Here is a 461,373-nt window from a genome sequence, read left to right on the forward strand (position 1 = left end):
TATAACTCCACCATTCTCGCCACTTTATCGAAGTCCTTAATACCGTTATCAACCATCCACCTAACTATGGATGCCCTGGTCTTAATATCCTCAATAACATCACTTGGCCTAACACCCCTCTCCTCCGCAATATCCCTGACTAAAACACTTCTATCTAGGTATGATTCATGCCTATCCAGTACTGGATTCCACTTGAACACTGTTATGAACTTAACATCCCCATTATCCAGTACGGGTTCACCTATCTCAATAACCCTCCTCACGACTCTTTCACGACCATCCTTAATCATCCTTATCCTCCTAATCATTACGAAGATATTCATTGAGGGTATGTAGGCTGCGGGTATATTCATTGGCGGACTCATCAACCTATTCTTGGCTGCATCAAAGTTCTCAGCGTGCATTGTTGATATGCCACCGTGGCCTGTTGAGACTGCTTGGAAAAGCACATAGGCCTCCTCACCCCTAACCTCACCCACTATTAGGTAGTCAGGCCTCATCCTTAAGGTTGCCTTAACCAAGTCAAACATGGTTATTTCAGAGGTCTTCTGGGGACCGAAGGAGAGCCTTGGAACTAGCCTAATCCAATTCTGGTGAGGTAACTTAACTTCGGGTACCTCCTCAACAGTTATTATCTTCATGTTAGGCCTAATGAAGGTTGCCATTGCGTTCAGGAACGTTGTCTTACCGGCACCGGTTACTCCTATCACCATGAATGACTTATGGTAATCCATCATCGTCCAGAAGTAGCCAGCTATATCGGGGCTAATCATACCATTAGTGACCAATTCAGTGAAGGTGAATGGGTTTGACCTAAACTTCCTTATGGTGAAAGTTGAGCCACTGGGTGAGACCTCACGCCTATAGGTTACCGCAATCCTTGAGCCGTCGGGAAGCTGGGCATCAACTATTGGTGTTGCGACTGATACATGCCTATCAGCCATATGTATCAACTTAACGACTAAGTCATCAATAGCCTCATCACTAAGGGGGACTATGTTTGTTGGTATGCTTTCGTAATCCTTATGGTAAACGTATATCGGCTTCCCAACCCCATCAGCTGAAATATCCTCAATATTCTCATCCCTCATGAGGGGGTCAATTGGGCCAAAGCCCAGTAGATCACGTTCAAGGTAGTAGGCTAGGGTTGATTGAGCATTGGGGGATAGTCTAAGATACCTCCTGTACTTACGTATCAATTCCCTAACCTTATTAGCTAAAAACTGCCTAACTGAATTAACGTCACCTATCTGTTCAGGTGGGGGTAATTCACTCATTATTATCCTTAGTAAATTACCGTAAACCCTCTTCTCACTTGTGGTTAAGGCGACCTCATCAACGTAGTACATTATTGAACCAGTCTCAGTGTTCTCCATTATGTTAACGTAGGCGTAAGGCTCATTAACAGGGTACCTTTCAATCAACCTATACTGACCCTTAACATCAATCATTCTCTCAAATCCTAAGCTAATGCTAGACATACTGCACCTAATACTCCATATAGGAGTATTAATATTTTACTACTATTACCCTAGAATCCACAGCTGGGTAAACCCCAGTGCTTAAGAGCATTTAGCGTTTATTCAATGCCTTTAAAGGGTGATTCAAGTCTGTTTCTAAGGCAGGCTAATCACTTAGCGTTGGTTCGGAGTTATTAGGGAATAATTTTATTAACTAAGCTTAAGCCAAGCCCATGAATTTGAAATGCCCGGGGAAGGCGTTAGAGTTAGGTTACTTGCGGTATTATCGTCCGTAGTATCACTGCTAGCTAACCTAGTCTTCTCACTGCTTGTTACTAGGAAACTTGCAACATTCTCCCTGGGTGTGCTTAATGTTGTTAATGGTGCTATTATAATGGGTCTCATAATTCAGACCATAGTATCATTCATGGCCACCAGGGTCACTGCTAGGGATGGTAAACCAAGCGTATACATGATGACGCTATACTTATTGTCAGGTATACTGGGTTCAATAATAGCCTTACTCTATGTTACTGGAGTCTCCTGGAGGTTTAGGCAAATATACGTTGAGGTAGCTTACTTAACAATGGCGTCAACCTTCGCCAGTTATCTGCAGGGTTACGTAACCAGTGTGCTAACTGTTGTTGATAGGGTTAGGCTTCAGGGGGTGAGTTTAGTTACTTCAATAATTAAACTACTCTTAATAATCTACATAATGTACAGTGGATGGAGCCTATTCTCCGTCCTAGTATCATCAATAGTAATAACCCTATCGGCAGCAGTCTACGGTTTAACGACAGTGTTAACGAGACTTAGTAGGATCGGGTCACTGGGTAGGTACTTTAGGGAAACTGTTGCTGCATCATGGGTACCTTTGATTGGTTACGGTGCAGGGAATTTGAGGAGCATGGACTCAATGATAATAGGGTACGTGGGCGGCATCTTGGATAATGCAATGTGGCAGGTACTTAATGTTCAAGGTAAGGCACTTGGATTAGCAGGAAGCATAATTAACGTCACATACGGTGAATTACTGAGTGGTAAGGATCTTGAGAGGAGGTTCTACATTGACCTACTCATACTACTCAACATAACCATTATGGTTGCCCTCTTCCTAGTATTCTATGAACCATACATTGTCTACTTCCTTAGGCCCCAGGACTACTCATTCATACAATACCTCAGGATACCAGTTATACTGCTTACGGTTTCAAGCATAACCTCAATAATTAATCAATACTACTCCTGGATAATGCAGGGGATAGATAGGGTGGACTTCAATGGTGAAGTAACGTTTAAAACATATGTAGGTAGCTTAGTCTTCCATGCGCACTTCGCTGAATTCATACTAACGGTAGTCTACATAGCCTCAATATACCCATTAATACTCCTGGCGGAGGTGGTTAAGTTACCATCACCAGTGATAAGTGGTGTATTGTTGGCGTCAATATTAGCAACACTAATTAGCCTAATGTATAGGTTTATTCACCTTGAGTCTAGGCGTAGGCTTAAGGTACCGGTTAAGTCAATAATCCTAGACATAATTGCACCAGCGTTATTAGCGGCATTAGTAACCTACTTGGAGTCAACATTAATGCTTACTAAATACCCACCCATTAAGGGGGCTATTGGTGAATTAATTAGGATCGCAATTGGCGCTATTTTAACGACTGCAACATACCTAGCAGTATCACTGACTGTGTCTGGGAGGATTAGAAGCCTTTTCACAGTGTTGCTTAAGTATATTGTTAAATCCAGCTTAAACACTGTGAATCACCTAAGCCCTGGTGGATAAGGCTTACATTTGGGTTTCGTGTTTTTGGAGGAAAGCTTTTTAAGGAGCTTAAAAAGCTTTTAAAGGATTAGGATGCCGAAGGAACCTGTATACAGGATTGAGAACATAGTGGCCACAGTGAACCTGGGTGTTGACCTAGATCTAGAGAGGCTTGCGGAAGTCCTACCTGCGGCAGAGTATAACCCGGATCAATTCCCCGGCTTAATACTTAGGTTCCAGAGGCCTAAGATATCGGCCTTAATATTCAGGACGGGTAAAATGGTTTGCACAGGGGCTAAGAGTGAGGATGAGTTGAAGAGGGCTGTTAAGTACCTTGTTAAGACCCTCAACCAGCGTGGTGCACAGATTCAGAATGATTCAGATATTCAGGTTCAGAACATTGTTGCCTCAGGTAATTTACACGCTGAGGTTAATATTGAGAAGGCTGCGTTACTACTTGAGAACTCAATGTATGAGCCTGAGCAGTTCCCAGGATTAATATATAGGATGAGTGACCCTAAGGTAGTCATATTAGTGTTCAGTTCAGGTAAGATAGTTTGCACGGGAGCTAAGAAGGAGGCTGATGTAGCTGTGGCTGTACGTAAGCTTTACGATAAGTTAAAGGAGATTAACGCCCTCTATGTTATTGAGGAGGAATCAGCATATGAGGAAACGTAAATGATGTGCATTAAAGGAAACACCTACGTAGCATTAAATTGGAGGGATGCCTTCAGTAGGGTACCTGGCCATAACGTATTATATACGGTTAATGATACTGAGACTGATGAAGCCTACCCAGTGGTTAAGGGGAAGAGCATACTCCTCACTATTACCGGGTACTTGGATTCAAGCAAGTGGTTTCGCATTAATAAGTTGGTAAAGGGATCTGAGTGGGTGTTGATTAGACTGAGTAATCAATCACCAGTGATCCTTAAGGCCCTTAGCGTTTCCCTGAGCCATAGTAATGTGTCGTATATTGTGCAGCCCAACACCTACGTGGTGGTTCACGAGTACATTGATGGTGAATTCTACGTGGAGCCCATTAGGGATGAGGCGTCACCAATACTTCACATGCTCCTTAGGAATTCCAGGGTAATTAACCTATACATTCCTACTCACGGTAGTGTTGATGAACACTTAATCTACAGTATACCTATGGATAATGTCAGGAACGTGGTCTTCGACGATGTTGATACTGCCATTAGATTCATCGAGATTAATAGAGTACTATGCAGTGGCGGTAAGGTGAATTGCGAGTGCTCAAGTCCAATTGACTGCGCCTTAAACTGCAGGAGTATTGATGTTTCAGTGGATGCGTCAATAAGTTAAGTTACCTTAATGTGGTTTAATTAGGCTTAAGTATCGTTAAGTAAGCTTTATTAGCGTGCCCTCCGGGACTGAGCTAGTGTTAGCTGCATCTAATAAATTAGCGAAAAAACTGAGGGGTGCCGGGGGGTTAATTAGGAGTATTCTGGGTCCAGGTTGGTTAGTGATGCTTGCTGATGTTGATGCACCAAGCCTATTAACCGCAATGCAAAGTGGCTACTACTTAAGCTACCTAATGATACCATGGTTAATACTACTAACCATACCGCTCTACTTCATTCAGGAATTAACCATTAGGTTAGCCTTAGGTAGTGGTAGGGGTATTGGGGAGATTATTAAGGATAAGTACGGTAAGGGGGTTGCCTTATCCTCGCTTCTACTCATGATGCTTATTGATGGTGCAGCATACTTAGGTGAATACGCCTCAGTGGCTGCTGTTGGCTTAGCCCTAGGCATACCCGTCGTAGCATCAATACTACTCATATTAACCCTACACACAATCATAATACTCTTCAATGGATCATATAGGAGAATTGAGAATATACTCCTACTACTATCAACACTGATTCTAGTTTATCTAGCCGCATTCATAGTCATAGGCCTTAACCCCACAACCCTATACGAATCCACTGGGCTTATGCTTAACCCGATCTCATACACTGACACTAGTTACGTCAGCCTATTAGCAGCCAACATAGGGGCGGCAGTAATGCCTTGGATGCTGTACTACCAGTCATCCGCCATAGTGGATAAGGGTCTTAAACCCAGTCACTACACTCATGAGAGATTTGAGACCGCTGTGGGTGCTGTGGTCAGTGAATCACTGATGGTTGCAGGTGTCTTAATTGGTTATGGGCTTAGGGTTAAGGGTGGTTCCGTTGATGGTTTCCTAAGCGCCTTGAAGTCAATAAGGGTGGTAATGGGTAATTACTGGTTCTACACAGCGTCAATTGGGTTGATTGCGGCAGCAACCTTAGCAGTATTCGTGATAAGCATGGGCTTCGCCTACGGGTTAGGTGAGTACCTGGGTAGACCCAGTGGTTTTAGGCATAGGCTTAGGGACGCCAAGGTCTTCTACTTATTCTACCTCATTGAGGTTATTCCAGCTGCACTACTGGTTCTATTGTCAAGTAACTTAGCTAGCACGATAATTGACATAATGATTTTTAATTCAATAGCACTCTCAGTACCATTAATACTACTAATAAGGTTAACCTCAGACCGTGGGCTAGTGGGCTCTTACGCAATAGGTAGGTTTAGGGCACTGGCATTATACGTAATCACAGTAATAATACTAGTGCTTGGTATTTACGCGGCTGTGTTAACCTTTTAACAGCATTGGGGGTTAATGGACTTAGCCCTACTCACCAATTGCCTAATAGCCTCCTTAACCCTACCCCTAACCTCCTCCTCACTACTGCCTGAGGCTGATACCTCAACCTCCACCACGGGTTTATCAATCTCAATACCCTTAGGGTGACTCTTCACGTAGACTAAACCTGCGTTAAGCCTCATGACTTCATTAACCACTGGTGCCAGGGCACTCTCCATAATACCCCTCACCACCACTGACTCCTCGTAATAATACCTACCTGGAACCCTTAATTGCGGGAGAGCCTCATCAAGGATAGCCTCCATTTCAGCGGGTACACCTGGTAAGGTAAGGATCCTCTTCCCAGCGTACTCAATGTAGACACCTGGGGCTGTACCCACTGGGTTAGGCAGTGGCTTAGCTCCCTTAGGCATGTAAGCCATCTTAATCCTCTCCTTAGTTAACTCAACCCCAAGCCTATCATACTTACTCTTAACCATACTGAAGGCCTCCTGGTTTAACTCAAGCTCCAGGTTAAGGGCCTTAGCTAAGGCCTCAACTGTCTTATCATCGAAGGTTGGTCCAAGGCCCCCTGTTGACACTATTAAATCAGCCCTACTTAAACCATCCCTGAAGGCCCACACTATTTCATCAATTTCATCCGGTACAACAACCATTCTAATAACATCATAACCCGCGTAGGTGAGTACTCTACCAATGTGGGCTGCATTAGTGTTTATTGTCCTACCCTTAAGTATCTCATTACCTATGGTTATTACGTAAGCCCTCATAGATTCTGAAGGCTAAGAGGCTGGTATTAAAGATTCCTCATGCAATAATTAAGTAACCTTAATTGAGGTAGTCCACGAACGCGAAACCCTTATTAACTACAGGTGGAGTAAGCCTTGATTCTCATGGAATAGTGATTAAGGCTGAGGGATTAGGTAAGACATATGATGGTGTTAAGTGGGCCTTAAGGAACATTGACTTAAGCGTTAATCGAGGGAAGGTAGTCACCTTACTAGGCCCTAATGGTGCCGGTAAGACGACTCTAGTTAGGATACTTACCACTGAGCTTGAACCCACTACAGGTAAGTTAACCATACTTGGGGAGGATGCCTTAAGGAACCCTGAGAGGGTTAGGCCTAGGATAGCCTCAATACCCCAGGAGGCTAAGCCAATATACTTCGTGACACCGTATGAATTAGTCTTCTCCTACCTAGTCTTCAGGGGTTTCTCAATAAATGATGCTAAGGTTGAGGCCAGGAGGGCCCTTGAGGAACTTGACCTATGGAATGTTAGGAACAAGATAATGAATAACCTATCCGGCGGCTATAAGCGAAGGGCCTTAGTAGCCATGGCTCTCGCCAGTAATGCTGAGTTGGTTTTCATGGATGAACCAACCACCGGCCTTGACGTGTTCAGTAGGAGGAGTGTTTGGGATGCATTGGCTAGGCTTAAGGGTAATTCAACAGTAATATTGACTACGCATTACATCGAGGAGGCTGAGTTCCTGAGTGATGAAGTCTTCATAATGAACAATGGGGTAGTGGTGAGTAGGGGTACTGTTAGTGAATTATTAAATAAAGTTAACGGTGAGTACGTTGTTGAGGTTTACGGTATCAGTAAGCCAATATTCGAGGGTTACAGTTACGTTAAGTTAAATAACAGGTACTTGGTATACGTCGACACGAGTGAGGATTCATCATTAATAGCCAGTGAGTGCGCTAGAATGGGTGGGAAGGCATTAATGAGGAGGAAGACCCTTGAGGACGTTGTAATTAGGTTAATTGGAGGGTGGTATGAAGATGAATCTTCAGGAGATTTGGATTCAGATTAGGTCAGTATTAGTCTTCGCCTGGTTCTACGGATGGTTAGCTGTTGTTAGGGAGCCGTTCTGGTTAGTCTCCTCCCTACTGAGTCCATTATCCATTGTAATAATAATGACGATATTCGGTGGGGTACATTACATGAGCTTTGGACTACTGGGTGGATTAGCCATGGCTGTTAGCTCAAGTGGCGGATTCACAATAATAGGTGACGCCACTTACCTGAGGCTTGAGTTAAAGTACCAGTCAATGCTAATAAACACTAGGCTTAACCCAATATCCTACACCCTTGGTTTAGCCCTATCTGAATTAACCTACGCCCTACCAGGCCTAGCGGTATTCATTATACTGATGCAATTAATCATGCATATACCCGCATCCCTATACCTCCTAGTAATCCCAATACTGGCCCTTGAGTGGGTTGCGGCAAGCATGCTTGGCTTCACCTTATCCACGTTAATGAATGATGTTAGGTACGGTTGGTCCCTATCAGGCATATTAGGCTTCCTACTGGGTACACTACCCCCAGTCTTCTACCCAGCCTACCTACTACCCACACCATACATCGCCCTAGTATCCCCAGTCAGCATAGTATCCACGGTGCTTCAGTACATTATACTAAGGGTTAATTACCCACAGATGCTAATTAGGTTAAGCGTAATCCTACTGTTAGCCGAGACCGTGGTTTTCACAATACTTGCATTACGTAAATCCAGGTGGAGGAGCGTTTACTGAAGGTTTAACGCAGTATCTTAGTGTAGAGGGCTATTAGGACTAGGTTTATTGAGATGTTTATGAAGAAGAGCATGTAGAACATCATTATGAACGTTAAACTAAAGGCAACCATACTTAGGTACACTAGGTAAATGTTAATGAATAAATCCACAATTAACGTTAATAGCATAATCCTCTGAGCAAGCATGGGTTCAATATTAACTATAACGTAGATTAACTTAACAAGTGCAAATATTACGGCCATTATGAACATTAGTATCGGTATTATCACATATGGGAGGGCTAACGCATTAATACCATACAGGTACATTACCGCAACCACCATAGCTGTCTCAATCACCCTAACCACAGCCAATAATACATTGGGCTTAAGCATTAATGAACACTAAGGCGACCCTTTTTAAACATGAAGTTATAGCCACGTTAATGAAGGAGCCTAACCCATGGTGAATAAACTAATTCACTTTAAATACGCATTAATAGCATTATGGGCTTCATGGGGTCTTACAGTAAGGCCTTAAAATCACCTGCTTAGTCTATTATCACCCTCAGCGTAGTACTAGATGGCTCAGTAACCTACACTTCAAGTCCAAGGAACGATTAACCTCCTTAAGCACCTAATCCTGACCTCTTCCCTACTCCTTAGGATGAAGGGATTCCGCCGGAGTCTTGGATATTACCCTTTTATGGAGCATCCTTACTTAAGAATCAATTTTTATGCCGGGGTCACCAATCTGAAAACCACTACAGCATAGATTCCAAGTAGGCTGAAGGGGGTGTAAATGGTATTTGAAGAAGCATGAATAATATGCACCATACTAAGGATTATTGCTATTATTAACATGTTTATGGCTTAATATTAAAGCCTATTTGCTCCATATCCATATTTAAATAAACTCTCCGCTTCCCTGATTAATTACTAATCATGAAGCTTCCCCAATGGAACACTTTAATACTCATTTAGATTCAATATGCTGATGCGGGTTTTAATTTACTGGTCCATAGGCGGTATTGGCGGTATCCAGAGGATTTACACAATGTTAGCTAAAGCCTTAACAGAGTGTGGGCATTCTGTGACCATATTGACTAATAGGTCATTGAATCCCCTTGAGGTGACTGAGATGCATGGAGTGCATTTAAGCGGCGTCAACATTATTACTCCCCCACACCTCACTTGCATTAACCCATTGTGTGATGTGGTTAATTCAATTATTGGATCCAGTAAGCTTTATGGTTTAGTTAATGATTATGATGCAGTTTACATTGATGACTTGGCTCTAGGTTCATTAACCATAAATGAATTAATTAAGCATAGTGGACTCATATTCTACATGCATGGGTTAATTGATAGGGTTAAGATTTACGTACCCTTATCTAAACCCCATAGGATGTTCATTAATGCAATAACGGCGCTTAGAAGTAGCTATAGGCTAATTAGGGAGGCTAAGCTACTATTAGCTAATAGTGCATTCACATCATACGTGGCCTATAAGACAATTGGCATTAGGCCAAGGGTACTTCACCCACCAGTGGATACTGGGCTTGTGGCGAAGTTCAGGAGTAGCATTAGGGAGAATGCCGTAGTCTCCCTGGGTAGGCTCGGCGCCGCTAAGGGTCATGAATTCGCCATTAGGCTTATTCAAGGACTTAAGGAGAGGGGGATTGATGCTAAGCTATACATCATGGGTTCAGCCTCCGATGCAGCCAGTAGACTATATGCGCTTAGGTTAATTAACCTAGCTAAGAGGCTTAATGTACATGATAGGGTTACCTTAATACTTAATTCACCTTTAAGCAAGGTTTACTCAATACTCGGTAAATCCAAGGTCTTCGTGCAAGCCAAGTGGGGTGAACCCTTCGGCATAGTTGTGGTTGAGGCCATGGCGGCTGGCTCAGTACCCATAGTACCCAAGTCAGGTGGACCATGGCATGACATAGTGTTTTACGGTAAGTATGGGTATGGTTACAGTAACCTAAGTGAAGCTATTGATGCTGCTGAGGGCGTATTAACCAGTGATAGTGAATACGGTAAGCTCTCCGAGATAGTAATGAGGAGGGCTGAGGAATTCTCATATAATGTCTTTAAAAATAAGGTATGCAGATTCCTGGATGAATTAGGTAATTAAAGTAGGATAATTTCATTACCCTCTAAGTCTCTAGGTTAGTCCCTGCATCAACCTGAGCCTAGGTAATGTAGATTAATGTGGAAAAACTTAAATAAAAGTGAAGACATAATTTTATTACAATGCTTAGTCCATTTATCCATCATACCAAGGAAAACACCACCAATAGAGGTGTACCACTTCGTTTCAACACAGTAGAACCGAAACATGTAACATGGGGACTAGGCCTAATAAATGCTAATAAACCATTAATCACCACCTCCAAGAGGCCTATTCAAACTCCTCCATGTAATCAACCACCTACGCAACAGACAGAGAATGAGGGAGCTTCACAGTTAATGTCATACTATCAACAATTACATCTCCTCCCATGTTTAATCGGCATCTCTAATCCACCTCCATCTGGTTACGCACGTAAAGGCAGGACGAGGAAGAATAGAGAGATAATGGAGATTGTGCTGCTTTAATCCTAATGTTATCTTTTATCTCTTCTTTACTAGTGAAAATTTTGTAGTTTCCTTGTGTAGGCTTATTGTTTGTACCGCGATAGTAAGTAGTTAGCCTTATTAAGCATCTTCATTAGTCTCAGTGAATGTCCTCAGTAGTCTTATCCATAATTACTAGGAATGGGGCGTTGAAGGGTGATGTATTCAGGTTAATGTTATTATCGACGCTTCAAATACCTTATAAGGCAATTATACTTATTGATGATAGTGATAATGATAAGACGCTTAATGTTGTTAAATCATTTGCTAATGAGAATAATAAGGAGCTTCTTGCATCAAGATCAAACACACATGGTGGTAGGGCCACTAGGGCAATTGGTAGGCAAACAGCCTTTGACTTATTCCTAAGAAACTTCATTGAAGGCATGCTTATTCAACTTGATGATGATGTAATACTCATGAATGGGTGGTGGAGTGCTGTTACTGATTCATTATCAGATGAAAGGATTGGATTATACTATGGTTTAACATATGATGTAAATGACTTAAACTCACTAAGCACCAGTAACGTTAACATACAGGCAGTGTTGATTAATGCATTGGAGAGGGGTAGGACTAATGACTTCGCCATTAGAAGAGACGCCTTAAGCGCAATTGAAGGCAGGTTCGGTGCAATACCCCCTGAATTGCATCTCTACGAGGATGCATGGATTTGGAGGGCTATTCAGTGCGCTGGTTACGGTATAGTAATAGGCTTAATTGGGGCCTTCCAGCATGATCCAGTGAAGCTGAGTGGACTTGGTGACATCAACGTCGACATAAAGTACCTTAAATTAGCTTCAAGATACGGCATAGTCCAATCAGTAAATCCCTTAAATGATTCACTTAGATTACTAGCACCACTACTAAGGTTACCTAGCATGGTGGCTAAATATGGTTTAACCAGGGGCGTTAAGGAGACGTGGTTCAGAATACTCTACAGGTATGCGAAAATAAAGGGAACCTTAACATTCAACTGTAGTAAACTTAATTCAAGGGGATTAAAAATCCCTTAAACTCTAGGGATTCCTGCCTCTTAATCTTAAGCATAGGTTCACTTAGATAGAGTTAATTCGATAATACATGTAAATAGGTTCCATTGAGCTAGAGCATTGTCATCATGGAGGCTACCTGGTTGCTGTAATTCTAGTTGCATTTGATACAATGGGATATGTGGATTAGGGTTATTAACTTAGCTTATGAATGGATATGTTCCTTGTAGCAGTCACTTATAGTGCTTCTTCATATCCTCGTTAAACGGTAGGTTCAGTATTTCATCAATAACCTCCCTCGCCTGTTCAGTGCTCTTGGTCCTTGGGTCGAACATCAATGCTTCAATAAGTAACTCCTTGCTACCAGCTAAGTAGGCTTCAAGTGCCCTCTCAGTGACGGCTATTCTAGGGTACCATACGTATGAGTACATTTTATTTGGTACATTCTCAATGGCCTCAGGCCTAATTACCTCACCCTTAACGTACACCGGCGCCTCAACTATGGCGTCGCTTGGTAGTCTAGGTAATACGCCATTATTGGGTATGTTTAGTATCATTCTCCTCTCAACGTTATTAACAACACTATCTATGAAATCAATAATCTGCTCACCACTCTTAACCGGTGGATAAGCCTCAGTGGCCTTAATGCTTGGGTTGAATGCAGCATTCTCCAACTTAGCCTCAGCCTCCTGATTCCTAAGCATCCTAATCCCCCACCCTACCTCAGAATCAACACCACCAATGGGTCCATACCAATATATCTTGGTTTTAAGATCCCTATGGTACTTCCACGTCCCACTCCTAGCCGTGTCACCAAGTGGGTATAGGCCGTAGAGTCTATACATGTCCACAGCAGCCCTACTCAAGGTCTCTTCCCATGGGCCAGGCACGTAACTAGCCCAGAATTCCTCAGCCTTCTTCTCAATCCACTCATCAATCAAGTGGTAGGCGTCTTCACCATTATACTTAAACCTAGTTAGAAACACCACGTGATTTAAGCCAACCGCCTGCCACTCAATCCTCCTCATATCAAGTTTCAACGCCTTCTCAACCAATAATCTAACACCGCCGGGCGCTCCATGGCAGTAACCAATAATTTTAAGCTTAGGATACTGCCTATGTACTAAAGTTGTTGTTTCGAGAACTGGGTTGGAGACTTGAATTAACCAAGCATCCCTATTAATCTCATCCATTATGCCTGCTATTTTCAACGCCACATTATACTGCTTAAACCCGGTTAATGATGGGTAGCAGCACACCATATTCCACTCAGTTGCATCAATACCCCTATAGTACCCATGCCTCTCAGCAGCCTCAACCTGAATGCCCCAGTGATCGTAACCTATTGCGAAGGCTAGGTTAATTACGAAGGAGGCGCCTTCAATACAAGCCTTAGTATCAGTGGTTCTTTCTAGATTAATGGGTACCTTAAGTTCATCGAAATACTTCCTGGCCAGCATGTAGCTTCTAGCTAATCTATGTTCATCAATATCCATTAGGGTTAGTGTGATTCCATGAATACTCTTTGTTAATGCAATATCCCTAAGTATACTTGCTATAAACGTATGACTGCCTCCACCTATTATACAAATCTTTATGTTCTTAATTTGTTCGCTCATAGTTACTGCGTTACAGGTGCCCTTAAATAAGCATGTAGTAGAACACTTACGATACTGAACATGTTTAAGGATAATAATATTGATATGCATTAAAATGAGTAAACCTGGGGTTAGATGTAATATAACTATAAGTGAAGGTTATTCATTGAGTTATGGTTTATTGGCTCATCTGAGTTGAGTATTACTTAGTGTTTTTATAATGGGGATGAGGGTTAATGCGCCTAGACATAATACTGGTAGCCTTAATTACTCAATGTGCCTCTCCAGCCAGCTTAATGCTAATTCAATCCACTTAGCCACAGGGGGATTAACATGCTGGGGATTTGAGGCAGTGGTTTTATCAGCCAGTGAGAGTCCGTGAACTCCCTTTTCAAAGACGTGGAATTCAAAGGGCACCTTATTTCTGGCTAATGCGTTAACGTAACTTATTATGCTCTCCACGGGAACTACATCATCATCCGCAGTAGTCCATATGAATGTTGGGGGAGTATTCTCATCAACATGGTATGTTGCGCTTAATTCCCTTAAATCATCCTCAGTGAATTTACCTGAGCCTAAGGCTAGAGACATCATTTTAAATAACACCCCCGCGGCTGGGGTGTTTCTATTATTCTTAGTTACCTCATTCATTACCGCGAAGTCCACAACAGGGTAGGCCAGTATTACCGCTGATGGTTTAAGGGTATCCTTAGGGGCATTAACCAGCTTACTTAACCAATCCCTATGCCAATTAACACTGTATAAAGCCGCCACGGTTCCTCCAGCTGAGAATCCTATTATTGCAATCCTACCGGGGTCTATATTCCACTTATCCGCATTACGCCTAATGCTCACCACGGCGTTGGCTAATTCAATAACCACGTCAGGGTACACTTTGCTAACACCCATGCTTTCAGTGGAGTACCTTAATACGAAGGCGTGGTAACCCCTTGAAAGGAATATTGAGGCCACGGGTTCAGCTTCCCTATCAGATGTGCGTACGAATCCTCCCCCAGGGCAAATAATGATTGCCGGTCTCCTTCCCCAAGATATTTCAGGGGATGTATCAAGGATGTATGATGTTAATGTAACTGGTCTATCATCCCTAAGCCTAATAACCTCAATTCTCATAGTGCGCTTAACCACGGTTCACTTATAAGTATTGTATTTATTCAGGTTAAGGCATTTGTAAGTTAAGTCACCTTATAGGGTTAATTAATAACATGATTTAAGTTAATTCAATCACATTCAGTGAATAATCTATTGGGTTACATCTATGGTTACTGACTTCTCCCCCTCGGGCACTGCCACTGAAACCACCTGCTTCCCTGCCTCATGTAGCTTCACCGTGAAGTTCACTATCCTCTCCTCACCTGGATCCAAGTACACTCTATGCTCCTCAATCACCCTACCATTAACCTTAAGCGTAATGGGTACTAGGTCACCTACTTTACCTTCATTTCTTAACGTGGCCTTAACCCTAATTGATTCACCAGCCTTAACATTGACCTTATCAGCATTAACACTCGTCACGCTCACAATACCCTTAACCAGTTGAGTTAACTTGAATTCACCCATTAGCCTAATGTCCATTGATGATGAACCAACAAGGACCTGGTATGCTCCAGGCTCCACAATACGCCTGAACCCTGCATCATACATTGCTAAGTCATCTAAGGTTAACTTGAATTCAACTACAGTCTTCTCACCGGGCTTAAGCGTTATTCTCCTAAAGCCCTTAAGCATCATTAATGGTCTAGCTATACTTGAGTACCTATCCCTAACGTATAGTTGAACAACTTCATCACCCTCATACTTACCTATATTCTCAACGTTAAGTGATACTGAAACCACTCCATCATCCTCATTAACGCTCACCTTGAGGTCACTGTACTTGAATTGAGTGTAGCTTAGCCCGTGTCCGAACGGGAATAGTGGTGTTGGAGGCATGTTAACGTAATCATAAACCCTACCACTGGGCTTAGTGAAGTAGTATAATGGTTCCTGGCCCTCGTGAATAGGCCAGGTTAAAGGTAATTTACCACCCGGGTTATATTCACCTAAAAGCACTTGGGCAATAGCCTCCCCGCCCATTTCACCAGGGTACCAGGCCTCAACCAGGGCTGGGACATTATTAATCCATTCACCGACGACTGGGCTTCCAGTGGTTAAAACCACTGCAACGTTCTTATTAACCTTAAGCACCTCCTCAATAAGCCTCTCCTGGCACTTGGGTAACCTTAATGATGCCCTATCCCTCTGTTCACCCTCAATAATGCCTGCAAACACAACCACTGCATCAGCCTTCGAAGCGGCGTCAACAGCCTCCTTAATCATTGAGTCCTCGATTAAATCCCAGCCAAGCTTAATGTAGGCGTAACCGTAGTTCAACCTACCGTACTCAAGCCTAATCTCATACTGCCTCCCACCCTCAAGCCTAATTGAACCACTCTTAGGTGAATTACTGGCCACACCCCATGAATCCACAATTGTCTTACCATCAACAGTAAGCCTAAATCCACCGCCAGCGGCGTAAACCTTAAACTCATACGTGCCTGATACGGGTGGGGTAATGTAACCAATCCACCTAATGGAGTATCTTCCTGGGTCAAGGCCCTGGTATGGTGGGTCGTAGCCTATGTCAAGTCTGAAGAATCCCTCCCACGGTGCATCAATCCTAACGCCAATAGGCTCACCCTCAAGGTTAGGGTTATTGAAGTACTCACCCCTCAAGCCGTGTCTATTAGGCTCACCCATTGGTGTAAGGTACCTTGTTGGTATTGGGTGGTCAGCATCCATATCCCCTATGCATCCCTTAGCGTGAATCACATTAATGCCCCTGGCCTTAAAGGCTTCAAGGGGTGTTATTACACTCTTAGGTATTGCACTATAGCCACCTAACTTAACCTCATCCGCGAAGGGGCCTATTAGGGCTATTGCCTTAACCCTAGACTTATCAATAGGCAGTACACCATCATTCTTAAGCAGTACAATAGCCTTCTCAGCGGCCTCAAGGGCTAACCGCCTATGCTCCTCTGAGCCAATAACCTTAGCTTCCTCGGGGTCAACGTAAGGTGAGTCGAATAGGCCTATTAGGAATTTAGCCCTCAAAACCCTCCTAACAGCCTCATTAAGCGCCTCCTCGCTAATCAACCCCCTCCTAATAGCCCTAACCAGTGGTTCACCGTATATTGAGAATCCTGGGAATTCAACATCTAGGCCAGCCTCAAGGGCTAGTTTAGCAACCTCCTCCGGGTTATCGGTTATGTAGTGCCTATTAACTATACCGGTGACTGAACCGTAGTCAGACACCACGAAGCCCTCGAACCCCAATTCCCATCTAAGTACCTCCGTTAGCCAGTACTTGTTCATTGAGCATGGTACCCCGTCTATGGAGTTGTAGGCAGCCATTAATGATAATGCCCCAGCCTTAATGGCCGCTCTGAAAACCGGTAACTCAGTCTCCCTAATGAACCTCTCACTCATGTGTATTTCAGCGCTGTCCCTACCACCATCACCAACGAAGTTCATTATGTAGTGCTTAGGGGTAGCCACAATACCCTCCTCCCTAAGCGCCTTAACGTAGGCGTAGGCTAACTGTGAGGCTAAGTAGGGGTCTTCACCATAAGTCTCCTCAGTCCTACCAGCCCTAGCATCGAAGGTTAGGTTAACCACGGGTGATAGGCATTGCCTAATACCCCTGGCCCTAGTCTCCCTTGCAATAGCCTTAGCAACCCTATACATTAAGTCCACGTCCCAGGCCGCAGCCAGCGCTATGGCTTGGGGGAAGACTGTTGAGTGCTTAGCCATGCATCCGTGGAGGCACTCATCGTGAATAATAGCCGGTACACCAAGCCTAGTGTCCTCAAGGAACCTCCTCTGAATATCATTAGCCTTAACAGCACCCTCAGTCGGTTCAGTACCCCTAAGGACCACTGATAAGTTACCTACATCCAACCTATCAGTTAGATCCGACCTTAATTGAGCCACCTTCTCCTCAAGACTCATCCTCCTCAAGAGATCCTCAACCCTCTCATCAATAGGCCTACTGGGGTCCTCGAAGGGGGCCATTAAACCATCCTTATCATGATCAATCCACCCACCATGGTAAATATCGCTTCTTTTAACACCACTGGGTATGAAGTCACTTGACTTAGACATAGTTAAGTCATTAAGTTAGATAACCCTAGTTTTTAAGTAATACGTGTTATGAATAAGTAAGGGTTAATAGTAATTCCTCAGCCTCAATAATGGAAGAGTTTAAAACACTGTTAAGTGCGTTAATTGCCATGAAGCTACGGATGCTGCTGGCGCGCATAATGATTAGGTACTACTGCGCGTACGCATCATTACTGCGTATTCAAGTAAGGGAGGGTAGGCGTAGGAAGAGGAGGTGAACGCTTTAATGAATGTTCCTGAGTCAGTAATATTCATTGTTATTTTAACAATCACCTCAGCGTTAATCACTAATGCTCAATCAGCCGCCTGCTGGTACTATTGGCCTAACGTTAACGTTAACCTTGGTCAAGGATTACTGGTTAAGGTAATGAACGGGTCCTATAACCTATACGTATTCACACCAACCCAGTACGCTAAGTGGAGTAGCGGCAGCGGTGGGTACGCCGTATACGCAGGTAGCGTTACTGTGGGTGCCTACCTTGTACGCATCCCCCCTGGTTCATACTACGTGGTGCTCTACCCCACTCAATGCGGCAGCATCGTTAACGCCGGTATTAATGTTATTGGTTTAGCCCCAACGGGTTTATCATCAATAATACCCATCAACACCACTGCGGTTTTAGGCTACTTCAATATAAGTATTATTAGGGCTTGGAATGCAAGCTACACCGCAGTCAACGTACTAAGGGTACCTAAGAGTAGTGCCAGTCTTCAATTAAATGCAGTAGTGCGAGTTGAGTTAATTAATGGTAGTTTCCAGGAGTATTGGCTTCAAGATGCTTTAATCTTCATTACGAGTAATGGAGTCTTCAGTGTTGCTGATAATGTCTGGAACGCCACTGCCCCTGGGGCTAATGTATCAAGCAGCTTAATCACTGGACTAGGTAGGGTTTACAATGCCGTGGGCGTTAGCCAGGAGTATTACGGGTACGTGGGTAATTTAACTAGGTACCAGTTACCTTTATCAGGTTACCTTGAGGTTAACGTAACCTTAATTAACGATTCAGTGGTGGTTATGTTCGGTTACGCAATAGTGAGGAATGGAAGCACCTACGCACCACCGGTAATTAAGTGGTTTGATAACGTGACCCTGGGGATTAAGGCTAAGGATGCGTTAATAGTAACTACCCCATATGAGGAGACGGGTGGTGGATACGCGTATGATGTTGAGTTAGTCTTTGGGGGAGGCTTTAATGGTGAGCAAACCACCTTTGAGAGCCTTAATGCTCAATTAGCCGTAATGCACTGGAGTGGATCTGGTTGGGTACCTTATAGTCAAGTCTATAACTTCGGCATGAACACTGGGGAATCAGCAACAGACCTAGTGACCTCAATATCAAGTAACGGTAATGTGCAAGTCACCGTGGGTATACCATACTACGGTGAGTTAACCAATGACTTCAAACCAACCATACCCACAAGCTTCATTGAGGTCATTTACCCAAACAGCACTGTGAAAGGCTTCTACACGTTCAAAGAAACCACAGTAACCTTGCCCAGGGTGATAATTAGTAATGGTGTCACCTACATCTTCAAAGGCATTGATGAGTCATGTAATGGGGCAACGCGATTAATTAGAAATAACTCAGCAACAGTGACCCCAAGCATTAACGCGTTCTCAACATGCGTTATAAGGGGGAATTATAGTACGTACTTCTTATTGAGACTTAAGTCACAATACCCCATTAATATTACCCTGGTTAATGGCACATTCACAGTAACTAATATGGAGAGCTGGTTACCTGCAAACTCATCACTGGTGATTAGGGTTAAGGCAATCTACCCACTCAGTAACTTAACGAGGGTTAAGACTATTAATGAGACTTTAATTAACATGACTGTTAGGGAGCCGTTAAACTTAACCATTGAGTGGATTAGGCAGTATTTTGTCAGGGTTATGAGTATTGTCCCAATTAATGTTAATGGTTCATTAACATTAAGTTACTTTAACTGGATTAACAACGGCTCTGTCTTGGAGTTATCAATACCAAGCTTCATGTACTTCAATAATGGGAGTAGGTTAATGGCCTTGAATAAATCCAGGGTAATTATAGTGGTTACGCATCCATTAAACATCACTACGTCATGGGTTAGGCAGTACTTAGTTAACATTAGTAGCATTGCCCCAATTCTAATTAACGGTAATTACTCAATTAATTATGTTCAGTGGATTAATTCAGGCAGTATCATTAACGTGACTGTGCCTAAGTACTATTACCTTAACGGTAGTGTAAGGTTAATGGCGCTTAATTCATCAATTTTAATAACAGTTAATAACCCCATTAAGGCCACTGTAAAGTGGGTTAGGCAGTACTTGATTGAAGTTAATAGTATTGTCCCCGTAATGGTGAATGAGTCTCAATTAACCTCATTAATTAATTGGCTTAATGAATCAAGCACATTAATTATTAATGCGCAGCCTCAATACTACTTCAATAATGGAACCAGGTTAATCCTACTTAATTCAAGCGAAATTAAAGTAATCATCAATAAGCCACTTAACCTAACCATTGAGTGGGTTAGACAATATTTGGTTAATGTAACCAGTTCAGCACCATTAATGGTAAATGACACCTTAGTGAAGTCAATACAGGATTGGTTTAACTCAAGTTCATTACTCAATATTACGCTTACAATTCAATACTTCAATAATGGAACCAGGTTACTTCCCTTAAACTCCTCATTAATCCTCATTAAGGTTAATAAGCCTCTTAACCTGACTGTTAACTGGGTTAGGCAGTACTTAGTTAATTTAACAAGCCCAATAGCCTTAAACATTAACGGCACTGTGTCTAGGAATTACTCCAGATGGATTAACGCTAGTGATTTAATAATCCTAAATGGGCCGCTTAGGATTCTTGAAGTTAATTTAACCATAATTAAATTAGCCTCCGTATCAATTAATGGTCAGCTTCACTACTCATTGCCAATTAACCTGACGGTTAATGAACCCTTAATGATTAAGGTTAATTGGGTTAGGGATTACATAGTCTACTATTCATTGGTATTATTAGTGATTGTTATTGTATTAATCCTGGTTGCTTCACGCCGTGGTGGTTAATTTTAAATTTGTTCACAATTAGTCTTTATATTAATCTATTTTCAATTTTTCGTTATTAAGTGATTGAATGACGCATAACACTGCTTCGCGTAGAAAGGCTTAAAAGAGGTTCATACATGTGGTGTATGTATATGTCTGATGTTGCCTTTGAATCCCTTACGCCGGCTGAATGGTTTAGGCGTAATAAGGAGATTGCTGGGTTCTCAAGCCCAAGCAGAGCAATGTACCAGACTGTTAGGGAGCTTATTGAGAATGCCCTAGACGCCACTGAGAACCACGGCATACTACCCTCTATTAAGGCTTCAATAAGGTATGTTGATAAGGATAAGGACCTTTACTCCATATACGTTGAGGATAACGGTATAGGTATCCCGGAGGAGGAGATACCTAACGTCTTCGGTCAAATATTCTACAGCTCCAAGTATAAGATTAAGCAGCATAGGGGTATTTTTGGCCTTGGAGCTAAGATGGTTGTCCTCTATGCCCAATCCACCTCAGGAATGCCTGTGAGGGTTACTAGTTCAATGAAGGGTTCCCAATACATATACACTTATGAAATTAGTATTGATACGGTTAAGAATAAGCCAGTAATACACAGTCACGTTAGGGTTGAGAATAAGTATGGTTGGCACGGCACGGCGGTTAAGGTTGTACTGGAGGGTAATTGGCAGTACGCTAAGAGTAGGATTGAGGAGTACTTCACTAGGACAGCCATGATAACCCCATACGCTGAAATAATACTCATTGAGCCTAATAACGAGGTCCTCAGGTTCAATAGAATAACCACAATAATGCCTAAACCCCCTGTGGAGGGTTTACCACACCCAAGTAGTATTGACCTTGAGTCCCTTAAACAGTTAATCAGTAGGAACAGTGACATACCGTTGATTGACTTCCTTAAGGAGAACTTCGACGGCATTGGTGATGAGACTGTTAGGGAATTCATGAAGACTGTGGGCATTAGGGCTAGTAAGCATGTTAAGAGGCTTAGTGAGTCTGAGTTAAGGTTACTTGCCGAGAAGATGAGGCAGTTCAATGGCTGGAGGAGGCCTAGGGCTGATTGGCTCTCCCCCATTGGTGAGAAGATACTGGCAAATGGTATACTCCACGTCCTTAAACCTGAGGCCGTCTTCGTGACCACTAGGAAGCCATCCTCATACTCAGGTCACCCATTCATTGTTGAGGCAGCCATAGCCTGGGGTGGGTCAATAATGCCTGTGGATAAGCCCATACTATACAGGTACGCTAATAAAGTGCCTCTACTTCAGGATGAGGGTAGTGACGTGATTAGGCATGTTATTGATGAAGTTGATTGGAGTCAATATAAGGTTAAGTTCCCAGCGCCATTGGCGGTGGTGGTTCACGTATGCTCAACTAAGATACCCTACGCCTCAGCTGGTAAGGAGGCCATTGCTGATGTTCCTGAAATTGAAAAGGAGGTTAGGTTAGCTGTTAGGGAAGTGGCCAGGAAGCTTAAGGTTTACTTAGCTAGGAAGGAGAAGGAGCAGGAATTATTAACCAAGTACGCCATACTTAGGCTATACACTGATGAAGTATCCTCAGCCCTATCCTTCGTGTCTGGGGTTGATGAAAACGTGATTAAGGGTAAGCTCGAGGAATTAATTAAGAGGAAGCTTGGCCTAGACATAAGGGCTGGGCCACCGGCAATCACCAGTGAGGTGGGCAATGTTGCGGTTGCTTAAGCGCTTACTCGTGTTACATTAGTAAAGCGTAAAACACCCAGGCTTAAGTACTGGTTGATGAGGCTACTTGAGTATAAGGGTAAGGAGATACTGGCTAAGTATGGTGTAAGCGTGCCTAAAGGTGTTGTAATCAGTAGCGTGAGCGACATTGATAAGAGTAACCTAAAGTACCCAGTATTCGTTAAGTCCCAGGTACCCTTCGCAGGTAGGGCTAAGATGGGGCTTGTTAAGAGGGCTAATAATAAGGATGAGGCTAAGCAAATAGCTTCAGAGTACTTGGGTAAGGTTATTCAGGACTTTGAGGTTAAGAAGGTTCTACTTGAGGAGGGGGTTGATGTTGTTAAGGAGTACTACGTCTCAGTAACCATAGATAGATCCAGTAGGACATTCATAATCCTGGCCTCACCTGAGGGTGGGGTTGATATAGAGGAGATAGCTAGGACAAGTCCTGAGAAAATATACAGGGGTAGGATCCATCCCTTTGAGGGTCTTAGGGACTACACTGTTAACGCTATTAATAAGTTCATGGGCTTCACAGGGGAGTTAGCCTCAAAATTCGCCTCACTCCTTAGAATAATGTACAACGTGTTTGAAACTTATGATGCTGAATTAGTGGAGATTAATCCACTTGCCTTAACAAGGGACGGTAACTTCGTTGCCCTTGATGTTAAAATAATGATCGATGACAATGCACTATATAGGCATGGTGATATTTCAGTGGAGGAGGAGGGTGACTTAACCAGGGAGGAGCTTGAGGCTAGGAAGTACGGCTTCCACTACGTTGAGTTACCGGGCTACGTGGGTGTTGTTGGTAATGGGGCTGGTTTAACAATGGCCACAATGGATCTTGTTAAGGAGTTTAAGGGTGAACCAGCTGACTTCCTTGACGTTGGGGGTGGTGCAAGTAGGGATATTGTTAAGGCAGCCTTAAGCCTACTACTTAAGGATGAGAGGATTAAGGGAATCGTATTAAATATCTTCGGTGGAATAACCAGGGGAGATGAGGTTGCCTACGGTGTCGTGGAGGCCTTTAAGGAGATTGGCGCCTCTAAGCCATTGGCAATAAGGCTGAAGGGAACCAATGAGGAGGAGGGTAGGAGGATTCTAGCCCCATTGGGGGTTAAAATTTATGAAACAGCCGAGGAGGCTATAGGTGAATTAATGAGTAAACTACAGGGTGGTTCAAGATGACGATACTGGTTGACCAGAACACGAGGGTACTTGTACAGGGAATAACGGGTAGTGAGGGATCTAGGCACACACTGTACATGCTTCAATACGGCACTAAGGTGGTTGCTGGGGTAACACCAGGTAGGGGTGGTCAACAAGTTCACGGCGTCCCAGTCTACGACTCAGTGGAGGAGGCCTTAAGGAAACACCCTGAGATAAACACATCAATAATATTCGTACCAGCCAGGTTCGCCTCAGATGCAGTCTATGAGGCAGTGGATAATGGGATAAGGCTGGTTGTAATAATAACTGAACACATTCCAATCCATGATGCAATAAGATTCGTTAACTACGCTAAGTATAAGGGGACGGTGATAATTGGGCCAAACTGCCCAGGCGTGGTTAGTCCAACAATCAGTAAGGTGGGTATACTACCTAATAATGTATACGTTAAGAAGGGGCCAGTGGGTATAATATCCCGCAGCGGTACCTTAACCTACGAAATATCCTACCACTTAACCCAAGCCGGTTTCGGCCAAAGCACGGTGGTTGGTATTGGCGGTGACCCAATAATAGGCACGGATATGGTTGAGGCAGCCTTAATGTATGAGAATGACCCGGAGACCAAGTACTTAGTGGTGATTGGTGAAATAGGAGGTGACCAGGAGGAGAGGTTGGCTAGCCTTGTTAGGGAGGGTAAGGTAACTAAGCCAATTGTAGCCTTCATAGCCGGTAGAACAGCACCACCGGGTAAGAGACTTGGACATGCCGGTGCAATAATATCAATGGGAGTCGGCACCTATGAGGGTAAGGTTAAGGCACTTGAGTCCGCCGGTATTAAGGTCGCTAAGACACCGCTTGAGGTTGTTAAGCTTATTCGCGACATCTCAAAGTAATTGAGTGCCTTAACTTAAAAATCAAGTCCTTATTCAATAAACATGTTACTTCTAAATCAATAACAGTGACTCACCAGTTGAAGGACTAGGTACAGTTATAAAGCCTATTAGTGCGTACTAATTAAATGGTGGATGAATCCTGTGTGGTTGCTAAGATCAGGGACTACGCGGTGGCGAGTAATGAGGTAGTTAATGGTAGGGTTTTCGAGGTTGTTAAGAGGATTGCGGTTAACCTACTTAATGAGTGGAATCCAGAGAAGGGGGATTTCATGATACTTAAGGATGATAGGGTTATTCAAATAAAGTTACCATTACCCTCACCTGAACTTTACGATAGGTTAAAGAACTATAACATTAGGAGGAGCGGTGACTCAGCTGAAGCAACTGTACCGGTTTACGAGATAATATACTCCAGTGACTGGGTTGGGGAGGGTTTTAAGGCGGAGGAGGCTGTCTTAGTCTTCCCATTCATATCAAATGAAATAAATGCGCAAATAATAAATGATGTAATAAACACTTTAAAGACGGGTGAGGAGGAGATGGGGGAGGAATTTGAGGAGTAGGTTAAGTCAATGTATTAATACCTCCACTTAACATTAATTCTATGAACTCTGCAACACCCTTACCGCTTGGGTTTCTTGTCACTAACTTAGCGTGTTCCTTAGCCCTCCCTGTGGCATTACCCACCGCCACGCCTAAGCCAACAACCTTAAAGGCCTCGGCATCAATATCACTATCACCTATGAAGGCTACTGTTGAGCAATCCACATTAATTAACTCGCAAAGCCTCCTAATTGCAGTGGCTTTACTGCATTCAATAGGCCTAATGTGAACTGCGTAGCCACTGGTTTCCACGGCATATGATTCATTAACCCTCATTTTAATTAACTCCTCCCTAATCCTATTTACAACATTATAATCATCACCATTAACGTCAAGGGTCATGTCAAGGTACCTGCAGGGGTATTGGTAAGTGGGCTTCAATCCAAGCCTCTTAATTAATTCCTCAGCAATGCTCCTAGCACTTAACGCACTTAGCATTATCGTTGATGAATTAACCTTGATTATGCAACCGTTCTCAGCGATAATTGGTGCATCATTAAGCCCAATGTACTTTGCTAAAGCCTCAGCAACAATCAATGCATTACCGGTTACTAAACCAATCCTAACCCTACCCCTAGCCCTCTGTATAGCTCTAATTGCCTCAGGTTCAAGCGCCAGTTCACCCCTATTCACTGTTAATGTTCCATCAACGTCGAGTAGGAGTAGATTAATACCCATACCCATGAGGCCTCATTGAAGGGTTAATAAGCCTTTACTTAAACCACAGGATTAAGTTGCTTGAGGTTATTGAGTATTTTTCAATAATCCAGCAAATTACCTAGTTTTAGAAGCACATGTAGGTGGGATGGATGCGAGTAGGGAATTAAATGAATCCAAGTACCGTGGAATGGGTATTATGAATATTAGTTAAGCATGATTAATACTGAAACCTAACCCAGGGTCCTAAGTATTTAAAGGGGTTTTCAATAGGCCTTAACGTGGATAAGCAAGTTAATGTGGTTAATTACAGGGAATTGAAGAAGATACCTTACATACTTCTCCTCCTCCAGAATGGGGTAAATGACCACGACTTCACTAGGATTAGTGTAAGCGACTTATCAAAGCAAATGGGCACTACACCTCAGAACATATCCAAGGTGCTTAGGAGACTGGAGAGGGAGGGGTACATTGTGAGGAGTAGTGTTAAAGGTGAGGTGAGTGTAATGCTTAGTGAGAAGGGCAGTGCCTTATTAAGGAACCTAATGGACCTTATGGAGAACCTACTTGGGAAGAACATAACCATAGTACTAAGAGGCATTGTGGTAACAGGCTTTGGGGAGGGTAGCTACTACATTAGCCTGGAGGGTTATAGGAGACAGTTCATTAGTAAACTTGGGTTTGATCCATACCCAGGTACATTAAACGTGAAGCTACTTGACCAGTACATGAAGTATAGGCTATACTTGGAGAGGGTGCCTGGCGTGAGGATTGAGGGCTTCAGTAATGGTTCAAGAACCTACGGGGGTGTTAAGGCGTTTAAATGCACCATAAGTGACATACCCTGCGGTGTACTACTAATAGAGAGGACTTCCCACGGTCCTGAGGTTATTGAGATTGTGGCCCCAGTTAAATTAAGGGATAGGCTTGGGCTTAAGGATGGTGACGATGTAACAATAAATATTCTACTTTAAGCAAGTATTCAAGAGCGGGTTAATTGCTGTGGCTGCGGTTATGGGTTTCGTTGATTCATAATTGCAGTATTACCAGTCTCTCAAACCTACTCCGGCAACTCCCCGGGTACTGCGCCAGTGTTGCTGCCTACGTACCCTATCTTCAATTATAAATACCTACGGCTAATTTCAAGCATTATAATAATAATCTCAGCCCTAATCTACCGCCGCCCATTCTTACTAAACCCAATTAATACGCTTGGAGAACTATTACATAATTAATCAATCCATTTGTGAATATAAAGGATATATACCACCAATTAAGCCATTCAACACCGATCTATGAGTGAGAGGAGAATTTGGCCCGGTGCCTATGTTATGGGTGCAGCGGTCCTCTGGTCTACAATAGGCGTGGCCAGCGTCTATAGTGGTAACCCAGTGCTTCTGACTCTGTTTAGATCCGTGTTTGCCTCAATACCCTCGGTCATACTTTACAGGTCCGTTAATAGGGGTGCATTATTCACTGGGATTGCCCTAGGCGTATTATTCACCGTGTACCCACTGGCCACGGTGCTTGTGGGGCTTGGTGCAGCGGCATTTCTACTCTACACAGCGCCCTTATGGACTACATTAATAGCCTTATCCTTTAGGGAGAAGCCAAGCGCTAAGGGTGTTGTTGGTGTGGTATTAATAATAACAGCTATATTAATAATAATCACTGAGACGGAAAGGGGCCTACTAAACCCCATTGGTGTAGTAATGGGCTTACTCTCGGGTATTTCCTACGGAACATACATAGCCCTGGCCAGGTACTACGTGAGGAGCATCAATGAGTTGGAGGTTTCCCTGGGCTCAATACCATACACGCTAATAATCACAGCACCAGCAGCCTTACTCTACACCCTACTCCTTCATGGGCTCGTCCACGTGATAACCAGTGGTTTATGGGGTCTCTACATGGGTGTAATGGCAACCATAGTTCCCTACAGGCTCTTTTCCATGGGCATATCAAGGCTAAAGGCATCAACAGCCTCAATAATAGCCACCCTGGAGCCAGTCCTGGCCTCAGTATGGGGCCTCCTATTCTTTAGGCAGGTACCCACTGTTGCAGAGGCGGTGTCCTATGCATTGATAATTGCCGCATCAGTAATAGTATCATTTGAGTAAACATAACTAATACAAGCACTATATGGGAACAGGAGGATAGAAGCCATCGTACTAGCCGCAGGTAAGGGCAGGAGATTTGAAGGGGGCAAATTACTCACTAGGGTTAACGCATAATACTCAGGGGTATTCAAGGCATTAGAGGACTTGATTTGACATTACCCCTAATGCTATTATTTCACACCCAGCTCTTCAGCATTGATTTTAAGGCATCTTTAATATATTCTTCTTCACTAACCTCCTCTTAACATCTAGCGTAGTGTCAAACGGTAATGCTTTAAAATGCATAGTTAAGGAGATAGTTGGTGAGCAGAATGGCAGCTCAACAGGAGGCTACAATACTGGTTGGAAAGAAGCCTACAACAAACTACGTAATAGCCACGGTGATGCAGTTCAACCAGGGCAGTAAGAGGGTGATCCTCAAGGCCAGGGGATCAGCAATAGCGAGGGCAGTGGCAGCGGCCACAATGGTCCGCGACAGGTTCCTGGCGGGCCAAGTGGATATAAGGGAGGTTAAGCTACTGAGTGACAAGATAACTGGCCAGGGCGGAAAGGAAAGGGTTGTGGCGGCCGTTGAAATAGTTATTGAGAGGAAGTGAGGCCGCCTGTAAAAAGCATTACTCATCACCAGCGGCTTTTTTGCAGTTTCACCATAAATGTGAAATAAGCATTATCTTTAAAGTGGAGTAAGGGGCATGTGGCATTATACGTAATTGGCGTGGGGCCCTGGGACCCTGACTTAATCACTGTTAAGGCGATTAAGGCGTTAGCTAAGGTTCAAGTAGTCTACTACAGCTCCCTCATTAACCCTGAGGTGATTAGGCGTTACGCACCTAGGGCTAAGTCAATATACATGGGGCATGTGAGGGGTGATGAACACGAGGGGTATGTTAAGGAGGCCATTGAGTACGCTAAGGGTGGGCTGGAGGTCGCCTTCCTTAAGAATGGGGACCCAACATTGTTCAGTAGGGGGGTTAGGATATGTAGGGAAGCTAAGGCTCAGGGGGTTGAGTGCATTATAATACCTGGTGTAGCAAGCTTCACTGCGGCTGCTGCTGAATATGAATTGGAGTTGGGTGACCTAGTAACCCTGGTATCGTATCCCAATGTATCCAGGGGTGTGGTTAGGAGGACTACGGTATTATTCATGGCCTCGGCTGCTCTTGATAAAATTAACGAGTACCTGAAGGGTAATGATGAGGTAGTGGTGGTTAGTAGAGTAACGTACCCTGATGGCATCTTAATTAAGGTTAACCGCAGTGAGCCACTTAAGTTAAAGCCCCTCACCCCATCTTTAATATTCATTATGAGTGATGGTAATGGAGTTAACAATACCTAGGCTAATAGTATCCTCGTATAAGGGTAAGTCAGGGAAGACGCTGGTTACCTTAGCTATAGCGTATGCGTTAAGTAAGGCAGGCTTCACCCCATCACTCTTTAAGACTGGGCCCGATTACATAGATGCAAGCCTACACGGCTTAATCACCGGTTCACCCAGCAGGAACCTTGATTATGTACTAATGGGTTACGGTATTGTTGAGAGGCTACATAGGTACTCCAGGGGAAGCGACATAGCCTTAATAGAGGGGGTGGCTGGACTCTACGATAGTCCAAGCGGTATTGATGAATATGGTAGTACAGCTCAATTATCTAAGATTCTAAAGGCCCCGGTGTTACTCGTCATTAACGGTGAGAGGATTAATAGGACTGCAGGAGCCTTGGTTAGAGGGTTAAGGCAATTCGACCCCGATGTTAAGCTTATTGGCGCTGTTTTAACCAATGTGGCTTCAAGGCAGGTGGATAAGTTGAGTAGAATAATTGAGGAGGAGGGTCTTCCAGTGGTTGGCTTCATACCAAGGGATGAGGAGGTGGAGGAGGTGTTTAAGTATAGGCACCTTGGACTCATGCATGCTAGGGAGGTGGATGAGGAATGGTTAATGAATGTGATTGAGAAGGCGTCGGCACACATTAATGTTGAAGCCGTTCTAAAACTAGCCAAGGAGCAGTCTGAACCGGTGAAATTAAGCCTAAGCATTAATGACACAATACCCATCATTAAGGGGGTGCCTAGAATAGGAATTATGACTGGTAGAGCCTTCACCTTCTACTACCCTGAAACAATAGAGGAGGCTTACACGCTAGGTGACGTTAAGTTCATTGACCCTGAGAGGGATGGTGAATTAGGTGACATTGACATACTCCTAATCGGTGGTGGCTTCCCTGAAATCTACGCAAGTGGGCTTGAGGGTAATAGGGCTCTTAAATCATCAGTGAGGAAATTCATAGAGAGGGGTGGTTACCTATACGCTGAGTGCGGTGGATTAATGTACTTAACTAATTCAATAATATTCAATAATAATGAGTACGAGATGGTTGGTGCCATTGATGCCTCAACCATAATGCTCAGTAAACCAATTGGCCACGGTTACGCATCAGCAATGGTAATTAAAGACACCCCAATAGCACCCAGGGGCACTGTGTTGAAGGGTCATGAATTCCACTACTCTAAACTCATACTTAAGGGTAATTATGAGTTAGCACTGGAGTATGAGAGGGGTTTTGGGGTTAATGGTAAGGATGGGTTCCTAATAAACAATGCCTATGCCCATTACCTGCACATTCACCCATACACGTACAGTGTGTTGAATAGTATTGTTAAGTCATGGAGCCTTAACCCTACTTCTCAACCTTAACACCCCTCCTGGGCTTATGCCTCTCCTCAATACCCCTAAACCTCTCCTCCAGCCATGGATCCCCATTATCGTGGTAACCCAACGCTTCCCAGTAACCTAATTGAACCTCATCAATAAGCCTCACCTCCTTAATGTACTTAGCTGACTTCCAACCATACCTACTGGGTATCACTAACCTGAGGGGGAATCCATGATCCCTACTTAATATTGACCCATTCATAGCGTAGGCCACTATTGACGTATCCTCCATTAATGCGCTAATGGGTATGTTGGTTGTGTAACCATCAGCCCCAATCACTAAGGCATACCTTGCATTAGTAAGGGGCTTAGGTGCAATATCCTTCACCTTAACACCCCTCCAAGACACATTACTAATACTCCACCCAGTGACGCAGTGGAAGTCAGCGGTAAGATCCACGCACGGTAACTTAGTTAGAATATCCAGGTAACTAACCTTAACCTCCCTCTCCACTAGGCCTGTGAATGATAATTCATAGTCCTCAAGCCTTACATCAGGTGGATCATAGACATTATATATAATGAATCCCTTAATCCTCCTCTGCTCAGGGGGCCACTCCCTACTATACGTAACCCTACTGCACTCCCTACTTAACGCCAACTTAAATACCTCATCCCAATTAACCATTAAGCCACTGGAGTTAAAAAACCCCCTTAAATACTAAACTGAGTTACCACTGATTAATTAATTCATTAATATCATAATTTAAATTAGGCAGTGGAGTAGGGGCTTATGCTGAGTGGGAAGAGGGTAATCATAGCTGGGGCTGGGCCTGGCCTAGGTTCAGCAACAGCCTACCTGGCCTTAATTAACGGCGCATCAGTGGTTATGGTGGCTAGAAATGAGGAGAGGCTAAGGAGTTTGAAGGCTATGTTATCGAAGTACGGTAGGGTGGAGGCTGTTAAAGGGGACTTAAGCACCATGAGTGGTGCTGAGGATGCCGTTAAGAGGGCCTATGGAATCCTCGGCGGCATTGATGGTGTTGTAACTGTGCTTGGTGGCTATACTGAGGCATCCATTAGTGAGCTCACTGAGGATTCATTATTCAACATGCTTAGGGTTAATTTAGCAGCTCACTTATTCACGGTTAAGGCCGCTGTTCAATTAATGAACCGTGGCTCAATAGTCATGGTTACCGCAATATGGGGTCCATACTTGAATTGGCCTAATCGTGTTGCCTACGTAGCCTCTAAGGCGGCGTTATCCAGGGTTGTTGAGACCCTTGCCTCAGAATTACTCAGTAGGGGTATTAGGGTTAATGCAGTGGCTCCAGGGGGTATTAGGCGTGATTTTAGGCCTGAGAGGGATTGGAGGAGTACTAGGAGTATTGGTGATTCAAGTGCACCGCCTGAGGATATTGCTAATATAATTATTTGGCTGCTCTCGGATCAGTCGGAGTGGGTTAATGGCGCGGTTATACCAGCTGATGGTGGGTTTAGGTTGAGGCAGCGTTAATTAATGTCAGGTAGGACACTAATCCTCCTTCTAAGCCAATTATACATACTCCACCAATCCAACTTATACAACACCACGCCTAATGCGGTGAAGACTATGGCGAAGATTAACTGGAATTCAAGCCTACTTAGGCCGAGGGTTGATGTTACATTATATATCGTGTTCAGTAGGGTTAATTCAATGGGTATTTCAATGGAGCTTTTAATCAGTTTCCCTAAAAACACGTAGGCATTAAGCCTACTTAAACTAGCCCCAGCTGCCCCAGTACCCACGTAGATGTAGTCATCAAGGGGTATTCCAGGTATTACTGCTAACACAATTATGATTAACCAGAGGAAGCCTAATCTAAGTAACCCCCTTAGGAAGATCATGTTCCTGCTTCTAGCCATAGGCCTCCTTAAGGCTACGCCAATTAGGTACATTGTGTTCTTAGCTAAGGCTGCTCCAAGGGCAGTAACAACTATGAAGAGTATTACCACTGGGGCATTGGGCTTAAGGTTCATTAACACTATGGATGCGTACACAGTGTAGGCTGCACCAAAGAATGGGGTAGCATTACTCACTAGACTAATCATGAACACTAATGCCGTATAGTAAAGCAGCGTACTCACAATGAGGTATTAGGCCTAATGCATATAAAGCATTCCCTCTGGATTAATTAAATCAATGACTTAACCACTGCATTCATCGTTCCTTAAACGCTCAATTATATCCATGAAGTCGACGCCTGGTATTATCTTCCCAAGTATAATTGGAGAACCCCCAGTTGCCTCAGTATTGCCAACCCTAAGGTGAAGCGTCTCATTAGCAATTATGGCGAAGCCTAACCCCTCCCTGGCTAAGTCATCTATACCATGATCCTTAAATGAAGCGACCCTAGGCGTTAATTCACCCAGTAATTCCCTTAAATCACCCATTAAGACAGGATTCCTAATACCTCCACCACCAATGATCACTTCCCTAATGGGCCCATTTATGAAACGCCTTACCTGATCATAAATACTCTCAGCGGTGAACCTTGTAATAGTCCTGATTAAGTCATCCCTAGAATACCTACCTAAATACGGCAGTACCCTACTCCTCACATAATTTAACCCGAAGTGCTCCCTACCAGTGTTCTTAGGGGGTGGTTGTTTAAAGTACTCATCCTGCATTAGCTCATTGATTAACCCCTTAATTACGCGACCATTGGATGCGTGTAAACCATCCTTGTCGTAGGGTTCATTGTAGAAGTAGTCGGTTAACAAGTTAATTAGAATATTACCAGGTCCTGTATCGAACGCCATCACCCTGCCTTCCCCAATGTAAGTCACGTTCGATATCCCACCAATGTTTATGGTTAATGTCCCCTCACTGAAGATTAAGGCATCACTTAACGCTATTAATGGTGCACCTAATCCACCTGCGGCAACATCATTAGTCCTAAAATCGTAAACCACTGTCTTAAGGGTGCTCGCATAAATCACTGATGCCTCACCAATCTGCAGTGTACCATAATCCCTCCTACCTAATGCAGGCCCATGATATACAGTGTACCCGGAGTAGGCGATGATATCATACTCACTCTTATTAAAGCTACCCACTACGCTACCTGCGAGAAATCTCCCCAAGTCCCAGTGAACCCTACTGAATTCTTCAGCAGTAATACGCTCCAGTGATGAGACTCTTAATAATTCCCTCCTAAGCCCCTCAGGGTAACTGAAGGATGTGTATTTAATTATCTTAAATTTCGTAGCCTTACCGCATCCCTTTAGGTCAATAAGTGATGCATCAGCTCCATCTGATGATGTTCCAGTGACAATGGATAAAAACCTCACTAATCATCATTTCATGCAGTATTATTTAAGTATTACTAGTGATGATTAACATCAATTTAATTAAACCATTAAAATACCATACTTCAGCCTCACATGACCACTACCGGTCTTTGGTTAACGAAATAGGGGTAATGCTTAAAAGAAATTACTTAATAATGAAGCTATGTCACTGTTAGATATTTTTAGTGGAGCACTAGGTTATTTGTTCTGGCTCCTACTATTAGTTGTATTGATACAGCCATGGTTATCAATGAGGTCCATGCAGCATGCTAGGTTAAGGCTTATGGAGATTATTGAGCGTAAGTATGGTTATAGGGTGATAACCATGATTCATAGGCAGGAGAAGGTTGGTTTTCTAGGCATCCCAGTTTACCGTTATATAGATATTGAGGACTCTGAGGCTGTAATAAGGGCCATTAGAACTACACCACCCAGCATGCCGATAATGCTCATACTCCACACCCCAGGGGGCCTTGTTTTAGCGGCATCGCAAATAGCAAGGGCCCTTAAGTCGCATCCAGCTAAGAAGATTGTAGTGGTTCCCCATTACGCCATGAGTGGTGGTACTTTAATTGCCTTAGCTGCTGATGAAATAGTAATGGATCAAAACGCAGTGCTTGGGCCACTGGATCCTCAATTAGGGGGACCTGGTGGTGTGTATTACCCGGCTCCATCAATACTAAGGGCTGTTGAGGTTAAGGGTAGGGATAAGGTTGATGATGAAACCCTAATACTAGCTGATGTTGCTGAGAAATCCCTAAGGCAGGTTAAGGAGTTGGTTATGGAGTTGCTGAGGGGGAAGGTTAATGATGAGAGGGTTGAGGAGATTGCGGATAAGCTTGTGGGCGGTTACTACACTCATGATTACCCCATAACTGTTGAGCAGCTTAAGGAAATGGGGTTCAAGGTATCCACTAACGTACCACCGGAGGTTTATGAACTAATGGACCTGTATCCACAGGCGAGAACAAATAGGCCAGGTATAGAGTACTTACCATACCCAACAGTACCTAGGTTCGCGCCGAGTGAAAGAAGAGAGTGACCGAGGACTCATAGTGAATTACTATTCATTAAAGGCTATGATTACATTACCCTTCTCGATAACCCTTACTGAGCATTACCTAAGTTGTTGATTGACTTAAACCCTTAGCGAACTCAACTAATGATTCAACATCAGGTAGATCCCTCCTCACTTGATCAGGCCTTAACCTGGCTTCATGAAAACCCTCAACATGCAGGAACCATGCCCGACCCCACCACCACCTCAACTCCCTTTTACCAACTTTATCTGATGCATTATCCACTGCATCAAATAATAACTGAGTCGTCCACCTACTAATCTCACTAGCCCTCTTAGCTTCCTCAAGATTCAAGGCCACTGCAATTGCCTTAATAGCCTCCTCCGCAGCCTTATACAGCCTCTCACTGGCTTGAATAGGATCCTTATCAATGAGGTCCTTGCCCTCATTAAGGAATTTAACGGCTAACTCTAGGTGAGCCTTACTTACTGTAGCTGGGTCTAGTGATAATGCCTTAGCAAGTAATTCAACTACATCTATACCATGCCTCTCCGCCTCAATTAATAGTGATTGAGGGATTGAATCAAGCATTTAACCCTAATTAAAGGTGCATTACATGCATTTAAACTTAGTGGCTTCTCCTCAACCTTATGAGTGTTGCGGGTTTAGATATTACTATTGTTTTAGTTGATATTACGCCGAAGATTAATGAAGAATAGGTAAATAAAATTGGAGCTTAATGCTTAAGTCATTGGCGTTGGTGATTAGAGTAATGGTTGAATTAAGGTTGGTCTATTAAGTTAAATGTACTTAAATATACTCACATAGCACAATAGCCCCTTGTGGCGAAGAACTAAACCTAGAGGTGGTAGGCTTCGATAAATAGCCTAGAGCCACTCACCGGCTCAGTGCTCAGGTGGTACATGAATCATTAATGTAAGCAATAGCGTCACTTGGACTGTAGGCATCACATTCCCACAAGGTGGCTGGGTATTCATTGACTGAAGTGATAGTGGCGTAAGTATAGCAAACCCAAGCAACTACACATGTACCTTCTACTGGGTCCTGTATCCAGAACAGTATCCTCAAAACATAGAGCCATGACCCTATTCACATAGTATAGTTCTATTATTAATGTACACTGGCGTTGTTTTATTCACGTAAATGACTTGGGTTATAGTACTTGTTAAATGCAGTGTATTAGTCACAATACTTAATTATGGTGCATGAGTGCCTTCCCCTAATCAGCTATTGCTCACTTAGAGTAATAGTGAAACAATATTAAAAATAGTGAAGAGTGGTTTAGGTTATTAGTGGGGATTATGTTGACGCGACTGTATGCGAGAGGGGGAATAACTGTTGCTTTAATCCTAGCTGTTATTGCTATTATTACGGTGATTATGGTCATGTTGATTCATAAGGGTTCTCAACCAGCATACTCACCGGTAACGCAACCAATTACATTGCCTAGTGGTGTTTCTGTGCTTGTCATTGGTCCACCCTCCTTTGTGGAGGATGTGGGGAGGATTATTCCAGTCGCTGAATCCTTCTCCGTGGACTCTATCCAGGAAAGCCCCGCGGGCTCCGTGGTCATTGTGGATTGGGATTACCTAGTTAACCAAGTAGGTGTGAAAGGGGCTGTGAGCGACCTATCCATCTTATTCAAGCAAAATGACTTTATGATTGTTTATTCTAACGATTCGTTTTTGGCCGCTTATGAGTTGGGTAGGGCCTGGGCTATGGCTAATGGTGTTAATTTCACAGCTATACCAGCCGGTGTAGTGGGGTCATTCGTGGCGGCATTCGGTGATTCAAAACACCTAACATACACATCATTCAACAAACCCACAGAGTTACTAGGAGCCATAGCCAAGTACCTGGAGCTAAAGCAATCATGGCAAGGAACCGGGCAAGGCTACTCATTCTCACCAACAAGGGTACTACTACAGTCCAATCAACAACCAACTCCCGATCCCTGCTACCAATATGGAACACAGGAAGGCAGCAGTAACGGCATACTATTCGATTATCTTCCGCAGTACAACGGTGTAACTGGTGAAGCCTATTCGGACGGTAATGGGACCTTCTACTACGACACATGCATATTCATATATATATATGGAATTTACTATGCGGCTGATGGTACCCCAAGCATGGACGTTGTTCCAGCCGTCTGGATTGCGTATGTACCATCAAGTACCATGGTGAATAATGGCGGTTACATAAACTACTACGTGGGGACCATTGACCATGAAAAAGGGTATGAGGCGTACGAAGAAGGCATCACTAATTCACACATAGACTTCGCCGGTGGCTACAGCCCAGGAAGCGCATCGGGAGAATCCCCGTTAACCGTTAACATAAATTACGAAAACACTGGAGGAGCTACTGTTAACAATACATGGACCTTCACCTTCTCAGGATACCCCAACGCCGGTCAAACATACAGCGTGGCCTACATGGATGATTCTGCCTGGATGTTAACTCAAGGTACTAATAATGAAAACACCGCATTGTTAGGTAATGAAATTGGCGTTAATTTAGTGACGAGTGCTCAATACTACGTATGCTTTGATATTCTTAATTACGAATACATGTATGTTAATTTCACGTGGCTCCTCATCTATAATCCAGGACAAAAACCCACATACAACGCCACAACCCACCCAACAACAAGTGATCCATTCATAACGGGTATAACATCATACTCACAATACATACCCATACCCTGCATAGGCTAATGAAAATAACACACAACTGAGCTTACTTAAGGTTCCTTAAAGCCTTGAGCCGGTTGACAATGCTTAAGTTGCTTATAGCCTTACGTTGCAAATCCGCATGGAGGTGGTCTATAAAACGAAGCCATCTTAAGTATTTGGTAGCCGGGCCCGGATTCGAACCGGGGTCAGTGGGTCCAGAGCCCACCATCCTTGGCCGCTAGACGACCCGGCTCACTGAAGACAATGAGCAAGCCTTTATAAACACTACCCAATGAAAACAATGCCTACTACTCAAGGTGATCTTACCTACTGCTGCGTTTAGGGTAATTGGTCATTATTTTCTCAATAATCTGCATCATAGAGTTTTCAACCTCAGGGGGTGCTTGAGCCTCCTCTGGGTATTCTTGGCCATTATACTCACCTGGTAGTTTCCTAGTTGCATCAAGCCCCAGCTTACTCCCCAGGCCTGGCACTGGGGTTGATGGGTCAAGTTCCTCGGTTGGGTATTCTGGCATTATTACCACGTCCCTCTGCGGGTTTAGGTTGGCTGCTATTGCGTATGTGACTTCACCCATGTTTTTAACGTCCACGTCATGGTCAACAACAATCACCACCTTATTGAAGACCGGTAACAGGCCCCAGAGGGTTGCCATAACCCTCCTAGCCTGTCCAGGGTACCTCTTCCTTATTGACACTATAGTCCAGTACCCAATGCCCTCAGGGGGCATGTAGATGTCAGCCACCTCCGGCATTAGTTGCTTTAACAGTGGTTTCATTGCCTCGACGCCGAACTTAATTATGTTACCATCCTCAAGCACAGGCTTACCTGTGACTGTGACTGGTATTAAGGGGTCCTCCCTGGAGTACATGGCTGTTACCTTAACCACAGGATACTCCTTAACTATTGAGTAGTAGCCCACGTGATCCCCAAAGGGCCCCTCCTTAACGTACTCCCCGGTTAACTTACCCTCAATAACCAATTCAGCGTTAGCCGGGTACTCAATACTGATGGTTGAGCCCCTCGTTAACTCAACCCCCTCACCCCTAATAACCCCAGTAACCAGTAGTTTATCAAGGGGATGTGGTACTGGTGTACCGGCCATAAGCATGGTTACTGGGTCAGGACCCAGTACAACAGCCACCTCCACCTCACCCATATCGGCGTATTGGGCGCTCCTCCTCCACGGCATCCAATGCATAATGAACCTATCCCTATCAATTACCTGAAGCCTATAGTAGCCGAAGTTGGTTACGTCATTGTGCTTAATGAATGATACTGCGAAGGTTAGGAATCTACCAGGCTCCTTAGGCCACTGCTTAATAGCCGGTAGTTTAAATAAGTCAATGCTCCTCCACTCCTTCTCCTTAACTGGAGCCTTATTAACCAGCCTTGGGAAGTACCTTGAAACACTCCTTAACTCACCGAGGGCCTTAATGGCATCTATTAAGCCTGTTGGCGGCTTAAGGTTAATTAATTCAGTAATCCTCTCGGCAGCCTTCTCTGGCTCAACATTGTTAAGAGCCGTTAAAACCCTACTCCACTTACCGAATAGGTTACCTACGGCTGGTAGGGTATCTTCCTTAGTTTTCTCAATGATAACAGCTGGCCCATTCCTATACATTAATCCCCTTAGTAATGCCGGTAACTCCAACTCCACGCTGATTGGTTCATTAACCCTAATCAACTCCCCCTCCTCCTCCAGTTTGCTTAAATATCCTCTAAGGTCATTGAAGGCCATTAATACTACACTGCATTAATGCGTTTAAGTAGGTTACTGGAGTCAACGTTTAAAATAAGCCACTTAGGCTGCTTCCCAATGGGGTTGAGTGGATTAAAGCCTTGGTTACTATCATTTAGTCCAACAACGTTAACCAGTGCCTTCTCCTCAGTTACCTTAGGCACAGCTCTCTCCTGGTACCTTAACGGTGTCTTTAAGCCTGTAATATATGTAGTAACCTTAATTGCAGTGATGCTTGCTCAAGCTGGGGTTAACCTTATTCATGATTACGTGGATTACAGAACCGGGGTGGATATCCTCTATAGGGCCAGTGGCTTTATGCATAGGCCTAATCCAATAATTGACCTTGGCCTTAACCCACGTAGCGTTAGGGCCGTGGGCTACTTCTTCATTGCCGTAACCATAGCCTCAGGGATTTACCTAGCCCTAGTGGTTGGTTTCCCAGTCCTAATACTGGGCTTAGCCGGTGTGTTAATTGGGGTGGGTTACAGTGAGGCCCCCTTGAAGCTTCACTATAGGGGCCTTGGTGAGGTCTTCGCTGCATTGGCAATGGGCCCATTAGTCACCTGGGGCTCCTACATTGTTCAAACAGGCATCTACCTGAACCCAGCCCCATTAATCGTGGGTATACCTAATGGATTATTCACACTACTCATACTACTGGGTTCAGGGGCCCTTGAATTGGATGCATCCAGGAAGGTGGGTAAGTTAACCCTAGTCCTAATACTGGGCTTAAGGAGAGTTAAGTACCTGGTCTACGGTGTAGTGGCGTTAATTTACCTAACCCTAATCGCATCGGCACTACTGGGTTACTTACCCTACATATCCCTACTCACACTACTCCTAATCCCAAGAACCCTTAGGCTTGCCGGCCCATTACTAAGTGGTGATGAGGGTGAGGTTAGGAGGAGGTGGAGGGAGTTGAGGCTGCTTTGGGCCGGTCCATTCAGTGTTAGGTTAATTATACTGGCAATACTCATAGCCTCAATGATTATAGTTAAACTAATGCCGTGGATACCTTAAAAAAGTAGGCCCCAATACCCATTGGTGATGAGTGAGCTCCGTGCATGAGCTTGTGATGAATTTGAATCACCTGACTAAGACTCATTACTTATTAAGTTAAGCTTCCTTTAATCAACCATGGAGTGCGTTAACACTGTTAGGAGGATAATGGAGGGGTTGGTTAAGGATGCGTACCCAGGGGCGTCACTTGTGGTTAATGCTAATGGTGAAACCCTAATCAACTTAACCGTGGGTTACGCTCAATTAAAGCCCGTGGAGAGGTTAATGAGGGGTGGTATGCTCTTTGACTTAGCCTCCTTAACCAAGGCATTATCAACATCCCTAATAGTAATGAAGCTTGCGGAGGAGGGTGCATTAAGCCTAAGCCAGAGGGTCTCTGAATTAATCCCAGACTTCTCCAGGACTAATGCCGGTGCCAGTGATGTTAAGGATAAGGTTAGGGTATGGATGCTCCTATCCCACACATCAGGCTTACCAGCATGGCTACCCCTCTATAAGTCGGCGTCAAGTAGGGATGAGTTGATTAATCAAGCAGTAACCTCATTCCTAGTTTATGAACCGGGTTCAAGGGTTGTTTACAGTGACTTAAATTACATAGTTTTAACGGCATTAGTTGAGAGAATCACTGGTCAACGCATTGACTCCCTTTTCCAGGAAATGGTGGCTAAGCCCCTTAACCTAAGTAAGGCACTTTATAATCCATTAACAAGGTTCAGTAGGGATGATGTCGTGGCCACTGAGTACATTAATGGTGATGCATTAGTGGGTGTGGTTCATGATGAGAACGCAAGGGCCATGGATGGTGTTTCAGGGCACGCTGGCTTATTCGCAACAGCCGAGGATGCGGCTAAGATAGCTGACTCCCTGCTTGAATCCTATAGGAATGGGGCATTCTTAACTAGGCCAAGTATTAAGACTATGTGGACCCCTTGGGCTTGCGGTGAATCATGCTACGGCCTTGGTTGGCAAATATACAAAAGGGGGGTAACAACCAGTGGTGGGGATTTTTTAACTGATGGTAAGGCATTCGGGCACACCGGCTTCACTGGAACCTCCCTATGGATTGATGTTGAATTAGGCTTAACAATAGTCCTCTTCACCAATAGGGTTCACCCAAGTAGGGATAATAGGAGGATTGATTACGCTAGGCCAATTATACATAATGCTGCAGTATCATGTGCAGATAAGCTTACTTATCATTGAAGCAGGATTTGGCTTAAACTTAATGCGTCTGCAAAATTAATTTAACGTGATTTAAGCATTAGGTGATTAATTACTCCTCCTCAAACTCCTCTCCTTGGGAGGCCTCCTCAGGCTGGGTCTCCTGACCAGTGGCTGCTCCCTGCCCCGCCTCTTGGGCTAGTTCGGCAACCGCGAAGGATGGACCAACCCTCGTTATCTTAACTCTAACCTTCTCACCGGGCTTGGTGTTCGGTATGAAGATTATGAAGCCTCTTATCTTCGCGACACCATCACCCCTCTTGGATATTTCGGTTACCTCCACCTCCACAACGTCACCGACTTTCACTGGTTTTGGACCACGGCCTCTTCGTCTAGGCCTTCCCCTATTCATTCCGGGACCTGTTGACGTCCGTATCGCCGTTAATCCACCAATAGCCCCCTTAATAAATGTTTCGTACATAAGGTACCCCTGGCATTACCTGGGTGATTAAAATGCTTAATTTTAGGTATATGCCAAGCCTAATGAATATTAACCGTGTATCATTTTAATTATCTTCCTGTACTTTAAGTACAGGGAGTAGTCTATGTAGACCTTATCCTCAAGCATCTCACCAATAGTCCTAGCTAACTTAACCTTACCTGGTAATTGATCAGTGGTTTCAATGTAGAATGCGTTGGAGCCTGCACCGCTACCGAAGGTGACTACTATTATTTTGGCACCAGGCTTAGCCTCCTCAAGAACCTTAGCTAAACCCAGTAATGCTGAGGCATTGTAAGTATTGCCTATTAAATCAACCACTATACCTGGCTTAACCTTCTCAAGCGGGAAGCCGAGCATTTGAGCAACCCTAACCGGGAACCTGGCGTTGGGTTGGTGGAAGACTGCGTAATCGAAGTCATTGGGCTTCATACCTAACTCATCCATTAAACCCTTAGCAGCACCTATAATGTGCTTGAAGTAAGCCGGCTCCCCTGTGAAGCCTTCACCGTGAACTGGGTAGGGTGAACTATCCCTCCTCCAGAAGTCAGGGGTGTCTGATGCATATGGGTAAGTGTACTTGATTTCAGCGGCCAGGTTACTTGAACCAATCACGTATGCGACTGCGCCAGTACCCACGGTGTACTCCAAGTGCTCCCCCGGTTCACCCTGGGATGAATCAGTCCCCACTGCTATACCGTACTTTATTGAATTAGCCTTAACTAAACCCATTAGGTTAATTATTGCATCTGAACCAGCCTTACAGGCGAACTCCATGTCCACTGAGTAAACCTGCCTATTTAGGCCTAGGGCATCAATGAGTATTGATGATATCGGCTTAACGGCGTAGGGTTTTGACTCAGTTCCAGCGAAGACTGCACCAACCTCACTCGGCTTCACCCCAGCCCTAATTAAAGCGTCCCTAGAGGCTTCAACAGCCATGGTTACTGGGTCCTCGTCAATGTACCCAACCGCCTTCTCCTCAACCAAGTACATGTCCCTAATCCTGAGGGCATCATCACCCCAAGCCTCAGCTATTTCACGGGTCTTAATCCTATACCTAGGTATGTACGCACCCCAACCAACTATGCCTACCGCCATCACCAACACCCCTTCAATGGCCTTAACTTAAAACCGTAGTAAATTATACCGTAGTCACTATCCTCCTTAACCCTCCTAAACACCACCTCAACCTCAGCATTATCACTAAGCTTCTCCGGGTTTGGGCAGTCGACTAATTGCCCAAGCACCCTAACCCCATTTAAGTCAACTATACCGAATATTAACGGCCTCTGCTTTTCGAAATCAGACGTGACGCTCCTAAGTACAGTGAATTCAATTAACCTACCCCTCCTAGGTAACTCAACATCCTCAAATTCCCTTGAACCGCATTCGCAGACGGCCCTGGGTGGGAAGTAAACCTTACCGCATTTCCTGCATTTAAGGGCAGTGAGCCTATAGTACTGGGGTATCCTCCTCCAGTACTTCGGTACTGATAGGGATTGATCAACCATGCTACTTCACCACCTTAAGCATGAAGACTACACTCTCCTGATCCACACCAACCATATCCTCAACCACCGCTGCCTCGGCGTTTAGGCCGTTAAATGGTTTATCACCCCTAAGCTGCATTGTGACGCTGGCTAATTGGTAAACACCTGAGGCACCCATTGAATTACCCACAGCCTTTAATCCACCGTCTAAGTTAACCATAACCTTACCCCCTGGGTCAAAGTAACCCTCATTAAGGAGCCTTAAGGCACTCCCCCTCTTGCATAATCCCAGGGATTCCAACGCCAATACACCGAGTATACTATAAGTATCGTGGACACTCACTATACCGTTGAAGTCACTGAGCGGGTTAATTGCCTTAACAGCCTCAGTCACAGACATTAATACCGTGTAGTCGTTCCTTGAGGCGAAGTATGAGTTTGATGCACCGAACCCGTAACCCAACACCCCCACTGCCTGATCCCTGGCATTAGGTTTACTGCAGAGTACTAGGGCCGCTGCGCCGTCAACGAAGGGTGATACATCGTAGAGCCTTAATGGGTCTGCAACAAGCTCGGAATCCAGAACATCCTTTAGCTTAGCCGCCCTCTTAAAGTAGGCGAAGGGATTCTTCGCACCCCTCTCATGCATTTTAATAGCCCATGTGGCTAAGTCCTCATACTTATACTCATAATTCCTCAGGTACTGCTTAGCCATTAATGCAGCCAAGACCACTGGGGTTGCTCCGAAGTATGATTCGTAATCGGAGTCAAGTAGGTATGAGGCGTACTTATTCTGCTTAAGTGAAGTAACCTCATGAGGCTTATCAACACCAACCAGTAGTACGCATCCATTACTCATTGATGCCACGTGGTTTAAAGCAACCATGAATGCGAAGCCCCCTGAGCCATCACCATTCTCAACCCTTATGGATGGGGCATTCTTAATGCCTGAGTAATCCCTAAGGACGTTACCTATAGCCATCTGCTCACCGGTAAGTTCAGATAGGGCTGAGGCAATGTATATTGCCTTAATGTCAGGGTTACCTGCAGATTCAAGAGCCTTTAAGGCAGCCTCAGCGAATAATTCCCTATAACCCTTATCATAATACCTGCCTGGGGGAATAATGTGTACTCCATTTATATAGCCTAATGCCGAAATACTCATCGACTTTCCCTTACACATAAAGCTTAATAAATATTACACCCTATTTAGGGTCCCTGGGGCATGCACTATCATTATGGCATTAGGTTACTTGATGCATTGCATTAACTTAACCCATCAGAAATCACTCTTCCAGTAAACCTTAAAAATTAAATGCTTAAACATAATGCCTACGTATGGTTAGTGTTAATGACTTTATGATTGGGAGAAGCCTAGTTTTAGGTGATGTTGAACCAGCTTTAACAGTACCATCAATATATGTTACTGATGATGCAGGTAACGTTAGGGTTAAGAGGGCTGTAAGTGAGACTGGGGGTGATTTAGTTTTATCCAGTTACGTTAAACTACCTATTAGGGATAAGGCCGTTGAATCAAGTGTACTTAACTTAACCGGTGACATTAATAATATTGCAAGGCTCATTAATGAGTTAATTAGGGTTAGTAAACTAAGCGTTGTTATCGTTGGTTGGCAACCTGATAAGGGGTGGTCAACAACACCATTATTCACCAGTGAATTAGGTGTCATTAGGAATAAGGTTAAGGCATTAGCCTCACTCTACCCCCATGATGTCTTTGAATTAAGCGACAGGTACATTTACGTACTCTACATGAATCACCCCTCAGGCTAATGCATTAACGCAGCCATTGTGTTTAACCTTATTAGCCATCGTGTGAGCATGCAGTATTGGTTCAGGCATCCTATCCCTTAGGCACAGTCTTGAAACCAATGTTAAGGCATTGTCAAGCGTAATCATGTTACCCACGCTAACGTAAACCTCATGCCTCCCGCATTTAACCACACCGCCTATGACTTCCCCATTACTTGGATCAATTATGAGGGATTCCTTAACCTCACCGTAGAGTAATGATTTAGCAACCCCAATAGTCGGTAAACCCATTACCACACCGAAGTGCGCAGCTATACCAAGCCTATAAGGGTGGGCTACACCGTGGCCATCAATTAACACAACATGGGGCCTTTCCTTAAGCCTCATGAAGGCTTTAATCATTGGTGAGAGTTCCCTAAAGGATAGTAGGGTTGGTACGTATGGGAAAGTGACCTCACCCTCATAACACCCATACTCAATAATGTGGTTAAGCCTCATGGAGTAGGTTGCCGCCACTGCGTAGGCGTAATTACCCCTGTAGGCTACATCAATACCGGTAATGAGGTCTACAGACTGCGTTAATGGCATGGTAACAACCATTGACGCCAGCCTCCTCTGAACCATGCGTGCAGCCTCAAGGTTAAAGCCCTTAGGTACCCTTGACTTAACGTAATTCTCACTAATAATCCTCCTAACCATTAAGCCAACTCACCGATTAAACCCACGTTAAGTAGGCTTTATGGTTTTCCTAATTAAGCGTATAAGTATTAACGCGGCTTAATGATTCCTGAGGGATGAGGTTAATTCCCCGGCCATCTCCAGAATCCTCCTAACTATGCTACTGGTGCTGCATAACTGGCAGTTAATAATATTAGGCATCCTAACCACCTCAGCGTTAATACCCCTACTCCTTAAGGCTCTCCTAATCTCCTCCTCGGTGAAGGGTTGATTAGGCCCGAGGAGTATTATATCAGGCTTCTCCTCCTCAACAACCCTAAACATGTCATCCTCATAACCAACCCTAGCCTTAGTAACGTACTCTATGGCCTCAAGCACCTCAACCCTCTGCTTAGCGGGTATTATAGGCTCCCTACCCTTAATCCTCTTAACACTCTCATCAGTGGAGACAACAGCCACAACCCTGCCTAAACCCCAGGCGTACTTAAGGTACCCCACGTGGCCTGGGTGTATTATATCGAATGTGCCAGCCACGAAAACCTTCCTTGACGCTAACTTAGCTAATTCACTCGGCTTCCTCCAATTAACCTCACTCAACTTAAGGATCCTTAAGGCATCCAGCAAGCCCTCTGCGTAGGATATCGTAGCCAGAGCCGTCTCATAGTCACCCACCTTGAAGTAGTGTAAAGTATCCTTAAGATAAGCCTCAGCCAACTCAATTAATTCACCAACCTCCCCACCACCATTAGCATTAGTGCGTAATGCCTCAATAGCCTGCTCAACGTTTCTAACATAAGTCAATACCCTATCAGCTAAGGTACTCATTAAATGCCTAATGTTGCGTCGGGTTAAAAACACTTGCGACTAAGCAATAGGTATCACCGCTTAATCATTAATCCCGTGAAGTAGCCTACATGTGGGAGCCTCATAATGCTTAAATATTGGTCCCCACGCTAATGGTTAATGCTTATACTGCAGGTCCTCGGCCTACTCATAGTAATTGCCGCGGCGTCATCATCAATACTATCCCTTTACTTTGAGGTTAAGTATTGGAGGAGCCTAAGGGATCCTGTTAATGATGGTGAGTATCCATCGGTTACAGTAATTATGCCAATTAGGGGTGTTGACCAGAATCTTGAGGGTAATGTTAGAAGTGTCCTTGAGCAGAAGTATCCTGCAGCCAAAGAGTACTTATTCATATTTGATGATGTTAATGATCCAGCCTACGGGTTAGTAAGCAGGATAATTGAAGGGTACAGTAACGCTAGGATAATTATTAATAACGCTGGTTCCAGTAAGGGTTCAGCCTTAGTTAAGGGTATTAATGAGGCTAAGGGTGATGTTGTGGTTATTGTTGATAGTGACGCCTACGTTCACGATGAGTGGTTAATAAACCTGGTCAACCTACTTAAGGCTGGTTCAGGGGCTGCTACAACCTATAGGTTCTATGCACCATTAAGTAGGTTAAGCCTTGGTTTATTACTTAAGGCTAGCTTCAACATGATTGGGATAACTGCAATGCAGAATGATACAGCTAGATTCGCCTGGGGAGGTTCAACGGCTGTCTGGAGGAAACTAATACTGAAGTGGGAACTGGTGAAGTATCTACCCCACTATCTCAGTGATGATTACGTTATAACGCATATGGTTCATAGAGATGGGTTAAAGGTGGGCTTCACCCCTAGGTCAATGGTGATTACACTGGAGGATTCTGGGGTGAAGGATGCGTTTAAGTGGGCTGTTAGGCAACTCTGGTATGTTAAGGTATATGGCTTTAACGGCTTCATACTCTATACAGCATCATACACGCTTTACGCATTTACACTACCAATAGCGTTGGCATTATCACTATTCATTAATTGGGTTATAATACTTGGGTTGGCACCATACCTAATCGGGGTGATTAAGGATTATTACAGGATTAGTAGGATTAGGTCCCAGGGAGTCTTCTACGCCAGTAATATTGGGGGCAGGTATGCCTACGCCTTAGCCGCTGCATCAATACTTAATGTCTACTTCTCCTGGCTTGCAATAATAGTAACCGCATTCACTAAGTCAATTAACTGGAGGGGTAGAGTTTTCACAATTCAAGATGTTAAGAGGGGTATTGAGTCAATGCCATTGCCTTAATCAATGCTTCAGTTCACTAATTAGTAATTACGGTGATTGATTTTTAAACATTTAATTGAATTGCAACCCATGGTTAGGAAAACCGTGGAAGCCATAATTAAGGGTACTTGGACTAGGGATGGTGCCGGTGTTAAATTATATAGGGTATTCGGTAGCCCTGAATTAGTGGATTTAATGGATCCATTCCTGTTACTTGATCATTTCGGTTCAAGGTATCCGCATGAGTACTTAATGGGTTTCCCATGGCACCCTCACAGGGGTATTGAAACCGTAACATACTTACTTAAGGGTGAGGTTCATCATAGGGATAGTACAGGGGTTAAGGGAGTATTGGGTGAGGGTGATGTTCAGTGGATGACTGCGGGTAGTGGGATATTTCATGAGGAGATGCCTAAGCCAGGTAGGAGGATGGTTAATGGGTCAGTTATAGAGGACCCTGAGGTCAGTGGTTTTCAGCTTTGGGTTAACTTACCTAGGGTAAGTAAAATGAGTAGGCCAAAGTACAGGAATTTAAGCAGAAACAGTGTGCCTAGGGTGATTCTTGATAATGGTGTGAAGGTTACGTTAATCTCAGGTAGAGTTAAGGCTCCTGGATACGGGATCGTTGAGGGACCCATAAATGACTTAGCCACACCGGTTAATTACATTGATGTGTTAATTCCTGAGGAGTCTACGTTCAGTTATGAGGTTAAGGATGGTTACACTGCGCTTATTTACGTCATTAATGGTTCATTAATCCCAGGTAATGAAGGTAACCCAGTTGCGTCAGGTCAACTGGTGGTTTACTCAAGGGATGGTGGGGAAATTAACGTTAGGACCATGGATAAGCCAGCCAGATTCCTGCTCCTTGCAGGTAGACCAATTAATGAGCCTGTGGCTTGGTATGGACCAATAGTCATGAATACTTGGGATGAGTTGGAGGAGGCCTTCACAGAGTTAAGGGCAGGCACCTTCATTAAGCATGAACCTGAGGTTAATGATATTGATTAAGCGGAATTATTCACTAAACGCTCCTCAGCCCTACTCCTATACATGAGGTATATCGTTAACTGACCCCTTTCCCGTCTTAAAGGGTGGGGGTTTCGTTGGGGTCTTGGGTGTTACCCCCCTTTGTGGGGGCTACTTGGTTATGATCAATAAAGAAGGAGAGGGGGTTTTTCACTTCGTTTATGACTATTCCTACTCCTAGTTTCATGATGTTTAATGCTCCATTTAAGTCTGCGTGTAGTTTATGACCATGTGGACATGAAATTACTCCCCTAGGTTTCCTCACAACTTCAACATCGTGAAAGGCGCATACTCTAGATGTGTTATACTCCACAACCTTCATGACCTTAATACCGTACTCTTGGGCTTTCAACAGAATAGCCTCAAATAGTTTTGAGTAAGACCACATATTCACTGTGAACTTGTTACCTTTATCTTGTGCAATGAGGTAAGGATACCCAACAATGAGGGTTGACACACCCATCTCGTACAACGTCTTCATTAGATGAGATGCGAAGCTCCTATACAGATGGAGAAGGCGACGGTACAACTTTCCATATAATCTTCCTTCCTCTCTTCTTGCTTCCTCATAAGCCTCTAGCTCACCAGCATTCTTAGCCTTGCCTACTATTGATTGTACCTCAGCTATCCTCCTCTGAAAATAGAAGTAATCCTCCTTAGCTCTACTCTTATAGAGAATCCAAGTACCATCATTCACAACAACACTAGCTAGAATGTTTATGCCTAGGTCAGCAGACGCCACCTTATTTCCTTTCGGTTGATAAAGCTGAATCCCTTTCCTTTCCCCTTTAACTATGAACTTACTCTCTTTTCCAGTCCGTGTTGTTGTAACACCAACCTCAACTGGAATATATGCATACCACCTGTTCCGAGTATCATCGTAATGAATCTCTAGCCTACCTTGTTTACCAAACCACCTCACTCTCCCGGCGAAGGGAATCTCTAGTTTAAAGTCCCTCAACACTAGCTTGTGGTTCTCAACATCCACGTAGTACCTATCCTGTCTCACAACAAGGATTAACACTCTTCCCCCTCCTCTTTTCCAATAGCCTGGTGGGGAGGCTTTCTCACCCTTCTTCAGGAGAGAGAAGAATGATGACCACGCTTCATTATTCTTTTGAATAACTGCTTGTGCATTCACCTTTAGTATTCCCTTGTACTTCTCGTAGTATTTCTTATACGTTCCTTTGAAATCCATCTTCTGCTTGTTGAAGAATCGCCGTCTTCTTTCGTAATTCACTTCGTTGAAAAGTGATGTTGAGGCGTTAGCTAATCGTCCTAGTTCCCCCTCCTGTACATCATTTGGTAGAAGGCGAACAACCACTGTTCTAGTGGTACCCACGTCTGGCATAGTGAGGGTATTTCGGCCCCCACTCCACATTTTAGTAGAGTAACCAGACGCGGATACCACTAGGAGATTTATGAAAAAGAAAACTTAAAAACTCTACCCCGCCTTGAAAAGGCGAAGTTTGCCACCTCTTTTATCACCAACTATTAATGATCCAGGTAAGGTGCTTATGCTCCTTGCAGTGTTGGTTATGGCGTTAGCGGCGACTCTTTCCTCATCCTTAAATATCTGCACCATAAACGCTTGCCGAGTCGGTACATCCATTTGAGAGACACTCTGCCTCAATAGGAGGAATATGAAGCTTCCCAGGAATGTTCCAGCCAACGGCACTAATATTAGGAAGACATTTGATACTATATGCGTATACACCATTGTTCTTAAATTACCAATCCTCTCAGCTATTAATGGTGCAATAATTAACGATAATGCTGTAACCACGTTAACAATCATGAATACAACACCTAATTCCCTCAAGGATACGCCATAACGAATATAGAACCAGTATGATAATAATGACTGCGTCACCAACCCACCGCCGAATGCATCTATTGAGAATAATATTGATAGATTCCTAATATCAGCGACCGCAGACCTACTTAACCCCCTCAACCCTAAATCCCTCCTAGTGGTCTCAATACCACTTAATGTGTTATAAACAATAATCATTATTAAACCAGCAAGGGCATAAATTAGGTACATTGACCTAATTACATGTATGTTATTCCCAAGGTAGGCTGGTAATGATGACGCAAGGGCGCCAATTGATGAAGCGGAGTAACCAATGAGATTGTAAACACCTAGGATCCTACCTAGCCTATCACCAGTAAACCTAGGTAACACGCCTGTTTCAATTGATTGAAAGGGACCAGCCTCAGTTCCTGTGGTGCTTATGTTACCTATAAGTAGTGCTAATGCCATTACTGGGTATAATGAGGATGAGAACAATAATATGCCTGAAATAAACATGAATAAACTAAGGATGATTAATAATCTTCTCCTACCAATTACGTCACCAAACCAGGTTAATAATATGTTTGAGAGAACATTGCCGAGAACCATAAGGAATAAAGAGGCACCCACATAAATGGGTGGGAAACCCAACATGGCTAAGTAAATGGGTGTCAGTACACTAACAATACCGAAGACGAAGGTTCTCAGTCCCTTAATGAGTAAGATTAAGTAAACGTTCCTATGCATTGGCGAATCATTAGGTGGGATAGTATTAAAGTTTAATTGAGGTTTTGATTTAAGGAGACGTATGCATGAAGATTAGGCTTAGTTTATTCTAGTGGGCCCGCCGGGACTTGAACCCGGGATCTCCCGCTTTCTTGGCGTTATGCCCGTAAGGCGGACATCCTAACCAGGCTAGACTACGGGCCCCTTCCTATTGGCCATTGATCCGAGGTTTATTAAGCTTAACCTACATTTATCCTTGATAAAACTCACTTAATGCATGGTGACTGGTTAAAATTAATTATGCTGAAATTCATGTATTGAATGAGTAACCTTGGTATCATATTTAAATAGGGGGTGAGTATGAGGGTTCTTAATGATGTTTCATAGAGAGTTAGCCATGATATATGAGGCCAGTGGTAAAACAATAGTTGAGTTCATCATAAGGCTTAATGAGGATAGGCCAGGCATATTAGCTGCGGTTTCCGATGTCTTCGCTGAGAATGGGGTGAACATAATTAATGCATCGTTTAATAGGCTCCAGAAGATGATTCATGTCATCGCTGACTTCACTAATTCAGTATCCTCAATAAGTGATGTTGAGAACATGCTTAGGAAATTCTCCTTCGTTTACGATGTTATGGAGAAGGTACTTAACAATGACGCTTACGTTTTAGCAACTTTATCCATACCAACATTTAATAATAACTACGTATTAGCCATAGATCATGATGTTTTCGAGAACCAGGTGAGTGAACCATTGTTAAACATACTGAGGAGCATGGGGAAGAAGGATGGGGAATTAATGCTAGGCATGTACGGCTCCTTTAAAGCCAGTGAATTAAGCATCCTCCAATTAAGAGGCTTGGGTAGGGTTCAGGTGCAATCAGCTGGTAACGCAACCATTATTAGGGTTTGCCGCGAGAACCTTAGTGAGGAGTTCTCTAAACTAATCCTAAGTTACCTTGAGGGTTTTACGGAATTATTCAATATTAAGACCCAGAATCAAGGCATTAGTGAATCATGCCTACAGGTTAAGGTAACATCATCTTGACGCCACCTGGGCGAATTCTAGGTACGCAACTTAATTGAGTACGCGTTTAACGTTACCGTTAAGCTACTTAAAGCCATGGCCAGGCCGGCTAGTTCAGGCCTTAGGGTTAAGCCAGGTATTACGCCAGCTGCCACCGGTATTAGTATTATATTGTAGGCGAAGGCGTAAAATATGTTGAATTTAATGTTACTCACCACGGTTCTTGATAATCTTATGAGCCTTGGAATAGCCTTAAGGTTCCCTGAAACCAACACAACGTCCCCAGCCTCCTTGGCAACATCACTACCAGTACCCATTGCTATACCCACGTCGGCCTCATTAAGGGCAACAGCGTCGTTAATCCCATCACCAACCATGGCCACTGAACCATACTTAGTCTTAACCTCCCTAATAACCCTAGCCTTATCATCAGGCATTAGGTCTGCGTAAACATCATCAATACCCAGTTTCTCAGCTACAGCATGTGCCGGTCCCTCGGCATCACCGGTGAGCATTATTGTTCTTAACCCCAGTCTCTTAACCTCGTTAACAGTCTCATAGGCGTTAACCCTTAATGGATCACCCACGGCTAATACACCCTTAACAACACCATCAATCACCACGAATAATGGTGTATAACCCTCACTCTCAATGCCTTCACTTAACTTCCTGAATTCGGGGCTTAGGTAAGCCTCCATGCCTTTAACCAGCTTCATGTTACCAACCCCAACACTCCTACCGTTAACCACCGCAATAACCCCCATACCCTCCAATTGATTAAACTCACTGACGGTAATTGGCTTAACCCCCATTGACTCGGCGTAATTCACTATTGCCTTAGCTAATGGGTGGTTTGAAGGGTACTCTGCTGATGCCGCTAGGATTAATGACTCCTTATCAATAATAGTTTTAATGACTCTAGGCGCCCCCTCGGTTAATGTACCAGTCTTATCAAACGCCATGACCTTAACACCATTAAGTCTCTCAAAAGCTTCACCCCTCTTAATCAATATACCGTCTTGGGCAGCCTTATTAACACCAACAACTATGGACATGGGTGTGGCTAAACCAAGGGCACAGGGACAAGCCACCACCAGTACAGAGGCCATGTGGAGTACAGCCAGGTAAAGTGGAGCCCCTAGGCTAAGCCATGTAATTAGCGTTAAGGCAGCCACAGCTATTACCACCCAGGTGAAGTACGCTGATATCTTATCAACAATGGATTGTATCGGTAACCTAGCGGCCTGCGCCTCCCTGGCTAGTTTAATTACCTGAGCCATTAAACTGAATTCACCAACCCTAGTAGCCCTAATTACCAGGTAACCATCAAGTAGCCTAGTTCCAGCTAGGGCCACGTCCCCAATCCTCTTTAACCTAGGCTCACTCTCCCCGGTCATTGATGATTCATCAACATGCCCATTACCCTCATTCACAATACCATCCACAGGTATTAATTCACCAGGCCTAATAATTATGGTGTCGCCTGGTTTAATATCCTTGACATTAGTTTCAATCTCTCTTCCATCAACCAGCACCCTAGCCTTACCTGGTATTAATTGGGCTAGGGATCTCACCGTTGATGCTGCCCTAAGCCTAACCCTGGCCTCAAGCCAACGACCCAGTAGGATTAGGGTTATTACCGCTGGGCCTGAGTCAAGGAATGCCTCACCACCGACTAGGTGAAGTGCGTAAAGTAGGCTGTAGGTGTAGGCTGTTAAGGTTCCTAAGGCCACTAGGGTATCCATGTTGGCTGTACCGTTTCTAAAGGCCCTAACCGCACCCCTTATGAATCTCCAACCTGGGTAAAACTCAACAATTGTGGCTAAGGCTAAACCCACCCATAGTGCTGATTGACTAGGTATTACCCCCTTAGGCTCCAGTACCCATACAATGATCATTATTACCGCTGTTAAGGGGGCTGAAACAAGGAGCCTATTCCTCAAGTCCCTTAAATCAGCTTCACTAGCCCTCTTATCCACATCGAAGCCACTGGCCCCTGTCTTAACGTAAGTTACCTTAAGGCCTAAGTCCTCAATAGCCTTAACTATGTTTGATTCATTAAGCTCCAGGGGATTGTAAGTAACCTTAACCTCCCCATACGCTAAGTTAACCCTAGCCTCAAAGACACCGGGTATGTTTAAGGCATTTAATATAAGCGCCTCATCCCCTGGACTAAGACCCCTAATACCCACTGTAGCCTCCTCCCTATATATGTCGTAGCCGGCCTTCTCAACAGCCTTAAGTAAGTCGATGTACTTAACCCTACCTGGATCCAGCACAACCACGGCTTCATCATTGGCTAGGCTTACGTCAGCAGCCAAAACACCAGGCACTGATAATAGAGCCTTCTGGACGGTTAGGCTACATGTGGCGCAATGCATGCCCACTATCTTAAAGGCAGTCCTCCTCACCCCCTCCCTGAAGCTTAACTTAACATTAATTCTCGATGCCTCATTCACCTAAACCACTACATGTTGGGCATACCCTTAGGCCCCTCCCTTAAGTACCTTTCAGGGTCCTTATCAAACGCCTCCTTGCATTGCCTTGAACAGAAGTAATACACCTTACCCCTGTACAGTGACTTGAACTGGGTCTCCTCAACCTCCATACCGCACACTGGGTCAATATGCTTAACCATACTTGGTGAACTGGGGTTACTGAAATAAGGTTTATTAGAGAGGTTTTTTCAGAAAACTGATGATTAATGGTTCAGGTTTTTCAAGATTCAATGAACTTGAGTTGAGGGCTCTTGAATTACTCAGTGAGGATTCAAGGTTAAGTGTTTCAGAATTAGCCAGTAGACTGGGTGTCAGTAAGGCTACTGCATCAAGGTTAATTAAATCACTTAGAGGTAAGGGTGTTAGGTTCACGGTTAATATTACTCAAGGCTACCCAAGGGCATACGTGGTGGCTAGGAGAAGAGGGGAGGGGGAGTGTTATAGGCTTGTTGACGGTAAGTACATGATTGTCTTAACCGCAGGAGACTTTAATAGTCTTACTAAACTCATTAGTGAGGTTAAGGGTAAGGAGGCTGTTTACATAGTCCTTGGGCAATGCTCGGATACTAGTGAATTAAGTACTATGCCTAGGTTAGTCTGTGATTACTGCGGTGGCCCAATAAATGGGTCTCCGATTACTTACAGGAGGGGGAGGAGGGTGTATTACCTATGTTGTAAAACATGTTTAAGGGAGCTTAAGAAGAGGCTAAGCATGAGGAGGCATGATGCTGAGTGAAATATTAATCCTTACTCAACACCTAGAATCCTCTTAAGCCCTGGATAAGCCTCAAACAACTGCTCCTGCATCGCTATCGTGTAGTACTGTATTATTATCTCCACCATTAGTATTAGGCCTATGCCAGTACCATATACACCTAATACATCACCAAGGGCTGCAATGAAACCAGCCAGTAAGCCGCTGGTGAAGGTTAGTGAATTAACGTACCTCTTCAAGTGCACTGCAAGCGACCTCGCTGATGCCCTGAAGCCTGGTATTGATAAGCCGCTTGAAACCATGGTCCTGGCCTGATCCTCGGCGCTTAAACCAGCTAAATTAACCCATAGGTAGGCGAAGACCACTGAGAGCACGACGTACATGAGTATGTGAACCACCACGTACTGTGGGGTAATGTTATACGGCACCACGGTGAAGTAGTATATTAAGGATGATGGACATGGTTCATTAATAGTACCGAATTTAGCGGTTGTAATAACCCTTATGCAGGCTATTGAATTTAATAATGCGTTAGCGTTATGGGGATTATATGTTGTCCAAATGAAGTAGAGTCCATTATATATTAACGCCACTGTGTATGCTGTGAATATTATGGGTAGGACTGAGACGTACATTACCTTGAATGGGTACGACATCTTGTATCCACCGTACTGCACGAAGGATAACGGTATCCTAACCTCCATTAACTCAACGTATGCTATGAAGCCACCTAGGACTATTGTTGCGATTAAGCCTATTAGGCCGGGTAGGTTGAATCTATAAACTATGGATAATAATGGTGCAAGCGTGTGGGATACTGCGGCGCTGTATACTGCAGCCACTAGGGCAGGTATAATACCTAGTAACTCCCCTGCACCCACGGTTACAGGCATGAATGTGGATTGGAAAATGGACCTAATTATGCTTATGAGTATGAATAATGATATGCCGCTTCCAATACCCCATCCCTTGGATATTAAGTCATCAAGCAGTATAACTATTACGGCTCCGAACAACATTTGAAGCCACACAATGAAGGCTAATCCAGCGTTGGCTACGGTTAACTGGTGGGTTGACATTATGAATGCTCCCTCAAACATGGCTATTATCACGGCTACAAGCTTCGTTAATGCAGTGAACCTTGCTTGATCCTTAGGGTCATTTAAGTCAACATCCATTAACTCAGAGAAGGCTACAAGCTCCATTATTATTCCAGCTATTATTATTGGGCCTATACCCAGTTGAGCCAATGTACCGTTGGTTGAGGCGAATATTATAGCCACCAGCGGGTTGAAGAGCGGGCTACTTGATGAAGCCACAATACCGTATAGCGGCGTTACTGATAGGAGTAGGTAAACTGTAGCCGCTAGGAAGGTCCATATTAGCCTACTACCCAGGGTAACCGGCCTATTGGGCCTGGGGACAGTGGGCATTAGCGTTAAGAGCGGTTCCACCATCTCTATGAATCGCTTAGACGCCACAGTTCACCTAAAATTACTGGGATTAATAAGGTTTATTAGCAGTCATTGCGTCAATAACTGATTAGCACACGTAATGTAACCCTAGTGCGCTCTAAATCATGCACCCTGTTGAGTGTTAACTGGTCTTATATGGTTTATGTACCTTTCAAGTAACCCAGCCTGCTTAAGCAGTTCACACACCCTGCACACGCTTCCTGAGGTTGGGAAGCCGCAGTGGATGCATTTATTGAGTTTAACCTGTCCCTTAAACCTCTCATTAACCATTTTTGAGACTTCATCACCGAAGGAAACCATTGAGTACTTAACATTAGGATTATCCCTCTCCCACCTGGCTAGGGTGAATTTTAATTCGTAGCGTGGATTATTGTAGACGAAGGGGCATTCAATGGTCATTAAGGGTATTCCATGGTAGTAGGCGTATAGAGCCACCTCCTCCTCCCTAATGAATCTCAGGGGTTTAATCCTAGGTATGAACTCCTCCTCGGCGACATCATTACTTGGCGTTGCCCCAAACCAGGCGAAGCGTTTAACATCATTACCGGTGACGTTAAGGAGCACTGTCTGTGCTTCATCATCAAGATTATGCCCCGTGGCTATCTTGGTTAAGTTAAGCATCCTACCCACTATATTCATTGCCCTCCTCCTCATGACACCGCATATAGTACACATGTGCGTGTTAACCCCCTTACCCCATAATCCCTGTGCAATATCAAACGCCGTTACCCCGAATAATTCACTGAACCTGAATACCTTATACTCAATGTTAAATTCCTCAGTTAACTTAGCCACGTAGTCCATTGAGTTGGCTCTCCTAACGCAACTGTAGGGTTGCCCCTCATCAATACTGAAGGCTATTAAGACAGTATCCTTAGGTATCCTACCTAGTCTCCGTAACTTACCTAGAAGATACATGAGTACTAGGCTATCCTTACCGCCACTTACCGCTATACCAACCCTATCACCACTTGTGATTAACCTAAACCTCCTCACAGTCCTAGCCACAGTATCCTCAATGGTGTTGAATAGGCAGTTTAAGCATAGTTTCTCACCACTGGATGCCTTAAGGTACTTAGCCTCCCTAACACCACACCTATCGCATAAAGTAACCATGCTACTTCATGGCTTTAACACTGATTAAAATAGCTTACTAAGCTGTTATTTAATGAGTACTCATTGAAGCAGGAGGAGCCTAATTGTGAAAATAACCACTGCACATAATAGGGGGATCATTTTAAGCATTAATGAGGCTAAGGCTAAGGTCAGCAGTATGATGAACAAGTACCTACCCCTCAATTTAGTTAAAGGAATACCCAAGACTATTAACATAAGCAGGTACACTGCGGTGAGGATTACCTGCGTAATTGATGTGATTATGCTTAAGAGTAGGTATAATGCGAATTGAAGCAACGCCACCACTGGTGTTAACTTACTTAATCCAATGCGGCCACCGTACCTACCCCTTAATTGAAGCAGTATTAATGATGTCGTAATGAAGGGTACTAGTGATAGTAAGGCTATGGCTTGAGGCGAGTAACCAATCAGCATTAGTATTGGTGAGGAAAGGAGCAGTGGGGTTGCGGTTAATGAGGATTCACGCCTAACAGTTAAACCAATCGCCATGGCCAATACCACGAATGGCGCAGCGATAAATAATGGTAATTGATTGTTGAGGCTTACAGTCATGAAAACCGCTATGAGGAGCCATGTTAAGGCTAAGGCATGCATTGATGAAGCGTAAACCCTCACTGCCCCATTATACGTGAATAAACCACCCTTAATTAAGTAATGTTGAATCAATGGAATAAGCATTAAGGATACTGAGAGCGTGTACTCAGCCTTAATTAAACCCAGGTGAGAGAACACGTACGTAATGTAGACTAACGCGGAGACCGCAACATCGTCACCAGCTTTAATCAATACTGCTTCACGCATGGTACCTTCGTCTCAGCATGTTGATTTATAAGCATGAATACTTCAGGAAGTATTCTTAGATTAGTTTTAATGAGTGCCGTGGTATCAATAAGGTGAAGCATAATAACCCGGTTACTGAACCAATGCTATGCCAACTATTCACGTGTATCAACAGGATAGTTACCTTAAGGAGGTGGATGCGAAGGTTATTGCTGTTGATGGTAGTAACGTTATCCTTGATAAAACTATAATACACCCAAGTAGTGGTGGTGTTGTTCATGATACTGGCTTAATCATTACTAAGGGTGAGCAGTACAGGATTATTGATGCTGTACATAAGAGGGATACTGATGATGTTATACACGTACTGGATAGGAGTCCTCAACTTAAGTATGGTGATGATGTTAAGGTTGTATTAGATTGGGATAGGCGTTACAGGTTAATGAGACTCCACACTGCATCACACATAATGGCTGGGATAGCTTACTCAAAGTACAATGCCCTAGTAACTGGGGGTGATATTCAACCAGACTACGCTAGGGATGATTATAGTCTCACAGCCGGTGGTGAGGAGCTTAGGAGGATATTCAATGAAATAGTGACTGAGGCTAATGAGATTGTTAAGAAGGGTATTGAGGTTAAGGTTTACTGGATGCCGCGTGAGGAGGCGCTTAAGGTACCAGGTATAGTTAAGTTAGCTGAGAGGGAGCCGCCGCCTGGTGATAAGTGGAGGATTGTTGAAATACCTGGTGTTGATGTTCAGGCTGATGGTGGTCCACATGTCGCTAATACTAGGGAGATTGGGGAAATCATTATTCAGAAGATTGAGAATAGGGGTAGGAATAAGAAGAGGATTTACTTCACTGTTAAGCCGTAGGAGTAGCAGTACCCATGGTTACTCAATTGGTATGCCCTTAGTCTTAATCTCAGTTAACTCCCTGGTTTCAAAGCCCTGTCTCACTGATATTATGAAGAAGATTATTGAGGCGGCTAAGGCCAATACGTAATCCCACGGGTACTTTAAGTAACCCATACCTAGTGAACCAAGGTAGGATAAAGCACCCATAACAACCATGTAGCCTACAAACCATGATGCTGATGAAACCTCTAAGGCCGCATAAGATCCCTTAGCCTTATAACGGAGGTAAAGCAGTGAAGCCACCATCACCACAGTGAATATGCTCCAGTAAACAATGAAGCTTAGTTGATTTTCAATAAGGCCTAGGTACATTGCTGAGGCAAGCGCAACCCAGTAGATTAAGGAGAATAATACGCTTTCCCTAGTGCTTAAACTTAACCTATCCCTATACCCCAGTATCATTAATGGTAATCCAAAGGCCGTGACAATGAACACATACCCTAGGCTAGGCCACCCTGTTAAGTATATTAACATTGATGAAGCCGTGAAGCTAAGTAGGCCTATTAACCATGGTGAGCGTACACGGTAACTCCTCCTTAACTCTGGGGCTGTCCTCCTAAGTATCACCAGTGATGAGCCACCGGCCAGGTAGTTAACCACTGTGGCTGTTGATGATATGCTCACTATTTGGTACCAGGTTGGGAATGGGAGCAGGAATAGGAGCGCCAGTACCAGTGTGAATATCATTGAGAACCAGGGTGTTTGGAATCTTTTATGAAGTGAACCAAATAATTCAGGGAAGTAACCCTGTCTTGAGAAACCGTAGAAGCTTCTAGCAGTAGTACCAATGTAGACGCCCATTGTGCCTGCTGGGGATACCCAAGCATCTATGAGCAAGATCACGGCGAATGTTATTAATAAGGCAATACCACTTGTGGTTAATTCGGTGTAGAATGGTGAACCAGCCCAATTAGATTGAGTAAGGTTCTGCCAGTCGCCTGGCTTAATTAATATGGTATACCTCCCTGAATTATCCTGTAGAAGTATTTTACCCCAGTCAATACCCCCAATGAAGGCAACCTCTAATGCTACGTATAAACCAGCAGTAACCAGTATTGATATTATTAACGCTAAGGGTACATCAACGTGAGGATTCCTTGCCTCACCCGCATACTCTAAGGCCTGCCTAAAGCCCTCGTAAGCCCATACTATGCCGCTTGGAATCATTGCGCTAAATACTGCTGACCAACCCAGGGGTATGAAGCCGCCGTATGCAGTGAAGTTGCTTGGATGGAAGTAAAGGGTTAAGAGTAGTATTACTGTTAGTGATGGTACTATGAATTTCCATATCGTTATAACTGTATTAACCCTACTGAACACGTTCACGCCAATTATTTGAATTAGCGTGAACACTGCTATTAACGCCGCTGCGGCAGCAATGCCTAGTGGTGTTAAGTAACCTGAGGCCGAGCTAAACACTGGTAGGTACTTATTAGTGTACATTATTATTGCCTCAGCCTCCATGGCTACTGTGGTTGCTGCACCTATTAAGTAGGCCCAACCAAGCAGGTAATTTGATACTGAACCGTGGGCGTAATGATCTATGCGAACCAGTGAACCAGAGAAGGGTAGCATTGAGCCTAATTCAGCGTAGGCTAATCCAATGAATATGAATAATACTGCTGCTATTATCCAGGATATTAATGACGCTGGACCCGCGTATGCTGCTCCAGCTAATGCTGCGAATAACCACCCGCTTCCAACCATCCCGCTTATTGATATGAATAGTAGGTCACTAAACGTTAGTGTTTTCCGTAACTTAACCCCTGCCTCCTCATTATCGAAGACTCATCAGTCGGGTCATTAGGTGACTCTTTATAAACCTTTACTCACTACTCATGGTAATAATTAAGGCATCATTACCATGAGTTAATTAACAAGGTGAGGCCTACGCTGCGATTAATTACTTACTCTATATAGTTGATTATACAAATCACACACCTATGACTAGAAGGGTTAAAAAGATAAATACTAGTGGGCGCTGTATGCAAGGTGAATTAGTGGATAAGTTCAAGAGAATATTTGCAAGAAGGGGACGATCAATAATCTTGGCGTATGATCATGGTATAGAGCATGGTCCATCAGACTTCCTAGAGAACCCTGACTCAGCTGACCCAGCTTACATAGTTAAACTGGCTAAGGAGGCTGGATTCGATGGACTTGTACTACAGAGGGGTTTAGCGGAGAAGTACTATGATGGAAGCGTACCCTTAATAGTTAAGCTAAATGGTAAGACAAACCTATACACTGGTGAACCATTATCAGTGGCTAACTGCACCGTGGAGGAGGCCGTTAGTCTAGGGGCAAGCGCCGTCGGCTACACCATATACGCTGGCAGTGGGTATGAGTGGAAGATGTTTGAGGAGGTTGCCAGGATAAAGAAGGATGCTTTAAGGTTCGACATACCCCTGGTAATATGGTCCTACCCAAGGGGAGGTAAGGTGAAGGATGAGACCGCGCCTGAAATAGTTGCCTACGCCGCTAGGATTGCCCTCGAGGTTGGGGCTGATGCAATGAAGATTAAGTACACGGGTGATCCTAAGACATTCTCCTGGGCTGTGAAGGTGGCTGGCAAGGTTCCGGTACTAATGTCAGGTGGGCCGAAGACTAAGACAGAGGTGGAGTTCCTGAAGCAGGTTGAGGGTGTTATTGAAGCTGGTGCATTAGGTATTGCTGTTGGTAGAAATGTCTGGCAGAGGAGGGATGCATTGAAATTCGCTCAATTACTTGGTAAGCTAGTCTACGAGGGTAGGAAGGTTGAGGAATTGGCAGGTGAGGTGCAGTGAGGATTGGAGTATTGACTGGAGGTGGGGATGCCCCTGGGTTAAATATTGCTGTTTACTCTTTCATTAAGTTGGCTGAGAGGAATCATGAGGTTTATGTAATATACCATGGTTGGAGGGGGTTGCTTGAGAGGGAGGTTAGGAGAATAACGTCACTGGACCTAGTGGACTTCGCCTTCTCAGGTGGAACATACATTAAGACCTCTAGGACTAATCCATTTAAGGATGAGGAGAGGGCTAGGTTACTTGAGAGGAATGTTAAGGAACTCGGCCTAGATGTTGTAGTGGCTATTGGCGGTGATGATACATTGGGTGCCGCAGGTGAGGCGCAGAGGAGGGGTATATTGAATGCAGTGGGTATTCCTAAGACTATTGATAATGATGTTTTTGGTACTGATTTTACTATTGGTTTTGATTCTGCTGTTAATGCTGCTGTTAATGTTACTGAGTCCTTTAAAACCACCTTAATCTCCCATGAGAGGATTGGTGTAGTGGAGGTTATGGGTAGGGAGGCTGGATGGGTAGCATTACACACTGGACTAGCAACAATGGCAGACGCAACACTAATACCGGAGAAGCAGGTTAGTTGGGATTCAGTGGTAAGGAGGGTTAAGGAGGCCTACGAGAAGAAGCACTGGGCCCTCGTTGTGGTTTCAGAGGGTATTAAGGAGTACGAGGGGCCAAGGGATGAATTCGGCCATGCTAGGCTTGGCGGTGTAGGTAATGAGTTAGCTGATTACATTGAAAAGGCCACTGGAATAGAGACTAGGGCAGTTATACCAGGGCATATAATAAGGGGTGTGTCTCCATCAGCCTTCGATAGGACTCTAGCCATAAGATACGCCACAGCCGCCTATGAGGCTATTGAGAACGATAGATTCGGCATAATGGTGGCCTACAGTAACGGTGAGTTAACGCACGTGCCCATTGTTGAGGTTGTGGGTAAGAATAAGCTAGTTAGTGGTTATTGGTTAAGGCTCTATGAAACCTACTGGGGGGACTTAAATTAAGTTATCTTCAAAATAAGGCTCCTCTTTTAAATCAATGCTGAGTCAACTCTCTCTTACCTACTGGTAACGGAGTCCTGTATGGTTTAGTGCCCCTCCAGTACTCCTCCTCAACCTCTGGTGGTAAGTCATACTCCACTGGGTCCCTGACCCCATTAATCTTAAAGGCTAACCTACGCATAAAGCATGGTCCACACCGGCCGCAGTGCTTAGGCCCCTTATCGTAGCAGCTCCAGGTTAAGTGAAGTGGCGCCCCAATCTCTAGTCCCAGCTTCACAATCTCATGCTTAACCAAGTGCCCCACCGGCATTAGTAATTCAACGTGCTTATTCGGCCCCACTGCATACGGCATTACCTGGTTAAGGAGCCTAATGAACTCCATCTCGTTATCAGGGTAAGCACCAGCCTCCTCTAGATTCACCCCAGTGGCTACGTAGTCGTAACCCATGGCTTCAGCAATGGCCACTGCTAAGGCTATGAAGACCAGGTTCCGTGCTGGAACCCACTCATGCGCGAACTCAGCTCCAGTAATCCCCTCCCTCCTCCTATTAATCTCACCATCACCAAGCAGTGGTGAATGCTTAACTATCTTGAAGAAGTCCATGTTAACCTCCAGTAACGGCACGTTGAGGAATTCAGCAATCCTCCTCACTGCATTCTCCTCAGGTCCCTCGGCAACATGACCATAATTAAAATGCAGTAGTGTGACGTCATAACCCTGCTTAATTAACTGTGTTGCAGATGTTGTTGAATCCAAGCCACCGCTAGCCACCACTAGTACTCTCCTTGGCTTACTTGAATCAACTCTCCATAGACTTAACCTACGCCACCCACCCTCCCTGGAAACCTCAATGACACTGTAGGGTTCAATTCTCTTAACTACATTAGTCTCCCACGGTGGTTTATCAGGGTCCTCGAGGTAAGTGTCCAGGCTTGAGAAGAAGAGTGCATTTAATTCCCTATCCCACATGACGTACAGTGGCTTAAAGTTAACGGCCAACCATAGTCTACCCGGCCTCCTCCTATCAATAATGGCTAATGCAAAGGATCCAATAATCTCATCCCTTAGTATTTTCTGAAGACCCTCCAGTGAACCATCCCAAGCCTTCTCCAGGAGGGGTGGTAGTATCGATGAGTCTATTTTACTCATTTTCCTTATCCCATACTTACCCTCAAGTTCAATGTCATTGGCTATGGTACCGTTATGTGAAACAACCACGTACTCACTAATCATTGGTTGAATATCATTAATCCCCTTCTCCTTAACATACTCAGTGGTTGGTTCAGCCCTATTATTAGCTATAGCCACTACTGTGTCGGTATCCAGTAGCCTTGAGTACTTGGGGAGTGTTTCACTAGCCTTACCCAGTGACTTAAATGACTTAATCCCCCCATCCCTACTCATTGTTACAATCCCCCAACTATCCCTACCCCTCTCCTCAGCCCTCATTACAATACTCCTTAACTTATCCTCAATACCCCTAATCCTCGCCTCATCCGGTTCCCCAAATATTAACACACCGCTAACTGAGCATTCAACCATTAATGCCAGGACTTAGTGACAGGTTTAAATGCTTATAGTGAAGGCACCGGGCGCTACGTTCCTGTGGCTGAGTCACCCTTATTAATTGAGGATAATGCTGAACCATACATTAGCCTATGAACCTCACTGAGTAGTGTTATGAGGGTTTCCAAAACCATCTTCTTATTCACTGCAATTAACGGGACAATCTTAATCTCCGGTTTAACACCAAGTATTGTCCTAATATCGTTAATACTTACCTTAGCTACATCCTGCTTATTCGCTGCAATAATGTGGGGTGTATTGGGGAATGCGTTTATGAAGTAATTATACATGAATACTGCGGCCTTAACGGACTCCAGGGATGATGAATCAACCATAAATATGTATGCATGCATACCCCTAGCCACTATCCTCCAAAGGAAACTAAACCTCTCCTGCCCTGGCACACCAAATAAGTGTACAACAATATCGTTAACCCTTATCTTACCGTAATCAAAGGCCACCGTGGTGGTTTTACCAGCTGTGGGTACGTCAGTTTCAATGGGTACCACTTCACTTAGGGTTTTAACGAAGGTTGTCTTACCTGCCCCATAGGGTCCAGCAATAACTAGCTTAAACACCTTAACCAAACTCAACCACCTCTAACCTCCAGTTCACTTAACTTACTCTTGAAGTAGTCAATCAACATTAATACATCATCCTCAGTGATTTCATCACCCTCCACTGTGAACACTGGTTCAATATCCCTAGCCCTATTCATTAATTCCCTACTAACCTTAATCAACCTATCAACGTACTTATTAAGCAGGTGAAGAGCACCCTCCATTACATGAGGCTCAGTTACGAATATTACCGTTAATTCATCATTCTTAATGGCGTAAACATAGGCTTTACTTGACTTAACCTTAACCTGACTAATGCTATTAACCTTATTAACGAATACTACTAGCGAAGTGACGAGTGATTTCAAGTCACTTGGTAATTCACTTGCAAGCACAACATCATTATTACTGAAAACCAGTACACCAAGTATATTGATACCCAGTTCCTCCGTAATAACTTTAACCATTGAGTTTGGGTCAATTGTGTTAATTCCCATTACGCTGAGGACCATATGGTTAAAGTAGTATATATGTTTTCCGCAGTATACGTTATATTAAGTGCATGGTTTTTTTATTTTTTAGGTAAATGACTTATGACTTAGTAATTAAAGGTGGCTTCAAGGCTCCTTAAGGGTTATTGAGTGCATTTAAAATATCTCTAATAGTTAATTCACCTAGTATACTCACTTGACCACGATTAAGCATTAGCCAACCTTTATCAGTCTTATAGAACTTAACATCAGCCTCACCGGTAATAATTAACTTACCCGTTGATTTAATGAAATTATTGATTAATGCTAGTACTGATTCTAAGTCACCATCCCTAACCTCAACCTCGGCATCATACTCAAGCACACCGGTGAAGCCATCATTACTCCTCCTAGCCACCAGTAGCTTAAACGTCCTACCATCAGTAATACTGTAGATTACCTTCACCGAGCTAACGGGTTAAGTGGGGTTTTAATCTTTATGCACATATTCATTAATCAATACTTCATTAAATTCTTATATTATTAAAGTAATTATCATTCATAGTAATATGACTAAAACATGCATTATGAACCGGTATACTTAAAAGGAGAGCAGGAACTAAAAATATTGGTGAAGTTATGGGAGGCAGGTTAATAATTCTAGGTGCCTGTATGCTCATATTAACGTTAATCGCACTGGCGTTTGCACCATTGGCGGTTAAGCCAATATTGATTTCACACCCAATGATTAAGCAAGGTTTAACAAGTCTCTCATCAAGTGTAAGTAGCTTAAACTGGGCTGGCTACGCAGTACCTGCAGAGAAAGGTACTGTAACCAGTGTGGCTGGCTCCTTCATAGTACCATCAGTTACTTGCACCACCGGGCAGACGACATATGTGGCTCTTTGGACTGGATTAGATGGGTATAATGATACCACTGTTGAGCAGGCCGGTATAGCTGTTGAGTGTGAAAACGGTAAACCCATTTACTGGGCATGGTATGAGTTTTATCCATCACCATCAGTGACAATTAAAGGATTCACTGTTAATCCCGGTGACGATATTTACGTCAACGTAACATATCTAGGTCATGGTAAATTCCAAGTAACCATAAAGGATGTAACGAAGAGTGAAGCATACTCAACAACAGGTAGAGTAAGTAAGGCGGAATTATCATCAGCCGAGTGCATACTAGAGAGGCCTGTGGTTAATGGTCAATTATCTTCACTAGCCAACTTTGGGACAGCCTACTACGGCCAGGATTACACCAGTATCCTAGACACATGTTACGCAACTGTAAGTGGGGTAACTGGGCCGTTTGGTTTATTCCCATCAGTGGTGAGTATAATCATGGTTAATAACTCTGGTGAAACATTGGCTTATCCATCATCATTAACCTCAGATGGCTCAAGCTTCACAGTAACATATGGTTAAGCCTTAAGTGCAGGCTTAATGATTTAAATAACTCATTATATTTCCTTTAAATCCTAATCATGAAACCCACCGTGAAGAGTAAGGAGGTCATATTAGCCATGACCATTACATTAGCCATAATAGTCGCCGTACTCTCCCTACCTAATGTACTTGAACCAATTAATGAGTCTACTGAATACGGGTGCCCTGGAACCTTACGTGGACTTAATAATTGGTGTAACCATGGTGGGTGTTGCCGCCTACCTAGTTTTCAGTAATCACGAGGAGCATGAGGATGTTAGGGCTGCCGACTTCAAGTTAATTTGTATTCATGGCTTAGCCGCAGCCCTCGGCGGCGACTTCACAATAGTGCTCATATTTAACTATAGCCCTAGTGCCAGTAATGCCCAGTAACTTATCCTTCCTAGTGGGCTTCATGTTTGGCTTCGGGACCTGGGTCTTGCAGACCTTAATAGTATTGTTAGTGTATAAGGGTGTTGTGCATGGTGTAAGGGACTGGAGTGTAATGGTTAGGGCAGGTGGGTTAGCGTTAGGGATACTTGGGGTCTTCATGATTTCACTGGGTGTTTTCTCAATGCTCTACGGTTAAGCTTAATTAATGAGGCTACTGAGGCTTCAGTAATCATGATGAATTAGTTATTTCCCCATTATCCACTTGAAGCATGCACCAATGCTTTAGGGCAAGGAATTATTTCCTACTCTTACTCCTACTCCTCCTTGATTTCCTGGACTTACGCCTACGTCTCCTATGCTTCTTAGGCTCAGTGGTGGGTACTTTATACTTAGCCACCTCATCCCAGTTCACTGAATTAAGCTTACTAATAATTTCATCAGCCAACTTATCAGCCTCCCCACCCAATTCACTCCTATTCATTGTAACTACGATACTTACCATGCCATTAACCACCTCCCCCTCAATCCCCAGTACGCCTCTCAAGTATTGAATAAGCTTATCAGTAGATACGCCTTGAGGGGGATTAATAACAACCCTAACCACCTCCCCATCAACTTCCTTGCTTATTGAGCTCATTTAAGCTATCGCCGGGAATAGGTTTATAACGCTAAGCCCATTAATTAAACGTGGTTAAGGGGAAGAGGAGGAGTAAGGAGGAGGGAAAGTCCACTGCAATAACATCCTTCTTCCAGCCTGAGGAACCTGCAGTGAAGGGGGAGACTAAGGTAAGTGAAGGCGCTACAGTCAGTGAGAGGGGGGTTCAATTATCTGGTGTGGATAATGAGGTTTACGAATTCATTAAATCCAGGGGTACGGTGTCTAGGAAGGAGCTTGAGGATTGGGGTAAGGTTAAGGGGTTAACGTCGGCTCAACTCTTCGGTGCAGTATATAGGTTAAGTAAACTTGGTAAGATAACTAGGAGAATCATTAATGATCAATTATCATACATTGCGCATTAACCACGCTTAGCTGAAAGCACTCTCTCGTACACTGGGCATCCATGGCCTTGATTTAGGCAGAATTGGTGAAGATACTTTTGCTTAAGTTGAGCCCAATCCTCAGGAGGCAGTAGCACGCATCTCTCCCCATCACTAGTCCTTTGAAGGAAAATACACCTACCCTGCTGCATAAATTCACACTTAAATTAAGGGTTTATCAAAGTATTGACGGTTACTCCTGCGATAAAACCAGTGATAAACCCCACCCCTTCTAAGAAGGTTGAATGCGGCATAGAAATTTACAAACACCTTACCGCTCACTTTGAATAAACAATAATACATTAAGCTTCACTGGGGAATGGGAAATGGTATTAAGGGGAGGATTACTTATGAGGTAACTCAGGTTTAAATGGATCACCCAGGAACTTAACTGAATTTAAATCGTTTGATAAAATAGCCTTAACTAGCCTGCAGTCACTGGGGCATGGTGTTTTGGAATTAGGCGGCTTAACCAACTCTCCAGTGAGGAGGTCAAATACTGCGCCATGGAATGGACAGGTTAAATAATGGTCATTTAACACGTAGCCATTAGCCAATATGGGCCTCCTCTTATGTGGGCAACCAGCCAGGTATGCGAAGCTTTCCCCATTCCATTCAAACACCATTATTGGGTAACCATTAACCTCAATAACCCTCAGCGACATGAAGAAGCCTCAGTAATCCACCTTTTATAAAAACTAGCCTCCCTGTTCAAAGACCTAGGGCTAACCCATCACCCCTTATATCTGAGTAAAGTAGTTTAAAGCCATTATCAAGCATAGCCAGTACACTGGCAACACCAGTACTACCGGGGTACTTAATTAACCTGAACTTCTCATTAACCCCAGAGGTTTCGTAATCATCCTCAATTATGAGTTCATCACTGTTCCATAGGAATCTCGGAGCATTAACAGCATCCACTGGATTCATCCCGTAATCAATAATGTTAGTTATCATTAAGGCATGCTGCTGCGGCCTAAAGTGAGCACCAGAGGTACCTAGGGTGTATTTTAATTCACCGTTTTTAAGAATCATCACCGAGGATAATGTATGCAACGGCCTCTTCCTAGGCTCAAGCGCATTAGGGCCACTTAACGCGAAGTCCGAGGCCCTATTATTCAATGTTACACCGTATTCGGGATCTGTGACAAGGGAACCAAAGTGGTGGTATAGGCTTTGTATGCAGCTTACAACATTACCATGATTATCAGCAGTGATGAAGTATGTTGTGTCACCAACACCACTAGGTGACTTGCCTTGGCCTAGGCTCCTTAGGAAGCCTACGTCAAGCAGTGTATTAATGGGGATATTAGTGAACCTTGGGTCACCTATGAATTCATCCCGCGCCTTATACGCTATCCTATAGGCGTTAAGGAATTGCCTAATTCTCTCACTTGAAAATGGATCCTTAGGCATATCCTCATCCTCAAGTAGCTTAAGTATCATGAGTGTGGTTAAGCCTTGAGTATTGGGTGGAGCCTCATTAATAATGAATCCCCTGTACTCTATGCTTACTGGATTAACCCACTCAGGTCTATAATCCCTTAAATCACTTAAATCCAATACACCACCCAGTTCATTAACCCTCTTAACCAGGGATTCACCTAATTCACCATTATACATTGAATCAGCCCCATGTTCAGCTATCAACTCAAGGGCCTTGGTAAGCTTACTAATCTTAACCACGCTCCATGGTTCAGCATTAATCGGGTAGGTTGATTTAAAGGCGTCGTCGATTAATTCATTACTGATAACGCTTCTAATAGCCCTCACTAGGCTTAACCCTGCTGGGAAACCATCCTTAACAGCCTCAATCACAGTGTTAACTATGCTACGCCACTCCAACGTACCCATTTCCCTCCACATGGTGTATAACCCAGCCAGCATCCCCGGAACCACTGGAGATAAGGGTCCTCTCAATGGGACTTTACTTAAACCCCTTGATTCAAGTAACCCCCTAGTTAACTTGGCTGGAGCCCATCCAGTGGCGTTAAGGACCTTAACCTCATCACCATTGTATATTAAGGCAACTAGGTCTGAACCTAAGCCACCCAGGTGTGGTTGAGTTACAGCTAATGCCAGTGATACAGCCACGGCTGCATCAACGGCGTTACCACCAAGTTTAAGCACATTAACACCAACACCACTGGATACTGGGTGTTCTGAGGCGACGCCACCAAGTTTACTAACCCATGGTGTTTTACTGAAGGAAGACATTATTTTTAATACCAGTTAAGGGGGTTTAAATAATACTACGCGTAGGCCAGTATTAGGTGATCTATTGATAATGCACCAGGACCTATTACGGCTAATGCTATTGATGAGGCAAGGAGTAAGGTGTCCAACTCCCAGCCAAACATGTAGCCTTTAGTTGCCTTAAACATTGGTTCAGTCCAACCCCTTGGTAATGGTGCATTATATAGCTTGGTTATATAAAGTATTGTTGTTATTACCATCTCCAGAGCTAACAGTATTGCAGCTATCCTAGTGAGTAGCCCTAATACTAGGACTAAGCCACCTATGAATTCGAGGAGTGCAGTTAGGTCAAATAGGGCACCAGGTATGTTAAGTAGCTTAGTCAATCCATCCCTCATAGACCTCCTCGACTCACCTGTTAACTTGGGTAGGCCATGCACCATGAAGTTAACACCCACGAAGACTCTTAGCACTAAGGCTGCTACACTGACTGTTAAGTATCCGCTGTACGTACCTAGTATTAGACCTAGGATACTCATACTTTACTCAGTAAATTTACTTTGTAAAGTTTAAAAACTTTGCCCCACTTCCTAAAATTAATTAACTAGTACCGGTGATTAAATGGGATGCAGCAGGAATGCCCAGTGACAAAGGCGTGGAGAGTTCTTGGTAAACCATGGAGACTTGTGATAGTGGATAGGCTTAGTAATGGACCGAGAACCTTCAATCAATTACTCTTCAGTATGCCTGGAATAAGCACCAGAACATTATCAAAGGCACTTAAGGAACTTAAATCAGCAGGAATAGTAACAATGTATTGCTCAGGTAAAAACCACTACTACTCATTAACGGAAATGGGTAAGGAACTAATACCCATAGTCAATGCCATAAAGGCCTGGAGTATTAAATGGCTTAGTGGAAAAACACTAAATATTAATATAAGGTAAATCCCCGTATTATGCCAAGACTAAGTATAGTAAGTTAAATTAATACCTCCTCTGTAAAAATACTAAATAAAGTTATACATAATGAAGTATTATTTAAGAATATTAATGATAAAATTAATTAATTTTTATTTTTAATTAATTTATAATTATCTTCTCCTCAACGCTATTATTGCTGCAACAATGGCAATAACCACTACTATTATTACTATTCCTGCTATTAGTGCTGTTGATATTACTGGTTTAGTCACGGTTACGGTTGATATGGCTGTGGTTGTTGCTGTGCTAGTCACAGTGCTAACTGCAGTTGTTGTGACTGTGCTTGTAACAGTGCTAACAGCCGTAGTGGTTGAGGTAACAGTTGAAGTAGTGGTTGTAGTAACTGGTGTGTACGTTGTGTGGAAGTATGATGCTACACAAGCCTGCAACTGAGGATCAGGATTAGGCAAACCAATGAAGACAGCGTACTGATGCAGATACGGATTAGTCCAAAGACTACCATTAATAATAGCCTCAGCCAAAGGAGGAATAACACCCTGCGGTGCGTAGGCGCCTAGTGATAATACTGTATTGAATTCGGGAGGTAATCCAGCAACTGCATATTGGTGAAATAGTGAATATGCTGCCTTAGTATACTTAGGATTCTTGAAGTTCATGCATTCATAAGCCCACATTGGGTTAGTTATCTTTACTGGGAATGCTGCAGTTATTGTGGCTGTTGATATTTCCACTCCAGGTACCCAGTACTCAAACCATGAGAAGTAGGCCTTAAGAAGCTCCTCATAGGTACTGCTGCCTGGCTCAGCCGCTATTATGGCATTCTGCCAATTACTCAAGTTAATGTAGCCATAGGTTGAGTTAATGCACCAGATAATTGTATTATTCGGTATAGGCAGGTTAGTGGTTAATGGTTTACAATACCAGCCGGTAATCTCATTATTCTGAACAATCGGGTAGGCGAAAGGCGTAGTGTGGCCAGGAATACACCAGCCAGATGGCAAAAGCGCTGGATGTGTCATTGTGAATGCAACATCGTATGATATCCATAGTGTTGAGTAACCACCCTTATTAGAACCGGCGAACATCCAGTCAACCACAGCAGGTAGTTGGCATTGAGATACTTCAGTGGAGTATGTTGATGATTCCAGTGTAATTAATTTAACGGGTATTCCAAATTCTTCAAGTTGGTTAAAAGCGACTTGAGCCTGCGTGATCCAGTTAACCATTGGTGCTGATGCGTATATTGTTAGTGTTAGTGGTGTTCCGTTGGGTAGGTACCATTGACCATTCTTGTACTTTAAGCCGGCTGATTCCAGTAGTTGAGCTGCCTTAGTCCAATTGGGTTCAGTGAAGTTAACGGCTATGCTTCTAAGATCCTTCGGGAATGTTAACCAAAGCCCTGAGGCAGCTGTTGGTGCTGGTGCTGGAACATTAATGTAAACTGGGTACGTTAACCACGGTGGTCCCCAGGCGGCAGCGGCCTCACTCCTATTAATGATGTATAGGAATGCTTGCCTAACCTGAGGAATATTAAACGGGTAATATGTTGGTATACCTATGCCGAATATTGATAAGTCGGGCATTACATAGTATTTGAAGCCAGGTGTACTATTTATTATCTGTAAATCCTTAAGAAGACTGAAGGCTATCCACTCAATGTAAACTGGCTTCTGGGCTGCTATTGCGGCTAAGATAGTTGATGCACCTGGGTTGTTCCATGCAATGAATGTTGGGTAGTACTGCCATGTGTGGAATGGTAGTATCTTATCCCACTCAGCCAGCAACGGCTTACCATCAAAGTACATTGGGTCAAGGTTCTGAGTTATGTAGGTTGGTCCAATTGATGCCACGTAGTATGGCCCATTACTCCACATGGGTGGGTTGAACTCGGTTATGTTAACTTGACCAAAGGTGTAGGCTTGACTGGCATTCATTGTTTGAAGCTTCTCAACAATAGGCTTCCACACGGGCCATGGAGTTGCTATGGTCTGCATGAGTATCCAATAGTACTCTGTGGGTGACCATATGTTGAAAACTATCTCCAACGTATAATTGTTAAGCACCCTAATCTCCTCACTCGCATTCTGGGGTGTTAAGTATGGGTAGTACCAGCTGAATGCCTTAACACCAATGTAGAGTTCAGCGTAAACATCCCAAGCAGTGAAGGGCATTACCGCTGAACCATTAAACCAATAGATGTTATGTCTAAGGTAGATGATTACAGTCTTATTTTGAGGAAACGCAGTCCAATTACTGGCTAGAATAGGCCACCACTGACCAGTAGGGTCATCATAGGCGGCAAGAGGCATTGCTACAAAGGCTGGCCAATCTATGTAATTAATGGGGGCGAATGGATTCCAGTAGTGGGCTGCAGGGGACCACGTCCACCCGAAATAGGCGGTGGTGAACGTGTACGTTACTTGGGATTCTTGAGCATATACAACATGAGAGGCATATAACCCAACCACAGCGGCAACTAAGGCAACTATTATTGAGGTGACTGCTGTTGCACTCCTTGAGGTATACAGATCCATATTTTAGTTACACTAAGCATCTTTAAAAATTTTTTCTCAATATTTTTATTTTACAAATATTGAATATTAATATCATTAGTAGTGAGAATAGTTATGCAACAATAACATTCATTGAGAGTGAGGTATTTAAAGATGGTTACGTTAACCGTTAATTATGGTTAGGTATACGTGCGGGGATGTCTTGGTGAGTGGTATACCGCTTGGTGGTATTGGTTCTGGTGGTGTTGAGGTTAGTAATGATGGTAGGCTTATTAATGCTAGGTTTGCTAATAATTGGGCTTACCCGATTAGGGATTTGAGGGGTTTTCACATTTTCATTAAGCCTCATGATGCCTCAGGGTTCTTCATGCATTGTAGAGTTAATGTGCTTGGCCTTGAGGGTAGGGGTGCCTTAATTGGCTTTGAGGGGCGTTGGCCCTTTGCTTGGCTTAGGGCATTTAGAAATGGTGTGAATGTTGAGGTTGAGGCTTTTTCACCAATAATACCAGGGAACCTGAAGGACTCAACACTACCGGTAATAGGGTTTACTATTAGGGTTAAGGGCTCTGATGCCTTAGCCGCTGTATCAGTGCCTAATGTGGTTGGCACTAATCCAATTGGTAGAATTAATAGGAGCATTAATGGTGGCGTATTATTCACTAACAATAAGGCTCCCGATAATGATCCAGCTAAGGGTAATATAGCCCTAATTACTGAGGAGCCTAGGTTCACTATTACTCAATATAATATTAATAGTAAACCCGAGCACGCCCTTAAGGCTAGGACTTGGAAGGGTGCCTTTGAGAACCCGGAACCCTGGTTAACCATAGATAAGGGTGGTGTACCCACTGGTGAGGAGCCCCATGAGGTTACTGGGCTTTGGGATGACCCAGCAGGCTTAATTGCCTTAAACGTACCTAATGGTGGGGAGGTTAGGTTTACCTTATCCTGGTTCTTCAATGGTAGGTGGCATTTATATAATTACGGACACTACTACGAGAACTTCTTCAAGGATTCAAGCGAGGTTGCTAGGTATGTGCTTGATGAGTTTGATAGGCTTAGGACCAGTACCCTTGATTGGCAGAATAGCTTAATTGACCCAGCATTACCTGATTGGCTTAGGGATGCTGTAGTGAACTCAACCTACATATTAACCACCAGTACCTGGCTTACGAGGGATGGTAGGTTCAGTATCCTTGAGGGTGTTGAGGTTTGCCCATGCCATGGTACATTAGCTGGAGCATGCTATGAGACTGGTTCACTACCGGTTGTCTTAATGTTCCCTGAATTGGAGAAGTCACTTCTAAGGCAGTTCACCGAGGCCATGAGGAGTGATGGCTATATTCCACATAGCTTAGGCATCTATAGCCTGGACCATATTGAGGATGGAACCACTGCGCCACCGAGGTGGAAGGACTTGAATTCAACATACATACTCCTAGTGCATAGATACTTCAAGAGGAGTAATGATGTTGAGTTCATTAAGGAGATTTACCCCAAGCTAATTAAAGCCTTTGAATGGGTCCTGGTTCAGGATAAGGATGGTGATGGTGTACCTGAACTCAGTGGTGATGGTGACACCGGCTTTGATGCAATGTCGGTTAAAGGCTTTGACAGCTACACTACCAGCCTTTGGATTGCGGCTTTAATGGTCATGGGTGAGTTAGCTAAGCTTATGGGTGACCAAGCTACGTTGAGTAAAGTGGAGTCAACATTACTTAAGGCTAGGGACTCCTATAATAGGCGTTGGCTTGGGGATAGGTTTAAGGCCTGGGATGAACCAGACATGGGTAAGGCATCCTTCCTGGCTCAGATTTGGGGTGAGTGGTGGAGCCTAATGCTTGGCTTAGGTCACATTACTGATGAGGATAAGGTTAAGGCCGCCATGGGCACTATAATCAGGGTTAATGGTTCAGCATCACCATACACTACACCTAATCTCGCTGATGAGGATAAGGGCATTATAGGTTACAGCCCGCAAACATACTCATCCTGGCCTAGGCTGGTTTTCACAATGATGAGTGTTGCAAGGGAGCTTGGGGTGGATGGGTGGCTTGATGTGGTTAAGAAGGAGTGGGATAACTTGGTTAGGCAGGGTTTAACATGGAATCAACCATCGAGAATAGATGGCAGGACAGGTAAACCTGAACCTGAGAGAGGGTTCCTTGACCATTACATTGGTAGCCCGGCGCCGTGGAGCCTAACGTATAAGTACGCCTTAAGTAAGTTGAAGATTCATTAATTGAATGAATACTCAAGCATGCGGAAGCTTAATTAGCTGCTTAGGCTTAGGTAAGTGAATGATTAATGGAGTAATCACATTAACCAGGAGTAGGAGGTTCAGGAGCGTGGACTTCAACATTAATGGGATCCTAGTATCAGGAATGATGATTGGTAAAGCTTACAGTGGATTAATCGCGGTTAAGGGTTCCTTAGGAGTGTTGAGTAGTGATGAGGCTAGGGAACTGGTTCAGCATTGGGATAAGGTAACTAACTTAATAATTAGGGTCACAGGCTCTAACTTCTACACATTCTCAGGGCCATTTCAGGCTAATGTCAATACCATTAAGTTTAACGTGTACTTCGATGTCTTCAAGAATGTTGAAGTAACCATAACACCCAATTACCTACAGTTAACGCTCCCAGACTCACGGAGGAGGTTTAGGAGTAGGGGGGAGTTATTGAGTAGGTTGGTTAAAAGTACATTAAATATACTAAGTAAGTACACTGAGGCCCATTAGGCCTGCTGCCTCTGCTGAGTCTTAGCCTGCTGAGCCCTCCACCTAACACAACCACGCCCAGTGCACTTTGATCCGTAGAAGCCAACCTTCTGTCCAGGTGGTGCATTCTTCTTAACAGGTGTGCCACCCTGCTGGTGACTACCGCCACCATGTGGGTGCGCATACGCGCTCATTGCCTTACCACGCACCTTCGGGTATTTCCAAGCCTTAGTCCTAGCCCTATGGTACTTGTTACCAGCCTTAACGAAGGGCTTCTCAATTCTCCCACCACCGGCGACTATGCCTATTGTAGCCCTAGCCCTTGAATCAACCTCAATCATCCTTCCACTGGGTAATTGAACCAGTGTTGTTGAATCCCTGTGAATCATCACTACACCGTAGGTTCCACTGGATCTTGCATACTTCCCACCGTCACCAACCCTCTTCTCAATGTTGCAAACCATTGTACCTTCAGGTATTTTACCAATAGGCATTACGTTACCCGGCTCCACCTTGGCGTCGGGCCCAAACTCAATAATCTTACCCACGTAAACACCCTCAACGGCGGGTAAGTACATTTCTTCACCATTCTCTAGGACAACGTGCATTGCTGGGGCGTTTAGGCCAGTGACGTGGACTAGCTCCTTAATAATCCCCCTAATAGTAGTCTTCAACTGCTCCTCACTGAATTGAACATACCTAAGTGGTGCAATTCTCCTCCAGCTGGGTGACCTGAATTGTGAACCACCTCTACCGGCCCTCTGCACCAGTATCTTCTTACCCATTAATTATCAGGAAGTATTAAATGTGGGCTTTTTAAAAATTAACGCATCATTTAAAGCGTGAGGTTGTCTTAAGGTGGTGGGCTTAGGTAGCTTAAGAGGCCCTTTGATGATGAGACTATTAACGCAGGTATTGGTATTACAACGCCAAGCAGCATAACTGCGGTCATTAACGCCACTGTGTAGAGTACCATTCCTGAGGGGGCTTTGAGGCTTAAGTCCCTTGATAACCTCACGTAGTAGGGTATTGATATTACTGAGTTAATCACTAGGAATACCGCTAACCAGAGCCCAATTGGACCTAGGTAAGCTAGTGATATTATTATGAATAATTTACTCCAGAATCCAAGAAGCGGTGGTGTACCTATGAATGAGAGGCCAAGTAGGTAACTGTAGATGCTGCCCTTATAATCACCCTTAATTATCGTGAAGAAGCCTATCTTACCTGCCGCATTAACCACAAGCTGCAGTATTAACCCGGCTAAGGCGTATGTAAGGATTTGACTTGATTTAGGTGCTATTGCTGGGGCATTGATTAAGGCCGTGGCTGCAGCAAGTATGTAACCCATGTTAGCTACACTGGAGTAGGCTAGGACCCTTGAAGCCTCCCTTGAGGTTAATGCACCTATGTTACCAATCAACATGCTTAAGGCTGACATAATCGCCGTTAACCAGAAGGTGTAGCTTACGTAGAATCCCCCTAGGCTTGTTAGGATTGGGTACGTTAACTTAACTAGGACTATAATGGGCATTATCTTAATTGTGGATGCTAATACCGACACTGGTATTGGGTCACCTGCCGTGAATACGTCAGGTACCCAAATGTGCATTGGCGCCGCACCCACCTCAAGCATTACTCCAAGTAGGGCTAGGGCATAGCCCAGCATGAATAATGGTGGTGATGAGCCGATGAAGTAAGCTGACAATAGTATTACTGAACCAGTGAAGAAGAGTACTGTGGCTATTATGAATGCCACTATTGCCTTAATTGCAGCATCCATGTTTTCCGGCTTAGTACTAATCTGTATTATGAAGTATGAAGCCACGCTTATTATCATGAATAAGCCCAGTAGGAATCCGAAGTATGATGCAATATCCACTGCACTGGAGCTAATTGGTACGTAGAGGGCGTATGAACTCACTAACCCTACTATAGTCATTAGGGCGTAATCAAGCCCCCTGTATTGACTGCTACTTAACACCTTAAGGGACAGTATATTACCAATCACAATTATGTCTACTAGTATTGGGTAAACCATGTAGTTAACGTTAACCCATAGGTCAGGTAGTAGGAGTATTATTGCAGGTATCCAAGCGTACTCCTCCCTCTTAAAGGCCAGTAATGCGGCTGTAACTAATATTGTCCCTATTACTGATGAGACTATGATATCAATGTACTCAACCATACACCATCACCAGCACCAATACTATTAATAGTATTACCACAGTCGCCAGGTAAATGTACCTAACGTACTGGTTCAGTAAACCAACCTGAATCCTCCTAATAACCCTTGAGAAACCTGTGAACAATGATGGTATAAGCGTGTTGAAGAGTACATCAATTCCATGGCTTATTAAGTAGGCGAACTCTATGAGGGCTCTCCCAAAGCCCGCTAGGATAACATCCATGAATGCCTGTATGTAATACCTACGTTCAAAAATGGTTGTTAAATTACTTAATGATGGTGCCCTTGGTTTAATAAGCGCGGTAATGAAGATTACCCAGAGGAATACACCAATACCCACTACATACGCATCATAGCCAGGTTCAACCAGTATTGATGGTACATGTAGAGTAAATGGTATTGCCACTGTGGCTAGGGCCACTGTGGCCGTTAAGGTGTATGATATAGCCATTATTAATCCACCGTGCCCAGACTCCCTATGCTCCACCCTACCCCCCTTAATGAAGTTGAGGGAAGTGAATCTGGCTAGGAAGGCTACGTAGGCTATGCTTGCAAGTATCAGTAGTGCATATGAACCCCAGCCCACTGTTTGACTCACAGTGGAGACTAAGTCATCCATTGAGGCGTGAACCCAGTAACCGGCAAACGGTGGAATGCCTCCCAGGGTTATTGCAGCGGCTATTGTTGAGTAGAAGGCTAGTTTCATCCTCTTAGCCAACTCAACATCACCCACATTAAACCTGGTCCCAGTCTCATGAATCAAGTGACCACTGACTAGGAATAATGTAGCCTTAGATAAGGCGTGTATTATTAAGTATAGGAAGGCAACCAGTACAGCTGTAGGAAGCACGTACTCACCGATGGTTACTGCATTGTTTAAGTAAGGTGCAACAGCGGTTATACCCATCATTAACCCCAGTGACGCCATGGTTGAACCAGCTAGGATAACTTTCCTCTCATCAACGGCTAAGGCGAATAATGAACCAAGTAAGGCTGTTAGTAAACCAATATAGATAACCACCAGGTAGGTTACCAATACTCCACTTGATGTTAACACCCCTGCACCGTATAGGGATAGGGTAAGTCTCATGAATACGTAAACACCTGCAGCAACCATTGTGGCTGAGTGAAGTAATGCGGAAACACTGGTTGGACCAGTCATGGCTGTGAGGAGCCAGTCATTGAATGGGAATTGAGCGCTCTTAGTGAATGGGCCAAGCAGGAAGGCGATGAGAACTATGGCTGTTCCAGCGGTACCCAGTACGCTTATTAAGTGACTCCAGTTTATCATATTGAAGTCTAGGCTGCCTCCAAATATCCCTATTGCCGCTAAGGCACCCAGCATGGGCATGTCACCGAACCTTATTGTAACAATAGCCCTATAGGCGGCGTAGGATGGTGTAGTCCACGCTGGCTTACCAAGCACCATGTCACCCAGCTTCCCAACGAAGGATATTTCATCATCATCTCTGAACCAATTACCTATCAACGCCCATGAACTTAGACCTAATCCCTCCCACCCTATGAACAACAGGAGTAGGTTATTGGAGTAAACGAGCAGTAGCATTGATGCTGCGAAGGTGTTGTAGAAGAACCAGAACCAGCCAAGCCTATAGTCATTAGCCATGTACTCCAGGCTGTATACACCTATTATGAAGGCAAGCCAAGCTGTTAATAACCCCATATACCTGCTCAGGAAGTCAACTATGAATGACACGTACATTGTGAAGATACCTGGCACCGAGATCCATGGGTATGAGTAAATAATGGTCTTCATCGGGTACGCAATGGCTATGTATGTTGAAACTAATGCAGCCACACCAAGCCCAGTCACAGCAAGATACTCCAGTGGGCGTGCCTTACGGTTATCCTGCTCAATAACCCAGTACACTGACATTGGTGAAGCAAACAGTATGGGCACTAGTGTCATTAAGGCTATTAAGGTGGGGAGAATGGACTCATACATGCATTATCACCCCTATTGCACTTAGTACTGAGTGAACTAATGCTGTTGATATGGGTGGGAATAGTAGTATGACGCTTGTTAAACCAAGTACGTAAAGCGGCACCACCAGCTTATTACTTGGCTTAGTTTTAGTGTAAGGCCACCTTGGTTGTCCATAGAAGACTTCCTTAAGTGCCCAGAAGCCGTATGTTCCAGTTAGCAGGAATAGGAATGCTAAACCCACGAAGGCCCATAGAGTGCTTAGACTGAAGCCTAGTGTTGTTAATAGGCCTAGGAATAGGAAGAATTCACCCAGTAACCCAACAGTGAATATGCCTGCTAAGCTCATCCAACCAAGCAATGCCGCACCGCCTATTGATGGTATGTAGTTCTGGAGTCCACCCATCTTAGACATATCAAGTATATCATATTGAACAATAATTGCCCCAGCAGTCATGAAGAGGACTGCCTTACCTAATTGATGCGCAATGAAGTGTAGTGTTAAGCCCACTATACCATATGTACCTAGTGTTAAACCAGCCAGTAGGTAAGCCATGTTAGCCACAGTTGAGTAAGCCAGTAACCACTTGTAGCTATGTCTCTGCCTAAATACAGCGAAGCTAACTAATATGCCACCTATTATGGCGTAGGCAAGTAATGGTGTCCTAATTGATGTTATGAAGTACGGTGATATTAAGTATATTCTAGCCAGTATGTATGATGCTAAGCCAACAACTGATATTATTAATGCTGCAACCGGTGTTGGATGCATGCCGTGCGCCCAAGGTAACCAAACGTGTGGGCCATAGCTTGGTAGCTTTATCAACATGCCGATTAGTATTAAGACCCAGGCCACAGGTGGCACGTACTTTATTGCGGCTAGGTTCATTGTCCCATTAGTTAATGCAACTATAATTGCACCCACTAGGAATAGTACACTGGCGACGTGGGTATAGACGAAGTAAAGTAAGCCTATCCACTGTCTAGTTCTCCCGTAGCCGTCATAACCGTAGAAGTATATTAGGAGGAATGATGATATTAAGGATACTTCAAGGCCTATGTACATGAGGAGTAGATTATATGCGTACACTATCCACTCCATTGATATGCCGCATAGTATGAATAATGGGTAATATATGTTGAACTCCTCCTTAATACCCAATGCACGGAACCTATGCTCCATGTACGGTTCAGAGACTATGGATATCATGGCTGTGACTAAGGCTATTGTGAAGCCGAATGAATTACTTAAACCATCGTTAATAAGGTACATGCCGCCTATTGGGCTTGGTAAGCTACCAAGTGGAACCAGGTAATCAAGGTTAGCGAATATGCCGTATAGTGAGTAGGCTATTAACGGCATAAATGATATTACGGCAGTATAGAGTGATGCACGTTTATTTAAAAACGCGGTTAATATAACTGCTGCAATTGGGAGTGATAGTGAGAATATGAGGATTGGATCCATGTAAACCATCATGACCTATCACCCCCAGCTAAAATACTCCTCGTCTCAATACTCCTCCTCATTCTATCCACAGTTATGATTGCAGTTATTAATGCTATGAATTCAGCAGCCGAGGCTATTACACTAATTGCAACAACTATGAAGGCTAAGTAGGGTTGGTAAACATACAGCGCCACTGCGGTTAGGAAGACTGAGTTGAACATTAACTCAAGGCCTATTAACAGTCTAATTAAGTCCCTTGAATTAATGACCACGGTTAAGCCTATTGATAGTACTAGTATGGCTGTGGCTATTAGGGATAAGGCTTCACCAATCATGACTGGGTCACCTTTAGATACCTTATCGTTATGGCCATCACCATGGATAGGAACGACACCAGTAGTATAAGTAGCATAATCATACTACTGCTCAATACGTCGTGGGCCAATTGAGCAGAGCTTAGGCTAATGGGCTGCAGTGGGGTTGTGTAGATGGATTTAAGGGCTATTAACGATAACACCACTATGACTAAGGCAACACCAAGCCACTTACCCTCAACCCCAGTGTAGGCGACGGGCCTCCTGTAGGTTGCGGCAAGCACTATGGTTATTGTTATTGTTGCGCCAACGTAAATCATTACTATTAACACGAAGGGGAGTACACCATTCATTAGTAGTAATGCGGTCGCTGATAAGCCTGAGGCGAGGGCTAGGTATAGGGCTGAGTATAAGTTATCCTTAGTCAATAATACAGCTAGAGATGATGCCACAGCCAGAACCTCCACAACCACTAGGGCTAGTCCAACATCAGTCACATCCATCACCTCTAATTACTTTACCTGAATTAATTACCTCTAGGCTTCTTTCTGCATTAAAGGCTTGGCATTGATCATTACTGAGCATAATATGGTCATCACAATATTTGTTTTTAAGCATTTCCCAATAACAATACTGAAATACGTTTTACTCAAGGAAGTAAGTTTACTACCATGGTTAATTCTACTACATTTAGTAAAGTATAATTATGGTAGAAATAGTGAGTACACCATAATACTATATATGTATCGTATTAAAATGAGAGTAGGAAACATGAATCATGACTCTGCCCTATTGCATGATTCATGAAGAGACATAGGCGAATTACAATTATGGGTAATTATTAAAGGAGATGTGGTTAATGGGGTCGCGGTGAATTACGAAGGCCACATGGTTTACCCATTAGGCATAATATTTAATAATGCCCTTAATTAAGTGTGTATGTGAGTTCCACAGTATACCTAATGCTGGACGCCTTAGGCATCATTGCGCTTAGGGATGATGGTTCAGTAGTGGATAAGCTAGTGTATGATTATGATGCTCAAAGAATCGCTAGTATGCTTAACAGCATTGAGGTTGGTAAACCCACCGATGAGTTAATAAGCTTCATTAATAAGTTAGCTAAGGCCGGGGTCTCCACAATTTACGTGGAGCATAAGGAATTAGCCAGAAACCTAGCCAACGTAATTAAGGGTGTTGAGATTAAGGCTGAGTTACCCACTAAGGTGGGGAGGCTATTTAGGGAGGAGTTTTGGGGCAGGTACCTTAAGGAGGTTTACGGTATTGAACCCATTGAATACATTAAGAGGGTTCATGAAGTCTCCGTGATCCAAACAAGGCTGAAGCTGAAGCAGGCAGCGGAGAGGAGGGACTTATTCATAGCCCAGGCAATAAATTCAGTGGATGACTTAGATAAGGTATCCAACCTCGTGGCCTCTAGGCTTAGGGAATGGTATGGAATACACTTCCCTGAATTAGAGAACTTAACGAGGAACAATAATGAGTACGCCGTGCTCGTTTATAAGCTTGGGGATAGATCCAACTACACTAAGAGTAATATAATGGAGGCTTTACCCGAACTAGGCGAGGAGAGGGCCAGTAGGATTGCTGAGGCGGCTGCTAAGAGTGTTGGGGCATCAATAGTTGAGTGGGATCTCCAGCAGATTAAGGCGCTGGCTAAGCTTTACCTTGATATGCAGACCATTAGGGAGAACTTAACTGAATACATTGATGACGCAATGAAGGATGTTGCACCAAACATTAGGGAACTTGCAGGTTCACTACTTGGCGCTAGGTTAATTGCCTTAGCTGGAAGCTTAATGAAACTAGCCCTAATGCCAGCGTCAACAATTCAAGTCCTAGGCGCCGAGAAGGCCCTCTTCAGGGCACTTAGGGGTAGGGGGAGGCCGCCTAAGCATGGTGTAATATTCCAGTACCCAGACATATTCAGGGCACCAAGGTGGCAGAGGGGTAAGATTGCTAGGGCTCTTGCGGCTAAATTAGCCATAGCGGCTAAGGCTGATGCATTCACAGGCAACTTCATTGCACCTAGGCTTAAGGAGGAGTTCATGAGGAGGGTTCAGGAGGTTAAGACTATTTACGCCAAGCCACCGCCCAGGAAACCGGCGGCTAAGCCGCATGGTAAGCCTGAGAGGAAGCCCAGTAGAAGGTGAATGCCTCCTCCACTAGTCAATGGCGTGTTTCTAATGAAGCCCTCATGTATGTGTAAGGTAATACCTATATACTCCCCTGGGTTGACCCGATGTGTATTATGCATTATTAATAACTGGATTAGCCTATGTGGCTGTAACACTGATTGTATGTATTAAACCCATTAACAGTGTTGATTCAGTTATTGCCTCATTAATTGCAGGTATTAATAGGCCTAGGCCACTGGACTATGCCGCAGTAGTATTGACTAAATACGGTAGATTCTACACATGGGGTCTCGTGGACCTGGGGCTACTGGTACTGAGGCTGTGGATCCCCTTCGCTGAGTTAACTTTATCAATAATGTTAGCCTATATTATTGGTGGGGTAACTAGGCTACTTGTGAAGCGTCGAAGACCCTATGAGGCTGGTTACGGTAAACCAATACTTGCGGCCAGTGGGTTCTCATACCCCAGTGGCCATGCCGCAGTGGTCTTCAGTGGGGCATTAGTAGCATTAATGACGCTTAATAAGACTGTATCACTAATACTCCTAGCTGAGGCAATACTGGTGACGGCTTCTAGGGTTTATTTGAATGCGCATTACTTAACCGACGTAATAGGTGGTGTACTGCTTGGTTTAACTTCAGGGTTCCTTGCCATTGCATTAACACCAATCCTAATAGTATCTTAATTAATTCATAAAGAATAAAGCTGCCCCCGCGGCTCGTCCCCAGGCCTCATAGGGGGGATCATACCCCTCTTAGCCTGGTCCAGTTACTGCGTCAGCTAGTGTTTTATAAACCTTAATTTAATTAAAAACTAATGCACAGGGAGGGGTTAAGATGCCCTAAATGCGGCTCAACTAGGATTGGAGTAATTGCGGGTGGTCAATTCCAGTTGAAGTGCCTGGGATGCGGGTACATATGGACACCTAGCCTAGTGCCAAGCGGATACATTGAGGTTAATGGAAAGTTAATACATTGGACTGAGGTTGAGGCGGCTAAGGAGAAGCTGCTAAGTGAGCTCAGGGAGGTTCTTGAGAATGCTGGTGACTGTGAACGCATTAAGCCTATACTAGCCAAATACAGTGGCACGCTTGATGCAGAGAGGATAAGTAGGGTTGTTAAGAACGCCTTAACTCAAGTTGAACCTAACCTAAGGCTTAAGGGCCAGTCATTCGTAGAGAGGTATAGTAAGGCGGTTATGGCATGTGTTAATGAGTACTTTAATTCAAGTAAGGTCACTGAACCAAGGCATTTAGATTAGGGAGTAGGTTGAGAATGATTTATTTACTTAATAATGAATTAAATATTCAACTTTAAATACTGAATTAATGCTCAATCATTTAGCAGCGTCAGCCTTATTGTGCCTCAGTATTAAATAATTTATAATTATAACTATTGATACCGTGACTACAGCGGATTGATCATTGCCCCATTAATGTTAATGTATTGGCCACTGCACTGGTTACAGTGTTCATTGAGGTATTGATTAATGTTGAAACAACCAGTTGACATTACAGTAATACCTGTTACTATGCTTATTAACGTTACCGTAACCGGTGTTTAACTTCATTAATTAAATAACAATAATGTTCATTAATGCATTAATAGAATCGCTCATCTTGTCTACTGTTAAGTAAAATCATTATAATTATTGAATCCGTAAGACTCAATGGCATTAATGTTAACCTGCTAATGATTCAGTGGCTTAACGCTAGGGAAATCTTAAATGCACTGGTCTTGAGTAATAATGCCTCATGCGTAGTTAGTGTTAAGTCAAGGGGCTAATGATGGGAAAACTTTATATGACCAATTCACTAAGACAATATAGGCCGGGGTGGCCGAGCTTGGTCCAAGGCGCGGGACTGGAGATCCCGTCCCCGCAAGGGGGCCCGGGTTCAAATCCCGGCCCCGGCATCATGTTTAGGTCTTTGCTGTAGCTATTAATTATGGTTAACACGGCTTCAATACAGTGATTATACGTGAATAAGGTTAATCTCATGCATGTAAACATGCCTCCCAAGTACCTGCTCTGGTTCAGTCTAGGATTCACTAGGCTAGTATTACCCTAATAGTCAGTAAATAAGTGGGATTGTAAAGTGTTGTGCAGTAAGGTTTATAAGTAGGTAGCCGGCTTGGTGATTGTATAGTTCCTTACCAATAAACGTAATGGTGATCTCTATGAACCAGCGATACCTAGCCCTAGCAGCCCTAGCGTCGGCTCTGTGGGGAGTATCATACACCTTAACCTATCTGGCCCTGCGGACAATGGATGCTGCATCATTAATTGTAATTAGTTACGTATTCTCAATACTCATAATTCTCTTAATCACTAGACTTAAGATTAATGCTGAATCAATTATCAAGGGTGTAATTCTATCGCCAGTGAACTTTGCTTTAACGTACATATACGTTAAGGTATCTGGGGATTGGGGAGGCTTTGCTGCCTTAATAAGTGGTGCATATGTATTACCTCTGATGCTGCTAAACTATGTTAAAAATGGTGACCTTCAATTAAGGTACTTGATCTCAAGCCTACTTATGTTAACAACCCTATATTTCATCGGCGGATTTAGTGGTGTAACAATTTATGCTGTTGCAGTCATGTTACTTAACCTGGCCTATATGTTAATGCTAAGCCTATTCCATAATTATGAGGAATATAGCTTAATCCTAGGCCAGTCCATAGGTACTTTACTACTCTCAATCATAATGGTTAAGGGGATTACACTAACGGTGAGTAGTGTCTACTATGGATTAACACTAGCCCTGGTTAACAATACCATACCCTATGTACTCTATGCACTAACGGTTAAGAGGATTGGTGCAGTTGAGACTTCATTAACCATGGGTATTGAGGTTATGACTGCAGTATTATCTATGTCACCCATATCTAGGGTTCAGGTAAACCCATTTCCCGTAGTGTTACTAGTACTGGCATTCATGGTGCTTTTCATGGATCTAAGGCCGGTTAATGAAGATGAGGAGGTAGTCATATATAAATCAATAGGGTGCATTATTAGTAATGAAGGATCCGAGACCTACCATGGTTCTTCAATAATCTTTAAAACCCCTAAGCCACCTCAATGCATTTAAACTTAGGGTATTAAGCATGCGTGATTCTTAACTCGATTTTTAACCCAGCGTTATTAAGACCTATGGATCTATTAAAATGAATTTTCAAGCCTACATTTCTCACCTGGGGTTAGTAATGAATACTGTAGCATTAACGCTAGATAAGTTGAATTAACTAGAAGTACGTTGCTAAGTAATGTGACTTTAACTCATTAATTATTTAATTGGGTTAAGCATTATGGTGCGTGAATTGGAGTCATTAATTTACTGTAGCGATTGCTTCCTTATCATTCTTGTTATTGCTGCTTAATTGCATTATTCTACGCATGGGGACCATGTTTTGACCCAGTACGCATAGGCCCCATAGTGCGTTTATTAACGGTGAGTAAACGTTTAGGCTTGCGTACACTATACCAACTAGGTTACCCACAAGTAGCTTCCCCTTCTCAACCTCATGTATCCCAAATATTGTTAAAAGTAATGGAACTACGTAGCTGTAGGCTAGTGATGAGGACCAGTAGGTTCTATCGAAGAATATTTGCCTAGTCATACCCTTATACCATTTATTTAAGGCATCCCTTATTTGACCTGGTTCAGCGTTACCCTTAAAGTACTCATCAATTAGATGAATAACCTCACTGTAGGATCCCCTCTCCACCTGTCTCGCCTCCTCAACACCCTTTATGTATGGTTCCATTATTAGGAGCGAGAACGGTGTTGCGGCGATAGCCATGGCGCCAATGACCGAGCTTAGTTGAAATATTGTCGCCAGTGACACGGCTGTTGTCAATATGTTGGGTGTGAACGTAGTGTACATGCCTCCAATATTCCACATTACAAAGTCAACATCACTAGCCAACCTACCAACCATGTCATTTACGTTAACCGAGTTCCTGGAGCCGTTTAACTCCATTATGATCCCATTCTTAATATTGACAATAGCCTTAGTTACAGTATTCCAAAAGGGCCTAAACAACCACTCAGTGGCTGCATATATTATTGTAGTTGCTAGTATCATTAATATTGCATTCATTATACCGCTCTCCCTAATGCTTAATGAACCCCCTGACGCTGAACCCTCCAGTGAATTAACTAGACTGGTTAAGGCGAGAGGCATTAGTGAACCTGATGCAATGGCCCTAAGCACGAAGGCTATTAGAGCAATGATAAATCCGGCGTTAATCTCCCATGAGTACAGGTATCTTCTGTAAAACTTCCAGGTTAAGTCAAGTACCTCAATTATCTTCAGTTTCATAATCTAAGCCCACTTTATAAGCATTTAAATACCTTGAGGTTAACCTGTGTTTAAAAGCGGGATTAAGCTTTTAAAAGTAATGCCTACGTGTTCAGTATGGTTACTAGGTCTATTGAGGAATTAGGCGCAAGGTTAGTGTTCGTAATCGCCAGTTCATTCCGAAACATAACGCCACTCAACTGGGATACGGTTGGTGATGGGAGGTTTAAGCTAAGTGTTAATGCAGGTAATTCAAGTGAATTAATCGTTATTGGTTATAGGGGTAGTGCTTTAGTTAGGCTTAATGGTAAGCCTTACTTTGAACTGGATGGGTACCATAAGGCCATTCCCCTACCCAGTGGTTCACATACCGTGGAGGCTGAATTCACACCCTACGCAGCATTCGGTGAATTAGTGGGTATTAATGCCGGTAAACCCTACCTGGTTACTAGGGATTACTCAGCGTTGAGGTTTTGGGCGTATGCCTCAAGCACCCTTGAATTAGCCAGGATTATTAATGATGATGCAGTTAAGGTGGAGTTACTTAAGGCCTTAACGGAGGCCTTCAGGAAGATTCCCTTCACAAGCGTCTCAAGGGAGCAGTTAATACTTGCAGCTGAACTATACGGTATGCCTTGGAGTGAGAGAATTAACCAAACCATAACCCAGGACTTAGACTACGTTTTCACTGAGGCAAGTGGCGGTAACTTCGATGAGGCCCTTAATGTTTTAAGGGGCCGGCTTAATGCCCTTTTACCTAAGTTCGGTAAGGGTGGTTTACTCACTGGTCTTGCCCACGCCCATATTGATACCGCCTGGTTGTGGAATTTTGATGAGACTAGGCGTAAGGTTCTCAGGACCTTCGCCACCGTTGTCTCATTAATGAGGAGGTTTAACTTCACTTACATGCAGAGTGCAGCCCTATACTACCAGTGGCTTCTTGAGGATGATCCGGAATTATTCAATGAGGTTAAGAGACTTGTTAATGAGGGTAGGTGGATTCTCGGCGCCGGTTGGGTTGAGGCTGATGCTAATGTGCTTAGTGGTGAATCATGGGCTAGGCAAATGCTTTATAGTCAAAGATTCTACATGAGGCACTTCGGCAGGGTGGCTGAAGTACTATGGCTACCGGACACCTTTGGATTCAATCAAACGTTACCGCAAATAGCGAGGTTAAGTGGGGTAAAGTTATTTGCAACGCATAAAGTGTACTGGAATGATACAAATAAGTTCCCATACAATGTCTTTAATTGGGTTGGACCAGATGGAGATAAGTTACCTGCAGTAACCTTCGGTAACGGTAGGGGTGGTTACAATAGTGACTTCACAGTGGCCAGTGTCCTTGAGCAGTGGAGGAATTGGGTTGATAAGGATTACCCAATGCTATACAGCTACGGTTACGGTGACGGTGGCGGTGGACCAACAGTGGAGATGCTGCTTAGGGCTGAGGCCATTAATGAATTACCAATACTACCTAAGGTTGATTTAGTAACCGGCATATCCAAGTACCTTGATGCTAAACCAATCAATGAGTGGAGGGGTGAATTATACTTAGAAACCCATAGAGGCACATTAACCTCCCACTCCAAGATGAAGCTCCTTAATAGGAAGTGCGAGATTGCCTTAAGGGAGGCTGAGCTCTGGAGTGCATTAGCAGGCACCTATGATGCGGTTAAATTCAGTGAACTCTGGAAGACTCTACTCAAGGATCAATTCCACGATGTGTTACCGGGATCAGCAATAAGGGAAGTTTACCAGAAGGTTGTTTACCAGGAGTTAGAGCAGGTGATAAAGGAGGCTAATGAAATAGCCGTGGAGGCGGCTAGGAGGATTGCAGGTGAAGGTGAAGCCCTATTAGCCTTCAATTCACTACCATGGGATAGGGTTGACTACGTGGTTGTTAATGAACCAGTTGAGGGTGGTCAAAGGATTGATGAAGGGTACTTGATCAGGGTTAAGGTACCCAGTGTGGGTTACGCCACGGTTAGGCATATTGAACCCAGTGAACCAGTGAGGATTACTGAGGATTCTGATGGATACGTTATGGAGAATAGGTTAATTAAGGTTAGGCTTAGTAAGAATGGTAGACTCCTCAGCGTGATTGATAAGGGGAGTGGTAGGGAGTTACTAAGGGAGCCCAGTAATGTACTGGTGGCTTACGAGAATATGCCTGGTTGGAGTGATGCATGGGATATTGAGAAGGGTTATGAGGAAACCAGCTTCACCCTAAACGCCTCAGAGTCCAGTGTTGAATCAAGGGGCCCATTAATGGCTTCAGTTAAGTTTAAGTATGACTTTAGGCGTAGTAGCATTATTCAGGAGGTTAGGCTCTACGCAGACTCAAAGAGGCTCGACTTCAAGACAACCATTAAGCTTATTGACAGGGAGTTACTGTATAAGGCCTGGTTCCACTTCGACTTAAACACTGATGAAGCCTACTTCGATGCACCATACACACCCATTAAGAGACCCACCGTCACTAACACCTCATGGGATTTAGCCCGCTTCGAGGTTCCAATGCATAAGTGGGTTAGCCTCAGTGAATGCTGCTTCGGTGCGGCGCTCCTTAATGACGGTAAGTACGCCGTTAGCGTTAAGGGCTCCAGTGTAGGTGTTACACTCGCCAAGACCCCAATATTCCCAGACCCCTCCACTGACCTTGAGGAGGTTACCTTCACGTATAGTTTAATGCCTCATGGAGGCGACTTAATTGAGGTTCATAGAGCCGCCTGGGAGCTTAACGCACCAATGCTGGTTATTAAGGGTAGGCCAGGTGAGGCTAGCTTAATTAGGCTTAGGCCAAGTAACCTAACGCTTGAGGCAGTGAAGGTGAGTGAGGATGATTCAAAGGCCTTGGTGATTAGGGTGAGTGAGTTAATTAATGGTAGGGGTATTGGTGAATTAGAGTTACCGTTTAAGCCCAGTGAGGCCTATGAGACTAACCTAATAGAAACCACTAGAAGCAGTGATGGCATTGAGGTTACTGGGAGCATTGTGAGGTTTAGGTATGGGAATAGGCAGGTGAAGTCAATTATAGTTAAGTGGTGAGGCAGGCTTCAATACTCATTAATATTGAGTGAAGCCTCTCATCACCACCATACTTCACTAACCAATCCACCTCCTCACTTAACTTATTGTTAATAACCATGAGGACCTTGCCCCTTAATTCATCAATATTACCCGTGAAAACCAATTGCCTAACCTTACCATTAAACAGCGACTCAATATCATTAACGTGGGAACCAGTGACTTCACTAACAGTATTATTGAAAATCTTCACACAGGGCCACCCTAACCTACTGTACTCCTCATATAGTTGAATTGGGTCACGCCTAATCACCATAACCAAGTCCACGTAGCCGGGGTCCACTAGCTCATAGGCAATGGACTCTAGGGCGCAGTTGACGCCGCAGTTTAAGATAGACTTATTAACCAAGTCCGCTGCACAGTCCTTATCAGTGATGTCAAATGACTGGTAATCCTCATTCCACTTAACGCAACCACTACCCAGTAGTAGGTCTGATGCATTAATTACCTTATACCCTAATTCAGACAGTATTCCTAGGATTGTTGACTTACCTGACTTAGCAACACCAGTAACAAGAATCTTCACTTAAACCTCCTCCTCAAGCACTATTGGTGCCTGGGACATGTAGGGTATGTAGACTCCCTTTAATGGACCCTTAACCACAACCCCCATGCCGCTCTCTATTGTGAATTCGTAGACCGCTGGTTGAATAGGCTGCCACCTCATCTTCCTAATGAATAAGTACCTCTTAAAACCATCATTAGTCCTAGCTAACCCAAGTATGAAAACCCCTGTGGCAAGGAACTCCTCGACACCATACCTAGATATGGCCCTTGAACCAGCGGGAACCTCAGTGGTTATTAATGACGTGGCTTGGATCTTCCTCTCAATGCCCATAACCAATTCCCTAATATACTCCCTAAGTACCTGTACATCCTTCTCCATGGCAACTAACGGAGCAATGGGATCTATGACCAGTCTCTTAGCGCCAATTGAGGCTGCGTACTCTGCAATGGATTCAACCATCATTCTAGCAACCACTGATGGATCCTTCTCCCTAATGGTATCTAGTATATCCATTTCAGGAACCAGTACCCTGAAGAAGCCGGTCCTAGTTAATGCATTAATATCCCAGCCAAACCTCAATGCGCCATTAACGAATTGTTCATAAGTCTCATCAACTGAAACATATATTCCAGGTTCCCCAAGCCTATAACCATTGATTAGGAATGATAGTGAGAATAGGGTCTTACCTACCCCGGTCTCCCCGGTAACCAGGTAGGTTCTACCTCTAATCAAGCCACCGCCAATAACCTCATCCAGCCCTGGTATCCCTGTTGGTTCAATATCGTAATACAGCATTAAGGCTAATCCACCCTGGTGGATATTTAAATGTTGCATTGTATTGAGGCTGTTGTTTCGTTTGGTGTAATGGTTGGGGATAGGCATTATTAAGGGGTTTATTAGATAATTACTGGCGCGATAGGTTTATAAAACATTAGGGTAACCCGAACGTTTATGATGCAGGAGGGGAAGGGTAAAGATAGGGCCACTATACTTGGATTAACATCAATCGGTCATTTTATTAATGATGGTAATACATGGTTAATACCAGGTATAATACTACCAGTACTTAGTGAAATGGGTGTTAACTACGCTGTAATAGGCTTATTATCAGCATTATACTCAGCTATATCCGCATTAGCAAGTCCATTAGTGCCGTTAAGCATTAAGTGGCTTGGCGGTCATATGAAGGCAATGGCCCTCGGCATGTTCCTATGGGCGTTCGCAATCGGCCTATCGTCAATCGGCTTCCTAATCCATGATCTACCCTTAGTTTATGTAGGTGTAGTGTTAGCTGGAGTTGGTGCAGCTTACTATCACCCAATTGGTAGTGCGCTACTATCCGCCACATACGGTGGAACAGCTGGTTCAGCATTAGGGGTAAATGGTGCATTCGGTAGCCTCGGTAGAACGCTTTACCCATTAATAGGTTCATTACTCATATTCGCGGGATCCGTTAGTGAGGCTTATAATCTGTGGGTGTTGGCCTTTATTACGTTTATTGTTGGGCTTTCAGTACTACTCTATGGTGTATATAGGTTTGATGTCCATGCCTATGGGAAAAGCACCAGTAGGAGTGATCCATCCAGTAATTCCATGACGCTTAAAGTATCTGTAATGTTGATAATCCTACTCTTCATAATCACATTACTAAGAAACACAGCGGGTCAAGGTGTTCAGACGTTCCTCGGCATATACATAAATAAGGTGCTTGGCATTAAACTGAGTGTAACGTATGGGGAGGTTCTTTCAATGATCCTAGCCTCAGCTATAGTTGGACAGCCGGTACTCGGTTGGTTAAGTGATAAGGTGGGTAGGAGGTTTATGGCTTCGCTCTCAACCTTCGCATTCGCCGTACTCTTCATTATTTTCATATATACGGGTAATTTAATTGCAGTGTTCTTAGCAATGCTCTTCGTCTTCAGTAATTTCCCATTAATAATGGCGGTGCTTGGTGACTTATTCCCAAGGGAGCAGGTTAGTTGGGCTACTTCAATAATATGGAATGGTGCAGTGACTGGAGGTAATGTGCTTGGTTCTCTAATAACTGGTTTACTTGCTCAATACTATGAACCAATATACGGTGAGGTTGGTGCCCTTGAGCATGCATTACTCATAGTGCTTATACTAGCCTTCATATCCAGTGCCCTTTGGGTAGTTGTACCTAAACCACCGAAGAGGAGTAGGATTCCGCTTTTCGGTTAATCCTTAGATTCCTTAAATTCCTTAAGCTCCTCATTAAATACACCGCTGAATACATTAAATGCCTCATCATCGTAAAGACATATTATTATCAACCTGACACTCCTCAATCCAGGTGCCTCACGCCTTATGGCTTTGGCCATTATCCTAGCGGCCTCATCATAGGGGCAACCGAAGACCCCTGTACTAATGGCTGGGAATGCTATACTCACGATATTCAATTCCTCAGCCTTCCTCAATGAGTTAACTACAGCATCATTAAGCTTCTCAATAGGTTCAATGCCGCATCTTGGGCCAACGGTGTGAATAATGTACCTTGCCTTCAACCTACCAGCCCCAGTGACCGCAACACCACCAACTGGTACTGGGCCATGCTTCTTAACCCACTCCCTCGACTCCTCCTGAATCATCCAACCACCCCTCCTAACAATTGCCCCAGCTACACCGCCACCGTGTTCAAGGTACGGGTTAGCGGCATTAACTATGGCATCAACCTCAAGGGTAGTAATATCCCCCTTCATTAACTCAACAACCACACCATTAGGGAACTTAAACCTAGGCATTAGGATGCTTCAGTGAGTTGACTTAAATGCATTACAATTTATTCATGGTAGTGGTATTAATATTGCAGTAGTGTTGGCTTAAGGGTTTAAGTCTTCAGTATAATCCCATTCCCTAAGGCGTGGGAGGTGTTGCTTCAATAAGCCTCCTGAATGAAATCAAGTATTCTTACTCCTGGATTCTACTCCTCCTTTTAGTGTCCCTAGCCTTGGATACGTTCTTAATTATGCTTTGCATTATCTTATCCATAGCCTCCCTAATGGCGCTCACCGGATCCCTATCCTCGGCTGTGGCTGTGTGGAGTTCCTTATCATCCTTAAGCCTCACAGTGACCTCATACCTCTTCCCAGAGTCCCTGGCCCTTATGTCAACCTTAAAATCAACCACATTAACCAGCTTACTAATCTTCTCTAAGTGATTATTAATCACCTTCTCTATTAATGGTTTAGCATCATTATTAATCTCTATCCTAGCTTGAATAGGGAGGATTATTTTCTTAGAGTCCATGTAGGCCTTAAGCACGTCACTGCCTGATAATACACCAACAACCCCGCCATCATCCGTTACTATTAAGCCTGTAACACCCTTACTGACCATCAAATCCACGGCCTTGGTTAATGGCTTATCGGAACCTATGGAGTAAACCTGAGTAGTCATTATACTACTCACTGGCGCGGCCAGGAACTCCTCTTCGCCCGAGAAGTCACCCCTCCTAGATCTCCTGGGCATTGATACGTAGTATATTTTCTCAATTAAGTCTGTTAACGACACCACCCCAACTAGCCTATTACCATCAACCACAGGTAACCTACTAATACCGTGCTTGATCATTAGCCACCTAGCCTTAGCAACATTATCGCTCGGGGTTATTGTTAGGACTGGCTTAGTCATGTAATCCCCAACCTTAGCGTTAGCCGGTAATTGATCCTTTATGGCTGTGAGTAATCTGCTCCTAGTTAATATGCCGATTAACTTACCATTATTATCAATAACAGGGTACTCCCTAAGCCTAGTTTCGTAGAACTTCCTAACAACATTATCAATATCACTGTTGAGGCTTATTGAGTGGGGTGGAAGCATTACTGAGGATGCCCTTGACCCGAGAGGAGCCTTCCTCCTTAGTAAATCCCTGTAATCTATTACACCAATTAGTTTACTTGAATCATTAACCACGGGTGCGGTGTGAATCCTCAACTCCCTCATCTTGGGTATTATTGAGGATAACCTGTCCTTAGCATTAACCACCACTGGTGACTCTTGAATAAGTTCACTCAACATTAAGTTATAATCCATGTTAGGTCTTAAAAAAGTTATGCCTATAATTACCACATCCACACCTCGTCTAATCCATCATTGGTAACTTTACTCATTCACACTTCAATGAAACCTATTAAGGCGGGGAACTTTAGTAGTAAAGCTTATAAGTAGGATTATTAGTAGGGTTTGTTGATATGATGGGACGAGCATGAGGTACAAGGAACGCTACCTAGTGCTTGCCGATGGTAGTGTTTACAGGGGTTACGCCTTTGGTGCGGATTCAGAAACCGTGGGTGAAGTCGTGTTCACCACGGCTAATGTAGGTTACCCAGAGTCCTTAACCGACCCATCCTATAAGGGTCAAATACTGGTTTTCACAAGCCCATTAATAGGTAATTACGGGGTTTCAAAGGAACAGTGGGAGAGTGACTCAATTCAAGTCAACGGCGTCGTGATCTTTGACTTAACTAAACCAAGCCACTACACATCAATAATGAGCCTCGATGAGTGGCTTAGGAACCAGGATGTTCCAGGTATTTTCAGGGTTGATACCAGGGCATTAACAATAAGGCTTAGGGAGCAGGGGGTCATAATGGGTGCTATAGTTGATGACCCAGGGAGAGGCATGAGTATGATTAATGAGGCCCCATCCTACGATTCAATAAACTTCGTTAAACTGGTCTCACCTCAAAGCCCAATCACCTATGGGGGTGAGGACCCATGCATAGGCATTATTGACTGCGGTGTTAAGCTAGGTATAGTTAGGGAATTGGTTAGTAGGGGTGTTGAGGTTATTCGCTACCCATGCCTAATGTGGAGGAGGGCGCTTGATGAGTGTGATGGCGTGTTAATAAGTAATGGCCCAGGTAACCCCATGCTTTTAACCGAATTAACAAGCCTAGTGGATGATGTTGTTAAGGATCGTAAACCAACACTCGGCATATGCTTGGGTCATCAAGTGGTGGCCCTTGGAATGGGGGCTAGGTTATTTAAAATGAGGTACGGGCATAGGGCTATTAATAAACCCGTCCTCGACTTGGTTAGGAATAGGGTGTATGTAACAACGCATAATCACGGCTACGCAGTGGATCCATCAACACTAAGCGGTACTGGGCTTAAGGTTTGGGCCATTCAGCCTGATGATGGTACAGTGGAGGGTCTTTACCATGAGAAGTTACCAATATTAACAACCCAATTCCACCCTGAGGCTAGACCAGGCCCAGTGGATACTAGGTGGATTTTCGATAAGTTCATTAGTGTTGTTAAGGGTGAATCAGGTTGGATGTGAGGAGTGTCTTAATAATTGGTAGTGGGGCAATTAAGGTTGCTGAGGCTGCTGAATTCGATTACTCAGGTATACAGGCATTGAAGGCATTTAGGGAGGAGGGTATTAGGACTATTCTAGTTAACCCAAATGTAGCCACTGTCCAAACAACCAATGTATTCGCCGATAGGGTTTACTTCACCCCCATTAAGACTCAGTTCCTTGAGAAGGTTATTGAACAGGAGAGACCTGACGCAATTGCCTGCGGCTTCGGGGGTCAAACAGCGTTATCAGCCTGCATAAACCTTAATGATGCAGGGGTGTTGAGTAAGTATGGTGTAAAGGTACTGGGTACCCCGATAGAGGGTATTAGAAGTGCATTAAGTAGGGACTTATTCAAGAATCTAATGTTAAGTAAAGGCCTACCTGTACTTAAGTCAGTAACAGCACACGGCATTAATGAGGCGTTAAGGGGGGCTGAGGAGATTGGGTACCCAGTGCTGGTTAGGGTTTCATTCAACTTAGGTGGTGCAGGTGCATTTGTGGCTAGGAGTAGTGAGGAGTTGGTGAGTAGGATGCATAAGGCGCTTGCTCAAAGTGAAATCAAGGAGGTTCTGATAGAGAAGTACATTGGTGGGTGGAAGGAGATTGAGTTCGAGGTGATGAGGGACTCCCACGGTGACTCAGTGGCTGTGGTGTGTATGGAGAACATTGACCCAATGGGTATTCACACAGGGGACTCAGTTGTAGTGGCGCCGTGCTTAACGTTAACTAATGATGAGTACCAAAGGTCAAGGTACATTTCAATTAAAGTGGCTGAATCCATTGGGCTAGTGGGTGAATGCAATGTACAGGTAGCCATTGATAATAAGGGCCCTGAAATGTACGTGGTTGAAACTAACCCAAGGATGAGTAGGTCAAGTGCCCTAGCCAGTAAAGCCTCAGGATACCCTCTAGCCTACATAGCGGCTAAACTGGCTTTAGGCTATAGGTTAAGTGAACTCCTCAATAAGGTAACCGGTAGAACAATAACAGCCTTTGAACCAAGCCTAGACTACATTGTGGTTAAGATACCTAGGTGGGAGAACGATAGGTTCAATGTTAATGAGTCACTTGGCCCAGAGATGATGAGTATAGGTGAGGTAATGGGTATTGGCAGGACCCTTGAGGAGGCTTGGCAGAAGGCAGTGAGGATGCTGGATATTGGTGAACCAGGCCTAGTGGGTGGACGCATATACAATGAGTCAACCCTTGAGGAGGCTGTTAAGATGGTTAAGGAGAGGAAGCCTTACTGGTTCCTATACGCCGCTAGGCTTCTTAAGGATGGTTACAGTATTGATGATATTTCAGAATGGACTGGGGTTGATAGATTCTTCATAAATGCAATTAAGAATGTAGTGGATACCTATGAATTAATCAAGAGGGGTGGTGAATTACCGGTTAGTGAGGTTTACGCCCTAGGCTTCAGTGAGGAGCAACTTAGGGGTATTGGGGCGTATTTAAGTCAAGGTGTTGTTAAGGTTGTTAAGCAGATAGATACCCTTGCCGGTGAATGGCCTGCATCAACCAACTACCTATACTTAACCAGTGGTGGTCAATTCGATGATAATACTGGACCCAGTGTTGATGCATTAGTTATTGGTGCAGGCGTATTCAGGATTGGTGTTAGCGTTGAGTTCGATTGGTCAGTGGTTAATACTGTGCTTGGCCTTAGGGAGTTGGGTTACAGGGTTGGTGTAGTTAATTACAACCCTGAAACAGTTAGCACCGACTGGGACTTCGCAGATAAATTATTCTTCGAGGAGTTAACACCTGAGGCGCTTAGATGGATTATAATTAAGGAGAACCCTAAGTTAGTGGTATTATGGGCTGGTGGACAGATTGGGCAAAGGCTATACAGTAAGGCGCGCACATGGATAGGTGACTCTAGGATACTTGGCACTGATCCAAGTTCCATTGACTTAGCTGAGGATAGGGTTAAGTTCTCTAAGCTACTTGATAAGCTTAACGTGGCTCAACCACCATGGGCTTACGCAAGCAGTATGGGTGAGTTAATCAACCTGGTGGAGAGGTGGCTTGATTACCCAGTAATAGTGAGGCCCAGTTATGTTCTCGGTGGAACATACATGGGTGTGGCTAGGAATAGGAGTGAGTTAACCAGCTTTGTTGAGAAGGCTGCTAAAATAAGCCCAGAACACCCAGTGTTAGTGTCAAAGTTTTTAAAGGGCGGTGTTGAGGCTGAGACTGACGGTGTCAGTGATGGTAAGGGAACCATACTAATCCCCATAGAACACGTTGAACCACCCGGTGTACACTCCGGGGATAGTACAATGGTCCTTGTACCCAATGGGTCAAGTTATAGGTTAAGTAATGGGCAAGTTAATGAAATGGCTAAGGTAACTCATTTAATAGCCTCAGAATTAGGTGTTAAGGGTCCATTAAATGTTCAATTCATAATAAGTGATAAGGTCTACGTAATTGAGGCTAACATTAGGTCAAGTAGATCAATGCCCCTCAGCAGTAAGGCCACTGGAATTAACCTAGCTAAACTAGCCTTAAGAGCAGCAATAAGTGGACTTGGTATAGAGGGTTATAGGTTAATTAAGCCTAGGGAATGGTGGGTTAAGTCGGCTCAATTCTCATGGTCAAGGATAAGGGGCGCATACCCAAGGCTTGGCCCAGTCATGTATAGTACGGGGGAGGTTGCTTCAAGTGGAGTCACCCTGGAGGAGGCTCTCCTTAAATCATGGTTATCCACAGTACCATCAAGAATACCGAGTAATAACGCCCTAGTCTACACTTACGATGAGGATCACGTTAAGAACATTGAGGAAGCCAGGAGGCTACTTAGCCAGTATTTAAACATAATTGAAGTGGAGAAGGCGCATGAATTACTGAAGCTTGGTAAAGTCGATATCCTGGTTACTGGAGGATCCACCGAGGATAAGGATTACGTAACCCGTAGACTGGCTGCAGACACATCCACCCCACTCATCTTAGACTCAACACTAGGGCTTGAGTTGGCTAGGGCGTTTAAATGGTATTGGAGTGGTGGTGAATTAAACGTTAAGCCATGGGGTGGTGAATCAAGTATAGGTGACCTTAAGTGGAGTTAACCATAACCTACGATTACTTAAGAGAGGAGGAGGTGGAGTTAATTAAGGCATTTAATGAACTCGGCGTTAACGTTAATACGCTGCAATCCACGAAACCACTCCACGTTAAGGAGCTTAATGGAGTCTTCCTAGTGAGGAACCTTAACCATAGGACTGCAATAACCATGGCCGGTATAATTGAGAACACTGGTGGTGTATCAATAAACAGGTACCTGACCCTCTCATTAACGTGGAATAAGGCCATTACGACTGCACTACTTAAGAGAATAGGCCTACCCGTCCCAGACACCTACGTTGTATTTGAGCCTATTATTGATGGTGTAGCCGGTGGTGGGCGTATTATTAAGCCTGCCTCAGGTTCATGGGGTAGGTTAACGGCCATTGTAAGTGATGGTGAAGCTAAGCTACTGATAAAGCATGCTAAGGATCACTTACCCGTGCTTCTTCAAGAGAGGATTGGTGACGGTAGTGACTTAAGGATCTTCGTAATTAATGGTTCAGTGGTTGCATCAATGATGAGGAAGCCCCCTCAGGGTGATTGGAGGAGTAATGTAGCTAGGGGTGGGTTGGCTATGCCCATTAAGGTTAATGAGGAATTAGAGGAGTATGCAATTAAGGCCACTGAGGCTGTGGGTGCATTCTATGCTGGTGTTGATGTTTTAATAGGTAGGGATGGCTACTATATAAGTGAGATTAACGGCATCCCTGAATTTAAGGCAATAAGCAAGGTCAGTGGTGTTAGGGTTAGTTTTAAGCTGGCTGAGGCTGTCAGTGAGTGGATTAAGAGATGATTAACCTAGCCACCTCCTCAGCTATTTCACCGGCAACATTAATCCCAGTAACCCTTTGAACATTCTTGAATTCAGGCACACCATTAACCTCAAGAACAAGGTAACCCCTATCAGACTCAACAACATCCACACCTGAGTACACTGAACCAGTAGCCTTACTGGCCTTAACTGAAATATCCTCAAGCTCAGGGTCAATCTTAACAGGGGCTGCTGAACCACCCCTTGCAGTGTTGGTTCTCCAATCATCACTATACCTATAGATTGCGGCCACTGCCCTATCACCAACAACAGTAACCCTAATGTCCCGCTTAGGCTTCCTAACATACTCCTGACCCAGTAATACATCATCACTGTAACTCCTAATTATTAAACCAGCTTCCCTGGCAGTGTTGGCTAAGGCAACTAACCTACCCCATGAACCATCAGTTGGCTTTATTATTAACGGTGCCCCAAGTTCACTTAAAGCCCCCTCCTCATGATCCAGTAGGAGCATTGACCTCGGTACCGGTACACCAGCTTTAATCAACCTAACTAGGGTGAGGAACTTATCGTGCGTTATGTATAGGCTGTTGAATGGGTTAATTGACCCAAGCCCTAGTTCCTGGTAGGTGAATGATAATGGCAAAACCTTACTCCTACCAGCCACCCTAATTAACCCGAATGCATTAATGCTAGTATTACTAATATTAATGGATTCAGCCCTAATAGGCCTAACGCTTAATCCTCGCTTACCCAGCTCATTAATAAGAAGCTTCTCCTCCAGTCTAATTATGTCGTAGAGGATGTGGACTTCAATAGAAATCACCTATTCACCGTAATCCTCAACATCCCCCTTAAACTCCTCGAGTTCAAGCTTATCCTTACTAATCTTCACAATGTACTTTGTACCGCATGTTGGGCAACTGGTTAACTCACCATCCATTATATCCTCAGGTAGGTCGAACTCGGTTCCACATACTTTACAGGTTGCTTTAAGCGCCTGCATAGTTACCCGTGTTTTCCACGTGTTTATAAATTTTTCTATATAAGTAAAAGAAAGCATGCACACTATGCAAAGTATGTTGACGTCAAACATCCATGTATAAACCCGTGAAGGTTTACTCAACCACGGTTCCTAATCCATTGAGCGCGGATCGTATTGGCTTATCCCTCAGGCCATTGGCTATTATCGTCCTAACACCCAGTTCAGTGAGCTTAAGGGCTGTCTCAAGCTTCCTCCTCATACCTCCTGTGGTGTATTGGAGTATTTCCTGGGCATTGGCCTTAGTGACCTTATCAATGGGCTTACCGTTAACCAATACTCCATCAACATTAGTTAATATTACTAATTCCTTAACATTCATTGATATTGCTATGTTTTCAGCTATTTGATCGCCATCAACGTTAAGCATAAGTCCCTCTTGGGATAAGGCTATTGGACTCACCACAACTACGTCTGAGTTACTCAGCATTAGGTTCATGATGTTAACGTTAACCCCAGTCACCCTGCCACTGAATCCCCCATCAATAACCCTAGTCCTCCCCCTCTCATCAATAATCATTACCCTCTCCTTCCTCTTAGCCGTAACCAACCCTAAGTCAACCCCACTTAGGCCTATTGCCCTAATTCCCCTTGCATTAAGCTTACTCACTATTAGCTTGTTAATGAGCATCATGGTCATTACGTAAGCCTTAAGGGTCTCCTCATCAGTGTACCTGCTGGTGTATCCATTGGGGTGCTTCAGTATAACTGGCTTAACACCCATCCTCTCCATTACGCTATTAACCATGCAGCCACCACCGTGAATAAGCACGGTGCCTGGTTCAACATCATTAGTAACGTTATCCAAGCCTCCACCGCATATTACTGAACCACCAAGTTTAACAAGTATCATTTATTAATCACCTAAACTGGGTATGGTGTAATGAACCTAAGCCCCTCGTCTTCAGGGAATCCTTGATTAATGTTGAATGATTGAATAGCTTGCCCAGCTGCTCCTCTAATTAAGTTATCTATGGCTGAGAAGACCACGACACGGTTGAGTCTTTGATCCAGTTCAAACCCAACATCAACCATATTCGTCCCCACAACATACTTAACGCTGGGGTAGTGGGCTAAACCCGCCTTATCCTTAACTATGCGTATGAACCTCTCGTTACCGTACATTCCCCTATAGGCCCTCCATAAGTCTGGTTCACTAATACTGCCGCTTAACCTAGCATGCCCAGTTACGAAAATCCCCCTAACCATGTCAACCGCATGCGGAGTGAAGGCGACATTAACCTGACTCCCGGCTAATAGGCTTAACTCCTGCTCTATCTCGGCTGTGTGCCTATGGCCAACAGGTTGATAGGGCCTAACAACATGAGTCCTATGCCAATGGTAATCAAGCACAGTCCCCTCAGCTCCAGCGCCGCTGCTGGCTATCTTAGCGTCAACCACTATGAAGTCATTGTTAATTAAATGCCCCTTAACCAGAGGCGCCAGTGAAACTATTGAGGCTGTAGCCATGCATCCAGGCACTGCAATAACCTTAGTAGCCTTAATCTCATCCCTATGTAGTTCAGGTAGACCGTAGGCGGCGGCCTTAAGTAAATCAGGGTATGGGTGTGGTTGAGGCCAGTGATACCACTTAACGTAGTCATCAGGGTTCTTTAACCTAAAGTCTGCGCTTAGGTCTATTGCCAATAGGCCGCTTTCAACCAGTTTAGGTACCCATTTAACTGATTCACCGTGGGGTAGGGCTAGGAAGACCACGTCTGATTCACTCTTAAGTACCGCATCAATACTGGGTTGAGTGAACTTCAGGTTAATGAACCCCCTGAGGTTTGGGTGCACCCTGTATATGAATTCACCTGCGAATCTTCTTGAGGTTGCGCAGACGACTTCAACATTATTATGACCAAGCAGCAGCCTAAGTAATTCACCGCCTATAACGCCACTGGCACCTATTATGCAGGCTCTACGTATCGTCCCTTCAATACAAACTCACCGAAGCCTATATAGGTTCAGTCTTTATAAACTTAACGACCATCTTAAGCTAAATTGATTAAAATGAGTCAACACCCGCTGCGGCAGTTTTATTAAGCCTTACCCCTATAGCCCACAGTACAGGAGGAAGTGGGGAGTATGGTTGAGGTTAAGGACCTGTATAAAGAGAGGGTTAACGTTGCTGTAGAGCTTTGGGATAAGGTGCTTAGGGGGGAGGTGGTATCAAGGGGTGAGTTAATTAACCTACTAACTAAGTACTATGATGAACACGATATTGAGCCGTTTAGGGGATTAAGTAAGATTGATATTTACGATAAGGAGTTAGCCACAGTGTATGTTGTTGGGGTTTATGGAATGGGGCTTGTGACTCAACGTGAGGTTAAGGATAACTACGGTTCAATATTTAAAGTGGAGTTAATTTCAGATGAGGCCTACGGTATAATTAAGAATTACAATGGTGAGGAGTCTAAATTAGCCTTAAGGAACCTAATAGAGGATAATCAAGCCCTCGGTGACTCACTGGAGGAGAAGGTTTTCAGGGTGTATAGGCTGGTGTACACTGGGGCTGTCCTAGGCTTCATGCCTGAGGACGATATTTCAAGAACCTACAGGGTTCTCTACGAGGTATTTGAACCACTTAGGCAGAGGCTTGTTAACTATGTTAAATTCTACATAGCCACTAAGATAGCTGAGGGCATTGCCATAGGCCGCTTCAGCAACCAGAATGAGGTTAGGATTGAGAAGTACGCCTACTGCATAAGGCTAGGCTTAGAGAAGTGTGCGCCGAATAATAGGCTCATTCATGAGATAGCCCTATCAGTATACAAGGTACCACCCAATGTTGTTAATAGGCTTGTACCATTGGTTAAGAGATCATCCAAGTCCTCCCTTATCCCTAAGGCTTATTAAACCAGTTTCAATACTTTTTTGAATCTAAGTGAGGGGGTTAGTTTGAAATCTAGGAGGTTAATGATAATTGAGTTGGCTAGGAGTGATGAGGTCTTATCTAGGCTACTGGCTGATAATGGGCACCAGGTCATATACGCTAATGTTGAGAATGGGGAGAGGGTGGAGCCAAGCCTTGATGTTGATTACGTGAAGCCAAGTGAGCTAGCTAATGCACTTAAGGCAATGGGCATAAGTAGGCTTTACGAATACCAGTATAAGGCATACCTCAGCATAACTGGGGGGAGGAACACAATAATAACGTCAGGTACTGGAACAGGTAAGACTGAGGCGTTCCTAATACCCATAATCGCCAGGGCCCTTAACCACAGGAGGGAGGTCATCATCTACCCAACCAAGGCCTTAGCCAGGGATCAGGAATCCAGGTTCAGGGCCTTAGCTGAGCCACTGGGGTTAAGGGTAACCACGTATGATGCTGATTCCCCATCAGAGGTTAGGAGGGGGGTTTACGATGGTGAGTACTCCCTGGTTTTAACTAACCCAGACATGTTGAATACGGCTATGATTCATGTCCCAGCCTTCAGGAGGTTTATGGCAACTGTGGATTACGTCACAATAGATGAGATCCATGTCTATAATGGGGTACTGGGATCACACATGCATTACTTAATTAAAAGGATTAGGCACCTCAACCCGGGGGTTAAGTTCGCTGCAGCATCAGCAACAATAGGTAACCCAACCCAGTACTTCAGTAACCTAGTGGGCTCTGAGGTTACTCACATTGAGGGTATTAGGGGGGTGAGGGGGGAGTTGGTTCACGTAATGCTTAGGCCAATTAGGAGGGGGAAGCTCCAGGAGGTTACTAACCTGGTTAAGCTGTGTATTGAATTAGGTAGGAAGTGCATAGTCTTCGCTGATAGCCACTGGATGGTGGAGGTTATTAAGAGGATGATTAACTCCATGGGCCTTGGCGGTAAGGTGGCTGTACATAGGGCTGGGTTAAGGCCTGATGAGAGGAGGAGGGTTGAGGACTCCTTCAAATCCGGTGAACTACAAGCGGTATTAGCCACACCCACACTGGAACTGGGTATCGACATTGGTGACGCTGACTTCGCAGTAATGGCCACTAACCCACCCAGCTTCATAAAGTACCTTCAAAGAGCTGGGAGGGTTGGCAGGAGGGGTCAGAGGGCTTATGTTATTCAGGTGCTTGGGGATGACCCAATGAGCACCTACTACGCCAACCACCCTGAGGAATTCTACAATAGGTCACCTGAACCAATGTTCATGGAGCCTAACAATGATGAGGTTGCTGTAAGGCACCTACTAGCAATGATTAGGGAATCAGCGGTTAAGTTAAGTGAACTCGACGATTATTTAAGGGGACTCGTAAGTGGATTGGTTAATGAAGGGTTAGTATCCATTAGGGGTGATAGGGTTTTCCTAACAGAGGATGGGTTAAGGGTCATTAATTCATTCAACGTGATTAGGGGGAATGGGGATGTTGTGGTGATTAGGCGTAAGGGAGGTGGGTTAATTGGGTATAGGGAGATGCCCATGGCTATTAAGGAACTTCACCCAGGGGCAATATACATGCACGGTGGCTTAACCTATAGGGTTCTTGAACTAGATGTGAGGCATAGGAGAGCCATAGTGGTTCCTGAGGATTCAAGTGAATTAATCACTAAGGCGCTGTATAACAGTAACCCCACTGTGGTCAATGTTATTGAGGAGTCAAGTTACAAGGGTATTCCAATAAGGTACGCTGTACTTGATATTGAGGAGGAGGTGTATGGATACGTGGTTAAGAGGATGAGCAGTAATGAGACCCTTGGTGAATATAGGTTAAGTGAACCAATAAGGTATAGGTTCAGGACTAAGGGCATAATACTCAACATGCCTCCAGTAAACTTCTCAGCAGTGGAGTTAAGGGACTTAGTGGAGAAGGGTAAGGCCTACCACGCCACTGAACACGTATTAATATCGGCTGGTGAAGTTGTCGCCAACGCGGCGCCAACAGACATGGGTGGTATATCATATCCAACAGGCCACATTGTAATATATGACTCATACCCAGGGGGCTCCGGGGTTACTAAGCTAGTAATGGAGAGGATTGATAAGGTTATTGACATAGCCTACAGCATTGTAACCTCATGTAATTGTAGGGATGGTTGCCCAAGATGCGTATACTCACCCTACTGTGGTAATAATAATAGGATGTTGTCACGCTTAAACGCAATAAGGGTTCTTGAAGCCGCCTTAAGGGGGGAGAGGGGTATTGATGAGCCCCCGCCCTTTGAGGGTTCAATACCATGAGGAACTTCCCCTAAATAATTGAGCCATACCGAGGATAAGGTTAAATAGTGGTCGAATACCTAACGCTAATGAAGGCGGTAACAGTTATTCCCAGTGTCCCGGAGTCCTTAAGATTAAGAGATGTTGATAAGCCTAAACCTAATCATGGTCAAGTACTACTTAAGCCGATTAGGGTTGGGATATGTGGTACAGATAAGGAGATTATTGAAGGCAAGTACGGTAAGGCACCACCGGGTAGTCAATACCTGATACTTGGTCATGAGGCGTTAGCGGTCGTGGAGGAGCTTGGGGATGGTGTGGATAATGTGGCTGTGGGCGATGTCGTGGTACCAACGGTTAGGAGACCCCTTGACTGCAACCTACCCGTTGACTACTGTCCAATGGGGCATTACGTGGAGCATGGTATATGGGGGCTTCATGGGCATGCAGCCGAATACTCAGTAACAGACGCCAAGTACCTTGTTAAGGTACCCAAGGAGTTAATTGATGTGGCCGTATTAACAGAGCCATTAAGCGTAGTTGAGAAGGGTATTGATGTGGCGCTTAGCGTAGGTGGTTCAAGGTTCGAGTGGAGGCCTAGGAGTGCGTTAATACTTGGGGCTGGGCCAATAGGCCTACTCTCAACAATGGTTCTTAGATTAATGGGCCTATTAACAACCACCGTAGCCACTAGGCCTCCTGATAGTCTTAAGGCTAGGTTGGTTAGGGAATTGGGGGGAGTTTACGTGGATTCTGCATTAAGCAGCATAGAGGGTGTCTTTGACCTAGTGGTGGAGGCAACAGGATCCCCCCAGGTCATGGTGGATGGTTTAAGGCACCTAGCCCCTAATGGAGTAATGGTGCTCCTCGGGGTTTACCCACCTGGTGGGGTTATTAATGACTTAGGTAATGTGTTAACGGACTCAGTCCTTAATAATAAGGTTTTAGTTGGATCAGTGAATGCTGGTGTTAAGCACTTTGAATTAGGCTTAAGGCATATGGCTGAGGCTAAGGGTAGGTTTGGTGACTGGCTTAGTAGATTAATCACGAAGAGGGCTACCCTTGATAATTACCAGGAAGCCTACTCCTGGACCCATGACGACATTAAGACCGTCCTTGAAATAAACCCACTTAATTAAGGGAGGCAATAATACTAATTAAGCATGCATGAAGCAGAATCAGGATGCTGCATTAACCTCCTCAGCCAGCTTCTCCTCAGGCTTAATTGAAGCCATCTTATCCATCACACTCCTTATAACGTTCATTAATTCAGCATCACTCTTAACTTCATCAAGATTCATGCAGTTGGTTAATATGTCCTTAAATAATTGAGTCGTTAAATCACTCTTCAACGTACTTATCGCCCTCCTATACTCTGAAAGGAAGTCCCCTGTTAGGAAGTTAACAACATCATTAACACTCTTGAACCCACCCTCAGCGTTCCTAAGTTCATTAACTATCGTCTCAATGGAGTAGAGTATGTTCGCATCATTCTCCTTAAACCCAGCTATCAACTTTGAGTAAGCCTTATTAACGCAGTACCTAACGAACTTGTACGTTAATGGATGCGGTGCCTGCTGCATAATGCATTCAGGAAACCAGTGTTTATAAACAATTTCGTGAAATTAACACTGCCTCACTTTAACTCAGCGCCGAGTGCTCTCTCATGGGTTATCTTTAGGTACGTTATGAGTTTATCCCTCAACGGCCCATTAATCAATTCATCAATCAACTCCCTAGTACCGGTGCATTTCAGAGCTGACGTTAACCTGTATGGGTATCCCAAGTCTCTTAAGGATTCCTCAACAACCTTAACCTCCTCCTCAGTGGCTAAGTCAACCTTATTGATTACGGCAATTATGTCGGCTTTAAAGCTTTGACTAATCTCCTTAAGTAGGTTTAATTGCTGATTAAGCGCATAGCCACTATGCTGGGTTGGGTCAATCATGAACACTATTGAGTCCGCTAAGTGCCTTAACGCTAAAATAGCTTGAAGCTCAATCCTATTCCTCTCACTAAGCGGTCTATCCAGTAACCCTGGGGTATCAATAACCTGGACAGCGTACATGCCGTATACCTTAACGTGGCCTATTATGATTTGTTTAGTTGTGAATGGGTAATCGGCTATTTCAGGCTTCTTCGTTGAGACGCAGGCCACTAGGCTACTCTTACCGGTATTGGGCATTCCTGAGATGACTATTGTGGGCTTCTCAACGCTTACGGATGGTAGCCTACTAATCTTAATCGCAGCCTCCTTCAATGTCCTTAACTCTGGTTCTAAATCATTTATTAGGTCAATTATTCTTGATAAATACATTCTCCTAGCCTTAATTATCTCATCCTTATCCTGAGCGTACTTAATCATCCTTAACGCGTCCCTACTTATACTACTCACCGCCTTACTTGAATTAATGAGTTTACCCAGTGAATGCTTATAATCATCAATATTAATTATAATGCCTATCAACTCCCTGTAGAAGGGGTGTAGATCATTCATGAAAGGCATGTTATATACAATACCCCTAAATAAGCTGAGCAACCAGCCTGAAGTCCCCTTAACCCTAGCCACCTCAAGTCTCCTCAACCTTTCAATACCGGGAAGTGAGGTCGGTGACTTAGCTTCCATTGACCTATACTTACTAATGAACTGCCTAACAGCCTCCTCTGCATTGGGAATGTATGGTAACGTTGACTTGAAGTTCACGTGAACGTTACTAAACCACCTATTAATAAACCGTCCGCCTCCTAGTTTGCCTCCTAGTTAAAGTTTAAAACGCCTCAGTGGAGGGAAGTGAAGGTGTACTGTAATGTCTGATCAACTCGAATTAATGACTGGAACCACGGTTGGTATAAAAGCTAAGGATGGTGTTGTCCTGGCAGCTGAGAAGAGGGTTTCATACGGCTTCTACCTAATGAGTAAGTCAGGTAAGAAGGTTTACCCAATAACTAATAGGATTGGGTTAGCCTCATCAGGTATTTTAGCTGATATTCAAACAATAACTAAGGTAATTAGGGCTAATATAGCTAACATGGAGATAGAAATGAAGAGGCCTGTCTCAGTTAGGGCAGCCGCCAAGTTACTGAGCATAATGCTGTTTCAAAACAAGTACATGCCCTACATAGCTGAAACCATGGTTGGTGGTATTGATGAGGAGGGGCCTAAATTATTCATACTTGACTCATGGGGTTCATTAATTGAGGATGACTTCGCGGCTCTAGGTAATGGCGCTAGAACAGCCATAGGCCTAATAGAGACAGGTTACTCAAGCAGTATAACTGTTAAGGAGGCTAAGGAGTTAGCCATAAAGGCGATTAAGGAGGCTATTGCAAGGGACCCAACCTCAGGGGATGGTATAGATACCTTAGTAATAACCGGCAACGGCTACTTAGAGGATTCAATTAAGCTTTAGTGAATTACACAGGATCCTAAAGTGGCTGCGTAATGCTTGTTGACTCCCACACCCACTTATATGAATTCAACAGTGATGAGTTAAGGAGTTTCAGTGAAATAGTTCTTGTCTCCGTGGCTGAGGATGTTGAATCATCAATGCTTGTCCTTAAATTAACAGAGGAATTCAGTAATGTTAATCCATGCATTGGTATACATCCATGGAACGTTAATAAAGTACCCTTCAGTGACGTCAATGTTATTGAGAATTTAGTGAAGAATAATGATGTTAGGTGTCTTGGGGAGGTTGGTTTGGATCTTAAGTTTGTACCAGATACCATTGATAAGCAGAGGAGGTTCTTCAATGAGTTCCTAAGGATGGCTAGGGAATACGACCTAGTCCTCAACATCCACTCCCCTAACGCATGGGGGGAGGTGTTTGAAATGCTCATTAAGGCCGATGTAAATAGGGTAATGTTCCACTGGTACACTGGGCCTCTTGACTTAATAAGTGACTTAACGGAACAGGGCTACTACATATCGATTAACGCGGCCATTAAGATTCAGGAGAAGTCCAGGAAGGTTGCTGAGGCTGTGCCGCTTCGCTTCATGCTTACTGAAAGCGATGGCCCATATGAGTATAGGGGAATTAAGTTAACACCACTCATGATTAAGGATACCGTTAATGAAATCGCTAAGGTAAGGGGGGTGGATGCGGAGACTATTGAGGACTCAGTCTACTTCAACTACACGAAGTTATTCAAGTAAATTACCTAACTTACTTAAAGCCTTTTATAATAATGTGAACTCCTCATGGTTAGTTTAAGTATTGCGGAAATTTAATTAAGAGGTAATACTCATCTTCCACTAATGTACGTGATTCAGAGGGAGGGTGCAGTCTCCTTCTATGCACCGGACTTAAGCAAGTACATTGCTGGTGGTCGTATTGAGCCTGCTTGGGCGCCAGTATTCTATAATCCAGCCATGGCTAATAATAGGAGTATATCAGTTATTATTGTTAGGGCTTACTTGAGGCTTCTTGGTAGGAACGGTGTATTATGTGAACCATTCACCGGTACCGGTGTGAGGAGTATTAGGTATGTTAAGGAGGCTGGGGTTGAGAAGGTTATTGCCGGTGATATTGATGATGCTGCGGTTAACTTAGCCTCAAGGAACGTTGAGTTAAATGGGTTAAGGGATCAGATTAAGGTAACTAGGAGTGATGCCAATGCCCTACTCGCTAATAATAAGTGCGATATAATTGATGTGGATCCCTACGGTTCACCAGCCCCATTCATTAACTCCGCCTTACTCTCAATTAAGCATGGTGGATTACTATGCGCCACGGCCACTGACTTAGCGGTACTGCAGGGTAGTTACGTTAATAAGGCGATTAGGAGGTATGGCTTTAGGCCACTTAGGGGCTTCTTATCTAGGGAAATAGGCTTAAGGGGTTTACTGGGGTTCATTGCTAGGCAAGCCCTGGTTATTGATGCTGGGGTTAAACCATTATTGGCGTATTGGGAGAGGCATTACTATAGAGTGTGCTTAATAGTGAGTAAGGATAGGGGGACTGCCAGGGAGACTGCGGGGAATCTGGGTTACGCCTACTACTGCAGTGAATCCTTGAGGAGGGGCTTCATTAAGGGGTATCCAATTGGCGTTAAGGGTGAGTGCGCGGTTAGTGGACCCCTGTGGATTGGGGCTATTGGGGATGTTGAATTCCTGGACTACTCATTATCATTAATTAATAATACTGATTACGAATTGAAGGCTGCTGAAATAATTAAGGGGACACTGCCTGATAACCTACCAATACCCTTATACTACACTGTAACGGAGCTGGGTAGGGGTTTAGGCTTCGTACCGAGTCCATTGAGGCTTAGGGCATATTTAATGGAGAATGGTATTGAGGCCTACGGTACGCATTTCACTACTGATGGGGTTAAGACTAATGCTGAGCCATGGAGGTTAATTAGGATTATTCACTCAATCCCTCTTACCAACAACTAAGGCATGGGCCACATCATAGGGCTCTAGGTGAACCATGTTTATTATATCGAATCCCCTCTCCTTAATGGTATCTATCTCCCTCTTAAAGGTTTCAGAGGGTTCCTTAGTGACGTCAATGGACATTGCCTTTATGACTAAGATTATGTAACCACCCTTAACTAAGTATACGTCTGCATTATCCGCAAGTATCTTAGCTTGAAACGGCTGGGCAACATCAATGTAGGCTACATCAACACCCTTAACCAGTGAAATATACTGCTCAGGATACCTGGCGTCGGCGAGTATTGGTATTACGTTTAACCTACCTTGATCTATGATATTCTGCATAAACTCCCTGAAAACCCTTGGACTAAACTCAACACCGTAAATTAAGCCATTTAACCCAACTATATCACTAACATGGCTAACAGTTGTACCGCTTGCTGCACCAAGGTAAAGCACCTTAGAGCCTTCACTAATAGGCATGGCTTCAAGCTTATTCATTATTGCGGCACCAAGCTTAGACCTATAGGGGTTCCAAACCCTATACTCAACACCACCTAGGTTAATTAACTGCTCACCATACACCCTCTTCCCCGGCGTCAAATTCCTTGTGGCTAACCTGGTTGAGCCATCCTCAAACTCAATCCAGTAAACACCCTTAAACCTCTCATGCTCCTTAACATCCACTGCCCTTACACTAGACATACTTAACCTTATTAATTAAGGTATTTAAGCCTTAGCGTCACTTCCTCATGAATACGTACGTGCCTTAACATTACTTGACTCCATGCGGCTTAACGTTGGTTTACCCAATGAATCTAAGGTCTTATCCCCCTTAAGCCTGGGATTCATAGTCCTTATAATTACGTGCCTTCAACTAGCCTCTCCCGCCTTCATTGTCTTAATGGTTTAATGCCTTTTAAGGGTTATTCAGCCTTAATCTGGCTTAATTAAGTAATGCACTCAATGGGTGAATTAATTAGATGAGTTAGGTTGATGCTTGATATGTGTCAAATATCCATTGAGGATGCGTAATTCATTCATATGGTTAAGCTTAGTATCGTGAACATGCAATACTTTAAAGGCGGCGGCTCCTATGGATAATATGAGTAAGGAGATTAGGGTTGAGGACTTAAGCCTTGAGGAGAGGGTTCAATTACTTGTTGGTGCGTCATGGCGTTTAAGGAGAATTCACGGTACCGCTGGTGAGACTAGGCCTGTTAGGGGTTTACCAATGGTTGCTATGGCTGATGGTCCTTCAGGTATTAGGATTGAGCCTAATCCAATCAGGAGGTGGCCTGCCACAGCCTTCCCAGTACCCACTATGCTTGCTTCAACCTGGAACCCTGAGTTAGTGGAGGCTGTGGGTAGGGCTATGGGTGAGGAGGCTAGGGATTACGGTATAGGGGTATTCCTTGCACCCGGTATTAATATTCATAGGCATCCACTCTGTGGTAGGAATTTCGAATACTTCTCAGAGGATCCGCTCCTAGCCGGTAAGATTGCCTCAGCCTACGTTAAGGGTGTTCAATCAGTTGGTGTTGCCGCAACACCTAAGCACTTTGCTGCTAATGAGCAGGAGACTAATAGGACTACAGTGGATACTATTGTGGATGAGAGGACTCTTAGGGAGATTTACCTTAAGCCCTTTGAGATAGTGGTTAAGGAGGCTAAGCCGTGGGCAATAATGAGCTCCTACAATAAGCTTAACGGTAAGTACGCCTCCCAGAACGAGTGGTTGTTAACTAAGGTGCTTAGGGAGGAGTGGGGGTTTGATGGCATAGTTATGAGTGACTGGGGTGCAGGTGATAATCCCATTGAGCAGGTTAAGGCGGGTAATGACTTAATAATGCCTGGTAGTGATGAGATTGTTTCAAGGCTTATTGATGCTGTTAAGAGGGGTGAGTTAAGTGAGGATTACGTTAATAGGAGTGCCGCTAGGGTTCTTGAATTCATTAAGAGGACCCTAGCTTATAAGGGCTATAAGCCAACTAATTCCCCTAACCTTAAGGAACACGCCAAGTTAGCCTATGAGGCTGCTGCAGAGGGCGTGATTCTGCTTAAGAATAATGATGCACTACCACTTAATGCAAACGCCAGGATTGCCTTATTCGGTACTGGGCAGGTTGAGACTAATAGGGGTGGTTTAGGTAGTGGGCATACTCATCCAAGGTACTTCATTAATATTCTCGATGGTTTAAGGAGTAGGGGGTTGAGGATTGATGAGGAGTTATCATCAATATACGTTAATTACGTTAAGGAGAATAGGGGTGAGGATTACTTATGCGCCCTATACTACGAGGAAGCTTACTCAGAGCCCCTGCCCCAGGACATTATTAGTGAGGAGCAGGTTAGGAAGTACGCTGAACGTAATGACGCAGCCATTGTGGTTATTTCAAGGAATTCAGGTGAGGGTTGGGATAGGAGGGCTGTTAAGGGTGATTACTACCTAACTGATAGTGAACGCAGACTCATTGAAATTGTTTCAAGGCAATTCCACGCATTAGGTAAGAAGGTTACTGTTCTACTCAATATACCGGCGCCAATCGAGGTGGCCAGTTGGAGGGATTTAGTGGACGCCATACTGCTTGTTTGGCTCCCTGGACAGGAGGCTGGTAGGGTTATTGCCGATGCCTTAATAGGTGTTGTTAACCCGTCAGGTAAACTACCAGTGACCTTCCCTAAGGATTGGGGTGATGTACCTACATCCAAGTCCCCTGAATGCTACCCAGGGATACCTAAGGAGAACCCTGGGGCTGTTAGGTATTGTGAGGGAATCTACGTGGGTTATAGGTATTACGATAAGTACAGCGTTGAACCAGCCTATGAATTCGGCTACGGCCTATCATACACCAGGTTTGAGTATAGGGGATTAAGCGTGGTTAAGGATGGTGAATTAATTAAGGTATCCTTCGACGTGGTTAATGTGGGTAAGCACCCAGGCAAGGAGGTTGCCCAGGTTTACGTTAAGGCTCCGCAGGGTAAGCTTGATAAGCCCGTGCAGGAATTGAAGGCGTTTAAGAAAACTAGGTTACTGAATCCAGGTGAGTTAGAGCACGTTGAGTTAACCATTAATGTTAGGGACTTGGCAAGCTTTGATGAGAGTAGGGGCATGTGGATTATTGATGATGGTGAGTACGAGGTTAGGGTTGGGGCATCATCAAGGGACATACGCCTAACAGGTAAATTCACTGTAAGCGGTGTTATTGAGTTTAAGCCATGATTCATAAAGCCCCTTAAACACTCAACGCTTCTCCCTTACATAGAGTTAAGCCTCAACACACAGGGTGTGTAACCCATTCGCCTAATTAACGAGGCCACTAGTAGTGATGGATCCTGGTTAGTCTTAAGCTTAAAGAAGTGGCTTACACAATTGCAGTCACTGGAGCCGAAGCCCCTGGCAGCAACCTCAGTATCCCTACACTCAAGGAGTGCTTGAGCAACCTCATGCTCTATGAATGATTCATTAACGTAGATTATGCTATATGGCTCAACACTATTATTAACTAGAATGTAATCCAGATGCCACCTGAGTTTACCAGTCTTAAGCCTAACCAACCTAAGATGCCTACCCACCCTAGTCTTAACCCCCACCTTAGCTGAACCAACGTATGCATAATACCCCTCACTTAACGTAACCCAACCCAGTGAGGCAACCTTAACAGAGACCGGTGCTGAAACCTTAAGGATAAGCACATACGTTCCCCTCTCCACGCTTAACTCATTAAAATCCACTACACACCGCATTTGAGTGAGGTTTATCTGCCCTAGATTTAAACTAGCATGTGGCTAAGGTATACATTGTTGGGGCTGGTCCAGGGGATCCTGAGTTAATTACAGTTAAGGCTATTAAACTAGTGGAGTCAGCTGATGTAATTATCTACGATAGGTTAATCCCAGTGGATGTTCTTAAACATGCCAAGGAGGGGGCTGAGTTAATATACGTTGGTAAGGAACCTGGTAAACACACCATGGAGCAGGGTGAGATTAATGAATTACTCCTCAGGAAGGCCCTTGAAGGTAAAATGGTTGTTAGGCTTCATGGAGGCGACCCATTCGTCTTCGGTAGGGGTTTCGAGGAATGCCAATACTTAATTAAGAATGGGGTTGAATGCGAAGCAGTACCCGGAGTAACCAGCGCCATAGCGGCACCGGAGCAGTACCTGGTCCCAATACTACTTAGGGGTGTGTCCAGTAGTGTCGCCTTAGTGACTGGTAGGGAGGATCCGGGAAAGGGGTTTAGGGAAGTTGACTTTAAGAAACTAGCCACGGTCGTTGGCACAATAGTAATACTAATGGGTGCCTCTGAGGCATGCAGGATAGCTGAGGAGCTTATTCAAGGAGGCTTAGATTCAAGTACACCTGTGGCGGTAGTGACGAGGGCCTACATGAGTGATTCAAGAATTCAATTCACAACCCTAAGTGAAATATCTAAGTGCAGAATCACCGTGGAGAATCCATCAGTAATAATAGTGGGTAAGTCAGTCAAGCTCAGTCCACTATATGAAGATACCGTAGACCACTCAGCATGATGAACCTTAAATTAATACCTAATCCTGCATCTTAGCCTACTTCATTACTAATCTTCCTTTCGATTCATTACCTCAGTTCATGGTGAGAATCAACCCGCCTGGGTATAGGAAGAGGCGTGGGTTGAGGGTGCTCTGGGTTGTGCTTAGGAACGACCAGTACAGGATTGAAGGAGACAGGATAGTTCTGAGGGGGTTAGGAGCTGTGGGTGGGATTGAGGTATGGTATAAAGGACTTATACACATCAGGGGTAAGCAGGGTAGAATGGAGATGCACCACGACCTAGACGGAAAGAAGTGGTACGCCCACATAGTGTTCGAGGTTGAGGAAAAGATGGTTAGGGGTAGTAGCTTTAGAATCCCCCTCAAGCCAGTAGGCGATAAGGAGGCTGGTGTTGATGCGGGTGTCAACAATCTCCTAGTCGTCTACATTGATGACTCAGCACTACTGGTGAGTGGGAGGCCTCTGAAGGCAATCAGTCTCTACTGGAGGGGCAGGATAGACATCAATAACATGCCCAATATGCAGAACAACGGAGAGGCATGAGAGGATAAGGAGGGGTTTATTCAAATGCCACGCGCACGACAAGGTATTCAACGCAGACCTAGTGGGGGTATTCAACATACTAGCAGGGAGGAAAGCCATAACCCCAATTCCCTCCCTCACGGGAGGGATAAGGGTAATTGGGCCAGAGACCCAGCCCATTGGCTGAACCAGGCAGGAACCCGGGATGCAGCCGCAAACCAATGAACCACCCTAAAGAACGGGGAGGAGGTTAGTCATTAAGTTTATTGTGATTTGTCTCTAATGTCCGATCAACTTTAGGATGCTTAAAGTATGTATTGAATAATCATTAATGTGTGATGAATTTAAAGAGAATGAAGGATGAAGGGAAAAGAAGATAGTTTTAATTTAATTAATCATTGATTCATCCTCATCTTCTTCTTAATGCTATTATTGCTGCTATTGCTGCTATTACGATTACTATGATTACTATTCCTGCTATTAGTGCTGTTGATATTACTGGTTTAGTCACGGTTACGGTTGATACTGCCGTAGTGGTTGCTGTTGATGTTACAGTGCTTACGGCAGTGGTTGTTACTGTGCTTGTAACAGTGCTAACAGCCGTAGTGGTTGTTGTAGCAGTAGTAGTGGTTGTGGCAGTAGTCGTTGAAGTAGTAGTCACCGGCGTAGTAGTAGTTGTGGTGGTTGAAGTAGTAGTAGTCGTGGTTGAAGTAGTGGTTGATACTGGAGTATACGGTATATGGAAGTATGAGGCTATGGCTTCTAGGTTCACTGTGCTTGGGCTCCATCCTAAGAATGCAGCTAACTGCGGGTCAATTCTCCATAGTGAGCCATTGACGGCAGCCTGCGCTAACGGTGGTACTACACCTGGTGGTGCTATTGCACCGAATCCAGCATTCCAAAGCATTATGGGTAGTGTTTCACCCCATGGTCCCTGTACAAAGGGTATCCATGAGAATAATGTTAAGCCTTTAACCCACCATTCAATATCAAAGTCAGCTGGATTATAGTTGAATTGCTGGTTCTGGGTTAAGCTTGGTATCACTGGCATGTAGTATTCATACCATGCGAATAATACCTTCAGAAGCTCATCATACTGAGACATCCCTGGTGCAGTGGCCGCAAATGCTACGCCCCAGTTGGTTAAGTTAATGTAGCCGAATGTTGAATTAACACACCATACTATCGTACTATTAGGTGGAGTAAAGCCTGGTATGCTAGGTGCTGTTACTGGTGTGCATGTTCCATTAGGCCACTGGAATGGCCAAGCCTTGGAGAGATTGAATGCTGGGAAAGTCCACCATGGCGATGCTAGGAAACCGAAGTCACCGTAACCCCTTGACCACGTCATCCATGTTATAGCCATTTCATACTCACCATTAGGGAATATTGTACTCCAGTATGTTGAAGTATCCAAGGCTAATAATGTTGTAGGTATACCGAACTGGCTTATTGAGACAGCGGCAGCTGATGAGAATGTAGCCCAGTCAGTGAAACCTGATGGCACTATTAAAGTTAACTTAAATGGGGTCCCATTAGGCAGATACCATTGACCATTCTTATAGGTTAAACCGGCTGATTCCAGTAATTGAGCAGCCTTAGTCCAATTTGTTGTACAATGCACAGTTACAATACTCCACACGCTTGATGGGTATGATTGTATTGATGGCTGGAAGTTGGCTACAGGGACTGGGTATGGGTCAGGTGCATATAATCCACCCCAGGCCAATGATTCAGCCGTTCTATTAATAATGTAGCAGAATGCTTGCCTAACCTGAGGAATATTGAATGGGTAAATGTTTGGATTAAGCGTGAAACCGTTCGTCGCATAATTCGGCCCATTATATTCACCAAAGCCACTGGCATTGAGCGTAGCCTCCTGCTGTAGTGATAATCCAATGAACCCTAAATTAGCCTTACGAGCCAGGAAGGCAGTCATTGCTTGAGTATTACCACCAACCCACCATCTAACGTACTTCGGGTAGATGCTCCAATCATTGAATGGGAATATTTTAACCCATGATGCTAGTAATGGAACACCATTAAAGTACATTGGTTCAAGTAACAGTGTCTGGTAGGTTGCGCTCAATGTTGATAATTCAACATAATATGGACTTAAGCCCCAGTATGGTGCAGCAAACTTAGTAACATTATTACCGTATGCTGATGCTTGAGTAACATTCATTGTTTGAAGCTTCTCAACAATAGGCTTCCATACTGCGTATGGTGTATCAATCGTAGTTGTTAATATATAGTATATTTGCTGCGGGCTCCAGGTTTGGAATAGGAATTGTATCGTGTAATTATTCAATACTCTAATGTCTTCATCGGCGTATTGTGGTTGCATGAATGGATAATACCAGCTGAATGCCTTAACACCAATATAGAACTCCGCATAAACATCCCATGCGGTGAAGGGTATTGTGGCTGAACCATTAAACCAGTATAAGCCAGGCCTAAGGTAGATTGTGAATATACCTGATCCATTAGGAAGAACTTGAGCAGTCCAATTCTCAGCCAAAACAGGATAGAATTTAGCTGTAATTGGATTGTATAATGCAAGTGGCATGTATGTTCCCACAGTACCTATGAAGTTGTTGGGTGCGTATGGATTCCAGATAGGTTGACCAGGAGTGTAAATGGTTGTACCTGGAATAGCCTCAATTATTGTCACTGTATTTGAAGCCGCATAGGCTATGTGACCCCCAAGGATTACTGTGATTAAGGCGGCTACTGCTATTGAGACTAGTACGTAAGGAATTATTGACCTACTCATCAAGTGGGTAAAAATATAAAGTATTTAAGTTTTATTCCAATATCTGAAACTATTGAGTAATATGGTTCTTCACATTAGAATGTAATTAATAAATAAATTAAGTATCCATTAGGTGAGACTTCATTAATGCCTCCAAGTTATTAATTAATTCCTCAGCAATATGCATTGGTGGTATTGTTGCTCTCAAGCAGTCCTCACACATTACTTTACCGCTTAGGTTCCTTAGTATGAAGCCCCTCTTAAACAACCCCTCATACACTTCATTCGGCTTAAACACGTGGAATGTTATGAAGTTGGTCACTGAACCTAATGGTCTTAAGCCCAATTCACTAAACCTCCCATACAAATACTCCCTAACCTTAATCGTACTTAGTACGATAATCAAGGTGTTATTAAATTCATGTTAGTGAAAGTTGAGTGGTTGTTCAGCACGGTTAGTGTCTTCACCTATCAATGGAAAGACCCGTAGCTCATCACTCCCTACGGTTAATTGCTTTAAGGGTTTAAATTAATAGCGTTAATTCAGTTAATTAATGAAGTGTCTGTATGATTTTTAACCAACTACTTTTGCCTGGTTAATCTCCTGGATTAGCTTCATTGGTGTGAATCTCTGCTCAATGCCCTGGTTCTTAAGGTTGGCTATTATTTCATCTAATCTATCCTCTATTTCATTAACCCTCTTCTCAATGTAGTTTATGAAGTAGTTTATCCCAATCTTAACTGGGAACAGTAATGGTCCCTTCAGGTAGAATTTATTCACAATATCCCTTGACCAGTAGACTGAGTGCCTAAAAATAACCCTGAGGAGTTCAATATGCTCTGGGAGTAGGTTATACCTATATAGCCATCCCTCCTTATCAGTTCTAACGTGATTCATTGGTACGTAGAATAGTGGTACGACTAGGCTCCTGTATGGTTTAATTCTCTCAATGAGTTCAATTGTCTCATTAACGTCATCAGCAGTCTCCCCGGGTAAACCAACTATAATGGTTAAGGCTGGTATTAGCTTAATCTCATGCATTATTGACAACGCCTCAGTGACCACGTCCCACCAATTCTCAATCTTATATGGTGCAGCCTTACCAGGCATTATTAACTTAGCTAATCTACGTGACCCGGTCTCCAAGCCAACCTGCGCACCCCACCATTCCTGGTTCTCATCCTCAATAATCTCAGCTAGCTTACTCATTAGCTTACCCTGCATTTTCTCACCGTAAAGCACCGCGGCGAGGGTTGTGTGGCTCCAGGCAAGGGTCTTATAGTACCTTTTAGCAAGTTTATGTAACTCAATCAGTTTCTCAGGCTTAGGTATTATTGTTGGTGAACCGTATAGTGGAACATCCTCGGAGTGAATTAACCCATTAACCACACCATTCCTCACATTAACCTTAAGCTCCTCCTCAATCTTACTTAAGGGGTACCAGCGTAGTGCCCTTAATGTGACTGAACAGAAGGCGCAACTCCTAGGGCAACCGCGCCCAATCTCCACAAGCCCATTAACGGACGCACCCTTAATCGTCTTAATCTCATCAATGCTTGGTGAATCCCTCCTACCCAAGTAAACGTACCTGGGGAGTGGATCCCCATTAAACACCCTCTTAGCTAAATCAACAACGGCAACATCACCCTCACCATCAAATACCAGGTCAATCCCATAGTAGTTCATGATTTCAGGGAAGTAGAGCCACTGCCAAGCTGAGGGGCCGCCTACGAAGACCTTAAGTCCATTAGTCTTCTTAGCGTCATCAATGTAGGGCTTAAGGTTATTCATCGTCTTCCTGAAGAGGTAAGCATTCAACGGTTCCTTACCCACTATAACGGCCCATGTGGATGATGGTGGGTTAAGGCCGAAGTAATCATGGTGACTGAGCATAAGTATCTTAGCCCCATTCTTAATGTACTTAGCCACGTAATCAGGATCAATAACAGCAGCCTTAAAGCCGGCTTCAATTAATGCAGCCTCAATCTTCCTTAAACCGTAGGGGGCCTCCCTAGGCCTACCAAGTCTATCAACCTTAGGCTTAGGTGCAGCTAACCAAACGTGGAACCACTCGGAGAGTCTATGGAATGGGCCTAGGGAGACGAAGATTGGGCCTGTAGATAGGAAGCCTAGGAATTCCTTACCATGGTGATTAGTCATCATTGATCTATCCGTTGTTAGCACTATATCAAGTGATTCACTTTCCTTAACCATTATAAGGCCTACTGTGCTTTAATTTAAATATTTTATACCATTAAACACTCCCACTTTACCAGCTGAGGCTCCCTTAATAACTAAGTAGTTGACGCTGGTTCCGTGGATTAACGAAGTAGTGGTTAAATAGGGGTCCTCGTTAACGTATCTTGAGTGGTGGGGGAGTGGTTGGTAAGGGTATGGTTGCTAAGGGGAGGTTCTTCAGTGGGGTTAAGAAGCCTGTGAGGGTTATTTCAGGGGTAACCCCATTAGCCGTAATGACGGCTCCATTACCCTGCCCAGGTAAATGCATCTACTGCCCCGGCGGCCCTCAGATGAATACGCCGAAGAGTTACCTACCTGATTCACCAGTACCCATGAGGGCGGCTAGGGTTAATTACGACCCTTACATGCAGGTTGCCTCAAGGATTACCCAGTATAGGGCTATGGGTCACCCTGTTAGTAAGGTTGAGGTTATTGTAATGGGTGGAACCTTCACTGCACTGCCACTCAATTACCAGTACTGGTTCATTTTAAACATCTACAGGGCGTTGAACGACTACCCAGTTTGGAGGGGTTCCTCTCCCTTAGGTGACCTGGAGCTTGAGGAGAGTAGGAATGAGGATGCCTCAGCTAGGGTTGTTGCATTAACCATAGAGACTAGGCCTGACTTCGCCCTTGAGAAGCAGGTTAACTGGATGATTAGCTTCGGCGCAACTAGGGTTGAATTGGGTGTTCAGTCTATTTACGATGACGTGTTGAGTAGGGTTAAGAGGGGTCATGGCGTCGCGGAGGTTGTTAAATCCACTAGGGTGTTGAAGGACTCAGCCTACAAGGTGTGTTACCACGTTATGCCTGGCCTACCGGGCTCTGACCCTGATAGGGACTTAGCCATGATTGATGAATTATTCAGTAACCCTGACTTTAAGCCTGATTGCGTAAAAATCTACCCAACACTGGTTATACCTGGCACTGAGCTTTATGAAATGTGGCGTAGGGGTGAGTACTCAAGCTACAGTGAGGATACTTGGTTAACCCTACTGGCTAAGGTAATGGCTAAGGTACCTAGGTGGGTTAGGGTCATGAGGTTTGGTAGGGATATACCACTGCATTGGGTTGTTGATGGACCAAGGATAGGTAACCTGAGGGAGGAGGTTTGGGCTAGGATGAGGCAAATGGGTCTTAAATGCCTTGAGATAAGGTGCCGTGAAGTCGGGCATAGGATACTTGAGAATGGTGAGTTACCCAAAGCCACGACACTTAGGATCAATAGGATTAACTACGAGGCCTCAGGGGGTGATGAAGTTTACCTAGAGGTCATTGATGACGAGGACACTTTATACGGGATATTGAGACTAAGAATACCCAGTAATCCCCATAGGCCTGAATTAAGGGGAAGGACTGCATTAGTCAGGGAGCTTCACGTATATGGGCCGCAGGTCATGGTTGGTAGCAGGCCGGTTAATCAACTTTGGTGGCAGCATAGGGGTATTGGGAGGGCCTTAATGGCTAAGGCTGAGGAGGTGGCTGAGGAGTACGGTGCATTAAGGATAGCCGTAATATCAGGTGTGGGTGTGAGGGAGTATTATAGGAGGCTTGGATACAGGAAATACCCAGGTTCAATATACATGATTAAGGACTTAAGGAAAGGAATGAGGATTGAATATAACTTAAATAGTGACGTAGTAATGCCGAGTGAATACTTAGTAATGGATTAAGCAATACCCTGAGGCAATGCATGCATAGGGAAAATACTTATATCTTAATCTATAAGCCAGTGACCGTGAATGTTCATTGAAACGCACCTAGTAACCAGTGATGAACATGTTTTACGCAGCCTACTGAGGCTTAACTACATTGCAGTGGTTTCATTAGCTAGAATTAAGGATGCGGGGGATGATTTACTAATCCTCAGGAAGATTCGTGGCCTAAGGCGAAGAATACCATTCACCGTAACCTTCATTGAGGGTAATAATAGGTACATGTTGAATAAGTACATCACTAATGATAACATTGATGTAATCACAATACTACCTGGACCAGAGTACCCGAGTAGGAGGCAATTATCCATTATTGAGGATGAAGGCAAGTACATTGAGTTAGTTGCATTACCATTCGTAAGGAGAGGCTTAATTGGGGATTTAAGTAAGGTGGCATTAGATATAATGGATTACTCAACTAAGGCAGTGTTAACAATTGGTGTTGAGTCGATTAATGATGTTAAGAACCCTATTGATTTAGTTAACTTAATGACTCTATTAACAGGGGATAAGGGCTACTGGATTAAGGCCATTAAAGATAACCCAATAAGCCTAATAGTTGATTCAATTTATAAAAGCGGTGTATGCATTTAAGGATTATTAAAAGGCTAAATCAACGCCACTTAACCATGAGTCCCTTAATGAGGGAAAAAACTAATTAAGGTTAACTGAGTACAGTGGTGAAGAGGCCCCGGTAGTGTAGCCTGGTATAACACGCGGGCCTGTGGAGCCCGTAACCCGGGTTCAAATCCCGGCCGGGGCCACCAGGTGAAGAATCCTTACCTTCACTAAATCATTACATTAAAATACAATTAAGGTGCTAATTACCCACCATGGGCTTAAGGAATGCGTTAAGTAAGGTAAATGAAGAACACGTAGGCTATGGAATTAGTATCAGGGGTGAATAGTAGGGTATTAGCTTCTCTCATAATTATTTTCAACGTCCTTATCATGCGTTTCCACACTCATTGATGGTAATTAATCCACCTAGTTACTGAACCTCATGCGGTAGTATTCTTAGGGAACCAACCATGCTTAGTCCTTACCAGTCTCATCTCCTCAATATACTCGTTAACCCTACCTTTAACCACCTCAAATATTCTAGAATCCCCGCAAAGCACCTTACCATCAGTTACGGCGTCAAGTATTATCATTGAGTTCTTAAGTACATTATTAAGCCTACTTAGAGGCAGCCAAACCACCTGCCCAACATCCATTATCTCAACCCTGTATTCACCATCAGCAACAATGGCTAGCAGATCCCAGTCACTTAAAGGCGTATAATCACCCCTAGCCCTTGAACCAAATAATACTACGACAAGCGCCCTACTGCATAATTCATTCAAAGTCTCCTTAAACCTATTCTCCCTAATCCTAGAAACCTCACTGAGGGTTGTTAACCACCTGCTGAACATAACTCCACACCACCTCCATACACTTAATGGCTTCTTCAGCCTCCCAGCTTTTATACTCATTAATCCTAGCATCAGGATACCTGGCCTGCACATAGTGCTGCTCAAGAAGCTCAGAACACCTAATGACGTCCTGTGGTGCATCTTTATTCAGAATCTTGGTAAGATACGTCAAGAGCTCTGACGTAGAGTGGGTTATGGGTCTTGAACCTGTTAATCTTATTAAAATACCCTTTAACAGTAGTTCAACGGACTGTTGAGCGAAGAAGGATGCAGAGTCAAATCTACCATTTATAAAATCCTCCCTAGCATAATCCTTAAGTCTCCTAGCCTTATTAACCCACGCCTCAGCCACTGATGAAAGAATTATGCCTTAAGTTATTAAACTTTATATGATGGAGAAGGCGATTAACTAATCCGAAAGCTGGAGCCATTAATTAATGCTTATTAAATTACATACGGGGTCCTTTAAAGGAAATAAGAGTGACCATGGTTTAATCTTAAGTAGCATTTTCCTTTAAACCTCACTAGAATAATGTTACTAAGGTCCGTGAACTAAAGCTAAGTAAGGAACCTCCTCATGAATTATGCTAGATTATCCCGGAGAATTGAGGAGGGCTGAACCTGAACTCCTCAAGTAGTATTGGGTGGTTAATATCTTTTAAGATTTCAAGATTTGAGGTTTATTATATTGCAGTGATTCACTAAATTCATTAAGTTAAGGTAGTTTAATGTGAAATAAGGATTAAATACAATGCTAATGAGCATTAATGAATGAGTGAAGGTAAAGGTAGAATAATCTTCTTCACCACAATACCTCCCTCGGAGGAGGATAGGATTCAGGCAATGTTAAGGATTGCGTTAATAGCATCATCACTGGGTTATGAAGTAATAATCTACCTCGCATTACACTCAGTAATGATTGTTAAGAGGAGTGTGTTTGAAAAGTTAAGTGACAATATAAGGAGTATGATAACTGATGCGGTGAAGAGGAATGTTAAGATTATGGCGTGTAAAGTGGCAATGGAGGGTTTTAATGTTAAGGAGGGGGATCTTATAAGTGGTGTTATTACCGCTGAACCAAGGGATCTTTTTGAATACGCTAGGAACGCTATTACCGTATCTTGGTAATTAAAGTGATTCACATAGTGCATTAATTTACATGATTACTAGATTAAACCATAGTTAATGATGCTTATGTGCCTTTAAGGTAAACGTTCATGGACATTGATTTAAAGCTTAATGTGAATCATACTTCTTAATGATGCAACTAAGAATAGTATCTGACCCTATGAATAAAACTTAAATATAGTATGGTTCTGCAGTGTTTATGTCTTCAATGCCTGTTTACATTACCAGAAGGATTATAAACATGATCATTACGCTACTACTCTTAATAGCCATTGTCTTCACTCTAATTCATGTGCTTGCACCATCACCTTACGCCTTAGCTAGGATTTGGGTTGGGGCTAGGGTTACTCCACAGGCTCTTCAAGCAGTGATTAAGACTTATGGACTCGATAAGCCACTTTACATTCAATTCATAAACTACGTGGCTGATGTGTTCACAGGTAACTTCGGTATTGACACTATGTTCAAGAAGCCTGTACTGGAGGTAATGGCCACATACCTACCGTACACTCTTCAATTAGTCCTAACTGGTACAGTGATAGCGCTCATAATAGGTGTATTCACTGGGGCTATAGCTGGCGCTAGGAAGGATACTGGTACTGATTATGCAATAAGGATAATTTACCTTGTAACCTGGTCAATGCCCCCATTCCTAGTAGCCATACTACTACAATTACTAATAGCCTACTACCTAGGCCTACTACCAGCCACTGGTGTTGTTAACCCAATATACACTCCACCTAAGCCAATTACCGGTTGGCCACTGTTGGATGCGGCTATTGAGCATGATTGGCCATACTTCACCAGCATGATTAGGCACTTAATACTACCAGCCACCTCATTGGCATTAGTCTCCTTCGGTTTAACCACTAGGTTAATGAGGAACACGATGATTGACGTCATTAATAAGGATTACATTAGGACTGCAATAATGAAGGGCCTACCTGAGAGGAGTGTAATATATAAGCACGCCATGAGGAATGCCCTAATACCAATAATAACAATAGCCGTATTAGCCTTCGCCACCTCAATAGCCGGGGCAGTGGTTATTGAGGATATATTCCAGTACCACGGTATGGGTTGGTTCACTACACAGGCTTTATTCAACCTTGATTACCCAACAATACTGGGCTTCACATTCATAGTGGGTATATCAATAATGGTAGCTAACCTGGTGGCTGACATACTCTACGCTGTAATTGACCCAAGGATTAGACTTGAGTAGGGTGGTTGCATGTCAGTGGCTGTATTTGAGAATCCTAAATTAACCCTTAGGATTCTTTTAAGGAATCCATTATCGGCAATTGGTTTAATCATAATTGCGCTCTTCCTGGCTTGGTCACTTATCGAGGGTTCACTGCAGATTATCGGCTCATTAACTAGGCACCCAAGCCTAGGCTGGGTTCTACTACCCCATAATCCAATGGCTGTTAATTTAGCCGCTGGTAATGAACCCCCATCTCCCAAGTACCTACTCGGTACTAATGCTGAGGGTCAGGATATACTCAGTAGGATACTTTACGCAGCGCCCATTGATGCCTCAGTGAGCATTGTAACAGTCCTATCAGCCATAATTATTGGTGGCCTCCTAGGTATGTTAGCCGGTTACTACGGTGGGTGGATTGATGAGGCTATTGGTAGGATAACTGATGCGTTCCTTTCAATACCAGGCCTAATACTGCTTCTAGCCTTAACAATACTCATTGGTTCAGGCTACTTCCAGTCAATGATGGCTTTAATAATTGTTTGGTGGCCAATATACGCTAGGTTATCTAGGGCTCAGACGCTTTCAATAAAGGGTAGGTACTTCATTGACTCAGCAAGGTTATCCGGGTTAAGCGACTTCTGGATACTCATGAGGCACGTTTTCCCAAACATAATAGACCCAGTCCTAGCCTACGCCACGTTAGACTTCGGTAACGTAATATTAACCTACGCCACATTAGGCTTCCTGGGCATTGGCATTAAGCCACCCACACCTGAATGGGGTGAGATGGTTAGTGCCGGGTTGAATGAGTTACCAGCCTACTGGTGGACTTCAATATTCCCGGGCCTGGCGATAACTATAATAGCCCTCAGCTTCGCCCTTGTTGGTGATGGGTTACAGGATATCCTAGTGGGTAGGGTGAATTACTGATAGTAACCCAACTCCCTAAGCCTATTAATAATAATACCCTGCACCCTCCACGGGTCCTTTACATCCCAAAGCCTAACACCGTAACCACCACCAATAATCATTACCCTCCCCCTACCCCCACTGGATGTGATTAAAATGACTGAACCACAGTTGAATAACCTAGCCAATAGGCCCTGCGACACTAACACATCCTCAATATCCCAGTACCTCACCCTCACTCCCTTGCCGATTAACCCCTTAAACTCAATGTAATCACTGGTTATTTCATAGGTGTGGGTGTGCTTGAATAATGCGTAGGCCATTACCATTACCCAGTATATTAGGATGAAGATGAGTAATGATGTGAGCTTATTAACGTTCAGTAGTGGTAGGATAATGAGTAGTGGTATTACTGCCTTAACCAGGGTCTTATTGATGACTGGTTTAAGAATCATACTACCTCTTGGCGTATAGCCAGCAGGCAACGTATATACCATTCTTAACCTCAATCATAGGCGGCTCCTCCCTACGGCAAATATCCATGGCGAATGGGCACCTTGGATGAAACCTACAACCCGGAGGCGGGTTAATTAGGCTACCAACCTCACCACTGGGTGGTTTTAAATCCCTCTTCCCAATATCAGGTATTGACTCTATTAAGGCTTGAGTATAGGGGTGTTGAGGCTCCTTCAACACGTTTAATGTATCTCCTGACTCAACTACCTTACCCATGTACATCACCATTATCTTATCGCTGAGGTACCTTGCCACTGATATGTTATGTGTTATGAGTAGGTAGGTTAACTTATGCCTCTCCTGGAGTTCAGCCAGTAGATTAAGTACCTGTGATTGAGTGGATACGTCTAGGGCTGAGGTTGGTTCATCAAGAACAATGAACTCTGGATTACTTATCACAGCCCTAGCCACCGCAACCCTCTGCCTCTGTCCACCACTAAGGTCACTGGGTCTTCTTTCAGCGAGGGATTGCTCAAGCCCAACCTCCTCCATAATCTTAAACACCCTCTCACTTAACTCACTCCCCTTAATCCCCCTAGCTACTAATGGTTCAGCAATAATATCCCTAACCCTCATCCTTGGGTCCAGGCTTGAGTAAGGGTCCTGGAAAACCATCTGAACCCTCGTCCTAAACCTCTTCAATTCATGACCCTTAAGGGAGGTTACGTCAACATTATTGAAGAATATTCTACCTGACGTGGGAGTCTCCAGTGTTGTTAATAACCTACCTAGGGTTGTCTTACCACTACCACTCTCACCCACTAGGGCGGTTGTTAGAGCCCTCTCCACTGTTATGTTAACGTTATCCACAGCCCTAACGTATATTGGCTTCTCCCTGAAAATCCTCTCCAATAAGCCGTACTTCTTAGCCAGGAACCACTTTGATAACTCCTTCGTTCTAATTAAGGCTTCAGGCATAGAGGTGGCACCTCACCCTCCTATTCTCAACATTCTTAAGTTGAGGCATTACCTTAATACACGTGTCAGTGGCGTATGGGCACCTTGGGTGGAATCTACAGCCTGAGGGTGGGTTAATTAGGCTTGGTACCGCACCGCTTATTATAGGTAACTTACCCTCATACTTACTTATCCTCGGTAAACTACTCAATAACCCCTGCGTGTATGGGTGGTAGGGTTTAGTGATTACATCACTCATTAAACCCTCCTCAACTATTTGACCAGCGTACATTACCATTACCTTATCCCCAATTATTGACGCCACCGCTAAGTCATGGGTTATGAATATTATTGATAAATTATATTCATTCTTAAGATCCTTAAGCAGTTTAAGTATTTGGGCCTGAACAGTCACGTCGAGGGCTGAGGTTGGTTCATCAGCAATATATAGTTTAGGCCTCATGAGGAGGCCCATGGCTATCATAATCCTCTGAATCTGTCCACCACTCAATTGATGAGGGTACCTCTCTATAATGATCTCAGGGTCAGGCATCCTCACATCCCTAAGCGTACTTATTATCTCCTTCAAGGCCTCGCCCTCATCAAAGGGCTCATTACTCCTAAGTCTCCTAATCCTAACAGCCTCCATTAACTGATCCTTAATTCTATAAACTGGGTTAAGACTATTAGCCGGCTCCTGAAACACCATGAATATACCAGTACCCCTAATTACCCTTAATTCACTTGGACTTAACCTAGCTAAATCCACGCCCTCAAAAATAATACTACCCCTAAACCTAGCATTAGGCGGCAGTAATCTACTTATGGCTAATGCAAGTGTTGATTTACCTGAACCGCTCTCACCAACAACAGCAATGGCCTCGCCCTCATTCAGTGTAAAGGATACGTCATCAAGAGCCTTAACAGTACCGAAAGGTGTCCTATATGTGACGCTAAGATCCTTAACCTCCAATAGAGCCACTTTAAAGCCGAAGTAGTGATTAATTATAAACTTTACCCAAATTCAGCTTGCTTCACGCCACCAGTATTAATAAACTGGTATAATGAATTCATTATAGTAATTGCTCCTAAAATATGGGATTAACGTAATAAAGTGATGCGTCATTATAATAAAACTTTTAAACTATTAGAGGTTACAGACAATTTATGAACATGAATGGAATCTCCAGGAGTGTTTTGGCTGCTGTGGTTGTGGTTGTTGTGGTTGTTGCTGTGGCTGGTTATGTGGGGTATTATTATGCGACTCATCCTAAGGTTGTTACGACTACTGTGGTTTCAACGTCAGCCACAACAGTAACCACCACAACAGCCGTAACCACAACAACCGCTACAACAGTAACAACATCAACAGCAACAACAGTAACCACAGCCACCACAGTAACAACATCAACGGCTACAACATCCACCGTAGCTGTGGTAACCACCACTACTACCGCCCCATACACGGTTAAGTTAACTGCACCTAATCCAAGTGAGTTAATTGATGTATCCCAGGTAGCTGCACCGGATTGTCTTGACCCGGCAACTGGATTCTATGTTCAGGATGGGCCAATATTCGCTGTGGTGTTTCAGGGGTTGGTTGGGTTTAATGGTAGTAATTATATGCAGATTGTCCCAGTCATTGCTAAGAATTGGAGCACACCTGATGATCAACACTGGTACTTCACCATTAGACACCACGTGTGGTTTAGTAACGGTGACCCAGTTAACGCCACTACTGTCTGGTTCAGCATATATAGGACTATACTCATGGGTCAGGGCCCAGGAATAAGTAATTACGGTAACATACTCTATAATATTACTAAGGCTACTTTAACCGGTTACTTCATACCATGGGGTGCATGCCATGCCTTAGCCTACGCAACGGGTAATAACGCCTACCTAAGTAATGCAACCCTATGCGCCTACGCCTTGGCTAATGTTTTAAGCAACTTCAATGTTGCTAATGCGACGATACAGAAGATAATGAGTTACCCCAATCAGGCAATAGTCGTGTTGAATCCCTTTGAAGTTGAGATAACAACATTGAAGCCTTACCCACTATTCCTATCTGATATTGCGGCCTGGTGGGGTTTCGTAGTTGACCCAGTCTTCATTGATTCACACGGTGGTGTTCAACCCAATACGCCTAACTCAGAGCTATGCACTACACCAATGCCTGGCACTGGACCATATATCATTAAGAGTTACACACCTGGTGAGGAGCTCCTACTAGTTAATAATACTGATTACTGGGTTTACTACTACTATAACCATGGTATGGCAAGTGAGATTCCGTGGATTATTCAACCAGCCCACATTACCTACATTGATGTTAAATACGGCCTAGACACCACTGATAGGATTGAGGACTTCGTTAAGAATATTGCGCAAATAACAACAGTATCAACAATAACTATGCCTGAATTGGTTAAATTATACTCATCAGCCACAGGTATACCGAGCGGTAACTGGAGCCTATACATTCACAACTTCGGGCCAAGTGGCTGTGTCTTCTACTTAAGCTTCAATAACTACGTCTGGCCTACTAACGACACTGACTTTAGGTTAGCTATAGTTCACGCCTTAAATGCAACAGCATTGCTTCAACCATACTATGCATTAGGCATGTACTGGGCCACAACCTATGTTGGACCTATCGCACCCAACTTCAAGCCATACTACAACCCAGATAACTTACCTGTTTACCAGTATAACCTAACCCTAGCCTTACAGTACCTTGTTAAGTTCCTTGATAAGTACGGTTACTACGTTGTCTTACCCAATGGTACAGCAATAGGTGATACTAGTGGTACTCAATTACCGACAATTAACATAGTTACCATTGCGCCGTTAACCACGTTCACTAAGGAGCAGTTTGAGATTATTCAAAGTGAATTAGCACAAATAGGTGTACCGGTTTCACTCCAGTTGGTTACTGCGTCAGCCACTGATGATTGGGTTACCCCAAGTGGAACACCGGCTATAGTGGATTTAGGCTGGTGCCCAGATTGGCCTGACCCATTATTCCAGGAAATGTGGCCACTGACCAATATAATAAATGGTGGTATTAGCGGTAACTTAGCTTGGTTCAACAATAGTCTAGTCAATAATATTACTAATGAATTACCCTTCATAACTAATTTAACTGAGCAGTTGAGGCTTGATGCTGAGGTTTATAAGATAACGTATAATGAGGCACCGTACTACTGGCTACCAACTGGTTTAGAATACATGATTGTTCAACCATATGTGAAAGGCGTGATCTACAACCCATACTTAAGCTACTACTACAACACAATGTACTATGTACCATTCACCGCCACATTCTATAAGACAGTAACCACAACCACTACAACCACGTCAAGTTAATTAAATCATTAGTGTTAAAACATTCAAATTCTTATTACTTTATTATTTAATCCCTATTCATTAATCAATGCCCCTTAATGCAATGCGTATTGTCCCTAAATCCACGAAAAATAACTGAACGTAAGCCTTATATTAGGTAATTGACTTGAAGATTGATTAAGTTTATGACTGGTTCCAGTACTGTGGGCAGTAGGTTAATGCCGTGGGTAATGATAATTGCATCACCTATTCTAGCAGCCATCCAGTTAAGTAGGGGGAGTTGGGTTATTGACTTAGTATTTTGGTTAATGCTAATTGGAGTCACTGCACAATTCCTAAGCATGCTTAATGCTAAGTGGAGTTTAGCTGCATTACTACTAGTCGCTGGCTTCTCCTTAGCATGGTTGGGTAGGATTGGTTTAGTCTTCAATTACTTCATAATAACTAATGGGCTTTATCAATTAATTGGCGCGGAAAGCTGGGGTCCAATGCCTGCATCAGTGGCTTTAGCCATTATAATGGTTGCTGGTTTTGACACCTATAGTGTGGGTTTAATACTCATGGGTTATGAATCAGGTAATTTAACCATTAGGGAGGCACTGCGTGGGGTAATGAATTACTTAGTTGATTTCATGCTTAAGTACAGTTACCTCATAGCCTTCCTAATACCATTCATTATCCGTCTAATCCCGGAGATAGTGTCATGGCCGTGGTTCGTCGGCTACGATACACCTGAATACGCGGCAACACTCATGGACATGCTTATTAGGCCTGAATTCATCCACACCTGGTGGTATGATGGATGGACAATGCTTCCCCCATTACTATTCCTAGTACTTTACCCAATTGCCCACGTTGCATCACCCTGGTTAATATTTAAGTTTAATGACGCCGTATTACTTGGCTTAATTGGAGTCTCAATGAATCTAATGTTGAGGAGAATGGGGTTTAGTAGGGGGGATGCGTTATTAGCTTCATTACTGGCTGCACTTTACCCAACCATGTATACGTTATCCTGGGAATTCGCAATGCTTATGCTTGGCCTAATCATGCTGATGCTAACCCTTACTGTGATGCATGTTCACATTGAGTCGGGTAAACGCCACTGGCTAGTGCTAATGGCCTTAACAGTATTATCAGCCTTAGCCCACCAGGTCTCGGCAACGTTAACGGCATTAGTATTCATAACGTACTTCATCATTAAGGATAGGGACCCAAGGTGGCTTGGGTTAGCATTAATAGGCATTGCCGCTGATGCAGTCTACACAAACTTCACTATACTAAATGTAACCCGAACCACCAGTGGTGCCTTAACAGTATCAAGCAGTCTCATAGCTGGCTCAACTACCTCACCATATCAGGCTCTTGAAGGGTACTTGATTCAACTCATAATTAATTACTGGCCATTAATCATCCTAGTCAGCCATGGGTTAAGGAGGGGTAACTTCATAATCTACTCGCTATTAGCCTGGATACTGATTATACTACTGCCTTCAGCCCTAATACCCAGTGAAAGCTTTGTATCATGGTGGATTTGGTCACTAATGTTACCAATACCATTAGCCCCATTATTAACTAGGCCTAGGGCTCTTTCATTAATTATCTTAGCCTTGGTGATTTTACTTGATGTATCGTGGTCATGGTCAACTTTAGTGAATTACATATTCTCCACCATTGGGCCTGAAGCCACACTGGTTCAGGGTATTTACCCAAGGGCCTGCGTTATGACTCCAATGGAGAATTACGCTTATGATGCTGGATTATACATTGTTAATCACCTTAATGGTACATACGTCACTGGTTACTGCCTATACACCTTCATACACTTAGCTGATAGGTTTGGGGCCAATGTAATAGCATCATACGACCCATTAGGCACAGCGTTGAGGCTGAATGGTACAGTGTACCTTGTCACCACCCAGTATTTAAGTAACTACACGTTAATAGCCAGGTTTGGGAATGTTGAAATACTCCCATATAACACTGGTGTGGCGTATCCAGTGTACGTATTCCTTATCAAAAACGATACGAGTAGCCTTAATGGCTAGTTTAATTGGGTAAAGGTTAAATAGACCAGGTTAGCGTGTTTCACTATGGCTAAGAGAGGTGGACCGCGTACAGTAGGTGTACCGTGGAGGTTTCATTTAACGCCAGGAATATTCATGAATAGTCTAGTTAATGTTGCCGATAACAGTGGTGCGAAGGTGGTTAAGGTAATTGGTGTTGTTGGTCACTACTCTAAGAACGTGCATAGAAGGATACCCGGGGTTAGCGTGGGTGATATGGTTGTGGTTAGTGTTCAGGAGGGTAAGCCTGAAATGAGGAAGCAGATACTTAGGGCTATTGTGGTTAGGCAAAGGAGACCCTTCAGGAGGCCTGACGGTACGTGGGTTGCCTTTGAGGATAATGCAGTAGTTATAGTTACCGAGGAGGGGCAGGTTAAGGGAACTGAGGTTCATGGGCCAGTTGCCATGGAGGCCGCTCAGAGGTGGCCTCAAGTAGCCTCAATAGCAACCATGATTATTTAAAACATTGAGTAGTGATGAGTGCCAAAGACCTGACTCGGTGAGTGAGGGATTTGAACGCTGACTTCCCTTGGTGATTAACTTAATTCAATTAATGATAATGCGGAATTTCAAGTAAGGTTCCATTCATAGGCACACCCACTTCTTAGGGATGCGGTGGGATCTTGAAGTATTTAAAGCGCCTAATGATCCAGCTAGGTAATAATAATGTGGTTCCATAATAAGCGTTTAGAGTGTGGGGAATAGCATTTATGTCTCTCTTGCAATTACGTAAAGCTTAATAGTGGGTTGGCTTAACCACAGTGTTGAATACGTAATGAAAATAATTGTATTTACTAAGGATGGTGAATTACCTAGGGAGTTCACTAAGAGTGATGAAGTGGACTCATACCCCCTTACCACTGATGAAACCGTCTTCTCAAGGTATGACTTCATCGGGGTACTTGGCACTGATAGGTTTATACTCAGTGCCCTTCATAAATTAGCCGGGGTGGATAAACCAATAATAACCATAGGCTACGGTGCAGGTTACTTGAATACTATTAATGTTACGGATTTCGGTGATTTAATGAGTAGTCTTAAGAAGGGTAATTACACCGTTGAGGCGATACCAACCTTAACCACTGGTCAAGGTTACGTTGCGATTAATGATATTGTCGTAGCACCCACCAGGAGCGCTACTTTAATGGAGTACACGCTCATTATAAATAATGAATTCGCATGGAGGGATAGTGCTGATGGCTTAATAATAGCCACACCAATAGGTTCAACGGCCTATGCCCTTAGTGCCGGTGGTGTACTCATATACGGTGGCTTAAGGTCCTTTGAAATAGTACCAATTAATTCAACAAACATAGCCAGGGTTCCAGTCATAGTTCCTGATGATTCAAGAATAGTGATTAGTGACTTACTTTCAAGAAGTAAGATAGAGGTTATTGCAGATGGATTAGTTAGGAGGAGTGTCAACACAACGAAGGTAACTGTATTTAAGGGTCCTGAAATTAAACTAGTTAAATTATCCACAGCCACTGCCCTTGACCGCTATAGAAGGATTATTGAATCAATGATAAGTGACCTACCTCCAAGCGCTAAACTAATACTTAAGGTACTTGAGTACGAGGGTCCATTAACGCCTAAGGAGATTATTGAAAAGACACTCATACCTCAAAGGACTGTTAGGGCATCATTAAGATTACTCCTAAGGAAGGGGTTGGTTAATAGGCTTATAGTGCCAAGGGGTAGTAGTAGGTTGGTTGCATACGCGATAAGTAATGGAACTAAGCTTAACATTAAGTGAGACTAAAAGTAATATTAGCGTGATTTAGGGTAATACACTGAGAAAAGACTTAATAACCACTCCACTTGATGCATGTGTGGTTATTGTAAGCGTAACGCCTGAAATAGGACTGGATGAGGGATACACCTACTCAGGTGGGTTAGGGGTTCTGGAGGGTGATAAGTTCTACGCCATGGCTAGGATGAATAAGCCGTACGTAGTCATAACGCTACTCTACAATAATGGCTACGTAGACTACATCTTCGATAACAATAATAACCCAGTACCAGTGCCTCAAAGACACTCCAAGACCTTTAGAAGCATGCTGAACCCAGCGGGTTACCTTAGGATTAACTTAAAGGATACTGAAGTATACGTAAGCGTACTGGAGTATAGGCTTAATAATGCTAAGGTAGTCTTCCTAAGCCCTCAATCACCCAGGTGGGCGTATGATTTAGTTGATAGGTTGTACATTGAGAATGACATTGATAGTAAATTCTACAAGTACGCCCTATTAGCTAAAGGCGCCGCTGAATATATTAGGAGTAGGATTGGTTTAAGGAATGTTGATGTAATAGATCTTCAAGAAGCCTACACCGCAATGCTTCCACTAGTATTACCTCTACCACCCCAGAAGTACAGGATCATAATACATACACCTGGACCCTGGGGTCATCCATCATTCCCAGCTGAATTATTTAGGAGGGAATTCGGCTTCAGGTTCTTTGAGGATCCAGTAATATTAACTGAATTAGGCTTATCCATGAGTAGTGAGGTTATTGTTGTTTCTAAGAAGATGAGGGATGTGGTTTCCAAAGTCATACCGCACCACATGCATAAGGTTAGGGCCGTAACTAATGGTGTTGATGTAATTAGGTGGGTTGATGGGAGGGTGCTTAAGGCCTACATGGAGGGTGGGTTAAACATTGATGCTTTATCGAGGATAAAGAGGGAGATGGCTAGTGAACTTGAGGCTTACTTATCTAAGTATAAGCCTGGTTTAAGGATTAATGACTCATTAACGGTGGCTTGGATTAGGAGGTTAACAAGGTATAAGAGACCTGACTTCATACTAAGGTTCATTGAGGAGAACCCCCAAAGGGATGATGTAGTCTTTGTACTGGGGGGTAAGGCGCATCCATTTGATGAGTGGGGGTTATCAATGATGAGGAGGTTCAGGGAGTTAGCCGCTAAGTACAGTAACGTGGTTTACATTCATGATTACGACATTAGTGTAGCTAAGAATATTCTACCCAAGGTTAAGCTACTCCTCTTCACCCCCTTCCCAGGTTGGGAGGCCAGTGGTACATCATTCATGAAGTCATCAATGAATGGAACCCCAACACTAGCCTCAAGGGACGGTGCAGTACCTGAGTTAATCACCGACGGCTTCAATGGTTGGTTATTTGGGTTTGATGAAAGATACCTAGTGGATATTGGAAGTGACCCAAGGGCCAATGAGATTAATGAGAAGGAGTACTCTGAATTCTCATATAAGCTTAATCAAGTAATTCAACTATACTATAATAACCGCGACGAATACTGGAAGGTGGCTGTTAACGCCTCATTAACATTAATAAGTAATGCAGATATAGTTAATACACTTAAGCAGTATTATAAGCTTTAAGGGAGCAACCAAGCCTCATAACTGCCTAATACCGGTGTAGTAAAGGTAGGTTTTCTACTGGAAATGAAGTAATACTTAGTGTTAAATTATTGTTAATCACATTACAGTGGGTTTACTGCTTTTACGCGTGTTTATGATTATGTATTTTCCATCATCTGGTACTGGCCTGTGTACGTGATCCCTCATGTCTACTATTATCTTAATGCGTCTTGAGTTGCTTAAGCACTCATTAATCATGAATCTAATAACCTCAACTGGGGTAACACCCCTGGCCGTGCATATTCCTAATTCCTCAAATATATTCTTAAGCAGTAATGAACATGCCTGCAGCCTTAGGCACCGTTCGCATATTGTGCCGCATATTGATGATATTACGTGGAGTTCCTTATTCTGATACAGTAATGCGAAGTCCAGTATCCTTATTGAATCATCATTAACCTCAAATGAGGCCAGGAGAAGCGGGTTAGTGGCCAACTTGACAATACCCTTATTCACTGTTAATATACCCATTTTCTTAAACTTCCTTACCCTACGGTAAACCGGGGGTGATTTATCACCCCTAATAGCCTTATTAATGTAAGCTAAGTCTCCAAGTAACTTATCCAACTCCCCCTCGTTTACTAGTATTAGGTTAATGGACTTCTGCATATGTATAGTTTATTTCGCATATTTAATAAAAGCGGAGGAATTATGCAGAAAAAGCATATGTTAAATATATAGATGCGATCATGCGGCATATATTACATGAACATAATTACGTAATTTATATTACATGAACATAATTACGTAATTTTCCCCATGTTGATTAAAACATTAACCAGTTCAGCAACCTCATTAACGCTTAACTCCCTAACCCTCTTATTAAGTAAGTAACTAGGCGCTTCCCCCTCTCTTAAACCGTAAAACTGCTTAATAACTTTAATAGCCTTCTTATTAGGCTGGGTGAATAATTTACTTGTTAAGGATTCTAAAGCCCTAACATCAACGCATGGTTTAGGTAAGGGCTTCAACTCAACAATTGCTGAATACACCTTAGGCCTTGGCCAAAAGGCCCATGGAGGCACATGCTTAATTACCTTAACTAGACTCAGGCATTGGGTAATCACAGAAAGCCTACCGTAATCCGTGGAGCCAGGCTTAGCTGCAAGCCTTAAGGCCACCTCCCTCTGCAGCGTTAATATTAGTTTCCTAGCCCCGTAATCGGTTAGTAATCTTAACAGTAACCTTGATGTAATGCTATAGGGTATGTTTGAAACCACGGTTAATTCAATAGGTGGCTTGTAGGTTAATGCATCACATATGAATAAGTCAGCGTTAACTTCACTCAACCCAATAGCCTTAATGGCCTTGATCATCATTGGATTCACATCACATGCGAACACGTGTTGAGCATACTTAGCTAAGTAATGCGTTAAGTAACTTAAACCAAACCCCACCTCAAGAACCTTCTCATCCTTAGCTAATTGCGCAATGGTGTTAAGGTAAACTGGATCAACCATGAAGTGCACATCGCCACCAACCCTAATTCCAAGCCCTAGGGCTGACTTAGCTAACTTAATTAGAGTCCACTTATCGACTGCGTAAAAGTCATTAAGCGACACCACAGGGGTGATTATGCTTAACCTATGGAGACTTTTAAAACTAGTGGATTCATTATCCGGGATACCTAGGATAGGGTGGGTTAATGCCGGTGTCAAGAATCCTGAAACCGTGGCTGAGCACACGCTCCTGGTATCATACATAGCCGCCTCCCTAGCTAAGTCAATGGGTTTTGATGCAGGTAAGGCATCATTATTAGCGTTAATTCATGATGCCGCGGAATCAGTGACAGGTAATGTGGCAAGGGTTGTTAGGGATAGAATGGGGTTAAGCCAGTGGAGGATGATTGAGGCAAGCATAGTTGGGGAATTGGGGTTCAGCAACGAGTTTGATGAGTACGTTAACTTAAAGAGCCCTGAGGCAATTATAGTTGCAGTTAGTGATAAGTTAGCCACATTAATTAGGGCATGTCAATACAGGGAATTAGGCTATGGTACATTAACCCTTGTTGAAAATTATCTAAATGAGGTTAAGGGGTTACTGAGTAAGTTGAATAATAGTGAATTAAGTGAACTAATAAATGACGCGTTAATTAAATGCAGTGGAAATCAGGGTTCTGGTGAAGCATAGGTTTAGTACCTTGGAATTAACAATACAGGAGATGATTCATTACTGGTTCTTAAAAACAATACCATTCACTGTTGTTAAATCCCCCTTATATAGGAAGCTCACTTGCCTTAATGAAGCCAAGTAATCAAACCTATTCAACGCCGACACGGCATCAATAGGCATGATAACCTTATACCAATTCAATGCAGCGCTACCAGCCGTATGGAGTACGCATATGTTAGCCACTGTGCCGGTTATTATTAATGTATCAGCCTTAACAACATGCCTAAGCACGTAATCCAAGTCAGTGCCGAAGAAGGCATCATACCTCCTCTTTCTAATAACTACATCACCAGGCTGCGGCTTAAGTTCATCAATAATTTCAGCACCCCAAGTATCCATAACACAGTGCTCACCCCATATCCTAAACTCCGGATCATCCTTAAAGTGCCAGTCCTGAGTGTAAATCACCCTTACCCCACTTCTCCTAGCCCTTGTAAGTAAGTCGGCAATGGGTTTAATGGTTTCTTCAGCATCCGGCACATAAAGCTTACCATTACTTCTAACGAAGTCATTCTGCATATCAATAACTAATACCGCGGACCTTGATGAATCAACAGTAATACTCTCCTTAACCTCAAGTTCAGGAACCTCAACAGTCTCCTTAATCCTCATGAGTGAGGAGACTTAGCCCTAATTAAAAGCATTGTACTGCTGTTAATTACTTGAAAGCCAGCTGGCTTCCTTACCGCACGTGCAGTATTCATCATACTGATGTAATGAACCTATAGTGCAAGTAGGATTAGGTAAAGTGTTAGTGGTATTAGGGCTATGGAATCAAGCCTACTTAAGGTTACCCTCGGCTTAACACTGGGTATACCGTAGTACTCTATGTATTGTGCAAGTATTATTGAGTACCTTACGCCATTAGCCACGAGTGAATTAACCAGTAGCCTAGGTTTAACACTGCCGAGTGACTTAAGAACCATGTAAGCCTCATCCATGGCGACTGATGCGTTTAGAAGATACCTCAGTGACAATACCAGTGAATCACCCAATGTACCTAAACCCATTACGTTAAGAATATACTTCACTTCACTTAACCTGAGTAATGCCAGTGAAACCACGAATCCGGTTAATGCCACTAGTATTAGGGTTGATAATAATGTTACGTTAAGTAATGCCACTGGACTTAACCCTCCCCCGGACATTAACACTACCAGTAATCCGGTGGCTTCAGATAGAATCCAAACCAGGATTAATGGCCTCAGTCTCCTTACTGAATCCCCTATTAATACTAGGTAAGTCATGCTCACTATTAAGCCAGTCACGGTAATGGGTATTAGTCTAATTGGGTTCATGAACCAGTAGGATGCAAGATACGGTATAAATGATAAAGCAACAGTGATCTTACCTATAATGGATAATCCCCCCAATGAGCCTTCAGCCCCCTTCACCACAGGCTTAACCCACTCATAGAACATGCTCGCTCACACTCACCTTAGCAACATACCCCTCCCGCCCCCTCACGTAGAATACGTCACTATCCCTTATTAAGGATGCGAAGCGCAGGTCCTGGGTAGCCATCACCACCCTTAGGTTTGACTGGTTAATGAATTCAGCTAACTCAACCCTATACCTATCTGAAAGCCCTGAGGTTGGTTCATCAATAATCATTAGTGTTGGCTTCAGTAACTTAGCCATAATAAGCATAAGCACCCTCTTCTGCCCCTCCGATAGGTGTAGTGGGTCATCTGAAGTATTAATATTAATTTCAAGCGCCTTTAATTCACGTTCAAGATCCTCAATACTCGCATCCCTCCCAGCGGCCTTAGCTAACTCAAGGTACAATTCCCCCACTGTATCAGTCATGGACATCACCACATTTATGTCCTGCGGCATGTAAAGCACAGGGCGTGAGTAATCAACAGTAACCTTACCCCTACTTGGCTTAACCACACCCAGTATTAACTTAAGTATTGTTGACTTACCACTGCCGTTAGGCCCTATGAAGATTACCCTACTTGATGATGCAGTTAAGTTAATGCCGCTGAGCACATATGAGTCATCGTACTTAAACCACACGTTACTTAACTTAAGCCAACTATGATCAGTATTATCACTTACGCTTCTAATAATGTATCTTCGCCTATGTAATACACTAAGATTACTTGGTTCACTTAACTTACCACCATTAAGTTGAAGAATCTTATCCACTGAGCCAATAATATGCTCATACCTGTGTTCAAGCATTAGCACTGATACACCGCTCCTCTTAATTCTCCTAATTAATGCAATCAGTAATTCAACGGCATCCTGATCCAGGTGGGCTAATGGCTCATCCATTACAATTACCTTAACCCCCCTTGTAACCAGTTTAGCTATTGCAAGTCTCTGAAGTTGACCCATTGATAATTCAGTAACCAACTTACCTAATACCTCATTACTCAAGCCAGCAGTCTTCAATAAATCCTTAACCCCTACATTGTTCTCAATGGCCGTTAACTCAAGATCCTCATCAATCCTCGGGTAAGTGAAGTGTATTGCTGGATCCTGGTAGAGAACACCAATTAACCTACTTCTCCCCCTAGGCTCAACACCACTTAACTCAACTCCATTAACCTTAATAACGCCCTTAGCTAAACCACCGGTTAAGTGGATTACACCAGTAAGCGCCCTAACTAGTGTTGTCTTCCCTGAGCCAGTGTCCCCAATCACTAACCCTACCTCCCCATCCTTAAGACTTAGGGATAATCCTTTAAGAACCCAATCCCCATTACCATACCTGGCCCATAGGTCACTCACCACCAGCATTAATAAGCCACCTAAACCTCCTGGCTATGGTTAAGTAAACTGGGTAAGCCACTGCAATGTATATTACGGCTATGGTTAAGTTAAAAAGCGCTATGACTGGTAGGAGGTATATTGTTAGTGAAACCGCCTTAGCGTATGTTGAAACCCAATGGGCTATTAAGAACCACCAGGGGTCAACGAGGTAATTGGCTAATACCATTAAACCAACCCTTGCAGTAACCCCTGCAGCCGATGATGACGCGTACAGTACCTTAGCCTTACTAAACCTCCCCCTAAGCAACCTGTAGGTGTAGTACATTGGTATGAATGTTGATGCCTCGGCGAACCACTTCATGGCTGCGCCTATTGGATCACCGCCACGGAGTAGGGCTATCATTAGTACTGTGTCGGCTAGTAGTGCGTACTTGGGTCCTATTAATAGTGCCGTTATTATTAATGGTATGCCTGCTAAATCGTACTTGAGGAATGGGGCTATTGGGAATGGTATTTGAATGAAGGATAATGCCACTGATAATGCAGCCATTACTGAAACCAAGGAGACCTTAATGGCCTTAGCCTCCTTTAGTGAAACCTCTGATGAAACCTCGGGTGTCATTGCCTAAACCCCTGGTTTACTGGTTAATAAACCTTGCGTTACTATTGATAAACTTAAGGTTTAATGCTTTATTAAGGCTTCAGGTAAATTAAAACGTTGAGCAGGGGGAGATCACTTAAACTTTTAGTCTACTCAGGAACACTATTAAGGTTAGTGTTTAAAAAAGCCCGGTAATACTTAGGTATTGTGAGGAGTAAGCGTTACTACGTTTTATTGAACCCATGGGAGGCACGCATACTGGTGACAGGTAAGTTAAATGACCTTGAGCTTGTTCAAGTGGGTTGGAGAATAGTGATGGCGAGTAAAAGGTGGTATAGGGCATATGATGTTGCTAGAACATTAGCTGATAAATTCAACTACGTGCTGGAATGGTATATTGAGGATGAGAGGAGGGCGCTCGCCATTGATAAGAGTAGGAGTGTTAAGCCTTAACCCTCACTTCCCAGGGCACCAAAGCTTTAGGTAATCATCCACAGTGCCGATGTCTATGAATTTATTGACTAAATACACCCCAACCCTACCCCCCTCCCTTATAATTAAGTTAACGTAATCATTCATATCAATAAAGCCACCGTTAAGCAGCCTCAGTAACTTACCCTTAATTATGTAGTTGCCTGTCGACACAGTGAAGTTAATAGTGGGTTTCTCAACCCAAGCCTTCACATTATAATCCTCTGTTTCAAGAACCCCATACCTCAATTGGAAACCAGCCCTATACCCAATTATAGTCATATCCAGTCCCTTTCCCAAGTGGAAATTAACTGCATCAACCATATTCACATCAGCAATGACGTCACCATTCTCAACCACAACAATATCATCATCCTTAACTAAGTTACTTAGAAAGTATAAGTGACCAGCAGTACCAAGTAACTTATCGTGGATAACCGTTTCAAGCAACCCATTATAAGTTAAGTTCAAATGCTTAACAGCATCCATTATTAACCCAGCCATGTAATGGGCAACAATGTAAATTCTAATAGGCTTTAACGGAAGCAGACGCTCCACTGCATCTTGCATTGCAAGCCTACCCCCTGGAATGGGCATTAAGGGCTTAGGTACATAGAGGGTAATTGGCCTTAAACGCTCCCCCCTCCCAGCAGCCAACACTACACCAAACACAGCCACATTACCGGTAATCCCCCATTATTTTTAAGTCAATAGCCCTAGGCGCTATAACCTTAATGACTCATAGTTAATAAACCTGAAATAAAGACCATTAACTAATGCAACTGCGGATTACTGAGTAGTGAAGTTGAGTAATTAATAGCCATTAAGGATAGTAATCAATTGCAGTAAGGTTGAATTCTAGTTAGGGTTATTAATAAGTTCAGTGCTGAAGCCATGTGGAGAAGAGGGTTTACTTAGTGGATATTACCTATGGATTAGTGGGTAATTCACCTGAGATTAGGATGTTTGGTGTTGATGAGAATGGTGAGAAGGTTGTTATCCTGGATAGGGGGTTTAGGCCATACTTCTACGTGATTCCAGAGGAGGGGTTTGAGGATCAGGTGGCTAGGGTTATTGGTAAGATGCAGAATGTTATTAAGGCTGATGTAACCGAGAGGAGGCTCTTCGGTAAGCCGATTAAGGTTGTTAAGGTGACTGTCACTGTACCGGATAAGGTTAGGGAGCTTAGGGATAGGGTTAAGTCTATTCAACACGTTAAGGAAGTCCTGGAGGCTGACATTAGATTCTACATTAGGTATATGATTGATAATGATATTAGGCCAGGTTGGTTAATGTTCAGTAACCTTAAACCAGTAGACAATAAGATTGGGGGCGTTAGTAACGTATACTTAACCGAAACCCCACCCACCTCACTTGACTTAGGCATAATGCCGAGGCTCAACTACATGGCCCTTGACATCGAGGTATATAATCCAAGAGGCACCCCTGACCCTAAGAGGGATCCCATTATAATAATAGCCTTAGCCAACAGTAACGGTGACGTTAAGCTACTGACCCTTGATAATTACAAGCATGAGAGGGAGATGCTTAACGATATGATGAGTGTGATTAAGGAATGGGACCCCGACGTATTATTCGGCTATAATTCAAATAAATTCGACATGCCTTACCTGGTTAATAGGGCTGATGCATTAAACGTTAAGCTTCAATTATCGAAGTACGGTACACCACCTGAGCAGAGTGTTTACGGGCATTGGTCAATAATAGGGAGGGCCCACATTGACTTATACAACTTCATCGAGGATATGACTGATGTTAAGAGGAAGAGCCTTGACTACGTTGCCGAGTACTTTGGGGTAATGAAGAGGAGTGAACGCGTTAACATACCTGGCCATAGGATTTACCAGTACTGGGATGATGAAGGTAAGCGTAGTCAATTAATTAAGTACGCTAGGGATGATGTGTTAAGCACCCTTGGGTTAGGTAAAATACTCCTACCCTACGCCATGCAGCTTGCCTCAGTATCAGGCCTACCGCTGGATCAAGTTGGCCCAGCCAGTGTTGGTTCAAGGGTTGAGATGATGATAATGCATGAGGCCTACAAGATGGGTGAACTAGCCCCAAATAGGGTTGAGAGACCATATGAAACTTATAAGGGTGCTATTGTGCTTGAACCAAAGCCAGGCATTCACTATAATATTGCTGTACTAGACTTCTCATCCATGTACCCAAACATAATGCTTAAGTACAATATTTCACCGGACACATTGGTACTGGATTCATCAGAGGGCGACTACTACACCGCCCCTGAGGTTGGTTACAGGTTTAGGAAGAGTCCTAGGGGGCTTTACGCATCATTACTTCAGAAGCTTATTGAGGCTAGGCGTGAGGCTAGGGATGAGATGAGGAATTACCCTGAGGGTTCATTTGAATGGGTTCTACTTAATGAGAGGCAGAGGGCTCTTAAGATTATGGCTAACGCCATGTATGGTTACTGCGGTTGGCTTGGGGCTAGGTGGTATATTAGGGAGGTTGCTGAATCAGTTACAGCCTGGGGTAGGTATTTACTTAAGACGGCGATGAGTATGGCTAAGGAAAGGGGGTTAACGGTAATATACGGTGACACTGATAGTCTCTTCGTCACTTACGATAAGGATAAGGTTGCTGACATAATAAGTAGGATTAATGAAATGGGTTTTGAGGTTAAGATAGATAAGGTTTACAGTAAATTAATATTCACTGAATCTAAGAAGAGGTACATTGGGTTAACTGCTGATGGTGAAGTGGATATAGTGGGTTTCGAGGCCGTTAGGGGCGATTGGAGTGAATTAGCTAGGAATGTGCAGGAGAGGGTTGCTGAATTAGTACTGAGGGAGAGTGTTGATGAGGCTGTTAAGTATGTTAAGTCAGTTATTGATGATTTAAGGAACTACAGGTTCACGATTGATGATGTTATAATTTGGAAAACCCTGGATAAGGATATTAATGAGTATAAGGCTATTCAACCCCACGTTGTTGCTGCGAGGAGGCTCATGGAGAAGGGTTACGTGGTTAATAAGGGTGATACCGTGGGTTTCGTGATTGTTAAGGATAGTGGTGATAAGTTGACTCAGAGGGCTTACCCATACGTATTCATCAATGATGTTAAGGAAATTGACGTTGACTACTACGTGGAGAAGCAGGTTATTCCAGCGGCCTTAAGGATACTTGAGGTCTTTGGCGTGAATGAGGCGGCGTTACTTGGTAAAACAGGTAAAAGCATTCTTGATTACTTCCATTGATGGGTTAACATTTACGCGAAAGATTTTTAAAAGTGCAGTGTCACGTTGAGTGCAATGTCAGCTACACCACTAGCACCACCTACTGGTCCTGAGGAGGTTCATATAGAGGTTGATGAGGAGACTAAGGGTATAATAAGGGAGATGCTTTCACAAATGGTTAACCCAGTGACCTTCGATCTCTTCACAACAGGCAATTGCGCAGGCAGGGACACTAACTGGTGCACACCAACGGAGGAGCTCCTTGATCTATTATCCAGTTTAGCACCTGAGGGTAAGTTAATAGTTAATAAGCATAGGCTTGATCAGAATAAGGATGATGGGGCTAAGTTCAATGTTGAGGAGAATAGGGTTCCCGTAATATACATTAATGGAGGCATAATAAGGTACTTTGGCGCACCACTGGGTGAGGAGGTTAGGGCATTCATAGAGACTATAACAAGGATATCAACCGGTAAAACAGGGTTAAGGGCTAGGACAAAGAGTACCTTAGCCTCAATGATTAACTCAGATGCGAAGACAGTTGAAGTAGTAACAGTGGTTACCCCATCATGCCCATACTGCCCCTACGCCGTACTGTTAGCCAACATGTTCGCCTATGAAAGTAAGGGTAAGGTTAGGTCAGTGGTTGTTGAGGCCTATGAGGAACCGGACATAGCGGACATGTACGGTGTAACAGCCGTACCAACTGTGGTAATTAGGAATGAGGGCTCAACCGGTGATGTTGAGTTCGTTGGAGTACCACCTGAGGCTGACTTACTTAAGAAGGTACTATCATACAGTGGTTTTAACCCTCCTGGCCAGTAGGTCTTGGGAATTATTTAAGTGTAAAAAGCAGTGTTATTCAGGAACTTGAATCATCATAACCCTGCATTGTTAAGTACCTGTAGCTACCCAGGATCTTAACGTATGCTGAATGCTCCCTAAGTTCATTAATTGCCTTAAGGCACTTCCCATCACTTAAACTGCATTCAACCTCAAGAATGAAGTCATACTCCCACGGCCCCATTTTATTAGGCCTGGAGTATATCATTGTTAAGTTAAGTTCAGCCTCAGCAAAGGGCTTTAAGGCTGAGTAAAGTGAACCAGGCTTATTCGGTACTGAGAATATTACCAGTGACCTATCACCAATGTTACCCACATCCCTCTGTAGTATTAGGAATTTAGTGAAGCTTGGTTTATCCTCAATACCGCAGGTAATCGTCTTTAATCCCCTTAACTGTGCACCAAGCCTTGAGGCAACCGCAGCCCTCTCCCTATGTCCAATAACCATGTTAAGTGCCTCGGCTGTTGATGATGTCTGCCTAATGGTGGCATTCAGCCCGCTGAGGAATTCCTTGGACTCCTCAATGGCATGTGGATGCGAGTATATTTCCTTAATTTCACTGAGTGAATCAACATCATTATTAACCACTAAGCATAGTGAAACCCTATACTCAACACTGGCCTTGACACCCACATTCCACTTAATTAATGCATCAATGGTATCACCCACTATGCCTGCTAGGTTATTCTCAAAAGGCACCACACCGTAGTTGAATTGACCATTGTAAACACCCTTAACAATATCATTAATTCCCTTAACAGGAATCATGGTGCCGTTCAGCAGCATTAACGCAACCTCATGGCTAAATGTTCCCTCAGGACCAAGGTAAGCCACCTTACGGTTACTGTTAAGGTACCCCTTAATTACGCTTAAAACCACTGGTTCCTTTACATCATCAACAATATCAAGTGGATTCAGGTCCTGCGGCAGATTACTTAGGAGACTTTTAAGCCTGCTAATGGATTCCTCACTCTGCTTAATTAAATCCGTTACCTGACTTAGAATTCCGACTTATCCATGCCTGGGTTTAGTGATTAGTGTTAATAAGCATTAACCCATGTGGTTAAGTTCGGGTAATTAAATGTTTTAACATTGAAGGCTAGTGGTCATGACTTTAAATAATGTCGGTATCCTCTGATTCAGTGGCCTCATGGCCTTGTTCAACAATCCTCCAGTAAGCAACCTTCCCCCTTTTAATCTCCCTAATTGCCCCATCCCTCTGAAGTAGTCTCAGTATATAGAATACTTGACTATGACTAAGCCCAGTGGTTTTAACAAGGTCGTTAGTGGATACTTCCCCCCTCTTCCTTATAATCTCCAGTATATCATTCTTCCTCTCCAGTATTTTATTGGTCTGCTTCCTGGGCATAACTCATTTGTGTACTGAGTTATTTTAAATATTAACTCAACAGGATTGTTCTCATACTTGAGTATTACTTCAGTTAATTCATCTTCTCCTCATCATTAGGCTCTGGTGTCACTCATCACCAGGCTTATTAGTGCTTAGGGGGAATATTTAAATAATTCCCTTAACTGAACAGTATAATGAGAATAATATTAGTAGCTTTACTAGTATGTATATTAGTGCTTCCATTAACTGCACTTAGCTTAACCTTGGAATCATTCACCCCAGTTAACGAAACAATGATTACCCTAACCCCATACATAGGCTACGGCATAGTGATTACTGGGGTTTACTCAAACCCAAGTGTAAACTACCTCTACGTACTCTATGCGCGGATTAACGCAACTGGTGGTGTATTAATAATGAGTAACGGTAACGTGATCGGGAATGTTAATCTCCCCAACTGTACGCAACCTTACCTAGCAGCCATTAATTATGAGGGAAACGTGATCTATGTCTCATGCCCCGCAAGTAACCTGGTTTATGAAATAAACGGCTATACTGCATCAATAATTGGTTCAATTCCAGTTTCCTTTGAGCCAACGTGGGTTTACTACGATAATTACACAAATCAACTATACGTGGTTGCCTATGGTTCCGGGAAATTCCTTCAATACAATATGATTAACTCAACATTAAGGTACTTTGAGGTGGCGTCAACGATAAGTAACCTATGGCCACCTGAGATAATTATACCAAATGGTAAGCTTAACCTAGTATACGTAATATACGCCACAGGTTACATCCTATACCTAAACAATACCACACTGCAACTCCCCAGGAGTTACTGCTTAAACTGCATAATAGTTAACTTAAACTCAACACCCCTCTACGCGTATTATGATGAGGAGCATAACATACTATTCGTATCAACTAAGGGAGGCTTATATGCGTTAAATGGTTCAACAGGCAGTATCCTTTATAATATAAGTATCTCCCCAACATGGCTAACGGCTAACGTTAATGAAAGTCTACTCTACGCCTTAGTCAATGACCTGGTTTACGTTTACGAATACACTGAAGGCATGTACTTTGAAATCGGTGTGATACATTTACCATCAGTTGGGTCATCAATAACAATGATTGGTAATAAGCTGTACGCCGCATTACCCAGCCTAGGCATTATTGATGAGGTCACCTTCTACAAGAGCCCGAATGGACTCTACCCACTATACCTTTACGTAAACTCATCAAACTATAACGTGACTTTAAACGGTCCAGTGGACTTGAGGCTAATTAACCTTCACTATAATGCAACGGTAATGCTGCCTAACGGCATATATAATTTAACAATAATGACTCCTAAGGGTTACTACATTCAGCCGGCTAGCGTAATATTTGCGATACATGATTCAACAGTAAAGATAACTGCACCGGTGTACGCATCATATAAGTTAATATTCATGGAGGAGGGGTTGGCGTTAAATGATACGTGGAGCGTCTGGGTTTATGGTTTAACATCATACGGTAACCTATTTAATGAAACATTATCAGCCCCAGCCGGTAAGGAGATTGTGTTTTATCTTGAACCTGGATCCTATAGGTTCATTATTAATCCAGTGTTCGGGTATTCACCAACACCCCCAAACGGCTTAGTATCAGTATCCTCAGCCGGCAGTATTGTGATTCCAGTTAACTTCACTTTAATTAATTACCCAGTTAACATTAATGTAACTAACATGGTGAGCGGGCTAAGTGTTAAGGCGATTGTGCACGGGAAGACGATAGCCGGTACCACGGTTAACGAGGACTTAACAATAATGGTACCATACTACACCATACTGCTTCCTGACGGTGAATACACGTTTACTGTAACTGATGTGACTTACGGATCATATAATAAGGTCGCGTCCCCAACCGTGAATAACATAGCCTTCACAGTGTGGGCTGGGATTAGGAACATTAATGTGTCTCTTAGTGTTAATTATTACCCACTTGAGGTAAGTGAAACCGGGTTAATTAACAATGTTAAGTGGAGCTTAGGTGTAAGTGGAGTGTTCTTCAATGGTACACGCTACTCCTACGCAACAACCCTAACTTCACCCAGTGACTCAGTAACACTAATGCTGCCTGACGGATCATATACCGTGTCATCAACCTCAAGCTACTTTAATGGATTCAACAACCCGTACAGTGCACCCGCCAGGAGTGTAACGATAAATGGGGCTGGGGCTAACGTTACATTAACATTCACGCCAGTATCCTATACGCTCATAATTAGGGTGAGTACCATATTGGGGTTAGGGCAATACACGGTTAATGTGGTTGGTGTCCAATTCAATGGTCAACCATACTCACTGAGGTTAAAGTCAACTCAAGCACTACTAGCTGTATCACTAGTGAGCGGTGATTACTTAATACAGATTAATGGACCATACTACATTACATCCTACAGTAAGCACTTGGTAATAAACGGGTTCATGCCTGCACCGTTAAGCGTTAGGTTAATAGGATTAATGCTACCTGTAATAATAATAGCGGTTATTGCAGTAATAGTAGTGTTAATGCTTAGGAGGCTTGGATACATATGATGCCTCATTAAGGTATGGATGAAGCATCATTAATAACCTAGGTACGTTTATAAATTAAGCGTAATCCTAGGCTCCGCAAATGATACCCGTAAGCGTCATGGTTACAGGCTCAGGAACAGTATCAGTTAAGATTAAGGGTAGATTCGGGGTTAATCACCCCAGTGAATTCTCAAGCCCAATTAGGCCCGTTGTCTCATGGAACATAACCAGGAGGTGTAATTTAAAGTGCCTGCACTGTTACATAAGTGCTGGTGATGCTGATGAGAATGAGTTAACTACTGAGGAGGCAATGAACCTGGTGGAGCAGTTCAGTGAATTAAAGGTCCCATTAATACTATTCACTGGTGGTGAACCATTAATGAGGGGTGATTTAATTAAGCTGGCTCACTATGCTAGGGATAAGGGTATTAGGATTGCCTTATCCACTAATGGAACATTAATAACTAGGGAAATGGCCTCTAAACTGGCTGAAGCAGGCTTCTCATACATTGGAGTCTCCCTGGATTCAATAAACAGTGAGTTTCATGATAAATTCAGGGGGGTGGGGGGTGCCTTCGCTAAGACTATCCTGGGTATTAGGAATGCCATTGATGCTGGGTTAGATGTTGGCTTAAGGTTCACCTTAACCTCAATGAACATTAATGAGGTTTCATCGTACATTGAATTCGCGTTATCACTGGGTGTTAGGAGAATAACATTTTATCACCTATCAGCCTCAGGTAGGGCTCAAAGGTTAAGTAGGGATTGGTGGTATACACCGTCGCAGTACGTTAAATTCATGAATGATTTAATCAAGTACGCTAAGGATTACTCAGGTAAAATTGAAATTGAAACAACCCTAGGTTCATTCGATGGAGTATACATAGCCCTAAAACTAGCTAAGAATAAGGAGGAATTAGATAATTACCTCAGGTTCGTGGAGTCAACGGGAGGCTGCGGTAGGAAGATAATATCAATATACCCTAACGGTGACGTTTACCCATGCCAATTCATAGACTTCATTAAGCTCGGTAACGTTAGGGAGAAGAGACTAGCAGACATATTAATGGAATCAAACCTAGACCTATTCGTAAACACTGAAAAATACCTTAAGGGACCTAGGTGCTCCGCATGCCAATTTAAGAAGTATTGTAAGGGTGGGGATAGGGCGAGGGCATATTACCTAACAGGTGACGTTTACGGTGACGACCCCCTCTGCCCAATACCAAGCATAATTAATAACCCGCAGGATTAAGTAAGCTTCCCGTGCTTAACATCGCCAATCCCCTCAACCCAATACCCCCTTAGAAGGAATGGAGGAGGTACCCTATCTTGAAGTAAGGTAATCACATTATTTAAAAGGACCACTGTAATGTTAATACACGCCATGGGTGCTGTATGTGGTATTGCCTAAACCCACCCCTGGTGGCGTATTGATTAGTTACGTGCTTTACCTAGTTAACGTACTAGTAGTGGTAATCATAGTTTACAGGCTTTACTCCGAGGCTAGGCGTGGTGGCTTAGGTTTAAGTGCAGCTAGGTTAATTAGATTCATTAAGTATGAGGCATCAAGTTACCGTAAAGGTATGGTGCATTTAATGCACTTATCAATACTACTCGGCGTCTCCTTATCAATACTATACACGTTAATCTACCCATTAACCTACGGTAACCCAGTGGCGCATTACGTGATGTTCATTGCATCAACCCCATTAATACTAGGCTTAATCACCGCCCTTGCCTGGAGGTTTAGGGTTCTTGCGGATTCATTCAAGGTTTACAGTGACTTAAGGATTGAGGAGGCTGTTAAGCGTAGATCCATTATGCTTCAATCCATACTAATGCTTGTAATAGTGTTAACATCATTAACCCTTGCATTAACCCTATTCACCGGGATCATTTACATTGAGGTTAAGTTCACGTTATCGATTATTGACTACGCATTAATAGCCACATACTATGTTAAACCCGAGGTTAATCTTTACCTGAACCTTGACTTGAATCTACCTAACCTTAGGGAGGCCTTCAACCTTAAGGATGTCCTCGAGGGTAAGGTGGATGCATCCCAGGTTAAGGTGGGTGCGGAGAGGTTAAGTGACTTAGCTGACTACGAGTTACGCAGCCTCGATGCATGCGTGGAGATTGGTGCATGCGAGGAGGCTTGCCCAGCCACATTAGCAGGTAGGCCATTATCACCGAGGATGTTCATTAGGAAGCTTAAGTACATTAAGGATTCAAATGGACTTAATTCGGATTTGCTTAAGGTTATTATTGATGATGAAGCTTGGTCATGCACAACCTGCGGTGCATGCGTCTACAATTGCCCAATTGGGGTTAGGCACATTGACTTAATAATTGACGTGAGGAGGAGACTGGTTGAGTTAAGTAGGCTTGATCAAAAGAAGTCAACACTACTACTTAACATTACCCAGTACGGTAACTCAATGGGGATTAGTAATTACGGTAGGCATGAGTGGTTGAGGGAATTAGGGGTTAAGACAGTTAAGGAGAATCCAGGCTTCAAGCACCTACTATGGGTTGGATGCATGGGTAGCTTCGACTCAAGGACTAGGGAGATTATTAAATCCTTCATAGATATTATTAAGGCTGCCGGTTTAATTAATGACTTTGCAGTGCTTGGTGATGAAGAGACCTGCTGCGGTGACCCATTGAGGAGACTTGGTGACGAGGGTAGGTTCCAGGAGGTGGCTTTAAACAACATTGAGGTCTTTAGGAGGTATGGCGTTAAGAGTATAGTAACCATATGCCCCCACGGTTACAACACGTTCAGTAACGAGTACCCTAAGTTGGATGAATACATGAGGAATGTATCAATTAAACACCACACTCAATTCATAGCTGAGTTAATTGAGAAGGGGCTTGTGAAGGTTAAGGGAAGTGGAGAAGTATTAACTATCCATGACCCATGCTACTTAGCCAGGTATAATAAATCCACTAAACCGCAGAGGATAATAGTCTCCTCAGTGGGTGTTCTCAAGGAGCCTAGAAACAGTGGTGAGAGAACATTCTGCTGTGGGGCTGGTGGAGCTAATTACTGGTATGATGTACCCGAGAGGAGTAGGATAAGTAGTATTAGGTTAAGTCAATTAACCGAGACTGGGGCTAAGACCATTGTGACGATGTGCCCATTCTGCAATGCAATGCTCAGTGACGCCGCAAGGGTGGGTGGATTCAAGGGTAGGGTGATAGATGTTGGTGAGCTTGTTAAGGAATCTATGGTGGGGCACCATTAGTAATGTACTTGCGTTTAAAGGCCTCCTCAACATCAATGTTAAGTAAATTAGCCACAGAGAGTAGCCAGGCGAATACGTCAGCTATCTCCTCCATCTTAGCCTCCTCATCACCCTTCAACAGGGAGTCCGCCAACTCCCCCACCTCCTCAACAAGCCACGTGAATGTTTGGTAAAGCCCCCTCCTTGAATCCTTCTCGAAGTAAGCCCTCCTAATCAATTCCTGAGCCTCCCTGATCTCCATGAATCCACCCAGTACCGCTAATATTTAACAATAATCATTAATACGCCTCGCATTTCAGCGTAATCTTTTTAAAGATCTAATTCGATATCGAATTAGATGATGCGTGAAAGCATTGTGAACGCATTATCAAGGGTATTTAAGATTGATAGAAGTGCAGTGATTAGTGCCCTAAGTGGGTACAGTAATGTTGATAATGTGTTAAGGGCAAGGTTAAGAGGTAGGAGGCTATGGGGTGCGTTGTCACCTGAGAAGAGACCGATACTTTATGTAATAATTAAGCTTCTTAAACCCAAGATAGCCGTGGAGACCGGCGTAGGGGCTGGTGTATCCAGTACCGTGATTCTAAGCGCCCTTAATGAAATTAACGATGGTTTACTTTACTCCATTGAGATAAATAGATACTATGATGAGGTTAACCCAGTGGGCTTCATTGTTCCAGAGGAGCTTAAGGCTAAGTGGATTCTTCTAATAGGTAGTTCAAGGGAGTTACTTGAGAAAACCCTAACCCAGCTGGGTGATGTTCAATTCTTCCTACATGACAGTGACCACAGTTATGATAATGTATTATTTGAACTTAATGAGGCTTGGAGCCACATGAGGCATGGAATCATACTTATTGATAATTACAGGTTCAGTAATGCAGCAGTGCAGTTTGCCAGGAGGGTTAATGCACCTTTAATAGAGTTAAGTGGTGAAGCCGGTGGCTTAGCAATGATACCTAAGTTTTAATCCCCTTAAATTAACTTTATTTACTAATCTTCTCCCACATTAATTCCTTAGTCCACAGGTTCCTGACCATGGCGTACATCAGTATGAATTGCTGCGTTACCCAAGCCCTGAAGGGTGACCACACTAATAATACTAAACCCACTGCAATTAAGGCGTATGCCCACAGGCTCCCTGAGGCTAGGAGCAGGATTGCGCCAATTGGGAGTAGCCATGGGTTCATTAGGTGAATGTAGGCTTCAGTGTAGTAGATTGGTTTATAATTGCTTGGTTTAGGTAACTTAATTGACTTCATGAAGCTCTGCAATAGGTGTTGAGCCCTCCTAACCCTCCACCTACTATACCCATTACTTGGAACATACTCCATGCAAACCACGTTCTCCGGAATCACGGCTCTAAGACCCATTGAGGCAACCCTAACTCCCGTATATGAGTCATCTGCACCAATATCCGTTGGAAAACCACCAATACTCCTAATTAAATCCCCCTTAACAGCCAGTAATTCACCGTGGAAAACAACAGTGGAGTGTATCTTACTTTCCCCAATCCTCAAGGTATTGTAAAGCCTCCTATAGGCATCCTCAGTTGATCCACCACCCCTAGGTACCTTTACGCATGAAACCAAACCCACCTGCTCATTACTAAGCCACTTAACGGCGTTAATTAATGAGTCCTTAACCCAAAGTGAATCAGCATCAGTGGTCACTATAATACTACCCGACGCAGCCTCCAACGCCTTATTTAATGCATGGCCCTTACCCATCCTGGGGCCCTTAATGTAACTTAAGTTAACTCCCCTATGCCTACTCAACCACTCCTCAACCTTAACCTGAGTATTGTCACTGCTTGAGTCGGATATTATTAACTGGATCTTATCCAGGGGGTAATTCTGTTCAAGAATATTATCCAGCTTCCCCAGTATCATGTTCTCCTCATTATATGTAGGTATTATGATGGATACCGCGGGTAATTCACCATCATTAACGTTAATTGAGTTAATTAACCAAGGCCTCCTAGCGTAGGTTAGGATAATAATGTAGTAAATTAACGGTACCGCAACGTGTATCAGTACTAGGAGTAAACCCATGTAGAGTAATTGTATCAGCATATGCTTGATGATAATGAGTAGACTGAGTAAGCGGTAACAGTGAACATTATCATAGCCACTAGCAGCAATAGAAGTGATATTGAATCAACCCTACCCCACCTAATAATCCTATACGCCGAGTATATGAGCATACCGGTTGCTATGGTTGATATAGTCACCGAGTAACCGTAAGTTGGACCACACTCAGACCTAACAATGGAGACGCTTATACCTGTGGGTGCCACTAGATTCCATAAACCAAACAGAAATATCACGGCAACAATGGCTAAAATTACAGCTAACGCAAACCCCTCCTTACTTATATTAAGTTCTGAACCACGGGACACAGGATCCATGAATATGCCGGTTTAAAAACATTATCATTAATGCCTCATTCGAATTGATCATTATTTAAGGTAAATTTTTAAAAATCACCAACTAAGCAGCATTTAGGCCGGGGTGGCCGAGCCTGGTCCAAGGCGTGGGCCTTGAGAGCCCATCCCCGCAAGGGGGCCCGGGTTCAAATCCCGGCCCCGGCGCCAGGGTTTCATTCCTGTATTATTGTTTAATTATTGGAGATTAAATATGCATACGTTAATGCATTAATCACGCGTAATGTCACTTAGGCTTAACTATGTTTTAGAAGTGAGGGGTAAGGCTTCATTAAATATTATTCATTCTCCTTAATTCCGCTAAGAGTGGTATCTCATTCATCATTTCATCCGTAACGTACCCCCAGTATATTCCTTTCGGCTTCTCATCAATTCTATTAACCTTAATAACCCTGCTGGGTGTTACTATAATGTCCACAGGTAGGTCGAAGGGTTCCTTAGGTATTTCATCATTAACCAGTTGAAGTTCATGAACAGTGGTTAAAACAGGCGTATCCTCATTCACCTTACCCAATGCACTAACTATTCCCCATTCAATCTCAGCATAGCCGTGGGATTTACCAAGTCTCCTACCGTTACTGGGGTTAACGGCTACTGAACCTATTATCACAAGGTTTATTTGCGGTGCATCCCATGGTTTAATGGGTATACCCCATTTGAATGAGCCGCCTATGGTTGATGCCTCATCATAATACTGCCTCGGTATCCTACTTGAATCAAGTAGGAGGAATCCCTCCTTAATCCTGGGGGTTGGTACAATAACCAGTTTACCGTGCCTCAATGCGAGCTCCCTGCAGTATCGTTGAGGTGAATCAGGATTAATCTTAATAACCCTAGCCTCCTTAAACTCAGGGAGTGTTGAAGCTAATCTACATGCCTCCTGGGAACCCACGAAGTTCGGTATCCTACCGTAAACTGGTCTTGGAAATGCAGCCGCATTACTCTCCTCAAGTATTCTCCAAACTCTCTCCCTAATCGCCTGCTTAACGGCCTTAATATCCATGTTAACTTCAAGGGATTCTCTAAGTTATAGCATACTTAAAACTTCATCTTTTAAAGTGAGGCAACGTCATCAACCTCAATATGATTATTTAATGCTGAGAAATAATGAAACACAATTAGAGTATTATTTTCAATAAGTTACAAGAGAAAGTTAAGGAAAGAGAGCATGAGAATTACGTAACTACCCCAGTGAGGTTAAGAAACACATTGAGAAGGGTAACCCAGTGCAGGCCCAGTGGGAAGTGTGTAATTACTGTTGAGGAATGTGTTAGATAAATTGTTTTTAAGTTTGTGTTGAATAATCGAATGCATTAACATGGGTATGGGTCTATGAGAACCCTATATAATTTAATAACTCCCTTATCAATCAACTTAAGCAACTCACTGGGGTTGCTCAACTGATTCTTATCCACCTGCCCATTAATGTGCAGTAATATACCCATGCTAATCTCATCGGTTACCAATTGCCCGCTGTTAATGGGTACGTTAACACCAAGTAGTGTTGATAAGGCTTGTGCAGTGTCCTGCCTCTCAATATAACTGATTATTTCCTTACCCTGCACCATGCTCTTCGCCTCATCTACACTCATTTGGTTCAGTCGTATTATGCCTCCGCACGGTAGCATGCATGATCCTAGTCCATTTAGGAGGTATACCACGTTCTCGGACATAGTTCCTCGCCGGGAATCAAGAATCATAAGTTAATTAATCCTTCCCATTAATCAAATAATTAATTGTGTCGTATAGTGATTAAACGAACGCACTATTTATTGCTGCATTTAATCACTATACTTAGGCTCATGGTTATTTACCCTTAACTCGTATTTCATTTAATATGTTTAAACATATGTAATTTAATGTATGAAAAGAATTATGCATGGGAATGTATTTTATCGTATAGTTGTGTAGCCAAATGTTCGGCGGTTGATAAGCTTTAAAAATCAGTCACTAATCTATCTCTGAGATCAATTATATGTCCTCAGTTAAGGCAGATATTAAGATAGAGATTAAGAGGAGGGTGTTCACATTTAGAGTTAAACGTTATGACCCTAAGACAAGTGGCTATAAGTGGAGTGAGTATAAGGTTGAGGTTACTAATAGGCAGACTGTGCTTGATGCATTACTTAAAATTAAGGCGACGCAGGATTCAACATTAGCTGTAAGGTATAGTTGCAGAATGGGTATATGCGGTTCCTGCGCAATGGTAATTAACGGTACCCCACGGTTAGCCTGTGAGACTAAGCCCTTTGAATTGGGCACTGATGTAATAACAGTTGAACCATTAAGTAACCTTAAGCCAATTAAGGATCTAGTCACGGATATGGATGAATTCTTTGAGAAGCATAAGTCAGTGGACCCATGGTTAATTAGGAAGGATGAGAAGGAGCAGTTTGAGCAATTAAACACCTACTACCCTCAAACTGAGGAACAGTTAGTGAATTACCTGGAATTCTCATACTGTATAAAGTGTGGTGCCTGCTACGCCGCATGCCCAATGGTTTTCCTGAATAAGAATTACCTTGGACCGCAGGCATTGGCGGCCGCCTACAGGTGGAGTGCTGATAATAGGGATGAAGGCTACGTGCTTAGGCTTAAGATTATTGACTCAGATAATGGAGTGTGGTCATGCCACTACAGTGGCACATGCAGTAAGGTTTGCCCCAAGGGCGTTGACCCAGCGCTTGCAATAAACCTACTGAAGAAATCATTATTAACCGGTAAACCACCGGCTAGGTGACCTAGGTGACTGAGAAATTATCCACTAAGAGGAATTCACCTAAATGGTCCCTGTGGTTTAAGGGGCTTGATGAATGGTTACTAATATTCCAAAAGGTTAGTGGAGCCATACTTGCAATTTACCTGATAGGACATGTACTAGTTATATCAACGGCATTAAACTTCGGTCACCCAACGCCATTAACCTGGGAGAAGGTCATAGGGTTTATTGAGGGGCCTCGGGTAGTAGGTATTGCGCACGTCGGTACAATAATAGAATACCTCATAGCACTATTGGCGGCTGTTCATGGAGCCAATGGTGTTAGGCTAATACTAATGCAGTACTTCGGATTAGGGTTACCTAGGCCTGAAAGGCACACGTACCCAATGGTGCCATCACCTAGGAAGAAGCCGCAGATGATCTACAAGTACTTAGTGATAATTGTTGTAGTTATTTTCATAGCCTTAGCATCATATGTAGCCTTCGTAGGGTGATGGGTATGGTGGCTAAGTCAACCCTAATGAAGTGGCATTACATAACCGGTCTAATACTAGTCGTGGTTCTTGGAATACACTTAGCCTTTAGGTGGCCTAGCTATGAGGCGTCAATTGCGTGGTCTGGGCCTCATGGAGTCTATGAGCAGTTAATGAATATAGGTTACATGATTGCAATATTCATACTCCTCTATGCAGTCACATACCATGCAATGAATGGTTTAAGGACACTGCTCCTTGAACTTCACCAGGGGAGGTACTGGAACATAGCAGTTGACGTAGTAATAATAATAGTGGGTGTCTTCATAGTAATCGTTGGTACAGTGGCCTTAGTGGGTGCTTTATCAACGATTTAAGTCTTCACTGCAATTCTCAATAAAATTAATTTACCACTTGTTAATTAGGGCTTCTATGGTGCACTTGTATGTTAAAATGGCTGTGGCGTTAATAGTTATGTTAGCGCCAATAGTGCTAATAGATTACAGGGATGTTTTAGCGAAATGGTGGCTTAGATTCAAGACACGGGTAGGTAAACGCAGAGGCAAGCAGGTTAATGCCTGAATTTAAGGCAATGCATTATGAAGTAAAGCGTAGATTGGGAAGAAGGAATACAACAAATACTGTAGTGTTTTATTCATTGACATAGAGGTATCCCCTGCCTCCTTATAGGGATGACTACGAATTATGATTAATGAAGACTTACTCAAGTTGCCTCATACCCATGAAGTATTACTGAAACCCAAGTTAAAGGTCATGCTTATGCACTTCAATAATCATGGAGAAAGACTTATTAAACCAGTGGTGTTAATGAAATTGCCCCGCCCGGTTAACCCGCCCCCATATGTTGGAAACTTTTATTACCGTTATTGTTAATGATGACTCCATGGCTATCGTTAACTTAACCTTTGAGTCGCCTATCAATATTAGGTGCAGTAATGGGGAGGAATACTTAGTTGCATTAATACCTCAATACATTGGTAATTTAATTAATGAGGGTGAGTGTGTTAAGGCTGTGATGATTCCCAGGGGTTGGGTTGGGAGGCTTCATAATTACATTGAATTAGTCTCATTCCTAATTAAGAATAATGTGAGGCTTATAGTGTCATTAAGTGAACTCAATAGTATTAATGAGTTTCTGAGGCGTAGGTTAATAATAGTGCCTCATATTGATGATTCAAGATTCATGAGTGAGATCACTGGGTTTGAACGCGCCTCATTCTTCGCCAATGCATCACTAATACTCAGTAACCCACCTAGGCTTAGTGAAGTCTTCATTCACCTACCACCCCCCAGGTTGAGGAGGGGTTTTAACTTAATTTACGGTGCACCAACTATTCAAGCTGACTTAATCTACATGGTTCATTACCCTTAGTTTTTTAAACAGGTGATTATTGAGTCGCCTATGAGTAGTACCGGTAAGAAGACTACGCAAATGCCGGTGGTTAGATTCTATAGGAAGCAGTACCCTGATGTTGGGGAATTAGTCGTAGGCACTGTTAAGAGCATTGAGGAGCATGGAGCCTACATAACCCTTGATGAGTATGGGGGAGTGGAGGCCTACGTACCCATTAATGAGGTTCTTCAATCCTGGTTCAGGAACATTAGGGATTACTTGAAGGTTGGGTCTAAGGCAGTCTTCAAAGTCATAAGGGTTGACCCAAGGAGAGGCCTAATAGACCTCTCATTAAGGAGGGTTAGGGATGAGGAGAGGGAGAGGAAGTTCAATGCATGGAAGAGGAACTTGAAGGCAATTAAGCTAATGGAGATAATAGCCCAGAAGATGGGTGTAAGCTTAAGTAAACTAATGGAGGAGGCCGGGTGGAGCATCATGGAGTATTACGGTGACTTATATTCAGCTTTCGAGGACGCGGCTAAGGGTAACATTGATCCATTAATTAAACTGGGTATTAGAAGGGAGTTGATTGATGAGATTGTAAGGGTGGCTAATGAGAGGATTGAGAAGCCTAAGGTAACCATAGTGGGTGTGTTAAGGATGATAAACCTAAGGCCTAATGGCGTTGAGTACATTAGGAAGATACTGGATAATGCTGTTGAGGAGGCTAAGAAGCTTGGTGTTGAGGCTAAGATATACGTAATAGGTCCACCCAGGTATAGGATTGAGGTCACTGGAAGCAATCCGAAGCATGTTGAGGAGGCCTTCGAGAAGTTAAGTAACCTACTGGTTAATGAGGCTAAGGCTAATGGTGGGGAGGCCTCAGTATCAAGGAGCCAGTGAAGGGGGTGATGATGGTTAAGTCAGTGATGATGAAGTGCACTAGGTGCGGTAAGTATACCCTAAGGAAGGATAAGTGCCCCTACTGCGGAGGCCAATTAACAAACCCCCACCCACCCAGGTACTCGCCTGATGATAGAATGTGGAGGTATAGGCTTATGCTTAAGGTGGCTCTAGGTCAATTAAACGTCAGTGAGGAGACTAGGAGGAGGATCCTTGAATCATTAGGACCCGGAAAAGTTTAAAATAGTTTACTGAATCACCTATTAGCATGAAGATACCCAGGGTAATTAGGACCTACTGCCCAAGATGCAGGACATACACTGAACACACAGTCACCCAGTACACCACAGGTAAGAGGAGGACTCTCTCAGAGGGTCAGAGGAGGTATGAGAGGAAGCTACTTGGCTACGGTTCATCAAGGAAGCCTAAGCAGAAGACATTCTATAAGGTCACTAAGAAAGTTACCCTTAAGTTAACCTGCAGGCAATGCGGCTACGTGACGCATAGAACCATTGGCAGGCTTAGGAAGGTTGAGTTAGTGGAGACTCGTTAAGGGCCCTTTATATGTCACAGCAGAGGTTAATTATACTCAGGTGGTATGGATCCATTAGACTCTACCTTCTACTATCAATAATACTCGCATTAGTGGGCTCATACATGCTTGGTTACTCACTGGTACTGCCCAGTAGTTACTTAACAATGCTTAGTAATGAAGCTGAGGCAGCTGCATCATTACCATTCCTAATAAGGTTCATTGATGGGTTAATAGCCTTAATAATAGCCTACATACCCTACGCCGGTATTGGTTGGATGTCATACAACATGATTGGTGTCGGTGAATTAGGCCTAATCCACCCGCTTCAATCAATCGTCCAAATGTTCTACCTAATGATACTTACAGTATTCCCGATGGTTGACGGAACATTACTAGCAACTGTACTGATTATAAGCAAGTTAAGTAGGATTCAATTACCGGCCAACTTCATAAGGTCAACGTTAATACAATACTCTATATCAGTGGGTGTTTCACTGGTATTATTCCTAATACTGATTTCCCTATAATAAGTTAGGGACTAGACTTATATATTCTTGAATCCTAATCACCTAATGAGTAAGCCTGATTTAAACATAATTGTGATTGTTTTAGATAGTCTTAGGCAGGATCACGTCGGCTTCTATAGGAGCCTATATGGTTGGCCCAGGGTTTTTGATAATGTCCCACCACCGGATACGCCTAACTTGGATAAGTTGGCTTCAGAAGGCATCGTATTCACTAATGCTTACCCATCAGGGTTACCGACAATACCTGTTAGGGAGGAATTATTGACTGGGCAATTCACGCTACCATACCACCCATGGTCACCAATGCACCCCGACTCATACACAATGCCCGAACTACTGAGGGGTTTAGGCTACTTCACTGGCCTAGTATCAGACACCTACCACTTATTTAAGCCAGGCATGAATTACACTAAGGGCTTTGACACATGGTTCTTCATTAGGGGTCAGGAGTATGATACATACGGTATACCGCCTCCGGTTAATAGGCGTGTTGATGATTATGTTACTAAGGATTATTACAGTAATTACGCTGGTTCAAGGGCTTATGTTGAGCTTGTTGCCCAATTCCTAGCCAATATAGATGATTGGAGGGATGAGGGTGATTGGTTTGCGGCTAGGGTTTTTAGGACTGCGATTAATTGGGTTAAGGATGCTTACAGGAAGTATTCAAGGTTCATGCTTTGGATTGATAGTTTCGACCCACATGAACCATGGATCCCGCCGTCAAGGTTCGATAAGTACACTGACCCAGGTTACAAGGGACCTAAATTAATACTACCCATGGGTGGTGATGCAGCTAAGTGGTATACCAATGAGCAGGTTAACTACATTAGGGGTCTTTACGCCGGTGAAGTCGCGTACGTTGACTACTACTTTGGTGAATTCTATAATGCATTAAGGGATCTAGGACTCCTTGAACAATCCATAGTAATACTCCTAGCTGATCACGGCCACCCACTGGCTGATCATGGGAAGTTCCTTAAGGGTGGTGATAGACTTTACAGTGAACTACTAAAGGTACCATTCATGGTTAGGCTACCTAATGGTAGGCACATTGTTACTGATGCCATTGTTCAATTCCCAGATGTCTTACCAACAATACTTGGTTTACTTAACCTACCTGAAACATACACATACCCACTTGCCGGTAGGAGCTTCGCGGATTTACTTAATGGTTCATCAAGGGGGCATAGGGCTTACGCAATAATGGGTTACCATGAGGCTGCTGATAGGTGTATTAGGGATGGTGAATGGAGCCTAATCTATAGGCCTGATGGTAGGCACGAATTATATAACCTAGTAAAGGACCCAAGGGAGAGGGTTAACTTGGCTAGTGAAATGCCTGATAAGGTTAATGAAATGATGAGTAAACTAGCGTTATGGTTCATGAATAGGAGTAGGCCAGTGAGGCAGATACAGGCTAGGTATGAATTAGGGGGGACTGGTAAGGCTTGAGTTAAGGCATTAATGACCCAGTCCCTGGGTGTAGTATTTTTATAAAAGCCCCTTAAGGGTTGAGTAATGGGTAATGCAACTGATTCAATTCACGGGCATGATCACGTGGATGAGTATGGATCAGTAATACCGCCAATATACTTATCAACACCCTTCAGGCAAATCATTGAGGCTAACCCATCTGATAGGGGCTTTGACCTAAAGTACTCCAGGGAGGAGAACCCAACCGTCAGGTACCTTGAACATGTATTGGCTAAGCTTGAGAAGGGTGTTGATGCGTTAGCCACTAATAACGGTATGGCTGCAGTCTCCACAGCCTTAATAAGCATTCTTAAGTCAGGCTCAAGGCTAATCCTCCCAGCTGAAATATATGGAACCACCCTGGGCTTAGCCATAAACATGGATAAGTTCAACGTAAGAACCATAATCACCATGCCTGAGACTGAGGATTTAGCTGAGGCCATTAAATCCAACCCCAATTCAATCATATTGATTGAGACCTTAACTAACCCAATGCTAAGGGTTATTGATGTGGACTACCTGGTTAAGGTATCTAAGGATAATGATTCATTACTAATAGTTGACAACACCATGGCTACACCAATACTCTATAGGCCAATTGAACATGGAGTAGGCATAGTGATTCACAGTGCCACTAAGTATATTTCAGGACACAATGACGTCCTAGCAGGAGCCATAGTGGCCGGTGAAGCCAATGTGATTGAGGAAATGTGGCAGTGGAGGAGGAGGCTGGGTACGATAATACAGCCCCTTGATGCTTACCTAGCTTTAAGGGGTGTTAAGACAATGAGCCTAAGGGTTAGGAAGCATTGTGAGAACGCAATGATCATTGCTGATTACTTAAGCAATCACTCTAAGATTAAGGAGGTTTACTACCCTGGGTTAAAGTCAAGCCCATATCATGAGTTAGCCTCAAGAATGTTCAATGGGTTATACGGTGGAATAGTGTCATTCAAGGTGAAGGGGGATAAGGAGGGGGTTCGTGTGTTCCTTAATTCACTGAAAATCATTAAACCAGCCCCAAGCTTCGGTGGACCAGAGTCACTGATAATGTACCCAATAACCAGTGCAGCCCAACCAATACCAGAGGAGTATAAGGCTAAGTTAGGTATTGATGAAAGCCTACTCAGATTATCAGTGGGGTTAGAGGACGTGGAGGATATAATAAATGACCTAGACAACGCACTTAGGCAGATACCGTAATGGTTAATTAAGAAAAAGCTTAAAAACAATGAAGCGAACAAGGCAAAGGCGGGGGTGCCCGAGCATGGTCAAAGGGGGCGGGTTCAGGTCCCGTTGGCGTAGGCCTGCGTGGGTTCAAATCCCACCCCCCGCACCATTTACGCTAAACTTCCCCACACTTAAGCTGCTACTAATGAGTGATTACTGATAGAGCAGTGTGCATGCGTTAATGAGTATTTCGTATTCAAGTTGCCTACATTATTTTCCTTCAATTAAAAGAATCTGAGCCATACCTAGCAGGGTAATTAACTGCAATAGAACTATTATAGCCACTAATAATCACCGCATTATATTTAACCATAGGGTTACGGCATAGTTAGTTAATGAGCATTTAACCCATTGAGGCATATTGCTAAGTGGTAATGACCATGTTAATGAATAATGCAATTAAGTGCTTATGCTTATCTTAATGAGAACTTTATGCCAAGTATTACTGCAGATACCAGTGACAGGAATGCGCTTATGAGCATTACCACCCCTAACCCAAGCCCTAGGTTTGATGCAAAGGTGAATGCTATTAAGGGTGGTCCAATACCACCTAATACCCTACCCAGTGTGAATACTAGGTTTGATGCAGTGGCCCTAATGTTAACTGGGTAGAGTTCACTCATTAATACTCCTAGGTATGAGAATACTGATGATGAGACGTAGGTTAAGGCTATTGACGGTATCATGTAATCCAAGAGACCTAAATCAGCGGTAACTAATAATGCCACTGATGATGCAAGAGCAATAATGCTTAACGCCACTAGAACCCTAACTCTACCATAGAGGTCTGATAAATAGCCAGCTAAAGTGTAGGCCAATGCACCTATTACCGGTAGCACCAGTAGCCATAGGTTTAGGTTACTGATACCTATCTGCTTCAGGTAAGTTGGAGCCAGGCTAACCAGGGGCACTGTGAGCATGAATGCTGAGGCTACAATAACAATACCCAGTATTGTTAACCACATGAACCTATCCTTAAGAACCTCACTATAATTAATCCTCCTAAGGCCAACCCTTGATACTGTTTCAGGCATGATTATTAACCATGGTAGTGATGAGAGTAAACTTACAGCACCAGTAACTATTAGTACTAGGTTCCATTCATGTATGATGCTGTATACTAGTGCATCAAGCATGATGCCAATGAAGTAGAGGCCTTGGGTTAAACCACCAATTAAACCCCTACCGCCCCTCCAATTCTCAGCAATAACGGCATAAGTTATACCATTTTCAGGATTAACCCCGAATCCCACTAGGAACCACGCCACGTAAAATTCCCACAGCGTCCTGGCAAAGCCCGCTAGTAATGTCATCAGTGAGAATAATATTACTGATGTCATAAGCCCAATACGCCTACCGTATGCATCAGCAATCATACCGAAAACCACACCACCAATAGCGCCACCAATAAACGATAATGTAACCATCAAGGTAAGTGCGGTAACAGTAACGTGTATTGATAATGATATTTCAGGAAATAGGTAAACCACTGAGAAGATGCAGAAGGCACTCATGAGGAATGGTACAAGGACACTAAGTACCAGTAGGATACTCCTAATACCCATAATTTCATGCCTCTAGATACAGTTTAAAAATTACCCCTAATATGCTTAAAAATTCACAGGATTGGAGGCATCATTATATAGCAATTAGACAGGAGGGAAGTCTACTGAAGTTGCATTAAGTTAATTGTGTCTGAATTCAATAAGCAGTGAACACTAAGTAATTGCACCATTAACGTAGCCTTGGTATGGGTAATTCCACATAACCTTGAGGTGACATTCTCAGGAGTTAGGGGAGTTCCTAACTGGAGTTACTAAGTTGCTCTATTGGTGTAGACTTGTGCAGGTTCGAATCCTACCTTCACCATTATTGGGATTTAACCATGTTTCATATTATAATTTAAAGTAATGTTTTAAGCCTTATGCCTTATTGAATATGGATGAATATGGATGTGATTTCACTTGGTGAGCTTATTGCTGAGTTCGTTAGGGTTCATAGAGGGGTTATGCATGATGTTGCTGACTTATACATGGGTCCATTCCCAAGTGGTGCACCGGCAATAACCATTGATTCAGCAGCTAGGCTAGGGCTTAATGCGGGTTTCATTGGTGTTGTGGGTAATGATGACTTTGGACACATGATAATTAATAGGCTTAGGAGGGATGGTGTTGATACTCTTCGTGTGATTATTGATAATGATTCAATAACTGGGTTAGCCTTCGTGGCTTATGATCAATCAGGTTCAAGGAGATTCGTATTTAACCTCAAGTGGTCTTCATCAGCTAAATTAACACCAAGTCTCATTAACCCAGACTACTTTACAGGGGTTAGGGTTCTTCACGTTTCTGGGTCAACAATGTATATTGGTAAGGGGCCGAGGGATGCTTGCATTAAGGCAATGAGTGAGGCTAGGCGTAGAGGGGTCTTAGTGTCGTATGATCCGAATGTGAGGGTTGAGTTAATGAGTATTAATGATACTAGGGAATTATTCCTAAACTCACTAAGGCTAGTTAACGTACTCCTCATTAGTGAGGAGGAGGTTAACGTATTAATGGGTGGTGGAGGCGCCTTGGAGAATGCCATTAAATTGCTTAATAAGGGTCCTGAAATCATTGTTGTTAAGAGAGGCGTTAATGGTTCATTTGCGGTAAGTAGGGGTAATCAGTACCATGAGGAGTATGCCTTTGAGGTTAATGAGGTTGACCCAACGGGGGCTGGTGACGTATTTAATGCAGCCTTCATTTACGGTTACCTGAAGGGCTGGGGGATTAATCAAATACTTAAGTTTGCTAATGCCGCTGCGGCTATTAAGGTGACTAGAATGGGACCCATGGAGGGCCCTGGCGGCATTAATGAGGTTCTTGAATTAATGAGGAAGGGTAAGCAACGCGGCGTTAAGTGAATTAAATATGTTTATAAATCTCATACCTATTAGAGGTGTGGTGATGAGCCTAGGCTGGGTGATTGGTGAGCTTGGTTAATAGCGCTGATTATATGCAAGAGCCTCCTTAAGCATTAATACTTTAAAATAGGCGTAATGACTCCAACTAAATGGTAGCCTTCAGCCTATTTGACTCACTTGTGGCCGCTGTGCAGCTTTACGCAATTATAGATCCACTGGGTGCAATACCCCTACTGGTCAGTGTGCCTGACTACGAGAAGATGATGAATAAGTTTCTTAGGCTGGTCGCCGTAACAGTACCCCTTCTTCTACTCCTCTTCGCCTTCGCAGGCCCCTTCATATTCTACGTCTTCAGCATTAACATTAACGACTTCAGGGTTGCCGGTGGTATAATACTACTTATAATAGCTATTGATGTGCTTAGGGAGGGTACACCGAAGACCATGGGGATTAACCCTGAGGATTACGTTATAGTCCCAATAATAACACCAATGCTTGTTGGGCCAGGTGCAATAACCTCAGTCATGGTTATGGTAACCTACTACAACATATTCAGTGTAATAACCGCAGTATTGATAGCCTCCTTGGCAACCTACATTACCATGAAATACTCAGTGTACTTAGTTAAGTTAATAGGTAATAATACGCTTAAAATATTTGCAAGATTCTTCAGCCTAATAATAGCATCATGGGCAATTCAATTAATAGCCTCAGGAATAATCAACATAGTTAAGGCAATTTAATAACACCAATAACCCCATGGCGTAAGCTTAAGGGCCCATTAATCTAAAATAGGCTACTGGTTAAGTTCAGTAGTGATTAGGCAGGTTAAGGTGGTTAATGGGGACTTAATACTAGTGTTAAGTAATGCCATGGATTCATTATCAAGCACAGTTGATGGTGGTTTAAGGCATGGTATAAGGTACATCATACACCACCACGTACCCAGTAACTTCAATACTGACCCAATGCTGGAGGTTAGGAGGGTTCATGAAGCATTATTAATTAATAGTAATGAGGCGGTAACATTCCTCACAGCCACTGAATTACCTAAGAACCATGTGATTAATGAGGAGAACATGTATGGTTTAAGCGTCGTGGTCTCATTGACCATTGGTCTAAGTAACCCCTATAGGATCAAGAACGGTAACGTAATTAGCCTACTACGTAACCCCTCAACGGTTAATATAGCTGTAATTATTGACGCTAATTTAACTCAACAAGCCCTAGTTGATGCAGTAGCCCTAATAGCGGAAACCAAACACGAGACCCTAAGTGAGTTAACTAACGGTAAGGTTCATGGAACAACAAGCGATGCAATAGCAGTATTATCCTCAGGTAATGGTGAATTAAGGCCATATGCAGGCCCAGCCACTGACGTGGGTAAGGCCATAAGCCACGCAGTGTACGGTGCCTTGGTTAAGGCCTATGAGATTAATCAATATAAGGATCATTAATCATTAGGCGCATTGACTGGGAAAATTTTTAAAAGGCAATAAACAAGAACCATCAAAGCCGCCGTAGCTCAGCCTGGTGGAGCGGCGGGCTGTTAACCCGTAGGTCCCGGGTTCAAGTCCCGGCGGCGGCGCTAGGGAATGGTTTTTGCCCTTATTCTTTTTCAATTCTTAGATGTTGATTAAATTTAATAATAATTTAACCGCATTAAGTAGTGGATTTAAGGGATTAATGTGAAAAAGCATAAATAAGAGTTATGCCTTTGAACAAGAATGGATACTGCATCTAGGGATGGCTCAACAATCAGGGAATCATGCAGTAGATTTAGTACAGTGGTTTGGTTGTTCATTAACTCAAGGGGTGCTGAGGTTAGGCTTAAGATTATTGAAAAGCTTAGGGAGAGGCCGATGAATATTAATCAGTTGGCTATGGAATTGGGCGTGGATTACAAGACTGTTAAATACCACTTAATGGTTCTTGGGAAATACGGTTTCGTTAGTAGAATTAGCAATAACTATGGTTCACCGTATTATCTCTCTGATGAAGTGTTTAAACATTGGGATGAATTAATTCAAATCATTAACAGTTATAAATCTTACAAGGGATAATAGTGCAATGGAGCTTATTAATCAGGCACCTGAATTAACCATCACTGAGGGTAAGCCGATTCTAAAGTGGGGTGAGGCAATTTACCCCATCCCTAGGCTTAAGCACGGTGCCTTATTCCTAATGGTTAATCAACTGGCTGTTCAATTAAGGTTCTGCGAGTACAGGATTCACCTAGACTTCACTAAGGGTAGGGTTATTGGTAATGAGGCTATTGATGGATTATACGAGCACGCTAGGCAATTCGGTAATATTACCGATGAATTCAGCCTTGAACCAGGCTGGGACCCAGTGGTTGTTAATAGGGGTGAGGAGGGGGTTTCCTTCTTCAACATGAGGATGAGGAACTGGATTGGTAAAGCTGACTTCACTAAACCCTACGTTGAGGAGAGGAGCGTAATGGTGTTGATTAAGAATGTACCAATACTGGGTCTACCTGACCTAATAATTAACAGGGATGGTAAACCATGGTTAATTATTGAACTTAAGACAACCAATAGGGCTGGTAGACTTGGGTTCCTTGAACCCAGGGAGGCTTATCAAGTTGAGGCATATTACCACTTCCTAAGAATGATGGGACTGGGGGTTGAGGGAGCCCTTGTGGTTAAGTTAATTAGGGGTATTGGGGTTAAGGTGGTTGACTACGTTGATGCATTAATTAAGGCCTTCATAAATGGGGTTAACTACAGTAGGTTAAGTAATGGGGTGGCGGTGCACCTTGTTAGGGTTAGGGACGCCTCAGAATTCATGAGGGAGACTGAGTGGGCTGTGGATTACTGGTTAGGCTCCAGGAACGCCACTGCAAGCCCAAGTCCAGGTAAATGCAGGGTATGTGACCATAAGCTGCATTGCCCATACAGCCTATCCCGCTGAATCCTCATTAGGTGGATCCCTATTACCGTAGGTGACGTTTAGGGTTACGTAGGATTGTAGGTAAATGTAGTTACCTGAGGTTACGAATATGGGTACCCTATAGGAACCGGCTAACCTAGGTATTATACTGCACTTAATCCTTGAGGAACCAGGCTGAATAACAACATCCAGTTGAGTATCTAGGCAAATTAACTTGAACTTAACGTTAACCCCCATGTCATTATCAAACTCTAATTCCACATCAATAGGCCTATTAACAAGCCCCCTGTAAACCTCCCTTAGGGGCCTCATGGCTATCTTGAACCTTGAATCCAGGATATTGCGGAACTCCTCAACCCAATGGTTAATTAAATCAGGATTCCAGAACTCAGCCCACCAGAAGTCACTGTCTAGGGCATGCCATAGGGCGTACCTAGCCTCATTAATCTTACCACCCAATGCATCCTCAAGACCCCTCAAGTACCTGTATGAGTCAATGACCTTAACCCAGTACTCTGCATGCTCCCTCCTCTCTCCATCCCACTTAGTGAAGCCCCCTAACCAGGAGGTTGTGGGTATGTAGGTTATGCTTCTCCTACTCATGTTAACTTGACTAAGCCTAACAGTCTCAATAATGCCTAACTCCTGCATTCTACTGAGGTATGAGTAGAATTTATCAAGCATTAAACCAACCATGGCCGGGGTCTTGGACATGGCTATGAAGTTCTCACCATCAAGGGCAATGACCACTAATTCACCATTAGTCTCAATAATGGATCTACTGAGCATTGCGGCAAGCTTCACCGCAGACCTCTCGTCAGGGATATTATTCTGGAAGGATAAAATGTTACTTAACCTCTCATCCCTAAAGAATACTGTTAACCTACCACCCAGGCTATAGGGTTCATAAATACTCCCCTTATCCCCCTGAACCCCAGGGAAGTGATTACCACCATCAAGCACAGTGTAGCCGACCTTATGCTTCTCATATATGTCAAGCAACTCCATACTCCACGCCATTTCAGGAGTCCAAACACCAACGGGATTAACACCCAGGGTACTTTTAGTAACCTCCATACCCACGCCCAGTTCCTCATCAATAACGTCAATAATCTCGTACCTTGATGCTAAGTAACCCAGTATGGTGTGGGCGTATACGCTTGATAATACATCCAACTGCCCCCTATTAGCCTGAACCCTATACATATCAAGGACCTTAGCCACCGCATTAACCTCACCACTACCCTTTGCGTGGACTTCACCATTAATGAGGGTATAACCCTTCTCAATGGCATCAACCCACTGCTTAAGTAGGCTTGGGGATAAGTGAATATTCACCTTAACTCCACTGTACTTGTCATTGAGGAATGCGTGGAATAAGTATGGGCCACCGTTGAAGAAGGGTGCCATAACCGGGGCATGAACGTACCTGAATGCCCAATCAGCGTAATACCTGCCGTCACTCATGTACCATGGGGGTTGATGCATGTGGTACACTAAGGCTAATTTAACCGGCCTCCTCCCCTCAATAACCCTCACCTTAATTGACTCAGTGAATTTACTAGTCCCCGCGTCACCATTAAGCCTAATAACCCAAAGCCCAGCCTCACCCACGGTAAATGATGCGTTAACCGTAGTCACCTCACCGGGTAGTGCTAGGGCTGAACCAGTCCATGAGTTAACGTGCCTACCCTCCAGTAGGTAGTCGAGGGTTATGTTAACGTTTATTGATGATGATGAATCATTAATCAACCTAACCTTAACCCCAACCTCATCCCCCACCTTATGCACTGGGCTATCAACATCAAGTAAAGCCCTCACGTAGACCAATTTAATGAAACCCTATATAACCTTTCCGCGTATAATAAGGGGCTTTAATGCATGGAATATGGAGGCGATGAGTAACTGTGCGTGTTTTTTAAGGGGGTTAAGAAAACTTTATAACTTAATGTTAAGCCCTAGAATACGTGGAGAATAGTGAGGTTAAGGTTAAGTTAAGGTACCATGAATTCATTGAGGGCAAGGTTAGGATTAGTGTTGATGCCTTACCCATGCTTAAGAACGCCCACTATGGAGTCTACGGTCACGCAACGGTTGAATTATGCCACTGGACTAAGAGTGCCTTGACAGGTGGACCCAGTTGCTACAAGGTTAAGTTCTACGGTGCCCCAGTTGGTGGTTCACATAGGTGTGTTGAAATGGGGCCAGTGGGTATGATGTGTAGTAATAAGTGTGTCTATTGTTGGAGGCCATCAGAGTCCTTTGACCCTTATGAGCCTATGAGCCTGGAGGTCATGGATCCAGTGGATATGGTTAACGGTATACTTAAGGAGAGGAGGAGGTTATTGTCGGGTTACTTTGGTCATGCTAAGAGCAGTAGAGATAAGGTTAATGAAGCCCTTCAACCAACCCACTGGGCTATTTCACTATCAGGGGAACCAACAATGTACCCTAGGTTACCTGAACTCATAAAGTACATTAAATCACTCCCAAGCACTAAGTCGGTTTTCCTAGTCACCAATGGCCTCTACCCTGAGATGATTGAGAAGCTTTGGCGTGAGGACGCGTTGCCAACTCAACTCTACCTAAGCCTAAACGCGCCAAATAAGGAGTTATTCCTTAAGATAGCTAACCCCGTGGTTCACAGGGATGATGCCTGGGAAAGGGTTTTAAGGAGCCTTGAATTACTAGCCAAGATACCCACCAGGACTGTGGTTAGGATAACCCTGATTAAGGGTTGGAACACGGGTAGTGAACTACTGGGTCAATTCGCCGAGGTGTTAGGCATAGGTAATCCACACTTCATTGAGCCTAAATCCTACATGCATCTAGGTCATTCAGTGTATAAGCTCAGTAAACTTAACATGCTTAGGCATGAGGAGGTTAAGGAGTGGAGTCTAAGCCTACTGAAGGCCCTTGAGTCAAGGGGCTTAAGGTACATATTCATGGATGAGGACCCCAATTCAAGGATAACCGTACTACAGAACATGAATAGGTACGTTGATAGGTGGATTGAGAAGCCTAGTAGTGAAGCTAACCCTTAGTGTAGTTCTCAAGGGCGCTGATTAAATTGGGGTTAAGCACAACACCGAAGGTATTGTCATTCCAGGCCCAGATACCTATGAAGACTGGGTTAATACTACTGGTTAATTCACCCAATACTTGACTCATGTAGACCGCTGGTGCAGTGCAGTTCCAGGTGAACTTCACGTTCCAGTTAGCTGGATCAACGTAGGCTTTCTCATCACAGTACCTGAACCCAACCTCACCAACCATTACATTGAATCCACTTGACTTAAGGGTCTTAAGATTACTGATTAAGTACTCTGGGACAGTGACTACACCGTTCACGTACCTGTAATCCCAAATATCGTAACCAACTAGGGTTAAATTAGCCCCCTTAGCTAAGGCCAATACATCATTAGCATTCTCACCTCCACTGGCGTAGTAGAAGAGGCCGGCCTCAGGGAACTCGACTCTAAGCTCATTGTAAATCTTAATCATACTCCCCCTACAGGTTGCATTAGCCACGCATGCAGCCTCCTCACTGAAACCTATGTAGAAGCCCTTACCGCTTGGGTTAATCTTCTTCAAGTCCTGTAGTATGAATTGAGGCACATTAATGTAATCCAAGGTCCCCCTCCACTTATATGATGGTTGATAGATTTCGCAGAAGATGTTAATGAAGACGGGCCTATCCTCATTCACGTATTGCTGAATCGTGTATAGAGCCCAGTTTATCCAAGGCATTAAGGCTTGAGGATCATTACACTGGTAAGCCAGTACAACACCAGGTACAGCCCAGGGAGGCACGGTGTAGTTACCGGCACCCCACGGTACAATCCACAGTATTAACTTAGCTTCACCGATCGATGACACCGAATGATGCATCAGCAGTATGGTTAACGTTACGGTAATAAGTATTACCGCTAGGGCCACAGCCAGTACCGTTAACTTAGACATAGATTAATTAATACCTTAGGAATATTTAACAGTTGATTCATTAAACCCATGATTACTACTTTTTAATCAAACTAACCCACTACTATTGGTTTCCCATGCCCCGGGTAAATTACCTTAGGTTTAAGGCTCATTAACTTACTGAAACTCTTCATGGCCTCACTCATGTTTACCGTAAAACCCCTCGGCGGTAACACCGGCTTACCCTCACGTTCAACTATCGCATCACCACTGAAGAGGACCCCATCCTTAAAGTACGCTGTACTGCCTGGGGTATGCCCTGGCGCATATATGGCTTCATACCCCTCAATCACGTCACCATCATTGACCTTAAGATTAACCTTAACAGGCCTAAACCTAAATAAGCGTGAAACCAGCAATTGAAGGAAACCCGCAGCCCTAGGCTTCTCCTCACCCTCAATAACTCTAGCATCAGCCACCGATGCAACCACACTGCAGTGGAATTGCTTAACAATATCCCACGCATACCTAATGTGGTCAATATGGTAGTGAGTTATGAGGAGGTACCTAACCTCCACACCCTGCTCCCTTGAAATCCTCAAAACATCCCTAACCCTAACACCAGCATCAATTAATAAACCATTACTGGTTAAATAACTATTCGACATACCTCTTATTACGTAAACATCCATGACTACGAGTTAATGCATGAACTTTTAAAACTAACTTATATGGAGTAACATTAACCCTAATTCATTGAAATGAAGTAATAATGAATACTGTTTTCACGACTAATTAATGATCACTTAGTATATTAATTACCTTACCTGGGGGTTAGGTTTTTATTTACTATTTCCTCTCTTTTCCTGTGTCTTTTCGTGATGAGTTTTTGCGTTTGTTGAGGGAGGATGCTGGGTTTAGGGGTGAGGTTATGAGGCTTCTTGGTATTAATGATGTTAATGCCTCCTTGGCTCGATTAATTGAGTCTGTTAACGCATTAACCAATGCCGTCAACACACTCATTAAGGAGGAGACTGAAACTAGAAGCGAAATAAAGACACTACAAGAAGGACAAAATAAACTATGGGAGGAAGTCAAGGCAATAAGAGAGGAGAATAGTAAAATATGGCTTGAGATTAAGGCTATGAGGAAGAACTATGAAAATGCATGGATTATTACCAGGCAATTAAGAAGCGGTGTTAATATTGTTTCCAAGTATTTGGATAAATTGCTTGAGCGTGATGTTAGGCATTATTTACCCGTGTGGATTAAGGATAAGTTAGGCTTCAATGTTGATAAGCTTAAGAGGGTTGTGGTTGAGAATGTGGGTGGGTTTGATGGTTATGTTGAGGTTAATGACTGGATTATTGTGGTTGAGGTTAAGTCAACTTTAAGGGTTAGGGATGCTAATGATTTTATTAATAGGCTTGCCAGGTTAAAGGTGATTAAGGCTAATAAGAGGATTACCGCAGTGTTGGCTTATGTTAATGATGTTAAGGAGACTGCGGAGGCTATTAAAGTACTTAAGGCGTATGATGTAAAAGTGCTTAAGCATCATGGTGAGGATGATTTTGAGGAAGTAACTTAACTTATTGCTGTATTCTCGTCACCTTTAAGGGAGGAGTCTTCATTAATCTTCCTTAAGGCTTCCGTAACCTTACTAACCACCTCAATAGCCTCCGCCTCACTTAACTCCACTCTATGTGCCCTGTAACCACCACCGTAGTATGGTATTACGTGGACGTGGAAGTGGAATACCACTTGTCCAGCTGAGGGGCCGTTATTCTGGATAAGTCTAACACCATCAGCCTTAAGTCCATTAACCACCGCCCTAGCCATTAGTTTAGCAACCTTCATTACTTTACATAATGCCTCAGGGGGTATTTCGAAAATATCCCTGTAATGCCTCTTAGGCATAACTAATATATGCCCCTTATTTATTGGATACTTATCCAGTATTGCTATTACGTCATCATCCTCATACACCACATGGCCTGGTGCCTCCCTCCCTATTATCCTGCAGAAGATGCACTCATCCATCATTACCACCCCCTCACGGAGGTTATTTTAATTGTTCCCAGCTATTACCTGGGTTAAGGGTCGTAAGCCTTATAAAATCTAAAATGGTGATAGTGCTTGTGAGCAGTGTTAAGTTAACTTACCCTGATGGTAAGGAGTGGTACTTGATAATGGATGCAGTGGCGGTACTGGTTGAGGAGTCTGCCTTAACGGTAACTAAGGATGGGGTTAAGCTTAGGGCCCTTGACCCATCCAGGACGGCAATGGTTGACTTATACATGCCTAGGACTGCCTTCGACGAGTACCCTGACGTGGAGCAGGACATTAACATTGGCGTTAACTTCAGTGAGGTTAAGAAGATACTGCAGAGGGCTGGCAAGGGTAGTAGCGTCACCTTTGAGGTTGAGGAGAATAGTCTTAAAATAAGAATGAGTGGTAAGGTAACTAGGACTATTAAACTACCCCTAATAGACATTCCCGTTGAACAATTACCAACACCTAAGGTCATCTTCACGGTTACGGCTAAGTTAGCTAGTGATGCCTTGAGACAGGCGGTGAAGGATGTGGAGGTTATTGCTGATGCAGCTAAGTTTGAGGGTAAGGAGGATGGCTTATACATTAGGGCTAGTAGCGATAGGGGTGAGACTGAGATTAAGTTTGATAAGGGTGGGGAGGTGTTGTTTGAGTATGATAATAAGGAGACGGCTACGGCGACGTATAGTGTTGATTACTTATCCGATATCGTTAATAGGGCTTATCAAATAAGCGACATAGTCACCGTGGAGTTCGCCACCCAGAAGCCCCTGGCTTTAACCTTTGAAATATCGGGTGGTGGCACATTGGCGTACTTCGTAGCCCCAAGGATAGAGTAATGGATGAATCCCTCAGGTACATTGAGGTCTTATTCAAGAACTACTACAGGAATTACTTCAAACCCCCTGGTGTACCTAGGATTGAGAATAGGGAGGTTGCTTACCAGCCCTTCACTGGGCAATCAATGATTAGGCACTTGGGTTTCAGGAATTGGAACGATTTAAGGAGCTTCATTACTGAGAGGATTCCAAGGAACCTATACTTATCAAGCGCCTACTTCAACAACCCCTCAGCCGGTGAAATGGATGCTAAGGGTTGGTTGGGTGCTGACTTAGTGTTTGATATTGATGGTGATCACCTACCCACTGATAACTGCAGGGGCGTTGAGTTAGTTACCATTGAGTGTCTTAATGATGCCTTAAGCGAGGTTGTGAAGTTGATTGATGTGCTGAGGTATGAGTTCGGTATTGAGGAGAAGCACCTCAGGGTAACCTTCTCCGGGCATAGGGGTTTTCATGTTCACGTGGAGGGGCCTGAGGATGTGATTAATTTAACTCAGGATGAGAGGAGGATGATTGTTGATTACTTAACGGGTAAGGTTGATTTAACGAGGCAAATACTGGTTAATAGGGAGGGTAGGGCTACTGTGGTTGAATTAGGTCCATTTAACGCTAATCTACTGGGTAAAGTGTATGGTAGTGTTGGGAGGGTTTTCACAGAGGCCTCTAAACTGGGTAAGGTTACCGCTGGTTTAGTTAGAGATAGGAGTGAGGATATTAAGAGTGGCTTAACTGTTCACATTGATGAGGTTGTTACAATAGATACTAATAGGTTAATGAGAATGCCCAATAGTCTGCATGGTAAAACAGGCCTAATAGCCGTGGAGTTGAGTCTAAGTGACCTTGATAAGGGTATTGAGGCAATAGTGGATAAGGCAGTTGCCTTCAGGAAGGGTAACCCAAGGATTAGGTTAACGCAGAGGCTACAGGTTAGTAGGGTGCTTGGTGAAGTAATCCGGGTTAAGGAGCAGGGCGAGGAGGCCAGTGAACCAGCCTATGTGGCGGTGTACTTAATATTAATGGGATTAGCGCAATTAGCTGAGTAACCCTTACCTTTACTTAGGCTTGAACCAAGTGTTCAAGGCACTCCACTGCAGATGTTAATAAAGCTGTACGCAATCTATATAATCTATTTATTATGCTATAACATCTATGAATTATTCAACTGCTTACACCAAAACCTATATAAAGCCTAACCCCAGTAGCATACCCGAGGTGAGTCAAATGAGCATAAGTGGAGCCGTGAAGACAATAAGCACACTACTAAGGCCTAGGAGCAATGTGAGAAGCATCAATACGGTAACAAGCCCAACAGTCAATATAACTAATGATACACAAACTATGAGAGGAATCAATGAAGTCATTATAATACCAAGCCTTAATACACCAATAGTACTAATTTACGATAAGAAAAATGGCACATACAGATTAGCGTAATTCACGCACTACGCGGTAAAGACGCATTACATATAGGTACTATTTAATAATATATTTATAAATAACATAACTTTCATAACTACAATTACTTCTGTTTTAACAATTCAAACTAAATGAATATTATTAATATTAAATACTGAGGCTGTGTAACGGAAATCTCCCGAAACCTCAGATGAAACCTGCGGAGTTATGTTTCACAGCGCTTGTCTCCATGACTTCAATAGCACTATTACGCATCCCAGTTGAATTATAGAAGATATTCCTTAGCGGGCCCGGTGGGATTCGAACCCACGACCTACGGCTCCGAAGGCCGCCGCTCTAACCTGGCTGAGCTACGGGCCCTCCACCAGTTAGGCTTAACTTAGGTTGTAAATTAATTTTTCACTCAATATGCCTTAGGGTAATTCAATACTTAGTGCAGTGAGGGCATACCTTAACGGCATATATAATTTACCTGATCCTTCATAGAACTTGGAGTATACTTCATAGAATGTTAACCTACTTGTCTGAATGAAGGTTAGGAATCCTTCCCCAGCAATGATTAGTGCATTGAGTAATATCATTATTAGTAAGCCGGCTGGGGTTAGTAACCCATATGTTAACGCCAGGTGGTACGTCATGTAGGTGAATATACTGTGCACCAATGCTATTATTCCAAGCCTCATGAATGATAAGGTATTGGCTATTGCATCCAGTATACCCTCTATGGTTAACCCAACCATTAACTCAGCGGCATCAACCTCAGTGTTGGGCATTGATTTAATGTACATGAATGAGCCGAAGAACCCACCGAAGCCTATAACCATTAATGCCGCACCAATTAACCTAACTTGGGGGGTTAATAATGCTGAGAATACCGGGTTTAATAGGGCTACCGGTATTATTCCAACATTCATCATGAGTAGGCCAAAGCCTATGAAGACCAGTGGAACCCAAGCCAGTGATAAGGCATCTAACCTGTGCCCAAGTCTAGCCCTATTCAGTGGCTTAAGTATCAGTGACATCACCAGTAGTGTGAAGCCGAAGAGCATTGCCAATGGTAGCACCCAGTTTATCCAATACTCGCTTATTGTACCATTAACGAAGACTCGGCCCCACGGTAGTATTGGCTTAATTAAATCCATTCCGAAGACTTCACCACTATTCAGTATTGAGAACACTATGGCCCAGGTACCCATCATTACGAATAATTGACCCCATAGATTAGCCTTCCCTGAAAACATCGCCCTAAGTATACTATTCCTACCATTATACTTAAGCACATTCATGAGTATACCGAAGAGTAGTAGTATTGCACCTTGTCCAGCATCTGGGAACATCCAGCCGAAGAAGACTGGGAATAATACGGCGGTTAATGTTACTGGGCTTAATTCACCATACCTTGGTATACCGTACATGTAGGTTATCTCCCTAAAAGCATTAATGGGTGTTGGATACTCCTCACTGGTGGGTGCTTCATGCGGGTTAATTGTATTAACTTGAATAATCCTGGTGAACTTCCTAACCCTAGCGTCAACGGCTAGGTCGGTTAAGGTCCTGTACAGGAAGTCCTCGAAAAGCTTCACATTCTTCTCAATCACAAAACCCCTAATAGTAACTAGGTCACTTACCTGCCTAGCCTCCTCAATACTGTAATTACAAGCCTCCTCCCTCTCCCTAATCATTTCATTAAGCTCATTCTTCAATTCACCCAGCCTCCTCTCCATTTCCCTAATCTCCCTACTAAGCAACTCCACTGACGCCTCCAGGTTTGTTAAATGCTCCCTTGGCGCCTTAACAATATTGTTGGATTCTGGATAATCCACGTTGCTCATGATTAAGTAGGCTGATAATTCATCACCTATGTTGATAACGTACCCCGAGTACTTATCTAGGTCAGGGGGTATTTGACCCTTAATTATGAATAATGAGTAATCTAGCGCCTTAAGCCCCATCTCCTTAATCCCACTTCTAATTAAACCATTATACGCCTCGATGAGTAACCTAAGCCTACTTAACCTACTCTCCATTTCCACCATCTGAGTCTTAATTGCATCAATCCTAGCAATAACCTCACCCCCCTCTTCAACGGCACTATTAACGTAAGTTTGAATAACATTCTCAGCAACACCTGCAGCCTCTAAAATACCCCTTATCACCTGCTTATTACTACTTATTAATGACTCAAGTTGACTCCTTAAGCTACTTATGGTTGCCTCAGTCTCCTTAACCCTGGCCTCCACATTACTTAAATCACTCTCAGGTAATTCAATTACCTTAACGTTATGCAGCCTAATGATGTCATTAATCCTCCTCAACTCCCAGGTTGGGGCAATTATAAGTAAGTGAATCCTATCATTAACTTCACCAAGCCTAGTTAAGACTACATCCTCAATCTGCTTAATGGAGTTCTCGAAGTCACTTAAAGCCCTATGGGGGGTCTCGACGACAATGTACCTAATATTCTTAAGCTGCATTAATCCTATTAGGGAATTAACGCTTATCATTAGCCTAAGTTTCGTTAACTCCTCTTCAGCATTATTTAGTGAATCCTCAATTTGCCTAATCCTACCTATCAATTCCTCACCATTCTTATACACTGAGTCTATGAAGTCCTTGAAAGAGGTTGCCTTAACCCTAAACCTACCTATTGATGGCTCCTGTTGGGTTTGACCATACCTTGATATTGTCCTAGCGGCTTCAGTCAATCTCCTAACGCTAGTGTAGGTTTCCTGGTCAATTGAGGGGGCAGGTAACTTAGGGGGTCTATCAATGGGCATGAATTCACCAAGTAAACCCACCCTGAATATTAAATCCAATGCCGCATGCCTAGGTACCGTTATCTTATACTCCACAATCCTCTCTATGGGCACATTAGGCTCACTGGGCTTGATTTTTAAGTTTAAATCAAATAGGTCCTCCATTTATTCTTAAATACCGAGTACGCATCATTAATAATTGTGATGAATGCGGTTGTATTTTAAAATACTGAAGCATACGCATTGAGCATGAGGTCTGGTATTGAGGTTAGGCAATGTGGATTAAATATCATTGATTTAGTTGAGGATTTGGAGAGGAGGATTTTCAGACCCAGTGAGGTCTATACTAGGGGTTTCCTGGAGTGGCTTTGTGAGAATTGCTCTAATTCATCATACGTAGCGGTTAAGGATGGGGTTTACGTGGGCTACATAATAACATGCATTGATAGGCCTGGTCAGGGGCATGTGGTTTCCCTAGGTGTTTTAGCTGAGTATAGGAGGATGGGGGTTGGTAGGCTTCTCATGTGTTCATCAATATGTAGGCTTAGGGGTATTGTGGATTCAATAGTACTGGAGGTTAGGGTATCTAATGATGCTGCAATTAACCTATATAGGAGCTTGGGATTCAGGATTCACCACACTATACCAGGCTACTACAGTGATGGTGAGTCAGCCTACTTCATGGTCCTTGATAATGAATACTTAAACCAAGCTTACTTAAAGTGTCAATGTGGTTCCGAACAAGGTTAACCACATCACCCTTAAGCCTACTCAACTCCTCCTCAGCCTCATTAATAAGTCTCCTACTCGGTATACTGCTTAACTTATCCTCATCAATAATATTCACGTTAAACCCCTTGTCAACGGTTAAATCAACTTCAAGATCAATGTAAATCACCCCATCCCAAGTAACCTCAATGGGTGTGTTAATATTCACGTAGGCGCCCTTGAATGAGCCATCGTGTGAAACGTAAATATGGGTTAAATGCCTTTCACCAATATTAATTACACTATAGGCTGCGTCACCATACTCCTTAGCTACATTAAGCCCATCCAATGTCCCACCAGGCTTCAACTCCCTCCTAATGATAAGTAACCCATTACTATAATGAACCCTCTCCCCAGGCCCTAGGTTAATGTGCTCTCCATTAACCTTAACGTGATGCACATTAATCGTGGATAAATTACTTAATGCGTAATTAGCCAGAGCTCTACCTAACTCATCCCTCATCTTTAATTCACCAACCAGGTACTCAGTGTAGTCAAGTATCTCAGTGTTCTTCATGGTTATCTTCAAGGCGTGGTGACCCTTAACCGTGGGTACAATGGTGTTCCTAATATCATCCAGCACCCACCTAGCCTCAGCATCCAGTATCACAGAGACTATGCATTCCCCTTCAAATAACATATCGTAGTCCCTTGCCTCAGCGATCTTAACCCTAATGGCGTTGACTAGGCTTATTGCCTCATCCAGCGCCTTCTCAGCATCCTCTTCACTGAGGTATTGGGCTGAGCTCCTCCACCTTATGCCTAATCCACCCAGTTGATTAATTTTACTTAACCCAACCCTGACAAGCATCATTTTAGCATCAGGATCCTTAATATGCCTACTAAGCCTAACCGTTGGGCTATCTATGACTCTGAGGTAACTGGTGGTTGGCATTATGTATGGGCTTGCCCTCAACTGCCCGGTTACATTAACCATGGTCACCGGTAACTTATCACCAGGCCTAAAGTAATTGGAACCCTCAAGTAGGGCTAAGACACCTGGTGCAACCTCAATGTGTCCATTATCAGCTACAACACCCATTATTACGCTGTATAATGGGACAGGCGGCTTATTGTAAGCTACGTCCCCAACCCTACGTAGTATGGATTCAAGAACCTTATTAACCTCACTGCACTTACCTATTATGAATAATGCCCCTGGGATATTCTCATCATCCTTAATAGTTACGTCAGGGGGTTCAGTGGAGTGAAGTATGTTGAATCTGCTTAATATGGTGTCAGTGGCTTGAACAATATCGTACCCATCCTCCAGCATAATCTTAGTTAGTGCTGTGGCGTAAATCCCCCTAACCCTTACCTTAGTCATCAGGATTAATGCAACTGGGGTTATTTAAACACTAAGTTATAATGTACCTAACACACCCCTGGAGTGAAATATATTGAATAATTAATGGTAACTTAACGTAAACTATGGTTAAAATTACCTTATAGTTAATATGATTAACCATAGGTCTTAAATACTTATGCCACGATTATTATTAATGAATTTAGTGTTAATTATTTCTCATTTTTTAACAACATAGTTGAGATTTCACATGGCTTAGTCTTCACTTGGGTTAAGTTTATGAATTAATCCTCAACCGAGGAACTTAAGTGAAGCCCAGTGGGTTTAAGGGTAGTGGACTTGTTTTCAGGGGCGGGGGGATTCTCGGTTGGCTTCAGGGATGCTGGTTTTGAGGTGGTTGCAGGCTTAGACATTGACATTGACTCAGTGAGGTCATTCAGCATTAACTTCCCTAAAGCAGTAACAATACGTGAGGACGCTAGGTTAGTTAGGGGTAGTGATATTATTAAGTATGTTGGTGACGTGGACGTGGTGGTGGGTGGACCACCATGTGAAGCCTACACTGGGGCTAATCCAAGAAGGATGAGTGATCCATTGGATAGGCTTTACATGGATGAGCTTGGTCAATTAACCCTGGAGTTCATTAGGCTTGTGGGTGAGTTGAGGCCTAAGGTTTTCGTGATGGAGAACGTGGCAGCCATAACTGAGGGTGGGCTTAAGGAGGCCTTAATCAATGAATTCAGGAGGGTGGGTTACGGGGTTATTCACTTCAATATACTTCACGCCGAGGATTATGGGGTTCCAAGCATTAGGAGGAGGGTCTTCATATCAAACATTGTTATTAAGCCACCTAAGGCAGGTAAGGTGATTACTGTCGCCGAGGCCTTAAGTGGCTTGCCTGAACCAACACCCCTAATCCCTAATCATGAACCAGTCACCGTGTCTGGGAGGAAGATTAAGGGTATTAGTAGGGTTAATTGGGGGCAAGCCCTATACACGTACAGGGGTTCTGGGGGAGTGTACAGGAACTTCATTAGGCTTCACCCAGGTAAACCAGCCCCAACGGTAATGGGTAGTGTCAGGTTTATTCACCCATATGAAGATAGGTTACTAACGGTGAGGGAGCAGGCTAGGTTAATGGGATTCCCAGACACCCACGTATTCACCGGTAGTAAGGATTCTCAATTCAATCAAGTGGGTGAAGCAGTACCACCACCCTTAGCTAAGGCAATAGCGGAGGTTGTTAAGCGGGAGTTAACGTGAATTAACCTATAATTATCCTTAGGCATTATTAAGCACGCCTCATTCCCTCTAACATTCCTCTAATCGACAGAGTAAGGTGAATGGTATTATTCAAGCTGCGTTAAGGCATTCTCATAAATTATTTCATGATTTTCCCCAGGGCTATACCATTATAGCTGAAACTTGAGGGCTTGGAATGAAGTAGGTGTTCAATGTAATGGCTTAAATTACTCCATTCTAATTACTTCAGCCGGCCTTATCCTAGTTACACTAATTAAGGGTGGTATTGAGGCTAGTACCCCAGTGACCAGTGCCGTGGCTAACCCCAGTGCGAAGAATTCAGGTACCGGTGTTATTACTATACTTATATTGTACCCTAGGTAGTTGATTAATTTAACCATGGCTACTGAACCATAGTAACCTGCAATTAAACCCAGTAAGCCACCTATTAAAGAGACTACAAGCACCTGGATTATGAATATTAGCATTACCTGTCCATTAGATGCCCCTATAGCCTTCATTATCCCAATCTCCCTCCTCCTCTCCCTAACGTTTATTAGAACCATTATAGCCACTATGAGTCCAGCTATAATAATGCTGAGGACTATGACTACGACGAAGAAAACGTTAATTAAGTTAACAACCTCATTAACACTACCTATTATTGACTGCTGTTCATAAACCTGGGCCTCAGGGATTATCTGCTTCATAGCCGTGTTAAGCCCATTTATTACCGTTGGGTTATCATGAATAACCTTAATGAATATGACGTTAACGAAGTCACCTGTATTTAATTGACTTTGAAGGTAACTTAACTGAGTGACTATCATGTAAACTTGAAAACCCAGTAGGCCACCGAATATACTTGAGAATACTCCAGAAACCCTGAGCTTAAGTACATTATATGTCCCGGAAATACCCTGGGGAACGTAAACGTAAATGTAGTCACCCGTACTAACATTCAATGCCTGAGCCAACTGCTGCGATACTATGCAATCACCACTACTCAACGGTAATGAACCTTGAATTAACTGGGGGTAGAAGTAGGTGAAGGAGCTTGGTGATAAGCCTATTAACGTAACATCATGGCCACCGGCAATGGCGCCCGTTAATATGGCTGGTGCAGCGTACTCAACGGTCTTTAGGCCATTAATCATGTTAACCAACTCCTCAGGTATGATTGCGGTTGAGGTGTACACCATTAGGTCAGCGGGTAGTATTGACTTAACCTCAAGACCCACAGTGTACTTAACACCATACGTAACAGTCTCAAGGGCTATTAGAAGCGCCACAGCAGTGGCTACTGCAACAATGGTCATTATAGTTAAAGCCCTCCTAGCCATTAAACCCCTTAACCCAATCCTAATAGCCATTAGGCTTGCCCGCGTATTCACGCATCTAGTGAAGGGGCTAATGCTTATAATCCTTTTTAAGCAGGCATTCATCCTGGGGGGATAGTGTTGACTGCTTCCCTTTACTGAATGTTGATGAATACGCCAACGCCTGAAAATACACTGCTCCCTAAGCTTAAGGTTAAGGATACTATGAGTTATTTATAAAATATACTATTGGAGAGTAATACAATACTTCACTTATAGGTAAAGTTTAAATGCACTAATTTATTAATAGGCATATGGCTAACTTAAGTGGTAAGGTAGCTATAGTTACAGGTGCAGGACAGGGAATAGGTAGGGGAATAGCCCTAAGGTTAGCTAGGGATGGGGCGATAGTGGTTGCCACTGACATTACGGGTAAGGAGAATGAGGTTGCTGAGGAGGTTAGGAAACTGGGTGGGCAGGGGATGGCATTAAGACTAGACGTCACCGATGGGAAAATGGCTGAGGAGGTTGCTAGGACTGTGTTCGATAAGTATGGGCACATTGATATCCTAGTTAATAACGCTGGGATCTATCCATTTAAACCATTCATGGAAATGACGTTTAACGACTGGTACAGGGTGATTAACGTTAACTTAAACGGCGTCTTCAATGTCACTAGGGCAGTGGTGCCTTACATGGTTAAACAGAAGAATGGTAGAATAATCAATATCGCCTCAATAGCCGGTGCAGTAATGGGCTTCATGGGTCTCACCCACTACAGTGCATCAAAGGCAGGCATAGTTGGTTTCACTCGGGCATTGGCGTTGGAGCTAGCCCGCTATGGTATAACTGTTAATGCAATAGCGCCAGGAGCCATAAATACACCGGGTGCTGCGACTGGTTCTGAGGAGCAGGTGAGAATGATGATTAACGCAATACCAATGGGTAAGCTAGGTACACCTGAGGACATAGCCTCTGCAGTAGCCTATTTGGCGTCGGATGAGGCAAGCTACATAACTGGGGCATTAATAGTCATTGATGGTGGATGGTCAATAACCTAATCTCTTCATTAAAACATCATAAATTATTGCTTTTAATAATGAATAAGGATAGAATTATTCAGCGCAGTAAATCAGTAACTTCATTACCCCAATCAAGGAATGAGGTGGTTATGGTGTTACTTTAATTTTGAGAATAACTCAGCCACAGTCCTAGTGGCTAACTTAGGTCTCCTATCCCTGGTGTATAAGCCCTTAGTATTCAGTATCACCCTCCTTGGGTTCTGTGGGGTCCTGAAGTCTGCGTAGTTCCATATGTGTAATCCCCTTACGTATGGTTTCTTTGATAATTCCTCAATATACCTCCTTAGGAATAATTCCTGGTACTCCTCACTCCAAGCCACTGGTGGGTCATGGTGTAGTCCAGTAACCCCCTCAGCACCAAACTCCGTTATTATTATTGGTTTATCAGGGTACCTTGAGTGAACCTCCTCAATAAGCTTAACAGCCTTAGCCACGCCAGTTTCAACATCACCAGTATCACTATACCACCCGAAGTATATGTTTAAGGCCACTGCATCACCAAGACCCAGCGCCTTATCGTCAAGGTGCCTGAATGAAGTATATATTACTGGTCTAGTGGGGTCAATGGACTTAACATGGTTCATTAACTCACCTAGGAATACCCTAGCCTCATCAGTAATACTGTTTGGTTCATTAGCAACACTATACATAACCACACTGGGCCTATTCCTATGCTGCCTAATCATCTCACTAATAACCCGCTTAGCCTTCTCAAGGTAATCACGGTTACTGAAGTGATGCTCCCTAAGCCCAACCAATGGTGCCTCTAGGATTACGAGTACGCCGAATTCATCAGCTAGGTCTAGGTGGGCGTTGGAGTATGGGTAGTGACTTGTCCTGAAGGAGTTGGCGTTAATCCTCCTCATATTATAGTAATCCCTAATCAACACTGGCCCCGGTAATGCCCTACCGAATATTGGGTAATCCTCATGCCTACCGAAACCCTTAAGGAAGATTGATTCACCGTTAAGGTAGAATCCACCAGCCTTAACCTCAAATGTCCTAAACCCAATACGCTCAGTGACGGTGTCCTCAACATCATTATTAGTAATTAACCTAGCCTCAAGAGTGTAGAGTACAGGGTGTTCAATGGACCATGGTTCAAGACCCTTAACATAATCCTCAAAGGCACCCTCAACAACCCTACTGTAAACCACGCCACCAGACTTATCCAGTAGGCTTAACTCAAGTTTAAAGGGCCTTGAGCAATTAACCACTGGCTGAACCTTAAGGTATCCATCATGCCTAGTGGCAATGATTAAATCATCAATGAAGCAGCCGTGGGTGAACTCAACCCAAACAGGCCTCTGAATACCGCCGTAATGGTAGAAGTCGAAGTAGGTTGCATTCAAACCCTCACCGGGTGGTATGTTATCGGGCTTCAATGTGTTATCAATCTTAACAACGACCCTATTCCAACCACCGTAGTTTAGGTTGGGTATCTTGAATTTGAATAATGTGAATGAACCCTCATGCTCACCAATAAATACCCCATTAACCCAAACCCTACTCAAGTAACCACTACCCTCGAAGATTATCCATGGTGTTAAGCCATTAAGCTCCCTAGGCACGTAGAAGTCCATTAAGTACCATGCAACACCACTGTAACCATCCCAATCAGGATTCTGCTCATTCCAGGAGGCTGGAACATAAATATGATCACTGGACTCAAAACCCTTAAACCAACCATTAGACTCACCGGCATTACCAGGATCAAGCCTGAAACCCCAAAAACCATCCAAAGGTATCCTAGGTCTAACACCAGTAACCATAATTACAGAGCATCAGCGAGTTTTAAAGCATTAATGTTAATTATGTTCAACCGGTAATTTAGTTAATTACTTTGAAGAGGTGTATGGGCGTGTCGTTGCCTGAGTTAATTAAGCTACTGAGCTTAAGAGGGAGGAATAGTGATTTTAGGCTGAGGGGAATTATTAACCTACCACTGCTTTTATTACTGCTTTAATTCGTGTATTCGCCTTTACCTTAACCCATGTTGCTGGATTACTCACAGTGTTTAATCCCTTGCTTAACTGAATTACCTCAACATCATCATCATGTAAATCAAGCTTCATGTTTAATTCAGCATCACCACTTACTGAAATCATTAACCTACTGGCTTTGGGCAAGTAGTACCATTTGCTTTCCGTGCCATTGAATACTCCTCTTAATTCACCGTAGCTTGATGGATTGAATACCACCTCATCATTGATGTATATTGCCCAAATCTCATGCGTATAACCCTCCTTCTTAGTATCAGGCCTATTGCTCCAGGTATCCCTAAATGAGGCCACGAGTAATTTAGGCTTCCCATCAGGCATCACTGTGTAGTGTGGGTGACCTATTTGCGTGAATGAATCCTCAACACCAAGTAGCGGCATTAATGAAGCCTCTAGGATACCCATGTTGGCTAGGTCACTTATTGAATTTAACTCATCTAATGCTGGGCCAATGTATGTTTGCAGAACCCACCTGTTGGGTGAATCAACCTCAACGAATACTTGAAGCCTTGGCATTAAGGTGAAGTCAATGACATCATTACCCCTACCCCAACGCCCCAATTCACCCCAATCCTCAACCTTAAGCGTATTCAAGTCATCAATACTCCTAATTGCAAACACCCCGATTGCACTTGAGTCGCCAATAGGCGTTACAGCTATAGCATCCCTAATACTCCCATAAGCACCAGTGGGTTTAATGGGTACTCCTGAATCCTTACTAAAGCCCTCAATAAGCTTCCTATACCCCTTAAGATTCCAGTCATGGTCAAAAACGAGAATGTAGGCATCCTTACCGTGGGTTGAGGTTACGTAGAATTCATCCCTAGCCGTATTGTAAATACCCCTCACTGCATTATTAGTGTAATCCACCTGCTCAGGGAAGCTTGAGGGGAGTATTTTCTTCAATTGGCTTAAGTCAACGTTAAGGGACTCATCAATAGGTGCAACAAAACCCTCCCTCTTAAGGCCAGTGGGGTCACTCCAACCAGTGAAGAGTAACCAATACCTATCCCTCCTAACATCATAAATCACATACGGTGTCCCAACACCACCCTTAAGATCATTAACCGGAACCCTATAGGGGAGTAGTACTGGTTTAACGAGAACCATAACCTAATAATACATGTGAATTTTTAAATATTGGGGTTAGAGATGCATTCAGGAATAATAATCCTTATGCTGAATTACATTAAAGTGGTAGGCGCAGTAAGTATATGAAATGCCTCCCTATTTCCTCTATTTTAACAAGGATTATTGCAATATATGCCTTATGTGATGTTTCATACCGCTTACGCATAAATGTTAATAAACCGTTGCAATGAGTGCAGCTAATGCAGCCTTACATTGAGTTGGTTAGGAGGTATGTCTATAGGAGGATTCTCATTGAGTTTGGTGATGATGAGTTAGGTAAGTTGGCTGTGGCCATTTTTAACACGCTTTTAAGTAGGGGGGAGGCTATGACTGATGATAAGTTGACTTCAATTGTCGGCTACAATGCTATTGATGTTAGGAGGATTCTCCAAGCCCTATACAATATGAGGCTTGCCTCAGTGGTTGAGGAGTTTAATGAGGCGGCCGGTAGGATTGAGCAATCGTGGTCCATTAAGGATGAGGATATTAGGAGGTTTCTAATCAACCTAATAGGTGGTGTTTTGGATAAGGTTGGTGTATTAATGCAACAGTTAACAAATACACCCATCTACATTTGTCCCAAGTGCTTTAAGAGGTATAGTGAGGATGATGCCTTAATGTATGATTACAAGTGCCCATTAGACAGGACTCCACTGGAGTACATTAATCCAGCGGATTACTTAACAGTGCTTGGTGCTGTTGAGGCTAGGCTTAAGAAGATGATGGAGTCCGTCAGTAAGGGGAGTGTATAGGGTATTACTGTTTAATGGGAGAGTTAGATTTTAAAGGGGCCCAGTAGTCGGGTCGAGGGCGTTCGTGGGGGAAACAATAAACTCCCAGTCAACGGTGGTTTACAATAGAGAGAGGGGTCAATTAGAGTTAAAGGTCTCATACCCTGAGGAGAAGTACCTATGGAACAGTGACCTTCACCCAACGCCAATACGTAAGAGGACCTGGGGCTGGTACACTTATGCAGCAATATGGTTCAGCATGGCCTTCATAGTGCCAAGTTGGTCACTGGCAAGCCTCGGCTTATCCTTTGGCCTAGGGGCGGTGGAGTCAATACTAGTCGTCTTCCTAGGCAACCTAATAGTCCTAGTACCAATGATAATTCAATCCCACGGTGGCGCAAGGTACGGTATACCTGAACCAGTTTTAACTAGGACTAGGTGGGGTGTCTACGGGGCTGTTTTCCCCAGTTGGATAAGGGCTGTGATCGGTGCCGGATGGTGGGGTATTGAGTCATACATTATGACTGAGGCCGCAGTAGGCATTTACGCGGTCTTAAGCGGTAAACTACCGGTTATTGAGTCCCTTGTGGCTAAGGGTGTTGCGTCACCATTCACAATAAGTATAGCCTTCCCTCAAGTCTTCTGGGTAACCTTCATTGCAATAATAATTCTTCAACTAATCCTACTATACCACTCCCCAGTGCCTAATGCTCAACCAGCCTTAAAGTGGTTTGCAAGGCTCTCGGCACCGTTAATACTGGCCGGCTTCCTTGCACTATGGCTACACTTCATGTCAGCATCAGGTTGGAATTACGGTAACATATTCTCAATACACAGTAGCCTAAGGGGCTCAGCCTACTGGCTGGCTTGGTTAGCCTTCCTAAACGCAAACATAGCCTACTGGGCAACCATGGCCCTATCAATGCCTGATTACACCAGGTTCGCTAAGAGCCAGGTGGCTCAAATGATTGGGCAGGTCCCAATGCCATTCATGATGCTTACAGTGGCTGTACTGGGCACCATGACCACTGGGGCTGTTATGAGGCTTACTGGTCAACCAATATGGGATCCAATACTCCTATCAACACTCTACATGGGGCCCATTGCCGGCGTGGTGGTTAATCTACTATTCCTCCTAGCCACCTTCGCTGTTAACGTATTCGCCAACACCGTTGGACCAGCCTATGACTTCGCCAATACCTTACCCAGGTACATAACCTGGTTCAGGGGTGTTTTAATAGTGGTTGCTGTTGCAGTGCTCCTAGGTGCATGGACATACTATGGCTCAGCCTACGGCTACCTATACAATTGGCTACTAACCTACGGTGGATTATTAGGCTCAGTGGAGGGTATTATAATATTTGATTACGCATTAATAAGGAGGTTTAAGTTTGAGCTTCAGGACGTCTTCCTAAGCCACGGTAGGTTCAGGTACTGGAGGGGGATTAACCCAGCGGCCTTCATAACCTTCGCCGTGGTCACCTTCATAATATACGCTCCAATACCGTACCACAGTATCCTATTCAATAATGCATGGGTACTGGCCTTCATATTATCTGGGTTAATATACACGCCACTCATGGTTTACTGGATAATACCCAAGTATCAGCCTCACTTAAAGGGATCAATATGGAGGGGAGGTTACGTATCCAGTGAGGTTAAGGAATTATTCAGTTAAATGCCTATAAAACCACTTATTCATTTAAAATCCCGGTTTAAGCCAAATTAACCGTGGTTGAGTTTAACCTAGGGGCAGACTTCGTGGACTTCGCCGCTGACGTAATGTACATTATTGAGGATAGGTTAGTGTCAATGGATAAGGCATTCCACTACGCCAGGCTTAGGCATAGGTTGAAGGCACCGCTTAGGGTTTACTATAATGCGGTTAGTGATGTTGTTAGGAATTACGCCTACTTATCCTTCATGGCTAAGCAACTGTTGGGTTCAAGCTCAAGGAAGGCTATAGCCAAGACCTGGCTACTCCTAAACACTAATGACCACTACTCCAGGAGGCTTAGGAAGAGGGTGAGGGGTAGGGTTGAGGGCGCTGAGGCTAGGTTAAGTGAGGTTAAGGATAATGACCCGTTAACGTACCTATCCATTAAGTACTCCTTCCCAAGATTCATAGTGGAGGAGTTGAGTAGGGGAATGGGGCTTAGTGAACTTGAGGATTACTTATCATCACTCAACAGGAGGGTTACTTGGCTTAGGGTTAATACGCTTAAGGTGGATTTAGATAAGGCCATTAGGCTCCTTGAGGATGAGGGGGTTGAATTCACTCAAAGTAGACTATACCCATTCATGCTACTGGTTAAGGGTTATAGGAGGCCAATGGGTTACTTAAGGCTATTTAAGGATGGGGCTGTGGTTCCCCAGGACTTGGCGTCGGCATTAGTGGTACTCAACCTAATGCCTGAACCCGGGGACGTGATTATTGATGCCTGCGCCGCCCCAGGTATGAAGACTAGTCTAATAATGCAGTTAACTGATAATAAGGCTGAGGTCATTGCTATTGATGTTTCTAAGAATAGGTTGAGTAAAATGAGGTCAATATTAAGGAGAATGGGTGTTGATGACTCAAGGGTGCATATAATGCGTTCAGACTCAAGTAGATTAAGGTTAACTGGGGTTAATGTTAATAAGGTGCTTATTGATGCACCATGCACCTCAAGCGGGGCAGTCTCAAAGGATCCGGGAATTAAACTAATACTAGCCAGTAATCCAGGCTTGGTTAAGCGTCAATCACTGGTGCAGTCATCAATACTACTTAACTTAATTAACCAGCTTAAGGATGCATCAATAGTATATGCTACCTGCTCAATACTACCTGAGGAGGGTGAGGAGGTTATTGAGAGAATTAACTCATCAAGTAGTGTTAGTTTAGTTAAGCCCAGTGTGGGTGATTTAAGTAACGGTTACGTGAATTACCCTGTATCAAGCGTTGTGGGTAGGGTAATGCCCCATATTCATAATGCTGAAGGCTTCTTCATATCAAAGCTCACCATTAACTAGCCTAACCACTACCCCAACCCCCACCACCAGGTGTCTCAACTATGACCTCATCCCCAGGCTCCAGGTCAATGGTTACTTTACTTGGTAATTCCTCAACACCATTAAGCCTCCTCACAGTAACCCTACCTGGTTTCCCATCTCCACCACCCTGTAATCCCCACGGCCTAGTCCTGAATCTCTCAGCCATTATTGAGAGCCTAGCCTTAGTTAACACCTTAAATGACCTAACCACCCCATCACCACCCTTATACTTACCGTAACCACCACTACCCTCCCTAATCCTGTAAGCCGTGAATAATAATGGGTACTGCCTCTCAGCAATCTCAATGGGTGTATTCAAGGTGTTAGTCATATTAACATGAACACCACTCACACCAGGTTTCCCAGGCCTACCACCAGTGCCTCCACCCACTGTTTCATAGTAAGCCCAGTAGCCTCCATTGGGTAATGCGCCGCCAATCATGATATTCATCATGGTTCCGGAGCCGGCTGCTGGGACACTGTTAGGTAGTGCATTGGCTAATGCCTTAAAAACCACATCCGCAATCCTCTGGGTGGTCTCCACATTACCCCCTGAGACTGGGGCTGGTTTCCTTGGGTTAACCAGGGTGCCTTCAGGTGCATTAACATTGATTACACTGTAGAAGCCTTCATTGGTTGGTACATCGGTTTGAATCAAGGATCTAATGGCGAATGAGACCGCTGAGAAGGTTACACCGTAAACCGCATTTATCGGGGCATCCACCTGCCCATGCGTCCCAGAGAAGTCCGCGGTAATGCCCTCATCGTTAATACTAACCTTAACCCTTATGGGTAGTAATTCATCCCCCAACTCCATGTAGTCAACAGCATTATAATCACCCCTAGGCCACTTACTAATTTCAAGTAGACTCAGCCTCCTACCGTATGTAATGCTCTCCCTCCATGAGTTAACAACCTCATCGACACCATACTTACTAATCAACTCCGCAACCCTAGATACACCCACTGAGTTGGCTGATAATTGAGCCATAATGTCCCCGAGAGCAGCCTCAGTTGTTTTGAAATTACTCAATATTATGTTAAGGACATCACGCTTGAGTTCACCGTTATCCATTATCTTAACGGGAGGCAGTATTAAACCCTCCTCATACAGTGTCCTGGCGTTTGGATTAATACTACCGGGTACGGGGCCGCCTACATCAACGTGGTGAGCCTTATTAACAACGTAACCCACCAACCTACTGCCGTGGTATATGGGTTGAGTAACCATAACGTCGTTTAAATGTGTCCCTGAAATATACGGGTCATTCAAGACAACGGCGTCACCCTGCCTAAGCTCAACACCCTCCCTGGATAACCAGTCTAAAAGATTCCTAACACCAATCTTAAAGGAACCCAGGTGAACGGGTATGTGCTCGGCTTGGGCAATGATATTCCCATCCTCATCAGTAATTGCGCAACTGTGATCCATCCTCTCACGGATATTTGGGGAAAAGGCCGAGCGCTTCAATGCCACACCCATTTCCTCAGCTATGAATACTGATGCCCTGTAGATTATTTCCCAGGATACCATGGCGTCACCTCCTCATAATCACCTCCGCATTCCCACCAACCTCAGCCCTCCACCTAGGCGGCACCACTATTGTTGAACCATACTCCTCAATTACGGCTGGTCCCTCAATCACCTGCCCCATGGGTATGTCGCCACGCCAGTAAACGGGTGCTTCAACCCACTCATTAAAGAAGACTCTCCTAAAGCCCCTTGGCTTAGCCTCACCCCCCAGGTTCTTCACCTTGAACCTAGGCTTCAACCTTGTTACCACCGCGAAGACCCTTATGGTAACAACCTCAATAGGCTTACTCAACCTAAACCCGTAGGTTGCCTGGTGCTTATCATTAAAGGTCCTCTCCACGTCCTCAATCCTAGCAGGCCTATTCACTGGTATGGTTAATTCCCAGCCCTGCCCCCTGTACCTAACGTCAGCGTACCTGAGGAAGTAAGACACCTTGCCAAGCCTCTGGCTTAACTCATCCTCCAGCTTCATAAAACCCTCCTCTAAATCCCTTGGATACGACATCCTCACCTCAAACTTCTCATCAGCCATTAATAAACCAAGAGCGGAAAAAGCACCAGGCTCCGGTGGCACAATAATGGTGCTTACCCCTAATTCCTCAGCAATCTCAGCAGAGTGCTGGGGACCAGCACCACCGAATGCCATTAATGCAAAATCCCCTGGATTAAGCCCCCTCTCCACTGTAACAAGCCTCACTGCCCTGGCCATCTCAATATTAGCGAGTTTAATGGCGTTGAGAGCAACATCAATTGGATCACCCAGTCTACGCAGCCCTTTGATGGCGCCTTCCTTATTCAGCTTCATTTCACCACCAAGGAGGTAATCCCCAATTCTACCTAGGGCTAGGTTAGCATCAGTGAGCGTTGGCTCCACACCACCCTTATCGTAGCATATTGGCCCAGGATCAGCACCCGCGCTCAATGGCCCAACCCTTAAGGCGCCGGCTTCATCACGCCAAATAATTGTACCACCACCTGAGGATACTTCAGCAAGGTCTATGAATGGGAATCTCACCGGGTAACCGCTGCCCTTAACTAGTCTCCCATGGTGAACCTCACCGCCGACCTCATACTCCGTGGTTACCTCGGGTTCATGGTTAACTATGGATGATGCCTTCGCCGTGGTCCCACCCATGTCGAATCCAATAACATTCCTAACACTAATAATCCTTGAGAATTCCGCAGCGGCCACGGCGCCGGCTGCTGGGCCTGATTCAATTAATTGAACAGGCCTCTGAGTGGCTTCATCACTATCCACTAGGCCTCCTGAACTGGACATTATGAAGAACTTATCAATACCCAGCTCCCTAAGGCCCTTGGAAAACTCATTAATGTACTGGCTAACAATGGGCATTAAGGCAGCATTAACGACCGCTGTGGAGGTTCTTTCATACTCCCTAGGCTCTGGGGCAATTTTACTTGATAAGGCTACGTAGTTAAAGTACCTGCCTAATACACTGCCTGTAATCTCCTCATTACGTGGATTAATGTATGAGTGCAGGTAAGATACTGCAACTGAGTTTACGCCAAGGGACTTAGCCTTAACAGCATACTCCTCAACCTCACGTGGGTTAACCTCCTTAACCACCTCACCGTTAGCTAACGTCCTCTCCTCAATCTCAAACCTAAGCTCCCTGGGTACAAGGGGCTTAGGCTTCTCGAAGAATAAGTCATAGAGCCTAGGCCTATTCTGACGCCCAATCTCAATAACATCCCTAAAACCCTTAGTGGTGAATAAGGCAACCTTAGGCAACTCAAGACCCACCTGACCCAATAGGGCATTTGTCCCAATTGTGGTTGCATGCAGGACCTCATCAATACGGGCATTAATCCTCCTAAGACCCCCTAATACTGCTGCCTCAGGATTCCTAGGTGTACTAAGAACCTTAAAGGATTCTATTGAACCGTCATCACTTAAAGTAACGAAATCCGTAAAAGTACCACCAACATCAACAGCAACAATAACCATACAACCCATGGAGACGCAATAAGTTTATATCTTTTTCCCTCACATCAATAAAATGCATAAGTGGGAAGTACTATCACCAGGAGTACCGTTATATACTAACATGGGTTTCGTGGGGTACTGCACATCACTACTCGTAGAGGCGGATGGGTATCATGTAGTAATTGATCCAGGGCATTATGGAAATAGGGAGTATATGTTAAAGGCATTGAGTAGTAGGGGAATTAAGCCCAGTGATGTTGAGCACATAATACTCACACACGTGCACTATGATCACGCACTTAACATAACTCTATTCCCCAACGCTAAAATATACATATCAAAGAATGAGTATGAATACTCAATGAGTAGTAATGACCCATATGAAGTCCCCTTCTTACTACAATTAATGAGAAATAGACTGGTATTTATAAAGGAGGATGATGAATTATATGGAATTAAATTTGTGGAATTACCAGGGCATACGGCGGGTAGTATAGGGGTAGTGATTAATAATGATACTTTAGTTGCTGGGGATGCAATTAAGTATATTACAGAGGCTATTAAAAAATCCACAACATTTGCATACTATGACATTAATAAGGCTAATGCAAGCATAGTCAAGGCTATAAATATGGCTCACATAATAATCCCTGGTCATGATGCGCCATTTATGATTAAGGGAAATGAAACCATAGAGCCATTAAGCAATAAATCAAATAACTTCATAATATATTTGAGGAGTAAAGTAAATTTATCAATAAGTATTGATTTTTAATTGAATCATAATGTTAAGTCACTAAATAATGCTCCTAAATTATACCTTAATTTAACCTTGATACCTAGGTTTCTTATTACAGCCCATAGTGTGGCGCTATTACTACTAATCACTGGTTTACCTAATTGCCTTTCAAGATCACCTATTACTTCGAAGCTACGCCAATTAGTGCAGGAAATAAATAATGCGTCATAATCAGAGCCAAATCTCCGTGCCTCATTTAATGCAGTCTCATAGGTAATGCTGGGGTCCAGGGATCCAATCACTGTATTATCGGAGATACCGAGTCCCTTTATACTCACTACTTGGATGCCATGGGCTTCAAGAAACTCCCTTTCCTTAACATTCAATTCATCAATATATGGCGTAACCACCAATACTTTACGTGCATTAAAATAAGAAAGGGCATCTATTACGGCGCCAGATGTGGCTACGGCTGGTATTTCAGTTATATCTTCAATTCTACGCTTAATCTCTAGATGATGATTGGGGCCTTTGAATAAACTCCCTGTGGTGCATGCATAGGCTATTATATTTACCTTCGCAGTGCCTAATTCCTGAGCTGCACGCTCTGTTTCCCTCTCCATTTCCTTAAGGCCATTTAACGTGACTTCCTTCAATGTTATTCGTGATGTATGCACTGTAACATCAGGCTCAAGTATAGTTCTCGTGAATTCCCTCTCTACTGTGGTATTTGATGATGGAATAATAGTGCCCAGTTTAATCCACATAATTCATAACTATGCATAAAACTTAAAAATTTTATGTGTACATAATATGATTGACCTACTATGGTATCAATGAGAACCAAGGCAATAATTAGTACAACCCTTGGTATCGCCTTTGAGTGGTATGACTTCTTCCTATACAGTTTACTAGCCCCGGTGATAGCGCAAGTGTTTTTCCCAAAGACTATACCTGTTTTATCACTGGCTTATGCCTATGTTGTACTCTTCATAGGATTCGTGGGTAGGCCGGCTGGGGGCTTGATCTTTGGTTATATTGGTGATAAATTTAGTAGGATACGTGCACTATACTTCACATTGCTCATCGCAGGGATATCAGTATTATTAGTTGCAATATTACCTACGTATCAACAGATTGGTGTAGCGGCACCAATATTATTAGCAATACTGAGATTTGCTGATGGCATAGGGCTTGGTGGCGAATGGGGTGGTAGTTTCTCCCTAACCTCAGAGTACATAAATCCAAATCTAAGGGGCTTTTTCTCAGGTCTTCTCCAGGCTACCGTACCCGTGGCATCTTTATTAGTAAGTGGATTCACACTATTATTCACCTCACTGCTTGGTGAAAGCGGCTTCTACGCTGTTGGCTGGAGGTATGTCTTCGCAATAGGCTTCATCATATCAATAATCGGCGTCTTCATAAGATTTAGGGTTGCTGATTCCCCAGTTTTTCAAAAACTCGTGGAGACGGGCAGGGTGGTTAAAAACCCAATCTCCGGGGCGTTCAGGAGGTATTGGAAATTAATCCTAATGGGTTTATTCCTAGTAGGCATAGTAAATGGGGCTTATTACTACCTAAACTTCGCCTTTGCACTGGGTTACGCAACAACCATTGCTAAGGCATTTCATAAACCCTACGTACCCTACTCCGTGGTCTCAGAGGGAGTATTAATATCCTCCCCAGTATTGATAATACTTGCACTAGCCTTCGGCTATCTATCAGATAGGATTGGTAGAAGACCCTTAATATTAGCGAATGCAGTAGGCGCAATTGTTTTCATAGCGCCATATTTACTAATGCTACTAAGCGGCGACCCCACGCTTGTTATGAGCGCAATAGTGCTTGGTGGATTAATTTTCTGGTTGATTTCAGGTGCCATAACGCCCATAGTACTTGTTGAAATGTTCCCACCTGAGGTTAGGTATACTGGTATTTCCACTGCTTATCAAATCGGTGTGGGATTCATAGGTGGTTTATCACCATACATACTAACATTCATGATATCAGCATTACATGATATCTTCTGGCCACCACTTATCTATACAGTGGTCCTGGGATTAATAGTCCTATTCATAGGCATAGTACTGGGTGAAACCAAGGGAAGACTACACGTGGGTGAGGAAATCCTAAGACAGCAGTGATGCTGTAATTCAGTTTTCAGTTTAAAATCAGGTGAGTTTTTGCGGGTTCTCCTTAATCATTACCTCCACATCATCTGGAGATAACCCACCCTCAATCAATTGCCTCACAAATTCCCTAAGACCCTCAGTTGGTGGTGGATTATGCACCTGCCCTAGGTCTGAGCTAATTATGTTATGTTCTACTCCAGTCTCCACTATCATTCTTACGTAATCATTTACGGTAACTCGCTTAGCTAGAACATTCTCAAAGGTTCTTTCCAAGTAGGCCCCATGGTTAGCCAGCTCCCTTTGCTGCTCCAACGTATACCTAGTTGTAGTGAAGTCGGGGTGCGTGATAATTACCTTTCTAACACCCTTCTCAAAGGCCCTCTTAACTAGTTCCATACCCTCAATGGGGCTTAGGTGACCTGTGGCCAGTACCATGTCGTACTGCCTTATTAATTCAAGTACCTCATCAACCACAGGCTTTATTTTACCTTCAGAATCAAGTACAGTTAATCCCTCACCAAGTAACCCCCTACTACGCAGCTCCAACTGCATACGAGCCCACGCCGGTGGATGAGGATGATTTTCCCATTTACTTAACTCCCTATGCTCATTCAACGAATCCACGGTGGGAAACCAAACGATTAATGCACCTAACCTACCCGCTATATCAACAGCCCTTGGATTTAATCCACCCACAGCCTCATTTAATACAATACCGCCAAGGACCCTTACCCCATCAACAATCCTATTAACCAAGTAAGCCCTATCATGGGTTGGCGTATAATGGTTTTTAATAATAAAACCACTAAACCCATTACTCTTAAATAACTTAGCCATTTCTAAATCATTAAGAAGCCTAGGTACTGCATCAGGTCCTGTATGCACATGCATGTCAAAGGAGCCCCTTAAGACTTTCTCAAGTGTAACCACCATTACTATGATTCAGTTGAATAGTGTTTAAAACTGTTGACTCTACTCCACCTCAGGTTTAATGACTGTTAATAATAAGCATGGTTAAAAAGCCTTTTATCCTTCTTCATGAGCCATAATAGAGTAGCTTCCTTAAAGGGGTAGCACCCAAGACCTTAATGGAACCCTCGGTTCTCTAGGATGGGAGTAGGTTAGATATTTAATATCTTAAGTCCTCAATTTACTGGGCAGTAGTAGCTTCTGCCTCTCAGTGAAGTAACCCCTAGCCTCCCTAACTAGGCTCATTATGGCTTGGGGTTGTTGAGATGATTTAGCGGCCTCAAGTATGCTCTTGGCTGAATTAATCAATGCTAAATCATACTTAACCAAGTTCTCCAAGTCCTCTGGGTAAACCTTAAACCTATCATGCATTCCAGAATCCCCTAATGGGGCGTTGTAAACCTCCATTATCAGTTTCCTAAGCTCACTGAGTAATGCCTCATACTGTTGAATAATTGGGTTGAATGGATCTGTTTGAGCTATAGCCGCCTCATTAGCCTCAATAATGCTCCTAGCCTCCTCAAGAATCTGCGTTACGGCTTTCCTCACCAGGAAGTCATCTTGCCTAATCAAGTCCTTAACCTTATAACCCCTGAAGCCTGGTACCATTAATTGAAGCCTCTCCAATGGTGTTAACGGTGACTCAGAGATGGGGGTTCCCTGTCCACTACCTTGATTACTCACGTCCCTCTTCACTGGTTGAGTGAATTTAAGGCTTACTCAACTTAACGCCCAGGTAACCACCCAGTAGCCCGGCGATAATATTAATAACTATGAATAACCCAGCCCTAGTCCTGAAGGGTCCATTATAAGAATCCACTATAACCGTTAAAATAGCCTCGGTGACTATGGTGTATGCGGCTATCCTCATTGTTGGTGCAAATAACTGCGTATTATAACCCATTAGGTTCTCCGACCTGTAAGGCTTAACGAAGATTAATAATACTCCGTAGAGGGCTAGTATTAGGAGTAGGTTGACCCAAAGCCCCCTGTATATTGCCCAGAGGGGGCTAATAACTACGGGTACTGGGTAGAATACGTCGGCTAGGAGTTCAAGGAGTATTGTTAATATTGATACTGTGAATGAGTACCCGATTCCAGCAACCGCCCCGTATCTAACATCCCTAGTACTCATAACCCCTACTACTCCTCCTCCCTCCTCTCCCTAGGCTTCTCACTGGGCTTAACGCTTGGTGGAATTTGCTGAATCTGGGGCAGTACACCAGCCCCACCGATAACTAGGTTTATTGGGTAGTAGGGTACGCCAAGCATCATGTTTGTTGCAGCTGGGTCTGAGCGTTGAGCCATTATTTCAGCTAACCTAGCCCTAATGGCCGTGGTTGGGTCTAGACCAATGGCAGTGAACTGTATTATCCTCCTCATGGTCTCATCCTCAGGCTCAAGCCTAACAATCCTGCAGGTGAGTAGGTTAACACCCATCTCATCCATCACTGACCTAAGGGATGCTGTTACGGCGTCGGTTACCTTATGTAGATTAGCGTAGATCTCGCTTAGTGAAGTCATGTTAAGCACCTGGGAGACTGATTGATCAACTATAGGGGATAGGAATACTGCGAAATCATTAACAGTGTACTTAAGTTCACTGAACTGGATTGAGTTAATGAACTTAACTGGATCTGATATTACGAAGTAGTAGGCTACCTGGTATCTCATTGGTACAAGCTCCTTAGTTTGCGTTGAGCCCTCACTCCTAGCCTCATGGCGAGCAGTGCTAACGTAAAGCACCTCCACCTCCCATGGTAGGTTACCTGAGTATTGAAGCCTGGCGAAGAATTGTGAAACAGGGTTAGCTGGGGTTTGTAGGTCATGGGCACCTGGGTCAAATACACCCGTTATCTGGCCTTGGAACCTGACTACTGCTTTCTGGTTTGAGTAAACTATTAGCCTTGACCTAGTCCTCACGTCAACTGAATGATACTTGACGATTAGGTCATTAGGACCCATTTCGTCAATACCCTTTTCATTTACAGTTGATATTACCTGTGCCCTTATAGACATGATTTAAGGTAACTAAGGCTTACTTATAAACATTATTCAAACCCAGTTCATTATACTTATTCATAGTGAGGAAAAGAAAACTCAAGGCATGGGAAGGATTCTAGGCGCCTTCATGCTTCCTGTCCCTAAGGATGAGTAATGAAAGGAGGGAGGCTGAGGGTTTTCGTAAGCATGTTCATTATCATATTTAATAATAGGGGAATCGGTATTGAGAATTATTATTTATAGTAATACTGCCTGGGTAAGGGACTCATGGTTAAGGATCATTAGTGTTAATTCTAATGTTGAATGTAGTTTATTTACAATTAAGGCTAAACTACGTGCCAATAGGTAATGCTTATATACCCTCAGTAGCCGTGGCATTGATGAATAACCTCCAACATACTTAATGGCAATCCCATCCAAGGGACGACTCGTGGAGCCTGTCATGAGTCTCCTAAACTACGTTGGCATTAAGCCTCAGTCAATGGATGATAGGGCCCTTGTACTCCCAACAAGTTGGCGTTCACTCAGTTTAATAAGGATTAGGCCAGAGGACATACCCAGTGTTGTTGAGTCAAACTCAGCCATAATGGGTATAACGGGCCTAGACTATGTTGTTGAGAACGGTGCCTCGGTGAATGTTGTTGAGAGGCTTGGGTTCGGTAGGGGGAGGATTGTTATTGCTGTGCCTTCAGGTTCAGGGATTAGTAGTATTGATGAGATTAAGGATGGGTTTAGGTTAGCCACAAAGTACGTTAACATAACAAGCGCCTACTTCAGTAAACTGGGTAGGAGGGTTAGGATTGTTAGAATATCCGGTAGCGCTGAAGTAATGCCACTGCTTAATGTAGCTGACGGTATTGTTGACGTTATGTCAACTGGCACGACGCTTAGGCTCCATGGCCTTAAGCCAATTGGCGTAATCATGGAGAGTGAAGCCGTCTTAGTTACCCCAAGGGAATTGAATGGTGATGAGAGGGAATTCGTGGATAAATTCCTAATACTAATGAGGGGTGCCTTAGCGTCAAACGGTAGGAAGCTAATCCTAATGAATGTCCCTGAAGAGGACTTAGCCGCGGTGCTTAAAGTCCTCCCAGCAATGGAGGGGCCCACTGTGGCTGATGTTGCATCAGGTAAACCCATGAAGGAGGTTATATCAGTTGTCCCAGAGGAATCAATACCTGACCTACTCCCACTGTTGAAGAGGGCTGGGGCTAAGGATATATTAGTGTTGAGTATTGAGAAGGTGATACCGTGAGTAGGCTAGTAATACCATCAATTGACTTAAGCAATGGCCTAGTGGTTAAGAGGGTGAGGGGGGTTAAGGGTAGTGAATTAGTTAAGCTAAACCTAAATGAGGCATTAAGCCTAGTTAAGGATTACCCATTCATACACGTTGTTGACTTAAATGGGGCTGAGTTAGGTAAGCCTATTAACGTGGATTCAATAGCAAAGATAGGGGCCACTGTTAACGGGAGGTGTGAGGTTGGGGGTGGGGTTAGGGTTATTGAGGATGCTGAACTACTTCTAAAATACTGCTCAAGGGTCGTACTGGGTACCGTGGCCGTGGAGAACCCAGCCTTACTGCTTAACATGATTAATAGGCTTGGGGTTGATAAGGTTGCCGTATCCCTCGACACTGATGGTGAATGGTTAATGACGAGGGGATGGGGGGTTAGGGCTAGGAGGATAATGGATGCTTTAAGCAACCTACCCAGGGTTAGTGCAGTGATCTACACTAACGTGAGTGTTGAGGGTACTGGAATGGGGCCTAGGGTTAATGGTGAATTAGTTAAGAGGCTTAGGGATATTGGGAAGGAGGTCTACTACGCAGGCGGCGTATCAAGTTGCAGTGACGTGGAGTACCTATGGGGCTTAGGCTTTGACGGAGTCATAATAGGCTACGCACTCTACGTTAAGGGGGTGAGGTGCAGTGCCTAGGAGCGCAGTGGTTGAGCGTAGGACTAAGGAGACTGAGGTTAAGGTTGAGTTAAGCCTAGAGCCAGGTGAGGTTAACGTTGACACACCGGTTAAGTTCCTTAACCACATGGTTGAGACACTCATATTCTACATGGGGGCCTCAGGGAGGGTTAAGGCAATTGACCTAAGGGGCTTCGATGACCATCACGTTGTTGAGGACGTCGCCATAGTGCTTGGCTCAACCCTAGATAAGGCACTCGGCGATAGGACTGGGTTAGCTAGGTTTGGTTGGGCTATAATACCCATGGATGATGCATTAACCCTAGCCTCAGTGGACCTGGGTGGTAGGGTTTACTTCATGTTTAAGGGCTCCTTCACAAGGGAGACCGTGGGCGACATGGCTACTGAAATGGTGCCCCACTTCATTAGGAGCCTAGCCTCATCACTCAGGGCTACAATACACGTTAACGTAATGTGGGGTGAGAATAACCACCACATAGCCGAGTCCGTGTTTAAGGCATTGGGCTTAGCCATTGGTCAAGCGATACAGGTTAAGGGTGGTGGAGTACCGAGTTTGAAGGGGGTTTTATGACTAGGCCAATTGGATTGGTTAGGCGTATAATACCCTGCATGGATGTTGACGCAGACATTGTGGTTAAGGGGGTTAACTTCGAGGGGCTTAGGGTAATGGGTGATCCAGTGGAGTTGGCTTCAAGGTATGAGGAGGAGGGGGCTGATGAATTATTCCTACTAGACATAACCGCCACAGTGCAGGGTAGGTCAACATTCCTTGAAACAGTACGCAACGTGGCCGCTGCAGTAAGCATACCCCTAGGGGTTGGTGGGGGTATTAGGGGTATGGAGGATGCTGACGCAGCCTTCAAGGCTGGTGCAGATAAAGTTAGTATCAATACTGCAGCGGTTAAGGATCCCAGCATAGTGGCTAAGTTATCTAGGGAGTATGGGTCCCAGTCAGTGGTTGTTGCAATTGACACCAGGAGGATTAATAATGAGTGGAGGGTTTTCATAATGGGGGGTAGGCGGGAAACACTACTTAACGCCGTTGATTGGGCTAGAACAGTTGAGGAGCTTGGGGCCGGGGAATTACTGGTGACTAGTATTGATGCTGATGGAACCAGGGCAGGCTACGATATTGAATTATACAGGAGGTTGGCTGATGCAGTTAACATACCGGTAATAGCAAGTGGAGGTGCTGGGGAGCCTAGTCACTTCCTTGAGGTTCTTAAGTACGCTGATGCTGCATTGGCTGCAAGCGTGTTTCACATGGGTGTAATAAACATCTCGATACTCAAAGCCTACTTATCAGAGTTAGGCATTAGGGTACGCATTTAGCCTATAAATGAATCCTATTCACGTACCTGGCGTCGAAACAGGACCTAGTACCTAGGTGGCATGCGTTACCCACTTGGTAAACCTTAAGCAGTAATGCATCACCATCGCAGTCAATCCTGTAATCAATTAAATACTGGTAGTGGCCGCTTGTCTCCCCCTTTAACCAAAGCCTCCTACGGCTTAGGGACCAGTAGTGAACCATTCCTGTGGTTAATGTTTTGAAAACGGCTTCCTTATTCATGTTCGCAACCATTAACACATCCTTAGTTAAGTAATCCTGGGCCACGGCCACGACGGTTCCATCAGTATGCCTATACAGTAGGGATTCAGCAATCTTAGAAGCCTCCTCTGGGCTTAACTTAAGTACATTAACACCATTAGGCAGCATTAATGAAGCCTAATTAAGGCTGCTTTAAAACATTATTGAAACCATGATTCACCTCCTAGCTAAATTAACTAAGCCATTCAGAATACTTAAGCCTAATTTCCCACTCTTCTCAGGGTGGAATTGGGTACCGTAGGTGGCGTTACCCTCATCGCAGAGTACGCTCAGTATTGTTGAGTCACCGTACTTAGTGAAGCCGACAAATGGGGGTTCATTAACCGGGTTAACCACTGCGTAACTATGCATGAAGTAGTAGTAACCCCTAGCCACCCCTAGGTTACAATCCCCACTTAACTTAACGTAATCCCAACCAATGTGAGGCACCCTTGGCCCCCTAATCCTATTAACCCAACCATCATACCAACCCAAGCCCCTTAACTCCCCCTCATCACTACCCTTGAACATTAACTGTAGGCCTAGGCATATGCCCAATATGGGTGAACTCCCCCTAACCCTGTTTAATTCATCAGTTAACCTACTTAAATTAACCATAGCTGAGTTAAAGGAACCAACCCCAGGGAGTATTACGGCGTCCACGCTCCTTAAGTCAGCGGTATTATTGATTAATAGTGGTTCAGCCTCAATCCTACGTAGGGCATTGAAGATGCTTCCAACATTACCCACACCGTAGTTAACAACCCCAACCTTAACCACTCCCCTCACCCTCATGCCTCCTCCTCAACTCCCTGCATATGTCGCTTAAACTAAGCCCCATAACCCTCAGTAGGACTAGTAGATGATACATTAGGTCAGCTGACTCCCTAACAACCCAATCCTTATCCTTAGCCATAGCCGCCACGGCAACCTCCACAGCCTCCTCACCCACCTTCTTACTGATTAAACTAACCCCACCCACGTAGAGTGAGTAAGTGTAACTACCCTGCCTCTTAGTCTTAATTCTATCATCAATCACGCCCTCCAGCACCTTAAGGAAGTCGCAATCATCCACCTAGGCATTATTAGGCAACGGTATAAATGCTTTGCCTAAATAAACACCAGGTACTTTGCTTGAGGGTTTCACTCCTCGTTAATCCAATTCGTTAATGCCTCTGAATGCCTCCTAAACCCCTCCCTTAAACCCAGTACTGCCCCTAATTCACCAAGCCTCCTAGCCTCATCCCCACTGGTGGGTTCCACGTAGGCTATGGGTTTCATGAAGTCCATTGGCGTTAAAACACCCCTCCACCTAGCTGAACCACCCGTGGGCAGGACGTGGCTTGGCCCAGCGGCGTAATCCACTAGGGCTGAGGGAGCCATTATTGATACTGCCCCAGCATTCCTAATACCCTCAATGGGTATTTTAACACCCCATATTGATGCATGCTCCGGCGCCACCTCATTAATCACGTTAACGCATTCACTAGGTTCATTAACCAGTGTTGAGAAGTATGGTGCATTAGTTAACTTACTTAACTCATCTTCAATAGCCGTTAAGTACCCTTCACTCCAAGTAACCACCACACCCACTGCCCCGGCGTGCTCAAGTTGAGCAGCCAAGTCCAGGGCCACGGTGATTGGTTTAATACCTGGGTCAGCGCAGGTTACTAATTCAGTGGGTCCTTCTACACCATCAATACCCACGTGGCTTGAAACCAGTAGCTTAGCCGCCTGCACGTAGGCGTTACCTGGACCAATAATCTTATCCACCCTTGGCACCGACTCGGTGCCGAAGGCTAATGCAGCCACGGCCTGCGCCCCACCAACCCTGAAAACCCTTGCATTCAACCTTAAGGCCACGTAGGCGATTTCAGGATCAATTAAGCCATCACGCCTAGGTGGTGTCACAGCAATTATCTCCTCAACACCAGCCACCTTAGCTAAGACCCCTGTCATAACCAGTGTTGAGAAGTAGCCCTTAGGCACGTATAAGCCAACTCTACTTAAAGGCACCCACTTAACCCCCCTCCTCAAGCCCCTGTGGTAATCCTCAAAGTCCCTTGGCTTAACACCAGTATTGAAAGACTCCACCGAGGCCATTACCTCATCCAAAGCCTCCCTAACCCTTGGCTCAATACCACTGGCTAATGCCCTCAATTCACTTTGACTCAACTCAATGGAGCTTAACTTAACGCCATCCAGTTCACTTGTTAATCTGAGTAATGCCTCATCACCATGCTCCTTAACATCATTAATAATACCCCTAACCCTATCAACGTACTGATCCATGTCGGTGGCCTTCCTTAAGAGGCTTAGTAAATCCCCCCTACTAACCCTCACAATACCCCGGCACCCAACTGCTTAATAATGTATTGCACCTTGAATAATACTTCTAAAACGGGTTCAAGCAACTAGTGGGTAAGCCTCATGGGTTAGGGTTCTTAACATAGGCTTCCATGGAGAGAAGGTTGAGTGAGGGAAGGTGAATTAGGGGGAAGCTTATGATAAGCCGGTGAAGCATACCTACGTTGCTTATTAACCCCTAGCACGTGCATTCTTATGCTTGCAGCAACCTCCCCCAGTGACTTAGATTCATTTGGCGGCTGTAAATGCCTTACTGCAGTCTCAAGGGGCTTCTTCTACGTAACCAGGATTAACGGTAGGTGGTTCCTCATTGACCCGGATGGTTTCGCATTCATAATCAGGGGTGTTAACTACGTTAGGTTTAATGCTGATGTCTCAATAAATGGTGATGTACCCTACACTGAGAATGCATTGAGGAAGTATGGTTCAAGGGAGGCTTGGGTTAAGGCCACTGCAAGTAGGCTTAGGGAGTGGGGGTTCAACACCCTTGGGGCTTGGTCAGACATTGACCTAGGTATACCGTACACCGTGATCCTCAGCGTAACACCAAGCTACTATAGGCTTAAGGGTGGTTCCTTAGCCAGGAGGACGCTTGTCCTAGCCAGGAACCCTGAGGTGCTTTGGCAACCATTCGGCACATTCCCAGACGTATACGACCCGGATTTCGTTAAAGCCGCTGAATCAGCGGCCTCACAGTTAAGTAAGCCTAAGGACCCAATGCTGGTTGGTTACTTCACTGATAATGAAGTTGACTTCAACCCAGAGGTCATTTTCGCTGAGTACGCCGACATGACGCCGGGTGAACCAGGTAAGGTTGAGTTCATTAGGGCATTAGCCAGTTACTTTAATAATGATGTTAAGGAATTCAACTCCAGGACCGGGATGAGGATTAAGGGCTTTGATGATTTAATGGATTATAAGTACAGGGAGCTTCAGGTTATTGAGGCTAAGGCACCAGTTAAGGATTCATTAAGAGGCTTTAAGACAACCTTCGCCAAGCAGGTTGCCTCAAGGTATAGTGAGGTTACTGTTAATGCGATTAGGAAATTCGACCCGAATCACCTGGTTCTAGGTGACCGTAGACCCGGTGCCAATGGTAAGGAGGCGGTTGAGGGTTTTTAGGTACTATGATGCATTATCCATAAACTACTATGGTGAAGATCCACCAGTGGGGTATTTTAACTACGTGCACCTTAAGACTGGTAAGCCAATACTTCTAAGTGAATTCAGTTTCAGGGCTAGGGATACTGGGCACCCTAACACTAGGGGTGCTGGTGTAATCCTTAATACCCAGGCGGAGAGGGCTAGGTATGTTGAGTACTGGATACCCACGCTACTGGAGCAGGGTTACTTCATTGGTTATCTTTGGTGGGAGTACATGGATGAGCCTTTTGATGGAAGGAGGCCTGATGCTGAGGACGGTAACTACGGCCTAGTTAACCTAAGTGATGAACCCTATGTTGAATTAATTAACGTATTTAAGGGAGTTAATTCACTATTCCCCAAGGTGTCTTAATGTACCCGGATTTGAGGGGTAAGGTTGTTATCGTAACCGGTGGCTCAAGTGGAATCGGTCTAGCCATAGTGAGGAGGTTCATTGAGGAGGGTTCACTCGTGGTTAACTTTGATGTTAAGGAGCCTAGGGATAATGCGTCAGAGTTCATTAAGGTTGATGTTTCAAACCACGGGGAGGTTAATGATGCGGTTAATAGGGTTGCTGGTAAGTATAATCGCATTGATGTTCTAGTTAACAACGCTGGTATTGAGCTTTACGGTAGGGTTCATGACATTGATTTAAGAGACTGGAATAGGGTTATTAACGTTAATGTAAATGGCGCCTTCTACATGGCTAGGAGTGTAATACCCATTATGCTTAAGACTGGGGGTGGGGTTATTATAAATGTTGCCTCAGTCCAGTCAACAGTAGCCACCAGGAATGCGGCTGCGTACGTGGTTTCCAAGCACGCACTACTGGGTTTAACTAGAGCAATAGCTGTTGACTACGCACCATTAATTAGGGCTGTTGCTGTGTGTCCAGGATCAATACTAACGCCATTGCTCGTATGGGCTGCTGAACTTGAGGTTGGTCATGATGAGGAGGCCATTAGACGCAAGATTAACGAGTGGGGTAGCCTACACCCAATGGGTAGGGTTGGTGAACCGGAGGAGGTTGCCAACGTGGTAGCGTTCCTAGCTTCGCAGCAGGCATCATTCATAACGGGCACATGCGTCTACGTGGATGGTGGATTAACAGCATTATTACCACAATCAACACCAAGGCCGAAAACGTAATTAAGCGTTATCAACATAACCCACTTACTTAACTTAAAATTTATTTAGCTTCAAGTTAAGTCGATGCGTGGCTAAATGGAGGGATGTCCTAGGTATTGGTTTCTACGAGGAACCTAACGTTGGGTTTAATGCGTATAGGCTTCACTTCAATGAGAACCTATTCCTACCCAGGGAGTACTATGAAAGCATCCTCAGTGTATTACTGGATCCTGACTTAATTAGGTACTACACCGAGCCCCTTAACCCAACACTTAACGAGCTCATAGCCAAACACATTAACGTGGATGCTGGCAACGTATTCGCCACTGCTGGTGGTGATGAGGGTATTAGGCTACTTACCCAATTCGCACTGCACGGTAACCGTAAACTACTCATCATTGAACCCACCTACTCAATGCCTAGAGCCATCGCTGAATCCATGGGTATTAGGGTTGAGGAATCAGTGCTTAACCCAGACTACCAACTTAATGTTGAGGATATTGTTAAGAAGAGTCATGATGCTGACGTAGTCTACTTATGCAACCCAAATAACCCAACCGGTAACGTATTCAATAAGAGTGATATCGAGTACTTGGCTTCAAGGCTCAACTCACTCATAATCATTGATGAAGCCTACGCCGACTTCGCAGGCCTCACTCTAATTAACTTAATTAAACATTACGATAATGTTGCTGTTGTTAGGACATTCTCAAAGGCATGGGGACTGGCTGGGCTTAGGATTGGTTATGTTGTAGGCTCCGAGGTAATTATTGAGGGGCTTAGGAGGATTTCACTACCACACAATATACCATACCCATCAATAGCCATGTTAAGTAAGGCACTACAGCTTAGGCATTATGTTGAGGAGAGTATACGTGAAATGATTAAGGTTAGGGAGTATTTGTATGGGAGGTTTAGTGAACTAGGTCTAAGACCATTAGGTTCAGTGACCAACTTCATAACATTCCACGTGTTTAAGCCGAATGAAGTGTATGAGGGGTTGTTTAAGAGGGGCTTCATACTAAGGAACCTAAGCGGTAAAGTAATGTGTGAGGACTGCTTGAGAGCAACAATACCACCAATGCATATTGCTGAGGAATTAATTAATAACTTGGAGGCATTAATGAAGTCTCACCTAATGGATACTTAATTTATTTATTAATTACATTCTAATGTGAAGAACCATATTACTCAATAGTTTCAGATATTGGAATAAAACTTAAATACTTTATATTTTTACCCACTTGATGAGTAGGTCAATAATTCCTTACGTACTGGCCTCAATAGCAGTAGCCGCCTTAATCACAGTAATCCTTGGGGGTCATATCGCCTATGCAGCTTCGTCTCCTCAAATAATAGTGGCTGCACCAACAACAGTCATTTATGCTCCAGGTACTCCAGTGTATAATCCGTATGCCCCAAGTAACCTGGTTAGTTCAGCAGAGACTTATCTGCCTCTAGCCATTTATGACCCATTTACTGGTCAATTCTATCCTGTTTTGGCTGAGAATTGGACTGTTCAAGTTCTTCCTAATGGTTCAAGTATATTAACGATTTACCTTAGGCCTGGCTTATACTGGTATAATGGCTCAGCTACAATGCCCTTCACCGCATGGGACGTTTACGCATACTTCTACATTGGTATTAAGGCCTTTGACTGGTATACACCGTGGATTAACTTAACTTACGTGGATAGTGATATTAGGGTTTTAAACAATTATACTATTCAATTCCTATTCCAGAAGTGGACACCAATGATACCGTACTGGATGCTTCCAAGCTGGATAAGCACACCATACCCGGCATGGAAACCAATAGTGGATAAACTCAAGACAATGAATTACACGCAGGCAGCTAAATACTCAACAAATATTACTGAGTTCGTTGCACCGTACTGGGGCCTTAACCCATACTACTTATCCTACATAAGCACAACTTACTTCGACTACACCCTAGAGCCATCAAGCATACTTAATGCCTGGCTTCAAGTATTCCCAGTGAACAGCTTCTTCCTCTACAACCCAACAGCCATAGAGTGGTATGTTGGTGGTAATACTCAGGCATTCACCGCCTTCCTCGCTGGTAAGGCTAACTGGGGCTTCGTCGGCTTATCACTACAGCAGGTAGCTACGCTTAATAAGAGTAGTACCGTTGGTGTTTACCTGAGTCCAGACTTCTCCGCATTCGGCATAACCATTAATCCTCAGTATGGTTGGCCTTATAATGACCCAATATTCAGGGAGGCATTATGCTATGTTTTTAATAGGACATCTGTGGTGGCGGCATGGGGATTTTTCAATCCAGACTACTACCCAGCACCAGTGTTACCATCCACAGTCGATTCATATCCATCAAGCTTCAGTGATGTCCTAATACCATGCTCCTACAACCCAAGTAAGGCTACTCAAATGCTTGAGAGTATTGGTTTGAAGAAGATCGGTAATTACTGGAGCTTCCCGAATGGTACTCCAATAACGCTTTATGTTTATGGGCCTAGTGGTTGGCAGGATTGGATGACAATGGCTGGTGAGGCTGTTGAGCAATTATCAGCATTCGGCTTTAAGGCAAGTCTAATAGGGCAGGATACTGGTGTATACTGGGGCACCACTATACCGCAAAGCATGTACCAAGCCGCAATAAGCTGGAAGACTTACGTTAAGAATTTAATCAGTGCTTGGACATTCCTTAATTGGCCATGGTGGGTGTTCGGTACCGCGATACAGCCATACACTAACCATAGCGTGTTCCCATTCGCTTGGCCTAATGGAACATGCACGCCAGTCACTGCACCAGCATCATTGAATCTACCCAATAGCACAGTAGTATGGTGTGTTAATTCAACATCCGGCTACATTAACTTAACCAACTGGCAAGTATTCTTCGGTGCAAGTGCGCCAGGTAGTGAACCATATGATTTAGCGGTTAAGACTTTGTTCGCATGGTACGACTACTACGTGCCAGTGATACCGCTTGGCGAGAAGATTGAGCCCCTTGAGTATGCTAAGAGTCTAATAGACCCAATGTGGCTTTATAATTGTCTACCATTCTATACCCGTGAGACTCTAATCTATGAGAATGATTTACCTGGTATGACATTTGGATGGCCTGTTAATGTAATTGGTGGTTTATTCTTCGGAGCATGGGCACCACCAGGTCAAGTACCACCGTTAGCTCAAGTCATTGTTAATGGTTCGTTGTGGACTAAGTATCCTCAGTTTGCGGCTTTCATTGGTTTACCTAACCCAGATACATCAATACAGGCTTGTGTAGCATCATACTTCCACACAACATACACTCCAGTAACTACAACCACTACTTCAACTACTACGACCACTACTACTACTTCAACCACCACAACTACTACTACGCCGGTGACTACTACTTCAACGACTACTGCCACAACCACTACTACTGCTACAACAACCACTACGGCTGTTAGCACTGTTACAAGCACAGTAACCAGTACAGCCGTAAGCACTGTAACATCAACAGCAACCACTACGGCAGTATCCACAGTAACCGTGACTAAACCAGTAATATCAACAGCACTAATAGCAGGAATAGTAATAATAGTAATCGTAATAGCAGTAGTGGCTGCTGTAATAGCATTAAGAAGAAGATAAGCAAATAAAAATATTTAAATTCATTTTCTTTATTATTTGCTTAAACTATTCCTTACGTATTCATTTAAGGTTGCCTTAGATATGTTTAATCCCTTAGCTGGATCATTAAGCTTATTTTTCCTCTAAGACTTCAAAGTAGCTCCTCCTGTAGGCTTTGAGTGGGGAATGTGTCCCCTTAACGTCTTATTGTCTAGGTCAATTTCCACTTTCCTCTCAGTACTTGGAGGTTGCATTTTCTTTACCTTAAATCACTTACGTTCTTGGTTATTATAATTCCCTTCACGTAACTATTATTGAAGGGACTAGGTGGTTCCCTTACCTTGAAGTTTGTATCCCAATCTTCCCCCTCTTCTGGAGCCTTCTCATGTTGCACCATGATTGTTAACCATTTGGGAGCCTTGAAGTACGCGAGATCTTCTTCATTCTCAAGTCCTTAAGCATGCCCTGTGCGCTCCGTGGAGTTATCTTCCCTTTCTCTTTCCTGGCTTTATTGAGCGTATTCAATGTTGTAAACTCTAGCTTCGATTTAAATTACCTTGAGTATCTTTAAGTTGGGTAAATCTTGTGGTTGAAGGGCAGTTATATAATGTTACTCTTTTCCTTGGTTTTCCACATAGCCCTTTAACACTCCAGAGTGACCTCCTTAATTCCCCTCAATGTTAAGCCTAATGCTCCTCCTATATAGTATTGAACCAATTATTGTGGTTGCAAGAACCATTATTAGTATTAAGCCGTATTCACTTGGGTTTAGTAGACTGCTTGATAAGCCTATTGAGGCGATCACCAACCCCATTTCACCCCTAGGCACCATGCCTAGTGATGCTGTTAATGAGGCGGATGTGTTCCTTAACTTAATGTAGGCGAATGGGTAAACTCCAATAACCTTAGCTATAATTGCTATTGCTGATACTATTAGGGATTGGAGGATAGTCGTTAAGTTGGTTATTGTCTTGAAGTTCATTTGGAGGCCTATGGTTATGAAGAATATTGAACCAAATATGGCTAATAATGCGTCAATAGACGCCCTAACCCTACCTGACTCCCTGCTTTCCGCAACCGCTACACCGGCTATGAAGGATGCTATTACTGCTGAGAAGCCTGAGGCAACCATTGAAACCACTAGTCCAAACAACACTATTAGTGATGCGTAGACCACTAGGTATTCATTAATCCTGTTAAGTAACCTAGGTATAAGTAATATTGATGCAGTCAGGAAGATTACCCAGAGAACGGCTATTTTAACTATACGTAGCGTAAAGCCTGCTACTGAATCAGTGCTGGGACTTGTGGGTAATGTGGAGAGCAGTATGAGTGCAACCACGTCATCCACTGAGGCAGCGGCCACAAGCACCTTGGTGCTTGGGAGTTCATGAAGCCCCTCCCTCTCAATAATGTTAGCAACAACGGCTAGGCTAGTGGGTGCTGTTGATAGGGCTATGAGTGATGCAGCCACTTGACTAAAACCAACACTAGTGCAGTACCAGTAAACAGTCATGAAGGGTAATATGGCACCGGCTACAGCAGCCATTAACCCAGGGAATCCACCCTGTTTAAGTGAGGATAATCCATGCCCAAGCCCTGAGGCGAATAGGAGGAGTATTACTGAGAACTCGGATAGAAACACCACGTAGTTGTTTATTGAGAATAAGTCAACGTGGAGTAAGGCGTTAAGTAACCCGCCTAGGGCATATGGGCTTAATGCTATACCAGTCAGTAACTCTGCCACAATACTCGGGTACTTGTACTTGGCTAGGATTAGGCTGAGGGATTCTGCAGTGGTTACTAGTATTGCGAACTCCAGTAGCGTTAAGTATATTGAACCAACCGCCATTACGTTAACCGGCTCTATAATATTCTTAAAAGCGTAACCCTACTTAACTTAATTGAGGAAAGCTTTAACCGTCCGCGGCCTAACCCTAATCATGGCTACTGATGCGGCTGAGTTATTCAAGGAGGCTTTAAGCCTATTCCCAGGTGGGGTTAATAGTCCGGTTAGGGCAATGAAGCACCTGCCTACTCCATTAATAGTTAAGAGGGCTGAGGGTGCATTCCTCTACACTATTGATGGCGTTAAGTTAATTGACTACTGCATGGGCTTCGGCCCCCTAATCCTAGGGCATAGGCACCCCACTGTCCTTGAGGCTGTTAGGAGGAGTCTTGAGGATGGTTGGTTATACGGGGCGTTAACCAGGAATGAGGTTGAGTTAGCTAAGGAGATTAACAGTAGTATTAGGAGTGTTGAAATGATTAGGTTTGTTAACACGGGTACCGAGGCAGTGATGAATGCTGTTAGGTTGGCTAGGGGCTTCACTGGGAGGAGGTATATTGTTAAGTTTGAGGGTAATTACCACGGCGCCTTCGACTACGTCCTTGTTAAGGCCGGTAGTGGGGCGGCCACGTGGGGTGTTCCAACAAGCGCCGGTATCCTTGAGGATGCAGTTAAATACACCCTGGTGGTTCCTTATAATGATGTTGAGGCCTTGGAGAGGGTCTTCAGGGAGCATGGTAGTGAAATAGCCCTACTCCTAGTGGAGCCCATAGCGGGTAATTACGGCTTAATAATACCGGATTTAGAATTCATTAAGGCTACAAGGGAGTTAACTGAGAGGTATGGGGCTTTACTCCTCTTCGATGAGGTTATAACAGGGTTTAGGGTTGGGTTGAATGGGGCCCAGGGCTTATTCGGCATTAAACCCGACTTAACAACACTGGGTAAGATAATCGGCGGCGGCTTCCCAATAGGTGCCTTCGGTGGTAGGAGGGATGTAATGAGCATGATTACACCCCAGGGCCCAGTCTACAATGCCGGTACATTCAATGCCCACCCAGTATCAGTAGCCGCTGGGTTAGCGACCATTAGGGTGATTAAGAGTGGTGGGGTTTATGAGGTTGCCAATGAGGCTGCGGAGAGGATTACTGAGGCAATACTTGACTCAGCTTCAAGAAGCGGCTTCGATATTGTGGTTAAGAGAATAGCGTCAATGTTTCAATTCTACTTCAAGAAGGGTGACGTGAAGACCCCTGCAGACGTTAGGGCCAGTGACGAGAAGCTTTACCTAACCTTCCACAGGGAGGCGTTGAGTAGGGGTGTTTACTTCACCCCAAGTCAATACGAGGTTAACTTCACCTCAGCGGCGCATAGTAGGGATGTGGTTGATGAAACCATTAGGGTTATTGAAGAGGTCTTCAAGGCCCTTAAAACCAAGGCTCACTAGTTAGAAAAACTTATTAAGCTTAATTAATGAGCACCCTGTGTCAACCGGTGAGGTTAAGGCAAGGTACTACACTTTAGCCTCAGTATCAACAATGCTTGCATGGGGTCTCGAGTACTATGATATAATAGTCTTCTCAATCCTCTCCCAAATACTTGAGGGGGTCTTTAAACTCAGCCTAGTCACAGTATGGTTCGCCTTCGCCATAACCTACTTCGCAAGGCCACTGGGTGCATTAATCTTCGGTTACCTTGGGGACAAGTTCGGTAGGAGGACCACTACGGCCATTGATGCTGCATTAATGGGTGCAGCAAGCCTAGCCATAGGCCTCCTACCCACCTACGCCCAAATAGGTGTTGCGGCGCCAATTGCCTTATACGTGATTAGGCTTATTCAGGGTATTGGGCTTGGCGGTGAGGCTGGCGGTGGGGCTACCTGGGCCCTTGAGCAGGTTAACCCCAGGTGGAAGCCTATATTAAATGGTGTAATGTATAGTGGCTTATCCTGGGCAGTCTTCCTAGCCGGCGCAATAAGCATACTTGTTGAGGGTAGTATAGGTTACACGGCCTTTGCGGCTAATGGGTGGAGGATACTATTCTACATAGGTGCAGTATTAGCCCTAGTGGCCTTCTTGATTAGGGTTTTTGGTATTGAATCCCCTGAGTGGTTGAGGGCTAGGGAATCCGGTTCATTGAAGCCTATCCCCATAGCCAGTAGGAGGGTTTGGGGGGTTAACATGCTTATACTAATTTTAATTAACCTAGGCTTAACAATATACTACTACGGTGGCTTAGGCTACTGGCCATATGTACTACCTAGGATAATTGCCCCAAGCCTAGGGGTAAGCGCCAAGGCTGCAAGCACCTACGCCTACACGTTAACAGTCTACGGTGGTATTGGGGCGGTGATTGGTGAGGTTTTAAGCGGCTTAATTGTACTTAAAACCGGCGTTAGGGGTAGCTTCATATACCCAGCCATACTACTAGCCTTAACCGCACCACCAGCTGTTTACCTCGCCTTCACCCTAAGCCCAAGCGCCTACTACGCATCATTATTAACGGGTATATTATTCGGCTTAGCCGCAGCCCCACAGACAATGTACTTCACCTCGCTCTTCCCAGTGGAGAGTAGGTGGTCGGCGATTTCACTGGGCTGGAACATTAACGCCGCCATTGGACCCTTTAGCTCACTGGCCTTAGCCCTACTGGTTAAGGCAACAGTGGGTTTACCCTACTCATACTTAACTGGTTCATTAATGATGATGATTGGTGCACTCCTAGTTGTGGCTGGTTCATTAATTAAGCCAAGTAACCTATACGCTAAGCCAGGTGAATACTATATACGTAAGTAGGCTTTTAAGGCTTAATTAAGCGTGTTTCCTCCTCATTAATCCCCATACCATTCCTAATTAATATATGTATTGATGAGTTACTACACGTTGGTGGACTCAACATGAGTTAAAACTTTAAAGTTAATTAGGGTTTAACTTAACGTGGGTTCTTCCAATAAGGCTAAGGTTAGAGAAGAGTATGAGAAGGCTGTGCTTGAGGTATTAAGGGGGAGTGTTAAGGCGCCTTACGACGCCTACATTAATGAGTTTATTGATCAATTAATGGTTATGGTTGAGAAGCTTAATAATTCTGATGTTGAGACTAGGAATAAGTTCAGGTATGGTTTAAGCATATTAACAAGCCCGAACAGTAAACCAAACATAATTAGGGCTAAGATAAACGCCTACTACGCATACCTAGTCTACAGGGGCTATACCTCAGCCTATAATATTCTTAAGAATAAGCTGGTGGCTGGTGGGGAAAGCCTATACACGTGGATTAGAATGTACAGGAGCCTTAACATTTGATTCAAGGCATGGTAACTTGATTAAGAAGTGGAGTTTAAGGGGGGAGTTAAGTTAATGCCGTTGAGTACGCCTTCGCCATAAGTAAAAGGGTAATATGGTTGATTTAACTTAAAGAATAACCGTCTTCACCCCCTCTTAAATGAGGCCTAACTCATCATCAATGTGCCTAATCCCCTTAAAGTGGATTTTAGGCTTAACATTAATTCCTTAAGAATTAGGTTACTTTAGTCGTATAGTTTTAACACCCTATACCAGTTGTCGCGTTCCGCTGGTTTGTATCCTAGGCTTCTAATCATGTTGATTACGTAATCCCTTGTGAATACTGGTTTACTTAACCCGGTTGCTGGTATTACTCTCTCCTCGTATAGTGTTCCACCGAAGTCGTTTGCACCGAATTTGAGGGCTAATTGAGCAGTATCAAGACCATTAGTTAACCAACTTGATTGAATATTAGGTAACTCACCCTTAAACACAAGCCTAGCCACGGCAACCACCCTCAGTAATGTGGCTGATGTTAATGGGTAAGGAACCTTATTAGTTAACTCACTGTTACCTGGCTCGAAATTCCACGCGGTGAAGGATAGGAATCCATGAGTCCTCCTCTGTAGGCTAATAATCCTGTATAGGTGCTCAGCCCAATGCGCCTTAGACTCCACGTGCCCGTACATCATTGTTGCGTTACTCATTATGCCTAACCCGTGGGCAATCTCCATTACTCTCAACCAGGTTTCAGCACTAATCTTATGTGGTGCAATAATCCTCCTAACCTCATCCACCAGAATCTCCCCGCCACCCCCAGCTAGCGTATCCATTCCAGCTGCCTTAAGCCTCTCAAGAACCTCCCTGTAACTCATTCTATGCTTCCTAGCTAGGTAATCAACCTCAATGGGGCTTAAACCGTGAATAGCCACGTGGGGTAGCTTAGCCTTAAGGGTCTTGAATAATTCCTCGTAGTACTCAATGCCTAATTCAGGATTAATACCACCCTGCACTAGAACCTGCCTAATACCGAATCTTGAATCAACCTCTGTAACAAGCTTAACGGCGTAATCCACACTCATGGTGTATGCCTCAGGGTGCCTAGGTGGCCTATAGAAGGCGCAGAAGCTGCAGGCTATTGTGCAGACGTTGGTGTAGTTCAGTATTAGATTGGGTATGAAGGTCACCACACCATTAAACAACCTCCTAGTTAACTCCCCTGCAGCGATGCCTAGGTCCCATAGGTTTAATTCAAGAAGCTCCTCAATATCAGGGGGCTTCAACTCTTCACCACTAAGGGCCTTCTCCAATGCCTGACTCATTGAGGATTGGGTTAAATTAGGTTCTTTAACTTTAACTCAAGGGTTCGCTTCCTTGGGTTTATTGGGTTAAGTTTTTTAAGTTAGTCCAATGGGTAGTCAATAATGTGCACCATTAATGATGTTAGGAACGCGGTTGCCAATGGGGTTAGTAAAACAGCTGCCTTAAGCCTATTCACTCAATGCGACTTCAGGTTGCTGGCTAAGGTGGCTGATGAATTAACAATGAAGATCACCGGGGACACGGTTACCTTCGTTAATAACGTGGTTATTAACTACACTAACGTATGCGTGGCTCAATGCCCAATATGCGCCTTCTATAGGCTTAAGGGTCATCCTGAAGCCTACCTGAGGAGTCCCCAGGAGGTTGTTAAGGGTGTTCTTGAGGCTAGGGCTAATTACGGGGTTAGTGAACTCCACATTAACGGTGGCTTTCACCCAGACTTAACCATAGAGTACTTTGAGGAGTTATTCAGCAGTGTTAAGAAGGCTGCACCGGAGATTACTATTAAGGGGCCTACTGCCGCTGAGGTGGATTTCTACGCTAAGATTTGGCGCATGAGCACTAGGGAGGTTCTTGAGAGGCTTAAGGAGGCTGGGTTAGACGCATTATCAGGGGGTGGGGCTGAAATCCTCAGTGAGGATGTTAGGAAGATTATTACCCCATATAAGTTTAATGCCGAAGCCTGGTTGAGGATTTCCCATGAGGCCCATGAATTGGGTTTAAGGAGTAATGCAACAATGATGTATGGGCACGTGGAGGAGCCCCACCACATAATAGACCACTTATTCTCAATAAGGAGGCTTCAGGAGGAGACCAATGGCATACTACTCTTCATACCCATTAAGTTCGTTCCATGGAATACAAGGCTCTATAAGGATGGATTAGTTAAGGGTCCTGCACCCACTGAACTGGATGTTAAGGTTACTGCAATATCAAGGATTGTGCTTGGGGGCGTTATTAAGAGGATTGGGGCCTACTGGACCTCAGTGGGTAAGAGGATTGCCTCAACACTCCTACTGGCTGGGGCTAATGACTTAGTTGGAACCATGATTAATGAACAAGTGCTTAGGCAAGCCGGCTCAGGCGACGCCTTGAAGCCAACCACCGTGGCTGAGTTGGCTCACATTGCTAGGGAGGTTGGTAGGAGGCCTATGGTTAGGGACACATTCCACACAAGGCTCATTGAGGTGAATTAATGAGGATTGCAAGGCTCAAGTACGCCCACAGTGATCCATTATTCAGGTACTCGGGGTTAAACCCAGTGTCCGTGAGTAATAATGAGTCTATTAAATTAATCCTAGAGGAGGAGGTTGATGTAGCCTTCGTACCATTAACCTACGCCTCACAGCACTGCGACGTAGTCAACATGGTCCCCTACTTCGCAGTCTACAGTAGGGGGCCTGTGTTATCGGCTAGGTTATTCAAGGGCTCCGGTAAGGGTTACGCCGCCATTGAGGACACTAGTGTTAACGCTGGTGTATTATCAGCATTAATGGGGATTAGTTTCGAGAGGGTTTCAGACCCCTATGAGGCTTTAAGGAGGTATGAGGGTGTTTTAGTTATTGGTGATGAGGCGCTTAGGATGACTGCCCTAGGCTTACCCTACATTACTGATGTTGGTGAGCTTTGGGAGAGGAGGATTGGTAAACCCCTAGTCTACGCTGTAATGGTTGCGAGGATTGGGGTGAGTGTTGGTGAATTAATGAGCGTGGTTAATGCCATTAAGGCGTCCCTTAACTCATTCATGAGTAATCCCGAGCCGTTGATCAGGGAGGTGGCTGGTAGGCTTAATGTGCCTGATTGGGTGATTAGGGATTACTTAATGAAGAGTATTAAGTATGAGGTTAATGATGATGTCATTGATGGGATAAACACTGAACTTGAGGTGCTTAAGCTGCATAAATGCCTACGGGTCCTCCCCCGTCAACAGTGATTCAACCTAACTCCCCCTCCATTTAACCCTGGGTTTAAGTACACTAGCCTTAGCCTCAATCCTACCCCTATACCTGGCTAAGTCCCTTAATATACCCTTAACCTCATCCCTCATGTTCCTCCTTAACCCATACATACCTAACCTAGGTAGAACCCTCCTCTCAGGCTCATAGTTTAAGTCATCCTCAGGCTCCACCCTTGGGTTAGGTAAGTGAACCACCTGTGGTTCATAACCCAAAACCTCCCTACTAGCCTCCTTAACCAAGTCAGCTATGGTGTTAAGCGTCAGCACCTCCCTATAATGGTAAACAGTCCTATACTCACCGTCACTGGGGGGATTCTCCAGGAGTAGTGTCAGGGCCTCGGTGGTGTCTTCAAGGGAGGTGAAGCCCTTCCTCTGAAGCCCGGTACCGTAGACTGTTAACTCGTGGCCAATCACAGCCTCGGCGCAGAACCTATTGAACACAGTGCCCCATACATCATCGAAGTCAAACCTAGTGAATAATTCATCTGAAACAATATCACTGGTCCTCGTACCGTAGACCGGCCCCTGGTGGAAGTCAGTTATGGTTAATCCCCATAGCTTATTGGCGTAAACAAGCATGTAAGAGTCGAAGACCTTACTCCAATGATACCATGAACCACCCCACCTCGGTACAAGTACCCTATCCTTAACACCATTAATCACAGCGTCAACGAAGGCGTCCTCAGGTAGCTTGAAGGCTGGGTAACCGAACTCACCCAGTGTACCCATTTTAAGTAAATGAATCCTACCATTAACCTCCCTTATTGAGTAGATTACGTTGAGGGTTGACTTAAGGTTATTCACCATTGTGTAGGAGGCGTGGTTAACATCAATCATTGAGTATGGTGCTGAACGTTGCTCAGCAAAGTGAACTATTGCATCAGGCCTATGCCTCTCAATAATGTGCCTCACGGCATCGTAATCAGTCACATCAGCCTCATGGAAAACCAGCCTCGATCCATAAACCTCCTCCACAGCCTTAACCCTATCCTCCATGCTTAATATCGGTAAAGCAGACCATGAACCAACCTCCTCCACAGCCCTCCTAGTGTAGAAGTTATCAACACCAATAACCTCATGACCCCTCCTTATAAGCCTAAGCGCAAGTGCCCAACCCAGGTAACCATCAACACCAAGTATAAGAATCCTCACAATGACTCGTACACCCTCTAGTTATTTATAATTAACTCACCTCAAGTTAATATAAGCGCAGCCATAATGATGATTGCGAATACTCTTGGATCCAGGGACTCTTAACCACAATGGACTGACTAATGATTACTCTACCACAGTGGCCACACCTTAATTGCTTGGTGTTTGTGTTCAATAAAAATAGTATTGATTAACAATAACAATCTTTAAATAATCACCAGTTAATTACTGTGTAGTATGGCCGGCATATCCATTAGGGAGGCCAGTATAACAAGGGCCATTGTGAACTCAGCACTAAAACTCCTAAGCGAGTACTCAAGCGTCGACGTAGCCATAGTGGGTGCAGGGCCCTCGGGGATGACGGCCGCCTACTACTTAGCCAAGGCGGGCTTGAAAACCTTGGTTTTAGAGAGGAGGTTTAGCTTCGGGGGTGGTATTGGAGGAGCAGCTAGCCATTTGCCAAGTATCATTGTTGAGCACCCAGTCTCAGAAATACTATCTAAGGACTTCGGTATCAAGATTATGGACATGGGTGATGGACTCTTCACGGTGGATCCTGCCGAGATGATAGCTAAGCTAGCCGTTAAGGCCATTGACGCTGGGGCCAAGTTCCTACTTGGGGTTCACGTGGATGACGTGATATACAGGGATAACCCACCAAGGATAACTGGCCTAGCCCTCTACTGGGCTACAATCCAAATGGCAGGGGTCCACACAGACCCATTCTTCATTGAGTCCAATGCAGTCGTAGACGCCACCGGCCACGACGCTGAGGTGGCTGCAGTGGCCTCCAGGAAGATACCGGAATTGGGCATAGTGGTTCGCGGTGAGAAATCAGCCTACGTAGGGGTTGCAGAGGATCTTGTGGTTAAGTATACAGGTAAGGTCATTGATGGACTATACGTAACGGGGATGGCTGTGGCGGCGGTACATGGTCTACCAAGGATGGGTCCCATATTCGGTTCAATGATAATGAGCGGTAAGAGGGTTGCCGAGATAATAATTGAGGATTTAAAGGGCAACCATTAATAAATGGCCATGGTGCATTTAAAATGTAGCTTAATTACTTAGAAATCTTTGATTTATCTCTGGATTTAGTTAATTTTAGATTACAATGGCTTAGTGAATCTATTATTATTTTAACCATAACAATGAACATGCAGGTTAGTCCCAATCTTTAGATATGCATGTTAGAATACGATGGAGAATTTATTGATGATTAGTAGCTATTAACAAGGGCCTACATTAAAGCCCACGTAAGTGTTAATACTTAAGTAATAATCACTTAAGCTACTGTAGGCTTAGTAATTCAGCTTCTGCATAGCTGTCTTAAAGAATTCAGTGTACACCTGGGTCTGACTATTCCCAGCCCTACTCATTGCCGGGGCACTGATTAAGAAGTGAAGGATAAAAAGGCTACTGCTAAGGATATGGACCCTTCTATTGTTTAAAATTTAGTAGCTTCTCTAGCAACTCCTTTTTTCTTTCCCTATCTATTATGGTGTTCCAAAGTAGCTCTACATTATTTAAATCTCCTCTTAGTTTATTCTTAATATTTTCAAACTTATCTTTTATACTCACTACACTTTTTCTATTTTTTACACCCCTTAATATTTCTCAGTAGCGTGTCTTTATCTACATCTGGATTCCTCTTAGATAAATTCTCATTTATAATTTCACTTAAATTATCTTGTTTTAATACTAGTACTGGTAATGTTGCAAATCTATATATATCTAGCAAATCAACTACGAATATTCTCTTCTGTTTATTATTAAAGAAGAATTCCTCAGCTTCTGTTAGATCATTGAATACTCTATTGGCTAAACTTCTATTAGTGAGCAATGGTATGTCAAATCTTAGTATATTAAAACCCGTAAGTACGGCCGTAGCATCATTAGGTATATTCTCAATAAGTTTCTTGAAGCCGTTTAATAATTTCTGTTCAGCTTTGTTGCACTCTTCGTCGTAATCGATCAAACTTTTAATTCCAAAATCCTCAAGTTGATTCTTTATATTCTCATTGCTTTTCGTATTCCTCATCGTATTTATTGATCCTTTGTATTCAATTAGCTTTACCCCAATGGCAAGAACCTTATCATTAAGGTGAGGCAGTTTATCAGGTGAGCAAGTTTCTATATCAAAACCCAGTACAATCCAAGGTCTTTTTCTTCCCCGATTTACCACTGTAGCTCACTATTACATTATTTTATAAATGTACTTTATAAATATAACTTCTTAGATCTTTATTCATACTATCATTATTTCTTAATTCAATTAATTCATACGGCATAGACACCAGGAGTTTATTGATTCCAAACTCACTTAACACATTTAGGATGTACGTGATAACATCCTTTGATATTCACCGCCAGGAAATTTGGCATACGCAGTCAGCAGTACCTCACTTACCTTACCCCTACATTGAGCTCCAGTTATATAATCAAGTCTCCTTTTCCTAAGCCCTTCGGCTACCTTATGGAGTAATACATCCCCTTAACCTACTTAGTTACTGAAAGTATTAAAGGGGAGTTAGGGGGAATGATTAACGTGGGTAGGATTAAGCTTAGTTTTGCGGGTATTCGAGTTGATTTCGTTGATAGGGAGTGGGCTCTTAGGCGTATTGAGAAATGGGCTGAGGGAGGTACTTATCCCGTTCAGGTTGTTTATGGTCCTGAGGGTTGTGGTAAGACTGCTTGGCTTAGGCAGTCTGTGGAGTTGCTTAGGGGTTTGGGTTTTGATGTTGTTTACGTTAATCCAATTAATAGGGAGTTTTTAACGGGATTCAATGTTTTGAGGGATAGGTTCCTTGCCGTTATTAAGGAGACTATTAGCCAGGATGCGTTAGGTAGATTGGTTTGGTTAGCCTTCGATGTGGCTAAGGAGTTGATTAAGGTTACTAGGGGTAGGGTGGCTGTTATTGTTGATGATGCATTCCAGGTAATTGGGGTTAAGGAATCAACACTCTACGTTAAAGCACTACTAAACCTAATAGAATACCCACCAGAACAATACGAAAAAATAGTGGCCGTAACCGCTACCAGTGAGGGAGTCTCGAAGAGTGAGATTGGTAGGCATAGGTGGGCGAATTTACTAACAATGTGGAATATGACTAAGGATGGTTTTAAGGAGCTTTATGATCAAATACCAGGCGATAAACCAAGTCTTGAGGAATTATGGAAACTAACTGGGGGAAATCCATGGATGCTTGAAATGCTCTATGAGGCCCACTGGAGTGTTGATCAAGTGGTTAATAGGATTATTAGGAGTAAGGGGTTGATAAGCTTCATTCAATCACTCAGTGAAAACGATAAGAAACTGCTTATGAAGGCATTAGAGGACCCGGACACACTCATGAGTAGGGATGGGGTAATGCTCATGAATAAGTTAGTGGAGTTGAACCTAATAATCGACAACATATACCCCAGGGACGAGTACCTATGGGTGGATTCACCACCACCTGAGAGGGATAATGAACTAGGTATTGGTAAGTATACGGCATGGCAAAGCCCACTCCACAGGGAGGCTGTAAGGAGGGTATTAAGTTAAGTGACTAATACAGGGTGATGATTCTAATTGTTGATTCCTTGAATTCCTTAATAAAGGTTTAGTGATGTTGATGAATTAATTATTAATATTCACTGTGTAAAGTAATGGTTAAGGGCCTTGAATCTACTCATATGGGTATTGGTTAAGCCCAAGGTATTGGCTAAGCAACTTACGTAGGGCGTTCCTTAACTCGTGGTTAACAGTTGATGGGGATAGGTTAAGTGCTTTACTTAGGTTAATTAGGTTAATTCCCCTAGGTTCATCGAAGAAGCCGCCTTTATGGGCAGCCTTGAGTACTTTTAATTCGTTCTTAGTTAATAATGCGTGAATACTCCTAGAGTTAACCAGGTTAAATGCGTCGTTTAAATCAATGTCCCTAACCCTGAAGGATAATACTCTACCACTGTCTTCTAATTGTCTCCTAAAGGTTTCAATGGAATCCTTATTCATGAATATGAAACCCCAGTTTTCAATACCATTAACTATGTGATCCTTAGTCTCAAAACCACTTAGCTGCCATGCCTTATACCTAGTGGAGTCATTTAAACTGTTCTTCAACACGATGGCAATTCTCTTAGGGTACCCATAATTCAATTCCCTGAACCCAACTACATCAATTATTGCGTCACTACTCCTAATAATGCGCATTATTCTCTTCAATGAATCCTTATCCCTAACCTTGAGTATTGAGAATTCAAGGGAGTAACCCCTCAATGCATTAATATCAGATTTCATGACAACATACTCATAATCAAAGTTAACCCTTGAGGTCCAGTCGGATAAGTGAATTAAACTGAGTTCCACATAAGTTAATCTATCACTATTGATGTACATTAAACTCAATATGTTTTAAGAAATTTAAAAATTTTCCCAAAGCGCATTAGTTAATGTACTATATGTCATTTTTAAAAGCCGCATGCGATACCGTGGTGATACAATCTGGTGAATGTAATGGTTAATGTGAGGTAAAATATTACGTAATTTTATAGTGTACAGTGGGTTTACTTACATATAATTATTGATATCGTAAGCTTTCTAATACTAGTTTATTAAGGTGATTGCAGCAAATAGTGTTATGAGCGGGGTCATGAAGGCAGTAATACTACTCCTTGCAGTAACACTACTGGTGACTACCGTGGTTTATGCGCAGCAGACTTTCACAGTTATTAATGCTGAATCAAGCACGTACATATATGCACCTGGAATACCAGTGTTCAACCCCTACACACCCAGTAATCTAGTGGGTGTTGTTTCCACGTGGGTTCCCCTAGCGTTCTATAACCCAGTTACTAATCATTTCTGGCCTATTCTTGCTGAGAATTGGACTATTCAGGTTTTGCCTAATGGTTCAGGTATTTTGACTGTTTACCTTAGGAGGGGCTTGTATTGGTTTAATGGTTCAGCGGTAATGCCTTTCACTGCTTGGGATGTTTACACATACTTCTATATTGGTGTTAAGGCGTTTAAATGGTACTACCCATACATGTTACCTCAATATGCTGATGAAGACATTAGGGTATTGGATAACTATACTATTCAATTCCTATTCCAGAAATGGAGCCCAACAGAGTGGATATTCTTGCTAGCAAGCCAGATTAGTACACCATACTCAGTATGGGAACCAATAGTGGATAAACTCAAAACAATGAACGTTACTCAGACGGCAAAGTACTCAACGAACGTAACGGAGTTTGTACCACCGTACTGGGGTTTAAGCCCATACTACTTAACCTTCATTAGCACTAATACTGTTGTTGAGAAGCTTGAGCCCATGTACTTTAACGGTAAGCCGTTATTAGCCATTTGGGATGAATTATTCCCATTCAACACATTCAACTACTACCCTGAAGTAGAGTCAGTGTACCCTGGTGGTAATACTCAAGACTTAGCCCTTGAAATCGCTGGTAAGGCTAATTGGGCATACGTTGGCTTATCATCACAGCAGATAGAGACAGCAATGCAGCATGGGTTTAAGAACATTAACCTTTACGCATGGTCAACCTACGCTATCGCCATTAACGCCTACAACTTCCCAACCAATAACATGTGGCTTAACCTTAAGTTTAGGCAAGCATTATTATGGGTCCTTAATAGGACTGAAATGGCAGCTGCATGGGGCTTACCTGGTGTACCTAATTCATCATGGATACTGCCTCTATGGCGTAACATACCAAGCCCAGACTACATACTCTCCACGTATCCTCAGCCAATACAGAACATGGTGTATGATTACATGACGTATACCGTTAATTGGACTAAGGCCGCTGAAATACTTGAGAGTGCTGGTTTCTATGAGAAGAATGGGCAATGGTATACTCCAGGTGGTCAACCAATTAAGATGACGCTAATGATGCCTGCCCAATTCACTAACCAGGTCGCCGCTGTTTCTAATGCTGCGGAGCAGTTTAGTATCTTTGGTATACCAACCACTACACTTGCTGAGGATGTTGCAACATACTCAAGTCATATACTGATAACTGGTGATTACCAGGCTGCTGATTACTTCGGGCCTGGTTTAGTAAGTTACTACACTGGTTGGTCAATGTGGGTTAATCCCTTCGACAGTAACCTATTCATAAACACATCATTGCCTTACCCATTCCAGTGGCCTAATGGAACATGCACACCAGTGACGTTATCATTACCCATGCCTAACTCCACTATAGTTACATGCATTAACTCAACCCTCGGTTGGATTAACATAACCAATGCTGAGTACGCCTTCTACTCAGCCGTACCAGGTAGTCCACAGTATGAGGAGGCTGTGGAGGTATTGTTTGCATGGTGGAATTACTTTGTGCCTCAACTAGAGTGGGGTGAGAAGCTTGAGCCGCAGCAGTGGGATCCTAATGTATTTGACTTGGATTGGGCGTATGAATGCTCCAATGCACCAACCGTTAATATGGCTATTGGTCCAGCCAACCTAATAGCTCAATACGTGGTTATGCCGCCTCAGCAGGTTTGGGGTGTTCCAGGTGTTTCAGGTGGCGTTTGGATGCCTGGTCCATTATACTTCGGTGGTGTTGTTCCTCCTGGCGTAATACCACCATTAGCGGAAGCTATGCTTAATGGTTCACTTTGGACTAAGTACGCCAATTACGCAAACTTCCTCGGCATAACACCAGGCAGCTTTAACTTAGCTTGCGTTGCATCGTACTTCCATACAATATACACTCCAGTAACCGCATCAACCACTACCTCAACAACCACTGTTACTTCAACTGCTGTTGCTACTGTGACTAGTACTGCCACTGTAACATCAACAAGCACAGTAGTAAGCACAACAACCACTACGGCTGTAAGCACAGTAACAATCACTAAACCAGTAGTATCAACAACACTAGTAATAGGAATAGTAATCATAGTAATAGTCATAGCAGCAGTAGCAGCAATAATAGTGTTAAGGAGGAGGTAATCGTTCCTTAATTCACTCTTAAAAACCCTTAAAAATATTATTTTCCTCCATACTTCCTTCATGTAATGTAGATTTAGGCTAATCTTAGATTTATACCACTTGTGTGCTTCGAATATGCCTTTAGACTACTAGTAGATCCTCAGTTCTAAGTCTAATGGTGGGTTGGATTAGGCGTATTGTTTAGGCTAGTATTGATATTATTTTAATGGTTGTGAAGTATATGAAGGCTATTATTAATGCGGCCGTGATAATGTTATTAATGATCCTAAGCCTCCTGGGTAATGGACTGTAGACTAGTACCGTGGTTATGTATATTAAGGCTGTTACTGTTACGTAGACGCCTAGGTTGGTGACGCCTAGGTAGGCTAGGAATGCGTAGGCGATGCCGTATAGTACTGCCTGGGTGACTAGGAGTTCCTTAAGCATTCAGGCTGGGTTGCTTGGGGTTTCTTTAATGGTTTACGCCCTTGGGGTGGTAGTAATGGGGTTATTGTTGAGGGGGCTTACTGGTTATTAGGATTCATGTTGACTTAAACTGGTAGACGTAGTGTCCTTACTTAATGCTTCTCATAATCGTAAGTGCCAAGCCTGTGTTAAGGTTTGTGAATTATGTAATTTTTATAATTGCTTAGGCGCTGGGTTAGTGATGATAATACTTGTGACTGGGGTTAGTTCATCACCGGGCTATAAGACTGCTGTTAAATTGGCTGGGATTCATGAGGTTATTGGTGTCTATAATGAGCACCCTGTTAATGTGCCTAATGCCACTGTGGTTAAGGCTGATTTAACTAAGGATGCCTCAAGGTTGATTAATGAATATAAGCCCAATGTAGTTATTCACACGGCTGCCGTGGGTAATGTTGACCAGTGTGAGGATCAACCTGACTTATGCTATAGGGTTAATGTTGAGACCTCAAGGATACTCCTCAGGGAGGCTTATAGGGTTGGTTCAGCAATATACTACTTATCAACGGACTACGTCTTCGATGGTGAGAGGGGACTGTATAATGAGGATGATGCCCCAAGGCCAATTAACTACTACGGTTTAAGTAAGCTATTGGCCGAGGAGATAACTAGGGCCCTGGGTGGCTCAATTATTAGGGTTGCCTGGGTTTACGGCACTGGGCCTGGTAGGGTGAATTTCGGTAGGACTGTGGTTGAGAAGCTTTCAAGGGGTGAGGTGGTTAATGCCATTATTGATCAGTGGTCTTCACCAACATTAAACACCATAATTGGTGAGGCAATGCTTAGGCTAGTGGAGTCAAGGTTCACTGGGGTTCTTCACGTAACCGGCCCTAGGATGAGTAGGTTTGATTTCGCTAAGGCCATAGCCAGGTACTTTAAGTTTAATGAGGATTTGGTTAAACCAATTAGGCTGAGTGATGTTAATTATAAGGCTAGGAGACCGAGGGATAGTAGCTTAAGCAATAAGAGGGCTTTAGGCATCTTGAACATACCGTTGAATGACATAGATTACGCATTATCAATATTCAAGAGTGAACTAGGCATCTGACTCCCGCGTTGGAAGAATTTATTGTGTTAGGTTAGTAGGCATTTAAAGTCCCTTAACCTTAAGCAAACCCAGTTAATCAAGTCCCCATCACCCACGATTACGGGGCTCCTTAAACCTGAGGTGGCTTGGGTTAGCCTACTGATTAATGCATTATGCATCACAGTTAAGTAACCCACGTAATCACCCCCACCGAGGATGCTTGCATTAATGTTCTCTAGGTTAGTTAAAATGAGCCTCATGGTTTCATTAAAGTTCCCCTGAGTCACCTTGAAGAACATTAATTCACCACTCCTATTCACTAAGGCTACATTAACGTATTCACCACTCAATAATGCCTGGGTCACTGTGGCCACTATTAGGCTGCCTAGTTTATCAAGCTTAACGGCATTGGTTGCGTAGGAGAAGGCTAGCACGTCCCCTGGGGCGTATGGTTCATTAAGCAGCTTAACCACGGGCTTACCTAATTGAGCAGTCTTCTTCCAGTGAATCCTCCTAATTGGGTCACCTGGCTCATACTCCCTCAGGTCTGAGATATCCCCAACACCGTACACTGAGGCCCTGGCTAAAACACCCTCAGCTAATTCAAGGGCCTGCTGAGTCCTTGGGGTAACGATAATAGGTGGGTGCCTAATTACCTTAATGACCTTAACCAACCCCCTCACATCCCTTAACTGAACCCTGATTAAAGGCCTATAGACACCACCCAGTTCAAACAATGCCGTTAACCCAAGCCTCAATTCACCACTACCCCACGTAACCTCACTCACCCTGATGCCGCCTGGGGCCTCTATTGAGGCCTCTGCATTAACCCTAGGCCTAATAATGACCCTAAGCCTATACTGCAGCGGCGTCCCGGCTACGGTTCTTAATTCACCATCAGTAGTGGCCGTGAACCTAACCAGTGAAAGCTTAACGAGGCTAATAGCCATGGCTAATAGAATGTAGATTAACGGCACCGCTAATTGCAGTGCAGTGTATGGGTTAATGAGTATGTAGGCTATTAGCACTGAGGCGGCTATGGGTGTTATGTAGGCTAGGGGTTGGTTAATGCGCCTCAACCTAAGTACTGAGTCGAGTATGGGTATTATGGCTAATTCCAATACTAAACCCAGCGGGAATTGGATTAAGCCTGCTACGGCTATGTTAACTAGCGTTAAGGCTTCATCACGCCTACCCCAGTGGGTTAATTCAAGGATTAGGAGTATTACTGATGAGGCAAGCACCACTGGGTTGCTTACACCAAGCAGTATGTATAATGCCGGTAGTATCTTCCTAACCACACTGGTGTTAAGCCTCATGGTTTAACCATCACTCAGTTACCATATAGACTGGTGGCTGAACCCTATTGAGTGCATCGTTAATTACATCAATGGGCCTTAGAGTGTTGGCGAATTCAGGCCTTAGAATAATCCTATGGCTTAATGCCGGTGGTACAGCCACCTTAACGTCATCTGGGGTTACGTAATCCCTACCGTTGAGTAGGGCTATGGCCCTTGATAACTTAAGTACGCTTATTGAAGCCCTGGTGCTTAATGGTAGTAGAAGCCTCCCATCACTCCTAATGGCGTCAGTAATATTCATTATGTAATCAATAACATCATCACTAGCGTAAACCCTAGAGGCTTGGTCCATTAAGTCCAGGAAGTCATCAATGACCTTAGGGTTATTATCCCGTGAATTCACCATGGATTCAATACTATTGAGACTGGATAGGATGCGTCTCTCATTATCCCTATCAACGTAACCTATGGTTAAACTAGCCATGAACCTATCCAACACGGCTATGGGTAATTGCCTAGTTATACCCAACTCCACCTCCTCAACATTCATCGTGGCTAAAATCACATGAGGTTTAGGTAATTGAAGCGGGTTTCCATCCAACGTAACCTGAGCCTCCTGCATTGCCTCAAGGAGGGCTGATAATGTCCTTGGCGGGGCCCTATTAATCTCATCTAGTAGAACAACGTTGGCGAATATTGGACCCTTAACAACCCTAGCCTCCCCATCCCTAGTATAGGCCACGAAGCCGAGTATGTCTGATGGGAGTGTCTCATTAGTTACCTGAACCCTCTTGAAACTACCCCCAATGGCCTTGGCTAGGGCCTTGGCTAAGGTTGTCTTACCACTACCCACAGGCCCCATTAATAATGCGTGGCCACCAGCCATGACTGTGGCTAGGAGCACATTAATTGCGTAGTCGTTACCCATGAAGACTCCACTAATGAAACCCCTAATTCTGTTAAGGGCCTCAGTAACACTGCTCATTCAGTATGCGGGTTGATTAAGTGTTTTTATGTTTTGCCAAAGCCAATGAGGCTATGATTAATGGAGCCATAACCATAATGTAGTTCACAGGCCTTAGACTTAAGTAGGCGTAGGCCTCAATGAAGAATCCCCTAAGCCTCAACTGGGGGTTATTGGCTAACAGTGGCTCAAGGAACCCCACAGTCCTATTAACGCATAACGCCTTTAGGAGTTGGGAATTATTGAATTCACCAATGAGTGAATTCATGAAGACTGATGGCGTTGAGGCAACAATCAAGTAACCCCTACCGTACTTAACATAAACCATGACTGGGTAAGGCCCCACAGTTGAGGAGACTAGGCTGGATTGGCTTGAATAAGCCATAACAGTGGCGCCACCTGAAACCACTATTGGTGACGCATTATCTAGGACTACGGTTAATGACTCATTAACAATAGTAGTATTAACCACAGTACCTATTATCACGTAGGGGTTACCTAGGTTAAACAATGGATCCGTAATAACGCCACCACCAATAGTCACGTTAACGTGGAGCCCGCTTAAAACCGCGTTCCCATACATTAAACCATTACTCAACACTACTAACCAACCACCATTAGTCAAGAAGCCCCTTAACTCATTAATTAATCGAGCGGATGGAGGCGTCTGCGGTATCAGGATTAATAATGATGCATTATTCACATTACTCAAGCCGTATAATTGCTTAAACCCGCATAGGGCTGAGGCCCTGGAGTAACCATCCCAATTGGGGTTATTGACATCATAAGGTATGTTAGTGGGCGCCATTGATACAGCAATCAGTATGGTTAATAAGACCACCATCGCCAAGGCTACGGCCACTAGGCTAGTCCTCATGGTTAATCAACCCCCTAAGCAACTCCTCAACACGCTTAACGACACCCTGACTAATAACCCTACTGGAGTATACTGCCTCCTCGTAAATACCCAATAACTCACTAACGGTGAGGTACTCCCCACTACTCAACAGGCCCCTGACCCTACTCAAGTACTCCCTTGGTGTCTCACTGGGGTTAGGTGCGTTACCAGTCTTGTTAATAATATGCCTTAAAGCCTTGGAGAATTGGGTTACGATTATTCTCACGTTGGGGTCATTGAGCCTACTTGAATCATAGGGGATTAGTAATGGTAACTGCTTAACCTCAACCCCACTAACAGGGACCTTAACCTCATTAACCCCATGTTCACTAGGGCCACTAATACTCCTCCTATTATACATTAGTAGTATGGTTAAGGCAAGGATCAAGGGTGCTGTTAATTGAATAGGGTTAATGACTAGTGCATTGAAGTAGAGTATTGATTGAGCGTAGGGTGGTCTTCCACCAGCCACTATAGTGAATTTGTAGACCCCTGAACCAAGGGTTAACGGTAGTTTAACAGGGATGACTTCATGACTCCTACTTAAAATGAATGACTCATTACCACTGGGAGTCACTAAGGTTACATTAACCCCAGTAGCATTAAGTGGAGTCAACTCAACCGCAATACCCGTAGGCATACCGGTGACTAGGGTTGGTGCCTTAACCTTAACACTGGGGCTTAGGGCGATTATTGTGGCGTTAATACTAAGTGAAACTGGGGCGTAGGGGCCCTTGGGTTCGGCGTACAGGGTGATATTGACTACACCAGGCCTTAGGGGGCTTGTGGGTATTGATGCGTTGAAGAACCCTAACTCATCAGTGGTTGTGTTAATCCTAATTGAACCAGCCTTAATTGAAACAACCCTACCTGAACCATTAACGAAACCCATTATTATTATTGGTGAACCCCATAGTGTTGGCTTAGCCTCAGCGATGATTGTTGAGTTAAGGGTGTTAACAGTAATGTTAACAATACCCCTGGCTGGTAGGTAGGTTGAGTATATTGATGAGTTGAAGACTGCGGTTAAGTCAACCACATGCCCGTAAACCCTCAGTGAACTTATGGTTAAGTTAAACCACCCACCTAGACTAGTCTTAGTCACGTTGATTAAGGTATCATTAATCATTACTGCTATTGAGGCGTTAACAATGGGTTCACCCAGGGCGTTAATCAACCTACCCGTAACCACTAAACCCTCCCCGGGCACTACATTAGTGGCGTTAACGTGGATAATAATCCTTGTTCCAGTGTAGTTCGTGTTCAGTACCCTTAGGAATGATTCATTAAGCCTAATCAAGTAATCCACCAGTGACTTATTATAGGATTCAATGTACTGCCCATACTCAGGGGGTAGTATGCTAATGAGCTTAGCCAGGAGTGGGATTAGTGAATTATAGATGCTTGAAGCCTCATTAACACCATTAAGTGCAATTAACCTAGCCCCAGTTAAGTTACCGTTAAGGAACGCCTTAGTCATGGATTCATTATACTGCCTCAACTCCAGGAGGCTAAGTAACGTGTTACCAGCCTCCCCGGTTATGGCGCCTTCAATGACCGGGGCTAGGTTAGTCTTGGCAATGGCCTTGATTAATGATGTTAATTGCGTATTATTCAGTAGTGATGGTTGATTAACGTAGTATTGGACGAGTGGTGCCGGTGTTGTTGAGGTTACTGTGTAGACGTGGGGGCTTGGTTGGGTGATTAGGCGCGTTAAGTATGCTGAGGTTAGTAGGATCGCAACCATTGTTAAGGCTATGGCTATGCTTCTCACATTCACCATGGTTCATTCACCGGTGGAAATTCATTAACGCATTCAATGCACGGCATCGTTCACTGTGTGGTTAGGGGTCTTAGGTTTATTAAAATTGCGTTACCCCTAGCCTCCTCACCATCAATGACCACGGGCCTGCCTAGGGATTCCGCTACCAGGGATGCGACTATTGATGCCATTGGTGAACCAAGCACAGTATTCACTATTGTGCCGTCGTATGGGTTAATTAACCTAGGCCTATTAACCAAAACCACCACTGAGTCGCCTGTAAATGTTGCCTCAACACCCTTGGCTAAGGATAGGTGGTTCACAATGCAGTTGCTTAACGTTGAATTCAAGTCACTGGACACTGAGCCGACGCTTAGGCACTCCTCAACGGCCCTAGACCCCATTGACCTAACCTTAATCCCCACATCACCTGGACCGGGACCATACTTAACCATGAATCCCCTAGGCACAATACCGCTTAACTTAACGTCACCCCACTGGGGTATGAGGGCGTAGGGCTTAGAGTCCTCAACCATGCTTGAGGGTAGGTAAATGGCCCTTGAAGCAGTGCCCACGCTTTCTAGGAGTAGGGCTAGGTTATCCCATGATGAGGATGATAACCTAAGCTCAGTCTCCTGAAGCACACCCTCACCCCAATTAGCCAGTAAACCCACTAGTGCCGTTGATACGCCGAGTATCATTAATGGTGTTGAATCAATAACCAGTAACCCAATTACCGCAACCCCAATACCAAGGATGATTAGGCTTAGGCCTAATTCACCATTCACATTAAACCAAGCCACGTTTAATTTAAATGCTTAGCGCAAACCCAGTAACCGTTAACGCTTAAATACCTGAATCAGCATCCTTAGTGGAATGTTCACTTCCCTCAAGGAGGCCCAGTTACTGGTTAAGGAATTCCTAAGTAGGAGTATTGATAATGTTGGCTTAAGTCTCATTTCAACAATTAGGAGGAGGGCTATTAGGCTTAACGCGTGGTGGAGGCTTAACCCAATTAAGAGGGGCCTCCTTGAGGCGGCTTTAACCTACATGAGGCGTGGGGGTTCATTTAAGTCGAGGATTGCCTTAACCATGATTAAGGATGCCGTGGTGGATGCCTTAACAATAATACTCACAGGCAGCATCAGGTTCATGGCCTACGTAGTGGGGTTAAGGTTAATGAGTAGGCTTAGCCACATGCCCCACGCCTTAAAGTCCTGGGAATTAATCATACTGGGTATACAATGGTTAAACACACCCCTAATATACAGAGCACCATTAATCTAAGCCATGCAAAATGAGGCGCATTAAGCTAAGATTCTCAGGGCAGGAGATTGAATTCACAGACCGTGAAGTAGCCATTAGGCAGATTGAGAAATTGGCTGAGAAGGGTACGTGGAACCCAGTAGTCATATACGGGCCTGAGGGTTGCGGTAAGTCCGCGTTCTTAAAGCAAGCTGTTGAGGTTCTTGGGGAGTATGATTACTCTGTTGTTAAGGTAAGTCCACTTGAGGATGAGTCCAATGAGAAGTTAAGGTACTCTGAGGAGTTGAGGGGATTGTTCAGGGACATAATGACCCGCATACCCACCCCCTTCAATGATGCGTCAGCCTTAATTGACATAGCTATCTCACTACTCTACGATGTGGTGAGGAGGAGGATTAGGCGAAAAATAGCCCTACTAGCCGATGACGTATTCCAGGCCATTGGCCTAGACAAGGCAGAACTACTAGTTAAAAGACTCCTAAACATGATAGAGTACTCATCGGTTGATTATGAAAGGATTGTGGTGATAGTGGCCACAAGTGAGGGGGTGACTTGGGGGCGTATTGGGCGTCATAGGTGGGCTGAGATAATGGCAATGTGGAACATGCCCAGGGAGGGGTTTGGGAAGCTTTACAACGCATTGCCTGGGCCGAAACCACCATTTGAGGAAGTATGGAGGTGGACGGGCGGGAACCCTAAGGCATTGGAAATGCTGTATAAGAAGGGATGGGATATAAATAATGTGGTGAATGAAGTAATCTTTCAACGTAAAGTAACGGAGCTAGTAAGTCAGCTGAACGAGACGGAAAAGGAGATACTGGAGCAGGCATTGGAGGATCCAGACGTATTACTGAGAAGAATCCGCGATGGAGAAAAACTACTGAACACGCTAATAGACATGAACCTCGTATTGAGAGTGCCTGAATTCAGGACTGAGTACTTATGGGTCGACCAACCACCACCTGAGAGGGATCTTGGACTCGGCATTGGCAGGTACTACACGTGGCAGACGCCGCTGCACAGGGAGGCTGTGAGGAGAGCCTTGGAAAACTGAACATGTTAACGCTAATTCATGGATTATTAAATGAGAGTAATGTGGAGTACACTGTTCAGTTTAACCATAGCCCTCAAGTACTAGTTAAAGTAATTGAATCAAGTCATGTTGCAGTACACTACCATTCCTAAGGAAATAGAATTAGACTATTTAGAGTGAGCGGCGAGTACCCTGCTATTCTTAGGAGGAGGGCCGAGGCCATGCTGGCACTAGCTCAGAGGTTACTGAATGAGGGTGAGTATGATCTGGCAGTACTCAATGCGGAGTACGCAGCACAACTATACCTCAAAAGCCTACTCTATAGGTTAACTGGGGAGGAGTGGCGAGGGCACGGTATACGTGAACTCCTTGGGGCACTGGCCGTGGCGTTAAAAAACCTAAACCAGGATGAAGGGGCTGATGAGGTGGCGGAGTACGTTAGGAGGTATAGGGCGTATCTAGCGGAGTTGGAGGAGGGGCATGTTAGGTCCGTGTACGGTGTTTACAGCTACGGGAGGGACCAGGCGGAGGCCCTGGTCTCCACGGCAGGAAACCTCATAAGCTTCCTCCAAAAAATAGAGAGGGGGGTTTTCGGCGAATGATGGATGAGAGGTTAAGCATGCTCAGGGAGTGGAGGGAATGGGCGAGGGCGGTGGCGGAGGCGGTGAAGAGGGTTAGGGGGGATGCGGAGGTTTACGTAATTGGGGGTGCAGTCGAGGGTAGGCTTACGGTACTAAGCGACATAGATGTACTCATAGCCCTACCACAAAGCCCAAGCCTCCAGGAGGCTGCAAAACTAAGGGCAGAGGTATGGGTTGAGATGGAGAGGATGGGACTACCACCACACTTACCAATAGAGCTGCACATAATAGGTACGGAACAACTAGCCAGGTACATCAAGGGGAAGCCCGTGGTGAGGTTAGCGTAGCATGAAGCGGGTAAAACTCAGGTTTGCGGACCGTGAGGTGGAGTTCGTGGATAGGGAGGTGGCAATAAGGCAAATTGAGGAATTGGCTGGAAAAGGCACATGGTGGCCCCTGGTAATCTACGGGCCTGAGGGTTGCGGGAAATCAGCACTCCTTAAACAAGCCATTGAGGTGCTTAGAGAATATGGTTACGAAGTTTCATACATAAGCCCACTGTCCAGGTCTGGGGAGGATAGGTTCACCCTCACAGAGGGATTGAGGCGGTTAGTAACGGGCGTTGGCTCACTGCTAATTGGCGATGCATCAAGACTGATTAACATAGCCGTGGAGTTACTCTATGACGCGGTCAGGAAAAGGCTCACAGGGAGGATAGCCTTATTAGCCGATGATGTCTTCCAAGCCATTGGACTAGATAAAGCGGAATTGCTCGTAAAGGGACTACTAAACATGGTAGAGTACCCATCAGTTGATTATGAGAAAATCGTCATACTCGTATCCTCAAGTGAAGGAATAACCTGGGAACGTATTGGGCGTCATAGGTGGGCTGAGATAAAGATCATGTGGAGCATGCCCAAGGAGGGGTTTAGGCAATTATATGAGCAAGTACCGGGACCAAAGCCGGACTTTGAACAAGTATGGAGATGGACTGGTGGAAACCCAGAAATGTTAGAGAGACTCTATGGGGCAGGCTGGGACATTAACGGCATAATCAACGACATGATTAAGGACAGGAAACTAGACATTATGGTGAAAACCCTAGACAGGGAGCAGGTGCAGATACTAAGGCGGGCCATTGAGGACCCAGATGTGATTTATGATGAGGCGGCTAGGGCTATGCCGCTAATGGATAAATTAATCGAGAATAACCTAATCATCAGGATATGGTACAGGGAGCAAAGGGTGTGGATCGATCAACCACCTGAAAAAGACCCAGAACTGGGCATAGGCACCCACTTCGCCTGGCAGACGCCAATGCACAGGGAGGCCGTGAGGAGGGTGCTGGGCAATGAACTTGAAAGGCATAGATGAAAACTACGTGACAAGCCTAATGAGGGACATTGAGGGTGTAATAAATGAAATCGTAAACATATCCTCAAAACCATTCAATGAACTATCCACTGCGGAGAAATACGCAATTAGATACGGCATAATAGTAATCGCAGAAGCACTAACAGCCCTGGGCATCGAGCCCGAACCCCCAATCCACGCACTCAGGGTACTAAGGGACAACGGACTTTTAACCCTAAACGAGTGTGATGAACTCGAAAGGCTCATAAGGCTAAGGAACCTCCTCGTACATAGGTACTGGACCGTGGATGATAGGAGGATTTACGAAAACATAAAGGGAGACTTCAAACACATACTCAACCTAATTGATAGATTAAAGAGGGTGCAAAACCATGACAACAGTATTTAAGTACTACAGGCTTAATGAGGAGGAGAGGAGGAGGGTCGCCGAGAAACTGAGGGAGGTCCTCGTAACCGAGGGGGTGAAGTTAGCAATAATCTTCGGAAGCTTCATAGAGCTAGGGAGCTTCAGGGACATAGACATCGCAGTATACCTAGAAGACCCAGGGGACCTTGACAAAATCCTAAGGCTAGGAGTAAAACTCGAAGACACAATCAAAATCCCGGTGGACGTAGTCCCAATCCAGGAACTACCACCAAAGCTCAGGCATAAAATACTAACCAAGGGCATGGTCATACTAGAGGAACCAGGCATGTACGAGGCGCTATGGTCTCAAACAATGGATGAATTAACAATAATGAACACAACAAACACCCACTGAGCACATGAAGAGGGTAAGGCTGAGGTTCGCTGGGCGCGAGGTGGAGTTCGTGGATAGAGAAGCCGCTATTAAGTGGATCGGGGAGCTGGCTGAGAGGGGCACCGGCTTAGTCCGCGTAGTTTATGGGCCCGAGGGTTGTGGTAAGTCTGCGTTGTTTAAGCAAGCCGTGGAGGTCCTCAGGGACCACGGCTACGAGGTCTCGTACATAAGCCCACTGTCTAGAGCCGATGAGGACAGGCTAATCCTCACCGAGGGGCTTAGGAAATTGTTCGTGGACCTTGGGTCCGTCTTCGTTGGTGACGCAGCAAGACTAATCGACACAGCCGTGAAATTGCTATACGACGCAGTGAGGAGGAGGCTTACAGGGAGGATAGCCCTACTCGCCGATGACGTATTCCAAGCAGTAGGGCTGGACAAAGCTGAGCTGTTAGTCAAAGGATTCCTAAACATGATAGAGTACCCGCCGGTTGATTATGAGAAGATAGTCGTAATAGTGGCGTCGAGCGAAGGCGTCACAAGGGGGAGAGTGGGTAGGCACAGGTGGGCGTTTTTACACATCATGTGGAACATGCCCAGGGAAGGCTTCGAGAAACTCTACGAGGAAATACCTGGGCCAAAGCCCCCGTTTGAAGACGTGTGGAAATGGACCGGTGGGAACCCCAAGGCGCTGGAAACCCTCTGGGAATTAAACTGGGACGTAGACAGATACGTAGACAACGTGATAAAGTCGAGAGAGCTTATGAAAATGGCGGCGGAGCTAAGCAGCGCAGAAACCGAAATACTGACACAGTCGCTGGATGACCCGGACGTCCTCTTAAAACGGTACAGGGAGGCCAAGGGACTCGTGCAGAGACTTATAGAGAACAACTTGATAATAGAGATATGGAAAAGGGACCAGGACTGGGTGGACGTGCCGCCGCCCGAGAGGGATCCCGAGCTGGGCATCGGAAAATACTTCGCCTGGCAAACACCAATGCACAGGGAAGTGGTAAAGAGGGTACTCGAGGAAACAAAAACATAAACCCCCACACAACCAAACACACATGGCAACCATAACAATACCCAAGAAACTATACGAAGCACTAAGGAAACACGGAATAGACGTAGAGACAAAGGCAATTGAGGCACTACTAAAAGAAGCCCAACTAGACCCCAATGAAGAAGCCGAGATACACCTAGAACTAGCACAAAAACTCCTCAATGAAGGCGAAGCACTGATCGAGAAGGACCCCATACAAGCAGGCGAGAAGCTGTATAAGGCGGCCGAGGAAAGCGTCAAGGCGCTAGCCATACACTACAACCTAAAGGACATACTCGAAAAAGCGAGAGATAGAGGTAGATGGACAGTTACGGAGCTCGAAAAAGCAGTCCTCCAGATCTCGAGCAGAGCCGGCGAGTGGTTCAGAAGAGCCTGGGACGCAGCATGGACACTACATGTATGGGGATTCCACGAAGCAAAATTCGACAGCGAGGACGTGAGGGAGAGGGAGCCCGACATTAAGAGAATAATTGAGGAGGCGATAAAAGCGATAGGCAGGGACGGGGAGAACAAAGACTTTAAAGACACCACGGACAATAAACACAGTGAAACTACACATTAAGAACTGGAGAAGCATAGAGGAAGTAGAGATAGAACTAAAGCCAGTAACAATAATCATGGGGCCAAACGACGCAGGGAAATCAAGCCTCGCATACGCACCGTACTTCCTAACAAAAACCATCAAGTGGAGAGACGCAAACAAAGTACTAAAATTACTATACGGCACAGAACTAAACAACATCGCAAGGCACGAATACGACAAACCACAATACCCAGTAATAATCGAAGTAGACGGAGCACGCTTCAAGGCTCAAAACCCCAACGATGTAAAGAAAGCCGACATAGAGATAGCTGGGGAAAGTCCCTGGAACGACGGCTACCTACTACCATCGGGAAGGCTTACCTTCATGAAAATGCTACGAATAGTGCCTAGAATCCTCAGACAGATAACAAGAACACGAGACTATTCAGCATTTCCACCACCGATGTACCTATTCCTCGATGATTTAGTGAGGATTCACGGGATTGGCCCCCTACTACTGGAGCATGAACTAACCGAGTACACAGACCCATTTGCAAAAGCAAAACTACCACTAAACCTAGCACCAGACGGAACCACAGACCACTCACTAATAAACCTCTTCATAAACAACGTCCAGGAAGGCAGCCTACTAATCATCGAGGAACCAGAAATACACAAAAACCCAACCCTAGTGATAGAACTCACAAGACAAATAACACAGGAAGCAATAAACAAAAAACTAACAATAATAATAACAACACACAGCGACATAATACCACAAACAATAGCCAAAACCGTGGAAGAAGGCAAAACAAAGCCGAACAACGTAGCAATCTACTACCTAGAGAGAAAACCCTGGACACAGGCAAGGGAACTAAAGATCCACGAAGACGGCACAATAGAGGAACTACCAGACGTGGAGAAAATAATCACGGAATTATTCTAACATGACCCTACACGTAATCCTAGACCACTCAGCACTCATACCCTGCGGAGACAAGCCAAAGGAGGAGAAAGAGGCGATAAGAGAGATCATGAATAGGATCATGGACATAGACGTAACATGGCACGTAACCGGATACTACCTTAAAGTACTAAACACGGTACTCAACAAAAACCTAAAGAACCACCACCCACTCCCCAGGTTACTAGCATCATTAGAAAGAACAAAAAGATACCTCCTGGAACTCTCAAGGAGCAAACAAATTATATGCAAACCACGCAGGCTTAAAAGCTTAAAAATACACGTAATAGCAAGGAAGGCCTCGGAAAGGGTAGAGATACCCCATAGCGAAAGACTAAACGAGATAAACAACGAAGACGTAGAAATAATCGCAATAGGATTGACAATTGCAGAAAGAATAAAAGGCGAAAAACCAGTGTACATAGTCACGACAGACACAAAACTTGAAGAAGCCATAGATGAACTAGAGAAACTAGGAATAAAAGAATTAAAGGCAATAACACCAAGCAAATTATTAGAAGAATTACCAAAACAATGAAAGCATAGAAGCATGAGGATAGTACACGTAGCACCATTTTATAAACCGGTAATAGGCGGCGTGGAGGAGGTAGTGCAAAGAATAGCGGAGTACACAGCAGCTAGGGGGCATGAGGTACACGTAATCACATACAATAGGCTCAGGACAGGAGGCAAAGGTGCACTACCAAGGGAGGAATGGATCAATGGGGTGCATGTAATAAGGCTGAAACCAAACTTAACATGGAGTCACGGAACATACAGTAGGGAACTACCTGAAGTACTTAGGAAACTAAAGCCAGACCTAGTCCATGTGCACGTGTGGAGGCACCCACATGTAATCCAGGTGGCAAGGCTAAGGAGGGAGATGGGATTCAAAGCGATACTGCATGGTCATGCACCATTCCATAAACTAAACCAAGTGGGGCCAATAACCTGGACATATTATAAACTCGTAGACACAACGCTAAGAAGCATCCTAAAGAATTACGACACATACATAGCATTAACGAAACATGAAGCAGAAACAATAAGGAGAATGGGACTAGAAGAAGACAAAATAATGGTAATACCGAATGGAATAAACCAGGATCAATGCATACTAAGCAATGAAAGAGAGGACATGGTACTTTACCTGGGTAGAATCAGTAAGGTAAAGAACATTGAATTACTAGTAAAGGCCGCGAAATACATAAAGCATGCACAATTAGTAATTGCAGGGCCAGATGAAGGACTAATAAATACAATACTACAATATGCAGGAAAACACAACATAGAAGTAAAGTATCTAGGCGCAGTGAGTGAGGAAAAGAAACATGAATTATACCTAAAAGCCAAGGCCTATGCACTACCATCAATATATGAACCATTTGGAATAACACTACTCGAAGCAGGAATACACGCAACACCAAGCGTGATAACGGGGAATGGGGGACAAGTCTACGCAGCACCACCAGGTAAGGCAAGCCTATGGGCAGAACCAAAGCCGGAGAAATACGCTGAAGCCATCATACAACTGCTAACCGACCAAGAGCTACATAGGAGATTAAGCCAAGGCGCTCTTCAGCACGCTGAACAACACCTATGGAGCAAAATACTACCAAGGTACGAGGAAATATATGGCTAAACCATTAATCAGTGTAGTAATTACGGCATATAATAGGAGGGAGTACTTAAGGTACGCTGTTAAATCGGTGCTAAACCAAACCTTGGATAGAAACTTCTATGAAGTAATAGTCATAAAGAACTTCGAAGACTCATACACAGACAAATTAATTGAAGGAGTGGGTAGAACAATAAACGTAGACATAGCATCAATAGGCGCAAAAATAGCCCTGGGAATAAGGGAGTCTGAGGGTGAAGTGGTGGCATTCCTTGAAGATGACGACTTATGGCATAGTAGGAAGCTAGAGCATGTAGCCGAGGCATTCAGAAATAACAATGACCTAATGTACTACCACCACAATACATACGCAATAGATAAATACGGAAACATAATACATGACTCGCTCATTGAGAGGACGAACATAAATAATTACGTATATGCCAGCAACGAAGATGAGAAAATGAAAGTATTCAAACAGTATGGTTGGGGCCTTGGTCTCAGGAACAGCTCCATAGCCGTAAGAAGGGATGTATACGAAAAATACGCACCTATAATAAGACTCCTCCCAGATGCGGTGGATGTGGCACTATACCTGGTAGCGTTAAGCGTAAAGGGTTCAATAATTCATGAACCACGGAGATTAATGTTCTTTAGAATACACGAGACAAACACAAGTAGCGTGAGATTCGCACCACAGAGTGAAAGGCTACATAGGGTAGCCGTGAACTCTGTAAAACATACCATAGCAAGATATGCACTAGCAACCATCGCCAGGCACATAAAGCCCCAACTAACCAGATACGCAGGCTATGACGAAGCATCAATAGTAGCGGGCATATTAGCAAATTGGAGGGGATACACGGCAGTAATGAGTTTAAATTTATTAAATCATTGTAAATCACTAACATGCCTAGCAACGGCAATACTAGGCATTATAAACACAATAAGCCCAGAACTAACGAAGAGAATCATCACACTATACTACACTAAAGGATTCAGACTCTAATGATAATAGTACACACGCATCATCACTACTGGCCGGTAGCGGGAGGAATAGAAAATGCAATTAAATACCTCGCCGAGGAACAGGCAAAACTTGGTCACGAGGTGCACATAGTAACGGGCACCTATGGAGCCCAGAAAAGACCTAGGGAGGAAGAAATAAACGGTGTGCACGTACATAGAATTAAGGCGTGGAGATTAGGCTACCCAGACCTAACAATACCAAGGGAAACACCTAGGGAACTGCTCAAGAGGGCTGACGTGATTCATGCTCACTCACAAAACAGCTTATTCTCAGTGAGAATAGCCCAGGAGGCACATGAGCTAGGTGTTAAGGTAGCCATACACTACATGGCTGTCGACACCCTCCAAACACACCCAAACCCAGCCATAAGGCTCCTTGGACCAATATACGCCAGGAGAAACCTAGAAATGGCAAAGGAAATAGCGGACATACACCTAGCAAGAAGCAAAAGGGACGTAGAAAAACTAAGAAAATACGGAATACAAGCACACTACCTACCAGACGCAATACCAAAACACTACCTAACAAAACCCAAAGCAGACCCAGAGGAATTCAGGAGGAAATACGGAATAACACAGGACAAACTATTCATATACATAGGAAGAATACACAAACTCAAGGGACCACACGTACTAGTCAAGGCGCTACCATACCTAAGCAACGACATAGCAATAATAATGGCAGGACCAGACAACGGATACCTAAAACAAACCCTAGAACTAGCCAATAAACTACACGTGAAAGACAGACTATATTACCTAGGCTACGTAGACGAAGATACAAAAATAAACGCCATAGACGCATCAACGGCGCTAGTCCTACCATCAACCACAGACTATGTAGAGGTATACCCCATGACAATAACCGAGGCATGGGCAAGAGAAAAACCAGTAATAGCCACAAACGTAGGAGGAATACCATACAGGGTAACACACGGCATAAACGGACTAATAATACCACCAAACAACCCACAGGAACTAGCCAAAGCAATACAACAACTAGCAAACAACCCAGAAAAGACACAACAAATGGGTAAGGAGGGTAAAAAGGAAATCAAGACATGGGACGAAATCGCAAAAGAAACCATAAAAATATACAACACCACAAACAACCCATGAAAGCCCTAATAACAGGAGGGGCAGGATTCATAGGAAGCCACCTAGTAGATAAACTACTAGCAAGGGGCTACCAAGTCAAGGTAATAGACAACCTAAGCACGGGAAGAATAGAAAACATAACCCACGTACTAAACAAAATACAATTCACCAAAACAGACCTAAAAAACATAGAAGACACACTAAAAGCACTCAAAGACACAGACGTAATATTCCACTTCGCGGCAAACCCGGAGGTCAGGGTCAGCACAGTCAGCCCTGAGGTGCACTTCAACGAGAACGTGGTCGCCACGTTCAACCTGCTCGAGGCAATGAGGAGGATGGACGTGAGGGAGATTGTGTTCGCGTCGTCTAGCTCGGTCTACGGGGAGCCTGAGGAAATACCGGTAAGCGAGGACGCGCCAACAAGGCCCGTCTCGGTCTACGGAGCGAGTAAGGCGGCCTGCGAAAATCTGATACACGCGTACTCAAGGCTCTACGGGATGAAGGCGGTGATCCTGAGGTACGCGAACGTGGTTGGGCTGAGGCTGAGGCACGGTGTAATATACGACTTAATCATGAAATTAAGGAAGGACCCAACCAGGCTGGAGGTGCTCGGCGATGGGACCCAGGTCAGGAGCTACATACACGTGGATGACGCCGTGGAGGCAACGTTAATAGCCCACGAGAGGACTGGAGGCGGCTACCACGTATTCAACGTGGCGAGCGAGGACTGGATAACCGTGGACGAAGTCGTAAACATAATCACGGAGGAACTCGGGGCAAAGCCAGAGATAATCCACAAACCAATCCTACATGGCGTTGGCTGGCCAGGGGACGTGAAGAGGATAGCCCTGAGGATAGACAGGCTCAGGGAGCTGGGCTTCAAGCCGAGAATGAATAGTAAAGAAGCCGTGAGGGTTACCGTAAAGGCACTAATCAGGGAATCAGGATAATCATGGAATTAGCCATAAGTTAGGAGGATGATGAAGATTTTCTATAAGTTAGGAGTACAAACTGCTGGTAGGCTTGGACTCTACGTTGAGAGAACAAGAACTTACTTAAAAATTATTTTGAGGTTGATACGCGTTTTAAGGACATTAAGAAGTAAGTGTATAGCCTTAGACTTAGGCTGCGGTGATGGCTACTTTGCTTATAAAGTATCACGTCTTTGCATGTATGTTTTAGGTATCGATATAAAATTTCACAATTCCTGGAAATCTAAACATAATGTAAATACGGAATATATTGTGGCTGATGCACGCTATTTACCGCTACGGTCTAATAGTATTGACCTTATTTACGCACTTTCACTCTTGGAGCTAGTGGAACCCCATACTAAGTTACCATTACTAGGTCTAGTACCGAAGACCCTGAGGAGAGTAATTTTGCATCATTCTAACTATTCTGATTTACAATTTAATATACACTTAAAGAACTTAATCAGAGAGTTAAGAAAACAGTACTTTAATGTAATCGGTATAGTTCCTCATTACCATTCTAAACATTTAAGAGTTATTCCCATAGCACCATCATATTTTATAATAGCATTAAAGGAATTATGATAATTTCAGTTTTTAAAGAACCCATGAGAGTTACCTAACAAAGGGCCATGCTTAAGATAGCCCTAGCCCTAGGCTACTATGAAATCGGCGGCTTCAAAACAGTAATAGACAACCTAGCAGCAAAACTCAGCGAAAAAGGACACGAAGTCACAGTATACGCAAGGGTAATAAGAACAAAACCGCCAAAGGATGTTAACGTTATCAAAGCATCACCACAGGAATTCTATAGAGAAACTAGAAAACACGACATAATACACGTACATACATCATACCCATACCTAAAAGTACTCGCTGACAACAACGCACTAGACAACGTAGTATTCACATACCATGGATACGCACCTTGGTATGAAGTACCAGGCACAACAAGCAAACTAATAAACCTATACCTACTGATTATGTACAAAAGACTACTCAAGAAGGTCAAAGTAGTAACCGCAGTCAGTAATTACGTAAAAGAACAAGTAAGAAAATTATTCAATAGGGAGGCCATAGTGATTTACAATGGCGTAAATCTCACAGTATTTAAACCAAATATGAATATAAATAAGCAGACTAACGAAATAATAATATTCAATGCAACTGCGTGGAACAGATTCAAGGGGCAGGAACGCCTAATTAAATATTACAGGGTAATAAAAAGACAATACCCAAATGCAAAACTAATGATGAGGGGCAACTACCAAGGTAACTCTGAGGATATACAAGTGCTCCCGCCCATGGACCCAACGGAACTAGCCAAGTACTACTCAATGGCAACATTCTATTTACTAGTATCATCGTGGGAGAGCTTCGGCTTACCAATAATTGAAAGCATGGCATGCGGAACCCCAGTAATAGCCTGGGACAGACCAGACGCCAGGCGCGAACACATACTCAACTCAGGTGCGGGCTACTTATTCAGGAACGAGGAAGAATTGCTACAGGCGGTTAAGAATGTAATAGAAAACAGAGAGGAACTGTCACAAAAAGCCATAAACTACGCAAGGCAATTTGACTGGGAAAATATTGTCAATAAATACCTAGATGCCTACGGTGTGATCATCAATGAGGAAATACAATAAAGTCGCCATATTACTAACCTCCGCCTCGATAATACTATTTACCTACTCAACAATCTCCATGACTAAATTCACAGTTAATGTAATAACCCAATCACCATTTTACCTATACAATAACACACCATATATAGTAACAATAATCCTCACACTAATCACAACAATAATATTAACACTCATAAATACCGGCGCAAAGAAAACATTGAACGCAATATTAATAATCATACTATGGTTCATGGTACTGGCCGAACCATACTTAACATACATAAATGCACTACCCCTATACAACGACCAGCTAGGCTTCGTAGAAGAAGTACTGGCAATGATAAACACAGGCAGAGCAGTAGCCATACAAGGTGGTGTAACAACACTTGGACACGCATATTTCACATCATCACTAGCACTTCTAACAGGAATAAACGGAATAAATGCGGCAATTCTCGTTCAGCTCATAATGCCAATAATATACGCAGTAACATACCTAGCCTTAACATCAGACATAGAAGACGTAAGAGCACGAATCCTAACCTCACTAATAATCCTAGCATCATTCCTAAACCCATTTTGGTACGGAAGAACGCCCTTCGCCTTGATCTTCCTCGCGCTACTAACATTAATAATTTATAAACTATTCACAAAAGGAGTCAGCTACGAACAAAACACCCTGAGAATCACAATGTACATATTATACGCAGCCTACGCAATATCGGACCCCACATCACTATTCATACCATTAATATTCATGGCAGCATCTATATTTAATAAAAGATATACATTAATATTCATAGCAACCTCACTAATATGGATCACAATTAATCTAATAGCTATGGTATCAGGAAGCCTATACTCAGCACTAATGGAACTAATAGATCTATTCACCGCACCATCAAATCCAGTGCTCTCGCTACTAACGCCCGGCGTTAACGAAGTAATAATGATATACTACCGATTACGTGAATTAAACGTATTACTGATGTACATAGTAGGCCTAATAATAATATACTATATAATAAATAGAATAAAAAAGAGAAATCAAGACTTCGTCAAGGATTTACTAATATTAATTTACATTATTTCAGTAATAACTGAAGCGGCAGCTCTCGCAATAAACAGGTGGGGAATGGTGCCATATACACTCTATACATTAAGCATAATACCAATAATGTTAATAATATACAGGGAATACTACAACACAAAGAAAATACCCCTAGCCGCAATAATGGCAATAACCCTTTCACTTATCATAATGGCACCCGCAGTCAAATGGGGCTATGCAGCAATAGCATTCCCAACACCACATGATATAGCAGAATCACAATTCCTAACCAACTATACACAAATAAACACCCAAATATGCACCGCAGGAGCACACCAAATCCTACAATTCTATTCATATATAAATAACAAAACACTGAACCAATATGCATTAAACCTACCAATGGGTAGCAACATACCCAGTACATGCCATATCATAGCCATATTCTACAGGGCAATGAATACGTACAGAATGGACATGACATTAAACCAACTAATGCAAACAATAAACCAACTCGACAACAATTACAACATAATCTACAAGGATGAAACATGGACAGTGTGGGCAAAGTAACATACATAACTTACTCTGGGATACCGCACCTGGGACATGTAACATGGGTTTCACTGCTTAAGCTCATAGCAAAAACAAGGGTTATAAGTTATAAGGAGGTACTAATAAAACTACCCACAAATGAGATAATAATAGCAGAGGGTTTAAGACCAACATTAATAAGCATGTCATTAAAACCATTGAATAAATGTATAGTAGCCATAGCCCTCTCACCATCAATCCTGAATAAAAAGGCACACATGCTGTACTCGAGGGCTGACGTAATAATAGCTGTATCGGAAATGGTGAGACAATTATTTAATCCAGAAAAAATCGTGGTTGTACACCCAAGACCACCTGACCTAGAGCATTTAATAAAACTGAACGTAGACGATAAAAAACCCTGGATATGCTACTCAGGCCCGTTAATACCAATAAAGGGGATCCACATCATACCCGAGGTGGTAAAACACATCACAAGGAGTGCAAATAATGTGAAAATGATAGTAATGGGCGCAGGGGACACGATGTCACTAAGAAGAAAAAGCAAGGAACTCGGAGTCGAGGATAAAATAGTCATAGCAGGACCACTCCCAAGACCAAAGGTAATAAATACATTACGCCACTGCAGCATCTACATGCAACCATCATTATTTGACGCATTCTCAATAGCTGTTGCTGAAGCAATGGCACTCGCAAACGTACCCATCATAACTAAGAATGTGGGATCAAAAGACCTAGTAGAAAAACTAGATAGATCGCTGATTGTAAGTTATGATAGCGAAGCCATAGCTCAAATAATACTAACAATCCTGAGCCCCAAAAACACGCAGGAGCTCGGTAAAAATGCCAGGGAAATAGTGGCCAGGGAGCTATCCCTGAAAAATACGGCAAGGAAACTAACAGAGGTACTTGAAAGATGCCTAAAGCATGCATATTAATTAGGCACCCCACGTATATAGAAGGACAAACAACATACGCAAGAAACTTCCTAAAGGTATTAAGCATGATATACGGCAAAGACCTCAAGATAATCGTTTCAACACGCAATGCTCACAATACACCTTACGAACTCTATATCAGGGAATCACTATTACTAATTAAGTATCAAAGCTGTGATGACATACATATATTAAATATAAATAAAGTGCTACCACTGGCAACCAGGGTAATTATGAAAATACATGCACGTACAATAACGTACCAATTCTCATACCTACCCACAATACATAGCGACTGGCGTATAAAAAGAGCAATAATCGAAAAGGGATCACAGATAATCATCGGCACATCGAGAAGAATAGCCGAACTATTCAGCAAAGCCTACTTCATACACCCACCAATAAACATAGAATTATTCAAACCAGGAAACAAGAAAAAAGCCAAAGAAACACTAGGCTTGCCAGGAAACACTAAACTAATAGGCTATATAGGTGACATAGATATGAAGAGAGGAATAGATATAGTAATCGACACGGCAATTAAATACTCGAGAGAGGGAGTTAAAACGCTAATGGTAACACCACGACTCGACTCAATAACAAAAGAAACCCTAGAAAAACTCAAACAAGCATACAAGGACAAAGCAATAATCTGGATTACAAAACCAACCCCCATATGGCTAATCTATAACGCAATAGATGTGCTACTGCTCCCAATAAGGGGCGAGTACCCCACAGAACCACCAGCAACACTACTAGAAGCGCTCTCATCAGGAACTCCAGTCATAGGCACAAAAAGCTCCAGCATGAGTGATTATGAAGAACTTTACATAGCAGTTAATGAGAACGAAATACCAGAGGTAATAGATGTAGCATTCGAAAACGAGGATTTAAGGGCAAAAGCTAGGGACTTTGCAGTGAAAAACTTAAGTTATGAGGCGGTAGCGAATAAACTCAGCAGGGTTTTACACATATGTCAATAATAGTCACACGAGATACCCAAGGAGTGGATTATTCGAGGTTGCCCGTACAATAAGCCACGTGACCAACATACCATTCACAACGCTTAATTTACTCATAAAATCATCAAGGAGTTTTAAATTAGCCATGACTTATACAAACATGTTATATCTAGGTCATTTTGTTAATGCCCATGCCTTCTTAATCCTTAGAAGAATTAGAATTTTAGGCAATACTATCATGTACTTAGTTACAGAGGGACCCTTAGATAATAAACTATTAAAGTTCCTATTAAAGCTAAAGCCTTTGAAAGGCAGAACCCTAATCTATGTACCATCACATTACGTAGCTGAGGAAGCCCTGAAAGCTGGTATTGAAATCGATAAAATACTGCCTCACGGTATTGACTTCTGCGAGGTACCTAGCATTGAACCACCACAGAATACATCAGACGTAGTAAAGATACTAATGATACTTAGTAGTACTGATATTTATAAACTATATGGCGTAGCATTATTCATGAGGGCATTAAGTAAGTTAAAGCCTAAGGCTAAATATCAAGTAACCCTTAAGGTCCCACGGGGCCAGGATTTGTATTTCATGAATTATCTAAAAAGTACGATATAAATGCCGTGGTTATAGACGAGTACCTAAGTAAAAGGGAGCTTTATACGTTAATATCCCAACATGACTTATACATTCATGGCTCATTGAGTGACGGTTTTGGCTTACCAGTCATTGAGAGTATGGCTGTGGGGGTACCGCCTGTAGTATTAGATGCACCACCATGGAATGAGGTAGTAAACGATTCCGTAGGTTTCCTGGTTAAAGTAGGCAGAGAGAATATTATAATGCGAAAACCATATAAGTTTAAGATAAGGATATTTAGAGAAGACAATGCTTTAGATACGCTGGAATACGCATTAAATGAAGTTATGAACAACAGGATGGGGTGGTTCACGAAGGTTAGGAAGTACATAAGGCAAAGATACGATGCACACAGTCTTTATAAAGAATTTGCAAAACTCTTAGAATAGGGTGAGTGAAATACCAATGAAGATAGCCAAGGTTTTGAGGAGTTGTTCGTTCTTTAGGAACTGCTTTAATGCGGCTCTTGCATACCTAAGGGGCGCTAAATTCATTCCTGTAATATGTAATAACGGTAACATGGTTAACTTATACAGAGCATATTACGTCGCTATACTTAATGGGCTTTATCGTGGATTCATAAAGAACTTAAAGTGCGATAGTAGTGGTAATGTAATAGTCATTAATGGTATCAAACTATATGCGCAGCCAGTAATTAGTGAAAATGGGTTTGTGGACTTAGGATGCTGCAAATTCACAAGACTTCACTACACCATTCTACAGGTTTTTGTTAAGCAGGAGTACGCGTTTACTGAGGTACGTGGTGAAACGGTTATTGACATTGGGGCTTTCGTGGGCGACTCAGCCATTTACTTCGCACTGAGGGGTGCGAGGAGGGTTTATGCGGTTGAGCCTCATCCTGAGGCTTATGCGGAGATGCTTATGAATATATCATTAAATCATTTAAACGATAAAATCATACCAATAAATGCCGCTGTAGGTAAGGGCGGATTTACATGCGTAAACATTGATGTTAATTATGCAGATATCACCTACTTCAAAACCGCAGACAATAGGTGCGATGGTGTTAGGATACCAAGTATTGGACTTAGCGATTTAATGCAGAAGTACGGTATTGAGCCCGATGTGCTTAAAATGGATTGTGAGGGCTGTGAATTCGACGTATTAATGAATGAGTATGATGTGATCAAAAAGAAATTTAACGAAATAATTCTAGAATGCCATGACGCCGCTGGTTCATGTAGAGATTTATTACGCAAACTTTCAAAAGATTTTAAGTGTCATAAAGTAAGTATGGGCGGATCCAAAATCATTAATTGTAGTTAGGGTATGAATGTGGCTATTACGTTTGATGACGGTTACAAGGAGCAATTAAGTATTGCTAAGTGGCTAGCTAGTAGAGGGATTAAGGCTACATTCTTCGTAATAGTTGGCTTAAGGGAGTATATGGGGAGAGCGTTACTAACTCCTAGCGATCTAAGGTATATTCGTAGTCTTGGTCATGAAATCGGTAGTCATACGATGACCCATATAGACATGGTAAATACTGATGCTGAGTTAATACGTAGGGAGCTCGTTGAGAGCAAGCGTATGCTTGAGGACATGCTTAATGAATCTATCACCTCTTTTGCGTATCCATTTGGCCCTCACACGGCTGTTGCAGCGCAGATTGCCAGGGAGATTTACAAAGTGGTTAGGGGCACCTATATAGGTCCTGCCACGGGTTACAGGATTTTTGATGAACATTGCTGCGTGCTCGCTTATAATCTAAGGCTCAGTAATATTTATGAAATATTCAGGTTAAAAAAGCTTGATACATCAATCCTTTATTTTCATTTACCCAATTTAGCTAAGTTAGACATCATATTACAGGCATTAAGGGTTTTAAGACCCAGGTATCTAACACTCACCGAACTATACGATAAAATTAAATAAGGATACCGTGGGAAAAGAAGCATGTTAAGGGTAGGTATACTGCTTCTTACCCGTAATATTAGTCATCATAAACTTGGGATGGGACTGAAGACATTGCTGCCTGGTAGCAAATTAATACATAGCTATGAGGATTTTTATAGAAGCTTAGTAAATGGTCTCGACATAGTCATCGCCATGGACTCAACCCCCAAATACATACCTGCACTAACTCTAGCCAAAGCCAGAGACGTACTAACCATGGCTTTTATGCACGACATTAGATCTATCTCTCACACCCAGGTCACTGCTAAAGATGCAGGTACAAGTCCGTTTTTACAACGCTTAAGGAGGATCATCAGTGCCAAGTTAATACTTAATATACTTGATGTAATATTAACGCCCTCGAAATACAGTGCTCAAATGATTAAGTATTATCTAGGGCGCGAAGCGTGTGTTGTTTACCCATTTATCAGTAATGAAGTATACAGGCCCTTAAGGGTGAAGGAGAGAAGGTTAGGGGATCTACAATTTCGCAGCGATGATGTCGTAATACTTACCGTGGCGACCAAACCACATATTGTCAAGCACGCGGTGGTGGCGTATGCTCATTTAAGGAATATCGTGAAAAACGCCTACCTGGTCATAAGGGGGCCGTGCGATAAAATACCCAGGTTGCCCCGGGTTTACTGCCTACCTCCGTTAAGTGAGAGTGAGTTAGCTTTGCTTTACAATATTGCTGACGTCTTTCTTTACCCGTCATTGGTTGAAGGTTTCGGCTTGCCTGTTCTTGAGGCAATGTCGTGCGGCTTGCCCGTTGTTGCCTATAGATTAACGAGCATGGAGGAGGTAGTAGGGGATGTCGGTATTTTAGTAGAGCCAAGTATAAGGGGGCTTGTGGATGGTGTAGTTATGGCATTGAAGAGAGTTTATGAAAAGCGAAAAGTGGCGTTGGAAAGAGCTTCTTTCTTCAACCCTCTTGAAACTAAGAGGGCCTTATTAATGTGCATTAAACAATATATGGCGTATAAAATTGAAAAGCGATAAATTTTTAGGGACTTGGTGAGTAATGCGACATGAATAATAAGAATATCATTACTATCGTTCTCGGTGAAATTAATAGTTTATACGTTAAGAAAGACCCTGTTTGTATTCCTTACGAATTCAACAAATTAGGATTTAATTCAATTCTCATTTGTAGCAGGTGCAGCATCAAAATTCCAGGTGTTAGGGTTTTCGAGATTGGTGGTGTGAGTTTACGTAGTGGATTTGTGCCTCTTTATTTAATCAATGTAATTAATAGTATAGTCAATGCTGTAATATTGATGGCTAAGCTTGTCCCTATACTTAGGAGGGTTAGGCCATGGTTTGTATTAACATATTACTACCCAGCATTATTACCGTTACTTTACTTACTTGGTAGGGTTCTTAACTATTACGTTGTAGTTAAGATGGATTGGGATGGTAATTTAACGGGTAATTTTCTTAAGGTTCTTTTTAGAAAACTTATGTTGATTGCGCTTTCGAGGTTTGCGGACGCGGTGATTATAGAGAGTTACGATGCAATGCGTAAAGCCATTGAGGCTATACCGGCTTTACGGGGCAAATTAAGGGTAGTGTATAATGGATGGTGCGATGAGCTACTCAGAGAATTTAACCTCGGTAATCGTGAGAGGATTGTTTTAACGGTGGCTAGGGTCGTGCGTGTTAAGGGGATTCACGACTTAATAAGAGCCTTTGCTATGGTTGCAAATAAGCACAAGGATTGGGTTTTGAGGATTGTTGGTCCTATTGTTGACGCGAATTACTATAGGGAGCTTATGACCCTGGTTAGACAGCATAATTTAGAGGGGAGGGTTTACTTCCTAGGCGCAATTAGTGATAAGGAGTTGATTAGGGAGTATAGTAAGGCATCGATATTTGTGTTACCATCATACGCTGAAAGCTTTGGTATTGCAAGGCTTGAGGCGCTCGCTCATGGGTTGCCTGTGATCACCACTGATACTGGAGGTTCTGAGGTTGTGATGGGTGTTGGTGTTATAATAGAGCCTGGTGATGTAGCTTCATTGGCGTATTGGTTAGATAGGTTAATGGGCGATGATGCGTTGAGGTATAACATGGGTATGAGGGCCCGTATGAAGGCGGCCGCATTAACATGGAGGTTTGTATCTACAAGAATAATTAGTATTGTGAATGAGCTAGAGTCTTTACGCTTAAAAAATAAAATCTAGGTTCTCTAGGTCATATCATAATAGTGTTGATTTGGTGTTTTTAAAGCTAAGAATGCTGATGGCTTAGTTGTCATGAGCTTTACTGTGATGCCTTTATGGTGTTTGAGGTAATTTTACGTTCAATCACGAAGTATAACATGTATTAAGTATAAGGATAATTCAGTTCTCATTAAGAGTATGAGAGTGCCTATCACCGGTGGTGCTGGCTTCATCGGGCATAATACGGCTATCTACCTCAGGGAGAGAGGTGTTGAAGTGGTGGTTCTGGATAGTCTGGAGAGGTCCACGGAGTACGCCGTCAGGAGGTTGAGGGATGCTGGCGTGTCGATTATTAGGGGTGACGTTGGGGATTCTTCGACGGTGGGCCCCTTGGTTGGGGATTCCGATGTTGTGATTCACGCGGCGGCCTATATTGATGTTCATGAATCCATGCAGAGGCCCGCTGATTACGTAAGGAACAACGTGGTTGGGACGACAGTCGTGGCCCACGAATGCCTAAGGCATGGTAAGCCCATGGTCTTCATAAGCTCTGCAGCCGTTTACGGAAACCCCGTGAGGCTGCCAATACCCGAGGACCACCCGCTCAGGCCCATATCGCCCTACGGCTTGAGCAAGGTCCTTAGTGAGGAGGTGGTGAGGTTCTTCGGTGGCTTGGGCCTTAGGTTTGTCATACTTAGGCCCTTTAATGTCTATGGGCCCGGGCAAAACAGCGCTTACGCCGGCGTCATAATGAGGTTTATTGAAAGGGTTAAGCGTGGCCTCCCTCCTGTTATTTACGGTGATGGTAATCAGGCTAGGGATTTCATTCACGTGCTCGATGTGGCTAGGGTGATTGAGCGCGTAATCACCGGCGATTACTGGGGCGAGACGTTTAATGTGGGTACCGGTGTGCCCACGCGAATAATAGACCTAGCCAGGCTGGTGATGGGGCTTTTTGGCATGGATGGAGAGCCCCTGTTCGATAAGCCCAGGCCCGGCGATATCAGGGATAGCTACGCAGACATTAGCAAGGCTAGGTCGATACTCGGCTTTACCCCCTCCATAAGTCTTGAGGATGGGTTGAGGGGTCTCATGTATGAGTAAGCCCAGGTTGGTTGTCTTCACGGAGCTCTACTACCCAGAGGGTGGTGCCGCCGAGTTGGCTGCTCACTTAATCCTTGGCTTCCTGCATAGGCATTTTGACGTCACCATTGTTACGGGTACGCAGAGGCCATCGCCCGAGGTTTTTAGGTTTGGTAGGGTTATTCATGTGCCTTGGTTTAGGGGTTTAAAGCCCATGGTTTGGCTTAGGTCAATGATTAACGCTGGGTGGTTTAAAAAGTTCATTGAGGATTCCCACATCATCTACATATCATCCCATAAATTATTGCCCATAGCCATAATCGCGAAGCGCGTCAGTAAGGATGCCAGGGTTATTGTTCACCTCCATAATTACCAACCCATAAGCTACACATCACTGTACCTAAGGGACCGAGAACCATCACCAGCAACGCAAGCCATGATTGAGTACCTGGAAAACAATAGCCTAACCAAGGCATTAATAACCGGGTTAATAAGCGAATCAAACGTAATAAGCAAAGTAGCGGTTGATTACGCAGACACAATGATATGCGCATCAAATGCTCAATTAAAAATACTGAACAAGTACATAAAGGATATTACGAAAAGGCCGTGGTAATTTACAATCCGTTACCACGTATCCCTCCAATCCAAAAGAGACCGAGCGATACGCCGTCATTACTGTACGCAGGTGGTGATAGCTACATTAAGGGATTCCACATACTGCTAAATGTGCTACCGAGGATCTTAAGGGGAAACGTTAACCTCCAGGTCATAATTAATAGACAATCAACGTTGGATAAACTACGGAGAATAGCCGTGAAAACCCAGGAAAACTAATAATACTAAGCCGATTAAGGCACGAGGAATACCTACGACTGCACGAAAAACATGGGCATTGCTCTTCCCGTCAATCACGGAGGAGCCCCTACCATATGCCGTTGTGGAGTCCATGGCCTTGGGCACGATACCCATAGCCTCCAGAGTGGGTGGTGTGCCGGAGATACTGGAGGGGACCTATGCTGAAAGGATTATGTTTACGCCAGGAAACATAAATGAGTTTGTTGAGAAGATAAACGAGGTGTTATCACTATCTACGAAGCAACTCATAGATATTGGGGCAGATTTAAGAGAGAAAGCGTATAAGAAGTTTGATAAGGATCACCTTGAGAGGCAATTACTTGAAATCTTTAGATGAAAATAGTTGAGGTTAAAAATTACTGTAATTAAAATTTCATGCCATATTGATGAAGTAGTCTGAAGCGGTGAAGTAGCACCTGTGAAAAATGAAAGTATTTAAAGGCGAGATAGTGTAAGCAATGCGTATATGCTGATTAAGATTAGGAGACCGTTAAAGCAGAAGTAAGGAGGTTAAAATGCTTGTAAATGCAGCATACCTATGTTGTTTATGCATTAGGGGTTTATTATGAGGGTTGCTTTCATTGTTAGTAAGTCTTTTACTGAGAGGAGGCATGGTGGTTTTGGCTGGCTTGTGAGGTTGGTGGGTGAGGAGCTTGTTAGGCGTGGTTTTGAGGTTTATGTCCTTGCTTGGCGTGATACTGGCTATCCCAGGGAGTACTCCGTGGGTAGCGTTAGGGTTGTAACATATGATTATCACTTCGAGACCAGGTCTGTCTTTAGGCACTTGCGTGATTACTGGGGTGCTCTGGAGGTTATCAGGGATGTGGATGCTGATGTTTACATAAGCATTGAGGCTATGGTGGAGACTTTACTGGCTGAGCTTGTTAAACGCCATAGCGCCCATGTGGTTTGGGCGCAGGATCCCTTTGAGTGGAGTGATTATGAGCTCCTGGCCTCCGTGGATCCTTACTACAGGATTTCCAGGGCTAGGTTTTACATGAATAGGTTGGTCTTTGGCGCGGCTTATAGGTGGGCTGATTTAGTGCTTACGCAGGCCAGATTTTACATGAGGAAGCTCAGGGAGCTTTACGGCCTGGACCCAGGGAGGGTTCATTACCTGCCGAACCCTGTACACCCAATACATGAGTATGAGGTTAAGAAGTCCGAGGAACCGCTGATTTGCTACCTAGCTAGGATGGATCCTCAGAAGCGTTACTGGTTATTCTTTGAGCTCACTAAGCGCTTCCCTGACATCAGGTTTGTGACTATGGGTAAGCCTAACGTGCTCTATGAGGATAGGTATAAGGAGGTTATTAGTAAGTACGTGGATTTAAGCAACCTTGAGGTACTAGGCTTCGTACCTGAGAAGAGGAAGAGGGAGATTCTTGATAGGTGCTGGGTGCTTGTGCTGCCGAGCATTAGGGAGGGGTTGCCCATAGCGATGCTCGAGGCCTTGGCTCACAGGGTTGCATTGCTTAGTTCTGTGAATCCTGATGGGTTAACGGAGAGGTTTGGCTATTGGGCCAGGAACGATGATTTCGATGTGGGGTTAAAATGGTTATTGAGTAATGATAGGTGGAGGGTGCTTGGTGAGGAGGGCTATTGAGGAGGAGATGAGGGAGGTCTTCTCGTAAGGGGGAGGTGTATGTTCCATCTCTATTCTTTATAGAGGTGGCTAACGCTCTTAGGTATATTGATGGGCTTGTAGCAGAAGACGTTGCCAAAGCTATCGATGCATTTAAGAGCCTAGGCTTGAGGGTTGTGAGCGATCTAGAGCTACTGGGGGATGCTGTTAGAATAGCCTTCGAGAATGACATCACAGTCTATGACTCTATATACTTGGCATTGGCGAGAAGAGTTGGTGGGGTCTTAATAACGTATGATAGGAAACTGCTCAGTAAGGGTGGGGAGGTGGTTATGAAGGCAAGTACATTCCTAGCGCGTTTTGTAACTCGATAACTAGCTATCATAAGGGCTCCAAGGTGAACTTCGGGATCATCCATGCATGGCTACCTACTGAGGAGGCTTAAGGGGGCTGAGGAGTGTGGGGTAGGGGGGTTGAGTATGTAGATGATGGGTACGCATCAAGGACATGCCCAATATGTAGGATAATGGGGAATCACGGGAGGATAGAGAGAGGGTTATTTAAATACTACGTGCATGATGAGGTATTCTGGATTGTTGCTTCGTAGTTTTTGAAATAGCGGTGTGCTTGTGGTATCGACGTACTTGGGCGTGTCCTCCGGCTTTGTGAGGTTACTCGGCGGGGCTTGCCGCGAAACTTCCCGATACCTTTATCGCGGCCTCAAATAGGGGGTTGTAAATGTGTTATAATGCGTTAATGACCATAATAGGCGCATCAATGGGAGCTGAAACTATTAGGAAATAGTAAACGGCATAGTTACAGTTAAAAATTAGGCATTTATCAATTATTGACTGGGTTCATGGGTCTTATAATATGCCTAACAGGCCCCGATGGTTCAGGTAAGTCCACAGTGGCTAGGGAATTGGCTCTGGAGTTGAGTAGACGTGGCTTTAGGGTTAGGGTTTCTTGGATGAGGGGTAGCCACACCATAGCCTCCCTAATTGCCAGGTTTTTATCCAGGTTCCCCGTGCTCAGAGGCTGTGGTAATCCCTACTACGGTGTTTCCATACCGGGCTCGCTGAGGCCTCTGTGGTGGTTCCTGGAGTTCATATCCGCAATACCCATAATCCTGCTCAGGTACTTCCTACCCGCATTGCTGGGTTATGTGGTTATTGGTGATAGGTGTGTCCTGGATCTGGTGGTTTGGGTCTCAGTAACCACTGGGGATTCCACGTTCGTAAAGTCCATACTTGGTAAGGCTTTAATATCCATGGCCATGAAGAGCAGCATTATTGTTTACGTAACCGCTGATTATGAGGTGCTTAGGGCGCGTAGGGGTGCTGATTGGGGGTTAAGGGAGCAATTAGGCATGTACAATGCCCTAAGTAGGATCCTGGGCCTAATTGTGCTTAATACCACGGGCCTCACGGTTAATGAGGCCAGGGATAGATTGATGGGCCTTGTGTATGGGGCAATGAATAAAAATAGGGTTTAGGCGTTGATTCATGGTCCTCGAAGACACCATAAGGCTCATGAGGATTATTGGAATACCTGGATTAATAAAGGGGCGTGGCGATCACGGGCTAGACGCGGATTTATTGGCATTGGCTGAGTTGAATAAGGTTCAGCTTCTGGTTGATGATAAGTACCTGGGGAGATATGGGGAGTTCCTGGGCTTCCTTGAGTATGTGGTTAGGCGTATGGATGGGCTTGAGTACACGGTTGTTAAGACCCTAAAACCCTTCCGGAGGATACCATCAGATATAGACCTAGTGGTTAGGAGGGAGGACTTGGGCAGGGTAATAAGGATGTTTAGGAATAATGGGTTGAGGCTCCTTGACTGGGCCCCCTACGGAGCCACCCTACACAGTACCTCGTATAATTACTACCTTGACGTGACCACAGACCTCTCAGTATCCGGACTTGTGTACATAAGCGGTGAGTACTTAATCACGCACACCGTGGATAGGCGCATTAATGGGGTTAAAGTCAGGGCTCCGGTGGAGCCTTTGGATTTACTGGCTACGATAGCTCACAGCGTCATTAAGGAGTGGATGTTTACATTAAGCGATTACTACACAGCGGTCCTTTGGCTAAGCAACTTAACAAGAGTCCTTAGGTATGCCAGGGAACTCCACCTTACAAAATCCCTCATGCTATTCATATCCATGGTTAAGGAACTAAGTGACCTAGCATTTGGGCAAAACAACCCAGTAAGTAACGTGGTGAGGGTATTAGCCCCATTAAACGTGAGGGATAACCTTAAGAGCGAATTACCCATTAAGTATAGCCCTCGGTACCTAATACCCTGCTACACCGAGAGATTCATGAACACGGAAACCTTGACACGCATGCCCACTGCACTCAGGGCTGCGCTCAACACGGGCTTCCTGAGGTTACTCATAAACCATGCACTCAGGTCCTCATATTAGCATTGCTTTTAAAATACGCAATCTAGGTTGAGCAAATGAGCAGTGAATCCTCGGTGTCTGGGGTTATTACTGGATACTTAGCATCCGCCGTGATATACGTCATAATACTAACCAGGTTAATACCCCTGACACAGTACGGTTATTACAACTCACTCCTAGCAATGATGGGGATATTCTCACTCTTCTTCCCAACCCTGGGCATCGACGTGGCTATTGCCAGGGAGGCTGCCATGCTCCATGCCAGGGACATGCCCTTTGAGGGACACATGGCCGCCATACTCCTCATCTCAATAATACTGACCACCGCATACTCACTAACGTTATTCCTCGCAATACCCCTGTACATAATTAGTAAGATACCCAGTTACTACCTGGGTATTGTTTACATATACATTGCCTGGATAATAACCCAGGCATTTACCGGCGTTCTCTCAACATACCTATGGATAATGAGCAAGCTCAGGTCCCAGGGTGTTGGGAATATGCTCTACAGCCTTGTCTTTAGGCCCCTTGAGGTTGCCCTATTAGTGGTAATGCACAGTGTCTACGCGATTATAATATCCATACTAATTGGTCAATTAACAGCGCTCCTCTACTACATGTTAATTATAAGGCGATTACCAAACCCACTGAAGGGCTTGGCTCTGATAAAGAATGGGCTTAGAAGGTACCTCAACACGGGCTTTCAAAACTGGATAATCAGTTACATAGGCTCAATAGGGGGTTACGCATTAACATACCTAGTGTACCTATCCCTAGGCCCTGAGTACGTGGCTATATACAACCTAGTAACATACATGCTCGGCGCAGTAACAACATTAACTGGTTCAGTGAGTAACGTATTCAGTAGTAAACTTTCACACGTGATAGGCGCCGGCGGTGATACAAAGGCCTTAGTAAGGGATTATGCAATCTCCATTATAGTGACCAGCGGCGTACTATCGCAGTTAGCCATGTTAACCATCCCACTGCTTCCTATCCTGAGTATTGTGCATGGTGATTACGTGAGATCCATACCCTATGCGATGTTGTTACTAGCCTCAGCGGTGATTTCGGCACCCGTGAGTATATACACAGTGTATTACTGGGTCCTTGGTAAGGGTTGGCATTCAGTTAAGATCTCAGCATTGGGGGTTACCGTGGGTCTTTTAATATTCATAATCACTGTTAAGTACCTGGGCTTCTACTCAGTAATCCTTTCATCATACGCATCCTCAATCTCCCCATTAATCGCATTCATATAATCAGTAATGCCTATCTTAGGGATAGAGACACCTTATTCAACCTATTGATAATCAGCATGCTAGCATCAGCATCATCAGCGATTACAGTAATGCATGGTTGGCCAATACCTCAAACCATACTGTTTATAGACACCTTAGTGGTTGTTTACATAATGAAGCCCATACCCCGGTCCGTAATGAATCAACTACCCGGGTTCCTAAAGCTCATGGTTAAGCCCTTTACCACCGTGTTAAGTGAGTAAGCTTTATTTCCCCGTTTAATCAAGCTCTGAATTATGCACGCACACCATTGCATACATTATAATCAAGGATTAATTACCCCATTACCATTAATTAACGTTAATATGCATGAAGCGCTAAGCCTGGGTCATTGATATGAAATCTCACTTACTAATATTAATTCTAATTATACTGATTATTGGGGTTCTAGCTATACCTACGGTGGCCCAGGTAAATCAACTACTCATTGCCTACTCCATGGTGTCTAAATTGGGTGCTGAGGGCGTCAATGTGACTTCACTGGTAAATTCACTCAATGAAGCCATTGAGTTCGAGCAGGAGGGCTACACCAGCAATGCCACGTTAATAGCTGAGCACGTAATTACCACAGTCAACTCCATGGCACCCGTGGTTCACCTGCACCACGTACTTAACACAGCATTGACAATAATCGTATTGCTCATGGTCATTACATTGTCCGTACTATTGTACGTAAGGCGTAGGGAGATCCTTGGCAGATTATGGCTCAGGTTTAGGGGTAGGTATAGTGTTAATCGCATCAGTGGTAGCGAAAGAACTTTATTGTTTAATGAGGAGGTCCTCGCTGTGGTGGTGGCCGTAATTGTGGTTTTAGTTGTCTTCGGAGTCGCCATAACGATCATTGGTGGTTCGCATGAACCCTTCTCAGCAATAGCGCTTCTTAATTCTAACATGCATATTGGTAATTACCCAACCGTGATTGCGGTTGGACAGCCCGTACACCTATACCTATTTATTTACAATCACATGAATAAGCTCATTTGGTACGTGGTCAAGGTGTACATAATGAGCAATACCACCGTGGAGCCACCACTGGTCCTCACACCTATAGTGACGTATCAAGTGATCCTCCTGAACAATGCCACCTACACTGCTCCATTAACCTTCTCCCTAAACTCAACCGGCACTTATAGGGTTATAGCTGAGCTTTGGTACTACGACCCAAGCAACCTAACACTGACTTATACGGGTAATTACGTGCAGTTGTGGATAAACGCCACTGGGGTGATGCCCAGTGGCTAGTGGTATTAGGGATACAATAATGAGGGAGGTTGAGGAAAAGCCCTGCATCACCGTTGAAGAACTTGTCAATGAGGTTTCCAGGAAAGTTGGAGTTCCCAGGGAGTATGTGGCTTATGAATTAATGATGCTTTGGAAGAAGGGTGCCGTGGAGCTTGAGGGTTACCCAATGGATAATAGGATCATGTACCTCCTAAGTATCGAGGGCCTTTGGTACTGGGTGACCCTTGGCATATCCCTAGCCTCGGTATTGGCCGTACTTTTGATAGGCAATGGCCCATTAATGTACATTAGGTATGTGCTTGGCGCGTTAATGACCTTGTTCATGCCAGGTTACTCCCTGATTGAGACCCTATACCCGAGGGGTGATGAGCTCAAGCCCCTGGAGAGGCTTGCACTATCCATTGGGCTTAGCCTAGCCATTACACCACTAATAGGGCTTATCCTCAATTACACACCATGGGGTATTAGGCTCATACCCATAATGGTATCAACAACCCTAGCAACAACAGCCCTACTAACCACCGCAGCAATTAAGAAAAGCAATTATTATTTAAGTAGGAGGAGTAGGTGCTTTGAATAAGAGCTGACCTAAGCATCTTATTGCTAATTCTTGGTATCGGAATCACGTCCATTGGGTACTTAATCCTAGACTCCATACCAGTATTCATAACGACAGCATTGAGTGAGGACTCCCCTGAGTAGTGTAAATCAGGAATTAATGAGCAGAGCCTGGGGAGTGTGTCGGTATTAATAGAAAGCATGAGCATCGCTAATAAGGCTATTTACCCACCATCCTCATTGGCCCAGGACTCAAGGGTATGCGCATTAATAACACTGGTATAATCCGCAGTGGTTCTTGTTCATTAGATGATGACAGTACATCACTTAGGGACGCTATGCCCACGTTAATTAAGATCCTGAGAAAAACGCCCAACTACGTAGGTGCAATAAGGAGGTACTGCTCATGGAGGGTAAGATGGACCCGGTAAATTACTTGCTACAATTAATAAGCTGGGGTTTAGAGGGGTTATTCAAGGATATGGGGCAGAGCCATCAAGGCAGTGGGCCTCGGTGTAATGCACGGGTTACTAAAGGAGCTAGGCTACTTACCCAGAGAAATTTAAAAAAAATACACATTAAGCACTGGCTATGGGCTTGTTAAGAGAGGCAAGGGTTTTACTGCGTAGTAGACGTTTATTCAGTAATTGGCTAAGCCTCGGCGTTAGGTACTGGTTGATATTGATTATCTGTATCTACAAGAATGATTGGTATTGTGAATGAATTAGGGTCTTTATGTTTTTATGAGTCATGAGGTGGTGTTAAATCGTTAAATGTGATTGGTCCTTTAATAAATAGTCCCGCTAGTTCTATTATACTGGATTTCACATGAGGCGCCTTGTATAGGTCTAGCTTGCCTAGCATTGATTCTAGGAGTTTACCGAGTTTCTGCCCCTCCTTTATTGCTAAGTGGTATGTCTTGCTTGATTCATTCCTGGTTATACTTAAGTATAACCAGTATATTGTGCGTCTCAGGGTTATGGTGAATCTAAGGGGGCTGTACCTAGTCCTCAGTATCATTGATAATGCCATAGTTCCTCTATAACCATAGTAAAGGCTCGTAAGACCTCTGGTGGTCATGCCTACGTAATGTTTTCCTGTTTTTGCTGGCATGTACTTTGCTCTGTATCCTTTGTTCCATAGTGCTAATCCTAGTAGTGAGTCGTCTAGGTATAGGAATGTTTCATTTATGAAGGGCTTACCGTGGGGCATGGTGTTTTTTACCGCGTCAATCCTCACCACCATGTATGCTCCATCCGCGTAGGTCACGTGATGCTCTTTGTCAATACCTGGGCAATTCCCTGGCAATGCCCCATTGCAAATGGGACTTCCTATCCAAGTCTCGTTCAAATAACCACCTGCCGAGTATATCGTCTTACCATCGCCGTAGTAAATGAGCCCGTTCACTGCCCCTATTTTCTCATCGCCCTCCATTGACTCTATAAGCTCTCTCAGTGACTCCAGCTCTGCAATTAGGTCATTATTCACGAATGCCACGTACCTAGTCTCCGGATCCCTAGCATCCCACCCCAGGTTCATGCCACCAGCATAGCCTAAGTTAGACTCACTCCTGATGATCCTGACCTTCAAGTGACCTGGCCTCCTCTCCTCAATGTACTTCCTAATCAACTCATAGCTCCCATCACTCGATGCGTTATCGACAATGATTAGCTCATAACCATCGAAGTCAAGGTTCATGAATGAATCAAGGCTTTGGAGCATTACGTCCTTAAACTTCATACTATTGTAGTTCAACCAGATTACGGAAATTGAAACCATGCGAAGGCAGCTTCGTGGTGTTTATATGCATAATACATTTAAGCTCTGCGCCTCCTTTAGCCTATGTCTTTCTTAACTTCCATAATTGTGACCATAATCCGGATGCATCACTTCTCTCTAGGACTTTCTCGACGCTTACCGGCTTTGTTGACGTCATAATTATGGTTGATAATGCATCAAGCAATAGGGACTTCCTGATTAGGCTCTGTGGCTCTTATGGTAATTGTGACTTCCTAGAAGTTGGATTTAACTCAGGCGTTGCCCATGCATTAAGAATTGGCGTTAAGTACGCAGTTGAGAGGTACAACCCACAGTGGCTCTTGTTCTTAGATGACGACAGCACACCACTTAGGGACGCCATGCCCACGTTAATTAAGATCCTAAGAAAAATGCCCAATCAAGTAGGCGCTGTGAGGATATCCCCTGGGTCTGGTGATTGCCGCATATACGATGACCGTTACGGCATGTTCTCGGGCACGTTCATAAGGTCAAGCGTCGCCTTAAGGGCTTGCTGCAGGGACGACTTCTTCCTAGACCAAGCGGACCTCGACATGTACTTCAGGGTCAGGGAGCTGGGCTATAGAACGCTCTTCGTAAATTGTAAATTACTTGATCACAGGCTTGGTGTTAAGGCGTGGATCCCCGTGATATCCCATAGGTATGGTGGTCCCGTGGATTATGAGCCACCGTGGAGGCTCTATTACATTGCAAGAAACTCCACGGTGCTGCTTCTGGAGGGCAAGATAGACTCGATAACATACTTGCTGCAATTAATAAACTGGGGCCTTAAGGGAATATTACGCGATAGAGGCAAGGCCATTAAGGCAGTGAGCCTCGGTATAATGCACGGGTTACTAAAGGAGTTAGGTTACTTAACCCAGAGAAATTTAAAAAAATATACATTAAGCACCGGCTATGGGCTTGTTAAGGAGGGTCAAGGCTTTGCTGCGTAGTAGGCGTTTGTTTAGGAATTGGTTAAGTTTGGGTATTAGGTATCAGTTAGTGAGATATGGGTTGATTAAGGGTAACAATTTATTGACTGCTATATGTAGGGATGGCAATACGTCGTTAATTGAACCCCAGGTCTATGGTTTTATTGCCAACGTTTATTATGATGGTTTAATTGCAGGGTATGATTGCGGTAGTAAAAGTGTAGTATTGACTAATGGATCTAAGTTACCGCTTAATAGGCTTCATGAAATTGTTGGTATCAAATATGGTTGGTTTTTCAATGGTGATTGCTGGTTTAAGGGTGGAATTATGTTCAAGGCGATGCGTTGGCCTATTATTGAGACCTTTGAGCTTAACCAATATAATGTTATTGATGTTAGGGGCAGGGTTGTTGTTGATGTTGGGGCTTTTGTGGGTGATTCAGCCATATATTTCGCACTGAAGGGTGCGAGGAAAGTCTACGCCATTGAACCACATCCTGAGGCTTATGAGGAGATGCTCATGAATATCTCATTAAATGGTCTAGGCGATAAAATAATGCCAATTAACATAGCAGTGGGCAGAAATGGAGTTGTATGTATAAGCCCGGATAACGATATTACAAGCGCTAATGTAACCTACTCTATGACTGAGGTAGAATGTAGTGGAACTAGAGTACGAAGCATTAGGCTTGGTGATTTGATTCAGAAGTATAGTATTGAGCCCGACGTGTTAAAGATGGACTGTGAGGGTTGCGAATATGATGTGATTATGAATGATTATGATGCCGTGAAGTTATTCAAGGAGTTAGTGTTTGAGTATCACGCTTATGCCACAGGGAGACCAGTGAGTGAATTATTAAGGGCCTTAAGCAGGGACTTCAAGTGTGAGTTCGTTAATGAGGGCTTCCTTCAAAAGTATCAACCACGGTATAAGAGGGAGGAGCTTGGCATGATTCACTGCATCAATATTGATTAGGACGCATCACCTTATTAATTCTGCATATAACATGTGCTTTACATTGTTAACGTTCTTGATGCCTACGGCCCTATAGTCATACCCTTTTAACATACTTATGATGTCCATAGTCTTTACTTGATCTATGTGTACCTCTATCACAAACCTACTAATAAAACCCTTGTTTAAGGCCTCCTGGGCACCTCTCAACACCCTTGCCTCATAACCCTCAACATCAATCTTCACTAAATCGATGTGATCAATGGCTCTACCAATCATTGCCCTTGAGTGCCTAATGAATGCATCTAGCGTGATTATCGGGACTGTGAATGAGCGGGCAATACCCAAATCACCAGTTGGGTTTCTTGTTATGTGGTTTTGTATGAATGATGACGCCTCAATATTCCTCAACGCCACATACAGCCTTGACCTCCCGATATAATCGCCTAGTGCCAAAGGTATTGCGTGTATGTTGGAGACACCATTCACTTCAATATTCCTAACCAACCACTGATAAGCCAATGGGTTTGGCTCAAACGAGACCACGAAACCACCGTTACCGATGAGCTTAGCTGCCCATAGTGAGTAGATGCCGACGTAGGCGCCCACATCAAGCACAATCCAGTTAGGCTTCGGTATGAAGTCCCTGCTTAACGCATACTCCCTCCTAACGAATTGGTCGGGAACATTTATGAGGAGTGTATCAATATTATTCACAATGATCTTATTACCATCAGGTAGGTGCACAACCCTGGGATAAACACCGAGCCTCCGTAGGGCGCTTATTGATGCCGTTAAATTGGCCAAAGCTAAGTCTAGGGGATACTTGTTAACCATGGAAGTCCTTATGCTATTGAGTACTGCCTTTATCATTGTGACTCACCCTTAATTGCTTCTTCAAATTTATCCACAACTTTATCCCAGCTCCATTGCTTCGCGGTTTTGAGTCCATTCTCGATTAATCTCTCCCTGAGCTTTTCGTCCATGAGTATCTTGATTAGTGAGTTTGCTAGCCCCTCGACATCGCCCGGCTTAGCAACCAATGCATTCACGCCGTCAATCACGTAGTCCCTATTACCGAGGCAATCCGTAGTCACAACGGGAGTTCCTGAAGCCATGGCCTCAAGCGGTGGTAGTCCAAAGCCCTCGACATATGATGTAAATAGGAATGCATCGGCACTGCTGTACAGCCTGGCCAGTAGGTCGTCGGGCACGTTGCTGAATACTGTGTATGTGAAGCTATGCTTAACACTTTTTATTAACAAATCTACGAATTCCCTATCCCCAACTAGGATTGCGTGTATTGGCAATTTCCTAGAGACCTCACTCAAAACCCTAATGGCAACATCAGCGCCTTTCCACGGATTAGATCCTATGATAGTCATTACCTTATATTTACCCTTAACATCAACCAATTTATCCTTACTTGGCTTAAATACGTTAATATCAACACCAGCACCAGTCACTAAGATCTTTGCATTATATTGCCTCTCTAGTATCAAATTCTTTATGTATGTCGATACTGCTAAGAATGCGTTAAATGGTATTCTAAGTGTTAGATCCCAAAGCCTTAAGCCGTAATGACCATCTGCTGATGCTAATTCTGGGAAATCTTGTACGAAATATAGTCTTAAGCCTTCATGTCTTGAGAGCCATAATGATAATGCCGTTGGATAATAGGTGGCTACTGCTGCATCAAAATTATTTGGTATTGCCTCAGCCAAGGGCCTAATAAGGTCAACCCTAAAACCAAGCCTCTTGGCAAAGGTGTTAACATCGATGTACTTATACTCCTTAACCCTTAAGTACTTAATCAACGAATATGCCCTAAGTAAGGTGCGCATTCTCTTGGGTAATTCGAGGTACTTAACAGAAACCTTGACGTCAAACCATGAGTGGTCACCGCCAAGTGCAAGTACTTCAACGTAGTAACCCCTATCACTTAATCTGTTCGCAACCTCGAAAATAGCCCTATTACCACCAGCAATGCTAAGGCCGTATGTGATAAACAAAACCTTCATCTGACACGGATGCGCGGCAATGCTTATAAGAATTCTCTTGATCTGGCTTTATGTCTTCCATTTCCCTCCTGGTCTTTAATAGAGATGATATTGATGGCGTCGTTAGGTTGTTGAGGATTCTCGGCAATATTGTTGATGAGTCCGTGGTCATAGACTCATCGAGCCCCACGAAGTACGGTGAGTTAATCAATGCCATCGAGGGCTTGGGTCTTAGTAACGTTAGGGTTTATAGAGCAATACCCATGGGATACCCAGACCCACTAAGGGCCTACGGGCTCTCAAAGGTGAAGACAGAGTACGTACTATACCTGGACACGGATGAGGTACCAAATAGGGCGTTAATACGGGATTTGAGAGGGTTTAATGAGGCGGATGGTTACGAGATCCTTTTCTGCGAGTGCGATAGGAAGTCCCTTCTCTGGCATATGCATTTATTTAGGAGGGATTCCGTGACGTTTAGGGGTATTGTCCACGAGCTGCTTGAGATCCGTGGTAGGGTAGTTAGGTTACCGACTAGGTACTTCATACTCCACATCCACGGTAACGATGCGATATACTATACTTATCCTCATTACTTCGCAATGAAGTACTCAGTACCTGAACTACTTATTAAAAAGCCGTATGAAGTTAATTTAATTCGGGGGGAGAACCTACCATCGAGCTTACTTGGCACCTTATATTTGATTTTCAGGCGTATCTTCAACATTTACATGGACTCGCTTAGAGGTGGGGTAGAGAGTAAGGAAGCATCTTGGTGGAATCGTTATGAGCTGAGTCTTTATATGCGTTATTTAGTATTGCCACGGTGGTTTAGATATTTTGTTGATTTTCTCTCCCGTGATGTTAATGTGAGTGGTGGTGTTATTAAGTATCTTTGTCTTAATGATCCAGGGGTTGTTGAGGATCTGACTAATACATTTACCTGGGATGTACCTGGTTATATGGTATTTGCCATGCTACTGATACATAGGTTTATTACAGGTAGATGTGCTAGAAACTTCAACGAGGTAAGAGGGGTATTTAGAGAGTTGGCAAAATACCTCCAATTAGGGGCTCGTCGCTAAAGCCATAGTAGATCAACTACGTGGCACTCTAGAATAACTATATAATCAATTGAGTATGTGGAATGCAGTTTCGTTTATACCTTAATGGAGAAAACTTCTACACTAATCCTTAGTTAAGTAGTCGGAAGCTAACTACGTACCTTACTTAATTCAATAAGTCTCTTAATAACAAGGATGGTGTTAATTTAGTGCGAATTCAAGGAGAAAGTGTTTATGCGTTTTATATTGGGTAGTTGAAGTTTGTTTCAGCGGCCTTGAGGGGTGGGCACTTGGAGTCCTTTTCACTGATTATTACATTACTTCTAATTGGCCATTCAATGCCTAACTCAGGGTCATCCCATTTCACGCACCTCTCGTGTTGCGGACTATACTCCTTAGTCATTAGGTAGAGGAATACTGTGTCGTCCTCAAGGGCCTGGAAACCATGGGCGAAGCCGGGAGGCACCCAGAGTAGCCTTGGTTCATTGGTGCTCAACTCCACGGCCACATGCTTACCGAACCAGGGAGAACCCTTACGTACATCAACAGCCACATCAATCACACGACCCCTCAGTACAGTCACCAACTTACCCTGCTCCATGGGCTTAAGCTGATAATGAAGACCCCTAACCACACCCCTCCTTGAGACTGATGTACTCAATTGAGTGAAGTCATAGAACACCCCATTAGCTAGGAAGTCGGTTCGCTTCCAAAGCTCAGCAAAGAAACCCCTATGGTCCGGGAAGCGTTGATACTCTATTAAAATAACGTCAGGTATTTCCAGTCTCTTAAAGCTAAGGAACGGCATGGTGTTTAAACCCCACCCCCGCGTATTTATTTATTACCCCCACCTCATATGCTCTAACCCACTTAGCCTTAAACACTTGCTCTGAAAATCTTAGGGAGGGTGCATTAATGGTGTTTATACCGATCCTTTAGTGGTCATTGATAAGGTTACCTACGTGGTTAGGTTAAGGTAAACCGGCAGTAACCTAATGTAAGTGCCTTACCGGTTAAAAATCGAATTATAAGGGGACTGACCCCCATGCTTGCTAATACCTATACTTCAAGTGATGCGGAGGGCTACGTTTAGAGTCCCAGTACTTTCTTATACCATTTAACCGTGAACCACCTATCCTCTGGTTTCAGGTATCCTATGAGTAATTCATGGTATACCTGTCTGACACCATCCCTTACCTGGTATACTGTGTTGAAGCCTAGTTTACGGATTTTCGCGAAGGATAACCTATAACTCCTCCTATCCACCTCACCCCTGAATTTTATTTCAGCACCAGTTACCTGCTGCACCTCCTTGGCTATTTCAATTATCTTGTAATTCTGGTCATCGGAACCCACGTTGAATACCTGCCCACCAATCTCCTCAGGTGGCGTCTCCAGTATGAAGGCCACTGCCCTGGCTACATCAACCACGTGAACTAGGGGTCTTTCCTGCATTCCATCACCTTCAACCCATATCTTACCCTCGTTAAATGCCGATAAGGTCATTGCGTTAACCACTAGATCGAGGCGCATGCGCCTTGATGGCCCATAAACCGTGGAGAATCTAAGAGCCGTTGAGGTGAAGCCATTACCATTAAGCGGTAGCACCTCCCTCTCCGCCTGTAGGTTTGCCTTAGCGTAAACAGTCAGTGGGTTTGGGGTTGCGGTCTCATCAACAGTACCACTCTGCCTACCGTAAACACTGGCACTGGAGGCTAGTATGTAGCGTGCCACACCCTTCTCCTTAGCCATCTTAGCCATCCTGACCCTGGCCTCGTAATTAATCTGCCACGTTAACTGGGGTACAAGGTCCCCAGTGGGGTCGTTGGGTATTGCCGCTAAGTCAACCACCGCATCAACACCATTAAGGACCTCCGACCCCGCTTCCCTAGCATCAGCCTTAACTAGCTCGAAACCCTTTTCACCAATCACGTGGGATAACACATCCTCACCAAATATGAGCCAGTCCACACACCTAATTGAGTAGCCCTTCCTCATTAGATAGGGCACTAGCGTCGTCCCTATGTAGCCACCACAGCCAGTTACTAGCACTTTCATGGCTCACACCTCCTCAACCCTACCATTTTCACCAATAATCATCCTGTGTCTACCGTTTTTAAGTATTACATATGATCTAGGGCCTATTACCGAGTCCGTTAACCTAGCCTTACCCAGGTGTAGTGTAACGCCCTCGAGGATTAGGCTCCTTGATATGCTGCCGCTCTCCATGTGTACACCCTCCTCAAGGCTCACGAAGTGCTCAATCTCAGCATCCTTACCCACGTAGACACCCCTACCCACGTAGGCTGGTCCATGGACTGCGCCTTCCACGACAGCACCCTTCTCCACAATAACCCTACTACTTACCCTACCCCTCACGTCACCATCAATCCGCGGTTTAGCGTCATCAAGCATCAACTGCACTAAATCTATTAAATCCTCCGGTGTACCCATGTCCTTCCACCAACCAGTGGTTAATGAGTAACCAACCCTGTAATTATTATCTATGAACCATTGTATTAAATCAGTCACCTCATACTCACCACGGGCCGAGGGCCTCAGGTTGGAGAACGCCTTAGCCACTGCATCAGGGTCACGGAAGAAGTAGAGTCCAGTGACCACGTAGGAGTTAGGTATGGGTTGATTAGGCTTCTCAATAAGCCTAACCACCCTACCACCCTCCACCACGGCATTACCAAAGCGTTGAAACTGCTGATGCCTAGTGAGGACTATGAAGACGTCGTAACCACCCTCAAGAAACTCCCTGGCGAATCGCGTGAATGATTCCGAGAAGTAGTTGTCACCCAGAGCAACCACGAAGTCCTCCCTTAGGAAACCCTCCTCAATACCCCTGTAGATGGCGTGGGCAATGCCGAGGCGCCTCTCCTGGCGTATGTAGGTTACTGGGATGTTGAGTCTTGGGTCATTGTTGAAGTAGTCCATGAATAATTCACTAAACCTACCCACAACAAGCCCAATCCTACTAACATCAATATCCTTTAACTTATCCATGGTGTAGGCAACAAGGGGTTTACCGAGGATGGAGATGAGGGGTTTAGGTATTGAGTATGATAATGGCCTCATGCGTTCACCAATACCAGCAACTAAAATAAGTCCAAGCATTATCAATTACCTTAATGCACCACTTTATAAGTATAGCATACATACTTCACTTAATTCAAGGTTCATAATTACTTAAAAAGGATCCCTAAACCACAGTACCGTAATGAGCAGGTTGCTTAATGAGCCAGCTGTATTAGGCATATTGACTAACTACGCCTCAACCATAGTTAACTATGCATTAGCCATAGCCTACTTAATTGTCTTAACTAAATTCATTCCATTAACGCAATACGGTTACTACAACGCCATAGTGGCATTATTATCTATTGTGAGCCTATTCTTCCCAACATTCGGCATAGATAATGCAGTGGCTAGGGAGGCAGCCATGGCTCATGCCTCAGGGCGTGGTGTGGATGGCTACTACTCGGCATTATTCGCCCTAACATTCACCTTAACCATGGGGTATGTGGTAGCCTCAATGGCGTTAATACCGGTTTTCATTAGGGATGGTGTACCATCATGGTTAATGGGCATCATATACATTAACGCCGTTTCAGCGTTAATAAGCATGCTTGTTGGTGTCATGGGTTTTTACCTATGGGCAACGGGTAGGGTTGTGTCCCAGGGTGTTGGTTCAACATTAGGTAGTTTAACTTATAGGGTTGGTGAAGTGGCCTTGGTGTTGATTCTTCGTAACGTATATGCCATAGCCTTATCGGTATTACTTAATAATATCGTGACCTTAGCCTACTACCTTTCTAGGGTTAGGGTTTTACCTAGGCTTAAGTTAGGTTACAGTGTGCTTAAGGCTAGGGTTAAGGCATTCCTTAACTCTGGGTTTCAATTCTGGTTAGCATACTACATTAATTCAATGTACGGCAGTATCCTAGCCTACCTGGTTTTCAAAACCATTGGACCAACCTACTCTGGACTATACGGCTTATCCATTACCGCACTTGGTTCAGTGACCGGGTTTAGTGGGGCTGTGGGTAGTGTCTTTGGTTCAATGGCCTCAAGGGGCTTAGCCATGGGTGTTGACTTAAATACTATGACTAGGGATTACGCCAAATCAATGACGGTGATTACAGCAGTATTATCATTGGCAGCAGTTGCTCTCCTTCCCCTTGCCCCAATTATCCACATCTTCAACGGTGAATACGTTAAGGCAATACCATACCTAGCCCTCTTAATTGGTACAGCACCAGTATCCACTATTGATACAGTCTACATGATGTATTACTGGGTTAATGGTAAGGGTTGGTTAGCAGTGGAGAGGTCGCTGGTTGGGGCATTGGTAATGATTGCAGTATTCATGCTCCTGGTTAAGGAACTAGGCCTATACGCCGCAGTGGCCGCATCATACGCCGGTACAGTGGCTATTGTTGTGCTTTACTGGCTTAATAATAGGCCCTGGGGGCTTGGCTTTGGCCTTGTGGCATCATTATCCGTGCTAATGCCCACTGTATCAGCATTACCAATAGCCTTATACGACCCATTACTACCCTGGCCCCTCTTCCAACTAACCCTACTGGCATTATTCACCATAATAATGCTCCTCATTAAACCAGTAAGCATCAGCATAATCAATGATACGCCAAGGATACTAAGACCACTGTTAAAACCCTTCACCAGGAGGAATTAATCCATGATCCATGGGGTTGTTTCATCATGATTAATGAGTAAGTGATGATGACTCCTCCACCATACTAACAATACTCCCATCCACCTCATAACGCTTCATTCCAGTAAGGATTAGTTTAAGGATGAAGAATCAATGATTCATGGAAAAATTTATAACCAAGATACAGTGCTTCTAAATGAGTAATGTCGCTTATAGATGAAGTTAAGAGAGTACTCATGGAGCACCCGGAAATCCTAGTGGAGGTCTTGGTATCAAGGCCGCAGATAATATACGAGGCATTATCGAAGATAGCGCCCTGGCAAAACCTGGCCACGAAAGACGACATTAGGCGATTGGAGGAGAGGATTAATGCACTCGAGGCCAGAATGGCCACTAAGGATGATCTTAGACAGTTCGCAACTAAGGAAGACTTAAAGCAATTCGCAACGAAGGAGGATCTTCAACGTGAGGTTAGGAGGCTTGAGAACATGATCACGGCTCTTGGTGTAAGGTGGGGTATTTTCAGTGAGGATGCGTTTAGGCAGGGTTTACTTGAGATTCTTAGGGGTGCTGGTTGGTTTGTTTCCCAGGAGTTCATTTATGATAAGGATGGTTACGTGTTTGGTGAACCCTCTGAGGTGGAGGTGAACATTGTGGTTAAGGATGGCTTAACCATCATGGTGGAGTTAACATCAGCATTAAAGAGGGGTGACTTACCCATTATTAAGCGTAAGAAGGTGCTTTACGAGAAATTGAAGAATGTCTCAGTAAGTAGGGTTTACGTAATAACACCATTCATTCATGATAAGTACCCGGATAGGGTTAAGGCCATGGCTAAGGACATGGGAATAGAGGTAGTATACCCAACACCCCAGTAACCCAATATTCATGAATATTGAGAATTAATGAGACTAAGCCAACATAAGGCATTCTCAATTACTACGCATCCAGCCATTTAACCAAGTTCCTTTACCCGGCTTCATAAGTTCATTTAACTCCTTCTAGATCCTAGCCAAGTCACTGTAACTAGGATTATTATAATAATATCAATCACTATTACAGCAATAATCACTGGGTTAATTGTTGGAAGTGGGTAACCTAATACTGGTGCTGGGAATACCCTAGATTCAGTTAGGAGTAGGTAATTTATCCATGAGTAAACCAGTATGGGTATGTACATTACCCTAACACCCACCAGTAGAAGTACAGCCGTTATTATTGCTAGTATGGCGTCAATTATGAAGAAGTAACCCACCACTGGTAGGAGTCTCACTAATGGTATTGATATGAATAGGTGTATTCCAGCCCATACTAGGAATAAGACCCCTGATATGACCCTCACAGGTAAGTAAACCCTAGACAAGGTACTCATGGTGAGTTTTAATTAACTAAAGTATTAAAGTATTATTCGCAATATACTAATAAAGTGCATACTGAAAAAAGTTTAAAAGATTAAGACACAGTATCATGATCATGGATACTGTGGGATGGGTAATAATAGCCCTATCAATAATAGTGATAGTGGTGGGTGGAGTATTCCTAGCCATGATGCCAATGCATAATAATCAACACGCCGCAGCACCGCAAACCACATCTACAACTAAAACAACCACAACCACCACAACCAATAGTACAACAACCACAAAGCCGTCATGGGGTGGTTAAGGGCCCTTTAATTTAATGATTATATTAAAATAATGCTGCCGTAATCATGTTTTCCACCTACCCCTCAGGTATAATGCTGCCCCAATTAATAGGCCTAATATTAGGCTGAGCACACCCTCGTAAAGTAGGTAGCCCCTTGACACTGATAGTACACTGTAGTCACCGTAGGCGAATAGGCCTAGGGTGATTGCACCCAAGCCCCTTACTAGCACTGACTTAAAATACCTGAAAACTGAGGTGAATGATACGAATAGGCTAAGGTAGAGGAGTGTTAATGATGGTACTATGAGTGTCGTGTAGAATGCACCGTAGTTAATGTTACCCACAGCTATTAGCACCATGGATGCTGGGATAAGTATCCTCAGTAATGAACCCCTCCTCAATGAGGTTAATAGGTTCTTAATCATGAGGAATTCAGCCAATATGAGTCCAAGATTACCCACCGCTGACGCATAGGCTCCGAGTAAAGCCGGCTTTAGGAAGGAGCCGTATAGTAATGCTGCACCACCAATTATCATTGAGTATATTATGAACCTTGAGTAACCCCCCTCACCCCTAATGAATGTTGATAACGTTATGCAAACCACCAGTAGTGATGATGATAAAATGTTAGTGAATAAATCAGGCACAGGCGGGGTAATGCCCTGAGTCACCCTCCACCCAATGGGCAGTATTATTAATAGTAGTTGGAGTAGGGCTATTACCGGGAAGAGGTAGTAGGGGTTGGTTAATAATGCCGCAACCACAATGACACCAATCATAATGGATAAGGCCACTGCTACTGCACCATCAAGGTTAAGGACGTAGTAGGGTATGTATACTGCAGTGTATATTACGTAAAGGTAGTAGCTTATTAACCAACTCACTAGGAATACGTACCCAAGTAACTCATGGGTACTCCTACTGTAGCCGTAGAGACCCTGGTAATCCCACTTAACGTTGACAAGCAGGTAGGTTAAGTAGGCTATTATGAAGCCGAGGACTATTGATGGTAAAGCCACGTACAGTGATAAGTGGGTATTAGCGAGAACAGCCGGTGCTATTGTTGATAATATTAACGTAAACGTGAAGAAACCCCTCCTCACGTTGGGAGACTGATTCATTAGGTAAATAAGCATTTCCACACAATCACTAATGCTGATTAATTTTGAGTAAATTCTGAAAAACGTATTTAAGAACAATACTAGTAATGATTAATCATGAGCATGGATAGGAGGAAATTCCTAGCATTACTATTAGGCACAGGGGCCACTGCATTAGCCGCTGGTTCACTGCAAAGGATTCTAAGCAATAGTAGCCCAGTGGCCAGTAGGATTGAGGAGGTTGTGGGTAATGCAACCACCAGTGGTAATACAACAACCATTACAGCACCCTCAACCTCCCACATCTCTGCAATTAAGAAATTCCCCACCAAGCCACCTGCCAATGCAACCAGCACCACTGCCACTAACTCCACCACACCGGTGATTAATCCAAGTGAGTTAACGCCGTTGGATGAGTGGTATATTGTTCAAATAGGCCCAACACAATACTTGAATATAAACAACTACGTATTAACAGTGGATGGTTTAGTGGAGAATCCCCTCCAGTTAACCTACAGTGATTTATTGAAAATGCCCTCTAAAACAATACTGGACACTATACAATGCGTCTCAGACTCCTACTTCCTAAAGGCCACAGTGGAGTGGACTGGCGTACCCCTTAAGTACATTCTCAACGAGGCTGGTGTTAAGGAGGGTGCAGTGAAGGTTATCTCATATGCAGCCGACGGCTACACCAGTGATTTACCGTTATGGAAGGCCATGGAGGACGACACCCTGGTGGCCTATATGGCTGATGAGCAACCACTACTCCACTCCCACGGCTACCCAGTGAGGCTTGTGGTACCCAGGTGGTGGGGTTATAAGTACACTAAGTGGCTTATTAAGTTAACGGTAACCAATGAGAACTACCTAGGTTACTGGGAGTCTGATGGCTACCCTGATATCGCCAGGAAGAGTAACGGTGCTTAATCATGCGGCTTCACCTAAAGCCGGAGTTAATTGAGTACTCACTATTCTACCTAGGGGTTTCATCATCAACAATAGCCCTATACCTTAAGAATACACCATTAGGCATCCTTGGATTAGCCATTATGGCCTACCCAATCCTTGGAATGAGCCTAAGCAAAACAATATACTCACCTGACTTCCAAAGGAAGACGGCATGGGTATTATTGGCTTTATCACTAATGGAGGCCTTAACAGGATTCGGGGCTGGGCCAACCACAGCCAGCATTGTGTATTACGCAACATTCGGGTTATTGAATAGGGGCTTATCACTTCAATTACACATAATCCTAATAGCACCCCTAGCCTTCTTCTTCATACTCCACATAGCCAGCGGCATAGGTATGGCATTAATTAGGAGGAGGATAACATGGCAACCACTCTACAACTACGTAATACCAGCCGTATTAATACTAGCCTTCTCAGCAGTCATGTACATGTACAGTGAATTAATCATACCATAACAACCCCCTATTACCTAAATGAAGCAGAATTCCACCTTAAATGCAATCAACCATGGTACTCCGGCTACTTACTCGGCGCAATTCAATTAATGAACACACCCTATTAATACAGCCACTGAAGTTAACAATGGCTTCAAACAATGATGAAGCTTAAATTCAATCACATTACAGATTAAAAGATAACGCCTACAGAACATCCCCACCCAGTGAGGCCTCAAACGAATTAAAAGGGTAAAAATTGAATTAAAGGAAAGATACCCTTATAAATCCATAAAATGGTTGAGGGAGCTTTAGATGAAGGCTTCACCGTCTGATTCCATGATGGATACCAGGCTGCTCTGAGGCTCCCCCGCCCACCACCTTACCAGTTCCCCTAGTCTTCTTTATTGCTTTATCATGTTAGGGGTTTTTTAAATTTTATTTTAAGTTTTAGGAATCAATATTTTTAATTCCTCGCATAATACTGGGTACACTATAGCTGGCCTCCTTCCCGTATGGGTTGGGTCGTCTATGGGGAAGTGCATAGGCATGTAATGCCAAACCCTTGGATTGAAGAATATTTTAAACTTAAAGTAAAATGTTACTTGGCTTAGGTAGTTAAGGTGGTGGAGTGAATGGTGGCTGAGGCTTTAAGGTAATCAATGGCCTCCATAGCCTTGTAACAGCACCTATGAATGGCCTAATCACCTTTACCCAAAGCGCATAGAGTATTATGGCTGTTGCAACCACGGGTAGTATTTATTCCCAATTAATGCAATGAAGACAAGCATTGGTAAATCAGCGTGCAGGAAATTACACTGAACTCAGTATAATAAACCACTGTTATTGAGCATTCCGATAACGTGGTTAACTAAAGCTGAAACCACACCATTTGGGCCTTCCAAAGTCAAGGTAAGGGTATTGAAGGCAAGCAGTCCCCTAGTTGCAACACATCTTCTACATCTACAGTATCCACTGATATATGCGTCACCATGAAGGTGAATGCGTCAATCTGTGGATATAAAAATGGTTGGCCTCCCCCTTTACTGGTTAATTTCACGAAGACGCAATTAGCCATATGATGTAATAATTCGCGTAAATTTTGCTTAAAAGGCTACGGAATAATTCACTCATCATGGAGCAGTGTATAGTGGAATTGAATGAAGATCAGTGAACCCGGTGGGATTTGAATCCATGATCTACGGCTTAAACTATTGTTATTTGAAAACCTTGACTCACTAAGTCTGTTAAGGCGTAGTGGTGTTCCTCATCACCTATTAACCTAATGCTCCTAGGCAACTTATCCCTCACGTTTAAGTGGGGTGGTGATGCGCAGTATCCACATGCACCCAGTATCACGTTCTCCATTAAAGCCCTCTCGTAGGCTGGCCTTAACCCCTTATAAGGGCTTTCAGTAACAGGTATCTTAACCCCTGGCCCATCAAGGTAAACGTAAACATCATTACCAGCCTTCTTAAGCTCCACAGCATAATGAAATGCATGAGCCGCCCTTATTGAATCCACTAGGTTTGATGGATCACCCATCACTATGAACAGTATCTTAGCCATACATGAGCCAAGGCTTAATGATTATTTAAGACTTTTCCACCTATTCAAGTTGCATTAACATAGTTAAGATACCTTAGCCAGTAATAGGCTTACCCAGGTACTTCATTAACAGTAATTAGGGGTAGGATTAGCATGTAGAGAGAGTACTCTCCAGATCATTTACCTCAACTACTGGGGTTATTAGTGTTTGAGCATTTTCATACGGGTTTCCATGCTGGTTTCAGCTGTTGGAAACCGGGAATGTTAAGGTTACACCGAGGATTTTTAAGGCATTATACCGTAAACCCGCTCGACCAAGTATGAACAGGAAAACCTGGTTAATAGTGGGTGTAGTAACCGTGTTGGTTACAGTGGGTGCACTGGTTCTGGCTGCCAACGCATACTACTATTACTACTACAGTAACTACTATGGTGGAGTACCGTACTCCGGCCCCTGGGGTATGATGAGTTGGATGTGGGGTTACTGGAGTGGGTACGTGCATCCAGTGGGCATTAATGCACCTGGTTACGTAAACCCAACGACGGGTTACGCATCGTTCACAATACCCATTAGTAAGGCTGTTAACTTATCCATGAGTACCCCAAGTTACGTCCACGTATATAGGAGTAATAACACCATCGTGTTCACCAGTAGTGACATAACACTGGTGGCTTTAGCCATGATGGGTGATGACGCCGTTAACATGACTGGTATGCCGCTGCCTGGTTATGCCCACGGTGACGTCTTCGTGATATACGGTCTCATAAACCCAACACTGGTGATACCGCAGGGTGCTGTTGTTCACGTAATAGTCATTAACCTTGATGACGACATGTACCACAACCTAATAGTAACCGCAGTACCACCACCGTACCCGTATAACGTGATGCCTTACGTGGGCATGTATGGTGGCTACATGGGCCCAGGCATGATGACCATGATGCAGTGGCTACCGCCAGCTAACTATAATGCTGGCTACGCCTACGGTTACGAATACACCATAACCCTCAATGCCCCAGGCACATACTGGTACCTATGCACCTACCCTGGCCACGCACAGGATGGAATGTACGGTGAAGTAATAGTGACTGGTGATGCTGGTTACCAGGGTTCAGTGAATAGTAATGTTAACGCGTACTACGGGTACCCTGGTATGGGTCCTGGTATGATGGGGTGGTGAGTATGCCGTTCGGTTGCCCATGCATGTGGTGGGGTTGGGGTCCATGGTACATGGGTTGGGGATTCGGGTTCGGTTGGATAATTGGTGCACTACTATTCATACTATTCCTAATACTCATAGTGTTAGCCATAGTGTGGATAATTAGGGTAATACTGCGTGGATCAAGTGGACATAATGGGGATAATGGCCACCAGCATAGCAGCCAGCATGGCGGTATGTGTCATTAATCACCATTACTCTTAAAATCCTTAACCTTAATAATGTTTCTTCCCTTAACCTTAACCACCTCCACAAGACCCTTCTCCTCAAGCCTCTTAACAATCCTCCACACCCTAACCTTACTCAACCCTAAATCCCTAGTTAACTGGTACTGGTAAACCTCACCACCGGACTTAACTATATACCTAAGAACATCACGCTCCTGCCTTGGGAGTAGTCTTAAAACACGTTCAAGATCATTAACAGGTTCAGCGTTGGTTGATGCATTAACACTGGTTGATAACACCGCTGCATGATTACGCCTACCCATCATTGGTACGAATATGAGTAGTGCACCAATCACGAGTAGTGCCGTTGGTAGGAGTAGTGGGTAGTAGGCTAGGAAACCACCCATCATACCCATCATGTGGTAGTAGGCCATGCGGTTAATCATAACTAAACCACCGTAGATGAGTAATAAGCCTATGATGATTAATGAGGCACCAACCACAAGTAAAATAGTGTGTACAGCATCACTAGTCATTAGTTAATTAACATTACGCGCATTTATAAATCCTTCCCGGGATAAGTGGAATCATGGGTTTACCTTAATGCTTTAATTTAAAACCCGCATCCTGGATTAGGGTTTAGGCGTGGGCTATGGCTTAATTAACCCATTGCTCACTGCACGCTTAACCATTGGGTCATTAATTACGTAGCCACCATTAACCTTACTAATTAACCCCATATCCATTAGGCTCTTAATCACGTTACTTAACGCAGTGTCATTTATTGAACCAAGCCTGGCATTCACGTAACGCTTAATGGAGCCCCATGTTGATGAACCCATGGCTACGGATTCAAGAACAGCCACAAACCTAGCCCTAGCTGCACCATGGATCTCCAGTGCCTTATTCACCTCGGATGCGGCCAGTAGTGTTGCCTCATGGATTATCTCCTCAAGGCTTTTACCACGCCTAGTATACTCGTACCCGAACATTGTTAACCAGCCGATTACCCCATCTAATTCATTAACAGCCCTTTCAATAACATCATCATTAACCTTCACATTAACCTGCTCAAATCCCCTCCTCAGGAACTCCATGGATTTACCCCTAGGTAAAGGCTTAATCCTAATCTCATGTATCGACCTACCGTAGAGGGGTGATTCAGGGTCATTAAGCCTAAGAAACCTATACAACAACCCCACCTCCGAGCCTGAGATGACTACCCTCACGTTAACGTGATCGTAAATGTAGGCTAATAATTCATCAAACCTATAATTAGTGTTTCTAAGTAATTGAGCCTCATCAATAACCAACACAGTATTGCTTAAACCCTCAATAATGCTAAGTAATGCGCTCCTAACCTTCAACTTAACCTTAAGCCTAAACCCCAGGGCCCCAACCTCCAGGAAATCAAACCTACCCAGTATTCCCCTTAGCGTGGAGTCCTTACTCATTTCATTGATTATCAACTCCATGAAACCTCTCAGGGTTGGTTTATCACCAAGTAGCCTGCAGTCAATGAATATGTGATTAACGCCTAATTCATTAAGTCCAGTAAGCATTAGTGATGTCTTACCATACCTCCTAAGCCCAGTAACCAGGGTTATTTTATAATTCCTAACAGACTCCTGAAACTCGTGAAGCAGCTCATCGTAATCATAGAAATCCTCCCTCCTCCTCTTGGGCTCCGGGTCGAAGTACATTGCACTAAGCCCCCTTAGTTACTAAACCCCCTTAGTGTTTTTATCCCTTACTTAATCCTCAATGCGCATGCACTTAACGTGAATTTTTCACGGGTATTTAGGAAACTTACCATGAATTAGGGGGATTTTGAAGAATGCTTAATTAGCGTTTACGTTACCTAGTACGTGGATTTAGCGTGCATTGGTATCATGAATAAGCCTTAATAAGTCATGTGAATGGATAAGGCTGTGAGTTCAATACCTAGGGTGAGCCTGATCACCATGGTCATGGGGTTGGGATTACTGGTATTTGGTGGTTTACTGGGTATATCCATGCTGTGGCAGGGGCAGGGTATTGGGTTATTGAGGGTACTGCTACCATACACTGACTCCCACTGGTTCATCATGGTTTACGGCTTCTTCCTGGCTTTAATCGGTAATGAAATACTAGTGGTACTTTCCATGGAGTGGAGTGGTAGACCAGCCATACTGGATCTTCAATTATTCTTCCTAATAATGCTGGCTTCATCAATCACACTGCGTATCCTAGGCCTCCACTACCTATCCTACGTATTAACCGCGTTGGCGTTTCTACCATTAGTATTCCACGTTAAGACCACGTACCTGAAGTCATCTATCCTAGGGCTTAAACCAACACTATACAATTACTTGATATTAACCACATTAATCATAACGGTGGGTGTAATTCTCTATGCGGCATACGGGTCATTGAATGGGGTTACAGTGTACGTTCCCATAATGAGCCTAGTCTTCCCAGTGGGCACTATACTGGCTATACTCGTTAGGGACCTGTCACTGATCACGGGTGTCAGGGTTTCAGTACCAGGTTACTATCATGTGTTAATGTACTCGTTAGTAATCATAGGTGTATTATCAATGCCAACACTAGCGTACACGCAGTACTCTATAATACCCGCGTCCCTAATAATAATGGGTTCAATAATGGCGATACTGGGTTCAGGGCTTTTAAGGGCTAAGACCAGTAGGCCTTTATCCATCATTGAGCTTTACACTGCGTTCTCATGGTTAATGGCCTCAGGTACATTAATCATCACTGCTCAATTAACCAATAAGCCCTGGGATTACGTGGATGCCTTCATCCACTCAATAACCCTAGGCTTCCTCTTCAACGTAATATTCGGTGTAGACGTCATACTCACCGACTGGCTCCTGGCATATGGAGGTAGGGGTGGTGCGGTTACCGTGAGGGTGGGTAGGTCAATGCGTAGGTCAATACCAAAGGCACTAATACTACCATACATGCTACTGAATCTCGGTGTAGCCCTGAGGGTAATCTACGACATAGCCCTAATACCATGGGCAGGCGCATTAACCGGTGTGTTAAGTGGCCTTGGTATACTGGCGTTTCTCGGATATAACATGGGGAGGGTAGTAATTAATCAAGCACCCTGGTTAAAACTAAGTAAATTAGAAAGACCCTAACCCCCTTACGCTCCAAGTAACCATTAATTCACCCAGTCCTCCCTAGGCGTATTCAACGTTATCATTAATTCACTTAAAAACATCCCAACAACGTTATGGGTAAGGTATCTTAAATCCTCCTGATAATCACGCGGACTTCTGCATGGCTGTAAGCAGCGATGTTAATCTGACTCCTTCAATAATCTGGCCCCCCAGTCCTGAAGGCAGGGTTCCCCCTTCCTTAACCATCGCTGTTAATGATTTTTATACGGAAATATTTAAATACGTGTAATTTTTTAGTTACACTGATGGAAATGTATGGGAAAAAAGAGACTGGAGGAAATGGCCTCCATAATGGATGGCCTAGGCCATCCGTTGCGGTTAAGGATAATAGCAATACTGGCCATGAATGGCTCGCTTTACCTATCGGATATAGCGAAGAGACTGGGAGTGAGCCGGGCCTTGGCAAAGGTTCACTTGGTGAAGCTGCAGAAGGCAGGCTTGGTGAGAAGCAGCGTGAGATTGATGGATGGAGAGGCAAAGGCATTGAGGTATTACGAATTAGTGGACTTCAATATAACCGTGAATCCCCGCATAATAGTGGAACTGGCGGGTGGTGGAGATGAGCAGTAAATATGACAGGGGCTTCATAGTGGAAACGGCCATAGTGTGGGTTGTTGTGGGGATCAGCGTGGTAGCCATGGTGATGTATGCGGGGATTACGGGCGTGGTCTTTTCCTTCGTGGTTCTGGTGGTGGGCGTCACCTCATGGAGCAGGATAATCAGGTCAAAGGAGGAGTCACACTCAATTGGGCAGGCAAGCGATGTCAGTAAGTCCATTGAGGAATTAAGCGAGCAAATGCAGTTGCTTAACGAGAGGATAAAGGAGCTCGAGAAGGAGCTCCAGGAGTGAATATGAGGCTTGAGACCAAGGCAGTGATATTAGTGCTGGCAGTGGCCGTCGCCTCGCTTCTCCTCAGCATCTTCATAGGCCACGTAATAAGTGGGACGGTATCTATTACGTCTGAATACATCCCCATTAATCACACGCATCATATATATATTAGCGCGGATGATTCGGCAGGTAACTTAACAATCCGCTCCTATGCCGGCCAATCGCTCGAAGTGATTGAGATTAAACGCTCAATTTTATGCCCACCGAACTATTTGCATTACGCCGCCTCAGAGGCCGAGGGCTCGCTTTACCTAAGTATAAGGTCCAGCGAGCAATTCTATTGGTGGCCAAGTTGGCTATGCTCCATTAGCTTAGTTTTACTGATCCCCCGCTCTCAATTCCTTGAATTAATATCTATTAACGGCACCAATGGATTTGTCTCGCTAAATGGAACCAAGATAACGGCGGCTAGGATAGGCCTTGTTAATGGAATGGTTTACCTGGATGACATGAATATATCGAGCCTCCGCATATCCCTGGTCAATGGCGTGGCTCTCCTCATGAATTCCAGCTCTAATGATGCGGCAATATCAATAGTTAATGGCGTTGCCAATCTATCGTTGTCCGGCCATTACGGTAAATACTCCGTTTCAGTTATTAACGGTGTAGTGAACTCCATCGTTCCGGTGAACTCGTCAATATCGATATCCGCTGACAACGGTAAATTAATCATTGAAACCCCAACTGGGATAGAAAAATATGCGGGCGTATCATTATTATATACAGAGGGCCTCGGCTCCCCCTCATTCACGGCCTCCGTGGTCAATGGGGTTATTAACGTGCATGAACATTGAATCCCTTCTCAATTGAGGATCATTAATTCACTTAAAAACATCCCAACAACGTTATGGGTAAGGTATCTTAAATCCCCCTGATAATCAACGGAAGGCTTTTATAGGTCCTTATCGTTATCGGTTTATGATTAATCAAACCAACATCAGCTTCAAATCCTACGACGGCTCAAGTATAAGCGCCTTCCTCGCGTCACCTGAATCCTATAAGTCAGCGGTAATAGTTATTCACGAGATCTTTGGGATAACTGAGTATATTAGGAATGTTGCACGTAGATTAGCCTCACTGGGCTACCTAGCCGTGGCCCCAAACCTATACTCAAGGCGTAGTGATGTATTGAATGAGAGTAATATAGCCAGTGTAATGAGAATGTTCTGGTCAATACCACCGGAGAGGAGGAGTGATCCAAACGCTATCAAGGAGTTGATTAATAGTTTGAGCCCAACTGAGAGGATTATTGCCGAGGAGCTTGTGCTTAATAGGGAGTCCACTGAGGAGCGCATGGTTAAGGATATTGAGGCGACCTTCAACTACATTAAGGAGACTTATAAGCCAATTAAACTTGGGGTAATTGGATTCTGCATGGGTGGTGGCTTAGCCTTCGAATCATTAACAAGACTACCCTTCGATGCAGGAGTCATATACTATGGTAGGGCTCCAAGGAACCTAGACGCCATAGCCAACATTAAGGCTGCGGTACTAGCAATATACGCTGGTAACGATCCGGGAATAAACCAGGGAGTCCCCAGTTTAATTGAGGCCGTGTTTAAGCATGGTTTACGCTTCGAAATGGTAATCTACCCAGGGACAAGACACGCCTTCGCCACTGAGGGTGGCCCAGCATATAATGAGGAGGCTGCTAAGGACGCCTGGGAGAGGACGGTTAACTTCTTCAAGAAGCACCTAGGGTGATCAACGTGGATAAGGATAATGAGGCAAAGGGTAGTGTAGTATTCGACTGCTTCTTAACATGGGTTGAATTACTTGAGGAGGCTGAGAAGAAGCGTGGGGGTAAGCCTCAACGTAACCAAGAATCCAAGTAACCTTGACTCAGCACCAGTATTAAGTTAAAATCATGGCTTGAATTCACTACATGAGTACTGGTGACTAGTCGTTACTTTACTGCTTTATCATTGATTCACCGCATTATTAATGATTCACTTTCCCACGGCAATTAACGGAATTATTCTTAGAAAATTTAAATTGAGTCAGATATTAGGCCTCATAATTAATGAGCGCCAGGGAGGTTTCGTTGAGAAGGGTGCTTAATTTCATGGAGCTGGTGGCATTAGGCTACTCCGACGTATCATCAACATACTACTTCTCACTTGGCGTAATAGCACTATACTCCGGTTCATCATTACCCGTCACCATGATGCTTGGCTCTATTCCACTATGGGTTGCTGGGTTAACGTACAGTGAATTAGCTAAAGTAAGCCCTGAGGTTGGTGGTGCATACTATTACGTGAACCTTGGCCTAGGCCGCTTTGGAGGCTTTATTGCAGGTTGGTTACTTGGCTTTGATCAAATACTAATGATGGCCTACGGCGCCTTAGGGTTCGCGAATTATCTACTAACGGCATTAATTGGGTTAAACCACGGTGGATTCATCATTACGCTTACTTCACTGGCGATTATTTGGTTTCTGGCTATTTTAAACATAATTGGCATTAAGTTATCAGCTAGATTAAACCTAGTACTAGTTATGATCGATATCATTGGTATCTTAATACTAACCACCGCTGGGTTTTATAGATTAATGCATATGCATGAGTCAATTAATGCAGTGAGTCTAAGCATTGCACCAGTGGGTTTAGCATATGCCTTGAGGGGTTACATTGGTATTGATGTAATAGCTCAAGCAGCAGGGGAGGCTATGGAGCCGAGTCGCAATGTACCTAAATCAATAGTAACCATATGCACCCTCTCAACTGTTGTTGCAATACTAGTTTCAACATTAGCCGTCTACACGGGTGGCGTCAAGGTAATGATGATGCATCCTGAAGACCCACTCTCAGCACTTGCAGTGAACCTAATCGGCTTCAATGCGTTGAGCATATACATATCGGTATCCATAGCCCTAGTGATGCTTCTAAGCGTTAACTCCGGGATAGTGGACTTCTCCAGGGGCCTCTATAGGATGAGTATTGATAGACTCCTACACAAATCAATATCAAGTGTTCATTCAAGGTTCAAGACTCCATTTGCATCAATAATAGTGGCTTCAATTACATCATCATTATTCGTAATACCTAACGATGTTGAATTAATAGTAGGCTCATACGGCATAGCCTCACTAGTGGCGTACACATTAGCCTTACTATCACTAATAAGACTTAGGGATAAGTCACCACTAATGGTAATTGGATTAATGGCATTAATTACGGCTATACTGTTAACGCTAATATTCAAACCATACTATGCGATACCAGTGTCACTGTGGTTCGCCATAGGGCTTATACTACTAGCCATGACAAGTAAACGGCTAAGACTAATTAAGTTAACCCCACATAGGCCTCATGAATAAGTGCTAAACTGTATATGCCCAATCCCTTAGGCTAATGCCTACTTGGTGAGAATAATCTTAAACTTAACGGTACCATTACTGAATAAGCTTGCCGGTGGTGGGAAGTATTGGATGAGGAGCATTCTTGTTGTGGCATTGTAAAACCAGCCACTGGGTAGACTGGGTGTGGAGATTAAGTAGTATTGAGTTGGTACATACATTGACTGGCTACTGTACCTATTAATGAGCGTGTTATTCACGTAGACTGTGATGTTAATTGGGTTAAATGGTACGTAAACCTCAAGGTGCGTTATTATACCGTTCGGCGGCATTAACCCAGCTTTAATAATCAACACCACTGATGAATCATTCTCAACAACATTAATACCAGTTACATTAAGGTACTTCCACTCATTTATGGTTAAGCCCGTTGAGTTAAGCATCCTCAACTGCCATAGGTAAGTAGATTCAAGTATACCCGGCACACCCTCGGTGTTTGCGAAATTTGAGAATACATAGAATGGTGGTGGATTGGCGCCAACCTCAATAATGTCATTGAATATTATGTTAATTAATGTTAATGCAATACCTGAATCATTGTATGGTAGATCAGCCTCAAGCCAACCGAACAAGGCCTCACCAGCCTTATACGGTATTGAGTAGTCTATGTTTAGGGGTGGTGATGAAGTAGACTCATACTCATGAATAGTATCCACCTGAGCCCTATAGTACTCATTAAATGCGGCTGCAGCGTTACTGTAACCCATTGAGCCGAGGATCCTTATTAACCAGGCAGTTAACCCAAATCCAGTGGCCCCACCTTTAACAGCATTCAACGTTACAGGTGACTCAACGTAATTTAAGGCTAATTGCCTAATACTCCCATTATAAGGCTCGAGGAGCAGCGCCGCCACTAGGAATGTTGAAACACTCCTAGGGTAGAAGAGACCGTGGGTAACCTCATCCTCCACTATGGGTAACCAGAAGTTTATGAAGCCCTTAGCGAAGTCTAGGACAGTCTCATTGTAAGTCTCCAAGCCAAGTAACACTGAGCCCAATGCAATGTAACCGAAGCTCGCCGGTGTTGATACGTCGGCGTTACTTGGGTAGAGGCCCTTAAGTAGGCTAAGCATCACGTATTGTTGACTACCGTAATCCACGGTGACACCGGCCACGTAGACTTTAACGTAACCATTAGCAACCACTGTTAGGCCACTGGCATTAACCTTAACCATAGTTAAGTTACCCAGTATGAATAATGCAGTATTACCGAAGGGTGAATTATTAGTGAATGAAGCAACACCCACCGCTGAACCATCAAATGACCCGGAACCGCTTATAACTCTAATTAACTCAAGGTTACTTGAATATACGTAAGCATTCAATGCAGGTGGCTTAAATGTTAACGTCAATGAACTACCCTTAAGGGGCTTTATGAGGAAGTAATTAAAATTACCTAAGGTAACCTCAGCGTCACTGAACAATGCATTAACAGTACCATTACCCGTAACCCAAGTGTAACTGCACCCTGATGCACCATTCACCGATGCCAGTGATGCAACGTAATTGAAGCCGAATAACTCCACGCCGAGGGATAATGGGCAGCCACCAAACATGATTATGTTATTCCCATAGTAGCCATTATAGGAGTGGATACTTATTTGAACAATCCTGGCAGGCATCATGTAGCCATACGCCCTAATACCGTATAGGAAGTTGAAGGCTTGGTAAGCCATGGTATAGTTACCCACCACTGATGCTGCTATGAGGATTTTACCAGTATCATCAGCCCAGTAATCATAGTAATCGGTGAAAGTGAAATCCCCACCAAGCAATGCGGGGTAACAAACAAAACCATGGAAACTAGGCCTATAGTATGATTCCAATTGATCCTCAAGAAGCCTAACAATAGGTGTAGTTACATTAGCTTTAACCACAGGTTGCATTTGGTATCGATTAACCTGACTAATGTGGCTAAACACCATGACGTAACTAATAACAGCAATAACACTAATAATAATCACAGCCAGTAAAATATACGTAATCCTAGCCATAGCCTAGAGGATATGATCCACTATTTAAGCATTTTCCAAAATACGGTAATTAATGTGAAAACCATTATTTGAAGTTACTCCAGCATCCTCATGATGCCTTCAATGGGTATTTAATGCCTGTTTCATGATGTGATTTCAGTAATTGACCATTAATCATATAGTCTATTAATACGCCTAGTGGATAATCTGGTGATATCTAATGCTCTTAAATTAAATATGTGAATAAAGCTTATATAGTTATAGTGATTAGTAAGTATTGGTGGTTAGATGGGGAGAATTATGAGTAAGGGTTTAATCACTAAGTTACTGATCCTTAGTATATCAGTACTGGCATTGGTTACAGTATTCTCAAGCTACGTACCATCATTAACCATGGCTCAAACATACAACATCACACCATATAATACAATATACATGTTCGTTACTAGGAGTCCACCGGCAACTGGTTGGAGTACTTATAATCCTAATATTTTTCAAGGTGGCATATGGTGGTATGGTGTTTACCAGCAGTTTTTGGCTGCGGTTAATATAACTACTGGTGAATTTGTACCTCTTCTTGCTGATAATTGGACGATGACAGTGCTACCTAATGGTACCTTAGAAGTCTTAGTGCATCTTAGGCATAGTGGGTGGGATAATGGTATTCCAGTAACCTGCTGGGATGTTTGGGCAACTAATATGCTTCTTGGCCTTGTATCAGCAATGGTTGGTAATGTTACCGTGTTTAATAATTACACGTGCGCATTCATGATACCTAAGGGTTACTATGTACCATTAACCCTACCTGGCGCCCATGAGGCTAACTCATTCATAGCCCTTGAGTGGGGTCAAGGTATTGCCCTTGATTGGCAGGACAGCTACGTATGGGAACCAATAATAAAGACCGCGGCTGCAAACTATAGCTGGATTTGGTTGTACATGTTCGGTAACTCAACCCAGAAGGGTGAGGCTGCTAAGGTCCTCTCAACATTAATCCATGATTACTTAACCTACAAGCCACCCTACACCACTGGTTACTCAAATGGACCATACTACCTATGCGATATTACGCCTGAATACTTCCTACTCTGCAAGAACCCATACTACTATACTGTTAATGAATTCAAGCCCGATTACATTGTTGAATGGCAGTACTCCTCAATGTCTCAAGTTTACGCAGCCTTAGCCACAGGTAAGATTAGCCTATGGTCGACTTGGATCGGCTCAGTATCACCAACAGTAATACCAACAATAACCAGTAACCCGTACATTAAGGCATTATCATTCCCAGCCTTCGGTGGTGATGCCTTGTATTTCAACTTCCTTAATCCTTGGTTGGCTATGCCTCAGGTTAGGCAGGCTATTTACTATGCTGTTAATTGGACTCAATTAGCCCAAGCAGCATACGGTGTAGGCTACACGTACCCATCACCAATGCCTCAAGATGGATTAATGCCCTACTACACTAATTGGCAAAGCATGATAACCAGTTACTTCGCATCACTAGGCCCACAATGGACTATGGTAAATTACACTTATAATGCTTCATTGGCTACTAGCCTACTTGAGAGTGTTGGCTTCACTAAGAAGAATGGTGTATGGTATACACCCAACGGCTCAGAATTCACATTAACACTATACATCGGCTCAAACGCACCACCAGCGCAGTTAACACTGGCAACAGAAATAGCTAATGCATTAACAAGCTTCGGAATACCAACAATAGTAATAACATATCCCTCAGCTGAGGGGCTTACAATAATTAAGCAGGGTAAGTACGACTTATTATTCTCATACTACAGTGACATATATAGGCCAGGCGTACCATACTACTTCCCTGAGGCATTCTACTTCCTAGGTTACCCATTCAACTACAGTCACTGGAATGGTATCGTAACTCTACCTAATGGAACCTCATTCAGCGCACCTGAATGTGGTACCATGTTATCGTTGAATTGCATACTCAGGGTTGCCTGGGCCATAAATCATGATCCATGGTATATTCAGATTGATTGGAATAGTGGTATAGTATTCCTCAATACCCAGTACATCAACTGGCCCATTAATGACACGTCAATTTGGATCGGCACACTACAACACACTACACCAGCATGGACAGTGTTACTGACTCACATATCCTTTAAGCCACCAGTTACTACTACTTCGACTACTACTCCTGTTTCCACTGTTACTTCTACTGCTGTGGTTACTTCTACGACTACTGTTGTTACTTCGACTACTGTGGTTAGTGGTACTACTACGACTTACACAACCACAAGCACTGTACCAGTAACAGCAACAGTAACATCAACAATACCGGTAACAACCACGGCAGTATCAACAGTAACAGTCACTAAACCAGTAATAAGCACAACACTAATAATAGGCATAATAATCATAGTAATCATCATAGTAGCAGCAGTAGCAGCAATAGCATTAAGAAGAAGATAAGCAAAAAACCAAAATCAAAAACAAACAATTTTTTCCATTTATTCTTAAATTTACTTTAACCTATTTTAAGCATAGGCTTTTAAGTATTACGTATTCCTAATTGTATGGGTTCGCAATCCAAGGTTAGGCTTGGTTTCATAGGTGCTGGTAGGCGTGGTAGGGAGCTTATGGCTGCTGCTAAGAATGCTGGGGCTGAGCTTGTTTCGGCTGTGGATGTTAGTGAGGATGCCTTAAGGGAGGTTTCAGGTAGGTTTGGTATTAGGGTTTATAGGGATGTTGATGAAATGCTTAGTAAGGAGAGGCTTAATGCTGTTGTTGTTTCAACACCAGTTAGGCTTCACGTTAATCACGTTGTGAAGGCCCTTGACCACGGCCTTGATGTGCTTGTTGAGAAGCCTGTGACCTTAAGTGTTAATGAGGCTAATGAACTCCTCAGGAGGGTTAAGGCTAGTGGTGGCATTGTGGTTGTTGGATTCCAGAATAGGTACTCTGAGGCGGTTAGGGGGGTTGGGGGTATTATTAATGATTGCCGTGAATCAATGTTCGCTGGTTACTGGTATTGGACTATTCCACCAATACCATGGTTTAGACGTAGGAGTGAGACTGGTGGGCAGATTGTTGAGCAGGTTATACACGTGATTGACTTAGCCAGGTACTTCATGGGTGATGTTAAATCAATCTACGCAGCATACACCGAGGCTGGTAGGGATACTGGTGAGGATAAGGCCTTAGGCTTCGAGAATTGGGCGAGCTATAGTTTAACCATGGTTTTTAAGAATGGTACAGTGGGTTCAATACACAGCACCTACGCCCTATACCCTGAGCTTGGGAGAGAGGTACCGTTGGTTGGTTTTGACGTAATCTGTAGGGAGGAGTTAATTAGGTTCACCGGCTTTAATGAGGCTAGAGTGTATAGGAGGGGTGGGGAGACCCTCACCTTTAAGTCATCAACAGACTCAACGGTTAACATGTTTAAGGCCTTTATTCAAGCAATCCAAACTAGGGATAAGGGGATTGTACCAACAATATACGAGGATGCTTATTGGAGTAATGTAACAGCCTTGGCTGCCAATGAATCAGCACTTACGGGTAGGGTTATTAATATTGATGATTACGCATCACTGGGGGTGAATTCATGAGGATTGCCACGGATCTATGGCATAGGAGGGGTTCCTCATTGGTTGAGGAGCTTAAGCTAATTAAGGAGGCTGGATTCGATGGCGTTGAATTCACCTTCTCGGAGGCTAATGAGGCATTACCCAGTGTATCTGATAGGGGTTACTTGAGGATTGAGTACCTTAATGATGATGTTGAGGTCCTTCGTAAGGCCAGTAACGAGGTTGGTCTCGAGGTTCACTCAATTAGAAGTGGCCTACTGTGGAGGTACCCGTTAACCTCGCTTGATTCGGGAATTAGGGGTAAGGCGATTAGTATTGTTGAGAGGGAGCTTGAGGCATGCCACCGCCTCGGCGCCACTGCCCTACTCATAGTCCCCGGCGTGGTTAATGAGGATACACCCTATGATAAGGCTTATGAATCGGCTAAGAATGCCTTGAGTGCATTGGTTAAGAGGGCTGAGGATCTTGGCGTTAACTTAGCCATTGAGAACGTTTGCAATAACCTCCTCCAAAGCCCCCTGGAGTTCGCAAGGTTTATTGATGAGTTAGCCTCACCAATGATTGGGGCTTACCTGGATATTGGTAATGTAATGGATTGTAGGTTAGGCTACCCTCAGCATTGGATTAAGATACTTGGTGGTAGGATTAAGAGGGTTCACGTTAAGGATTACAGCATTGGCTTAAGGGGTGTTGTGGATTTGTTTAACGGTGATGTTAATTGGCCTGCGGTTATGAAGGCCCTGAGGGATGTTGGGTACGACGGCTACTTAACAGCTGAACTACACCCATTCAATACAGCGTATGAGCTCTACTTCAGGCAGTTAGCCGAGAGAATGAGACTACTCTTAAGGCTTTAGGTGATTAATATGGGTAGGGTTATTGGGGTTGGTTTAATTGGACATGGCTTCATGGGTAGGGCTCACAGCCTCGCCTGGAGGAACATAACCCTATTCACAGACAGTCCACTAACCCCTGTGCTTAAGGCTGTGGCTGGTAGGAGGGAGGATGCTGTTAGGGAGTTTGCGGTTAGGTTTGGGTTTGAGAGGTATTACACTGATTACAGGCTTATGATCAAGGACCCCGGCATTGAGGTTATTGATAATGTTACGCCGAACTACATGCATAAGGAACCAACCATTGAGGCTATTGAGGCCGGTAAGCATGTTATTGTTGAGAAGCCACCGGCCCTTAATGCTGAGGAGGCTTACGAGATGTATAAGGCTGCTGAGAGGGCTGGTGTAGTCAATATGGTTGCCTTCAACTACAGGTTCGTACCAGCCATTGTTTTAGCCAAACAGCTAATAAGCAGTGGGAGGTTGGGTAGGATTTACCACTTCAGGGCATTTTACCTACAGCAGAGTTTAGCAAACCCCAATGCCCCATTAACCTGGAGGCTTAAGCGTGAGTACGCCGGCTTCGGTACATTAGCCGACTTGGGCAGTCACATAATTGACTTAGCCAGGTATTTGATTGGTGAGATCAATGAGGTTAACGGTGTATTATACACATTCAATAGGAGTAGGCTTAATCCAGCCACTGGGCTTAGTGAGGAGGTTAATGTTGATGAGGGGTTCACGGCAATGGTTAAGTTCAGCAACGGGGCCACCGGTATACTTGAGGCCTCTAAGTTGGCTACCGGTCACTTTAATTCACTAATCATTGAGGTTAATGGTAGTGAGGGCTCGATTAGGTTTAACCTGGAGAGGGTTAATGAACTTGAAGTGTACTTAACCAGTGATGGTGAGTTAAGCGGCTTCAGGAGGATTCTAGTTACTCAAAGAACCCACCCATTCATTAGGTTCTGGTGGCCTCCAGGTCATGTGCTTGGTTGGGAGCACACCTTCACCCATGAACTCTACCACTTCCTAACAAGGCTTAATGAGGGTAGGGGTGTTGGCCCTGAGGCCGCTGATTTTAAGGATGGTTGGAGGGTTATGAGTATTATTGAGGCTATAGCTAAATCCTCCAGGGAGGGTGATTGGGTTAATGTTCCTTAATCCTCAAAGAAGCCCCTTAAATTCTCATTATAATACTTAATGAAGAACCTTAAGTCACTTAATGGATCCGACCCAGGGTCCTCGTACTCAACGGTCACCCAGCCGTTGAAGCCATTGCTCTTAAGTATGTTTAGAATCCTAGCAATATCCAGCCTTCCCTTACCAGGCACCTTGAATCTACCAGCCACCTCACCCCAATCCCCAGCTGGCTTAAGGGGTTCTGAGTCATCCTTAAGGTGAATGTAACCAATCCTACCACTCCACTTACCTAGGAAACCATACACGTCAATACCGGTCACCGATAAGTGCCCTATATCAGGGTATAGTTGAAGCCTGGGGTCTGTGAGCTTCATGAGTAGGTTTATTTCATCCTCATTTTGAATAATAGTACCCCAGTGATTATGAACACCAAGCCTAACGTCACCAGCCTCCTCAATAATCCTATTAAGGACTTCAGCCATAGCCTCAACATACCTCTCCCTATTACCCTCAAAAAGCCTAAACCTTGAGGGTGGCCCGATAATAATGTTGCGTGAATTAAGTTTACTTAACCTATCCTTAATCACCCTAAACTCCCTAATTATGAAATCATGCTCCTCCCTCAAGTGGAACTTAGCAGACCAATAAACACCAGCAAGCTCAATATCAAACCTACTCAACCTACGCCCAAACTCCTCAACACCACCAAAGGCAGTTAAGTAAGCCTGATTAACCTCAATACCCCTAAACGGACTCAGGTAAAGCACAGCAATAGCCTCACCAAGACTCATCAACCCACCCCTAACCAAACTAGCACCAACCTGAATACCCAAACGCACACCCAAGGCACAACACCCCAACTTTAAAACATTACCACAACATACAAACACAAAAACACAATAATAAACATAAAAACCATTAACAACATTATGGATAAATAGTGAATATGAGTTAAATAAACAATATAACCAAACAAATACCATTAATCAACAATACTACACAATAATCAACATAGCATAATGAATATAAAGTAGCAACCAAATAACACAATTTAACTATATAGTAAATATATTAAACAATAAACAATGTACATTACCCATGGTTAATAAATAGCCAACTACAATTCAATCCCTCCCGGGAAACACAGGCCAACCACCCTGAGTCAGTTCGGGGGACCTGACTCACAGTAAATGAACGCCCTCATACTGGGTATCATGCCGGTTGCTTCAGTTGGCTTAGTCTTTATTTTTGAAGCATTCATAGTGAAATTACTGATAAGGGTGGATCCATATGTGCTTGTGAATGCTATCATTATGTTTTGGTAATTACTTATTTAGTTTTAAGTATGATGGTTTTCATGCTGCTTATTCCTTGCTCCTTACAGGTAGGACGATGTAGCTATTGGGTCCCAGATGCAGATTGACTACCGTATCCACCATTCTTGGTAGGAAGTATACGCCACCAATTGCAAGACGGCTATACATATCATCCTGGGTCCTTATTATGACACCTATCCTGTGCCCCTTCTGGATGACCCATGTTATCGGCATTAAGTTGATGTCGTACTTCACCTTCTCTCCCTTCGGTACAGGGACTGGATCCTGGACCTTGTGCACTGGAGCCCATGGCTTTGACTTATTTTCATCAATAGCTCTAAAGGAACCCCTGAGCCAGCCCTCTGTCATTAATTGCTTGCTACCGTCTGGGCTTACATCCACTACCGTTATCATCCAGTTTACGTCATCTTGATCAATAGTCGCCTCTAAATGTAAGGCGGTTGGTCCTACTATCTCAGTGTCCTCGGTGAATGGATCCGTGTAGTAGTTTAGTGAGTAGACTGTGGGGTCCTTGAGGGGCATAGGTTGATACAACACGTCAGGTCTTGAATCACTCTCAGGGATAGTGGATAATTTATTCCCCTTCCTTAAGTAGAGGTTAATCCACTTAATATCCTTCGGTGGCCAATCATCCTCAAACTTCCACTTATTCACCCCACCCATGAAGATCTTCACCGGTGGCTCATCCATGATGCCGTTGTCTATTCCCTTCAACCAGTAGTCAAACCACCTTATCATCTCGTATTGCATATGTACGAACGGTCTTGGGAACTCACCAGGGATGAATATGAGGAATTTCTTGTATTTTGAACGGACCTTATTGTAAGCCTCAAATCCAGACCAATACACACGTGCCCCTCCACCCCCTGGGGCAGGAACACCGATGTATATTGGGAGTGTTACCTTATCAAGATTATCATTAACAGGCGTTGGATGAAAAGCTGACATCAGGTAATCAAACAAGATGGGTTCTCTCGGATAAACCAGTGATGATCTAACCTTGGGATGGAACTTAATGTCAGGGTGCTCCAGTAACTCCTTAAGTCTCTTTTCAAATTCATCCTTGGGCAATATTTCTGGAGACATCGGTGGACCCCATTGGCGTACCGGCAACGAGCTATCGTGTATATGGCCACCATGGAATATGCCCGCTAGAGCAAGGTCTATCATCCCTGTAAATGGATCCGCAGGAGGATAGAATGAACCAATCGGGAACAGTGCAACTAAATGCGGTGGGGGATTATTGGTTGCAATCATGTATTGTGAAAGGGAGTAGGAGCTGGGGCCAATCATCCCCACCTTCCCGTTGCACCAAGGCTGCTGTGCAACCCATTCTATGAGGTCGTAAATATCCTCAGGCTTGTGGAGGTCTATCAGAGTACGCGGAGGCCCCCCTTCAGATTTTCCTATCCCTCTTGGATCCGGTATCACGTAAACATACCCCCTGGAGACGAAGTACTCTATGTCTCCTGCCTCAAGGCTTCCATCCCACCAAGGACTCGTGTAATATGGTTGAGGAAGGTCTTTAAGCCATAGCACTGTTTCCTGGTTGTCCTTACCCCACATTCCCCATGCAACTAAGCAAGGAAACTTCTCGCCCTCCGCGTCCGGCAGATAGATATCGACAGCAAGATGCACCCCATCCCGCATCTTTACCATAATATCCTTCAGAATCTTCATCCTGTATTTTGGCGGAGAAACCTCCTCTTTAACTATCACGGGGTAACCATCGAAAAGTCTACCCTTTATCTGCGCGTTAGGCGGCAACTTTTCGGGTTCTAGGCTGAATTGATTCGGAGCAATTTTTATTTCATCAGCCTTGAAAACAGACACAATCGACATTACCTCACCTAAATCCTAACACTCTGTGCTTTCTTATAAACCCTGTGCTATTATTAATTCTCTCATGTTAATGCCATTTCACAGTAAACGGACTTGCATGTCACATTATTGACCAATTTTAATTTTTAATTATCAGCATTATAATTAAGCTAAGTACTCATGCAAGCCATTAAGACTTAACCAGTAAGTCCCTGAACCTTAATAATGCTTTCCTGAAGAGTGAGCAGGGTAGGTTCCTACTTTACTTCATGGTAAGGGATAGGTGTTAAGGATTCCTACTACTCCCCCAGTCAGTATCATGCTTATTGTTGTGAAGTAGATTATTGTTCTTAGCCTAGTGTAGGCGTATTGACCCATTATCCTCCTATTACTGATTAGTATTCCAATTAGGGTTGCTGGTATTGCTATAACTATTGGTGCCAGGGATAGTAGTGTTAGGGCGAAGTTAAGTAGTGTTGAGTAATTATTAAGCATTAGTGAAACTATGATCACCGCTGGTACTGATTCAGCGGCATAGATTTTAATTGTGTTTTCGTAATTATTCTTACCCAGGGCCTCCAGTAAACCCCAGGCGCTGCTTAGGGATACCACCACTAGTGTTAGGAATCCTGCACTAACTAGGGCTAACCCAAACATGTAGTGGACTTTACCTAGGCTACTCAGTAACTGTATTGGGTCTGTTGGATCAACTCTACCTATTGATGAGCCTATGATTTCAGCGAACACTATTATTAACTCGGTTACAATAGCACCCATTAGCGTCTCCATGGTGATCCACTTATTCTTCTCATGAATACTCACCCTTATTCCCGGATTCGCATACTTCATTGCCGTTGCTGAGGATTGGTACACTAGCATGCATGGGGGAGTAACCACAGCACCTATGTTGACTGCCAGGAAGAAGAGGAAGCTCCTTGATGTTGAGAAGTAGAATAAGTCACTACCAGTGAAGTATAGTTTCGGCTCAACTATGATTAACGTTGAGGTAATTAGTAGTAGGGAGATTATGATTAAGTACCTCTCAGTGACCTCATACTTCCTCGTCAACACGATGATTATGTGCAGTGTGAAGAAGGTGAGTAATCCGATAAGCGGGTTAATGCCGATTAAGTAACTCCCAATGGCAATCCCAACGTACTCGGCTAGGTATGTGAAGAAGTCCACTAGGAATATTGGAACTATGGAGACTAGGGAAACCCTCCTGGAGTAATACTCCCTGATGAGTTCACCAACACCCTTACCGGTTATAGCCCCCAGTCTCCCAGCAGCCTCCTGTATTATGAATATTGGGATTGATAACAATAGGACAAACCACATTAACCTATACCCATAAACCTCACCAGTGGATAAACCACCCAGTATGCTGGCTGCATCAGCATCAGCCATTAAAGCCACCCATGCTGGCCCAAAAAGCCTAATTGCATCCCTTATGCTCAATCTAAATCACTACGATACGTAACCACTATGAATTTTAAGGTTTCAGGCATAGTTCAAACCCAGGTGACTACCCTAAAAGTAAGTCAATTAAACTAATTCATCAAGGCAAGACCACTAGTTCAGAGTCACCTAACCCAATAGTGAATTAGCAATGGTGTAATTAACCTCAACCAATGCAGCATAATAAACCAGTAACCAGTATTAACAGTATTCACACGTATAGTGGAGTCACTGGGGCTTAGCGTGATTAAGGTGCATGCATTACTCAATACACCCTCACCCAGTAAGCCCCCTAATGGTGTAATCTTAACGTAGGTTAAATTATAGAAGTCGTAACCCACCAAGTACCCGCCCAGGATGAGTGAACCATTAATTACAGTAATACCAGAGACACCCAATTGCTCATTAAGCAGGGTTACCGGTATTACATTACCGTAGGCTGGGTTTATGAAGCCTAGGTTCACGGTTAATTCATAATACATGGGTAAGCATGATGGGTTAATTAATGAGCCATTGGGAAGCATTAGTATTGGTGAGTAGTAGACTAATGGACCCAGGGGGGCTAGCCTACTAATATTAAATACCCTGTAACCATAATCAGTCTCACCACCAAGCAGGTAATCAACACCAGCACTGGTTGAATTAACCAGAACCCCCTTGTAGAATTGATTAAGCGTAATGGTGAAGTACCTTAAGTAACTTGGGAATGGTAGATTATTTAACACCACTGGTAGTGACGTTACCCTAAATGACGCATTCAAGTCATTACCGAACCAGGAGTAAAAGACCGTGACACCGGGTAGTGGGACACCATAGTATAGTGAACCATTGTACAGGTAGTGATGCCACAGGTAATACTTGAAGCCATTAGCCTCAATCAAGTAACCATTAACGCTGGTTAAATTACCCAACACATCACCCAACGACTCACTACCAGTTATGAATAAGAACACAGTGTAGTTAAACCCACCCACGGACGCAACAATTGAAACAAGCCAACGACCACTAAGGCTTAATGGCTGAGGCATTAGGTTAACCGGGTATGTTAAATTAACCACCCACTCAACACCACCCCTTAACCCACTCACTGAAGTAGACTTAAGCAATATTGGGTACTGCATTGAGGTCGCATTAGCAATAATTAATGTTAACCTCAAACCAGCCACACCAAGCCATGGAGCCGTAACATTCTCCTCATTAATCAATATGCCGTAGGCTAATGGGTGAGTTAACTTCAGTGAATCAATGTAGCTTAATGGCGGTTCACCGTGGGTTAGATTCATTGAAATAATGTAAACCTTACTAACATACACAACGGGCAATGGCGATGATGGAACATAAACCGCTAACGTAACTACCGCTAACACTAATAATAAGGTAATGGTAATCAGTATCACTAAGTTACCTGACTCCATAATTATGGAGTATTAATTCAGTTAAAAACTTTATTCAAACCCAGCACCAATATTAAAGCTTTACAACACCATGCAGGCTTAACACTATTAAAGCAACATGCGTACTTTCTAATCCCTTTTGGGATTTTCATGAAAAAGCCATAATTGTTACAGGGAAAAAGGAAAATAACTTTCTAATCCCTTTTGGGATTTTCGGATGCATTCCCCTACTCCATAACAACCGTGAGGGGTTTGATTAATCTTTCTAATCCCTCTTGGGATTTTCTTAATTATTAAGTCTTTATCCTTAATTTTTTAATTCGAATTCCCTTTCTAATCCCTCTTGGGATTTTCTGGATTGATTTAAGCGGTAACGGTTACAATGCAGTATTCGTCTTTCTAATCCCTTTTGGGATTTTCTGAGCTATCAGCTTTTTTAGGTTTTTTAAGTTTTTCTTCATGGTTTGCTTTGTTTATCATTGGCACAACCATTCCGCTATTCCTCACTCCCACATCCCTGTGCTGATGATGCAATGAAGCCCTCTAATGGTTGTGCCAATTGAAAGAAATGAAGAATGATAATGAAACTGTGCCGATGAAAAAATATAGAGTATATATTTGACTCAATGAAAGAAGACAGGAATCACAAACAAGAATAAAACCACAAACCAACACAACCCCCGTCAACCCCCGTGTTCCCCAGGTGGTTGTGGGATTTCATAAGGAGTTCCACTGAGGCTGGTTCATATATTGAGACTAGGGGTATTTCTAATCCCTCTTGGGATTTTCTAAACTATTGGTTTTAAGATTTTTAAGTTTTTCTCTATTAGTTGTTCACAAGGGTAGGCATCAATTAGCTCAGGTTGTGGCGTATGCGTTGGCTGTTGAGGAGACGCTTAAGGTTACTGTTGATGAGGCGGTAATGATTAGTGTTAATGGTGGTTTAACTAGGTTTAAGATAACCCCATGGTTAAGGAATTGGATTATTAATGAGTTAGGTAGTTTAAGGAGTATGATCAATAGGCAGGAGTTACCGAAGCCTACTATTGATAAGGCTAAGTGCTCAGCATGCTTCTATAGGAGTATTTGCTTAAAGTACGGTTAAGTATTTATTACGAGTAAAGTGAATACACTTATGGTTACTTTACATAAAGTAACCATAGCCTTCACCCCAAGTATTGATGTACCCTTCATTAATTGGCATGGCTTAATATTAAGTGCATTAGTCACTGAGGCATTGATTAATGGTGGATTCGCCATTGATCATAATGCCAGGAAACACCTATACATTACACCAATACTGAATCAGAAGGATGAACCAATACTGGGTAGAGTGTTGAAAGGAGGCTTGGAGTATAAGTTTAACGTAACCGTAGTTAATGAGGAGGCTAGGGATGCATTAGTGAATTGGTTCGTTAAGAAGAACGGCTTCATTCTAAACGGCGTCAACGCATCATTAACATCAGTAAGCATAACGGAGGAGAAGGTTGAGATAAGCAGTGGAGGTAAGGGTAATGAGTCAAGTAAGGTTATTGTAACGTGGAATGTGGATTACGGCCCAACCGTGTTTAGGTTTAGGGCCAGTAACGTACTTTATCCAAGCCCAAGGATGCTCATCTTCAGTATGGCTAGGAGGTTGAGTGATGTACTTACGAATAATGAGATAGTTATTAGGAGGGGTAATGTGGAGTACGTGGGTGTAATAGGCAGTATTAACCTTAAGGATATTGCCAGGGAATTAGCATTAAACACTGAGCTAATTAAGTTCACTGGATTTAAGTTAATTAAGTTAAGCCTTGGGAGTAGGGGTAATGTTGAGAGGAGGGTACCTGCATTCACGGCTAAGGCAAGCTACTTAACACTAGTGGATAAGTCAACGTTACCCATATTTAGGGAGATGATTAAAGTAGCCAACATGACTGGTGTAGGTAAGAATACATCAATAGCATTAGGGTACGTGAAGACAAGGATAGAGGGCATTAGGGAAATTAAGGGGAGCAGTAATCAATAATTCATCGATAATTCCTTACGCCTATCCGCACCTCGGCTTGGGAAGCATGCTTAATTTAATTAATCCACGCAGCAGCTCATCTTAGTGATGTCTCTATAGAAGGCTTGTGCAGCTAACTTCAGTGACTCAGCCATTGTCGGGAAGACGTGTATTGTGTCTATTAGGTCATTGATTGTTGCCTTAAGCCTAATGGCTAATGCGGCTTCATTTATGAATTCCGCCGCGTTCTCACCCATGGCGTGGACGCCAATTATCCTCCCACTGCCCTTCTCAATAATCATTTTAACTAAACCATTAGTGTCACCTAGTATGTGTGCCTTAGCCACATTATCCATGAAGACAACCCTATAATCCACATCAATACCCATGGCAACAGCCTCAGCAACAGTTAACCCAACCCTAGCTAAATTAGGCTTAGTGAATATGGCTTGAGGCACAGCAAGCATGTCAATTCTCCTATGGGCATTAAGCACAGCGTTATCAACAGCAACCACACCCTGCTTACCGGCCAGGGCCTCAAGCATGGGTCCGCCTAATACATCACCAGCCGCGTAAACCCTTGGGTTTGTGGTCCTTAACTCATCATCAACCAGGATACCGCCTTTCTCACTTAGTTTAATACCAGCCTCATTAAGGTTAAGGTCAACATTAGGCCTCCTACCCATGGCTACAAGGATTTCATCAGCCTCCAACTCACCCTTATCAGTCACAACAACCTTACCCTCAACACCCTGCTTAACCTCCAGCACCCTAGTACCTGTAAGCACCACTACGCCACTCTGCTCAAGCACCTGCCTAATGCCCAGTGATATTTCAGGTTCCCAATCCGGTATGAGTACTTGACTCCTCTGAACCACGGCTACATCAACACCAAGCATCCTATACATTTGCGCAAACTCCAATGCCTGCGCCCTACCACCGAGCACTATCAGTGACCCAATTCTACGCTGTGGGTTAAGGGCCTCCACATTTGTCCAGTAACCCACCTCCCTTAATCCCTTTATGTTGGGTATGTTTGGTGATGAACCCGTGGCCACTATGAACCTCTCACCCTCAATAACCCTACCATTAACCTTAACTGAATTAGGGGAGGTGAAGTACGCCCTACCCTCAATCAACTCCACGTCATACTTAGCTAACACATCCTCGTACTTAAGCTTCCTAAGCTTATTCACAATATCCAGTTCATGCTTAAAGGCGCTCATGTAATCCCAGTTAAGGCTTGGTTCAAAACCCTTCGCGTAACCGTAAAGTTCACCAATCCTGAGGACTGTCTTTGATGGTACGCAACCCACATTAACGCACGTCCCACCCAATGGTCCATAACCAATCAATGTGGGTTTAATACCGAGTTCATTAGCCCTTATCAATGCTGCGAAGCCAGCTGCCCCATAACCAATAATAACCAGTTCCTTAGCCATAAAACCACCACGGATTCATTACTGGGAATAAGGATGAGTCATTTTGATTCACAGTTAATCACTCACCGTGAGGTGATTTAAACACCCCCATGCCTCTGTTCAAAGGCATTAGCGCAGTGCTCGCAACAGAAGTAATGCCTCTCACCGTTTATTACACGCACATAGGCTCTCTCCAAGGTTATAGGCATACCGCAGTTCTCGCACCTTAATCCACCCTGTGTACTCGTATTATTCCTCAGCCTCATAACGGGCACTCAGCCTCAGTATTTAAATTATTTTTTCTTCATATGAAAATTTATTCATATGTTAAAAATCTTTAAAAGCTAAGCAATTACTCAACGGTGATGCTGAGGCCAGGTAACCAAACCTTCAGTGAGATTCAAACCGTGGCCAAGGTTCTGGTAACGGTCATTGGTAACCCAAGGTACACGATTGTTTTCATAGCCTCCTTCCTACTACTCTTTACAGCATTCTACTACCTGTATACCACGGGGCATGTGGGTTACATCCTCCTAAGAAACTACTACGTATACTACGACTTGGCTTCATCATTAGTCGTATCCCTATTGAACAGTATGGTTATGGTAATGGGTCTTTACGGTTTGAGACTTAGATTAAGTGGCTTAAGTATACCTTCCATAGCTTTAGGATTAGCGCCAACCGCATGCTGCGCCCCAACCGTGGCAGCATTAGTAACCTCAGTGGTGGCTTCAATGGCTGGTTCATCAACAGCATTACTAACCGTGGGTAAGCTTCAGGGTGTATTAGGCGTCTATAACCCAATCTTCGTGGCATTATCCATAGCAATAGCTGTTGTGGGGCTTAATAATGTGGCAAAGAACCTAGTGTGCTCATGCAGTAGGTGAGAGGAATGAGGACGCGTACTGTAATCCTAGTAATCGCATCTATAGTAGTCCTTTCAACAGTAGTATACTTATTCACTAGACCAACAAGGACTACAGGTGTTTCAGTGGGTTATTATGCACCAGACTCTAGCTTTGAGTTAATCAATGGCACAAGCGTTAAACTATATGACTTCCTAAACCATGGTCACTACGTTCTAGTTTACTTCGTATCCACCTGGTGCAGTGACTGCGCCATTGGGTTAATAATGCTTAGCCATAGGCTGGAGCCCATACTACAGTCACATAATGTGATTGTCCTAGTTCTTGAGAATTATAATGACTTAGGTTACCAGGGTGAACCCGTTAATGAGTTTGTTAGCTACTTTGCAGGTAATTCATCAAAGTACTTTACCGTGGGTATTGCAAGCCTTAAGATGACTGAGACCTATAATCCAGAGGGTTACCCAGAAATCTACTATTTAATAGCACCCAATGGTAAGATAATTTACGAGAACACGGACCTAGCCGGCACCTATAATTCCTTAATCAGCATCGTAAATGGGCTTGGGAACTCATAAGCCACGATTTAAATTAACACTCACCTTCTCCTCATTAATTACATCACACGCTAATATCGACCTACTATTCCTCATGGCATGCTCAATGGCTAGTTTCACAATACTAGCCACGGCATCATTTGCTATTGAGTAGTATGAGTACTTACCCCTCCTCTCCACCTTAACCACACCGCAATTCCTTAAGCAAGCCAAGTGATGGGAGATTAGGGATTGAGACCTCCCAAGAGCCTTAGTAATCTCCTGAACAGAGGATGAACCATGATTAAGGAGAAAAAGCACAATCTCAAGCCTACTCCTATCTGATAATGCGGTAAAGAACATCTCCAACGCCATCAACAACGGCTCCCTCCCACTCATTAAACCATGAGAACCTTAGCATTTAATAAATCTTTCGCACCGCCACACACAACACCCAACGAAGACCTACAGTAATCTAAAAGCAGTACAAAACATATTCCTCCTTCTAATCCCTTTAGAATCTCAATAAAATTAAATATATACTCTATATATTATCATCGGCACAGTTTCATTATCATTCTTCATTTCTTTCAATTAGCACAACCATTGGGGGGCTTCATTACACCATCAGCACAGGAATGTGAGAGCACAGAATAACAGAATGGTTGTGCCAATGATAAACAAAGCAAACCATGAAGAAAAACTTAAAAAACCTAAAAAAGCTGATAACACAGAAAATCCCAAAAGGGATTAGAAAGCCGCAGACGTTGCTCAGCTTGTTTAACAGTTTAGCGAAGCCGCGAAAATCCCAAAAGGGATTAGAAAGGATAAGGCCACGGTTTCAAGTACATTGAGGAATCGTTACAATGAAAATCCCAAAAGGGATTAGAAAGTGTATGATAATTCCACCTTAGTGCTAGTTCCCCATGAACCTAGAAAATCCCAAAAGGGATTAGAAAGGGCGTATAATTGAGTACCGTTACTGAACATGAACTTGAGGAAAATCCCCAAAAGGGATTAGAAAGTGTAGTAACGTGGAAATAAAGGTACACTTGTAGCAGGTAGAAAATCCCAAAAGGGATTAGAAAGTTGTGGTCGTAGAAGTCGAAACCTAACCCTATTAAGTCTCGAAAATCCCAAGAGGGATTAGAAAGTTTACAAAATCCTCAAATCCCTCAAATTTTTCCATAGGGAATCAAGGAAAATCCCAAGAGGGATTAGAAAGTAATTACAGCTGTGAACTCAGGAAACATAAAATATATATCACTGAAAATCCCAAGAGGGATTAGAAAGGCTTATGATGATTGCCGTTGATGGTAAGACATAATTAATCACTGAAAATCCCAAGAGGGATTAGAAAGTTATCACTACTCCAATGCAATGAACCCAGCAAGTCTTCATACTCATGAAAATCCCAAGAGGGATTAGAAAGATAACTTATGCTAGGTATTTCAATTACCCAATGGTCATGCCTATGTAAATCCCAAAAGGAATTAGAAGGGTATTAAATCGGCTAGGATGTTGGTTTATGATTGTAGTGTGTTTATTAGTTTCTGGATCCATTCTCTGGGTTTTATGATGCCTTCTTCGTTAGTTACTAGACCTCTTTCTATTAGGTCGTTTACGTCTATTCCCATTTGCTTTAAGATGTTTTGCAGTGTTCCGTTGCCTATTATTTTTAATGCCTCTATGTATTTTTCCTGTATTGTTAGTGGTAGTTTCGGTAATTCCACTATGCTTTTGAATGATTCATGCATGTAGATTATTTTCCAAGCACCGGTTAATTGGGCTACTAGGGCTATATACGCTGTTTCTGGTTTATAGCCTGCTGTGGCATTGACTACTACCTTGTACCCACTACGTGTTTTGTTTATTATTAGTCTGGCGAATTTATTCACTAGTTCTATTAATCCTTCGTTAAACCAGTTTATGTCTCTTCCAAGATCCTTTACGACTATTGGTTCATCAACCTTAGGTTTAATGTTGATTCCAGCCTTCTGCATGAATTCATTTCCGTAACGGTCTAGGTACTCCTTGATTACCTGTGCGCAGAATTTCCCCGTGCCTGTATCCGTGGGGTATAGGTAAATCTCCAACTCCTCAAACTGCCTGTATGGGAAATCCAGGAGAAACCTTATCAATGTATTTAACTCTGCACTAGTCCCCTCTGGGTTATTCCTCACGAACTCTATAGTCTTCTCGAAAAACGAATCACCCCTATGCCTCATGTGTTCAATCTTCTCCTGAAGCGGATCATCAGGGCCTAGTTTACTCAGTTTTCCCTCCTTTAACTTTGCCTGTATCTCTTCAGGAATCCCCGTGAGGTCTATGGTACTCACACCCCTTTCTATGTCATTTCTTATAGTAGCTTCCATGTTAGATAGTATGCTTGTACCTACGGTGCTTAGAACCGCTAACTTCACAGTGTTACTGTAGTATACTTTAATTTATTAGTTTTTCCTTTATGACTATAATGTTCTTTACCCTTATACTCAAGATATTGATTTAACGTAAAACTTAGTAATTTAACATTAATAAAGAAGACGCGTGCAATACCTTAGATGAGTAGTGGAGATTCCGAGGAAAGAGTCTTAGTACTGGCACCTTGGGGTTTACCCACTCTTTGGGATGAAGTTAATTACGTAATCCCCAGGGTTAGTGAGAGTGGTGGGAAATTATGCGTTAGGCCCATTAATATTGAGTGGAATGATGTGGATAAAGTTAAGAGTTATACTTCATTGGCTGGAGTCCTACGTTACATCACTAATGCTGGCCATAAAGGCTTTATTGACGTGATAATCATGGGCTTGGATACATTGGCATTCCCAGATACGCGTAGTCAAAGTGGAAACTGCAACGTAGTGGGGATTCTTAGTGATTTTACCAATACTCTACGTAATGGTAAAGTTAACTACCGTGATATTGAGAACACAGCTTATTCACTCCTTAAGAATTGTATTTCTCAATACCTTGGTGGTTTCAATAGTAAAGCTGATAAAATCAATATTGAGGTCGAGATACTGCCCGGTACAGGAACCTACAGAGCCGGTAACTTTAATGCAAGGTTTATGGGCGGCATCAACAATCTGAACTTCACCATGCTATATAAGCTATACAATAAGGTTAGATACAATAAGTACAGTGCCATTATTATCGACATAACACATGGTGTGAATTACTTACCCATGATAACGTACATGGCTGCTCAGTTAATAGCCAAGTACCTGAGTGCCAGGGATAATAAGGATATATGCTTAATAACCTTTAATGCAGACCCAATCTCAAGACAAAAAACAGAAGCCACACAGGAGCGAAGACTCAACATAATCGAGATGCAAAACATAAGTATTGAACCTCATGAATTCCTCAAAGAGTTAACTGGTAGGTTAAATAAGGAGAAGATCTTTAGAATTGTGAGAACTAATCATGATAAGGATAAGATAAACAAATTAAATAAGTTGAATAATAATTATGAAGATATACGACGCCGCTTAAATCCATCGAGGATTACCACATCTCTTGAGTATGGTTTTGCACTTTACCTAGTTACTTATCTACGCAAAAATAACCTAACACATGTGAAGGATCTGGAGGAGTTATCAAGGAATATTTCGAATTTATGCGATGAAATTTACAACTATATGAATGAGGCAGTTGATATTAGTATTAATAATAATGAGGTTCTCATTTCGAGGATTTACGATTTTGAGACTTCACCGCTGTTATTATCCATGGCTTTTGACGTGGTGAGAAACAGGGTCATTAACGTATTGAACCTTGATCAATTAATGGATAATGAGGGTGGTATAGATATTGAATATCTATTGAAGATACCGGTTAGCAGTGTAGCTGACACAATACTTAGTAATGAGGTTGATTCAATTAAGCGTGCAGCTGAGTTATTTAGGGATGTTGCTGTTAACTTACTGGGTATGAATAAAGGAATCCTGGGTGGTTATGTGAAATACGGAAATATCCATGATTTTGTGAATAAATCCATCATAGACATAGGGCGTAGGTCTAATGATATTCGTGAGGAGATTAAGAATTATTCATGCGATAACCAAGATTCACATGATGATTCCGAGTGTAGGTTCAACGATAGGAATTTTATTGCTCATGCTGGTCTTGAGAGAAATATCACATGTATTAAAATCAGTGGCGATAAAGTATTCATTAAGTATATTGATAAGTGCTTCGAAGATATTGATAAGCACATGGAGAATATTAGTAAGGGTAATGCCAAGTAGAGTTGGGTTAATATATATGTTTGTATTCTACACTTAATGCGTGAGATCTTTGAGTTAGCCTCTTCATTGAGTAGGTTAATGAGTATTGTTGGTGAATTAGCTAGCCCAGAGCCTATTGATTTAAGTGAAATAGGTGGTTTTGAGGTTGGTTGCGATACGGATTTTACAGTTGGTGAGTTGAAGCCTGTGAGTATTGATTACCCTTTAATGGGGCTTGATAGTCATTCAAGGATTATTAGGTTCTTAGGTGTTGATGTCCACTTGGTTACTGGTGCCTTGGTTGGTGGTGATAACGTGTTGATTCCTCAACCTAATGGTACTAATAATGTTAGATGGATCGGCCTTAAGCTTAGATTTAAGCCCCGTGACTATGAATTGCTTGATAAGCTTAGTGAAATGTTTTACATTAAGTCTTCGTTCCTTGACAATGAGTATTTCGTGGGTTCTTATAATGATGAGGCTGTTAGGGATGAGGTTAGGAATCATGTTGAGGTAACCCTCATGAGGGCTGTCAACAATAATGCATTCCTACTGGTGGATGGGCCTGTTTTCCCCACGCCTAGGGTTCTATCCATGGAGGGTAATAAGTATGCATCTGTTTTTAATGGTATTATTGAGTCTAGGGTTAAGGCTCTTAATGGGCTTAAGGCAGTGGGTGTTGTTAAGAGGATTGAGCATAGTCACTTCCTTGCAAGGTATCTTAGAGAGTGCGGTAGGGAGGGTGTACCCATGGTTGATGATTACACACTAGCCATTAAGAGAGCAACCTTGGCTTTACCTAACTCACGGTCTGTTTACCTAGGCCCCATTGTGGTTAAGGTTGGTAACTGGGTTAAGTACTGCTGGTACGTGGTTACTAGGACTGGTCGTAATGCCTCTGTTGTTCGTGTGGAGGGGTTGAGCGAAGAGGTTGCCAAGGAGGGTAGGGATTACGTGGGCATGCTAATGACGTTAAGCGGTACCGCGGTACCTATACATATTGCTGATAAACTGGCTAGGAGATTGAACGCCAGCGCAGTACTAATGCTCTACAACCTAAGCCCCGGCGGCATCATCACCTACGAGGGCCTTGAGGAGGTTGAGAGGGCTAGGGGTGACCTTGTTGAGTAACCTTGATTGTAATGAGTACCTTGGATTCATAACTAGGCAGATGCCCAGTTCCGTGAGTACTGATGAGGCATTGGCATACATGGTCAGTGGGTGTGATGTCGGTTTCCCAGTGGGTAGGTACGTGGTTATTGAGGATGATGGGGTTAAGTACCTGGCTAAGATTGTGCAGTCTAGGGTCGAGGATATATACTCCATAGCCAAGACACCGGTAATCTCCCTGGAACAGGAGTTAAGTATGGAAGTACGCTACATACCAAGGTTCATAGCCCTGGAGTTGATTAGAGAATGTAGGGGAGATGCCTGCAGCCCAGTAACCACTCCACCACAGATACATGCTAAGGTTAGGTGGGCGAGGGATGGTGAAGTATCGAAAATGCTCTCACTACCGAGCAATGGCGTGGAACTAGGGTACCTGGCACTACCCTCCGGTGAAGTGCTGAGGAGTGAATTCGTGAAAATACCCATAGACGCCCTTAAGCACCATGTACTTGTGGTCGGCACCACAGGTAGCGGTAAGACTCAGCTCCTTAAGAACATGGCCCTGGACCTAGTTAGGAATTACAGTGACTGCGTGGTGATTGCAATGGATGCCGTGGGTCATTACCACCACTTGGCGATGGATAATGTTGAAACCAGGGTTGTAATACCAATGACCAATTCATTGGTGGGTCGGTTATTGAGGAATATAAAGGTAAGTGAAGCCAAGGAATTAGCTAGGGAGTTTGCACGTAGGCTTGTAAGGTACTACCTAAATGAATTCTACATACGTAGTGGATTAAAAATAAGCGGTAAGGTGAACATAAAGGTTGCCTACAGTAGGGAACAAGAAGACGCCGGGAAGGATAAGGGTTACGTGGTGAAGGTGAGTAAAGTGATTGTTAAGGCTAAGATTAACATTAATAATAATGATAAGGAAATAAACGTGACGCTACTACCTTGGGCTCTAAAATCCATTGATGTAATGTACAGGATCAATGACATAACAGGCTTACTCACGGAGCAGGCTAAATTGTTCTACAGAAGGGTCATTAATGAAGTCACCGATGAATTACCTAGTAATGAAAAGCCCACGTTTAAGGAGATTTACGAGTATTTAATAAGCCCAAGCAACCAGAGTGAAAGGGGTAGGACACTGGTTAATTATGAGGCTATAGCCAATAAATTAGGCATTCACCCAAGTACCTTAGAGAACATAGTAAGGGCCATATTATCCCTAGTGGAGACAAGGCTCTTTGACGTGGAGCACAAGGCCGGTGACCACAAGCTGGTGGTTAAGGAACCTAATTACAGGGAATTATTTAAGCAGGGTTATGTGGTTGTGGATTTGAGGACCACATCAAGCCTCAACCAGAGGATTATAGTCTACAGGATCTTGAATAAATTATTCAGAGCCATGAAGCCGGGTGGTAAAAGGATTGCTGTGGTTCTTGTTGATGAGGCGCACTTATTCTTCCCACAGACCAGGGATGAGACGGAGAAGAGGATAATTGAGAATCAGTTAACCAGGATTGCCAGGCTCGGTAGAAGCCGCGGCATAGCCGTAGTATTCGCCACGCATATGCCGGATGACTTAAACGACGCAGTACTACAATTAACAAACACTAAGGTAATCCTCAGGAGTGACGAGAGGGTCCTTGAGAAACTCGGCATACCCACCAGTGAGAGGAGATTCCTCACAGTGACTGATGCAGGCATTGGTTACGTGAAGTCCTACGCAATGAAGTACCCAATCTACATTAAGTTCGAGCCGAAGGCCTTCCACCTCGGGTAAAATCCAGAAGCCACCTGGGAAACTCAAGACCGGAGGCACCACGCCTCAGGAGACCTAAGGATTCCAGCGACTCAAGCAAATCCCCGGGCAGGGACGCCAAGTCACCCTCAAGGACCTCACGCCTAAGGCTCAATGGTAACCTCGGTAAAATAACCAACTCACCGCTCTCACTTACATAAACCAATCTAGCACCCAGTATTGAAGCCACAAGCACAGAGGCCACAACCTCAATCTTCATACCACCACTAATACCTATGAAAACCTCGAAGCCACGCATCAAGTAATTACTCAACTCCCTACCAAGGGCATCCACAAGGTTTACAAAACCCCTCATCAAGTCACCACCACCGAAGAACCTAACCCTAACGTAACCCGCAACATTCACATGCCTAGAGAAGCATCTAGCAAGAGCCATAGTGCACAACTCAGCGGCATTAGTATCAGTGCTAAAGAATTCAAGCGTCAAGGGCTTAAACCCCTTCTCAAGCATGGACCAGATCAGTGAAGCCTCAGCACAACACCTAGGATTACCGCAGGCAAAGTCTGATAACCTGCTGACGAAATCATCATTAAACAACACGTAGGCAGAATCCTCAGAACCCTGAAGAACACGACCCACAACCCCAGAGTAATCCCCAAGAGCATCACTACTCAACGCATTCCTCAACAACGAAACCCCCACAGTAATACCAAGAAAATAACCCATAAACAAGACAAAACCCAGAGGCTTAAAAAATCAACACCCCCATCAATAAGTAATACAGAGCCTCCGTGGAATAAAGATACCGCACTTTGAGACTGAAACCGGAAAATCCTATGGGGTATAAAGCATTGCATTAATGTCTTTGCTGCTCCAATATTCCATAGCCAAGCGCCGTCTTAGCACCAATACCCCTACTAAACACTTTAGTTACTATACTCTGCAAATCATTAATCGTACAAACACCCTTGCAATCACTCGATAGGTAGATGTAATCCCCAGGCTCATTTCTGCATCTATACTTTAACCTCCTCCTCTCAGCCATTATAATAACCCTAAAACCCACGCCAGTGGACACTGTGAGGAACGGTACAGGTACAGGCTTCACCTGGGGCTCGGCAATGGTTCTCGCGGGTTCAGCGTAGTGTGGGTTTATAATATCAAGCGTCATTAATGATTTCCCAGAGGGGCAGTAAACTGGGTATGAGTCCAGGACAATTACGTGTGAGGCCTCGTCCATACTGCCGAAAGCCTGTGAGCATTGCGTCCCTTCAGCTGAGGCTCTCATGGCACCCTTTAGGGAGCTTGCGGGTATATAGGGCAAGTTCATTATTGGATCCCAGGAGATGCCTTGTTCGAGAATCTCGAAGTAAGGGTTCCTAAGCCCAATGGCTAACCTAGTTAGTGTTATGAATATGTTGTTGATTACTATTTCATAACCGAGATCCTTTAGTGCGTTTACCTGTTCGTCAAGGTACTTATTCGCTTTATCTAGTAAATCCTTGATGGTACTGCATTTATAGGCATCAGCGATACTCCTCATGGCATCCCTAGCAAATTCAGATATACCCACAACCTCCCGCTCACCTCCCCTCCCTGCCTTGCCCATTAAGTCCTTCGTGAAGTTCAGGAACTCACGCCTTACGTAACTAACCACGTTCGTGCCAGTATCCAGTGCAGTTTTCCCTCCAGTTACTGAGGCCATACGCGCTTCCACCTTATTCTCTGTCTACCCAGATATTCTAGGAATTCGTTTAATGCTACGTAACTCGCATTTATTATGTCACGCTCATTAATAGTAATTGGTTTTGAGCCAGCGCCGTGCCAGGTTAATCCGCTGGGCCAATCAGCCGATAAGAACAATGCCAGGTAAGCAACATCATTATTAATGCCATGGATCGAGAGGAGCATTGATGAAGCCCTCCTAACTATATTATTTGACATTAACCTATACCCGGTCCCCTTCTGCTCCCTGGGTAGGCCCAGTATCCAGGCCATAAACTCGTTTCTAAGTTCGTCCTTTGCTTTGGGGTTTCCCATGAGTATTTTAGCCCTTTCGGGTCTTAGGAAGAAGTTATGCAACTTAGGTAGTAAATCCCTGCCGTAAACCTCAAATAACTGAAACACAAACAACCTATCGACATATCTATTTTTCACTTTCACATCAACACATTTTGTTAATTCCACATTACTAACTACAGGCATTGGTGGTAACTCGCAGGATTCAAGACCACTCTTGCTCATCTCTTTAACTATGTCTTTTACAAGCTCTATTGTATAATTCAACTTCTTAGCAAATTCTTTATGGTTAAGGTTAAAGAGAAAACTATAGTCACCATCAACCTTATCTACATCAAGGCACCCAAGCCCCCTCCTACCACCCTTACCGAAGCATGAGAGGGTCAAGGCTATGGATAAAACACTAAGGGATGCCTTAATGGCATTATCATCATTTAATTTCACATTATTATGTTTATCAATGGTTACGTAGAATTCAGCGCTGGGTTCCACATATTGTAGCGTTCTACAGTCAAGGGTTAGTAAGCCAATCCTTTGGAGTACCTTACCACTTACGCGGTTGCTACATGCCTTATTGATCCTAATGTTTTGCCCATGCCTGATTATCAACTTAAGGTGAGAGGCCACGCTCTCCTCACCAGCATAACCAAGTCCCAACTTCTCGCCCACGATTTTCGAGACCTTCTTAGCCTCGTCTTTCTTCGGCACTTTAATAATGTCCTTATCCGGATGGCCATGGAGCTGACCTGCCTCGTATAGAGCACCACTCACAAACGTCCTGGCCCACCAACGCCAAACACCCTTAACCTCACTGGGCCTCAGGGGCCAATCATAATCGACACTATTGGGGTCCGCGGAGCCTGTGAATAATGGCGTCACCAACCTGAGGGTAAGCTCTGCATATGTCATTGAGTCACCTCAGATATCATGGCCTCGGCAAGTCTCTTCAACCAATCAGCGAATGTCAGAATCTTATTAGTAACTATGACTTCGGTGCCTAGTGTGTTCAATTTATTAAGTAAATCCATCAAGTCCTTAGCCCCATCAATTAAGCCTAATTCCCTCATGGCCCATAGAAGGCATGCCCCATAAACTTCATAGGCCTCATCACTTATTTTATTCTTAATATTGCTTAGGTACTTTCCTATGTCCTTCTCATTAAGCACATTATTTAATTTACCATAACCACTCCCGTTCTTGTCTGAGGACTTCGCGAGTATGAATGCAAGTTCATACGTTAAACCATTGTAGTAAATACCCTCAAGTTCCCTCCTACACCTAGTCCTAAACCCCTTAAGTATATCATTATTGTTTAGGTTCTTGACTGCGTTGATGCAAGTTATGGCTAAATCCAAAGCCTTGTCCCTAACCTGCTCACTCATGGCAACCACCAAACCTTGGCTAAGCCCTTACCTAAGGTCTCCTTACCACCAAGTATGAAGATCGTGGAGGGATCTTGCGTCTCACCCCTTAAGTACCTGCATACCTCCTCTGCGTTATTCTTCATGTTAGTGAACTTCTGTAGGACATCACTTGAATCACCCACCTTTTCCTTGAAGGATTTCTCATTAATTCTAGGTTTACTGCACACCACGCCAGACACGAAAACAGTGAACTGGGGTAGGTACTCCTCCTCCCAGAGCCCGCCTTCAGTTACGGTCTTTTTGGAGTAATCAAGCCTTACCCTTGTTTGTATAATGATGCTTCTCTTAATCAACTCCATCATATCATCATCACTAACTAACACCAAGCCTCTCTCCTTAACCCTCTCAGCAATGACGTTAGGTAGCGCTTTATTAACAACTTCATTTAATTTCTCATTTAATTTGACATTTACATTGGCATTGAACTCGATTTCATTGAGTACGGCTTTCCCACCACTAATGACAAGGTCCCCCTTACTAACCACTGCAGTGCCCTGGTCAATGTTTTCCGTGAGTTTGATTAATTGGTCCAGGGCATTTTGGTACTTGCTTAAGTTGTTGTTAAGTGTCTCGAGGGCATCCACGTAAGTCCTATAGTAATTAAGCAAATGCCTCGAGGTTGCGTAGGCCCAAACACCCCTTAGCGACCTAATGGGCATTAGCAGGAGCTTGGCATCTAGGAAATTAACCACAGAGGAATACTCACTCACCTCGTCAGTGCCAGGCTCGGGCCCGAAAACCGCATTAATAAGCACTTTATGGCGCTGGTCATTGCTTGAGCGGTTTAGTGTGAGGGAGCTCCTAATGGCACCCTTAAGGCTGCTGGACCATATAACGGGAATCCCAAATTCATCCTTCTGAACCTCTAAATCCACGATCTTACCACCGCTACCAGTGCCTGGGTGCATGGGCGTTAGTGCCTCAATAAACGTTAACATAGAGTACTTGAGCGGGGCATTATTTTGTACACCAGTGGTGCTCACGTTTAGCTACTCTATTGAATATTTTTAAATTTTAAGTGACTATAATTAGTAAAGCTTAAAATAACACCTGTTGCTAAGCTATAGTGAGCAGTATTAATTCGTTTTTTGAGAAGAAGCTGTTGGCTTTAATGCATGATCCACCCAATAAAATGTGGATGATAATTAACGGAAAAGACCATGAGAAAGAAGCTGGGAGAATATATAATGATATTTTCAAGGAGACGGGAATAAGAGAGTTTACAGGGGGTGTTCCACCATATAAGGATTATAACAACCCCACCACCAGGATTATTAAGGAAGCCGATTTGTTGGCTTCATCCTTCGATAGGTGGGTATTCCTAAAACCCAGTGGCGCCAATTACGTAGTTAAGAACATCAGGTACTTAAACATATTTAAGCCAGCCACGCACCTCAAATATGAAATAAAGAACCAGGATATTAACATTGATAATTACGTAAAGAACATAAACGACATCCTTAAGAAATTAAACAGCAACATAAAGGATAACCCAAGGGCAGTCTACAACCTACTTTACGCATTATACGAGAGTGAGTGGGTAAAGCTAGGCCTACCACCAAGCCTAGCAGACACAAGGGCACCGACACACGATGTCTTCGACCACGACTACGCAACCGTTATGATAATGAACTGGTTGCTTAATGGTAAGTTCAGCGGCTACTACGTGGTTGGTGACATACCGGGTGTTCAGCAGTTCATAATGGCGAGCAGGAAGGCGGGGGACCTATGGGCTAGTAGCTGGGTAATATCCATGACCATATGGCTCACCCTATGGCCATTGATATGGCACTACGGGCCGGACATACTGATTAGACCCACGGCGAGGCTAAACCCGCTGTATTACACATTCTTAGCGGCATCTTTAGACCTAGTAGCAGACGGTAAGGATCCTGAGGAGTCAGATAACCTATGTCTAATACTTAGGAAAGCAATTGAGTATGATATTAAACACACTAATTTAGTAAATTTAGTAATAGAACTAATAAAACCGCTATTAAAACCATTACTTCAACAAATCCAACAAGATCAACAAGAGAAATTGATAAGGAGAGTATTGAGCATCGCGTTTATAGGCGAAGCATTCCAATTAGCGCTGCCACCAATCAACCCTGAGGGAAATGAGCTAAAGAGGCTGAAGAAGGACGATATACTCAGCAAGATCAGGGACAACTTCGAAAAAGCCACCAAATGCCTAATTAATATATCCAGAGACGAAGTAAACAAGGAAGAGAATGACTATGTGAAGAGGATACTCCGGAGGGCCTTAGACAAAGGATTGATCGAGCTAAGGCTACCACTAAGGGTGGCAGTGCTAGACGTAGGCAACTTATACAGTAAGTACAGGAGCGAGAAAGGATGCCCATTGAGCGACGATGTGTTGAGGGAAATAGGCATGGACAGGGAGGCGTGCCTAGACGCGCTCTTCTTCGACTACCTAATGACCAGCAAGGACGTAATAAAGGCAATACGTGAAGAGGAAATGACGAGAATACCAACCAAGGGCGCATGGTTCGATGAACAGGGAAACCTGCTTTTCACGAAGCTTTATGACGGTGACTGGACAATAAGCACGCTAAGCCCAGATACGCCGGCAGTGATGAGGTTCGGTAAACGCTTTGAAAATAATAGGTTATGCTATGACGAAAAGACAACTAAGTGGTTAAATGAATTGCTGAACATAAACAACCCTATATGCACAAATACTGATAATAATAACGAACGTAGATTAATAAGCACGTTCAAACCAGGAGAGGCGCTGAGCCCAGTGGATCTAGCCAAGAGATTAATATATATTGGGTTAAGCGGGAAGTTAGAACTGGGCTTCGAGAGTACCGATGACGTAGCCGTGAAATACTTACATAGCCTACTCGAGTATAACAATATTGCAAATAAAGTATACCGTCGTGGTGATAAATATTGCGAGAGCTTATTGAGAGACTATATAATGAGGCCTAATCCACCCAGGGACATGGACCTAATATGCAAAGACCAAGTATGCGGAAACCCAGAACAAATAAGGAGACTGGCCAGAGACTGCGTTGAGGAATTCGGCAAAAAGGAGGAGGACAAGGGGGTCGCTGAGGAAATAATAGGTAAGTTAACCAAGGACGGGGTATTACAGGACATACACAACCTAGTGGGTAATGGGGCCGACATGGCGGTAAACGCAGTGAAGGAGCTCCTCAACTTCCACTTCATGTACGCGATAATAAGGGGTGACGGGGACTCACTGGGCAGGATTCATCGCGGTGAACTACCCAATTACTACGAATCACTACGTGAATTCTATGAGGACTTAAAAGAGAAGGCTAATGAATTGGTAATTGGTAATAAGGATGAATTCCTGAAGGACTTGGAAAACCAGGAAAAGTTACTAAGTGAGTTAGAGGAAAGATTAGAGGAAAAAGAGGAAAAGCTAGAGGGAAAAACAAAGATAAGGGTACCGGTGACTCCTGCATATAAGTTTGCAATAACGAGGGCGCTCATGGTAACGGCAATGAGGGTGCTCGCAAGGACCATGGACATATCCATGCCCGTGTACCTGGGCGGGGACGACCTATTGATTTTGTCGCCCGTGGAGGCAGCTCTGAAGATTGTTGAGGACTCCAGGAAGATATACTGGGCAGTGGATGAGAACACACCCTTCTTCCACAAGGTCAATAAGGACTACGTAATACCAGCCCTAGCAGCCTATGGGCAAAGCTACTCAATAAGGTACGCACACCTCCTCGACATATTCTCAGAGGAGTACCTAAGGGCAGGGGAACTCCTTGAGGAGGTGGCTAAGGAGGCGAGGTGGGGCGGTGATTACGAGAAGGACTCACTGGTCATAAGCCACTCGAGAACGGGCACCGAGGTCGTACTACCAATAAGGCCAGAAAATAATGGGGACAACTGGGTGATCGACTCCATAGATCGCCTAAGGACCCTATGGACAGCGCTGTTGGCAGGGCTGGTGAGTAGCAACACGCCTGAGGACTTGGACAAATACAGCGAATTATTCATGAGGGATCAACCCGACATGGGGATAATCAAGGACGTCTTAAAAACAATACTCAAAAGAAACATAAAGGTGACCGGCGAGGAGGGTAAGCAAAACGTGGCGAGTAAACTCCTGGGTGAGGATGTGTACGATGGTTACTACCACACCGTGTGGTACAACTTAATTAACTCAATAAGAATACTGAGGCGATTACCATGAGCCAGGCCCGTGAATTCCTTGAATTAAGGATAAAGCCCATAGAGCCACTACACCTCACGGCAGGCCCCATAAGGGGCATAGACCTAATAAGCGCAACCAGGGCATCATACGCACCACTACCCACAACGGTAATAGGGTTACTCGCAAACATATACTATGAAACAAATAATAAAACCCAAACCGGTAAAATCCAGGACCTAGACTGTGGGGTGGAGGATTTGCTTAAGGTTAAGGATGAGGCTGGTATAGAGGACGTATGGGGACCATTAATTGTAATAAACGGGAGGGAACACTTCCTGGTGGAAAACACGCTACTACCCGTAGAGACTCTGAAGGACTATGTAGAACTCGTGAAAATGGATAAGGAATGCCAGGGGGAGTGTTACCAAGACCTAACTAAGGAATACTACCAATTCAGGGAAATAAGCAAAGTAGGCATAGCGATTAATATGGAGACTAGAACGGTAAGGCAGGGATTCATGTACGTACAGAAGTATACATGGCCGTATAGAGTAATTAAGGATGATGAATCGGAACCAGTACCACCGGGATGGTACTATAAGTACATAATAATCATGAACCCGCAGAAGGCGGGGTGGATACGAGGTAAAATCACGTGGAACATAGGTGGTGAAGGTAGGCAAGCATTAATAGAGATGGGGAGAACAAACCAAAAACCACCACAACCCACGAAAGAAGCAATACTACTCACACCACTAATATTCACAGGGGAGAAACCATACGTGGAGGTAGACAAAATAGACCCAAACATAGGGAAAATACATGGAATATTAACAAGCAAGGGGCCAAAGATAAAAATCACAACAACATCACTAGGCTACCGTGGTAAAACTAATCAATCAGAAAACTGTAGAAGACCCATATACCCGGCACTACCGCCAGGGACGCTTGTAGAATTGAAGCAGCAGGTAAGTAAATTAGGGTTATATACGCAATTAGGGTATGGGGCAACATACCCACTCCCCCTCTAAAATACATGGGTACGTACAGTGCATAATTTATGTTACTGAAGGGTGTATTGTTTGGTTAATATTTTTCCTAAGTCGGTGGGTTTGTATATGTATGCCTTCCCCACTTTCTCATACGTTATTACCCCCTTCCTCCTTAATTTCGTTAGTTTCCTCTCAATTGATGCCTTTGATGGCCTTCTACTCCTTTCGAATTGACCATTAATTGCCTGTATTATCTCCTTTGCCTTAATCCCATCCTCCTTAGAGGTAATGATTCTCAGTATTTCATACTCCAGCTTATCCATGCTGGTTAATGCTGGTATAATCGGCCAGTGTATTATCCTCTCCCTAATTCCTGGAAAGATCCTCTTTATACTGGGACTCTCCTCCTCAAGCATTACGAAGACATCCTCAACATTAACACGAGTATACCCACCTATGGTTTTTAACGCCATGGCCAGGAACATGAGAACCACGGATAACCACCTTAAACCACCGGCAATGGCTATGGTTACTGAGGTTGGTGCCAAGGATTCCACAAGAGTCCTGAGTAATGCCACGTTATCAGCAAGGTGCCTACTCGGCGATAACCACACATCCTTAATATCCACTTCAGGTATATTATCGAGTATTATTTTTCTAATCTGATTCATCGCATCCTCCGGCTGCATCCTACCTCCACGGGGCCTTAGGTCTTCAATCCTCCTGGGCTCACTATTAACCAGTATAATGACGTCACCCGGCCCAACACCTATACTCATTATCGCTACAATAGCGTTATACGGATACATGCCCACACTCACCACTATTGTCCTCTTTAATTTCAACTCCTCAATTGATTGAGGTGAATTCACCATAGATCGAGATATATTTAAAGAAAAAGTTTATAAATCTTATCAGGAGTCTTTTTGTGGAGGTGTATGTCGCAGTCTAGTCAAGATGAGTCGCAAAAGGTAAAGACATATACCTTTGAAAATATGATTGATCTCTTAGCAACCTACGTCAGTAATAGTGAGTATGGTGTGCTCGACGCTATGGTGAATGCTCATGATATCGAAGGATCACTTAAGGCGCTCTATAACGCTGTTAGGTACGCAGTTACTAAGGGCTACATTACCAAGCCAAATGAATTATACGGTGAGGTAAATGCATTCACCGAGGCAGTCAGGAGGTATGGCAAGAGAATTATTTACGAGATCGCCATAAAGGCGCTCGTAAAGGGCTACATGAGGGCCTATGAAACAACGAAGGCTGCTAGTGAAGAGCAGGAGTCTGTAAGACAGGGGTGAGAGCATGGTCTTCGTGAGCATGGGCTTTAGGTTTAGGGTTCAGGCAGAAGCCATGAACATGGTCGAGTCATGGGGCAATTACACCAGACACAGAATAATACCTGTAATTAAGAGAGTGAGGACAAAAAACGGAGTAATTAAGTATAAAGTTCAGTACGCACCAGCAGTATCAGGGCAAAGTATTAATTACGCATTCATGAAGGTACTCACTAACCTTGCAATTGAAAGGAACTTGCCGGTATGCGATGAGTGCAAAAGATATGAATTAATAGGCGGCTTTCCGAAGAGACCAGAAATAGAGGACAATGAAGAGAAGAAGCTAATTAACGAATCCTTTGGCTACCTTAAAGTTGAGGGGAAGAGAGTATTGGAATGCGTTGTTGAGGATATAACAGGCTTTATGGCAGTTACAGAGACAGAGAGGGGTGGAAAAAGGAGAACTAAAAAGGAGAAAAACCCCGAAAAAGAGACCGATAGAACTGAGAAGGGCGCAGGCGTTAAAAGGACCGCCAAGGTTTGGTTCAGTTACTTACTACCAGACCCCAACAGCGACTTCTCAGTGGGACCTCAGTTCCACGTTAGGTTTAATAGGGAGAATCCTGACGAGCAGGCAGTAATCCAGGTTGAGTCAGGGAGTGCTATTTACACCCTCTACACCTTCATTGACGTTGACGGAATAGGCGCATACTATGAGAGGGCGAACGATAGGTATGTACTTAAGTATGTTAATAACCGCAGGGAGAGGATTAAATTAGTCTTTGACGCATTAATGCTAACCCTGAGCGGACTTCTTGGCGCGAAGCAGTCAAGGTACCTATCGATTAGGGAATCCCTTAGTGGTATTGCCGTGGTATCTAAGGTTCCATTTATGGTCTCTCCAGTTGTTTTCGGCTACGACTACGTGCAAGATACTGTAGATAGAGCAAAAATAATTAGTAAGGTAATAGTTGAAACAAGCACTGGCACTGGTTCCCAACAAGATGCCAGCTCCGAATCCACCACATCTGTGATTAAAATCTTTTACTATGATAGAGAAGGAATCCACCCAAAGGAAAGCAAGCCAGAAAAGAAAGAAAGTGAGACCTACAAGGAACCCATAGAAATAAATGAGGTATCTGGACCCGAGGACATGATCAATAAGGTTAAAGAGACAGTCCTAAATATGCTTAAATAACAAATAAAGTAGGTAATGGCTATGTACGTACTTCTCGTTAAAATCAAGTTTTTGAGCGGTTTCATGTTATTACCACCCCATGTTATTCAATCAAGCGGTTACCCAGCACCTTCACCTACTACCTTAGTTGGTGCGTTGGCCTTTCCCTACATTAAGTTAATGGAATACCCCGAACTTGAGAGTAATTACTCGACAGCTAAGTACCTACTTGACCAGGTAGTATACGCGAGTTTCTGGGCTCCTCCTTACATCACGCACCTGGATACTGTGAGGGGATTCACATTAACCTGGCAAAGACACGAGAGACTAAGGAACCTAAGTAAAATAATAGTTTGCATAGAGAAGAACATAGATTGCAAAAAAGCTGAGGAAGCAAAGGACTCGGCTTACGGTCCTCTTTCAATGCCAATTACTGTTTACGAGGGGCCTGCTTACATAGCGTACGTGGTTAAGGATAAAGATCTAGTTAGGTATGCGTACGGCATTGTCAGGATCGGCATGAAGGAGTCCCTAGTAGCCGCTGAAAAGATGTGGTTATTCGACTTGAGAAGTATAGTCGTTAGCAATATTGAGAGTGTGGAGACGCGATTTTATGTCCCAGCTAGGCTCGTGAATTCATGCAATAGGTGCGATACTTATAAAATGCCCACCCTTAATCCGCAGAACTACAGCTCTCTCGCCATTCAAGACTACGTTAGTGAAGAAGATGGAAGTAAGGTTTACGAGGTTTTCTACGTCCCGCGTAACATTGACAACATGCAAGTAAAACCTAAAGAGGGTGAGACCCTAACCCTTAGGTTACAAGCCGATAATGAGGAGCTAATGCTTATAGTGCCTAAGCAAGGGGTGATGGAATGAGTAATAACACAGCTAGTAATACGCAAGAAAGCGCAAGGAACGCCATTGAGATAAATCTATGTAATTCGTGGGAGTTCAGGCACATGAGAATCACTTGGTATGCGAGGTTTATGCTGATGTACGTAAAGGGTGATTTGGATATCTTTGACAAAGACGTAGTAAGTTCCGAGGACAGCATTCATAATACCTTAGAACAATACAACAACTTTGCTAAGAGCAATGAGTTATGCAGAGAATTAATAGTCAATGATAACGAAGATAATGAGTACATTAATCTACAGGACTTTAAGCAAACAAGAGGTAAAAAACGTGAAGAAATTGAAAGGCACGGTATCAGAATTAACCGGACTGCATCAGATGAATTCAACATTAATCTAAAGGAGTACGTGAGGGGGTTCCTAAGATCCATCGCTAGAAAGAGCGATGCATTTAGAGTAAGTTACGCATTACTTAAGGTGGCATTATGTGGTGAGCGATTAAGCCGTATTGGTGCGAACAAGCACGTAATACTGGATCTGCGTGTTGACGTGCCAGAACTTTATAGTGAGGTTTTTAATGATATACATAGATACTTCAGGAAATTTAATGGGTGGAGGGGCGAGGGAGCAAAGGGAGGGAGCAAGCCGACGCCTGTGGAGTACTCATTACTCATTTACGCCGCTTCCGTGATAGCCAGTAAGATTAGGAGTAGTGAGCCGGCGATACTTTATTACATAACTGAGAATGGGGTTGCCTCGTATGAATTAAACAACTTAATAAGCGACTTAAAGCGGTTGAGGATTTATACTTATTATAAAATGTTGATAGATAAGTATAACCCTGACGAACAAGGTTCTGATGTGTTACTGGGGTTCATAAATAGCTTGACTTATGCAATCATGGTTTACAACAGGATTAGGGATTTAGGGCCACTTTATGAGACGTTGAGGATGCTTAGCAGTGAGGAGTTAGTTAATGAGCTTGAGAAAAGAGAGATCTCAGTGCTTGAGTTTCTGCGTAATCTGTCGAAGGCGGCTTTTTATGCCTAATTTAAAACCGAGACCTGGTATAGATAAATTATTGGAGGTACTTGATAGCAAGTTAAAAGGCCACGAAAAACCCTTTATTATTGCCGAGTTACCTACCGGTTACGGTAAAACCACAGCATCTCCTTATATTTATAAGTTAGTCAATGAGTACGGCATCTCGGACCGCGTAATTCACGTACTCCCCCTTAGGGCTATAATTAGAAAGCTCATTCAGGACATTACTGATGAAGGAACATGGATCGGCAGTTTATTTAGGGAAATTAGGCTAGGCATTAATGATATTGCCTATCAAATGGGCGAATTTGTCGTAAACGTTAGAAAGGAGCCGTTTTTCGACGCAAAGTACACCTTAACGACTCTGGATTCCTTCGTCCATAATCTCTTTAAGATACCCATTACAGAGCTCTACAGAGACAAAAAGCATTACTTTATTCCGCTGGGCAGGATATTTACATCAACCGTACTTCTCGACGAAGCACACATAGCATTAGCCGCCGAATCCGAGAAAACAATCTCTACGGTAATTGCATCAATCAACGCACTACTTAGCTCGCACGTGCCTATAGTAATGATGACGGCCACATTACCGAGCAAGTACGAGAAATTAATAATTGAAAAAGTTAATAATATTAAGAAAGCCAGACCCATAGTAATAAGGCTTGGGAAGAAGGAAGAGGTTAAAAGTAACGAAATCACAATAATCACAGTCCACGACCCAGATTTCGAAAACACGTATTCCAATGTTAAGTATGTGCACGAAAAGGTCTCTAAACTCAGGATCATTGATAAGGCAATGGATGAGGTAAATAATGGGAGGAGGGTCCTTATAGTTTTAAACAACATACGTAAGGTCATAAACATTTATAGAGAAATCAGTGATAGAATTAATGACAGCGACATTGCGTTGGTACATTCTAAATTAATAGGACGAGATAGAGAAATGTATGAGAGCAGAATCAATAAGGTGAAGGTCCTCATTGGTACTAGTGCCATAGAGGCAGGCGTTGATGTATCATTCGATACATTAATAACTACTATCGACAACCCAATGTCCTTTATTCAGAGGATAGGTAGGATTTGCAGGAAGGGTCCGGACGACTGCGCCGATGGGGAGGGAAGAATATACTTGATTAATGATGATTCAGATAACCTAGAGGGGGCAATTAACTATGTTCTCACTAAGAAAATAAATTGGCGACTGCCCTATAACGTGAGTAATGACTTCATGGGCTACATGGAGTTCCTGGAAACCTTTACGGAAAAGATGGGTGCAATAACTTATGACGAAAGGCACCTAAGTATTCTCAATAGGGTGTTCATGAACATTTACATCTCAAGCAAAACATTGAATGAGCTACTTAAGTTAACTAGGGGGTCTTTGCTCAGGGAGCCCCTGATAAATGTATTCATTGGTGACCTCAATAAGCCATGTAGCGATGTGGGGATCAATGAATTTTTAGAGCGGTCATTTACTATAGACTTAAGTGAGGTGGTGTTAAATAAAAGTGGATTCTGCGCAAAAATGAAAGAGTGCATGGTGGGGATTGGGATACTTGAGAATGATGTATTAAGCTGCAGTTACCTTACTAACGACTCTGAAGACTTTAAAAAGAGTCTCTGTACTGACAACGTTTATAACATGTTCTTCAAACTAGTTGAGAAATATAAGGCACCATTAGTTATAATTATTAAAGATGAGTGTTACGAGGAAGGCATAGGCTTCAAACTCCACGGTGGTTAAATGCCTTGCTGGGCCTACTACCCTAAGCAAGACATGGGGGACCGCGAGAAGCCTGAGGAATACTACTTACACATTAATGACATAATTGACTATATGAGTAAGTCACCCTTGTTAAGCGCTATCGTGAAGAAAATAAAGTACATAACCAATATAGAGGAGGAATTCATTGTAGACTTTATACTATTAAGCGGATTGTTCCACGACATTGGGAAAACGATTATTCATTACCAGAAAAACCCCGTGAACTTCAGTGGCCATGAAGTCGCAAGCATGGTGTTTGTGTACCATGCACTCATAAAGATAGGCTTACTTAAGAGCAACGACATTATCAAGAAGTTAATGGAAAGTAGCAACACCGGTAAGAAGGAGTTATACGCAGCACTCACCCTGGTACCAATATTCCTACACCACTATGCATTCGGGAACTTTAACGAAAGAATCAAAAAGGGTCTAGAGCTAGTAAACAATAAGGACGACTTTAGAATCTACGATGATTGCAAAGACGAAATCGAGAAAACCCTTAAGTACATAAATGAAATTATAAAAAGTGAAGAAGCAATCAAGGTAATCAAGGCAGCTAAGGAATTAATAACAACAAATGACCTCCACATAGTAATTCACAAACTAGATGACCAGGTCGAAAAAGACCTACCCTACTTAAGTTCAGACAGCATCAACCTCCGCATTGCATCAACCGTACTTTCATTACTCAATGAAGCAGACGGCAGGGTATCCATAAAAAACCGCCGCAGAAACCCTAAATGAATTCAGAACTCTAATCTCATGATTACGTATATCACACTTGATATATAAATCCTTTTAAGTGCGGTTCTTAATCCTGGCCTCCCTGTAACTTAATACCTTATGCTCTTGCATACCCTAGCCCTATGGATCTATTTTGTCTACTCCAGTATTGTTATGGTCTTTATTACTTCCTTCATTATTGTTACTGGGGATGGTCTTGTGAATGTTATATAGATGGTTCTTGATGTGAACACCTTCATGGTCCTCTTCACGTTTTCCATGATTCCTAGGTTTATGGCTATTATCCTGTGCCTCCTTATGCCTATTAGCTCTGTGTTTATTGCGATTCTTTGGCTATCTCCTTAGATTTATGTTCTTCACGATGCCTATGTATTCATTGCCCTTTTCCTTACTATTATTTCTTTAATTTGGTTAATATTTCGCTTATTGTGTTCATAGCATTAATTACGAACATACTGAGACTTAGGTAGAGTATGTACCTTGATCTGAATTTGAATGCTGCGGGTCTGTAGTCCATGATCCAGGTTATCAATGCACCATATGTCCCGGCCTCGTCCTCTACTATGTTCATTAATGCTATCCTAGCTCTGGCATTATTGATTATCAACTCGTGGTTTTTAGTAAACCGCTTCATAAGCGCATCCCTAGCCTTCTCACTTATCGTGGTTACACTGAATGTATATACTTGCCTTGGATTAAGCTTATTATTTAGTCAGTTCTTCTTCCCTATCCATTATTGGCGTTATGTATAGGTGCTTCCTAGCCCTATGGTCTATGTTTATCCCATTTCCGCTCAGTGCCCTTGTTATTAATGCATTTAGGAATAACCCATGCCACTTAGCAAACAACACAGGAGACTCTGGGATGAATCCCACAGTCACCTTGTAAAGCTTAACCACATACATTAATCAAACCCCTAATAATAAGCGTTCTCAATCATGGATAAGCTAAGCCTTAATAGAAACAGGCATTGCAATCGAATATATTCACAGTGGTTGTGTTGGTTTGTGGTTTTATTCTTGTTTGTGATTCCTGTCTTCTTTCATTGAGTCAAATATATACTCTATATATTATCATCGGCACAGTTTCATTATCATTCTTCATTTCTTTCAATTAGCACAACCATTAGGGGGCTTCATTACATCATCAGCACAGGAATGTGAGAGCACAGAATAGCAGAATGGTTGTGCTAATGATAAACAAAACAGGCAGTAGAGTAAAACTTAAAAACCCTAAAAAAGCTGATAACTCAGAAAATCCCAAAAGGGATTAGAAAGTATTGCATAATCAAGCAATTTAGCATAACCCCATCCGCTTACGAAAATCCCAAAAGGGATTAGAAAGATATTGGTATCATTGAGTTCACCAATACGTTTTATAACAAGTGACCTGAAAATCCCAAAAGGGATTAGAAAGGTCAGGTGGGTTGATAACCAATTCAAGCCCATAGATATACTTGAGAAAATCCCAAAAGGGATTAGAAAGTGTTTCCGAAGGCGTTGCTCCACGTTAGGTACCCGTTGATAATCGTAAATCCCAAAAGGGATTAGAAAGCATGTAGGGGATAGATCCCTATGCACCCCGATTATATCAAGTAAATCCCAAAAGGGATTAGAAAGTGCATTATGAGGGCGTCCGCTATTAAACCGTGGCCTGGGGTTAGAAAATCCCAAAAGGGATTAGAAAGGCATGGGGTGTAGCTGATATATCAGAGAATCTCAAAAGGATTAGGTGGTTAGTTTACTTCTTATTAGGGTGCTTGAGAGTTTTACTCCGTAGCCGTCCTTAATTATTGGTATTGATATGATTACTAGTGGGTTTAAGCCGTTCTTGATCCTAATGTTATTTATCTCGAATGCCCTGGGTAGTGTTTCTAGGCTGACAACTATACCGTCTATGCTGTTGTCTGATACTGCAGGGCCGTATGGGTCGCTTATCTTTGATATGATTACCTTATCCTTATCAGTCTGTAGTTCTCTTGTTAACATTGTTAATAGTGCTTTAACCCTTTCTTCAAATGGCTTAACCTTATAGGACTTATACGATTGGGCGAATTCATCGCTGGTGACGCCGATGAGTATTCTTTCACCGTACTTAACAGCTGTGTAGAGTATCATAATGTGTCCACTGTGTATTGTGTCGAATGTACCACCCAGTGCGATCTTATGGAGCCTTAACATAATTCTCTAAATTCAATACGCCGCCTCGGTAATATTAACTTTATGCGTATTCATCATTAACCCGTTTATTAGGTGATGTGCTTTAGCTGGAACAAAACTTATTAAAAACCTAAACTAGGGCAGCATTATGGCGAGTAGGTGTATGAAGTTCGTTCAAGACGAGTTAAGCTCAGTGGTGGGAAGCACGGTGCTGGTTAAGTTAAGGGATGGTACAACCATAAGGGGTACCTTGAAGAACTATGACCAGCACATGAATCTACTGCTGGATGACACAGAGGAGATAATAGACCCTAAGACATCCATTAAGAGGGGTATGGTTGTGATAAGAGGGGACACTGTTCTCTTCGTATCGCCAATAACAACATAGTGCTTGAAATGCATGCAGGAAGTTGCAGGTATTATTCATTATTCGGAGGAGCATCTATTCATGGGTACATTACGGGTTACTGGATGTTGATTAAGTGATTAAAGCGGAGATAATGAATGCGCCCCATCTGTGCCCTATTCTCAGGGGGTAAGGATTCAACCTACGCCATTCATTGGGCTATTATGCATGGATTCGACGTTAAGTGCCTGGTTACCTTAATGCCCAGTAGGGAGGATTCCTGGATGTTCCATAAGCCAGCTATTGAGTATACTAGGCTTCAGGCAGAGTCCATGGGGATTAGGCAGATAATTGAAGCCACCAGTGGGGTTAGGGGTGAGGAATTAGTTGACTTAAGGAGGGCTTTAAAGAGGGCTATGGATGAATGCGGAGTCACCGGTGTAGTTACTGGTGCATTACTCTCAGATTACCAGAGGATGAACATTAACATGATTTCCGAGGAATTGAAGATAAAGGCGTACTCCCCACTTTGGAGGAAGAACCAGGCTAAATACCTCATGGAGCTTCATGATGCTGGTCTAAGATTCATAGTAACCTCAATAGATGCATACGGCCTCAACCCGCGATTACTGGGTAAGGTTTTAGATAAAACGGACATAGAGTACATTATTGAATCAGCGCAGAGATACGGCTTCAACCCAGCCTTTGAGGGGGGTGAGGCGGAGACCTTCGTTGTTGATGCCCCATTATTCAGGAGAAGCATTAAGGTAAGGGGTTATGTTAAGAGGGTTGGGGAGTATTCGTGGAGATTCATAATAACTGATGCATTACTTGAAGGTAAACTACCTCACCTTGGAGGGTGAGGCTTCCTGCTTCATTACCCCACCTTAAAAAGACTGGGCTTGCGTTATTTTTATAAGTCACAGCACCTTTAGGTTAACCCAGTCCCCCGTGATTTAATTTAAGGTGATTTAAGTGAAGAACATGACACTGTGTAGAGTAATGCATATGCATTACTGCAATTGCTTACGCATTCCCCCTAGGTACCTTGGCTCTAGGCATGACTCCCCAGGGTTGCTTTCTTATCCTAGTGTTGAATTATCCTCCTCATATAGTGAATTCTAGTGTTGTGAATGATTTAGAAGTAGGGAATGGGGTTAGGTAGGTTAAAGTTTTTAAGGTAAGCATCATTGGCTGATTGAAATGCAGGAATACACTTACCCGGATTCAATAGTGATAACGGCTGGTCACGTTGACCATGGCAAGACAACGGTAGTTCAAGCACTCAGTAGTGAGTGGGTTGCTAGGCATAGTGAGGAGATTAAGAGGGCTATGACGATTAAACTGGGTTACACTAACGTTGACTTATATGAGTGCGGTGGGGAGTATCCAATAGTCCCCATTGGGTTAATTAAGGATGGTAAATGCCCAGACGGCTCTGAGGCTAGGTTCGTTAGGAGAATATCAATACTTGACGCCCCCGGTCATGAGGTCTTGCTCTCAACAATGATTAGTGGGATTTCATTCGTTGATGGTGCGTTAATGGTTATTGACGCCTCAATGCAGGCTCCGCAGCCTCAGACTGAGGAGCATTTCATAGCGTTAACAATAATGGGTACTAAGAGCCTTGTTATTGCTCAGAATAAGGTTGATTTAGTTAATAGGGATAAGGCCATTGAGAATTACATGCAGATTAGGGGGTTCATAAAGGGTACTTGGGCTGAGGGGGCGCCTATAATACCGATATCGGCGCTTCACAGGGTTAACATTGATGCCTTAGCCTCAACATTAAATAACGTGATTAAGCCTAAGGCAATTGATTTAAGTAAACCACCAATAATGTATGTTTTAAGGAGCTTTAACGTAAACAAACCCGGTACACCACCAAGTAAACTAATGGGTGGTGTAATAGGTGGTACACTGCTGCAGGGTAGGATTAGGGTTAATGATGAGGTTGAGATTAGGCCAGGCCTTAAACTTGGGGATAAATACATGCCGATTAGGACTAAGGTGGTTAGCATAGCTATTGGAAACCAGTTAATTGAGGAGGCTAGGCCAGGTGGATTAGTGGGTATTGGTACGTTACTTGACCCAGCATTAACCAAGGCAGACGCCCTAGTGGGTAGTGTTGTCGGGGAACCAGGTAAATTAGCCCCAGTCTACGGGAGCATTGACATTGAGTACCATTCAATAAGCAGAAAAGGCATAGATTCATCACTTAAGGTTGGGGAACCGGTAATGGTTATCATTGGGTCAGCCTCAGTAATGGGTATTGTAAGGAGCTTCAAAGGCGACTCAGCATCAATAGACCTCAGGAGAGGTGTCTGCACCCAGGAGGGGGCTAAGTTAGTTGTCATTAAGCAGGTAACCGGGAGGTGGAGGATTGTTGGCTGGGGTAAGTTAAAGGGAGGTAGGGTGCTTTTAGATTAACCTATCTTAAGCTTATTAACCCTGATTAAGCTAAGCATTAATGAGCAGGGAGTACCCCAAGTACCCCTTAGTTGGTGTTGGGGCAGTGGTGATTAATAATGGGAAAATACTACTCGTTAAAAGGGCTAATGAACCAGGTAAAGGTAAGTTAAGCATACCCGGCGGCATGGTTAATGCAGGCGAGGACCCGGGTGATGCAGCTGTTAGGGAACTTGAGGAGGAGACTGGGCTGAGGGGTGTGGTTAATCTGCTTCTCGGGGTTTACCAATACGTGGAGCATGATGATAAGGGTAACGTTAAGTACCACTTCATACTATTGGATTACCTCATTAATGTTAAGGGTGGTTCACTTAAGGCATCAAGCGACGCCGCTGAGGCTCTCTTCATTGATTTAAATGAGGCATTAAACATGAATTTAACGGAAACCACCAGGGAATTAATCAACGATATTTTATCTAAGGGAATTAACCCATGTGTGGGGTCAATGAGCATTATTAAGCGTTAACCAACCCCCACCTTTTTAAGGGGGAATCAGCAAGTGGTTAAGGACGGTGATTAAGAGTGGAGAATGCTGTTAGGGATTTAGCCCTTAAGCATGCATTAATTAATGCAGTTAAGTTCAACGGTAAGGCTGATGTTAAGGCAGTTGTAAGTAAAATCTTCGCCGATAACCCTGAATTAAGAGGTAATGCAAAACAGGTAGTGGAGGTGGTTAAGGAGGTGGTTAACTACGTTAACTCACTGACGTTGGATGAACAGAGGAGGATACTTGAGGAGAAGTGGCCTGAGGCCCTCGGCGCCAGGAGAACTGTTGAGGAGAAGAGGGGGGATATTGAGTCCCTACCTGAATTACCTGATGCTGATAAGTTAAGTAAATTAACGTTTAGGTTCGCCCCAAACCCAGACTTCTACCTGCACCTGGGTAGTGCTAGACCAGCCATAGTTAATTACGCCTATAAGCTTAAGTACGCTAATAAGGGTAAGGACTCGAGATTCATCCTTAGGTTCGAGGACACTGACCCCAGGATAAAGAGGCCGTTATTAGATGCATATGATGCCATTAGGGAGGATTTAAGGTGGCTTGGGGTTAAGTGGGATGAGGAGTATATTCAATCAGATAGAATGAGCATATACTATGAGTACGCCAGGAAGTTAATTGAAAATGGTGGCGCATACGTGGTTGCTAAGGGCAGTGGCTGTGAACCTGATGATTGGAAGAGGCTTAAGATTGAGGGTAAGCCATGCCTAACCAGGGAGGCTGAATCATCCAGGAACCTTGAGTTATTCGATAAGATGCTTGAGGGTGCGTTTAATGAGGGTGAGGCCATTGTGGCTGTTAAAACCGATTTAAGTAGCCCAGACCCAAGTATTAGGGATTGGGTAGCCTTCAGGGTAATAGATGCTCATAAGTACCCTCACCCAAGGGTTGGGGATAAGTACATTGTCTGGCCTACATACAACTTCGCCGTGGCTATTGATGACCACTTAATGGGCATAACCCACGTGCTTAGGGCCCAGGAGCATAGGGTTAATACCGTTAAGCAGTACTACGTGTTTAAGGCCTTTGGCTGGGAGCAACCATACACAATACACTTCGGTAGACTTAAGATAGAGGGCTTGAAGCTGAGTAAGAGTATTTTAAAGAAACTTAACTTAACTAAGGATGACGTAACATTACCAACACTGGCCGGTTTAAGGAATAGGGGGATTACCCCTGAGGCAATATGGAGTCTAATACTATTCGTGGGTATTAAGGAGACTGATGCTACAATAAGCCTAAAGAACCTTTACGCCTATAATAGGCGTGTAATAGAGCCGTTAGCCAATAGGTATATGTTTGTTAAGAACCCGGTTAAGCTTAGGCTTAGGGGTGTGGGTGATTTAATTGAGGCTAAAATACCCATGCACCCCTCATACCCTGAAAGGGGGATTAGGGTAATCAAGATTACTGGCGAGGGGGGTTACGCCAATGTTTACGTTCAGGCCAGTGACGTTAAGCCTGGACTGGTGGTGAGATTAATGGGGCTGGGTAACGTCAAGGTGATTAACGTTAGTGGTAATGAGGCTGAGGCTGACTTCATAGGCCAGAGCGTGGAGGATGCTAGGAGAAGTGAGGCACCAATAGTGCAGTGGGCGCCTCCAGATGCCGTTAATGCTGAGGTAATAATCCCGGTTAATGTTGGTCAAGTAACCGTGGATAATGGTCTTGCTGAACCAGCTGTGGCTAAACTGGAGCAGGGTACGGTAATGCAGTTCATAAGGTACGGTTTCGTTAAACTCATGGGAAGCAGTAATGGTAAATTAAGGCTAGTTTACATACATGATTAATAACCCCTGGAGTAATCATTACTTAACGCGTAATCATGCTACTGCTCCTGCCCCTTAATTACCTTAACATGATGCCTAGTCTTAACCATAAACCCCCTATCCACGGTTTTAGCCTCTTCAGGCATTATTAGAAGCCTACCCACACCCACTACGTTGCCTTCCTCATCAATAATGGCTGCATCCATGTTTTGAACAACATTCCTAACCTCAATAACCCCCTTAACTGGAACACTCCTACCCTGCTTAACGTACTGGGCTGTTTCATCATTAACCTTAATCCATGAATCCAATAATGATGCCCCGTAGAGGGTTGGTATTAGTAATCCATCACTAGCCCTAATGCTGAAGGCTACCTTACCATTAACGTAAACATGCTTAATCCTCCTTAAGGCATCATAGTACTCAACCTCAATATTCATGCCACTTAACCTACTGGCAACCCCCCATCCATACACGTAGGCTATTATTGCGAGAGCCCTATTAACCAGGAACCTGCTTCTAGTCCTAACCACAGGGCCGCTTAAACCATGAGTATTTAATACTTCCCCAATGCCTAAATCCTACATGAACCGGGTTAAATCACTCCTCCTACTACCCTTAACTATAGCTTCATAGAGCCTACCCGCAAGCTCAATCCACTTTAACTCATCCTTAATGGCCCATGATACTATTAGTGAATTATACTCACTCAGCATTTTAAGGAAGTCAACCCAATCAATACCCTGAGCCCTCAACTCCCCCTTCCAGGAGTTCCAAAGGTACTTGGCTAACTCATTACCGAACCATATGGCGAAGTTACCGCAACCAGGTCCACTGCAGGTGCTCATTCTCTTCTTAATCCTATCCTTAATATCAAGTGGCTCAGGGGGTATATTCTCAGTCACGATTAATAATACCTTACCCTGGTAATAAATCTATGGTTTAAGTAGTGTGTTATGTTTATTTAGGATTACTGAATTAGTAACCACGTGGAGTTGAATGAGTTTGAGAAGGCCAGGAGAAGGCTTGTTGATGATCTTAAGGCCGACGGCATCATAGTCAGTAGGGAGGTTGAGGAGGCGATGTTAAGTGTACCAAGGCACTTATTCGTACCCAATTACATTAGGCATTACGCCTACCAGGACACACCATTAACCATAATGAGGGGGCAGACGATAAGCGCCCCCCATATGGTTGCAATAATGTGTGAATTAATTAAACCCAGGAGAGGCATGAGGATTCTTGAGGTTGGTGCTGGAACCGGTTACCAAGCCTGCGTATGCGCTAGGGCTATTGGTGATGGTGTCGTTTATAGTGTTGAAATAGACCCATACATTGCCTTATACGCAACCGTGAATATTATTCACGCCGGCTTCAGTGGTATGGTTAAGGTGTATCAGGGTGATGGTAAACTTGGGTTACCTAAACACGCACCCTTTGATGCAGTGTTGGTTACAGCCGCAGCATCCACTGTGCCTCAACCCCTCCTGGATCAATTAACCATGGGTGGTGTATTGGTTATACCGCTTAAGGAGGATGGTTACCAGAAGCTTTACGTAATTGAGAAGGGTAAGGAGGGGTTTAGGAAGAGATTTATAACCTACGTATCCTTCGTTGACCTAAGATGAGTAAGTTAAAGGTTCCAAGCGGCTTCATGATTGGTGCAGCGTTATCAGCCTACCAGGTGGAGGGGAATAATGTTAACGCCGACTGGTGGCATTACGAGGGGGAGAGGTTACCTAGGAGTGGTTCAGCGTGTGACTTCTGGAATAGGTATAGGGGTGATATTGAGTTAGCTGCCTCACTTGGATTAAAGGCGCTTAGAATATCCATAGCCTGGGATAGAGTCATGCCCAGTGAGGGTAAGGTTGATGATGAGTCAATGGATAGGTACGTGGATATGATTAAGGAGATTAGGGGCCATGGTATGGAACCCGTAGTAACCCTCCACCACTTCGTTAATCCAATGTGGTTCGCAACAAGGGGTGGTTGGGTTAAGGAGGATAATGTGAAGTACTTCCTGGACTTCGTTAAGTATGTTGCTGATTCAGTGGGTGATAGGGTTAGGTTCTGGTTAACCATTAATGAAATCAACCTATACCCAATACTAGCATACCTACTGGGTGTCTTCCCACCCTTCATAATGAACATGGAGTACATGTGGAAGGCCTTGATGAATCTACTTAAAGCCAGTGATAAGGCCTATGAATTAATCAAGAAGCCGAGTAATCAAGTTGGGTTAATAATACACATTATGCCTGCTAGGCCGGCTTCAAGAATATCCATAACGGATTGGGGATTAGCCATGGGTATGAATTACGTGTTAAACAAGATGATAGTGAACACTCTAGCTAAGGGCAGGTTACCTAATTGGCTTGGTGGCGGGGAGGTTGGTAAACTGGATTACGTTGGGTTAAACTACTACACTGTGGCTAAGGTTAAGTTTAATCCATTAACCATGGGTGAATTAGTGACCTCTAGGCAGAGTCAAAGGGGTTGGGTTATTAACCCAGGTGGCTTGAAATGGGCTATTAGGCTGGTTAGGAGAATAGGGAAGCCAATAATGATTACTGAGAACGGCATAGCCACGGATAATGATGAGGACAGGATAAGCTTCATTGAGAAGCACTTGGCAATAGCAATTAAGGAGAAGGTACTGGGTTACCTATACTGGAGTCTCCTTGATAACTACGAGTGGGAAATGGGCTATAATGCTAAGTTTGGTTTAATTGAATGCGACCCAGTGACCTTAACCAGGAGGCCTAGGGGAAGCGCCTACTTCCTAGGTAAATTAGCCAGCGGTAACCCAATTACCTTGCATTAATCCAGTCGTAATGGGGTTAAGCTATTACGCGGATTAACTCAGCCTCAGTGGATTCACCAAGGTAAGTATTCACTGAAACCTCCTTATCACTTATCCTCTTAGCAATGAATTCAACACCATTAGCCTTAAGCACCGCGGCGCACCAATCCGGGCTGGGTTCAATGAGGTAGACCTTAGGCCTATTGCCCCTTCTCAGCCTCCACATTACCAACCCCCAGTTGAGGCATTAACTTACCCTCCAATTCCCCTATATCATTAAGTATCCTGTTAACAGCATCCTCAAGCACCTTAAGTGGATCCTTACCCTTAGTCCTAAGTTTAAGAGTAATATTCCTAAGCAGTGGGTGATCCATATCAAACGTCGCGAATTCAACCTCAGGATCCTGTAGAATATAGGTTAAGAGTGGTGACATGACTGTGTAATCCTCACCCTCAACAGTAACCTCCATGTAATCACCACTCAACTTAATGCTCTTAACCTTAATCCTAGGCATTACACCCTCCCTCAGGTAAACCCTTTATAAAACTGCACTTAAACATTACCTTGAAGTAACCGTTAAGTGGGTCTTGAATCATTGTGAATCCTAGAATAATTCCAGCCGACCCATTCATAACCAGCACCCCTCGTTACTTAACGAGAATTTCTTTAACTCACTCATTCACTTACGTTAAACCTAGATATAGCACCGTAACCCCTGGTGTTAATAATGGAGTTCTCATGTATTAAATGGAGTCCGATAATTCTGTCTCCTAGCCTTATACTCCTCTAAATCCTTCTTAACCCTCTCATACGTAAACTTACTTACCCTACCCTCTCTATAAGCCTCCTCAATTACACGTGTACTCTTCTCCTCAAGCCTATTAATTATCGGTATCCTAATCCCCCTCTCCCTGGCAACCATTAATGACTTGGGGTAGCCGGCATGAGCATGCCTAACAACACCGGAACCTGGATCAACAGTAAACACCCTGAGCGCCTTCTCCTCAGCTAATTCACTGCCATCAACAACCATACCGAAACCAGCGTGTATTGAGAAGCCAATACCGACTCCACCACCGTGGTGGAAGCATGTCCAGGTTGCCCCTGCTGCAGTGTTTAATGCGTAGTTGAGTATTGGCCAGTCACCAATTGCATCGGAGCCATCAAGCATGCCTTCAGTCTCCCTGAAGGGTGATGCCACAGAGCCACTGTCTAAGTGGTCTCTACCAAACCATATGGGTCCATGTAATTCACCCTTCCTAACAAGCTCACTAACCACTTTACCGAATAATGCCCTCTCACCATAGCCTAAATAAACAACCCTGGCTGGTAACCCCTGGAACTTAACATATTGATGAGCCGCCTTAATCCACCTAATCAATTTACTGTTTCTTTCAAATAAGGTTAATAACACGTCATCCAGTTTATAAATATCATTAGGATCACCCACCAGGCTAGTCCACCTAAATGGGCCACGTCCCTCCTCAAATAAGGGCCTCATGTACTCCATTTGGCCAGGTATCTTGAATGCATCATTGACGCCAGCATCATAAGCCTGCTTTCTTAAATTATTACCGTACTCAAAGGTCACGGAACCCATTCTCTGTAGTTCAAGCATTAATTGAACATGCCTCTTCATTGTTTCCTTAGCCATCACCATGTATTTCTCAGGGTCACTCTTCCTTAATTGCATTGCCTGCTCAATGGTTAGGCCTTTAGGTACGTATGATAATGGGTCATGTGCAGGTGTTTGATCGGTTAATATTTCCGGCACTATATTATCCTTGATGAGTTTCTCAAGTAAATCAACGGCGTTAGCCAGAACACCTATGCTTACTGCCTGCTTCTTCTCCTTAGCATCAATAGCCATGTCGATTGCCTTATCAATGTTATCAGTCCAAGTATCTAAGTAACCTGTATCAATCATTCTTCGAATCATATTAACATCCACATCGGCTATTAACGCAACGCCACCAAGCATTTTAATCGCTAATGGTTGGGCACCACCCATGTTACCAAGGCCAGCGCTAACCACTAGCCTACCCTCTAATGAACCATTAAAATGCCTATCAGCGGCGGCTCCAATTGTTTCATAGGTACCTTGAAGAATACCCTGTGTACCAATGTAGGCCCAGCATCCTGCAGTCATCTGGTGGAAACTGATTAAACCCTTAGCCTCAAGCTCCCAGAAAACCCTCCAATCAGCCCACTTTGGAACAAGCATTGCATTACTCATTAAAACCCTGGGCGCACTCCTACTAAGCCTCCAAATAGCCACAGGTTGGCCACTCTGGATTACAAGTGTATCCTCACTATCCATGGTAAGTAAAGCATCCACAATATCCTCGAAATCATCCCACGACCTAGCAGCCTTACCGGTACCACCGTAGACTATTAAATTCTTAGGATCCTTAGCAACCATAGGATCAAGCACGTGAAAGAGCATTCTTAATGGACCCTCAATCTGCCAATCCCTACTATGTACGTGAATCTCATCACCCTTAATGGCTTTAACAGTCCTGGACTCGGGATCATAGTAACCTGAGGATATAAGCTCCTCAATAGGCCTACCCCTGTACCTCTGGGGTACTGACATTATGTAGCTTTTAATTCTAGGCTTATTAAGCATTATGCATACGCATTAATATAGATTCAGCATTGATAGTAATTACTTATTAATTTAAATAACTGGTAATAAGATAAAACTTAAAAACAGATAAATATTACCTTATAAGTGGGGTCAGGATACAGTAATATACAGGTAGTGTTTAATTGGCGTAATGTAATCGGTTCCATGCTTGGTTGGGGAATGGATGCTTACGACTTTGTTGCATACGATTTTGTGGCACCGGTTATAAAGGATTTATTCTTCGGTCAATTAGGCAGCTTAGGATCCATGCTAGCGACACTGGCAGTATTCAGCTTATCTCTAGTCGTTAGGCCACTTGGTGGCGTATTCTTCGGTAATTTATCTGATAAAATAGGTAGGCGTTATGTACTTTACGTAACCATGTTAGGTGCAGGAATATCCAGTTTCTTAATGGGCTTTCTACCAACTTATGCTCAAGCCGGGTTAACCGCAATAATACTTCTTCTCCTTTTAAGGTTCGCGGTGGGCTTTTTCCTTGGTGGGGAATACTCATCAAGCGGTATTATGAGCGTGGAGAGTGTTACTAAGTGGAGGGGGCTCGCCAGTGGCATTATGCAGGCTGGTTTTGATATAGGTATCTTCGGGGTCACCTTTACATACACTATTGTTGCAACATACCTACCCAGTAGCGCAATGAGCACCATAGGTTGGAGGATCGTATTCTGGAGCGGCATAGTAACAACCATATTAGCCTTCATATTTAGAAGAAGGTTCCTAACGGAATCCCCTGAATGGGAGAAGGCGGAGAAGGTTAAGAGTCCATATAAGGTTCTATTTAAGAATTATTGGTTACCAATGTTAACCATTCTTCTAGCAACAATGGGATTCCTCTACGAGTACTATGTTATGCTTGAGTTATCACCATTTATACTTCAGAGCGTTCTAAGTTACTCAGCTGCATTATCCGGGTTAATACTAACAGTGCTTTCAGCTAGTGACGCAGCAGGTAGTGTGTTTGGTGGTGTGCTTGTGGATTTACTGAGAAGCTCCAGGAGAGCCTTATTAGTAACATCATTAATAATCCTAGTACTAATATATCCAACAATGTATGGGGTATTAATTAATGGTAATGGCTGGCTTGTACTACTCTGGGATTTCCTAGCCGTGCTACCAGTCGGGGTTATGCAGGTTTATATTAGGGATCTTTTACCAGTTAACGTTAGATCCACAGGGGCTGGTTTAGGTTATAATGGTGGAACCTGGTTAGCTGCCTGGGCAGCATTAATAGCTACATTAATGGCCTCAGCATCAACTAAGCCTCAACCATGGTTATCATCAATAACAATTAATACATTAATAGGAGCAGTATTAATGATAATTAGCTTCATCCTAGCGGCTAAGGCAATTAAATCACATTCACAATGAATCAATGACTTAAATCACCATGTAATAATATTATCCACCTAGTCCACTAGACTTTCCCCCATTTCACTTATTTTCACCTGCTTCATAATCGACCCATACCATTCTTTTCACTAAGGAGTATGCTAAGTCCCCTTAAAGTTTTCAGTGGGTTTTATGAAGCAGGTGAAGATCCATGCCCTCATTCTGTAGGTTAAGGTTATTAAATGGTTACGGGGTTACGTAATTAATGAGTAATTTAAGGAATGATCCACCTTTCTTAAGGAAATCCATGTATAAGTTCATTAAGGATCCTGGTGATGTTAGGATTGGTGAGGTTGTTAAAAGGGATTGGATTAGTGGGGACGTGGGAATACTGGGTGTACCATGGGATGGGGCAGTGGGTACTAGGCCTGGTTCCAGACTTGCCCCATCTAGAATTAGAAGCCTTCTCTATACTCAACCTTACACATTTCATGACTTAACCATTATTGATTTCGGTGATGTTGATGTTGTTATTGGTGACCACAATGAGACTTGGCGTAGAACCGAGGCCACTGTTTCTGAGGCTTTAGGCTTAGTTAAGGAGCTTATCGTCATTGGTGGTGATAGTACAATATCCTACGCTACTTTCAGGGGCTTGAGGAGGACCACTGATAACTTAGCTTACATACTTTTTGATGCTCACCCAGATGTTAGACTGGTGGATGAGGGATTAACCAGTGGTCAAGTGGTTAGATGGATTAGGAGTATTAGTTCAAACGCGTATATTGCTATAATTGGGGTTAGGAAATACTCAAATGCACCCTACCTATTCAGTGAATCTGAGAAGTTGGGAATCAAGGTCTATACTATGGATCAAGTGGACTCAATGGGTATAGAAGCCGTGGTGAATGATATTGAGAATAATGTGAAGAATAGGATCACCCATGTGAGCATTAACCTTGATGTTGTTGATCCAGCCTTCGCCCCAGGCGTTAATAGTCCATCACCAGGGGGATTCACTTCAAGGGAAGTAATTAGGATTATTGCGGAATTAAGTAGGAGAATAAGGCCTAGGGTTTTTGATGTTGTTGAGGTTACGCCACCCTTTGATAATAATGATTTAACAAGTATGCTGGCTTCAGTAATAATAATGAATGCAATATGGGTTAAGCAATTGCCTTAAAATTATGATTCAAGCCAAGTGATCAATTTTAAGGTTTATTAGACTTGCCAACTCATTAATGGAATTGGTTAATTTAGCCACAGCTTCATGATGGGATTGGGAACCGGTAACATACCTATTGATTATATCGTAAACATGCATTGATACCTTACCGCAGTTCACGCAACCATTATTTGCATTAATCACTGAGTAGCTGACGTATGCTAATAATGATATTAACCATTTCATTAATGAGTTAACTTCATGGAGCTTAATAGCTGAATTAACGCTCATTGAGTTAACGTCCTCCTGAAGACCACTGGTTGGTATATTGTGAATAATGGATGGTGAAGCCAATTCCCTAAGCCTAGCAGTTAATGCTGCAGCGGCGTATTGGGTTAGCATTAATCCAATTCGCCAAGGTCCATTAGCCAGGTAATTACTGGTATTGTTTATTTCCCTCCTCATTAATTGGGCTATCTGCCTCTCAAGTAGGTTGCCTAGGGTGGATAATGATGTGTTGAGGAGGTCAGTGGATAATGCCAGGTATTGGCCGTGGAAGTGGCATGTTGAGTATACGTTATCATTAATAATCACTGGGTTATCACTCACGGAGTTAACCTCATTCATAATATTGCGTAGGGACCATGATAATGCATCCATAATAGGTCCAATTACCTGTGGAATACATCTAATTGAGTATGGGTCCTGAACCCTACCACTGGTGTTTACATTCGCACTATCACTTAGCGACTCCTGTATAATTCTCGCCACTTCAACTTCACCATAATGCAGCTTAATGGAGTTAACCTCAATACTGAGTGGCCGTATACTTGCCCGTGAAGCCTCAATCATAAGTATGATAATTGCCATTGCAGCCCTTATCAATGTGTATGCATCCCAAATACCCAAGGAGGCTAGGGCAGCGCTGTAGCTGGTTCCATTAATTAACGATAATGCCTCCTTATAACCAAGCCTTAATTCATCAAGACCCAATGCCTTAAACACCTCAGCGCTATTCATGACTTCATTGCGATACTTAACCAAACCCTTACCGAGTAATGCAAGGGCTATGTGAGCCAGGGGTGCTAAGTCACCGGATGCCCCCACTGATCCATACTTGGGGACAAGTGGAGTTATGTTGAGGTTTAGGAATTGAATTAATCTTTCAATAATTCGACCCCTAATGCCGCTATAACCCAATGATAATTGATGCGCCCTAATTAACATGGTAGCCCTAACCCAATCATCAGGTGCGTAATCACCAACACCCATGGAATGATCAATAAGCATCTCCAGCGAGTACCTTGCAACATCCTCCGGATTAACGGTAACATTATGTAAGTCACCAAGACCAGTGTTAACACCATAAATCTTAATGCCACTGTTAACGGCTTTCTCAAGCACATCCAGTGATTTATTCATTAAATTTAAGGCACGTTCACTTACCTTAACCTCCTCGTGGTTTCGAGCAACATTAACCACATCAACAAGGTTAATTCTTTCCCCAATTTCCACCGTCATATAAACCCCTCTATCGTGCTATTATTAATATATTTTCACTGTAATAATCTATAGGACATGTTACAGTACTGTGGTTAATTCAATACTAGTGGGATTTAATGCATACTAGGTTTTTTGGATTTAAACGTATAATACTTATTAACCGTATTGCATAGCAACATTATGTATGAATAAGGTTTCGCTCTTAATAGGCCCAGTTAATCAACTGGTTACGGCTAAATCAATACCCTGGAGGCATGGTGACTCAGTCATTATAATTGAGGAGGCTGGCGTTGCCGTTAATGGCCATGAGGTAATTGATGTTGGCCCATGGAGAGAGATAAGTAGGAGATATGAGGGTAAATGCAGGGTATCAGCAGAGGATTCACTGGTTACTGCCGGTCTCATAGATCCCCATACGCACCTACTTTTCGCAGGCTCCAGGGAGGATGAACTAGAGCTTAAACTTCAAGGCACGCCTTATGAGGAGATACTTAAGAGGGGTGGCGGTATATACAGGACTGTTAATGAGACGGTTAATGCAAGTGATGAGGAGTTAAGGGGAATCCTATTAAGTAGATTACTAGAGGTAGCTAAGTATGGTACAACGACGATAGAGGTTAAGAGTGGTTACGGCATTAGCCCTAAGGAGGAGATTAGGCTTCTAAGAATAATTAATGACGCTGCCGGTGAAGCATTAATTGATGTTATACCAACATACCTAATTCATGTGCCGCCTAGGAACATGAATAGGGTAGAGTATATAAATGCCGTGACCGCATCATTGGATCAAGCCAAGGAATTAGCTAAGTTCATCGACGTCTTCTGCGATGACGGTGCATTCACTGTTAATGAAACTAGGGCAATACTTAATGAGGCTTCATTAAGAGGCTTTAAACTTAGGCTTCATGCTGATGAAATCGCCTACATTGGGTGCAGTGATTTAGTTAATGAATTTAACTTAACGTCGCTTGATCATTTATTAAATATGCCTGAGCAGAATGCTAAAGCCATGGCTTTAAGAGGCTCAACAGCCACATTACTGCCTGCAACAGTACTATCATTAATGAGTAGTAAGAGACCACCAGTGAAGGCGCTTAAGGATTCTGGAGTACCTATAGCCTTAGGCTCAGACTTCAGTCCAAATACCTGGGTATTAAACATGCAGTACGTAATGGAGTTAGCCACATATTTACTCGGTATGACTCCCCTGGAGGTTTTAATGGCTTCAACAGTAAATGCAGCATACAGTCTAGGCTTCAGGGATAGGGGTATTCTACAGCCGGGTTACCTAGCTAACATGGTTATTTGGAGTATACCTAATTACAAGTGGCTGAGCTACGAGTTAGGTAGGAATAAGGCATTAATGACTATAAGCAGGGGCATTATCCTTGAATCAAAGCCCACCAACCCCAATGTAACCAAGGAATGTTCATAATCAAGTAATGTAATGCAGGATGCGTGAATTCACTTAATTAAGGTTAAAAGGTATTAATTATCATTAAGAGTAGGCGCATCACGCTTAGGATGGTGTTTAAGCTCATGTGCATGCCTTAAGGGGCTATTGTACTGGGATTTAAGTGACTTCACTTAACGCATTCAAAACCACTGCCCCAACCTTATTAATGATTAATTCAAGCTCCCTACCCTCCAGGAACCTACCGAACCTACCCTCGGTTAACTTATTTGTAACCACTAAGGCGGCTCCAGTCTTAATCCCCCTTATTAAACCCAGTAGAAATAATATGGCGCACTCCATCTCAACCCCAATTACACCCCTTGAGCCAAGCATCCTAGGTAAATCCTCCTCGGCGTAAAAGGCGTCACTACTGTAGATTGCACCAATTATGAAGTTTAATCCTGAATTCGTGAAACTGCTTATTAACTTAAGTAGAACCTCATGATTAGGCACCGCTGGGTAAATTACACCACTCCCCAGGTACTGTGCGTATATTCCACCAGCATTATAACCTGCGCCACTTGGTATTAACACTGTGCCGGGTTCAATGTCATTACGCAGGGCTGCAGCGGTGCCAAGCCTCACTATAACCCGAGCCCCCATGCTCACTAACTCCTCAATCACTATTGCCGCTGAGGGTGCTCCTATACCGTGGGTTGCAATAGTGATTTCAACACCATTGTATGAACCTGTGTAGGCTAGGAAACCCCTATTCTCATTAATTATCCTGGAATCCTTAAGCATACCTGCTAATTGCCTTGCCCTAGCTGGGTCACCAACCACTATAACCCTTTCAGAAACATCACCTTTACTAACCTTTAAGTGTATTGGCATTAAGTCATTAAGTGAGTGAGTTTAATAAGCGTTAACACTGTATTTAACCTACTTCTTAACCAATTGAGTCCCATCAATCGGGCACTTACCGAAAAGCTTCCTCTCAGCGCACACTACGCAGAATAATGTTCCGCAGCGTGGGCATACGTAGTAATCATCATACATCCTTATCTTAGCACCACACCTACGGCATCTACCTATCACAAGTGTTTTCGGTATGGCAGCCATCGTTGGGTTAACCTTAAATGCTTAATAAGTTTTGCTCAGTGACAATAAATGCGGTTGGCGTTAACGCTACCATGTGGTTCACCAATGGAGCCTATATCATACACTACACCAATCCCCTACATAATCATTGGTGGGTTACGGATTATTGAACACTGGTTAATTAGACTGATTAATGAAGCTTCAGTGGTGCTTAATGTTGAGCAGACTCACGTCCACAGGAATAGGCTACTGATTAGTGAACTAGGGATTCCACTTAACATTGAATACTCCAGTAATGCCGACGCCTACGTTAACCCATGCATAATCCCATACACCAGTAACGTTAAGGCCGTGGTTAAGCATATTAGTAATAATGAGTCGGTTACATGCGGTGGCTACGATTTAATTAAGATTAAGGATGGTGGAAGAATCATTAATGACTGCAGCATCGAGTTCATTAAAGGGCCATGGGATATAATTAAGCATAATAATACCCTACTTAAGGAGACAATTGAGGTATTAGCTGGAATCATTGGCTTAAGAGGAAGCGTAATGTTATATGGGTCTGAGGCTTCAGGGGATGTTAAGTTCAACACCAGTGAGGGCCCGGTGCTAGTGGTTAAGAGTAGTATTAATGTGCCGGCTTACATTAAGGGCCCAGCATTAATAGGGGTGGGTACGGTCCTATCCCCCTTCACATACATTAGGGAGGGTACTGTAGCCTATATGGAGGATAGGTTATCGGGGGAGATTAAAAACTCGTTAATAGACTGCTGCACCTTCAAGGAGCATTACGGTTACTTAGGCGACTCCTACGTGGGTAAGTGGGTTAACTTCGGCGCCGGTACAACGGTCTCAAATCTAAAGAACACGTTAGGTACGGTTAGATTCAGGGGTATTGATACAGGCATGGTTAAATTAGGCCCAATCATAGGTGACTGGGTTAAGACAGGTATTAATACAAGCATAATGACTGGTAAGGCCATTGGCCCAGGCTCCCACGTTTATGGGTTAGTAACAGTGGATACACCACCATTCACCATATACACTGGTGAATTAATAGCCTTCAATAGGGAGAAGGTTCATGAGGTTATTCTCAAAACAACCCGCAGTAATGAGGAGGCTGAGTACGCATTAAGGATCTACGACTCAACATTAAGCCTAAGAAGCGGCATTAAGATGAGTGGATACAAGTTACCATGATACATTAATGCGGGTTTAGGAATCCAGTATGCTGCCCCAATAATGGACCTAAGGGCTTATTTACGTTTTCACAACATCCTTGGCTAAATCAATAATACGCCTAATGTACTCCACATCCTCCTTAATGTGTCTTGGTTTCAGTCTAGCCTCATGGAAACCCTCAACATGCAGAAACCACGCGGTCTTCCACCATAACCTAACCTCCTCCTTACCCAGCTTACCGCTTATTGAGTCAACAGCATCAAATAAAAGTACCGTAGTCCATCTACCCTGCATCTCAGCATTCTTAGCCTCATCTAGGTTTAACGCTACTGCAATTGCCTTAATAGCCTCCTCAGCAGCCTTATAGAGTTTTTCACTGGCTTGAATAGGATCCTTATCAATGAGGTCCTTGCCCTCATTAAGGAATTTAATGGCTAACTCTAGGTGAGCCTTGGAGCGTTCATTGGGGTTGAGGTTTAAGGCTTTTGATAATAAGTCAACTAAATCAATACCCCTCCTTAATGCTTCATTAATGAGTCTTTCAGGTAAAGCCACCAGGTCACTTACTTAATTCCTAGTTATAAGGCTTCCCTTAATAAGGAAGCCTTAGCTTAAAAACACTGTCTGCATGAGTGGGTTTAATAATTTGGGAAATGGCGGTTCAAGGGTTTTAGCGGGAATTCTTAAAAATGCTAATTCAATTATTAGTTATATGGATAGCTTAAGACTTGAGGTTAAGATAAGGTCTGTTCCCAAGGATCCTAGGAACATGGTTATTTTAGCCTGCCCAGAGCCTAGTTTAGCCTCAGTGGTTGCCACCGAGTACCTTATAGATACTTTAAAGATGGTTGAGATTGGGGCTATTAGGATTAGGGGAATTGAACCAGCGGTCACGGTGATAGATGGTGTGGCCAAGTTACCGTACAGGTTATTCTACTCCCAGGAGAATGGACTCATAGTGGTTAGGCAACACATACCAATCCCAATACCAATATATAGGGAATTCATAGATAAGGTAATATCATGGGCTGAGGAGAATGGGGTAAGCAAGGCCGTTTGCCTATCCACAATGCCCTCACTAGGCCCCAGTGAAAGTGATAACGTGTACTTCGTTACCGATGAGTTAACGGTAAGTAACTTAACCAACGCAGGCTTCATTCCACTTAAGGAGACTGTAGTGGTTGGTGTTGAGGCGGAGTTCCTTGATGCAGTATTATCTAGGGGAACCATGAGTGGTATACTGCTTCTAGCTGAGTCAAGATTATTAACCTCAATAAACAATTTAGTTAGGAGCGGTAGATTAGCCTCATATAGGGATATTACCTACATACTTAATCAAACAATAGGTAAGTTCGGACCTGACGTAACAGCAGCCGTGAAGCTGGTTAAGGCTATTTCAAAGCTAGTAAACACTGAGATTAAGACTGATAAGCTTGAGGAGCATGCATCCAAGTACTCATTCCTAGTGGAGAAGAGTATTGAGGAGTGGGCAAGGAGCTTAACCGCGGAGGAGGGTAAAGGCACCGCACCCTTAGTACTGTGATTGAGTCACATTGAGTCAAAGTCAACTCTCTCAAAGCCACCCTTCTTAATAACATCCAGGGTACCTAGGAATGTTAAATCCGTTAAATACACCTCAATCCTATCCTGTATACTCCACGGCTCAACATACCTAAGTATAGTCCTAGGGGCCTCGAAAACCGTTGTTAAGGTTGACGCCACATCAACACCAATGGTTAGATGATTAGCAGCAGGTAAAACAATAATGCTCAACTCCCCGCCCTCAAGCTCCCTGCCGTACAACCTCTTACCAAGCTCACCCTTATCAACCTTAATCTTCAGTATTGCAGGCCTCTTAGTTACGAAGCCATGCTCATCCTGAATAACCACGGCTGGGTGGGTGTGACCCATCACTAGGACATCAGCCTTCTCAAAATCCTCAATACTAGGCTTTGAGTTACCGTGCAGTAGTAGGGCGTTCTTACCGTTTAAATTAACCATGAAGCCCCTTGAGTCATGGAACTTAACGTTACTTAACCCAATACTATTAACCACCTGCTCCAATCCACCATCATGATTACCAGCCACTAATACAACCTCCTCGAAGCTCTTCGACAGGTTCTCTATGAATAACTTAACCTCATTAATTGATTCAATAGGGTAAGGTAACTCATGCTTAACATCACCAAGAATCACAACCCTACTAGCCCCCTCCTCCTCAGCCCAGGAAACAATATTACTCACTATCCTACCCGTCTGAATAGGTACCCTAACCCCCTTTCCCTGGAGTTCAAACTCCATACCAACGTGAGTATCTGCAAGTATCAGCCACTTATCACCATTAATAACAGCGCTAATCCCCCTCTTATCCACAGGCTTAACTCACATAAACTGGTTTAATTTACCTTTCCCGCCTAACCCGAACCCGCTGTTTAAGCTCACTGAAGCGCTTCACATAAAGTATTTTACGGACACTCATTGGTAAGCCTAATCAAGATTTCACCACTAGCCTATTAGTGAGTATTAACCCCAAGGTGTAGTATTAGAGTATACTCTTACTCAATCCACTTATTATTATGAATCTTATCCAGCAGGTACTCGTGTAGGAACTTTAATCCATGCGTCGACAACGCCTCAATCTCAACCTTCTTCCTAGTTCTCAGGAATAGGTCCAGTTCCCTCTTCCATTCATGACTCTGGAACCATGGGTACTTCTTAAGTTCCTGAGCCCTTTTAATATCCCTATCAGTGGCCTTTATTACGTAATTATCACTGATCTTATACTTACTTATATCGCTTGCAGTCACCCCAATGAATTTAGCATCAGGGGTGGCTAACCTCTCATTCTCGTAACTCAACTTTATTGAACCACTCCTGTATACACTGTAAATGTACCATCCGTATGGGTCCCCATCAGTGAAGACGTAAACCGGTAAACCGTAATCCTCACTAAGCCTCCTAACGAACCTCCTAGTAGCCCTATCGGGCATACCCTTAGCGGTAACCAGTAGGCATTTTTCACTATTCCAGTAACCCTCCCTATTAAGCCTTTGGAATATTGCATCCTTCTCAACCACTAAAACATACTTAGCATCCATTCTAACGATATCTAATTCATCTGGATTCGGAGGTAGGCTTAAGGCTGTATCACCCATTTTTGTCGCATCTATTTCGAAACCCTTTGACCTAACCACAATGGGTCCAACAACCTTACCCTTAACATCAGCGGACACACCCATCTCCTCCCTAAGCACACCTGTGGCAACCTCAATATCCTCTATTACTGCATTGGACTCAGACTGCTCATCCCACGTATTCTCCCTAAATGACTTACTCAACTTAGGTTCATTAAGCTCCATGGTGTGTTTACCATTATAGTAAAGGTCCCTTATGGTTGGGTAAACGTTCTCCTTAATTGATTGAATAATGAGCTTAAGCATCAGTGTAGTCTGCATAAAGCGCTTAGCCTCATTTAAATCCAGGAACCTCCTCTCAATAGCCTTAGGCCCCAGTACCAGTATCTTCCTCTTCTCATCCCATATAATATTAGTTAAAGTCCTAGCAGGTATACGCATCACCGGCTCCTCACCCTTATTAATGTAGTCAACAATAGACCTACCCCAATCCTCAAGAACCTTGAGTGCTTCACCCCTATCCTTAACCATACTCACTCCCCATATGCACCACTGTTATTAAACCCATCGCTAATTAACAGTAGGCATAAGGCTTAAAATTAAGGAGGGAAAGTGAGTGCAATGGCATTATACACGCCGTGGAGAATGGATTACATAACCGGGGCTATTGATAATAAGGAGTCGGGATGCTTCATGTGCAGGGCCGTTAACAGTAATGATGAATTAGTAGTCTATAGGGGTAATTACTGCATAGTGATAATGAATAAGTACCCTTATAATAGGGGTCACTTACTCATAGCCCCTAAGAGGCATGTACCGGGTATAGTGGATTTAACCGATGAGGAGTTGATGGAGTGCGCAATGTTGATTAAGGCATCCACCTGCGCGTTAAGTGAATTACTTAAGCCAGTGGACTTCAATATTGGTGTTAACGTGGGTAGGATTGCCGGTGCCGGTTACGAGGAGCATGTTCACTTCCACATAGTACCTAGGTGGAATGGTGACGTAAACAGTATCCCAGTTAAATACACCCTTGATGCGGTTATTAATGACATTAAGGAATTAATACCAGAGTTGAGCAAACTAATGAGGAGGTGCATGAGTAATGATGGTGGTGGCCCAGAGGTTCATACCAATAAGGGTTAATGTTGGACCAGTTACAATGGGTACCGGCATTAACCTAGATGACTTCCTAAGACGCGTAAACACTGCTGTTAATGAGATTGGTAAGGAGTTAGCAACCAAGGGGAATATTAAGACAATGGGCTTCACCATGACTCAAATAACGGTAAGCAACATTGATGGACTCCTAATAGTGGGCTGGGCATACTTAACCAATGACTCGCAATCCTAGGCTCAATAGTAAAGCCACCTATTGATAATAAAGAATTTTAAAAAAGCCTAAAAACCAATACTGTGGCACTTGTAATTAACCTAAGAAGTGATTGGTGGCTTAGCCTCTATGAATTTACCAGAATCCTTCATCATAAACTCGGTGATTCACTAATCATGGTTATTGGATCACAGAACGGGGAACCAATACTTAATGATACGAATACTTTAGTAGTCGTCCGTAGCATTGATGATAATGTTAAATTAAGCGCCGCTGAAGCTGCATTGAAAGTTAATGATAAGTTTAAGAACACGATAAGTTACATGATAACGACTGAAGATGATAAGGAAACAATAAGTAAATTCATTCATATATCTCCTGAGGATTGGTCGGATTATGAAGATGCATTACGTGAATTCAAACAGTTACTTAAAGAGAATTTAGGGGATGAGCTTACTTCAATCATTGCACTACCTAAGGGTATCTTCATTAATGAAAGTAATGTACTCGTAATCGTTAATGAGATTAAAAATGATGTAAGACTTAAAGTTGCTAAGGCTGCATTAGAGGTTAATGATAAGTTTAAGAGCACTATAAGCTACATGATAGTAGATAAGGGAGACCATGACATCATATCCAAGTTTAGGGAAATCGGACAAGTTAATTAAGGAGGCGCAGTTGGATTTAGAGGTAGGAAATCTCAACAAATGTGCGTCTGCGAGTTACTTTTCAGTGACAAGAGCTGTGGAGAAGCTACTGGAGAGGGCACGTATGAACGTACCCAGGAGGGATGATGAGTTGGCTAATGTACTTAAGCACATGGGTTACACTGAAGAGGCTGTGTTAATGCTTTACTTATATGAGATGAGGAAGAGAGCTGATTATACTGATTACGAAATAACAATTAAGGAAGCACGTAAAGCCTTGGAGATAGCTATAAGATTAAGGAACCTAATTATACAAATCATGACGCAGTAATTGATAATGCCCGGTGCGTTTTTAATTCGAGATTTACCGATGGGTAAAAGGATTATTAACGTGACTCAAAGGACTTAGTTATATTAACCTTATCCACTAGGATATAGGGTACGGTTGATGGTACGTGCATATCCCACCAGAAGACTTGAGTCGGCTTACCTGTGGAGTCCATGTAATTATTAAGCAGTGTATTAAACCTATCACTAATCCTAACACCCTTTAGGACGTACTTAGGTTCCCCGTTCTCAATCAGTAAAACAACATCACGGCACACTGTTGAGAATATTCCCTCCCTAATGTTTTGGAACCTGGTGTACCAGTTATTTTGAACGAAGACTCCGTTACCTAATTCATTAAACATTGATTGCGGATCATCCTTAAGTGAACCAGGTCCTATGTGTAGGTGCCTTATTGACGGTGTTAACCAACCATGGGCGGCATTACCCGTTGACTTACCTGAAAGCTTACTCGCAGTCCTATTATTAGTTATGAAGGATGACAACACCCCATTCTTAACCAGGGTTACGTTACTTGTCTGATTACCCTCAAAGTCCACTGGCTCTGAGCCAACTCTTGATGGGTCAGCTGATAAGTCAATTAATGTTAACGGCTCTGAAGCCACCTTATTACCAATATCCTTTACACCCAGTGGGGATAGGTTGCGTAATACGTTGTATGCGTTCATCCAGCTATTGGATATTATACTGTATAAGTGACCCGCAACAAGTGGGCTCATAATAACCCTAAACCTACCCTCAACGCTTGTCTTAGGTAGTTTACTGGCTAATGATAGCATGAAGCCGACCCTTGAACCAAGGCCCTTGGCGTCAATGTCACTGAGCCTTCTTCCAGTTAAGGCATCCATTGATGATAACTCCGGGTCATTGTGAAAGGCCCTTATGGCTAGGTTAAAGAACGTCCCCTTCCAGTTTAGGTTTAACCCAGTGTGATCACTGTACATTGATTCACTCACACCGTATGTGAAGGCTCCAGCATTCCTCACCGAGCCCTCTGAGAGGCTTGCATCAATTGCCTCCTTAACCATGTCAATCACCTTCTCCTCAGCATCCTCAATACTTGAATCATAGGAGTCCCAGGTTGATACTGAGCCTTGATGCGTTACTGGAACGTACTCTGGGTCTTCATTTAACCTACTTATCACTGATAAGGCCTCATTAAGCTTAACCTTAATTGCGTCTTCACTTAGGTTGGATGTATGGAATGTGTAAATCCTCCTATCCTTAGTTAAGTAAACTGAGGCCCATTCATCAATCCAGTAATTGAAGACTGATGCCTCATTGTTAGCAATCCTCAGCATTCTCCATTTACTCACCCTAACCACTGCAACGGCTTCATTAAACCCTGTTTTCAAGGCTAATTTAACTATGGTTTCGGCGTCCATTAATTAGATGTTGTGGACTGGTTTTAAAGCATACCGTTGATCTTACTGGTTGCGTATCCCTAGGATTTCTGTTCACTGCTTAGGAATTCATTAATAGCCTTCTCAACATCACGTGAATCCACCCTACCCCTATAATCCCTCATTATGATGGACATTAACTTACCCTTATCCTTAACACCATTATTAATCAATGATTTAACTATTGAGGCGACCTCACTATACTGCATTCTCCATAAGCCCCCCTCATTAATAATATCCTCAACACCCCTCCTCCCACCCTCCTCCACGTACTTCTGAATAGTATCCTGAATAGCCTCCCTAGTTACCCTACCGTTAACGTAGAGTTCAAGGAGTTTATCAACAACTTGAATTATGTTGAGTTGCTCAATGTTCTTACCCATGCCTCCAATCATGTTAACGAATATTGACGCCACGAGGGTTGGGTTAACCTTATCCTCATACTTCTTAATCAACTCCTCAGCCTCAATGGAGTACTCGGATGATGCCAATTGCCTAGCCAACTCCCTGCTCATACCCATTGAGGTGTAGCGTTCAATCTGCTTATCTATGGGTTCAGGAACATACTTATCAGCCTTAGCCAGGAGCTCGAAGGTAATCCTAATGGGCCTAAGGTCAGTTTCAGGATACATTCTAGCTGCACCGGGTCTAGGCCTCATGAAGTACGTTGTACCATCCTCCTTAGCCGCCCTAGTCTCCTCAGGCACGCCGTCGAATGCCTCCTTAATCCTATCCACAATAACCTTAGCAGCCTCCTGTAGTTCAACACCCTGTGGACCCATTAGGAGTATGAATGAATCAACCCCAAGCCTACTAGCCACCGCCGCCACCTCCTCCTTACTTATCCCATACCCAGGTAACTCATCACTATGCATTAACCCACCCAATCTAGTCCAGGCCCTAACCCTATCAGCTAGCTCACTTCCGAATCTTCTTCCAGGTTGAAGTTCAAAGCCAAGTATCCCCCTTAACCCAGGGGCTTTAAGTGCAGCCACTATTCCCCCCTCGTTAATCGTTCTCTTAACTATACTTGACTTAGTTGATGAGAAAACACTTGTTACATCAATGAGGTCGGGTGTGTAGGATTCCCTTGATAAGCCCCTGTTGTTTAACTCATCCTTAATCTTAAGTAGGTTAACTTGCCTAAGGGCCTCATACTCAATAACCTTAGGTATTAGTGATAATTCCGGTACACCCTTAACCTCTGTTTTAGCCCCCTTGGCAATGGATATGTTTAAGTCCTGCCTAATAGCCCCAAGCCCCCTCTTAGTGCGCCTAGTGTTCATGATAGTCCTCCCTATTAACCAAGCAACCTCCATTATTGAATTAGGCGGGTACTCCATAGGTCCTGTGGAAACCTCAATTAAAGGTATACCTAACCTATCTAACCTATACACAGTCACGTCACCCTTATCCTCAATTCTCCTGGCTGCATCCTCCTCAAGGGATATTGTCCATATGGGTACCTTGTAGTTTAGGAATTCAGCTAAACCATCATGAGCAATAACCATGGTCCTTTGGAAACCCGACACATTGGATCCATCAATAACAACCTTCCTCATAACGTACACTTCATCAAACACCTTAGCGTTAAACACCTTTGAAACAGCTAAGGCTAGGAGCAGGGACTCCTCGTCAGGCTCATGGGGTGGCTCCTCATCCAACTCCACGAGGCAGGTAACGTCATTAAAACCCTCATACATCATAGTCTTCATCTTCCTGAACTCCCATAAGGCGGCTGGGTCAATGGAACTCAACTCACTCATTGCTGGTCTAAGCCTCCTAATTATCCTGAAATCCGGCTCAGTATTCTTCAACTCCGGTTTACAGTGGCAGAACAGTTTCCTCCCAGTATCCAATTGAATATGTATCTCTAAACCCACCTTAAGTCCAAGCGCCCTATAGTCAAGTTTAACCACAGGAAGCGGGTGATTAAGTATTTTTAACCTTCACCACAAGCATAACCTAATCCTTTAGCACTGGGCTTCATGAGGAGTAATAATGCATCGTTAAATGCTTATGATTTGAAGGCGAATCCTAATGCATTGAAGCAATACGTGTTGATGGTGACTTTAAAATCTTTATTATAGTGTAAAATTTAAAAACTAAACACTATCAGTTTTATCTGATGCAGAATTCAAACAATATAATAGTGGAGGTTAATGGACTATGGAAGGCATTCAATGATGTGATTGTTAATGAGGATATTAGTATTCATGTTGATGAAGGTGAAGTAGTATCCATACTGGGTCCAAATGGAGCTGGTAAAACCACACTACTTAGGCAAATCTACGGTGAATTAAGGCCTGATAAGGGTAGGGTCTTAATAATGGGTATGAATCCAGGTAAGGCTAAGGATAGGGGCATAATGAGTGTTGTCCCCCAGGAGGCTACACCATTTCAATTACTTAAGGTTACTGAGCATGTTGAGATGCTTGTTAGGCTTAGGGGTGTACCTAAGGGTATGGTTAAGCATTGTGTTAAGGAAGCTATTAATGCAGTTGGCCTAGGGGATTACGAGAATAAGCTCATTGATGAATTATCAGGAGGCATGAAGAGACTAGTCCTAGTGGCCTCAGCAATAGCCTGTGGACCAAGATTAATAATACTTGATGAACCAACCGTTGGTATTGATGCCCAGAATAGGAGGAGTATTTGGGACGCCATTAGGGGCGCCAGGGATAATGGATCAGCGATAATATTAACCACGCATTATGTTCATGAGACAGAGGAACTCAGTGATAGAGTCTACTTAATTAATAGGAGGATACTCATGGAGGGTTCACCAAGTGAACTTAGGAGGAGGCTACCTTGGGTTGAGGTCAGGGGCGATAATGGTGATAAGCCGATTAGGGTTAATTGGGATGAGGCAATTAATATAATTAATGAGTTAGTTAAGAGGAGGGTTAGGTTTGAGGTTAAGGAGCCTTCCCTTGAGGACGTTTTCATTGAGGTATTCGGTGGTGGTCGTGAGACTGAGTAACATCTATACTGTGACTAAGTACATTATGCTTAGTAGTAGGCATTGGATTTACGCATCATTAGCCTTCACATTAATGTTCCCAATCCTATGGCTCATACTACTTAGGGTTGTGGGTAATCCCCAGTACATGGGTTACTTCATAGTGGGTACTGTGGTTAACACGAGTTTCCTAGTACCATTCTTAGGTACATCTCAGGACATAGCCTACTTTAGGCGGGGATCAGCAATATACGCGCTCTTATTCTCCAATGGTGCAGACCACTGGGATATAGCGCTCGGCTACATTACCCAATTAATTGCATTAAACCTACCATCAGTGGTTTCACTCCTAATACTGTCAACGTTAATAATAGGTACAAGCTACGGTGTAGTACAGGTATTAGCCACAGTAGCCACCGCAGTATTCATATCACTCTCCTCAGCTCTACTAGGCTATGCATTAGCCATGGGAATCAGGAACTACAGGATTGTGAATCAGGCAGCCCAGGTAATTCCATGGCCACTACTCCTACTAGCCCCAGTCTACTATCCAATCACCATACTGCCCCCAGTACTGAGGTACGTTAGCCTAGCACTACCCACCACTTACATGGCTTTGGCTATTAATGGTTCACTAAGCCTTAACTCAATGGAGTTAATTAAGGGATTACTAGGGCTCTTAGCCTATTCCTCAGCGTCAATCTTAATAGCCAGGTACGCGGTAATTAGGGGTGAGGTGAATGGTTGAGTTTAAAAGTGAATTCCCCAGAGGACTTGGTGAGGATTGGGAGAGCCTTATCAAACCCCCTGAGGGTTCGGATACTGTTAATGCTAGTGAAGAATCCAACCTTCATACAGGATATTGCCCAAAGCCTACACATACCCTACGCCCTAGCTCACATGCATTTGAAAATACTGGAGGAGTCAGGCCTAATAGAGGGCTCCTACGTAGTGGAGGAGGAGCCGAGGCCCCATTTAAGGAAGGTGTACAGGGTGAGGGACTTCAGGTTAATAATAGACAAGCAGCTGCTAGAGCAATTGGCGGGTTCATCCAAGTGAGAATGCCCTACGCATCAATAGTGGTAATGCTCATTTCAGGCTTAGTAATAGGTGCAGGGGTTCCAGTGGCCTTATTCTACATGGCGTTTAAGGTTGGTTCATGGCCATTCCTCATAGCCGCAACAATACTAGGTGCCTTAGCCATATTCTGGGGAGCTGTAATAGCTATAGTTGCCTTCGTCCCAATACTGGATAGTATTGATAATCAGGTGAAGGTTATGAATGATCAGTTAAACACCTATAGGGCATTCATAAGGAGTCTACTTGAGGAACTTGATGACGTTAACACTGTGCTTAAGGAGATTAGGGATGATTTAAAGAAGGTGAGTGAGGCATGAGTGAACTTAAGTACGCCAATGCCAGTGATGAGGAGGTTATGGAGAAGATAAGGGAGAGAATTAGGGAGATGAAGCAGCTCCTCGGTGAAATAAGGGACATGCTTAAGGTGAGGTAATGGCTGAGAAATTCGATAAATACTATGACTACTTCAGCAGTATGCATGGGGGAATTAGGATTAGACCTAGGTCAATCAACCTAGGATTACTGAGGATTAACCTAGGTGGTGGATCACTAGTGGAGTTACGAACCGGAGGCAGGGGTATGGCTTCAAGGATTAATGCCACTGGGGTTATGGAGGGTGAGCATGTTGAATTAGTGAATCCACCTGAGGATGTTAGGGTTATTAGGGGTAGTTTTGTTAAGGTTCAGAATGGTGACTTAGAGGCTGTTGAGGGTGAGGAAGTAGTCCTATATAATGTTAATGTTAGTAGGGTTACTGGGAGGAGGGTAAAGATAATGAATAGTGACGTTAATCACATTGAGGCCGAGGATGCAACACTAATTAATACAGATGCTGGAGAAGTCATAGTATCACGTGGCGAATTCATAAACTGCGACATAGATACCCTTGAATACAGGGAATCATATAAAGTCGTAAATACTGATGTAAAGAACCTGAGGAAGGCTTAGGTGAATTCATGAGCAGTAGGGATGAGATTAATACGTTAATTCGAAGGGCAAGGGATTTCCTAGCCACAGCCAGGTACCAGTTCAATAATGGTATCTACGATTTAGCTGTCTTTAACCTAGAGCAGTCCCTGCAACTCTTCCTGAAGGCAAGAATACTGGAACATGGTGTTCAATACCCCCGCACCAATAGTATTAGGTATTTACTGAAATTCCTTCATGATATAGCTCATGATTACGAGAAGCCAATAATCAGTGGCATTCTTAGTAAATACCTCTTCGAGCTGGGTGTTCTCGAGGACGCGTATATAAATGCTCGTTACGTTCCTAGAGAGTACACTAGGGAGGAGGCTGAGGCCCTCATTAAGGTTGTGGAGGAGGTGATGAATAGTGTATGATTATTTAATTAATGAAGCGAAGAAAAGGCAGGAGATCTTCAGGAATCTAGACAAATACTTAAGAATCATTAAGGACACTGTTAAGGAATTGGATCAGGGGGCTGAGGTTTATTTATTCGGATCAGTGGCTGAGGGAACGTACACCTTATCCAGTGACATAGACGTATTAGTGGTAACTATGCTAAATCCAGGCATTGTACTTAAGAGGCTTTGGGAAGTGGGCATTAGGGATCCCTTTGAAGTACATGTACGGACACCAGATAAATTAAAATACTACAGTAGATTCAGTAAATTAATCAAGATGTAATATCATATTGACTACAACCAACCCATGAATCAGTACCTATGGCACATTTACGCAACTATTTGCTATTACCTCTAAGTAGTGAAGGGTAGGAAGACACTAATGGGGATCCCTTGCCATGACTAGAATCCATTGTTAAGGTCATTGGTTCAGTGCTTTAAGGGGATGCAATGAGATGATTTTTATAATTTAAATGATTGTTTAATAAATTTAATAATGATTACTTATCTTAAGGGTAAAATTTAATTAATCCCCAATAATGAGCATTCAGGATGCTGAATAGTAAACGTGTAGTTAAGTATAATGGTGAGGCAGCCTACAGCGTCACTGTAGCCGGGTTAAGGAGATTACTACCCATTATTGAAATTGGGGAAGTTACGATAAGTAATGGTAGATTCAAGGCTTACATAGCCTCAGACTCAGAGCTCGTGCTTGGTGACGTGGAATTCATAAATGCCGTATCAAGGGAATTAGCCAACTTAGTGAGGATACATAAACCTGAAGTTATAGTGACTCCGGAGGCTAAGGCAATAGCGTTAGCCTATGGGGTGTCTAGGGAATTAGGCATAGGTAGGTTCGTGGTTGCCCGCAAGAGTGTTAAGGCATACATGGGTAAGTATGTTCATGTTAAAGTTAACTCCATTACAACTAAGGGGGATCAATTCCTTGTTCTTGATTCATACGCCATGGGGTACGTTAGTAATAGGAACGTATGCATAGTGGATGATGTGGTGTCCACTGGAGGTACCATTAATGCCCTTGAGGAGTTAATGAGGATTAGTAATGCTCATGTAGTCTGTAAGGCTGCCATTTGGATTGAAGGACCATGGATTAATGATGAGGAGGTGCTGCATCTAGGCGAGTTACCAATCTTCATAGCTTAATGATGATTCATCGAATAACACATGGTGATCAACGGTGAATTAATTGTATTTTACGTAGCGAAACCTATTAATACCGTCCTAGGGTGATTGCGGATAATGATAAGGTTAACTATTGAAATGAACGCTAATGCACCGCCTGAGGCTATTTGGAGGATTATTAGTAATGTTCAGAATATGCCTAGGTACTGGTACCTGCATAGGGATGTGAAGGTTCTTGAGAAGGCTGGCTCATACTTAAGAGTATTAATTAACCTAGCATTACCGAGACCATTCAGTAAGGAAGAGGCCTTGGTTAGGGTATCTGGCCAAGAGTTGATGGTTATGTTTAACTTCATTAAGGGTCCTTTAAAGGGTAAGCACATAATTAAGGTTAATAACGGCAATGTGGTAAGCACATGGAGTGTTAATGCATCTCTACCATTATTAATCTTCAAGCCATGGATCATTCAACGCTTAAGGGATGCTACAGTTAACGCATTAGCAAGATTAATTAATGATGCAGTAAACCTAAGTTACCTCGAATACCAGCCATAAAGCCCTAAGAGTGGATAAGGGGTAATAGACTGAAGTCTCACACCTTAGTGACAGTAATCTTAGTGGCGCTAGCTTCTTAAACATACTCACTGAACCCTCATGAATGCCATTAACCCTAATATATGCAGCGGCTTCAGTAACCGCAGTGGTGATGATAATTTACACATTGATTAATAATTCACCATGGTTAATTAACCGTGAATTAAAAATTACTAGCATTAACCTAAACTCCAATTCAATTCTAGTGGTTTCAGACTTACATACTGATGCTAATTCAAGTGACTTAACCGTAATAAGTGAATTAACCAGGAGGAGTGAAATAGATGTCATTGTTATTGCAGGTGATTTATTCGACCGTAGAGTTAAGGTTAATGATAATGAATTAAGGGTACTGCTTCACCAAGCCACTCTAAGGCTGGGATTAATTAATACTAATGGTAGTGAATTAACCTTAATCTACGTGAGAAGTGAATCCTCACATGACCCAGGGATTAAGGGTGGTGAGTCTATTAAAATAGCTAAGTTCAGTAATGTACTAGTGGTAACAGTGCCTAGGATTATTAAGGTTAATTTCCCTAACTGCAGTAATGCAGTATACATAGCTCACGGTGATTACACTGTGAGTAATGGCTTATTAGCAGGCTTAATTAACATAATTCCCCTAACCCTACTTAAGCTACCTATTGTGGAATTAATAACTAGAAGGGTACTGAATGTTAATAATGGTGATTGGGTAATCATTGGGCACACTCATTTACCGGTAATAAGTAGTAGGTTTAAGGTTGCTAATCCTGGTTCATGGAAGGGCATCCTCTTCGTTAAGCCTTATAACGGGTACGTATTAATTAAATGCATTAATAGTAGGTTAGTTGCTAAGTTAGGTAGAGTGAACTGATTTGAGCAATCTTTATTAATGGCTAGTTTCATGGTGTTTCCATGAATCTGAACTACGTAATCAACGGTATTATTCTAGGTATTGTGCAGGGCATTAGCGAATGGTTACCCATAAGTAGTAAGACTCAAATAATGATGACATCAATATACGCACTGCACTTGTCATTTAACCAAGCCTACGCGCTTGGATTATTCCTTGAGGCCGGTACAGTACTGGCTGCTTTAATTTACTTTAGAAGGGAAGTATGGGGGATATTGAAGGCCCTCGTCCTTAGGGGAAGTAAGTATGATTACATGATGCTTAAGTACATTGTAGTCATAACCATTCTAACTGGATTAGTCGGTGTTCCACTTTACCTAACAATAGCTGACTCAATTAGGGGTATTGGTATTGGCTTACCCATGATTGCATTAGGCCTAATACTAATCGCTGACTCAATACTAATAGCGTTCTCAAGGCTCAGGTACATGCCTAGGAAGAGCTTGAGTGATTTAAGAATGTGGGAGGTTGCAGTAATAGGTGTGGTTCAGGGCATTGCTGCATTACCAGGGGTTAGTAGGTCTGGTGTAACGGTATCGGCGATGCTTCTACTAGGCCTTAACCCTGAGGATTCATTTAAATTATCCTTCATATCAATGATACCTGCAGCAATAGGAGCATCAATAGTCCCGGCACTATTAACGAAGCACTTATTCAGCACATTAATTACCGATGTCAACACCTACACTATTATTACCGCAATAGTGATTGCGGCATTAGTCAGCATTGTGTTAATAGATGCCTTAATTAAGTTCGCCAGGGGGAGGCATGTAGTAGTATTAACAGCATTACTGGGTGCCTTAGCCATATTAAGTGGTGTGTTAAGTATGGTAACTGGCTTAGGTTAACCGTGCCTTAACCTAAGCCATTAGTTTAAAGCTAAAGCTTATTAACACCTGGGGAATGACGGATGCGTGACTGAGGAGGAAAGCCGCATTAGGCCGATTCCATTCGTTGAGGTTCAGGAGGTTAATGGACAGAGGGTGGTTATAGCTACGGGTAAAAGGAAGACTGCCGTGGCTAGGGCTGTAATTAGGCCTGGTTCAGGTGTTGTTAAGGTTAATGGTGTTCCATTAACCATATGGCCCATGGAGGTTGCCAGGCTTAAGATGATGGAGCCGCTTGCGCTTGCTGGAAGAGACATTGTTAATAAGGTTGATATTGACGTAACTGTGAGCGGTGGTGGATTCATGGGTCAAGCATCAGCCGTGAGGATGGCTATAGCAAGGGGGCTTGCGGCTTACTTCCAAAGCAAGGAATTACTTAACCTATACATGCTGTATGACTCAACAATGATTAAGGGAGATGAGAGGAGGACAGAACCCAAGAAGCCTGGCTTAAAGCATGCTAGAAGCAAGAGGCAGAAGGCGTATAGATAACCATCCCCATTCTAAGGGGGAATCCTACACTAATGCCTTATTACTCGCATTGGTGAGGGCTTAAACCCTTAGACTAATGCGCCTTTAATCATAATTAATGAGGCTTCATTTTTAATCATTAATCTAAATTAACGATTCCATAATCCAACACCTAATGGTTAATGCATGGTAAATTTAGTTACTAAGGGCAAAGATTTATTAAGGTATCAGTACCGCATCAGTGGATGATAGTCCCAATTAGGTGTTGGACCTGTGGAAGACCACTAGGTCACTTATGGGAACCTTTTAGAAATAGGGTGCTTGCCGGGGAGGATCCAGGGAAGGTGCTTGATGACCTGCATGTAACCAGGTACTGCTGTAGAAGAACACTACTTGCACACGTGGAGTTAATAAACCAAGTACTGCCATATGGCTTAATTGAGAAGTAGAGAAGACCCTCAATTCATTTACTTAACCTAAGCACCGTAACACCATCACTTACATCAAGGTACGCCGCCCCAGCCATTATCAGTTTATTAACTTCACTTATCGGAATCCCTGAATCAAGCAATGCCCTTAGGGGAATTTCCCTACTACCTCCCATTAATTCCTTAATACTAAGGGGGATGTAATCGCCCTCACTTCCCCTACTCCACTCCACTGGTATTCTAATGTTTAATTTACCTTTACCTTGAAAAACATGATCAAACGGTGAGACTTGATTCCCTTCAGGCGCTATTGTTGTGTAGACGTTAATGCTAATGCCCCTTAACTTAAGGTAGAGTAATAGATCCTTAAGCCTAAACCACCTATCGCTATACACCTCGTATATTATTTCCTTACCTATAATCCTCATTACCGGTAACGCAATTAATAACCCTAAGATAGTGGAAACAGGCTCCAATGGTGGTATTGGTATAGTGAAGCATGGTCCCTTCAATAAGCCGGGTGGTTGAGTATCAATAAGCCTTAAAGCCGGGCATATAAGCCCCTCGCATTCACTAATAAAATTACCCACATTACTTACATTACTGGGTTTAATAATGAAGCCATACTCCATTGCTAACCTGGTTATCACTAACTCATCCTCATCATTGAGGGGTAGGTTTAAGCCCATTATACTGCAGTTTGAACCATACCGCCATGTAACCATGCCTTTAATAATGGGTACTGTTGATGGTAGAACTAGGAGGTTTAATTGACCAATGCTGCTCCTCATTATTAATCATTCACCACACTACTGTAATACCCGCTACTTGTCCTTACTATAACGTAGTAGGCGTACACGCACCCAACCCCCTCTGCATCCACTATTAATTGATCACCACCCTTCAGTACAATGGGCTTAGTTAAGTTAATCGGTAAGCCGTTTACGTATGCGCCAGTTACCGTGCATGTAACTTGGTTACCATCCTGGTTAGTGAAGTTAACGCCGAGTACTGTCACTGAACCTAGGCCCATGTTCTTTATGGTGGCTTGAATCATGCTTGGGGTTACTTCACCTGCACTTACAAGTAATTGACTATACGTACTCATGCTATTTGATACGAAAACCCACAGTATTGCAGCCACTATTACGGATAAGACAACCCCTATTATGGTCCAGACTATGTTACTTAACCCACTACTCATAGGGTAGTTACAGTTAACTGGGCGTTAACTAGTGCGTAAATAGGGTAACGGTAATTGCCTCATTCCCCTACTTAACCTCAACCTAAACTTAACCAATGCTAATCAATGGTAATGATATGCCTGGGTAATTACGGTCTATGCATTGCGTTACTAGGTTCATCCCTAAACATAATTTATGGTTACGTATTAATGAGTTGGGGGAACGCCATGATTAGGAGGATTGGGGAAACCCACATATTTGATACACTGCTGGGCTTCTCAATGTACATAATTGCATTATTGATACTAATTAATCAACAACACTTAATGGAAATGATTCTGAATGGTTTAAACCTAAGGGTTGAATACATCACTCAGCATATTAAGGTTACTCAATGTTCACTCACATCCTATGGAAACTGCGTAACCGTGGGGGAGGCAATTAAGAAACCCATAATCGACCCTGGGTCAGCATCATTGGCGTTCAGTAATATGGCTAATGCCTTAATTAACTCATTAACTCAACTATATGTTGCCGAGGTGACGTTAACTGTTCTCCCCTTTGTATCACCAGTGGGCTATTACTTGAATGACATATCAAGGTACTTCACCTGGCAGGCTGAGTGGGCATTGGTTAACACTTACATGCTCTACTACCTATCCACAATAGCTGGTTACGCAATGCAGTTAACAGCTCTTGGGGCTAGTTTAATCCCAATTAGGCAGGTTAGGTGGATTGGCGGCTTCCTCTTCTCAATGGGTCTAGTAACCCCGATTTACGTTGTCACTATGGCTAATTGGTTGGTTAGCCAGGGGTTGGTTATTTCAATTAACCCATCATTAATTAATGATGTTAAGGGCATAATATCCCTTGGAACAAACCTGTTTAGCCTAGGTAGTAGGCTTGAGGAATTTAACGTAATGGTTGACGTATCAATGGCAATATACTCATCGATACTCTACGGCTTAAGTAGGCTGCTTGGGGAGGTTGGTTTATTAATAAATGTTTAGGACGCAGTCTGAAGATGCCTAAGCCAACTGAGGCTCCCTTGGATCTGCAAGTAGGTATGGAGTACTACATAACCGACTGCGGTGGAGTTGGGGGTAGGTTAAGGAGTAGTTATGAGGATTTCATTGTTGAGGAAGTTTTAATCGATGGGATGGTTATATCATTAAAGGCTCCAGTGAATATTAAGCCTAAGCCCGGTCCATACACTTGGATTATTATTGAGAAGAGGGGGATTGATACAATTAGCCTAGTGGTTACGCTTAGTAGGAGGCTTGGCGTTAAGCTTAGTGACGTATCGTATGGTGGATTAAAGGATACTAAGGCAGTGGCTACTCAAGTAATATCAATTAAGGGTATTACACCAATGCAATTAGAGGGCTTAGACCTAGGTCCTAGGGTTAGGGTGGTGGCTTCATTCTCAATGGATAAGCCCTTCACACCCAGTGAAATATGGGGGAATCAATTCACCATAGTGATCAGGGGCATTACTGGTGATGAATCAGTATTTAATTGTGTCATTGAGCAGGTCATGGAGAGGGGGTTACCATCATACTATGGTTACCAGAGGTTTGGTTTAAGGAGACCTAACTCACATATAATAGGTAAATTAATCATAATGGGTGACTTCGAGAAGGCTGTCGAGGAATTGGTTGCTAAACCATACCCCTATGAGGATGATACCATTAGGAAGGCTAGGGAATTAGCGGGAATGGGTGAGTACTCTAAGGCCCTTGAGTTACTACCAAGGAGCATTAGGTATCTTCCTGAGAGGCTTGTGCTTAAGCAATTATTAATGGACCCGGGAAACTACATGAATGCTTTAAGTAAATTACCGGTGAATTTACTTAAACTATACGTTGAGGCTTATCAATCCTACCTCTTCAATAAGGCTTTAAGCGCCAGGATAGGGAGGGGTATTAGTATAAATAGGGCCGTTGATGGTGACTTAATAGTCCTCCTTGATGAACACGGGTTACCCACTGGTAATGTTATTAAGGCTGAGGGTTCAATGGTTGATAAGGTTAATTCAATAATAAGTAAGGGTAGGGCAACGGTGGTTGGGCACCTTGTGGGTTACAGGAGTAGGTTTAATAATGGTGTTCAGGGTGAGATTGAATTAAGCGTACTTAAGGCTGAGGGCATTGAGCCAAGTGACTTTAAGGTAAGTGGCATGCCTAAATTAGCCACTGGGGGTGGTGTTAGGTGGCTCAGCATTAAGCCGATTATACACTCAATATCAGTAAATGGAAGCAACGCTAAATTAATCTTTAAACTACCTAAGGGTAATTACGCAACAACCCTGCTTAGGGAATTCATTAAACCTAATAGGCCTGAATTAGATTTCTAGACGCAGGCATTTTTAAGCGTCTCCTGGCACTTAAGGTGAACATCCTTAGGTATCCTAGGTATTACCTCAGTCATAACCCTCTTAGCTAAATCAAGCTTCTCACCCATGGTCTTCTCCACAAGCTCAGCGGTAACTGGCTGGTGGGGGACCCATATATCGTAGTCAGTTATTACGGCTAATAAGGCGTAACACATGCCTAATTCCCTAGCCAGATTAACCTCAGGTACAAGGGTCATGCCTATTATATCGCATCCATAAACATCCCTCCATATTCTCGACTCAGCCTTAGTACTGAACCTCGGCCCCTCAATGCATACGTAGCATCCTGAATCATGGGTCTTATTATACTTTGAAGCAGACTCAATGATTAGTCTCCTTAAATCATTACTGAATGGTTCAAGGCCTATTTGAACATGACAAACCCTGGGTCCATCATAGAACGTGTACTCCCTGTTCTTAGTCATGTCCACGAATTGGTCAGGAACCACGAAGTCACCTGGTGCGTAATCCTGCCTTAAACTACCCACGGCACTTATAGATAATATAACCCTAGCCCCCAGGGCCTTAAGAGCCCATATATTAGCCCTATAGGGTATTTTATGAGGTGGGTACCTATGCCCACGACCATGCCTAGGCAGGAAGGCAACCCACTCACCCTTAACTCTACCTATTATCACATTATCACTGGGTAAGCCATATGGGGTATGCAACTGAACCTCCACAGGCTCCTCAAATATACCTGGGTCATATAGCCCTGAACCACCTATTACCGCAACGTAGGGTTTACCTACACCAAGCTCACTCTCACTAACTTCACCTGAGGATATGCCTTCACCAGATATCTTAATTAGCCTCATTACTCAATGTTTACTGTTAAGGTTTTAAGTATTACTTCAAGTTATTGGGTATGCTTGTTCTAGTTGTTTTTGGTCTTCTTGGTTTATTCTCCATCCTAATGCCCCTAGGTTCTCCCTTAAATGCTCCTCCCTTGTTGCCTTTGGTATCGCCACTGTGTTTGGTTTGCTTATTAACCAGTTTAACGCCACTTGTGCCGGTGTTTTACCGTACTTATCGGCTATGGTCTTTAACACACTGTAGCCTGGGTTACTTGGGTTTAGTAGGTTACCGGTGCCCAGTGGGCTGTAGGCTATTATGGCTATATTCTCCTTAACGGCTATTGGCATTAAATCCCTCTCAATGAACCTATCCGTTAAATTATACTTAACCTCATCAGCAACAATCTCATACTTCTTAGCAGCACTCATAGCCTCCATTAAGGCGGTTGAATCAAAATTACTAACACCCATGAACCTAATTAAACCATCATCAATAAGCCTCTCAAAAGCCCTAATAGTCTCAGCAATAGGCACCTCACGACTAGGCCAGTGGAGGAGGTATAGGTCAATGAAAGTACCAAGCCTACCAACACTAGCCCTAGCACTCCTCAAAACATCATTAAAAGAAGCATGAGTAGGCCAAACCTTACTAATAATAAACAAATCATCACGAGAAAAACCAGAAACAGCACTACCAATAATCTCCTCAGAGCATCCTCCACCGTACATTTCAGCAGTATCAAACATCCTGTAGCCTAATTCAATAGCTCGCCTTATGAGTGCAACCCACTCGGCTTTACGTGAGCAATCTGGGGTCCAGTAGCCTCCCCCGATTCCCCATGTTCCAAGTCCTATTACAGGCATTTTTAAATCACCCCTAAAGGTCTTATACTCCATTTCCATGCTTATCGGTTCGGTAATTGGCTTAATAACACTTACCGTTACTTAACCTCCAGTGGAACAGTTTACTATTGGCATATGATAATCTTTACATTAATCATAGATATTATACTTATGTAAACTACTGAGGCTTAACCTCGTATTTACCATCAGGGTAAACCACAGCCCTGGCCCTCCTTGTCGCCCAACATGAGAAAACTATACCTACGGCGAAGGTGGCTGGGTGCCTATAAGCGTACTCAATGTGAACGTCAAGCGCTGTAACAACACCCCCCGTACCGTGGGCGCCAATACCTAGTTTATTAACGGCGCTTAGTAGGGCATCCTCCAGTTTAGCTACTTCAGGATTACTATTCCTTGAACCAACCGGCCTTAATACAGCAGCCTTCTTAGCTAACTTAGCCGCCACATCCATTGATGGACCAATCCCAACCCCAACTATCACTGGTGGGCAGGGCATGGGTCCAGCATCAACCACTGCGTCAAGGACAAGCCTAGGTAACTTCTCCCATGCATTACCAGGTGGTATTACAAAAGCCTTACTGGGTAATTCAGTACCACCACCCTTGGGTGTGTATATCATTTCAAGGTAATTACCGTCAAAGAGCTCAACATCAAAGACCGGTACACCTAAGCCAGTGTTATCACCACTATTCCTCTCACTAACTGGGTCAACTGTATTAGACCTAAGTGGTAACTCCTTAGTAACCTCCCTAACAGCCTCAGTAAGTATCTTAAATAATCCACTCCTAATTGGGAACCCATCACCAAGCCTTATGAAGAACGTGGGGACACCGGTATCCTGGCATACGGCTGCATTATACTTCTCCGCTAGGTTAATGTTCTCTAATATTGCATTTAACTGAACCTTACTTGGTTCATGAACCTCAATGTTAAGTGAATTCTTAATGGCGTTCTTAACGTCGAGGGCCGGGGAGACGCTTGCCATTTTAACTATAGTCTTAGCAGCCTCCTTAATGGAGTCCTCTAATTTACCCTGCATAATGCATTATGTTTACCTAGTGTTAATAAGGATTTCCTTATTGACAATCACTTAAGTTATAGTGAAACCATGGTAAGTGTTTAATCAGCCTCATATCCTTAAGCATTAATTAAGCTGACTATGTATGCCTCTAAATATCCACTACGAACTGCACCTTGAATTCCCCATTAATCCTTTCGATACTCATCATGTTGTAGGTCATTGCCTTAACAATAGTACCCTTGAAGCCATGCTTCCCCACATCATAATGCTCCCCCATTAATATCGCCTTAATTTTAGGCTTATCTTCATTAAGTTCACTAATAATTATGTTGCCAATAGCCATCTTTCTACCGTCAAACCAGTAAATAACCTCATCTATCCAATTAAAGAGTAATTGCTCTAAGTCATCACCGTAAACCTCCACATCAACCTTATCAATGGGATTAACCCTCGATGTATCATACATAATGTTCAAGACCCCTAGGGCAGCGTTCTTAAAGGCCTCAGGCAGGGATTGACCATACGCTATGACGAGTATATCCGCCGTATGGTCACCGTACTCAAACGCAGGATGCTTCATTAAGCTATGTGATTGAAGCGAGCTTAAAATACTTTAATCCATGCCTAGAAAGTTAAGACCTGGTACCCATTATTAACATAGTAAGCTAACCTCTCCCCCGCAGGTTTTAAGTCCAGTTTAAGCTTTAGTAGGCTTGAATCAATACCCTTACCCTTAGCGTAGTTCACGCAGGCGGAATCAACACTACCGCTCTTAAGTAAGGCGTCGAAATCATCCTTAGCCTGTCCCTCAAGGTTAAGGAGCCTTTCCTGGCTTGGACCAAAGAATATTACCTTCAAGTCCTCAAACCGCTTATTAGCCACCGAGGCTGCAGCCATCCTTAATGCTAGGTCCATTTTCTGATCCCCACTCATTATTAGGAATAAGACCTTAACCATGTTTCTCACCCTTATTTTAAACAACTTAAATACCCTTCTCTTAAGTGAATAAATCCTGAAATTAACTTTTAAAACATGTCCCACTGGATTACAGTGGTGATGAGACTTCACCCCACGTGAAGCCATGATGAGTAACTCCAATCCTGATAATGCACTCACTAATCATTTAGAGGCTAGGAAACCAATTATGAAACCCACTAGGAATATTATTATCATTATTGGTCCTAAACTAAGTAGTAACGCCGAGAGGAATGCAGCAGTCCCTATGGAGAATCCTATCACCTTAACTAACGCTGATATACCGCTTGGTGACACTATGCCAAGTAGCATTATGAATAATACCACCACTGCTATTACTATGGCTGCTACAATTAATTTCCTCACAAGGAATCCAGCAATGAGACCTATTACGAATACTATTAATACTGATACCGCTGCATTAAGTAGTGAAACTCCAATCATTACTTAACCTAGTGTATATGCATTTATAAGCGTTTCCACGGTAGAATTAATATTAATGCAGTTAATCCTAATCTTTAGTTGTTATTAGCATAAACTTAAGTGTCTTATTAAATGACACCGCATTACTCATGGTTACTTCAATATTAGGGTTAGGTACACATACTAGTGTTAATGAATCATAGGTTAACGTTAACCTAATAGAGTTCCTAAACCTGTGAAAGCTTAATACTTGACATAACCTAGCCATTAATGTTAAGTTACCTGGCTTAACATCATAGGTAATTAACTTCTCTCTACCTAATCCTCCAATTATTGTCATTAACCTGGACTTAACCTCATTGATATAGGCCTTAACCCTATCTGCAGCCTCATTAAACTTACCCATTATTATACTGTTAAGTAGCTTAAAGTCTATTAAAGGTACTTGAAGCCCATCATCCCTAGTCACTGAATTCCATAGGAGGGATTCAATTGTAAGGTAGGCTAATGCTGCATTTAAATTCGCAACATAGGGGGTATTCATGAGTAGGTAATCAACGTATGAACCCATGAAACCTCTCCTTAAATTAACATTAACTAAGGACTCCATTAACCCCTCAGGACTCTTTAAATCAAGTTCCCTCTCATCAAGGATTATTGGCCATAGGCTTAATGAAAGGGAATCAGCAGGGTCATTACTTAGGTTAAGCGGTAGTGGGGAGTCCTTAACCTTAATTAAACCATCATTAATCATTGCGCTTAATAAATCCACAGTACCTGGACCATACTCATCAATTGCTAAGCCAACCATGTATATTAAGTACAGTATCCTCGATGTCCTAGGCCAATTACTTAATGGTCCTATTAAGGTTGGGTCAATTAACTGCATTGACTGCGACTCCGCAACATGATTCATGCTTATTATATTACCCCCCTGAGGCGCCTGCTGGGTATTATTCTCAAGGCCTATTAACACTGCTGATTCATAGCTCTGGGTTAATTTAATGACCCTATTCTCATTAATTGAACCAGCGAAGGTTAAGTGGGTTTCTAAACCAAGATTATACCTAATTAGGAGTATTGCTAAGGCTAGTATTACGTTGTAGGTTAATGGAGAGGTTACAATAAGCAGTGGTTTATCCATCCTAATTATTGGTTCAATAACGGCTAAACTCCTATAATTCCTCACAACAGTAATTCGTAAGAACCCTTTTAATACACTCACTCACGCTACGTAATAACTTAATTACCATGAAGCCCTCAGGGTGAAGTCCGCGGTAACTACATAAACCCTGAACCCTAGCCTTAACAATGCTGCATGTTCATGAACCAGTTAACCCAATGTTCGGCGTCAGTAAGGGTAACGGTAGAATAATGATGCTTGGAGTACCCATGGAGGATACGTTGAGTTTCAAACCTGGGACAAGGTTTGCCCCCATGGTTCTGAGGCAGGTGACGCCTTACCTTGAGGCAACCCCAACGGAGTGGCTTGGGTATGAGCCTTTAAGTGAATTAAATGACTTAGGTGATGTTAGTCTTCATCAGGGTGATGTTGAGTTTAACCTAAGTAGAATAAGGAGTATTACAAGTGAATTACTTGGTAAAGGACTCTTAATTAATATAGGTGGGGAGCACACAATATCACTAGCTGTAGCTAGGGCTATTAGAGATAAGTTCAATGAACTGGGAGTCTTCATTCAATTCGACGCTCACCTAGACCTCAGGGGCGAGTGGCCTATGGGCCAGGGGTTAAGTCACGCAACCTTTGCCAGGATACTGAACAATGAGGTTAAGCCAAGTCTTTACGTTAATCTAGGCTTCAGGGGATTTGATGAAGAAGAGTTAAGCTATGCTAGGGGGTTAAATAGCGTGCTACTAGACTCAGTGGAGTTATCGGCAGTAAGCTATACTCAATTACGTGACTTGCTTAGGATCATTAATGATACCCATGGTCCAATTCACCTATCAATAGACATTGATGTATTCGACCCATCAGTAGCCCCAGGCGTGGGTAATCCAGAGGCAGGGGGTGTGGGTTACATGACTATTTATAAAGCCCTTGAAGTCGCAATGCCACTAATTGCTGAGAGACTAGTGGCTATTGATATTGTTGAGTATTCACCACCCAATGATGTAAGCAATATAACTGCATCACTTGTTGCTAAACTCATAGTTGACTTAATGAACCTTTACCTATGGGGTATTAATTGTAGGCGGGTTAGAAGTTAATTTCCCCAAAGCCGCTTAAGTCACTTGTGGCCTTCTCCGATAAAACATCATTACTAACCCATATACTGTACCTTAATTTAACTGTGTAAACCAATGCACCGGATTCCTCTGTTGGTGTTAATGGTATTTCCCCATTAATGTCAGCATGACCCTTCTCAACACCATTCTTAAGTAGACTCCACTTCATTGAGACAATTAACTTATCCCCACTCCGCTCAACACTCCACTTCCTCTCCCCGGGTTGTAAATCATAGGTGTTTGAATACTCCTTAACCATATTAGTGAATGAACCCCCCTCACCAAGTGGTTGAGTTAAACCAGCCTCCCTAGGCCACCTCTCCAGTCTCCTTAACCTAGCCTCCTCTGGGGTATCTTTACTGAACCTTACAGGTACCTCAACCTCAGTTTCGTAAACCACCGTGTAGTCTGATGACATAGCTGCTGTGCTTAAGCTGGGTTAATTAATATTTCACTGCTTAACCTTGGGAAAGTTTTAAATAGGGGTTAATGAACTTAGGATTATATGATGATTAACATAGTTGATGTATTAGTAGTAAGCATCCTGGCTGCATTCATACTTGCGGTAGTGGGTGTGGTACTTATGATACTGGATTCATCAAGGAGCAGTAAAGAGAGTGAGGAGAGTGAGGATAGTAAGGGGGAGAGGAAGTATGGTGGTGTTGTTGTCATAGGGCCAATACCAGTAATCTTCGGTAATGATTCATCAATAATCAAGTGGGCTATTGCATTAACAATAGTAGTCGTAATAGTATTCATACTATTAGTAGTAATACCGCTCATTGGTGTTTAACATGAGGCTTTACCAGGTTGGATTAATACTGATAATAATCGCCGTATTAATACCATTACTGGCAGTAATCTTACTAGCTTTAACCGCTCCATCAACCGGAGTAACGTGGGGTGGGGCTGTGTTAGTCTTCCCGATACCAGTAGCCATAGTGATCGGGAATAAGCCCTCAATTATAACGGCATTATCATGGGTAATGGTCGTAGTATTCATAGCCATGATCATAATTTACATTATTACCCTACTCTACCACAGGAGGTTAAGCCAATCAAGCGTTTAGCTCCATTATTACTAGTCTTCTTCCATCCTGACCGGGCAATATGACTGTTATCTTATAGGAGTCACCGAACATTATGGCTGAAACATCATCACCCAGGTGAACCTCCCCATCAATACTATGAATCACGCATGATTCGCAATTCCTAGCCTCCTCGATTATCCCCCTTACGATACTGGGGATATTACCGCCATCTGCGTTTAACGCAACCATGAGTTCCCCATGGTCACCATGGGAGTGGTAATCAGCGTTAGCATTATACTCACTGTATTCATTCTTTATTGCATCAACAAGTTTACTTAAATCCTCTGCGAATTCAGGTGGAGCCATGTGTTTATGCTCCTCAGTCTCCTCTTCCTCATTTTCACTATTCTCCTCACTGATCGGTACCATAACCATGTTTAATACTAATTCAAGCTTCTCAGATTCCCCAATTCTCTTAAGTTCATTCTCAAGCCTCTTCCATTCCTCCAAGCCAAGCTTTATTTGCTTGAAATTAAACACAGGTGAGTCTTAAGTTGGGGAATTTATTAAACTTCCCACTCATCTCATAATTAATCAGCCTAATCTCACGGCCATTACTTCACGTGCCTTAAGGTAATTCTAAGCATATTGAAGACATTTTGAAAAACATTTATTAAGTACTTAAGTGCACGTAATTCCCTATGATTCGTGTAAATGGGTTAACGGTAGCATACTTAGTCTTAACCCTTATTATAATTTACGTTGGGATTTCATTAATTGCTCATGGTTCATTAATTAATATGCAAACGAATAGCTTACCCCCATCATTAAGCGGCTACTCATACACTGGTTCACTCAGTAATAATACTAACGTTATAGTAACGATATATGTTCCACTTAGGAACCTGAACCTACTTTACCACTACGTTGAATTAATATCAAGCCCAGGTTCACCAATGTATCATCACTTTCTAAGTAAGGCTCAAGTTGCCTCACTATTCTATCCAATTAATGAATACAATAATGTTACCGCCTTCCTCAAGGAACACGGCTTCAGAATATTATTCACTGCAGCTGACTCCATAATAGTGGCTGAGGGTAACGTTAGTGCTGTTGAAAGATACCTAGGTTTAAGGTACGCCGTCTACAGTAATGGTTCGGTAAGCTTCTATGAGTCCTATGGGGAGCCTAAGCTAGGTAACGTGATGATTTACTCATCTAACATAACCATGCTTCTACTTGAGCATCCATCATTCTTAGTAACAGGCAGTGAATTAAATGGGTTAAGGAATTACGTTAAGAGTAGTGTTAATTTAACTTACCCTATTGAGGCTTATTGGCCCACGATGCTTCAGGGGGCCTACAATGCAACCGCATTATATGAAATGGGGTATTATGGTCAAAACTACACGATAGGCATTATTGACTTCTTCGGCGACCCCTATATTGTTAATCAATTAACGCAGTTTGATTATGAGACAGGCTTACCTAATCCACCAAGCTTCAATATAATACCCATAGGCCCCTATAACCCTAATCTAGGTGTTTATAATGGTTGGGCATACGAGATAAGCCTTGATGTTGAGGCTGCCCATGCCATTGCACCTGAGGCTGGCATAACGCTTTACGTAGCTAACCCAGCATTACCCCTAGCTGCTATAATAGCTTACATCGTTGACCAGGATAATGTTAATGTAGTGTCCCAGAGCTTCGGTTTCCCGGAATCAATACTCTCAACTGTTAATGGCCCAGTCTTCTACTTCAATGTCTTCCTAACCGATGAATACTACGCACTGGGTAGTGTTGAGGGTATAACCTTCACTGCGGCAAGTGGAGATGGGGGTGGGGCGGGTTATAGTAATGGACCTATTGGCGCCGTTATTTACCCATCAACATCACCCTACGTAACCGCCGTGGGTGGTACAACCACCTACATTCAATTACCCAACGGCTCCTATTACCAGACAGCCTGGTCCAGTTACGGCTTCATACCGCTTGATGAGAATCTAGGTGGATCAACAGGTGGTGTTAGTGCTGTTGAACCTAAGCCGTGGTATCAATGGGGAATTACGACACCGAACTCATATCCCCTCGGCAGAATGGTTCCCGATGTTGCAATGGATGCAAGCCCCTACCCAGGTTTACTGATTGTGGGGCCTGGTAATACACTACTTATAACAGGGGGTACAAGCGCCGCGGCGCCTTTGCTTGCTGGATTATTAACATTAATAATGGATTACGTTCACTCAAGCCTAGGCTTAATTAACCCTGCATTATACAGTATAGCCAATAATACTAATGAGTATGGTAAGGCGATAGTACCAATCACTTTCGGCTACAACATACCGTGGACAGCCCACTACGGTTACAATATGGTAACTGGGTTAGGAACCATTAATGCCGGGTACTTCGCTGAAGCCCTCTCGGCATTAAGCAATCAAAGTAAGGGTGGCTTATCAATAACAGTTAACGTATTCAACAGCTCCGGTTACCCGCAGAGGCAGTATTACCCAGGGGAGAGGATTATAATTAGTGCATCAATAATTGCTAACTCGACTCAACTGGTTACGTCAGGGAACTTCTCAGCCATAATTGAGAATCCCTGGGGTACCATAGCCATTGTCCCATTAAGGTTCACTCAACCCCTAGGTTGGGCAGCATCAATTACACTTCCAAGTAACGCCTCAGGCATATTAATGGTAACTGTTTACGGCAAATACAGTAACCTTACCGGCTACGGATTCACCACTGTGTTTTCGGGTTATTATGCTCAATTCCTTGAACCGCTCACATTCATACCACTGTACTCGAAGTTAGGTATTTGGATTGAAGTTAATTTAACCAATGCTTACGGCTCATTACCAATTAACGTAACTAACCTAACAGCATTAGTGTACTACTACGATTACATTAATAACTCATACGTATTAATAGGCAATGTCACATTAAGACCACAGATAACAAGTCAAGGCTTCGGTTTAACACCATTATTCATAGGCAAGCTACCGAGTGATGCACCCATGGGTAACCTACTCATTAGGTTAACTAACGCCTTCGGTTTCGTGGCATTTGTCAATGGCATAATGATGCAGAGCATGAGTGTCCTCCCACCTATTGTTGCTCAACCAGGTTCAGTTGCAGCAGGAGGTGACGTAATAGTGGCGGGTTATCCTACTCCACCACTTGACTTAGGTCAAGTCTCCGTTGGGACTGGTACGTATGTGTTTTATAATGTTCTCTACGGCTCCAACGTAACTGCCTCATTAATAGGACCTAATGGTGAGGTTATCAGTAGGGCAAACATTTACTATAATCCATCAGTGGGCGCCTATTACGGTGTCTTAAATGTGCCTCAAAATGCTGCACCAGGCCTATACCTAGTGGCCTTAAATGCCTCATATGACTCATATACGCTTAACTCCACGATAACAGGCTCATACTTCGCTGAAATATATGTTTCCAGAGGTTACTCGACACCATTAATACGTTTTTCATCACTCTACGCCACTGAGGGGCAGGTGATTACTATTTACGCGAACATAACTTATCCTAACGGTACTGAGGTTAAGTACGGCATGTACTCGGCTGTCGTGTACCCTATATCATTATCAGGCATTTACCCGGCCTTAAGTCAATTATTCGAAACCCCACTCTGGTATAATCCTAAGATCGGCTTATGGGTTGGTAATGTAACTTTACCATCTCAATTCTCTCTAGGTAGCTTAACCTACCTTGAAGGTAACATGTACTTCTCATCACCGTATGGAGTATTGATTACCGGTGTTTCAGCTGATGGATTCCCAACACCAAGTAGCCTACTAACTCAATCAACATTCTACGTACTACCATACACATTAGTGAGTGATCAGTTAATAAGTAATATGAAGGCTTATCACTTAGCGTTGATTAATGATACGTTAGTGAATGGTGTGTATGTTGATGATGTTTTAATTAATGATACATTAATCGGTAATGTTACGTTAATTAACTGCAACGCCAGTAACATAACTATACTTAACTCTAACGCCACAGTAATGCTGTCTAACATTAATAACATTAATGCAGTTAATAGTACTATTATGTTATTCACAAGCAAGGTCAATGAATTATCGATAGCATCCTCAAGGTACATTAATGAAAACTCAGTGGTGAAGCACATTTATCCTCCACCACCAGTTGTCATAATTAATTACCCCAGTGGTGATGCTAATTTAACAGGCTTAGTTGCTGTTAACTTCACTGTAATGGGTGATGATGTGTCAAACACGGTGCTTTACCTTAATGGTCATGAATTAGCCAGTTACAGTGGTAACGGTACATTCACCTACGCATTAAATACGGGGAGTTACCCTGATGGTACATATGAATTAACTGTTGTTGCACTTCAGGCTGATGGATCATCAGCATCAGCAACAGTGGTGGTTAATATTGAGAATGGTTTACTAACCCTTAATAATAGGCTTAATGCCGTTAATCAATTCATTAACAGTAGCGTTGCTAGGTTGTCTAATGAATTATCATCAAACATGACGCTGATTTACAGTGAATTCAATAGACTTAACAGTAATCTATTAATCATGGATATTCTACTACTGGTGGCCCTTGCCTTAAGCTCAGCGGCCTTATCATGGTTCATAGCATCTAGGCGTCATTAATCACTTGTAAAAGGCTATTGAAGCGTAACCCACGGTCTCAAGGAGATACCCACTGGTGTCGCCGGATGTGGCATGCTTAAGCAGCTTTACACCAGTAGACCCCTGTTTCCTTGAGTAAACTATGGCTGTCATTATTGCACCGAAGCCGCATACTGAGACATCATACTTATCCATAACCGTGTAGAAGCCTTCCTCATCCATGTTTAGTATACGTTCAATAACCTTCATGTCCTTATCCGTAGTAACCTCATGAGGCTCATAGTGATTTAAGTCACTGGAGGCCACTACCACAACTTCACCTGCCCTCCCATCAATAACCTCACTTATTGCTGAACCAAGCCTCCTGGATAAATCAATGGTTTGATTCCATAGAACTATGGGAACTATCCTGGAGCCGGGGAAAAGATACTGTATAAAGGGTACCTGAACCTCGATGGAGTGCTCCCTCTCAAAGGCTATTGGATCCTCGGCCAAGTCCTTAACTTTAGCTTTTATCTGCTTAGCCACCTCCTCATCAATCTCCACCTGCCCCAACGGTGTCTCCCAGGTGCCACTAGTCATTATTGCTGCTGGTGAACCAACACCATAGTGATTAGGGCCTATTATTACGAATACCTTGGGTTTAATGTACTTACCTACCTCAACGTACGCGTGAGCAGCCACTGGACCCGAGTACACGTAACCAGCGTGAGGCACTATTACTGAGAGGACGTACTGCCTATTCTCCTTAACATTCATTGTTGATTTAGGACCAAGCTCATGCTCAATGGACCATTTTATCTGGTTAATTAAACCATCCTTACTTGCCTCATAGAACATACCTGCAACCGCGGGTTTCCTAGTAACCATGTTAATCTCACTGATTTCTGTTATTTAAATTGTTTCACTGATAGAGGGATAGTGTTGTGTATGGTTATTAAGCGAGTAACTTAAAAACTAGTTTAAGGTCAATTAATAACAGTGGCTAAGGCTGATTTAAAATCATCAATAACAAGGATTCTTAAGATAGCTAATATATCACTTTACATAATAGTAATAGTATTCACTGGAATCACAAGTATACTTTCGCTATATATTGCGGCATCAGATATTTTGAAAATAATAATGAATATTAATTCCTTAACAGATATTAATATTATCAATGTATTATCAGCATTATTCCTCGTGGTATTAACAATGGAGTTAATAGACATGTTCATAATATACATGGAGAGGGGGCATATAATCGTTGATATGGTGATAGCCATAGTGCTAACAGCAATAGCTAGGGAATTACTGATAAATTACGCTAATATTGAATCCATGACTCTTCAAAGAGGAATCATGCTATCAGCAGCTATTTTAACCCTAGCCATATCATACTGGTTAGTTATTAAGGCTGATTCCATTAAGAAAACCTAGCAGTAATGAGGCTCCTATGCCTATTATCAATAAGTGATTCATTCATTAGGTGCATTTTCAGTAACCTAAAGCTTGGGAACTTAACCCCGCAAACAGGGCATCTTCTCGTTTTAGGTAATTGCTGGCACTCCCTACTATAGTGAATGAAGTAGGCTAACGCATTATCCATTGTTTTCCCACAGTACTTGCACACTATCTGCATTGAGGCTTACGTAACCCTGTGGTTTAAAACTTAACCCTACTCAACTCACTAATATGGGGTAATTAATTTAAAGTTACCTGTGGTTCAGTGGTTATGGGTATTATAATTGAGATTGCCGTTGATCCAATAGGTACAGGCTCCACAAGTGTTGGTGACTTAATAAAGCAGGCAGTATCAGTAATAGCTAAGAGGGGTTATAAGTACCAGGTCTGCGCCATGGGAACAGTCGTGGAGTTGCCGTCACTAAGGGATATTGGTCCACTTCTTGAGGATATTCATGAGGAGTTGGTTAAGAGAGGGGTGAAGAGGATTGTTTCAGTGGTTAGGATTGATGATAGGAGGGATAAGAATGAGAGTATTGAGTATAAGGTTAGTAGAGTTACTCAATAAGACTGAGGATTAAGTAATATTTTAAACATGCAGTTGAACACAACCTAGTGCATTAATCCACCTGTGTTAACTCATAGTCTAATTCATCAATGTACTTCCAGGCATCATCAGGGAATATTAATACTGCATCATTAACATTAAGGCTCATTGCAGCATAGGCAACAGCCCCAGAGCTTAAACCAATCAATAAACCATCACTCCTAGCCACCTTCACAACGCCTATTAAGGCCTGTTCCCTTGATACATCAATCACCTGATCCACCTTAAGTAATTCACTGAATGGATTATTACCATTAATCCTCTTAATACCTGGTATTGTTGAATTAACTGATGGCTGCACGGCAATCACTTTAACATCATTACCGTACTTCTCCTTAAAGTACATTGATATCCCGGTCATGTGGCCGGCGGTCCCAACGGCACCAATAATGTATTTAGGCTTAAAGCCAGCTAACCTGCATTGTTCATCAATCTCCCTAGCCGTAGTATTATAGTGAATCATGTAATTGGCTGGGTTTGAGAATTGATTCGGGTGACTTAACCCCAGTTTCTTAGCCTCATTAATTACCTCAGGTAGTATTGATGATGTATTACCCTCACGTTCAACAACCTTAACACCCATTAACTTAAGCATGACCTTAAAGGACCTTGGTGAACCAGAGGGAACGTAGGCAATGTAGTCGATTCCCCTAGCCCTAAGTATTGATGCTAAGGCAACAGCCAAGTTACCTGAGGAAACCTCAATAACCCCCTTATCAACATTACCCAGCGACTTAATAAGCCCTAGGGCAGTCCTATCCTTAATACTATGCGTCAACGGATTCATGAACTCCAGTTTAGCCCAAACATTACGCTGCTTAAACAAGTTCAGCTTCAAGAGGGGGGTAGGCCAAACCCCTGTTACCAACTCTTCTAGACTATTAAACACGTTACCAGTTGCAAATACTGGTCCCAGTCATTAAGCAGGTAGGCTTAGAGACACTATTTAAGGATTATGGTTATGGAGAAGCCTAAAGCCCACTAGTAATCCTAATCCTTGGCGTAATCCCCACCATGAATAGTAGGCTTTAAGTACTGTATATTATATTTACGTATTAAAGGGAACCTAAATCAGTAGAACTCACTTTGAAGTATAAATAAACCCAGTGCGGTTAAGTGATTATGGTTAATAGGCTTCATGGATCTCATGGGATCAGAATTACAATTGCTGTGGTTATAATTACCATTGCAGTAACGGCTGGCTACTGGTTTTATCAAGGAGTTTTTAAGGACTCAACAGAAAACAGTTACCTCACCTCAAAATAACTCCTACATATACGCCATTGAGTATGCTAGGCAGGTTCTCCAGGATGCTAAGGGGGGCTTACCTAACTGCTATGGGGCTTAAGTTCCCGGTTAAGGTGGATGAATTAAGCCTATCATTGATACTTAATTCAACCATTATTGATGATACCACATTACTGATAAATGGAACACCATACAGGTATATCATTATCTACGTCTATAACTATAGTAAGAGTATTAATAGGATTCAATAATGTTAGTACTAATGGAATCACGGTATCGTATATCCCACCACCAGCTTCAGTAACCTATACTGGAGGTAAACAATTCACCTATAGTATTTACTATGATGAGGAATCATGCAATGCAACAATATGGGATATACCATTTATGATACAGAATTATGAAGTATACGCGATAAGTAATGAGGCATGTAGAGGCGTCTACCTAGTTTCATTAAACGTATCATCAATGAATACTGCAGGAATCGGTACGCTGAGGGAATCTGTATGGTTAGTATTAGTGAGGGCGCGTTAAGCACTATTGATTAAACGCTAAATCACCTACTGCGTGTGAACCAGGATAAGGGGAGTATTATTGGTCTAGCTAACCTACTGTGGGTTAATTCACCCTGAGCTTTAATTAATAAGGCCTCTGGATTAATGAGTCTTAGTTTATCAGCATCCTTGGTAAGTTCAATCACCCTACTACCGCACCTTGGGCATGTCTTAATCTGACCGATGCCAACGTAATCAACCCAACATTGCCTACACCTATATGTATTCACAGTATTGTTAACATCCATTACTTTTAATGTGCATAAATCCCTAAAACCCCTAACTGCAATACCAAGTATGGCTGGTGCCAGTCTCCTTAATGCCTTCCTATTCTTAATAACGGTTAAGGCATCCGCCTCAATAACCACGTCGCCACCATAACCCATTGCATAAACCTTGTTAACTTCCTCAATTAACCCTGAGGAATCACCCGTGAACCTAACAATCAGGGTGGATTCCTCGCTTGGCTTAGCCTCATATGTGTAACGCTTAATTACTGGGACTGGTTCATTACCCTTAAGCAACCCGGAGTCGTCGATGAAGCCCCCATTACCTGATATTACGGGTATTAAGGCGTAGTCCCCTAACTCCTTCACGTCGCTTGAGAATACGTATGGCCTTAACCCAGTGCTAATCTTAGCTATGGCTAAGGCTGTTGAGACGCATATGGATAAGTTAATGATTGGGATGATTCCTTTAAGCAACTCGTACTGCTCATCATCTATGTAGATCAATGATTCACCGGCAGTAACCACTACGGCGTCATCAATAGCCTTAATTGGCTTAACACCCCTACTCACTATTAGCCTTAAAGCTGAGTTAACGCATAAGCCAACCCCACAGTGATCAATAATCAGTGCCTTCACGGCGCTCTCCCCGGCGATATTTTTATAAGCGTATTCACGCTTAACCACTATGCCTAATGCCGCAGGCTTTAAGCCATACTTCATAGTACCACCATTATCATCAATGATCATGGGGGCATTATTAACCATTGGTCTAACATTAAAACACGCCTACATACCCACACCAAGCCCAGTAATAAGCAGTAGTAACACTGTTTCAGCGGGCTTCTACAATATCTTAGTAATACTTTTAATGGCCTTAGCAGGCTTAATCGTAGTCTACCTCTTGGTTAGGTACGCTAAATTTAAGGCTTTTGCATTATTTAAAGACGTCATGATCATCTTCCTAGTCTACACACTGGTGACCTTCTACCTATATGAATACGCAACCTACTACGACATCTACCCACTCCTACTCGTGGTAACCTTTTACCCATTAAGCCTAGGCCTAACAGCAGCATTAAGCTACTTCTCCCTATACAGTAATAATCAAGTATTGAGGAGTATTGGCATAGTCTCCTACAGTGCCATGGCTGGTTCACTACTGGCCACAAGCCTACCCCCTGTTACAGCGGCAATGGTTCCAATAGCGTTAGCCATATACGACGTATTCATGGTTTACAAGGGCCTACTGGGTAAGTTAGCCGACTCAATGAAGGGTGGGGTTGGGAGGAGTCTACTTAGGGGCCTTGTCCTTGACTTAAGGGATACGGCAATAGGTGTAGGTGACTTAGTGGTGTATTCACTTATGTCAAGCTTCACCATATCCCTCGCCGGAAGCTCAATGGCCTTAACACTCACTGTGCTTATACTAGGGGTTTTAATCGGCTTCTACGCAACCTACAGGTTACTCCTACCCTTCAGGGGGTATGCGCCAGCATTACCATTACCTGTATTGCTTGGTTTCGTACCAGTGATTCTAATTCTCCACGCCATTTAACCCCACTCTAAGCGAACTTAATCAATACATTTACTAAATCCACTAGGATTCATTGATGGAAAAAGAAAAAGCCCCAGCCCCCTTTATCCTAAACCAGACTAGACTACGGCCGCTGAGTACCTGGTTTAAGGCTGCGTTTATAAGCATTTCCCATTGACTACGCCACGGCTGGTTTAACCACATCCTCATCAATGCTTATTAACGCCTCACCCTTAAGCTCAACCTCACCACCGCTTACGTTAGCCTCCCCATTAGTATACTCAATACTAATGCCCCTCACAGTAACCCCATGTCCACTTAATGAACCATAACCCCTCACCAATATTCTTGAGGCCTCCCTTGAGTAGGCGGCGATAAGTAGTTTACCTTGCCGTGGCCCCACGTAGATTAATTGCGCATCACCTTGAATTAATACGGCTGGTTGGTATTGGGCATATAGTGCATCCTCAACACCATACCCATTAACAATCACCCTAACACCCCTCTCATGGGCTGTTTTAAGAATGTTCATTAACATGTTAAGTAAGTCGCCGCCCTCCTTAAGGTAAAGTAAGCTTAGGCAACGGGCCACTGCCTCATACTCACTCCACTTACCGTTAATAACATTACGGTAACCAAGTAGGCAGGCTCTCTTAGCAATGTTATATAATTCACTGTTATTCAAGTATATTGAGGCCTTTAACGCCAACCTACTGCTAAGTAAACTATAACCCCTGTAGGGTGGGTACTTGTCATCCTCCCCCTCACCCATATGCATCTTCGAGTATAAACTGTAGTAAAGGTACCCATCACTTCTCTGGAATTCACCGGAGAGGCTAATAATAGCCTCAACACCACTTAACGCATGATTAACGCACTCACTGCATAAGCCCCTAACGTAAGCCTCACTGAAGGATAAAACAGCCATCAGGTGCGTGTTCAATACCATTAGGTTCTCCCAACCCTGTGGATCACTGGAGAGGAAATGCCTACTACCCCACCTAAACCACTTTAACCCATTACCCAAGTCAATGTAGCCTAGGCAATTGGGTGGTTGAGTTAAGTAACATTCAAGTGCCTTAACCGCACCCTTAAGGTACCTTGAATCACCGATTAATTCAAAACCCCTTAGTAAGGTGTTGAATACGTATGATTGCTGGGGTGACCCGTAAATATCCTTAGCCCTAGCCGCAGTAATGTAAGGTATTTTAACACCACCATGCTCATTCATTCTATTTAATAATTCCTCATAGGCGAATACCAGGATATCTAGGAAAACGGGGTTACTTGACTCAATCCAATTGGTTAACGCGGTATTAGCTACATCACCCCTAACCCAGTAGTAGGCTTGATTAGGCTTTATGAAGCTGGGTAATTCACTCTCCTTAACGTAACCAGCCTTAACCAACGCCCATATTAAACCATCCTCAAAGAACCCACCGTAAAGTATAGGTAATGGCTTCGGTAATTTACCTAGAGCATGAGTAAGCTCCTTAACATTACTAGTAATAGTAATTAAGGCATCACAGTAATCACCCTTACCATTAACTTTAACCCAGAGTTCATTACCTTTAATGAGTAATTGAGGCTTAACCTCATTAATCAAGTACGGCCCCACATCATTCTCACTATAACAGTAGGCGGCGAGGGGAATAATCATGCAGCCGTTACCCCCTGAACCCAAGTCACCCACTGTTACGTCCCTAGTTACACCGCTTAATCTAACATCACTTAATCGTGACGACGCATGAATAATAATGTACCAGTTACCGCTTAACCCCCCATTAAATAGTTTAACCGAGTACTCGCCTTGGTTACACTCCTTAATTAGGCCCCTTGAGGCGCAGTTCCTTAAATCCAGGTTTAAACCGCAAGCCACATTTAGGCCTCTTTTCAATATTTAAACGTATTAATTAATGCATTCGAAGCCACGATAAGTTAATTAACCCTATTGATGCTTGACTTAACGTGGACCTGGAGGACTTAAGAGCATTAATGAGTATGATTAAGGCTAAGTTAATGAACAGGCCCATTGCCTTATGCGACATAGGGGATGCTGATGGCTTAACCAGTGCGGCTTTATTCCTCATGAAGTACCCAAACGGTTTAGTGGTATTCGCCCCACCAAGTAAGGTGCAGAGGGGTTGGTTATACAGGTTGATTGAGTGGGATTTCGTAGCCGACTTACCCTGTCCAGGGAAGGCCGTGATTAGGGCTGATCACCACAGGACCAATAAGCCGTGCGCCAAATTCGAGTACTATGATCCAGAGGCACCTTGCTCAGCCTACATGGCGGCTAAGGGACTTAACCTTAATGACTTGAAGGCTCAGGACCTTGTTAAGGTGGCTATAGAGACTGATACAGCTAACATAGTCTCCAGGGAGGCGGAGGAAATAGATATGGCTGCCAGGTTCTCCAGCTACAGTGAGAAGATTAGGTTGGCTAAGGCGCTGGCGCAGGGAGGGTTAATGGCGCTTAATGAGCCTTGGGTTAAGACCATTGTGGAGAGGGGGTATAGGGCTAAGGAGCTTATGTTGAAGATAGCTGATCAATTACCAATAGATAACGTGGTTAACGTATACTTTAGTGAGAGGGTAGGTAGCTTATCCTACAGGCAGTTAACGATAGAGCTTCAAAAGAGAGGGGCTGGTATGGTTAATATACTGGTTAAACTAGGTTCAAGAACCTTCAGGTATTATTGCGGAGCCGATAAGTCGAGATTCGACTGCACAAGGATAGCCTCAGCCCTGGGTGGTGGCGGGCATCCATATGCCGCTGGGGCTCAGTATAAGGCACCCTTGCTTAAGCCTAGGCAGGGCCTCGAGTTATTCATCAAAGTGCTTAAGGATAAGTTAAATATGGATAAGTTAAGCCTAGTGGAGGTGTTGAATGACACCAACGGCGTAAGCATTAGGAGGCTTCAAGTATAGTTTCATTCGCCGTCTCCTTCATTACTGGTTTTGACCGGGTTAGGTTAATATACTTGGGTTTAATTAATGACTCATGAATGAGCTTACGGATAAGGATATTGCAGTCCTAGTTCACTTAAAGAAGGCTAATGTTGATTACGGTAAATCCATTGCATTAAACACCGGGATACCTCTACAGGAGGTTTTGCAAATACTTGATAAGCTTGAATACATGGGCCTAGTGGAGAGGGTTAAGGGTGGTAAAACCCTTAAGAGGAGTGTGGCTAGGTTTAAGCTTAGCAGTGAGGTTAGGAGGCATCACGTCTACTATAGATTAAGCAGAAGCGGTGAATTACTTATCAGGGCTAGTGTTAAACGTAGTAAGCGGTAGCATCATGGTATTAGCAGGAGCTTTGTTTCACCATCCTCAATAATCACGCCTATTAGCCCCAGGTTCTTAACGTCATCACCCATCTTTTCAATAACGCTAATCGCCTTATTAAGGGAATTAGAAATCATCATTAGCTTATCCCTAATAGTACTCATTAATGCATTAAGCTCAAACAATGGAGGAGTCACATGAACATCTATTACGTAGTTGAAGTAAGTGAACCTAATGTACTCGTAAGAACCACCCCCACCCTTAGCCATTAATCTCCTCTCACCCTTAATAAGTCTCCTTACTGTGGATAACTCGGAATCAATGTAACTTAACACCTTACTCAACTGCTCCACATCACTCCTAATATCGTCAACAGCCGTCTTCGCATTGTAAAATTTCATAAAGTCAATAGGCATCCCGGTATCAACCTAATTTCAGACATTTAAGTATTCCGCATTAACGCAACTACACAGTCAGGTAACTGGCGTAGAGAGTTAGCACAGGAGGACTGTGATGGGCTGGGCCATGGTAATTGACGATGGGATCTAGGGGTCTAGCCCCCTTCTTTTCAACTCGTTAAAAACCCTACTCGCAATCTCAACAACACCCCTATACTCCCCTCCCTATTCCTTATTATCCTGGCTACAGCATCAGTGTTCACTGTGGCATATTGAATTATTATGTTCCTAAACCTAACCACGGACCTATACCTAGTGAAATCCTCGGGCTTAGGACACCGGCATCCCTAAGCCTAACACCGGCATCAATATACCCTTTAACACCGAGCCCCAGTAGTGCGGCTGCCCTCATAATAATATCAATTAAAGCCTGTGCCTGTAACTGAAGGAGATGCACTGCTGCGTTAAGTCTGTAAACATCATTAAGATCCTCAACCCTCAACTCATCAAGCAACCCTGTATGCTCCAGTATTAACTTCAACAGCCTACTTATTGTCCCCATTTACTAACCACCGCGTTGAACTGGGTTCCCAGTAGGTCTAGCTTCTCTGAATCTATAATGAAGTCTATGCAGGGTTTCAAAATCCTTAACATAATATCCAGGTACTCATCAATATCCCTCGTGTACAGGAGCTTACCCTTGCCCAGGGCGCTTGTCACTAATGTGCATGGTATAGACTCATAGTCATTGAGCACCAGTAGGTCTACATCCTCATCCCTAACACCCAGAAACCTAGCCAACGCATACTGTAGGTCTACATCCCTCTCCGCATCCTCAAGGTAAACGGCAATATCCCAATCACCCTTAACCACACCGCCCCAAGCCCTGGATCCATAAAGCACCGCGAAGACGACCCCGTAGTTACGCCATGGAAATTCCCCAAGCACAGTGAAGCATAAGGCGGTCTTTAATTTATTCTTAACTCCATGAACATAAGGTGTTGAGATTCCTTACATGGGGATTTGCGGAGGCATAATGCTTAATAAGCAGCGTCATAGTTAAAATGGATAAGTCTGGGTTAGGTCATGGCCAGTGACAGGGGACTGATGCTGAGGTGCCTTTGACTTACTGACATACAGCTTAGGTTAATGACCATGAGATCGATAGAAATATGTAAGAATTCACAGTACTAACTTCGCTTATTGAATCGACTAAGGGGTTAGTTAAGGGACTCTGGGGTCCTGAAGTAAGTCTGTTGAAGCCTTATGTCGACTTAAAGTCAATGAGCATTATTACTCTGTTGCCCTCTGTCTCATGGACTCCTTCCAAACCTGCTTCTGCCTCTCAGGTGCCTTAAGCTCCTCCGGCGTGATTGTCCTACCCATTATGGTTTGAGGAATATAAGCCCCACCGGCGAATGTGAAGCCGCATTTTGGGCATTGCCAGATACCGAAGGCAAGTCTCTTAAGCCTAACCAGTGACCTGCATTGCGGGCACCTATGCATTCCCCTTTGCTTAACCTCTATCTGAAGCACCTTCCTCCTAATCCCCATCCCGTACCTGGCGCCGAATCTACCAGTTGGTCCAACAATCTTAGTGTGACTGAATGGCACACTTCATCACCCAGCCTGCCTTTAAAAACTTTACCATAAACAGCGTCCTCCCTTATCCCATTAAACAATACTAAAAAGCCCACTGAAAACACTTCACCGTGGAGTATAGGTTATTTGGGAAGAGTGGGGTTAGGGTTTCCGCAATAGGCATGGGTACTTACTATGATCCACTGTGGATTGCAGCATCCATGATTGGTTTAAAACCCTCCAGGAATAGAAAACTGCAAGCCTTAAGGGTTGGGTTAGAGAATGGCATTAACCTAATTGATACCGCTGAAATATATGGTAGTGAACCCATTGTTGGTGAGGCTATTAGGGGGTTTAATAGGGATGAATTATTCATAGCCACTAAGGTTTGGCCAAGCCACCTTAAGTATGATTCAGTGATTAAGGCTGCTCAAGGCAGCTTAAGGAGACTTGGCGTTAAGTACATTGACCTCTACCAGATCCATTTCCCAAACAGGAGGGTACCCATTGAGGAGACTATGAGAGCTATGGAGTACCTGGTGGATAAGGGTATTGTGAGATTCATTGGCTTAAGCAACTTCAACCTGAATCAGGTAATTGAGGCTCAGCAGGCTTTAAAAAAGTATGAGGTTACCGCACTTCAATTACCCTATAGCCTAGTGGATAGGAGGATTGAGGGGGATATTATACCGTACGCTAAGAAGGAGAATATTGCCATACTATGCTACTACCCCCTGGGTCATGGTAGATTAGTGAGGGAGTTTCCAAGTGATTTAATAAACCTGGTTAAGAGTAATCATGGGGATAAGACACCTGCCCAAATAGCCTTAAACTGGATAATAAGTAAGCATGAGAACGCATTCCCAATACCCAGGGCATCTAATCCAATCCACGTAAGGGAGAACCTTGATGCAGTGGGTTGGAGGCTAAGTGAGGAGGAGATTAAGGCCATTGAGGCGTGGTTCCAGGGTAAGTAGATTAAGACTAAGGTTAAACACAGTAGGGTTATTAAACACTGGGCATTTGCATTAAGTATGAGTTACACCTTAGTTAACGTAAACGACGTTAAACCAGAGCCCCTTAATATAAAGGGTTCAGCGGGTGTGTTTACCCAATGGTTAGTTAGTAAAGGTAATGGCTCAAGTAAATACGCTGTTAGAAGGCAGTTAATTAAACCTGGAGGCAAGGCGCCGCTTCATAGGCATGCCTATGATGAAACATTCCTAGTACTAAATGGTAGAGGCGTTATGACTATTAATGGCGAATCCATTGAAGTTAAACCAGGTGTATGCGTGTTCGTGCCATCTAAGATGCCTCACTCAATAAGGAATACCGGTGACTATGACTTAGAGTTAATTACCGTAATATCTTATGAAGAGGACATGAGTATTGAGGTCCTGGAGTAGTTTACGCATATTACTTAATGTGAATCATTAGTTGGTGAACCATTTTTATAAACCACACGTAATACTCATGGTAATGCGAGTAGTAGTGATTGGTGGTGGAGCCGCCGGTATGAGTGCAGCATCAAGGATTAAGAGAATTAGACCTGACTACGACGTGGTGGTTTTTGAGTCAACTAACATAGTTAGTCACGCCCCATGTGGTATACCCTACTTCCTGGAGGGTCTTTTCAATGATGAATCACTCTTCATGCATTACACACCCGACTACTTCACTAGTGTTAGGGGTGTTAGGGTGAGGGTTAATGAGAGTGTTGTTAAAGTGGGTGATGGATTCATTATTACTAATACTGGTAATCGCGTGAATTGGGATTACTTAGTGTTAGCCACAGGATCAGTACCAAGGATCCCAAACATACCCATTAGCGGTAATAAAGTATTCACAATACACCACCCCTCCAGGGCCGTGGAGGTTAGGAGAATTCTTGATTCGGTTAATGTTATTGGTATTGTTGGTTCAGGTTACATTGGGCTTGAGGTTGCTGAGGCAATGAGGGTTAAGGGTAAGGAGGTTATTATTGTGAGTAGATCAAGTTACCCATTAAGTAGGTCACTGGATAGTGACTTAGGTGCATTAGTTACTGAGGAATTGATTAAAAGTGGGGTTAAGGTTAAGCTGAATGAGAGACTTATTGAAATAGGCAGGCAGGGTGATTCCCAGGTAATAATCACTGATTCAGGTAAATACATTGTTGATGCCGTTATTCTAGCCACAGGCATAGCACCTAATGTTGAATTAGCCAGTATGCTTAATTTAAGGATTGGGGAAACCGGGGCCGTATGGGTTAATGAACACATGGCTACGAGTAGGGAGAATGTTTACGCAGCCGGTGATGTTGCTGAGACTATTAATGTGGTGACCAATGAACCCTACTGGCATCCATTCGGCACCACTGCTAATAAGATGGGTTACACTGCTGGTAGTAATATAGCTGGCTTAAGGTTAAGATTCCCTGGGGTAGCTGGTACATCAATGACTAGGTTTATGAACATGTACGTGGCTTCAACAGGCTTAACTGAGAGTGAGGCTGTGAAGCATGGTTTAAGAGTGGCCTCCACTGTGATAAGGGCTAGGACGAGGGCTAGGTACTATCCAGGTGATGGGGAGCTTATCGTTAAATTAATCGCTGAGAAGGGTTCAGGGAGGATAATTGGTGGTCAATTCATTGGTAGTGATGGTGGACAGGTACTTGGTAGGGTTAATACATTAGCCTCATTAATATATAAGAAGGCTACAGTGGAGGATCTATTCCTAACCGACCTAGCTTACCTTCCACCTGTCACCCAGGTTTGGGACCCATTAATAATAGCTGCGCGTCAATTATTCAATAAACTGTAACACGGCATTCACATTGAGGAGACCCTTAACCTTCAGTCACATTAATTAAACAGCACCCGACACGCACTTATGGGGGTTGGTCGATTCGCCAATAGGCTTAGGGCATTCATGAATAATGCCAGGGGCCTTGGGGTTGAATTAGCGGTGGTCTCTACCCCAGTTAACATTAGGTACTTAACGGGTGCTCGTATTGAAACCTTTGAGAGGTTTGGTGCCTTACTAATATGTCTACGTAACGGGGAGTCTACATTAATAATACCTAAGCTTGATGAGGGGAAGGTTAAGGAACTTGATTTAAACTACTTAACCTACACTGACTCAGAGGGGCCTAGGGCACTTGTTGAGAGGGTTACTTCAAACTGCGGTAATGCCACTGTGGTTGGTTTTGAATCCAATGCACCCCTGAGGCATTTTTGGTTGCTTAGAAGCGTACTAGGTGGCTTTAAGGATTTGCCGATTGATGATGCATTAGTAAGCCTCAGGATTATGAAGGATGAGGAGGAGATTAGTAATATTAAGGCTGCTGTTAAGGCAATTGAGAAGGGGTTTGAGGCTGTGGAGAATTCATTAAGGGCCGGGTTAACTGAGGTTAAGCTGGCTGAGGTAATAAGAGACGTCATCTCCAGTGCTGGTGCTGAGCCAAGGGATATACTTGTTCAATCAGGTCCAAATTCAGCAATACCTCATTGGCTACCCAGCAGTAGACGCATTAGTGATAATGATGTCGTGGTTATTGACTTAACGGCAACATACAATGACTATTACGGTGACTTAACGAGAACATTCACCGTGGGTAATGTTAATGATGAGTTCATAAAAATCTATAACCTAGTTAAAAGAGCCCACGATGAAGCAATAACCGCGGTTAAGGATGGTGTCACTGGATCGTATATTGACTCAGTGGCTAGGCGTATAATAAGGGAGGGGGGTTATGGTGAATACTTCATACATAGGACTGGTCATGGAATCGGGCTTGAGGTGCATGAGGAACCATACATAAGTAGTGATTATGTTAAGGCATTACCCAGAGGCTCAGTGTTCACCATAGAACCAGGCATATATCTTCAGGGTAGGTTTGGTGTAAGGCTTGAAAGTAATGTGGTAATAAATAGTAATGGTGTTGTGGAGGTCCTTGACTCATACTGGCCAAGCATTAATCATGCTGATTAAATGCCCAGTTAACTCATCTCACTTAATGGCTTCCCGATTTTAATAATATAATATGGAGAATTACCCATTAAATTACCTAATTTTATATTTGTAAATATTATGAAAGCATTTATAAGATTTGGATAAAATTTAAAAATATGCATATATAATGAATATGTATGATTAATGTAATTCATGTGGTATTGAATCATTACGGGGATTGGACTGAGTTAACTGAGAAGTATGATGTGGTAATTGATAATCCCTACTACGTACCGGTTCAATCAATGGGTATTAACTTTGAATTATTTAGAATCCATGAGAGGTATGGTTCATATGTTAAGGAATTAATAAATAGGATTAGGAATCATGGAAGTACAATAGTTAAGGTTATTAATGTAATCCCAAATAGGGAATATACGGATGCCGTAATGTACGGTGACTATAGTAAGAGCGTTAAATCCATTTTCGTTAATAACATGTTCATAATAAGTTACTCAAGCTTTAAATATGGTTTAGAGTATTATACAGCAATACTACCACCCATTAAAGCCTCTGTAAACAAGACATTATCAGAATTAAAGAGCCAACTTAAGGAGAAGGCCGACGTTATATCCTTTAAGCAAGAGCGAGCTAAGCAATTACCTGTTAAGATCATTACGGAATTAACACCAATGGAGAGGGATGTAATTAATACGGCGTATGAGTTAGGCTTCTTCAATTACCCGCGTGGTGCTAACCTTGATGATGTAGCTAAGGAGTTGAAGCTCTCCAAGGCCACAGTGGATTATCACTTGAGGAATGCGATAAGGAAAATAATCTCAAGTTACTTAATGAAGAAGGAGAAATTATGCTGGGAGCAGTATTAATGCAGTAATTATACCTATGTTAACTTATCGCTTCATTAATACTTAGATTCATCAAATTTTGATAATACTTAGAGATTTCTTATGTATTTTTCTAATATTATAAGAATATTTAGTAAATGCTTCAGTAGAATATACTAATTATTTATAAGTAGCTACCAGTAATCATTAATAATGCTTGGTAAATACATACTATTACTTGGATTATTGCTTTCACTCATATTACCTGGAATTACAGCTAATGCCCAGGCAACTGCATCAACACCCAACTTCATTATTTACAATGAGGTAAACGCGAGCAGTAAGTTCATAGGTGAGTTAAGTTACTTTATTCAATACGTGTACAATGACTATGTGATTAATAATAAGTTAAGCATGATGCAGCCATGTAATGGCTCAAAGTACATTGTCTATGTCACCAATAATGTAAGTAACCTAGGAGGTTACGTATCCTATGGTCCACTTTGCATTAATTACATTGAATTCAGCAGTAGCGCTAACATACCTTACTCAGTGTACTATGTACTGCTTCACATGACTAGTTACTTCGCTGAGGCCCCAAACTATGATTCAACATGGTATGGTGTGGCTTCATCAATAGGCTTAACCGAATACTTTAGTAAAATATGCAACTACGTTAATCTATTCTTCATTAACCAATACTGGTTAAGGAACCCGTATGATTACTTCAACCAATACCCATACTACGGTGCATTCCCCTACGGTGCCTTATTCTATTGGTTAATGAACCAGTATACGCCACAATTCATATTAACAATGACCCTTAATTCGACTCAGTTGGTAAGTGCTTGGGTTGATGTTGAGTATGTTATCTTCTTAACGTCGATAGTTCATGGAGTTTACCTATGCGGTACCTTATATAAACCATCCTTCTCAGTAATTAGCCCCAATAGTACCCTATACTTAGTTATGCCTGGTTTAACAGCAAGATACTTCGTGATTAATGGATTAATTAACGGTGCTTTAACAATTAATGCATATGGTAATGTGACAAGTGATGTGGTTATTAATGAGACAATATTCGTAACAAATGGTTCAGTCTACGTAGCACTAGTGAACCCTACCTTGAGTCAGGAATTGGTTAAAGTGGTTGTGACGTATCATGGAAGCACAATTAGTGGATTCACTAACCAGTACCTGATACTTATCTTAGCCGTAATGATGTTGTTCTTCATAATTATACTTACAATTGAATTAAGGAGACGTTGATGCTTCAATGGGTGATTAAACTATGGTGAAGTTAACCTCAGGCAGTAGGCCCTTCTCATGACCCCACTGTAGTAGGGTCTTAATAGCCTTCTCCCCATCATTACCCAGGTCCACTGTGTAGTTGTTAACGTACATGTCCACAAACCTACCGGTATCACTCATGTTGAGTCCCCTTGAGAACTTCATGGCGTACTCAAGTGCCTCCTCCCTATGCTGCATGGCGTACCTCAGGGATTCAAGTAAGGCATCCCTAATTAACATAGCATTATCCATTCCTAATGATGCCTTAACAACATCTAGACCAAGGGGTGTTGGTAGTTTAGTTTGTTCATACCACCATTCACCTAAGTCCATTATATTCCTTAAGCCATACCTCTCATAGGTTATTTGACCCTCGTGAATCAAAACCCCTGCATCAACGGCCCCACTAATCACTGCATCCATTATCTTGTCGAAGGGTACTTCAACAGTCTTAACATTAGGCATAGCTAACTTAAAGAGTAAGGTTGCTGTGGCGTAGGTTCCAGGTACGGCAACAAGGTTCATACCACCACCCTTACCAACAACCACTGGGCCATACTTAAGCCCCATGGATGCACCAACCCTAAGCACATAATACTTATCAGCCACGTAGGCTAACGCGTGGGTGCTTATTGCAGTGACATCAAGCCTACCATGCAGTGCAAGCTTATTTAAAGTCTCAATATCAACCAGGAACTCCCTTATCCTAAAGGGGAAGTTAACCTTACCTGCAGTTAGTGCGTAAAACATGTATGCGTCATCCGGGTCAGGACTATGACCAATTAACAACTCCATAACTAAGTCCAATTACTGCAGCTTTATAATCATTTACCTAATCCCCACTCTTCCATTTTATTGAGTAACCTTAATCCGCAGGGGCATGCATTCTTAATGAGCATTAAGGATACTGTATTACTCAACTATTATACTTCTTACACCACGGCCTGTCCTAACATCTTTAAAGAACCTTGTATACAGGTATATGTTAACTCCATTAATAATCACAGCGATTATAAATGGGACAGGTAAGGCTACGTAATCAATCATGGCTCCACTGGATAATGTCGCCGCCGCTGATGGAAGCAACCTAGCCGCTTGATTAGCACCGGCAGTGGTTGATCTTGAACCCTGACTAACTAGACTCATCATTAAAGCTGACTGAGCAGGTAGGGATACTACCCTGAACATTACGTAAATTAAGTAGGCTACCATGGCTATGGCCACATCATAACTCAACACCGGGGAAAAGCGATTTACGAAGGGTAATGTTACTAAGGCCGCAGTGGATATTGACCTGGTTAAAACAACAGTCCTAACGAAGCCGAGCCTACTGGTTATGACTGGCGTTAGCAGTGATATTAATGCAGCAGCCACGCCACCCAGGAAGAAGATATTCCCTATCTCACCCTTAGGTATCTTGAGGAGTATTTCAAAGATTATGGGTAGGAATGGTGTCACTAAGCCCTGTCCAATACCATTAAAGGCACCAGTCAATACGAACCTCCTAATAACCCTCCTGTCCTTCTCATCCAACCTACCGTTAACTGAACCGCACCTACCCTTAACCGCACTCTCACTGTACCTATCCCTAACGGGCAGTATTGCTAGGAATGATGCCGTTGAAAGCCCTAGGGCAATCATGAAGCCCTCCCTGTAACTTAAGTGAGCCAATAATGCACCCACCGCCCCAGCTAGACCTGAGGCTAGGTTAAGTAGTGAATACACCATGGTTCTATTCTCCTCATTAGTCTTATCAGCCAATAATGCAGTCATCATTGGGGCAACAATAGCCCCAACACTACCACTGGCTAAAGCCCCAGCAGTACCGAATCCACCTAATGCCGCTGCAACTAGTAGTAGGGCGTAGTTTGAGGTTAATAGTAGTATTGCTGTTGCAGCTGGTAGGAATAGTAATGCTATTAATAGCATCCTCTTCCTACCATAACAGTCACCAAGCCTACCGAAGTATAGGCTCATTAAAGGTGTTGCGAAGGCACCAACACCAAAGAATACGCCTATTAAGGTGGCTGATAGGTGAAGCACATTATATAGGTAAAGCCCCGTGGTGACACCAAGAGCACCCGTAGCAATACTTCTAAGAACCCTGGATGATAAAATAAGTATCAAATCTCTTCTATCACTCATGAACCACGCAGTATAATCGGCGTTTTTAAAACTAACTCAAGATTAAAATAGGAACCATGACGTGTTCATGCATCCCCTTAATTAACCTAATCAACCATGATCTAGCTAAGCAATTCCATGAATCAATTCAATTGTAACTGTTGCATTTGGTGAGGGAAGGATGTGAATGCAACTTGATACCACTGCATTAAGGCGTAAATCTCAGGTTACTTATGCATTAATTCAGCCTCCCTCATGGCCTTCTTAAGCAGTAGAGCCACCACGTGTTCACAGGGTTTCATTGAGTTCCTGCATTTACTGCAGCTCCAAACTTCATTCTTTAAATCAACCTCAACCCTAGCCCCATTAACGTACCCCCTGATTACTGAGTCGCTTAATGATTCATCACTTATCTTATCCAGGAGTAGCTTAGCTCTCTCTATGGTTAACTTAGGTATCTTTAAGCCCATCATCCTACTCACCTCATTCTCATAATCCTCATCCTTAACACCCCAGTACTTGTCCAGGTTTATGTCACCTCCACCGTACTCAAGCACCCTATTCCTAAGCTTCACAACTATTGGTACTTGACCACCAACTATTGGACCCATTATTAATGCCTCGCCAATATTCAATGATGCAAGTATCTTATCCAGGTTACTGTTCATTAACTCCCCAGCCTCAAGTAACGCCTCCCTATCCTTAGGATTCACCACCCTGAGTAATGCGTAATTCTGGACTTGACTCAATATATCTTGATCAATCTTAGATGGCCTCTGGGTTATTAACACTAGGAAGACTCCGAACTTCCTACCCTCCATGGCTATCCTAGAGAGTATGCCGTACGTTAAAGTTCTCCTACCATTACCTGGGGCAAAACGGTGAGCCTCCTCAACAACAATAACCACTGGGTAAGGGTACTTAGGGCCCGGTAACCTCCTCACGTAGTTTATCCTAGCCTTAAGAACCCTACTGAGTATACTATACGCCACATGGTCCTGAACCGAGTCATCTAGGCCAGCTAGGTTAATTACTGAGGCGTGCCTAGCCTTAAGTAATTTAAGTAGGCGTGTACTTAATGGTGAGTAAACCCCAAGTCTCCTAAGCTTCCTAACATACCTCTTAGCCGCTAAGGCAGCATGCCGGCCAGCTGATTCACTGGCTAAGTCATTAAGCTCAGATAAGACTACGGTAAGCCTCCTGAAGTACTTATTATCATTCAAGTTACCTGTGGGGTACTTGGTTCCGAATAGGTTCTGCAGCATACCCACTTGTATTCTCCTCCCTGAGGCTACTTGAGCCAGTATCCTCTCCATGTTCCTTAATGTGGCTAACTTAGAGTCACCGTATGCCTTGGCGGCTAACTTAACGCAGCGGTGAGCCAGTGAGAAGGCTTCCCTAATTCTAATCGCCTTATCATCAATACCCGACACTGAGGCTATGTGGTCTGGGTCAGCAGCAATTAACCCAACCCTATAGGTTAAGTCACCTGCATGTTGCCTAGAAAGCCTGAACACCGTTAATCCAACACCATCCATTTTACTCACGGTTTCCTTAGCCTTAACGTACTCACCATGCGGATCCAGTATCAGTACTGTGGCCCCTAATTTCAGTAACTCCTCAATAACCAGTACACTCAACCATGTCTTACCATTACCAGTAGCCCCTATTATAGCCATATGCCTACTAATCGCCTTCTCATTAAGGCAAACCTTAACATCCTGCATACTGGCTAAGTAACCTATACATAACCTACCCCTTAAACCCAGGTATGACTTAACTAATTCAGGGTCGGCTTGGTAAACAGGAGTGGATACTGGTGGTGGTGCCTCAGGTAGCTTCAGTAGGTCCCCAGTCTTCTTACCTATTATGAGGAGTTTAACTAAAACAGTCTCCACTGGTTTAACACCATCATTGAAAACCACCGGCGCCAGTGAATCACTGACCCTGTATAATTCACGATTAATCCCAGTTACCTGGGCCAGGATCCTTGAATCACCATGCTCATAGTAAACGTAGTCGAATAGTTTAATGACATCTGCGTACCTTGGGTTAGCGATCATTATTAATTCATCCACGCCATTATTGCCGATTACGTAGCCCACTGGTTCCATTCAAGGAATTCACATTGCGTGCATTATTAAGTATTATTAGTAAGTAGAGTGTGGGATTTTCTTTAACTTTAATCCTCTAAAGTACTGGGATTAAGCGCTAGTTCACTAATACTTTAAGGCTATACGGAACAGTGAAATAACTTGGCGTAGGTTATTGAACAGTGCCGGACATATTCATGGACCTATTGATTAAGGAGCTCAATTCAATAACCAGTGAAGTAATGGGTATTGAGAATAATTTAATCGGCTTAGATAATGATGTGAATAAACTATGGATTAAGATTAACGCCTCAGGCAGCTTCACAAGGGCTGTGGCTGTTGATGGTGGATTACAGGAGGTTAAGTTGAGTAATGGTTACTCAATCAGTATGGCTAGGGCTATTGCAGTTAATAACATGGGTGCGGAACCCATTAGGGTTGTTAAGGCTTCCTTATTTCCCGAATCATCACCAGGCGGTATATTGACAATGGGGATTCTTGAGGTTGAGGCTGCTTTAAGGGCTATTAATGAGTATGGTGACTTAAGGTTCATACTAATGGATGGGTCATTATTCGCTAAGATACTTGAGGCACTACACATAATACTACTGGGTAGGAATATTGGTGAAATATACGCAATACCTGAGGCAGTGAACCTGGTTAATGCCACATCAAGGTTGATTAATGAGGCAGGGAAGAGGGGGGTTAGGGTACTATTCATTAGTAAGGATAATAGCCTCAGGGTGTATAAGGAGTACTTAATCCTAAGGAGACTGAGTGAAAGCAGGAATACTAGGCTTAGGGAACTGGCTAATCATGGGTTAAACTACTATTCAGTTACCTGGTCAAGGGTATTGAGGACACGCTTCTTTAAGTTAATGAAAAGCCTCAGTGTAAGTGAGGAGTCCCAGTTAATAGGAATGCTTCTCAACCAATCGGTAAGCGACTCAATAATACTATCATCATCACTACGTAGGATTAATTTAAATCACGGTATTGTGAAGCCCATGGTAATAAGCGGTGGATTAAGCCCACGATTAAGCCGACTAACTGAATCAGACTTAGAATCCTTAATAGAGAGGAGGCTTAATGAATCATTAATAATGAGGGGGATTAAGCCGAGGCTAGACTCCTCAACGTTAATCAACCTACCTCAAGTAGCCTTAACCTACGTGGCAGTCTCAAGGGATGATTCACCAATACTTGTTGAAATACCCGTAAGGGATGGGGGCTTCCTGCAGAGGCCTAGGGTTAGGGACCCGGTTTATATTAGTGAACTCATTGAGGTTTCAGGGCCGATAATTAATGATTACGTTGATCCAATTAGGTATAATGGATTATTAACACTGGCACACGTCTACGCCAACTTCACTGTTAATCAACTGAGTGAGTACATGGCTATGCTTCAAAGTAAGCTTGGCTTAAGATTCTCAAGGAGAATTGGCTTAACCATACTTTAGGATTAATCATGAAGCCCACGGAAACGTGAAATTAATATTGATTACTATTGGAAGCATTTAAAAATAATTAAGTAACGGCTATAGTTTAATGAAGGTATTTGTAAGGGAGCTTAAGTACACTTCAAGGAGGCAGGTTGAAGTCATTGACATAACTAGTGATGTGGAGGGGGTTGTTAATGAAAGCGGTATTAAGAACGGTTTCATAATAGTGTTCGCTCCCCATGCCACAGCGGCCATTATACTTAATGAGGATGAGGGTGGGTTGCTCAAGGATATTGAGGATAAGATTCTTGAATTATTCCCAAGGAGTGGGAATTATAGGCATAATTTAATTGATGATAACGCTAACTCGCATTTAGCAAGCGCCTTCCTAGGGCAGGGTAAGGTAATTCCCCTGGTTAATGGTTCATTAATAAGGGGTACTTGGCAGAATATCCTCCTCGTGGAGCTTGATGGACCTAGGGCTATTAGGAGGGTTGTGGTTGAGGTGATTGGTGAGTGAATAATATTGATGTCCTGGTAACTTACCTAGTCATTGGTTTACTAGCCTCAGTGGCATTAAGCATAATAGCCGTTAAGGCTAAGGTGATAAGGAGGGGGGCTATACCTCAATCAGTGCTTGTGGGTACTCTAGTAACCTTATCAGGGCTTCCATCAGTCCTCCTATTCATCCTATTCCTCCTCTACTCAACAATAGTAACCAGGCTCGGTAAGGAACCGAAGATTAAACTGGGTGTAGCCTACGACCTGGAGGGTAGGGGGGCGAGTCAAGTTGCCGCAGTGGGCTTTACACCATCAGTAATGGCTATGGTAAGTGCAGTAACGTATGCAGTGAACTTAACCACTGTGGCTAAGATCTTCCTAATCTCCTACGTAGCATCATTAGCTGCTACATCAGCAGACACGTGGGCTAGTGAAATCGGGGTGCTTTCCAGGGGTAATCCATTCTTAGTCACAATGCCTAAGGCCAAGGTGACTCCAGGTACGTCTGGTGCCGTTACATGGCTTGGGGAATTAAGTTCACTGGCTGGTTCAACGGCAATAGCCTTAACCTACCTAGCCTTAAACGTCGTCTTCAATAATTCACCCAATTGGGTTAAGTTCAATTGGAGTACAGTTAACCCAACTATTCAATTAATACTCCTAATACTTGCATTAGGTTACATCGGGGAGGTGTTGGATAGTTTACTGGGTGCATTAACTCAACCTAAGTACTACTGCGATAGGTGCGGTATGGTTACTGAACAGGAGGTTCATACATGTGGAGGTAGGACTAGGTTAATTTATGAGCCGAGGATTAAGTTAAGTAACGAGGACGTTAACCTATTAACCAGCCTAATAGTAGCCGTCACAGCTGTGCTGGTGGCTTTAGCATTCAGCCGTTTATTAGGCTAATTAACCAGCTTAATCAACGTTAAAGCGTATATTCAGGAATCATACTCCTGAGTATTCAGGACTAAATAACGTATACTTAGTGAATCATACCTTGTTAAATAGGGGGATTTCAGTTAATTCATGGCTCAGGAACGCGTAAACTACCCCTCTGACTTTAGGGAGGTTGAAAGATGGGTTAGTGAAGCCCTATACAGGTCGATTAGCAGAGCCATGGGGACCTGCGTCAGCTTCACACCCAAGACTCTTCTGGAGTATATTAATAAGGAGGATGTTATACCAGTGGTCTTAACCCTAATTAAGCATATACTTGAGGAGCTTTATAAGCATGGGTTACTGGAGAAGGATCAGAGTAGAAGCATAGTTAGGTATAGGGTGTGTAGGGATAGTCCACTATGGGGCCTTGCTAAGGACAGCCAGGACCCGTCGAGAATACTAACCCTACTAATGACTATAGTGGAGTAGGTTTAAGGCGTCAGTAGTATTTTACCTACCCTTGACCCTGATTGAAGGGCTTCAAGAGCCCTCCCGAAGTCTTGTAATGAGTACTTAGCAGCCACCACGGGTTCTATTTTAATTGATTTAACCATATTGAACACTGAGGCCACGTCCCTTTTATTAGAGGCAATATTACTGACTATGGCCACGTCCTTAAGTATCACGTAACCCAGTCTTAATGAGTATGATTCATCAGGGTTCACGTTACCCACCAGTAGTATTCTACCCCCAATCCTAAGGCTCCTCAAGGATTCATTAATCGTCGGAGTCCCCACAGTCTCAATAACTGCATCAACACCCTCACCCAGCTTCCTCTTAACCTCCTCACTGAACTTTAAACCAACTATGACATCGTCAGCGAACCTGCCTAAAACCTTAGCCTTATCCTCATGACTAGTCACAGCTATTACCCTAGCCCCCATTGCCTTAGCCAGTTGAACAGCATGAACACCAACACCACCACCTGCACCAGTCACTAAAACAGTCTCACCAATACTTAACCCAATTCTCCTAAGCCCCTTATGAATCATTGCTAGGACACAGGGTGTTAAGGCGGCTAATTCATCACTAACCCAGTCAGGGACCTTAACCAGTGAATTACCAGTAACCTTAGCGTACTCCGCGAAGAATCCATCAACCTCCTCACCGAAGCTAAGCCTACTCCTACAATAAGCCTCCTCACCCCTCAGACACATGTCACATACACCATCCACACTATGGAGTATTGGCACAACCCTATCACCAGGCTTAAACCTAGAATCCCTAGACTCCTCAACAACACCAACAGCCTCATGACCAAGCACCACAGGGTACTTCATCCTTGGGTAGTAACCCCTTAACTGAAGTAAATCCCTATAACACAATGCAGCATACTTAACCCTAATCAACACCTCACCAACACCTGGATCCGGTCTGGGTGAATCTGCAACCTCAAATCTACCTTTACCGGTAACTATAATTGACTTCACTGCATTTAACCAAGCACTAGCCTTTATTAAATATTAGCTTAAACCACTAAGGCTTATACTTCAAGGACCTATAAAATCACTTAAAGAAAACCATTATTGACTAATGCTTTTAATTTCATGGAGTAGTGGAATTGAGTGTTAAGCCTCAGCATAAAGCTTATTTACAACCTTAACACTAGGTGCCTATGCCTACGTATTATTTAAAGACCCCGATAAGCGATAGTGATGTTGAGAAGCTTAACATCGGTGATACAGTCTACGTAAGCGGTGTACTGGTAAGCGCCAGGGATGCTGCACACGTTAGGATCATTGAACACATAAGGAAGGGTGAACCATTACCCGTTGACTTGAGAGGTGGTGTCATTTACCATGCTGGCCCAGTGGCTGTTAAGGAGGGTGATTCATGGAGGATAATAAGCATGGGTCCAACAACCAGCGCCAGGATGGAGGAGTTTGAACCTGAGGTTATTGAGAAGCTTGGGGTTAAGTTAATAATAGGGAAGGGTGGAATGGGGCCTAAGACCACTGAAGCCATGAGGAGGTTTAAGGCATCATACCTAATATTCACCGGTGGAGCCGGTGTACTGGCCGCTAAGGCAATTAAGAGGGTTATTGGTGTTCATTGGCTTGACCTAGGGGCCGCTGAAGCCATGTGGATTCTCGAGGTTGAGAACTTCGGCCCATTATCAGTAATAATTGACTCAAAGGGTAATAATTACTACGAGGATTTAAGGAGGAAGGCCAGGGAGAGGATTGAGGAGGCTGTTAAGGATGCCTTAGGCAGTATCCCACGCCTCTAACACTACCCTGGAGCCTTAAAAATTAAGGGATCTAGGTTCCTTACACCATAGCCTTTAATTCATCGAGCCTTAAGCGTAGATTAATCACATGCACGGGGGGGTTCTGCATAATAAGCAGTATCCATTACGTATAATTAAACTTAGGTTAATGGCCTACTTATGAGCGTATTCATAGTGTTGACTAGGAATGACCCGGCAACACTGTATGTTGCAGCAGCCTTAACAGCATCATACGCCGCATTGGGTAATGATACTGTATTATTCATAACAGGCAACGCAATATTAGCCTTCAGGAAGAAACCAGTGGTGACTGATTCAAATGAACATGAGCTCTACGTTAAGGCTAATGCAGACTACTTAAGCATAATCAATGACTCTAAATCACTTGGTAATGTTAAGATTATTGCATGCACCGGTGTAATGAGTGTTTACGGTGTTAGGAGGGATGAATTACATGAGGTTGTTGATGAAGTACTGGATTTCCCAACCTTAATTTCAAGGATTAAGGATAACGACAAGTTACTAATAGTCTAATCCCCTAGGGCGAACCTTTCATGCATTGTAACTCCATTTCCCTCAGGGAATTGGATTAATATAGTGTTCATTACCATTACCTAAGCACTTAATCCAGTTACTCACAGGTGCATAAACCATAAGGTGAAACCTTAATGCGAAAACTTAATGCGAAGCGGAAGACTTATAATCAACTATTCACTATTCCACATTAGCCCAGTGGCCATGGTGCAGTGGCGGTTCAGGGCCACTCCGGTAACGGGTGGCCTTAGGAAACTCTCCAGGCACACGGGTCTCCCTGGGGTTAATTCACCCAGGGGGACTTAGGCCTGTACTGGGTCAATGAGCTCCGTGCGGCGAGACCCAGGTTGGGCTCCAGGTGGATGCCGACAGAAGGGGAGTTATACTGCACCATGGCCACTGGGAGGCTAATTGCGTTGAATTAAAGCTACTGTGAAGCAACCTCACCTGAGGATAATTCAAGCGGCTTACCCTTGGGTTCCTTTATGAGGAGTGTGAAGGCTATGCCTACAATAGCCATTACAGCCAGGAGAAGCAGTAGCCTTGACATTATTGCATACTTAGCCACAGTGCCCACGTTACTGGTTATTGGGAAGTATATTGGTATTAGTAATGCCGCTAATGCCGCACCAAGCTTACCACTGCCTGCGGCTATGCCGTGGCCTGTTGACCTGAATCTAGTGGGGAAAACCTCAGTTGGGGTTATGAATGTGGTTACGTTTGGACCCACGTTGGTGAAGAATTGGGCCAACCCGTAGAGGGCCAGTATGATTGTCGGCATTATTAACTCATTCCTCAGCATTAGTGCTGTAATCAAGTAAACCACCGCCACTATTGAGAAGCCCATTATCTGCATACTCCTCCTACCAATCTTATCCACTAGAAACGCCGCCACATAGTAGCCTGGCACTAGGAAGGCTAACGCCGCGTATAATTGAATATAAATACTGGAGAGCGGGCTACCTGCAAGACCCATTGCAGTAACCACGAAGGGCCCGAAGATGTTTATACCGTAGAAGAATACGTCAAGTGCGAACCAGGGTACTGCAGTACCTAGGATTACTGGAATATACTTCACTAGGTTAATCCTCTCCACATTACCTCTACCATCAATGTTAACGTCCTGCATGAGCACATCCCTCATGGCCTTCCTAGCACCCTCAACATCACCCTTAACGAAGTACTCGAACCTAGGCGTTTCATGAACCCTACGCCTAAAGTAAATCACAAGAGCCGGAGCAACTGCACCAAAACCCAGTATTATCCTCCAGGCCACATCAGGGTTAACGTTAGCGTGGAGGAGGCCAAGCCCTATTAGGGCGGCTGCCACAATACCCCAGCCCTGCATTGAGAATACACCTGCTACGAATAATCCACGGCTCTTAGCCGGTGCGTATTCACTCATTAATGTTGCACTTATCGGGTAATCACCACCCACCCCGAGGCCAAGTATAAATCTCGTAATCCACAGCATTGTTGGGTTAACTGATAATGCTGATACCATTGAGCCGGCAGCCAGTAAAGCTGCCTCAACACCATACACGTATTTTCGACCAAAAACATCACCAATCCTACCGAAGATGAAGGGGCCTATTACGGCACCAAAGAGTGCAGCCGATGATATTAGGCTCACGTCAGAGGCTGATAAAGACCAGACCTGCTTCAGGAAGACTAAGGCTATTGATATTGCGAATAAATCATAAGCATCAGCAAAGAAGCCGGCGCCAGAAATGAGTAGGATTCTTATATGACCGGGTGTTGGCCTTGACCAATCAAGTGGCTCAAATGGTGTTTTACTATACATTAAGCGTCATGCAGTTGAAGCTTTATAGGTGTTTCGCTTGTAAAATACCTACAATATTTATCAATATATAATATATATTGAAGCACATAAGTGACCAGGACCCAGTGAAAGCAGCACTAATCATGACCTTCCCTTAAACACATTGACTAAGGATTAATAATCCCGTAGACTCCATGACTCCTTAATTAAGCTCCCTCAGCACTTCATTTAATTCCCCACCTTCCTTTCCTTAATCCAGGGTTAAAATACTAAACACCTGCGTTGATTTAACAATAGTTACTCACCGTTAGGTGCCCTGCCTCTAATACACCAAGATCAGACTCATTATAACTGATTAACTTGAACGCACCATTCACACTACCATACTTAACATTAGAACCAGTTGAAAATACCAACAATGTAAACTCATCAAGCGGGCTCCCACCAGGCAGCAATTCATCTAGTATCCAACTTGTTAGGTGAAAATTTCACTTTTAAAGGTGTGTATAGATTAAAAATACTTAAAAGAGAACCTAACTTGTTAAGTATTTTTTTGAAGCAATACTTATAAATAATATATGATATCTTAGATTATGTCAGCTCCATCTGATATAATAAGGAGGTTTGATGAAGCTAGGTTGACGATGGCTCACTATAGGTGGACTATATTGGCTGCAATGGGTGACTTCCTTGATTCTGGTGCTATTGTTGCTGGGGCTGTTTCAACAATATATTGGATCAGTGTGTTTCACTTAACATCAATACTACTTGGTATTATAGCTGCCTTCAGTCCCAATGCATTTGCAGCATTCGTTGGCGCCATTATTGCTGGTCCGCTTGGGGATAGGTATGGTAGGAAGACGATTTATATGTATGACCTATTAGCCTACTTCATTGGTGCTGTTATTATGGCTGCTGCCGTTAACTACGTAATGCTCCTCATTGGTTACATTATTGTTGGCATCGCGGTGGGGCTTGATGTACCCACATCCTGGTCCCTAATAGCTGAGTACGCACCAAGGCAGAGGAGGGGTTTCCTAATGGCATTCACCAACGTAATGTGGTACATTGGCCCAATAGTAATGCTACTCCTAGGCATAGCCTTCGAGCCTTATGGTGCATTAACCTTCAGGGTTGTTTTCGGTGTTTTAGCCGCTGTGGCAATAATAACTTGGGTGCTTAGAAGGGGGTTAATCGAGTCACCGAGGTGGGGGTTGGTTACAGGTAAGACTAATGTAGTGGAGTCAGCGTTAAAGCAGCTTGGTGAACAAGCCCCACAGGCTAATGCTCAACAGCAGACTCAGCAAGCTCAATATAAGTATAAGTGGAGTGACATATTTAAGTATAAGAAGGGGTTAGCCTTCATAATACCAATATATATTTTCTGGGGTGTGCCAGCAGGTACCTTCGGCTTCTTCCTACCGTTCTTCTTCAAGGATATTGGCTTCACTACAACTACAATGGCCTATGTAGGCCAAATATTATGGTTCATAACTGCAATAATAGGTGTTGTTGCAGTCTACATGCAGTTATCCGATAGGTTGAATAGGAATGTCATGTATGCTGTCGCTGCAGCATTATGCGCATTATCCTTCGCACTACCAATATTCCTACCCTTCAGCATACTCTGGGTAGCATTATTCAATGTTATTGGCTTCGGCTTTGGGCACGGTATGTGGCTTTGGCCGCAGACTAGGGTTTGGTCCACTGAATTATTCCCCACTGAGGTTAGGAATAGTGCCCAGGGATTCGCATGGTCATGGATGAGGTTCGCCTTAGGCGTATGGAGCCTATTTGTACCAACCATAATAAGTGTAATAGGTTATAGGGCAATTGCCGCAGTGGCTACATCACTCTTCATACTCAATATTATAATAGGTTACCTATATGGCCCAAGATCACAGGGTAAGAGCCTTGAGGAGGTTTTAAGAGACTTCTACGGCGGTAAAATACCTTAAGAACATTCATTACACCTTAAATCCTCCTTAAACCCATTATTCCCCCTTCCTTAATTAAAAATTAGTAGTGTATTAATGTGGAGAATTCAATGACTTTAAGTAAATATAGGTATGAAGGCGTAAGATGCATACCTTCGTACATATTACTGGTATTTCAAGCTGGGGTTGCTTTAATTCACGTATCCTATGGTTTCATGCGTTAGTTAATGGGTTAGGGTTCTAAGGCGACTTCAGCTAGTACGTTCTCTACGTTTTCATCGAACTTGAATGCAACTATGTCATAGTAGTTGCTTAAATCAACCCTATTCCACCCACTGTTTAACTGGATTGAATCCTCAATGAGTCTACCTAATAATGTGTACTCAACCACCCTCAACTTAACCTGCCTTGGGACGTGAATCCTAAGCACCTTCCCTGTGAAGCCCTTTAACGGTATTCCACCAAACCACCCCGCTATGCAGGATTCCGGTGAATACGGGCCATCATGCATCATTATTCTCACTGGTGTCCATGGTTTAGTGAATAATTCCTTAACCGGTATTGAGAATAATCCACCGTTACCGGACCTGTACGTGTATATGTCCGTGTGGTTGGCGTACGTGGCGCCCACGTATAGGTAATTGCCATCATGGGTTAATCCGAATATTGAGCCTACTGATGAGAGTATCTGGGGAACCGGTGTATCTACTCTAAGTAGCATACCGAATGTTGTCCTGGCTGAAATCTCCCTAAGACCCTCAGCTGGGTTAACTGGTAGTATTGGGGTACCCATTATGTAGACCTTCTGCGACCTTAAACCAGGCACGTAGCTCGGCCTCTCTGATTCAGGACTCTTAACCTCTAGGAATGGGTAGAGCGTGTACGTGTCCTTAACAGGGTCAATGTATATTAATGCACCACCGTAGAAGGCTATTAACCTATTCTGAACCTGAACCACCTGCCCACCCTCACGCTTAATCTGAATACTCCTACCAGGCTCCAGGGCGAAGTTGAATGATTCAATAATCCTCCCCTCGCCGCTTGAAGTATTGTAGACTACTATTGCTGAATTCTCGTAGTGAACTGGGTTATAGACTGTTGCGTATATCTTATCATCCTTAAGCTCCATCTTATAAATACTCCTCCCCTTAACCAGGTACTCGGCGACCCTTGTGGATAAGCCAATCCTCCATAAGCCTAATTCAGCATGACCATCAGCCCTGGTGAAGTATATTGAGTTATCATGCTCATCATAAAGTAGGTCAGTGACTTCACCGTACCAGTGATTAGGCGGGATATTGTCATCCCACTTCCTAGCCCACAGGACCTCAACCCTATCATTCTCATCAATTGAGTGAATGTGACTATACTTATTCCTCATGTCCTGATACCTAAGAAGCCTCTCAGCACCCTTAACCTCAAGCATCCCTGGCGGTGTCTTAACCCAACCACCGAAGAATAGTAAATCCCTGGACCATGTTAAGGCGGCATGCGTATCCCCACCAACCCTCGGTGGCCTACCAAGCCTCTCATAACCGTACACCAGTTTACCATTGGAGTAGACCTTAGCCACATGCCCATCATGGACGATTAATGCCCCAGACTGCGGGTGAAAGCCTAGGTAAAGTGACCTGAATTGATTATGCCCCAGGGCAACCTCATCATGATCTATGAAACCCCTTAGAAGTAAATTAACCATGTTAACGCAGTGGTTACGTGGAATTTATAAGTATTAAATAATGAGTAGAGACTATTGAATGATGCTAATCACTACGTCACCACGCCTTAATGCACGTTTCATTTTTAAGCATACAGAGTACTATGGTTTACTATGGGTAAGACCATGTTGAAACTAATACCCCTGGTTAATGGTAATTACAAGCTAATACAATGGGAGCCATTAGGTGGAGTACATGGTGCTGATATTGAGTGTATTCACGTGACTCCCAATGTATGGAATATTGATAAATCATCCGTGGGTACGGTGCAGATTGAGTATGAGCCACAGGTTGGTTGCTTGAGATTCAGTATTGACTTCCCTAGGATAAGCATAAGGCATAATGTAGGTGTTGCAGCGTATTCCGAGGTCATTTATGGTCATAAACCATGGGGTCCAACAACATGCATGGATCCTCAATTCAAATTCCCAATCAAGGTTAATGAATCCAAGGGACTTTACTCATACGTTAACTACAATGTTAAATCCCGCTCACCGGACGACTCCATATTCAACATAGCCTACGACCTTTGGTTAACCACAAGCCCTAACTTAACCAATGGACCCCAGCCTGGTGACGTGGAGGTTATGATTTGGTTATACTACCATGGCCAGAGACCTGCCGGTAGGCTTATTGGGGAGTTGAGAATGCCCATTACCCTAGGGGACAGTGAGGCTGCTAGGGATTTTGAAGTATGGGTTGCGGATACGGGTATTGGTATTGGGGAATGGGCAGTGGTCACCTTTAGGATTAAGGACCCAATCAAAGGAGGCTTAATTGGCGTTAATTTAATTAATTACATTGAATCAGCCTTCAAGACCCTTGAGGAGCTTAACCCAGTGAAGTGGAGGTATGGGGATTTACTGAACAAGTACCTGAATGGTATTGAATTCGGTTCGGAATTCGGCAATGTATCCTCAGGCATGATTAAGCTTAACTGGGAGTTATGTGGTTTAAGCCTGGTGAAGGATTCATCCTAGGCCTTTATACCGTAAAGCTCCAGCTGATTACTGTAAAGCATTGCCTCAGCAATCTCAATGGCTAGGTCGCTGCTTAAGTAACCTGCCTTAACTGCATCATCTAGTGTTAAGGCTAAGACGTGTTTAATCAACTTCACTTTACCGTAAACCCAATCAGCGACATACGCATCACTGAAGAATCCACCAATCTTAGTGTATGGGAGCATTTGAAGCCTAATCCTAATGTAACTTGATATAACATCATGGTACATTGAGTACCACCAGTAGCCGTTTAGGTATATGTTCGGGTAGTTCTTAGCCGCAACGGTGGCTGCGTGGTTAAGTAATGGTTCAGTTATTATTAAGTCGAATTTAACATTAGGGTACTCTGAGGCTAGGAGCATCACTTGCATTAACTGCTGCTGATTGAAGAGGGTTACTGCGTAATCAGGTGGTGATGCACCCGGTACAGGTCTCTTGGCTCCAAGCATCACTTGAACAACCAAGCCATTCTCCCCAGCATTATCCAGAATCCTCCTAAGCAGGTACGACGCCACCAAATCCCTCCCACTTGGATTAACCACACCACCCTTGGTTAAGGTTCCTAAGTACGGTTGAATCTGGCTGCCTGACGGTTTAAGGGTTATGAATGATTCATCAGGCTGAAGGTTAAGTGTCACGGCAACTACATGACCCTTAAACCTCTTAAACAACCTGGCTAAGGCCTCATCTATGTCGTTTGGGTTACTGATGCTTATGCCGTAGGTTTTACTTAGCTTGTTAATGGATTGTGGATTAATGTCAGGTAGTAGTGGGTCGAGTCTAAGGGCTCCCGTGAATAATGATTCATCGTACTCGGGTAGTGGTTCAAGTGGATTCAGTGTTAATACTGATTTCCTAACCCTTGATGAATCCCTAATAACCTTAACAGCCCTATCCTCATTACCCTTAACTGACTCAATGGCCTTAACAACATCATTAACATTACCCTCATTAATCCCACTAACCCTCAACCCATATAAATCATTCAGTATCCTCATTAAACCCCAATGCGTAGCAGTATTCCTAATACGCCTAAAGTAAGGTATTATTGGCTTCAATTCATTAAAACCCTTAACCTCACCAAACCCCAATGGAGCACCAGCTGAACGCAACTCAGTGACAATGTAGTGGTAAAGCAATACATCCTGGAAACCACTGGGTGATAGTGACCTTGGGTTTAAGTGATTATGAACATCCGCAACCGGAGACTCCTCAACAACATCCTGAACACTAACCATAAAAACACCCCAAACACAGCATTAATAAAAAACCACTCTAACCTATCCGATAACACTTACTTAACCCATGAGACTGTCTAAACTATTAATTGACGTTAAGTTAACCAATTCCCTAAGCAACCTATCCTTATCACTGTCTTTGAGGAATGATGCCCTTATTGAGTTTTCAGCCAGCTTAACCATGTCAATGAGCCTTAAGCCCTGCCCTTCATACACAGCGATGTAATTATCAAGTATGTAACCACCGAAGTACGCTGGGTCATCTGAATTAATCGTCACCGCTATGCCTGCATCCAGCGCCCTCTTCACCGGTACATCTAATATGCTGTTGAAGTACTTAATCCTAAGGGTGGTTAATGGACACATATTCACTGGTATGCCCTTCTCCGCAATAAGCTTAATCAGTGATTCATCCTCAAAGGCATGGTAACCGTGGTCAATCCTCCTAGCATTAAGCACATTGATGGCTTCCCAAACATACTCAGCTGGGGCCTCCTCACCAGCATGGGCCACTGGTATTAGGCCATTATCCACAGCAATCCTATAGGCATTCCTGAACTTGGATGGTGGATTACCGTACTCCTTAGAGTCTAGGCAAATACCAATGATCCACCCATCACCAACCCCACCCCTATACTTCAAAGCTTCCTGAAGCACACTAATACCATCATCCTCAGGTAGATCCCTTAGTAGGCACATTATGTAGTCAATGGACATTCTAAGATTCTCCATGGCCCATGCTGCGGCGTCGTGAAGACCTAGGATAACATCACTTAGGTTAACACCCCTCCTCAAGTGGGCCTGTGGATCAAAGAATACCTCAGCCCTCCTAACCCCATCCTGGTGAGCCCTCTTGAAGTACGCCAACGCAAGATCCCTGAAGTCATCCCTATCAACCAACACGCTCATACCACTGTAGTATATGTTTAAGAAGCTTTGAAGATCATTGAACCTGTACGCATTCCTAATTCCACCCACGCTTCGATACGGTATCTTCACCCCATTCTCCTCAGCCTTACTCATGATCATTTCAGGCTCCAGTGTACCCTCAATGTGAACATGAAGCTCAGCCTTCGGCATTACCCTGAGGAAATCAACAATACCCATATTGACATGCTTAATTAATATTTTTAAATTTTCCCGTTACGTATTCAAAATTATTATATTAATCAACTATATGTTTAAGACAAGGTCATGCGGCTCAACCTCACCCCTACCTGACTCGGTCACAATCATGAACCTGCCCTTAACCCTTGCCTCAGCGGTATTAGATGCACCAATGTAGCCTAAGGCTGCCTGGATCCCACCCACGAACTCCCTCACTATGTTGGCTAAGTCACCCCTATAGGGTACTAGGCCTTCAACACCCTCCTCAATATTCTTAACCTTGGGTGCGTACCTATCCATGGCGAACCTCCTTGCCCTAGCACCCTCACTGGCCATGCCCCTATAGTACTTGTACAGCCTATTACCAACCCTTATTATTGGGCTCGGGGACTCCGTGGCCTGCGCAAACACCCTACCCATCATTGCGGCCCATGCCCCAGCAGCCATGGCCTTAACCACATCACCAGGCTCCCTAATACCCCCATCAGCTATAATCGGTGTACTGCCTAAACCATAATCAAGTGCCGCATCAGCCACTTGGGCAACAGCCCATAATGTTGGTGCAGCGACACCGGTAACAACCCCTGTACTGCATATTGAACCACTGGCTATTCCAACCCTGAATCCACCAATTGGGTCAACCCTGGTTATTGCATCAACGGCGCCATCATAGGTGCCTAGGTTACCCACAATCACGTCCACTGGGGTTTCCTTAACCAACTTAGCTAATGCGGTTAAGGCATTTTCATTATCCACATGGGCCACGTCTACGACCAGGAAGTCTGCGTATTTGCTTACTTTAACCGCCCTCTCCACATCAAATGGGGATACTGCGGCACCAACAATAAGCCTCCCCTCACCATCAGTGGCTGGTTTAAAGGGTGGTTTATAGTTTAAGTCATAGTATGAGGCGATGCCGATGAATACATTATCCTTATCCACTAAGGCCACGGTATCCGTACCATTCTCCCTCATTATTTTAACCAACTCATCACCACTAGACCCCACTGGAGCCATTACTGGCTTCTCAGCTAGCTCAATCAACCTACCACCAGTCAATAACCTGGACCTCCTAATATACCCAATCACCCTACCCTCGTCAACAATGGGTAGGGTATCGAGGTTAAGCCTCCTTAACTCAGCCATAGCCTCCTCACTGCTCATTAATGGATTCAGTGAAAATGGGATTACTGGGTATGGTGAAGCATCCTTAACAGCCTTAACGGCGTTAACCTCATCGTTAATAGTCATGTTCCTGTGAATAACACCTACACCACCCAGCCTGGCTAGGGCTATGGCTAATGCATCCTCCGTCACAGTATCCATTGGTGATGAAACCAATGGTATGTTTATTGAAACACTTCTAGACACCTTGGTCGATGTATCAATGCTTATTGGATCCAGGGTAGCCTTACCTGGCAATAGAACTACGTCATTAAATGTTACCGCTAATCCCTTGATAGGAATCTTCTCCCTAAACATTATCCCCCATCCATAGTACCCCTTATAAACATATTGAGTTACTTCACATTCTAATCCCATTTCTTTCTAATCCCTCTTGGGATTTTCCATTCCCCTACTCCATAACAACCGTGAGGGGTTTGATTAATCTTTCTAATCCCTCTTGGGATTTTCTTAATTATTAAGTCTTTATCCTTAATTTTTTAATTCGAATTCCCTTTCTAATCCCTCTTGGGATTTTCTGGATTGATTTAAGCGGTAACGGTTACAATGCAGTATTCGTCTTTCTAATCCCTTTTGGGATTTTCTGAGCTATCAGCTTTTTTAGGTTTTTTAAGTTTTTCTTCATGGTTTGCTTTGTTTATCATTGGCACAACCATTCCGCTATTCCTCACCCCCACATTCCTGTGCTGATGGTGGAATGAAGCCCCCTAATGGTTGTGCTAATTGAAAGAAATGAAGAATGATAATGAAACTGTGCCGATGGTAATATATAGAATATATATTTGACTCAATGAAGGGAGATAAGAACCATGAATAAGGATGAACGCTGTAATAGCATAGGATTTAGGCTTGAATTTACTCGCTCATTAATCTTCTTAGTTCATTTGGAATCTGAATACCCCATTCTTCAAAGGCTGAATATACGCTTATATACCTTGGATCGCTGGAGCCGTATTTCTTCCTCAATTCCTCAATGTAATTGGGATTCACCATTCTTTTAGCGTAGCCGATGTTATAGTCTGGGTGGAGTCTGGGTAAGTTATCCCAAGTCCACTTGGCGGTGATTGGGAATTTATCCAGTATGCTGTTGAACATGAGCCAGGCTATTAGGCGTAGTTCACTGTATGCTCCTAGGCCAGTCCTGAGGGGTAGGAAGTTTATGAGGAATTCACGCATATTCATGCTAACCCAAATCCTCTGGGCTAGTGCATTGGGTAGTATTAACCTGGCGTAATCAATATCAGTACTGTTTAGTAATTCACTATACGTCTTAATTAAGCCCTCCAGGATTGGGGTGAGTTTATTAATGAGGCTTGGTGGAATTATGAACCTTAAGTTACCTGGCCGTGAGTAATCCACGAACCTGGTGGATTCCTGCCAGTACGACGCTAACCTATGCCTAACAAGCTCATGTGTACAAGCCCTAGAACACTCAATAAGCCACTGGGCGCCAAGGAACTCAAGCACATTATGATGCCCATACTTCAGGAGGAGGTTAATCCTCCTCTCAAGGGCCATTTTATTACCATGCCTATACAGGATATTGGGCATTTCAGCAATATCGGTTTCACTACCCCATGTTCTAATTAATTGAACTGAAGGCTTAATCAACTGCATCAACTACTATTTCCCCACCGCTTATATAAAGTAATCACGGGAATTCTAAGGTATTTTTTCCCATTAATAAAATAATATTAAGTAGGCTTGAGTATTCTTGGAGAAACTTTAAATACGCATTACTATGAATTAAAGACATGAGGTTAAGCGGCATAGTTGTAGTAATGGTAGTATTGGTGGTATTAATAATTGGTTTAGGCGTTGTGTTAACTCACGTTAAGAGTCATGGCGCTGTGGCAGGTGGTTTAAACCTAGGTAACTGCACCTTCCCCAGTATAATTAACCCAACGCTTCCATATAATACACCACCCTCAGCCTCATATCTACTACTCAGTAATTGGGTTAACATGAGTGCCTTAATATCCACTGGGTTCCCTATTTTCGGATTAAGTCAAAGCGGTGGGTTGGTTACAATGCCAACATCATTGAGGTGGCTTTTAATTAAGGGGATTGGGCTAGTTAACGTAAGCCTATACGTTGAGAACCTGGGTAGTATTCGCAACGCCTACCTCACGTTAAATAACTCTATTGTTATAAAGGGTACTAATGGGTGGGTTGAATTCACCATGCCCCCATACACTAACGCTGTTTTAATTACTCAAAATTCAACGGTGCCGTTGAGTTACGTTATTGAGGCTATAGGTAATTATAGTTATGGGCCAATTAAGGATGGTGTGGTTATTATTGGTGAACCAAACATAACCGTTTACTCACCTGGCTCCTCATTCAGTGTCAGCGTAATGTATAAGTCGATTCAAGTCACAGTGAAGGCTAGTGGATTCAGTTACATTGAGTTAATGATTAATAATCACCCTGATCCTCCCCAGTACTTACTTAGTATTAATAATGAGGAGGTTGAGTCATGGCTCATGAAGTCAAGGAAACCGAACCTAAGTGGTTGCCTACTTAATGAATACTACTTAAGCCTACTCCTGATTAAGGATTCCCAAAGCCCAATAACCGGTGGCTTCGCTGCATCGCCTGAACCAATTTACCTATACACCTGGGTTAGGGACTCCTCCTTCGCCGCCATGGCTCTTCAGGAGTCAGGACATTATAATTCAGCAGCGGAGTACTGGCTTTGGATGGCTAAGGCTCAGAATAATTCAGGGGCTTGGTTCACTAGGTATAGTTTCTTTAACGGGAACCCTGACTACGGGTACGGTATACCTGAATACGATAGTGTCGGGTTGTTTCAAATAGGGGTTTACCAGTACTACGAGTTGACTCATAATGAATCCTTCATAAATGAGGTAATCCCTGCGGTGAATAAGTCACTGAACTGGGAGTATAGGGTGATTAATAATACTGGACTCATACCCCAGGACTTAAGCATATGGGAGGACCTATACGCCTACAATTTCTGGACCCAGGGAGTGGACTTGGATGGGTTAGTGGCGTCGTATAGACTCTACAGTGAGTTAGGGTATGATGCATCATGGATACTGGCTATGATTAATGAATTGAATAATACGATTCAACACGATTTTTACCTTGATGGATGCTACGTTAGGGCACTGGAGCCGAGTGAGGTTTACTACCAGGGTAAGACTCAGATTACTTTAGTACCAACCAGTGTAATCTATGATTCATCAGTAATACTTCCCATTGACCTCGGGTTACTAAACCCCTCAAGCAGTAGGGCGGTTAATGCCGTTGACTGCGTTATTAGTAATTTATGGAATAGTAAGGTGGGTGGTTTAGCTAGGTATACTGGTGATATTTACCATTACGCAGCCTACCTCTACGACAGTAGCGGAGAGGAGCCACCCTGGGTTATAACCACTCTCTTCCTAGCCCTATACTATGAGGAGTTGGGGAATTACACAGCATCCTTAAATTTAATGAATTGGGCAATCAACCACACTGAATACGGTCTACTACCTGAGGCCATTGACCCCAATTACGGTAACCCACTTCCATCAACGTCCCCATTAGTTTGGTCGGCCGCAATGTACGTTATAACGGCGCTTAATTATAATCAAACCAACGTAAACCACGGCTAATCAATACTTGGGGCAAATGTTAAGTGAATGTAAGTTAACGTTTTCACTGAGCCATAGTTGAAGTAATAGTCACAGGTACTGCGTCCACTGCGGTTTAGTTAAGAGGATCTCTGTGATGTAATTATCATTAGTAAATACAGGTTGAAGCACGGTATCCTTATGATAATTATGCAGTAATAGTAATTTAAGTAAGCTTAATCTCACTGCACTTACCATTACCGTATACTATTGCCTTACTATACCCTGGAGCCCTCAGTACTGATTCATTACGCTCAATTACCCTCCCGTCACGTAGCCTAATGCTTCCATTACCGTAGATTCTTAAATCATGAGTAGCGGGTATTATTGAATTCTCCCTAATGAATAATGGGAATTCCCTACTACTCTCAATCCACACCGGCCCCTTATACTCCTCGCAACTCCACCAATCAGTCCAATTACCCTTAGGTAGGTAAACCCTCCTTGATTCACCATATATCTGAGGCGCATAGAGTAAGCTGCTGCCAACCATGTATTCATCAATAATGTGGTATGCGTCTTCATCATCCTGGAAATGGTATACTAATGGTCTAATTAATGGGTGCCCAGTCTCATGAGCCTCACTGGCTAGGGCTAGTAGATATGGCATAAGGCTCCTCCTTAACTCAATAACCCTCTTAACTGCATTAGCGTAATCACTCCTAAGCATGTAAGGTTCCCTATCTGGATTACTGCTTGTATGAACCCTGAAGAGTGGGAAGAATAAGGCAGCCCTATAATACTTCACAAGTAATTCGCCTTGATCTGAATAAGGCCTATACCTTCTTGAATCACCCCTACCTATGAATCCACCTATATCGCATCCGAAGAATGGTACACCTGATAGGCTCATTGATTCCATTAACTGCAGTTGAAGTAACACGTCATCCTGCGATGGAGTGTTGTCGGCTGACCAGAGGAAGGCGTACTTCTGAATACCTGCGTAGCCGGCCCTGGATAATATGAATGGTTTATCGTGCCCAGCCCTCTTAAGGCCTTCGTACGTTGCCATTGCTTGGAAGTATGGGTACGCATTCCTAGCTAACTCATGCCTAATCCTCCTACCATCATCAAGCCTATGTAACGTACCCCTATCAATAGACCACTCCCTCTCCTTAACGTAGTCTGTTGGTTCATTCATGTCTAGCCAAATACCATCAACACCATACTCCCTAACCCAACGCTCAATGAGGCTAGCCCACCACTCCCTAGCCTCCTTATTAAAGAAGTCTGGGAAAACAACGGTACCAGGCCATCCTCTACCGGTGTATAATTCACCATTGGGTGTTTCGCAGTATTTCCCTAGGCCACTTATGAATACTTCATAATTCTGATCAAGCTTAACCCAGTGATCAATAATAGTAACTAGCCTAACACCCCTATCGTGAAGATTCTCTGTTAATTGCCTTGGATTAGGGAACTTAACTCTATCCCACGTGAATGTTTTACTGGAATCCATGTACTGTAGGTCAAGGTATACTGCGGCTGGTTTAGCACTGAATTTATCGTACTCATCAATAATCCTAATAACCATGTCCTGGGGCTCGTAGCCGCAGCATCTTGATATTTGGTAGTCAAGGGCCCAGTCAGGTGGGTCAAGGGGCTTACCTGTTATGCTGGTGTAGTTCTCAATAACCCTCTCTATACTGGGTCCCTTAATTAAGTATAATTCAACATCATTATGGGGAATGAGTACGGTAACCTCATCATACTTAGTTAAGCCAGTATCAATTATTAACTCCGCTGGTGAATTTACGAAGAGGCCTACGGCTTCACCATTCCTAACACTTATGAGGAATGGTATTGATGCGTAGAGTGGGTCACTGTACCAGTTATATGGGGCTGGGGCTGAGGCGTCAAGATTCCACATCCTAACCCTAATCCTCCTCCTATCAAGTTCAAAGGCCTTCTCACCAAGCCCGAGTACATGCTCCCTGAGGTCAAGGTCCTTACTTACAATTAACCTACCACCCTCCTCTCTAATCCTTATTAAGTGGTCGAGAAGCCTAATCTCATGACTTAACCCCTCATATTCATTAATAATTCTCTCAGCCTTATATTCAAAGTTAACTATGGGTCTTGGTTCATTAATTAATATTCTGAATGCTGACTCATTCTCCTCAATAATAATCCTCATGCGCCTCTTAGGCTATGTACACCTTTTAACTATTCCCTTGGTTACCGAGTAGCTTCATTAATTCACTTATCCTGGCTTTAACACTCGCTAACTCCCTGTTTAACTCCTCATTCTGGTTCTTAAGCCTAATATTCTCCTCCCTAAGCCTATCGTAATCCTCCTTAAGCTTCCTAAGCTCCTCCTCAATCTTACCGCAGGATTCAGGGGCAGTAATTTTATCACTCCTAACCCAGTAAATCACTTGACTACCTTCACGAACCCACTTTAATTCACCTGTTTCTAAATCAAGGTCTAGTTCCGTTATTATTGCGAAGACGTCGCCCTTACCAATATTGTATTGTTTAATGGCTTCATTGAAGAACCAGTCCTTAATATTATTAAACACTTGGTTAAGTGACTTCTTGAATTCACTCTTATTCCTTAATTCATTGAACTTAGCCTCCCCCTCTTCATTACCTAGGCTTGTCCTTAATCCATTTGCCACTGCACCGAAGACTATTCTAAAGAAGTCTGGTCTACCACCTCTACCGTGTTTGCCGAATAATTTCCCAGCCGATGTCTTGCCTGTGGATAACTTTATCTTAATAATTCGTTTACCAGCCTCAGTAACTAATTCAGATGTTACGCTCTCCCTCTCAACCTCCTCTCCCTCCCCCTCCTCGCTCTGCATAATTATTATACGTAAATTTACTTATAAATCTATCTCTAAATATAGACGCATATAGGTCTTCAGTAATGAAGCTTAACTTACTGATGCTGTTAATTCATATTTTAACGGCATTAATCACGCCATCTTGACCTGGACGGGATGTTACAACTGCCCTACCTAACTCAGTTTCTATTATAGTGCCCTTAACTATGATCCCCTTCTTCACGAAGTCACTGTTGGCTGGGGATTCAATGATCCTAAGTATCTTAACAACCTTACTGGTTCCATTACTCTTATCGAAGACGTTTGCGTAGCCGGCTTCACTTAACCTAATCTTAACATTACCTCCAGTGACTCTTTCAATCAGCCTCTTCTCCCTATTACTAAGCCTAGTATTAGTGGGTGGGCCACCTCCAAGTGCCTTCCTCTTAACCCTATACGGCTTAGCCCTGAATCCACCCGTCACCTTCTTACTATCATTACCCTGGTAAAAGGCAGCTAACTTAGCCATTACCAAACCGCCTATGAGGGGCCTTTTAAAGCTTAGCCTCCTTAATCATTCAATACCTTAGATTAAACCACTGATGGTTTTAGTATATCTTTGTGAGTATTTCCTGGCTGATTAATCGATAATCCTTAATAAGGAGTTAATGATGGAAGTATACGTGCCGCTTAGGAGAATCGGGGTCATACTACATGTGGCTAAGGATGGCTTAATGGTTGCCAGGGTTAATTCAAGTAAGGCAGATAGACTTGTGGGTTTGGTGACGATGGATTACTCCATGAGGAGGATAGGTGTTATTAAGGATATAATAGGTCCGGTTAACGCACCCTACGCCTTGATTAAGCCTATTAAGGGTCTGAACGCAACTGATTACGTTGGTAAGCAGGCATATGTTAGGGATATTGATTATGATAAGGTAATGAGAAGGTGAATTAATATGAATAAGTGCCCAGCATGTGGTTCAAGTGAATTCATCTACGACGAGTACAGTGGTACAGTTTACTGTGCTAAGTGCGGTTACGTATTGAGTGAACATGAAATAGATAAGGGGCCTGAGTGGAGGGGGGTTGATAAGAATGGTAAATCTTTATCAAGAGCCAGTCCTGTAAGCGCTTCATCACCTGGATTCAACATGTACGTTAACATAGTTAGTGTTAATAGGCCTAAGTTTAGGATAATACCATCATTATCATTATTCAACTCCAGTGAACGCAATGTAATGATGCTTAGATCCATAGCTAAGCAGGTTATAGCTAATGCTGGTTTACCTGAATCAATACTGGATGAGGTTGTGTTAAACTATAGGTTACTAATGAAAATGAATTACAGGGGTAAGATTAAGGAGACTGCGGTGGCTTTAGTTTACATAGCGTGTAGGAGACGTAACTTACCATGCACCATGAAGGACCTGCTCAGGAACAGTGACGTTGATATTAAGGGCTTCAATAAGGCTTACATGCATATAGCTAATTTAATGAACATTAAGGGTATTTATAATGATGAGCAGTTAATCAACATGACCTTAAGGATAGTTAACATGATTAACATCAATAGTAATATTAAACATAAATTAATGCTACTGATAAGGGATATGATAGATAAGGGTAAGGCAACCAGCTTGTTCAATGGTAAGACGTTTACATCAACAATAGCAGCCATGGTGTATTTATCATTATTAATATATAATGTTAAAATTAGGCAAAGGGAAATAGCCTCAATGGCCGGGGTCACGGATGTAACGATAAGGAATAGGTATAATGAATTACTGAAACGCCTAAACTTCAGGGTAATCATTTAAAAGCACCCTATATTAAGCCTTACCCAGTTAGCCCTACGGATGCATGCATTAACCGCATTAATGCATTCACTGCGTGGAGTCTGTAATGGTGTTTACGTGAATGGTAGGTTACTGAATAGGTATGGTGGCTTTAATGAAGTTGCCGTACAGGTGCTATTGGGTAGGTTAAAGGTATGTAGAGGCTCTAGGAGGGGGTTAGCCTTAGTTAATACTGATGATTCCCCCGTGTTAAGTGATTTAGGGGGTAGTGACGTTAACTGCTTCATTGATTACAGGTGCAGTGAGGTAATTATGCATAATGCTGTAATGCCCGAATACCCACAGTTCGTAATTGATGTATCACATTGGAGGAGGCATACTGAGGGGGAGTTAAGGAGCCTAATAATACAGTTGATTCAGGCGCTTAGGGAGGTGAGGAGGTATTTATGGGATGGTAACCTCACAGTAACGGGTATTGACAGCGACTTCATGGAACTGCTACGTAAATTCACCGGTAACATTAACACAGCTGTAAGATTCCTGGGAAGTATACCACCCAGTTACTTAAAGTCGGCTGTGATGCTTGACCCTTATGGTGACGTTGAGTTAACCGAAGGAGTCATTAAGTCAATTAATGTTTTCATAATTGGTGGCATAAGTGATAGTGAAGTGATTAGGAAGGGTGAAACCCTTGAATTATATAGGGATTTAGGGTTAAGTGAGTTCAACATACCTAGGGTTAGGTTAACCTTGAGGGGAGTGTTAACTGGTGTTCCTGAGAGGATTAATAAACTGGTGTCAATACTATTAATGGTTAAGTGTAGTGGCTATAATCTTGAGGATGCCATAATAGCTAATCAATCTAAGGCCGATAAGATTAACAGGCTTAATAGGGAGTTAAGCATGTTGAGGATTATTGATTCAAACACCGTCAGTAACTTATTGACTTGGCTTGGGTTAACGCCGTGGGATAATAAGGTTGCATCAGTATTAAGGAGACGTGGATTACTTCACGGTGACTCCTTTTAATAATTCTACGTTACTATGTACTCATTTCCCCTCTTCTTTATTAAACCAGCATAAGCCCCCCATTCTGATAATAGTATTGTTAATAAATCCCTTATTCCAGGTGCCTTGAATTCACTATAACCCTTATTAACCAGGGCCATTATCAGTTTCTCCAATGGAAATGGTTCATCCTTACCTATCTCTATTGCTGTCTTAAATGGTTCAATATTGGATATTAATTCACGCAGCATCCTTCTTCGTTCAGGTATTTTCGAGTTTAGGAATTTAATGCCAAGTTCAGTAACAACCACGTCACCATTAATCACCTTTAGGAATCCTAGGTATATTGCTGCATTTAAATTAGGTATAATATCATCTAGGTCAGCATCCATGTGCTGGGCCACTGCGTAAATATCAGCCTTACCTCCAAAATCATTAAGTATAGTGTCTATTAACCCTATTACATCTGTTAACCTCGAGTCTAGCGGCATTACCAGGCTTCTTTGCCCCATAAGTTATCTAACAGTTTAACTGCACTGGCTTTATTTATGAACCTTTCGCAGAAATAAACATAGACCTTCCCCCCTCTTTACTCCTAATAATATCCACCCACACGTTATCCTTAACGAAACTTGGTAAGTTTAAATCACGTTGACCATCATTAGGTTTATCATACCCATTACTGCAACTTAATGTATTAATACTGGTGATGAGTTTCTTTAAGTCCATTATGGCGTTAATTAATTGAGCATAATCATCCTTAATCAGCTTAATCTCCCTCATTAATGAATTAAGGGTCTCACCCACATTATTTAACTCCAGGTAACTTGCCGATGGTGGTTGATTAATACTTACCGTGAAGCTTAGGTTAATTGACGCCACGCCAAGCGGCTGCTGCATATTATTGTTACTAGGCTCAGTGGATTCCTGCGGCTTCTCGACTACACTTACGTTATCCCTTGAGTAAGCCCTGTACTTTGATAATGCCTTATACACTGTGTTTATTGATATACCTAGTCTTTGAGCTATCTCCCTAGGCTTCAAACCCTGTCTATAATACAAATCCCCCACAGCTAACTCAGTCTTAGTTAACTTACCCATGGTTATACACCTATAGGTATGATTCAGAGTAATAATAATTTATTGTTTAAAAAACATGGAATACCCTTATATTATCTACTTGAGCCACGGCTCCTCGCTAATAATGCCAATAGAACTATAATCAGTATTAGCACTACGTAGAATAGTATTGAGGAAACCTTATTGGGTATTAGCAGGCTAATGAACTGCTGGGATAGTGATGGGTTAACGTGGATTGTGAACTCATCGTTCTGAACCATTGGTATTAATGAACCTGTCTGATTCCACAGCAATGTTAACGTAACCTTATAATCCCCTGGATTAATACCATTCTGGACATCAACCATGAAGACTACCTGCTTCTCCTGCCCCGGCTTCAAGTCACCTATGAATAATGTACCGGCCGTTAATGCGCTAAGCGGATTACTACTGCTTACGTGTGGTTCAATAACTCCTTGTCCATTTAAAATAACTTCAACATTCTTAGCGGTTACGTTACCATCATTAGTAATAGTTATGTAAAGTGGTACATCACTATCACCTACACTTAAGTCACTGGTTGCATTAATCACAAGGAGATTAGCCTTGGGTTTAATAACCAGCGGTATGGTGTAGGTCTTGTTGAAGCCTGTTCCATTAATTATAAGCGTTAAGTTGGCTTGAACAGTACTATATATGTTGTTGGCAGTGGATAAAACGAAGTTAACGGGTACTGGTTCACCAATGGGTAAGTTACCGATGTTAACAATGCCATTCGATGGATTAACAACATTAATGTACTTATCACCAATCAACGTAATCTTCACATTCCTAGCCACGGCAGTACCCGAGTTACCTAAGTATATTGTTAGGAGTAATTCAGGGTAACCTGGGAATAAGTTAGGTGGATTAGTGTAGTAGGATTCAACTACAACATCCGGAACCCCGGTGACTACAATGGGGATCCTCCTGATTGTTAATGAACCACCACTGTAGGTTAACGTTAAATTAGCGTAATAGGTTCCAGCCTTAACATTAGTCACATTAACCATGAAGGTTACGTAAACCGGTACACCAATAGGTAGGTCACCGATTGTTGCATTACTGGTTAACGCCACGAATCCCACCGGTAGCGATACGTTGGCTTTAACATTAATAGCTGGGGCTGTACCGGAGTTAACTATAATGAATGTTAATGGTACAGCACCGTAACCTGGACCAACAGTAATGGGGCTACTTGGTGAACCCCATACAGTACCCTCACTTATTAGTCTTGGCTCCCCTGAAACCACAATGGGAACCCTTAGCCTTGATTCAAGCCCATTATTATACGTTAATGTTAAGTTAGCGTAGTAGGTGCCTGGACTTACATTGGATACGTTAACAATGAACACTGCGTAAACCGGCACACCCACAGGTGCACCACCTATTGTCGTGAAGTTTACTAACGGTTTGAAACCGCTTGGTAATGATATTGTGGCATTAATGTTAACTGCATTAGCTGTACCGGAATTAACTATGGTTACGAATAATGGGACAACACCATAACCAGGACCCACTGCAATGGGGTTACTTGGTGAACCCCAGCCTGCTCCCTCAACGGTCAGTCTCGGTTCACCTATAATTGGTATATTAACTGTAATTACCTGTGTTGCATTGGAGAAGTAGTTTAGGATTACTTCACCATTAATTACGCCGACTGGGGCATTATTAGTTACATTAACCAGGAAGACTGCGTAAACTGGTGTTCCAGGGGGTATGTAGCCTATGTAGCTTTTATTAATTACCGGTACTAGACCATTACCTAGTATTATTGTTGCTGATGCATTGGAAGCCATGACGTTACCCGTGTTAATTATTGGTATAACCAAGGGCAGGACACCTATACCCGGTGTGGCCTCAATGGGATTGTTAATTGAACCCCATGTTGGTAAGCCTGGGTTAAACTTAACGTAACCTAACACCGGTATGGTTACATTGAAGGTACTGCTTGCGTTTCGCGGCATGATAATGATGCTCCCATTCATCACCACCTTGGTTAACTCAACGTAAGTTACGTTAACCTTAAGTTCATAAACACCGTTACTGGCGTTTGGGTTAATGTTAATTAACTCAGTTATGTTTATTCTTGAACCAGGTGGTAGCACTGGTATTGTTACCTTGTATGAACTATTGAAGTAATTATATGGTCCAAAGGGGAAGGTGAAGATTGGTTTAATGGTTACATTGAATAATGTACCCTCACCATTATTAATAATTGATAATACTAATGGTACAGCGTTCTGGCCTGGTGCAGCAAGCGCACCTACCTGACCAGTAACCACTAGTGCATTGGCTACATTGGTTAGTAGTATGAGTGCGGCCGCCGTTAACGTAACTATGATTAGCTTACCCTTCATAGGAGACTCCGATATCGGATGCATTTAAAAAACTTTTCTAATGTTTAAATGAGCACTGAATTCGGTTTATGGGCTTGAATCTAAGGGATAAGTCACCTTAATTTGAAATATAAACTTATAAACACCTGCATAGTGTACCGATGCGTATATGGAGTCTAAGCTACTGGTTAATAGGGTATACGAAGAATTACTTAACGCCATAATCCAGGGTAGGTTTAGGCCTGGGGAGGCCTTGAGGGAGGATAGAATCGCCTCAATGCTTGGAGCCAGTAGAACACCTGTTAGGGAGGCTTTAGCCAGACTTGAGAGGGAGGGGTTTGTGGTTAAGGATGGGAGAAGTTACATAGTTACCCCAATAACTAAGGATGATGTTGTGCAGCTTTATGAGGAGAGAATACCGCTTGAGGCCATGGCAGCTAGGTTAGCGGCGATTAGGGCTACTGATAGTCAATTAATTAGGATGAGTAATGCAATTGATATGATTAAGGCTGAGGTTATGCAACCCAACCCTAATCCAGTTAAGTTAGCTGAATTAAACGGTGAATTCCATGAGCTTGTGGCTGAGGCAAGCGGTAACAAGTTCATTGCAACTACGCTTAAGCAGATTAGGCTTAAACTCAAGATAGTTAGGGTTAACATATTCACAAGTTACAGTAGAAGGCTTGAGGAGGCTAAGGAACATGGGGATGTTTATGAGGCAATAAAGTCAAGGAACCCTGAAGCAGCCTTCGTGAAGATGCTTAACCATGAGCAGAATGTCCTAGAATACGTTAAGAGTAGTGTTCTACCTTACTACTTCTAAGGGCTAAGTATAGTATGTATGGGGAGGCGCTACCTATGTAGTGGTCTAAGCCCACGTTCCTGCCCTCGATGGCGTCTATTCTTGAGCTTTGATTCCAAGGCTCTAACCTTGATATAGTATCCCACTCCTTCTTAGCAATCTCAAGACCCTCATTAACCATACCCCTAAGCACCATGTGGGCAGTCACAACGAAGCTTACCCTAGGCCAGCAGGACCTCATTTGCCCTGATGAAGTATCAATCTCCCCACTTGGCTTAACTGAATTGGGGAGACAGTGGGGTGATGACTTGTGGTTAAGCTCGTATATTGACCTTAAGGCTACCTTAATCTTATCCTCATCAACCACCGGTGGTAGTTTAAGGAAATCGCACCAGAATTGCCCAAGGAGTTGACTATTCATGCATGACTCATTACTATTGCCACTTGATTTCCATGCCATGAAGTAGCGGCCATTCCACAGTGAATTCAACGTCTCCCTGCCTTTACTTAAACATGACTCATAACGGTCACTGAGCCTTACACCAAGTACCTCAGCCGACTTAATAAATGCTTGAAGTGAGCATAGGAATAGGGAGGCTATGTATGAGGATGCCCCATACATGTTTGTTCCATCATAGGAATTATCAAACCCACCCCTTGAGTCAGGTATGCAGTCACCGTCATAATCCCTACTGATGAGCCAGTCAATAACCTCACGCATCTTATCAATATTCCTCCTTAAAACCTCAACATTACCCGTTAGGAGATAATCCCTATAAATCATTAGAATCCAAGTACTCCCTAAATCATTCCACGGATATAAGTATGAGGCACCGTATATTGGATCCTCAATACTCTCCTCCCCAAGATCATGAGGAACCTCACCATTATGTATGTAGAATCCCAGTAATTCATCCATTTTAACAGTTAAGTCGGGGAAAAGGTCAAGTAGGGCGAAGGATAATCCATCCCAGGTCATTGACCCTATGGTACTCATTAATGGTGCTATTGATAATGATTCATAAACAGCTAATCTACCGTCCTTAGTTAACCACGTTGATGAAGTCAACACGTATAGGCTATTTAATACAGCATCCCTTAACCAACCATCAGCATCAATATTAAGGGGACTTAATGAACCGGTATTCTCTAAGGCGTATTCAGCCACCTCAACTGCTGAGTTGAAGAAATTCTCGTAGTAGTGGCCGTATGGGTAATGGTATGGTCTTGAATTAAAAAACCAGGTAATGAAGAATAACGCCTCATCATCAACCCTCCTCCACACTATCCCTGCAATCTCCTCCCTGGCATATGGCCTTATGGAGTACCTACCCTCATCAGCTACTTCACTGAGTTTACTGAATATTGAGATATCCTCAGTCATACCACCCCTAGTGGGTACCCAGTATGAGTAGCCGGAGTATGTGTGGCATTTTTCACAACCTATGAAGACTTCGCCGTAAGCTGGGTCACTTTGCAGTGACCTTAGATTCCTGAATAATACACCATTAACCTTACCTGTTATGGAGTAGTTGACGCGACCCCACCTCCTACTACCCACTATGTTTGGGAATGAGAATGCAATAGTGCCATTTCCCTTAACTCTAATTATTATTAATGGTAATGATGAGTCCTTAAGATTACCCTTAACAATGGGTGTATAGAACTCGATCTCCTTAATCGGTAAATTACTGAACCTGTACTTGATTCTAGGATACTGGGCATCAACCTCAATGGTGTCAACATGCTTATACTGCGGCTTAACCTCAATATTCTTACCTGGGTTGGTTTGAAGGAAGAGTGGTTCCTCATTAAGTAGTACTACGTGGAATCCCCTAACCACCTTAAGTGGGTTTAACCAATTATTCATTATAGTCACATTGCCTATTGTGAGATCTGGGAAGAATTCTATTGCACCAGCACCAATTCCACCTAGGGGTAATCCACTGTTGAAACTCCTACCGCTCACTATCATTAAACACCCTTCCGGATACTGAATTTTATGCATTATTATTTGAATAAGGAATTTAAGACTGTTACTAAGCCAAGCAAACTATGCTACTGCCATTCTACAGGATTAAGAAGGACCTTTGGATTGAAGCATACCTAATAGGTAGGGTTGATGCATTAGCTAAGGTTGGTTTAATTAAGTCATTTAAAACAAGCGGCGTGGATAATGGTGAATTAAAACCCATACCCTATCAGGAGATTAAGAGCATAATAAGTAATGACATTAAGTGGATTAATGACACCATAAGTGACCTTGAGAATGGTTTAAAGTTCAGGTTCAGGGATTACGTATTAATCCCAGTGTATAATCCAGGTCAATATATGGCTAAGGTTAACTTAAGCCTAATGGACATAGTGACGCTGAGGGTTACTAGGAGGATATATGAGAATTTACTTAAGGTAATGCCTAAGGAACCACTGGGTGTTGGCTGGTTCAATGTAGCGGTGGAAAATGACACTGTTTTCATTGATGGTGTGTACGATGAAGCCTTAACCAACACTTACACTAATAATGAAAGCTTAAGGAGGGCGTTGATGGAGCTTTTATCAGGGAATCATTAATAATTGCTTATTATTCACCTTTAATTAACTGGTGCTTAATCAAGTATTCTCTTAAGGGCTTATGTAAAGCCTCCTCAATTATCCCCTTAGTGTTTATGAATATTGAGAACGCCTTAGGTATCCTATTTACCACATCCATTGGGGTTAAGTGGTAGCCTAACTCTAACGCAGCCAAGTCACCTGCAACACCTGTTATGAATGCTGCTATGGCTGCAGCCTCAAGGGGGTCATTAACCCTATGAAGCATTGTTGCTAAAACCCCTGTTAATACGTCTCCCGTCCCACCAACTGTCATACCTGGATTACCACTCATGTTTAATTTAATCCTTGAACCATCACTAATAACATCAGTATTACCCTTAAGGAGTATTACACTACCTGGGCAGCATTTCGAAACCTGCTCCTTAAGCCACTGCCCGGTTTCAATTGGATTAAGCTTAGGTACATCAATACCCAGTAACTCCCTTAACTCCCCGGCATGTGGAGTAAGCACCACGCCTGGCTTAAGTAGGTTAAGTTTCTTCCCGATTCCAATGGCCTTTATCGCATCAGCATCAATAACAATCCTCTTACCCAACTTAACCGCGGTCTCAAGTATAATGTAGACTGCCTCCATTGTCGTCTTCTCAAGTCCTAGCCCAGGACCTATGGCTACCACATTAGCCCTCTCAATACCTCTAAGTACTGGTCCAACATTATCCTTACTTAAAACCTCACCCTCAAGTGGCACTGCTATTAGGTTTGGTGTCTGTGATCTAATGTCGTGTGCAACATCATGAGGCGCGTAGACTATTGGTAAGTCAGCCCCCGTTATTAATGATGCTAAAGCCGTTAAAGCTATGGCGCCCGTGTAATCCCTTGAACCCCCTATTATGGCTATCCTACCGAAATCACCCTTCTTGGAATCAAGCCTCCTGGCGTATGTTAAGTAATTCAAGTCACCGGGCCCTACTATTAACTCGGCCTCCTTCGGGATACCTATGTCGACTACCACCAGTTCACCAACATACGGCTTAGCCTTATCGGCAATAAGCCCACGCTTAGCCTTATGCATGGTTACGGTTAAGTCAGCCTTAACAGCCTTATCCGCAACATCACCGGTATCGGGATCTAGACCTGAGGGTATGTCAACCGCAACCTTAGGTGCCTTAGACATGTTTATTAAGTCTATTGCAGCCGAGGCAGGTTGCCTAATCCTACCCTTAACACCAATGCCTAGGATTGCGTCAATAATTACGTCGGCCCATTTAATGAAGTAATCCTGGTAGGAGAGCAGCTCCAACTCATCCCTAGCCTCCATTACCCTGCAACCCAGTAGGTTTAGGCATATCTTAAGATTAGTGGCGGCAGGCTCCTCCCTCATGTCACTTACCCTACCCAGTAGTATGATAACCACGTCCTTACCCCAATTGTAAAGGTATCTGCCGGCAACAATACCATCCCCACCATTGTTACCTAACCCAGCCACAACAAGCACCTTACCTGCGTTCGGCCACCTTGAGGAGACTATTTGAGCAACACCCCTACCGGCATTCTCCATTAGTATTCTACTGTCAATACCCAGGTACGCAGTGTTAGCATCCAGAACCCTCATTTCTAATACTGATATTGCTTCACTACTCATGTTAATTAAGCCCACAGGCTAGGTATATTACAGTATCGCATCAACACTGATTAACCACACCCCTAGGGATTGGGTCCTTTATCGTATTCTTAATTACTCCCCCAAACCCCAATTAAAGTATGTTAAAGCATGATTAAGCCTGCATTATTAATGCCCTATTAAGCATAACCCATATGCCTAACACCACTGCACCAGTAACTATTACCGCTATACCCGGGTTAATTACAGGGGGTTGCCTCACTATTAGTATTGTATAGGCATTATTAGTAATCATGAGTGCGAGGGATGCTATGATACTCATTATTATTAGTATTAAGGCCGTGAAGAGGCCTATGATGCGTCTTACGTAATTAACATTAGTTAAGTAAAGTAGTGATGAAAGAATTGGCGCCACAGTCCAAGTAATCATCCTCGTCATTGAAATCAACCCCAGTAGACCAGCTAATGTAAGTCCCATCGCCACTATGGCAATGACTATGAAACCCACGTAAACAGCATTAATACCCCTGAAGTATGCCTTAGCGTACTCGGCGTAATTATTCTCAACGCCAGGTAATTCCCCTGAGAATGATGTTAAGGTTAAGTTAACTATCATTGGTTTAGTTAAGTTAATGCTAATGCTTGAGAATTCACCACCCTCATAAGTGGTTAATACGTATGAACCGCAGGGTAGGGTTAAGTTTAATGCCTCCCTAACATTGAGGATTATTGATTCCCCTTGATTACCCGACACCACCACGTTTGAACCCTGGGGGGCGTTTATAGTAAGCCTGCATGCGTTGGAACTAGGTGGTGTTATTGGTTTCAGTAACGGCTTCACAGTGATGTTAAGGTCCTTAGGCACCTCACCCACTGGTACTGGGGTTTCATTAATGACTGTGTATATTATGTAGTAGTTTAATGGTAGGTTAATTTCATTGACCCCGGGCTTTAATGAACCATAGTTAACTAGGTAACTTAACCCTAGGTAACTGTACTGAATACTAACACTCCTATTAAGCTTATTCACCACGGTTACGTTAATACCATGCTTAATGAACCATAGTGCCCTCCCCCAGTATTCATTAGGTATGAGTATCATTGATACTAAACCGTAGCCGGTATTCGATAATGACTCTGTTAAGTTCATGCTGCATATTAAGTATGGTTCATTACCCTTAATAATGATTAACACTGGTATGGTGACTTGCCTAATGTAGCTTGTTAATAAATGAAGCCCAGGCTTAATACCCACCATTGAGCCTGCATAGCAGACTGACCCAGTGATATTACTGAGACCTAGTATCATAACCACATGCCTATAGTCAAGTAACGCCAAGGCGGTCACCACTGGAATATTCCTAACCCCTAATTGACTTAGGGCGTATGAAACACTTAAGGGCACTATACCGGTGAATGGCATTAAGGAGCCCCTCCCGGTTATTGCATGCATACTGAATGGGATGCCCACTAGTGTTAACCCTGCATAGGTTAATGATACCAGTAGTGTTAGACCGTATGTTAATAATCCAGTTAGTAATGCCGCTGAGACTACATGACCTACCACCCTCTTAAGCATTAGTACCATGAGCTTCTTCTCCATGAAATCACCAGTATCATTAACATTGGTAGTAGAATTATTATTAATGGCTCCATTAACACCGTGATTGGGCTACTGAGATTAATACTAATAAACTTCTCCATACTTAACACATGCTTAATTAAAACATACTCAGCAATCACTATGATTACGTATAATACCGCAGTGAGCAGTGGGGTGTAGGCTATTGCTGCAACTGCCTCATCACCAATCATTAACCTAAGCCTCTTAAAGGCATCGGTTAGGTAATTGAGGTAATTCAATGATATGTAGAATGATGATAAGGTAATAATTACTGAGAACACCACGTAAATTAACCATGTGTAGTTGGTTAATTCACTGAATAACCTAGCCGTGAAGTAGGCTGAGGGATTTTGAGGTATAATTAAGATCCCGTTACTGGTATTGCTTGAATTAGTGAACTTAATTATTATTGGGTAACCATATGGGTAATCCCTAATTAAGGTACAATTCAATAACTGTGCCGCCTGTGCCCTTAAATTACCTGTTAATTCAATGAATGTGATGCATTCATTATCTTTAACATGGAATCCATATATGCTGGCGTAGGCTGTGTTAATTATGTAAAACGAAACCTTAACGCCATTCAAGGTAATTACCCCGTAATCCACCGAGACCTTTACTAAACCACCATTGTATTGTTGATTATAGGCTACGGCGTAGTGGGCTATTAATATTGATATTAAGGCTATTGAGGATGCGATTGAGAAGAGTAAGTACCTTAAAGTGAATTCCCTTAAACCCGCATGAATGGCCTTAAGCTTAAGCCTAGTATTACGCATGAATAACCGCGCCCATGATTGTTAACTCCAGGTACTCTACGTAGGCAGCTATGAAAAGTATTAACACTGATAGAAGTAGTCTAAGCACCCAGTTTATTAGGGTCGTGTTTAAGGGCCTCCGCTTAATCACGTTCACTGAGGCGTCAACTGAATTGTAGGCTGATAATGAGTATGAGAATAACTCCAGTAATCCATGAGGTAGTATTGCTGATGAAACGTAGGCTAAAATAAGGTATAGTACGCTAACACCAATACTACTGACTACAATATAGCCAAGTGCAATGCCTGTGAATCCGATTAAAATAACATACATTATTGGACCTATGAACGGTATGTTCATGATTAAGTTAAGGCTTAGGTTATGTGTAAATATCACCATGTATGATGGATGCTGTGCAAGGCTTTCAAGCTCCTGTAACTCACTCTTACTCAGTACTTGAATACCTCTTAACGACATAAAGTAACCAGTAACCTCACCCACTGCTAAAATCAGGAACGTGGTTAAGTAGTAGATAAACACTCTTCTAGTTAAAAGACGCTGAATCCTCAGTTCCATAGATTACTCTCAGTTTCAGGGTTTTTGTTTCTTTCCATGGCATAATGATGATTAAAGGCCAGTGAACCTAGGTAGAAAAACTAATGTGAATTGCCTTGCCTTAGAGGATTAGTTTTCACTTGTTTTGCTGATTCGCATCAATTCCATTCCACCCCTCACAGGAGGAACACTTAAAACTCATAACCTCACTATAAGGAGCAGGGGATTCAGTTAAGTTTTATAATCTACTTATCCTGTACAGCATGTATAAACCCACTAGGCTTAGTAACGTTGATGCTAATAGTGGTAGGGCAATATGGTAATCAGTGTTACGTATTGTCCACCAATAGTAGTATGATGATAGAAGTATCATGCTTTGAACCAGGAATAGGAACGCCGCTGAAATCAGTAGTTTACCAATAGGTGTGAAACCAGTATCTAAGTACTCCCTCAGAATAAATGCCACTAGGATTGTTTGAATCACTACCAGTATTATGTTAATTATCCATAATAAGTCATTCACATTCATACGGCAAGAAGTGGTTAGAGTAAATATATAAAGATTTTTCAACCTTTAAACCTAATTACACCCTCCTACCCCTCCTACCTCCAGGTGGCCTAATGGTATCATGGGGTATTGGGGTAACATCCTCAATCCTGCCAATTATCATGCCTGCCCTAGCCAATGCCCTAATAGCCGCAACAGCACCCGGTCCTGGAACCTTAAGCCCATACCCACCGGGGCCCCTAACCTTAACGTGAACGGCATTAATGCCTCTTGCCATGGCTATTTGAGCCGCCTTGTAGGCAGCCATCATGGCTGCGTATGGGCTTGGTTTATCCCTATCAGCCTTAACAACCTGCCCACCACTAACCCTAGCCACAGTCTCACTCCCTGTTAAATCAGTTATAATTATCATTGTGTTGTTAGAGCTTGCGTAAATGTAAGCAATACCCCACCTAAGCTTCCTCAACTGTTGCACAACCTGCTGAGGCGTAGCCTGAACCTGGGTTGCTTGCTGAGACTGCTGAACCTGCTGTGTGGCTTCCTGCTCATTAGATGATGCTTCAGTGGACACAATAACCGCATTCCCTAAGTGTTTATAAAGATATTTTCCACAAGCCACCGTGATGCTTAGGGAGCTTGGTGAAGATAAGTTAATTAACATAATGCAGTCGCTGATCGAGTTAAAGTACCCTAATGCTGATAATGACGTATCATACGTTGAGTTACCTAACGTGGGTTTACTTACCCTTAAAATCGATGGTGGCTCATTATCAAGAACTAAGACAGACTTCATGACCTACTATGACGTAGGCTGGAGAATGACCATTGGCGCAGCCTCAGATCTACTTGTTAAATTCGCTAAACCAATAGCACTAGTCACGTCACTAACACTCAGGGGAGATCATACTGAATCTGAGTTGGAGGAGTTGATTAAGGGTATTAATGATGCGGCTAAGGCTATTGGCGCCAGTTACATTGGCGGTGACTTAAATGAGGGTGATGATGATGTATTAGACGTTGCGTTAATTGGAATCGCAGGTAAACCCATAGGTAGGGTGCCTCGGTTAGGTGACGTATTAGTTACAATACCTGAATTCGGCTTCACCGGGTTAATCTTTAAACTCTGGTACAGTGGCTTACTTAGTAATTACATTAATGACTCGATTGTGGTTAAGGGAATTGAATTAACCAGGAGACCAAAGCCCTGGATACCTAGTGGTGAATTAGGCAATAGGATTAATTGCGTTAATGCATCAATGGATTCAAGTGATGGATTAGGGAGGGTATTGTATGAAATGGGTAAGGGTGTTAGGATTAGGGTTTACTCACTACCAGTTAATAAGGATGTGGAATCAACCTGCCGTAGATATGGATTAAGCGTAGAGGAGGTGGTTTTTAATGGTGGTGAGGAGTACTTACCCGTATTAGCGGTAAAGCCTGAATGCCTAGATTACTTTAAGGCGTTAGGCTTCGTGGATTTCGCTAAGGTTGAGGAGGGTAATGGGGTGTATTTGGATTCAAGGGAACTTAAACATAGGGGGTGGGTTTACTTCACTAAGCCCAATTACTAATGCTCCCTTAAGCATTGAGTTAAGGAAAATTTAAATAAGAATTAAAGCATTAGCGCAGTCATGGTGAGGGGCCTATTCATAGGTAGGTTTCAACCACCGCATTGGGGTCATGTCTGGGCCATTAAGGCTATTTTAAGTGAGGTTGATGAAGTTATAATTGTTTTAGGGTCGGCTCAATTCAATTACATAGAGAAAGACCCCTTCACTGTTGGGGAGAGGATATGGATGCTTAGGGAGGGGTTAAGGGAGGGTGGGGTTGACCTCAGTAGGGTTATAATAGTTCCAGTACCTAATATTGAGAATAACGCGGCCTGGTTAAGCCACATTAAATCCTACCTACCCCCCTTCCAAGTAGCCTACACGGGTAATCCATTCGTAGCCATGCTGCTTAAGGAGGGTGGGGTTGAGGTTAGGCAGCAGCCTATCTTCGATAGGGGGAAGTACGTGTCGACTAGGATTAGGGAAATGATGATTAAGGGTGACTCAACCTGGAGGGAGCTTGTACCAAATTCAGTGGCTAGGATAATAGATGAGGTTAAGGGTGTTGAGAGGCTTAGGGTAATAATTACTGGTGAGGCTGAGCCCCATAGGTGGTGATCATATTACAAACACCTTTGATATTAATGGTGAAGCTAAGTATATTACAAGTACTATTGCCGTTATGGCTACTGCATGCTTAAAGCCAGCGGATAACTCCCCCTCACCCAGCTTACCCGCCACTAAACCCATTACGAATGAGTCAACCACAATGGTTAAGGCGAAGCTACCTACGACGTAGTTAACGTAGTATTGGGGAATATGCAGGAAGACACTGGATAAGCCAACCACGGTGAACACCATAATCACCAGGGTTAAGGTAAGTATCATGGCCCCTATGTAGGGTACGAACCTAAGTGGCTTAAGCCTTGCGAGTAAATCATCATTAATCCTAATCATTAGGGATGAGAATGATGCAAGGGACTCCAGGGTCTCAGGGGTTGCTCCACCATACTCTATTGACTCAAGCAGCAGCCATGCGAAAACCCTGGCGTAATAGGACCTTGTCCTATTCATGAATTCCGATAAGACAACCCTAATCGGTATACCATACCTAATCTGCTTACTAATATCCTTAAGGTACCTGGATAATGCACCATAATCCCTAGTGTCAGCCAGCGTGCTTATAATCTTCTCAGGCGTGAAGCCACTTTTACGTAACTCAGTGAAGTCCCTGAGGAAGTCTGAGAAGGCCCTCTCAAGGCTACGCCTCTCAGCAATAACCCTCTCAGCATATAACGCTGCTGGGACGTAGGCTATAATTAAGACGACCGCCATGTAGGTTGCGAAATCCAGGCTAACCGGGCCCACGTTTATTGAGTAGCCTAAGTCACCGTGAAACACCGTGTTGTAGCCTATTAGTAGAGCCACCATGGCTACCATTGATGATACACCAACCGCTATATAAGGCCTAACGTCAGTGTACGGGACCCTATATATTGAGACCTCACCAAGGTATATGAACGCCACTGATATTGCTGGGATAACCAATAGACCGAAGAGTAAATTATTACTAACCGCCTGCTGAAGCGCGCTCACTGAGTTACCTGTTGGTGTTATTGCTTGGGCTAGGTAAAGTACGTTAAGGCCTATTAGTAGAATTACCCCAGCCCCAATGTATGATTCCATTAATGTTGATAGGAATTCAGCACCCCTCCTTATTTTATCAAGCGTATCGTTAACTATTTCATTGAGCCTTATTTCAAGGTAATGAAGTATGTCTCCCCCAGTCCTAACGTTAGTTACGTAACCCATTATTAAGTTTTGGAATAAGTGACTTGGCGTGCTTAACGCTGATTCCGTTAAGGCTGTTAACGGATCCATGCCTATCGCCTTATTCTTAACAACTATTTCCCTAGCTATCTTGCCTATGGCCTCAAGTAGCCTAATGTTGGCTAACCTCTCTATGGCTGATGTAACGCTTAACCCTGATTGGGAAATCATGGCTAAGTACGCTGCGAAGAAGGGTAATTCTGAGTCAACCTTATATTGAAGGTCGGAGAGCTGCATCTTAGGTAGCGTCATCATCATTACGTAGACTATGAAGGGTAGGACAATCATTACTAAGCCTATGCTGAGAACTGTAATTGACTTAACCGTTAAATTAAATGAACCCATAATTGACTCAATACTGTTGTAGGTTAAGTATAATCCAATGGGTACTGAGAGAACGGCTGTAATTATTGTTGCGAAGAAGACCCTTGCCATGAATCTTTCAGGAAGCATGTAAACCTTAGCATTCTTCAGCACCCTCTCTAACTGCTCCCCACGCCTCTTAACATACCAGTTGACTAATGGTTCAGTAACCACTAGTGATAATTCATCAAAGTCCACCAGTATTACTCTAGTATTTACTTATAAAGTTTACTTAATGCCCCACCATCTAGGGTTAATGCATACTCATGCTGCTTATTAGCCATTAAGGTAATCTAAAATGCTTGAACCACCCTTACTGGCATTAAACGCCTTAGCTAAATCCTCCTTAATCAAGTTTCTCACCGATGGATTATATAACGCGGCCGCTGGGTGGTAGGTTGGGTAAACATCAGCATTAACACCAGCGATATTAACCTTAAACACCTTACCCCTAACCTTAGCCAACTCACTGAAGCCTAACCCATTGAGGCTAAGTATTACTCTAGTACTATGCCTACCCAGGGTTATTATCTTCCTAGGCCTAACCACGGCTATTTGCCTAATTAAGTATGGTTTACAAGCATTAATCTCCTCCTCAGTTGGATCCCTATTATTAGGTGGCCTACACTTAACTACATTAGTTATATATAAGTTACCCCTATCAACCCCAATCTCATGAAGCAATTCATCAAGCAGCTTACCAGCGGCACCAACAAACGGTCTACCAGTCTCATCCTCAACCCTACCTGGCGCCTCCCCAATTAACATAACCTCAGCCCTCGGATTACCCTCACCTGGTACAGCCTTCTTTCTACTCAAGTACAGTGGGCACTTCCTGCAGTTACTCACCTCACTGTTGATTTCAGCTAATTCATCATCCTCCCCCTGTGGCCCACTACGGTTCATGGCATTCACTAGGACTTAGGCTAAGTTTAATTCCCCCTATTTAAGGGTTAAACGCACCTTCACTTATATAGTACTCAACATTAAGCCTAAACAATCTTCATGGTTTTTAATTGAATATTCTTAAGCATAATTTTTATAAGCATAAGGTATCTATTTAAATCTGATGAGAAACGTTTGCCCATTGCTTAAAAAGACTGAGGGAGGTTACATCTGCGGTGCGGTGGATCGCACCGTTAATCCTGAGGCTTGGTACTGCTTCATGGATTACCCATCATGTCCATTATACATTAATTACATTAGGAGACAGAGGAGCCAGGAAACCCAGGTTGTGGCACAGACCCAGCAGGCTACAACCGAGGTTAAGCCAATAGTTACTGTTACCCAACAGGCGCCGGTTAGGACAGCCATTAGTGAACCTGAGGATGAAGCCGTCAGTAAGTTGAGGAGTATTCTTGATTCAATGCAGGGGAGGGTTAAGGCACTTGATGAGACTTGGAGGGATTACGAGGATAAGGCTAATACTGCTAAGAGTGAGTTAGATAAGAATGAACACTTGATAATGCAGTACATAGCATCCCTTGAGGGTATTAAGGCTAACCTTGAGGAATCCATTAAGGAGCTTGAGTATAGGAGGAATGCGGGTATTATTGATGAGGAGTCTTACAATAAGGCTAGGGAGTATGTTGATAAGAGGCTTAGTAATGTTTCCCAGCAACTCAGTGAAATGAAGGAGATGTTTAATAAGATTCAGGAATCAATATTAATGCATTATAAGAGGGTTCTATCAGAGAGCACTGAGGCTGCTAAGGTTAAGTTATCACTGGCTAAGCTTGAGGAACTCTATAGGACAGGTAAGGTGAGTAAGGAGGTTTACGAGAAGATAAAGGCTCAATTAGCCGTAATAGGTGGTCAGTAATGGAGGAGTACGTTAACGTATATAGGGAACTCATTAAGGTTCTTGAGGAGAGGTTCAACCACTATAAGGAGGGTGTTAAGAGGCTTGACGAGGCTTGGGCCAGTTACAGGAATGCTGTTAATGACTTGAAGAAGGAGTGGGATAGCGAGTACCCGCTCATTGAGTCTAGGGTTAATCAACTTAGGAATGGGATAGATGGGCTGAGGAAGCAGATTGAGGAGGTTGAGGTTAAGAGGGAGATTGGGTTAATTGATGATGAATCATACAATAAGTTAATCACTGAATTAAACAATGCTATGAGTGAATTAAGTAAAATGTATGATGAGGCTAAGGGACTGTTGAATGAACTTGAAAGCGGCCTAATGAACCATTGGATAAGGTCAATAGACGTCTCAGTAGTATCCCAGGACACCGTGGAGAATCTGGCTAAGAACCTTGAGGAGGCTAAGGCAAATGGACAGATAAGTGAGGAAACCTACAATAGGCTTAAGAGGGACCTTAACCTACTCATTAAGGCGCTTCAAGCATACTCACTACTGTTAAAGAGTTAAATACTAAAAACACTAAGCCTGAATAGTTAGTATATGATTGGGGATAAGTTAAGTAGAGTAAGGTCCCTTATTAAGGATAAGGGGGCTACGGCATTGATTCTAACTAACCCAAGCAACATGGGTTACCTACTAGGTTATGAGGATGGGTTACTGGCTTATATTGATGACTCGGTAATTAAGGTTATTGCACCATTACTGGATCGGGAGAGGGCTAGGGAGTTGGTTAATGGTAAGGCTGATGTGGTTGCTTATTCAGGTTATAAATTACCCATAGAGGGTGACGTGATTTGGGGTTCCGATGAGTTAATTAAAGTAATAGCCTCATGGATTAAACCAGGTTCAAGCATTCTAATTGATGATTCAAGTAGACAATTCATTAGGAAGGCCCTTGATACCGTTAACGCTAAGCCTATTGACGCCTCAGCGGATATTCTTGAGGCTAGGGCTGTTAAAACCCCTGAGGAGGTTGAGTTAATTAAGGGTGCAATTAATATAACCCTCAAAGTGTTAAAGGAATTATACGGCATGAGGATTACTGGAATGAGTGAGAGGGATTTAGCGGCATACATTTACCATGGGTTAATAAGCTATGGTGGGGATGAGGCTGCCTTTAATCCAATAGTTGGCTCAGGGCCGAATGCAGCTAAACCCCACCATACGCATAGTGATAGGCGTATAGGTGTTAATGAAACCGTGGTAATTGATATTGGTGCACGGTATAGGCTGTATTGCTCAGACTTAACTAGAACATTAGTAACTGGGTCACTTGAGGGTAAGCTTAAGGACGCCTACAATGCGGTTATTGAGGCTTCAAGAAGAGCAATAAGCATTATTAAACCGGGAGTTAAGGCAAGTGATGTTGATGCAGCGGCTAGGGGAGTGATTAGTGAGTATGGTTTCGCCTGGGGTTTCATACATAGCCTTGGCCATGGGGTGGGTGTTGAGGTTCATGAAAGGCCAGCAATTGGACCTAGCAGCAATGACGTATTGAGGGAGGGTAATGTGATTACCATTGAGCCAGGCATATACATTAAGGATGTGGGTGGGATTAGGGTTGAGAACATGGTTCTCGTTACTGAGAACGGTGCGGAGGTTTTAACTAGGGATGAGTACGCTTACGTTTAATCATTTAGGCAAAGCTTATTAACGGCTGTTAATATAGCATATTAATGAAGAGTAATATAAAGGTATCAATAGCAGGTGTGGGTAACTGCGCCTCCGCCCTGGTTCAAGGGGTTCAGTACTATAGGTTAACTAATGACGCAACCGGCGTAACATTTAAGGAGATAAACGGGTACAGTATTAGTGATATTAAGTTCACCGCGGCCTTTGATGTTGACGCCAGGAAGGTTGGTAAGGATCTGGCTGAAGCAATATTCACCCCACCGAATAATGCATTAAAAATAATCGACGTTGATAAGACTGGAGTAATCGTTAAGCCAGGACCATTACTGGACGGCATAGCCCCTGAACTAGCTGGATCACATATACCTGTGGTTGAGGCTAAGGTTGATGATGTTGTTAAGGAGCTTGAATCCACAAATTCCGAAATCCTAATTAACTACCTACCCACAGGTGCCCAGAAGGCATCTGAGGCTTACGCTGAGGCTGCATTAAGGGCTGGTGTAGGCTTTGTGAATGCCATGCCATCTCAAATAGCCACCGTCGAGCAGTGGCAGGCTAGGTTCACTAAGGCTGGTCTACCACTGCTTGGTGATGATATTCAGAATCAATTAGGGGCCACTGTGCTTCATAAAACAATAATGCACCTACTATCATTAAGGGGGTTAAAGGTGGTGGGTACGTATCAACTTAACGTTGGTGGAACACCTGACTTCCTCAACTTGAATTATAGGAAGGGGCAGAAGGAGAAGACTAAGACGGCTGCGGTTAAGAAGATGGTTAAGGAACAGGACTTCGACGCCTACATAACACCAGTGGCGCACGTTGGCTTCCTGGGTGGTAGGAAGAGAGCCCACATGTTCATTGAGGCACAGGGCTTTGCTGGTGTTCCAGTTAAGATTGAGGTTAGCCTTGAGGTTCATGATCCATGGAACAACGCAGGCGTTATGGTTGATGTATTGAGGTTAATGAAGGTTGCATTAGATAGGGGTGTAGCTGGTCCAATATATAGTGTTGCTGCATGGGCCTTTAAGAACCCACCAATGCATGCGCCACCTGATGAGGCTTATAATTGGTTAATTGAGTTTATTGAAGGCAAGAGGGATAATTAGGAACCCCATTCATTAAGGATACTTTAATTAACTCAATTATTAATTAATTCCTCCAGTAAGTTAACGCTTAAAAATCATCACAAATATGTTTAATTAATGAATAGTATGCATGGTGGCGTTACCGTGTCAACAATAGTGGACTTCATTAAGGGTAATGTTAATGCAGGCAGTGTTGTTGCTGATATTGGGTGTGGAACAGGTAGATTCACCAGTGTAATAGCACCCATTGCATCACTGGTTTACTGCGTGGATAGTAATGAGGATGCCATTAATGAGGCTAGGAGAAGCATTAAGTCAAGTAATGTGGTTTTCCTAAACGAGAACGCTGATTCATTATCAATACCTGATCACTCCATTGACGTTGTCCTCCTAGCCTTCTCATTCCACGATATGGATAATAAGGAGTCCGTGGTGAATGAGATTAAGAGAGTGATTAAGCCCGGTGGTAAGGTGATTATTATTGATTGGGTTAAGGAGAAGACACCAATGGGACCGCCTGTGGATATTAGGTTAAGTGAGGATGATTACATTAAGGCTTTTAAGGAGTTTAAACCAATTCAAGTTAGTAGGGTAAGCCAATACCATTATGGAATTGTACTTAAGGTTCCTGAAACTTAATTATTAATGTAGAAATATTTATTAAACCTTTAAACATAAAACCCATAATGATTGCTAATACTACCACGCAAAGCCAAATACTGCTTAGTAATATAAGTAGAATTATTGAATTTAATACCAGCAAAATAATTGAGAATATTGAATTAAGGTTTGACCAATATATAAGTGCAATAAACGTGGTGTTGAATAATTCAACGTATTACACTCAATCAAATTCAACCATTGGAATAGCCACTAAGCCAGTACCTAAGGGTTATGTACCAGTCATATTAATCACATACATAATTTACGCAGTATTCATGGTGATTGT

Annotated in this window: 462 protein-coding genes, 8 tRNA genes, 1 pseudogene and 2 CRISPR repeat arrays (2 of these 473 only partly in view); of the genes and pseudogenes, 271 read left to right on the forward strand and 200 right to left on the reverse strand. The window is 43.4% G+C overall.

The window, feature by feature from the left end:
* Positions 1-1,481, reverse strand: partial view of a type II/IV secretion system ATPase subunit gene (locus CMAQ_RS06185; protein WP_012186250.1) — the 5' portion only. 79 nt of this gene lie to the left of the window's left edge; 1,481 of the gene's 1,560 nt are visible here — the first part of the coding sequence; it begins with the start codon at positions 1,479-1,481; its stop codon lies off the left edge, out of view.
* Positions 1,482-1,704: 223 nt separating this feature from the next.
* Here CMAQ_RS06185 and CMAQ_RS06190 point away from each other — a divergent pair, with 223 nt between their 5' ends.
* From CMAQ_RS06190 to CMAQ_RS06205, 4 genes are all read left to right on the forward strand, one after another.
* Positions 1,705-3,255 carry a hypothetical protein gene (locus CMAQ_RS06190; protein ID WP_012186251.1) on the forward strand — a complete coding sequence of 517 codons (1,551 nt, stop codon included), beginning with the start codon at positions 1,705-1,707 and terminating at the stop codon, positions 3,253-3,255.
* Between the two features lie 72 nt (positions 3,256-3,327).
* Complete coding sequence (locus CMAQ_RS06195) at positions 3,328-3,912, forward strand: TATA-box-binding protein (protein ID WP_012186252.1); 585 nt, start codon at positions 3,328-3,330, stop codon at positions 3,910-3,912.
* Positions 3,913-4,563, forward strand: coding sequence for a hypothetical protein (locus CMAQ_RS06200; protein ID WP_012186253.1), 651 nt, complete (start codon positions 3,913-3,915; stop codon positions 4,561-4,563).
* A gap of 55 nt (positions 4,564-4,618) precedes the next feature.
* Positions 4,619-5,893, forward strand: coding sequence for an NRAMP family divalent metal transporter (locus tag CMAQ_RS06205; protein ID WP_012186254.1), 1,275 nt, complete (start codon positions 4,619-4,621; stop codon positions 5,891-5,893).
* Here the strand turns inward: CMAQ_RS06205 and CMAQ_RS06210 are convergent.
* Positions 5,890-6,663, reverse strand: a complete 774-nt coding sequence (locus CMAQ_RS06210; RefSeq protein WP_012186255.1) for a nicotinamide mononucleotide deamidase-related protein — start codon at positions 6,661-6,663, stop codon at positions 5,890-5,892. The two genes, CMAQ_RS06205 and CMAQ_RS06210, sit on opposite strands and share 4 nt — an antisense overlap.
* A gap of 131 nt (positions 6,664-6,794) precedes the next feature.
* Here CMAQ_RS06210 and CMAQ_RS06215 point away from each other — a divergent pair, with 131 nt between their 5' ends.
* Positions 6,795-7,712 (forward strand): ABC transporter ATP-binding protein, encoded by a 918-nt coding sequence (locus CMAQ_RS06215; RefSeq protein WP_012186256.1) that lies wholly within the window; start codon positions 6,795-6,797, stop codon positions 7,710-7,712.
* The gene (locus CMAQ_RS06220) at positions 7,681-8,436 is read left to right on the forward strand and encodes an ABC transporter permease (RefSeq protein WP_012186257.1); all 756 of its coding nucleotides are present in this window, start codon (positions 7,681-7,683) and stop codon (positions 8,434-8,436) included. Before CMAQ_RS06215 ends, CMAQ_RS06220 begins: the two co-directional genes overlap by 32 nt.
* Before the next feature lie 4 nt (positions 8,437-8,440).
* Here CMAQ_RS06220 and CMAQ_RS06225 read toward each other — a convergent pair whose 3' ends face one another.
* Complete coding sequence (locus CMAQ_RS06225; RefSeq protein WP_012186258.1) at positions 8,441-8,812, reverse strand: hypothetical protein; 372 nt, start codon at positions 8,810-8,812, stop codon at positions 8,441-8,443.
* A 601-nt stretch (positions 8,813-9,413) separates the two neighbouring features.
* On the opposite strand from CMAQ_RS06225, the gene CMAQ_RS06230 reads away from it, so the two are divergent.
* Together CMAQ_RS06230 and CMAQ_RS06240 are read left to right on the forward strand one after the other, a co-directional pair.
* Positions 9,414-10,562: a glycosyltransferase gene (locus CMAQ_RS06230; protein ID WP_048062716.1), complete on the forward strand. Its 1,149-nt coding sequence runs from the start codon at positions 9,414-9,416 to the stop codon at positions 10,560-10,562.
* A gap of 589 nt (positions 10,563-11,151) precedes the next feature.
* Positions 11,152-12,060, forward strand: coding sequence for a glycosyltransferase family 2 protein (locus CMAQ_RS06240; protein WP_012186260.1), 909 nt, complete (start codon positions 11,152-11,154; stop codon positions 12,058-12,060).
* Between the two features lie 209 nt (positions 12,061-12,269).
* Here the strand turns inward: CMAQ_RS06240 and CMAQ_RS06245 are convergent, their stop codons facing one another.
* The 3 genes from CMAQ_RS06245 to CMAQ_RS06255 form a co-directional block, all read right to left on the reverse strand.
* Entirely contained in the window at positions 12,270-13,655 is a 1,386-nt protein-coding gene (locus CMAQ_RS06245; RefSeq protein ID WP_012186261.1) for a family 4 glycosyl hydrolase, read from the reverse strand.
* Positions 13,656-13,901: 246 nt separating this feature from the next.
* Positions 13,902-14,765 (reverse strand): alpha/beta hydrolase, encoded by an 864-nt coding sequence (locus tag CMAQ_RS06250; RefSeq protein WP_012186262.1) that lies wholly within the window; start codon positions 14,763-14,765, stop codon positions 13,902-13,904.
* Positions 14,766-14,894: 129 nt separating this feature from the next.
* The gene (locus tag CMAQ_RS06255; protein ID WP_012186263.1) at positions 14,895-17,795 is read right to left on the reverse strand and encodes a glycoside hydrolase family 3 N-terminal domain-containing protein; all 2,901 of its coding nucleotides are present in this window, start codon (positions 17,793-17,795) and stop codon (positions 14,895-14,897) included.
* Positions 17,796-18,039: 244 nt separating this feature from the next.
* On the opposite strand from CMAQ_RS06255, the gene CMAQ_RS06260 reads away from it, so the two are divergent.
* The 5 genes from CMAQ_RS06260 (at position 18,040) to CMAQ_RS06280 (ending at position 25,206) form a co-directional block, all read left to right on the forward strand.
* Positions 18,040-20,874, forward strand: coding sequence for a thermopsin family protease (locus CMAQ_RS06260; protein ID WP_012186264.1), 2,835 nt, complete (start codon positions 18,040-18,042; stop codon positions 20,872-20,874).
* Positions 20,875-21,005: 131 nt separating this feature from the next.
* Positions 21,006-22,577 (forward strand): DNA topoisomerase VI subunit B, encoded by a 1,572-nt coding sequence (locus tag CMAQ_RS06265; RefSeq protein WP_232203735.1) that lies wholly within the window; start codon positions 21,006-21,008, stop codon positions 22,575-22,577.
* Positions 22,578-22,634: 57 nt separating this feature from the next.
* Complete coding sequence (gene sucC / locus CMAQ_RS06270) at positions 22,635-23,768, forward strand: ADP-forming succinate--CoA ligase subunit beta (protein WP_012186266.1); 1,134 nt, start codon at positions 22,635-22,637, stop codon at positions 23,766-23,768.
* Positions 23,765-24,643, forward strand: coding sequence for a succinate--CoA ligase subunit alpha (gene sucD, locus CMAQ_RS06275; RefSeq protein WP_012186267.1), 879 nt, complete (start codon positions 23,765-23,767; stop codon positions 24,641-24,643). Before sucC ends, sucD begins: the two co-directional genes overlap by 4 nt.
* Before the next feature lie 125 nt (positions 24,644-24,768).
* The gene (locus CMAQ_RS06280; protein WP_012186268.1) at positions 24,769-25,206 is read left to right on the forward strand and encodes a DUF2286 domain-containing protein; all 438 of its coding nucleotides are present in this window, start codon (positions 24,769-24,771) and stop codon (positions 25,204-25,206) included.
* Position 25,207: 1 nt separating this feature from the next.
* Here the strand turns inward: CMAQ_RS06280 and CMAQ_RS06285 are convergent, their stop codons facing one another.
* Entirely contained in the window at positions 25,208-25,924 is a 717-nt protein-coding gene (locus CMAQ_RS06285) for a phosphoglycolate phosphatase (RefSeq protein ID WP_198002057.1), read from the reverse strand.
* 305 nt (positions 25,925-26,229) lie between these two features.
* Here CMAQ_RS06285 and CMAQ_RS06290 point away from each other — a divergent pair, with 305 nt between their 5' ends.
* From CMAQ_RS06290 to CMAQ_RS06310, 5 genes are all read left to right on the forward strand, one after another.
* A complete protein-coding gene (locus CMAQ_RS06290; RefSeq protein ID WP_048062995.1) occupies positions 26,230-26,877 on the forward strand; it encodes a DUF120 domain-containing protein in 648 nt (215 codons plus the stop codon).
* 321 nt (positions 26,878-27,198) lie between these two features.
* On the forward strand, positions 27,199-28,023 hold the full coding sequence (locus CMAQ_RS06295) for a DMT family transporter (protein ID WP_012186271.1): 825 nt from the start codon (positions 27,199-27,201) through the stop codon (positions 28,021-28,023).
* A 311-nt stretch (positions 28,024-28,334) separates the two neighbouring features.
* Positions 28,335-28,619, forward strand: a complete 285-nt coding sequence (gene albA / locus CMAQ_RS06300) for a DNA-binding protein Alba (protein ID WP_012186272.1) — start codon at positions 28,335-28,337, stop codon at positions 28,617-28,619.
* 98 nt (positions 28,620-28,717) lie between these two features.
* Positions 28,718-29,359 carry an SAM-dependent methyltransferase gene (locus CMAQ_RS06305; protein WP_012186273.1) on the forward strand — a complete coding sequence of 214 codons (642 nt, stop codon included), beginning with the start codon at positions 28,718-28,720 and terminating at the stop codon, positions 29,357-29,359.
* Positions 29,340-30,713, forward strand: coding sequence for a cobyrinic acid a,c-diamide synthase CobB (locus tag CMAQ_RS06310; RefSeq protein ID WP_012186274.1), 1,374 nt, complete (start codon positions 29,340-29,342; stop codon positions 30,711-30,713). The genes CMAQ_RS06305 and CMAQ_RS06310 overlap by 20 nt, the downstream gene beginning before the upstream one ends.
* Here CMAQ_RS06310 and CMAQ_RS06315 read toward each other — a convergent pair.
* Positions 30,697-31,359, reverse strand: coding sequence for a molybdopterin-dependent oxidoreductase (locus CMAQ_RS06315; protein WP_012186275.1), 663 nt, complete (start codon positions 31,357-31,359; stop codon positions 30,697-30,699). The genes CMAQ_RS06310 and CMAQ_RS06315 overlap by 17 nt on opposite strands.
* 105 nt (positions 31,360-31,464) lie before the next feature.
* On the opposite strand from CMAQ_RS06315, the gene CMAQ_RS06320 reads away from it, so the two are divergent.
* On the forward strand, positions 31,465-32,187 hold the full coding sequence (locus CMAQ_RS06320) for an SDR family oxidoreductase (protein WP_012186276.1): 723 nt from the start codon (positions 31,465-31,467) through the stop codon (positions 32,185-32,187).
* Here the strand turns inward: CMAQ_RS06320 and CMAQ_RS06325 are convergent.
* Together CMAQ_RS06325 and CMAQ_RS06330 are read right to left on the reverse strand one after the other, a co-directional pair.
* The gene (locus CMAQ_RS06325; protein ID WP_012186277.1) at positions 32,184-32,798 is read right to left on the reverse strand and encodes a hypothetical protein; all 615 of its coding nucleotides are present in this window, start codon (positions 32,796-32,798) and stop codon (positions 32,184-32,186) included. The two genes, CMAQ_RS06320 and CMAQ_RS06325, sit on opposite strands and share 4 nt — an antisense overlap.
* A 60-nt stretch (positions 32,799-32,858) precedes the next feature.
* A complete protein-coding gene (locus CMAQ_RS06330) occupies positions 32,859-34,004 on the reverse strand; it encodes an anhydro-N-acetylmuramic acid kinase (protein ID WP_012186278.1) in 1,146 nt (381 codons plus the stop codon).
* A gap of 163 nt (positions 34,005-34,167) precedes the next feature.
* On the opposite strand from CMAQ_RS06330, the gene CMAQ_RS06335 reads away from it, so the two are divergent.
* On the forward strand, positions 34,168-35,046 hold the full coding sequence (locus tag CMAQ_RS06335; RefSeq protein WP_012186279.1) for an SDH family Clp fold serine proteinase: 879 nt from the start codon (positions 34,168-34,170) through the stop codon (positions 35,044-35,046).
* A 79-nt stretch (positions 35,047-35,125) separates the two neighbouring features.
* On the opposite strand, the gene CMAQ_RS06340 is transcribed toward CMAQ_RS06335, so the two are convergent.
* A complete protein-coding gene (locus CMAQ_RS06340) occupies positions 35,126-35,614 on the reverse strand; it encodes a PaREP1 family protein (protein WP_012186280.1) in 489 nt (162 codons plus the stop codon).
* A 731-nt stretch (positions 35,615-36,345) separates the two neighbouring features.
* Between CMAQ_RS06340 and CMAQ_RS06345 the strand changes: the two genes are divergently transcribed.
* On the forward strand, positions 36,346-37,764 hold the full coding sequence (locus CMAQ_RS06345) for a hypothetical protein (RefSeq protein ID WP_198002058.1): 1,419 nt from the start codon (positions 36,346-36,348) through the stop codon (positions 37,762-37,764).
* Between the two features lie 135 nt (positions 37,765-37,899).
* Here the strand turns inward: CMAQ_RS06345 and CMAQ_RS06350 are convergent.
* Positions 37,900-37,975 (reverse strand) — tRNA-Gln (locus CMAQ_RS06350).
* A gap of 70 nt (positions 37,976-38,045) precedes the next feature.
* Positions 38,046-39,482 (reverse strand): UbiD family decarboxylase, encoded by a 1,437-nt coding sequence (locus CMAQ_RS06355; RefSeq protein ID WP_012186282.1) that lies wholly within the window; start codon positions 39,480-39,482, stop codon positions 38,046-38,048.
* 78 nt (positions 39,483-39,560) lie between these two features.
* On the opposite strand from CMAQ_RS06355, the gene CMAQ_RS06360 reads away from it, so the two are divergent.
* Both CMAQ_RS06360 and CMAQ_RS06365 read left to right on the forward strand, forming a co-directional pair.
* On the forward strand, positions 39,561-40,505 hold the full coding sequence (locus CMAQ_RS06360; protein WP_048062721.1) for a prenyltransferase: 945 nt from the start codon (positions 39,561-39,563) through the stop codon (positions 40,503-40,505).
* Positions 40,506-40,622: 117 nt separating this feature from the next.
* On the forward strand, positions 40,623-41,708 hold the full coding sequence (locus CMAQ_RS06365; protein ID WP_012186284.1) for a serine hydrolase domain-containing protein: 1,086 nt from the start codon (positions 40,623-40,625) through the stop codon (positions 41,706-41,708).
* A gap of 70 nt (positions 41,709-41,778) precedes the next feature.
* Here CMAQ_RS06365 and CMAQ_RS10990 read toward each other — a convergent pair whose 3' ends face one another.
* The 4 genes from CMAQ_RS10990 to CMAQ_RS06385 form a co-directional block, all read right to left on the reverse strand.
* Positions 41,779-42,147, reverse strand: a complete 369-nt coding sequence (locus CMAQ_RS10990) for a TRAM domain-containing protein (protein WP_012186285.1) — start codon at positions 42,145-42,147, stop codon at positions 41,779-41,781.
* Positions 42,148-42,216: 69 nt separating this feature from the next.
* A complete protein-coding gene (locus tag CMAQ_RS06375; protein WP_012186286.1) occupies positions 42,217-43,266 on the reverse strand; it encodes a hydroxymethylglutaryl-CoA synthase in 1,050 nt (349 codons plus the stop codon).
* On the reverse strand, positions 43,266-43,679 hold the full coding sequence (locus CMAQ_RS06380; protein WP_012186287.1) for a Zn-ribbon domain-containing OB-fold protein: 414 nt from the start codon (positions 43,677-43,679) through the stop codon (positions 43,266-43,268). Before CMAQ_RS06380 ends, CMAQ_RS06375 begins: the two co-directional genes overlap by 1 nt.
* A 1-nt stretch (position 43,680) precedes the next feature.
* Positions 43,681-44,823 carry a thiolase C-terminal domain-containing protein gene (locus tag CMAQ_RS06385; protein ID WP_012186288.1) on the reverse strand — a complete coding sequence of 381 codons (1,143 nt, stop codon included), beginning with the start codon at positions 44,821-44,823 and terminating at the stop codon, positions 43,681-43,683.
* A 173-nt stretch (positions 44,824-44,996) separates the two neighbouring features.
* Here CMAQ_RS06385 and CMAQ_RS06390 point away from each other — a divergent pair, with 173 nt between their 5' ends.
* A complete protein-coding gene (locus tag CMAQ_RS06390; protein WP_012186289.1) occupies positions 44,997-45,449 on the forward strand; it encodes a hypothetical protein in 453 nt (150 codons plus the stop codon).
* On the opposite strand, the gene CMAQ_RS06395 is transcribed toward CMAQ_RS06390, so the two are convergent.
* Together CMAQ_RS06395 and CMAQ_RS06400 are read right to left on the reverse strand one after the other, a co-directional pair.
* The gene (locus CMAQ_RS06395; RefSeq protein ID WP_012186290.1) at positions 45,441-46,127 is read right to left on the reverse strand and encodes an endonuclease V; all 687 of its coding nucleotides are present in this window, start codon (positions 46,125-46,127) and stop codon (positions 45,441-45,443) included. The genes CMAQ_RS06390 and CMAQ_RS06395 overlap by 9 nt on opposite strands.
* Before the next feature lie 78 nt (positions 46,128-46,205).
* Positions 46,206-46,931 (reverse strand): DUF357 domain-containing protein, encoded by a 726-nt coding sequence (locus CMAQ_RS06400; protein WP_012186291.1) that lies wholly within the window; start codon positions 46,929-46,931, stop codon positions 46,206-46,208.
* A gap of 138 nt (positions 46,932-47,069) precedes the next feature.
* Here CMAQ_RS06400 and CMAQ_RS06405 point away from each other — a divergent pair, with 138 nt between their 5' ends.
* Together CMAQ_RS06405 and CMAQ_RS06410 are read left to right on the forward strand one after the other, a co-directional pair.
* A complete protein-coding gene (locus CMAQ_RS06405; protein ID WP_012186292.1) occupies positions 47,070-48,236 on the forward strand; it encodes a glycosyltransferase family 2 protein in 1,167 nt (388 codons plus the stop codon).
* A 69-nt stretch (positions 48,237-48,305) separates the two neighbouring features.
* The gene (locus CMAQ_RS06410; protein WP_012186293.1) at positions 48,306-49,226 is read left to right on the forward strand and encodes a pirin family protein; all 921 of its coding nucleotides are present in this window, start codon (positions 48,306-48,308) and stop codon (positions 49,224-49,226) included.
* Between the two features lie 76 nt (positions 49,227-49,302).
* Here the strand turns inward: CMAQ_RS06410 and CMAQ_RS06415 are convergent, their stop codons facing one another.
* The 3 genes from CMAQ_RS06415 to CMAQ_RS06425 all read right to left on the reverse strand — a co-directional run bounded on the left by CMAQ_RS06415 (position 49,303) and on the right by CMAQ_RS06425 (position 51,972).
* Positions 49,303-50,625, reverse strand: a complete 1,323-nt coding sequence (locus CMAQ_RS06415; protein WP_012186294.1) for an RNA-guided endonuclease InsQ/TnpB family protein — start codon at positions 50,623-50,625, stop codon at positions 49,303-49,305.
* Between the two features lie 63 nt (positions 50,626-50,688).
* Positions 50,689-51,789, reverse strand: a complete 1,101-nt coding sequence (locus tag CMAQ_RS06420; RefSeq protein WP_012186295.1) for an MFS transporter — start codon at positions 51,787-51,789, stop codon at positions 50,689-50,691.
* Between the two features lie 92 nt (positions 51,790-51,881).
* A tRNA-Val gene (locus CMAQ_RS06425) sits at positions 51,882-51,972 on the reverse strand.
* Positions 51,973-52,141: 169 nt separating this feature from the next.
* Between CMAQ_RS06425 and CMAQ_RS06430 the strand changes: the two genes are divergently transcribed.
* Positions 52,142-52,819: an ACT domain-containing protein gene (locus CMAQ_RS06430; RefSeq protein WP_012186296.1), complete on the forward strand. Its 678-nt coding sequence runs from the start codon at positions 52,142-52,144 to the stop codon at positions 52,817-52,819.
* Positions 52,820-52,836: 17 nt separating this feature from the next.
* Here the strand turns inward: CMAQ_RS06430 and CMAQ_RS06435 are convergent, their stop codons facing one another.
* Together CMAQ_RS06435 and CMAQ_RS10575 are read right to left on the reverse strand one after the other, a co-directional pair.
* On the reverse strand, positions 52,837-55,257 hold the full coding sequence (locus CMAQ_RS06435) for a heavy metal translocating P-type ATPase (protein ID WP_012186297.1): 2,421 nt from the start codon (positions 55,255-55,257) through the stop codon (positions 52,837-52,839).
* An 8-nt stretch (positions 55,258-55,265) separates the two neighbouring features.
* Positions 55,266-55,436 (reverse strand): YHS domain-containing protein, encoded by a 171-nt coding sequence (locus CMAQ_RS10575; RefSeq protein ID WP_012186298.1) that lies wholly within the window; start codon positions 55,434-55,436, stop codon positions 55,266-55,268.
* 59 nt (positions 55,437-55,495) lie between these two features.
* On the opposite strand from CMAQ_RS10575, the gene CMAQ_RS06440 reads away from it, so the two are divergent.
* Positions 55,496-56,032 (forward strand): TRASH domain-containing protein, encoded by a 537-nt coding sequence (locus CMAQ_RS06440; RefSeq protein WP_012186299.1) that lies wholly within the window; start codon positions 55,496-55,498, stop codon positions 56,030-56,032.
* A gap of 11 nt (positions 56,033-56,043) precedes the next feature.
* On the opposite strand, the gene secY is transcribed toward CMAQ_RS06440, so the two are convergent.
* The 3 genes from secY to CMAQ_RS06455 all read right to left on the reverse strand — a co-directional run bounded on the left by secY (position 56,044) and on the right by CMAQ_RS06455 (position 59,424).
* On the reverse strand, positions 56,044-57,492 hold the full coding sequence (gene secY / locus CMAQ_RS06445) for a preprotein translocase subunit SecY (protein ID WP_012186300.1): 1,449 nt from the start codon (positions 57,490-57,492) through the stop codon (positions 56,044-56,046).
* 96 nt (positions 57,493-57,588) lie between these two features.
* Positions 57,589-58,602: a TIGR00269 family protein gene (locus CMAQ_RS06450; RefSeq protein ID WP_012186301.1), complete on the reverse strand. Its 1,014-nt coding sequence runs from the start codon at positions 58,600-58,602 to the stop codon at positions 57,589-57,591.
* Positions 58,603-58,662: 60 nt separating this feature from the next.
* Positions 58,663-59,424 carry a hypothetical protein gene (locus CMAQ_RS06455; protein WP_012186302.1) on the reverse strand — a complete coding sequence of 254 codons (762 nt, stop codon included), beginning with the start codon at positions 59,422-59,424 and terminating at the stop codon, positions 58,663-58,665.
* Positions 59,425-59,551: 127 nt separating this feature from the next.
* Here CMAQ_RS06455 and alaXM point away from each other — a divergent pair, with 127 nt between their 5' ends.
* Positions 59,552-60,280 (forward strand): alanyl-tRNA editing protein AlaXM, encoded by a 729-nt coding sequence (alaXM, locus tag CMAQ_RS06460; protein WP_012186303.1) that lies wholly within the window; start codon positions 59,552-59,554, stop codon positions 60,278-60,280.
* A gap of 18 nt (positions 60,281-60,298) precedes the next feature.
* Here alaXM and CMAQ_RS06465 read toward each other — a convergent pair.
* Positions 60,299-62,056: pseudogene (locus tag CMAQ_RS06465) on the reverse strand (APC family permease); the annotation flags it as partial.
* Between the two features lie 251 nt (positions 62,057-62,307).
* On the opposite strand from CMAQ_RS06465, the gene CMAQ_RS06470 reads away from it, so the two are divergent.
* Together CMAQ_RS06470 and CMAQ_RS06475 are read left to right on the forward strand one after the other, a co-directional pair.
* A complete protein-coding gene (locus CMAQ_RS06470) occupies positions 62,308-63,108 on the forward strand; it encodes a class I fructose-bisphosphate aldolase (RefSeq protein WP_048062722.1) in 801 nt (266 codons plus the stop codon).
* The gene (locus CMAQ_RS06475; protein WP_012186306.1) at positions 63,105-64,115 is read left to right on the forward strand and encodes an ATP-dependent 6-phosphofructokinase; all 1,011 of its coding nucleotides are present in this window, start codon (positions 63,105-63,107) and stop codon (positions 64,113-64,115) included. The genes CMAQ_RS06470 and CMAQ_RS06475 overlap by 4 nt, the downstream gene beginning before the upstream one ends.
* Positions 64,116-64,146: 31 nt before the next feature.
* Here the strand turns inward: CMAQ_RS06475 and queC are convergent, their stop codons facing one another.
* The 4 genes from queC to CMAQ_RS06495 all read right to left on the reverse strand — a co-directional run bounded on the left by queC (position 64,147) and on the right by CMAQ_RS06495 (position 67,175).
* Positions 64,147-65,655, reverse strand: a complete 1,509-nt coding sequence (gene queC, locus CMAQ_RS06480; protein ID WP_012186307.1) for a 7-cyano-7-deazaguanine synthase QueC — start codon at positions 65,653-65,655, stop codon at positions 64,147-64,149.
* A gap of 53 nt (positions 65,656-65,708) precedes the next feature.
* Positions 65,709-66,257 (reverse strand): GTP-binding protein, encoded by a 549-nt coding sequence (locus tag CMAQ_RS06485; RefSeq protein WP_232203830.1) that lies wholly within the window; start codon positions 66,255-66,257, stop codon positions 65,709-65,711.
* Between the two features lie 11 nt (positions 66,258-66,268).
* The gene (locus CMAQ_RS06490) at positions 66,269-66,736 is read right to left on the reverse strand and encodes a hypothetical protein (protein WP_156769859.1); all 468 of its coding nucleotides are present in this window, start codon (positions 66,734-66,736) and stop codon (positions 66,269-66,271) included.
* Positions 66,737-66,866: 130 nt separating this feature from the next.
* Positions 66,867-67,175 carry a hypothetical protein gene (locus CMAQ_RS06495; RefSeq protein WP_012186310.1) on the reverse strand — a complete coding sequence of 103 codons (309 nt, stop codon included), beginning with the start codon at positions 67,173-67,175 and terminating at the stop codon, positions 66,867-66,869.
* A 173-nt stretch (positions 67,176-67,348) separates the two neighbouring features.
* On the opposite strand from CMAQ_RS06495, the gene CMAQ_RS06500 reads away from it, so the two are divergent.
* From CMAQ_RS06500 to CMAQ_RS10780, 3 genes are all read left to right on the forward strand, one after another.
* On the forward strand, positions 67,349-68,143 hold the full coding sequence (locus tag CMAQ_RS06500; RefSeq protein ID WP_156769860.1) for a G1 family glutamic endopeptidase: 795 nt from the start codon (positions 67,349-67,351) through the stop codon (positions 68,141-68,143).
* 144 nt (positions 68,144-68,287) lie between these two features.
* Positions 68,288-68,536 (forward strand): hypothetical protein, encoded by a 249-nt coding sequence (locus CMAQ_RS10775; RefSeq protein ID WP_012186312.1) that lies wholly within the window; start codon positions 68,288-68,290, stop codon positions 68,534-68,536.
* The gene (locus tag CMAQ_RS10780) at positions 68,526-68,732 is read left to right on the forward strand and encodes a hypothetical protein (protein ID WP_012186313.1); all 207 of its coding nucleotides are present in this window, start codon (positions 68,526-68,528) and stop codon (positions 68,730-68,732) included. The genes CMAQ_RS10775 and CMAQ_RS10780 overlap by 11 nt, the downstream gene beginning before the upstream one ends.
* Before the next feature lie 99 nt (positions 68,733-68,831).
* Here the strand turns inward: CMAQ_RS10780 and CMAQ_RS06510 are convergent, their stop codons facing one another.
* Positions 68,832-69,173 carry a hypothetical protein gene (locus CMAQ_RS06510; protein WP_012186314.1) on the reverse strand — a complete coding sequence of 114 codons (342 nt, stop codon included), beginning with the start codon at positions 69,171-69,173 and terminating at the stop codon, positions 68,832-68,834.
* 50 nt (positions 69,174-69,223) lie between these two features.
* Between CMAQ_RS06510 and CMAQ_RS06515 the strand changes: the two genes are divergently transcribed.
* Positions 69,224-69,556: a hypothetical protein gene (locus CMAQ_RS06515; RefSeq protein ID WP_012186315.1), complete on the forward strand. Its 333-nt coding sequence runs from the start codon at positions 69,224-69,226 to the stop codon at positions 69,554-69,556.
* Here the strand turns inward: CMAQ_RS06515 and CMAQ_RS10715 are convergent.
* From CMAQ_RS10715 to CMAQ_RS06530, 4 genes are all read right to left on the reverse strand, one after another.
* Positions 69,553-69,726: a metal-binding protein gene (locus tag CMAQ_RS10715; RefSeq protein WP_156769861.1), complete on the reverse strand. Its 174-nt coding sequence runs from the start codon at positions 69,724-69,726 to the stop codon at positions 69,553-69,555. The genes CMAQ_RS06515 and CMAQ_RS10715 overlap by 4 nt on opposite strands.
* A 192-nt stretch (positions 69,727-69,918) precedes the next feature.
* Positions 69,919-70,239 carry a Rieske (2Fe-2S) protein gene (locus tag CMAQ_RS06520; RefSeq protein WP_012186316.1) on the reverse strand — a complete coding sequence of 107 codons (321 nt, stop codon included), beginning with the start codon at positions 70,237-70,239 and terminating at the stop codon, positions 69,919-69,921.
* 46 nt (positions 70,240-70,285) lie between these two features.
* On the reverse strand, positions 70,286-71,791 hold the full coding sequence (locus CMAQ_RS06525; protein ID WP_012186317.1) for a gamma-glutamyltransferase family protein: 1,506 nt from the start codon (positions 71,789-71,791) through the stop codon (positions 70,286-70,288).
* A 35-nt stretch (positions 71,792-71,826) separates the two neighbouring features.
* Entirely contained in the window at positions 71,827-72,309 is a 483-nt protein-coding gene (locus CMAQ_RS06530; protein ID WP_012186318.1) for a DoxX family protein, read from the reverse strand.
* A gap of 87 nt (positions 72,310-72,396) precedes the next feature.
* Here CMAQ_RS06530 and CMAQ_RS06535 point away from each other — a divergent pair, with 87 nt between their 5' ends.
* Entirely contained in the window at positions 72,397-72,717 is a 321-nt protein-coding gene (locus CMAQ_RS06535; RefSeq protein WP_012186319.1) for a winged helix-turn-helix transcriptional regulator, read from the forward strand.
* Positions 72,718-72,863: 146 nt separating this feature from the next.
* On the opposite strand, the gene CMAQ_RS06540 is transcribed toward CMAQ_RS06535, so the two are convergent.
* On the reverse strand, positions 72,864-75,248 hold the full coding sequence (locus CMAQ_RS06540) for an ABC transporter substrate-binding protein (protein WP_012186320.1): 2,385 nt from the start codon (positions 75,246-75,248) through the stop codon (positions 72,864-72,866).
* Positions 75,249-75,402: 154 nt separating this feature from the next.
* On the opposite strand from CMAQ_RS06540, the gene CMAQ_RS06545 reads away from it, so the two are divergent.
* Both CMAQ_RS06545 and CMAQ_RS06550 read left to right on the forward strand, forming a co-directional pair.
* Complete coding sequence (locus tag CMAQ_RS06545; RefSeq protein ID WP_012186322.1) at positions 75,403-77,469, forward strand: GH116 family glycosyl hydrolase; 2,067 nt, start codon at positions 75,403-75,405, stop codon at positions 77,467-77,469.
* A gap of 58 nt (positions 77,470-77,527) precedes the next feature.
* Positions 77,528-77,968, forward strand: coding sequence for a hypothetical protein (locus CMAQ_RS06550; RefSeq protein ID WP_012186323.1), 441 nt, complete (start codon positions 77,528-77,530; stop codon positions 77,966-77,968).
* On the opposite strand, the gene CMAQ_RS06555 is transcribed toward CMAQ_RS06550, so the two are convergent.
* The 6 genes from CMAQ_RS06555 to CMAQ_RS06580 form a co-directional block, all read right to left on the reverse strand.
* Positions 77,965-78,732, reverse strand: a complete 768-nt coding sequence (locus tag CMAQ_RS06555; protein ID WP_012186324.1) for a 50S ribosomal protein L2 — start codon at positions 78,730-78,732, stop codon at positions 77,965-77,967. The two genes, CMAQ_RS06550 and CMAQ_RS06555, sit on opposite strands and share 4 nt — an antisense overlap.
* Positions 78,733-78,800: 68 nt before the next feature.
* A complete protein-coding gene (locus CMAQ_RS06560; RefSeq protein ID WP_012186325.1) occupies positions 78,801-80,135 on the reverse strand; it encodes a proton-conducting transporter transmembrane domain-containing protein in 1,335 nt (444 codons plus the stop codon).
* Positions 80,128-82,101 (reverse strand): NADH-quinone oxidoreductase subunit 5 family protein, encoded by a 1,974-nt coding sequence (locus tag CMAQ_RS06565; RefSeq protein ID WP_012186326.1) that lies wholly within the window; start codon positions 82,099-82,101, stop codon positions 80,128-80,130. Before CMAQ_RS06565 ends, CMAQ_RS06560 begins: the two co-directional genes overlap by 8 nt.
* Positions 82,094-83,560, reverse strand: coding sequence for a complex I subunit 5 family protein (locus CMAQ_RS06570; RefSeq protein ID WP_012186327.1), 1,467 nt, complete (start codon positions 83,558-83,560; stop codon positions 82,094-82,096). The genes CMAQ_RS06565 and CMAQ_RS06570 overlap by 8 nt, the downstream gene beginning before the upstream one ends.
* Positions 83,557-83,865 (reverse strand): NADH-quinone oxidoreductase subunit K, encoded by a 309-nt coding sequence (locus tag CMAQ_RS06575; RefSeq protein WP_012186328.1) that lies wholly within the window; start codon positions 83,863-83,865, stop codon positions 83,557-83,559. The genes CMAQ_RS06570 and CMAQ_RS06575 overlap by 4 nt, the downstream gene beginning before the upstream one ends.
* Positions 83,862-84,341, reverse strand: coding sequence for a hypothetical protein (locus CMAQ_RS06580; protein WP_156769862.1), 480 nt, complete (start codon positions 84,339-84,341; stop codon positions 83,862-83,864). Before CMAQ_RS06580 ends, CMAQ_RS06575 begins: the two co-directional genes overlap by 4 nt.
* A gap of 465 nt (positions 84,342-84,806) precedes the next feature.
* Here CMAQ_RS06580 and CMAQ_RS06590 point away from each other — a divergent pair, with 465 nt between their 5' ends.
* From CMAQ_RS06590 to CMAQ_RS06610, 5 genes are all read left to right on the forward strand, one after another.
* On the forward strand, positions 84,807-86,015 hold the full coding sequence (locus CMAQ_RS06590; RefSeq protein ID WP_012186330.1) for an NOP5/NOP56 family protein: 1,209 nt from the start codon (positions 84,807-84,809) through the stop codon (positions 86,013-86,015).
* Positions 86,016-86,106: 91 nt separating this feature from the next.
* Positions 86,107-86,685, forward strand: coding sequence for a phosphatase PAP2 family protein (locus tag CMAQ_RS06595; RefSeq protein ID WP_012186331.1), 579 nt, complete (start codon positions 86,107-86,109; stop codon positions 86,683-86,685).
* Between the two features lie 131 nt (positions 86,686-86,816).
* Positions 86,817-87,260: a hypothetical protein gene (locus tag CMAQ_RS06600; protein ID WP_012186332.1), complete on the forward strand. Its 444-nt coding sequence runs from the start codon at positions 86,817-86,819 to the stop codon at positions 87,258-87,260.
* A gap of 567 nt (positions 87,261-87,827) precedes the next feature.
* A tRNA-Ser gene (locus tag CMAQ_RS06605) sits at positions 87,828-87,913 on the forward strand.
* A 264-nt stretch (positions 87,914-88,177) separates the two neighbouring features.
* Entirely contained in the window at positions 88,178-89,092 is a 915-nt protein-coding gene (locus CMAQ_RS06610) for a hypothetical protein (RefSeq protein WP_012186333.1), read from the forward strand.
* 238 nt (positions 89,093-89,330) lie between these two features.
* Here the strand turns inward: CMAQ_RS06610 and CMAQ_RS06615 are convergent, their stop codons facing one another.
* The gene (locus CMAQ_RS06615; RefSeq protein ID WP_012186334.1) at positions 89,331-90,326 is read right to left on the reverse strand and encodes an ABC transporter ATP-binding protein; all 996 of its coding nucleotides are present in this window, start codon (positions 90,324-90,326) and stop codon (positions 89,331-89,333) included.
* A gap of 96 nt (positions 90,327-90,422) precedes the next feature.
* On the opposite strand from CMAQ_RS06615, the gene CMAQ_RS06620 reads away from it, so the two are divergent.
* Entirely contained in the window at positions 90,423-93,353 is a 2,931-nt protein-coding gene (locus CMAQ_RS06620) for an alpha-mannosidase (RefSeq protein WP_012186335.1), read from the forward strand.
* On the opposite strand, the gene CMAQ_RS06625 is transcribed toward CMAQ_RS06620, so the two are convergent.
* Together CMAQ_RS06625 and CMAQ_RS06630 are read right to left on the reverse strand one after the other, a co-directional pair.
* Complete coding sequence (locus CMAQ_RS06625; protein ID WP_012186336.1) at positions 93,343-93,918, reverse strand: adenylate kinase family protein; 576 nt, start codon at positions 93,916-93,918, stop codon at positions 93,343-93,345. The genes CMAQ_RS06620 and CMAQ_RS06625 overlap by 11 nt on opposite strands.
* On the reverse strand, positions 93,919-94,695 hold the full coding sequence (locus tag CMAQ_RS06630) for an ATPase domain-containing protein (RefSeq protein ID WP_048062724.1): 777 nt from the start codon (positions 94,693-94,695) through the stop codon (positions 93,919-93,921).
* Positions 94,696-94,851: 156 nt separating this feature from the next.
* Here CMAQ_RS06630 and CMAQ_RS06635 point away from each other — a divergent pair, with 156 nt between their 5' ends.
* On the forward strand, positions 94,852-96,102 hold the full coding sequence (locus CMAQ_RS06635; RefSeq protein WP_012186338.1) for an MFS transporter: 1,251 nt from the start codon (positions 94,852-94,854) through the stop codon (positions 96,100-96,102).
* On the opposite strand, the gene CMAQ_RS06640 is transcribed toward CMAQ_RS06635, so the two are convergent.
* On the reverse strand, positions 96,099-96,662 hold the full coding sequence (locus CMAQ_RS06640) for an ADP-ribose-binding protein (protein ID WP_012186339.1): 564 nt from the start codon (positions 96,660-96,662) through the stop codon (positions 96,099-96,101). The two genes, CMAQ_RS06635 and CMAQ_RS06640, sit on opposite strands and share 4 nt — an antisense overlap.
* A gap of 166 nt (positions 96,663-96,828) precedes the next feature.
* Positions 96,829-97,938: a CBS domain-containing protein gene (locus tag CMAQ_RS06645; RefSeq protein WP_048063002.1), complete on the reverse strand. Its 1,110-nt coding sequence runs from the start codon at positions 97,936-97,938 to the stop codon at positions 96,829-96,831.
* A 187-nt stretch (positions 97,939-98,125) separates the two neighbouring features.
* On the opposite strand from CMAQ_RS06645, the gene carA reads away from it, so the two are divergent.
* Genes carA through CMAQ_RS06660 form a run of 3 tightly spaced genes read left to right on the forward strand, consistent with a single transcriptional unit; the run spans position 98,126 to position 103,088 of the window.
* A complete protein-coding gene (carA, locus tag CMAQ_RS06650) occupies positions 98,126-99,205 on the forward strand; it encodes a glutamine-hydrolyzing carbamoyl-phosphate synthase small subunit (RefSeq protein WP_012186341.1) in 1,080 nt (359 codons plus the stop codon).
* Positions 99,196-102,297 carry a carbamoyl-phosphate synthase (glutamine-hydrolyzing) large subunit gene (carB, locus tag CMAQ_RS06655; protein ID WP_048062725.1) on the forward strand — a complete coding sequence of 1,034 codons (3,102 nt, stop codon included), beginning with the start codon at positions 99,196-99,198 and terminating at the stop codon, positions 102,295-102,297. Before carA ends, carB begins: the two co-directional genes overlap by 10 nt.
* On the forward strand, positions 102,288-103,088 hold the full coding sequence (locus tag CMAQ_RS06660) for an ATP-grasp domain-containing protein (RefSeq protein WP_012186343.1): 801 nt from the start codon (positions 102,288-102,290) through the stop codon (positions 103,086-103,088). The genes carB and CMAQ_RS06660 overlap by 10 nt, the downstream gene beginning before the upstream one ends.
* On the opposite strand, the gene lysX is transcribed toward CMAQ_RS06660, so the two are convergent.
* The 4 genes from lysX to argC all read right to left on the reverse strand — a co-directional run bounded on the left by lysX (position 103,078) and on the right by argC (position 106,038).
* Positions 103,078-103,893: a lysine biosynthesis protein LysX gene (gene lysX, locus CMAQ_RS06665; RefSeq protein WP_012186344.1), complete on the reverse strand. Its 816-nt coding sequence runs from the start codon at positions 103,891-103,893 to the stop codon at positions 103,078-103,080. The two genes, CMAQ_RS06660 and lysX, sit on opposite strands and share 11 nt — an antisense overlap.
* Positions 103,894-104,073: an alpha-aminoadipate/glutamate carrier protein LysW gene (locus CMAQ_RS06670; protein WP_048062726.1), complete on the reverse strand. Its 180-nt coding sequence runs from the start codon at positions 104,071-104,073 to the stop codon at positions 103,894-103,896.
* A 112-nt stretch (positions 104,074-104,185) separates the two neighbouring features.
* Complete coding sequence (locus tag CMAQ_RS06675; protein WP_012186346.1) at positions 104,186-104,962, reverse strand: [LysW]-aminoadipate/[LysW]-glutamate kinase; 777 nt, start codon at positions 104,960-104,962, stop codon at positions 104,186-104,188.
* An 11-nt stretch (positions 104,963-104,973) separates the two neighbouring features.
* Positions 104,974-106,038, reverse strand: a complete 1,065-nt coding sequence (argC, locus tag CMAQ_RS06680; protein ID WP_012186347.1) for an N-acetyl-gamma-glutamyl-phosphate reductase — start codon at positions 106,036-106,038, stop codon at positions 104,974-104,976.
* A gap of 159 nt (positions 106,039-106,197) precedes the next feature.
* On the opposite strand from argC, the gene CMAQ_RS06685 reads away from it, so the two are divergent.
* From CMAQ_RS06685 to CMAQ_RS06695, 3 genes are all read left to right on the forward strand, one after another.
* On the forward strand, positions 106,198-106,968 hold the full coding sequence (locus CMAQ_RS06685) for a DUF2192 domain-containing protein (protein ID WP_012186348.1): 771 nt from the start codon (positions 106,198-106,200) through the stop codon (positions 106,966-106,968).
* 42 nt (positions 106,969-107,010) lie between these two features.
* Positions 107,011-109,281, forward strand: a complete 2,271-nt coding sequence (locus tag CMAQ_RS06690; RefSeq protein ID WP_012186349.1) for a DEAD/DEAH box helicase — start codon at positions 107,011-107,013, stop codon at positions 109,279-109,281.
* Positions 109,282-109,349: 68 nt separating this feature from the next.
* The gene (locus CMAQ_RS06695; RefSeq protein ID WP_048062727.1) at positions 109,350-110,399 is read left to right on the forward strand and encodes a glucose 1-dehydrogenase; all 1,050 of its coding nucleotides are present in this window, start codon (positions 109,350-109,352) and stop codon (positions 110,397-110,399) included.
* Positions 110,400-110,438: 39 nt separating this feature from the next.
* Here CMAQ_RS06695 and CMAQ_RS06700 read toward each other — a convergent pair whose 3' ends face one another.
* The gene (locus tag CMAQ_RS06700) at positions 110,439-110,843 is read right to left on the reverse strand and encodes a hypothetical protein (protein ID WP_012186351.1); all 405 of its coding nucleotides are present in this window, start codon (positions 110,841-110,843) and stop codon (positions 110,439-110,441) included.
* 53 nt (positions 110,844-110,896) lie between these two features.
* On the reverse strand, positions 110,897-111,964 hold the full coding sequence (locus CMAQ_RS06705; RefSeq protein WP_012186352.1) for an NOG1 family protein: 1,068 nt from the start codon (positions 111,962-111,964) through the stop codon (positions 110,897-110,899).
* Positions 111,965-112,067: 103 nt separating this feature from the next.
* Here CMAQ_RS06705 and psmB point away from each other — a divergent pair, with 103 nt between their 5' ends.
* From psmB to CMAQ_RS06720, 3 genes are all read left to right on the forward strand, one after another.
* Entirely contained in the window at positions 112,068-112,670 is a 603-nt protein-coding gene (psmB, locus tag CMAQ_RS06710; RefSeq protein ID WP_012186353.1) for an archaeal proteasome endopeptidase complex subunit beta, read from the forward strand.
* Between the two features lie 32 nt (positions 112,671-112,702).
* The gene (locus CMAQ_RS06715; protein ID WP_012186354.1) at positions 112,703-113,416 is read left to right on the forward strand and encodes a TatD family hydrolase; all 714 of its coding nucleotides are present in this window, start codon (positions 112,703-112,705) and stop codon (positions 113,414-113,416) included.
* 102 nt (positions 113,417-113,518) lie between these two features.
* Positions 113,519-114,661 carry a 50S ribosomal protein L11 methyltransferase gene (locus tag CMAQ_RS06720; protein WP_012186355.1) on the forward strand — a complete coding sequence of 381 codons (1,143 nt, stop codon included), beginning with the start codon at positions 113,519-113,521 and terminating at the stop codon, positions 114,659-114,661.
* On the opposite strand, the gene CMAQ_RS06725 is transcribed toward CMAQ_RS06720, so the two are convergent.
* On the reverse strand, positions 114,638-115,348 hold the full coding sequence (locus tag CMAQ_RS06725; RefSeq protein WP_012186356.1) for a fibrillarin-like rRNA/tRNA 2'-O-methyltransferase: 711 nt from the start codon (positions 115,346-115,348) through the stop codon (positions 114,638-114,640). The two genes, CMAQ_RS06720 and CMAQ_RS06725, sit on opposite strands and share 24 nt — an antisense overlap.
* 391 nt (positions 115,349-115,739) lie before the next feature.
* Between CMAQ_RS06725 and CMAQ_RS06730 the strand changes: the two genes are divergently transcribed.
* Entirely contained in the window at positions 115,740-117,866 is a 2,127-nt protein-coding gene (locus tag CMAQ_RS06730; RefSeq protein WP_012186357.1) for a glycoside hydrolase family 3 N-terminal domain-containing protein, read from the forward strand.
* Between the two features lie 35 nt (positions 117,867-117,901).
* Here CMAQ_RS06730 and CMAQ_RS06735 read toward each other — a convergent pair whose 3' ends face one another.
* Positions 117,902-118,378: a GIY-YIG nuclease family protein gene (locus CMAQ_RS06735; RefSeq protein ID WP_198002061.1), complete on the reverse strand. Its 477-nt coding sequence runs from the start codon at positions 118,376-118,378 to the stop codon at positions 117,902-117,904.
* A gap of 50 nt (positions 118,379-118,428) precedes the next feature.
* Between CMAQ_RS06735 and cobA the strand changes: the two genes are divergently transcribed.
* Both cobA and CMAQ_RS06745 read left to right on the forward strand, forming a co-directional pair.
* Positions 118,429-119,175, forward strand: a complete 747-nt coding sequence (cobA, locus tag CMAQ_RS06740) for a uroporphyrinogen-III C-methyltransferase (RefSeq protein ID WP_012186359.1) — start codon at positions 118,429-118,431, stop codon at positions 119,173-119,175.
* Positions 119,176-119,314: 139 nt separating this feature from the next.
* Positions 119,315-119,719, forward strand: a complete 405-nt coding sequence (locus tag CMAQ_RS06745; protein WP_198002062.1) for a transposase — start codon at positions 119,315-119,317, stop codon at positions 119,717-119,719.
* Positions 119,720-120,107: 388 nt separating this feature from the next.
* On the opposite strand, the gene CMAQ_RS06750 is transcribed toward CMAQ_RS06745, so the two are convergent.
* From CMAQ_RS06750 to CMAQ_RS06760, 3 genes are all read right to left on the reverse strand, one after another.
* Positions 120,108-122,474, reverse strand: coding sequence for an ABC transporter substrate-binding protein (locus CMAQ_RS06750; RefSeq protein ID WP_012186360.1), 2,367 nt, complete (start codon positions 122,472-122,474; stop codon positions 120,108-120,110).
* A gap of 97 nt (positions 122,475-122,571) precedes the next feature.
* On the reverse strand, positions 122,572-122,859 hold the full coding sequence (locus tag CMAQ_RS06755; RefSeq protein WP_012186361.1) for a class I and II aminotransferase: 288 nt from the start codon (positions 122,857-122,859) through the stop codon (positions 122,572-122,574).
* 168 nt (positions 122,860-123,027) lie between these two features.
* On the reverse strand, positions 123,028-124,668 hold the full coding sequence (locus CMAQ_RS06760) for a B12-binding domain-containing radical SAM protein (RefSeq protein WP_012186362.1): 1,641 nt from the start codon (positions 124,666-124,668) through the stop codon (positions 123,028-123,030).
* Positions 124,669-124,847: 179 nt separating this feature from the next.
* Here CMAQ_RS06760 and CMAQ_RS06765 point away from each other — a divergent pair, with 179 nt between their 5' ends.
* The 3 genes from CMAQ_RS06765 (at position 124,848) to CMAQ_RS06775 (ending at position 127,174) form a co-directional block, all read left to right on the forward strand.
* Positions 124,848-126,365: an elongator complex protein 3 gene (locus CMAQ_RS06765; RefSeq protein WP_048063004.1), complete on the forward strand. Its 1,518-nt coding sequence runs from the start codon at positions 124,848-124,850 to the stop codon at positions 126,363-126,365.
* Between the two features lie 69 nt (positions 126,366-126,434).
* Positions 126,435-127,001, forward strand: a complete 567-nt coding sequence (locus tag CMAQ_RS06770; RefSeq protein ID WP_012186364.1) for a hypothetical protein — start codon at positions 126,435-126,437, stop codon at positions 126,999-127,001.
* Between the two features lie 93 nt (positions 127,002-127,094).
* Positions 127,095-127,174 (forward strand) — tRNA-His (locus CMAQ_RS06775).
* Positions 127,175-127,408: 234 nt separating this feature from the next.
* Here the strand turns inward: CMAQ_RS06775 and CMAQ_RS06780 are convergent.
* Positions 127,409-127,822: a nucleotidyltransferase domain-containing protein gene (locus CMAQ_RS06780; protein WP_012186365.1), complete on the reverse strand. Its 414-nt coding sequence runs from the start codon at positions 127,820-127,822 to the stop codon at positions 127,409-127,411.
* Positions 127,791-128,174: a HEPN domain-containing protein gene (locus CMAQ_RS06785; protein WP_012186366.1), complete on the reverse strand. Its 384-nt coding sequence runs from the start codon at positions 128,172-128,174 to the stop codon at positions 127,791-127,793. Before CMAQ_RS06785 ends, CMAQ_RS06780 begins: the two co-directional genes overlap by 32 nt.
* A gap of 419 nt (positions 128,175-128,593) precedes the next feature.
* On the opposite strand from CMAQ_RS06785, the gene CMAQ_RS06790 reads away from it, so the two are divergent.
* From CMAQ_RS06790 to CMAQ_RS06800, 3 genes are all read left to right on the forward strand, one after another.
* Entirely contained in the window at positions 128,594-128,950 is a 357-nt protein-coding gene (locus CMAQ_RS06790) for a DsrE family protein (protein WP_012186367.1), read from the forward strand.
* A 199-nt stretch (positions 128,951-129,149) separates the two neighbouring features.
* Positions 129,150-130,175 (forward strand): ABC transporter permease, encoded by a 1,026-nt coding sequence (locus tag CMAQ_RS06795; protein ID WP_012186368.1) that lies wholly within the window; start codon positions 129,150-129,152, stop codon positions 130,173-130,175.
* A 9-nt stretch (positions 130,176-130,184) separates the two neighbouring features.
* Entirely contained in the window at positions 130,185-131,087 is a 903-nt protein-coding gene (locus tag CMAQ_RS06800) for an ABC transporter permease (protein ID WP_012186369.1), read from the forward strand.
* On the opposite strand, the gene CMAQ_RS06805 is transcribed toward CMAQ_RS06800, so the two are convergent.
* From CMAQ_RS06805 to CMAQ_RS06815, 3 genes are read right to left on the reverse strand one after another with little or no spacing between them, the layout of a single operon-like run.
* Positions 131,081-131,563, reverse strand: a complete 483-nt coding sequence (locus CMAQ_RS06805; RefSeq protein WP_083755295.1) for a PH domain-containing protein — start codon at positions 131,561-131,563, stop codon at positions 131,081-131,083. The genes CMAQ_RS06800 and CMAQ_RS06805 overlap by 7 nt on opposite strands.
* A complete protein-coding gene (locus CMAQ_RS06810; RefSeq protein ID WP_012186371.1) occupies positions 131,523-132,500 on the reverse strand; it encodes an ABC transporter ATP-binding protein in 978 nt (325 codons plus the stop codon). The genes CMAQ_RS06805 and CMAQ_RS06810 overlap by 41 nt, the downstream gene beginning before the upstream one ends.
* Entirely contained in the window at positions 132,493-133,461 is a 969-nt protein-coding gene (locus CMAQ_RS06815; RefSeq protein WP_012186372.1) for an ABC transporter ATP-binding protein, read from the reverse strand. Before CMAQ_RS06815 ends, CMAQ_RS06810 begins: the two co-directional genes overlap by 8 nt.
* Positions 133,462-133,646: 185 nt before the next feature.
* On the opposite strand from CMAQ_RS06815, the gene CMAQ_RS06820 reads away from it, so the two are divergent.
* The 5 genes from CMAQ_RS06820 (at position 133,647) to CMAQ_RS06840 (ending at position 141,258) form a co-directional block, all read left to right on the forward strand.
* Positions 133,647-135,851, forward strand: coding sequence for an ABC transporter substrate-binding protein (locus CMAQ_RS06820; RefSeq protein ID WP_012186373.1), 2,205 nt, complete (start codon positions 133,647-133,649; stop codon positions 135,849-135,851).
* Between the two features lie 182 nt (positions 135,852-136,033).
* Positions 136,034-137,878 carry a hypothetical protein gene (locus CMAQ_RS06825; protein ID WP_156769863.1) on the forward strand — a complete coding sequence of 615 codons (1,845 nt, stop codon included), beginning with the start codon at positions 136,034-136,036 and terminating at the stop codon, positions 137,876-137,878.
* A 45-nt stretch (positions 137,879-137,923) separates the two neighbouring features.
* Positions 137,924-138,358 (forward strand): 50S ribosomal protein L14, encoded by a 435-nt coding sequence (locus CMAQ_RS06830; protein ID WP_012186375.1) that lies wholly within the window; start codon positions 137,924-137,926, stop codon positions 138,356-138,358.
* Between the two features lie 313 nt (positions 138,359-138,671).
* Positions 138,672-139,652, forward strand: a complete 981-nt coding sequence (locus tag CMAQ_RS06835) for a MarR family transcriptional regulator (protein ID WP_012186376.1) — start codon at positions 138,672-138,674, stop codon at positions 139,650-139,652.
* A 76-nt stretch (positions 139,653-139,728) separates the two neighbouring features.
* Entirely contained in the window at positions 139,729-141,258 is a 1,530-nt protein-coding gene (locus tag CMAQ_RS06840) for a glycogen/starch/alpha-glucan phosphorylase (RefSeq protein WP_012186377.1), read from the forward strand.
* A 96-nt stretch (positions 141,259-141,354) separates the two neighbouring features.
* Here the strand turns inward: CMAQ_RS06840 and CMAQ_RS06845 are convergent, their stop codons facing one another.
* Together CMAQ_RS06845 and rsmA are read right to left on the reverse strand one after the other, a co-directional pair.
* Complete coding sequence (locus CMAQ_RS06845; RefSeq protein WP_012186378.1) at positions 141,355-141,906, reverse strand: hypothetical protein; 552 nt, start codon at positions 141,904-141,906, stop codon at positions 141,355-141,357.
* A 134-nt stretch (positions 141,907-142,040) separates the two neighbouring features.
* Positions 142,041-142,862, reverse strand: coding sequence for a 16S rRNA (adenine(1518)-N(6)/adenine(1519)-N(6))-dimethyltransferase RsmA (gene rsmA, locus CMAQ_RS06850; RefSeq protein WP_012186379.1), 822 nt, complete (start codon positions 142,860-142,862; stop codon positions 142,041-142,043).
* A gap of 10 nt (positions 142,863-142,872) precedes the next feature.
* Here rsmA and CMAQ_RS06855 point away from each other — a divergent pair, with 10 nt between their 5' ends.
* Positions 142,873-143,427: an HD domain-containing protein gene (locus CMAQ_RS06855; protein ID WP_012186380.1), complete on the forward strand. Its 555-nt coding sequence runs from the start codon at positions 142,873-142,875 to the stop codon at positions 143,425-143,427.
* A 39-nt stretch (positions 143,428-143,466) separates the two neighbouring features.
* Here the strand turns inward: CMAQ_RS06855 and CMAQ_RS06860 are convergent, their stop codons facing one another.
* From CMAQ_RS06860 to CMAQ_RS06875, 4 genes are all read right to left on the reverse strand, one after another.
* On the reverse strand, positions 143,467-144,081 hold the full coding sequence (locus tag CMAQ_RS06860) for a cysteine hydrolase family protein (protein WP_012186381.1): 615 nt from the start codon (positions 144,079-144,081) through the stop codon (positions 143,467-143,469).
* Between the two features lie 110 nt (positions 144,082-144,191).
* Complete coding sequence (locus CMAQ_RS06865; RefSeq protein WP_012186382.1) at positions 144,192-144,890, reverse strand: hypothetical protein; 699 nt, start codon at positions 144,888-144,890, stop codon at positions 144,192-144,194.
* The gene (locus tag CMAQ_RS06870) at positions 144,880-146,220 is read right to left on the reverse strand and encodes an ATP-binding cassette domain-containing protein (RefSeq protein ID WP_012186383.1); all 1,341 of its coding nucleotides are present in this window, start codon (positions 146,218-146,220) and stop codon (positions 144,880-144,882) included. The genes CMAQ_RS06865 and CMAQ_RS06870 overlap by 11 nt, the downstream gene beginning before the upstream one ends.
* Positions 146,204-146,815 (reverse strand): ECF transporter S component, encoded by a 612-nt coding sequence (locus CMAQ_RS06875; RefSeq protein WP_012186384.1) that lies wholly within the window; start codon positions 146,813-146,815, stop codon positions 146,204-146,206. Before CMAQ_RS06875 ends, CMAQ_RS06870 begins: the two co-directional genes overlap by 17 nt.
* A 186-nt stretch (positions 146,816-147,001) precedes the next feature.
* Here CMAQ_RS06875 and CMAQ_RS06880 point away from each other — a divergent pair, with 186 nt between their 5' ends.
* On the forward strand, positions 147,002-147,247 hold the full coding sequence (locus CMAQ_RS06880) for a hypothetical protein (protein WP_012186385.1): 246 nt from the start codon (positions 147,002-147,004) through the stop codon (positions 147,245-147,247).
* A gap of 3 nt (positions 147,248-147,250) precedes the next feature.
* Here the strand turns inward: CMAQ_RS06880 and CMAQ_RS06885 are convergent, their stop codons facing one another.
* Positions 147,251-147,943 carry a nucleotidyltransferase family protein gene (locus CMAQ_RS06885; RefSeq protein WP_012186386.1) on the reverse strand — a complete coding sequence of 231 codons (693 nt, stop codon included), beginning with the start codon at positions 147,941-147,943 and terminating at the stop codon, positions 147,251-147,253.
* 218 nt (positions 147,944-148,161) lie between these two features.
* Between CMAQ_RS06885 and CMAQ_RS06890 the strand changes: the two genes are divergently transcribed.
* Both CMAQ_RS06890 and pdo read left to right on the forward strand, forming a co-directional pair.
* Positions 148,162-150,507, forward strand: coding sequence for a DNA-directed DNA polymerase (locus CMAQ_RS06890; RefSeq protein WP_012186387.1), 2,346 nt, complete (start codon positions 148,162-148,164; stop codon positions 150,505-150,507).
* A 54-nt stretch (positions 150,508-150,561) separates the two neighbouring features.
* Positions 150,562-151,311, forward strand: coding sequence for a protein disulfide oxidoreductase (gene pdo, locus CMAQ_RS06895; RefSeq protein WP_012186388.1), 750 nt, complete (start codon positions 150,562-150,564; stop codon positions 151,309-151,311).
* A 37-nt stretch (positions 151,312-151,348) separates the two neighbouring features.
* On the opposite strand, the gene CMAQ_RS06900 is transcribed toward pdo, so the two are convergent.
* A complete protein-coding gene (locus CMAQ_RS06900) occupies positions 151,349-152,209 on the reverse strand; it encodes a prephenate dehydratase (protein WP_012186389.1) in 861 nt (286 codons plus the stop codon).
* A gap of 235 nt (positions 152,210-152,444) precedes the next feature.
* Entirely contained in the window at positions 152,445-152,699 is a 255-nt protein-coding gene (locus CMAQ_RS06905; protein ID WP_012186390.1) for a FaeA/PapI family transcriptional regulator, read from the reverse strand.
* 176 nt (positions 152,700-152,875) lie between these two features.
* Here CMAQ_RS06905 and CMAQ_RS06910 point away from each other — a divergent pair, with 176 nt between their 5' ends.
* The 3 genes from CMAQ_RS06910 (at position 152,876) to CMAQ_RS06920 (ending at position 158,499) form a co-directional block, all read left to right on the forward strand.
* Positions 152,876-155,266 carry a YncE family protein gene (locus CMAQ_RS06910; RefSeq protein ID WP_012186391.1) on the forward strand — a complete coding sequence of 797 codons (2,391 nt, stop codon included), beginning with the start codon at positions 152,876-152,878 and terminating at the stop codon, positions 155,264-155,266.
* 79 nt (positions 155,267-155,345) lie between these two features.
* Positions 155,346-156,500: a radical SAM/SPASM domain-containing protein gene (locus CMAQ_RS06915; RefSeq protein ID WP_012186392.1), complete on the forward strand. Its 1,155-nt coding sequence runs from the start codon at positions 155,346-155,348 to the stop codon at positions 156,498-156,500.
* 145 nt (positions 156,501-156,645) lie between these two features.
* Positions 156,646-158,499 (forward strand): (Fe-S)-binding protein, encoded by a 1,854-nt coding sequence (locus tag CMAQ_RS06920; protein ID WP_012186393.1) that lies wholly within the window; start codon positions 156,646-156,648, stop codon positions 158,497-158,499.
* Here the strand turns inward: CMAQ_RS06920 and CMAQ_RS06925 are convergent.
* Positions 158,480-158,740 carry a MazG nucleotide pyrophosphohydrolase domain-containing protein gene (locus CMAQ_RS06925; protein ID WP_012186394.1) on the reverse strand — a complete coding sequence of 87 codons (261 nt, stop codon included), beginning with the start codon at positions 158,738-158,740 and terminating at the stop codon, positions 158,480-158,482. The two genes, CMAQ_RS06920 and CMAQ_RS06925, sit on opposite strands and share 20 nt — an antisense overlap.
* A 96-nt stretch (positions 158,741-158,836) precedes the next feature.
* On the opposite strand from CMAQ_RS06925, the gene CMAQ_RS06930 reads away from it, so the two are divergent.
* The gene (locus CMAQ_RS06930) at positions 158,837-159,469 is read left to right on the forward strand and encodes a class I SAM-dependent methyltransferase (RefSeq protein WP_012186395.1); all 633 of its coding nucleotides are present in this window, start codon (positions 158,837-158,839) and stop codon (positions 159,467-159,469) included.
* Between the two features lie 16 nt (positions 159,470-159,485).
* On the opposite strand, the gene CMAQ_RS06935 is transcribed toward CMAQ_RS06930, so the two are convergent.
* Entirely contained in the window at positions 159,486-160,574 is a 1,089-nt protein-coding gene (locus CMAQ_RS06935) for a glycosyltransferase family 2 protein (protein ID WP_012186396.1), read from the reverse strand.
* Positions 160,568-160,909, reverse strand: coding sequence for a hypothetical protein (locus tag CMAQ_RS06940; protein WP_012186397.1), 342 nt, complete (start codon positions 160,907-160,909; stop codon positions 160,568-160,570). Before CMAQ_RS06940 ends, CMAQ_RS06935 begins: the two co-directional genes overlap by 7 nt.
* Before the next feature lie 97 nt (positions 160,910-161,006).
* Between CMAQ_RS06940 and CMAQ_RS06945 the strand changes: the two genes are divergently transcribed.
* Positions 161,007-161,095, forward strand: a tRNA-Ser gene (locus tag CMAQ_RS06945).
* A 121-nt stretch (positions 161,096-161,216) separates the two neighbouring features.
* Here the strand turns inward: CMAQ_RS06945 and CMAQ_RS06950 are convergent.
* Together CMAQ_RS06950 and CMAQ_RS06955 are read right to left on the reverse strand one after the other, a co-directional pair.
* Complete coding sequence (locus CMAQ_RS06950; protein WP_012186398.1) at positions 161,217-161,948, reverse strand: 5-formyltetrahydrofolate cyclo-ligase; 732 nt, start codon at positions 161,946-161,948, stop codon at positions 161,217-161,219.
* Between the two features lie 310 nt (positions 161,949-162,258).
* Complete coding sequence (locus CMAQ_RS06955) at positions 162,259-162,645, reverse strand: STIV orfB116 family protein (RefSeq protein WP_083755298.1); 387 nt, start codon at positions 162,643-162,645, stop codon at positions 162,259-162,261.
* Between the two features lie 275 nt (positions 162,646-162,920).
* Here CMAQ_RS06955 and CMAQ_RS06960 point away from each other — a divergent pair, with 275 nt between their 5' ends.
* From CMAQ_RS06960 to CMAQ_RS07010, 12 genes are all read left to right on the forward strand, one after another.
* Positions 162,921-163,685 (forward strand): succinate dehydrogenase iron-sulfur subunit, encoded by a 765-nt coding sequence (locus tag CMAQ_RS06960; RefSeq protein WP_012186400.1) that lies wholly within the window; start codon positions 162,921-162,923, stop codon positions 163,683-163,685.
* A gap of 5 nt (positions 163,686-163,690) precedes the next feature.
* Positions 163,691-164,158 carry a succinate dehydrogenase/fumarate reductase transmembrane subunit gene (locus CMAQ_RS06965; protein WP_012186401.1) on the forward strand — a complete coding sequence of 156 codons (468 nt, stop codon included), beginning with the start codon at positions 163,691-163,693 and terminating at the stop codon, positions 164,156-164,158.
* Between the two features lie 5 nt (positions 164,159-164,163).
* Positions 164,164-164,514, forward strand: coding sequence for a succinate dehydrogenase/fumarate reductase transmembrane subunit (locus tag CMAQ_RS06970; protein ID WP_012186402.1), 351 nt, complete (start codon positions 164,164-164,166; stop codon positions 164,512-164,514).
* Positions 164,515-164,569: 55 nt separating this feature from the next.
* Positions 164,570-164,719, forward strand: coding sequence for a hypothetical protein (locus CMAQ_RS10720; protein WP_156769867.1), 150 nt, complete (start codon positions 164,570-164,572; stop codon positions 164,717-164,719).
* Positions 164,720-165,041: 322 nt separating this feature from the next.
* Positions 165,042-165,530, forward strand: a complete 489-nt coding sequence (locus tag CMAQ_RS06975; protein ID WP_156769868.1) for a hypothetical protein — start codon at positions 165,042-165,044, stop codon at positions 165,528-165,530.
* 30 nt (positions 165,531-165,560) lie between these two features.
* Positions 165,561-166,394, forward strand: a complete 834-nt coding sequence (locus tag CMAQ_RS06980) for a translation initiation factor IF-2 subunit alpha (RefSeq protein ID WP_012186404.1) — start codon at positions 165,561-165,563, stop codon at positions 166,392-166,394.
* Positions 166,395-166,420: 26 nt separating this feature from the next.
* A complete protein-coding gene (locus CMAQ_RS06985; RefSeq protein ID WP_232203833.1) occupies positions 166,421-166,636 on the forward strand; it encodes an RNA-protein complex protein Nop10 in 216 nt (71 codons plus the stop codon).
* Between the two features lie 26 nt (positions 166,637-166,662).
* Positions 166,663-166,947: a 50S ribosomal protein L44e gene (locus tag CMAQ_RS06990; RefSeq protein ID WP_012186406.1), complete on the forward strand. Its 285-nt coding sequence runs from the start codon at positions 166,663-166,665 to the stop codon at positions 166,945-166,947.
* An 11-nt stretch (positions 166,948-166,958) separates the two neighbouring features.
* Positions 166,959-167,456, forward strand: a complete 498-nt coding sequence (locus CMAQ_RS06995; protein ID WP_012186407.1) for a hypothetical protein — start codon at positions 166,959-166,961, stop codon at positions 167,454-167,456.
* A gap of 45 nt (positions 167,457-167,501) precedes the next feature.
* A complete protein-coding gene (locus CMAQ_RS07000; RefSeq protein ID WP_012186408.1) occupies positions 167,502-168,911 on the forward strand; it encodes a sulfatase family protein in 1,410 nt (469 codons plus the stop codon).
* Between the two features lie 66 nt (positions 168,912-168,977).
* On the forward strand, positions 168,978-170,135 hold the full coding sequence (locus CMAQ_RS07005; protein WP_012186409.1) for a cystathionine gamma-synthase family protein: 1,158 nt from the start codon (positions 168,978-168,980) through the stop codon (positions 170,133-170,135).
* 48 nt (positions 170,136-170,183) lie between these two features.
* Positions 170,184-170,271: transfer RNA gene (locus CMAQ_RS07010), tRNA-Leu, on the forward strand.
* A gap of 304 nt (positions 170,272-170,575) precedes the next feature.
* On the opposite strand, the gene CMAQ_RS07015 is transcribed toward CMAQ_RS07010, so the two are convergent.
* A complete protein-coding gene (locus CMAQ_RS07015; protein WP_012186410.1) occupies positions 170,576-171,727 on the reverse strand; it encodes an MFS transporter in 1,152 nt (383 codons plus the stop codon).
* 383 nt (positions 171,728-172,110) lie between these two features.
* Here CMAQ_RS07015 and CMAQ_RS07020 point away from each other — a divergent pair, with 383 nt between their 5' ends.
* The 6 genes from CMAQ_RS07020 (at position 172,111) to CMAQ_RS07045 (ending at position 176,001) form a co-directional block, all read left to right on the forward strand.
* On the forward strand, positions 172,111-173,067 hold the full coding sequence (locus CMAQ_RS07020; protein ID WP_198002063.1) for a sugar kinase: 957 nt from the start codon (positions 172,111-172,113) through the stop codon (positions 173,065-173,067).
* Between the two features lie 149 nt (positions 173,068-173,216).
* A complete protein-coding gene (locus tag CMAQ_RS07025; protein WP_012186412.1) occupies positions 173,217-173,810 on the forward strand; it encodes a MarC family protein in 594 nt (197 codons plus the stop codon).
* A gap of 72 nt (positions 173,811-173,882) precedes the next feature.
* The gene (locus CMAQ_RS07030) at positions 173,883-174,524 is read left to right on the forward strand and encodes an adenosylcobinamide amidohydrolase (RefSeq protein WP_012186413.1); all 642 of its coding nucleotides are present in this window, start codon (positions 173,883-173,885) and stop codon (positions 174,522-174,524) included.
* Positions 174,525-174,581: 57 nt separating this feature from the next.
* Positions 174,582-174,655: transfer RNA gene (locus CMAQ_RS07035), tRNA-Asn, on the forward strand.
* 139 nt (positions 174,656-174,794) lie between these two features.
* Complete coding sequence (locus tag CMAQ_RS07040) at positions 174,795-175,130, forward strand: ArsR/SmtB family transcription factor (RefSeq protein WP_012186414.1); 336 nt, start codon at positions 174,795-174,797, stop codon at positions 175,128-175,130.
* A gap of 7 nt (positions 175,131-175,137) precedes the next feature.
* Positions 175,138-176,001, forward strand: coding sequence for a PD-(D/E)XK nuclease family protein (locus CMAQ_RS07045; RefSeq protein WP_012186415.1), 864 nt, complete (start codon positions 175,138-175,140; stop codon positions 175,999-176,001).
* On the opposite strand, the gene CMAQ_RS07050 is transcribed toward CMAQ_RS07045, so the two are convergent.
* On the reverse strand, positions 175,990-177,801 hold the full coding sequence (locus CMAQ_RS07050; protein WP_048062731.1) for a glycoside hydrolase family 57 protein: 1,812 nt from the start codon (positions 177,799-177,801) through the stop codon (positions 175,990-175,992). The two genes, CMAQ_RS07045 and CMAQ_RS07050, sit on opposite strands and share 12 nt — an antisense overlap.
* Before the next feature lie 146 nt (positions 177,802-177,947).
* Here CMAQ_RS07050 and twy1 point away from each other — a divergent pair, with 146 nt between their 5' ends.
* Entirely contained in the window at positions 177,948-179,024 is a 1,077-nt protein-coding gene (gene twy1, locus CMAQ_RS07055) for a 4-demethylwyosine synthase TYW1 (protein WP_012186417.1), read from the forward strand.
* Here twy1 and CMAQ_RS07060 read toward each other — a convergent pair.
* The gene (locus CMAQ_RS07060) at positions 179,014-179,943 is read right to left on the reverse strand and encodes a hypothetical protein (RefSeq protein ID WP_012186418.1); all 930 of its coding nucleotides are present in this window, start codon (positions 179,941-179,943) and stop codon (positions 179,014-179,016) included. The genes twy1 and CMAQ_RS07060 overlap by 11 nt on opposite strands.
* Positions 179,944-180,014: 71 nt before the next feature.
* Entirely contained in the window at positions 180,015-180,593 is a 579-nt protein-coding gene (locus tag CMAQ_RS07065) for an MBL fold metallo-hydrolase (RefSeq protein WP_012186419.1), read from the reverse strand.
* Positions 180,594-180,769: 176 nt separating this feature from the next.
* On the opposite strand from CMAQ_RS07065, the gene CMAQ_RS10430 reads away from it, so the two are divergent.
* On the forward strand, positions 180,770-181,489 hold the full coding sequence (locus tag CMAQ_RS10430; RefSeq protein ID WP_012186420.1) for a hypothetical protein: 720 nt from the start codon (positions 180,770-180,772) through the stop codon (positions 181,487-181,489).
* Here the strand turns inward: CMAQ_RS10430 and CMAQ_RS07075 are convergent.
* A complete protein-coding gene (locus tag CMAQ_RS07075) occupies positions 181,486-181,944 on the reverse strand; it encodes an HIT family protein (RefSeq protein ID WP_232203739.1) in 459 nt (152 codons plus the stop codon). The two genes, CMAQ_RS10430 and CMAQ_RS07075, sit on opposite strands and share 4 nt — an antisense overlap.
* 95 nt (positions 181,945-182,039) lie before the next feature.
* Here CMAQ_RS07075 and pcn point away from each other — a divergent pair, with 95 nt between their 5' ends.
* The 3 genes from pcn to CMAQ_RS07090 all read left to right on the forward strand — a co-directional run bounded on the left by pcn (position 182,040) and on the right by CMAQ_RS07090 (position 184,229).
* A complete protein-coding gene (gene pcn / locus CMAQ_RS07080) occupies positions 182,040-182,792 on the forward strand; it encodes a proliferating cell nuclear antigen (pcna) (protein WP_048063011.1) in 753 nt (250 codons plus the stop codon).
* On the forward strand, positions 182,792-183,838 hold the full coding sequence (locus CMAQ_RS07085) for a DNA primase small subunit domain-containing protein (protein WP_012186423.1): 1,047 nt from the start codon (positions 182,792-182,794) through the stop codon (positions 183,836-183,838). Before pcn ends, CMAQ_RS07085 begins: the two co-directional genes overlap by 1 nt.
* Before the next feature lie 178 nt (positions 183,839-184,016).
* Positions 184,017-184,229 carry a hypothetical protein gene (locus CMAQ_RS07090; protein WP_156769869.1) on the forward strand — a complete coding sequence of 71 codons (213 nt, stop codon included), beginning with the start codon at positions 184,017-184,019 and terminating at the stop codon, positions 184,227-184,229.
* A gap of 267 nt (positions 184,230-184,496) precedes the next feature.
* Here the strand turns inward: CMAQ_RS07090 and CMAQ_RS07095 are convergent.
* Both CMAQ_RS07095 and CMAQ_RS07100 read right to left on the reverse strand, forming a co-directional pair.
* A tRNA-Arg gene (locus tag CMAQ_RS07095) sits at positions 184,497-184,571 on the reverse strand.
* A gap of 53 nt (positions 184,572-184,624) precedes the next feature.
* Positions 184,625-187,081 carry a V-type ATPase 116kDa subunit family protein gene (locus tag CMAQ_RS07100; RefSeq protein ID WP_198002064.1) on the reverse strand — a complete coding sequence of 819 codons (2,457 nt, stop codon included), beginning with the start codon at positions 187,079-187,081 and terminating at the stop codon, positions 184,625-184,627.
* Positions 187,082-187,216: 135 nt separating this feature from the next.
* Here CMAQ_RS07100 and CMAQ_RS07105 point away from each other — a divergent pair, with 135 nt between their 5' ends.
* Positions 187,217-187,717 carry a GNAT family N-acetyltransferase gene (locus CMAQ_RS07105; protein ID WP_012186426.1) on the forward strand — a complete coding sequence of 167 codons (501 nt, stop codon included), beginning with the start codon at positions 187,217-187,219 and terminating at the stop codon, positions 187,715-187,717.
* Here CMAQ_RS07105 and CMAQ_RS07110 read toward each other — a convergent pair.
* Entirely contained in the window at positions 187,647-189,062 is a 1,416-nt protein-coding gene (locus CMAQ_RS07110) for a ribonuclease FAU-1 family protein (protein ID WP_012186427.1), read from the reverse strand. The genes CMAQ_RS07105 and CMAQ_RS07110 overlap by 71 nt on opposite strands.
* A gap of 297 nt (positions 189,063-189,359) precedes the next feature.
* On the opposite strand from CMAQ_RS07110, the gene CMAQ_RS07115 reads away from it, so the two are divergent.
* Entirely contained in the window at positions 189,360-190,304 is a 945-nt protein-coding gene (locus tag CMAQ_RS07115; protein WP_048062732.1) for a DNA cytosine methyltransferase, read from the forward strand.
* Positions 190,305-190,510: 206 nt separating this feature from the next.
* Here CMAQ_RS07115 and CMAQ_RS07120 read toward each other — a convergent pair whose 3' ends face one another.
* Complete coding sequence (locus CMAQ_RS07120) at positions 190,511-191,677, reverse strand: ABC transporter permease (protein WP_052290718.1); 1,167 nt, start codon at positions 191,675-191,677, stop codon at positions 190,511-190,513.
* Between the two features lie 239 nt (positions 191,678-191,916).
* Here CMAQ_RS07120 and CMAQ_RS07125 point away from each other — a divergent pair, with 239 nt between their 5' ends.
* Positions 191,917-192,663, forward strand: coding sequence for an SDR family NAD(P)-dependent oxidoreductase (locus tag CMAQ_RS07125; protein ID WP_012186430.1), 747 nt, complete (start codon positions 191,917-191,919; stop codon positions 192,661-192,663).
* Positions 192,664-192,779: 116 nt separating this feature from the next.
* Here CMAQ_RS07125 and CMAQ_RS07130 read toward each other — a convergent pair whose 3' ends face one another.
* A complete protein-coding gene (locus tag CMAQ_RS07130) occupies positions 192,780-194,456 on the reverse strand; it encodes a glycoside hydrolase family 2 TIM barrel-domain containing protein (RefSeq protein WP_012186431.1) in 1,677 nt (558 codons plus the stop codon).
* Between the two features lie 162 nt (positions 194,457-194,618).
* Positions 194,619-195,794 (reverse strand): hypothetical protein, encoded by a 1,176-nt coding sequence (locus CMAQ_RS07135; protein ID WP_012186432.1) that lies wholly within the window; start codon positions 195,792-195,794, stop codon positions 194,619-194,621.
* A gap of 221 nt (positions 195,795-196,015) precedes the next feature.
* On the opposite strand from CMAQ_RS07135, the gene CMAQ_RS07140 reads away from it, so the two are divergent.
* The 3 genes from CMAQ_RS07140 (at position 196,016) to CMAQ_RS07150 (ending at position 199,558) form a co-directional block, all read left to right on the forward strand.
* Positions 196,016-196,567, forward strand: a complete 552-nt coding sequence (locus CMAQ_RS07140) for a transcription factor (protein WP_012186433.1) — start codon at positions 196,016-196,018, stop codon at positions 196,565-196,567.
* A 64-nt stretch (positions 196,568-196,631) separates the two neighbouring features.
* The gene (locus CMAQ_RS07145) at positions 196,632-198,224 is read left to right on the forward strand and encodes an NCS1 family nucleobase:cation symporter-1 (RefSeq protein WP_012186434.1); all 1,593 of its coding nucleotides are present in this window, start codon (positions 196,632-196,634) and stop codon (positions 198,222-198,224) included.
* A 53-nt stretch (positions 198,225-198,277) separates the two neighbouring features.
* Positions 198,278-199,558 carry an RsmB/NOP family class I SAM-dependent RNA methyltransferase gene (locus tag CMAQ_RS07150; RefSeq protein ID WP_012186435.1) on the forward strand — a complete coding sequence of 427 codons (1,281 nt, stop codon included), beginning with the start codon at positions 198,278-198,280 and terminating at the stop codon, positions 199,556-199,558.
* Position 199,559: 1 nt separating this feature from the next.
* Here CMAQ_RS07150 and CMAQ_RS07155 read toward each other — a convergent pair whose 3' ends face one another.
* On the reverse strand, positions 199,560-201,113 hold the full coding sequence (locus tag CMAQ_RS07155) for a hydantoinase B/oxoprolinase family protein (RefSeq protein ID WP_012186436.1): 1,554 nt from the start codon (positions 201,111-201,113) through the stop codon (positions 199,560-199,562).
* Between the two features lie 4 nt (positions 201,114-201,117).
* Entirely contained in the window at positions 201,118-203,082 is a 1,965-nt protein-coding gene (locus tag CMAQ_RS07160; RefSeq protein WP_048062733.1) for a hydantoinase/oxoprolinase family protein, read from the reverse strand.
* A gap of 52 nt (positions 203,083-203,134) precedes the next feature.
* Between CMAQ_RS07160 and CMAQ_RS07165 the strand changes: the two genes are divergently transcribed.
* The gene (locus CMAQ_RS07165; protein WP_012186438.1) at positions 203,135-203,836 is read left to right on the forward strand and encodes an MBL fold metallo-hydrolase; all 702 of its coding nucleotides are present in this window, start codon (positions 203,135-203,137) and stop codon (positions 203,834-203,836) included.
* A 5-nt stretch (positions 203,837-203,841) separates the two neighbouring features.
* Here CMAQ_RS07165 and CMAQ_RS07170 read toward each other — a convergent pair whose 3' ends face one another.
* Complete coding sequence (locus CMAQ_RS07170) at positions 203,842-204,567, reverse strand: maleate cis-trans isomerase family protein (protein WP_012186439.1); 726 nt, start codon at positions 204,565-204,567, stop codon at positions 203,842-203,844.
* A 60-nt stretch (positions 204,568-204,627) separates the two neighbouring features.
* Between CMAQ_RS07170 and CMAQ_RS07175 the strand changes: the two genes are divergently transcribed.
* On the forward strand, positions 204,628-205,944 hold the full coding sequence (locus CMAQ_RS07175; RefSeq protein ID WP_012186440.1) for an MFS transporter: 1,317 nt from the start codon (positions 204,628-204,630) through the stop codon (positions 205,942-205,944).
* 27 nt (positions 205,945-205,971) lie between these two features.
* Here the strand turns inward: CMAQ_RS07175 and CMAQ_RS07180 are convergent, their stop codons facing one another.
* The 4 genes from CMAQ_RS07180 to CMAQ_RS07195 form a co-directional block, all read right to left on the reverse strand.
* Entirely contained in the window at positions 205,972-206,865 is an 894-nt protein-coding gene (locus CMAQ_RS07180; RefSeq protein WP_012186441.1) for a DUF6282 family protein, read from the reverse strand.
* A gap of 204 nt (positions 206,866-207,069) precedes the next feature.
* Entirely contained in the window at positions 207,070-207,585 is a 516-nt protein-coding gene (locus CMAQ_RS07185; protein ID WP_156769870.1) for a hypothetical protein, read from the reverse strand.
* Positions 207,586-207,610: 25 nt separating this feature from the next.
* Positions 207,611-208,036 (reverse strand): hypothetical protein, encoded by a 426-nt coding sequence (locus CMAQ_RS07190; RefSeq protein WP_012186443.1) that lies wholly within the window; start codon positions 208,034-208,036, stop codon positions 207,611-207,613.
* An 8-nt stretch (positions 208,037-208,044) separates the two neighbouring features.
* Positions 208,045-208,920 (reverse strand): SPFH domain-containing protein, encoded by an 876-nt coding sequence (locus tag CMAQ_RS07195; RefSeq protein ID WP_012186444.1) that lies wholly within the window; start codon positions 208,918-208,920, stop codon positions 208,045-208,047.
* A 388-nt stretch (positions 208,921-209,308) separates the two neighbouring features.
* Between CMAQ_RS07195 and hisG the strand changes: the two genes are divergently transcribed.
* From hisG to hisF, 4 genes are read left to right on the forward strand one after another with little or no spacing between them, the layout of a single operon-like run.
* On the forward strand, positions 209,309-210,160 hold the full coding sequence (gene hisG / locus CMAQ_RS07200) for an ATP phosphoribosyltransferase (RefSeq protein ID WP_012186445.1): 852 nt from the start codon (positions 209,309-209,311) through the stop codon (positions 210,158-210,160).
* Positions 210,157-210,843, forward strand: a complete 687-nt coding sequence (locus CMAQ_RS07205; RefSeq protein ID WP_012186446.1) for a HisA/HisF-related TIM barrel protein — start codon at positions 210,157-210,159, stop codon at positions 210,841-210,843. Before hisG ends, CMAQ_RS07205 begins: the two co-directional genes overlap by 4 nt.
* The gene (locus CMAQ_RS07210; RefSeq protein ID WP_012186447.1) at positions 210,836-211,414 is read left to right on the forward strand and encodes an imidazoleglycerol-phosphate dehydratase; all 579 of its coding nucleotides are present in this window, start codon (positions 210,836-210,838) and stop codon (positions 211,412-211,414) included. The genes CMAQ_RS07205 and CMAQ_RS07210 overlap by 8 nt, the downstream gene beginning before the upstream one ends.
* Entirely contained in the window at positions 211,411-212,175 is a 765-nt protein-coding gene (gene hisF / locus CMAQ_RS07215) for an imidazole glycerol phosphate synthase subunit HisF (protein ID WP_012186448.1), read from the forward strand. Before CMAQ_RS07210 ends, hisF begins: the two co-directional genes overlap by 4 nt.
* Position 212,176: 1 nt before the next feature.
* Here hisF and hisI read toward each other — a convergent pair whose 3' ends face one another.
* From hisI to hisD, 4 genes are all read right to left on the reverse strand, one after another.
* Positions 212,177-212,563, reverse strand: coding sequence for a phosphoribosyl-AMP cyclohydrolase (gene hisI, locus CMAQ_RS07220; protein WP_012186449.1), 387 nt, complete (start codon positions 212,561-212,563; stop codon positions 212,177-212,179).
* 48 nt (positions 212,564-212,611) lie between these two features.
* On the reverse strand, positions 212,612-213,214 hold the full coding sequence (gene hisH / locus CMAQ_RS07225; protein ID WP_156769871.1) for an imidazole glycerol phosphate synthase subunit HisH: 603 nt from the start codon (positions 213,212-213,214) through the stop codon (positions 212,612-212,614).
* Positions 213,207-213,509 carry a phosphoribosyl-ATP diphosphatase gene (gene hisE, locus CMAQ_RS07230; protein ID WP_012186451.1) on the reverse strand — a complete coding sequence of 101 codons (303 nt, stop codon included), beginning with the start codon at positions 213,507-213,509 and terminating at the stop codon, positions 213,207-213,209. Before hisE ends, hisH begins: the two co-directional genes overlap by 8 nt.
* A 68-nt stretch (positions 213,510-213,577) precedes the next feature.
* Complete coding sequence (gene hisD / locus CMAQ_RS07235) at positions 213,578-214,777, reverse strand: histidinol dehydrogenase (RefSeq protein ID WP_012186452.1); 1,200 nt, start codon at positions 214,775-214,777, stop codon at positions 213,578-213,580.
* 219 nt (positions 214,778-214,996) lie between these two features.
* Between hisD and CMAQ_RS07240 the strand changes: the two genes are divergently transcribed.
* From CMAQ_RS07240 to CMAQ_RS07260, 5 genes are all read left to right on the forward strand, one after another.
* Complete coding sequence (locus CMAQ_RS07240) at positions 214,997-215,923, forward strand: hypothetical protein (RefSeq protein WP_048062735.1); 927 nt, start codon at positions 214,997-214,999, stop codon at positions 215,921-215,923.
* A complete protein-coding gene (locus tag CMAQ_RS07245) occupies positions 215,889-216,317 on the forward strand; it encodes a hypothetical protein (protein ID WP_156769872.1) in 429 nt (142 codons plus the stop codon). The genes CMAQ_RS07240 and CMAQ_RS07245 overlap by 35 nt, the downstream gene beginning before the upstream one ends.
* Positions 216,317-217,093 (forward strand): SDR family oxidoreductase, encoded by a 777-nt coding sequence (locus tag CMAQ_RS07250; protein ID WP_012186453.1) that lies wholly within the window; start codon positions 216,317-216,319, stop codon positions 217,091-217,093. Before CMAQ_RS07245 ends, CMAQ_RS07250 begins: the two co-directional genes overlap by 1 nt.
* Positions 217,094-217,160: 67 nt before the next feature.
* On the forward strand, positions 217,161-218,222 hold the full coding sequence (locus tag CMAQ_RS07255) for a pyridoxal phosphate-dependent aminotransferase (RefSeq protein ID WP_012186454.1): 1,062 nt from the start codon (positions 217,161-217,163) through the stop codon (positions 218,220-218,222).
* Between the two features lie 97 nt (positions 218,223-218,319).
* Entirely contained in the window at positions 218,320-220,695 is a 2,376-nt protein-coding gene (locus CMAQ_RS07260; protein WP_012186455.1) for an ABC transporter substrate-binding protein, read from the forward strand.
* Positions 220,696-220,933: 238 nt separating this feature from the next.
* Here CMAQ_RS07260 and CMAQ_RS10725 read toward each other — a convergent pair whose 3' ends face one another.
* Both CMAQ_RS10725 and CMAQ_RS07265 read right to left on the reverse strand, forming a co-directional pair.
* Complete coding sequence (locus CMAQ_RS10725; RefSeq protein ID WP_156769873.1) at positions 220,934-221,071, reverse strand: hypothetical protein; 138 nt, start codon at positions 221,069-221,071, stop codon at positions 220,934-220,936.
* A 267-nt stretch (positions 221,072-221,338) separates the two neighbouring features.
* Positions 221,339-222,526 carry a cation:proton antiporter gene (locus CMAQ_RS07265; protein WP_012186456.1) on the reverse strand — a complete coding sequence of 396 codons (1,188 nt, stop codon included), beginning with the start codon at positions 222,524-222,526 and terminating at the stop codon, positions 221,339-221,341.
* 91 nt (positions 222,527-222,617) lie between these two features.
* Here CMAQ_RS07265 and hemL point away from each other — a divergent pair, with 91 nt between their 5' ends.
* The 3 genes from hemL (at position 222,618) to CMAQ_RS07280 (ending at position 225,765) form a co-directional block, all read left to right on the forward strand.
* A complete protein-coding gene (gene hemL / locus CMAQ_RS07270; RefSeq protein ID WP_012186457.1) occupies positions 222,618-223,910 on the forward strand; it encodes a glutamate-1-semialdehyde 2,1-aminomutase in 1,293 nt (430 codons plus the stop codon).
* Positions 223,911-223,947: 37 nt separating this feature from the next.
* Positions 223,948-225,258: an MFS transporter gene (locus CMAQ_RS07275; protein WP_012186458.1), complete on the forward strand. Its 1,311-nt coding sequence runs from the start codon at positions 223,948-223,950 to the stop codon at positions 225,256-225,258.
* 141 nt (positions 225,259-225,399) lie between these two features.
* On the forward strand, positions 225,400-225,765 hold the full coding sequence (locus CMAQ_RS07280; RefSeq protein WP_012186459.1) for a hypothetical protein: 366 nt from the start codon (positions 225,400-225,402) through the stop codon (positions 225,763-225,765).
* Positions 225,766-225,989: 224 nt separating this feature from the next.
* Here the strand turns inward: CMAQ_RS07280 and mqnC are convergent, their stop codons facing one another.
* A complete protein-coding gene (mqnC, locus tag CMAQ_RS07285) occupies positions 225,990-227,066 on the reverse strand; it encodes a cyclic dehypoxanthinyl futalosine synthase (RefSeq protein WP_012186460.1) in 1,077 nt (358 codons plus the stop codon).
* 102 nt (positions 227,067-227,168) lie between these two features.
* Here mqnC and CMAQ_RS07290 point away from each other — a divergent pair, with 102 nt between their 5' ends.
* Together CMAQ_RS07290 and CMAQ_RS07295 are read left to right on the forward strand one after the other, a co-directional pair.
* A complete protein-coding gene (locus tag CMAQ_RS07290) occupies positions 227,169-228,263 on the forward strand; it encodes a CofH family radical SAM protein (protein ID WP_012186461.1) in 1,095 nt (364 codons plus the stop codon).
* On the forward strand, positions 228,263-229,000 hold the full coding sequence (locus CMAQ_RS07295) for an MqnA/MqnD/SBP family protein (protein WP_012186462.1): 738 nt from the start codon (positions 228,263-228,265) through the stop codon (positions 228,998-229,000). Before CMAQ_RS07290 ends, CMAQ_RS07295 begins: the two co-directional genes overlap by 1 nt.
* Before the next feature lie 6 nt (positions 229,001-229,006).
* On the opposite strand, the gene agl3 is transcribed toward CMAQ_RS07295, so the two are convergent.
* Positions 229,007-230,176, reverse strand: a complete 1,170-nt coding sequence (gene agl3, locus CMAQ_RS07300) for a UDP-sulfoquinovose synthase (protein WP_012186463.1) — start codon at positions 230,174-230,176, stop codon at positions 229,007-229,009.
* Positions 230,177-230,413: 237 nt separating this feature from the next.
* Here agl3 and CMAQ_RS07305 point away from each other — a divergent pair, with 237 nt between their 5' ends.
* Entirely contained in the window at positions 230,414-231,205 is a 792-nt protein-coding gene (locus tag CMAQ_RS07305) for a sulfide-dependent adenosine diphosphate thiazole synthase (protein ID WP_012186464.1), read from the forward strand.
* A gap of 562 nt (positions 231,206-231,767) precedes the next feature.
* On the opposite strand, the gene CMAQ_RS07310 is transcribed toward CMAQ_RS07305, so the two are convergent.
* Positions 231,768-232,361, reverse strand: a complete 594-nt coding sequence (locus tag CMAQ_RS07310) for a 3'-5' exonuclease (protein ID WP_012186465.1) — start codon at positions 232,359-232,361, stop codon at positions 231,768-231,770.
* A gap of 354 nt (positions 232,362-232,715) precedes the next feature.
* On the opposite strand from CMAQ_RS07310, the gene CMAQ_RS07315 reads away from it, so the two are divergent.
* Complete coding sequence (locus tag CMAQ_RS07315; RefSeq protein WP_012186466.1) at positions 232,716-233,723, forward strand: ATP-binding protein; 1,008 nt, start codon at positions 232,716-232,718, stop codon at positions 233,721-233,723.
* A 123-nt stretch (positions 233,724-233,846) separates the two neighbouring features.
* On the opposite strand, the gene CMAQ_RS07320 is transcribed toward CMAQ_RS07315, so the two are convergent.
* Entirely contained in the window at positions 233,847-234,557 is a 711-nt protein-coding gene (locus tag CMAQ_RS07320) for a helix-turn-helix domain-containing protein (RefSeq protein ID WP_012186467.1), read from the reverse strand.
* Between the two features lie 241 nt (positions 234,558-234,798).
* Between CMAQ_RS07320 and CMAQ_RS07325 the strand changes: the two genes are divergently transcribed.
* Complete coding sequence (locus CMAQ_RS07325; RefSeq protein WP_012186468.1) at positions 234,799-237,138, forward strand: ABC transporter substrate-binding protein; 2,340 nt, start codon at positions 234,799-234,801, stop codon at positions 237,136-237,138.
* A gap of 180 nt (positions 237,139-237,318) precedes the next feature.
* Here the strand turns inward: CMAQ_RS07325 and CMAQ_RS07330 are convergent, their stop codons facing one another.
* On the reverse strand, positions 237,319-237,564 hold the full coding sequence (locus CMAQ_RS07330; RefSeq protein WP_012186469.1) for a hypothetical protein: 246 nt from the start codon (positions 237,562-237,564) through the stop codon (positions 237,319-237,321).
* Positions 237,565-237,784: 220 nt separating this feature from the next.
* On the opposite strand from CMAQ_RS07330, the gene CMAQ_RS07335 reads away from it, so the two are divergent.
* Entirely contained in the window at positions 237,785-238,651 is an 867-nt protein-coding gene (locus CMAQ_RS07335; RefSeq protein ID WP_012186470.1) for an SDR family oxidoreductase, read from the forward strand.
* A 26-nt stretch (positions 238,652-238,677) separates the two neighbouring features.
* Here CMAQ_RS07335 and CMAQ_RS07340 read toward each other — a convergent pair whose 3' ends face one another.
* The 5 genes from CMAQ_RS07340 to CMAQ_RS07360 are packed head-to-tail and all read right to left on the reverse strand — an operon-like array spanning position 238,678 to position 244,343.
* Positions 238,678-239,949 (reverse strand): DUF58 domain-containing protein, encoded by a 1,272-nt coding sequence (locus CMAQ_RS07340; protein WP_012186471.1) that lies wholly within the window; start codon positions 239,947-239,949, stop codon positions 238,678-238,680.
* Positions 239,950-239,959: 10 nt separating this feature from the next.
* Positions 239,960-240,916, reverse strand: coding sequence for an AAA family ATPase (locus CMAQ_RS07345; RefSeq protein WP_012186472.1), 957 nt, complete (start codon positions 240,914-240,916; stop codon positions 239,960-239,962).
* A gap of 16 nt (positions 240,917-240,932) precedes the next feature.
* Entirely contained in the window at positions 240,933-241,772 is an 840-nt protein-coding gene (locus CMAQ_RS07350; protein ID WP_012186473.1) for a DUF4350 domain-containing protein, read from the reverse strand.
* Entirely contained in the window at positions 241,762-243,576 is a 1,815-nt protein-coding gene (locus CMAQ_RS07355; RefSeq protein WP_012186474.1) for a DUF4129 domain-containing protein, read from the reverse strand. Before CMAQ_RS07355 ends, CMAQ_RS07350 begins: the two co-directional genes overlap by 11 nt.
* A 50-nt stretch (positions 243,577-243,626) precedes the next feature.
* Positions 243,627-244,343: a hypothetical protein gene (locus CMAQ_RS07360; protein ID WP_048062737.1), complete on the reverse strand. Its 717-nt coding sequence runs from the start codon at positions 244,341-244,343 to the stop codon at positions 243,627-243,629.
* 88 nt (positions 244,344-244,431) lie between these two features.
* On the opposite strand from CMAQ_RS07360, the gene CMAQ_RS07365 reads away from it, so the two are divergent.
* The 39 genes from CMAQ_RS07365 (at position 244,432) to CMAQ_RS10940 (ending at position 275,444) form a co-directional block, all read left to right on the forward strand.
* Positions 244,432-244,842, forward strand: a complete 411-nt coding sequence (locus CMAQ_RS07365; RefSeq protein WP_012186476.1) for a hypothetical protein — start codon at positions 244,432-244,434, stop codon at positions 244,840-244,842.
* A 10-nt stretch (positions 244,843-244,852) separates the two neighbouring features.
* On the forward strand, positions 244,853-245,875 hold the full coding sequence (locus CMAQ_RS07370) for an ATP-binding protein (RefSeq protein ID WP_012186477.1): 1,023 nt from the start codon (positions 244,853-244,855) through the stop codon (positions 245,873-245,875).
* Positions 245,876-246,030: 155 nt separating this feature from the next.
* Positions 246,031-246,456 carry a HEPN domain-containing protein gene (locus tag CMAQ_RS07375; RefSeq protein WP_012186478.1) on the forward strand — a complete coding sequence of 142 codons (426 nt, stop codon included), beginning with the start codon at positions 246,031-246,033 and terminating at the stop codon, positions 246,454-246,456.
* On the forward strand, positions 246,453-246,782 hold the full coding sequence (locus CMAQ_RS07380) for a nucleotidyltransferase domain-containing protein (RefSeq protein WP_012186479.1): 330 nt from the start codon (positions 246,453-246,455) through the stop codon (positions 246,780-246,782). The genes CMAQ_RS07375 and CMAQ_RS07380 overlap by 4 nt, the downstream gene beginning before the upstream one ends.
* 1 nt (position 246,783) lies before the next feature.
* Complete coding sequence (locus CMAQ_RS07385) at positions 246,784-247,809, forward strand: ATP-binding protein (protein ID WP_012186480.1); 1,026 nt, start codon at positions 246,784-246,786, stop codon at positions 247,807-247,809.
* On the forward strand, positions 247,787-248,197 hold the full coding sequence (locus CMAQ_RS07390; protein WP_012186481.1) for a DUF86 domain-containing protein: 411 nt from the start codon (positions 247,787-247,789) through the stop codon (positions 248,195-248,197). The genes CMAQ_RS07385 and CMAQ_RS07390 overlap by 23 nt, the downstream gene beginning before the upstream one ends.
* Positions 248,181-248,570 carry a nucleotidyltransferase family protein gene (locus CMAQ_RS07395; protein WP_012186482.1) on the forward strand — a complete coding sequence of 130 codons (390 nt, stop codon included), beginning with the start codon at positions 248,181-248,183 and terminating at the stop codon, positions 248,568-248,570. The genes CMAQ_RS07390 and CMAQ_RS07395 overlap by 17 nt, the downstream gene beginning before the upstream one ends.
* Positions 248,571-248,574: 4 nt before the next feature.
* Positions 248,575-249,591, forward strand: a complete 1,017-nt coding sequence (locus tag CMAQ_RS07400; RefSeq protein ID WP_012186483.1) for an ATP-binding protein — start codon at positions 248,575-248,577, stop codon at positions 249,589-249,591.
* Between the two features lie 22 nt (positions 249,592-249,613).
* Positions 249,614-250,171 (forward strand): PaREP1 family protein, encoded by a 558-nt coding sequence (locus CMAQ_RS07405; RefSeq protein ID WP_012186484.1) that lies wholly within the window; start codon positions 249,614-249,616, stop codon positions 250,169-250,171.
* A complete protein-coding gene (locus tag CMAQ_RS07410; RefSeq protein WP_012186485.1) occupies positions 250,155-251,078 on the forward strand; it encodes an AAA family ATPase in 924 nt (307 codons plus the stop codon). The genes CMAQ_RS07405 and CMAQ_RS07410 overlap by 17 nt, the downstream gene beginning before the upstream one ends.
* A 1-nt stretch (position 251,079) precedes the next feature.
* Complete coding sequence (locus CMAQ_RS07415; protein WP_012186486.1) at positions 251,080-251,634, forward strand: hypothetical protein; 555 nt, start codon at positions 251,080-251,082, stop codon at positions 251,632-251,634.
* 60 nt (positions 251,635-251,694) lie between these two features.
* Positions 251,695-252,738: a glycosyltransferase family 4 protein gene (locus tag CMAQ_RS07420; RefSeq protein ID WP_232203741.1), complete on the forward strand. Its 1,044-nt coding sequence runs from the start codon at positions 251,695-251,697 to the stop codon at positions 252,736-252,738.
* A complete protein-coding gene (locus CMAQ_RS07425) occupies positions 252,731-253,723 on the forward strand; it encodes a glycosyltransferase (RefSeq protein WP_012186488.1) in 993 nt (330 codons plus the stop codon). The genes CMAQ_RS07420 and CMAQ_RS07425 overlap by 8 nt, the downstream gene beginning before the upstream one ends.
* Positions 253,723-254,862, forward strand: a complete 1,140-nt coding sequence (locus CMAQ_RS07430) for a glycosyltransferase family 4 protein (protein WP_012186489.1) — start codon at positions 253,723-253,725, stop codon at positions 254,860-254,862. The genes CMAQ_RS07425 and CMAQ_RS07430 overlap by 1 nt, the downstream gene beginning before the upstream one ends.
* Complete coding sequence (locus tag CMAQ_RS07435) at positions 254,859-255,794, forward strand: NAD-dependent epimerase/dehydratase family protein (protein WP_012186490.1); 936 nt, start codon at positions 254,859-254,861, stop codon at positions 255,792-255,794. Before CMAQ_RS07430 ends, CMAQ_RS07435 begins: the two co-directional genes overlap by 4 nt.
* Before the next feature lie 30 nt (positions 255,795-255,824).
* Complete coding sequence (locus tag CMAQ_RS11015; protein ID WP_420805661.1) at positions 255,825-256,403, forward strand: class I SAM-dependent methyltransferase; 579 nt, start codon at positions 255,825-255,827, stop codon at positions 256,401-256,403.
* A gap of 47 nt (positions 256,404-256,450) precedes the next feature.
* Positions 256,451-257,467: a glycosyltransferase family 4 protein gene (locus CMAQ_RS07445; protein WP_012186491.1), complete on the forward strand. Its 1,017-nt coding sequence runs from the start codon at positions 256,451-256,453 to the stop codon at positions 257,465-257,467.
* On the forward strand, positions 257,451-259,070 hold the full coding sequence (locus CMAQ_RS07450) for a hypothetical protein (protein WP_012186492.1): 1,620 nt from the start codon (positions 257,451-257,453) through the stop codon (positions 259,068-259,070). Before CMAQ_RS07445 ends, CMAQ_RS07450 begins: the two co-directional genes overlap by 17 nt.
* Positions 259,049-259,990, forward strand: coding sequence for a glycosyltransferase family 4 protein (locus CMAQ_RS07455; protein WP_012186493.1), 942 nt, complete (start codon positions 259,049-259,051; stop codon positions 259,988-259,990). The genes CMAQ_RS07450 and CMAQ_RS07455 overlap by 22 nt, the downstream gene beginning before the upstream one ends.
* Positions 259,969-260,973 (forward strand): glycosyltransferase, encoded by a 1,005-nt coding sequence (locus CMAQ_RS07460; RefSeq protein ID WP_012186494.1) that lies wholly within the window; start codon positions 259,969-259,971, stop codon positions 260,971-260,973. Before CMAQ_RS07455 ends, CMAQ_RS07460 begins: the two co-directional genes overlap by 22 nt.
* A gap of 139 nt (positions 260,974-261,112) precedes the next feature.
* Positions 261,113-261,577, forward strand: coding sequence for a hypothetical protein (locus tag CMAQ_RS07465; protein WP_048062741.1), 465 nt, complete (start codon positions 261,113-261,115; stop codon positions 261,575-261,577).
* Positions 261,578-261,582: 5 nt separating this feature from the next.
* Positions 261,583-261,987 carry a glycosyltransferase gene (locus CMAQ_RS07470; RefSeq protein ID WP_012186496.1) on the forward strand — a complete coding sequence of 135 codons (405 nt, stop codon included), beginning with the start codon at positions 261,583-261,585 and terminating at the stop codon, positions 261,985-261,987.
* 16 nt (positions 261,988-262,003) lie between these two features.
* A complete protein-coding gene (locus CMAQ_RS10435) occupies positions 262,004-262,885 on the forward strand; it encodes an FkbM family methyltransferase (protein WP_012186497.1) in 882 nt (293 codons plus the stop codon).
* A 3-nt stretch (positions 262,886-262,888) separates the two neighbouring features.
* Complete coding sequence (locus CMAQ_RS07480) at positions 262,889-263,494, forward strand: polysaccharide deacetylase family protein (protein WP_012186498.1); 606 nt, start codon at positions 262,889-262,891, stop codon at positions 263,492-263,494.
* A gap of 21 nt (positions 263,495-263,515) precedes the next feature.
* Entirely contained in the window at positions 263,516-264,517 is a 1,002-nt protein-coding gene (locus CMAQ_RS07485; protein WP_012186499.1) for a glycosyltransferase, read from the forward strand.
* A 278-nt stretch (positions 264,518-264,795) separates the two neighbouring features.
* On the forward strand, positions 264,796-265,701 hold the full coding sequence (locus tag CMAQ_RS07490; protein WP_198002066.1) for a glycosyltransferase family 4 protein: 906 nt from the start codon (positions 264,796-264,798) through the stop codon (positions 265,699-265,701).
* Between the two features lie 177 nt (positions 265,702-265,878).
* A complete protein-coding gene (locus CMAQ_RS07495; RefSeq protein WP_012186501.1) occupies positions 265,879-266,784 on the forward strand; it encodes an NAD-dependent epimerase/dehydratase family protein in 906 nt (301 codons plus the stop codon).
* Entirely contained in the window at positions 266,777-267,379 is a 603-nt protein-coding gene (locus tag CMAQ_RS07500) for a glycosyltransferase (RefSeq protein WP_048062742.1), read from the forward strand. Before CMAQ_RS07495 ends, CMAQ_RS07500 begins: the two co-directional genes overlap by 8 nt.
* Before the next feature lie 249 nt (positions 267,380-267,628).
* Entirely contained in the window at positions 267,629-267,958 is a 330-nt protein-coding gene (locus CMAQ_RS07505) for a glycosyltransferase (protein WP_269479092.1), read from the forward strand.
* Positions 267,959-268,186: 228 nt separating this feature from the next.
* A complete protein-coding gene (locus CMAQ_RS07510) occupies positions 268,187-269,227 on the forward strand; it encodes a glycosyltransferase family 4 protein (protein ID WP_012186502.1) in 1,041 nt (346 codons plus the stop codon).
* A gap of 35 nt (positions 269,228-269,262) precedes the next feature.
* Positions 269,263-269,580 (forward strand): type II toxin-antitoxin system VapC family toxin, encoded by a 318-nt coding sequence (locus CMAQ_RS07515; protein WP_012186503.1) that lies wholly within the window; start codon positions 269,263-269,265, stop codon positions 269,578-269,580.
* 83 nt (positions 269,581-269,663) lie between these two features.
* Positions 269,664-269,813: a hypothetical protein gene (locus CMAQ_RS10730; protein WP_156769874.1), complete on the forward strand. Its 150-nt coding sequence runs from the start codon at positions 269,664-269,666 to the stop codon at positions 269,811-269,813.
* 252 nt (positions 269,814-270,065) lie between these two features.
* Positions 270,066-270,701: an ATP-binding protein gene (locus CMAQ_RS07520; RefSeq protein WP_012186504.1), complete on the forward strand. Its 636-nt coding sequence runs from the start codon at positions 270,066-270,068 to the stop codon at positions 270,699-270,701.
* 10 nt (positions 270,702-270,711) lie between these two features.
* Entirely contained in the window at positions 270,712-271,638 is a 927-nt protein-coding gene (locus CMAQ_RS07525) for a nucleotidyltransferase family protein (protein ID WP_012186505.1), read from the forward strand.
* Positions 271,639-271,673: 35 nt separating this feature from the next.
* Positions 271,674-272,882: an oligosaccharide flippase family protein gene (locus tag CMAQ_RS07530; protein ID WP_012186506.1), complete on the forward strand. Its 1,209-nt coding sequence runs from the start codon at positions 271,674-271,676 to the stop codon at positions 272,880-272,882.
* A gap of 44 nt (positions 272,883-272,926) precedes the next feature.
* The gene (locus CMAQ_RS07535; protein WP_012186507.1) at positions 272,927-273,124 is read left to right on the forward strand and encodes a hypothetical protein; all 198 of its coding nucleotides are present in this window, start codon (positions 272,927-272,929) and stop codon (positions 273,122-273,124) included.
* A 133-nt stretch (positions 273,125-273,257) separates the two neighbouring features.
* Positions 273,258-274,163: a DUF1616 domain-containing protein gene (locus CMAQ_RS07540; protein ID WP_012186508.1), complete on the forward strand. Its 906-nt coding sequence runs from the start codon at positions 273,258-273,260 to the stop codon at positions 274,161-274,163.
* The gene (locus tag CMAQ_RS07545) at positions 274,156-274,743 is read left to right on the forward strand and encodes a DUF1616 domain-containing protein (RefSeq protein WP_232203742.1); all 588 of its coding nucleotides are present in this window, start codon (positions 274,156-274,158) and stop codon (positions 274,741-274,743) included. Before CMAQ_RS07540 ends, CMAQ_RS07545 begins: the two co-directional genes overlap by 8 nt.
* A gap of 569 nt (positions 274,744-275,312) precedes the next feature.
* Entirely contained in the window at positions 275,313-275,444 is a 132-nt protein-coding gene (locus CMAQ_RS10940; protein ID WP_269479078.1) for a hypothetical protein, read from the forward strand.
* 18 nt (positions 275,445-275,462) lie between these two features.
* On the opposite strand, the gene CMAQ_RS10440 is transcribed toward CMAQ_RS10940, so the two are convergent.
* Positions 275,463-276,500 (reverse strand): glycosyltransferase, encoded by a 1,038-nt coding sequence (locus CMAQ_RS10440; RefSeq protein ID WP_012186510.1) that lies wholly within the window; start codon positions 276,498-276,500, stop codon positions 275,463-275,465.
* A gap of 17 nt (positions 276,501-276,517) precedes the next feature.
* Between CMAQ_RS10440 and CMAQ_RS07555 the strand changes: the two genes are divergently transcribed.
* Positions 276,518-277,453 (forward strand): glycosyltransferase, encoded by a 936-nt coding sequence (locus tag CMAQ_RS07555; RefSeq protein ID WP_338028840.1) that lies wholly within the window; start codon positions 276,518-276,520, stop codon positions 277,451-277,453.
* Positions 277,416-278,408 (forward strand): FkbM family methyltransferase, encoded by a 993-nt coding sequence (locus CMAQ_RS10870; RefSeq protein ID WP_012186512.1) that lies wholly within the window; start codon positions 277,416-277,418, stop codon positions 278,406-278,408. Before CMAQ_RS07555 ends, CMAQ_RS10870 begins: the two co-directional genes overlap by 38 nt.
* Before the next feature lie 6 nt (positions 278,409-278,414).
* Here CMAQ_RS10870 and CMAQ_RS07565 read toward each other — a convergent pair whose 3' ends face one another.
* Both CMAQ_RS07565 and CMAQ_RS10595 read right to left on the reverse strand, forming a co-directional pair.
* Positions 278,415-279,260, reverse strand: coding sequence for an FkbM family methyltransferase (locus CMAQ_RS07565; RefSeq protein WP_012186513.1), 846 nt, complete (start codon positions 279,258-279,260; stop codon positions 278,415-278,417).
* A complete protein-coding gene (locus CMAQ_RS10595; RefSeq protein WP_012186514.1) occupies positions 279,257-280,408 on the reverse strand; it encodes a glycosyltransferase family 4 protein in 1,152 nt (383 codons plus the stop codon). The genes CMAQ_RS07565 and CMAQ_RS10595 overlap by 4 nt, the downstream gene beginning before the upstream one ends.
* A 50-nt stretch (positions 280,409-280,458) precedes the next feature.
* On the opposite strand from CMAQ_RS10595, the gene CMAQ_RS07575 reads away from it, so the two are divergent.
* Positions 280,459-281,472 (forward strand): glycosyltransferase family protein, encoded by a 1,014-nt coding sequence (locus CMAQ_RS07575; protein ID WP_012186515.1) that lies wholly within the window; start codon positions 280,459-280,461, stop codon positions 281,470-281,472.
* A gap of 220 nt (positions 281,473-281,692) precedes the next feature.
* Here the strand turns inward: CMAQ_RS07575 and rfbC are convergent, their stop codons facing one another.
* From rfbC to CMAQ_RS07590, 3 genes are all read right to left on the reverse strand, one after another.
* Positions 281,693-282,259, reverse strand: coding sequence for a dTDP-4-dehydrorhamnose 3,5-epimerase (gene rfbC, locus CMAQ_RS07580; protein ID WP_012186516.1), 567 nt, complete (start codon positions 282,257-282,259; stop codon positions 281,693-281,695).
* 281 nt (positions 282,260-282,540) lie between these two features.
* Positions 282,541-283,509: an NAD-dependent epimerase/dehydratase family protein gene (locus CMAQ_RS07585; protein WP_012186517.1), complete on the reverse strand. Its 969-nt coding sequence runs from the start codon at positions 283,507-283,509 to the stop codon at positions 282,541-282,543.
* A gap of 3 nt (positions 283,510-283,512) precedes the next feature.
* Positions 283,513-284,574, reverse strand: a complete 1,062-nt coding sequence (locus CMAQ_RS07590; RefSeq protein ID WP_012186518.1) for a glucose-1-phosphate thymidylyltransferase — start codon at positions 284,572-284,574, stop codon at positions 283,513-283,515.
* Between the two features lie 103 nt (positions 284,575-284,677).
* Between CMAQ_RS07590 and CMAQ_RS07595 the strand changes: the two genes are divergently transcribed.
* Together CMAQ_RS07595 and CMAQ_RS07600 are read left to right on the forward strand one after the other, a co-directional pair.
* Positions 284,678-286,156 carry an MATE family efflux transporter gene (locus tag CMAQ_RS07595; RefSeq protein ID WP_012186519.1) on the forward strand — a complete coding sequence of 493 codons (1,479 nt, stop codon included), beginning with the start codon at positions 284,678-284,680 and terminating at the stop codon, positions 286,154-286,156.
* 182 nt (positions 286,157-286,338) lie between these two features.
* A complete protein-coding gene (locus CMAQ_RS07600; protein WP_012186520.1) occupies positions 286,339-287,013 on the forward strand; it encodes a PD-(D/E)XK nuclease family protein in 675 nt (224 codons plus the stop codon).
* 113 nt (positions 287,014-287,126) lie between these two features.
* Here CMAQ_RS07600 and CMAQ_RS07605 read toward each other — a convergent pair whose 3' ends face one another.
* A complete protein-coding gene (locus CMAQ_RS07605; RefSeq protein ID WP_012186521.1) occupies positions 287,127-287,507 on the reverse strand; it encodes a hypothetical protein in 381 nt (126 codons plus the stop codon).
* Between the two features lie 101 nt (positions 287,508-287,608).
* Here CMAQ_RS07605 and CMAQ_RS07610 point away from each other — a divergent pair, with 101 nt between their 5' ends.
* Entirely contained in the window at positions 287,609-287,800 is a 192-nt protein-coding gene (locus CMAQ_RS07610) for a hypothetical protein (RefSeq protein ID WP_048062746.1), read from the forward strand.
* Positions 287,801-287,844: 44 nt separating this feature from the next.
* Here the strand turns inward: CMAQ_RS07610 and CMAQ_RS07615 are convergent, their stop codons facing one another.
* Positions 287,845-288,885: a hypothetical protein gene (locus CMAQ_RS07615; RefSeq protein ID WP_198002068.1), complete on the reverse strand. Its 1,041-nt coding sequence runs from the start codon at positions 288,883-288,885 to the stop codon at positions 287,845-287,847.
* A 114-nt stretch (positions 288,886-288,999) separates the two neighbouring features.
* On the opposite strand from CMAQ_RS07615, the gene CMAQ_RS07620 reads away from it, so the two are divergent.
* Together CMAQ_RS07620 and CMAQ_RS07625 are read left to right on the forward strand one after the other, a co-directional pair.
* Positions 289,000-289,812 carry a molybdopterin-dependent oxidoreductase gene (locus tag CMAQ_RS07620; RefSeq protein ID WP_012186523.1) on the forward strand — a complete coding sequence of 271 codons (813 nt, stop codon included), beginning with the start codon at positions 289,000-289,002 and terminating at the stop codon, positions 289,810-289,812.
* 2 nt (positions 289,813-289,814) lie between these two features.
* Positions 289,815-290,312, forward strand: a complete 498-nt coding sequence (locus tag CMAQ_RS07625) for a hypothetical protein (protein WP_012186524.1) — start codon at positions 289,815-289,817, stop codon at positions 290,310-290,312.
* Positions 290,313-290,909: 597 nt separating this feature from the next.
* On the opposite strand, the gene CMAQ_RS10945 is transcribed toward CMAQ_RS07625, so the two are convergent.
* Both CMAQ_RS10945 and CMAQ_RS07630 read right to left on the reverse strand, forming a co-directional pair.
* Positions 290,910-291,041 (reverse strand): hypothetical protein, encoded by a 132-nt coding sequence (locus CMAQ_RS10945; protein WP_269479079.1) that lies wholly within the window; start codon positions 291,039-291,041, stop codon positions 290,910-290,912.
* A gap of 456 nt (positions 291,042-291,497) precedes the next feature.
* Positions 291,498-291,860: a hypothetical protein gene (locus CMAQ_RS07630; protein WP_012186525.1), complete on the reverse strand. Its 363-nt coding sequence runs from the start codon at positions 291,858-291,860 to the stop codon at positions 291,498-291,500.
* Between the two features lie 299 nt (positions 291,861-292,159).
* On the opposite strand from CMAQ_RS07630, the gene CMAQ_RS07635 reads away from it, so the two are divergent.
* The gene (locus CMAQ_RS07635) at positions 292,160-293,020 is read left to right on the forward strand and encodes a plastocyanin/azurin family copper-binding protein (protein WP_012186526.1); all 861 of its coding nucleotides are present in this window, start codon (positions 292,160-292,162) and stop codon (positions 293,018-293,020) included.
* Between the two features lie 2 nt (positions 293,021-293,022).
* Positions 293,023-293,247: a hypothetical protein gene (locus tag CMAQ_RS07640; protein ID WP_012186527.1), complete on the forward strand. Its 225-nt coding sequence runs from the start codon at positions 293,023-293,025 to the stop codon at positions 293,245-293,247.
* Here the strand turns inward: CMAQ_RS07640 and CMAQ_RS07645 are convergent.
* Positions 293,244-293,762 carry a helix-turn-helix transcriptional regulator gene (locus CMAQ_RS07645; protein WP_012186528.1) on the reverse strand — a complete coding sequence of 173 codons (519 nt, stop codon included), beginning with the start codon at positions 293,760-293,762 and terminating at the stop codon, positions 293,244-293,246. The two genes, CMAQ_RS07640 and CMAQ_RS07645, sit on opposite strands and share 4 nt — an antisense overlap.
* A gap of 114 nt (positions 293,763-293,876) precedes the next feature.
* Entirely contained in the window at positions 293,877-294,929 is a 1,053-nt protein-coding gene (locus CMAQ_RS07650) for an AAA family ATPase (RefSeq protein WP_012186529.1), read from the reverse strand.
* A 216-nt stretch (positions 294,930-295,145) separates the two neighbouring features.
* Here CMAQ_RS07650 and CMAQ_RS07655 point away from each other — a divergent pair, with 216 nt between their 5' ends.
* The 7 genes from CMAQ_RS07655 (at position 295,146) to CMAQ_RS07680 (ending at position 300,625) form a co-directional block, all read left to right on the forward strand.
* Complete coding sequence (locus CMAQ_RS07655; protein WP_048062747.1) at positions 295,146-296,372, forward strand: hypothetical protein; 1,227 nt, start codon at positions 295,146-295,148, stop codon at positions 296,370-296,372.
* Between the two features lie 297 nt (positions 296,373-296,669).
* A complete protein-coding gene (locus CMAQ_RS07660) occupies positions 296,670-296,984 on the forward strand; it encodes an ArsR/SmtB family transcription factor (RefSeq protein WP_012186531.1) in 315 nt (104 codons plus the stop codon).
* Positions 296,974-297,264 (forward strand): hypothetical protein, encoded by a 291-nt coding sequence (locus CMAQ_RS07665; protein ID WP_012186532.1) that lies wholly within the window; start codon positions 296,974-296,976, stop codon positions 297,262-297,264. Before CMAQ_RS07660 ends, CMAQ_RS07665 begins: the two co-directional genes overlap by 11 nt.
* Positions 297,265-297,266: 2 nt before the next feature.
* The gene (locus tag CMAQ_RS07670; protein ID WP_012186533.1) at positions 297,267-298,100 is read left to right on the forward strand and encodes a hypothetical protein; all 834 of its coding nucleotides are present in this window, start codon (positions 297,267-297,269) and stop codon (positions 298,098-298,100) included.
* 124 nt (positions 298,101-298,224) lie between these two features.
* Positions 298,225-299,010 (forward strand): dienelactone hydrolase family protein, encoded by a 786-nt coding sequence (locus tag CMAQ_RS07675; protein WP_012186534.1) that lies wholly within the window; start codon positions 298,225-298,227, stop codon positions 299,008-299,010.
* A 5-nt stretch (positions 299,011-299,015) separates the two neighbouring features.
* Positions 299,016-299,141 (forward strand): hypothetical protein, encoded by a 126-nt coding sequence (locus tag CMAQ_RS10950; RefSeq protein ID WP_269479080.1) that lies wholly within the window; start codon positions 299,016-299,018, stop codon positions 299,139-299,141.
* Positions 299,142-299,329: 188 nt separating this feature from the next.
* A complete protein-coding gene (locus CMAQ_RS07680; RefSeq protein ID WP_012186535.1) occupies positions 299,330-300,625 on the forward strand; it encodes an APC family permease in 1,296 nt (431 codons plus the stop codon).
* A 38-nt stretch (positions 300,626-300,663) separates the two neighbouring features.
* Here the strand turns inward: CMAQ_RS07680 and CMAQ_RS07685 are convergent, their stop codons facing one another.
* Positions 300,664-302,658, reverse strand: coding sequence for a hypothetical protein (locus tag CMAQ_RS07685; RefSeq protein ID WP_012186536.1), 1,995 nt, complete (start codon positions 302,656-302,658; stop codon positions 300,664-300,666).
* A gap of 279 nt (positions 302,659-302,937) precedes the next feature.
* On the opposite strand from CMAQ_RS07685, the gene CMAQ_RS07690 reads away from it, so the two are divergent.
* From CMAQ_RS07690 to CMAQ_RS07705, 4 genes are all read left to right on the forward strand, one after another.
* Positions 302,938-305,088 carry an ABC transporter substrate-binding protein gene (locus CMAQ_RS07690; RefSeq protein WP_012186537.1) on the forward strand — a complete coding sequence of 717 codons (2,151 nt, stop codon included), beginning with the start codon at positions 302,938-302,940 and terminating at the stop codon, positions 305,086-305,088.
* Positions 305,089-305,192: 104 nt separating this feature from the next.
* Positions 305,193-306,227, forward strand: a complete 1,035-nt coding sequence (locus CMAQ_RS07695) for a Gfo/Idh/MocA family protein (RefSeq protein WP_012186538.1) — start codon at positions 305,193-305,195, stop codon at positions 306,225-306,227.
* A complete protein-coding gene (locus CMAQ_RS07700) occupies positions 306,224-307,063 on the forward strand; it encodes a sugar phosphate isomerase/epimerase family protein (RefSeq protein ID WP_012186539.1) in 840 nt (279 codons plus the stop codon). Before CMAQ_RS07695 ends, CMAQ_RS07700 begins: the two co-directional genes overlap by 4 nt.
* A 9-nt stretch (positions 307,064-307,072) precedes the next feature.
* Positions 307,073-308,203, forward strand: coding sequence for a Gfo/Idh/MocA family protein (locus CMAQ_RS07705; protein WP_012186540.1), 1,131 nt, complete (start codon positions 307,073-307,075; stop codon positions 308,201-308,203).
* Here CMAQ_RS07705 and CMAQ_RS07710 read toward each other — a convergent pair.
* The 4 genes from CMAQ_RS07710 to CMAQ_RS07725 all read right to left on the reverse strand — a co-directional run bounded on the left by CMAQ_RS07710 (position 308,200) and on the right by CMAQ_RS07725 (position 314,213).
* Positions 308,200-309,021, reverse strand: a complete 822-nt coding sequence (locus tag CMAQ_RS07710) for a sugar phosphate isomerase/epimerase family protein (RefSeq protein WP_048062751.1) — start codon at positions 309,019-309,021, stop codon at positions 308,200-308,202. The two genes, CMAQ_RS07705 and CMAQ_RS07710, sit on opposite strands and share 4 nt — an antisense overlap.
* Before the next feature lie 525 nt (positions 309,022-309,546).
* Positions 309,547-311,361 (reverse strand): CocE/NonD family hydrolase, encoded by a 1,815-nt coding sequence (locus CMAQ_RS07715; protein ID WP_012186542.1) that lies wholly within the window; start codon positions 311,359-311,361, stop codon positions 309,547-309,549.
* 246 nt (positions 311,362-311,607) lie between these two features.
* A complete protein-coding gene (locus CMAQ_RS07720) occupies positions 311,608-312,747 on the reverse strand; it encodes an NRAMP family divalent metal transporter (RefSeq protein WP_083755327.1) in 1,140 nt (379 codons plus the stop codon).
* 176 nt (positions 312,748-312,923) lie between these two features.
* Entirely contained in the window at positions 312,924-314,213 is a 1,290-nt protein-coding gene (locus tag CMAQ_RS07725) for a hypothetical protein (protein WP_048062752.1), read from the reverse strand.
* A 775-nt stretch (positions 314,214-314,988) separates the two neighbouring features.
* Between CMAQ_RS07725 and CMAQ_RS07730 the strand changes: the two genes are divergently transcribed.
* Entirely contained in the window at positions 314,989-315,297 is a 309-nt protein-coding gene (locus tag CMAQ_RS07730; RefSeq protein ID WP_012186545.1) for a CRISPR-associated protein Cas4, read from the forward strand.
* A 30-nt stretch (positions 315,298-315,327) separates the two neighbouring features.
* Positions 315,328-316,203, forward strand: coding sequence for a CRISPR system precrRNA processing endoribonuclease RAMP protein Cas6 (gene cas6, locus CMAQ_RS07735; protein ID WP_012186546.1), 876 nt, complete (start codon positions 315,328-315,330; stop codon positions 316,201-316,203).
* Between the two features lie 59 nt (positions 316,204-316,262).
* Here cas6 and merA read toward each other — a convergent pair whose 3' ends face one another.
* Positions 316,263-317,624 (reverse strand): mercury(II) reductase, encoded by a 1,362-nt coding sequence (gene merA, locus CMAQ_RS07740; protein ID WP_012186547.1) that lies wholly within the window; start codon positions 317,622-317,624, stop codon positions 316,263-316,265.
* Between the two features lie 77 nt (positions 317,625-317,701).
* A complete protein-coding gene (locus CMAQ_RS07745) occupies positions 317,702-317,869 on the reverse strand; it encodes a transcriptional regulator (protein ID WP_012186548.1) in 168 nt (55 codons plus the stop codon).
* 99 nt (positions 317,870-317,968) lie between these two features.
* Between CMAQ_RS07745 and CMAQ_RS07750 the strand changes: the two genes are divergently transcribed.
* A complete protein-coding gene (locus CMAQ_RS07750; protein WP_012186549.1) occupies positions 317,969-318,490 on the forward strand; it encodes a hypothetical protein in 522 nt (173 codons plus the stop codon).
* Positions 318,491-318,495: 5 nt separating this feature from the next.
* On the forward strand, positions 318,496-319,047 hold the full coding sequence (locus tag CMAQ_RS07755) for a TlpA family protein disulfide reductase (protein WP_012186550.1): 552 nt from the start codon (positions 318,496-318,498) through the stop codon (positions 319,045-319,047).
* Here the strand turns inward: CMAQ_RS07755 and CMAQ_RS07760 are convergent.
* Together CMAQ_RS07760 and CMAQ_RS07765 are read right to left on the reverse strand one after the other, a co-directional pair.
* The gene (locus CMAQ_RS07760) at positions 319,042-319,404 is read right to left on the reverse strand and encodes an ArsR/SmtB family transcription factor (RefSeq protein WP_048062753.1); all 363 of its coding nucleotides are present in this window, start codon (positions 319,402-319,404) and stop codon (positions 319,042-319,044) included. The genes CMAQ_RS07755 and CMAQ_RS07760 overlap by 6 nt on opposite strands.
* Before the next feature lie 334 nt (positions 319,405-319,738).
* Positions 319,739-320,506: direct repeats of the CRISPR family, unit length 25 nt; unit sequence GAAAATCCCAAAAGGGATTAGAAAG.
* A gap of 25 nt (positions 320,507-320,531) precedes the next feature.
* Complete coding sequence (locus tag CMAQ_RS07765; RefSeq protein WP_012186552.1) at positions 320,532-321,428, reverse strand: putative CRISPR-associated protein; 897 nt, start codon at positions 321,426-321,428, stop codon at positions 320,532-320,534.
* Between the two features lie 138 nt (positions 321,429-321,566).
* On the opposite strand from CMAQ_RS07765, the gene csx1 reads away from it, so the two are divergent.
* From csx1 to CMAQ_RS07780, 3 genes are read left to right on the forward strand one after another with little or no spacing between them, the layout of a single operon-like run.
* On the forward strand, positions 321,567-323,255 hold the full coding sequence (gene csx1 / locus CMAQ_RS07770; RefSeq protein WP_012186553.1) for a CRISPR-associated CARF protein Csx1: 1,689 nt from the start codon (positions 321,567-321,569) through the stop codon (positions 323,253-323,255).
* Positions 323,256-323,291: 36 nt separating this feature from the next.
* On the forward strand, positions 323,292-324,365 hold the full coding sequence (locus tag CMAQ_RS07775) for a DNA double-strand break repair nuclease NurA (protein ID WP_012186554.1): 1,074 nt from the start codon (positions 323,292-323,294) through the stop codon (positions 324,363-324,365).
* A complete protein-coding gene (locus CMAQ_RS07780; protein ID WP_012186555.1) occupies positions 324,349-326,136 on the forward strand; it encodes an ATP-binding protein in 1,788 nt (595 codons plus the stop codon). The genes CMAQ_RS07775 and CMAQ_RS07780 overlap by 17 nt, the downstream gene beginning before the upstream one ends.
* Here CMAQ_RS07780 and CMAQ_RS07785 read toward each other — a convergent pair.
* The 5 genes from CMAQ_RS07785 to cmr4 form a co-directional block, all read right to left on the reverse strand.
* Positions 326,102-326,842: a CRISPR-associated protein gene (locus tag CMAQ_RS07785; protein ID WP_012186556.1), complete on the reverse strand. Its 741-nt coding sequence runs from the start codon at positions 326,840-326,842 to the stop codon at positions 326,102-326,104. The genes CMAQ_RS07780 and CMAQ_RS07785 overlap by 35 nt on opposite strands.
* A 130-nt stretch (positions 326,843-326,972) precedes the next feature.
* Positions 326,973-327,821 carry a type III-B CRISPR module RAMP protein Cmr6 gene (gene cmr6 / locus CMAQ_RS07790; RefSeq protein ID WP_012186557.1) on the reverse strand — a complete coding sequence of 283 codons (849 nt, stop codon included), beginning with the start codon at positions 327,819-327,821 and terminating at the stop codon, positions 326,973-326,975.
* Complete coding sequence (cmr1, locus tag CMAQ_RS07795; RefSeq protein WP_012186558.1) at positions 327,809-329,044, reverse strand: type III-B CRISPR module RAMP protein Cmr1; 1,236 nt, start codon at positions 329,042-329,044, stop codon at positions 327,809-327,811. The genes cmr6 and cmr1 overlap by 13 nt, the downstream gene beginning before the upstream one ends.
* Entirely contained in the window at positions 329,041-329,517 is a 477-nt protein-coding gene (gene cmr5, locus CMAQ_RS07800) for a type III-B CRISPR module-associated protein Cmr5 (RefSeq protein ID WP_012186559.1), read from the reverse strand. Before cmr5 ends, cmr1 begins: the two co-directional genes overlap by 4 nt.
* Complete coding sequence (gene cmr4, locus CMAQ_RS07805; protein ID WP_052290722.1) at positions 329,514-330,542, reverse strand: type III-B CRISPR module RAMP protein Cmr4; 1,029 nt, start codon at positions 330,540-330,542, stop codon at positions 329,514-329,516. Before cmr4 ends, cmr5 begins: the two co-directional genes overlap by 4 nt.
* Positions 330,543-330,625: 83 nt before the next feature.
* Between cmr4 and CMAQ_RS07810 the strand changes: the two genes are divergently transcribed.
* Together CMAQ_RS07810 and CMAQ_RS07815 are read left to right on the forward strand one after the other, a co-directional pair.
* Positions 330,626-333,763 (forward strand): type III-B CRISPR-associated protein Cas10/Cmr2, encoded by a 3,138-nt coding sequence (locus CMAQ_RS07810; protein WP_012186561.1) that lies wholly within the window; start codon positions 330,626-330,628, stop codon positions 333,761-333,763.
* Positions 333,760-334,755: a type III-B CRISPR module-associated Cmr3 family protein gene (locus CMAQ_RS07815; RefSeq protein WP_012186562.1), complete on the forward strand. Its 996-nt coding sequence runs from the start codon at positions 333,760-333,762 to the stop codon at positions 334,753-334,755. The genes CMAQ_RS07810 and CMAQ_RS07815 overlap by 4 nt, the downstream gene beginning before the upstream one ends.
* A gap of 32 nt (positions 334,756-334,787) precedes the next feature.
* Here CMAQ_RS07815 and csa3 read toward each other — a convergent pair whose 3' ends face one another.
* The gene (gene csa3, locus CMAQ_RS07820; protein WP_012186563.1) at positions 334,788-335,591 is read right to left on the reverse strand and encodes a CRISPR-associated CARF protein Csa3; all 804 of its coding nucleotides are present in this window, start codon (positions 335,589-335,591) and stop codon (positions 334,788-334,790) included.
* 120 nt (positions 335,592-335,711) lie between these two features.
* On the opposite strand from csa3, the gene CMAQ_RS07825 reads away from it, so the two are divergent.
* From CMAQ_RS07825 to CMAQ_RS07850, 6 genes are read left to right on the forward strand one after another with little or no spacing between them, the layout of a single operon-like run.
* On the forward strand, positions 335,712-336,023 hold the full coding sequence (locus tag CMAQ_RS07825) for a hypothetical protein (protein WP_048062757.1): 312 nt from the start codon (positions 335,712-335,714) through the stop codon (positions 336,021-336,023).
* Between the two features lie 4 nt (positions 336,024-336,027).
* A complete protein-coding gene (locus tag CMAQ_RS07830; RefSeq protein WP_012186565.1) occupies positions 336,028-337,197 on the forward strand; it encodes a DevR family CRISPR-associated autoregulator in 1,170 nt (389 codons plus the stop codon).
* A 21-nt stretch (positions 337,198-337,218) separates the two neighbouring features.
* Positions 337,219-338,055, forward strand: a complete 837-nt coding sequence (locus CMAQ_RS07835; protein ID WP_012186566.1) for a Cas5 family CRISPR-associated protein — start codon at positions 337,219-337,221, stop codon at positions 338,053-338,055.
* Positions 338,052-339,083 carry a hypothetical protein gene (locus CMAQ_RS07840; RefSeq protein WP_012186567.1) on the forward strand — a complete coding sequence of 344 codons (1,032 nt, stop codon included), beginning with the start codon at positions 338,052-338,054 and terminating at the stop codon, positions 339,081-339,083. The genes CMAQ_RS07835 and CMAQ_RS07840 overlap by 4 nt, the downstream gene beginning before the upstream one ends.
* On the forward strand, positions 339,076-340,824 hold the full coding sequence (gene cas3, locus CMAQ_RS07845; RefSeq protein ID WP_012186568.1) for a CRISPR-associated helicase Cas3': 1,749 nt from the start codon (positions 339,076-339,078) through the stop codon (positions 340,822-340,824). Before CMAQ_RS07840 ends, cas3 begins: the two co-directional genes overlap by 8 nt.
* Positions 340,825-341,589, forward strand: coding sequence for an HD domain-containing protein (locus CMAQ_RS07850; RefSeq protein ID WP_012186569.1), 765 nt, complete (start codon positions 340,825-340,827; stop codon positions 341,587-341,589). It abuts the gene before it with no gap.
* 704 nt (positions 341,590-342,293) lie between these two features.
* On the opposite strand, the gene CMAQ_RS07860 is transcribed toward CMAQ_RS07850, so the two are convergent.
* Complete coding sequence (locus tag CMAQ_RS07860; RefSeq protein WP_048062762.1) at positions 342,294-342,488, reverse strand: hypothetical protein; 195 nt, start codon at positions 342,486-342,488, stop codon at positions 342,294-342,296.
* 353 nt (positions 342,489-342,841) lie between these two features.
* Positions 342,842-343,276: direct repeats of the CRISPR family, unit length 25 nt; unit sequence GAAAATCCCAAAAGGGATTAGAAAG.
* 40 nt (positions 343,277-343,316) lie between these two features.
* Positions 343,317-343,769, reverse strand: a complete 453-nt coding sequence (locus CMAQ_RS10600; protein ID WP_012186570.1) for a phosphopantetheine adenylyltransferase — start codon at positions 343,767-343,769, stop codon at positions 343,317-343,319.
* Positions 343,770-343,896: 127 nt separating this feature from the next.
* On the opposite strand from CMAQ_RS10600, the gene CMAQ_RS07870 reads away from it, so the two are divergent.
* The 5 genes from CMAQ_RS07870 (at position 343,897) to CMAQ_RS07890 (ending at position 348,852) form a co-directional block, all read left to right on the forward strand.
* Positions 343,897-344,136, forward strand: a complete 240-nt coding sequence (locus CMAQ_RS07870; RefSeq protein WP_012186571.1) for an LSm family protein — start codon at positions 343,897-343,899, stop codon at positions 344,134-344,136.
* 116 nt (positions 344,137-344,252) lie between these two features.
* On the forward strand, positions 344,253-344,957 hold the full coding sequence (locus tag CMAQ_RS07875; RefSeq protein ID WP_012186572.1) for a diphthine--ammonia ligase: 705 nt from the start codon (positions 344,253-344,255) through the stop codon (positions 344,955-344,957).
* Between the two features lie 340 nt (positions 344,958-345,297).
* Positions 345,298-346,524 (forward strand): translation initiation factor IF-2 subunit gamma, encoded by a 1,227-nt coding sequence (locus CMAQ_RS07880; RefSeq protein ID WP_012186573.1) that lies wholly within the window; start codon positions 345,298-345,300, stop codon positions 346,522-346,524.
* Between the two features lie 40 nt (positions 346,525-346,564).
* Positions 346,565-347,029, forward strand: a complete 465-nt coding sequence (locus CMAQ_RS07885; protein WP_012186574.1) for an NUDIX hydrolase — start codon at positions 346,565-346,567, stop codon at positions 347,027-347,029.
* 56 nt (positions 347,030-347,085) lie between these two features.
* Positions 347,086-348,852: a glutamate--tRNA ligase gene (locus tag CMAQ_RS07890; protein ID WP_012186575.1), complete on the forward strand. Its 1,767-nt coding sequence runs from the start codon at positions 347,086-347,088 to the stop codon at positions 348,850-348,852.
* 38 nt (positions 348,853-348,890) lie between these two features.
* Here CMAQ_RS07890 and CMAQ_RS07895 read toward each other — a convergent pair whose 3' ends face one another.
* The gene (locus CMAQ_RS07895) at positions 348,891-349,364 is read right to left on the reverse strand and encodes a PUA domain-containing protein (RefSeq protein WP_012186576.1); all 474 of its coding nucleotides are present in this window, start codon (positions 349,362-349,364) and stop codon (positions 348,891-348,893) included.
* A 48-nt stretch (positions 349,365-349,412) separates the two neighbouring features.
* Positions 349,413-349,736 (reverse strand): hypothetical protein, encoded by a 324-nt coding sequence (locus CMAQ_RS07900; protein ID WP_012186577.1) that lies wholly within the window; start codon positions 349,734-349,736, stop codon positions 349,413-349,415.
* Positions 349,737-349,820: 84 nt separating this feature from the next.
* On the opposite strand from CMAQ_RS07900, the gene CMAQ_RS07905 reads away from it, so the two are divergent.
* Together CMAQ_RS07905 and CMAQ_RS07910 are read left to right on the forward strand one after the other, a co-directional pair.
* Positions 349,821-350,459 carry a protein-L-isoaspartate(D-aspartate) O-methyltransferase gene (locus CMAQ_RS07905; protein WP_012186578.1) on the forward strand — a complete coding sequence of 213 codons (639 nt, stop codon included), beginning with the start codon at positions 349,821-349,823 and terminating at the stop codon, positions 350,457-350,459.
* Complete coding sequence (locus CMAQ_RS07910; RefSeq protein WP_012186579.1) at positions 350,456-351,655, forward strand: glycoside hydrolase family 1 protein; 1,200 nt, start codon at positions 350,456-350,458, stop codon at positions 351,653-351,655. The genes CMAQ_RS07905 and CMAQ_RS07910 overlap by 4 nt, the downstream gene beginning before the upstream one ends.
* A 16-nt stretch (positions 351,656-351,671) precedes the next feature.
* On the opposite strand, the gene CMAQ_RS07915 is transcribed toward CMAQ_RS07910, so the two are convergent.
* The 3 genes from CMAQ_RS07915 to CMAQ_RS07925 form a co-directional block, all read right to left on the reverse strand.
* Entirely contained in the window at positions 351,672-351,860 is a 189-nt protein-coding gene (locus tag CMAQ_RS07915; RefSeq protein ID WP_012186580.1) for a hypothetical protein, read from the reverse strand.
* Positions 351,835-352,149 (reverse strand): DNA-directed RNA polymerase subunit L, encoded by a 315-nt coding sequence (locus tag CMAQ_RS07920; protein ID WP_012186581.1) that lies wholly within the window; start codon positions 352,147-352,149, stop codon positions 351,835-351,837. The genes CMAQ_RS07915 and CMAQ_RS07920 overlap by 26 nt, the downstream gene beginning before the upstream one ends.
* A gap of 222 nt (positions 352,150-352,371) precedes the next feature.
* Entirely contained in the window at positions 352,372-354,231 is a 1,860-nt protein-coding gene (locus tag CMAQ_RS07925; protein WP_012186583.1) for a urocanate hydratase, read from the reverse strand.
* A 138-nt stretch (positions 354,232-354,369) separates the two neighbouring features.
* On the opposite strand from CMAQ_RS07925, the gene CMAQ_RS07930 reads away from it, so the two are divergent.
* Positions 354,370-355,650 (forward strand): MFS transporter, encoded by a 1,281-nt coding sequence (locus tag CMAQ_RS07930; protein WP_012186584.1) that lies wholly within the window; start codon positions 354,370-354,372, stop codon positions 355,648-355,650.
* Between the two features lie 226 nt (positions 355,651-355,876).
* Positions 355,877-356,794 carry an arginase family protein gene (locus tag CMAQ_RS07935; RefSeq protein WP_012186585.1) on the forward strand — a complete coding sequence of 306 codons (918 nt, stop codon included), beginning with the start codon at positions 355,877-355,879 and terminating at the stop codon, positions 356,792-356,794.
* Between the two features lie 9 nt (positions 356,795-356,803).
* Here CMAQ_RS07935 and CMAQ_RS07940 read toward each other — a convergent pair whose 3' ends face one another.
* Positions 356,804-358,297, reverse strand: a complete 1,494-nt coding sequence (locus CMAQ_RS07940; protein WP_012186586.1) for an aromatic amino acid ammonia-lyase — start codon at positions 358,295-358,297, stop codon at positions 356,804-356,806.
* A gap of 166 nt (positions 358,298-358,463) precedes the next feature.
* Here CMAQ_RS07940 and hutI point away from each other — a divergent pair, with 166 nt between their 5' ends.
* Entirely contained in the window at positions 358,464-359,714 is a 1,251-nt protein-coding gene (gene hutI / locus CMAQ_RS07945; protein ID WP_012186587.1) for an imidazolonepropionase, read from the forward strand.
* 138 nt (positions 359,715-359,852) lie between these two features.
* On the opposite strand, the gene CMAQ_RS07950 is transcribed toward hutI, so the two are convergent.
* Positions 359,853-360,569: a purine-nucleoside phosphorylase gene (locus tag CMAQ_RS07950; RefSeq protein WP_012186588.1), complete on the reverse strand. Its 717-nt coding sequence runs from the start codon at positions 360,567-360,569 to the stop codon at positions 359,853-359,855.
* A gap of 48 nt (positions 360,570-360,617) precedes the next feature.
* Positions 360,618-360,797, reverse strand: a complete 180-nt coding sequence (locus tag CMAQ_RS07955) for a hypothetical protein (RefSeq protein WP_012186589.1) — start codon at positions 360,795-360,797, stop codon at positions 360,618-360,620.
* 48 nt (positions 360,798-360,845) lie between these two features.
* On the opposite strand from CMAQ_RS07955, the gene CMAQ_RS10450 reads away from it, so the two are divergent.
* Entirely contained in the window at positions 360,846-361,979 is a 1,134-nt protein-coding gene (locus CMAQ_RS10450) for a sugar phosphate transferase (RefSeq protein ID WP_012186590.1), read from the forward strand.
* A 60-nt stretch (positions 361,980-362,039) separates the two neighbouring features.
* On the opposite strand, the gene CMAQ_RS07965 is transcribed toward CMAQ_RS10450, so the two are convergent.
* Positions 362,040-362,516, reverse strand: a complete 477-nt coding sequence (locus CMAQ_RS07965) for a PaREP1 family protein (RefSeq protein WP_012186591.1) — start codon at positions 362,514-362,516, stop codon at positions 362,040-362,042.
* A gap of 157 nt (positions 362,517-362,673) precedes the next feature.
* On the opposite strand from CMAQ_RS07965, the gene CMAQ_RS07970 reads away from it, so the two are divergent.
* Positions 362,674-363,504 carry a proteasome assembly chaperone family protein gene (locus CMAQ_RS07970; RefSeq protein WP_156769876.1) on the forward strand — a complete coding sequence of 277 codons (831 nt, stop codon included), beginning with the start codon at positions 362,674-362,676 and terminating at the stop codon, positions 363,502-363,504.
* 5 nt (positions 363,505-363,509) lie between these two features.
* On the opposite strand, the gene CMAQ_RS07975 is transcribed toward CMAQ_RS07970, so the two are convergent.
* Positions 363,510-364,334: a metallophosphoesterase family protein gene (locus CMAQ_RS07975; protein WP_012186593.1), complete on the reverse strand. Its 825-nt coding sequence runs from the start codon at positions 364,332-364,334 to the stop codon at positions 363,510-363,512.
* A gap of 182 nt (positions 364,335-364,516) precedes the next feature.
* On the reverse strand, positions 364,517-365,626 hold the full coding sequence (locus tag CMAQ_RS07980) for a DNA topoisomerase IV subunit A (protein WP_012186594.1): 1,110 nt from the start codon (positions 365,624-365,626) through the stop codon (positions 364,517-364,519).
* A gap of 90 nt (positions 365,627-365,716) precedes the next feature.
* Between CMAQ_RS07980 and CMAQ_RS07985 the strand changes: the two genes are divergently transcribed.
* The 4 genes from CMAQ_RS07985 (at position 365,717) to CMAQ_RS08005 (ending at position 367,406) form a co-directional block, all read left to right on the forward strand.
* Positions 365,717-366,241: an HIT family protein gene (locus tag CMAQ_RS07985; RefSeq protein WP_048062763.1), complete on the forward strand. Its 525-nt coding sequence runs from the start codon at positions 365,717-365,719 to the stop codon at positions 366,239-366,241.
* Entirely contained in the window at positions 366,201-366,449 is a 249-nt protein-coding gene (locus tag CMAQ_RS07990; protein WP_156769877.1) for a hypothetical protein, read from the forward strand. The genes CMAQ_RS07985 and CMAQ_RS07990 overlap by 41 nt, the downstream gene beginning before the upstream one ends.
* 155 nt (positions 366,450-366,604) lie before the next feature.
* A complete protein-coding gene (locus CMAQ_RS10875; RefSeq protein WP_232203744.1) occupies positions 366,605-367,096 on the forward strand; it encodes a hypothetical protein in 492 nt (163 codons plus the stop codon).
* Positions 367,053-367,406 carry a HEPN domain-containing protein gene (locus CMAQ_RS08005; protein WP_012186598.1) on the forward strand — a complete coding sequence of 118 codons (354 nt, stop codon included), beginning with the start codon at positions 367,053-367,055 and terminating at the stop codon, positions 367,404-367,406. Before CMAQ_RS10875 ends, CMAQ_RS08005 begins: the two co-directional genes overlap by 44 nt.
* Before the next feature lie 55 nt (positions 367,407-367,461).
* Here CMAQ_RS08005 and CMAQ_RS08010 read toward each other — a convergent pair whose 3' ends face one another.
* Both CMAQ_RS08010 and gatE read right to left on the reverse strand, forming a co-directional pair.
* Positions 367,462-368,808 carry a TldD/PmbA family protein gene (locus CMAQ_RS08010; RefSeq protein WP_012186599.1) on the reverse strand — a complete coding sequence of 449 codons (1,347 nt, stop codon included), beginning with the start codon at positions 368,806-368,808 and terminating at the stop codon, positions 367,462-367,464.
* 59 nt (positions 368,809-368,867) lie between these two features.
* The gene (gene gatE, locus CMAQ_RS08015) at positions 368,868-370,745 is read right to left on the reverse strand and encodes a Glu-tRNA(Gln) amidotransferase subunit GatE (protein WP_012186600.1); all 1,878 of its coding nucleotides are present in this window, start codon (positions 370,743-370,745) and stop codon (positions 368,868-368,870) included.
* Positions 370,746-370,954: 209 nt separating this feature from the next.
* Between gatE and CMAQ_RS08020 the strand changes: the two genes are divergently transcribed.
* The 13 genes from CMAQ_RS08020 (at position 370,955) to CMAQ_RS08080 (ending at position 378,674) form a co-directional block, all read left to right on the forward strand.
* On the forward strand, positions 370,955-371,809 hold the full coding sequence (locus CMAQ_RS08020) for an ABC transporter ATP-binding protein (RefSeq protein ID WP_012186601.1): 855 nt from the start codon (positions 370,955-370,957) through the stop codon (positions 371,807-371,809).
* Complete coding sequence (locus CMAQ_RS08025; RefSeq protein WP_232203745.1) at positions 371,796-372,536, forward strand: ABC transporter permease; 741 nt, start codon at positions 371,796-371,798, stop codon at positions 372,534-372,536. Before CMAQ_RS08020 ends, CMAQ_RS08025 begins: the two co-directional genes overlap by 14 nt.
* Before the next feature lie 29 nt (positions 372,537-372,565).
* Positions 372,566-372,847 carry an ArsR/SmtB family transcription factor gene (locus tag CMAQ_RS08030; protein ID WP_232203746.1) on the forward strand — a complete coding sequence of 94 codons (282 nt, stop codon included), beginning with the start codon at positions 372,566-372,568 and terminating at the stop codon, positions 372,845-372,847.
* A 2-nt stretch (positions 372,848-372,849) separates the two neighbouring features.
* A complete protein-coding gene (locus tag CMAQ_RS08035) occupies positions 372,850-373,185 on the forward strand; it encodes a hypothetical protein (RefSeq protein WP_012186604.1) in 336 nt (111 codons plus the stop codon).
* Positions 373,186-373,300: 115 nt separating this feature from the next.
* Positions 373,301-373,816, forward strand: coding sequence for a hypothetical protein (locus tag CMAQ_RS08040; RefSeq protein WP_012186606.1), 516 nt, complete (start codon positions 373,301-373,303; stop codon positions 373,814-373,816).
* An 8-nt stretch (positions 373,817-373,824) separates the two neighbouring features.
* The gene (locus CMAQ_RS08045; protein WP_012186607.1) at positions 373,825-374,211 is read left to right on the forward strand and encodes a HEPN domain-containing protein; all 387 of its coding nucleotides are present in this window, start codon (positions 373,825-373,827) and stop codon (positions 374,209-374,211) included.
* Positions 374,204-374,518 carry a nucleotidyltransferase domain-containing protein gene (locus tag CMAQ_RS08050; RefSeq protein ID WP_012186608.1) on the forward strand — a complete coding sequence of 105 codons (315 nt, stop codon included), beginning with the start codon at positions 374,204-374,206 and terminating at the stop codon, positions 374,516-374,518. The genes CMAQ_RS08045 and CMAQ_RS08050 overlap by 8 nt, the downstream gene beginning before the upstream one ends.
* Before the next feature lie 269 nt (positions 374,519-374,787).
* On the forward strand, positions 374,788-375,399 hold the full coding sequence (locus tag CMAQ_RS08055; protein ID WP_012186609.1) for a phosphoribosyltransferase family protein: 612 nt from the start codon (positions 374,788-374,790) through the stop codon (positions 375,397-375,399).
* A gap of 96 nt (positions 375,400-375,495) precedes the next feature.
* Entirely contained in the window at positions 375,496-375,933 is a 438-nt protein-coding gene (locus tag CMAQ_RS08060) for an SRPBCC family protein (RefSeq protein ID WP_012186610.1), read from the forward strand.
* Between the two features lie 103 nt (positions 375,934-376,036).
* On the forward strand, positions 376,037-376,828 hold the full coding sequence (locus CMAQ_RS08065; protein ID WP_012186611.1) for a metallophosphoesterase family protein: 792 nt from the start codon (positions 376,037-376,039) through the stop codon (positions 376,826-376,828).
* 47 nt (positions 376,829-376,875) lie between these two features.
* On the forward strand, positions 376,876-377,715 hold the full coding sequence (locus CMAQ_RS08070) for an undecaprenyl-diphosphate phosphatase (RefSeq protein ID WP_048063040.1): 840 nt from the start codon (positions 376,876-376,878) through the stop codon (positions 377,713-377,715).
* Positions 377,716-377,811: 96 nt separating this feature from the next.
* Positions 377,812-378,246, forward strand: a complete 435-nt coding sequence (locus tag CMAQ_RS08075) for a 30S ribosomal protein S9 (RefSeq protein ID WP_048063041.1) — start codon at positions 377,812-377,814, stop codon at positions 378,244-378,246.
* A 224-nt stretch (positions 378,247-378,470) separates the two neighbouring features.
* The gene (locus CMAQ_RS08080) at positions 378,471-378,674 is read left to right on the forward strand and encodes a DNA-directed RNA polymerase subunit N (RefSeq protein WP_012186614.1); all 204 of its coding nucleotides are present in this window, start codon (positions 378,471-378,473) and stop codon (positions 378,672-378,674) included.
* Between the two features lie 14 nt (positions 378,675-378,688).
* Here the strand turns inward: CMAQ_RS08080 and CMAQ_RS08085 are convergent, their stop codons facing one another.
* The gene (locus CMAQ_RS08085; RefSeq protein ID WP_012186615.1) at positions 378,689-379,444 is read right to left on the reverse strand and encodes a hypothetical protein; all 756 of its coding nucleotides are present in this window, start codon (positions 379,442-379,444) and stop codon (positions 378,689-378,691) included.
* A 2-nt stretch (positions 379,445-379,446) separates the two neighbouring features.
* Positions 379,447-379,857: a hypothetical protein gene (locus CMAQ_RS08090; RefSeq protein WP_012186616.1), complete on the reverse strand. Its 411-nt coding sequence runs from the start codon at positions 379,855-379,857 to the stop codon at positions 379,447-379,449.
* Between the two features lie 189 nt (positions 379,858-380,046).
* Between CMAQ_RS08090 and CMAQ_RS08095 the strand changes: the two genes are divergently transcribed.
* Both CMAQ_RS08095 and truD read left to right on the forward strand, forming a co-directional pair.
* On the forward strand, positions 380,047-380,847 hold the full coding sequence (locus CMAQ_RS08095; protein ID WP_156769879.1) for a hypothetical protein: 801 nt from the start codon (positions 380,047-380,049) through the stop codon (positions 380,845-380,847).
* A 14-nt stretch (positions 380,848-380,861) separates the two neighbouring features.
* The gene (truD, locus tag CMAQ_RS08100) at positions 380,862-382,193 is read left to right on the forward strand and encodes a tRNA pseudouridine(13) synthase TruD (protein ID WP_012186618.1); all 1,332 of its coding nucleotides are present in this window, start codon (positions 380,862-380,864) and stop codon (positions 382,191-382,193) included.
* Here the strand turns inward: truD and CMAQ_RS08105 are convergent.
* From CMAQ_RS08105 to CMAQ_RS08135, 7 genes are all read right to left on the reverse strand, one after another.
* Complete coding sequence (locus CMAQ_RS08105) at positions 382,190-383,050, reverse strand: S-methyl-5'-thioadenosine phosphorylase (protein ID WP_012186619.1); 861 nt, start codon at positions 383,048-383,050, stop codon at positions 382,190-382,192. The genes truD and CMAQ_RS08105 overlap by 4 nt on opposite strands.
* Before the next feature lie 36 nt (positions 383,051-383,086).
* Positions 383,087-383,893: an aldo/keto reductase gene (locus tag CMAQ_RS08110; RefSeq protein WP_232203747.1), complete on the reverse strand. Its 807-nt coding sequence runs from the start codon at positions 383,891-383,893 to the stop codon at positions 383,087-383,089.
* Between the two features lie 157 nt (positions 383,894-384,050).
* Positions 384,051-384,932 carry a fumarate hydratase gene (locus CMAQ_RS08115; RefSeq protein WP_012186621.1) on the reverse strand — a complete coding sequence of 294 codons (882 nt, stop codon included), beginning with the start codon at positions 384,930-384,932 and terminating at the stop codon, positions 384,051-384,053.
* A 130-nt stretch (positions 384,933-385,062) separates the two neighbouring features.
* Positions 385,063-385,494: an archease gene (locus CMAQ_RS08120; protein ID WP_012186622.1), complete on the reverse strand. Its 432-nt coding sequence runs from the start codon at positions 385,492-385,494 to the stop codon at positions 385,063-385,065.
* Positions 385,495-385,538: 44 nt separating this feature from the next.
* On the reverse strand, positions 385,539-385,871 hold the full coding sequence (locus CMAQ_RS08125) for a DsrE family protein (protein ID WP_048062766.1): 333 nt from the start codon (positions 385,869-385,871) through the stop codon (positions 385,539-385,541).
* Positions 385,872-386,033: 162 nt separating this feature from the next.
* Positions 386,034-386,333, reverse strand: a complete 300-nt coding sequence (locus tag CMAQ_RS08130; RefSeq protein WP_012186624.1) for a hypothetical protein — start codon at positions 386,331-386,333, stop codon at positions 386,034-386,036.
* 67 nt (positions 386,334-386,400) lie between these two features.
* Positions 386,401-387,501 carry a hypothetical protein gene (locus tag CMAQ_RS08135; RefSeq protein WP_048062767.1) on the reverse strand — a complete coding sequence of 367 codons (1,101 nt, stop codon included), beginning with the start codon at positions 387,499-387,501 and terminating at the stop codon, positions 386,401-386,403.
* A 122-nt stretch (positions 387,502-387,623) separates the two neighbouring features.
* Between CMAQ_RS08135 and CMAQ_RS08140 the strand changes: the two genes are divergently transcribed.
* Positions 387,624-388,541, forward strand: coding sequence for an agmatinase family protein (locus CMAQ_RS08140; protein WP_012186626.1), 918 nt, complete (start codon positions 387,624-387,626; stop codon positions 388,539-388,541).
* Here the strand turns inward: CMAQ_RS08140 and CMAQ_RS08145 are convergent.
* Positions 388,531-388,977 (reverse strand): hypothetical protein, encoded by a 447-nt coding sequence (locus CMAQ_RS08145; RefSeq protein ID WP_012186627.1) that lies wholly within the window; start codon positions 388,975-388,977, stop codon positions 388,531-388,533. The genes CMAQ_RS08140 and CMAQ_RS08145 overlap by 11 nt on opposite strands.
* An 87-nt stretch (positions 388,978-389,064) precedes the next feature.
* Between CMAQ_RS08145 and CMAQ_RS08150 the strand changes: the two genes are divergently transcribed.
* Together CMAQ_RS08150 and CMAQ_RS08155 are read left to right on the forward strand one after the other, a co-directional pair.
* Positions 389,065-389,352 (forward strand): TIGR00304 family membrane protein, encoded by a 288-nt coding sequence (locus CMAQ_RS08150; protein ID WP_012186628.1) that lies wholly within the window; start codon positions 389,065-389,067, stop codon positions 389,350-389,352.
* Position 389,353: 1 nt separating this feature from the next.
* Positions 389,354-389,629 carry a hypothetical protein gene (locus CMAQ_RS08155; RefSeq protein WP_012186629.1) on the forward strand — a complete coding sequence of 92 codons (276 nt, stop codon included), beginning with the start codon at positions 389,354-389,356 and terminating at the stop codon, positions 389,627-389,629.
* Here the strand turns inward: CMAQ_RS08155 and CMAQ_RS08160 are convergent.
* A complete protein-coding gene (locus CMAQ_RS08160; protein WP_012186630.1) occupies positions 389,618-390,130 on the reverse strand; it encodes a hypothetical protein in 513 nt (170 codons plus the stop codon). The two genes, CMAQ_RS08155 and CMAQ_RS08160, sit on opposite strands and share 12 nt — an antisense overlap.
* Positions 390,131-390,291: 161 nt before the next feature.
* On the opposite strand from CMAQ_RS08160, the gene CMAQ_RS08165 reads away from it, so the two are divergent.
* Positions 390,292-394,245 carry a protease pro-enzyme activation domain-containing protein gene (locus tag CMAQ_RS08165; RefSeq protein ID WP_012186631.1) on the forward strand — a complete coding sequence of 1,318 codons (3,954 nt, stop codon included), beginning with the start codon at positions 390,292-390,294 and terminating at the stop codon, positions 394,243-394,245.
* Here the strand turns inward: CMAQ_RS08165 and amrB are convergent, their stop codons facing one another.
* Complete coding sequence (gene amrB / locus CMAQ_RS08170) at positions 394,246-395,094, reverse strand: AmmeMemoRadiSam system protein B (protein WP_012186632.1); 849 nt, start codon at positions 395,092-395,094, stop codon at positions 394,246-394,248.
* Between the two features lie 111 nt (positions 395,095-395,205).
* Between amrB and CMAQ_RS08175 the strand changes: the two genes are divergently transcribed.
* Positions 395,206-395,646: a phosphate-starvation-inducible PsiE family protein gene (locus CMAQ_RS08175; protein WP_012186633.1), complete on the forward strand. Its 441-nt coding sequence runs from the start codon at positions 395,206-395,208 to the stop codon at positions 395,644-395,646.
* On the opposite strand, the gene CMAQ_RS08180 is transcribed toward CMAQ_RS08175, so the two are convergent.
* The gene (locus CMAQ_RS08180; RefSeq protein ID WP_048062768.1) at positions 395,633-395,848 is read right to left on the reverse strand and encodes a C2H2-type zinc finger protein; all 216 of its coding nucleotides are present in this window, start codon (positions 395,846-395,848) and stop codon (positions 395,633-395,635) included. The genes CMAQ_RS08175 and CMAQ_RS08180 overlap by 14 nt on opposite strands.
* A gap of 93 nt (positions 395,849-395,941) precedes the next feature.
* Between CMAQ_RS08180 and CMAQ_RS08185 the strand changes: the two genes are divergently transcribed.
* On the forward strand, positions 395,942-396,238 hold the full coding sequence (locus tag CMAQ_RS08185; protein ID WP_012186634.1) for an MTH1187 family thiamine-binding protein: 297 nt from the start codon (positions 395,942-395,944) through the stop codon (positions 396,236-396,238).
* A gap of 52 nt (positions 396,239-396,290) precedes the next feature.
* Here CMAQ_RS08185 and CMAQ_RS08190 read toward each other — a convergent pair whose 3' ends face one another.
* A complete protein-coding gene (locus tag CMAQ_RS08190; protein WP_012186635.1) occupies positions 396,291-397,166 on the reverse strand; it encodes a pyridoxal-phosphate dependent enzyme in 876 nt (291 codons plus the stop codon).
* A 233-nt stretch (positions 397,167-397,399) separates the two neighbouring features.
* Between CMAQ_RS08190 and CMAQ_RS10735 the strand changes: the two genes are divergently transcribed.
* Positions 397,400-397,543: a hypothetical protein gene (locus CMAQ_RS10735; protein WP_156769880.1), complete on the forward strand. Its 144-nt coding sequence runs from the start codon at positions 397,400-397,402 to the stop codon at positions 397,541-397,543.
* Positions 397,544-397,705: 162 nt separating this feature from the next.
* The gene (locus CMAQ_RS10740; protein ID WP_156769881.1) at positions 397,706-398,059 is read left to right on the forward strand and encodes a hypothetical protein; all 354 of its coding nucleotides are present in this window, start codon (positions 397,706-397,708) and stop codon (positions 398,057-398,059) included.
* Between the two features lie 22 nt (positions 398,060-398,081).
* On the opposite strand, the gene CMAQ_RS08200 is transcribed toward CMAQ_RS10740, so the two are convergent.
* Positions 398,082-399,029 carry a hypothetical protein gene (locus CMAQ_RS08200; RefSeq protein ID WP_156769882.1) on the reverse strand — a complete coding sequence of 316 codons (948 nt, stop codon included), beginning with the start codon at positions 399,027-399,029 and terminating at the stop codon, positions 398,082-398,084.
* Between CMAQ_RS08200 and CMAQ_RS10455 the strand changes: the two genes are divergently transcribed.
* Positions 398,995-399,864 (forward strand): hypothetical protein, encoded by an 870-nt coding sequence (locus CMAQ_RS10455; protein WP_012186636.1) that lies wholly within the window; start codon positions 398,995-398,997, stop codon positions 399,862-399,864. The genes CMAQ_RS08200 and CMAQ_RS10455 overlap by 35 nt on opposite strands.
* A 157-nt stretch (positions 399,865-400,021) precedes the next feature.
* Here the strand turns inward: CMAQ_RS10455 and CMAQ_RS08210 are convergent, their stop codons facing one another.
* On the reverse strand, positions 400,022-401,722 hold the full coding sequence (locus CMAQ_RS08210; RefSeq protein WP_012186637.1) for a hypothetical protein: 1,701 nt from the start codon (positions 401,720-401,722) through the stop codon (positions 400,022-400,024).
* An 89-nt stretch (positions 401,723-401,811) separates the two neighbouring features.
* Between CMAQ_RS08210 and CMAQ_RS08215 the strand changes: the two genes are divergently transcribed.
* Both CMAQ_RS08215 and CMAQ_RS08220 read left to right on the forward strand, forming a co-directional pair.
* The gene (locus CMAQ_RS08215; RefSeq protein ID WP_012186638.1) at positions 401,812-402,774 is read left to right on the forward strand and encodes a DHH family phosphoesterase; all 963 of its coding nucleotides are present in this window, start codon (positions 401,812-401,814) and stop codon (positions 402,772-402,774) included.
* A 73-nt stretch (positions 402,775-402,847) separates the two neighbouring features.
* On the forward strand, positions 402,848-403,144 hold the full coding sequence (locus tag CMAQ_RS08220; protein ID WP_012186639.1) for a DUF2250 domain-containing protein: 297 nt from the start codon (positions 402,848-402,850) through the stop codon (positions 403,142-403,144).
* A gap of 2 nt (positions 403,145-403,146) precedes the next feature.
* Here the strand turns inward: CMAQ_RS08220 and CMAQ_RS08225 are convergent, their stop codons facing one another.
* From CMAQ_RS08225 to CMAQ_RS08240, 4 genes are all read right to left on the reverse strand, one after another.
* The gene (locus CMAQ_RS08225; RefSeq protein ID WP_012186640.1) at positions 403,147-403,551 is read right to left on the reverse strand and encodes a hypothetical protein; all 405 of its coding nucleotides are present in this window, start codon (positions 403,549-403,551) and stop codon (positions 403,147-403,149) included.
* 262 nt (positions 403,552-403,813) lie between these two features.
* The gene (locus CMAQ_RS08230) at positions 403,814-404,095 is read right to left on the reverse strand and encodes a hypothetical protein (RefSeq protein ID WP_012186641.1); all 282 of its coding nucleotides are present in this window, start codon (positions 404,093-404,095) and stop codon (positions 403,814-403,816) included.
* On the reverse strand, positions 404,083-404,481 hold the full coding sequence (locus CMAQ_RS08235; RefSeq protein ID WP_012186642.1) for a nucleotidyltransferase domain-containing protein: 399 nt from the start codon (positions 404,479-404,481) through the stop codon (positions 404,083-404,085). The genes CMAQ_RS08230 and CMAQ_RS08235 overlap by 13 nt, the downstream gene beginning before the upstream one ends.
* Positions 404,482-404,826: 345 nt before the next feature.
* Positions 404,827-405,147 (reverse strand): 50S ribosomal protein L37ae, encoded by a 321-nt coding sequence (locus CMAQ_RS08240; RefSeq protein ID WP_012186643.1) that lies wholly within the window; start codon positions 405,145-405,147, stop codon positions 404,827-404,829.
* Positions 405,148-405,245: 98 nt separating this feature from the next.
* On the opposite strand from CMAQ_RS08240, the gene CMAQ_RS08245 reads away from it, so the two are divergent.
* The 6 genes from CMAQ_RS08245 (at position 405,246) to CMAQ_RS08270 (ending at position 411,161) form a co-directional block, all read left to right on the forward strand.
* Complete coding sequence (locus CMAQ_RS08245) at positions 405,246-406,091, forward strand: aldo/keto reductase (RefSeq protein ID WP_012186644.1); 846 nt, start codon at positions 405,246-405,248, stop codon at positions 406,089-406,091.
* A 57-nt stretch (positions 406,092-406,148) separates the two neighbouring features.
* A complete protein-coding gene (locus CMAQ_RS08250) occupies positions 406,149-406,520 on the forward strand; it encodes a cupin domain-containing protein (protein WP_012186645.1) in 372 nt (123 codons plus the stop codon).
* A 73-nt stretch (positions 406,521-406,593) separates the two neighbouring features.
* Positions 406,594-407,916 (forward strand): FAD-dependent oxidoreductase, encoded by a 1,323-nt coding sequence (locus tag CMAQ_RS08255; RefSeq protein ID WP_052290725.1) that lies wholly within the window; start codon positions 406,594-406,596, stop codon positions 407,914-407,916.
* Positions 407,917-407,985: 69 nt separating this feature from the next.
* Positions 407,986-409,086 carry a M24 family metallopeptidase gene (locus CMAQ_RS08260; protein WP_012186647.1) on the forward strand — a complete coding sequence of 367 codons (1,101 nt, stop codon included), beginning with the start codon at positions 407,986-407,988 and terminating at the stop codon, positions 409,084-409,086.
* Positions 409,087-409,244: 158 nt separating this feature from the next.
* A complete protein-coding gene (locus tag CMAQ_RS08265) occupies positions 409,245-409,934 on the forward strand; it encodes a helix-turn-helix domain-containing protein (protein ID WP_012186648.1) in 690 nt (229 codons plus the stop codon).
* A 171-nt stretch (positions 409,935-410,105) separates the two neighbouring features.
* On the forward strand, positions 410,106-411,161 hold the full coding sequence (locus CMAQ_RS08270; RefSeq protein WP_012186649.1) for a hypothetical protein: 1,056 nt from the start codon (positions 410,106-410,108) through the stop codon (positions 411,159-411,161).
* A gap of 15 nt (positions 411,162-411,176) precedes the next feature.
* On the opposite strand, the gene CMAQ_RS08275 is transcribed toward CMAQ_RS08270, so the two are convergent.
* The 3 genes from CMAQ_RS08275 to CMAQ_RS08285 all read right to left on the reverse strand — a co-directional run bounded on the left by CMAQ_RS08275 (position 411,177) and on the right by CMAQ_RS08285 (position 415,420).
* The gene (locus tag CMAQ_RS08275; protein ID WP_012186650.1) at positions 411,177-411,977 is read right to left on the reverse strand and encodes a menaquinone biosynthesis family protein; all 801 of its coding nucleotides are present in this window, start codon (positions 411,975-411,977) and stop codon (positions 411,177-411,179) included.
* A gap of 117 nt (positions 411,978-412,094) precedes the next feature.
* On the reverse strand, positions 412,095-413,327 hold the full coding sequence (locus CMAQ_RS08280; protein ID WP_012186651.1) for an MFS transporter: 1,233 nt from the start codon (positions 413,325-413,327) through the stop codon (positions 412,095-412,097).
* Between the two features lie 206 nt (positions 413,328-413,533).
* A complete protein-coding gene (locus CMAQ_RS08285) occupies positions 413,534-415,420 on the reverse strand; it encodes a helicase HerA domain-containing protein (RefSeq protein WP_012186652.1) in 1,887 nt (628 codons plus the stop codon).
* Positions 415,421-415,581: 161 nt separating this feature from the next.
* Here CMAQ_RS08285 and CMAQ_RS08290 point away from each other — a divergent pair, with 161 nt between their 5' ends.
* The 4 genes from CMAQ_RS08290 to CMAQ_RS08305 all read left to right on the forward strand — a co-directional run bounded on the left by CMAQ_RS08290 (position 415,582) and on the right by CMAQ_RS08305 (position 418,716).
* The gene (locus tag CMAQ_RS08290) at positions 415,582-416,859 is read left to right on the forward strand and encodes a DNA double-strand break repair nuclease NurA (RefSeq protein WP_012186653.1); all 1,278 of its coding nucleotides are present in this window, start codon (positions 415,582-415,584) and stop codon (positions 416,857-416,859) included.
* Positions 416,860-416,947: 88 nt separating this feature from the next.
* The gene (locus CMAQ_RS08295) at positions 416,948-417,361 is read left to right on the forward strand and encodes a secondary thiamine-phosphate synthase enzyme YjbQ (protein ID WP_012186654.1); all 414 of its coding nucleotides are present in this window, start codon (positions 416,948-416,950) and stop codon (positions 417,359-417,361) included.
* Positions 417,358-418,254 carry a DUF92 domain-containing protein gene (locus CMAQ_RS08300; protein WP_012186655.1) on the forward strand — a complete coding sequence of 299 codons (897 nt, stop codon included), beginning with the start codon at positions 417,358-417,360 and terminating at the stop codon, positions 418,252-418,254. Before CMAQ_RS08295 ends, CMAQ_RS08300 begins: the two co-directional genes overlap by 4 nt.
* Positions 418,255-418,374: 120 nt before the next feature.
* Positions 418,375-418,716 (forward strand): hypothetical protein, encoded by a 342-nt coding sequence (locus tag CMAQ_RS08305; protein WP_012186656.1) that lies wholly within the window; start codon positions 418,375-418,377, stop codon positions 418,714-418,716.
* Between the two features lie 2 nt (positions 418,717-418,718).
* On the opposite strand, the gene CMAQ_RS08310 is transcribed toward CMAQ_RS08305, so the two are convergent.
* Positions 418,719-419,717 carry an acryloyl-coenzyme A reductase gene (locus CMAQ_RS08310; RefSeq protein ID WP_012186657.1) on the reverse strand — a complete coding sequence of 333 codons (999 nt, stop codon included), beginning with the start codon at positions 419,715-419,717 and terminating at the stop codon, positions 418,719-418,721.
* Positions 419,718-419,902: 185 nt separating this feature from the next.
* Here CMAQ_RS08310 and CMAQ_RS08315 point away from each other — a divergent pair, with 185 nt between their 5' ends.
* Together CMAQ_RS08315 and CMAQ_RS08320 are read left to right on the forward strand one after the other, a co-directional pair.
* The gene (locus CMAQ_RS08315) at positions 419,903-420,517 is read left to right on the forward strand and encodes a FumA C-terminus/TtdB family hydratase beta subunit (protein WP_012186658.1); all 615 of its coding nucleotides are present in this window, start codon (positions 419,903-419,905) and stop codon (positions 420,515-420,517) included.
* A gap of 159 nt (positions 420,518-420,676) precedes the next feature.
* The gene (locus CMAQ_RS08320; protein WP_012186659.1) at positions 420,677-421,051 is read left to right on the forward strand and encodes a DsrE family protein; all 375 of its coding nucleotides are present in this window, start codon (positions 420,677-420,679) and stop codon (positions 421,049-421,051) included.
* A gap of 427 nt (positions 421,052-421,478) precedes the next feature.
* On the opposite strand, the gene CMAQ_RS08325 is transcribed toward CMAQ_RS08320, so the two are convergent.
* Positions 421,479-422,855, reverse strand: a complete 1,377-nt coding sequence (locus CMAQ_RS08325) for an MFS transporter (protein WP_012186660.1) — start codon at positions 422,853-422,855, stop codon at positions 421,479-421,481.
* Between the two features lie 572 nt (positions 422,856-423,427).
* Here CMAQ_RS08325 and CMAQ_RS08330 point away from each other — a divergent pair.
* Positions 423,428-424,792, forward strand: a complete 1,365-nt coding sequence (locus CMAQ_RS08330) for an MFS transporter (protein WP_012186661.1) — start codon at positions 423,428-423,430, stop codon at positions 424,790-424,792.
* Between the two features lie 211 nt (positions 424,793-425,003).
* Here CMAQ_RS08330 and CMAQ_RS08335 read toward each other — a convergent pair whose 3' ends face one another.
* Positions 425,004-426,470: a DUF2139 domain-containing protein gene (locus CMAQ_RS08335; RefSeq protein ID WP_012186662.1), complete on the reverse strand. Its 1,467-nt coding sequence runs from the start codon at positions 426,468-426,470 to the stop codon at positions 425,004-425,006.
* 132 nt (positions 426,471-426,602) lie between these two features.
* Between CMAQ_RS08335 and CMAQ_RS08340 the strand changes: the two genes are divergently transcribed.
* Complete coding sequence (locus CMAQ_RS08340; protein WP_048062774.1) at positions 426,603-427,469, forward strand: GH12 family glycosyl hydrolase domain-containing protein; 867 nt, start codon at positions 426,603-426,605, stop codon at positions 427,467-427,469.
* Here CMAQ_RS08340 and CMAQ_RS08345 read toward each other — a convergent pair.
* The 4 genes from CMAQ_RS08345 to CMAQ_RS08360 all read right to left on the reverse strand — a co-directional run bounded on the left by CMAQ_RS08345 (position 427,466) and on the right by CMAQ_RS08360 (position 432,637).
* Positions 427,466-428,728, reverse strand: a complete 1,263-nt coding sequence (locus CMAQ_RS08345) for a hypothetical protein (RefSeq protein WP_012186664.1) — start codon at positions 428,726-428,728, stop codon at positions 427,466-427,468. The genes CMAQ_RS08340 and CMAQ_RS08345 overlap by 4 nt on opposite strands.
* 60 nt (positions 428,729-428,788) lie before the next feature.
* A complete protein-coding gene (gene add, locus CMAQ_RS08350) occupies positions 428,789-429,835 on the reverse strand; it encodes an adenosine deaminase (RefSeq protein WP_012186665.1) in 1,047 nt (348 codons plus the stop codon).
* A gap of 66 nt (positions 429,836-429,901) precedes the next feature.
* Entirely contained in the window at positions 429,902-431,317 is a 1,416-nt protein-coding gene (locus CMAQ_RS08355) for an IMP dehydrogenase (protein ID WP_048062775.1), read from the reverse strand.
* Between the two features lie 558 nt (positions 431,318-431,875).
* The gene (locus tag CMAQ_RS08360) at positions 431,876-432,637 is read right to left on the reverse strand and encodes an FAD-dependent thymidylate synthase (protein WP_012186667.1); all 762 of its coding nucleotides are present in this window, start codon (positions 432,635-432,637) and stop codon (positions 431,876-431,878) included.
* A 137-nt stretch (positions 432,638-432,774) separates the two neighbouring features.
* Here CMAQ_RS08360 and CMAQ_RS08365 point away from each other — a divergent pair, with 137 nt between their 5' ends.
* Positions 432,775-434,643, forward strand: a complete 1,869-nt coding sequence (locus tag CMAQ_RS08365) for a glycoside hydrolase family 15 protein (protein WP_012186668.1) — start codon at positions 432,775-432,777, stop codon at positions 434,641-434,643.
* A 184-nt stretch (positions 434,644-434,827) separates the two neighbouring features.
* Here the strand turns inward: CMAQ_RS08365 and malA are convergent, their stop codons facing one another.
* From malA to CMAQ_RS08380, 3 genes are all read right to left on the reverse strand, one after another.
* Positions 434,828-436,798 (reverse strand): alpha-glucosidase MalA, encoded by a 1,971-nt coding sequence (malA, locus tag CMAQ_RS08370; RefSeq protein ID WP_012186670.1) that lies wholly within the window; start codon positions 436,796-436,798, stop codon positions 434,828-434,830.
* A 25-nt stretch (positions 436,799-436,823) separates the two neighbouring features.
* Positions 436,824-437,468, reverse strand: coding sequence for a hypothetical protein (locus CMAQ_RS08375; protein ID WP_012186671.1), 645 nt, complete (start codon positions 437,466-437,468; stop codon positions 436,824-436,826).
* Between the two features lie 94 nt (positions 437,469-437,562).
* Positions 437,563-437,958, reverse strand: coding sequence for a 30S ribosomal protein S8e (locus CMAQ_RS08380; RefSeq protein ID WP_012186672.1), 396 nt, complete (start codon positions 437,956-437,958; stop codon positions 437,563-437,565).
* A gap of 154 nt (positions 437,959-438,112) precedes the next feature.
* Here CMAQ_RS08380 and CMAQ_RS08385 point away from each other — a divergent pair, with 154 nt between their 5' ends.
* From CMAQ_RS08385 to CMAQ_RS10460, 3 genes are all read left to right on the forward strand, one after another.
* Positions 438,113-438,382 carry an H/ACA ribonucleoprotein complex subunit GAR1 gene (locus CMAQ_RS08385; RefSeq protein ID WP_156769883.1) on the forward strand — a complete coding sequence of 90 codons (270 nt, stop codon included), beginning with the start codon at positions 438,113-438,115 and terminating at the stop codon, positions 438,380-438,382.
* Between the two features lie 6 nt (positions 438,383-438,388).
* On the forward strand, positions 438,389-439,249 hold the full coding sequence (locus CMAQ_RS08390; RefSeq protein WP_012186674.1) for a TFIIB-type zinc ribbon-containing protein: 861 nt from the start codon (positions 438,389-438,391) through the stop codon (positions 439,247-439,249).
* 96 nt (positions 439,250-439,345) lie between these two features.
* Entirely contained in the window at positions 439,346-440,257 is a 912-nt protein-coding gene (locus CMAQ_RS10460) for a hypothetical protein (RefSeq protein ID WP_156769884.1), read from the forward strand.
* A 5-nt stretch (positions 440,258-440,262) separates the two neighbouring features.
* On the opposite strand, the gene CMAQ_RS08400 is transcribed toward CMAQ_RS10460, so the two are convergent.
* The 3 genes from CMAQ_RS08400 to CMAQ_RS08410 all read right to left on the reverse strand — a co-directional run bounded on the left by CMAQ_RS08400 (position 440,263) and on the right by CMAQ_RS08410 (position 443,694).
* Positions 440,263-440,727, reverse strand: coding sequence for an AAA-associated domain-containing protein (locus CMAQ_RS08400; RefSeq protein ID WP_156769885.1), 465 nt, complete (start codon positions 440,725-440,727; stop codon positions 440,263-440,265).
* A gap of 55 nt (positions 440,728-440,782) precedes the next feature.
* Positions 440,783-441,337, reverse strand: a complete 555-nt coding sequence (locus CMAQ_RS10465) for a helix-turn-helix domain-containing protein (protein WP_012186677.1) — start codon at positions 441,335-441,337, stop codon at positions 440,783-440,785.
* A gap of 71 nt (positions 441,338-441,408) precedes the next feature.
* Positions 441,409-443,694, reverse strand: coding sequence for a COG1361 S-layer family protein (locus CMAQ_RS08410; RefSeq protein WP_012186678.1), 2,286 nt, complete (start codon positions 443,692-443,694; stop codon positions 441,409-441,411).
* Between the two features lie 148 nt (positions 443,695-443,842).
* Between CMAQ_RS08410 and CMAQ_RS08415 the strand changes: the two genes are divergently transcribed.
* Positions 443,843-444,496: a GntR family transcriptional regulator gene (locus tag CMAQ_RS08415; protein WP_012186679.1), complete on the forward strand. Its 654-nt coding sequence runs from the start codon at positions 443,843-443,845 to the stop codon at positions 444,494-444,496.
* Here the strand turns inward: CMAQ_RS08415 and CMAQ_RS08420 are convergent.
* Positions 444,465-446,450 carry a GH116 family glycosyl hydrolase gene (locus CMAQ_RS08420; protein WP_012186680.1) on the reverse strand — a complete coding sequence of 662 codons (1,986 nt, stop codon included), beginning with the start codon at positions 446,448-446,450 and terminating at the stop codon, positions 444,465-444,467. The genes CMAQ_RS08415 and CMAQ_RS08420 overlap by 32 nt on opposite strands.
* A gap of 80 nt (positions 446,451-446,530) precedes the next feature.
* On the opposite strand from CMAQ_RS08420, the gene CMAQ_RS08425 reads away from it, so the two are divergent.
* A complete protein-coding gene (locus tag CMAQ_RS08425; RefSeq protein ID WP_012186681.1) occupies positions 446,531-447,046 on the forward strand; it encodes a hypothetical protein in 516 nt (171 codons plus the stop codon).
* Between the two features lie 10 nt (positions 447,047-447,056).
* Here CMAQ_RS08425 and CMAQ_RS08430 read toward each other — a convergent pair whose 3' ends face one another.
* From CMAQ_RS08430 to CMAQ_RS08455, 6 genes are all read right to left on the reverse strand, one after another.
* Positions 447,057-448,670 (reverse strand): bifunctional ADP-dependent NAD(P)H-hydrate dehydratase/NAD(P)H-hydrate epimerase, encoded by a 1,614-nt coding sequence (locus CMAQ_RS08430; protein ID WP_048063051.1) that lies wholly within the window; start codon positions 448,668-448,670, stop codon positions 447,057-447,059.
* A gap of 133 nt (positions 448,671-448,803) precedes the next feature.
* Entirely contained in the window at positions 448,804-450,252 is a 1,449-nt protein-coding gene (locus tag CMAQ_RS08435) for a hypothetical protein (RefSeq protein ID WP_012186683.1), read from the reverse strand.
* Complete coding sequence (locus CMAQ_RS08440; RefSeq protein ID WP_012186684.1) at positions 450,228-451,052, reverse strand: hypothetical protein; 825 nt, start codon at positions 451,050-451,052, stop codon at positions 450,228-450,230. Before CMAQ_RS08440 ends, CMAQ_RS08435 begins: the two co-directional genes overlap by 25 nt.
* Positions 451,045-451,608 (reverse strand): stage II sporulation protein M, encoded by a 564-nt coding sequence (locus tag CMAQ_RS08445; RefSeq protein ID WP_012186685.1) that lies wholly within the window; start codon positions 451,606-451,608, stop codon positions 451,045-451,047. The genes CMAQ_RS08440 and CMAQ_RS08445 overlap by 8 nt, the downstream gene beginning before the upstream one ends.
* A gap of 217 nt (positions 451,609-451,825) precedes the next feature.
* Positions 451,826-452,116 (reverse strand): hypothetical protein, encoded by a 291-nt coding sequence (locus CMAQ_RS08450; RefSeq protein ID WP_012186686.1) that lies wholly within the window; start codon positions 452,114-452,116, stop codon positions 451,826-451,828.
* A 55-nt stretch (positions 452,117-452,171) separates the two neighbouring features.
* A complete protein-coding gene (locus CMAQ_RS08455) occupies positions 452,172-452,570 on the reverse strand; it encodes a 30S ribosomal protein S11 (RefSeq protein WP_012186687.1) in 399 nt (132 codons plus the stop codon).
* A 148-nt stretch (positions 452,571-452,718) separates the two neighbouring features.
* Here CMAQ_RS08455 and CMAQ_RS08460 point away from each other — a divergent pair, with 148 nt between their 5' ends.
* Positions 452,719-453,666: a thiamine-phosphate kinase gene (locus CMAQ_RS08460; protein WP_012186688.1), complete on the forward strand. Its 948-nt coding sequence runs from the start codon at positions 452,719-452,721 to the stop codon at positions 453,664-453,666.
* A gap of 60 nt (positions 453,667-453,726) precedes the next feature.
* Positions 453,727-454,263: a nicotinamide-nucleotide adenylyltransferase gene (locus tag CMAQ_RS08465; RefSeq protein WP_012186689.1), complete on the forward strand. Its 537-nt coding sequence runs from the start codon at positions 453,727-453,729 to the stop codon at positions 454,261-454,263.
* On the opposite strand, the gene CMAQ_RS08470 is transcribed toward CMAQ_RS08465, so the two are convergent.
* Complete coding sequence (locus CMAQ_RS08470) at positions 454,264-456,036, reverse strand: type II secretion system F family protein (RefSeq protein ID WP_012186690.1); 1,773 nt, start codon at positions 456,034-456,036, stop codon at positions 454,264-454,266.
* A gap of 78 nt (positions 456,037-456,114) precedes the next feature.
* Positions 456,115-456,744: a type-4 uracil-DNA glycosylase gene (udg, locus tag CMAQ_RS08475; protein WP_012186691.1), complete on the reverse strand. Its 630-nt coding sequence runs from the start codon at positions 456,742-456,744 to the stop codon at positions 456,115-456,117.
* A 220-nt stretch (positions 456,745-456,964) separates the two neighbouring features.
* Between udg and CMAQ_RS08480 the strand changes: the two genes are divergently transcribed.
* From CMAQ_RS08480 to CMAQ_RS08505, 6 genes are all read left to right on the forward strand, one after another.
* Positions 456,965-457,660 (forward strand): V-type ATP synthase subunit I domain-containing protein, encoded by a 696-nt coding sequence (locus CMAQ_RS08480; protein WP_156769886.1) that lies wholly within the window; start codon positions 456,965-456,967, stop codon positions 457,658-457,660.
* The gene (locus tag CMAQ_RS08485) at positions 457,660-458,211 is read left to right on the forward strand and encodes a hypothetical protein (RefSeq protein ID WP_012186693.1); all 552 of its coding nucleotides are present in this window, start codon (positions 457,660-457,662) and stop codon (positions 458,209-458,211) included. The genes CMAQ_RS08480 and CMAQ_RS08485 overlap by 1 nt, the downstream gene beginning before the upstream one ends.
* Before the next feature lie 33 nt (positions 458,212-458,244).
* The gene (locus CMAQ_RS08490) at positions 458,245-459,336 is read left to right on the forward strand and encodes a M24 family metallopeptidase (RefSeq protein WP_012186694.1); all 1,092 of its coding nucleotides are present in this window, start codon (positions 458,245-458,247) and stop codon (positions 459,334-459,336) included.
* Positions 459,337-459,380: 44 nt separating this feature from the next.
* On the forward strand, positions 459,381-460,445 hold the full coding sequence (locus CMAQ_RS08495) for an inositol-3-phosphate synthase (protein WP_012186695.1): 1,065 nt from the start codon (positions 459,381-459,383) through the stop codon (positions 460,443-460,445).
* 96 nt (positions 460,446-460,541) lie between these two features.
* The gene (locus CMAQ_RS08500; protein WP_012186696.1) at positions 460,542-461,063 is read left to right on the forward strand and encodes a class I SAM-dependent methyltransferase; all 522 of its coding nucleotides are present in this window, start codon (positions 460,542-460,544) and stop codon (positions 461,061-461,063) included.
* Positions 461,064-461,110: 47 nt separating this feature from the next.
* On the forward strand, positions 461,111-461,373 hold the 5' end (the start) of the coding sequence (locus CMAQ_RS08505) for a glycosyltransferase family 2 protein (RefSeq protein WP_012186697.1). 1,399 nt of this gene lie beyond the right edge of the window; the window shows 263 of its 1,662 coding nt (coding positions 1-263); the start codon lies at positions 461,111-461,113; the stop codon falls past the right edge of the window.

The sequence above is a fragment of the Caldivirga maquilingensis IC-167 genome (assembly GCF_000018305.1).
In the GTDB taxonomy this organism is placed as follows: domain Archaea; phylum Thermoproteota; class Thermoprotei; order Thermoproteales; family Thermocladiaceae; genus Caldivirga; species Caldivirga maquilingensis.

Excerpts from the sequence above, each read along its gene's own strand:
- CMAQ_RS06190 (WP_012186251.1), top strand. The coding sequence starts at position 1,705 with ATGCCCGGGGAAGGCGTTAGAGTTAGGTTACTTGCGGTATTATCGTCC.
- CMAQ_RS06195 (WP_012186252.1), top strand. The coding sequence starts at position 3,328 with ATGCCGAAGGAACCTGTATACAGGATTGAGAACATAGTGGCCACAGTG.
- CMAQ_RS06200 (WP_012186253.1), top strand. The coding sequence starts at position 3,913 with ATGATGTGCATTAAAGGAAACACCTACGTAGCATTAAATTGGAGGGAT.
- CMAQ_RS06210 (WP_012186255.1), bottom strand. The coding sequence starts at position 6,663 with ATGAGGGCTTACGTAATAACCATAGGTAATGAGATACTTAAGGGTAGG.
- CMAQ_RS06220 (WP_012186257.1), top strand. The coding sequence starts at position 7,681 with ATGAATCTTCAGGAGATTTGGATTCAGATTAGGTCAGTATTAGTCTTC.
- CMAQ_RS06225 (WP_012186258.1), bottom strand. The coding sequence starts at position 8,812 with ATGCTTAAGCCCAATGTATTATTGGCTGTGGTTAGGGTGATTGAGACA.
- CMAQ_RS06230 (WP_048062716.1), top strand. The coding sequence starts at position 9,414 with ATGCGGGTTTTAATTTACTGGTCCATAGGCGGTATTGGCGGTATCCAG.
- CMAQ_RS06240 (WP_012186260.1), top strand. The coding sequence starts at position 11,152 with ATGTCCTCAGTAGTCTTATCCATAATTACTAGGAATGGGGCGTTGAAG.
- CMAQ_RS06245 (WP_012186261.1), bottom strand. The coding sequence starts at position 13,655 with ATGAGCGAACAAATTAAGAACATAAAGATTTGTATAATAGGTGGAGGC.
- CMAQ_RS06250 (WP_012186262.1), bottom strand. The coding sequence starts at position 14,765 with ATGAGAATTGAGGTTATTAGGCTTAGGGATGATAGACCAGTTACATTA.
- CMAQ_RS06255 (WP_012186263.1), bottom strand. The coding sequence starts at position 17,795 with ATGTCTAAGTCAAGTGACTTCATACCCAGTGGTGTTAAAAGAAGCGAT.
- CMAQ_RS06260 (WP_012186264.1), top strand. The coding sequence starts at position 18,040 with ATGAATGTTCCTGAGTCAGTAATATTCATTGTTATTTTAACAATCACC.
- CMAQ_RS06265 (WP_232203735.1), top strand. The coding sequence starts at position 21,006 with ATGTCTGATGTTGCCTTTGAATCCCTTACGCCGGCTGAATGGTTTAGG.
- sucC (WP_012186266.1), top strand. The coding sequence starts at position 22,635 with ATGAGGCTACTTGAGTATAAGGGTAAGGAGATACTGGCTAAGTATGGT.
- sucD (WP_012186267.1), top strand. The coding sequence starts at position 23,765 with ATGACGATACTGGTTGACCAGAACACGAGGGTACTTGTACAGGGAATA.
- CMAQ_RS06280 (WP_012186268.1), top strand. The coding sequence starts at position 24,769 with ATGGTGGATGAATCCTGTGTGGTTGCTAAGATCAGGGACTACGCGGTG.
- CMAQ_RS06285 (WP_198002057.1), bottom strand. The coding sequence starts at position 25,924 with ATGGGTATTAATCTACTCCTACTCGACGTTGATGGAACATTAACAGTG.
- CMAQ_RS06295 (WP_012186271.1), top strand. The coding sequence starts at position 27,199 with ATGAGTGAGAGGAGAATTTGGCCCGGTGCCTATGTTATGGGTGCAGCG.
- albA (WP_012186272.1), top strand. The coding sequence starts at position 28,335 with ATGGCAGCTCAACAGGAGGCTACAATACTGGTTGGAAAGAAGCCTACA.
- CMAQ_RS06310 (WP_012186274.1), top strand. The coding sequence starts at position 29,340 with ATGGAGTTAACAATACCTAGGCTAATAGTATCCTCGTATAAGGGTAAG.
- CMAQ_RS06315 (WP_012186275.1), bottom strand. The coding sequence starts at position 31,359 with ATGGTTAATTGGGATGAGGTATTTAAGTTGGCGTTAAGTAGGGAGTGC.
- CMAQ_RS06320 (WP_012186276.1), top strand. The coding sequence starts at position 31,465 with ATGCTGAGTGGGAAGAGGGTAATCATAGCTGGGGCTGGGCCTGGCCTA.
- CMAQ_RS06335 (WP_012186279.1), top strand. The coding sequence starts at position 34,168 with ATGTCACTGTTAGATATTTTTAGTGGAGCACTAGGTTATTTGTTCTGG.
- CMAQ_RS06340 (WP_012186280.1), bottom strand. The coding sequence starts at position 35,614 with ATGCTTGATTCAATCCCTCAATCACTATTAATTGAGGCGGAGAGGCAT.
- CMAQ_RS06345 (WP_198002058.1), top strand. The coding sequence starts at position 36,346 with ATGTTGACGCGACTGTATGCGAGAGGGGGAATAACTGTTGCTTTAATC.
- CMAQ_RS06355 (WP_012186282.1), bottom strand. The coding sequence starts at position 39,482 with ATGGCCTTCAATGACCTTAGAGGATATTTAAGCAAACTGGAGGAGGAG.
- CMAQ_RS06360 (WP_048062721.1), top strand. The coding sequence starts at position 39,561 with ATGGGGTTGAGTGGATTAAAGCCTTGGTTACTATCATTTAGTCCAACA.
- CMAQ_RS06365 (WP_012186284.1), top strand. The coding sequence starts at position 40,623 with ATGGAGTGCGTTAACACTGTTAGGAGGATAATGGAGGGGTTGGTTAAG.
- CMAQ_RS10990 (WP_012186285.1), bottom strand. The coding sequence starts at position 42,147 with ATGTACGAAACATTTATTAAGGGGGCTATTGGTGGATTAACGGCGATA.
- CMAQ_RS06375 (WP_012186286.1), bottom strand. The coding sequence starts at position 43,266 with ATGGCGGTAGGCATAGTTGGTTGGGGTGCGTACATACCTAGGTATAGG.
- CMAQ_RS06380 (WP_012186287.1), bottom strand. The coding sequence starts at position 43,679 with ATGGTTGATCAATCCCTATCAGTACCGAAGTACTGGAGGAGGATACCC.
- CMAQ_RS06385 (WP_012186288.1), bottom strand. The coding sequence starts at position 44,823 with ATGAGTATTTCGGCATTAGGCTATATAAATGGAGTACACATTATTCCC.
- CMAQ_RS06390 (WP_012186289.1), top strand. The coding sequence starts at position 44,997 with ATGGTTAGTGTTAATGACTTTATGATTGGGAGAAGCCTAGTTTTAGGT.
- CMAQ_RS06395 (WP_012186290.1), bottom strand. The coding sequence starts at position 46,127 with ATGGTTAGGAGGATTATTAGTGAGAATTACGTTAAGTCAAGGGTACCT.
- CMAQ_RS06400 (WP_012186291.1), bottom strand. The coding sequence starts at position 46,931 with ATGAGTACCTTAGCTGATAGGGTATTGACTTATGTTAGAAACGTTGAG.
- CMAQ_RS06405 (WP_012186292.1), top strand. The coding sequence starts at position 47,070 with ATGCTTATACTGCAGGTCCTCGGCCTACTCATAGTAATTGCCGCGGCG.
- CMAQ_RS06410 (WP_012186293.1), top strand. The coding sequence starts at position 48,306 with ATGGTTAGGAAAACCGTGGAAGCCATAATTAAGGGTACTTGGACTAGG.
- CMAQ_RS06415 (WP_012186294.1), bottom strand. The coding sequence starts at position 50,625 with ATGTGGAGTGGGGGCCGAAATACCCTCACTATGCCAGACGTGGGTACC.
- CMAQ_RS06420 (WP_012186295.1), bottom strand. The coding sequence starts at position 51,789 with ATGCATAGGAACGTTTACTTAATCTTACTCATTAAGGGACTGAGAACC.
- CMAQ_RS06430 (WP_012186296.1), top strand. The coding sequence starts at position 52,142 with ATGATGTTTCATAGAGAGTTAGCCATGATATATGAGGCCAGTGGTAAA.
- CMAQ_RS10575 (WP_012186298.1), bottom strand. The coding sequence starts at position 55,436 with ATGGTTAAGCATATTGACCCAGTGTGCGGTATGGAGGTTGAGGAGACC.
- CMAQ_RS06440 (WP_012186299.1), top strand. The coding sequence starts at position 55,496 with ATGATTAATGGTTCAGGTTTTTCAAGATTCAATGAACTTGAGTTGAGG.
- CMAQ_RS06450 (WP_012186301.1), bottom strand. The coding sequence starts at position 58,602 with ATGGTTACTTTATGCGATAGGTGTGGTGTTAGGGAGGCTAAGTACCTT.
- CMAQ_RS06455 (WP_012186302.1), bottom strand. The coding sequence starts at position 59,424 with ATGCGTGAAGCAGTATTGATTAAAGCTGGTGACGATGTTGCGGTCTCC.
- alaXM (WP_012186303.1), top strand. The coding sequence starts at position 59,552 with ATGCCAACTATTCACGTGTATCAACAGGATAGTTACCTTAAGGAGGTG.
- CMAQ_RS06470 (WP_048062722.1), top strand. The coding sequence starts at position 62,308 with ATGCAAGGTGAATTAGTGGATAAGTTCAAGAGAATATTTGCAAGAAGG.
- queC (WP_012186307.1), bottom strand. The coding sequence starts at position 65,655 with ATGGTTGAATGCTCAGTTAGCGGTGTGTTAATATTTGGGGAACCGGAT.
- CMAQ_RS06490 (WP_156769859.1), bottom strand. The coding sequence starts at position 66,736 with ATGGGAATTAACACAATTGACCCAAACTCAATGGTTAAAGTTATTACG.
- CMAQ_RS06500 (WP_156769860.1), top strand. The coding sequence starts at position 67,349 with ATGGGAGGCAGGTTAATAATTCTAGGTGCCTGTATGCTCATATTAACG.
- CMAQ_RS10775 (WP_012186312.1), top strand. The coding sequence starts at position 68,288 with ATGTACTTGAACCAATTAATGAGTCTACTGAATACGGGTGCCCTGGAA.
- CMAQ_RS10780 (WP_012186313.1), top strand. The coding sequence starts at position 68,526 with ATGCCCAGTAACTTATCCTTCCTAGTGGGCTTCATGTTTGGCTTCGGG.
- CMAQ_RS06510 (WP_012186314.1), bottom strand. The coding sequence starts at position 69,173 with ATGAGCTCAATAAGCAAGGAAGTTGATGGGGAGGTGGTTAGGGTTGTT.
- CMAQ_RS10715 (WP_156769861.1), bottom strand. The coding sequence starts at position 69,726 with ATGCAGCAGGGTAGGTGTATTTTCCTTCAAAGGACTAGTGATGGGGAG.
- CMAQ_RS06520 (WP_012186316.1), bottom strand. The coding sequence starts at position 70,239 with ATGTCGCTGAGGGTTATTGAGGTTAATGGTTACCCAATAATGGTGTTT.
- CMAQ_RS06525 (WP_012186317.1), bottom strand. The coding sequence starts at position 71,791 with ATGTCTTCCTTCAGTAAAACACCATGGGTTAGTAAACTTGGTGGCGTC.
- CMAQ_RS06530 (WP_012186318.1), bottom strand. The coding sequence starts at position 72,309 with ATGAGTATCCTAGGTCTAATACTAGGTACGTACAGCGGATACTTAACA.
- CMAQ_RS06535 (WP_012186319.1), top strand. The coding sequence starts at position 72,397 with ATGCAGCAGGAATGCCCAGTGACAAAGGCGTGGAGAGTTCTTGGTAAA.
- CMAQ_RS06540 (WP_012186320.1), bottom strand. The coding sequence starts at position 75,248 with ATGGATCTGTATACCTCAAGGAGTGCAACAGCAGTCACCTCAATAATA.
- CMAQ_RS06545 (WP_012186322.1), top strand. The coding sequence starts at position 75,403 with ATGGTTAGGTATACGTGCGGGGATGTCTTGGTGAGTGGTATACCGCTT.
- CMAQ_RS06550 (WP_012186323.1), top strand. The coding sequence starts at position 77,528 with ATGATTAATGGAGTAATCACATTAACCAGGAGTAGGAGGTTCAGGAGC.
- CMAQ_RS06555 (WP_012186324.1), bottom strand. The coding sequence starts at position 78,732 with ATGGGTAAGAAGATACTGGTGCAGAGGGCCGGTAGAGGTGGTTCACAA.
- CMAQ_RS06560 (WP_012186325.1), bottom strand. The coding sequence starts at position 80,135 with ATGGTTGAGTACATTGATATCATAGTCTCATCAGTAATAGGGACAATA.
- CMAQ_RS06565 (WP_012186326.1), bottom strand. The coding sequence starts at position 82,101 with ATGTATGAGTCCATTCTCCCCACCTTAATAGCCTTAATGACACTAGTG.
- CMAQ_RS06570 (WP_012186327.1), bottom strand. The coding sequence starts at position 83,560 with ATGATGGTTTACATGGATCCAATCCTCATATTCTCACTATCACTCCCA.
- CMAQ_RS06575 (WP_012186328.1), bottom strand. The coding sequence starts at position 83,865 with ATGATTGGTGAAGCCTTATCCCTAATAGCCACAGCCATACTAGTACTA.
- CMAQ_RS06590 (WP_012186330.1), top strand. The coding sequence starts at position 84,807 with ATGCTGGACGCCTTAGGCATCATTGCGCTTAGGGATGATGGTTCAGTA.
- CMAQ_RS06600 (WP_012186332.1), top strand. The coding sequence starts at position 86,817 with ATGCACAGGGAGGGGTTAAGATGCCCTAAATGCGGCTCAACTAGGATT.
- CMAQ_RS06610 (WP_012186333.1), top strand. The coding sequence starts at position 88,178 with ATGAACCAGCGATACCTAGCCCTAGCAGCCCTAGCGTCGGCTCTGTGG.
- CMAQ_RS06615 (WP_012186334.1), bottom strand. The coding sequence starts at position 90,326 with ATGAAACTGAAGATAATTGAGGTACTTGACTTAACCTGGAAGTTTTAC.
- CMAQ_RS06620 (WP_012186335.1), top strand. The coding sequence starts at position 90,423 with ATGGTTACTAGGTCTATTGAGGAATTAGGCGCAAGGTTAGTGTTCGTA.
- CMAQ_RS06630 (WP_048062724.1), bottom strand. The coding sequence starts at position 94,695 with ATGCTGTATTACGATATTGAACCAACAGGGATACCAGGGCTGGATGAG.
- CMAQ_RS06635 (WP_012186338.1), top strand. The coding sequence starts at position 94,852 with ATGATGCAGGAGGGGAAGGGTAAAGATAGGGCCACTATACTTGGATTA.
- CMAQ_RS06640 (WP_012186339.1), bottom strand. The coding sequence starts at position 96,662 with ATGCCTAGGTTTAAGTTCCCTAATGGTGTGGTTGTTGAGTTAATGAAG.
- CMAQ_RS06645 (WP_048063002.1), bottom strand. The coding sequence starts at position 97,938 with ATGTTGAGTGAACTTATTCAAGAGTCACCAGTGGTGGTTAATGCTAAG.
- carA (WP_012186341.1), top strand. The coding sequence starts at position 98,126 with ATGAGGTACAAGGAACGCTACCTAGTGCTTGCCGATGGTAGTGTTTAC.
- CMAQ_RS06670 (WP_048062726.1), bottom strand. The coding sequence starts at position 104,073 with ATGCAGGCGCTTAAAGCAACCTGTAAAGTATGTGGAACCGAGTTCGAC.
- CMAQ_RS06675 (WP_012186346.1), bottom strand. The coding sequence starts at position 104,962 with ATGATACTTGTTAAACTTGGTGGTTCAGTAATATGCGGTGGAGGCTTG.
- CMAQ_RS06685 (WP_012186348.1), top strand. The coding sequence starts at position 106,198 with ATGGTTGAGGTTAAGGACCTGTATAAAGAGAGGGTTAACGTTGCTGTA.
- CMAQ_RS06695 (WP_048062727.1), top strand. The coding sequence starts at position 109,350 with ATGAAGGCGGTAACAGTTATTCCCAGTGTCCCGGAGTCCTTAAGATTA.
- CMAQ_RS06700 (WP_012186351.1), bottom strand. The coding sequence starts at position 110,843 with ATGCAGCAGGCACCGCATCCATTAACGTACAAGTTCGTTAGGTACTGC.
- psmB (WP_012186353.1), top strand. The coding sequence starts at position 112,068 with ATGTCTGATCAACTCGAATTAATGACTGGAACCACGGTTGGTATAAAA.
- CMAQ_RS06715 (WP_012186354.1), top strand. The coding sequence starts at position 112,703 with ATGCTTGTTGACTCCCACACCCACTTATATGAATTCAACAGTGATGAG.
- CMAQ_RS06720 (WP_012186355.1), top strand. The coding sequence starts at position 113,519 with ATGTACGTGATTCAGAGGGAGGGTGCAGTCTCCTTCTATGCACCGGAC.
- CMAQ_RS06725 (WP_012186356.1), bottom strand. The coding sequence starts at position 115,348 with ATGTCTAGTGTAAGGGCAGTGGATGTTAAGGAGCATGAGAGGTTTAAG.
- CMAQ_RS06730 (WP_012186357.1), top strand. The coding sequence starts at position 115,740 with ATGGATAATATGAGTAAGGAGATTAGGGTTGAGGACTTAAGCCTTGAG.
- CMAQ_RS06750 (WP_012186360.1), bottom strand. The coding sequence starts at position 122,474 with ATGAGTAGGTCAATAATTCCTTACGTACTAGTCTCAATAGCAGTAGCC.
- CMAQ_RS06760 (WP_012186362.1), bottom strand. The coding sequence starts at position 124,668 with ATGGTTAAGGAAAGTGAATCACTTGATATAGTGCTAACAACGGATAGA.
- CMAQ_RS06765 (WP_048063004.1), top strand. The coding sequence starts at position 124,848 with ATGGTTGCTAAGGGGAGGTTCTTCAGTGGGGTTAAGAAGCCTGTGAGG.
- CMAQ_RS06770 (WP_012186364.1), top strand. The coding sequence starts at position 126,435 with ATGTTCATTGAAACGCACCTAGTAACCAGTGATGAACATGTTTTACGC.
- CMAQ_RS06780 (WP_012186365.1), bottom strand. The coding sequence starts at position 127,822 with ATGTTCAGCAGGTGGTTAACAACCCTCAGTGAGGTTTCTAGGATTAGG.
- CMAQ_RS06790 (WP_012186367.1), top strand. The coding sequence starts at position 128,594 with ATGAGTGAAGGTAAAGGTAGAATAATCTTCTTCACCACAATACCTCCC.
- CMAQ_RS06795 (WP_012186368.1), top strand. The coding sequence starts at position 129,150 with ATGTCTTCAATGCCTGTTTACATTACCAGAAGGATTATAAACATGATC.
- CMAQ_RS06800 (WP_012186369.1), top strand. The coding sequence starts at position 130,185 with ATGTCAGTGGCTGTATTTGAGAATCCTAAATTAACCCTTAGGATTCTT.
- CMAQ_RS06805 (WP_083755295.1), bottom strand. The coding sequence starts at position 131,563 with ATGGTATATACGTTGCCTGCTGGCTATACGCCAAGAGGTAGTATGATT.
- CMAQ_RS06810 (WP_012186371.1), bottom strand. The coding sequence starts at position 132,500 with ATGCCTGAAGCCTTAATTAGAACGAAGGAGTTATCAAAGTGGTTCCTG.
- CMAQ_RS06820 (WP_012186373.1), top strand. The coding sequence starts at position 133,647 with ATGAACATGAATGGAATCTCCAGGAGTGTTTTGGCTGCTGTGGTTGTG.
- CMAQ_RS06830 (WP_012186375.1), top strand. The coding sequence starts at position 137,924 with ATGGCTAAGAGAGGTGGACCGCGTACAGTAGGTGTACCGTGGAGGTTT.
- CMAQ_RS06835 (WP_012186376.1), top strand. The coding sequence starts at position 138,672 with ATGAAAATAATTGTATTTACTAAGGATGGTGAATTACCTAGGGAGTTC.
- CMAQ_RS06845 (WP_012186378.1), bottom strand. The coding sequence starts at position 141,906 with ATGCAGAAGTCCATTAACCTAATACTAGTAAACGAGGGGGAGTTGGAT.
- CMAQ_RS06855 (WP_012186380.1), top strand. The coding sequence starts at position 142,873 with ATGCTTAACCTATGGAGACTTTTAAAACTAGTGGATTCATTATCCGGG.
- CMAQ_RS06860 (WP_012186381.1), bottom strand. The coding sequence starts at position 144,081 with ATGAGGATTAAGGAGACTGTTGAGGTTCCTGAACTTGAGGTTAAGGAG.
- CMAQ_RS06865 (WP_012186382.1), bottom strand. The coding sequence starts at position 144,890 with ATGTTCTATGAGTGGGTTAAGCCTGTGGTGAAGGGGGCTGAAGGCTCA.
- CMAQ_RS06870 (WP_012186383.1), bottom strand. The coding sequence starts at position 146,220 with ATGCTGGTGGTGAGTGACCTATGGGCCAGGTATGGTAATGGGGATTGG.
- CMAQ_RS06875 (WP_012186384.1), bottom strand. The coding sequence starts at position 146,815 with ATGACACCCGAGGTTTCATCAGAGGTTTCACTAAAGGAGGCTAAGGCC.
- pdo (WP_012186388.1), top strand. The coding sequence starts at position 150,562 with ATGTCAGCTACACCACTAGCACCACCTACTGGTCCTGAGGAGGTTCAT.
- CMAQ_RS06905 (WP_012186390.1), bottom strand. The coding sequence starts at position 152,699 with ATGCCCAGGAAGCAGACCAATAAAATACTGGAGAGGAAGAATGATATA.
- CMAQ_RS06910 (WP_012186391.1), top strand. The coding sequence starts at position 152,876 with ATGAGAATAATATTAGTAGCTTTACTAGTATGTATATTAGTGCTTCCA.
- CMAQ_RS06915 (WP_012186392.1), top strand. The coding sequence starts at position 155,346 with ATGATACCCGTAAGCGTCATGGTTACAGGCTCAGGAACAGTATCAGTT.
- CMAQ_RS06925 (WP_012186394.1), bottom strand. The coding sequence starts at position 158,740 with ATGGAGATCAGGGAGGCTCAGGAATTGATTAGGAGGGCTTACTTCGAG.
- CMAQ_RS06930 (WP_012186395.1), top strand. The coding sequence starts at position 158,837 with ATGATGCGTGAAAGCATTGTGAACGCATTATCAAGGGTATTTAAGATT.
- CMAQ_RS06935 (WP_012186396.1), bottom strand. The coding sequence starts at position 160,574 with ATGCTGATACAATTACTCTACATGGGTTTACTCCTAGTACTGATACAC.
- CMAQ_RS06940 (WP_012186397.1), bottom strand. The coding sequence starts at position 160,909 with ATGGATCCTGTGTCCCGTGGTTCAGAACTTAATATAAGTAAGGAGGGG.
- CMAQ_RS06950 (WP_012186398.1), bottom strand. The coding sequence starts at position 161,948 with ATGGATATTAAGGCCGTTAAGCAGGCGATTAGGGAGAGAGTTTGGAGA.
- CMAQ_RS06955 (WP_083755298.1), bottom strand. The coding sequence starts at position 162,645 with ATGATTCTTGATTCCCGGCGAGGAACTATGTCCGAGAACGTGGTATAC.
- CMAQ_RS06960 (WP_012186400.1), top strand. The coding sequence starts at position 162,921 with ATGTCCTCAGTTAAGGCAGATATTAAGATAGAGATTAAGAGGAGGGTG.
- CMAQ_RS06970 (WP_012186402.1), top strand. The coding sequence starts at position 164,164 with ATGGTGGCTAAGTCAACCCTAATGAAGTGGCATTACATAACCGGTCTA.
- CMAQ_RS10720 (WP_156769867.1), top strand. The coding sequence starts at position 164,570 with ATGGTGCACTTGTATGTTAAAATGGCTGTGGCGTTAATAGTTATGTTA.
- CMAQ_RS06975 (WP_156769868.1), top strand. The coding sequence starts at position 165,042 with ATGGCTATCGTTAACTTAACCTTTGAGTCGCCTATCAATATTAGGTGC.
- CMAQ_RS06980 (WP_012186404.1), top strand. The coding sequence starts at position 165,561 with ATGAGTAGTACCGGTAAGAAGACTACGCAAATGCCGGTGGTTAGATTC.
- CMAQ_RS06985 (WP_232203833.1), top strand. The coding sequence starts at position 166,421 with ATGATGAAGTGCACTAGGTGCGGTAAGTATACCCTAAGGAAGGATAAG.
- CMAQ_RS06990 (WP_012186406.1), top strand. The coding sequence starts at position 166,663 with ATGAAGATACCCAGGGTAATTAGGACCTACTGCCCAAGATGCAGGACA.
- CMAQ_RS06995 (WP_012186407.1), top strand. The coding sequence starts at position 166,959 with ATGTCACAGCAGAGGTTAATTATACTCAGGTGGTATGGATCCATTAGA.
- CMAQ_RS07000 (WP_012186408.1), top strand. The coding sequence starts at position 167,502 with ATGAGTAAGCCTGATTTAAACATAATTGTGATTGTTTTAGATAGTCTT.
- CMAQ_RS07005 (WP_012186409.1), top strand. The coding sequence starts at position 168,978 with ATGGGTAATGCAACTGATTCAATTCACGGGCATGATCACGTGGATGAG.
- CMAQ_RS07015 (WP_012186410.1), bottom strand. The coding sequence starts at position 171,727 with ATGGGTATTAGGAGTATCCTACTGGTACTTAGTGTCCTTGTACCATTC.
- CMAQ_RS07020 (WP_198002063.1), top strand. The coding sequence starts at position 172,111 with ATGGATGTGATTTCACTTGGTGAGCTTATTGCTGAGTTCGTTAGGGTT.
- CMAQ_RS07025 (WP_012186412.1), top strand. The coding sequence starts at position 173,217 with ATGGTAGCCTTCAGCCTATTTGACTCACTTGTGGCCGCTGTGCAGCTT.
- CMAQ_RS07040 (WP_012186414.1), top strand. The coding sequence starts at position 174,795 with ATGGATACTGCATCTAGGGATGGCTCAACAATCAGGGAATCATGCAGT.
- CMAQ_RS07045 (WP_012186415.1), top strand. The coding sequence starts at position 175,138 with ATGGAGCTTATTAATCAGGCACCTGAATTAACCATCACTGAGGGTAAG.
- CMAQ_RS07060 (WP_012186418.1), bottom strand. The coding sequence starts at position 179,943 with ATGTCTAAGTTAACGGTACTGGCTGTGGCCCTAGCGGTAATACTTATT.
- CMAQ_RS07065 (WP_012186419.1), bottom strand. The coding sequence starts at position 180,593 with ATGGATGTTTACGTAATAAGAGGTATGTCGAATAGTTATTTAACCAGT.
- CMAQ_RS07075 (WP_232203739.1), bottom strand. The coding sequence starts at position 181,944 with ATGATGGATGAGTGCATCTTCTGCAGGATAATAGGGAGGGAGGCACCA.
- CMAQ_RS07085 (WP_012186423.1), top strand. The coding sequence starts at position 182,792 with ATGGATGAATCCCTCAGGTACATTGAGGTCTTATTCAAGAACTACTAC.
- CMAQ_RS07090 (WP_156769869.1), top strand. The coding sequence starts at position 184,017 with ATGAGCATAAGTGGAGCCGTGAAGACAATAAGCACACTACTAAGGCCT.
- CMAQ_RS07105 (WP_012186426.1), top strand. The coding sequence starts at position 187,217 with ATGAGGTCTGGTATTGAGGTTAGGCAATGTGGATTAAATATCATTGAT.
- CMAQ_RS07110 (WP_012186427.1), bottom strand. The coding sequence starts at position 189,062 with ATGACTAAGGTAAGGGTTAGGGGGATTTACGCCACAGCACTAACTAAG.
- CMAQ_RS07125 (WP_012186430.1), top strand. The coding sequence starts at position 191,917 with ATGGCTAACTTAAGTGGTAAGGTAGCTATAGTTACAGGTGCAGGACAG.
- CMAQ_RS07130 (WP_012186431.1), bottom strand. The coding sequence starts at position 194,456 with ATGGTTACTGGTGTTAGACCTAGGATACCTTTGGATGGTTTTTGGGGT.
- CMAQ_RS07135 (WP_012186432.1), bottom strand. The coding sequence starts at position 195,794 with ATGGTTCTCGTTAAACCAGTACTACTCCCCTATAGGGTTCCGGTTAAT.
- CMAQ_RS07140 (WP_012186433.1), top strand. The coding sequence starts at position 196,016 with ATGCAGCCTTACATTGAGTTGGTTAGGAGGTATGTCTATAGGAGGATT.
- CMAQ_RS07155 (WP_012186436.1), bottom strand. The coding sequence starts at position 201,113 with ATGGTATCCTGGGAAATAATCTACAGGGCATCAGTATTCATAGCTGAG.
- CMAQ_RS07160 (WP_048062733.1), bottom strand. The coding sequence starts at position 203,082 with ATGGTTATTGTTGCTGTTGATGTTGGTGGTACTTTTACGGATTTCGTT.
- CMAQ_RS07165 (WP_012186438.1), top strand. The coding sequence starts at position 203,135 with ATGCATAAGTGGGAAGTACTATCACCAGGAGTACCGTTATATACTAAC.
- CMAQ_RS07170 (WP_012186439.1), bottom strand. The coding sequence starts at position 204,567 with ATGTGGATTAAACTGGGCACTATTATTCCATCATCAAATACCACAGTA.
- CMAQ_RS07175 (WP_012186440.1), top strand. The coding sequence starts at position 204,628 with ATGGTATCAATGAGAACCAAGGCAATAATTAGTACAACCCTTGGTATC.
- CMAQ_RS07180 (WP_012186441.1), bottom strand. The coding sequence starts at position 206,865 with ATGGTGGTTACACTTGAGAAAGTCTTAAGGGGCTCCTTTGACATGCAT.
- CMAQ_RS07190 (WP_012186443.1), bottom strand. The coding sequence starts at position 208,036 with ATGAGTACTAGGGATGTTAGATACGGGGCGGTTGCTGGAATCGGGTAC.
- CMAQ_RS07195 (WP_012186444.1), bottom strand. The coding sequence starts at position 208,920 with ATGTCTATAAGGGCACAGGTAATATCAACTGTAAATGAAAAGGGTATT.
- hisG (WP_012186445.1), top strand. The coding sequence starts at position 209,309 with ATGGCAATCCCATCCAAGGGACGACTCGTGGAGCCTGTCATGAGTCTC.
- hisF (WP_012186448.1), top strand. The coding sequence starts at position 211,411 with ATGACTAGGCCAATTGGATTGGTTAGGCGTATAATACCCTGCATGGAT.
- hisI (WP_012186449.1), bottom strand. The coding sequence starts at position 212,563 with ATGCTGCCTAATGGTGTTAATGTACTTAAGTTAAGCCCAGAGGAGGCT.
- CMAQ_RS07240 (WP_048062735.1), top strand. The coding sequence starts at position 214,997 with ATGCTTGCAGCAACCTCCCCCAGTGACTTAGATTCATTTGGCGGCTGT.
- CMAQ_RS07250 (WP_012186453.1), top strand. The coding sequence starts at position 216,317 with ATGTACCCGGATTTGAGGGGTAAGGTTGTTATCGTAACCGGTGGCTCA.
- CMAQ_RS07260 (WP_012186455.1), top strand. The coding sequence starts at position 218,320 with ATGAGTAGGTCAATAATTCCTTACGTACTGGCCTCAATAGCAGTAGCC.
- CMAQ_RS10725 (WP_156769873.1), bottom strand. The coding sequence starts at position 221,071 with ATGGTGCAACATGAGAAGGCTCCAGAAGAGGGGGAAGATTGGGATACA.
- CMAQ_RS07265 (WP_012186456.1), bottom strand. The coding sequence starts at position 222,526 with ATGGCGGTTGGTTCAATATACTTAACGCTACTGGAGTTCGCAATACTA.
- hemL (WP_012186457.1), top strand. The coding sequence starts at position 222,618 with ATGGCTACTGATGCGGCTGAGTTATTCAAGGAGGCTTTAAGCCTATTC.
- mqnC (WP_012186460.1), bottom strand. The coding sequence starts at position 227,066 with ATGAGTCAGGCATTGGAGAAGGCCCTTAGTGGTGAAGAGTTGAAGCCC.
- CMAQ_RS07290 (WP_012186461.1), top strand. The coding sequence starts at position 227,169 with ATGTGCACCATTAATGATGTTAGGAACGCGGTTGCCAATGGGGTTAGT.
- CMAQ_RS07295 (WP_012186462.1), top strand. The coding sequence starts at position 228,263 with ATGAGGATTGCAAGGCTCAAGTACGCCCACAGTGATCCATTATTCAGG.
- CMAQ_RS07305 (WP_012186464.1), top strand. The coding sequence starts at position 230,414 with ATGGCCGGCATATCCATTAGGGAGGCCAGTATAACAAGGGCCATTGTG.
- CMAQ_RS07315 (WP_012186466.1), top strand. The coding sequence starts at position 232,716 with ATGATTAACGTGGGTAGGATTAAGCTTAGTTTTGCGGGTATTCGAGTT.
- CMAQ_RS07320 (WP_012186467.1), bottom strand. The coding sequence starts at position 234,557 with ATGTACATCAATAGTGATAGATTAACTTATGTGGAACTCAGTTTAATT.
- CMAQ_RS07325 (WP_012186468.1), top strand. The coding sequence starts at position 234,799 with ATGAGCGGGGTCATGAAGGCAGTAATACTACTCCTTGCAGTAACACTA.
- CMAQ_RS07330 (WP_012186469.1), bottom strand. The coding sequence starts at position 237,564 with ATGCTTAAGGAACTCCTAGTCACCCAGGCAGTACTATACGGCATCGCC.
- CMAQ_RS07335 (WP_012186470.1), top strand. The coding sequence starts at position 237,785 with ATGATAATACTTGTGACTGGGGTTAGTTCATCACCGGGCTATAAGACT.
- CMAQ_RS07340 (WP_012186471.1), bottom strand. The coding sequence starts at position 239,949 with ATGAGGCTTAACACCAGTGTGGTTAGGAAGATACTACCGGCATTATAC.
- CMAQ_RS07345 (WP_012186472.1), bottom strand. The coding sequence starts at position 240,916 with ATGAGCAGTGTTACTGAGGCCCTTAACAGAATTAGGGGTTTCATTAGT.
- CMAQ_RS07350 (WP_012186473.1), bottom strand. The coding sequence starts at position 241,772 with ATGAGGACTAGCCTAGTGGCCGTAGCCTTGGCGATGGTGGTCTTATTA.
- CMAQ_RS07355 (WP_012186474.1), bottom strand. The coding sequence starts at position 243,576 with ATGGTGAATGTGAGAAGCATAGCCATAGCCTTAACAATGGTTGCGATC.
- CMAQ_RS07365 (WP_012186476.1), top strand. The coding sequence starts at position 244,432 with ATGTTCACTTCCCTCAAGGAGGCCCAGTTACTGGTTAAGGAATTCCTA.
- CMAQ_RS07370 (WP_012186477.1), top strand. The coding sequence starts at position 244,853 with ATGAGGCGCATTAAGCTAAGATTCTCAGGGCAGGAGATTGAATTCACA.
- CMAQ_RS07380 (WP_012186479.1), top strand. The coding sequence starts at position 246,453 with ATGATGGATGAGAGGTTAAGCATGCTCAGGGAGTGGAGGGAATGGGCG.
- CMAQ_RS07385 (WP_012186480.1), top strand. The coding sequence starts at position 246,784 with ATGAAGCGGGTAAAACTCAGGTTTGCGGACCGTGAGGTGGAGTTCGTG.
- CMAQ_RS07390 (WP_012186481.1), top strand. The coding sequence starts at position 247,787 with ATGAACTTGAAAGGCATAGATGAAAACTACGTGACAAGCCTAATGAGG.
- CMAQ_RS07395 (WP_012186482.1), top strand. The coding sequence starts at position 248,181 with ATGACAACAGTATTTAAGTACTACAGGCTTAATGAGGAGGAGAGGAGG.
- CMAQ_RS07400 (WP_012186483.1), top strand. The coding sequence starts at position 248,575 with ATGAAGAGGGTAAGGCTGAGGTTCGCTGGGCGCGAGGTGGAGTTCGTG.
- CMAQ_RS07405 (WP_012186484.1), top strand. The coding sequence starts at position 249,614 with ATGGCAACCATAACAATACCCAAGAAACTATACGAAGCACTAAGGAAA.
- CMAQ_RS07415 (WP_012186486.1), top strand. The coding sequence starts at position 251,080 with ATGACCCTACACGTAATCCTAGACCACTCAGCACTCATACCCTGCGGA.
- CMAQ_RS07425 (WP_012186488.1), top strand. The coding sequence starts at position 252,731 with ATGGCTAAACCATTAATCAGTGTAGTAATTACGGCATATAATAGGAGG.
- CMAQ_RS07430 (WP_012186489.1), top strand. The coding sequence starts at position 253,723 with ATGATAATAGTACACACGCATCATCACTACTGGCCGGTAGCGGGAGGA.
- CMAQ_RS07435 (WP_012186490.1), top strand. The coding sequence starts at position 254,859 with ATGAAAGCCCTAATAACAGGAGGGGCAGGATTCATAGGAAGCCACCTA.
- CMAQ_RS11015 (WP_420805661.1), top strand. The coding sequence starts at position 255,825 with ATGAAGATTTTCTATAAGTTAGGAGTACAAACTGCTGGTAGGCTTGGA.
- CMAQ_RS07445 (WP_012186491.1), top strand. The coding sequence starts at position 256,451 with ATGCTTAAGATAGCCCTAGCCCTAGGCTACTATGAAATCGGCGGCTTC.
- CMAQ_RS07450 (WP_012186492.1), top strand. The coding sequence starts at position 257,451 with ATGAGGAAATACAATAAAGTCGCCATATTACTAACCTCCGCCTCGATA.
- CMAQ_RS07455 (WP_012186493.1), top strand. The coding sequence starts at position 259,049 with ATGGACAGTGTGGGCAAAGTAACATACATAACTTACTCTGGGATACCG.
- CMAQ_RS07460 (WP_012186494.1), top strand. The coding sequence starts at position 259,969 with ATGCCTAAAGCATGCATATTAATTAGGCACCCCACGTATATAGAAGGA.
- CMAQ_RS07465 (WP_048062741.1), top strand. The coding sequence starts at position 261,113 with ATGTTATATCTAGGTCATTTTGTTAATGCCCATGCCTTCTTAATCCTT.
- CMAQ_RS10435 (WP_012186497.1), top strand. The coding sequence starts at position 262,004 with ATGAAGATAGCCAAGGTTTTGAGGAGTTGTTCGTTCTTTAGGAACTGC.
- CMAQ_RS07480 (WP_012186498.1), top strand. The coding sequence starts at position 262,889 with ATGAATGTGGCTATTACGTTTGATGACGGTTACAAGGAGCAATTAAGT.
- CMAQ_RS07485 (WP_012186499.1), top strand. The coding sequence starts at position 263,516 with ATGTTAAGGGTAGGTATACTGCTTCTTACCCGTAATATTAGTCATCAT.
- CMAQ_RS07490 (WP_198002066.1), top strand. The coding sequence starts at position 264,796 with ATGGCTAAGCTTGTCCCTATACTTAGGAGGGTTAGGCCATGGTTTGTA.
- CMAQ_RS07495 (WP_012186501.1), top strand. The coding sequence starts at position 265,879 with ATGAGAGTGCCTATCACCGGTGGTGCTGGCTTCATCGGGCATAATACG.
- CMAQ_RS07500 (WP_048062742.1), top strand. The coding sequence starts at position 266,777 with ATGAGTAAGCCCAGGTTGGTTGTCTTCACGGAGCTCTACTACCCAGAG.
- CMAQ_RS07510 (WP_012186502.1), top strand. The coding sequence starts at position 268,187 with ATGAGGGTTGCTTTCATTGTTAGTAAGTCTTTTACTGAGAGGAGGCAT.
- CMAQ_RS07520 (WP_012186504.1), top strand. The coding sequence starts at position 270,066 with ATGGGTCTTATAATATGCCTAACAGGCCCCGATGGTTCAGGTAAGTCC.
- CMAQ_RS07525 (WP_012186505.1), top strand. The coding sequence starts at position 270,712 with ATGGTCCTCGAAGACACCATAAGGCTCATGAGGATTATTGGAATACCT.
- CMAQ_RS07530 (WP_012186506.1), top strand. The coding sequence starts at position 271,674 with ATGAGCAGTGAATCCTCGGTGTCTGGGGTTATTACTGGATACTTAGCA.
- CMAQ_RS07540 (WP_012186508.1), top strand. The coding sequence starts at position 273,258 with ATGAAATCTCACTTACTAATATTAATTCTAATTATACTGATTATTGGG.
- CMAQ_RS10940 (WP_269479078.1), top strand. The coding sequence starts at position 275,313 with ATGGGCTTGTTAAGAGAGGCAAGGGTTTTACTGCGTAGTAGACGTTTA.
- CMAQ_RS10440 (WP_012186510.1), bottom strand. The coding sequence starts at position 276,500 with ATGGTTTCAATTTCCGTAATCTGGTTGAACTACAATAGTATGAAGTTT.
- CMAQ_RS10870 (WP_012186512.1), top strand. The coding sequence starts at position 277,416 with ATGGGCTTGTTAAGGAGGGTCAAGGCTTTGCTGCGTAGTAGGCGTTTG.
- CMAQ_RS07565 (WP_012186513.1), bottom strand. The coding sequence starts at position 279,260 with ATGATAAAGGCAGTACTCAATAGCATAAGGACTTCCATGGTTAACAAG.
- CMAQ_RS10595 (WP_012186514.1), bottom strand. The coding sequence starts at position 280,408 with ATGAAGGTTTTGTTTATCACATACGGCCTTAGCATTGCTGGTGGTAAT.
- CMAQ_RS07575 (WP_012186515.1), top strand. The coding sequence starts at position 280,459 with ATGTCTTCCATTTCCCTCCTGGTCTTTAATAGAGATGATATTGATGGC.
- rfbC (WP_012186516.1), bottom strand. The coding sequence starts at position 282,259 with ATGCCGTTCCTTAGCTTTAAGAGACTGGAAATACCTGACGTTATTTTA.
- CMAQ_RS07585 (WP_012186517.1), bottom strand. The coding sequence starts at position 283,509 with ATGAAAGTGCTAGTAACTGGCTGTGGTGGCTACATAGGGACGACGCTA.
- CMAQ_RS07590 (WP_012186518.1), bottom strand. The coding sequence starts at position 284,574 with ATGCTTGGACTTATTTTAGTTGCTGGTATTGGTGAACGCATGAGGCCA.
- CMAQ_RS07595 (WP_012186519.1), top strand. The coding sequence starts at position 284,678 with ATGAGCAGGTTGCTTAATGAGCCAGCTGTATTAGGCATATTGACTAAC.
- CMAQ_RS07600 (WP_012186520.1), top strand. The coding sequence starts at position 286,339 with ATGTCGCTTATAGATGAAGTTAAGAGAGTACTCATGGAGCACCCGGAA.
- CMAQ_RS07605 (WP_012186521.1), bottom strand. The coding sequence starts at position 287,507 with ATGAGTACCTTGTCTAGGGTTTACTTACCTGTGAGGGTCATATCAGGG.
- CMAQ_RS07610 (WP_048062746.1), top strand. The coding sequence starts at position 287,609 with ATGGATACTGTGGGATGGGTAATAATAGCCCTATCAATAATAGTGATA.
- CMAQ_RS07620 (WP_012186523.1), top strand. The coding sequence starts at position 289,000 with ATGAGCATGGATAGGAGGAAATTCCTAGCATTACTATTAGGCACAGGG.
- CMAQ_RS07625 (WP_012186524.1), top strand. The coding sequence starts at position 289,815 with ATGCGGCTTCACCTAAAGCCGGAGTTAATTGAGTACTCACTATTCTAC.
- CMAQ_RS07630 (WP_012186525.1), bottom strand. The coding sequence starts at position 291,860 with ATGGCTAAGATACTGTTCATAGTGATGGGTGATCCATCAAACCTAGTG.
- CMAQ_RS07635 (WP_012186526.1), top strand. The coding sequence starts at position 292,160 with ATGAACAGGAAAACCTGGTTAATAGTGGGTGTAGTAACCGTGTTGGTT.
- CMAQ_RS07640 (WP_012186527.1), top strand. The coding sequence starts at position 293,023 with ATGCCGTTCGGTTGCCCATGCATGTGGTGGGGTTGGGGTCCATGGTAC.
- CMAQ_RS07645 (WP_012186528.1), bottom strand. The coding sequence starts at position 293,762 with ATGACTAGTGATGCTGTACACACTATTTTACTTGTGGTTGGTGCCTCA.
- CMAQ_RS07650 (WP_012186529.1), bottom strand. The coding sequence starts at position 294,929 with ATGTACTTCGACCCGGAGCCCAAGAGGAGGAGGGAGGATTTCTATGAT.
- CMAQ_RS07655 (WP_048062747.1), top strand. The coding sequence starts at position 295,146 with ATGGATAAGGCTGTGAGTTCAATACCTAGGGTGAGCCTGATCACCATG.
- CMAQ_RS07660 (WP_012186531.1), top strand. The coding sequence starts at position 296,670 with ATGGGAAAAAAGAGACTGGAGGAAATGGCCTCCATAATGGATGGCCTA.
- CMAQ_RS07665 (WP_012186532.1), top strand. The coding sequence starts at position 296,974 with ATGAGCAGTAAATATGACAGGGGCTTCATAGTGGAAACGGCCATAGTG.
- CMAQ_RS07670 (WP_012186533.1), top strand. The coding sequence starts at position 297,267 with ATGAGGCTTGAGACCAAGGCAGTGATATTAGTGCTGGCAGTGGCCGTC.
- CMAQ_RS07675 (WP_012186534.1), top strand. The coding sequence starts at position 298,225 with ATGATTAATCAAACCAACATCAGCTTCAAATCCTACGACGGCTCAAGT.
- CMAQ_RS07680 (WP_012186535.1), top strand. The coding sequence starts at position 299,330 with ATGAGCGCCAGGGAGGTTTCGTTGAGAAGGGTGCTTAATTTCATGGAG.
- CMAQ_RS07685 (WP_012186536.1), bottom strand. The coding sequence starts at position 302,658 with ATGGCTAGGATTACGTATATTTTACTGGCTGTGATTATTATTAGTGTT.
- CMAQ_RS07690 (WP_012186537.1), top strand. The coding sequence starts at position 302,938 with ATGAGTAAGGGTTTAATCACTAAGTTACTGATCCTTAGTATATCAGTA.
- CMAQ_RS07695 (WP_012186538.1), top strand. The coding sequence starts at position 305,193 with ATGGGTTCGCAATCCAAGGTTAGGCTTGGTTTCATAGGTGCTGGTAGG.
- CMAQ_RS07700 (WP_012186539.1), top strand. The coding sequence starts at position 306,224 with ATGAGGATTGCCACGGATCTATGGCATAGGAGGGGTTCCTCATTGGTT.
- CMAQ_RS07705 (WP_012186540.1), top strand. The coding sequence starts at position 307,073 with ATGGGTAGGGTTATTGGGGTTGGTTTAATTGGACATGGCTTCATGGGT.
- CMAQ_RS07715 (WP_012186542.1), bottom strand. The coding sequence starts at position 311,361 with ATGTCGATTGTGTCTGTTTTCAAGGCTGATGAAATAAAAATTGCTCCG.
- CMAQ_RS07720 (WP_083755327.1), bottom strand. The coding sequence starts at position 312,747 with ATGGCTGATGCTGATGCAGCCAGCATACTGGGTGGTTTATCCACTGGT.
- CMAQ_RS07725 (WP_048062752.1), bottom strand. The coding sequence starts at position 314,213 with ATGGAGTCAGGTAACTTAGTGATACTGATTACCATTACCTTATTATTA.
- cas6 (WP_012186546.1), top strand. The coding sequence starts at position 315,328 with ATGGTTACTTTACATAAAGTAACCATAGCCTTCACCCCAAGTATTGAT.
- merA (WP_012186547.1), bottom strand. The coding sequence starts at position 317,624 with ATGGCTAAGGAACTGGTTATTATTGGTTATGGGGCAGCTGGCTTCGCA.
- CMAQ_RS07745 (WP_012186548.1), bottom strand. The coding sequence starts at position 317,869 with ATGAGGCTGAGGAATAATACGAGTACACAGGGTGGATTAAGGTGCGAG.
- CMAQ_RS07750 (WP_012186549.1), top strand. The coding sequence starts at position 317,969 with ATGCTGAGGCCAGGTAACCAAACCTTCAGTGAGATTCAAACCGTGGCC.
- CMAQ_RS07755 (WP_012186550.1), top strand. The coding sequence starts at position 318,496 with ATGAGGACGCGTACTGTAATCCTAGTAATCGCATCTATAGTAGTCCTT.
- CMAQ_RS07760 (WP_048062753.1), bottom strand. The coding sequence starts at position 319,404 with ATGAGTGGGAGGGAGCCGTTGTTGATGGCGTTGGAGATGTTCTTTACC.
- csx1 (WP_012186553.1), top strand. The coding sequence starts at position 321,567 with ATGAGTAGTGGAGATTCCGAGGAAAGAGTCTTAGTACTGGCACCTTGG.
- CMAQ_RS07775 (WP_012186554.1), top strand. The coding sequence starts at position 323,292 with ATGCGTGAGATCTTTGAGTTAGCCTCTTCATTGAGTAGGTTAATGAGT.
- CMAQ_RS07785 (WP_012186556.1), bottom strand. The coding sequence starts at position 326,842 with ATGGGTTATTTTCTTGGTATTACTGTGGGGGTTTCGTTGTTGAGGAAT.
- cmr6 (WP_012186557.1), bottom strand. The coding sequence starts at position 327,821 with ATGGCCTCAGTAACTGGAGGGAAAACTGCACTGGATACTGGCACGAAC.
- cmr1 (WP_012186558.1), bottom strand. The coding sequence starts at position 329,044 with ATGACATATGCAGAGCTTACCCTCAGGTTGGTGACGCCATTATTCACA.
- cmr5 (WP_012186559.1), bottom strand. The coding sequence starts at position 329,517 with ATGAGTGAGCAGGTTAGGGACAAGGCTTTGGATTTAGCCATAACTTGC.
- CMAQ_RS07815 (WP_012186562.1), top strand. The coding sequence starts at position 333,760 with ATGAGCCAGGCCCGTGAATTCCTTGAATTAAGGATAAAGCCCATAGAG.
- csa3 (WP_012186563.1), bottom strand. The coding sequence starts at position 335,591 with ATGGTGAATTCACCTCAATCAATTGAGGAGTTGAAATTAAAGAGGACA.
- CMAQ_RS07825 (WP_048062757.1), top strand. The coding sequence starts at position 335,712 with ATGATTGATCTCTTAGCAACCTACGTCAGTAATAGTGAGTATGGTGTG.
- CMAQ_RS07830 (WP_012186565.1), top strand. The coding sequence starts at position 336,028 with ATGGTCTTCGTGAGCATGGGCTTTAGGTTTAGGGTTCAGGCAGAAGCC.
- CMAQ_RS07835 (WP_012186566.1), top strand. The coding sequence starts at position 337,219 with ATGTACGTACTTCTCGTTAAAATCAAGTTTTTGAGCGGTTTCATGTTA.
- CMAQ_RS07840 (WP_012186567.1), top strand. The coding sequence starts at position 338,052 with ATGAGTAATAACACAGCTAGTAATACGCAAGAAAGCGCAAGGAACGCC.
- cas3 (WP_012186568.1), top strand. The coding sequence starts at position 339,076 with ATGCCTAATTTAAAACCGAGACCTGGTATAGATAAATTATTGGAGGTA.
- CMAQ_RS07850 (WP_012186569.1), top strand. The coding sequence starts at position 340,825 with ATGCCTTGCTGGGCCTACTACCCTAAGCAAGACATGGGGGACCGCGAG.
- CMAQ_RS10600 (WP_012186570.1), bottom strand. The coding sequence starts at position 343,769 with ATGTTAAGGCTCCATAAGATCGCACTGGGTGGTACATTCGACACAATA.
- CMAQ_RS07870 (WP_012186571.1), top strand. The coding sequence starts at position 343,897 with ATGGCGAGTAGGTGTATGAAGTTCGTTCAAGACGAGTTAAGCTCAGTG.
- CMAQ_RS07875 (WP_012186572.1), top strand. The coding sequence starts at position 344,253 with ATGCGCCCCATCTGTGCCCTATTCTCAGGGGGTAAGGATTCAACCTAC.
- CMAQ_RS07880 (WP_012186573.1), top strand. The coding sequence starts at position 345,298 with ATGCAGGAATACACTTACCCGGATTCAATAGTGATAACGGCTGGTCAC.
- CMAQ_RS07885 (WP_012186574.1), top strand. The coding sequence starts at position 346,565 with ATGAGCAGGGAGTACCCCAAGTACCCCTTAGTTGGTGTTGGGGCAGTG.
- CMAQ_RS07910 (WP_012186579.1), top strand. The coding sequence starts at position 350,456 with ATGAGTAAGTTAAAGGTTCCAAGCGGCTTCATGATTGGTGCAGCGTTA.
- CMAQ_RS07915 (WP_012186580.1), bottom strand. The coding sequence starts at position 351,860 with ATGTGGAGGCTGAGAAGGGGCAATAGGCCTAAGGTCTACCTCATTGAA.
- CMAQ_RS07920 (WP_012186581.1), bottom strand. The coding sequence starts at position 352,149 with ATGCCTAGGATTAAGGTTAAGAGCATTAAGTTGAGTGGTGATTACATG.
- CMAQ_RS07925 (WP_012186583.1), bottom strand. The coding sequence starts at position 354,231 with ATGTCAGTACCCCAGAGGTACAGGGGTAGGCCTATTGAGGAGCTTATA.
- CMAQ_RS07935 (WP_012186585.1), top strand. The coding sequence starts at position 355,877 with ATGAGTAATTTAAGGAATGATCCACCTTTCTTAAGGAAATCCATGTAT.
- CMAQ_RS07940 (WP_012186586.1), bottom strand. The coding sequence starts at position 358,297 with ATGACGGTGGAAATTGGGGAAAGAATTAACCTTGTTGATGTGGTTAAT.
- hutI (WP_012186587.1), top strand. The coding sequence starts at position 358,464 with ATGAATAAGGTTTCGCTCTTAATAGGCCCAGTTAATCAACTGGTTACG.
- CMAQ_RS07950 (WP_012186588.1), bottom strand. The coding sequence starts at position 360,569 with ATGCCAATACACTTAAAGGTTAGTAAAGGTGATGTTTCTGAAAGGGTT.
- CMAQ_RS07955 (WP_012186589.1), bottom strand. The coding sequence starts at position 360,797 with ATGGCTGCCATACCGAAAACACTTGTGATAGGTAGATGCCGTAGGTGT.
- CMAQ_RS10450 (WP_012186590.1), top strand. The coding sequence starts at position 360,846 with ATGCGGTTGGCGTTAACGCTACCATGTGGTTCACCAATGGAGCCTATA.
- CMAQ_RS07970 (WP_156769876.1), top strand. The coding sequence starts at position 362,674 with ATGGATAGCTTAAGACTTGAGGTTAAGATAAGGTCTGTTCCCAAGGAT.
- CMAQ_RS07980 (WP_012186594.1), bottom strand. The coding sequence starts at position 365,626 with ATGGTTAAGGATAGGGGTGAAGCACTCAAGGTTCTTGAGGATTGGGGT.
- CMAQ_RS07985 (WP_048062763.1), top strand. The coding sequence starts at position 365,717 with ATGGCATTATACACGCCGTGGAGAATGGATTACATAACCGGGGCTATT.
- CMAQ_RS07990 (WP_156769877.1), top strand. The coding sequence starts at position 366,201 with ATGATGGTGGTGGCCCAGAGGTTCATACCAATAAGGGTTAATGTTGGA.
- CMAQ_RS10875 (WP_232203744.1), top strand. The coding sequence starts at position 366,605 with ATGGTTATTGGATCACAGAACGGGGAACCAATACTTAATGATACGAAT.
- CMAQ_RS08005 (WP_012186598.1), top strand. The coding sequence starts at position 367,053 with ATGACATCATATCCAAGTTTAGGGAAATCGGACAAGTTAATTAAGGAG.
- CMAQ_RS08010 (WP_012186599.1), bottom strand. The coding sequence starts at position 368,808 with ATGGACGCCGAAACCATAGTTAAATTAGCCTTGAAAACAGGGTTTAAT.
- CMAQ_RS08020 (WP_012186601.1), top strand. The coding sequence starts at position 370,955 with ATGCAGAATTCAAACAATATAATAGTGGAGGTTAATGGACTATGGAAG.
- CMAQ_RS08035 (WP_012186604.1), top strand. The coding sequence starts at position 372,850 with ATGCCCTACGCATCAATAGTGGTAATGCTCATTTCAGGCTTAGTAATA.
- CMAQ_RS08040 (WP_012186606.1), top strand. The coding sequence starts at position 373,301 with ATGGCTGAGAAATTCGATAAATACTATGACTACTTCAGCAGTATGCAT.
- CMAQ_RS08045 (WP_012186607.1), top strand. The coding sequence starts at position 373,825 with ATGAGCAGTAGGGATGAGATTAATACGTTAATTCGAAGGGCAAGGGAT.
- CMAQ_RS08055 (WP_012186609.1), top strand. The coding sequence starts at position 374,788 with ATGCTGAATAGTAAACGTGTAGTTAAGTATAATGGTGAGGCAGCCTAC.
- CMAQ_RS08060 (WP_012186610.1), top strand. The coding sequence starts at position 375,496 with ATGATAAGGTTAACTATTGAAATGAACGCTAATGCACCGCCTGAGGCT.
- CMAQ_RS08065 (WP_012186611.1), top strand. The coding sequence starts at position 376,037 with ATGCCATTAACCCTAATATATGCAGCGGCTTCAGTAACCGCAGTGGTG.
- CMAQ_RS08080 (WP_012186614.1), top strand. The coding sequence starts at position 378,471 with ATGATAGTCCCAATTAGGTGTTGGACCTGTGGAAGACCACTAGGTCAC.
- CMAQ_RS08085 (WP_012186615.1), bottom strand. The coding sequence starts at position 379,444 with ATGAGGAGCAGCATTGGTCAATTAAACCTCCTAGTTCTACCATCAACA.
- CMAQ_RS08090 (WP_012186616.1), bottom strand. The coding sequence starts at position 379,857 with ATGAGTAGTGGGTTAAGTAACATAGTCTGGACCATAATAGGGGTTGTC.
- CMAQ_RS08095 (WP_156769879.1), top strand. The coding sequence starts at position 380,047 with ATGAGTTGGGGGAACGCCATGATTAGGAGGATTGGGGAAACCCACATA.
- truD (WP_012186618.1), top strand. The coding sequence starts at position 380,862 with ATGCCTAAGCCAACTGAGGCTCCCTTGGATCTGCAAGTAGGTATGGAG.
- CMAQ_RS08105 (WP_012186619.1), bottom strand. The coding sequence starts at position 383,050 with ATGAGGCTAATTAAGATATCTGGTGAAGGCATATCCTCAGGTGAAGTT.
- CMAQ_RS08110 (WP_232203747.1), bottom strand. The coding sequence starts at position 383,893 with ATGCCTGTAATAGGACTTGGAACATGGGGAATCGGGGGAGGCTACTGG.
- CMAQ_RS08115 (WP_012186621.1), bottom strand. The coding sequence starts at position 384,932 with ATGCAGGGTAAATTAGAGGACTCCATTAAGGAGGCTGCTAAGACTATA.
- CMAQ_RS08120 (WP_012186622.1), bottom strand. The coding sequence starts at position 385,494 with ATGAAGCATCCTGCGTTTGAGTACGGTGACCATACGGCGGATATACTC.
- CMAQ_RS08125 (WP_048062766.1), bottom strand. The coding sequence starts at position 385,871 with ATGGTTAAGGTCTTATTCCTAATAATGAGTGGGGATCAGAAAATGGAC.
- CMAQ_RS08130 (WP_012186624.1), bottom strand. The coding sequence starts at position 386,333 with ATGATTGGAGTTTCACTACTTAATGCAGCGGTATCAGTATTAATAGTA.
- CMAQ_RS08140 (WP_012186626.1), top strand. The coding sequence starts at position 387,624 with ATGCTGCATGTTCATGAACCAGTTAACCCAATGTTCGGCGTCAGTAAG.
- CMAQ_RS08145 (WP_012186627.1), bottom strand. The coding sequence starts at position 388,977 with ATGTCATCAGACTACACGGTGGTTTACGAAACTGAGGTTGAGGTACCT.
- CMAQ_RS08150 (WP_012186628.1), top strand. The coding sequence starts at position 389,065 with ATGATGATTAACATAGTTGATGTATTAGTAGTAAGCATCCTGGCTGCA.
- CMAQ_RS08155 (WP_012186629.1), top strand. The coding sequence starts at position 389,354 with ATGAGGCTTTACCAGGTTGGATTAATACTGATAATAATCGCCGTATTA.
- CMAQ_RS08165 (WP_012186631.1), top strand. The coding sequence starts at position 390,292 with ATGATTCGTGTAAATGGGTTAACGGTAGCATACTTAGTCTTAACCCTT.
- amrB (WP_012186632.1), bottom strand. The coding sequence starts at position 395,094 with ATGGTTACTAGGAAACCCGCGGTTGCAGGTATGTTCTATGAGGCAAGT.
- CMAQ_RS08180 (WP_048062768.1), bottom strand. The coding sequence starts at position 395,848 with ATGCAGATAGTGTGCAAGTACTGTGGGAAAACAATGGATAATGCGTTA.
- CMAQ_RS08185 (WP_012186634.1), top strand. The coding sequence starts at position 395,942 with ATGGGTATTATAATTGAGATTGCCGTTGATCCAATAGGTACAGGCTCC.
- CMAQ_RS10735 (WP_156769880.1), top strand. The coding sequence starts at position 397,400 with ATGGTTAATAGGCTTCATGGATCTCATGGGATCAGAATTACAATTGCT.
- CMAQ_RS10740 (WP_156769881.1), top strand. The coding sequence starts at position 397,706 with ATGGAACACCATACAGGTATATCATTATCTACGTCTATAACTATAGTA.
- CMAQ_RS10455 (WP_012186636.1), top strand. The coding sequence starts at position 398,995 with ATGCCTAATGCCGCAGGCTTTAAGCCATACTTCATAGTACCACCATTA.
- CMAQ_RS08200 (WP_156769882.1), bottom strand. The coding sequence starts at position 399,029 with ATGAAGTATGGCTTAAAGCCTGCGGCATTAGGCATAGTGGTTAAGCGT.
- CMAQ_RS08220 (WP_012186639.1), top strand. The coding sequence starts at position 402,848 with ATGAATGAGCTTACGGATAAGGATATTGCAGTCCTAGTTCACTTAAAG.
- CMAQ_RS08225 (WP_012186640.1), bottom strand. The coding sequence starts at position 403,551 with ATGCCTATTGACTTTATGAAATTTTACAATGCGAAGACGGCTGTTGAC.
- CMAQ_RS08230 (WP_012186641.1), bottom strand. The coding sequence starts at position 404,095 with ATGGGGACAATAAGTAGGCTGTTGAAGTTAATACTGGAGCATACAGGG.
- CMAQ_RS08250 (WP_012186645.1), top strand. The coding sequence starts at position 406,149 with ATGAGTTACACCTTAGTTAACGTAAACGACGTTAAACCAGAGCCCCTT.
- CMAQ_RS08255 (WP_052290725.1), top strand. The coding sequence starts at position 406,594 with ATGCGAGTAGTAGTGATTGGTGGTGGAGCCGCCGGTATGAGTGCAGCA.
- CMAQ_RS08260 (WP_012186647.1), top strand. The coding sequence starts at position 407,986 with ATGGGGGTTGGTCGATTCGCCAATAGGCTTAGGGCATTCATGAATAAT.
- CMAQ_RS08265 (WP_012186648.1), top strand. The coding sequence starts at position 409,245 with ATGATTAATGTAATTCATGTGGTATTGAATCATTACGGGGATTGGACT.
- CMAQ_RS08270 (WP_012186649.1), top strand. The coding sequence starts at position 410,106 with ATGCTTGGTAAATACATACTATTACTTGGATTATTGCTTTCACTCATA.
- CMAQ_RS08275 (WP_012186650.1), bottom strand. The coding sequence starts at position 411,977 with ATGGAGTTGTTAATTGGTCATAGTCCTGACCCGGATGACGCATACATG.
- CMAQ_RS08280 (WP_012186651.1), bottom strand. The coding sequence starts at position 413,327 with ATGAGTGATAGAAGAGATTTGATACTTATTTTATCATCCAGGGTTCTT.
- CMAQ_RS08285 (WP_012186652.1), bottom strand. The coding sequence starts at position 415,420 with ATGGAACCAGTGGGCTACGTAATCGGCAATAATGGCGTGGATGAATTA.
- CMAQ_RS08295 (WP_012186654.1), top strand. The coding sequence starts at position 416,948 with ATGAAGGTATTTGTAAGGGAGCTTAAGTACACTTCAAGGAGGCAGGTT.
- CMAQ_RS08305 (WP_012186656.1), top strand. The coding sequence starts at position 418,375 with ATGGCTCAGGAACGCGTAAACTACCCCTCTGACTTTAGGGAGGTTGAA.
- CMAQ_RS08315 (WP_012186658.1), top strand. The coding sequence starts at position 419,903 with ATGCCTACGTATTATTTAAAGACCCCGATAAGCGATAGTGATGTTGAG.
- CMAQ_RS08320 (WP_012186659.1), top strand. The coding sequence starts at position 420,677 with ATGAGCGTATTCATAGTGTTGACTAGGAATGACCCGGCAACACTGTAT.
- CMAQ_RS08325 (WP_012186660.1), bottom strand. The coding sequence starts at position 422,855 with ATGTATAGTAAAACACCATTTGAGCCACTTGATTGGTCAAGGCCAACA.
- CMAQ_RS08330 (WP_012186661.1), top strand. The coding sequence starts at position 423,428 with ATGTCAGCTCCATCTGATATAATAAGGAGGTTTGATGAAGCTAGGTTG.
- CMAQ_RS08335 (WP_012186662.1), bottom strand. The coding sequence starts at position 426,470 with ATGGTTAATTTACTTCTAAGGGGTTTCATAGATCATGATGAGGTTGCC.
- CMAQ_RS08340 (WP_048062774.1), top strand. The coding sequence starts at position 426,603 with ATGGGTAAGACCATGTTGAAACTAATACCCCTGGTTAATGGTAATTAC.
- CMAQ_RS08345 (WP_012186664.1), bottom strand. The coding sequence starts at position 428,728 with ATGGTTAGTGTTCAGGATGTTGTTGAGGAGTCTCCGGTTGCGGATGTT.
- add (WP_012186665.1), bottom strand. The coding sequence starts at position 429,835 with ATGGGTATTGTTGATTTCCTCAGGGTAATGCCGAAGGCTGAGCTTCAT.
- CMAQ_RS08355 (WP_048062775.1), bottom strand. The coding sequence starts at position 431,317 with ATGTTTAGGGAGAAGATTCCTATCAAGGGATTAGCGGTAACATTTAAT.
- CMAQ_RS08360 (WP_012186667.1), bottom strand. The coding sequence starts at position 432,637 with ATGCAGTTGATTAAGCCTTCAGTTCAATTAATTAGAACATGGGGTAGT.
- CMAQ_RS08365 (WP_012186668.1), top strand. The coding sequence starts at position 432,775 with ATGAGGTTAAGCGGCATAGTTGTAGTAATGGTAGTATTGGTGGTATTA.
- malA (WP_012186670.1), bottom strand. The coding sequence starts at position 436,798 with ATGAGGATTATTATTGAGGAGAATGAGTCAGCATTCAGAATATTAATT.
- CMAQ_RS08375 (WP_012186671.1), bottom strand. The coding sequence starts at position 437,468 with ATGCAGAGCGAGGAGGGGGAGGGAGAGGAGGTTGAGAGGGAGAGCGTA.
- CMAQ_RS08380 (WP_012186672.1), bottom strand. The coding sequence starts at position 437,958 with ATGGCTAAGTTAGCTGCCTTTTACCAGGGTAATGATAGTAAGAAGGTG.
- CMAQ_RS08390 (WP_012186674.1), top strand. The coding sequence starts at position 438,389 with ATGAATAAGTGCCCAGCATGTGGTTCAAGTGAATTCATCTACGACGAG.
- CMAQ_RS08400 (WP_156769885.1), bottom strand. The coding sequence starts at position 440,727 with ATGCCGCTAGACTCGAGGTTAACAGATGTAATAGGGTTAATAGACACT.
- CMAQ_RS10465 (WP_012186677.1), bottom strand. The coding sequence starts at position 441,337 with ATGGGTAAGTTAACTAAGACTGAGTTAGCTGTGGGGGATTTGTATTAT.
- CMAQ_RS08410 (WP_012186678.1), bottom strand. The coding sequence starts at position 443,694 with ATGAAGGGTAAGCTAATCATAGTTACGTTAACGGCGGCCGCACTCATA.
- CMAQ_RS08415 (WP_012186679.1), top strand. The coding sequence starts at position 443,843 with ATGGAGTCTAAGCTACTGGTTAATAGGGTATACGAAGAATTACTTAAC.
- CMAQ_RS08420 (WP_012186680.1), bottom strand. The coding sequence starts at position 446,450 with ATGATAGTGAGCGGTAGGAGTTTCAACAGTGGATTACCCCTAGGTGGA.
- CMAQ_RS08425 (WP_012186681.1), top strand. The coding sequence starts at position 446,531 with ATGCTACTGCCATTCTACAGGATTAAGAAGGACCTTTGGATTGAAGCA.
- CMAQ_RS08430 (WP_048063051.1), bottom strand. The coding sequence starts at position 448,670 with ATGAGTAGTGAAGCAATATCAGTATTAGAAATGAGGGTTCTGGATGCT.
- CMAQ_RS08435 (WP_012186683.1), bottom strand. The coding sequence starts at position 450,252 with ATGGAGAAGAAGCTCATGGTACTAATGCTTAAGAGGGTGGTAGGTCAT.
- CMAQ_RS08440 (WP_012186684.1), bottom strand. The coding sequence starts at position 451,052 with ATGCGTAATACTAGGCTTAAGCTTAAGGCCATTCATGCGGGTTTAAGG.
- CMAQ_RS08445 (WP_012186685.1), bottom strand. The coding sequence starts at position 451,608 with ATGGAACTGAGGATTCAGCGTCTTTTAACTAGAAGAGTGTTTATCTAC.
- CMAQ_RS08450 (WP_012186686.1), bottom strand. The coding sequence starts at position 452,116 with ATGAATGTGAATGACTTATTATGGATAATTAACATAATACTGGTAGTG.
- CMAQ_RS08460 (WP_012186688.1), top strand. The coding sequence starts at position 452,719 with ATGCTTAGGGAGCTTGGTGAAGATAAGTTAATTAACATAATGCAGTCG.
- CMAQ_RS08465 (WP_012186689.1), top strand. The coding sequence starts at position 453,727 with ATGGTGAGGGGCCTATTCATAGGTAGGTTTCAACCACCGCATTGGGGT.
- udg (WP_012186691.1), bottom strand. The coding sequence starts at position 456,744 with ATGAACCGTAGTGGGCCACAGGGGGAGGATGATGAATTAGCTGAAATC.
- CMAQ_RS08485 (WP_012186693.1), top strand. The coding sequence starts at position 457,660 with ATGGAGGAGTACGTTAACGTATATAGGGAACTCATTAAGGTTCTTGAG.
- CMAQ_RS08490 (WP_012186694.1), top strand. The coding sequence starts at position 458,245 with ATGATTGGGGATAAGTTAAGTAGAGTAAGGTCCCTTATTAAGGATAAG.
- CMAQ_RS08495 (WP_012186695.1), top strand. The coding sequence starts at position 459,381 with ATGAAGAGTAATATAAAGGTATCAATAGCAGGTGTGGGTAACTGCGCC.
- CMAQ_RS08500 (WP_012186696.1), top strand. The coding sequence starts at position 460,542 with ATGAATAGTATGCATGGTGGCGTTACCGTGTCAACAATAGTGGACTTC.